Consider the following 451637-nt stretch of genomic DNA (forward strand, 5'->3'; position numbering starts at 1 on the left):
CGCATCACTCGCTGCTGAACTGGGGCGACTATATGCGCGGTGACGGCGTGAATGGCGACGTGACCGACGAGAGCGCCTTTCCCTTTATCCGCCGGCGCGAGGGCGTGGCACTGATCGGTGTCTCCACCGCCATTCCCACCCGGCCCTTCATGGCGACCGGCAAGGTCGGCCGGGAGCAGCGCGAGCGCCTGGCGCAGGCGCTGGAGCAGCTCGGGGCGGAGGGGATGTTCCGCGTGGTATTGATACACCACCCGCCCTGCGGCATCCGCGCCGGCCACAAGCGGCTGATCGACGAGACCGAAGTTCGCGCCGTGCTCGCCCGCTATGGTGCGGAGCTGGTGATCTGCGGCCACGACCATGTGCCGATGGTCGAGATGCTGCCGGGTCCGAATGGTGGTCTGATACCGGTCGTCGAGGCGCCGTCCTTCGCGGCCGGGCCGGAAGACCGGCACTGGCCGGGCGGCTATCATCTCTACCGGATCGAGCGGGTGGCGGATGCGCCGTTTCCCTGGCGCTGCTCTCTGGAGTCGCGCGGTTTCCAGCGCGGCGAGGTGGCGGTGGATACCCGCACACGGCGCGTGCTGAGCGGCTCGCTCAGCGCAGGCTGACGGGCAGGCCGTAGAGCGCCGACAGGCCGATCGCGGCGACGGCGCCGAGCACGAGACCCAGCAGGAACATACCGAATCGCCCGCGCGGCGCATCTCGCTGCCCCAGCGGTGCCTCCGGCGCAGCCGGGGCAGGGTGGTGCGGCGCCGGATGGGCGATCGGCTCGGCCTCGGACGGCGCGAGGGTAGAGACCATGGCCTGCTCGCGGGCGATCAGCCGACGGGCAACGTAACGCGTTACCGCGTCAACGATATCATTCGGATTGGTGCTCTCGGCCAGCACGCGGCGGCCGGCGCGGGTGTCCTGCAGGAAGCGGAAGGTGCGCCGGTCGCGCCCCAGCGCCACATGGGCGACCATGTCGACGAAAAGGCGCGGCGTCTCGCCCGGCATCAGGCCGCGATCGAACAGATCGGCATGGTCGAGCGGCACGTCCTCGAAGATCGGGTCCAGCATCTCGTTGAGCATGGACAGCCGCGCGAGGCTGGCGTCGCGCAGTTCCACGATCACGCCCGAGCGTTCGGCCGCCTCGATCCGCGCGGCGCGGATGGCCTCGCGCAGGGAGAGGCCGGGCGTGTCGCCGCCGTGGCGCTCGCTGTCGTCCATGCCTGTCCCCAACCCCGTTTCCGCCGCCTCGCCCGTCCTGTCGGTGCCCGCAGCAGGGGAGAGTGTACCCCCGCCGGGTTAATGCGTCGTTGGGCCTCGCTTGGGGATTCGCGGCTGCACGGGACCGCGCGAGAGGCTATGAAGCGGCATGGCGCAACGTTTCGAGATTCCCCCCGGTGTGGTCGCGGTCGCGGATTACGAGCCGCTGGCGCGCGAGTGCCTGTCGCCGGCGGCGTTCGCCTATTACAGCGGCGGGGCGGCGGATGAGCTGACGGTTGGCTGGAACCGCGAGGCGTTCGACCGGGTGAAGCTGCGCCCGCGCGTGCTCACCGATTTCGCCGGCGGCGGTACTATGTTGACGCTGTTCGGCCAAAGCTTCGAACACCCCATCCTGCTCGCCCCCACCGCCCATCACGGCCTCGCTTTGCCGGAGGCGGAGATCGCCACCGTTATCGGCGCGGCGGGCGCGCGGGCGGGGATGGTGGTGAGCACCGAGGCCGATGTGACGCTGGAAGAGATCGCCCAGGCGGCGCGCACGCCGCTGTGGTTCCAGCTCTATGTCCAGCATGACCGCGCCTTCACGCAGGCGCTGGTGCGCCGGGCCGAGGCGGCGGGCTATGGCGCGCTGGTGGTGACGGTGGATGCGCCGATCCATGCCTTCCGCAACCGCGAGCAGCGGGCGGGCTATGTGCCGCCCAAGCTCTCTGAGCATGCCAATCTGCGCGGGCTGCACACGCGCCATATCGCGGCGGCGGAGCTCGGCGAAAGCCTGATGTTTCGCGGCTTTCTCGATGTCACCGCGCGCTGGGACGACATCGCCCGGCTGCGCGAATGGACGCGTTTGCCGTTGATTCTCAAGGGTGTCATGACGCCGGAGGATGCCGAGCGGGCGCTGGCGCTGGGGGTGGACGGCCTCATCGTTTCCAACCATGGCGGGCGGGTGCTGGACAGCGTGCCGGCCACGCTCGACGTGCTGCCCGCCATCGCCCGCACGGTGGCCGGGCGGGTGCCGGTGCTGCTCGATGGCGGAATCCGGCGCGGCACGGATGTGTTGAAGGCGCTGGCGCTGGGGGCGAGCGCGGTGCTGGTCGGGCGGCCTTATCTGTACGGCCTGGCGGTCGCCGGGCCGGCGGGCGTGGCGCATGTGCTGCATCTGCTGCGCAGCGAGTTCGAGATCGCCATGGTGCTGACCGGCTGCGCCACGCTGGCCGATATCGGGTCGCAGGTAATATGGAACCGCGAAGGCGGCGGCGCCTAGTAGAGCGTCGCCTTGTAGCGTTCCAGCATTTCCGCCTGCGTCTCGGCAGTGGCGAGGCCGAGCTGGTCGCGCAGCATTTCGCCCATGCTGGGCAGGCTCGCGCGGTCGATCTGGCGCGCCGGATCCCAGGCGCCGGAGCGCATGAACGCCTTGGCGCAGTGCAGATAGGCTTCCTCGACGGTGACGCGCAGCACGGTCGCCGGCGGCCTCTCGCCCACGGCGAAACGGGCCAGCAGATCGGCATCGTCGCGGATCTCGGCGCGGCCGTTCACCCGCAGCGTCTCGTCGACGCCGGGGATGAGGAATAAGAGGCCAATGGCCGGGTTGGTCAGCAGATTGGTAAGCGTATCCAGACGGTTATTGCCCGGCCGGTCAGGGATGAGCAGCGTGCGCTCATCCTCGACCCCGACAAAGCCGACGGCGTCGCCGCGCGGGGTGACATCGGCCCGCCCGTCGCTGCCGAAGCTGGCCATCATGACCAGCGGCGAGAGCCCGATGAAGCGGCGGCCATGGCCGTCCAGCAGCGGAAGAACCTTGAGCCGGCTGCGCTCGCGCACGGGTGGGTAGAGCGCGCGCAGCGCGTCGAGCGAGGTGATGGCGGCCATATGCGGCTCCTCTAAGGCTCTGACAGAGATCAGCTTTTGATGACGAGCTGTACACGGTCCGCCGCGAAAGAGGCACGCGAAAACTGGATCGGCCGGCGCCGCGCATCGCCGTTTACCGCCTCCACCACCATGACGGTGCGACCCATGGGGAGGCTGAGCAGGTGGCGCTCCTTCTCGTCCGCCGGGCGCGCGGTGATGCGGGTTTCCAGCCGGCGGTAATCGCCGAGGCCGAGCGTCTCCAGCGCCCGCGTCACCGAGCCGGTGGCGGCGACCAGCAGATCGAGATCGCAGCAGGAGGTAGCTTCATACCAATGCGTGCCATAGGTGATGGGCACGCCGTCGGCCTCGCGCAGCATCTCGATGCGCAGCACTTCGGCGCCCGGCGGAAGCTTGAGCGCGCTGGCGATGTCCGGTGACGCAATCTCGACCTGCGAGGCGACGAGGCGCCCGCTGGGGGCGCGGCCTTCGCCGGAAACGATCTCGGAGAAGCGGGTGCGCGGGCCGATCGGGTAGCGGATCGGCGGCTCCTTCACGAAGGTGCCACGCCCCGGCGTCGCCTCGATAAGTCCTTGTTCCGCAAGGGTTGAGAGGGCGCGGCGCAGCGTGTGGCGGTTCACGCCGAAGCGCTCGGCCAGCTCCATTTCGGTCGGCAGGCGGGTGCCCGGCGCGAGCCGCCCTTCGGTGATGTCGGCCTCGATGCGCTCGACGATCTGCTTCCACAGCGAAATACCGGTGCCACGGGCGACATCGGCCGCCGCCGCCGCCTCGGAGCCCGCCTCCCGCGTCATCGCGCTGTCGTCGCTGCCGGCCATGATCTTCGACATCGGGTCAGAACCGCTCTTGCCTATTTGTATAGATCATTATACAAACTCGCCGGCAAGTAAACCCGTTTCTTGGCGGCTCTCTTAAGGGGAGCTGAAGGCGGCGATGGAAAAATCCCTGAACGACTTCAACGATGTAGCGGCGCGGCCGGCTGTCATGGCGGTGCTGGCGCGGGCGAGTTTCGCCGAGCTGGCGGATGCTCTCGCCGCTCTCGATCCGGTGCCGGCGGCGCGGGATCTGCGCCCGCCAGAGACCGGGCTGGTGATGCTGCGCGGGCGGACCGGCGGCGATGGCGCGCCGTTCAATCTCGGCGAGGCGACGGTGAGCCGGGCGACGGTGCGGCTCGAGAGTGGAGCGGTAGGATTTTGCTACCGGCTGGGCCGCGATGTCCGGGCCGCCCGCGTGGCGGCGTTGATCGACGCGCTCTGGCAGGAGGCGCCGCGCCGGGCGGCGGTGGATGCCGCGCTTGCCCCGGTGACGGCGCGCCTGGCCGCCGAGGATGCGGCGGTGCGCACGGAGACCGCGGCCACCAAGGTCGACTTCTTCACCCTGGTGCGCGGCGAGGATTGATATGTCACTTCAGACACTTGCTGCCGGCTTCCATGATCCCGTCTTCGACTCGCAGGCCGCCTTCCGCGCGGCGATGTGGGCGATGGCCCGGCCCGGCCTGCCAGCGCCGCTCGCCACCGATCTCACCCCGCCCGCGCCGCTGAACCGCGAGGCGGCGGCGCTGGTGCTGGCGCTGTGCGACTTCGAGACCCCGCTCTGGCTGGATGCCACGCTCGCCGGCGTGCCGGCGGTGGCGGACTTCCTGCGCTTCCACACCGGCGCGCCCATCGTCAGCGATCCGGCTTTGGCGCGCTTCGCGGTGATCGCCGATCCCCTTGAAATGCCTGAGCTTTCCGCCTTCGCCGCGGGCACGCCGGAATTCCCGGACGCCTCCGCGACGCTGATCCTTCAGGTGGCGACGCTCACCGGGGAGGGGCTCTGGCTCGAAGGGCCGGGCATCCAGGGGATGATCGGGCTCGGCGCGGCGCCGCTGCCGGATCATTTTACCTCTCAGCTCGCGGCGAACCGCCGTCTGTTTCCGCTCGGCGTCGATCTCCTGCTGGCGGGCGCCGGCGCGGTGGTCGGCCTGCCGCGTTCCGTCACCGTCCGGGAGGGCTGAGGCTCATGTATGTCGCAGCAAAAGGCGGCGAGAAGGCCATCCGCAACGCCCACCAGCTTCTGGCCAAGCGTCGGCGCGGAAAGACGAATTTGCCCGCGCTCACGCTGGAGCAGATCGCCGGGCAGCTCACCCTTGCGGTCGACCGGGTGATGGCGGAAGGCTCGCTCTACGATGTCGAACTCGCCGCTCTGGCGGTGAAGCAGGCGCGTGGCGACCTGATCGAGGCGATCTTCCTCATCCGCGCCTTCCGCACCACGCTGCCCCGCTTCGGTGCCACTATACCGCTCGACACCGCGCAGATGCTGGTGCGCCGGCGTGTCTCCGCCACCTATAAGGATCTGCCCGGCGGGCAGCTTCTTGGACCTACGTTCGACTACACGCACCGGCTGCTCGATACGTCTCTGGGTGGTGAAGATCCGGTGGCTGGTCAGTGCAGTGAGGTGGACGATCAGGCCAGTGTGTCCGACATCGCGGCGGGTCAGGCCGATGCGTCCAAGCCGCTTGCGATGCCCCGCGTGACCGACCTGCTCGGGCGCGAGGGGCTGGTCGAGCCGGCCCCGGCCGATGACGGTTCCGAGCCCTTCGACATCACCCGCGCGCCGGTGTCCTTCCCGGTGGATCGGGCAACCCGTCTCCAGACACTGGCGCGAGGCGACGAGGGCTATCTGCTGGCGCTCGGCTACTCCACCCAGCGCGGCTATGCCCGCTCGCACCCCTTTGTCGGCGAAATCCGCTTCGGCGATGTCGAGGTGATGTTCGAGCTGCCCGAGCTCGGCTTTGCCGTCTCGCTCGGCCGGGTGCAGCTCACCGAGTGCCAGATGGTGAACCAGTTCAAGGGCTCGGCCGAGGTGCCGCCGCAGTTCACCCGCGGCTATGGCCTCGTCTTCGGGCAGTGCGAGCGCAAGGCGATGTCGATGGCGCTGGTCGAGCGGGCGCTGCGCTGGAAGGAGCTGGGCGAAGAGCCCGGCGCCCCGGCGCAGGACGAGGAATTCGTGCTCTCCCATTGCGACAATGTGCAGGCCACCGGCTTCGTCGAGCATCTGAAGCTGCCGCACTATGTCGACTTCCAGGCCGAGCTCGATCTGGTGCGCCGCATGCGCGCCGAACACGAGACCGAGATGAAGGAGGCCGCGGAATGAACGCGCCTGTCCGCGAGGCCCGCGCTGCCACCGGCGGCTCCATGCCCGACATCACCTACAATTTCGCCTATCTCGATGAGCAGACGAAACGGATGATCCGCCGGGCGATCCTCAAGGCGATCGCCATTCCCGGCTATCAGGTGCCGTTCGCCGCGCGCGAAATGCCGATGCCCTATGGCTGGGGCACGGGCGGCGTGCAGGTGACCGCCGCCGTGCTCGGCCCGGAGGACGTGCTGAAGGTCATCGACCAGGGGGCGGACGACACGACCAACGCAGTGGCCATTCGCGGCTTCTTCGAGAAGACCGCGCGGGTGGCGACCACCACCGCCACGACGCAGGCGACGGTGATCCAGACCCGCCACCGCATCCCCGAGACGGCGCTGAACGAGAACCAGATCCTCGTCTATCAGGTGCCGATCCCCGAGCCGCTGCGCTTTCTCGAGCCGCGCGAGACCGAGACGCGCCAGCTTCACGCGCTGGCCGAATATGGCCTCATGCATGTGAAGCTCTATGAGGACATCGCCCGGCACGGCCATATCGCCACCACCTATGCCTATCCGGTGGAGGTGGCGGGCCGCTATGTGATGGACCCCTCGCCGATCCCGAAATTCGACAACCCGAAAATGGACGATTGCCCGGCGCTGCAATTATTCGGCGCGGGGCGGGAAAAGCGCATCTACGCCATTCCGCCCTACACGAAGGTGCGTTCGCTGGATTTCGCGGACCACCCCTTCAAGGTGCAGCGCTTCGCCCAGCCCTGCGCGCTCTGCGCGGCGACGGGCGTCTATCTCGACGAGGTGATCCTCGATGATCGGGGCGGGCGGATGTTCGTGTGTTCGGACACGGATTACTGCAACGACCGGCAGGCGCAGGGGCATGTGGGGACGCTGGGCGTGCCCCAGACGCCGTCATCCCGGCCGGAGCCGCAATGCGGCGCAGAGCCGGGATCGCGGGACGATGATGCACCTGTTTCTGCCGACGATCCCGGCTCGAAGGCTTCGCCTCCGGCCGGGATGACGAGGGAGGGGACGATATGACCACGCAGCACGACCACCCCCTCCTCATCGCCGAGGGCCTGTCGAAGAATTACGGCGCGCGCATTGGCTGCCGCGACGTGTCGCTCACCGTCCATCCCGGCGAGGTGCTGGCGGTGGTGGGCGAATCCGGCTCGGGCAAGTCGACCCTGCTCGGCCTGCTCTCCACCGAACTCGCGCCCAGCGCCGGGCGCGTCTCCTACCGGATGCGCGACGGGCGGCTGGCGGACCTCGCCAGCCTCGGCGCGGCCGAGCGGCGGCTGCTGATGCGCACCGATTGGGGTTTCGTGCGGCAGAACCCGGCGGAGGGGTTGCGCATGGCGGTCTCGGCCGGCGGCAATGTCGGCGAGCGGCTGATGGCGGTCGGCTGGCGCCACTATGGCGACATCCGCGCGGAGGCGCTGGACTGGCTCGCCAAGGTGGAAATCGCCGGCGACCGGATCGACGACGACCCGCGCGCCTTTTCCGGCGGCATGCGCCAGCGGCTGCAGATCGCCCGCAATCTGGTGACGCGCCCGCGCCTCGTTTTCATGGACGAGCCGACCGGGGGGCTCGATGTGTCGGTGCAGGCGCGCCTGCTCGATCTCATCCGCCAGCTGGTGGCTGAGCTGGGGCTGGCGGTCATCATCGTCACCCACGACCTTGCCGTGGCCCGGCTGCTCTCCCACCGCATGGTGGTGATGCGGCAGGGGCGGGTGATCGAAACCGGCATCACCGACCAGGTGCTCGACGACCCGCGCGAGCCCTACACGCAATTGCTGGTGTCCTCGGTTCTGGCGGCGTGAGGGGACACATGAGCGGAGCGTCCAGACAGAGCACCGTCATGCCCGTCCCCGGACTTGATCCGGGGATCAGCCCGGGCATCCATGACTTCCAGCGCTCCGTCCAAGGCGTGGATGGCCGGGCCAAGCCCGGCCATGACGTCGCGTGGGGCGGTGGTCGTCGGGCAGGAGAACACACATGAACACCCCCATCCTCTCCGTCGCGGGCCTCTCCAAGACCTTCATCCTGCATCTGCGCGAGGGGGCGCGGCTGCCGGTGGTGGCGGGGGCCGGTTTCGAGCTGTTCGCCGGGGAATGCGTGGCGCTGGGCGGGCCCTCGGGGGCGGGCAAGAGCTCGCTGCTGAAAATGGTCTACGGCAATTACCGCGTCGATGCCGGCACCATCCAGGTGCGCGATGGCGACGAGACCGTCGATGTCGCCACCGCCGAGCCGCGCCGGCTGATCCGGCTGCGCGGGCAGACCATGGGCTATGTCAGCCAGTTCCTGCGGGTGATCCCCCGCGTCGGCGCGCGCGACGTGGTGGCCGAGCCGCTGATCGGCGATGGCGTGGCGCGCGAGGAAGCGACCGCGCGGGCCGGCGCGCTGCTCGCCCGGCTCAACCTGCCGGAGCGGCTGTGGAGCCTGCCGCCGGCGACCTTTTCGGGCGGCGAGCAGCAGCGGGTGAACATCGCCCGCGGGCTGATCGCCCATCGCCCGCTCCTGCTGATGGACGAGCCCACCGCCTCGCTGGATGCGGCCAACCGCGCCGTGGTGGTGGAGTTGATCGAGGAAAAGAAGCGCGCCGGCGTCGCCATTCTCGGCATCTTCCACGATGCCGAGGTGCGCGAGGCGGTGTGCGACCGGGTGATCGACGTGACCGAATTCGGCCGGCAGGCGGCGTGAGGGAATGATGAACGAGACGGTCTATGCCAATGCGCGGCTGGTGCTGGCGGATGCGGTGCGCGCCGGGCACATCGTGGTGCGCGACGGGGTGATCGCGGAGATCGGCGAGGGCAGTGTCCCCCGCACGGCGCTCGACATGGGCGGCGACTATCTGCTGCCGGGCTTTGTCGAGTTGCACACCGATGCGGTGGAGGGCCATCTCTACCCGCGCCCGCGCGTCACCTGGAACGCCTTCGCGGCGGTCACCGCCTATGACGCGCAGATCGCCACCTCCGGCATCACCACCGTGTTCGATTCGCTGCGCGTCTGGCCGGACAAGAAGGCGGTGGGCATGGATGGCGACGCGCCGCTGCTTGCCGCCACGCTGCGGCAGGCGCAGGAGGCGGGATTGCTGCGCGCCGAGCATCACATCCATCTGCGCTGCGAGGTGGCGGCCGATGGCGTGGTGGAGGATGCCCAGGCGCTGATGGAAAGCGCCGATGTGCGCTTGATCTCGCTGATGGACCACACGCCCGGCCAGCGCCAGTTCCTCACCGTCGAGCAGTTCCGCAGCTACTACAAGAAGAAGAGCGGCATGACCGATGCCGAGATGGACATCGTCGTCGCCGACCGGCTCGACGCCCATGCGCGCCTTGCCCGCCCCAACCGGGCGCGGCTGGTGGAATTGGCGCGCGCGCGCTCCATCGTGCTGGCGAGCCATGATGATGCGAGCGAGGCGCATGTGAGCGAAGCCATCGCCGACGGGGTGGCCATCGCCGAATTTCCGACCACCGACGCGGCGGCGGATGGCTCGCACAAGGCCGGCATCCGCGTGCTGATGGGCGCGCCGAACATTGTGCGCGGCGGTTCGCACACCGGCAATGTCGCGGCGCAGACGCTGGCGCAGCGCGGCGTGCTGGACATCCTCTCCTCCGATTATGTGCCCGGCAGCCTACTGCTGGCGGCCTTCGAGCTGCCGAGCCGCGTTGCGAGCATCACCCTGCCGCAGGCCGTGCGCATGGTCAGCGGCAACCCGGCCGACGCGGCGGGCTTGACGGATCGCGGCCGGCTGGCCGAAGGGCTGCGGGCCGACATGGTGCGCGTGGCCGATTCCGGCCCGGCGCCGGCGGTGCGGGAAGTCTGGCGCGCGGGGGCGCGGATCGCATGAGCGGGGCGGACGAGGTTCAGGAGCGCACGGTGCCGGCCCGGCTCGGCCCCGGCGTGCTGGTGCTGGTGGTCGGCCCGTCCGGCGCCGGCAAGGACACGCTGCTCGCCTATGCCCGCGCCCGGCTCGCGGGGCGGGACGACCTCCTTTTCGCCCGCCGCCGCATCACCCGCCCGGTGGACGCGACCGAGGACCATATCGCCATCGACGCCGCCGCCTATGAGGCGGGCGTGGCACAGGGCCGCTTCCCGTTGCACTGGTGCGCCAATGGCCTCGCCTATGCGCTGGGCGCGGAAGTGGGCGAGGCCATCGCGGCGGGGCGCACCGTCATCGCCAATGGCTCGCGCGCCGCGGTGGCGGAGGCGCGGGCGCGCTTCGCCCATCTCAAGGTGGTGCATGTGACCGCCCCGCCGGAGGTGCTGGCCGCCCGCATCGCCGCGCGCGGGCGCGAGAGCGCGTCAGAGGTGCTCGCCCGCCTCGCCCGCGAGCCGGCGCTCGACGCCCCGCCGGAGCTGCACATCCTCAATGTCGACGCGGTCGACGCCGCCGGCGAGCGGCTGGCGGCGTTTCTGCGGGGACTGTGAGGGGGGCGTCGCCTCGTGGCGGTCATTTCCTCATGCCGTCCGCGCCGGGCCGGCGCCGTCAGAGATCGAGGGTCAGCTCCGCGGTGGTCGCCCGCGAGCAGCAGATGATGATGTGGTCGGCGCGTTCCTGCGGCAGCAGCACCTTGTCGCGGTGGTCGATCCCGCCGGCCAGCACCCGCGTAATGCAGGTGCCGCAGGTTCCTTCGTTGCAGCTATAGTCGATGTCGAGCCCCTGCCCGAGCAGGGCGTCGAGAATGCTCTCGCCGGCCGCGACCGCCACGGTGCGCCCGCTCCGCGCCAGCCGCACCACAAAGCCGGCATCCCCCGCGCGCGGGGCCGCTTCCTCATTGGTGAACGACTCGAAATGCATCCGTTCGGTCGGCAGATGCGCGCCGGCCATTGCCACGGCGGTCATCAGCCCGGCCGGGCCGCAGCAATAGACATGGGTGTCGTCCGGCACCGTGGCAAGAAGGTCCGCAAGAGGGTAGGCCCGCGCGGGGTCGCCGCCATCGGCGTGAAGCTCCACGGCGAGCCCGCGCGCGGCCAGCGCCTCGATCTCGTCGAGGAACGCCGCGTCCTCGCTCTGGCGCACGAGATAGACCAGCCGGGCCGCCCGGCCCTCGTCCCGCAGCTGCGCCGCCATGGCGAGAAGCGGCGTGATGCCGATGCCCCCGGCGATGAGCAGGGCCGGGCCTTCGGGCGCCAGCGCGAAGAGATTGCGCGGGGCGGAAACGGCCAGCGTATCGCCGGGCTGCACGCGCTCATGCATCTCGATCGAGCCGCCACGGCCGGCGGCCTCGCGCTGCACGGCAATGCGGTAGCGCCCCGCTTCGGAGGGCGGGTTGTGCAGGGAATAGGCGCGGCGCAGGCCCGAGGGCAGGGTGACGGTGAGATGGGCGCCGGCGGTGAAGGGCTTGAGCGCGCCGCCTCGGGTCTCGGCGACGAGCTCGTAGGAACGGATGGAGCGGGTGAGCTGCGTGATGGAGCGCACGCGGAGCCTGATCTCGTTCATCGGTCGACCTCGCCCTGTGAGCCTGCGTGCCTCACGGCACGAAGGCTTCCGCCTTGTCGAGGTCGCGCAGCATGCGGCGGTACTGCACGGCGCCGGCGTCCGGGAAGCGCAGGTGCAGCTCCTCGCTGATCGCGGTCGGGATCTGCTCGGGGCGCTGGGTCTCGACGATGCGCTGGTCCTGCTCCATCACGATGTCGAAGCCGGCGGTGAACGCGCTGTCCTCCCGGTCGAGCGAGTGATTGCGCCCGACGAAGACATAGATGCGGGTACGCACCTCATCGATGGGGGCGGCGAGGAAGCTCAGCAGGGTGACGTCGCCGGACTTGGCGTTGTCGCCATCCGACCAGGTCTTGCCGCCGGCGGCGTTCACCACGCTCTTGCGGTCATGCACGAGGAAGGGGAACTCGACGACGTAGTCGCGCAGCAGATGGCCGTCATCATAGGCGTAGTTCAGCCCGCGCTCGGTGCGGGTGACCTCATAGGGCTTGATCACCGGGCCGTCGGCCAGTTCGGTATAGCCGGTATGGACGAAGTTGAAGTGCGACATATCCATGGCGTTCTCGACCACCCGGCCCGCCGACGCCTTCCAGTCATAGGCCTTGACGAACACCACGCGGTAATCGTCGCGGTTCCAGGCGTCGTCCGGCCAGACCGGGAACGGCATGGCCGGCGCGGCGAGGCAGACCCAGACCAGCCCATAGGCCTCGCGGGCCTGATAGGCGGTGGCGCGGGCCTTTTCCGGGATCGGCTGGCCGGGCTGGAGCGAGGGAATGTGGACGCAGGCGCCCGAGCCGTCATAGGCCCAGCCGTGATAGGGGCAGACGATATTGCCGTCCCTCACCGTGCCGCCGGCCGTGAAGGCGGCGCCGCGATGAATGCACAGATCCTTGAAGATGCGGACCTCGTCGCCCCAGCGATAGGCGACGAGCTGCTCGCCCAGCATGAAGAAGCGGGCGGGCGCCTCGCTCACCTCGTTGGAGGTGGCGAGCGGATGCCAGTAATGGCGCAGCGATAGCTTGGTCATGCGGCCTTTCCCATGGTTGGACGGACAGGGAGGCGGCGTTCGGCGCCGCTCGTCGTGCCCGTCGTGGAAAAGGCGACCAGCGTGGCCGCTCAGCCTCCGACGGGATGATCGAGCCCGGCTGCGGCGAGGAAGAGCGCCAGCAGCGGGTAATAGCCGGCGATGGCGACCACCTCGCTGGCCCCCGCCCGGCCGAGCGACGCGCCCAGCATGGCGAGGTGAACCGGGTCGGCCTTGTTGTCGGCAATGGCGGCGCGGCAGAAGCCGATGATGGCCGCCATTTCCGGCGGCTCCGCGCCCTCAAGCGGGCGGATGTCGCCACTGCGCGCGGCGGTGATGACGGCCTGGCTCACGCCGAGGCGGCGGGCGATGGGCAGGTGATAGTCCCACTCATAGCCCGAGCCATAGGCGGCGGCGGCGGCGAGGATCGCCACCTCGCGCCGGTCGTCCGGCAGGGCGCCGCCGAAGCGGATCGCCGCGCCGACCGCCTGGATGGCATCGGCGATGTCCGGCGCATCCAGCATGGCGAGGAAGGGCTTGGGCACATCGCCGCGCGGACCCGAGGCAATCCGGTCATACAGGGCCCGCTGGGCCGCGTTCATGGTCGCCGGGTCACGCGCGCCGATGAGCATCATCCCTCTCCTCAGCGCCCGTCGGGACCGCCGGACAGCATGCCCGAGGCGATCTGGCGCGGGCCGAAGATCGCCTTGGCGACGTCGCCGACCGCCTCGACATTCTCCTCGATGCCCTGGAAGCAGACGATGCGGCAGGGGCAGGCCTCAAGCCCTTCATAGCGCCAGGGGAAGGCGCCGATCACCGCGCGCTGGTTCAGCATCAGCTCGATGTCGCCGCCGACATTCTCGGCATGGATGAGCCCGTCCTGGAAGGCCTGCGAGTGGAAGGGGAAATAGTCCTCCACCACCTTGCGGCCCGAGCGCTTGTGGACATAGCTGTTCTTGCCGAAGAACTCGTCGCAGCTCATGCCCACCTTCTCCTCGAACTGCTTGGCGAGGTCGGGGCGCATGCGGCGGATGGTGGTGTTCATGGCGTGGTCGCCCGACCCGCAGTCGATGCCGAACCACTTGATCTTCTTCTTCAGCATCCAGTTCAGCAGCTCCTGCTTGCCGCCCGGATGCATGCAGAAATACTTCACCAGATCCTGCTGCGGCTTGCCTTCCCAGTAGCGGTGCCAGCCGGTGTGGATGATCAGGATGTCGCCGTCCTTCACCTCGACCGGGGCGCTCTCGATCATTTCCGGGGTGATGACCGCCCAGTCTTCCATGTGCTGGGAGACGTCCACCACCGCGCCGGGGCCGACCAGGAAGTCCATCGGGTAGGAGGCCATGTCGCCCATGCCGTCCGTGCCGTGCATGGCGCCGTCGATGTGGGTGCCGACATGCAGGGCGGTGTCGATGCGCTGGGCGACGATGTGGATCGTCTGCAGGTTCTGCGCATAGTACATCTTGTTGCCGGCATAGCCGACCCAGCCCGGCGTATGCACGTTCATCAGGTGGCTGAGGTCGATGATCTTCATGGCGGTCATCCTGTGTTTGGGCCGGGCGTGGCGAAGAACGTGAAGGTCAGGCGCGTGCGAACAGGCGGGACAGCCAGCTCCGCAGCGCCATCAGGATCAGCCGGCCCGTGCCGAGCGGCCGGGCGGCGGGGCGAGTGGCCGGGGCGGACGGGGCGGCGGTCGCGGTGCTGTCTCCAACGGCGGCGACCGTCGGCGGGCCGCCGGATTCCGCCGCGCTTGGCGACGTGGGAGAGACAGGGATGGTCGCCTCGACATTGCGCACGAAGTCGGCGACCAGCACATTGGCGATCTCGGTAATGAGCCCGGTCCGCCCGAACTGGGCGATGGTGCCGGAGAGCTGCACATCCGAGACGACGCCGACCTTCGTCGCCGCGCCGTCGGGCGCCAGCGTGCAGGTCATGGTCATGCGACCACGGCTGTTGCCCTTGCGGTCGACGCCCTTGCCATCCACCGCGATGGTCCGCGCGGTGTCGTCATAGATGACCTCGGCCTCGCCCTCGAAGCTGGCCTGGAAAGGGCCGATCTTGCTGGTCACCTTGCCGGCGTGGCGCCCCGCGTCGCGGGGGCCGAGATATTCGGCACCCGGCAGGCAGGCCGCCATGGCGGGGATGTCGTGGAAAGCCGCCCACACGGCGTCGGAGGGCCGGTCGATGATGAAGTTCTGCTCAAGCTTCATGGCATCCTCCGGCCGGGCTCACAGGACATGCCCGCCGACGGCGAGCCCATAGACATCGGTGCGCCGGTCCTCGCGGGGGCGGATGAGCGCCGAGCGCACCCGTGCGCGACCGGCGTCGGCGAGGTCGATCTCCGCCCGCAGCGTCGCCTCCTCATCGGCGCCGAGCGGGCCGGCCAGCACGGTGCCGAAGGGATCGACCAGCAGCGAGGAGCCGAGGAAACGCGAGACGCCAGCGGTCCCGGCCTGAGAGGCGCAGGCGAGAAAGACCTGGCTGAGATTGGCCTGCACCGCCGCGCCGCGCGCCTGGGTGATCAGGCCACCGGAATCGCGGGGGATGCTGTCGAAGCCGCCGACCCAGGCGGTGGGGACGGCGATGAGGTCGGCGCCCTGCAGCGCCAGCGCCCGCACCACCTCGACGAAGCGCAGATCGTAGCACACGCACAGGCCGATCCGCCCGAAGGGCAGTTCATGGACCGGCAGGCCCTTGTCGCCGGGCGTGAAGATGTGCTTCTCGGCGTCGAACAGATGCAGCTTGCGGTAATGGCCGATGAGGCCCTGCGGGCCCACCAGCATGGCCGAATTGTAGAGCCGGTCGCCCTCCCGCTCGCAGAAGCCGCCGGCGATGTAGCCGCCATGCGCCGCGGCGAGCGCCGCCCAGCTTTCAAAGGTCGGGCCGATCAGCGGCTCGGCCGAGGCCGCGAGGCCATCCGCCTGCAGCCCATAGCCGGAGATGGCGAGCTCGGGCACCACGATCAGCCGCGCGCCCTCTCGGGCGGCGGCGTCGATCGCCCTGGCGATGCGTCGACGGCTGGTTTCCGGCTCATACAGAGGAACCGTCACCTGGATCGCCGCGACACCGATCCGCGTCATCGGCCGGGCTCCGCATCGGCGGGCAGCGCGTTGACCGCCTTGAGCAGCGCGACATCCGCCGGCGCCGGGCCGCCGACGCTGACGATGCCGACCCCGCGATCCGCCTTCACCGCATGGCGCAGACCGACCGGCACATGGACGATGCAGCCGGCATGAAAGGGGATTTCGGTGTCGTTGGTGTAGTCGCAGATCGTTCCCTGACCTTCGAGAATGAAGATCGTGTCCTCCGAGGCGACATGGACATGGGGAACGTTGGCCTCGCCCGGCTCCAGGCGCACATAGTTCATGTTGGCGTTCCACGCGCCGACGCCGGGCCAGACCACGAAACGCGCATCCTTGGAGATCAGCGGCAGGCGCAGGCTGGGATGGTCGCGATGGAAGACACGGATCGCCATGGCTCAGGCCTCGTTCTCGGCGGTGGCTCGGCCCTGGGCGAGGGCGTAGAACGCAGCATCGGGCGGGCAGGGGCCACCCACGAGGCGCATCCCGTCCGTCGCTCCCTCCAGACGGTAGCTGTCGCCCGCATCGATATGGACCATGGCGCCCTCGACGAGCGGCTGGGCGGCGCCGGAGGCGACATCGACGACCACGCCCGCACCGGCGATGACGTAGTAGACACAGTCATTCTCATGGGTCAGGGTGCGGGTGGAGCCACCCGCCCCGATGTCGATCAGATGCAGGCTGCGGAAGCGCGCCCCATTGCCGGGCCAGAGCACGGCACGAGCGGAGCCCTCGCCCTCGATGATCGGGAGCGACATTCCCTCGCGCGCGGTGTCGATCACCCGGACAGCATCGTGAGCGTGAAGCGCCTCGCCTGCATCCCCGTTCGCGACCATTGGAACCCTATCTCTGCTACAGCGGGGTGATGCCCGCGCTGGAGATGTTTATCTCATTGAATAGAGTTTAACGTAGTCAAATATATGCAAACTGGCAACGGTGCGGCTCGACTTTTTTGAACACAATTGAAATATGGAAGTGGTCAGGGGCGAAGGAGACCATCATGGATGCAGATGCCGGACCCGTCGGGGTCGAGGATGTTGCCGAGACCACGGCCAGCACGCTGGCCTCGATCGGCAACCGCATCCGCGAGGTGCGGCTGGCGCGCGGCATCACCCTGCAGGCGCTGGCGCAGATGTCGGGCGTGAGCCCGTCCATGCTCAGCCTCGTGGAGCGCGGGCGCGCCTCGCCCTCGATCGGCTCGCTGATCGTCATCGCCAATGCGCTGCAGATCACCATGGCCGACCTGATGGCGGCCGATGAGCCCAAGCAGGACCGTGTCGTCGTCCATTCCGCCGACGCGCCGATCGTCGAGACCGCCAAGCATGTGGTGCGGCGCCTGCTGCGGCAGGACCGCGACCGCGGCATCTCGGTGGCGCTCAACGAATATGAGCCGCACACCGGCAGCGCGGAGCGGCCGATCTCGCATGAGGGCTTCGAGTACGGCTTCATTCTTGAGGGCGAACTGACCGTCGAGGTCGACGGGGTCGGCCACAAGGTCGTCGCCGGCGATCTCATCGCCTATTCCTCGCGCCGCCTTCACAAGATCTGGAACCACGGCACGCGCAAGGTGCGCACGCTCTGGTTCAATCTGGAACGCGACTAGCGCGTTTCCCGCGTGATGGCCGGCGCGGTCGGCGCGCTCCGCCTCAGTCATGGCCGGCGGCCCCGGCGGCGCGCAGCAGGGCGTGCAGGCGCGAGGGCGAGACCGGCAGCCGGTCGACCGCGCCGGGCCGGCCCAGCGCGTCATCGATGGCTGAGGCGATGGCCGCTCCCACGGCGGTGATGCCGCCTTCGCCGGCGCCCTTGACGCCGAGCGGGTTGAGCGGGCTCGGCGCATCCTCGCGCAGCAGCATCTCCACCGCCGGCACCTCCTGGCAGGTCGGCATCAGATAATCGGCGAAGCTGGTGGCCAGCGGCTGGCCATAGGGGTCGTAGACGAACTCCTCCAGCAGGGCGCCGCCAATGCCCTGCGCGGCGGCGCCGACGATCTGCCCCTCGATCAGCATCGGGTTGATCGCGCGGCCGACATCATAGGCCACGACATAGCGCTCGATGGTCACGCCCGCCGTCGCCCGGTCGATGCGCACCTGCGCGAAATGCACGCCATAGGGGTAGTTCATGTGGCTGGAGGCATATTCGCCTTCGCCTTCGAGGGAGTGTCCCTGCGCGTCGAGATGCGCCGCGATCGCGGCCAGCGTGGCGCTGGCTCCGTTGGGGGCGCGGATCATGCCCGCGGCGAAGACGAGGGTCTCGCGCGGCGCCTGAAGCAGGCCCGCCGCCGCGTCGAGCGCGCGCTCGCGCAGCTGGTGGGCGGCGATATGCACGGCCGAGCCGGTCATCACCGTGACGCGCGAGGCGAAGGCGCCGAGGCCGTATTCAATCCGGTCGGTCTGGCCGTGGATGACGGTGACATCGCCGGGCGCGCAGCCCAGCACCGCGCCGGCGATCTGTGCCAGGACGGTCTCGACGCCCTGTCCCACCGAGGCGACACCGGTGACGATCTCGACCCGGCCGTCGCCGGTGACATGGATGCGGGCGAGATCCTTCGGCCCGAGCCCGCTCTTCTCGACGAAGAAGCCGAGGCCGAGGCCGACGGCTTCGCCGGCCGCGCGGCGGGCGGCGATGCGGGCCTTCAGGCGATCATAGTCGACGGCGGCCAGCAGGCGGTCGAGCAGGTCGTGATATTTGCCGGAATCCAGCACCACCTTGGTGCCCAGCGCCTCGATGCCCCGGTCGAACGGCATCGCCGCCTCCGGCACCAGATTGACCCGCCGGACCTCGACCGGATCGAGCGCCAATTCGGCGGCGATGCGGTCGATCAGGCGCTCGCGGGCGAAGGTGGATTCATAGCGACCGGGCGCCCGGTAGGTGCCCGACGGCGTCTTGTTGGTGAGGCGGATATGCCCGGCCACGCGATAGGCCGGGATCACATAGGGACCAGGCAGCAGGCCGGCGGCGAGGTCGGTGACGGTGCCGCCATGGGTGCGCACATAGGCGCCCTGATCGGTGAAGAACTCCGCATCGAGGCCGAGGATGAAGCCCCGCCCGTCCACCGCCGCGCGCAGGCGGTAGCTCTGGTCGCGCGAGTGGTTGGCGCAGAGAAGGTGCTCGCGCCGGTCCTCGATCCATTTCACCGGACGACGCAGCCGCAGCGCCGCGGCGCAGACCAGCACGTCCTCCGGGTAGAGCTCGCCGCGAATGCCGAAGCCGCCGCCGACATGCCCCTCGCTGAGGCGCACCCGCGCGGGATCGCGCTGGAGCATCCGGGCGATGGCGTCGCGGTTGTAATGCGGCACCTTGGCGGCGCCGTACATGGTCAGGAGGTCGCTGTCCTCGTCATAGACGGCGAGCGCGCCGCGCGTCTCCATCGGCACGCCGGAATGGCGGCCGACCTTCACCGACAGCTCGATCACGCGCGCGGCGGCGGCAAAGGCGGCGTCGAGATCGCCATAGCTCTTGCGGATCACCGCCGGCTCGCTCAGCAGCTCCGGCTGCGTCTGCGGCAGCACCGGCACGGGCGGGGCCAGCGGATCGAGATGCGCGTCGAGCTCCTCGATGTCGCAGAACACGGCGTCGGCGGCGTCCTCCGCCAGATAGGGGTCGGTCGCGAACACCACCGCCACGGGATCGCCGACATAGCGCACATAATCGCGCGCCAGCGCCCATTGACGGTAGGGGCCGAGCCCCTGGATGCGCGTCATGCGGAAGTCGATCTGCGGCAGGTCGGCGATGTCCTCGGCGGTCCAGATGGCGACCACGCCCTCCATTGCCCGCGCCATCACCGTATCAATGGCGATGAGGCGCCCGAAGGCCACGGGCGCGCGCACCACCCGCATATGGAGCTGACCGGGCGCGTTGAAATCGGCGGCGAAGCGCCCTTCGCCGCGCAGCAGCGGCCGGTCTTCGAGCCGGGGGATCGGTTGGCCGATCATGTCACACCGTGGCCGGCGTGGGGGCGGTGCGCATCTGGTTGGCGGCGGCGCGCACGGCCTTGATGATGTTCTGGTAGCCGGTGCAGCGGCAGAGATTGGAGGAGAGCACGTCCCGCATCTCCTCATCGTCCATGTCCGGCTTCTCGGCCAGCGCGCCGGCGGCCAGCATGAGGAAGCCGGGCGTGCAGAAGCCGCATTGCAGGCCGTGATGTTCCCAGAACGCCTGTTGCAGCGGATGCAGCGTGTCGCCATCGGCGAGACCCTCGACGGTGCGGATCTCGACGCCCGTCGCCTGCACGGCGAACATCAGGCAGGCGCGGACCGGCTTGCCATCCACCAGCACGGTGCAGGCCCCGCACACGCCGTGCTCGCAGCCCAGATGCGTGCCGGTGAGGCCGCAGTTGTCGCGCAGCACATCGGCGAGGCTGCGCCGGGCCTCGGCGTTGATGCGGAAGCTCCGTCCATTGACGCGCAGTTCATAGGCGAGCGTGTCGGCGAGGGCGGGCGATGTGGCGTCAAGCATGGACGGCTCCGCTCAGTGCTGGGGCAGGGGCAGCCTCGCGGCTCTGCGCGGCGCGGATGAGCGCGCGCAGCCGCTGAGGGGTCTGCGGCATTTCGTTGATCGCGATGTCGAAGGGGGAAAGCGCATCGGCGACGGCGTTCAGCACCGCCGCCGGGGCGCCGATGGTGCCGCCCTCGCCAACGCCCTTGGCGCCGGTCACGGTCTGCGGCGACAGCGTCACCATATGGACGATCTCGATGTCGGGAATCTCCAGCGCGGTGGGCGGGAGATAGTCGGCGAGCGAGGCGGTGAGGATGTTGCCGTCCTCGTCATAGATCACCTCCTCGAACAGCGCGTTGCCGATGCCCTGAGCGACGCCACCGGCAATCTGGCCGTCGACGATCATCGGATTGACCAGCACGCCGGCATCCTCGACCACGACAAAGCGCAGGATCTTTACCCCGCCGGTCGCGATATCGACCTCCACCTCGGCGATGTGGCAGGCATTGGAGAAGGTGCCGGAGGGATCATAGAAGCCGGTGCCCTTCAGCCCGCCCTTCAGGCCGAAACGGGGGCTCTGGTGATAGGCGGCGCGGGCGATCTCGCTCATCGGCAGCACCGTGTTGGTGCCGGCGGCGCGGGCGTGATTGTCGGCGAGCACGACGTCCCCGGCCTCGCACGCTAGCAGCGTTGCCGCGACGCTGCGCAGCTGCGTGGCCAGATCCTCGCCCGCGAGCTTCACCGCGCCGCCGGCGATCACGATGGAGCGGCTGGCGAAGGTGCCCCAGCCATAGGGCGTCGCGTCGGTGTCGCCGGCGATCACGCGCACCCGGTCGGGGCTGAGCCCGAGCGTGTCGGCGACGAGCTGGGCGAGGCTGGTCTTCAGCCCCTGGCCATGCGGCGAGGCGCCGATCCGCACCTCGACATAGCCGGAGGGGTCCATCGCCATGTCGGCGCTTTCAAAGCCGGGAACGATGCCCATGGCGCGGCCGGCGAAGACCGGCGTGCCGTAGCCGGTGCGCTCGGAGAACACGGCGACGCCGAGGCCGAGATGGCGCCCCTGCGCCCGTGCCTGCGCCTGACGCGCGCGGAAGGCGGGCAGGTCGACATGGGCGACCGCCGCCTCCATCGCCTCCAGATAGGACGCCTCGTCATAGACGACGCCGGTCGGCGAGCGGTGCGGAAAACGGGTAATCAGGTTGCGGCGGCGGATCTCGACCGGATCGAGGCCGATGCGCTTGGCCGCCACCTCCATCAGCCGCTCCATGGTGAAGGTCAGCATGGGGCGGGCGACGCCGCGGAACGGCGCCATCATGCAGGTATTGGTGGTGACGCCGCGCGAGCGGGCGCTGTACTCGGCGAAGTCATAGGGGCCGGGCAGCTCGCCGAACGCCATCAGCGGCTCGACGCCGCAGGTCACCGGGTAGCAGGAATAGGCGCCGACATTGGAGCGCAGATCCGCCTCCAGCGCGATCAGCCGGCCCTCGTCGGTAAAGGCGCCGCGCACGGTGAAGGCCTGGTCCCGGCTGTGCGCGGCGGCCATGAGGTTCTCGCGGCGATCCTCGATCCACGCCACCTTGCGGCGCAGGCGGCGGGCGAGCCAGACCAGCACGATATATTCGGGAAACAGCGACATCTTCTGCCCGAAGCCGCCGCCGACATCCGGCGCGACGACGCGCAGGTCGCATTCGCGCATGCCCAGCGCGTCGGCGATGCCGGTGCGCAGCATGTGCGGCATCTGCACCGAGGCATGGAGCGTCACGCGCCCGCTCGCCGGATCGTAATCGGCGACGCCGCCGCGCGTCTCCAGCGGCATCGCCGACTGCCGGCGCGAGCGCAGATTGAGCTCGACCACATGGGCCGCCGCCGCCATCGCCGCATCGAAACCGGGGGTCTTGAGGCGCCCTTCCACCAGCACATTCGCCGGCGCCTCCGGGTGCACGACGGGCGCGCCGGGGGCGAGGGCGGCATCGACATCAATCACCGGCTCGGTGGGCTCAATGTCGATGAAGACCTGGTCGGCGAGGTCTTCGGCTTCCGCCGGCGAGGGCGCGACCGCCACGGCGACGGCCTGCCCGGTGAACAGCACGCGGTCCACCGGCAGCACCGGCTGGCCGACCGCGACATAGTCCGGCCGGTTGAGAACCGGGCATATGGGCAGGACATCGGCCAGATCGCGACCGGTGAAGACGGCGTGATCGGCGCCCAGTCCCTCCGGCACCTCGATCGCGCTCACCGCGCCGGCGGCCACCGGGCTGCGGATGAAGGTGACCGACAGCGCGCCTTGGGCGAAATCCGCGACATAGCGGCCGAGGCCGCGCAGCAGGCTCGGATCCTCGGTGCGGGGCAGCGAACGGCCGACCCAGCTCATCGCACGGCCTCGCCCGCATGGTCCGGCAGGCCGCAGGCACGGGCGAGGGCGCGCTCGATCACCGTGCCCACCAGGTCGCGCCGGTACTCGCTGGAGGCGTGGATGTCGCCGGAAGGCTCGATCCGGCCCTGCGCATCCGCCGCCACCTCCCGGAACAGGGCGGCATCGGGGGCGCGGCCGCAGAGCATGGCCTCGCCGGCGGTCAGCCGGATCGGGCGGTCGGAAACGCTGCCAAGGCCCAGCCGCGCCTCGGCGATGCGTCCATCCTCCAGGCGCAGGAACGCCAGCGCCATGGCGAGGGCGAAATCTCCCTTGCGCCGTGAGAACTCATAGAAGCCGCCGCGCCAGTCGCCCGGATAGGGCGGAATCTCGATGGCGCGCAGCAGGTCTTCCTCGCCGATGGCGGTGGTGAAGGTGCCGCGGAAGAACGCGGGCGCCGGCACGCGCCGTTCGCCGGAGGGGCCGCAGATCACCATCACCGCGTCGAGCGTCATGGCGGTGAGGCACCATTCGGAGGCCGGGTCGGCGTGGGACAGGCTGCCGCCGAAGGTGCCGCGCTGGCGGATCGGGTAATGGGCGATATTGGTCACCACCCGCGCCAGAAGCGCACCGACCGGACCGGGTTCGACCGGGGTGTGGAACGCCGCATGGCGGGTCAGGGCGCCAATGGTGAGGCCGGCCGCGCTGGAGCCGGTGACGCCCGCCAGACCTTCGATCGCGTTGATGTCGATGAGCACGCCGGGGCGGGCGAGGCGGAAGTTCATCGCCGGGACGAGGCTTTGGCCGCCGGCGAGGATCTTGGTGTCGCCCGCATGTTCCCGCAGCAGCGCCAGGGCGTGCGGCACGTCGGTGGCGCGGTGATATTGGAAACGTGACGGCTTCATCAGCTCCACTCTGCAAGGACCGCGACGCTGCGGCAGAAAACCCGCGCAGCACCGCCCCGACCTAGGCTTGCATATTTTGACGAGATTGGAATCACTTTATCAATATGAAAAATTGAGCATGTGAGATGCGCCGGATCCTCCGCTTCGAGCGCCCGCCGGTTCATGGCGGAGGGCTCCTCACCACGCTAAGCCATTTCATGTTGATGTAAATTGCCGGACACAGCCCGAATGGAGACAGCCGCGAAACATCACGCGGGCGCGTTGAGCCGGTGAAGCCCGCCGCCGCCAATGAGAGAGGCGGTCGCTGCCCAATTATCGATCAGATTAAAAATATTGGCATTTAGGTGATAAAAATTTTGACGTAATCAAAAAACGCTCTACGCTCACCGCATTCCCTTTGGAAATGACGGCGGCAAGCGGGAGGCGACGGGAGGATGGATACGCTCATCTTCGGCACGATCTCGGCCAGCGTTCTCCTGATGGCGTCCATCGGTTTTTCAATGACGTTGAAAACTGATGGCTTTGTCAACATCGCCCACGGCCAGATGCTGCTGCTCGGTGCCTATCTCGCGCTCGGCGCCGACCGGCTCGGCCTGCCGATCGCCGTCGCGGCGCTGGGCAGCGCCGTCATCTGCGGCTTTGTCGGGGTCGTCATGAACCGGGTGCTGTTCCAGCCGGTGAAGCGGCAGGGCGCGCTGGTGCTGCTGTTCACCTCGGTCGGGGCCGCCTATGTGATCTATGGGCTGGTCGGCGCCATCGCCGGCACCCGCATGACCGGCTACGACCTGCCCCCGGCCCGCGCCATCCAGATCGGCGGCGAACCGTTCATGACCGTCTACGAGATGGCCATCGTGGTTCTGGCCGTGCTCTCGGCGCTCGCCGTCCATCTCTTCCTGACCTACACCTGGACCGGCACGTCGATCCGCGCCGTCTCCGACAATGAAAGCCTGGCGCGGGCCCGCGGCTTCGATCCACGCCGGACCTCGGACGTCGTCTGGTTCGTGGCCTCCATGCTGGCGGGGCTCGGCGGCGTGCTGCTCGGCATCGTCGGCTCGCTGCATATCCAGATGGGCTGGCAGCTCACCGTCATGGTGCTAGCCACCACGGTGCTGGGCGGGCTGGGCAGCATTTACGGGGTGATGCTCGCCTCGGTGATCCTCGCCTTCGGCATCGAACTCGGTCTCACCGTGGTGCCGTCGAGCTACCGCACCGGGCTGGCCTTCCTTCTCATCATCGCGGTGCTGCTGGTGCAGCCCGGAGGGTTGCAGGCGCTCTGGGGCGCCGGGCGTACCCGCATCCATTGAGCGGAGGACAGCATGAGCGGCTTCATCCTCTTTCTGGTCAGCCTGCTGAGCCTTGGCGCGATCTACGCCATTCTCTGCCTGGCGCTGAACCTCGAATCCGGCGTCGGCGGGCTGTGGGATCTCGGCATCGCCTCGTTTTTCGGCATCGGCGCCTACAGCTATGTGCTGGTCACCGCCGGCCCGGCGGCGGCCTACCAGCATTATCTGCTCGGTCTCGGCCTGCCGATCTGGATCGGCATTCTTGCCGCCATGGCGATGGCGTGCCTGTGCGCGGCGCTCATCGGCGCGCTGACGCTGAAGCTCAAGCGCGAATATTTCCTCATCACCACGCTGGCCTTCTCCGAGGTCATCCGGCAGGTCTATGCCAATGAGGACTGGCTGACGAACGGGGTCGCCGGCATTTACGGGCTGGCCCAGCCGCTGCGGGGCTGGGTGGCGCCGGAGCTCTATCCCTATCTCCTGCTGGCGCTGATCCTCGCGGGTCTCGCTCTGGTCGCCCTGCTGGTCACCCACCTCTCGCAGGCCCCGTTCGGACGGACCCTGCGCGCCCTGCGCGAGAACGAGGCGCTCGCGGTGACGGCGGGCATCGATCCGCGCCGCTTCCACCTGCGGGCCTATGTCATTGCAGGCATGCTCAGCGCCGTCGCCGGGGTGTTCTACGTCTGGTACAACACCATCGTTAACTCCGCCCAGTTCGGCAACGACATCACCTTCTTCGTCTGGACGGCGCTGATCATCGGCGGCATCGGCCGCACGCGGGGCGCGCTGCTTGGCGGGTTCATCTTCGTCCTGCTGCACGATCTGCTGCGCTTCGTCTCGGTGTCCGGCGAGATGGCGGCGACGCTCTCCTCGCTGCGCACGGTGGCGATCGGCGCGGTGCTCATCCTCATCCTGCGCTTCCGTCCCAATGGTCTGATCCCCGAGCGCCCGCTGACGCTGGCACCCTCCGGCATGGCGACGGTTTCCCCGTCATCCATGGTGTCGCGCCATGTCTGATGCCGCCGTTTTCCCCCTCCTCGACGTATCCGGCATCAAGCTCGCCTTTGGCGGGGTGAGGGCCGTCGACGATGTCTCGCTCTCGGTCGCTCCGGGCTCGATCACCGGCCTGATCGGCACCAATGGCGCGGGCAAGACGACGCTGTTCAACATCGTCTCCGGCTTTCTGAAGCCCAATGCCGGCATCATCCGGCTCGACGGCGCGGACATTACCCCGCTCGCGCCGCACGCCATCGCCGGGCGCGGACTCCTGCGCACCTTCCAGACGGCGGTCGGCTTCCCCCGGCTGACGGTGATGGAGAACATGCTCGCCTTCTCGCAGGCCGACCGCGCGGCGCGCCTGTCGCTGCTCAGCGGCCGCCGCCTCGACCGGGCGACGCAGGAGCGGGCGGAGGAGATCCTTGCCAGTTTCGGCCTCATCCACCGGCGGGATCACTGGTGCCGCGACCTGTCCTCGCCCGAACTGAAGATGCTGGAATTCGCGCGGGCCATGATGGCACGCCCGCGTCTCATGCTGCTTGACGAGCCGGCCGCCGGCATCAACCCGGCGCTGATGGAAAGCCTCGCCGAGCGCATCAAGGCGCTGCGCCTCCAGGGCGTCAGCTTCCTGCTGGTCGACCACAATCTGCGCTTCGTCTGCGATGTCTGTGACGACGTCTACGCCATGGCGGATGGCCGCGTGATCGCGCAGGGGCCGACGCGCGACGTGATCGAGAACCCGAAGGTGCTCGAGCTCTATATCGGCCCCCCTCCAGAACAGACCCGGCACTAGCCGGGCGATCCATCTTCCTTCCAGATAAGGGACAGTTGCATGATCAAGGCCTTCAAGCGTGCCCTCATCCTCGCCGCCATCCCCTATGTGGTGTGGGGTGGCGCCTCCATTGCCCTGGCGCAGGACGTGAAGTTCGGCCTCATGGTCGGCTTCTCCGGCGACATGGCGCCCTGGGCGCCCGCGCTCAACAACGCCGCCGTGCTCGCGGTGGAAGAGATCAACGCCTCCGGCGGCGTGCTCGGCCAGCCGCTGAAGCTGATCTCCGAAGACAATGCCTCCACCGCCGCCGGCGGCGTGCGCGGCGCGCAGAAACTGGTGAGCGTCGACAAGGTGACGGCGATCATCGGCCCGGAATCCGATCCGATCATGGCCCTGACCGGCTTCGCCAAGGACAACAAGGTGCCGATCATCTCCTCCTCGGCCGGCACCGAGGCCCTCGACACCGCCGGCGGCACCGGCAAGTTCATCTACCGTACCAACGCCTCCGACACCTTCCTCGGCATCGTCCACGCCAAGCTCATTCTCGACGAGATGAAGCAGAAGGAGGTGGTCGTGGTGGTGGAGAACACCGAGGGCACGCTGTCGGGCGCCAACACCTTCATCCGCAATTACGAGAAGATGGGCGGCACGATCGTCAAGAAGGTCGTGCTGGCGCCGGGCCAGTCGAGCTATCTCAACGAGATCAAGGAAGTGGCCAGCGCCAAGCCCAAGCTGGTGTTCCTCGCCGTCGGCCAGACCACCGGCGTCAACTTCACCAAGCAGGCCTATCAGCGCGCCTATGAGTGGAAATATTGGGTGACGGCCGAGCTGCAGAGCGACGATTTCGTCAAGGCGGCCGGCGTCGAGGTGGCCAAGGGCGCCATCAACCCCGTCAGCAGCCAGGTTGAGGGCGCGCCGGGCTGGGAGCGCTTTTCCGCGGCCTATGAGAAGCGGTTCGGCGAAAAGCCGCAGTCCGGCTTCTACCAGGCGGAGACCTATGACGCCGTCATCCTCGCGGCTCTGGCGGCGCAGGCGGCGGGCGATGCCAGCGGCGCGGCGATCGACGCAAAGCTGATCGACGTCTCCCGCGGCGGCAAGAAGGTCTACAGCTATGCCGAGGGCGTGGCCGCGCTGAAGGCCGGCGAGGACATCGATTATGAAGGGGCGTCCGGCCCGCTCGACTTCAGCCCCACCGGCAATGTCGCCGTCCCCGCCGCCCGCCTTCTGCAGGTGAACGACAAGGGCGCGTGGGTGACGCTGAAGACCGTCGACACGTCGAGCTATCCCACCAACTGACGCGGCCCCCGCGCGGGGCCCCTCCCGCGCCCGGCCGCTGTCGGGCTGTGGAACCGGCGGTCTGAGCCCGCCGGTTCCACGCTGCCCACCTCGCGCTGCCGATCCCTCGCCCCACGGAGGCGATCCATGAGTCCCCCTGCGAGTCCCAACGCTGCCGCGCCCATTCTCAGCGTCAAGGCCCTCAGCGCCGGCTACGGAAAGCTGCCGGTGCTGCACGGGCTGTCGCTCGACATAGCCCCCGGAGCCATGGTCGCCATCATCGGCCCCAATGGCGCGGGCAAGTCGACCTTCGCCAAGGCGCTGATGAAGGGCGTCGATATCTTCGGCGGCGAGGTGCACTTCAAGGGCGCCCGCATTGATGGGCTGGAAACCCAGGCCATCGCCGCGCGCGGAGTCGGCTATGTGCCGCAAACGGGCAATGTCTTCGTCAATCTGACGGTGCGGGAGAACCTTGAGCTCTCCTGCAACCTGCTGACGCGCGGTTCGCCGGCGCGTGCGGTGGAGGGCGTGTTCGAGCGCTTTCCGCGCCTGCGCGAACGGGCCGGCCAGAAGGGCGGCTATCTGTCCGGCGGTGAGCGCCAGATGCTGGCCATCGGCTCGGCGCTGATCGCGGAGCCGGATCTCGTCATTCTCGACGAGCCGACATCCGGCCTCTCGCCAAGCCTGATCAAGGAAGTCTCCGCCGGTATCCGCGCCATCAGCGCGAGCGGGCGCACGGTCATCTGGATCGTCGAGGAGAACCCGCGCGAGGTGCTCGCCCTCGCTCATTGGGCCTGCGTCCTCGATGGCGGCACGCTGCGCATGAGCTGCCCCGCGCGCGAGATTCTCGAGGCGCCGAACTTCCGCGAACTCTTCCTCGGGGTCTGACGTCCAGAGGGGGCGCGGTGATCCGGGCCGGGTGATCAAGAACCGGACACGGGCGCGCGTCGATCGATCAATATTTAGTCTCGATCATCGTAGTTTGATGTGATTAAAATACCGCAATAACCAGAGGAGGCGGTGATGCTCATCACCAGAACGACACGTCATATTGCCGTTGCGGTGGCGCTGTGTGCGCTCGCTGCCCCCGTCGCCGCATCCGCGGCTGACAAGCCGAGCGCGGCTTTCCTGTATGTCGGTCCGCGTGCCGACAATGGCTGGACCTCGCGCCATGATGAGGCGCGTCTGTGTCTGGAAAAGGACGGCGTGCGCACCGCCTTCGTCGAGTCCGTTCCCGAGGGACCGGATGTTGCCCGCATCGAGCAGGAGTTCGTCGATCAGGGCTTCGACGTGGTGATCGCGACCGCCTTCGGCTACCAGCCCTTCACCCAGCAGGTGGCCAAGGCCAATCCCGACAAGCACTTTTTTGGCATCCTGCCGACCATCGCGCCGGCCGACAACATCCGCAATTATTACGGCAAGCTGTGGGACGGGCGCTATCTCACCGGCATCGTCGCCGGCAAGATGACCAAGACCAACAAGATCGGCTTTGTCGCCGCCCAGCCCATCCCCTCGGTGATCGCCGGTATCAACGCCTTCACCCTCGGCGTGAAATCGGTGAATCCGAAGGCCGAGGTGAACGTGGTGTGGACCCTGTCCTGGTTTGACCCGCCGGCCGAGAAGCAGGCGGCCGTCGCGCTGGTCGAGGCCGGCAATGACGTGATCGCCCAGCATCAGGACACCGGATCGGCGGCGCAGGGCGCGGCCGAGAAGGGGGCCTATGCCATCGGCTCGGAAGCCGACATGTCGAAGGTCGCCGGCCCCAAGGTGCTGACCGGCACGATGTGGGACTGGTGCGGCTACTACAAGAAGGCGCTCGCCAGCGTCGCGGACGGCAGCTTCAAGCCGGGCGACTATTATGGCGGGCTGGAGGACGGCATCGTCGCCCTCGCGCCCATGTCGCCGGACGTGCCGGCCGATGTCGTCGCTCTCGTCGAGGCCAAGAAGAAGGCGATCATCGACGGTTCGCTGGACTACTGGAAGGGTCCGCTCAAGGATAACACCGGCAAGGAGAAGGTTCCGGCCGGCGGGACGGTCACGCTGGGCGACCTGCAGGGTATCCAGTGGCTGGTCGAAGGCGTGAACGGGAAGCTGCCGACGAAATGATCATGGCGTCACGCCAGCAGGGCCTGCGGGACGGCGTTCCGCAGGCCGGTATAGACCCGGCGGGCGTGGAACCGCCGGCCGCCGCCTTTTTGCGGGTGCGTGGTGTCACCAAGCGCTTCGGCGCGCTTCTCGCCAATGACGACGTCTCCTTCGATGTCGCCGCCGGCGAGGTGGTGGCGCTGCTCGGCGAGAATGGCGCGGGCAAGTCCACCGCCATGAGCGTGCTGTGCGGGCTCTACCGGCCCGATTCAGGCGCGGTGGAACTCGACGGCGTACCGCTGGAGCTCGGCTCCCCCCGCGCCGCCGCCCGCGCCGGCATCGGCATGGTCCACCAGCAGTTCAAGCTTGTGGAGGCGCTGACCGCTTTCGAGAACCTCTCGCTGGCGCTCGACACCGGCCGCTTCCTTCAGCCGCGCGAGGCCTCCGCCGAACTGACGGCGCTGATGGCCGAGCTCGGCTTCGATCTCGATCTGTCGCGCCCTGTGCACGACATGCCGCTCTCGTCCCGCCAGCAACTGGAAATCCTGCGTGTGCTGGCGGTCGGCGCGCGGCTGCTGATCCTCGACGAGCCGACATCGGTGCTCTCGCCGCTGGAGACCGAGCAACTCTTCGCCATCGTCCGGCGCATCGCCGCGTCCGGGCGTTCGGTCATCTTCATCTCGCACAAGATCGCCGAGATCCAGCGCGTCGCCGACCGGCTGGTGGTCATGCGCGGCGGGCGCGTGGTGTTCGATGGTGCCGGCGCCGGGCGCTCGGCCGACGAGATTGCCGGCCTGATCGTCGGCGCGCGTAGCCATCGCAACGAGGCCCGGCCGGTCGCGGCGACCGGGCCGGTGCGCCTCTCCCTGCGCGGGGTCGGCGTTCGCGGCGACAATGGCCGGCCGCTGGTCGAGGATGTCTCGTTCGACGTGGCGGCGGGGGAACTCGTGGCGCTGGTCGGCGTCGCCGGCAATGGCCAGATCGAACTGATGGACATGATCGGCGGGCTGCGCCGACCGGGCTCCGGCACGGTCGACGCTCCCCGTCTGGGACACCGGCGCGGCTTTGCCTTCATTCCCGCCCAGCATCTCGGCACGGCTCTCGCGCCGGGCCTGCCGCTCGAGGACAATGCGCTGCTCGGCCACCAGCGCCGCCCCCCTTCGGCTGGTGGATGACGCCGGCCCGGCGCCGCGAGGAGGCTGCAAACGTGCTCGCCGCCTTCGGTGTCGTGGCCGGGGGCGCGACCGCCACGCGCAGCCTGTCCGGCGGCAATCTGCAGCGCATCGTGCTCGGCCGCGAACTCAGGAACGACCCATCCTTGATCGTCGCGAGCTATCCCACGCGTGGGCTCGACATCGCCTCGGCCGCGCAGATCCGCAACGCGCTGATTGCGCGGGCGGCGGCCGGCGCGGCGGTGCTCATGGCCTGCGAGGAACTGGAGGAATCGCTGGAAATCGCCACCCGCATCCTCGTCATGAGCGGCGGGCGCCTCATCGCCGACCGCCCGGCGACCGAGCTCGACCTTGCCTCGCTCGGGCGGCTGATTACCGCGAGCGGAGAACCCGCATGATCGGCCGGTTCCGCCTCATCGTCGAAGCTCGTCTCGACCGGCCGGGCCGGGTCGAGATCGCCCTGCGTCTCGCCGGTGGCACGCTGCTCGCCCTGGCGGCCGGCGCGATCATCATCGCCGCCTCCGGTGCCGACCCGCTCGTGGCGCTCACGGCCTTGTTGCGCGGCGGCTTCGGCACCAAGGCGGCGTTCTTCGGCACGCTGAACAAGGCGGTGCCGATCGGCCTGTGCGCGCTCGGCATCGCGCTCGCCGCCCGCGCCCGGCTGATCAATATTGGCGCTGAGGGGCAGTTCTTCTTCGGCGCCTTCGCCGCGACCGGGATCGGCCTGCACCTGCCGGCCGACACGCCCCATGTCCTCGCCGTCGGCCTCATACTCGCGGGCGGATTCGTCGCCGGGGCCATCTGGGCATCGCTGGCCGCCATACCCCGCGCGCTGCTCGGCATGAGCGAGGTGCTGTCCACGCTCATGCTCAACTATATCTGCCTGCTCTGGATCGGCTATCTCGTGCGTGGCCCGTGGAGCGACCCGGCGACCTTCTCTTTCCCCTATTCGCCGCCCATCCTCGCCGCTGGCCAGCTCAGGGCGCTGGACCGCGCCTGGTTCGGGCCGCTGCATGGCGGGTTCTTCCTCCTGCTGGCGGCGACATTGGCGCTGGTGCTGATCGATCGCGGCACGCGCTGGGGCTATGAGCTGCGCGTTTCCGGCGATGCCCCGCGGGCCGCGCTCTATGGCGGCATCCGCGCCGCCTTCATCATCGTCTCTGGCCTGTGCGCCGCCGGGGCGCTGGCGGGCATGGCCGGCGCGGTGGAAGTGGCGGCCTCGACCGGGCGGCTCCAGCTCGGCCTGTCGCCGGGCTATGGCTTCATGGGCATCATGGTGGCATGGCTCGCGGGCGGACGGCCCTTTGCCATCCTGCTGGTGTCGATCGCCTATGCCGGGCTGCTCAATGGCGGCTTCAGCCTGCAGGTCTCGCGCATTCCCGCCTCCATCAGCACCATATTGCAGGCGCTGATCCTGCTCTTCGCGCTGGGCGCGGCGACGCTCGCGGCCTATCGCATCCGCCTGGTACGCACGGTGAGGACGGCATGAACCTCGAACTGCTGCTGGCGGCGGCGCTGGTCTCGGCCACGCCCATCCTCTACGCCGCGCTCGGTGAGCTGCTGATCGAGCGCGCCGGCATTCTCAATCTCGGTATCGAAGGCATGATGCTGGTCGGGGCGGTGGCCGGCTTCGTGGTGACGCTCACCAGCGGCTCGGCCGTGCTCGGGCTCGCGGCGGCGGTCGGTGCCGGCATGCTGGCGGGGCTCGCCTTCGCGGTGAGCGTGGTGACGCTGCGCCTCGACCAGGTGGTCGCCGGCCTCGCCTTCACCGTGCTCGGCACCGGGCTTTCCGCCTTCATCGGCCAGGCCTATGTCGGCAAGGCGGCCGGCGCCCGGCTGCCGATGATCGACTGGGGGCCGCTGGCGGACATCCCGCTGCTCGGCACGCTGCTCTTCCGCCAGGATCCTCTGGTGCTGCTGGCGCTGCTGCTCGTCGTTCTGGTTCACCTGTTCATCGCCCGCACCCGACCGGGCCTGATCCTGCGCACACTTGGCGAAAGCCCGCAGACGCTCGACGCGCTCGGTCAGCCGGTGGCGGGGCTGCGCCTCATCTACACCATGCTCGGTGGCGGGCTGATCGGGCTCGGCGGGGCCTATCTCTCGGTGGTCTACACGCCCTCCTGGGTGGAGAACATGACCGCCGGGCGGGGCTGGATCGCGCTCGCCCTCGTCATTTTCGCGCGCTGGCGGGCGAGCTGGATCGCGCTCGGCGCCGGACTGTTCGGGCTGATCGACGCCTATCGCTTCCGCGCCCAGGTGGGGGGCGAGGCGCTGATCGACCCGCATTTCCTCAACATGCTGCCCTATGCCGCCACCCTCGTGGTGCTGGCGCTGACCAGCCGGGCCAGCCTGCGCCGCCGTTTCGGCGCGCCGGCCGCGCTCGGCATGCCCTATGACCGCGAACGCCGCTGAGGTTGACGATGCGCGCCTATATCGACGGAACGCCCCGCACTTTGGGCCCCGACTTCCTTCCCTTCTTCGACCCGTCAAAGACGGCCGTCATCTCCATCGACCTGCATCGCGGGCATCTCGAGGATTCGCCGGATTGCCCGTGTCCCGCGCCCCGCGTGCGCGAGATCGTGCCGGTGGTCGACGCCTTCCATGCGCAGGCCCGCGCGCTCGGCGTGCCGGTGATCCATGTGCGGGCGGTGCTGCGCAAGGGCGGCGTGGATGATGTGAAGGGGCTGAAAGCTGCCTGGCGCCTCGTCTTCCCGCTGCATGTCGGCCCGATCCCGAACGCCGATGAACACGCCATTCAGGGCACCCGGTGGAACGAGTTCGTCACCCATGTCGCGCCGGATGATCTGATCGTCGAGACCAAGAAGCGGCTCTCCGCCTTCTATCCTACCGATCTCGATTTCCTGCTGCGCAATCTCGGCACCCGCTCCGTCGTCATCAATGGCTGCCTGACCGATTGCTGCGTGCTCAACGCCGCCTTCGACGCCTCCAATCTCGGCTACAATGTCGTGGTGGCGCGCGACCTCGTGCGCGGCACCAACGCCGAGCTGGAGGACGCGGCGCTGCGCATCATGGCGATGCATGTCGGTATCGTCAGCGACAGCCGCGACATCGCGCAAGCCTGGGGTGCGCCGGGCTAAGCGAGCGGCGGCCAAGCGACGGCAGATATCGTTCATGCATGCTGCCGGCCGCAAGGGCCGGCAGCGGGTTGTCCTCGCGTCAGAGGGCGGCCAGTTCGGTGACGAACTTGGTGCGCAGGAACGCATCCAATCCCTCAATACCGCTCTCGGAGCCGTAGCCCGACTCGTTCACGCCGCCGAACGGCGTCTCGGGCGTGGAAACGGCCATGTGGTTGACGCCGACCAAGCCGGCGTCGAGCGCCTCCTCGGTGCGCGCGGCGAGGGCGCCGGAGCGGGTGAAGACGAAGGAAGCGAGGCCATAGGGCAGGGCGTTCGCCCGTTCGATCACCTCGTCGAAGCTCGCGAAGGAGGTGAGCGGCGCGATGGGACCGAAGGGCTCGGTCGACATGATGGCGGCGTCCGCCGGGACGTCCGCGAGCACGGTGGGGGCGAAGAAATGCCCCTGATTGCCGATGCGCCGGCCGCCCAGCTTCAGCGCCGCCCCCTTGGACACGGCATCGTTCACCAGCTCCTCCATCGCCGCGAGGCGGCGGCGGGCGATCATCGGGCCCATCTGGGTGCTGGCGTCGAGACCATTACCGACCTTCAGCGCGGAGGCGAGCTCGACGAAACGCTCGACGAAGGGCTGGTAGACCGCCTCATGGATGAAGAACCGCGTCGGCGAGGTGCAGACCTGCCCGGCATTGCGGAACTTGAAGGCGACCAGCGTGCGCGTGGCCAGATCCAGATCGGCGTCGCCATGAACGATGACCGGCGCATGGCCGCCCAGCTCCATTGTGCAGCGCTTCAGCGTGTTGGCGGACAGCCGGGCGAGCTGCTTGCCGACAGCGGTCGATCCGGTGAGCGTCACCGCCTTCGGGATGGGCGAAGCGAGCAGGACGTCGCTGACATGGGCCGGCTCACCGAACACGACGTTCAGCACGCCCGCCGGCAGGCCCGCCTCCTGGAAGCAGCGGGCGATGGCCACCGCCGTGCCCGGGGTCTCTTCCGCCGGCTTGATGATGATCGAGCAGCCCGCGCCCAGCGCGCCGGCAATCTTGCGGATGACATTGGAAGAGGGGAAGTTCCACGCGGCGAAACCGACCACCGGCCCCACCGGCTCCTTGATGACCATCTGGCGGACATTCGGCATGCGGGCGGGCACGAGGCGGCCATAGGCGCGCTTGCCTTCCTCGGCGTACCACCGGGTGGCGTCGGCGGCGAACTGCACCTCCGGCACGGCCTCGGCGAGAGGCTTGCCGTTCTCCAGCGTCAGCAGCCGCCCGATGCGCTCCTTGCGCGCCTCGATGAGGTCGGCCGCCTTCAGCATCAGCGTGTAGCGGGCCTGAGCGGTCATCGCCTTCCACACCTTGAAGCCGCGCTGCGCGGCCTCCAGCGCGCGGGCGAGATCGGCATCCGACGCGTGCGGCACGGAGCCGAGCACGGCCCCGGTCGCCGGGTTCTCCAGCACCTCGCTCTTGCCGTCGGAGCCCTGGCACCATGCGCCGTCGATCAGCAGCTCGATGGTTTCGTCGTACGTGGAAAGGTCGGTCATGATTGTCTCCAGGGCCCGAGAAGCAGGCGGGTCGATAATCGGTCTCAGCGGCAGAGGAAGCCGTCCGGCAGGGGGTCGCCTTGCGCGAGCACGAAGCGGTGCTCGCCGGTGATGTGCGCCAGCCCGACGATATGCGGTTCGATGGCGTCGGTGCGCCCCGCGATCGCGCGTGCCGTGGCGGTGAAGTCGACGTCGAGGATATTGCGGGTCCGGATCGGCTGGTCGAGGCCGATCTCGCCGCGCGCCACCAACTGCGCTAGGCGCGCCGAGGAACCGGTGCCGCAGGGCGAGCGGTCGAACTTGTTGGATTCGAGCACGACCAGCTGACGGCTGACCACGCCGGCCGCCTCGCTCTGCGCCTCGTAGAACAGGATGGAATCGATCGGCCGGGCGACGCCCGCCACCGCGCCGGCGGCGATCATCGCGTTCAACTCCGCCTTCAGCGCCGCGCCCGTCGCCAGGGCATGGGAGACGCCGGCGGGAGCAAGCTCCACACCGGCGGCGCGGGCCTCAACGAGGCCGTACCAGTTGCCGCCCCACACCACATCGGCGAGGACGCTCACTCCGCCGGCGGTGACGCCGACATCGCGGCAGGCGACATAAGCGGGGACGTTCTTGAAGGTGACAGCGGCAACAGCGCCGTCCCGGCGGTGGACATGGACGGTGATGACCCCGGCGGGCACCTCCAGCGTGAAGGAACTCGTCGGCTCCTGCGACGTGCCGATCAGGCCCATATGGTCGAGCGTGACGGCCAGACCGATGGTCGCGTGGCCGCACATCTCCAGATATTTGTAGCTGCCGAGGAAGAAGGCGCCGAAATCGGCGCGCGTGCTCTCGGTCATCACCACGCCCACCATTGCCGCATGGCCGCGCGGCTCATGCAGCAGGAAGGTGCGCAGGGCATCGAAGCGGGCGCGGAAATCCTCGGCGCGCGCCTCGACCGTGTCGCCGCGCAGCGGGGGCACGCCGCCGGTGACCACCCGCGTCGGATGGCCCGCCGTGTGGCTGTCGATGGTCGAGATCCAACGCCTGATTGCCATGTCGTCTTCCCCTACCGGCCGGACTTGATGGCGTCGGCGATCTTCTCGCCGGCCATGATCGTCGTCAGCATGGTGTTGGCGCTGATTACCGCGGGCATGATGGAGGCGTCGACCACGCGCAGCCCCTCGACGCCGATCACGCGCGCGGCACTGTCAACGACGGCGCGGCGGTCGTCGGCACGGCCGATCCGGCAGGTGCCCGAGGCGTGCCAGCTGCCGCAGGCATTCTCGCGGATCCAGGCGCGCAGCTGTTCGCGGTCGCCCATCATCTCGCCCGCCTTCAGGCCGGGGGTGATGACGTTCTCGATCATCAGTTTGCGCGACAGCGGGCCGGTGGCCATGATGCCGGCGGCCATCAGCGTCATGAACCAGTTGGCGCGGCTGACCGCGCCGAGCTTGCGCACCCGCTCGGAGAAGGTGGCGGGGAAGATGTTCTCGATCACCCCATCCATCGCCGGATCATTCACGATGCCCCAGAGCCGGTGCATCCCGTCCTCCAGCCGGCCGAGGTCGCGCTCGTCGGAAAGCTGGCGGAAATTGACGAAGGGCGCGGTCGCGGCATCGCGGCCGTTCAGCTTCACCTCGCCGGTCGAGTAGGGCCGGTTCACGCAGACGAGGATCGAGGCCAGCCGCCGGCCCAGCGGGTGCCAGGCCGCGCGGTTGGAAGGAAGCACGAACATGTCCCCCGGCGTCGTCTGCGGCAGGCCGGACGAGTAGCGGTAGCCGAGCTGGATATGCCGGCGCTGGCTCGCGGGCAGACGGGCGGATTTCGGCAGATAGGCGGCGAAGGCCACCATCGGGTGATCCTGCAGGTTCTGCCCGACGCCCGGCCGGTCGGCACGTACCGTGATGCCTTGTTCCTTCAGATGTGCCGCCGGGCCGATGCCGGCCCGCATGAGATGGGCCGGCGTCTGCAGCGCGCCGGTCGAAAGGATCACCTCGCGCGCCGTCAGCGTGGCAGAACCCTGAGGGCCGGCCGCCTTGAGCCCGGTGACACGCGCGCCGTCGAAGGTGAGTTCCGTCATCTCGGTTTCGGCGAGGATGGTCAGGTTGGGCCGGGCACGCACCTCGCGGGTGAGATAGGCGCGGGCGGTGGAGACCCGCTGACCATCGACATTGTTGATGGTCATCGGGAAATAGCCGTCGTCGAAGACGCCGTTATGGTCGCCGATGTTGCGGATGCCCTGCTTATCGAGGACGTCCGCGACGGTCCTGGCGAAGGGCGACCAGTCCTTCTGAGGGATCCGGCGCAGCGGCAGAGGCCCGTGGCTGCCATGGAGCTGGCTGTCGCCATAGTCGAGATCGGTCTCGAGCTTGCGGAAATAGGGCAGCACATCGTCCCAGCCCCAGCCCTCGGCGCCGTCCTCGCTCCAGTGGTCATAGTCCCAGGGCACGCCGCGAAAGGCGAACTGGCCGTTGATCGAGGTGCCCCCGCCCATCACCCGCGCCTGCTCATAGCGCCGACCTGCCGCGCCGGGCGCCGGATCGTTCAGGTGAACGGCGAGATTCTGCCAGTGATAGAGCCGGTTGAAATAGGCGACGATGGGGTAGGCATCGAGCGTGTCCGCCGGCTCGGCGCCGGGCGGGGTGTCGCGCCCGGCCTCGATCAGCGCGACCTTCAGGTTCGAGGATTCCGACAGCCGGCTCGCCAGCACGGCACCCGCCGCGCCGCCGCCGACGATGATGTAGTCATATGCGTGTTCGGACATGTTCTCAGCCGTGGTTAAGCCAGACGGTCTTGAAGCGCAGGAAGCCTTCAAGCCCCGCACGCCCCATTTCCTTGCCGAAGCCGGAGCCGGCGAAGCCGCCTTGCGGGGTTGCGAAGTCGGGCTGGCGACCATGGCCGTTGACCCAGACCGTGCCGGCGTTGAGGCGCGCCGGCAGCGCGAGCGCCTTGGCGGCACTGGTGGTGTAGAGGCTGGCGGCGAGCGCGTAGCTGGGATGGTTGGCCATCGCCAGCGCCTCCTCCTCGTCGTCATAGGCATAGATGGACAGCACCGGGCCGAAGAACTCCTCCCGGAAGCCGACCGAGGTGTCGGGCACGCCAGCGAGCACGGTCGGCTCCACATAGGCGCCGGCGTTCATGCTGGCGCAGCGCCGGCCACCGGTGAGAACGCGCGCGCCATCCGCCACCGTCTGCGCGATCATGCGGTCGATGCGCGCCGCCTGTTTCTCGCTGATGATGGGCGGCAGGTTCGCCCGCGTGTCCCAGGTGGGGCCGGCGATCCGCTCCTGCGCAAGGGCGATGATGCGCCCGGTGAGGTCGTCGAGCAGGCGGCGCGGGGCGATCAGCCGGGAACCGGCGGTGCAGACCTGGCCGGCATTGGCGAGGAAGCCGCCGGCGATGGTGGCAGCGAGCACGTCGAGATCATGCGCATCGTCCATGACCAGCTGGGGCGTCTTGCCGCCGAGTTCCAGCGTCAACGGCTTGGTGCCGGTCATCGCCGCGTCCGCCATCACCCGCGCGCCGGTGGCGGAAGAGCCGGTGAAGGTGATCTTTCCGGTCAGCGGGTGGCGCACCAGCGCCGAGCCGGTGGCGCCCGCGCCCTGCACCACGTTGAACAGGCCGGCCGGCAGGCCGGCCTCGATGGCCAGCTCGGCGATCATCACCGCCGAGGAGGGCGTCAGCTCGGAGGGCTTCAGCACCACCGCATTGCCGGTGGCCAGCGCCGGTGCGGACTTCCAGATGGCGTTGATCGCCGGGAAGTTGAACGGCGCGATGGAGGCGATGACGCCATAGGGCTCAGGCTTCAGGAAGGTGGTGCCGCTGTTCGCCCCGGCGATCAGCGAGCCCTCGATCTTGTCGGCCCATTCGGCGAAATAGCGCACGGCGCCCGCCGCGCGGACGAGGTCGCGGGTGATGACGTCGGCCACCGGCCGGGTCGTCGTCGCCGCTTCCAGCCGCCCGAGCTCGGTGCGCCGCGCGTCGATCAGGTCGGCCCACGCCTTGAGCACCCGCGCCCGCTCCAGCGCGGTTGCGCTCGCCCAGCCGGAGGCGGTGCGGGCCTGCGCGGCGTTGCGCATCGCCTCGTCCACCAGCGCCTCGTCCGCCGCCCGGATCGTGCCGATGGTGGCACCATCCGAGGGACGAACGAGCGCGATCTCCGCGCCATCGCCGGCGACGCGCCGACCGCCGATCAGGTGATCGGTGAGGACGGCGACGCCATTCGGATCGAAATCGTGGGACATGAGCCTCTCCTGCACCCGGTTCCTCAGACGCCCGTCAGGCGGAAGCCCTGCTGGAACGGGTCGTTGGGATCGAGGAAGAAGTTGAAGCTGCCGGTCAGGTAGGCCGAGCCGGTGACGGTGCAGCGGATCGCCGGCAGTTCGCCGACGGTGGCCTCGCCGTGGATCTTGCCGGTGAACACGGTGTCGAGGATGCCGGCATGGCGGAAGGTGTCGCCGACCTTCAGCTCGCCCTTGCCGTGCAGCATCGCCATGCGCGAGGCGGTGCCGGTGCCGCAGGGCGAGCGGTCGATCACGGTCGGCGGGCAGACCACGACATTCTTGCCGTCGAAGCGCACCCCGTCACCCTCGCCGACGATCTCGATCTGGTAGATCTCGTTGACATGGGCGAGGGTCGGGTGCTGGACCGGGATGTCCTTTAGGCCGGCGCGCAGTTCGGCGGCCGCGCTGACGAGGGCCCAGGCATTGTCCGTGGTCAGGTCGAGACCGAGGTCCGAACCCTTGACGATGAGGTAGAAATCGCCGCCGAAGGCGATGTCGGCGCGCACCGTGCCGAAGCTCTTGGTCGGCACCATCACATCGCGCTGGTAGAGGAAGCTCAGCGGCATCTCCAGCGTGACAGTGACGGCGCGGCCATTCTCCACCTGCACCCGCGCCGGCACGACGCCGGCCGGGGTATCGAGCCGCACCAGCGTCTCGCCTTCCTGCGCGGTGATGTAGCCGGCCTCCACCGCGATGGTCGCCACCGCCATGGCGCAGTGGCCGCACATGGGAGGATAGGTGTCCGGCTCAAGGATGAGCATGCCGATGTCGGCATCGGGCGAGCAGGCTTCCGTGAGCACGGCGGCCGGCATGTTGAACGAGCCGCGCGGCTCGAACAGCACGAGCTGGCGCAGCCAGTCGCGGCTCATGAGATCGGCGCGCTTCTCCACCATGGTGGCGCCGCGGATCGGCCCGAAGCCGGAGGTGATGAGGCGCAGCGGGCAGCCAGCGGTGTGGGAATCGATGCCCTGAATGATGCGGGTCGAGCGCATGATGTGTGTCCGTTCAGGCGAGCGTGTTGATGAGGGCGGCGACGTCGGCGTCGGCGAGGATCTTCGCCACATTGGCCTGCTGCGCGTCGGTGAAGGGCAGCAGCGGCTCGCGCGGAATGCCGACCGGCTGGCCGAGCGCGTTCATCGCCGCCTTGATGCCGGCATAGAAGCTGCCGCTCTTGAAGCAGCGATAGATGGCGAACAGCGCCGGCTCCAGCTTGTCCGCCGTGGCGGCGTCGCCCGAGGCGCAGGCGTCGAAATAGGCGCGCACGAGGCGGCCGGAGAGCTGGTGCGCCATCGCCACCACGCCGACCACGCCCAGCGGCAGCGAGGAGCGGATCATCGTCTCATAGCCGACGAACACCGCCAGCTCGCCCTTCACCTTCTGGCACAGCTCAGCGACCTGCTGGATGTCGCCGGAGGAGTCCTTGATCGCCACCACATTGGGGATCTCGGCGAGGCGCGCCACCAGATCGGGGGTGATGTTGACGCCGATGCGCACGGGGCTGTTGTAGAGCATCACCGGCAGGCCGGAGGCGGCGCAGATGCGGCGGTAGAAGTGCTCGGCCTCGCGCAGATCCGGCTTGGCGTAGATGGGGGGTAGGGCCAGAATGCCGTCGCAGCCGGTGGTCTCGGCGGCCTTGGTCAGCTCCACCACCACATCGGTGTGAAGGTCGGAGACGCCCGCCAGCACCGGCACGCGGCCGGCGGCGACCTTCACGGTCGCCTCGAACAGCTTCACCCGCTCGGCGACGCTCATGGCGTAGAACTCGCCCGTGGAGCCACAGACGATCAGGCCGTCGGCGCCATTGGCGATGTTGGCCTCGGCCAGGGCCTCGAAGCGTGGAAAGTCGATGGGCCCCTCGGGCAGGAAGGGCGTGACGAGGACACTGTGAATGCCGTGCCAGGTGGTCTTGGTCATGTGCGGTCTCGGCGTTTGAACGGGGGTGTCGGGACAAAGCGGGGGCGTGGCACGCGTGGGGGCATGCATCGCCGGTCAGGTGGTTCGGGAAGCGCCGGCCGGCGCGTCAGCTGTCGAGGAGCGGGCGCATCAGTTCGGCGGTGGCGTGGAAGCGGTTGACGAAGCCGCGCACCCGTTCGTTGGTCGGATGCAGCAGTACCTCGTGCGGCGTGCCCTGCGCGGCGACGGCGCCCTGGTCGAGGAAAACAACCCGCGTGGCCACCTCCAGCGCAAAGCCGAGCTCGTGCGTGACGACCAGCATCGTCATGCCTTCGCGGGCCAGCGTGATCATGGTGTTGAGCACCTCGCCGACCAGTTCCGGATCGAGCGCCGAGGTCGGCTCGTCGAACAGCATCAGCGAGGGGCGCATGTTGAGGGCGCGGGCAATGGAGACGCGCTGCTTCTGCCCGCCCGAGAGGCGGCCGGGCATGCGATCCGCGAAATCCACCATGCCGACCTTGGCGAGCAGATCGAGCGCGCGGGCGCGGTTGGTGGCGTCATCTTCGCCCAGAACCGTGCGCGGGCCTTCCATCACATTCGCCAGTACATTCATGTGCGGAAACAGGTTGAACTGCTGGAACACCATGCCGACGCGGCTGCGCATCGCCGCGACGTCACGGGCGCCGATGCGGGCATTGTCACGTCCATCCGGCGCCCGGTCGAAGATCGCCGCGCCGTCGATGGCGATCCGGCCGGAGGACGGTTGTTCGAGAAGGTTCACGCAGCGCAGCAGCGTGGTCTTTCCAGAACCGGAGGAGCCGAGCAGGGCCACCACTTCGCCGGGATAGACGGTGAGGTCGATGCCCTTGAGAACCTCGTGAGCGCCGAAGGATTTACGCAGGTTGCGCATCTCGACCAGCGGCGCGGCGTCGGAGGGAAGACGGGTCATGGTTCGCGTCCTCTCAATGGCTGCGCATCTCGAGCCGGCGCGCGAGATAGTTGGAGGGAATGAGGATGGCGAGAAAGATGAGGCCCACCACTGTGTAGACTTCCATCGGCCGGTAGGTGAACGAGGACACGTAGCTCGCCTGGTAAAGCAGGTCCGGCACCGTGAGCACCGAGAGCAGCGTGGTGTTCTTCATCTGGATGATGGTCTGGCCCGCCAACGGCGGCACCATCTGGCGCAAGGCCTGGGGCAGGATGATGCGCCGCATCGCCTGCCACGAGCGCATGCCCAGCGCCTTGGCCGCATCCGCCTGCCCGTGATCGAGCGACTGGATGCCGGCGCGCAGGATCTCGGCATAATAGGCCCCGCCATAGAGGCTGAGCGCGAGAATGCCGGCGGCCTGCTTGGAAATGTTGATGCCGGCGAAGATCGGCAGCGCGTAATAGCTCCACAGCAGCCATACCAGCAAAGGCACGTTGCGGAAGAACTCCACGAACAACAGGCCGATGAGACGCACAGCCTTCAGCGGGGAGAGCTGCGCCAGAGCGATGACGAGACCAACGATCAGCCCCAGCACGCAGGTGAGCACCGTGTACTCGAGGGTGACCACGAGTCCCCAGGCAAACAGATGAACGTTTTGGGTGATGACGGACCAGTCGAACACGGTTGCGGCCTTAGCAGACGAGGGGGCTGAGCCGGTGCCGACGGGAGGCCGGCACCGGAGGTCGGCATCAGAAGTTGAACTCGGCCGGCAGCACGGAGAGGTCGATGCCGCGGGCTTCGAAGGCCTTGCGCAGCTTGCCCTGCGCCAGGCCAAGGGCGCGCTGCTGGTTCACCCAGTTGGTGAGCCAGTTCTCATAGCCCTCATTGCCGTCCTCGCGGCGGACGCCGATCGTCGCCGGGTTGAGCAGCATCGGGCTCGGCAGCACGATCTGGCCATTGACCGCCTTGGCGACGTCGATGGCGTCGAACACGGCGAGGATCATCGCATCGGCCCGGTTCGCCTGCAGCTCCATCAGGCCGAGCGGGCGGTCTTCCACCACGATGATGTTGGCCTTGGGGGTGAGCGCCTCGGCGACTACCTGCATGGTGCCGCCCTTCTGCACGACAATGCGCACCGACGGGTCGTTCAGCTCGGCCCAGGTCTTCTTGGTGAAGCCCGGCTTGGTGACGATGGCCCAGGCATCGGTGAACAGCGGTACGCTGAGATAGTCGACGACAAGGCCGCGCTTGGGATTGGGGTTCAGGCCGAAGGCAATGTCGATCTTGTTGGCCTGGAAGTCGGCGGCGAGGTTGCCCCAGGTGGTTTCCACCGGCACGACCTTGACGCCGAGCAGCGTCGCGATGTCGTTCGCCCAGTCGACATAGAAGCCGCTCCACGCGCCGGTGTTGCGGTCGCGGATATAGCCGGGCTCCTCGCCGATCATCACGGGCACGCGCAGTTCGCCGCTCTTGCGGATGCGGTCGATCACGAGGTTCGGGTCCGCCGCGAAAGCGGACTGGAACGTCGAGAGCGCCACGATGAAGGCCGATAGGAGCATCAGCATGGCATGGCGCAGTGTTCGGTTGGGCTGCGTATAGGCGGCCGGAAGCGGCCGCTGAAGAGCGGTGATCATCGTCTGTTCCCTGATTTTCCTGGCTTTGTCTTAGGGCCGGTTTGGTCGAAAGGCGTAGGCGGTGAGGCGTAGGCCTATCTCAGGAAGCCGCTGCCGAGCGGGTCGCTCATTTCCTGAATGAGCGTCGCCACAGCTTTCAGATGCGCGCGTCCCGTGATGCGGGTCGTAGCAGCCACGGCACCACCGGCGCCGTGGGTCGTGGTGATGAGCTCGCCCGAGAGATGGCCGCCGAACAGGCTGACCGCCTCGAGGCGCGCACCCGGCGCGACCGCTCCCGTCGCGGCGCGGAGCGCAAGCAGGCAGGACAGGCCGGCGACGCCGGGAGACCTGTCGAATTTCTGACGGTCGATGGCGAGGAACTGGCGTACCGCGCCGTTCTCCCCCGCCGCATGGAAGAGCACCGCATCCACGGTCGGCTGCGCCCCGCTGCGGCGCGGCAGCATCTCGTTGAGGGTGCGGCGCAACTCATCGCCCATGAGGAGCAGCCGGTCGATGCTGCCGATGTCGAGGGCGAGCCCTGCGGCGGTGGCATCGACCAGCGCGTAGCAGTCGCCGCACATGGCGATGGCGACGTCGACCGAGCGCCCGGCCACGTGCACATGGTGCCGGACCTCGGCGATGATGGCCGGGGGCATGTCGAGGGCGATGGCATCGGGCCCGTTTTCGCCCCCCACCTGCACGCTGAGAATGCCGTTGGGCACCTCGATGGTGAAACGGGGGCGGTTGGCGAGCCGGCCCAGCGCGCGCAGCGCCGCCGTGTAGCCCATGATGGCGTGGCCACACAGGCCCGGATAGCCGTAGGAGGAAATGAAGAAGGCACCGAAATCCGCGGCATTGGACGCCACCGGCACCAGACCGAAGGCGCCCGAGTGGCCGCGCGGCTCGTGCAGCAGCAGCGGGCGAAGGCTGTCATAGCGCGCGATGAACTGGTGCATCTTGCCGGCGACGCTGTCGGCGTCGAGCCCTTCCAGCGGCTCGATCAAAATATGGGTCGGATGGCCTTCCGTATGGGTCTCGATGACGCGGAAGGTGCGCGCTCCCTGGGGCAGCTCGAGGCTGAACGCGCCCTCGCCGATACCCTCGCCAATTCCGGCGCCGAGGCCGAGGCGACGGTCGGCCTTCTCGAAACTCATGGAGGAGAGACGGTCGCTGTCGGTGTTGATCCACAGCACCTTGGCGGGCACGCCGCCCGTGTTGCGCCAGCGATGAGCGATGCGGCTGTTGAAATAGGCGCCGTCGCCCGGATTCAGCACCTCGGCGTCGCGATCGGCCAGCGCGATCTCCAGCGAGCCCTCCAGCACATAGATGAGTTCCTCGCCCTCATGGGCGTAAAAGCCGTCACTCTCGCGGTCGGGGTCGATGGTCCACACCTCGGCATCCATAAGCCGCTGCGAGACAGTGAGCTGCTCGATGGTGACGCCCGGCCCGAAGGAGCCGACGATGCGCCCTTGCCCGCGCCGCACCACCGGAAAGTCGCGCCCGCTGGTGCCGCCGAGCAGTTCCGCCAGCGAGCGGCCGAAAACCTCGGCGATGGCGTTGAGCCGCGCCGGGGAAAGGAAGGCGACGCCGCGCTCGAACATGCTCAGATGCGAGGAGGCGATGAGCGTACGGTCGGAGAGCTCGCGCAGCGACATGCCGGCTTCCTGCCGCAGGCTGCGCACCCGGGCGCCGAGGTGGTTGAACGTCACGACCGGCGGCGCATCACCGTCCGGCGCCGCTGCACCCTCTTCTTCGCTGTCGAGCAGCCGGCGGATGGCGGAGAGACTCTGGCCGTCCACCCGTCGCATCCGGTCGATGCGGCGGATGCGCTCGATGTCGGCCTCACCATAGGAGCGATGGCCACCCGCCGACTTGTTGGAGGTGAGCAGCCCCTGATTTTCCCACGAGCGAAGGGTCGACACCGCCACGCCCGTGACCTTGGCGACATGGCCGATCGAGAAGGGGAACCGAGAGGCGGCGAGCGGCGACATGTGATCTACATACCGAATATAGAAACTGCGAACATGCGCAGACGGTATGTCGATTTATTGAACGAGTCAATCAAATGAATGCGGCCGAGCGCACCGCGCGCCGGGCCGCATTCAGGGGATGACGGGTAATGTCAGGCTGCCGCCGGAGCTGGAGGCTCCTCTCCGGTGGCCAGAAGGACGGAGAGGCCTTGCGGCCTCGACCTTGCGCTTAGAGCAGCGACTTGCGCAGCATCATGTGGATGCCCTTATTGCCGTCGACCAGCTGCGTCACCCGCAGGTTTCCGGCCAGCGAACAGAGCATATAGGCCTGGTTGCGCGAGAGATTGGTGCGCTCGCAGATGTGCTTGACCATCTCCCGCGTCGCCTGCTTGGCGGCGTCGTCGAGGTCCTCGTCGAGGCCGATGGAGATGAGATGCGTCGCGCTCTCCGCGAAGGGCCAGTCGAGTTCCATGTCCTTGCGCACGGTGAGGCGGAAGGTGCCGGTGACGCCGGTTTCCAGCGCGGTGATGCACACCTCGCCGTCGCCCTGCACGCCGTGGCCGTCACCGGCGAAGAACAGCGCGCCGTCGTTGAACACCGGCAGATAGAGCGTGGTGCCGGCGCGCAGTTCCTTATTGTCCATGTTGCCGCCGAAGGCGCGCGGCACCGGCGACCCGCAGCGGCCCCAGGCCGGCGGCGGCGCGGTGGCGATGATGCCGAAGAAGGGGTCGAGCGGGATTTCCAGGCCCCACGGCATGACACAGACATTCTTGGCGTGATCGACCACGGGATGGATGGTCTCGTAATCGGTGAACTCGGCCGGCAGCGTCCCCAGCAGCGGCAGGATCGACACGAAGCCCCAGTCCTGGCGCACCTTCACGTCGAGAATGTCGACCTGCAGCACGTCGCCGGGCTTGGCGTCCTTCACATAGACCGGCCCGGTGATGAAGTGCGGTCCCGCGCCCTGTGGCATCGTATCGAGCGCGAGCTTGTAATCCTCGGGCACCGGAAGATGGTCCGGCAGCGTTTCCTTGCCGCCGGCGGGGAAGGAATGCAGCGTGACCACGTCTCCCGACGCCACTTCGAGGACGGGCGGGGTCGAGCTGTCGAGATATCCCCAGACCATGTTTTCCGGCGTGGCGGGGATTTCAAAGCGGCGCGACATGGGAGCTCCTGATGCGTTGCGCGACAAGCGGGTTCAGACGGCGATGAAGCGGGTCAGATGTTCCCGGTTCATCGTGGGTGCGCGCCCGGTCTCGACGACCGTGCCGCGTGAAAGGATGACGAAGGCGTCGGCCGTCTCAATGGCGAAATCCAGATATTGCTCGACCAGCAGGATCGAGATGCGCCCCTTGAGCGAGCGCAGCACCTCGCCGATCAGCGCGACGATGTTGGGCTGGATACCCTCGGTCGGCTCGTCGAGGATCAGCAGCTTCGGCTGAGTGACGAGCGCCCGCGCGAGGGCGAGCTGCTGCTGCTGGCCGCCGGAGAGCGCGCCGCCGGAGCGCTTCCACATCTCGCGCAGCACCGGGAAATGGCTGATCGCCTCCTCCATCGCCGCGCTGCCATAGGTGCCATGGGCGCGGGCCGCCGCCTCGATGTTCTCGCCCACCGTCAACTCGGCGAAGATTTCCCGTCCCTGCGGCACATAGGCGAGGCCGGCGCGCGAGCGCCGGTTGGGGGACCAGGCGGTGGCATCCGCGCCGTCGATCATCACCCGCCCGCCGGTCGGAGCGAGCAGGCCCATCAGGCATTTGAGCAGGGTGGACTTGCCCGCGCCATTGCGGCCGAGCACCGCCAGGCATTCGCCCGGCGCGATCTCGAAGCCGACCTGCCGCAGCACTTGCGCCGAGCCGTAATGCTGGTCGAGAGCCTCTACGCGGAACTGCATGTCAGCGCCCCAGATAGACGTCGACGACCGCAGCGTCGGCGCGCACCTTGTCCATCGAGCCCTCGAAGAGGGTGCGGCCCTCATGCAGCACGGTCACGCGGTCGGCGATGCGCTCGACGAAATCCATATCGTGCTCGACGACGATGATGGCACGGTCCCGCCGCACCAGCGCGCGCACCAGCTTGGCGGTGCGTTCGGTCTCCTCGTCGGTGAGGCCGGCGACCGGCTCGTCGAGCATCAGCACGCGCGGATCGGAGGCGATGACCATGCCGATCTCCAGCCACTGCTTCTGGCCATGGCTGAGCTCGCCGGCGAGGCGGCTTGCGTGCTCGGTGAGTTCGACCATCTCCAGCACCTCACCGATCCGGTCCTCGAGCGCGGGTGCGTCGAGACGCGCGCGGAAGCCGACATCGGCACCGATGGCGATATGTTGGCGCACGGTGAGCCCCTCGAACACGCTCGGCTTCTGGAACTTGCGGCGCAGCCCGGCGCGGGCGATGGCGGAATCGCTGGCCTGTGTGAGGTCGAGGGCCCCGTCGAACAGGACGCGCCCCTGCTTCGGCCGGGTAATGCCGGAGATCACGTCGAGCAGGGTCGTCTTGCCGGCGCCGTTGGGGCCGATGACGGCGCGCACTTCGCCATAATCAATGGCGAGCGACAGGTCGTCGATGGCGCGAAAGCTACCGAAGCGGACGGTGATGCCATCGACCAGCAGGGCGGTGAGGCTCATGGGCGCGCCTCCCCGATTTCCTGCGCCATGCGCTTCGGGCCCATCGGCCGCGTCAGCTTCAGTTTGGCAAGGTCCATCAACCCGTTGGGGAAGACCAGCACGACGAGGACGATCAGCCCGGAAAGGATGAACGGCCAGATCTCCGGCGCCGCCGAGGACAGCCAGAACTTCACCGCGTTCACCAGCAGCGCGCCGATGACCGCGCCGACCAGGTGCCCGCGCCCGCCAATGGCCACCCAGACCGCGATCTCCAGCGACAATTCGGGCGAGAGCACGCGCGGGTTGATGATGCCGACCTGCGGCACGTAGAGCATGCCCGCCACCATGGCGATCAGCGCGGAGAGGCACCAGACGATGAGCTTGAGCCGCAGCGTCTCGTAGCCGAGCGTGCGCAGGCGGGTCTCGTCGTCGCGCGTGGCCAGCATCAGCGCGCCGAAGCGGCTGCCGACCAGCCAGCGGCAGAGCACCAGCACCAAAGCGAGGACCGCCAGCGAGGCCACAGCCAGCGCGGTGATCATGCCGCTCGTGCCCATCGGCCAGCCGAACAGGACGGAGAAGCCGGTCATGCCGTTATTGCCGCCGAAGCCGGTGTCGTTGCGGAACATCAGCAGCATGGCGACATAGACCAGCGCCTGGGTGATGATGGCGAAATAGACCCCGCCCACGCGCGAGCGAAACGACACGTAGCCGAAGATGCCGGACACCAGCAGCGTCACGACCACGGCGACGGCGACGGCATAGGGGAAGGCGTCGAAACCCGCCCAGTAGAGGGGAAAGTCCTTCCAGCCCATGAACTGGAGGAAATCCGGCACCGTCCCCGTCGCCACGAAGGCGTGCTTGAGCAGGTACATGGCGATCACATAGCCGCCCAACGCGAAGAACAGCCCGTGGCCGAGCGACAGGATGCCGAGATAGCCCCAGATCAGGTCGAGCGAGATGGCGAGCACGGCGAAGGCGGCAAGCTGGCCGATGGCGTTGGCGAGGTAGCGCGACAGCGCGAACTCGGTTCCCGCCAGCCCCGCCATGGCCAGCGCGACAAGGACGATGAGGCCGATGAGGAGGCCAATGGGTGTCGGGAGGGTAACGCGGCCGGTGCGGATCATTTGCGGCGCCCCTTCACGGCGAACAGTCCATCGGGGCGCCATTGCAGGAAGGCGATGATCATCAAGAGCACGATGACCTTGGCGGCGACGGCGCCCCAGAGCGGCTCGATCAGCACGTTGATCTGGCCGATGCCGAGCGCCGCCAGCACCGTGCCGGCGATGGTGCCGACACCGCCGAGCACCACCACCATGAAGCTGTCGATGATGAAGTTCTGCCCCATCTGCGGGTTCACGCTGTAGATCGGCGACAGAGCGAGGCCGGCGATGCCGGCAAGCCCCGAGCCCATGCCGAAGGCCATCATGTCGACGCGCCGTGTCGGGATGCCGATGCACGCGGCCATGTCGCGGTTCTGAGTGACCGCGCGGATGTTGAGCCCGAGCGGGGTCTTGCGCACGATGGCCCAGGTGAGCGCCAGCGTCACCGCCGCGAAGGCGATGGCAAACATGCGGTTCCAGGTGAAGATGAAGTCGCCGATGACCGGCACCCCGCCCGACACATAGAACGGCGTCTCGAACTGCATGTTCTGGGTGCCGAACACCACGCGCACGAGGTTGACGAGGAACAGGCTCACCGCCCAGGTGGCGAGCAGGCTCATCAGCGGGCGCTTGTAGAGATGGCGCAGCAGCAGCGCCTCGAGCGCGATGCCGATGGCGGCGGTGACGAGGAAGGCGACCGGAATGGCGAGGACGAGATACCAGTCGAGCAGCGCCGGCGCGGCCACCCGCAGCCCCTGCTGCACCAGCCAGGTGACATAGGCGCCGATCATGATCAGCTCGCCCTGGGCGAGGTTGATGACGCCCATCAGCCCGAAGATGATGGCGAGGCCGATGGCCGCCATGAACAGGATCGAGGCGAAGCTCAGCCCGTTATAGAGCGTGGCCAGAATATCGCCGAGGGCGATGCCACGCGCGATGCGCGCGCTCGCCGCGTCCACCGCGGCGCGGAACTCCGGGTTCGCGGCATAGGCCGGGTCGCTCTCCAGCGCCGCGATACGGGTCAGCGCGCGCCGGCTCGGATTTTCCGCCACCCGGCCGATGGCGCGGATGCGGGCGGCAGGGTCCGAGGCGTTCAGCGCGGCGGTCTGGGCGAGGGTGTCGATCTGTTCCTTGAGCCCGGCATCGCTTTCCGCCGCGGCGGCGGTGTCGAGCAGCCCCTCGGGTATTTGCGCCGGGCGGCGCTCCAGCGTCTTCAGCGCGGCCGCGCGCTGGGCGACGTCGGGCGCGCTGCGCAGGGCGAAGGCGGCATCGGCCAGTTCGAAGACCGGTCGGTTCTTGAGGCTGAGCAGCGGCGAGCGGGGCGTGCCGGCCACCGCGCGGGGCGTGCGGGTCACCGCATCGCGGCCACCCTCGTCGAGCACGGCGCCGGCATCGTCGCAGCCGAGCTTGCGGTCGATGACGGCGCGGGCGAGCGGCGCGGCGAAGGCCCGGTCTTCCGCGCTGCCGGAGGCGGCGGTCGCGATCAGCGCCGTGCCGGCCCGGCCCATCGCGGCCGCGTCCCCGCACAGTTCCTGCACGAGACCCGCGCGGTCGAGCGTCTGCGCCCCGGCCGCGGGGGCGAGGAGCGGGCCGCCGGCCACGAGGCCGACGAGGAGAAGAGCAAAACGCGCCAGCTTCATCGGGAACTCAAGGCGGCGCATGGCGGTGGAAGGCCATGCGCGGCGAGTGAACGGGGGTAGGCGGTCGTGGCCAGGAGGACCGTCATGCCCGGGCTTGACCCGGGCATCCACGTCTTGCGGCAAAGAGAAGTCGTGGATCCCCGGGCCAAGCCCGGGGATGACGTCATGGGGCGCGGCCCTCAGCCATAGGGGCTGAACGGCACCGGCTTCGGCGTGTCCTTGGACTGCCAGAGGATGTCGAAGCCCTGCTTGTCGTTGACCGAGCCGATGAACACGCCGCGGGCGACGTAGTTGTTCTCGCCGGTCATCGAGATCTTGTAGCCCGACGGGCAGTCGAAGGTGAGGCCGGCGAAGGCCTTGGAGACTTCCGGCACGTCGAAGGAGCCCGCCTTCGCCGCCGCCATCGCCCACAGATGCACGGAATCATAGGCCGAGACCATCGGGTCGATGGACACGGTGCCGCTGAAGGGCACGTTCTTGGCCTTCACATAGGCCGCCCAGTTCTTCAGGAAGGCCTCGTTAGCCGGGCCCTTGGCGTTCTGCAGATAGGCCCAGCAATTGAGGTGGCCGACCAGCTTGGCGGTGTCGAGGCCCTCAAGGTCGGCCTCCACCATGTCGAGGCCCAGCACCGGAATGTCGGTGGCAAGGATGCCCTGATTGGCGAATTCGCGCATGAAGTCCGGGATCGAGTTGCCGACCACGGTGAGGATCACCACCGGCTGGCCGCCGCCTTGGTCCGCAAAGGCGCGGATCTGGTTGACCAGGGTCTGGAAGTTGGAGAAGCCGAAGGGAACGTATTCCTCCTTCCACGCGGTCTCCGGGATGCCCTTGGATTTGAAGTAGCCCTTGAGCTGCTTGTTGATGGTGCGCGGCCACACATAGTCCGAGCCGAGCATGAAGAAGCGCTTGGCGGAGACGCCTTCCTCGCCCATCAGGTAGTCGACGGCCGGCAGCACCGAGCTCGCCGGCGGCGAGTTCACATAGACGACGTTCTTGGAATTCTCGTCGCCCTCGAAATGCAGGGGGTAGTAGAGCAGCCCGTTCTCCTGCTCGACGACCGGCAGCACGGTCTTGCGCGACACCGAGGTCCAGCAGCCGAACAGAGCGGAGACCTTCTCCTGCTGCAGCATCTGCTTGGCGCTCTGGGCGTAGAGCGGCCAGTCGGAAGCGGGGTCGGAGACCAGCACGTCGATGGTGCGTCCGTTGACGCCGCCCTTCGCGTTGATCTCGTCGGCGGCCATCTTCACCACATAGTTCAGCCGGCCTTCGAGATTGGCCATCGTGCCGGAGGAGGAGAAGAGGCAGCCGAGCTTGACCGGGCCGGACTGCGCCTGCGCGCTGCGCAGATAGGCCGGCATGGCGAGGGGGGAGGCCAGCCCGGCGGCGGCGACGCCGCCCGCCTGCAGAAAGGAACGCCGCGTGAACTTGACCATGGACGACACCTCAGGGGGTTCGGAAGATGAGCCGAATTCTGTCGGGGTCCGCTCCGCGCGCAACTTCATATAATGTTCAGCCCTGCCCAATGCCGCGGCAAAGCCGTGAGGGCCGAACGGATTCTGGCACGATTGCCAGAACCCGCCGCATGGGGGATCGGGTAGGCCGGTAAGCCGCGCCGGGTGAAACGCCGCCTTCGCCAGCAAAGAAGGCCCGAGGCCTTCGACGCCTGGAGCCAACTGCTGTTCAAATCGGACGTTTATCCCTGAGAGGGATGGTCTATAGTACTGCCCATATTAAGCGCATGCTCAGGAGATGTGCGGCTGCCGGTCGCCGTGCGTCATCGCCTCTCGGGAGCGCCCAGCCAATGGGAAGGAACCGGACCGCCATCTGATCCGTCAACGCTAGCTGAGGACCGATCCGTGCGACATTCACAGTTCACCGACACTGAGATTCTCCACCTCGTCCGCGAAGCCGATGCCGGAGTTCCGGTCGATGAGATCTGCCGGACGGCCGGGGTTTCGCTGCGCACCTTCTACCGCTGGCGCCGGCGCTTTGGCGGGTTGAGCGTGCCCGCCGTCGAACGCATGAAGGAGCTGCAGGCGGAAAACCTGCGGCTGCGCCTGCTGGTCAGTAATTTGTCCGAGCGCCTGCACGACGCGCCCTCCTCGGATGGCCGGTCCTCACCGGTCTTGAGCGATCCGGTCCGGCTTCCTCCCGGCCGCGCCTCCGTGCTGGCCGCCGAACGCTGCGGCGGCGCCGTGGTGGGTCGCTTCGCCTCGGTACGCGGCACACGGTGAGAGAGCGCGCGGTCGCGGACGCCTTGCGCGATGTTGCGCGCAACGTTCTGAGCAGCCGGGCGGGCGAGGAGCACCATCCGGCGCGCCGCATAAGAAAAAGGGCCGGCGGGAAGGTGTTCCCGGCCGGCCCTGAGCATGCTGAAAAGTAAAACCGCGCCGATTACTGGCGGTATTGCTGGATGCGGGTGGTGCGCAGGCCGGCGAGGCCATGGCGGTCGATCGAGGCCTGCCAGGACAGGAACTCCTCGGTCGTCAGAGTGTAGCGCTTGCAGGCCTCCTCAAGGCTGAGAAGACCGCCGCGCACGGCGGCAACGACCTCCGCCTTGCGGCGGATAACCCACCGCCGGGTGTTGGGCGGGGGTAGATCGGCAATGGTTAACGGACTTCCGTCCGGCCCGATTACATATTTCACCCTCGGGCGGTAGGGCTCGGTCATGTTACGCTCACTCAATACACGCGATCAATGAGAGTAGGTTACCTGCCGAGGCTTAAATATTTCCCTAAGCGAATCACGCTCTGGTGAAGTCGCGACACGTAGGAGCTTGTTAATAGTTGCGCAGGACTTTGTTTACCTTTGCCGCCCCAACGGAAGAGGTATTCCGAGGCCGACCGGGCCTTGTCGCACGACAAGGGTTCATAGAAGCGCCACGGTGCCCTATATAACGGGGGTCAACGCCTTCCCGTCTCCGCTCCTGTCCTCGCACACGGTCCGCGCCCGCCGCATGATCCGCCTCGACGACGCTTCAAGCTTCCCCGGCCGCTCCCCCGCCGAGACCCGCGTGGTCGTGGCCATGTCCGGCGGCGTGGATTCCTCCGTGGTCGCCGCGCTGTATGCGCAGGCGGGCTACGATGTGCTGGGCGTGACGCTGCAGCTCTATGACCATGGCGAGGCGATGCACCACCGGCCGGGCGCCTGCTGCGCGGGCCAGGACATCTATGATGCGCGCACCGTGGCCGAGCGGCTGGGCATTCCCCATTACGTGCTCGATTATGAGAGCCGCTTCCGCCACGCGGTGATCGAGCGCTTCGCCGATGCCTATGCGGCCGGCGAGACGCCGATCCCCTGCGTCGACTGCAATCGCACGGTGAAGTTCCGCGACCTCTTGGAGACCGCGCGCGACCTCGGCGCCGACATTCTCGCCACCGGCCATTACGTGACCAGCCGCCCGCTGCCCAATGGCCGGCGCGCGCTGTTCCGCCCGCTCGACGAGAGCCGCGACCAGAGCTATTTTCTCTATGCCACCACCCAGGCGCAGATCGACATGCTGCGCTTCCCGCTCGGCGAGACCAGCAAGCCGGAAGTGCGCGCGCTGGCCGAGAGCTTCGGCCTCAAGGTGGCGGACAAGCCGGACAGCCAGGACATCTGCTTCGTGCCGAACGGGCACTACACCGCGATAGTCGAGAAACTGCGGCCCGAGGCGGCCGAGCCGGGCGACATCGTGCATCTCGACGGGCGGGTGCTGGGCCGTCATGCCGGCGTGATGCGTTACACGATCGGCCAGCGCAAGGGCCTCGGCATCGCCGCCGCCGAACCGCTTTATGTGGTCGGCATCGATGCGCGCGCCCGGCGCGTGCTGGTCGGGCCGCGTGAGGCGCTGGGCGTCACCGTCATCCGCGTCGATGAGGTGAACTGGATCGGCGATGAAACGTTGGAAGAGGCGGCGGGGGCCGGGCGCGAAGTCTATGTGAAGGTGCGCTCGGCGCGCGCGCCGGTGCCCGGCCATCTCGCCCGCGCGGCCGATGGTGGCATCGACGTGCATCTGGCCATGGCCGAGGAGGGCGTCGCGCCCGGCCAGGCCTGCGTCTTCTACGAGGATGGCGCGGCGGCCTCACGCCTCTTGGGCGGCGGCGTCATTCGACGGGCGCGGGAGACCTTCACGGCGGTGACACGCGACATTGAGATGGTGTCGCGTACCGCGTGAGTCGCAGTTTTCAAGGCAGGCCGCGCAGCGGCCGGGTAACAGGGCAGGGGACACGCATGACGCCGACCGATCTCGATCGCGCCACCGTTGAGGAAGCCTATGCCCGCTGGGCGCCGGTTTATGACGTGGTGTTCGGCGCGGTGTTCGAGCCCGGCCGCAAGGTGGCGATGAAGGCGGCGGAACGGATCGGCGGGCGCATCCTCGACTTCGGCGTCGGCACCGGCTTCGCGCTGCCCGCCTATAAGCGCAGCAACCGCATCGTCGGCATCGATATCTCCGAGCCCATGCTGCAGAAGGCCCGCGAGAAGGTGGAGAAGGAAAACCTCTCCCATGTCGAGGGCCTGTGCCTGATGGACGGCGCGCATATGGGCTTTGCCGATGCGAGCTTCGACGTGGTGATCGCGCAGTTCGTCATCACCGTTGTGCCGCACCCGGAGGAGACGCTGGACGAAATGGCCCGCGTGCTGAAGCCCGGCGGCGAGATCATCCTGGTCAACCATCTCGGCGCCGAGGACGGCCCGCGCGCCGTGTTCGAACGCTGGTTCGCCCGCAAGGCCCGCAAGCTCGGCTGGCGCCCGGAATTCCAGTTCCGCCGCCTGCGCAACTGGGCGCTGGCCAATGGCACCGTTGACCTCCCCATCCCCCGCGACGTCGCGCTCGGCATGTACACCATGGTGCGCTTCCGCAAGCGCACGGCAGCCGAGATCGCCGCGGCGGGCGCCGATGAGCCGGAACTGGTGGCGCTGGCGGGGGTGACGGCGGCCTCGGCCGGAAACCTCAAAACACCACGCTCGTCCGCAGCCCGATCACCGTCGCGTTGCGCAGGGGTTCGGTCGGGGCGGTGCTGTCCGGCTGGGGGACGTTGCCGCCGGGGTGGATGATGTACTGCATGAAGGGCTGCACGCTGAGCCAGGGCGTCACCGCCGCCTGATAGGTGACTTCCAGCACCGCCTCATAATCCATTACCGGGGCTGCCGCGCCCGGCCTCCTCACAGCCAGCCCATATCCGGTCCCACCGGCACGATGCCGGTCGGGTTGATGGTGGCGTGGCTCTCGTAATAGTGCCGCTTGATGTGGGTGAAATCGACCGTGCCGGCGACGCCGTCGCGGTGGTAGAGCGCGCGCACGAAGCGTTTCAGGTTGGGGTAATCGACGATCCGGCGGATGTTGCACTTGAAATGGCCGACATAGACCGGGTCGAAGCGGATCAGCGTGGTGAAGAGGCGGATATCGGCCTCGGTCAGCACCTCGCCCATCAGCCAGGACTGGCCCTCCAGCCGCGCATTCAGCTCGTCCAGCAGGACGAACAGGGCGGCGACGGCTTCCTCATAGGCGTCCTGCGCGGTGGCGAAGCCGGCCTTGTAGACGCCGTTATTCACCGCGTCATAGATGCGGGCGTTGAGCGCGTCGATCGCCTCGGCGAGCGCGGCCGGGTAGTAATCGTGCCGGTCGTCCGTGAAGGCGTCGAAGGCACTGTTGAGCATGCGGATGATCTCCGCCGACTCGTTGCTGACGATGGTGCCGCGCATGCGGTCCCACAGCACGGGCACGGTGACGCGGCCGGAAAAGGCGGGGTCGGCGGCGCGGTAGACCTCATAGAGCCGCTGCGCGCCGAGCACGGAATCCGTCGTCGCGGCCGGCGTGCGGCGCGCGGCATGGTCGGCGAAGACCCAGCCCTCATGCCCCATATGGGGATCGACCACGCTGACGGAGATGACGCTTTCCAGCTTCTTCAGCGCGCGCAGGATGAGGGTGCGGTGCGCCCAGGGGCAGGCGAGCGAGACATAAAGGTGGTAGCGCCCGGCCTCCGCCGGAAAGCCGCCCTCGCCGGATGGGCCGGGGGCGCCGTCCGGCGTCACCCAGTTGCGGAAGCGCGTGGTGGTGCGCACGAAGCGCCCGCCGGTGCTCGAGGTATCGTACCATTTGTCGACCCATTGGCCGTCGACCAGCAGTCCCATCGCGTCCTCCCTGTTAGGCTCAACGTAGCGCGCGGGACAGCCGGTGACAGGCAAAAGCGTGTGCGTTGGCGCGGGGGCGCCTTTGCAGGCCTGCCTCAGCAGCTCTGCCTCAGCCGGGCGGCAGGCGCTTGTAATAGATCAGGGTGCCGGTGAGGCCGCCATGGGGCTTCAGCGCATAGTCGGGGATCTCGCCGGAGAACACGAATCCTTGCTTCTCATAGAGCCCGGCCGCGCCTTCCTCGCTCGCGGTGTCCAGAACCAGCAGGCTGCGCCCGGCGGCGATGGCGTGGCGCTCGGCCTCGCTCAGCAGCGCGCGGGCAAGGCCCCGGCCGCGATGGGCGCGGGCGGTCATCATCTTGGCGATCTCGGCGCGGTGCGGCTGGTTCTCCGGCAGGCCGAGCACGAGGGTCACGGTGGCGGCGAGTTCGCCTTCGACGAAGGCGCCGAGGATGATGAGCTCGCCCTTTGCTGCCCGCTCCAGCCCCGCCTGCCAGAAGGCCAGCGCGCGGGCGGGATCGAGCGGGTGCATGAAGCTGACGGAGCCGCCGGAGGCGACGGTCTCGACCAGCAGTCCGGCAAGGGCGGGCGCGTCGGCGGTGGCGAGCGGGCGGATGAACGGGGCAGGGGGTGGGGAACGGGTCGGCATCGGTCAGGTCTCGGGCAGGCTCACAGGCGGGTCAGGGTGACGATGTAACGGCAGGGGGCGCCGCTCTCATTGGCGAAGGTGACGTCCGCCGGCGGGCCGAAGCCGAGGCAGTCGCCGGCACCCAGCACATGGCGGTCGCTCCCCTCGGTGAGGGTGAGCGTGCCCGCGCGCACCTGCAGGATCTGGCGGATATGGCCATAGGAGGCGGCCGGCAGCGTGACGCGCGCGCCGGGAGGCAGCTCGACCTCGACCATCTCGACGGGATGATCCGGCCGGGCGAAGATCTGCCGGCGCGTATAGCCGGTCTCGGGATCGCGCCAGAGCGGCTGATCGGCGGCCCGCGACAGTCGCTCGCCGCCCTCCGCCCGCAGCAGAAGACCCGCGAGGGTAAGATCGAAGGCGGCGGCGAGGCGCACCAGCGTCGCGGCGGTGGGGCTCATTTCCTCGCGCTCGATCTTGCTGATCGTGGCTTTCCCGACGCCGGAACGGGCGGCAAGATCGGCCAGCGACCAGCCTCGCGTCTCGCGTTCGAGGCGCAGGCGACGGGCAAGGCGGCGGGTGGTGTCGTCCATTAAAAGAGACATAAATCTCTTATAATAGACAGGCAAGCTCTCGGCAACGGGCCTCCGACGCCCCGTTCTCCCCTTCACCCCACGCCATGCCGCTTCACCTTGCGTTCCCCCTGTGCTATCCGGGCGCCCTTCATGGGGATGGACATGTTCCGGTTGCCGGCCCAGCGACGACGAGACGAGCGGACCCGCCGCGCCTTTGCGCGCGCGTTCCCGTTTGCCTGCGCCCGCCCGCGGCCGTGATGCACGTCTCGTGATCAACGCCTGCCGCGCTCGGGCGAGCCTGCCGACCCTTGAGCGCCGAGTGGCCCCATGACCGATCTGTCCGTTTCGCTGTTTCCCGAAAATCCCGCCGACGATGCCGCCATTGACCGGCTGGTCGCACGCACCTTCGGCCCTGGCCGTTTCGCGCGCACGGCCTATCGGCTGCGCGAGGGAAACCCGCATCGGCGCGATCTCTCTTTCACCGCCTATATCGGCACCATGCTGGTCGGCTCGGTGCGGCTGACGCCGATCACCATCGGGACGACGCCGGCGCTGCTGCTCGGCCCGCTCACCGTCGAGCCGCCCTTCCGCTCGCACGGCATCGGCCGGCGGCTGGTGGAGAGGGCGCTGGAGGTCGCGCGCGGGCAGGCAGCCGGCGAGGGCGCGGCGCGCCTCGTGCTGCTGGTCGGCGATGAGCCCTATTACGGGCGGATGGGCTTCAAGCGCGTGCCGCGCGGTCAGGTGAGCCTGCCGGGCCCGGTCGATCCGGCGCGCGTGCTGGTGTGCCCGCTCGATGCGACGCCGATGGAGGCGGTGCGCGGGGCGGTGCGCAAGGGATTTTCGCCGGTGGCGCGCGCCTCGGCGTGAACAGGTGGCCGGTCAACCGGCCCATGTTGAGGGAGAGCGGGGATGGATGAGGCACGCCGGGCGGTCGCCGCCATGCATGTGGACGATCTGAAGACCATCCTTGGCCGCATGGCGCCGGGGATGCAGCTCACCGTCCCCGATGAGTGGCTGGAGCGCCGCATTGACGGCACCCGCGCCAGCCGCGCTGCGCTCATCAGCGACATCGCCCGGCAATATTGCTGCATCCTGCGCCCGAACATCGCCTCGCAGACCTTCGAGAAGCAGGAAGTGCCCTATACGGGGTGAGGCGGGGCAATGCCCCGCCTGCCGGCACGAATTAGCGCCCCTCCCGCGCCCAGGCGGCGGCGACGCCGGCGAGCAGGATCAGCAGGCCCGACAGCCCGGCAAAGAGCGGGAACAGGCCGAGCCCGCGCACCACCGACACGTCGCGCATCTGCAGGCCCATCCAGTCCTCCCCGGCGAAGCGTTCGCCCGAGCGCACGGCGACGACGCGCGGCACGCCGCCGGCGAGATCCGCCATGCGCCAGATGCCGCCGCCGGTGGCTTGAATCGTCGGGCGCAGCGTCTCGGTGGTTGACGTCACCTCGGCGAATTCACGCGGGTTGAGCGGGCCGACATTGACCAGCGCCGTATGCGTGCCGTCGCTCGCCCGCCACAGGCCCAGCGTGTCCGCCGGGAAGGTGGCGCGGAACAGGCCGGGCTCGGCGCTGGTGAGCGTCAGGCTGCGCGTCTGCCCGGTCGGCGTGGTGATGGTCACCGGCGGGGCGGCATCCCCCATGGTCTGGCGCTCGACGACGATGTCGCCGCCGCGCGCGACCATGCGCAGACGCTCCTCCTCGAGGTCCGGCTCCTTCATCAGCCAGTGCGAGAGGCGGCGCAGCAGGTCGATATAGGGACCGCCGCCCTCGAAGCCGCGCGCCCACAGCCAGAAATGATCGGAGAGCAGCAGCGCCACGCGGCCTTCGCCGACGCGGTCGAGCAGCACGACCGGCTTGCCGTCCGGCCCGTCCATCACGCTGGTACCGCGCGCGCCCTGGGTGTCGATGACGCGGAAGAAGCGCGCCCAGGCCGGCGGGTCGCTCTGCGAGCCCGGCAGAGCGCGTGTGACGGGGTGGCGCTGGCCGGCCTCGGTGAGCTTGGCGCGATAGGGCGTCTCGCTCATCTGGCCGGTCGGGGCGGCCGGCAGGATGGCTTCCAGCGGCGTGTTGTAGACCGAGCCGTCGGAGACATAATCGGTGCCGGCGGCGACCAGCAGCGCGCCGCCTTCCTCCACATAACGCACGATATTGTCGAAATAGATCATCGGCAGCACGCCCTGCTGGGCGTAGCGGTCGAAGATGATCAGGTCGAAATCCTTGATCTTCTGCTGGAACAGCTCGCGCGTCGGGAAGGCGATCAGCGACAGCTCGTTGATCGGCGTGCCGTCCTGCTTCTCCGGCGGGCGCAGGATGGTGAAGTGGACGAGGTCCACATTGGCGTCGGACTTCAGGAGGTTGCGCCAGGTGCGCTCGCCGACATGCGGCTCGCCGGAGACCAGTAGCACGCGCAGCTTGTCGCGCACGCCGTCGATGGAGACGGCGGCGCGGTTGTTCACCGGGGTGAGTTCGCCCTCCAGCGCAGCGGCCTCGATCTCGACGATGTTGGCCCCGGCATGGGCGATCTCGACATCGACCTCGGCCGGCTGGCCGGCGGTGATGATGGGGCGCGCCACCACCTCGCCATCGCGCCGCACGGTGACGGCGACACGCGCCCCGGCCGGAGCGCCCTCATCCTCGACCCGGTAGCCGATGGTCTGGGGCTGGCCCACAATTCCGAAGCGCGGCGTCGAGGTCAGCGCCACGCGCCGGTCGCGCTCGCCCGCCTGGCCGGAGATGATGGCATGGACAGGCGCGCGGAAGCCGAGCGCGGCGATGGTGGCGGGAATGTCGTGGACCCGCCCATCGGTGAGGAAGATGGCGCCGGCCACCCGCTCGGGCGGCACATCGGCGAGGCCGGCGGAGAGGGCGGTGAACAGGCGGGTGCCGTCCACCTCGCCGGCGCCGCCGCCGGCATCGATGAAGCGCACCTCCGCGCCCTGTTCCTTCAGCCGGGCGAGGCGGGTCTCCAGCTCGGCGCGGGCCGCGTCGGTCATCTGGGTGCGGTCGCCGAAATCCTGGCTGGCGCTGCGGTCCACCACCACGGCGACGACGGTGGAGAGCGGCTCGCGCTCCTCGCGCGTCAGCGAGGGGTTGGCGAGCGCCAGCACGGCGAGGGCAATGGCGAGCGCGCGCAGGAGCGAGCCGCGGGTGCGCGAGACGATCACCAAGAGCGCGACCAGCGCCGCGACGACCGCGGCGCCGATGAGCCAGGGCAGCGGGATCAGCGGATCGAAGGCGAGGCCGAGATTCATGCGGCGGCTCCTTCGTCAGCGGCCCGGATCGTCATCCCGGACGGCCGAAGGCCGAGCCGGGATCGTGAGCCAGATGGGATGCGATCCCGGATCGCCGGCTTCGCCGCCGTCCGGGATGACGGTGGGGCGACCCGTCCCGCCAGAGGGGTCGTCATGGCCGGGCTTGGCCCGGCCATCCACGCCTTGGGCGCTGACGGCAAGTGCCCGGTTGAAGGGAAGTCGTGGATGCCCGGCCCAAGGCCGGGCATGACGGCGCTCATGTCCGCGTCTGTGCGCAACATCTTCACTGCCCCAGCCTTTCCAGCAGCGCGGGCACATGCACCTGGTCGGCCTTGTAGTTGCCGGTGAGCACATACATCACGAGATTGGCGCCGGCGCGGTAGGCGAGTTCGCGCTGGCGCGGGCTGGTGCCGGACATGGGCAGCAGCGGGCGCCCGTCCTCGCCCACCGCCCAGGCGCCGGCGAGATCGTTGGAGGTGATGACCACCGGCGAGACACCGTCGCCGGCACGGGCCGGGCGTTCCTCGTCGGCATCGGCGGCTGGCAGCGCCTCGACCCAGGTCTGCCCCCCGGTGAAGCGGCCGGGGAAGTCGCGCAGCAGATAGAACGCCTTGGTCAGCACATGGTCGCGCGGCACCGGCTCCAGCTCGGGAATGTCGAGCCCGGAGAGGATGGCGCGCAGCGTCTCGTTGGCCGGCGAGCCCGCTCCGGTGGTGCCGGGAATGGTGGTCTCGGCGTCGCGCGTGTCGAACACGATGGTGCCGCCCTGCTTCATGAAGGCGTCGATGCGGGAGAGCGTCTGTTCCGAGGGGCGCGCGGCGCCGGGGACGATCGGCCAGTAGATCAGCGGGAAGAAGGATAGCTCGTCGCGGGAGAGGTCGACGCCCATCGGGTCGCCGGCTTCCAGCGCGGTGCGATCGCCGAGGAAGTCGGTCAGGCCCTTGAGCCCGGCGCGGCTGACGTCGTCGGTGGTGGCGTCGCCGGTGATGACATAGGCGAGGCGCGTGGCATTGGTCGCCTTCACCGCGAAGTCGATCTCCGCCGGGGTCATCGGCGTGTCCGCCCGCTTCGCCGCGGGCGCAGGAGCCGCTTGGGCGGGAGCGGCGGGTGCCGTCTGGGCGCGAAGCTCACCCATTGGCGCGGCGGCGAGCAGGGCGGCGAGCGCCAGCACGGCGCTGGTGGCTGCGCGGCGCGTGGTGAGGCGCGACAGGCCGCCGGCCAGCAGGAAGACGATCATGGCATCGATCAGCAGGAGGGCGAGAAGGGCGAGGAGCAGCGGCGCGCGCAGATCGCGCGGGGTGGCGTCGCGGTAGGGTTCGAGCCGCCCGAGGCTGGTCAGATCCAGTGCCACCAGCCGGTCGCGCGGCAAGAGGGCGTTGACCGCCACCAGCCCCTCGGGCGGGCCGTAGAAGCCGGGCGGATGGTCGGCGCTGGCGCGGCCATTGAAGCCGAGCGGGATCGCCTTGGCGGTCGGCGTCACCGGCCGGAAGGCGCCGAAGCCGTCGAGGATGCGGCTCGGCGGCACGGTCTCGCCCGCCAGCACAGTGCCGCTGCTACCATCGGCGGCGACTTCCGCCGCACTCGACCCGCCCAGCGCCACGACGCGGCGGAGCATGTCGACGAAAGCGCCGGAGAGCGGCAGGTTCGACCAGGAGGTGTCGGCGGTGACATGGAACAGCACCAGCGTGCCGGCGCCCCGCCGCTCGCCGGTGACCAGCGGCGTGCCGTCGGTCAGCGTCGCCCAGGTGCGCGAGCCGAGCAGCCCGTCCGGTTCGGCGAGAACCTGGCGCTGCACGCTCACATCATTGGGCACGGCGACATCGCGGAATGGGCTCTCGGGCGTGAAGCTGCCCAGCGCCTGCGGCTGCTCCCAGGAGAGCGAGCCTCCGAGCACGCGCCCGCCGCGGCGCAGCGTCACCGGCACGAGGTCGTCCGAGCCATTGGCGAGGCGCGGGCCGGCGAAGCGGATGAGCACGCCGCCGCCCTCGATCCAGCGGGCGAGGCGGGCATGGGTCTCCGGCGGCAGGTTGCCGATGTCGGAGAGGATGATGACCGGCAGCTTGTCGTTGATGAAGCGGTCCACCGCCTCGGCGCTGCCGGCGCCCTCGGCGGTACGCACATCGGCGAAGGGGGCGAGCGCCCGGGTGAGGTAGTAGGAGGAAGCGAGCAGCGGCTGGCGCTGGTCGGCGGCCGTGCCGGAGACGAGGCCAACCGTGCGGCGGCGCCAGCGCTTGTCGAGAAGCTGCACCGCGCCGGCGGAGGCCTCGTCCGCGATATCGAGGCGGGCGACGTCGTTGCGGATCTCCACCGGCAGGTCGAAGCGCGCTTCGGTCTCGCGGGCGCCGGGCTCGAATGCGAAGGGGGCTTCTCCGAGAGCGAGGCCGCGCATGTCGAAAGCCCGCACCGTGCCGGCGCGGGCCACGGTCTCGCGGTCGGCGCGGATGACCTTGACGGTGAGCGCGTCAATGGCGTTGTCGGCGGCGACCAGCGCCAGCGGCTCGCGCACGCCGTCGGCCAGCGTGGTGAGCGGACGATCACCCACGGCGGCGGCGATGTCGGCGGGCACGCCCTCGGTGCCCTCCAGCCCGACGCCGTCCGAGAGATAGATCACCGAGGCCTGCGGCGCGCCGGCGATGGCCTTGCGCAGGCTGGCGAGCGCCGGAGCCCGGTCCGGCACGAAGGCGACGGGGGCGAGCGAGCGCAGCCGCTCGCGGGCCTCGCGCGGGGTCATCACGCGCGGCTCCAGCGGTGGCTCGCCGGTGGGAATGAGCACGATGCCGCGCCCTTCGAGATCGGCATCGGCCACCACGCCCTCGGCACTGGCGCGGCGCGCGGCCCAGCCGGCGGCGGCGGGCCAGCCGGAATCGATCAGCAGCACCACGGGGCCGCTGGAGGCGGGGCCGGCGACCGGGGGATTCCACACCGGCCCGGCGGCGGCGATGATGATGACGGCGGCGAGCAGGAGGCGAAGCGCGGTGAGCCACCAGGGCGTGCGCGCCGGGGTCTCTTCCTTCGGCGGAATGTCCAGCAGCAGCCGCATCGGCGCGAAGGCGATGCGGCGCGGGCGCGGCGGCACGAGGCGCAGCAGGAACCACAGCAGCGGCAGGCCGATAAGCGCCGAGAGCAGCAGCGGGGTGGTAAAGGCGAGGGGAAGACCGAACAGGCCGCTCATCGCGCGCTCCTCATGCCGGGCTTCCGGTTGTCGCGACGGCCGGATCGGCCGGCTGGCCTTCCGGGTGGGCGGTGACGCCAAAGCTGCCGCCGCTCATCCGGGCGTGGAGCGCGAGCAGAAGCTCGCTCGCCGGGCGGTCGGTGCGATGGACGAGGAAGCTCCAGGTGCGGCGCTCGGCCTCGCGGCGGATGATGGCGCGGTGGGTGGCGACGCGGGCTACATAATCCTCGCGCACCGTCTCGGCCCGGCCGATGGTGAGCACGGCGCCGCTTTCCGGCTCGCGGAACTCAACGCGGCCGGAAAAGGGGAAGGTCTCCTCCGCCGGATCGCAGACCTGCACCACATGGCCATGCGCGCCGGAGGCGGACAGGCCAGCGAGGCTTTCCACCACCTCGGCCGTCGGGCTCCACAGATCGCCGAGCAGCACCACTTCCGCCAGCGGCGAGGGCGCGAAGGCCGGCGGCAGGCTCTGCGGCAGGCTGGGGGCGTGGACAAGCGACTCGGCCATCTTCTCCACGATGTTGCGGGTGGCGGACGGGCGCATGACGCCGGGAATGCCGACGCGCTCGCCCCCGCGCACCAGCAGCTCGGCCAACGCGAAGGCGAGGATCAGCGCACGGTCGCGCTTGGTCTCCCACACCAAAGGCGAGGCGAAGACCATGGAGGTGGAGAGGTCCGGCCAGATCCACACCGTGTGGGCGGCTTCCCATTCGCGCTCGCGGACATACAGATGGTCGTCGCGCGCCGAGCGGCGCCAGTCGACGCGGGACGAGGGCTCACCATCCATGAAGCGGCGGTACTGCCAGAAGTTCTCGCCGGTGCCGGCGCGGCGGCGCCCATGCAGCCCATGATAGACGCTGGCGGCGATCTTGCGCGCCTCCAGCACGAGGCGCGGCATGGCCGCGACCAGACCGGCCGCATCCTGCGCGGCGCTTCTCACGGCGGTGTCGGCGTCGAACTCCACGCGCTCAACTCTCCTTCGCCCGGCTCAACGAGCCGGCAAGTCGGCGGGACGGAGGTCCGCCCCGCAATCACGCCTTACCCGATGCGGCGGGTCAGCTTGGCGATGAGGCCCGGCACGCTCTCGCCGTCCGCCCGCGCGGCGAAGGTAAGCGCCATGCGGTGCTTCAGGATCGGTTCGGCCAGCGCCACCACATCGTCGATGGAGGGCGCATAACGCCCATCCAGCAGGGCGCGGGCGCGCACCGCCAGCATGAGCGACTGCGAAGCGCGCGGGCCGGGGCCCCAGGCGATGAACTTGCCGAGGTCGCCGGCATCGGGGCCGGGACGCGCCGAGCGCACCAGCGTGAGGATCGCCTCCACCACCGATTCGCCGACCGGAAGGCGGCGCACCAGCCGCTGGGCGGCGGCAAGGTCGTCCGCCGTCATCACCGCCTTGGGCTTGGTCTCCTCGGCGCTGGTGGTGTCGAATAGGATCTTCCGCTCGGCGTCGCGGTCGGGATAATCGACGTCGACCTGCATGAGGAAGCGGTCGAGCTGGGCTTCGGGCAGCGGGTAGGTGCCCTCCTGCTCCAGCGGGTTCTGCGTCGCCAGCACATGGAACGGCTTGGGCAGATCATGCCGCGCGCCGGCGACCGTCACATGGCCTTCCTGCATGGATTGCAGCAGCGCCGACTGGGTGCGCGGCGAGGCGCGGTTGATCTCGTCCGCCATCAGCAGCTGGGCGAAGACCGGGCCGGGGATGAAGCGGAAGGAGCGCCGCCCGCCGGCGCTTTCCTCCAGCACCTCGGCGCCGAGAATGTCGGAGGGCATGAGATCCGGGGTGAACTGAACGCGCCGCGCATCGAGCCCGAGCACGACGCCGAGCGTTTCCACCAGCTTGGTCTTGGCGAGGCCGGGGACGCCGACCAGCAGGCCATGGCCGCCGGAGAGGATAGTGATGAGCGTGCGCTCGACCACCGCCTCCTGGCCGAAAATGACCGCGCCGATGCCGGCCCGGGCGGCGCGCACATTCGCCGCCGTGCTCTCGGCCGAGCGGATGATCATCTCGTCGAGGGATTCGAAATTCTCGCCGGTGGCGGATGTCATGCCGTGCTCCTTCAAATCCCGGAGCCAGAGCGTGCGCCCCGGCCCCTTCTCGACCCTACTGCCCGCCGCCGGCTCATGGTGCACTGCAACAAGACTCGATGCAATGTACCCGGCCGGAGGCCGCGCGGGCCGGGCGCGGGGAACGCGGCCAGCCGTTGCGGACTTTCGCTCAGGGCAGCTTACGCTATCTTGCGACCGCGTCGACTATCGGGCGGGGGATCACGAAGCCGCGATTACCCCTGTGTGACAGAGAATATTCCGTGATTTCAGCATCTTCCGGGCGACTTGACGAATTGGTGCGCGCGGTGGGGACAAGCCCCGGCCGCCCGCTGCCGCCGGTCGAGCGCTGGAATCCGCCCGATTGTGGCGAGATCGACATCGTGATCGACCGCGAGGGCGTGTGGCACCATGAGGGCCGGCCGATCCGCCGCGAGGCGCTGGTGAAGCTGTTCGCCTCCGTTCTCACCCGCGAGGGCGGGCGCCATGTACTGGTGACGCCGGCGGAAAAGCTGGGCATCCGGGTGGAGGACGCGCCGTTCCTCGCTGTCGACATGGCTGTGGAGGAGGCGGCGGGTGCCGGGCCGGTGCTGGTGTTCCGCACCAATCTCGATGATCTCGTGCGCTGCGATCGCGAGCATCCGCTGCGTTTCGACGCACAAGCGCGTGGCTCTGGGGGCGCGGGCGACATTCGTCCCTATATCCATGTGCGGCGGGGCCTGTGGGCCCGGCTCACCCGCGCGGTCTTCCTCGACCTCGCCGAACGGGTGGAGGAGCGCGAGGTCGAGACTGGGGATGGCGCGCGCCGCGCCGTCTATGGTGTCGCCTCGGGAACCGAGTTCTTCGTGCTCGCCCTGGTGGACGACGCAACAGCCGACGGTGACGCGACGCGATGAACGCCCTGACCGACAGCCTGACCGAGGCGATGACCGATGCCTTGCCGACCGCGCTGCGCGAACTGCCGCCGGCTGCGCCGCTGGGGCTGGAGCCTTTCCGCGCCCGCGCCCGGCTGCGGCTCGCCGCGAAGCCGGACCTCACCGGCGATCCCGCCCGCGGCGACCATGAACTGACCCCGCAATATCGCGGCCTCGTCGAGACGCTGCCGCTGCGCGGGGCGGCGGTGCTGATCCCGATTGTCGCGCGGGAGCAGCCGACCGTGCTGCTCACCCTGCGCTCGGCGAACCTGCCGAACCATCCCGGTCAGATCGCCTTTCCCGGCGGCAAGATCGACCCGCAGGACGATGGCCCGCTCAGCGCCGCACTGCGCGAGGCGGAGGAGGAGGTGGGGCTGGCGCGTGGGCTCGTCGAACCGCTGGGCTATCTCGACCCGTACCTCACCCGCACCGGCTTCCGCATCGTGCCGGTGGTCGGCATCGTCCAGCCGGATTTCGGGCTGACTGTCAATCCCGGCGAGGTGGACGAGGCGTTCGAGGTGCCGCTCCATTTCCTGATGAATGCCGACAATCACCTTCAGGAGACGCGCGAATCGCAGGGGCTGATGCGCACCTTCCACGCCATGATCTATGAGCAGCGGCGCATCTGGGGCGTCACCGCCGGCATCCTGCGCAGCCTCTATGAGCGGGTGTATCTCTGATGGCGCGCATCATCGGTCAGGTTCTGCTCTTCCTGCTGCCCTTCCTCGCCTTCGCGCTCTATCTGCGCTACGGCCGGCGGGTGGACAGCATCTTCGCCGGCTGGTCGGTGCGGGCGCTGCTGGTGTGCTCGGGCCTCGGCATCGTGCTGCTGGCCGGCAGCCTCTATCTGTTCGAGAGCGCCCAGCGTGGGCCGACCACCGGGCGCTATGTGCCGCCGACCTGGCAGGACGGCGTGCTGATTCCCGGCCATATCGAATGAACCCGCTTACCCAGCACCGGCCAGGGCTCGCCCGCGTGCTCGATGCGCTGAACGGGGAGGGCGAGGAGGCCCGCATCGTCGGCGGCGCGGTGCGCGACTGGCTGGTCGGGCGCGGCGTGCGCTCGGATGTCGACATCGCCACCACGGCGCTCCCCGGCGAGGTAACGCGACGCGCCCTTGCGGCCGGGCTGAAGCCGGTGCCGACCGGGATCGAGCACGGCACCATCACCATCGTCGCCGAGGGCGAGCCCTATGAGGTGACAACGCTGCGCGAGGATGTGGAGACCGACGGACGCCGCGCCCGCGTCGTCTTCGGCCGCGACTGGGCGCATGACGCCGCGCGGCGCGACTTCACCATGAACGCGCTCTACCTCACCCGCGAGGGCGCGCTGGTCGATCTCGTCGGCGGGGTGGACGACGCGAAGGCCGGACGGGTGCGTTTCATCGGCGAGGCGGACCGGCGCATCCGCGAGGATTATCTGCGCATCCTCCGCCTGTTCCGCTTTCACGCCGCCTTCGGTCACGGCCCGCTCGACGCCGAGGCGCTGGCGGCGGCGATGCGCAACAGCGCCGGGCTCGGCCAGCTCTCGCGCGAGCGGGTGCGGACGGAACTGCTCAAGCTGCTGGTCGCCCCCGGCGCGGCGTCGACGCTGGCGGAGATGGATGGCGCGGAGCTTCTGGCCCCGGTTCTTGGCCGTGCCGGGGATGTCGCGGTGTTCACCCGGCTCTGCGCCATCGAGGCGGGGCTGGGGCTTGCCCCGGATGCGATTCGCCGGCTCGGCGCGCTGGCGGTGCGCGAGGAAGCGGATGCGCGCGCGCTGCGCGACGGGCTGCGCCTCTCCAATAGCGAGGCCGCGCGGCTTGAAGCGCTCGCCGGCCCCGCTCCCGCACCGGCCATGTGCGTGAAGGGGCAGAAGGCCTTCATCTACCGCATGGGCCGGGCGACCTATACCGACCGGGCCTTGATCGGCTTCGCGCGCTCTGGGGCGGGAATAGACGATGAAGGCTGGCGCGAGTTGCTGGCGCTGGCGGCCGGCTGGGACATTCCCGCCTTCCCGCTCAAGGCCGCCGATTTCCTCGCGCGCGGCCTGAAGCCCGGCCCGGCGCTCGGCGCCGCGCTCAAGCGTGCCGAGGAAGCGTGGATCGAGGACGGCTTCCCGATGGACCGCGCGGTGCTGGACGAGATCGTGCGCGAGGCGGTGGGGTAGGTCGCGCGTAGAGCGCCGCGCGCCCAACGCGCCTATTCCGCCGCCGCTTCCAGCTCGTCGGCGTCGAGGAAACCGCCGGACTGGCGCTGCCAGAGGCGGGCGTAGAGTCCGCCGCGGGCGACCAACTCGGCATGGGTGCCGGTCTCGACGATGCGGCCATGCTCCATCACCACCAGCCGGTCCATGCGGGCAATGGTGGAGAGGCGGTGGGCGATGGCGATCACGGTCTTGCCGGCCATCAGCTCGTCGAGATTGGACTGGATCGCCGCCTCGACTTCCGAATCGAGCGCCGAGGTCGCCTCGTCCAGCACCAGGATCGGCGCGTCCTTCAGCAGCACGCGGGCAATGGCGATGCGCTGGCGCTGGCCGCCGGAGAGCTTCACCCCGCGCTCGCCGACATGGGCATCGAGCCCGACGCGGCCCTGCGGATCGGTCAGCGTGTCGATGAAACCATCGGCATGGGCGCGGCGTGCCGCTTCCCAGATCGAGCCCTCGTCGGCGTCCGGCCGGCCATAGCGGATATTGTCGCGCACCGAGCGGTGCATCAGCGAGGTGTCCTGCGTGACCACGCCGATGCGCGCGCGCAGCGTCTCCTGCGAGACGGCGGCCACATCCTGCCCGTCGACCAGCACCCGGCCGGCTTCCGTGTCATAGAAGCGCAGCAGCAGGCTCATCAGCGTCGACTTGCCGGCGCCCGAGGGGCCGACGAGGCCGACCCGCTCGCCCGGCCGGATGGTCAGGCTGAGATGGTCGATGACGCCCGAGCCCTTGCCATAGTGGAAGCTCACATCCTCAAAGCGGATCTCGCCGGCCGGCACCTTGAGGGCGGGCGCCTGCGCGCGATCGATCACGGTGTGCGGGCGGGCGATGGTGAGGATCGCCTCCTGCACCGTGCCGACATTCTCGAACACGCCGGTCACCACCCACATGATCCAGCCGGACATGTTGGTGATGCGGATGGCAAGGCCGGTGGAGAGGGCGATGGCGCCGAGATTGATCGCCTCGATCGACCACAGCCAGATGCCGAGCCCGCCAATGGCGCCGAGCATGCAGCTGTTGAGCACGCTCACCGTGAGCGCCATGCGGGTGATCTGGCGCTGCTGCGCCTTGAACGCGGTGTTGTGCCGGTCGAGCGCGTCGCGGACATAGCTGTCCTCGCGGTCGCCATGGGCGAACAGCTTCACCGTCATCATGTTGGTGTAGCTGTCGACGATGCGGCCGGAGAGCAGCGAGTTCGCCTCGGAGGTGCTCTTGGAGAGATGGCGCACCTTCGGCACGAAGCGCGACAGGGCGAGCACGTACAGCGCGATCCACGCCACCATCGGCACGGCGAGGCGCCAGTCGGCCTCGGCGAACAGGATGACGGCACTGATGGCGTAGACGCTCACATACCAAAGCGCATCGATCACCTCGACCACCGAGCCGCGCAGGGCCGGGCCTGCCTGCAGCACGCGCTGGGCGATGCGGCCGGCGAAGTCGCTCTGGAAATAGCCGAGCGACTGGCGCACCACCCAGCGGTAGGACTGCCAGCGGATCAGGCTGCCGACATTGGCGGTGATGGTCTGGCGCACCAGCAGGTCGTGCAGCGCGTTGCACAGCGGGCGCGCGATGACCACGACGAAGGCCATCCACATCAGCAGCCCGCCCTGATCGGCGAACAGCGTTGCCGGGCTCGAATGCTGCAACAGGTCGACGATCTGGCCGATATAGCGGAACAGCGACACCTCGACGATGGCGACGAGGAAGGCCGCGCCGAGCGCCGCGATGAACACCCAGCCGGTCTGCCGCACGAAGTGCCAGTAGAACGCCAGAAGGCTTTCCGGCGGCCGGGTGATGGCGGCCGGGCGGAAGGGGTCGATGATGGATTCGAACCAGGCGAAAATGCGCGCGAACATGGGCCGCCTTCTGCGCCCGTCATGCGGCGCCAGTGTGTCGGCTACGCGGACGTGGCAACGGTGGATGAGGCGCACACGCGCCTGACACGAAAGCTCTATACTCAGTCACCGTCCGACTGGGGGATATGCCGATGCAGCCACGCCATCCCGAACATCATCTGCTGAGCCGCGCCGGCTGGCTGCGCGCCGCTGTTCTGGGGGCCAATGACGGCATCCTGTCCACGGCCAGCCTCATCGTCGGCGTGGCGGCGGCGGATGCCGACCGCAGCGCGGTACTGATCGCCGGCATTGCCGGCATGGTAGCCGGTGCGATGTCGATGGCGGCGGGCGAATATGTCTCGGTCTCCTCGCAGTCCGACACGGAAGAGGCGGAGCTGACGCGCGAGCGGGCCGAGCTGGCCGCCGACCCGGAGGGCGAGACGCAGGAACTGGCGGAAATCTACGTGAAGCGCGGCCTCGATCCGGTGCTCGCCGCCGAGGTGGCGCGGCAGTTCATGGCCGCCGACGCGCTGGAAGCCCATGCCCGCGACGAACTCGGCATGAACGAGATCACCGCCGCCCGCCCGGTGCAAGCGGCGTTTTCCTCGGCGGCGAGCTTTGCCGTCGGCGCGGCGCTGCCGCTCGCCACAGTGCTCATTGCCCCGCCGGCGTCGCCGCCGGTCACGGTGTCGGTGGCGGCGCTGGCGTTCCTCGCTTTGCTCGGCGTCGCCGGGGCCAAGGCCGGCGGCTCGGACCCGATGAAAGGCGCCATCCGCGTCACCTTCTGGGGCGCGCTGGCCATGGGGCTGACCTATGCCATCGGCACGCTGTCCGGGCAGGTTCTGTAAGCCTGCCCTTCCGGGCGGCGGCGCGGGGCGCTAGAAGCGGGGGCGCCGAGAGGGAGCCCGCCCATGTCCGCCCCGAATTCCCGAGATGAAGCCCGCAACGCCGCGGGCACGCCGATCGACCCGGCCCGGATCGCGGCCGACAAGGCGGCCGCGCGCGGCTGGTTCGAGGAACTGCGCGACCGCATCTGCGCCGCCTTCGAGACGCTGGAAGACGACGCGCCGGCCGATCTCTATCCCGGCGCGGCCGGGCGCTTCACACGCACGCCCTGGAACCGCACCGACCATAATGGTGCGCCGGGCGGTGGCGGCGTCATGTCGATGATGCATGGCCGGCTGTTCGAGAAGGTGGGCGTCCACTGCTCCACCGTGTTCGGCGAATTCGCCCCGGAATTCCGCAAGCAGATCCCCGGCGCGGAGGAGAACCCGGCCTTCCACGCCACCGGCATCTCGCTCATCGCCCACATGCACAACCCGCATGTGCCGGCGGTGCATATGAACACGCGCTTCGTCGTCACCTCCAAGGCGTGGTTCGGCGGCGGGGCGGACCTTACCCCCGTGCTCGCCGCCCGCCGCACGCAGGACGACCCGGACACGATCGCCTTCCACGCGGCGATGCGCGGGGCCTGCGAGGGGCGGCATGTCGACTATGGCCGCTACAAGGAATGGTGCGACGAGTATTTCTACCTGCCGCACCGCAAGGAGCCGCGCGGCATTGGCGGCATCTTCTATGACTGGCTGGATTCGGGTGACCGGGAGGCGGATTTCCACTTCACCCGCGCCGTGGGCCTTGCCTTCCTCGATGTTTACCCGGCGCTGGTGCGGGCCAACTTCGCCAAGCCTTGGACCGAGGCCGAGCGCGAGGAACAGCTCATCCGCCGCGGGCGCTATGTGGAGTTCAACCTGCTCTATGACCGCGGCACGATCTTCGGCCTGAAGACCGGCGGCAATATCGATTCGATCCTCTCCTCCATGCCGCCGGTGGTGAAGTGGCCGTGACGCTTCGCTAGCGGCCGCTGTTAGGCGCTACCCACCTGCCGCAGCGCCTCGCCGAGAATCATCGCGCCGGCCAGCGCCACGTTGATCGAGCGCGCCCCCGCGACCAGCGGGATGACGATTCGCGCATCCGCGCCCTCATGCACCGCCTCCGGCACGCCCGCGCTCTCGCGGCCGAGCAGCAGCACGTCGTCGCCGGCGAAGGCGAAGGCCGTGTAGGGCAGGGCGCCGCGCGTCGTCGCCAGCACGAGACGCCGCCCCTCATCCCGGCGCCAGGCCTCGAAGGCGGCAAAGCTCGCATGGCGGCGGATCGTCGCGCGGTCGAGGTAGTCCATCCCCGCCCGGCGAAAGCCCGCATCCCCCACCGGAAAGCCCGCCGGCTCGATGATGTGCAGCGGCAGGCCGAGGCAGCCGCAGAGCCGCGCCAGCGTGCCGGCGTTCTGGGCGATGTCGGGCTCGTAGAGGGCGAGGGCGAGCGGCATGAACGACCTTGTGACGGTGGCGGATGGTGGCCTAGCGCGGGGCGGTGTGGCGATGTCCGTGTGGCGGCGGTGTTGCAGGGTTGACGCAAGGGGGGCAAAGGCGGGGGGCAGGACGGACTGCCGCACTGCCTTCATCTGGACAAGGAGTTGCCCGGATGCAATTAGAGGCACTCGAAGGTAAGGTCGACCGTGGGCCATGCTTTCGCGCGCATGTCCCAGGCGCGAGCGGCAGAATTCGGCACTGGGGCGAATGTGTGCGGGATCGCGCTGCGGTCGCAGGCATAAGGGGAAAGGAAACCATCGTGGCAACAACTGGTACGGCGGAAACCACGCGCCGCGACTTTCTCTATATAGCGACCGGCGCCATGGGCGCGGTTGGTGCCGCCGCCCTCGTGTGGCCTTTCGTCTCGCAGCTTCAGCCCGACGCCTCGGTGCTGGCGCTGTCCTCGACCGAGGTGGACCTGACGCAGATCCAGGAAGGCCAGATCGTCACGGTGAAGTGGCGCGGCAAGCCGGTCTTCGTGTGGAACCGCACGGCCAAGGACATCGAGGAAGGCAAGGCGACCCCGCTGTCCGCCCTGCTCGACCCGGTGGCGCGCAACGCCAACCTGCCGCTCGACGCCCCCGCGACCGATGAGAACCGCGCCGCCAAGGACAAGGAAAAGTGGCTGGTCGTCATCGGCATCTGCACGCATCTCGGCTGCGTGCCGATCGGCCATTCGGGTGAGTATGACGGCTTCTTCTGCCCGTGCCACGGCTCCGAATATGACAGCGCGGGCCGCGTCCGCCGCGGTCCGGCGCCGGAGAACCTGGCGGTTCCGCCCTACACCTTCGTGTCCGACACGAAGATCTCCATCGGCTGATCCGGCGTTCAGGGACACACACAATGAGCGGACACTCCACATTCGAGCCGAAGAATCCGGCGCTCAAGTGGTTCGAGGCCCGGCTGCCCCTGGTCGGCCTGATGCACTCGTCCTTCGTGGCCTACCCCACGCCGCGCAACCTCAATTACTGGTGGACCTTCGGCGGCATCCTGTCGCTGATGCTGGTCTGCCAGATCCTCTCGGGCGTGGTGCTGGTGATGCACTACACCCCGCATGTGCTGTTCGCCTTCGACTCGGTCGAGCACATCATGCGTGACGTCAGCTATGGCTGGCTGATCCGCTACATCCACGCCAATGGCGCGTCGATGTTCTTCATCGCGGTGTACATCCACATGTTCCGCGGCCTCTATTACGGGTCTTACAAGGCCCCGCGCGAGGTGCTGTGGATCCTCGGCTGCATCATCTACCTGCTGATGATGGCGACCGCCTTCATGGGCTATGTGCTGCCGTGGGGCCAGATGAGCTTCTGGGGCGCCACCGTCATCACCAACCTGTTCTCGGCCTTCCCGGTGGTCGGCCCGACCATCGTCGAGTGGCTGTGGGGCGGCTTCGCGGTCGACAACCCGACGCTGAACCGCTTCTTCTCGCTGCACTATCTGCTGCCCTTCATGATCGCGGGTGTCGTCATCCTGCACGTCTGGGCGCTGCATGTGGCGGGCCAGAACAACCCGACCGGCGTCGAGCCGCAGAGCCCGAAGGACACGGTGCCCTTCACGCCCTACGCGACCGTCAAGGACGCGCTCGGCATGGTGGTGTTCCTGATCTTCTTCTCGTGGTTCCTGTTCTACATCCCCAACTATCTGGGTCACGCGGACAACTACATCCCGGCCAACCCGCTGGTGACGCCGGCGCATATCGTGCCCGAATGGTACTACCTGCCGTTCTACGCCATGCTGCGCGCGGTGCCGGACAAGCTCGGCGGCGTGCTCACCATGTTCGGCGCGATCGCGGTGCTGTTCTTCGTGCCGTGGCTCGACACCTCCAAGGTGCGCTCGGGTGCCTACCGCCCGCTGTTCAAGCAGTTCTTCTGGATCTGGGTGGCGGTGTGCATCGGTCTCGGCTGGCTGGGCTCGAAGCCCGCGGAAGGCGGCTACGTCATTGCCGGCCGCATCCTCACCATCTGGTACTTCGCGCACTTCCTGATCATCCTTCCGCTGCTCGGCCTGTTCGAGAAGCCGAAGGCGGTGCCGGCCTCCATCACCGAGGCGGTGCTGGGCAAGTCCAAGGGCGGTGCGCCCGTCGCGGCGGGCGCGGCTGCGCCACAGACCAAGGGTTGATCGGAACATCATGAGCACCACCATGTCCTTCCGTTCCGCTCTCCTCCGTCCGCTCGCCGCCGGCGCCCTGCTGCTGGGTATCGGTCTCGCCCCGGCGCTCGCCGCCGAGGGCGCGCCCAAGCCGCCCCGCGAGGACTGGACCTTCGCTGGTCCGTTCGGTCACTTCGACCGGGCGCAGCTCCAGCGCGGCTTCCAGGTGTTCCGCGAGGTCTGCTCGTCCTGCCATTCGGCCCACCTCTTCGCCTTCCGCAACCTTGCCCAGCCGGGCGGGCCGGAATTCAGCGAGGCGCAGGCCAAGGCGGTGGCCGAGTCCTATCAGGTGCAGGACGGTCCGAACGACGCCGGCGACATGTTCGAGCGCCCCGGTCGCCTGTCGGACCGCTGGCCCTCGCCCTTCCCGAACGAGCAGGCCGCGCGCGCCTCGAACGGCGGCGCCTACCCCCCGGACTTCTCGACACTCGCCAAGGCCCGCACCTATGAGGTCGGCTTTCCCGGCTTCCTGATCGACATTCTGCGTCAGTATCAGGAGAACGGCGTCGACTACATCCACGCGCTCCTCGTCGGCTACACCGAGCCGCCGGAAGGCTTCACCGTGCCGGAAGGCGCCCATTACAACGCCTATTTCCCCGGCCACGCCATCAAGATGCCGCAGCCGATCTCCGATGGTCAGGTGACCTATTCGGATGGCTCGCCCGAGACCGTCGACCAGTACTCGCGCGACGTGACGGCCTTCATGATGTGGATGGCCGAACCCAAGCTCGAGCAGCGCAAGCGCCTCGGCTTCCAGGTGATGATCTTCCTCATCATCTTCGCCGGCCTGCTCTACTTCACCAAGAAGAAGGTCTGGAAGGCCGTGCACAACCACTAGGCCATGCCGCCATCGACCCCAGGACAAGGGCCCCGTCAGGGGCCCTTTTTCATTCGGGGATCGGATTGGCGGAGGAGCCGGCGTGGGTAAGGGTTCAATGGCGCTGACGTCGCCGGCGCGTCACCGCAAGGCGCTGGCGTTTCAGGATGAAGGGTGCCGCCATCGCGCCGCACACTTCCCGCACGATCGACGTCATCCCCGGGCTTGGCCCGGAGATCCACGCCTTCCCTTCATCATATGCCTAGCGAAGTCGTGGATGGCCGGGACAAGCCCGGCCATGACGGTGTCGTCCTGTTCAGACGCGGCTCACTTCCAGCCTGAGCCCGACATGGTCTGACAGCTTCTCGCCACCGGGGCCGATCGGCGTGATCGGCTGTACCTGGGTCATCCCAAGGGCAGGCCCATAGGCGAGATGGTCGATGACCGGTCCCGGAAAGCCATCCAGAGTTCCCTGCGTGGCGATGCTCATCCGGCGGCCGATCACCGTCTGCAACATATCGCTTACGGTCAGAGGCGCGTGGCGGCGCGGCACATGCTGGTTGAAGTCGCCAAGGACGATGCTTTCGCCGGGCATTACGCGCGGCAGCACCTCGTCGAGCCCCGCCAGATAGGCGCGATGCGCCTCCCAGGGGCGAAGCGGCTCTTCCGGGCGCCGGACACCCGCCATGCTCCATGGGATACAGAGGCCGTAGACGTGGAGAAGCCCCAGTGCCGTGGCGGTTGTGCCGGCAGCAAAGCGCCCCTTGGGCAGCCTCTCATTGCCGAGGCGATCAGTCTTCTGCCAAGCAGAACGACTCCACAAAATGACCTTGTGGCGCCCCGCCTTGACTCCGTAGCCATAATCGGGGTCCGAGGTCAGCACGTCGCCTCCCGCTGGCAGCAGGTCGACGAAGCCTTCCGTCAAGCAGATCAGATCAGCGTCCGCCTCGTGGATGAGCGCGGCGACCCTGTCTCCGGCCGGGTTGCCGCGGTGGCGCCACATGACGTTCCACAGCAGGATCGACAGCGTCTGCCCCATCACCCCTCCGCCCGCTCGACGAACACGCAGTTCGTCAGCTCGAAGGCGAGGTGGCCGTGCTGGTCGGTGGCGGTGTCGTGGGTGAAGACGAGGCCCCATTCGGGACGGGAGGCGCTGGGCTTCTTGGCGACGACCACGCTCTCGAAGGTCAGCGTGTCGCCGGCGCGCACCGGGCGGAGCCATTTCAGATCCTTGAAGCCGGGCGAGGGGCCGACCCGCGGCACGGGCTTGCCGGCGCGGCGCAGGGCGTCGTGCTCGCGCTCCATCGCCTGCGCCCGTAGTCGCGCCGCGATGGCGGCGGTGTACCAGCCCGACGCCACCAGCCCGCCGAAATGGGTACGCGCGCCCGCCCCCTCGTCGAGATGGAAGGCCTGCGGATCCCACATGCGGGCAAAGGCCACCATATCCTCGGCCCGGAAGCTATGCGCGCCCAGCCGGGTGCGGGCGCCGATCTCGACATCCTCGAAGAACAGCATCATCGCCTCCTCAGGCCGGACGGAAGCCGGGATTGCGCCGGCCGAACATGACGCTGGAGACGAGGTCCATCATCACCGTGCCGCCGGCATCGACCAACTCGAAACGGAATTTCACCAGCCCCATCTCCGGCCGGCTTTTGGAGGAGCGGGTCTCCAGCACCTCGCGCTTGAGGCTCAGCACCGTGCCGGGATGCACTGGCTTGAGGAAGCGGACCTCGTCGATGCCCGGCGCGCCGAGGCAGGAGGAGCGGGTGAGGAAGCCATCCGCCGCCAGGCGCATGAAGATGCAGCACAGATGCCAGCCGGAGGCGGAGAGCCCACCGAGCCGCGTCGCCTCGGCGGCGGAATCGTCGAGATGGATGGGGGCGGGATCGAACTCCCGCGCGAAGGCGACGATTTCCTCGCGGCCGACCACATAGCGCCCGCAGGCGGCTTTATGGCCCTCGTGGAAGTCTTCCCAGAACAGCATCGCCGCGCGCAGCCCCCGCCAAGCCGGGCGGCGCAAAAGCCGCGCGCCCGTCATCCCCGATCACAGGGGACGTTGGCGCGCAGGTCAAGACCGGGCCGCGCGGGCGGAGCAGTCAGCGCTCCATCTGCACGATCTCGATGGGGTCGCCGCCGAGGCCATGGGAGAAATAGCCCCGCCCAACCGGCCGGAAGCCGTGGCGCTGGTAGAAGCCCTGCGCGTTCACGGTCGACTCCACCTTGATCGGCCCGTCATGGCCAAGGCGGGCCTTCTCCACGCCGATCTCGAGCAGGCGGCGACCGAGCCCCGCGCCGGCGGTCTCCGGCAGCAGGAAGAGGCGGGTGACCTCGCCCGGCTCGGCATCGACGAAGGCGATCACCGCGCCCGCCCGCTCGGCGACGACGACATTGCCGCGCGCGATGATGTCCTCGTAATAGGCCGGGGTGCGGGCACCCATCCAGCCCGCGATCTGCTCGGGCGAGTAATGGTCGGTCGCGAGGCCGGCGACGGAGCGGCGGGTGACGTCGAACAGCGCGGCGCCGTCGCCCGCGCGGGCGGGACGCAGCAGGGTGTCGGTGCCGTCGGTCATCGGAGTGTCTCGCCTATCGTCAGGTGTTGAAGCGGAAATGCAGCACGTCGCCATCGGCGACGACATATTCCTTGCCTTCGAGCCGCAGCCGGCCGGCCTCGCGCGCGCCGGCTTCGCCATTGCCCTTGACGTAGTCGTCATAGGCGATGGTCTCGGCGCGGATGAAGCCCTTCTCGAAATCCGAGTGGATGACGCCCGCCGCGCCCGGCGCCTTGGTGCCGGCGGTGATGGTCCAGGCGCGCGCTTCCTTCGGACCGACGGTGAAATAGGTGACCAGCTTCAGGAGCTCATAGCCGGTGCGGATGATGCGGTTGAGGCCGGGTTCCTCGAGGTCGATGGCTTCGAGATAGTCCTTCTGCTCCTCGGCCGGCAGCACGGCGATCTCGCTCTCGATCTTGGCGGAGACCACCACTGCCTTGGCGCCTTCCTCTGCCGCGCGGGCGAAGACTTCCGCCGAGAGGGCGTTGCCGTTCTTGGCCGAGGCCTCCTCGACATTGCAGACATAGAGCACGGGCTTGGAGGAGAGCAGGCCGAGCATGCGGAACGCCTTCTCCTCCTCCGGCTTCACCTCGACGAGGCGGGCGGGCTTGCCCTCGCGCAGCAGGACCAGCGCACGGGTCATCAGGTCAAGAAGTTCCTTGGCCTCCTTGTCGCCGCCCTTGGCCTTCTTCTCAAGCGCGCCGGCGCGCTTCTCCAGGCTTTCGAGATCGGCCAGCATCAGCTCGGTCTCGATCGTCTCGATGTCGGAGATCGGGGCGAGCTTGCCCTCGACATGGGTGACGTCCGAATCCTCGAAGCAGCGCACCACATGGGCGATGGCGTCGCATTCGCGGATATTGGCGAGGAACTGGTTGCCGAGGCCCTCGCCCTTGGAGGCGCCGCGCACCAGGCCGGCAATGTCGACGAAGGTCAGGCGGGTCGGGATGATCTGCTGCGAGCCGGCGATTTTGGTCAGCGTCTCAAGCCGGGGATCGGGCACGGCGACGTCGCCGACATTGGGCTCGATGGTGCAGAACGGATAATTCGCCGCCTGCGCCGCCGCGGTCTGCGTCAGCGCGTTGAAGAGGGTCGACTTGCCGACATTCGGCAGGCCGACAATGCCGCATTTGAAGCCCATGGTGCGATGCTCGTTCTGGTCAGTGTTGGCGCCGTGGTAGGCAAGACGCGGCGTCCTGGCAAGCGCCGCGCGGGAATGGATGGGCTCAGCCGCCGGGCGGCTTCACCGTGCCGAAGCCGCGGCTTTCCAGCATAAGATGGAAGCGGCTCTGAAACTCGTCGATGCGGCGGGTGACGAGGAGGCCGGCGAGCTCGGCGCAGCCGTCGCACACCGCCTCCACCCAGCCGCGCTCGGCCTTGGCGAAGTCGCTGAGGACGAAATTGTGCACCAGAGCCTTGTCGCCGGGGTGGCCGATGCCGAGCCGCACGCGGCCATACTCATTGCCGCACTGGGCGGTGATGGAGCGCAGGCCGTTATGCCCGGCATTGCCGCCGCCGATTTTGGCGCGGACCTTGGCTGCCGGCAGGTCGAGCTCGTCATGGAAGGCGTAGATGTCGGCCAGCGCGATCTTGTAAAAGCGCTGGGCCTCGGCGACGGCGCGGCCGCTCTCGTTCATGAAGGTCTCGGGCAGCAGGGCGAGCACCTTCTCGCCGTCGATCTCGCCCTCGCAGGCGGCACCCTGGAAGCGGCGGCGCCAGGGCGAGAAGCGATGACGGCGCGCAATGGCGTCGACTGCCATGAAGCCGATATTGTGCCGATTGCCGGCATATTTCGGCCCGGGATTGCCGAGCCCGGTGAAGAGGAACACCGGAAAGCCTCCTCAGGGAGCGGACATGAAAAGAGCCGGAAGCGAACTTCCGGCTCTGTGTTCGCGGGGCAAAATGTGCCCTGGCCGTGGTCCGATCAGGACTTGGCGGCCTCGGCGGCGGCAGCCGCGGCGTCGTCCGCATCCGCTTCCTTCGCACCCGACGGGGTGGTGATGGTCGCGAGCGTGTCGTCGCCATGGCCGGCCCAGGTCACGCCCGCCGGCAGGGTGATCGCCGAGAGGTGGATCGAGTCGCCGAAATGATAGGTGGAGACGTCGACCTCGATGGCCTCGGGGATCGCGTCGGCCGGCACATTCAGCTCGACCGTGTGGCTGACGATGTTCAGCGTGGCGCCCTGCTTGATGGCCGGCGCGGAGTCGGCGTTCAGGAAGTGCACGGGAACGTCGACGGTCAGGCTGGCGCCGGCGGCGACGCGCAGGAAGTCGACGTGCAGCGGGAAGTCCTTGACCGGGTCAAGCTGATAGTCGCGCGGAATGACGTGGTACGTCTCACCGTCGACGTCGATGTCGAACAGGGTGGTGAGGAAGTGCCCGGCATAGATGAGCTTGTTGGTCTCGATGAAATCCAGCGAGATGCCGACGGGCGGCTTGCCGTCGCCGTAGATCACGGCGGGAACGCGATTGGCGCGGCGAACAGCACGAGCGGCCCCCTTGCCGGCGGTCGTGCGAGCCTGCGCCTTGATCTGCTTGGTAGCGGTCATGGCTTGTCCTTACATGGTTGCAAAAGGATAAGGCCGCTCGCGCGGCCCGTTCCTGGCGTAGGAATTAGGTTAGGCGGGTCGCGGCACGCCTCCAGGGGTGCGGAAAGGCCACGACCGGGCGGGCTATTAGCAGCAAACGCGCGCTGGAGCAATGTCTGGCGCGGTTCCGCGCTTGCCGCGATGCCGCCGTCAAAACTTGCCGAGCACGCCCGCCTTGACAATGCCGCTGCCGGTCGAGTCCGGCGAGGCGGTGCGCTCCACAGAGATGAAGCGTTCATAGGTGCCGAGCGGGGCGCGCAGTTCCATGCCAGTGGTCACGGTCTGGCTGTTGGTCACTTCGACCGAGGCGCCGAGCTTCTCCTGCCCGAGGCCGAATGAGGAGAGCGGCACGCTGTAGCTGCTGCCGACAGCTAGATTGTCGTAGAGCGAAGGCGTGCTGGTGCTCGCCGAGGCGCCGACGACGCCGGTGCTGTAGACGCTGAGATTGTTCTGTTCGACGCCCAGCCGCGCCTTGATCTCACCGGAGGCACCGCCATCGGTCGCGCCGCTCAGGCCGGATTTCGGCGCCGAGCCGCTGGCATTGGTCGTGACGGCGAGACTGGCCGGGCCCTGCTCGACTTCGAGGCTGGTCGGCACAGTGGGTCTGGCGGTCGTGACGACGGGCTTGCGCGCGGGAAGGAGCTGGTTCGGCGCCGGCTTCTCCTTCGGCAGTTCCGGCAGGTCGCCGCCAATGGCGAGGCTGAGCGCCTCCCATAGCGAGGGCTCCCGCGTGTCCTCGCTGCCGGCGGGCGTCGCCATGACGGTGGCGGGTGTCTCCTCGGCGGGCGTCGTGGCAGGCGGGGCGTCTGCGACGGCGTCGTCATAGGCTGACGGCTCGTCCGGCGCCGGGGTCACGGTGACGGCGATGCCGCTCCACGGGTCGAAGGCGGTCTGCGCGCTCGCCGGCAGCGCCAGCAGGGGAAGAGCCAGAAGGGGCAATGCCAGCCCGGTCGCGCGGCGGCACAGGGCCGTCGCCTCAATCGGAAGCGCCGGCCGATGGCCGTGCGGAAAGAAGCGCCTCATCATGAAGTCCCGTTCATTGTCGCGAGCGGAGACCGTGGGGCGTAACTGTGGAGCGACCATGGCGCAGCGCACAAAAAGCGCGCCGCGCCGGATTCACAACGTCGTGTCGTCGGCTAACGCCTTGCCCTTTCAATCGAAAAGGCTGGAGACGCTTTCTTCGTGCGCGGTGCGGCCGATAGCTTCCGCCAGCAGGCTGGCGATGGAGACGACGCGAATATTGCGGGCGACGCGCACCGCTTCGGTCGGCTGGATCGAATCGGTGATCACCAGCTCCTTGAGGTTCGAGGCGGTTACGCGCGACACCGCGCCGCCCGACAGAACGCCATGGGTGATGTAGGCGTGGACCTCGGTCGCGCCGCGCGCCAGCAGCGCGTCGGCGGCGTTCACCAGCGTGCCGCCAGAATCGATGATGTCGTCGACGAGGATGCAGCGCTTGCCCTCGACATCGCCGATGACGTTCATCACCTCGCTCTCGCCCGGCCGCTCGCGGCGCTTGTCGACGATGGCGAGCTGGGCGTCGATGCGCTTGGCCAGCGCGCGGGCGCGTACCACGCCGCCGACATCGGGCGACACCACGGTGAGGTTCGACAGGTCGAAGCGCGACTTGATGTCGGCGACCATCACCGGGGCGGCGAACAGATTGTCGGTCGGGATATCGAAGAACCCCTGGATCTGGCCGGCATGCAGATCGACCGTCAGAACGCGGTCGGCGCCGGCATGGGTGATCAGGTTCGACACCAGCTTGGCCGAGATCGGCGTGCGGCCGGAAGAGCGGCGATCCTGCCGCGCATAGCCGAAATAGGGCAGCACGGCCGTGATGCGGCGGGCGGAGGAACGGCGCAGCGCATCGGTGATGATGAGCAGCTCCATGAGATGGTCATTGGTCGGGAAGGAGGTGGACTGTAGGATGAAGACATCCTTGCCGCGCACATTCTCCTGAATCTCGACGAAGATCTCCATGTCGGCAAAGCGCCGGACCACCGCCTTGGTGAGCGAGGTCTGAAGATACGCCCCGATCGCTTCCGCGAGGGGACGGTTGGCATTGCCGGAGACGATCTTGATCGACCCGTTATTACTCGACATTCCGGCGCGCTCCCAGCCGTACTATCTCAACAACGCCCGTCGCACGGCCGTCGCGCCGACCTGATAGGCGGGCCGGCCCGCCCTGTAAAGCGGAGTCCGGTGCGGTGCAACAGGTTGTCCGCCACCATGCCACGGTTGCGTGCCGACTCCCGGAGCCAGCCCTGCTCAGGGATGAGCGGCGAAGGTGAGGGCCGAGCCGCCAGCGGGTGCCGCAGCTTCCGCAACGGCAGCGCCGGGCTCGTCCGCCGCCGTTCCCTCGGCGACCACCGGGCCGTCATCCTCGCGCACGGGCGGGGCGGCGCCGGGCTCATCCGAAACGGGCTCGCTCGCGGCCGGCTGTGCGCTGGCCGCCGGGGCGGGGACGCCATTGGCGAGGCGGGTCTTGATCTCGTCGAGGCTCTGGGCGGCGATGCGCGTCAGCGTCGCGTCGTCGACCGTGTTCCAGACATCCTTGCCGTCGCCGACCTTCTCGGTGCCGGAGACGCGCAGCACGCGCTCCTGGTCGGCGTCGAACACGTCCCACGCCCAGTCGACCTCGCCCTTGCCGTTGGTCACGGCGGCGGCAAGATAGCCGCGCACGCGATAGGCGGCGGGGGACTGGCGGGAGACCACCGGCACCTGCTGGGCGCGGGCTTCGCTGGAAAGGCTGGCGACCAGCTTGTCGAAGACCGGCTGGGGCGGGCCGTCAATGGATTCAAAGGCGATCGTCTTGGTGCCGCCGGAGATGGAGGTGGCGGCAACGGGCTTGTTGCCATTGCCGGTCTGACAGGCCCCGAGGGCGAGTGCGGCGAGCAGCACCGCGGTCGTCGGCAGGCGCCGGCCAATCTGCCGGCGGAGTCGATCGATCATAAAACCATCCCCTGGAGCGGTCGCGGCGCACCTCCCATGCGCGGGAGTCACGCCGTCACCGGCCGATGGGGAATGGTTAAAACTAATTAACGATTAGGTCCAGAGGCGCGTCCGTTAGGCACTCGTTACCGTTAACGCCGATCAGGAAGGTACGGCCGAGGCACATGGCCGCGCCGCTGTCGCTGTCCATCAGAATCATATGCGCGAACATCACCATGCCGGGCTCCAGCACCCAGTCATGGCCGGCATAGAACATGGGCGGGTCCATCCAGGACGGGGTGAATTTCGCCCCGAGCGAATAGCCGCAGGCGGCGAGGCGGTGCTTCTCCAGCCCATGCCCGTCCATCACATGGGCATGGGCGGCGAACACCTCGCCGGCCGTCTTGCCGGGGATGATGGTGTGGGCGCAGGCCTCCATCGCCTGCTTCGCGGCGGCGAACAGCTCCAGATGCCGGTCGCGCGGCGGACCGACGATCACCGTTTCCATCATCGCCGCGTGGTAGTGGCGGTAGGTGCCGGCCCATTCCAGCGTGATCTGGTCCTCGCCGGACAGTTTACGGCGGCCGGCCTTGTAGCGGCAGAGCAGCGCGTCGGGGCCGGAGCCGATGATGAACTCATTGGCCGGGTAGTCGCCGCCGCCACGGAACACCGCGCCCTGCATGGCGGCAAGCACCTCGCCCTCATCGACGCCCGGCGCGATGGCGGCAATGCCGGCCTCGCGCGCGGCCAGCGCCAGTTTGCCGGCCTGCCGCACATAAGTGATTTCCGCCGAAGACTTCACCGCCCGCAGCCGGTCCACCACGCGGGAGGCATCCACCAGCGTGGCGAAACCGTCAAACGTCGCGTCGAGCTTCTTGCCGTTGGCGGCGGTGAGCCCGTAGCTCTCATATTCGACACCGATCCGCGTGCCGAGGCCGCCCAGGCTCTCCACCATGTCGCGCAGCTGCGCCTGCGGCGTGGCGTCGGCCCGGTCGGCCCAGATGCGAATGTCCTCGATGATCGAGGTGTGCTGCGCCTGCCTCAGATCCGCCGAGCGGGTGAGCAAAGCGATGCGGCCATCCGCCCCCAGCCACAGCGACTGGAAGAAGCAGAAGCCGAACGTGTCATAGCCGGTGAGCCAGTACATGGACTCCTGCTGGAACATCAGCAGGCCGTCGAGGCGATGCTCGGCCATGGCGGCGAGCAGGCGTTCCTTGCGGCGGGCGAATTCCGGGCCGGTGAAATGCAGCGCCATGGCGGGCTCCGTTGCGGGAATCAGGCAAGCGTGATGGCGGCGATCAGCCGGCCATAATCGGCCTCGCCGCGATGCGTCGCGCGACGGTAGCTGAAGAAGCGGCCCTCGTCCGCATAGGTGTCGAGGCCGAGATCGTCGATCGTGCCGACCCCGATCCGCGCCAACCGCGCGGCGATGTAGCCGGGCAGGTCGAACAGCGAGTGGTGCTCGCGCGGGGAGGGAATGAGGAAGCGGTCGTTTTCCGGGTCGAGCCCGGTCAGCGTCGCGATGAAATCGGGGCCGACCTCATAGCTCGGCTGGCGGATCAGCGGGCCGATGGCGACGACCATGCGCTCGCGCCGGGCGCCGAGTTCCTCCATGCGGGCGACGGTGGATTCCAGCACGCCGCCGACCGCGCCCTTCCAGCCGGCATGGGCGGCGCCGACGACGCGGGCCTCTTCATCGGCGAACAGCACCGGTCCGCAATCGGCGATGGCGACACCGGCGGCGACGCCCGGTGTATTGGTCGCGACCGCATCCGCCTTGGGGCGCTCCGCCCAGGGGCCATCCACCACTACGCAATCGGGCGAATGGATCTGCCAGCAGGTGAGCAGATGCGTCTTCGGCACGCCGAGCGCCTGCGCCATCCGGGCGCGGTTCTCAGAGACACGGGCGGGGTCGTCATTCGAGCCGGTGCCGCCATTCAGCCCGGCATAAAGCCCTTCCGAGACGCCGCCCTCGCGCGTGAAGAAGGCGTGGCGGATGCCCGGCAGGGCGGCGAGGGCGGAGGATTCGACCTTCATGCGGCAGCGTTCCTGAATTCCTCGCCGGGGGCGAATCCGGCGATCTCGTCCAGCGCAGGATGCACCAGAGCGAGCGCCTTGAAGAGGGTGCCCATCTGCCCGTCGCCGGTTCCGGCAAGGCGGGCGTGGGCGGCATTGATGGCGGCGCGGGTGCTCGCATCAGCATCGCGCTTCAGCCGCTCGGCACGGGCGGCGATGCCGAGCCTTTCCAGCAGAGCACCCTGCGGAACAGGGCCGAAGGCCCGGGCGCCGCTGCCGATGGCGGCGATGGCCAGCGCGGCGAAGTCGACATGGGCGGTGAGGTCCGCCTCACCGGGATGGGCGAGCACGTCATCAAAGGTGTGGGCGCGCAGCGCCTGCAGCGTGTCGCCGAAGCCGCCGCCCGGCTCGCGCGTCCCGGCATGGCCGTAATCGACGAACAGCGCCGCCCCGCCGGAGGAGGCGAGCCGGGCGCCGAGCTTTTCCGCCAATGAGAGGCCGGCCGGGCAGAGCTCCAGCAGCGCGCCGAGCGGGGCGGCGCGCAGCCGCGCCTCGGCGCGCGCATCGAGCCGGGCGCCCGGCCGCAAGCCGAAGGCGAGGGCACCGCCTTCATCGAGGCCGACCATCCGCTCGGCGATGCCCTCGGGCGTGCGCAGGAACTGGCGGATCGGCAGCGCGTCGATGAATTCGTTGGCGAGAAGGATCAGCGGCCCGGCTGGCACCTCATCAATCGAGCCTGCCCATGTCACGTCATAGGCCGCGAGCGTCGCCGCCTGCCGTTCGCGAAGGCGCGGGGAAGCTTCCACCAGCACCACGCGCGCGGCCTCATGAAAGCCCGGCACGATGCGGGTGGCGCGCAGCGCGTCCGCCATCATGGTGCCGCGTCCGGGGCCGAGCTCGGCGAGAATAAAGGGGGAAGGCGCGCCGAGGCGCATCCAGCTATCGGCCGCCCAGAGTCCCAGCAACTCGCCGAACATCTGGCTGATCTCCGGCGCGGTGGTGAAGTCGCCGGCGGCGCCGAAGGGTTCGCGCGTCGTGTAATAGCCGAGGCTCGGATGGAACAGGCAGCGTTCCATATAGTCGGCAACCGTGAGCGGCCCGGTGAGCGCGATCTCGCGGGCAATCTCCGCGGCGAGCGGCGTCGTCATGCCGGCGCGTCGACCGAGAGCGCCGGGCGCCGGCGGGCGCGGGCGATGAGGGCGAGACCGGCCGCGAGCATGGGAAGCGACAGCAGCATCCCCATGGTCAGCCAGCCGCCGGCGAGATAGCCGAGCTGCGGGTCCGGCTCGCGGAAAAACTCGACGAAGATGCGTGCGCAGCCATAGAGGAAGACGAAGCTGCCGGCGATCGTACCCGGCCGGGTGAGCGCCCCGGCGCGGATGGCGAGCTGCAGGACGATGAAGATGGCAAGCCCCTCCAGCCCCGCCTCATAGAGCTGGCTCGGGTGGCGCGGCTCCGGCCCGCCATGGGGGAAGACGAAGGCCCAAGGCACGTCAGTCGGGCGGCCCCACAGCTCGCCATTGATGAAGTTGGCGAGGCGGCCAAAAAACAGGCCGATCGGCACCACGGCGGCGGCGATGTCGAGCATCGACATGAAGGCCAGCCCGCGCTTCCGGCAGAACAGGTACATGGCAAGGATGGAGCCGAGGAAGCCGCCATGGAAGGCCATGCCGCCATGCCAGACGGTGAGCGCCTGCAGCGGGTTCTCGATGTAATAGGTGAGGTTGTAGAACAGCACATAGCCGATGCGCCCGCCGAGGATGACGCCGAAGGCGATCCAAACCACCGCGTCGTCAAAGGCTTCCGGCGCGATCGGCGCCCGCCCGCCCCACAAAGCCGGGCGCTCGCACAGCCTTTTGGCCATCCACCAGCCGATCAGCAGCCCGGCGACATAGGCCAGCGCGTACCAGCGAATGGCGAAGGGCCCGAGCTCGATGAGCACCGGGTCGATGTTCGGGAAAGGCAGGACGAAGAGCGGAGGCATGGGCATCGGGTTTCGCGAGGACGGCAGGGAGGGCAGCACGAACGCCGGGCGAGAGCAAGCACGCGGGGCGGTGCGTGCGGGGAAGGGCAGGGCGATTCCTGTGGCCGGCGCACCCGCCTCTTGCCCGCGCCGCGTGACAGGATCAAGGCGGGCAGGCTACTACCGCCGCTGCAGTGCCGCCGGCTCGCGCGCGAAACGGCCGCCACCCTTGCAGAGCCAGTCACGGCGCCCCATTCTCCCCGTAATGGCGCGCTACGTCACGAGCCCCAGTCGGGAGAAGACCATGACCCAGACTACCAGCCGCATCTTCGACGATTTCGCCCGGCTGATGAACGACGCTGCCGGCGTCGCGTCCGGCGTGCGCCGCGAGGCCGAGACCGTGATGCGCTCCCAGGCCGAGCGCATCCTGCGCGAGCTCGATGTCGTCACGCGCGAGGAATTCGAGACCGTGAAGGAACTCGCCGCCGCTGCGCGCGAGGAGAATGAACGTCTCGAAGCCCGTATCGCCGCGCTCGAAGCCAAAATCAGCCCGCCCGACTCGCTCGGCTGATCCATCCGCATGTGGATGCGGCGCATCGCCGCTTGCCGCAACGCCGCGAATCCCGACACCTTTGCCATGGACCGTTCATCCGGCGGTCCAGGCCGACGGTCTCAGTGAGGTGCCTATCCAGCGCGATAAAGTCGACAACGGCGCTTTTCCCAGCGAAACCCGCCCGCGAGGCCCCCAGCGTTGTACGCGTCCGACCTGCGTCCGTGCCCACCCTCGCGAGGTCGAGCATGACCTATACTGACTTCGAGTCCGACACCCGCCTCAATCCGCTGGATCTGGTCGAGCGCATGGCCGCGCTCAATGAATGGGCGTTCGAGCGTTCAGCCGAGGATGAGATCACCATCTCCATCGAAGGCCGCTGGACCGACTGCCACGTCTCCTTCCAGTGGATGGACGAGGTCGAGGCGCTGCATATCGCCTGCGCCTTCGATCTGAAGGTGCCGGAAAAGCGCAAGACCGAGGTGCTGCGCCTGCTCTCCCTCATCAATGAGCAGATGTGGATCGGCCATTTCGACCTCTGGTCGAAGGAGGGCGTGATCATGTTCCGCCACGCGCTGCTGCTCGCCGGCGCCGAGGCGACGGACCGCCAGTGCGAGGTCTTGATGGAATGCGCCATCGAGGCGGTGGAGCGCTATTTCCCCGCCTTCCAGTTCGTCGTCTGGGCCGGCAAGTCCGCCCGCGAGGCAATGGACGCCACGCTGTTCGAGACCGTCGGCGAGGCGTGATCGGCCGGGTTTGAGTCAGGGGCAGGCGGCGCGCCGCCTGCCTGTGGCCATCGCATCGCGCGGACGTGCAGCCGGACCAACGGGTGCTGCGTGCTTCGAGGCCGGCTTGGCAGCCGGCACCTCAGCATGACGAACGTCGTTGACGGGCCGGACAGGACGGCGCCCCGCAGCGAGTCGTTACAACCCGCACACCGTCATCCTGAGGTGCCCGGCGCAGCCGGGCCTCGAAGGATGGTTCTCTCGAAGCGTGCCTGCAAAAGCGTGGATGCCCGGTGCCGCGGCGCGCGTCACGGCGCGGGACGGGATATGCTGGGCGCCAGGGACATTTCCTTCCGCTTCAGACGCAGAGTTCCACGATGGTTACACTTTCCGACATTCCCGGGCGGGTGCTGCTGGTTGGCGCCGGCAAGATGGGCGGCGCCATGCTGGAGGGCTGGATCGGCCTTGGGCTGGAGCCGGCGCGTATTGCCGTGGTGGATCCCGGCCCGCCGCCGGAAGTTGCCGCGCTGCTCACCGCGAAGGGCGTCGCGCTCAACCCGCTGAATGGCGGCCCGCCCGCCGTCATGCTGCTGGCGGTGAAGCCGCAGGTGGCGCCCGAGGTGCTCGCCAAGGTCGCCCCGCTGGCCGGGCCGCAGACGCTGGTGGTCTCGGTGATGGCCGGGCGCACGCTGGGGTTTCTGGAAGCCGCTTTCGCGCCGGGCACGGCGGTGGTGCGCTCCATTCCCAACACCCCGGCCGCCATCGGGCGCGGGGTGACCGTCGCCGTCCCCAACGCAACCGTCACGCCCGCGCAGATGCAGATTGCCGATGCGCTGCTGCGCGCCAGCGGCGGCGTCGAATGGGTGGAGGATGAGGCGCTGATTGATGTGGCCACCGCCGTCTCCGGCTCCGGCCCGGCCTATGTGTTCCTGCTTGCCGAGGCGCTGGCGGCCGCCGGCGCGCAGGCTGGCTTGCCCGCCGACATGGCCGACCGTCTGGCGCGCGCCACCGTTGCCGGCGCGGGCGAATTGATGGTCCGCTCCGGCATTGATCCCGCCCAGCTGCGCAAGAACGTCACCTCGCCCAATGGCACCACGGCGGCGGCGCTCGCCGTGCTGATGGATGAGGAAAAGGGCTTTGGTCCGCTGCTCACCGAGGCGGTGCTGGCGGCGGCGCGGCGCTCGCGCGAACTGGCAGGCTGATCCTGAGCGGTGAGGGGCGCGTAACCTTCAAATCGGAGGTCGCGCCCTTCTCCTGATGGGGTGCGCGTCCTACATTCAGGACAGGCACGTTCAGGACAGGAGGTCATCATGGCACGCAGTTCCAGAACGACGGCGCAAGAAACCACCGAGCGGGGGGGCGCGACGGCACCCAAAGCGGCCAAATCTGCCCCGAAGCCCCGCGCCGCCAAGGCACCGCTGAGCACTGCCGCTCCCGAAACTGCTGGCGAGCCGCCACGCACGGAGGCGCCCAGCCGGGATGCGTCGCGCGAAAAAATCCTCGACAATTTTCTCGTCCTGCTCGCCGAGCGGCCCTTCGAGCGCATCAGTCTGGGCGACGTCGCGCAGGAAGCGGGCGTGTCGCTCTCCGATCTGCGCGCCGGCTATGGCTCGACCTTCGATATGGTCTCGGCTTTCGTGCGCGACACCGACCGCAAGGTTCTCGCCGTCCCGACGGACGACATGGCCGACGAGCCGCCGCGCGACCGGCTGTTCGACGTGCTGATGCGGCGCTTCGACGTGCTCGGCCCGCATAAGGCCGCGTTGCGCTCCCTCGCTGATTCCGCCCGGCGCAACCCGTTCTTCGCGCTCGCGCTGAACCGGCTTGCCGTGCGCTCGCAGCAATGGATGCTGGCGGCGGCCAAGATCGACACGGCCGGGCTGCGCGGTGCCGTGCGGGCGCAGGGGCTGGCGCTGATCTATGCCCGCGTGCTCCAGACCTATCTGCGCGACGAGGATCCCGCGCTCGCCCGCACTATGGCGGCGCTCGACCGCGAACTCGACAAGGGCCAGCGCGCGCTCGACCTGCTCGAAGGCGCGGTGCGGCTTGCCACCGGCGGCCGGCGCCGCCAAAAGGACCAGGCGCCGCCGGAAGAACCCGTCACGGCCTGAGTTGCTTCAAGGGGGTACGCCGTGAGTCTCGCGCCGCTCGACCAGATTTCCTTCGCCGATTTCCTCAAGGTGGACATCCGCGTCGGCACGATCATCCAGGCGGAGCCCTTCCCGGAGGCGCGCAAGCCGGCGATCAAGCTGGTGATCGACTTCGGGCCGCATATCGGCTGCAAGAAGTCCTCCGCCCAGATCACCGTGCATTACGCGCCGGAGGATCTCATCGGCCGGCAGGTGGCGGCGGTGGTGAATTTTCCGCCGCGCCAGATCGGGCCGATGATGTCGGAAGTGCTGACACTCGGCTTCCCGGATGAGGACGGCGCGGTGGTGCTGTTCAAGCCCGACCGCGAGGTGCCGAACGGCGCCCGGCTCTTCTGAGCCAGTCCCGCGTCCCGGACAAGCTGCGCGATGCGCAGCGCAGATCCGGGACCCAGGGGATACGCCGCGTAGCGCAAAAGCTATTTGGCGCCTCCGGCGTCATCTTACGCTGGGTCCCGGCTCGCGCTCCGCCTGCGGCTACGCTTGGCCGGGAAACAAGCCGAGACCTTCACACCGGTATCCGCACTGTCGCGCGAAGGCCGCCGAGCGGGCTCTCCCCGAGGCTGACGTCGCCGCCATGCGAGCGGGCGGCGTCGCGGGCGATGGTGAGGCCGAGGCCGGAGCCGCCGGCGTCCTGGTTGCGGGCGTCGTCGAGGCGCACGAAGGGGCGGAAGACCTCCTCCCGCTTGTCCGGCGCGATGCCCGGCCCGTTATCATCGACATAAACGGTCAGCCAGCGGTCGTCACGCATGCCGGTGATCGCGACCCGTGTGCCATGGCGCCAGGCATTGGCCGCGAGATTGGCGAGGCAGCGGCGGAACGCGTCGGCGCGGATCATCACCATCGGATCGCCGGTGAAGCTGGCGGTCACGTTCGCGCCGTGGCGCTCGGCATTGTAGCGGGTGTCCTCGATGATGCGGGCGATGTCCGCCACCAGCGGCGTCTCGCCGGTGTCGTCGCGGGCGAAGGCGAGGTAGGCTTCCAGCATGTTCTGGAGCTCCTCGACATCCTTGCGCATGCCCTCTGTGTCCGGGCTGTCGCCCAGCAGCGCCAGCTCCAGCTTGAAGCGGGTGAGGATGGTGCGCATGTCGTGGCTGACGCCCGCCAGCATGGTGGTGCGCTGCTCGATCTGCCGCTCGATGCGCCGGCGCATTTCGAGGAAGGCCAGCGCCGCCCCGCGCACCTCGCGCGCGCCGCGCGGGCGGAAGCCGGAAACGTCGCGCCCCTTGCCGAAGGCGATTGCGGCATCGGCCAGCTTTTCGATCGGTTTGATCTGATTGCGCAGGAACAGGATGGCGACCGCCAGCAGCACCAGCGAGGTGCCGACCATCCAGACCAGGAAGATGTGCGAGTTCGACAGATAGGCCTGGGTGCGGCGGGCGAAGACGCGCAGCACCGTGCCGTCGAGCTGCACCCGCACCTCGATGAGGTTCGAGTTACCCACCGTATCGGTCCAGAACGGCCGGCGCAGCCTTTTGCCCAATTCCCCCGTGAAGTTGGAATCGAGGATGGAGAAGAACGGCTTCGGACCTGGCGGGGGTAGGCGCTCGCCGGGCAGGAAGTCCACCGTCAGCCCCATGGCCGACTGGGCGATCTGCTTGATGCGCTCCTGATCGGCCACGGTGGGGAAGGTGACGGCGAGGTCGCTGATGGCGGTGATGTCCTGCGAAACGGCGGCCGAGAGGCGGCGCGTCACCGTGTTGTAGTGCCGCTCCATGAAGACGAAGGCGAGCACCGACTGCAGGATCACCATCGGCGTGACGATGATGATGAGCGAGCGGGCATAGAGCCCCTTCGGCATGATGCGGTTGAACCACGCGCCGAAGCGGGCATTGTTCTCGCGCATCCGCGCCTGCGTCAGCCGCAGCCGCGCGCGGGCGGCGCCGACCATATGGGTGTCGAGCAGGCTCAAGGCGCGACGACCAGCCGGTAGCCGACGCCCCGGACGGTCTGCACATAAGCGGGATTGGCGGGGTCGCGCTCGATCTTGCGGCGCAGGCGGTTCACCTGCACGTCCACCGCGCGGTCACCGGCGGCGACGCCCGGCGCGACGAGGGCCTGGCGTGGCACGGTCTCGCCCGGCCGCTCGCCGAGCACGCGCAGCATGTCGCGCTCGCGGTCGGTGAGCCGCACGGGCTCGCCGTCGCGGGTCAGCTCGCCGCGCTCCAGATGGAAGGCGAAGGGCCCGAAGCGCACGGTCTCGATCACCTGCGCCGGCGGGGTGGTGGAGCGCTTGATGATGTTGCCGATGCGCAGCAGCAGCTCGCGCGGCTCGAAGGGCTTGGCGAGGTAGTCGTCGGCGCCGATCTCCAGCCCCTGGATGCGGTCGCCGATCTCCGAGCGGGCGGTGAGCATAAGGATCGGCACGCTGGACTCGGTGCGCACATGGCGGGCGAGGTCGAAGCCGTTCTCGCCGGGCATCATCACGTCGAGGATAAGCAGGTCGAAGGTCAGGCCGCCGAGGCGGGCGCGGGCGTCAGCCGCCGATTCGGCGGTGGTCACGCGGTAGCCATGCTCGGTGAGAAAACGGGAGAGCAGGTCGCGGATGCGGCGGTCGTCATCGACGATGAGCAGGTGGATGGCGTCGTCGGCGGGCATCGTCCTTACCGTCGCAGTGCCGGTGGCGGCGTTGAGCATGGCGCATTCCTTCAGCCGACCGGACGCGCGAGGGCGCGCTTGTCCGCCGCCTTCTCGCCGGAGCCCTTGGTGGCGCGGGCCTCGGCCTGCTGGTCGGCGCGGGCGATCAGCTTCTCGATCGGGCCGCGATCTTCCGGGTCGATCATGGCGACAAGAAAGCGGCGGGCATTCTCGCGCGTGTCCACGCCGCATTCGGCCAGCGCCCGGCGGATGCGGTGCGACTGGATGGAGACGAATTCCTGCGCCAGCGACTCGCCCTTGGGCGTGAGGTAGAGCAGGCGCTGGCGCCGGTCCGAGGCGCCAGCCCGGCTGTCGATGAAGCCCTGATCCACCAGCTCGCGCAGCACCCGCCCGAGGCTCTGCTTGGTGATGCGCAGGATGTCGAGCAGGTCGGTGACGCGCATACCTGGGTGGCGGCTGACAAAATGCAGCACCCGGTGATGCGCCCGGCCGAAGCCGATGCCCTGCAGAATCTCGTCGGGATCGCTGACGAAGTTCCTGTAGGCAAAGAAGAAAAGCTCGATCAGATCGATCAGCGGCTCGCCCTCGCCGCCGCCGGCAGGGCGCGCGGGCGTGCTGGGTTCGCCCTTGGCGGAGCGGGACGGCGCCGAGACATTTATGTCAGCCATGTTGACTTTTTTCGTTATGATCGTTACCGAGATGTCCCGTTCAACGAAAGGATCGTTCGGCGTTGCCGGCAACCTGTTCGGAACGGGAGGACGAGCTGCCCTATGGGCGGCGAACGATAACGGGACTTCGGCCGCGAGGCAAAAGATTGCGCTTTCGCGACAACGCCGAAGCCTGAACGGCCAAAGGACGAGAGGGGCCGGCGCCGCGAGGGCGCTTTCCGGTTCCATTTGGGAGATGCACCATGGCTAGCGAGCCTTTCGACAAACGTAGCGGCTGGATCTGGTACGACGGCGCCTTCGTGCCGTGGCAGGATGCCCAGGTCCATGTGCTGACTCACGGGCTGCACTATGGCAGCTGCGTATTCGAAGGCGAGCGGGCCTATGGTGGCGACATCTTCAAGCTGGAAGAGCACACCGCCCGCCTGCGTGAAAGCGCCCGCATCCTCGATTTCGAGCTGCCCTATAGCGACGCCGAGATCAACGCCGCCTCGCGCGAGCTGCTGACCCGGATGAACCTCAAGGACGCCTATCTGCGCCCCGTCGCCTGGCGCGGTTCGGACATGATGGGCGTTTCGGCGCAGCACAACCAGATCCACCTCGCCATCGCGGCGTGGGAATGGCCGAGCTATTTCGACCCGGCGCAGCGCCTCAAGGGCATCCGCATCGACGAGGCGAAATACCGCCGCCCGGACCCGCAGACCGCGCCCTCGACCTCGAAGGCGGCCGGCCTGTACATGATCTGCACCATCTCCAAGCACGCGGCGGAGCGGAACGGCTATGCCGACGCGCTGATGCTGGACTGGCGCGGCCGTGTCGCCGAATGCACCGGCGCCAATGTGTTCTTCGTCAAGGACGGCGTCATCCACACGCCGGAAGCCGACGCATTCCTGAACGGCATCACCCGTCAGACGGTGATCGAGCTCGCCAAGCGCCGCGGCATCGTGGTGAATGAGCGGGCGATCATGCCGGAGGAACTCGGCAGCTTCGACGAATGCTTCATCACCGGCACCGCCGCCGAGGTGACGCCGGTTTCCGAGGTCGCCGGCCGCTTCCACTATCAGCCCGGCCCGGTCACGCGCACGCTGATGGACGACTACATGGCCGAAGTGCAGCCCAAGAAAGCGGCGGCCTGAGTCCATCGGCCGCGCCTCGTCGCCCGACAAGATAACGTCATGCCCGGCCTCGTGCCGGGCATGTTTGTTTCTGGGTTCCTGAGGCCGCCGAAGTCGTGGATGGCCGGGCCAAGCCCGGCCATGACGACGCGGTGGTGGGGAAGGGCGTGCCTTCGCGCGTCATCTCGGCCGGAGCCGCAGGCGGAGAGCCGGGATCGTCGGGGGGTTCGGGATCGGGTTGGATGTCACGGCACGCGATCCCGTATACGGCCTCTGGCCGTTCCGGGATGACGCCGGGCGGTGGCGGCCGGAAAAATCCGCTGTCAGCCCCAGCGACCGGCGGCCTCGTCGTCGCTGTCCTTGGCGGCGATCCAGTTGCGGTCTTCCTCGCGCTCTTCCAGTTTCCAGAACGGCGCGCGGGTCTTCAGCCAGTCCATCAGGAAGGTCGCGGCCTCGAAGGCGGCGGCGCGGTGGCTGGAGGCGGTGACGACCAGCACGATGTTATCGCCGGGCTCCATGCGGCCATAGCGGTGGATGACGGTGGCGCCGGTGAGTGGCCAGCGCGCGCGGGCCTCCTCGACGAGGCGCTGCATCTCCTCCTCGGCCATGCCGGGATAATGCTCCAGCGTCAGCGCGATCAGCGGGGCGCCGCCGGGCGCATCGTCGGCGCGGCACAGGCCGGCGAAGGTGACGACGGCGCCGACATCGCTGCGACCGCGCGTCAGCGCCTTCGCCTCAAGCGCGGCGTCGAAATCCTCGGCCTGAATGCGAACGGTGAACAAGGATGCCGTCGCCATGCCGCGCTCCTCTATCAGCCGCCCGTCATGGGCGGGAAGAAGGCGATCTCGCGCGCCCCGGCGAGCGGCGCGTCCGGCTTGGCGTGCTTGCGGTCGAGCGCAGCGCGCACGACCTTCGGGTTCTCGAAGGCGCGGGCATAGCCCTCGCCGCGCCCGGCGAGAAAGCCGGCCAGCTCGGCGACGGTGCGCACCTCGGCGGGCACCTCGATCTCCTCGGCCTCACGGCCGATGCGCTCGCGCACCCAGGCGAAATAGAGCACCTTCACGCGGCGTCCTCGATCAGATGGCGGGCGCCGGCGCGGAAATAATCCCAGCCGGTATAGAGCGTGAGCACGGCCGCGATCCAGAGCAGCATGATGCCGACCAGCGTGATGCCGGGCACCAGCAGGTCCGCCGCCGGGCCAGCGAGCAGCACGCCGACCGCGACGAGCTGGGCGGTGGTCTTCCACTTGGCGAGCCGCGTCACCGGCACGCTCACGCGCAGCTCGGCAAGGAATTCGCGCAGGCCCGAGACCAGGATCTCGCGGCACAGGATGACCGCGGCCGCCCAGAGCGACCAGCCGCGAATGGTGCCGTCCGAGGCCAGCATCAGCAGCGAGGTCGAGACCAGCAGCTTGTCGGCGATCGGGTCGAGCATCCGACCGATGGCGGATTGCTGCGACCAGGCGCGGGCGAGATAGCCGTCGAAGAAATCGGTGATGGCGGCGACGATGTAGATCGCCAGCGCGAGCCAGCGCAGCCAGAGGCCGCCGGCGAGAATATCCGCCCAGAACAGGCAGGCGGCGACCACCGGGACAGCGACGCAGCGGCCGTAAGTGAGCATGTTAGGCAGCGAGAAGGCATGGCCGCGCTTCATGGTCGGCTCCCGTACCGTCTGCTGGCTGCTTGTGACATCGACCATGGCGTGCCGGCTCCCTTGGAACGGACGTAAAGGCGCCCGTCCGCCGCGTCAATCGCATTGGCACGATCAGGCGATAGGGACACTGCCCTGCCGCCACGCCCTCCCGCCGTGCGAAAACCCATAGTGCGGTCGGGCTGTGGCCATCGCGTGACCATGGGGCGCCTCATGACGGCCGGGCGTGAAAGAAGTCGTAGACGGCGCGCGCGGTGGCCGCATTGACCCCCGGCACGCCTTCCAGATCGGCCAGCGAGGCGCGCTCAATGGCTTTCAGCGTGCCGAAATGCCGAAGCAGGGCGCGCTTGCGCGTTGGGCCAACGCCGGGAATCTCCTGAAGGCCGGCCTGGGTGATGTCCTTCTTGCGCCGCGCCCGGTGCGAGCCGATGGCGAAGCGATGGGCCTCGTCGCGCAGCCGCTGGACGAAATAGAGCACCGGGTCGCGTGGCTCGAGCCGGAACGGTGTCTGGCCCTCGCGGTAGAAAGTCTCGCGGCCGGCGTCGCGATCCGGGCCCTTGGCGACGCCGATCAGCGGCACATCGGTGATACCGAGGCCCGCCAGCGTCTCCGACGCCGCCTTGAGCTGGCCGGGGCCGCCGTCGATCAGCACGAGGTCGGGCCAGGCGCTGGTGGCGGCGGAGGTTTCCTCCTCAGCGCCTTCCCTCTCCGTGTCGAGGGGGAGGGCATCCGGCATCTCCGGCGGGGCATTCCCCTCAGCCGAACCGTCTTCCCCGGTGAGCGAGGGAGCCGCCTCCCCCTCGGGGAGAGCGCGCGCCGCGCGCGGCGCTTCCTTCATCAGGCGGGAGAAACGCCGGGTCAGCACCTCGCGCATCATGCCGTAATCGTCGCCCGGCGTGAGGTTCTCCGAACGGATGTTGAATTTGCGGTACTGGCTCTTGGCGAAGCCCTCGGGCCCGGCGACGATCATGCCGCCGACGGCGTTCGAGCCCATGATGTGGCTGTTGTCGTAGACCTCGATGCGCTTCGGCACGTCCGGCAGCGCGAAGGTGCGGCGCAGCTCGTCGAGCAGGCGGGCTTGGCTGGCGCTCTCGGCGAGCTTGCGGCCGAGCGCCTCGCGCGCATTCTGCAGGGCGTGCTCGACCAGCTCGCGCTTCTCGCCGCGCTTGGGACTGGCGATCTCGACGCGGTAGCCGCTGCGGGCGGACAGCGCCTCCTCCAGCAACTCCCGCTCGGCGATGTCGTCGCTGAGCAGGATGAGGCGCGGGCAGGGCTTGTCCTCGTAGAACTGCGCGAGAAAGGCGCCGAGCACCTCGCCGGGGTCCAGGCTGCGGTCGGCGCGCGGGTAGAGCGCGTGGTTGCCCCAGTTCTGCCCGGTGCGGAAGAAGAACACCTGCACGCAGGTCGCCCCGCCTTCCTGATGGATGGCGAACACATCCGCCTCCTCCACCGAGCGCGGGTTGATGCCCTGCGTGCCCTGCACGGCGGAGAGCGCGGCGAGGCGGTCGCGCAGCGCGGCGGCGCGCTCGAATTCCAGCTCCTCGGCGGCGTGCTCCATCTCGCGGGCGAGCTGCTCCTTCACCGCCCGGCTCTTGCCGGACAGGAAGTCGCGCGCCTCGGTGACGTACTCGGCATAGTCGGTGTGGTTCACCTCGCCCGTGCAGGGGCCGGCGCAGCGCTTGATCTGGAACAGCAGGCAGGGCCGGGTGCGCGCCTCATAGAAGCTGTCCGAGCAGGAGCGGACGAGGAACGCCTTCTGCAGCGCATTGATGGTGCGGTTCACCGCCCAGACCGAGGCGAAGGGCCCGTAATAATCGCCCGGCCGGTTGCGCGCGCCGCGATGCTTGGTGATCTGCGGCGCGGCGTGGTCCTTGGTGATGAGGATGTAGGGAAACGACTTGTCGTCGCGCAGCAGCACGTTGAAGCGCGGCCGCAGCTGCTTGATGAGGTTGGCTTCCAGCAGCAGCGCCTCGGTCTCGGTGCCGGTGGAGACGAACTCCATCTCCACCGTCGCCGCCACCATGCGCATGATGCGCGCGGTCAGCCCCGTCGGGCGGGTATAGGCGACGATGCGCTTCTTGATGCTCTTGGCCTTGCCGACATAAAGCACCGCGCCTTCCGCGCCGATCATGCGGTAGACGCCCGGCCCGTTCGGCGCGTGCTTGATGGCGCGCTGGATGGCGGCGCGGCCGGTGGCCACCGAGCCGGGCGCGGGCTCGGCCTCCTCGCCTTCCGGGGCGACGAGAAGAAGATCGTCCTCGCTTTCCGCACCGAGATCGTCGGCGGCATCGTCGAGGTCGGGCAGATCCTGAAGCGGGCGGCTACTCATGACGCCTAGATACGAATTCCCGGCCGGCTCGAACAGGGGCAGGGCGCCGGTGCGGAGCTTCTTACCTTGGCGGCAGCGCCATGGTACTCCTTGGCGAAAATTCGGGAGGAGCGCCGGAGGCGCCATTTTGCTGACAGGTCTGAGAACGGCAGCGGAGACGCGGCTGCCCGGTGTCTTCGCGTTTCTGAGCCGTCTGGCGGATCAGCGCGCCGCGCGTAATCCGGCGAGCGAGCTGCAATTCCTGCCGCTGCTGGTGCGGCCGGGGGAGCTGGCGTGCGACATCGGCGCCAATCGCGGTGTGTTTACCTACTGGCTGCTGCGGCTCGGCGCGCGCGTCGCCACCTTCGAGCCCAATCCATACATGGGGCGCATCCTGCGCCGGCGTTTCCCCGACGCGCTGGCCGATGGCCGGCTCGACTTGTTCGACGGGGCGGTGAGCGATTCGAGCGGGCTGGTCGATCTGCATATCCCGCGCGGCTACTCACCGCTCGCCACCATTGACGGTCATGCGGTGGGCGAGGGCGTGGCGGTCGACGAGGTGACGGTGCGCTGCTTCCGCCTCAGCGACTGCCTCGATGAGGCGATCGCCTTCATAAAGATCGACGTGGAAGGCCATGAGCAGCGGGTCTTTGACGGCGCGCGCGACCTCATCGCCTCCTTCCGTCCGAGCCTGTTGATCGAGGCGGAGGAGCGCCACCGGCCGGGCGCGGTCGCCAGCCTGCGGGCGAGCCTGGAGCCGCTCGGCTATAAGGGCTTCTTCGCCCGTGCCGACGGTCTGCACCCGATCGAGACTTTCGATGCCGCGCGCGACCAGAGCCTCGCCAGCCTCAACGAGGCCGGCACGGCGGCCCGCGCACCCTTCACCTACATCAACAACTTCCTCTTCATCGCCCGGCCCGATGTGAATGCGCGGCTCGCCGGCTGGCGGCCGGGCGTGGCGCTGCCGCAGGCCTGACGTTACGGCACAAGCGAGCTTTGCGCGCGGCGGTTGCCACCTGCGCGCAGCGCGATGCTGCGTCGCGCCGGCAATGGGTTTATGCAGGGACAATGTCCAGCGTCACCGATGCCGCCGCCGCCCGCGCGCCCAGCTCCGCCGTCACTCCCGGCGCGAAGCCGACCATCCCGCTCTCCGGCTACGCCTTCGCGGCGGGCGGGGCGATCCTGTTCGCCTCCAAGGGCATCATCATCAAGCTCGCCTATGCGGAAGGCGTCGATCCCGAGACGCTGCTGGCGCTGCGCATGCTGTTCTCGCTGCCCTTCTATGTGGTGATCGGCGCGCTGGCGCTGTTTCGGATGCGCGGTCAGGCCGAGCCGTTGCCCAGCGCGCGCATCGTGCTGTTCTCGGCGCTGGTCGGCGCGCTCGGCTATTGGTTCGCCAGCTACACCGACTTTCTCGGCCTGCAGTACATCTCGGCCTCCTATGCGCGGCTGATCCTGTTCACCTACCCGCTCTTCGTCGTGCTGTTCGGCGCGCTGCTGTTCAAGCTGCCGGTGAAGGGTAAGGCACTGTGGGCTTTCGCGGTGGCCTATAGCGGGCTGGCGCTGATCTTCGCGCAGAACTTTTCCCATCTCGGCCATGACGCGGTGCTGGGCACCGGGCTGGTGGCGCTGACGGCGATGAGCTTCGCGCTCTATCAGGTGCTGGCGAGCCGGCTCCTGAAGCATATTGGTTCGGCGCTGTTCACCTGCATCGCCATGATCGCCGCCTCGGCCGCTGCGCTCGGCCAGTTTGCGGTGACGCATCCGCTGGAGAAGCTGATCGTTACCCCGCATGTATTCTGGCTGTCGGTCATGCTGGCCATCGGCGCCACCGTGCTGCCGACCTTCCTGATGAACGCGGCGCTGAGCCGGATCTCGGCGCAGGCCAATGCGATGATCAGCACGATGAGCCCGGTCGCCACCATGGTGCTGGCGGTGCTCATCCTTGGGGAGCCGACGACGGCGCTCGACGTGTTCGGCGCGCTGCTGGTCACCTTCAGCATCGGCTGGTTCACGTTGAGCGACCGCAAGAGCGGGCGTGGCGCCTGAGCGCGGCGATCAATCCGTCTCGGTGTCCGGCGTCTGCCAGGCAAGGTGCTGGCCGCCATCGACCGCGATCATCTGGCCGGTGACGCTGGCGGCGGTGGCGAGGAACAGCACCGCCTGCGCGATCTCGCCGGGCGTCGGGCCACGCCCCATCGGCACGGCGCGGCTCTGATAGGCGAAGGCGTCGCCATCCTGCCGGTCATTGGCGAGCGTCGGGCCCGGCCCCACGGCATTGACGCGGATTCGCGGGGCGAGGGCCTGCGCCATCATCCGTGTCGCCGCCCACAGCCCGTTCTTCGAGATGCTGTAGGAGAGATAGGCTGGCGTCGGCTTCCACACACGCTGGTCGATGATGTTGACCACGGCGCCCGTCGCGCCCGCCGGCAGCGCAGCGGCGAAGGCCTCGGTGAGGAAGACCGGCGCGCGCAGATTGGCCGCCATGTGGCGCTCCCACAGCACGAGGTCGAGACGGCCCACGCCGTCCGGGCTGAATTCCGAGGCGTTGTTGACCAGCAGCACCGGCGCGCCGAGTGCCTGCGTCGCGGCCGGCAGCAGCGCGGCCACCGCCGCCGGATCGGCAAGGTCACCCGTCACCAGTGCCGCGCGGGCGCCAAGGGCCCGCAATTCCTCCAAGGTCGCCTCGACAGCCGGGCGCGCGGTACGGGCGTGGACCGCCACGTCATAGCCCGCCCCCGCCAGAGCAAGGCTGATCGCCCGGCCAATGCGCACACCGCCGCCCGTCACCAGGGCGATGGGGCGGTGGGGCGCCGGAACCGGCGGGGAGGCATTGTCGGTCGCAGTCATGGAAACCGTGTGGGTTGCTTCAGGCCAGCCTCTTACGCGATTACCCCCGGAAGCGGATCATTCCACCGCGTTAGTTCTTCATTCACCATGCATCGCAAACGGGTTGCGCAACTCAAGGATATCAACCCGTTCAGAGCGTGTGGTAATGCGATCATGGTTAATGACAGGCGCGTGATTGATAGTAAACCGCCTGTTAAACATAATATATCGTTACGTCCGACACTAAGATTCTGCTCATACATTTATGCGAGCGTCAGCGTTACTGAATTCAGGTGGAGCCGAGGGGCGACGCCTCGCGACGCAGGAGACGAAAATGTACAGCAAGATTCTGGCCGGCGCCGGCCTGGCGGCGGCTCTCATGGCCGTTCAGGTGGCAACCCCCGCGGCGGCCGCCGACCTTTCCTACCCCGCGCCGGCCGCCTATGCGGCTCCGGCGCCGGTGTTCAGCTGGACCGGCTTCTATATCGGCGCCAATGCCGGTTATGGCTGGGGTGCGGCCGATGCCTCGGACGACACCAACGGGTTCCTCGGCGGCATCCAGGCCGGCTATAACTGGCAGACCGCCGGCAATTTCGTGCTGGGTATCGAGGCGGACCTCCAGGCCAGCAACATTGAGAGCCCGACCTACCAGCTCGATTACTTCGGCACGGTCCGCGCCCGCGCCGGCTTCGCCTTCGATCAGGCGATGATCTACGGCACGGGCGGCTTCGCCTATGGCCGCGGCACCTATCAGCTGAACGGACTGTCGAACGACCAGACCCAGACCGGCTGGACCATCGGCGCCGGTGGCGAATACGCCTTCGCGCCCAACTGGACGGTCAAGGCCGAGTATCTCTATCTCGACCTCGGCAAGGAGACCTACGACACCGCCGTCGGGCCGATCGATGTCGGCACCACCGCCAACATCCTGCGCGCGGGCGTGAACTACAAGTTCTGATCCTGGCTTCGAGGCGGGTCCGCCGCGGTCCAACGGCCCGATCCTGCCTCCACTTGCGGCGAGCGCCAGCGCGAAAGTGCTGGCGCTCGTTGCGTTTCAAGGCGCTCGATATGCCGCGGGGTCAGGAATCTGTTGTTCTCGTGCAACAGGCCACCGGCATTCCACCGGCGATCATGGCGGAATTGTTGCGGCGCCGGGTTGCCGCGTTGGGGCGAAATTACCTCCACGAATCGAGCCGCCATGCGGGCTGCCATGCCCATTTCACAAGCATGTGACAGCGGGTTTGGAGGCAATAATGGCGAATTCTGCCGCAATCCGGCCTTTGACACGCCTATCTGCCCTCCTATCTCACCTATCGAACGTGACGTGAAAGACCATCGTGCCGTTCCTGCCTATTGTTTCTCGGAGAGTATCCATGAAGAAGATCATCAGCTCGGGCGTTGCCGTCGCCGCCCTGCTCGTCGCGGCGCCCGCTTTCGCCGCCGACCTGCAGCAGCCCTATCCCACCAAGGCGCCGGTCATCGCTCCCGCGCCGGTGTTCTCCTGGACCGGCTTCTACATCGGTGCCAACGCCGGCTACGGCTGGGGCTCGGGTGAAGGCGCCGCCGACACGCTCGGCCTGAACCCCGATGGGTTCATCGGCGGTGGCCAGATCGGCTACAATATCCAGCTCGACAACAACATCGTCCTTGGCGTCGAGGCCGACATCCAGGGCAGCAGCCTGAAGGACACTGCCTTCGGCGTCGAGCAGAAGATGGACTATTTCGGCACCGTGCGCGCCCGCGTCGGCTATGCCTTCGATCACATCATGCCCTACGTGACGGGCGGTTGGGCGTGGGGCCACAATGAGGTCACCAACGACCTCACCGGCAGCAGCGCCAACGGCACCCTGTCCGGCTGGACCATCGGCGGCGGCGTCGAGTACGCCTTCACCAACAACTGGACCGTCAAGGCCGAGTACCTCTACATGGATCTCGGCGAGGACTACTATGACAGCATCGGCGCCGACAGCGGCCTGACGGCCAACGTCGTCCGCGCGGGCATCAACTACAAGTTCTGATGCCGCGGGCTCCGGCCCGGACGCTGAATGAGAAAGGCCCCGGACGGCAACGTTCGGGGCCTTTTCCTTTGTGCCGCGCGGTCGAGGGCGATCAGCTCGGGCGGGTTGCCTCGAAAGCGGGCACGCGCGCGGCGAAGCTGTCCAGCCAGTCGACGAGGGCGAGGTGATCTTCGCGCCAGACGCCGTGGAAGCGCAGATCGAGATAGCCGAGCGCGCAGGCGAGGGCGATCTCGCCGATATGCGCCGCACCGGTCACTTCCAGCGGGGCGGGCGGGGCGGATTCGAGAACCTTGAGCGCGCGCGCGACCTTTCCGGCCTGATTGTCCACCCAACTGGCCGAGCGCTGCTCCTCCGGACGGAAGCGGGTCTCATAGACCTGAAGCAGCGCCGCATCCATCAGCCCGTCGGCCAGCGCCTGCTGGGTGAGGGCGGTAAAGCGCGCCTCGCCGCCGACCGGCAGCACCACGCCGCCGCCCGCCTGTGCGTCCACATATTCCACGATCACCCGGGAATCGAACAGCGCCGGCCCGTCCTCGCGCAGCAGCACCGGAATCTTGCCCAGCGGGTTCTGCCCGCGCAGCGTATCGGCAGGGTTGGTGGTGTCGGCCGGCTCAATGTCGAGGTGGATGCCGCAGACGACGGCGGCGATCTTGACCTTGCGGCCGAACGGGGAGGCGGGCGAGGAACGCAGCTTCATGGGACACTTCGCTCAGTTCGGGCCGGCGGCGCGAACGTGGCAGAACCCGCCCGCGGCCGGTCCCGGCCGTGGACGGGATATCTCGGCTTCACACCTGCCTTATCAGTCGGCCCGCTGGAGGTCGATGGCCTTGGGGCCCTTGCCCCGCTTGTCCGGCTCGACCTCGAAACTCACCCGCTGCCCTTCGGCGAGCGTGCCCATGCCTGAGCGGGTGACGGCCGACACATGCACGAAGACGTCGCGCCCGCCGTCATCCGGGCGAATGAAGCCGTAGCCCTTTTCCGTGTTGAAGAATTTGACGGTACCCGTCGTCGCCATACGCCTGCTCTCCTCATCCCCCGAGGCCGCAAGGCCCGGTCGGATCAACCTGCGGAGCGTGGAAGCAAGACCAATGCCGGATGGATGTGACAGGCCTTCAACGTTCGGCGGTGATCCAGCCGATACGGACCCGGCCGGTGCCGTCGGTGGCGAGCACGCGCACGAGGGCGTTGAGCACGAGGCGCAGTTCCTCCGCGAGGACGAAGGGTGGGTTGACGATGATGAGCCCGCAGCCCGACAGTGCGTCCGCCTGACGGACGGCGCGCAGGTCGAACTGGATGTTGAGCACCTTCGGGATTCGGGCGCGCTCGATCTCGCGGCGGAAGCCGTCCACCGCGCGCACATCCTTGATCGGGTACCACAGCGCATAGACCCCCGTGGGCCAGCGCTTATGCGCCTCGATGAGCCCCTGCGCCATGCGGTGGAACTCGCCCGGTTCCTCGAAGGGCGGATCGACCAGCACCAGCCCGCGCCGCTCCTTGGGCGGCAGATAGGCGGTGAGCGCCTGCCAGGCATCGGTGGGCAGCACCTTCGTCCGTCCGTCGCGGCCGATGGCGTCGGTGAGCGACTCGCGCACGCCGCCAACCGTCTCGCAGAACAGCAGGCGGTCCTGCGGGCGGGTCAGCGTCTGCGCGATCAGCGGCGAGCCGGGATAATGGCGCAGCCGGGCGGCGAGCGCGGCGGGCGTGTCGCCGTCAACGCCGGGATTGATCGCGCGCACCACATCGAACCACGGCTTCAGCAGGGCGGCGACTTCAGGCGTGAACTCCGCGCGCAGCACGGCGCCGATGCCGCCCTCCCACTCCCCAGTGCGCTGGGCTTCCTCGCCGGCGAGGTCATAGAGGCCGGCGCCGGCATGGGTGTCGAGCACGCGGTACGCCGCGTCTTTCTGCCCGAGATAGGCGAGGATGCGGGCGAGCACGACATGCTTGACGACATCGGCAAAATTGCCGGCGTGGAAGGCGTGGCGATAATTCATGCGGGGTTCCGGCGGGTTCAGCCGCCCCGCATCGGGGGCATGGCGACGCGATCCGTGGTGCAGGCCTTGGCCGCCACCTCGGGACATGCGGTGAATTGGAAGGTGCGGCTCATGCAGACCCGCACTTCGCTGAGGCGCTTGTCGCTGCACTGGACCGAGATCATGTCCGCCCCCAGCCCCGGATTGGCGGCCCGGAAGGCGTCCGCCACCTCGCTAGGCGACACCATGCGGTAGTCGTCGAGCTTGCGGAACTCATCGGGAATGGTGACGCGGCTCTGCGCCAGCCGGACCTTCTCGAAATAGGTCGCCGAATCGAGACCCGAGCAGGTGCCGTGCTTGCGCCATTGGTGCAGCACAAGCTTGCGGCCCGGCATGATGTCGAGCATCGAGCGCACGATGGATTCCGCGACGAAGGGCGGGGGCTTCTGGCAGAATTGCGGCCAGCCGCGCTTCTCATATTGCGGCCATAGCCCATGCACCACGAAGGCATAGGGGCGGGCGGTGGCGGCGCATTGCATGGGATCGGCGTCGTCACCCTCGCCGGCGCAGTAGCTCGGCGACCAGGAAAGCGACAGCACGTAGAAATCGAAGTCACCCGGCCGATCGCGCGCGACGGCGGGCGCGGCCGCGAACACACCCAGCAGGGCGCCGACGGCCAGAAGCCCCCGTGCGCCGATGCCGAGGGTCATGGGCGCGCCATGCGGCAGTTCGGGGCATAGGTCCAGGAGCGGTCGAGCCCCTCGACGCACCATTCCACGCCCCAGGAATAGCCGAGGAAGCCGCCATCCTCGACCAGCGAGTACCAGACGGTGCGGTGATGGCCGCCCTGCGCGACCTTGGTAACCGCCTTGCCGTCATAGGCGCCGCTGCCATAAGCACCTTCGCTGGTGAAGGCCGGCGTGCCCTCAAGGCCGGAGATGACAACATCTGCCTGGCAGTAGCGGCGGGGAATGTAGTCCTCGCCCCAGGGGCGGAAGGCGATCTCGCGTACCGGGCCGACGCTGTCGATGCTCAGCTTGGAGTTCCAGAACCGCTTCTCGGTCGTCGCGAACTCGCTGCGGATGCGCTTCAGCGCCTCCGGCGTGTCGCAGGCCGGCACCTTGCCGCTGTAGTTCGGGCCGGACAGCCAGAAATTCTTCTCGAAGAAGTTCGCCGCCTGCGCCCCGGAGAGCGACGCCGCCAGCAGGCCGGCGGCCGCGAGGCCGATGCCGAGCCGGCGCGTGGCGCGCGTCATCGTGCGGCGCGACGTCGTGGCGGCATGGTTTTCTTCGGTACGCATGGCACGTCTCCCAGACCCGTGTGGTCCCAGCCCCTCTTGGCGCGAAGATGCGTCGGGGGCGAGGGCCGGTCAATAACGGCAAGGCCACACCCCCTGAGAATCCGCACCCTGCGTCAGATGAGGCGGATCACGTAGAGCTTGCGCGTGGTCTCCACCACCTCCCACACGCCCTTGAAGCCCGGCCGGATGACGAAGCTGTCGCCGGCGGTGAGCCGCACGGGCGGCGCGCCGTCCTCGTGCAGGATGGAGACGCCGGAGAGCAGGGAGCAGAACTCCCACTCCTCATAATCCACTCGCCACGAGCCGACGCTCGATTCCCACACGCCGGCGAACAATGCGTTGTCCGGCAGGGTTTCGAGATTCCAGGTCAGGTGCCGCGGATCGCCGGCGACGATGCGTTCCGGCAGCGGCGCGGTTTCCTCCGGCGTACCGAGATTGTCGGGGTCGAAGCGGAGCAGGAAGGACATGGAGACCTCAAGGGAATGGCGCCGGCGACAGAAACGGCGCGGCCCATCCTGTGCGATGCGCCGCGCCGCCTCAAGCCGCTTCGATCCGCCCCCCGGAGGATCGAGGCGTTATTCCGATGCCGCCTATTCGGCCGGCGCCGCCTGCACCGAGGTGGGCAGGCTCGCCGTCTCCGTCTCCGTTACCGCGAGCTTCGAGCAGGCGAAGAGGAAGCCGGCGACGATCACATAGGCCAGCGCCACGCCGGGCGTGACGCCGATCCCCACCGCTTCGCCATGCATGAAGCCGAAGAAGGTGAGGACGGCGCCGGCGAGCGCGAAGGCCGCGGCCGGCACGAATTTGCGCTCCACCACGAACACGCCGATGGCGCCGAGCACGAGGCCGACCAGGATCGCGCCCCCGCCCATCACCTCGAGCCCATGGTAGAGCACGCCGACCGAGCCGAGCTTGTCGAGGCCGAGCGCCGCCGCCGAGGTGCCGGCGACCGCCAGCGAATTGTCGATCAGCAGCTTGGCCCAGGCCGCCAGATGCGGGGTGAGCGCCAGCACCACGGCCGGGGCGTGCTTGGCGGGCGTGGTCTGGAACGCCTGCGCGCCAATGAGCATGCCGATGTAGAGCAGGATCGGCGAGATGGCGACGACCGGGATCAGCGCCAGAAGCAGGGCGATGATGCCGAACCAGGAGAGGATGATGACCATCAGCCCGGTTGCGGCCGAGTAGCCGATGCGCCCGCCCATCGACTTCCAGCCGGGGTGGCCGATATAGACCGCGTTGATGAAGGGGTTGCCCATCAGGCAGCCGATGAGGCTCACCACGCCGTCGGCGGTCAGCACCCGCGTGGTTGGGTAATGGTCGCCCGCCGCTTCCGCGCTCTCTACATTGTCCATGGCTTCCACGAGGTCGTAGATGCCGAAGGGAATGGCGGTCACCAGGATGATGCCGAGATACTGGAAGCCGGAGAAGACGTGATCGAAGGCCGGCAGCGGCACGGAGAAGCCGAAGCTGGAGAGCGCCGCGCCCACATTGGCGACGCTCATGCCGCCATAATTCAGGCCGAGCGCGGTGGAGCCCCAGGCGATGATCATGCCGACGGCGATGGCGACGAGGCCGGCGGGAATGCCCTTGGGGTATTTCACCCCGCCAAACCAGCTCACCAGGATGATGGCGAAGCAGGTGAGGCCGATGACCGGCGTGGTGAAGATCTCGAAGGCGGGGCGCATCGAGATGAAGGCGATGGAGACGCCCGCCAGTGTGCCGAGCAGGGCCGCGCGGGGGGTGATCCTGCGGATATAGGGGGCGATGAAGCCACCGATCATCAGGATGAAGCTCTGGAAGAACACCCAGACGAGGCCGGCTTCCCAGCCCTTGATCGGGTCGCCCGTCGCCGCGCCGATCGGCAGCATGATGACGAAGGTGACGACGAACATATGCGGCACCGAGATGCCCGAGGGCAGGGCGCACACATCATCGCGCCCGGTCTTCTTGGCGAGCTGGTAGCCGAGCCAGGCGTAATAGCTCGTGGACAGGAACATCATCAGCCCGACGGCGGGCAGGATGCGGCCGAAGACGATTTCCGGCGGCATCTTCAGCACGAATTGCAGCAGGCCGGTCAGCACCAGCATGTTGACGAGGATGTTGGTGCCGAAGCCGAACAGGGCATTCCAGTCGCCCCGCGTCCACAACGTCGGCCTCATGCCGATGCGGGAGGAGGATATCGGCGTCATTTCGGTGGCGGACATGGTGGTTCGTCCCCTCAGGTTGATCGGTGGTCGCTCAGGCGAAAGGCGGCAGGCGCACGCTGAAACTCACGCCGCGTCGCTCTGGGCGGCGGGCTTGTTGCCGAGCGCGGCGGTGAGCGCCGCGGAATCGGAGACCCAGCCGAAGATCCCGCCCTGCGCCTTGATCATCTCGAGGCCAATGCGGTGGAACTCCGGGAAATAGGAGGCGCAGCAATCGCTGAGCGCGACGCAGCGATAGCCGCGGTCATTGCCCTCGCGGATCGTGGTGTGGACGCAGACCTCGGTGGTGACGCCGGCCACCAGCAGCGTGTCGATGCCGCGGTTCTTCAGCATGAGCTCGAGGTCGGTCTGGTAGAAGGCGCCCTTGCCGGGCTTGTCGAGGACCGGCTCGCCGGGTGCGGGATAAAGCGCGGCGATGATGTCGTGGCCGGGCTCGCCGCGAATAAGGATGCGGCCCATCGGGCCGGCGCAGCCGATGCGTGTGGTGGGCTCGCCGCGCTCGACCTTGGCGGGCGGCGCGTCCATCATGTCCGGGCGGTGGCCTTCGCGGGTGTGGATGACCAGCATCCCCGCCGCGCGCGCCGCCGCCAGCGCCACCTGACAGGGACCGACCGCCGCCTGCAGCAGCGACACGTCATTGCCCAGCGTCTCGCCGAAGCCGCCCGGCTCCAGAAAGTCCCGCTGCATATCAATGATGACCAGCGCCGCGCGCGCCGGATCAAAGGCAAGGGCGGCAGGCTCGGCGGCGAGAAGGCTGTCGGGCATGGGGCGGCTCCGCAATCAGGAAGCACGGCACCTCGGCGGAGGGCGTCGGTTCGTGCATACATTGATGTATGCAGGAGGCGTGCCAAGCCTTTATTGGATATAAGTAACTGATGATAATAGATATATTTTTGTGATCTGGTCGACGCGCTGCGGTCTTTATGATGGCATATTGATTAAATTATATGCATTTATAGAGGCGTGAATGAATTGGGCATCGCGACGTGCGGGTGGTTGTTGCACGGGTCCGCCCGGTGAAGGATAGGGCGTCTCGGGAGTCGCCATGCTCATCGCCCATCTCTCCGACCCGCATCTGCGCCCGCCGGGCGTGCTCTATCAGGGGCTGGTCGATTCCAACGCCATGTTCGTCGCGGCGCTGGATCATCTCGCCCGGCTCGAGCCGCGCCCCGATCTGGTGCTGCTGAGCGGCGATCTGGTGGATGACGGAACGCCCGAGGAATACGCCCATGCCCGCGTTCTGCTGGCGGGGATCGGGCTGCCACTGCTGGCCATTCCCGGCAATCACGATGAGCGCGAGGCGTTTCGCGCCGCCTTCGCCGATCACCCGCATCTGCCCGACACTGGGCCGTTGCATTTCGCGGTGGGCGATCACGGCCCGGTGCGGATTGTCGCTGTCGATGTCACCGTGCCCGGCGATCATCACGGCGACTTCGACGCGGCGGCGGAAGACTGGCTGGAGGCGAGGCTGGCCGCCGAGCCGGAGCGGCCGACGCTGGTGATGATGCACCAGCCGCCGTTCGAGAGCGGCATCGCCTGCATTGACGACTATAACTGCCGCGGTGGTGACCGGCTTGCCGCCGTGCTGGCGCGCCATCCCCAAGTCGAGCGGCTGCTCTGCGGCCATATCCACCGCTCCATGCAACTCCGCTTCGGCGGGACGCTGCTGCTCACCGCGCCCAGCACGACCACCGCCATCGCCCTGCGCCTCGTGCCGGAGGCGGAGGCGGCCTCTTTCGTCGAGCCGCCGGCGCTGCTGCTGCATCAGTGGCGGCCGGGCACCGGGCTCGTCACCCACCATGTCCCGATCGGCCGCTTTCCCGGCCCGTTCGACTTTTTCTGAGGCCGGGCCGGCCGGCGCGCCCCCTTTTCGGATCGCGCCCGAGCGCCCATATTCCCGCCATGGCCAAAGCAGCACGTCCCGGCGGATTCTCCGAGCGCTCCCAGCGCGCCTTCGAGCCCGCCCAATCCGCGACTCTCGACCCCGCTCTCGCCGAGAAGCTCGGCGTGGCGCCGACCTCGGGCGCCTCCGCCACCGTGGCGGCGCTCACCGCGCTGATCGAGACCGGCCGGCCGGAAGTGGACGGCCAGCTCTGGGTGCCGCATCGGCCCGCCCGCCCGGAAAAGTCCGAGGGCGGCGTCGAGTTCGTGCTGAAGTCCGACTACACGCCCAATGGCGACCAGCCCCACGCGATCGATGAGCTCTGCAAGGCGGCGCAGGAGGGCGAGCGCGATCAGGTTCTGCTCGGCGTCACCGGCTCGGGCAAGACCTTCACCATGGCCAATGTCATTCAGCGCCTGCAGCGCCCGGCGCTGGTTCTGGCGCCGAACAAGACGCTGGCGGCGCAGCTCTATGGCGAGTTCAAGAGCTTCTTCCCCGACAATGCGGTGGAGTATTTCGTCTCCTATTACGACTACTACCAGCCGGAAGCCTATGTGCCGCGCACCGACACCTTCATCGAGAAGGAATCGTCGATCAACGAGCAGATCGACCGGATGCGCCACTCGGCGACGCGCGCGCTGCTGGAGCGCGACGACGTCATCATCGTCGCCTCTGTCTCCTGCATCTACGGTATCGGCTCGGTCGAGACCTATGCCTCGATGACCTTCAAGGTCGCGGTGGGCGAGCGCATCGATCAGCGCCAGCTCCTCGCCGACCTCGTGGCCCTGCAATATAAGCGCACCCAGGCCGATTTCGGTCGCGGCACCTTTCGCGTGCGCGGCGATGTGATCGAGGTGTTCCCGGCGCATTACGAGGACCGCGCCTGGCGCATCTCGCTGTTCGGCGACGAGGTGGAGAGCATCCAGGAGTTCGACCCGCTCACCGGGCAGAAGTCGCAGGATCTCAAATTCGTCAAGCTCTACGCCAATTCGCACTATGTGACGCCGCGCCCGACGCTGATCCAGGCGACCCAGGGCATCAAGGCCGAGCTGAAGATGCGGCTGGACGAGCTCAACGCCATGGGCCGCTTTCTCGAAGCGCAACGGCTGGAGCAGCGCTGCACCTTCGATCTCGAAATGATGGAAGCGACGGGAAGCTGCGCCGGCATCGAGAACTATTCGCGCTGGCTCACCGGCCGCCAGCCCGGCGAGCCGCCGCCGACGCTGTTCGAGTATGTGCCTGACAACGCCCTGATCTTCTGCGACGAGAGCCACGTCACCGTGCCGCAGATCGGCGCCATGTATCGCGGCGACTTCCGCCGCAAGGCGACGCTGGCGGAATATGGTTTCCGCCTGCCGAGCTGCATGGACAACCGGCCGCTGCGCTTCGAGGAATGGGAGGCGATGCGGCCGCAGACCGTTCACGTCTCCGCCACCCCCGGCAAATGGGAGATGGAGAAGACCGGCGGCGTGTTCGTCGAGCAGGTCATCCGCCCGACGGGTCTGGTCGACCCAGAGGTCGAGGTCCGCCCCGCCCGCACGCAGGTCGACGACCTGCTGGGCGAGGTGCGCGCCACCGCCGCGCAGGGCTACCGCACGCTGGTGACGGTGCTCACCAAGCGCATGGCGGAAGACCTCACCGAATATCTGCACGAGAACGGCATCCGCGTGCGCTACATGCACTCGGACATCGACACGATCGAGCGCATCGAGATCATCCGCGACCTGCGCCTCGGCGCCTTCGACGTGCTGATCGGCATCAATCTGCTGCGTGAGGGCCTCGACATTCCCGAATGCGGGCTGGTGACCATCCTCGACGCCGACAAGGAAGGCTTCCTGCGCTCGGAAACCTCGCTGGTGCAGACCATCGGCCGCGCCGCGCGCAATGTCGACGGCCGGGTCATCCTCTATGCCGACAACATCACCGGCTCGATGGAACGGGCGATGGCGGAAACCGAGCGCCGCCGCGCCAAGCAGGTCGCCTGGAACACCGAGCATGGCATCACGCCTGAAAGCGTGCGCAAGGCGATCGGCGACATCCTCAACAGCGTCTATGAGCGCGACCATGTGACCGTGGATGCCGGCATGGCCGAGGGCGCCGCCACCTATGGCAACAACCTCGCCGCGGTGATGGCGGATCTGGAAAAGCGCATGCGCGCCGCCGCCGCCGATCTCGATTTCGAGCAGGCCGCCCGGCTGCGCGACGAGATCAAGCGGCTGCAGGCGACGGAACTCGCCATCTCCGACGATCCGCTCGCCCGGCAGGCCAGCGTCGATGACCAGACCGGCGGCTATCGCGGCGAGCGTAAATATGGCCGCGCCGCCAATATGCCGGAGAAAAAGGCGGGGCGGGGCAAGGGGGGCGCCAAGGCGGGCCCGCGTTCCTCGCCCGGCCATGTCTCCTCCGGCCATGCCGCGCGGGCCGACGAGGCGCAGGCGGTCTATGATTCCGGCGACGACGCCCCGCTGCCGCGCTCGCGCATCGTCGTGCCTTCGCTCGACGATATGGGCCCCGGGACCGACCGGGTGGAGCCGCTGCGCGTCGAGGACTGGGTGCGGCCGGAGCGGCCGGACCCGATGACCAAGGGCTACCGGCCCGGCGGACGCCGCAAGGGACGATGACGCGGCGCGGAGAGCGCGTCAGAACCGCTTCTTCAGCCAGATGCAGGAATGGCCGGGCGGGTAATCGTCGATCTGGCCGAAGCGCTGGTAACCGTGCTTGGCGTAGAAATCCGGCGCCTGGAAGCTGTAGGTCTGCAGATGGGCGCCGATGCAGCCACGCGCCCGCGCCTCCGTCTCGGCGGCACCGAGCAGGGCGCTGCCCACGCCGCCACCCCGCGCCTCGGGCGAAACCCATAGCCAATCGACGAACATCCAGCCGAAGTAGCAGTGCGCCTTGAGCCCGGCCTGGACCCCGCCGTCGCCATCGCGGGCGATGACCCAGAAGTTCGAGGCGTGCAGTGGGCCGCCCTTGGCTTCGTTGTAAACATCGAGCCCCCGGTCGATCAGCTCCCGCACCTCGGCTACCGGATTGGCCTCCACGTCTAGTCTCATGGGCTGCTCTCCACGGCCTCGTATTTGCGCGAGGTGGTCTTTGCCGCCCTTCGTGGCAACAATGCGTGGCAATGCCAATGAGGCATGGGGGAATGTCATGGGTTTCACGCAAGCCGTATCGAGCGGTCTCAGCCAGTACGCCACCTTCACCGGCCGGGCCACGCGGTCGGAATATTGGTGGTGGGTGCTGTTCTCGATCCTCGTCAACATCGTCACCGGCCTGCTCGATACGGCGCTGTTCGGCGCGGTGTCGCTGCTGGCCTATGGCGATATGCACGCGCTGACGCCGATCAGCACGCTTGTCGGGCTCGCGCTGCTCATCCCCTCGCTCGCGCTGGCCGTGCGCCGCTTCCACGACATGGATCACACCGGCTGGTGGCTGCTGATCGGGCTCACCGGCATCGGCGCGTTTGTTATCTTCTTCTGGTTCATGCGGCGCGGCACGCTGGGCCCGAACCGCTTCGGCTACGACCCGCTGAGCTGATCCCGCTGAGCTGAAGCTCCAACGAAAACGGGCGCCGCAAGGGCGCCCGTTCAATCGGTCAGGAGGCGAAGGTTCAGCCCTGCTGGATGGCGCTGAGCTGCCAGGCGCCGCCCGGCGTGCGGGTGAAGGTCCAGAACTCCACTGCCTGCTCCAGACGGTCAGCGTCGCTCTGCACCACGCGGCCGGTGGCCTTGTCGAGCGTCACGTCCTTGAGCTGGTAGCGCATGGCGACGGTGGCGTAGTCGCGGCCATCCTCGTTCCAGGCTTCCGACAGGTCGCCCTGCAGCAGCTTCACGTCGGTGAGGCGGTTCTCAAGGCCGTTCTTGGCGAGATCGTCCAGTTCCTCGCCGATATAGCCCATCATTTCCGGCGTCAGGCGCTCCGTCAGCGCGGCGCGGTCGTCACGGCCATAGGCCGTCTGGACCTCGCCGAGCAGGCGCTCGAAGCTGTCGAAATCGCCACCGTCCAGCTTGATCGGGCGGCCGCGCGGGCCGGTGCCGAAGCCGAATCGGGCGGGGCCCGTGGCGGCCGCTGCCGGCGCGCCCTGCGGCGCACCCGTGCCGCCGGCGCCGTTCAGCGCGTCGCGCTGCAGCGGCGCAGCCGGATCGGGGCGGGCACCGCCGGCATAGGACGGCTGGTTGCGGCTGCGCAGCCAGCCCATCACCAGACGGACGACGATGAAGATGAGCGCCACCTGAAGCAGCAGGCCGAGAATGCCGGAGAGGCTGCCGAGGCCAGAGAAGAAGCCGGAGCCCATGAGCAGGCCGAACAGGCCGGCGCCGAGCAGGCCGCCCATCAGGCCACCCATGAAGCCGCCGCGGTTGAAGAAGCCGCCGGGCTGGGCGCCGGGCGCGCGGGCCGCCGCGCTGGGCGCGGTCTGGCCCTGCGGCGTCGCGGAACGCTGCATCGGCTGGGCGGAAGGCGCGGTGGGGGTCGGGGCCGGGGTCGACCAGGTCTTGGAGCCACGGCTGCCGAAGCTGCCGCTACGGCCGACGCGCGCCTCGGCGAAATCGGTGGCGACCATCAGGCCGGCACCGAGAAACAGGGTCGCCACGGCGAGACGCAGCATGGCGGAACGGGAACGCGGAGACTTCACGAGGCGGGTTCTCCCAACACGACGGCGATCCGGCGGCCCGAAGATCGGGCCTGCCGCTGCGTCACATATGGGGAAGAAGCGCGGTGATTTCCACCTCGTCGCCATCACGTCGCTGCGACGAGGGTCATCTGTGACCCGTCGGGCGGCGAGGGAGGGGACGGCGCCGATTCCCGACGGCCTCAGAAACCGAGGCGCGATTCGAGCGAGGCGATGGAGCCCACGGGCGCGGATACGAGGCTGCCGGACTTCTTGTCGGCGGAGGCCGGAGCGGCAATCTGACCGGGCAGAGCCTTCGACTGGAGGGCCTTGGGCGGCAGGGCGGCTTGGGTCTGAACCTCGGAACGGTTCATGACGGGGGGCATTTCGACGTCCTTCTGTTACGCATACGCAGCCGGCGATTCACGCGCCGGATTGACCACAAAAGACACCGCCACTGGACGATGCCGGCTCAACGAGACTGACTATGAAGGTTTAACGGTTAACCTTGCCTGAGCCTGACGTTCATATTGGGCGCGATTCCGTTCAGAAACGGGGCGCCTATAAGGCAGAACGAAAGAATCCGAACCCTGTTGCGCGGATGCCTCACGGTCAGGGCGCTGAGATAGGCGTGGGTCGCACCTGCGACAACCTAATCTTCAGGCATGGCTGTCATGCCCGGCATGCTAATTGCTAAGTTGTCTTACGCCTAAAGGAGTATCGCCATGTCGGGAGTCGCCTCATGTCCCTCGCTCTGACCATCGCCGTGTCGGACAGCGAATCCGACGTCGATACCGAGTTCGACCTGTCGCTGCGCGACGACATCCGCATGCTCGGCCGCGTGCTCGGCGAGACGGTGCGCGATCAGGAGGGCGAGGCGACCTATGAGCTAGTGGAGAGCATCCGCCGCGTCTCCACCCGCTTCCACCGCGCGGACGACCAGAGCGCCCGGCGCGAGCTGGAGGCGATGCTCTCGGATCTCGGGCCGGACCAGACCATCTCCATCGTCCGCGCCTTCAGCTATTTCTCGCACCTCGCCAACATCGCCGAGGACCAGAACGTGATCCGTCGCCGCCGCGCCGTCGCGGCGAGCGGGCGCGGCGCGACGCCGGCCTCGATCGCCCATGCGCTGGAGCGCGCCCGTACGGCCGGCATCCCGCTGGCGGAGCTGCGCAAGTTCTTCGCCACCGCGCTGGCGAGCCCGGTGCTGACCGCCCACCCGACCGAGGTGCGCCGCCGTTCCACCCAGACGCATGAGATGCGCATCGCCGAGCTGCTGGCCGGGCGCGCCGGCCTCGAGCCGACGCCGGAGGAAGTCGGGGAGGCCGAGGACGAGCTGCGCCGGCGCGTGTTGATGCTCTGGCAGACCAACCTGCTGCGCCGCACCAAGCTGACCGTGCTGGACGAGGTGGCGAACGGGCTTGCCTATTACGACTACACCTTCCTGCGCGAACTGCCGAAGCTCTATGCGGCGCTGGAGGATCGCCTCGCCGTGGTCGAGGGCGTGCCGCCGGAAAGCGCCCCCGAGGTCGGCTCCTTCCTGCGCATGGGAAGCTGGATCGGCGGTGACCGCGACGGCAACCCCTTCGTCACCGCCGAAGTCACCCGCGAGACCATGCGGATGCAGAGCGCGCAGGCGGTGCGCTTCTATCTCGGCGAACTTGATGCGCTCGGCGCCGAGCTTTCCATCTCCACCATTCGCGTCAAGGTGTCCGGCGAATTGCTGGCGCTGGTGGATTCGGCCGCCGATTCCTCGCCGCACCGGCGCAACGAGCCGTACCGCCTCGCCGCCTCCGCCATCGCCGCCCGGCTGCGCGCCACCGCCTTCCGGCTGGAGATCGCCGATCTCATCGGCCTCACCGTCAAGCCGTCGGTCGCGCCCTATGCCTCGGCCAGGGAGTTCCGCGCCGATCTCGACATCATCGACGCCTCGCTCAAGGCGCACCGCTCGGCCGCTATCGCGCGCGGCAAGCTGCGGGCGCTGCGCCGGGCGGTGGACTGCTTCGGCTTCCACCTCGCCATTCTGGATTCGCGCCAGAACTCCGACGTGCATGAGCGCTGCGTCGCCGAGCTGTTCGAGGTCGCCGCGCCCGGCACCAATTACAAGGCGCTGCCCGAGGGCACGCGTACCTCGCTGCTGCTGCGCGAGCTGACCACGGCGCGCCCGCTCACCTCGCCCTTCGCGGCCTATTCCGAGGAGACGGTGGGCGAGCTGGCGATGCTGCGCACCTGTGCCCGCATCCACGAGATCTATGGCCGCGAGGCGATCCAGACCTGCATCATCTCCAAGGCCGAGGGCGTCTCGGACATGCTGGAGCTGGCGCTGCTGCTCAAGGAGGTCGGTCTCGTCGATCCCGCCGGCGCAGCGGCGGTGAACATCGTGCCGCTGTTCGAGACCATCGAGGATCTGCGCAACGCCGCCAAGGTGATGGAGCAGATGTTCCGCCTGCCGGAATATCGCAAGCTGGTCGACAGCCGCGGCGGCATGCAGGAAGTGATGCTCGGCTATTCCGACTCCAACAAGGATGGTGGCTTCGTCACCTCCGGCTGGGAGCTCTACAAGGCCGAGATCGAGCTGATCGAGGTGTTCAAGCGCCATGGCGTGAAGCTGCGCCTGTTCCATGGCCGCGGCGGTTCGGTCGGCCGCGGCGGCGGGCCGAGCTACGACGCCATCCTCGCCCAGCCGGGCGGGGCGGTGCAGGGCGAGATCCGCATCACCGAGCAGGGCGAGATCATCTCGTCCAAGTTCGCCAACCCGGCGGTCGGGCGCGGCAATCTGGAAATCCTCGCTGCCGCCACGCTGGAGGCGACGCTGCTCTCGGGCGATGCCAAGGCGCCGCGCGAGGAATATCTCACCGTGATGGAGGAGCTGTCCGACGCGGCCTTCCGCGCCTATCGCTCGCTGGTCTACGAGACCCCGCGCTTCGAGGACTATTTCTGGGAGTCGACGGTCATCAACGAAATCGCGACGCTCAACATCGGCTCGCGCCCGGCCTCGCGCAAGAAGACGCGGCGGATCGAGGATCTGCGCGCCATTCCCTGGGTGTTCTCCTGGGCGCAGTGCCGGCTCATGCTGCCGGGCTGGTACGGCTTCGGCTCGGCGGTGACGGCGTGGCTGGAGAAGCACCCGGACGGCCTGCCGCTGCTGCAGGAGATGTACCGCGAGTGGCCGTTCTTCCGCACCCAGCTCTCCAATATGGACATGGTGCTCTCCAAGAGCTCCATCGCCATCGCCTCGCGCTACGCGCAGCTGGTGGAGGATGTGGAACTGCGCGAGAGTATTTTCGGGCGCATCCGCACCGAATATCAGGCCGCCATCGACTCGCTGCTGACCATCTCGCAGCAGACCAAGCTGCTCGGCTCCAACCCGCTGCTCGACCGCTCGATCCGCAACCGCTTCCCCTATATCGACCCGCTCAACCATGTGCAGGTCGGTCTGCTCCGCAAGTACCGGGCGAGCGACACGGACGAGAAGGTGCTGCAGGGCATCCAGCTGACCATCAACGGCATCTCCGCCGGCCTGCGGAACTCCGGCTGAGGCGCGGTCATGGTGTTCGCCTGCACGATACCGGCCCGGCCGACGACGCTGGCCGATGATGAGCGTGTGCGCATCACGCGCTGGGATTTCGAGCCCGGCGCGACCACCGGCTGGCACGAGCACGCGATGGACTATGCCATCGTCTTCGTCACCGACGGGCTGATGGAGATCGACGTGGACGGGACGGTGACGCAGGTCGCCATGGCGGCCGGCGCCGCCTATTCCCGCCCCGCCGGCATCCGCCACGACGTGCGCAACGCCGGCGAAGCCCCGATGAGCTTCGTCGAGGTGGAGATGAAGTAGGGCCGGGGGGCGGGGGCCTTCATCCGTCCCCGCCATCCTCTATACTGGCGGTCACCCTTATCCCCGTTGCCGGTTCGCCATGTACACGCCGCCCGCCTTCCGCGAAGACGATCCCGCCACGCTCCGCCAGATCATCCGCGCGGCGCGGCTTGCCACGCTGGTGACGGCGACGGCCGAGGGGCTGATGGCAACGCCGCTGCCGCTCTATCTCGATGAGAGCGAGGGCGCGCATGGCGTGCTCTATGGCCATCTCGCCAAGGCCAACCCGCAATGGAAGGCCGCCTCGCTCGGCGAGGCGCTGGTGCTGTTCTCCGGCGCCGACGCCTACATCACGCCGAGCTGGTACGCGGCCAAGCAGGACCACGGCAAGGTGGTGCCGACCTGGAACTATGAGGCGGTCCACGCCTATGGCCCGGCCGAGTTCTTTGAGGATGGTGCGCGCCTCCTGGAGGCGGTGACGCGGCTCACCCAGCTTTATGAGCAGCCGCGCGCCGAGCCCTGGGCCGTCACCGACGCACCGGAGCCCTTCATCGCCAGCCAGCTCAAGGGCATTGTCGGGCTGCGCCTGCCGATCACCCGGCTGGAAGGCAAGCGCAAGATGAGCCAGAACCGCTCCGAGGCCGACCGCGAGGGTGTCGCGCGCGGGCTGGCCGAGAGCGAAAGCCCGCGCGACCACGCCGTCGCGGCGATGATCCCGACCTCTGGCCCCTGATCTCTGCGAGCCCCCGCACATGAGCGTCCTGCCTGAGCTGTCGCAACTCTCTCTCTCTATGTCGCCGCCGCCCTGCTGCTGGCGGTCACGCCCGGCCCCGGCATCTTCTATGTCGCGGCGCGCACGCTGGCCGGCGGGCGGGCGGAGGGCATTGCTTCCTCCTTCGGCACCGGCCTTGGCGGCATGGTGCATGTGGTCGCGGGAAGCCTCGGCGTCTCGGCCTTGGTGCTGGCAAGCGCGGAACTGTTCACCGCGCTGAAGCTCATCGGCGCCGCCTATCTCGTCTGGATCGGCTGGCGCACCATCCGCGCCGCCGGGCGCGACGCGGCGGCCGCTCTGGCGGGGCAGGCGGCTGTGCCACCCATTGGCGCGCGACGTGCCTTCCGCGAGGGCGTGCTGGTCGAGGCGCTCAACCCGAAGACGGCGGCCTTCTTCCTCGCCTTCATCCCGCAATTCATCGATCCCGCCGGCGCGGTGGCGCTGCAATTCGTGCTGCTCGGCTTTATCGCGGTGGCGCTGAACACGCTGGCCGACATCGCCGTCGCCATGGCCGCTGGCAGCCTGCGCGAGCGGGCCGCCGCCCGTCCGCTCCTCATGCGCCGCCTGCGCCAGACCTCCGGTGGCGCTATGATCGCGCTCGGCCTTGGACTGAGCCTCGCTCGCCGCCCGGCGTGACTGATCGTTACCCCGCCGCCGGCATCTCCGGGACGATCTTCGGCGGTACGCGGGCCATGTGGAAGGCGGCCTTGATCAGCGCCGCGTTGCCCTCGGCCTCGCTGCCATCCGGCATCAGCTTGCCATCCTCAAGGCCGATCCGTGTATCCAGCCCGCGCATCAGCGCGTCCTGGTAGAGCGGCCATTTGGTGGCGTCGAAGCCGTGCTGGAGGATGGGCACGTCGAGGCTGGCGCGGGCCAGCACCGTGCGGATGCCGGCGGCGGCGGCGAGGCCTTCCGCCGTGTCCTGCTCATTGATCTCAATGAGGATGCGCAGGGTTTGGCGCGCCTCGGGCAAGGCGACGAAGCGCTCGGCATCCGCCACCGACCACAGTCCGGCCTCGACGCCGATGCCGCGCGACAGGCACAGGCGGATCATTTCCGGCGCGTCCGTTTCGATCAGGTTGATCGAGACATAGTCCGGCAGCACCTCCCACGCCTTCACCGCCTCGAGCCGGCCGGCGCCGCCGGGGGCGATGCCGGCATGGGTGGAGAGGCCGATCGGCGTCTGCGGCAGGCGGGCGCGAATGGCGCGGATCGCCGCCGCGACCGCGGCCGGTTCCAGCGTCTCCGCGCCGTCCTCGCCGCGCGGATGGACGTGAAGTTCGCTCGCGCCCGCCGCGATGGCGAGCGCCGCATCGGTCGCGAGTTCCGACGCGCTGAGCGGGGTGAACGCGTGAAAGTCCTTGGTCCGCGAACCGTTGAGGCAGGCCTGCAGCATCGCACTCTCCTTGGCGCCGTTACCCATCAACCCGATGGGTGGCCCTTTCGTTTCAGCCGCATGACCGCGCGGTCGAGCGCCTGCAGGAATTCCGAGCGGTCGCGCGGGGAAAAGGCGCGCGGGCCGCGCGTCATCTCGCCGGCCTCGCGCAGATCGGCCATCAAATTGCGGGTCGCAAGCTGCATGCCAATGCTGGAGGCGGTGAAGGGCCGGCCATTGGGCGCGATGGCTTCCGCCCCCTTCGCCACCACGCGGGCGGCAAGCGGCACGTCGGCGGTGATGACGAGATCGCCCTCTTCCGCCCGCTCGGCGATCCAGTCATCGGCGACGTCGAGCCCGGACGGCACGATAACGCGCTCCACCTCCACGTCGCGCGGCGTGGCGATGTAGCTGTTGGAGACGAGAAAGACCTTGATGCCGTGGCGGGCGGCGACCCGGTAGGTCTCGTCCTTCACCGGGCAGGCATCCGCGTCGATATAGATGAAGATCGGCTTCAGCACAGTATTACCGCCACCAAATGGCGTGAGTTCAAGAAAGAAGGGCTGCCCGCGAGGACAGCCCTTCCCATGTCAGACCGCGGTCCGGCCCGGTAACCGCCGCGAAGGCGGTGCATTGTGTCGCATCACGCGGCACGGACCTCGCAAGAGGCAAGCGTCCAGGTCACGGATACCGACGACCGCGGATCAAGACGATCAGACACTGGATCACCTCCTTTCAATTGTTGACGACGCTTGAAGCTTATACCGATTCGCCCATTCGTCATCCCCGCCGCGATCGGCTACGTTCACATAGCGTTACGCCCTGTTGAGGGGCCGTGAGGGATGCGACAGACGGAGACGACAGGGATGGTTCACGGGCTCCGAGCAATCGTCCGCCCCCTCGGTGCGGGGCTGTTGATGGGGATGCTGGCGCTGACCCCGGCGGGTGCCCAGCAGGCCTCCGATGCGCAGGCGCCCGAGGGCGCCGGGGCGGCACAGGCCGGGGCGAAGCTCGCCACCGGCAAGAGCTGGATGGTCACCGCCGCCCACCCGCTCGCGGTCGAGGCGGGTGCCGCGCAGCTGCGCGCCGGCGGCAGCGCGATCGACGCCTTGGTGGCGACGCAGCTCGTGCTCGGCCTCGTCGAGCCGCAATCCTCCGGCCTCGGGGGCGGCGCCTTCCTGGTCTATTGGGATGCGGCGCGCCGCACGCTCACCACCTTCGATGGCCGCGAGACCGCGCCGCGCGCGGCGACGCCGACCCTGTTCCTCGACGCCAAGGGCGAGCCGCTGCCCTTCATGCAGGCGGTGATCGGCGGGCGCTCGGTCGGCACGCCCGGCACGCCGCGCCTTCTGGAAACCGTGCATCGCCGTTATGGCAAGCGCCCCTGGGCCGAGCTGTTCGAGCCGGCGCGCGAGCTTGCCACCCATGGCTTCACCGTCTCGCCGCGCCTCGCGGCGCTGATCGCCGGCGATGTCGAGACGCTGAAGCGCGACCAGACCGCCCGCGCCTATTTCCTCGATGGCGACGACCTGCCCCGCAAGGAGGGCACGCGGCTGCGCAACCCGGCCTATGCGGCGACGCTGCAGGTGCTCGCCACCAGCGGGGCGGATGCGTTCTATACCGGCGCGCTGGCCGACGACATGGTGCGCGCCGTGCAGAGCGGGGCGAATGCCGGGCTGCTGGCGCGGGAGGATCTGCGCGATTATCAGGTGAAGGAGCGCGCGGCGGTCTGCGCGCCCTATCGCGGCTTCGATGTCTGCGGCATGGGCCCGCCGAGCTCGGGCGCGCTCACCCTCGGCCAGATCCTCGGCCTCGTCGCGCCGTTCGATCTCAAGGCGCTCGGGCCGACCTCGCCGGAAGCCTGGCGGGTGATCGCCGATGCCTCGCGCCTCGCCTTCGCCGACCGCGAACGCTACATGGCCGACAGCGACTTCGTGCCCATGCCAACCAAGGGCCTGCTGGCGCCGGATTATCTCAAGGGCCGGGCGGCACTGCTCAAGGGTGACGACGCGCTGCCCGCCGTCACCGCCGGCGAGCCGGGCTGGGACCACGCCCGCGCCGAGCCGCGCGCGGATGGCGCGGCGCCGGAAATGCCCTCGACGACGCAGATCACCATTGTCGATGCCGCCGGTAATGTCGCCTCCATGACCTCGACCATCGAGGCCGGTTTCGGCTCCCGGCTGATGGTGGGCGGCTTCCTGCTCAACAACGAGCTGACCGACTTCTCCTTCCGCTCGCACAAGAACGGCGTGCCGGTGGCGAACCGGGTGGAGCCGGGCAAGCGCCCGCGTTCCTCGATGACACCGACCATCGTCATGAAGGATCGCAAGCCGGTTCTGGCGTTGGGCTCGCCCGGCGGCAGCCAGATCATCGGCTATGTCGCCAAGACGCTGATCGCCCATCTCGACTGGGGGATGAAGCTGGACGAGGCCATCGCCGCGCCGAACGTGCTGGCGCGTTTCGATGCGGTGGAGATCGAGGCCGGCACGCCGGCGGAGGCGCTGGCGCCGGAGCTGAAGGCGCTCGGCTTCGAGGTGAAGACCGCGCCGATGACCTCGGGCGTGCAGGCGGTGGCGATCACCCCCGACGGCCTCATCGGCGCCGCCGACCCGCGCCGCGAGGGCGTGGCGATCGGGGAGTGAGGGGAGGCGATCAGTTCAAGACGGATCGTCAACCCGGAGCTTGAACACATACATATCGTCATCCCCGGGCTTGACCCGGGGATCCATGACTTGGGCCCGCGACCAAGGCGTGGATGGCCGGGTCAAGCCCGGGGATGACGGCGTTATCCGCTCGGGGATGACGCTTGCTTGGGCAAGCCTCACCTCAATGGCTGATCATCCACGGCCGGGCCGAGGGGAAGCTCTTGGCGCCGCTGGCGGCGGTGGCGGTCTTGGACTTCTTGGAGCGGCTCTTCATCCCGCCGGAGCAGCAGGAGCAGCTCGACGGGTGCTTCTTCGCCGCGAACTCGCCCACCGACATCGGGGCGTTGGCGGCCCGCTCATTGGTGGCGTGGGCGATCAGGTTCTCGCGCGCCATGCCGGAGAAATGCGGGGCGGTGAGCATCACGCGCGGGGCGCTGGCGCCGCAATCGGGGCAGGGCTGCGGATCCTTGTACTCGCTCATCGGCCGCATCGCGGTGAAGTCGCCGCAGCTCTCGCAGAGATATTCATAGACGGGCATGGCCGCTCCCTGGGCGTTTCCTCGTACTGAAGAGAGGGCGGGGCGGCGCTTTTGCACCGCCCCGCCGTCACCGGACGTCAGCGGGGGTCATAGGTCCGGTGAAAGCGGCATCTGGATCGAGCCGTCGAGGAACTGGGTCGGTCCCGCGGCGGTCGGGTTGATGTCGAACTCGAAGATCTCGGTCGGCAGCCAGAGCGTGGCGCAGGCATTGGGAATGTCGACGACGCCGGAGATGTGGCCCTGCACCGGCGCGGTGCCGAGGATCGAATAGGCCTGCGCGCCGGAATAGCCGAACTTCTTCAGGTACTCGATGGCGTTGAGGCAGGCCTGGCGGTAGGCGATGTGGACGTCGAGATAGTGCTGGCCGCCCTGCTCATCGACCGAGATGCCCTCGAAGATCAGGTAGTCCTTGTAGTTCGGGGTGATCGGCGACGGCTTGAAGATCGGGTTCTTGATCCCGTACTTGGCCATGCCGCCCTTCAGCACCTCGACCTTGAGGTGCACCCAGCCGGCCATCTCGATGGCGCCGCAGAAGGTGATCTCGCCGTCGCCTTGGCTGAAGTGCAGGTCGCCCATGGAGAGGCCGCCGCCCTCGACATAGACCGGGAAATAGATCTTCGAGCCGCGCGACAGATCCTTGATGTCGCAATTGCCGCCATGCTCGCGCGGAGGAACGGTGCGCGCGCCGGTGGCGGCCGCCGCGGTCTTCGCGTCGCCGGTCAGTCGGCCCATATGGGCGGTGGCGGCGAAGGGCGGGGCGGCGAGCGGGGGCACGCGGGTCGGGTTGGTGTCGATCAGCGCCTGCTCGCGGGTGTTCCAGGTGTCGAGCAGCTTCGGGTCGGGCAGGCAGCCGATGAGGCCGGGGTGGATGAGCCCGGCGAAGTTCACGCCCGGCACATGGCGCGAGGAGGTGAACATGCCCTTGAAGTCCCAGATCGACTTCTGGGCGAGCGGGAAATGGTCGGTCAGGAAGCCGCCGCCATTCTTCTTGGAGAAGAAGCCGTTGAAGCCCCACTGGCTGTCCGGCATGGCGCCGATGTCGAGAAGGTCGACCACGAGCAGATCGCCGGGCTCGGCGCCCTTGACGCCGATCGGGCCGGACAGGAAGTGCACGATGGTCAGGTCGATGTCGCGCACATCGTCAGCGGACTCGTTGTTCTTGATGAAGCCGCCGGTCCAGTCATAGGTCTCGACGATGAAGTCGTCGCCCGGCTTCACCCAGGCCACCATCGGAATGTCCGGGTGCCAGCGGTTGTGAACCATGTCGTTCTCATAGGCCGACTGGTTCAGGTCGATCTTGATCAGGGTCTCGGTCATGCGTCTCACTCCCCGTGGACAAGCTGGGATTCTGGGCAAGCTGGGCGGAACGGTCCGGCGGGGGCTCGGACCGGAAAAACTCACACCGACAGGAACTTGGCGACCTTCGCCTCGTCGATGTCCGCGCGCTTGTCCTCGTGGACGATCTCGCCATTCTCGATGACGAGCACGCGGTCGGCGATGTCGAGGGCGAAGGACAGCACCTGTTCGGACACGACGATGGACAGGCCACGCTCGTCGCGGATGCGCTTCAGCGTGCGGGCCATCTCGCGGATGATCGAGGGCTGGATGCCCTCGGTCGGCTCGTCGAGCAGCAGCACCTTGGGGTCGGTGGCGAGCGCGCGGGCGATGGCGAGCTGCTGCTGCTGGCCGCCGGAGAGGTTGCCCCCGCGCCGGCCCTTCATTTCGAGCAGCACCGGGAACAGCTCATAGATGTCCGGCGGCACCTTGCTCTCGCCGCGCGGGATGAGCCCGGTCTCGATGTTCTCCTGCACCGTCATGGTGGAAAAGATCATGCGGCCCTGCGGCACATAGGCGACGCCATTGGCCACGCGCTCATAGCTCTTGAGCTTGGTCACGTCGGTCGCACCGACGCTCACCGTGCCGCTCTTGGTCGGCACGATGCCCATCAGCGACTTCATGAGCGTGGTCTTGCCCATGCCGTTGCGGCCCATGATGGCGATGATCTCATTGGGCGCGACGTTGAAGTTCAGCCCGTGCAGGACTTCGCTCTCGCCATAGGAGACATGGAGGTTGGAGACGTTCAGCATGGGGCGTCCCTCAATGGCCGAGATAGACTTCGATGACCTTGGGGTCCGCCTGGACCTTGGCCATCGAGCCTTCGGAGAGGATCTTGCCCTGGTGCAGCACCGTCACCTTGTGGGCGATGTCCTCGACGAACTTCATGTCGTGCTCGATCACGATCACCGAGCGGTTCTTGATGATGGTGTTGAGCAGTTCCGCCGTCTTCTTGCGCTCGGAGACACTCATGCCGGCCACCGGCTCGTCGAGCATCAGCAGTTCCGGGTCTTGAATGAGCAGCATGCCGATCTCCAGCCACTGCTTCTGGCCGTGCGAGAGATATTCGGCGCGCTGGTCGAGCTGGTCGGCGAGGAAGATGGTCTCGGCGATCTCCTGCACCCGCTCCTTCACCGCGGTGTCGCGGCGGAAGGTGAGGGCGCCCACCACGTTGCGCCCCTTGGGGTAGGAGATTTCCAGATTCTCGAAGACGGTCAGGTCTTCATAGATCGACGGGTTCTGGAACTTGCGGCCGACGCCGGCGCGGACGATCTCGTGCTCCTTCATCTTGGTCAGCTCGCGGTCCTTGAAGCGGATCGAGCCGGTGGTGGCCTTGGTGCGGCCGCAGATGAGGTCGAGCACGGTGGTCTTGCCGGCGCCGTTCGGGCCGATGATGACGCGGATCTCGTTCTCGTCGACATAGAAGGACAGGTCGTTGACCGCCTTGAAGCCGTCGAAGGAGACGGTGAGCCCTTCCACCGCCAGAACGAAGTCCTTGTTCATGGTGTCGGTGATGAGTTGGGTGTTCATGGCGCGAGCCTCCTCACTCGGCGGCGGCGGGGGCGACCGGCCCGGAGGCCGGCGGGCTGGCGGAAGGCGGCGCGGTGCGGCGCTTCGGCGCGCCGCCGAACAGCGGCCCGAGGCGCGGGGCGACATAGCTCTGCCAGAGGCCGGCAATGCCGTTCGGGAAGATCAGCACCACGGCGATGAACAGGCCGCCGAGGCCGAACAGCCAGAGCTCGGGGAAGCTCTCGGAGAACGAGGTCTTGGCCCAGTTCACCAGCAGCGTGCCGTAGATGGCGCCGAGGATGGAGAGGCGCCCGCCGACAGCCGTGTAGATGACCATCTCGATCGAGGGCACGATGCCGACGAAGGAGGGCGACATGAAGCCCACCTGCAGGGTGAACATCGCCCCGCCGATCGCCGAGAGCGACGCCGCCAAGCAGAACACGAAGATCTTGAAGCTCGAGACGTCGTAGCCGGAGAAGCGGACGCGGTCCTCCTTGTCGCGCATGGCGACGAGGATGCGGCCGAGCTTGGAGGACTTCACGAAATAGGCGAGCAGGATGCAGGCGAGCAGCAGGCCGACGCAGATGAAGTAGAGGATGGTCTTGGCGCTGTCGGTGCGGATGTCCCAGCCGTGCAGGGTGCGCAGATCGGTGATGCCGTTAATGCCGCCGGTATAGCCCTGCTGGCCGATGATCAGGATGGTGAGGATGGCGGCGAGCGCCTGGGTGATGATGGCGAAGTAGACGCCGCCCACCCGCCGCTTGAACATGGCGTAGCCGACGATGAGGGCGAACAGCGCCGGCACCAGGACCACCGCCAGCGTGGTGAAGCCGAAGCTGCGGAACGGCTCCCAGAACCAGGGCAGGGAGGTGATCTGGTTCCAGTCCATGAAGTCGGGGATGCCCGGCGTGGACTGGATCTTGGTGTTCTCGACGCTGGAGGCTTCCAGCTTGAGATACATCGCCATGCAGTAGCCGCCGAGGCCGAAGAACACGCCCTGGCCGAGCGAGAGAATGCCGGCATAGCCCCAGCACAGCACGAGGCCGAGCGCGACGAAGGCGTAGGTCAGGTACTTGCCGACGAACTGCAGGCGGAAATTGTCCAGCGCCAGCGGCAGCACGACGAGCAGGAGGAGGGCGAGCAGCGCGATCCCGATCATGTCCTGCGGGCGCAGGAAGAAGGTGCGTGCGGATTTGGGGGCAGGAATGGTCATGAACGCCTCCTCAACGACGGACCTTGATGACGAACAGGCCCTGCGGTCGCAGCATCAGGATGATGACCACCCCGAGCAGCGTCAGAACCTTGGCCATCGAGCCGGAGAGGAAGAACTCCATGGTCGATTGGGCCTGGGAGATGGTGAAGGCGGAGGCGATGGTGCCGAGCAGGCTTTGCGCGCCGCCGAAGACGACGACCAGGAAGGTGTCGACGATGTAGAGCTGGCCGGAGGTCGGGCCGGTCGAGCCGATCATGGTGAAGGCGGAGCCCGCGACGCCGGCGATGCCGCAGCCGAGGCCGAAGGTGTAGCGGTCCACCTTCTCGGTATTGATGCCGACCGCGCCCGCCATGACGCGGTTCTGCACCACGGCGCGCACCTGCTTGCCCCAGTTCGACTTGTACATGAGCACGGCGACGGCGACGGTGATGGCGATGGTCAGGCCCATGACGAACAGGCCGTTGATCTGCACCTCGACCACCTCGGTGACCGGGAGCGAGCCCATCATCCAGCTCGGCAGCTCGACGCCGACCTCGCGCGGGCCAAACACCGAGCGGTAGAGCTGCTGGAGAATGAGGCTGAGGCCCCAGGTGGCGAGCAGCGTGTCGAGCGGGCGCTTGTAGAGGCGGCGGATCATCAGCCATTCCACCGCCATGCCGAGCGCGCCGGTGACGAAGAAGGCTAGTATCATCGCGATGAAAAAGTAGATTCCGAACAGGCCGGGGATGAAGTTCAGGAAGAACTGCGAGGTGAAATAGGTGACATAGGCGCCGAGGATCATGAACTCGCCATGGGCCATATTGATGACGCCCATCTGGCCGAAGATAATCGCCAGCCCCAGCGCCATCAGCAGGAAGACCGAGAAGAGGATCAGCCCGGCAAAGCCCTGCATGAGGAAGATGGAGCTGAGCTCCGTCAGCGAATATTCGGAAAACATCGGAAATCCCCCGGCGTGCGCGCGCGTGGCGCGGTCGTCTCCGTCAACGGAAAGTGCCCCGGAGAGGACGTGGGCCCTCTCCGGGTGGGAGCGTCAGCCGATCACTGGTAGCCCTTCGGGAACGGATCGGGCTCGATCAGCTCGGGGGTCTCGAACACCACCTTGAACTGGCCGTCGAGCTGCGCCTGGCCGACGCGGGTCTTGGACCAGAGATGGTGGTTCGGGTGGATCTTGACGTAGCCTTCCGGCGCCTTGGCGAACTCGATGCCGGCCGATGCCGCGGCGATCTTGTCGATGTCGAAGGAGCCGGCCTTCTCGACGGTGAGCTTCCACAGCCAGGGGCCGAGATAGGCGGCCTGGGTGACGTCGCCGATCACGGTCTTCTCGCCCCACATCTTCTTGAAGGCGGCGACAAAGTCCTTGTTGTTCGGGTTGTCGAGCGACTGGAAGTACTTCATGCAGCTATAGGCGCCGGCGAAGTTCTCGCCGCCGATACCGTCGATCTCGTCCTCGGTCACCGAGATGGTGAGCAGCGTCTGCTTCGAGAGGTCGATGCCGGCGGCCTTGAGCTGCTTGTAGAAGGCGACGTTCGAGCCACCGACCACGGCGGCGTAGATCACGTCCGGCTTGGTCAGCTTGATCTTGTTGATTACCGAGTTGAACTGGGTGTGGCCGAGCGGGAAATATTCCTCGCCGGCGACCTTGCCGCCCAGATGCGCCTCGATGTGCTTGCGCGCGATCTTCATCGAGGTGCGCGGCCAGATGTAGTCCGAGCCGATGAGGTAGAAGCTCTTGGCGCTCTTGGTCTTGTTGACCCAGTCGAGGCCGGCGAGGATCTGCTGCGTGGCTTCCTGGCCGGTATAGATGACGTTCTTCGACTGCTCGAGGCCTTCATAGAAGGTCGGGTAGTACAGCATGCCGTTATACTGCTCGAACACCGGCAGCACCGCCTTGCGCGAGGCCGAGGTCCAGCAGCCCATGACGGCCGCGACCTTGTCGTTGACGAGCAGCTTCTTGGCCTTCTCGGCGAAGGTCGGCCAGTCGGAGGCGCCGTCTTCCTGGATGAACTTGATCTTGCGGCCGAGCACGCCGCCCATGGCGTTGATCTGCTCGATGGCGAGCTTCTCGGCCTGCACCGAGCCGGTCTCGGAGATGGCCATCGTGCCGGTGACCGAATGCAGGATGCCCACCGTCACTTCCGTGTCAGTCACGGCAAGTCCCGTCGTGTTGACGGCGGAGGTCGCAGGCGCCTGGGCCATGGCCGGCGTCGAAAAAAGACCGCTCTGGGCAAGCAAAGGGGCGGCCGGAAGCGCGGCCATTCCCATCAGAAGCTTGCGGCGCATACTGGAAAACTTCGACGGATTGTCGTTCTCGGAAGACATACGATCCCCTCCACGGGTTTGACGTGGCCTCAACAAGCTTCTCGATGTGCTTGCATTGTGTGGATCGTGGCGGTCGATGCGGCGTCGCAGCAATACGTCGATTGACGTATAGGTGAATTGACGCCCCGCCCTCACAGTAGGTGCTACGCTGCGGTGGCGATTGTTTCCGTGGCGTTGAAGTTTTTCGCGCGCGCGCGCGAAGTAGATTCTAGTTAAATTGATTAATTTGTTGGCAGTTTGTCGCTAATCTGCCTCGGGTGACGTAAAGGATATTCACAGGATCCGGCGCCGGCGAGGGCTTTGTCCGTTCTGTGCAAGGCTTTTTGCAGGCGGCAGGGAAACTGGAACGTTTCGTGCTTCAAGTGGTGCGGTGGGCTGAAACACCAGTCCATCATTGTGGTGCAACAAGAAAATTCAGTGCCGGGAGGTTCATCGCGCGGGCATGTCAAGCGTCGGGACGGCGAGGCAAACCCCCATGGCGGCAGAACAGAAGATCGTTCGCGTGCGGCGCCGCTATAACCAGTGGGTCGTCAACGAGACGCTGGAGGACTATGCGCTTCGCTTCACCGCGAAGAGCGCGCGCCGTTGGTCGGCGTTGCGCGTGGCGAACACCGCGCTCGGCGCCGTGTCCTTCCTGGCGCTGGAGGCGATCGGCGGCGCCATCACGCTGGCCTATGGCTTCCCCAATGCGGTGGCGGCGATCCTCGTGGTCAGCCTCATCATCTTCGCCGCCGGCCTGCCCATCAGCTATTACGCCGCCAAGTTCGGCGTCGACATCGACCTGCTGACCCGCGGTGCCGGCTTCGGCTATATCGGCTCCACCATTACCTCGCTGATCTACGCCTCCTTCACCTATCTGTTCTTCGCCATCGAGGCGGCGATCATGGCACTGGCGCTGGAGATGTGCTTCGGCGTGCCGCTGATGGTCGGCTATTTCATCAGCGCGCTGGTGGTCATTCCGCTGGTGACGCACGGCATCACCTTCATCAGCCGGTTCCAGCTCTGGACCCAGCCCTTCTGGCTGCTGCTGAATCTCATCCCCTTCGTCTTCATCTTCGCCTATCACGGCGACGCTTTCGGCGAATGGGCGGCCTATACCGGCCGGCTCGGCGCGTCGGACGGGTCGTTCGATCCGCTGCTGTTCGGCTCGGCGACCATGGTGGTCTTCGCGCTGGTGGCGCAGATCGGCGAGCAGGTGGACTTCCTGCGCTTCCTGCCGCGCCGCGCGCCGGGGCGTTCCGCGCTGGTGCGCAACGGCGTGTGGTGGCTGGCGCTGCTCTCGGCCGGGCCGGGGTGGATTGTGCCCGGCGCCATAAAGATGATTGCCGGCTCCTTCCTTGCCTATTTCGCGCTCACCCACGGCGTGCCGCTGCTGCACGCGGCCGAGCCGACCCAGATGTATCTGGTGGCCTTCGAGACGGTGTTCTCGCCGCCGGTGGCGCTGGCCTTCACTGGCGTCTTCGTCATCCTCGCCCAGCTCAAGATCAATGTGACCAACTCCTATGCGGGGTCGATCGCCTGGTCGAACTTCTTCTCCCGCCTCACCCATAGCCATCCCGGCCGGGTGGTGTGGCTGGTGTTCAACGTCACCATCGCGCTGCTGCTGATGGCGCTCGGCATCTACAAGGTGCTGGAGCAGATCCTCGGTCTCTACGCCATCGTGGCGGTCGCCTGGGTGGCGGCGCTGGTGGCCGATCTCGTGGTCAACAAGCCGATGGGCTGGAGCCCGCCGGGCATCGAGTTCAAGCGGGCGCATCTTTACGACATCAACCCCGTCGGCCTCGGCGCGGTGCTGGCCGGCACGGTGGTCGGCAGCGTCGCCTTTGCCGGGCTGCTCGGGGTGGTCGCGCAGGCCTTCGCTCCCTTCCTGGCGCTGGCGGTGTCCTTCGTCACCGCGCCGGCGATCGCCTTCAGCACCAAGGGGCGCTACTACATCGCCCGCCGCACCACCAAGAACTGGCAGTCGCGCACCACGCTGAAGTGCTGCATCTGCGAGCACAAATTCGAGCCGGAGGACATGGCGCATTGCCCGGTCTATGCCGGGCCGATCTGCTCGCTGTGCTGCTCGCTCGACGCGCGCTGCCATGACCGCTGCAAGGAGGATGCGCGCTTCCCCGACCAGATCCTCGCCGTGCTGCGCGCGACGCTGCCGAGCTGGGCGGTGGCGCAGATCAATTCGCGCATCGGCCATTATATCGGGGTGCTGTCGCTGCTCGCCGCGGTCATCGCGGCGATTCTCGGCGTCATCTACCTACAGGCGAGCTTCGCCCCGCCGGACGAGCGGGCGGCGGTGGGCAGCGTGCTGTTCACCCTCTATTTCATCCTGCTTATCATCGCCGGCGTCGCCGCCTGGCTGTTCGTGCTGGCGCAGGAAAGCCGGCGCGTGGCGCAGGAAGAGAGCCACCGCCAGACCGCGCTGCTGATGCGCGAGATCGAGGCGCACAAGCGCACCGACGCCAAGCTGCAAAAGGCCAAGGAGGTGGCCGAGGCCGCCAACCTCGCCAAGAGCCGCTATGTCGTCGGCATCAGCCATGAGCTGCGCACGCCGCTCAACGCCATTCTCGGCTACGCCCAGCTTCTGGAGCGCGACGCCGCCATCCCCACCCACCGGCGCGACGCGGTGCGCGTGGTGCGCCGCTCGGCCGAGCATCTGTCGGGGCTGATCGACGGGCTGCTCGACATCTCCAAGATCGAGGCCGGGCGCCTGCATCTCTCGCGCGACGAGGTGCGCATCGGCGAGTTCCTCGACCAGGTGGTGGACATGTTCCGCCTGCAGGCGACCGCCAAGGGCATCGACTTCGTCTATGTCCGCCCCGAGCGCCTGCCGCCGGTGGTGTTCACCGACGAGAAGCGGCTGCGGCAGATTCTCATCAACCTCCTGTCCAACGCCATCAAGTTCACCGCCAGCGGGCGGGTGGCGCTGCGCGTCGCCTATCGCAACCAGGTGGCGGAGTTCGAGGTGGAGGATACCGGCATCGGCATCCCCGCCGCCGACCACAAGCGCATCTTCGAGCCGTTCGAGCGCGGGGAAAGAGCCGGCACCTATTCCACCGCCGGCATCGGCCTCGGCCTCACCATCACCAAGCTGCTCACCGAGATCATGGGCGGCGAGATCGGCCTCACCTCCGTGCCGGGCGAGGGCAGCACCTTCCGCGTCAAGCTCATGCTGTCGGAAGTCACCAATCCCTCGCGCCTCGGCCCGATCCAGCACCGGCGCATCATTGGCTATGCCGGCCCGCGCCGGACCGTTCTGGTCGCCGATGACGACGCGGCGCATCGCGAGCTGATGCACGAATTGCTGCTGCCACTCGGCTTCACCGTGCTGTCGGCGGGCGACGGCATCGCCGCGCTCGACATGGTGCGCCAGTGGGATCCCGACGTGCTGCTGCTCGACATCGCCATGCCCGGTCTGAATGGCTGGGAGGTGGTGCGCCTCGTACGCGACGAGGGCTTCGCCCGGCTGAAGATCGTCATGATTTCCGCCAATGCCGGCGAGATCCGCGAAGGGCTGGCGGCGCGCCAGCATGACGAGCAGGTGGTGAAGCCCGTGCATCTGCGCGGCCTGCTGGAGAAGCTGGAAAAACTGCTCGAGCTGCAATGGATCGGCGAGGGCGAAGTCGCGCCCGATGCCGTGCCGGCGCGGCCCTCGGCGCCGCTGCGCCCGCCCTCGGCGCGCCATCTCGACGATCTCATGAAGCTCGGCGAGATCGGCTATGTGCGCGGCATCAAGGCCAAGCTCACCGAGATCGAGAGCGCCGGGCCCGAGCATGGCGCCTTCGTCGCGCATCTGCGCGATCTCATGGAAACCTTCGACCTCAAGCAATACATGGCCGTTCTGGAGGCGATGCGCAGCGATGATGCATAGCGTGGAGCGTCGCGACATCATTCTCGTGGTGGACGATTCCCCCGAGACGCTGAGCCTTTTGACCGACGCGCTGGAAGCGTCGGGCGCGACCGTGCTGGTGGCGGTGGAAGGCGCCAACGCGCTCGCCCTCGTCGAGCGCATCACCCCCGACGTCATCCTGATGGACGCGGTGATGCCGGGCATGGACGGCTTCGAGACCTGCCGCCAGCTCAAGCGCAACAAGGCGGTGGCGCATGTGCCGGTGATCTTCATGACCGGCCTGTCGGAGACCGAGCAGATCGTGAAGGGGCTCGAGGCCGGCGGCGTCGACTATGTCACCAAGCCGATCTCGCCGGATGAGCTGATCGCCCGCATCCGCGTGCATCTGTCCAATGCCCGCCAGACGCTGAGCGCCCGCGCCGCGCTCGACGCCTCCGGCCGCTTCCTGCTGTCCGCCACCCGCGCGGGGCGGGTTTTGTGGAGCACGCCGCAGGCGACGGCGCTGCTCGCCGCCATCACCACCTCGCCGCCGGGCGACAGCCTGATGCTGCCCGAGCCGGTGTGCCGCTGGCTCGCCGGCCGGCGCGGCGACGAGGCGGGCGCGGCGCCGGACGCGATCGACCTGCCGCTCGACGGCAGCCGGCGGCTGAAGCTCTCCTATGTCGGGCAGATCGGCCCGGAGGAGCTGCTGCTGCGCATCCTGGAAGATGAGAGCCGCTCGCCCGAGCTGGTGCTCAAGGCCAAGCTGAACCTTACCGTGCGCGAGGCGGAGGTGCTGGTCTGGCTCGCCCGCGGCAAGGCCAACCGCGATATCGGCGAAATTCTCGGCCTCTCGCCGCGCACGGTGAACAAGCACCTCGAACAGATCTACTCCAAGATCGGGGTGGAGAATCGGGCCGCCGCCACGGCCCTTGCGGTCACCGCGCTGGCGCCGAAATAGACATCGATCTCAACGGTTTATGACCCGCTTCCGGCGCCCCGAAAGGGCCGCTGCGGGGCGTTTTGCTGCCGTTTCGGCGGGCAGGTTGCCGCGTGCGCGATCAAATCGCGGGCTGGAAATTTGAAATTTTGATGAAATTTACATCGAAATTAGAACTAATTTCTTGCTTGATGCCTAATGACGTGTAACCTCTGTGCAAACACCGGGTATTACCGGGAGGGAAACGTGAAGCCATGGCTCTGCGCTGTCGGTAGCGCTGCCCTTACCGCCGTCATGGTCGCCGGCCCAGTGGCCGAGGCCCAGCCGCGCACGCCCGGTCTCGGGCTGCAGGACGCGGTCGACCGCACCTGCGTCATCGAGCTGCGCTCCGGTGGCAATGGCGAGCGCATCCAGCTGCAGAACATCTGCTTCAACCCGCGCGCCGTGCGCATCGCCTGGGGCGATGGCCGGCTCATCGATTACTGCCTGAACAGCGGCGGCGATGTGCGCTATGTGGTGAAGCTGAGCGACGATTACCGCCTCACCCGCGAGCAGGACATCCTGCTCTGCCAGTGAGCCCCGCCGCAAGCGGGGCAGGGGTATCGACACAATTCGGGCTGGGGAAGCCCCAAAGGGCGTCGTCCGCGAGGGCGGCGCCCTTTGCTTTAGCGCGCCTCACGGGGCTCACCCCTCCGCCACGCCGTGGCTGAGCGGGGCGAGGCGGTCCACCTCGTCATCGGCGAACAGCCGCGAACGGGTGAGGAAGCGCATGTCGCGCCCGTTCTCCAGGCTGAACATGCCGCCACGGCCGGGCACCACGTCGATGATGAGCTGGGTGTGCTGCCAGTAGTCGAATTGCGACGGGCTCATATAGAACGGCGCGCCGCCGATCGCCCCGAGCCGCACGTCGCGGTCGCCGACAATATAGTCGCCGACGGCGTAGCACATGGGCGATGACCCGTCGCAGCACCCGCCGGACTGGTGGAAAAGCACCGGGCCGTGCTGGGCGGTGAGGGTGGCGATCAGTTCCAGCGCCGCCGGCGTCGCCAGCACGCGCGGCACGGTGCCGCCGGCCTCGGTTGCGGCGGGAAACGTCGGTGCATCCGTCGTCATCGTGTCCACCTTACCTCCGATAAAGAGCCGCCGTCCCGGTGAAGGGCAACCGGGACGGCGTCAGTCTGTCACGCCATTCTGGCGCAAAAGGCGCCCGCATGGGCGCCGTGCCGGTCCTCGCGCGCCGGCTGCTGCGCGCGGGGACTGGCAACCTTGGGCTCGGAAGAAGCCGGGCTCAGAAGAAGCCGAGTTTCTTGGGCGAGTAGCTGACCAGCATGTTCTTGGTCTGCTGGTAGTGGTCGAGCATCATCTTGTGGTTCTCGCGCCCGATGCCGGACTGCTTGTAGCCGCCGAACGCCGCATGGGCGGGGTAGGCGTGGTAGCAGTTGGTCCACACGCGGCCGGCCTGGATGGCGCGGCCGAAGCGGTAGGCGCGGTTGCCGTCGCGGGTCCACACGCCGGCGCCGAGGCCGTAGAGCGTGTCATTGGCGATGGCGAGCGCCTCGGCGTCGTCCTTGAAGGTGGTCACGGACACGACCGGCCCGAAGATCTCCTCCTGGAAGATGCGCATCTTGTTGTGGCCCTTGAAGACCGTCGGCTTCACGTAATAGCCGCCGGCCAGCTCGCCGCCGAACTCGTTGCGCGCGCCGCCGGTGAGCACCTGCGCGCCCTCCTGCTTGCCGATGTCGATATAGGACAGGATCTTCTCGAGCTGCTCGGAGGAGGCCTGCGCGCCGATCATGGTCGCCGGGTCGAGCGGCGAGCCCTGCACGATGGCTTCCACCCGCTTCAGCGCCTTCTCCATGAAGCGGTCATAGATGCTTTCCTGGATCAGCGCGCGGCTCGGGCAGGTGCAGACCTCGCCCTGGTTGAGCGCGAACATGACGAAGCCTTCGATCGCCTTGTCGAAGAAGTCGTCATCCTCGGCCACCACGTCGCTGAAGAAGATGTTCGGCGACTTGCCGCCCAACTCCAGCGTCACCGGGATCAGGTTCTGGCTGGCATACTGCATGATCAGCCGGCCCGTCGTCGTCTCGCCGGTGAAGGCGATCTTGGCGATGCGGTTGGAGCTGGCGAGCGGCTTGCCGGCCTCGAGGCCGAAGCCGTTGACGATGTTCAGCACGCCCGGCGGCAGCAGGTCGGCGATCAGCTCGACCAGCACGAGAATGCTGGCCGGGGTCTGCTCGGCCGGCTTCAGCACCACGCAATTGCCGGCGGCAAGCGCCGGGGCGAGCTTCCACACCGCCATCAGGATCGGGAAGTTCCACGGGATGATCTGGCCGACCACGCCCAGCGGCTCATGGAAGTGATAGGCGATGGTGTCGTGGTCGATCTCGCTGATGCCGCCTTCCTGCGCCCGCACGGCGCCGGCGAAATAGCGGAAATGGTCGATGGCGAGCGGCATGTCGGCCGCGGTCGTCTCGCGGATCGGCTTGCCGTTGTCCCAGGTCTCGGCGAGCGCGAGAAGGTCGAGATTGTCCTCCATGCGGTCGGCGATCTTGTTGAGGATCTGCGCGCGCTCGGCGGCCGATGTGCGGCCCCAGGCGTCCTTGGCGGCGTGAGCGGCGTCCAGCGCCTTCTCGATATCGGCGGAGTCGGAACGGGCGACCTCGCAGATCTTGCCGCCGGTGATGGGGGAGGTGTTCTCAAAATAGCGGCCATTGACCGGCTCGACGAACTGGCCGCCGATGAAGTTGCCGTAACGGGCCTTGAACGGGGACTGCTTGGTGATGGCGATTTCTGGCTTGTTCATTTGTTCCTCCCAGGCTGGGACCACCAAGTTTGCACCCGCCGTGCCAGCGTCATCCCGCGTCGCACAAAATCGTTATTGCAGGGCGGGAAAATATTGAAATGCAAGGCACAAGCAATGTTCACGCAGACGTGCCATCGCGATACCGCTGGACGGGCGCCGAAAACTTGCTAGAAGCTGTCGTATAGAACAACAATGCCTGCGACACGTGTTGCAAAATGCAACACACGGGAGGATCGCATGCGCTCGGAGCCGACGCCTCGGGCCGTCCTGGCGGCCCGCAAGCAGTTCTTTCTTCAGGGCCGGGCCGAGGGGCCGCTGGTGGCCTCGGCGTTGCCCGAGCCGATCCTGCGCTCCTGGCAGCGCTGCGCCGCGCGCGGGCTCGACAATGCCGCCCTGCCGCGTCTCGAACCCATGACCATGCGCGAGCTTCGCGAGGTGGGCGAGCGGCACGAGAAGCTGCGCCGCCTCTGCCGGCCAGAGATCGAAAGCCTCTATGCCGACGCCATGCAGACCGGCTGCGTGGTCATCCTCACCGATGCCGAGGGCCTGATCCTCGACGCGCTCGGCCATGCCGATTTCGCCGCCCGCGCCGCGCAGGTGGCGCTGCGGCCCGGCGTGTTCTGGGGCGAAAGCTCGACCGGCACCAATGCGGTGGGCACGGCGCTGGTCGAGGGCCGGCCGATCTCGGTGCATGGCGGCGAGCATTATTACGACCCGCACGGCATCCTCAGCTGTTCCGCCGCGCCGATCGTCGATCCCTATGGCCAGATGGTCGGGGCGCTCGACCTCTCCGGCCCGGCGGCGGTGGACCATCGCCACGCGCTCGGGCTGGTGCGCATGGCGGTGGAGCAGATCGAGCACCGTTTCTTCGACGAGGATTTTGGCGGCCGCCGCGTGCTGCGCTTCCAGGCGGACCGCGCTTTGCTCGGCACCGCCCGCGAGGGCGTGCTGGTGTTCGAGGATGACCGGCTGGTGGCGGCGAGCCGCGCCGGGCTGGACCTCATCGGTGCCGACTGGTCGGCGCTCGGCGCCCGCCGCGCCAGCGAGTTCTTCGAGCAGATGCCGCGCGCCGATGGCGGGGCGCATCTCTTGCGCGGCGCGGATGGGCGCCCGCTCTATGCCCGGCTCGATGCCCCCGCCACCGGGGCCACCTCCCGCCCCGCGCCGGGGCCGCGGGCGACCCCGCGCGAGACCGGGCCGCTGCTGCGCCCCGGCGACCGCGAAATGCTCGCCCGCGCCGTGCGCATGGTCGAGGCGGACGTGCCCGTGCTGGTGGTCGGCGAGACCGGCACCGGCAAGGAAATGGTGGCGCACGACATCCATCGCCGCAGCTCGCGCGCCAATGGGCCCTTCGTCGCGGTCAATTGCGCGGCGATCCCGGAGACGCTGATCGAATCCGAGCTGTTCGGCTATGAGGACGGCGCCTTCACCGGTGCCCGCCGGCAGGGCCGCAAGGGCCTGCTGCGCGAGGCCGATGGCGGCGTGCTGTTTCTCGACGAGATCGGCGACATGCCGCTCGCCCTCCAGTCCCGCCTGCTGCGCGTGCTGCAGGAGCGCGAGATCGCCCCGCTCGGTGGCGGCCGCCCGGTGCGGGTGGACTTCGCCCTGCTCTGCGCCACCCATCGCGACCTGCGCGCGCTGGTGGCGGCCGGCGGCTTCCGCTCGGACCTTTATTTCCGCATCGCCCACTACACCGTCGAGCTCTCCCCGCTGCGTGCCTTCGACGACCGCGCGGGGATCATTGGCGAGCTGTGGGCCCGGCTAGTGCCGGATGAGCGGCTCACCCTGTCGCCGGCCTGCCTCGCCCGCCTCGCCGCCTATGGCTGGCCGGGAAATTTCCGCCAGCTCGCCGGTACGCTGCGCGCGCTCGCCGCGCTCGCCGATCCGTTCCGTCCGGTCGGGCCGGAGATGCTGCCGCCGGACATTCGCAGCCTGGACACACTGGCCTCATCGTCCACCGGTTTGGACACATCGCCCACCACACTGCACTCACACGCCACGGCGTCCGAGAGCCTGGGCGACCTCACCGTCGAGGCGATGCGGCGCACGCTGGAAGCCTGCGGTGGCAATGTCTCGCAGGCCGCCCGCCGCCTCGGCGTCAACCGCTCGACGCTCTATCGCCGCCTGCTCAACGCCTGAGGGGCGGGGAACAACCCGGCCGGCCATCCGTTGCCATGGTGCAAAAACACCAAGGAAGGCAAGCACATGGCCCGTGACCCGCGCACCCTCGACCAGAACCCGGTCGTCATCGATCCCGCCAATATCGACGCGGTCCTCGATGATCGCCCGACCGATGTCAGCGACCCGAAGACCCCGCCCATGGGCGAAATCCGCAACGACAACGACCCCAAGGACGGCCCCCGCAATGAGCGCACCGGCGGGCGCTTCGAGGCCGAGACCATCCAGACCGTGGACGGTTCGAAAGACGGCACGCCGCAGGAAGCGACCGATCCTCGCCGCTGATAATCAAGCAATATCAATAGGATCCGGGTCGCGCTCCGGCGCGGCCCCGTTGCCTTCCACCCGGTCGCGGTAGAGCGAGGCGCGCGCCAGAAGCATCAGCGTGACCGGGGTGGTGATGGTCAGGAACAGCGCGATAAGCAGTTCATGCACAAGCATCCGGCCTTGCAGGACGGAAAAGCAGACCATCGAGCCAATCAGCAGGCATCCCGCCCCAAGTGTCGCACCAAGGGACGGGGCGTGAACGCGGGAATAGAAATCCGGCAGCCGCAGCAGCCCGATGGAGCCGATCAGGGCGATCACCGCCCCGGCGAGGACCAGGAAAGAGACGATCAGCGCCGCCCAGAGCGGCAGGTCGGGGGCGTCGCTCATTCGATAACTTCCCCACGCATCAAGAACTTAGCCATGGCGACGGTGGCCACGAAGCCGAGCGTGCCGATGAGCAGCGCGGCCTCGAAATACAGCGTCGTGCCCGAGCCGATGCCGATGGTAATGAGCATCAGCATGGCGTTCACATAGAGCGTGTCGAGCCCGAGGATGCGGTCCTGCGCCCGTGGGCCCCGCATGAAGCGCAGCAGGCACAGGCCCATGGAGATCGCCAGCAGCACCTGCGCGATGGTCAGCGACCAGCTGAGGATGAGGACGCTCATTCGAAAATCTCCCGCAGCAGCGCCTCATAGCGCAGCTTGATGAGATCAGCCCATTCGAGTTCGTCAACGAGATCAAGCACATGCAGCAGCAGCGTGCCGCGCGTCGGGTCATAGTGGACCCATTGCGTGCCGGGCGTGCAGGTCATGATGATGGCGAGGATGGCGAGGCCGTAGCGGTCGGTCATGTCGAGCTTCAGGGTCATGAAGCCGGCATGCGTCCGCCGCTCCGCCCCCCCGAGGATGATCCGCCCGACCGCCAGATTGGAGCGGAACACGTCGATGAACACGCGCCCCGCAAGGTGCAACGCCGCGCGCGGGCGTTTCAGCCGCACGGGCGGCGGATCGAGCGCGACCATGGCCCAGGTGCCGCCGAAGGCCACCAGCATGCCGAACAGTACGGTGGCCGGCGCGAGGCTCTGCTTGAGCAGCAGCCACATCACCGTAAGTGCCAGAAAAAGCAGAGGAAACGGCAGGACGCGGCGGATCATGCTCATGGCGCGCCTCCCGCCGGCAGCCGGATCGGCGCGCCGGTGCCGAGCACGTCCTGGGCGTAGATCTGCGGCCAGTAGAGCACCTGCGCCGTGGCTTCCATATAGCGCATGGCCGGCCCGCCGAGGATGGTGAGGCCGACGCAGATGAACAGCAGCGCCGCCACCGGCACCGCCTCGATCGCCCGCACGCGCGGAATGCTGCCGGCCGAAGGCACCCAGAGCGCCCGGATGCCCGAGCGGCTCATCGCCACCAGCGTGGTGAAGCCGGAGAGGATCAGCAGCGCGACAAACGCCCAGTCATCCACCCTGATCCGCCCCGCCTCGTTCAACACCGCGGAAAGCATGGCGAATTTGGCGATGAAACCGGAGAGAGGGGGGAGGCCGGCCAGCAGCACGGTGCAGGCGACGAAGCCGCCGCCCAGCACGGCGATGGTGGCGGGAATGGCGACGCCCACTTCCTCCTCCTCATCGTCGAGGTCGTCCTCCGGGTCGCCGAACACTTCCTGAGACACCGCAAGCACATCCGCGCCCGCCTGTTGCCCGCGCTCGACCAGTTCCACCAGCAGGAAATAGGCGCAAATCGCCAGTGTCGATGTCACCAGATAGAACAGCGCACCGGAGACAGCGGCGCTGTTGCCGGTGCCGATGGCGGCCAGCAATGTGCCGGAGGACACCAGCACGCTGTAACCGCCCATACGCTGCAGCGACTGCGAGCCGAGCACGCCAATGGCACCGAAGGCCATGGTGGCCATGCCGCCGAAATACAGCCATCCCTCGCCGAACCCGGCCGAGGGGCCGCCCTCATCGCCGAAGGTGAGCAGGAAGAGCCGCAGGATCACATAGACGCCGACCTTGGTCATGATGGCGAACATCGCCGCGACCGGCGTGCTCGCGGCGGCATAGGTGGTGGGCAGCCAGAAGCTGAGCGGCCACATGCCGGCCTTCACCAGGAAGGCAACGCCGAGAATGCCCGCGCCGATCTCGAACAGCACGCGCGACTGGCTGGTCAGCGCCGGCACCATGCGGCCGATATCGGCCATGTTGAGCGTGCCGGTGACGCCATAGATCAGGCTGACGCCGACCAGAAACAGCGAGGAGGCGACGAGGTTGATGGGGATGTAGTGCAGCCCCGCGCGCACCCGCGCCGTGCCCGAGCCGTGCAGCACGAGGCCATAGGAGGCCGCGAGCAGAATCTCGAAGAAAACGAACAGGTTGAACAGGTCGCCAGTGAGGAAGGCTCCGTTCAGGCCCGTCAGCAGGAACAGGAACAGCGTGTAGAAGCGCGGCCCCGCCCGGTGCCAGCGCGCGAGCGAGAAGAGCAGCGTGCAACTGCCCAGCACCGCGGTGACCAGCAGCATCAGTGCCGACAGCCGGTCGGCCACCAGTACGATGCCGAAAGGTGGTGGCCAGTTGCCGAGCGGGTAGACGATCATCGATGAGCCGCGATCGCCAACCGGCGTGCTGGCGATCACCACCAGCACCGCCGCAATGACCAGGAGCGCCGCGGCGGTGCCCAGGCTCAGCGCCATCTTGATGGTACGCCGGCGCTCGCCCAGCAGCAGCATGAAGGCGCCCACCGCCAGTGGCAGCAGAATCGGTGCGATGACGAGATGGTCGAGCGGGCTGCGCATCACTCGGTCTCCCGCCCGTCGACATGATCAGTGCCGGTGCGCCCGCGCGCGGCCAGCAACACGACGAGGAAGAGTGCCGTCATGGCGAAGCCGATGACGATGGCGGTCAGCACCAGCGCCTGCGGCAGCGGGTCGGCTAGGGCCGCGGGATCACCGACCCCGCCTTTGGTGAGGATCGGCGGGGCGTCGAGCTTCACCCGGCCCATGGAGAAGATGAACAGGTTCACGCCATAGGAGATCAGCGAGAGGCCGATAATGACCTGATAGGTGCGCGGGCGCAGGATCAACCAGACGCCGGAGGCGGCGAAGATGCCGATGCCGAGGGCGAGGATCATCTCCATCTCTCACCTCCTTCCGAGACCTGCGCCGCGCGCGAGGAGCGCAGCGACTGGTGGGCGAGGGCGATGAGGATCAGCACGGTCGCGCCGACCACCAGGGCGAACACGCCGAGATCGAACAGCAGCGCGCTGGCGAGCGGGATTTTGCCGAGCACCGGCAGGTCCAGATACTGGAAATGCGAGGTCAGGAAGGGATAACCGAACACCCAGGAGCCGACGCCCGTGCCCACCACTGTAAGAAGGCCGAGGCCCATCCAGCGCAGCGGCAGGACGCGCAGATGGTCCTCCACCCAGCGCGTGCCATTGGCCATGTACTGGATGACGAAGGCGATGGAGAGGGTAATGCCGGCCGCGAAGCCGCCGCCCGGCAGGTCGTGCCCGCGCATGAAGAGATAGACCGCGAGCACCGCCACCACCGGGAACATCCAGTTCATGATGAGGCGCGGGATGAGCAGATAGTCGCTCACCGTGTCGCCGGGCGTGCGGTCGGGCTCGGCATGGTCATAGGCGTTCTGCAGCCGCTGCTGCTCCGGCACCTCCTCGCTTTCCGGCGCCGGGCGGAAGCGGCGCAGGAGCGCGAAGACGGTCAGGCCGGCGAGGCACAGCACGACGATCTCGCCCATCGTGTCGAAGCCGCGGAAATCGACCAGAATCACGTTGACGATGTTGGTGCCGCCGCCCTCGGTATAGGCGCGCTCGACGAAGAAGCGGGAGACGCTCTCCGGCAGCGGCCGCGTCATCATGCAGTAGGAGAGGAAGGCCAGCGTCCCGCCAAAGGCGGCGGCGATGGCGAAATCGGTGTAGCGCCGCACCAGCACGGAGAGAGGCGGACGGGTCGGGTACACATTCTCGATGCGCTTGGGCAGCCAGCGCAGGCCGAGCAGCAGCAGCACCGTGGTGACGATCTCGACCAGAAGCTGCGTCACAGCGAGGTCGGGCGCCGAGAGCCAGACGAAGGTCAGGCACGTCACCAGCCCGGCGCCGCCCATCAGCACCAGCGCGGCAAGGCGGTGATACTTGGCCTGATAGGCCGCCGCGAGGCCGCAGGTCGCCCCCACCGCCCACATTAGCGCGAAGGCCGGCTCCACCGGCGTGCCGATCAGCGATCCGGCCCCCGCCACGCCGCCGACCAGCAGGGGCGAGAGGGCCGCAAGGATGGCGAGTCCCATCACCAGCCGCATCTGCGGTTGCAGGCGCCGCGTGCCGAATGCCGCCTCGGCGGCCGGGGCCCATTGCAGAGCGAGGGTGGCTAGCGCCTTCTCGAAGATGCGCTGGCCCTTGAGCCCGCGAATGACTGGCGGTCCCTCAATGCCGCTGTCGAGATCATCGCGCAGCGCGAAATAGAGCAGGATGCCGCCGGCGAGCGCGATGAAGCTCATCAGCAGCGGCAGGTTGAAGCCGTGCCAGACGGCCAGGCTGTAATAGGGCGTGGAGCCACCGAGCACGGATTCCACCGCCGTCCCAAGGATGGGGCCGACGATGAGCGTCGGGACGATGCCGATGAGCAGGCAGATCAGAACCAACAGCTCGATTGGAAATCGCATCCAGTGCGCCGGCTCGTGCGGGATCTTCGGCAGGTCCACCGGGGGAGGGCCGAAGAACACGCCGAGGATGAAGCGCATCGAATAGGTGACGCTGAACACACCGGCCAGCGTCGCCCAATAGGGCAGGCTGTCGTCGAGCAGCGAGCCGGTATGGTCGGCGACCGCTTCGGCGAAGAACATCTCCTTCGAGATGAAGCCGTTCAGAAGCGGCACGCCGGCCATCGAGGCGGCGGCGACCATGGCCAGCGTGCCGGTGAACGGCATGTAGCGATAGAGCCCGCTGAGCTTGCGCAGGTCGCGCGTGCCGGTCTCGTGGTCGATGATGCCCGCCGCCATGAACAGCGACGCCTTGAAGATGGCGTGGTTCAGCGTGTGGAAGATTGCCGCTACCGCCGCCAGCGGGCTGCCGAGGCCGAGCAGGAGGGTGATGAGGCCGAGATGGCTGATGGTCGAATAGGCCAGCAGCCCCTTGAGATCCTGCTGGTAGATCGCCGCGAAGGCGCCGAGCAGCAGGGTGATCAGCCCGGCCGGCACGACGATGTAGAACCAGGCGTCGGTGCCCGACAGCACCGGCCAGAGGCGGATCATCAGGAAGATGCCGGCCTTCACCATGGTGGCAGAGTGGAGATAGGCCGAGACCGGTGTCGGCGCCGCCATGGCGTGCGGCAGCCAGAAATGGAAGGGGAACTGTGCGCTCTTGGTGAAGGCACCGAGCAGGATCAGCACCAGAGCGGGCATATAGAGGTCGCTGTCGATGATGAGCTGGCGCGAGGCCAGAACCTCGTCGAGATCGTAGCTGCCGACGATCCGCCCGATCAGCAGCACGCCGACCAGCAGGCACAGCCCACCCGCTGCGGTGATGATGAGCGCCATGCGCGCGCCGTCACGCGCCGTCGCGCTGTGGTGCCAGTAACCGATCAGCAGGAAAGAGAAGAGGCTGGTCAGCTCCCAGAAGAAGACGATCTGGACGAGGTTGCCGGAGACAACCACACCGACCATCGCCCCCATGAAGGCGAGCAGGAAGGAGAAGAAGCGCGGCACGGGATCGTCGGGCGACATGTAGTAGCGGGCATAGAGCGCCACCAGCGCCCCAATGCCGAAGATCAGCAGGGCAAAGAGCCAGGCGAGGCCGTCGAGCCGCAGGGTGAAGTCGAGCCCCAGCATGGGCAGCCAGTCGAGATGGAGCCGAACCGGCTCCTGCGCGGCGACCGCCGGGTAGAGGGCGACGACGATGACGCAGCCGGCAACAGCGATCGCGCCGGCGAGACTGGCAGCCGTGTTGCGGGCATTGGTCGGCAGGAAACCCGCCAGCAGGGCGCCGGTGAAGGGCAGGACAAGCGCGGCAAGGAGCAGCCAGCCATTCAACATCTGCGCGCCTGCCCTCCTGCGTTGTACCCGTCTTGCGTGATTTCGCCCATTATGGTTGATTTGGACGTCGTCACGCAAGGCAAAAGCCATGGAACTGGCGCCGGAACAATGTCGTGCCGCTCGTGGGCTGCTGAATTGGAGCCAGGAGCGGCTGGCCGAGGAGGCGGGTGTCTCGCGCAGCACAGTGCGGGACTTCGAGTGCCATCGGCATGTGCTGCATCGGGGTACCGAGTCCCAGATCATCCGCACCCTTGAGGGCGCGGGCGTCATCCTGCTGGCCGCCGGCGAGCACGGGCCCGGCGTGCGCATCCGCTGAGCCAATGTGAGAATGAACCACGTTCTCACCAGCGTGGCGCCTCGCTACACTCCGTCCATGCGCCGCCAGATCTTCACCCTTCTGTTCCTTGCCTTCGTTGCGCTTGCACCCGCACGCGGCACGGCGGCGGACAGCGTCTTCCTGCAGATATCCGACATCCATTTCGACCCGTTCGATCCACCCTCAGGCGCGGCGGCGCTGTCCGAGCTCGATGTGTCGTCATGGACAGCGCATTTGGCGTCCCAAGCCAGCCCGCGCCCGGCAGGCTGGGGACACGACACCAATTTCCCCCTGCTTGAGAGCGCGCTCGCCGAAATCGCTCGCGCGGCCACCACCGCAGACTTCGTGCTGCTGACAGGCGACCTCATCGCCCACGATTTCCCCGAGCTGACGCAGAAAGCGCTCGGCTTCGCGCCGGGCACCGCCGAGAGCCGCGCTTTCGCGGCGAAGACGACGCTCTATGTCATTGAGCGCGTGCGCGAAGCGGCGGGCGGCAAGCCGGTCTTTCTCACGCTGGGCAATACCGATTCCGGCTGCGGCGACTACCGTATCGATCCCGATGGACCTTATCTCGACGCCACGCGCGCGGCGGTGCGCCAGTTGGCGGGTGCGGACCGTCTCGCCGCCGATTTCGATGCCACCTATCGCGCCGGCGGCTACTATGCGGCGGCCCACCCGACGCTCGCCAACGTCACCATGCTGGTGATCGACGATGCCCTCTGGTCGCCGGAATACAGCGATCCCTGCGGCAGCGCGGGCGGTGAGGCGGGCGCGGCCATGCTGGAGTGGCTGGGGCGCCAGCTTGCCGAGGCGCAGGCGGCCGGTCGGCGGGTCTGGCTGCTGCATCACATCCCGCCCGGTATCGATGCCTATGCGACCCTTCGTGCCAAGGAAGCAACCTGCCGCGCGCGCATCGTGCCGATGCTGGCGGAGCCCTATGCGACCGGCTTCACGGATCTGCTGGCGCGCTATTCCAGCACGATCGCCGCCAGTTTCAGCGGCCATGACCACCATGACGATTATCGCCTGTTGCGCGATACCGCCGGCGCGGTGGTCGGCGTTGACAAGATCGTGCCGGCGATCAGCCCGATCTTCGGGCAGAATCCGGGCTTTCACATCTTCAGCTATGACCGGACAAGCGGCGCGGTCACCGATTTCGCGACCCGCTACCTCGCCAATCTCGGCACGGCGCAGAGGGCGTCGGACGGGCAATGGCGCGAGGAATATGTGTTCTCCGCCGCCTATGGCGCCACGGGCTTCTCGCCGTCGAGCGCCGAGGCGATGTGGAAGCAGCTTCTGCCCCCGACCGAGCCGGTCGCCTCGACCTTTCGGCGGCTCTACCCGGTCAGCCATGGCGAACTGGGCGCCGCCGATCTTCCCGCCTATGCCTGCGCCATCGGTTTCCTCAGGCGAGAGGACTTTGCTGCCTGTTATTGTGATCGCTAGAACCTAGGATTTCGGCTCCGGCGGGGTCGAGCGCGCTGCGGCCCACGCCGCGATGGCGGCGGCAACCGCGATCAGCCCGAGCAAGGGGACGCTGTCGCGGACGGCCGTGAGCAGGTTGGCGCTGCCCGCCGCGTTCCAGCCCCGGTCTGTGCCCGCGACCTCCTCGAGCCGCCACGTCAAGCTGCTCGCCCCAAGGGCGACGCCAAGGCTGGTGCCGAGCACGCGCATGAGGTTCAGCAGCGCGCCCGCCGCGCCGGAGAGTTCGGCGGGCACGGCCGCCAGGGTCGCATTATTGTTCGGCGCGATGAACAGGCCGAGACCAATGCCGATCAGCGTGAAGGCCACCGTGTCGATGGCCTTGTGATAGGGCGACAGGCCGACGCTCATCCGCATCATCATGATTGCGAGCAGGCAGAGCAGCATGGCCGCGCCGCCGATGCGCGTGCGTCCCAGCCATTGCCGGATGTCCTGGCTGAACGGGGCGGAGAGGCCGATGGCGACGGGAATGATGGCGAGCCGGAAGCCGGCCTGTGCCGGTCCCTGCCCATAGCCATGCTCCAGCGCGAAGGACATGAGGAAGAACGTCCCGTAGAGCAGGCCATAGGCGAGGGTTACGGCCATGGCGCCGAAGCGGAAACCCGCGCTCTGCAACAGGCGGGGGTCGATCAGCGGGGACGTGCAGCGGCGTTCGTGACGCACCAGTAGCCCCAGCAGCACGGCGGAGATCGCGAAGCCGCCCAATGTGGGAGCCGACAGCAAGCCCCAATGCGAGGCATGGTTCAGCGTCGCCACCAGAAGGATCAGCGCCGGGCCGATGAGCAGCGCGCCGGTCCAGTCGAAGCTCTTGCGCGGCCCGGCGATGCGCGAGCGCGGCAGGGCCAGCCAGCCGACGACCATCGCCAGCGCCCCGAAGGGGACGGTGACCCAGAACACCCAGCGCCAGCCGAGGCCCACCAGAATGAGCCCGCCCAGCGCCGGCCCGGCGCTCATCCCGACGGCCTGAGCCGCTGCGAAGAAGCCGAGCGCCCGCCCGCGCGAGGCGGCGGGGATGGTTGCGACCAGGATGGAGATGCTGTTGGCGCCAAGCAGCGCGCCGCCCATGCCCTGCAGGAAGCGGAAAACGAGCAACTGCTCGAACGTCGCCGCGAGACCGCAGAGCGCGGTGGCGACAATGAAGAGAGCATACCCGACGAGATAGAGGCTTTTACGCCCCACCATCTCGCACAGCCGGCCGAAGATCGGCAGGAAAGAGGCGAAGGCGAGGAGATAGGACAGCGCCACCCAGCTTACCTTCTGGATCGGCACCTCGAAGGCATGGCTGAGGGTGGGCAAGGCGAGCTGGACGATGGTCGCGTCGAGCTGGCCAACAAAGGCGCCGATGCAGACAAGCCCGATGACCAGCCAGGGGTGCCAGGACCGCTGTTCAAGCCAGGGCAGGGCGTCCGGTTCAACGCTGAAGCGGGAGAAGAGAGAGGGCATCACGGCTCAGGGCTGGACAGCGGCGTCACCTTGGCGGAGGTGGATACCATAGGGCCGCGGGCGCTCGCCAGCCGCCGCATTGCCACTGTTCAACGAGAGAGGCGTGTTGGTACAGGTCGAGAGCCGAATCGCCCCACGTACGGTTCCAGTATGGAACCAGTCTAAACGGTAGCTTTGAGCCATGCTAATCTAGTGTTGGCCGGGTTACTTGGCCGCGTCACGCATGTTAGTCGTCTCTCACACAAATTCGTGATGTCGTTGTGGGCCGGTGCATGCAGCCTGACCTGTCACTCGTCTTTTCGACCTATGGAACCGAGCTGCGGCGCTATCTGCAGCGGCGGCTCGGTGATGGTCATATGGCCAGCGATCTGGTGCAGGATACGTTCTTGAACCTGATCGAGGGGCCGGAGACGCGTATTCAGGACATCCGTGCCTACCTCTATACCATTGCCCGCAACCTGCTGATCAATCACGTCAAGCAGGAGGTGCGCCGGCGCACCGACAGCGTGGCGCCGGACGCGCTCTCGGACCTCGCGGCCGACGAGCCGTCCCCCGAGGACATCGTGGATTCCCGCCTGCAGCTCGAACGGGTGCACGCGCTGGTGCTCGAACTTCCCCGACGCACGCAGGAAATCTTCGTGCTGAACCGCATCCATGGCCTCACCCATGCCGAGGTCGCCCGCCATTTGCAGATCTCCGACAGCTCGGTGCAGAAGCACCTCGCTATGGCGATCGCTCATATGACGCGGCGCCTCCGGGGGCGCTAGCTCCCGGTTTTTACGGTGTTCTCCTCGTCGGTTGTCTACTGAAGGGGAACGCGAGCGTGGGGCAGGGACGTGGGCAGCATCGACAATCGCGCGCATGAGATCGAGCTGCGCGCGGCCGAATGGGTGGCGCGTCTTGATGGCGGTCCGCTGAGCCCGGCCGAAAGCGCGTGCCTGCGCGAGTGGCTGGAGGAAGAGCCCGAGCACCGGGCGGCCTTTGAGGAGGCTGCCGCCACCTGGCGCGAGCTGTCGCTGCTGCGCCGTGATCCCGGCCCGCTGCGCGACCTCGTGCCGAGAACACGACCGGCCTCGCCGGTACGCCGCGCGGTTCGCGTCGGGGCTATCGTCGCTTTGCTGGTCCTTGCCGGCGGGATGGCGCGCTACCAGTTCGGCGATCCCTGGCTTCTTGCGAGCGCCGACCATCGAACCGCGCCGGGAGAGCTGCGCAGCGTGACCCTGCCGGATGGCAGCGTGGCGGAGCTCGGTCCCGCGAGCGCCATTGCCGTTGATTTCGACAGCGCTGAACGCCGCGTGCGCCTGCTCGCGGGCGAGGTGTTCTTCACGGCGGCGCCCCGTGCGGGCGATGAGACACGTCCCTTCGTCGTCGAGGCGGGCGTGGGGCGGACGATGGCTCTCGGCACGCAGTTCGTCGTCGAGGATGAAGGCGAGGGGGCCGACGTGCTCGCCATCGAGCACCAGATCGAGGTCGCCCTCGATCATGCCGGCGCGCGGCAGGACGTGGTGCTCTCGCCCGGCCAGGAAGTGCGCTACCGCCGTGGCCTCGGCCTCGGACGGGTGCGCACGCGCGACGTCGCCACCGCCACGGCCTGGCGGCGCGGAATGCTGGTGTTCAGCGGCTCGCGCCTCGGCGAGGTGGTGGAGACGCTCAACCGCTACCGGCGCGGGCGTATCGTTATTCTGGACGGCGGGCTTGCCGACCGGCGGGTGAGCGGCGTGTTCGCCACCAACGATCTCGATGACGCGATCGAGACCATCACGGCCGAGCTCGGCATCGGCTCCAGGTCGATTTATCCTTTTGTAACAGTGCTTTATTGAAAAACCGCAGATAGGGCGATTTTCTTTTACGGACTCGCCTCCGCCGTTTGTCTTCCTTCCTGCAGGCAGCGTGGGGGCTGGCTGACGCGCAAGTGCGCGCTCTGACAGGAAGGAACGAGGCTCCATGACGAACCCGGCACGTCACCGCACGCAGCGCCTGCGCCAGCATCATCTCGGCGGTGTCGCTGGCCGTGCTCTCCTGCTGGGTCTTGTGGCCTCGGGCGTGCTGACGGTCGGTATGAGCGGCGGCGCCTCGGCGCAGGGCCAGACCGCCACGGCGCCCGCTCCGGCGCGCCTCGCTTTCGATATTCCGGCGCAGGATCTCAACGGCGCCATCCTGTCCTTCGCGCAGAAGGCGGGGGTACGCGTTTTCTTCGACACGCAGCGCCTTGGCGGCCGCCGCTCCAGCGCGGTGCAGGGCAGCTTCAGCACCAATGAGGCGCTCGATCGGCTGCTTAAGGGCACCGGGCTGACCTATCGCTTCACCGCGCCGAACCGGGTCACCATCGTCGATCCCACCGCCAATACCGCCGCCAATGGCACCACGGTCGGCGTCGAGCTCGATACGATCGACGTGCAGGCCGACGGCAATGGCACGGTCGGTTATGTCGCCACCGCCAGCACCGCCGGAACCAAGACCGATACGCCGCTGATCGAGACGCCCCAGTCCGTCACCGTCGTTACGCGGCAGGAGCTCGACGACCGCAACGTGCAGACACTGACCGAGGCCGTCGCTTACACGCCCGGCGTGCGCACCCAGCAGAGCGGCTACGACCCGCGCTTCGACTCCTTTTCGGTCCGCGGCTTCGACGTGACCTATAACGGCATCTACCGCGACGGGCTGCGCCTGCCGGGCGCCAACATGTCGATCTTCAAGGTCGAGCCCTATGGCGTCGACAGCATCACCGTTCTGCGCGGGCCGAGCTCGGCTCTCTATGGCCTCGGTTCGCCCGGTGGTCTCGTCGACATCACCTCGAAGCGCCCGACCGAGGAGGCGTTTGGCGAGGTCGAGGTGCAGGGCGGCAATTACGATTGGTGGCAGGGCCAGTTCGACATTGGCGGCCCCATCGACAAGAACGGTGAGTGGCTCTACCGCCTCACCGGCGTGCTGCGCGATGCCGGTTCGCCGAACGTCTATGGCGGCGGCACCAACGACATGACCTTCATCGCCCCGGCCCTGACCTGGAAGCCGAGCGACGATACCCGCATCACCTTCCTCGGCGAGTACCAGAAGTCCGAGACACCGTCGTCCATGCCCTATTATGGCTGGACGGGCACTAGTGGCGAGCAGTTCAGCAAGAATTTCGGCGACTATAACTCGCTGAATCAGGAGCAGTGGCGGATCGGCTATCTGGCCGAGCACGACATCGACAATGTCTTCACCGTCCGCCAGAACCTGCGCTATGGCAGCACCAATACGGGCGTGCGCTATACCGGCCAGACCGGACTCGACACCACCACGAATGTCGCCAGCCGCTACTCCGCTTATGTGCAGGACTATCTGGACTCCTTCGTCGTCGATAATCAGCTGGAAGCGAATTTCGCGACCGGCGCCGTCGGGCACAAGCTGCTGATCGGTGTCGACTATTCCTATCTCGCCCTCAGCGGCGGCATCGGCTACGGCGTGGCGTCCGATTACGACCTCAACACCAACCAGCCGCTCGGCCCTATCGAGGATCCCGAGCTGACAGCCTCCAGTTATCGCCAGCGCCAGAACCAGGTCGGCGTCTACGTGCAGGAGCAGGCAGAGTTCGACCGCTTTATCCTCACGCTGAGCGGACGGCAGGACTGGGTGGATACGGATGCCCTCGATCTCATTAACGATACCGAGCAGAATATTGACGACAGCGAGTTCACCTATCGCGCGGGCCTGACCTATGTCTTCGACAACGGCATCGCGCCCTATGTGAGCTACTCGACCTCGTTCGCGCCCAATCTCGGCGTCGACATTAATGGCGACGCCTTCTCGCCGACAACGGCGAAGCAGATCGAAGGCGGCGTGAAGTACCAGCCGGTCGGCTTCGACGGCTTCTTCGCCGCCTCGGTGTTCCAGATCAATCAAAATAACGGTCTGGTCACCGACGACGAAAACCCACTCTATCAGGTGCAGACTGGCGAGGTGCGGGCCCGCGGCTTTGAACTCGAAGCGGTGGCCAATCTCGGCGCCGGCTTGAAGGTGCGCGGCGCCTACACCTATCTCGACATGGAGAATGTGTCCGGCACCGCCGAAACCATCGGCCTGACGCCCTCGGGCCAGCCGGAAAACAGCTTCTCCTTCTGGGCGGATTACCAGTTCCAGCCGGGCACCAAGTTGGTCGGCCTCGGGGTGGGCGCGGGCGTGCGCTATGTCGGCGCGACCTGGGGTGATTCGCTCAACACCTTCGAGAACGACGCCTACACGCTGGTTGATGCCAAGCTGAGCTATGATTTCAGCTACCTCGATCCGAAGCTCAAGGGTTGGAGCTTCCAGGTCAACGCCCAGAACCTGCTCGACGAGGAATATACGACCTGCGATGTCGGCTACTGCTACCTCGGCGCGCCGCGCACGGTCATTGCGGGCCTGAAGTATCGCTGGTGAGCGGATTGATGCTTTCCCGGCGGGCAGCGACCTTTGGCGGGCTCGCCGCACTTGCCGCCTTCCCCGCAGCGCATGCGGCGGGGCAGGCGGGACGGGACGCGCCGGCTTCACCTCCCACACGGATCGTCGCGATGGATTTCGGCCTCGCCGAAACGCTCATCGAGATGGGTCTGGCCCCTGTCGCGATCCCCAACCCCGACAGTTGGAGCCAATGGGTGGTGGAGCCGGCGCTGCCGCCCGGCGTGGTCAATCTCGGCACCGACCGGGAGCCAAATCTCGAACTGCTGACGGCCCTGAAGCCGGAACTGATCGTTTCCACGCCCTATCTCGACGCCATCAAGCCGCTGCTCGAGCGCTTCGCGCCGACGCTGACCTTTTCGGTCTATGCGCCACCGGTCGGTAGCGCCTATGCCCGCAGCGTCGTGGCGACGCGCGCTCTTGCCAGCGCCGTCGGACGGCAGGTGCAGGGCGAGGCGCTGATCGCCCGCACCGAGGCGACGATGGAGGAAGCCCGCGCGGCGCTGGCTGCGGCGGGACTTGCCGAACGCCCGGTGCTCGCCGTGAACTTCCTCGATGCCCGTCATGTGCGTGTCTATGGCGGCGGCAGCCTGTTCGGCGACGTGATGGAGCGCGTCGGCCTGATCAATGGCTGGACGCAGCCGAGCAATTACTGGGGCTTCAATACGGTGGGTATCGAGGCTCTGGCCGGCAGCGGTGCGGGCACGCTGCTCTATCTCGAACCGATCTCCGCCGACACGCTGGCCAGCCTCGATGCCAGCCCGCTCTGGCGAAGCCTGCCCTTCGTGCAGGCCGGCCGGCTCGTGCGGATTCCGCCCGTTCTCATGTTCGGCATGCTGCCCTCGGCCATGCGTTTCGCCGGGCAACTCACCCGGCATCTGGCGGAGGCGCGCCCCAATGGCTGAAATCGCCATTTCCCGGGCACGCCATGCCGTTCCCCGCGGTCTCGGGCCGCTGGCCCTGCTGTTTCTGCTCGGCGCCATCGGTCTGATCGGCACCTGGGGCAATCTCGCGGCGCTCTTGCCGCAAGGGGGGTGGTGGCGCGCCATCACCGCGCCGGACCTCTCCCGCACGGCGGAGCTTCTGGCGGCCTACAGCTTCGCCCCGCGTCTGGTGATGAGCCTGCTGGCGGGCGCCGCGCTCGGTCTTGCCGGCGCTATCCTGCAACAGGTGCTGCGCAACCCCATCGCCTCGCCGACGACGCTCGGTATCGAGGCGGGCGCCAACCTCGCCTTGTCGGCTTGCCTCATCTGGGCGCCGCATCTGCTCGGCTTCGGCCGGGAATGGGTGACGCTGGCGGGTGGCCTTGTCGCCATCGGTGCCGTGCTGCTGCTGTCACGCCGCAGCGGCTTCGCGCCGCTTGTGGTCATCCTCGCCGGCATGGTGGCGGGGCTTTACTGCGCTTCGCTCGCCGCGCTGCTGGCGCTGTTCGACAGTCACTACCTCGCCGGTCTGTTCCTGTGGGGCGCCGGCTCGCTGAGCCAGCAGGGCTGGGAGGCGCCGCTCTTCCTCGCCCCGCGCCTTGCCGGCGCGGCACTGGCGACCCTGCTGCTCCTGCGGCCGCTGACGCTTCTTGGGCTGGATGACGCGCAGACCCGCGGCCTCGGCCTCTCGGTCGCTGCCGCCCGTCTCGGCGCCCTGCTGGTCGCGGTGGCGCTGACCGGCTTTGTCGTCGCCAGCGTCGGCTGCATCGGTTTCGTCGGCCTCGCGGCACCGGCTCTGGCGCGGCTCAGCGGCGCCCGGCGCCTCGGTGTGTGGCTCGTGGCCTCCGCCGCCACGGGGGCGGCTCTGCTCTGGGCGACGGATCAGGCGGTGCAACTCGCCGCTGGGAGCTTCGCCGATACCGTCCCGACCGGCGCGGTCACCGCCTTGTTCGGCGCGCCGCTGCTGCTGTGGATCATCCCGCGTTTGCGCCTGCCGCCGAGCGTCGGCGCGGAGATGGCGGTGCGGCGCCTTTCGGGAGCCGTCCATCCGCTGCGGCGGCTGGCGCTGCTGGGGATTGGTCTGGTGGTGGTCCTCGCCCTCTCGGCCCTGCTCGGGCCCGGTCTCGATGGCTGGAGCCTTTCCGTTCCCGGCGATCCGGCCTCGCTCTGGGCGCTGCGGCTGCCGCGCGCCGTGGCGGCGCTGGCCGGCGGTATGCTGCTTGCCATCGCCGGCAGCGTGCTCCAGCGCCTGACCGGCAACCCGATGGCGAGCCCGGAAGTGATGGGTGTCAGCGCGGGGGCTGCCGGCGGCCTTACCTTGGCGATCTTCCTGCTCGCGGATATCGGCCGGCTCGGCCAGACGCTGGCGGCGGCGAGCGGTGCCTTTCTCGCCCTGCTGCTGCTCCTGCTGTTCGCCCGCGCCTCGCGCGCCGCCCCCGAGCGGGTGATCCTTGTCGGCATCGCCATCGGCGCCCTGCTCGACGCGCTGGTGAGCGTGCTGATGGCGAGCGGCGATCCGCGCGCCATGCTGCTGTTCAACTGGATGACCGGCTCGACCTATGGCGTGGAGCCTTTGAGTGCCGGCGCCAGCCTGCTGGCCGCGCTGGTGCTGCTGGCCCTGTTGCCGCTGGTGAGCCGCTGGCTCACCCTGCTGCCGCTCGGCGAGGCGACCGCTCGCGCACTCGGCATGCCGTTAAATCTGGGCCGGCTCATGCTGCTTGTCATCGCCGCGCTGGCCACAGCGCTGGCGACGCTGCTGGTTGGCCCGCTCTCCTTTGTCGGGCTTGTCGCCCCGCATATGGCGCGCCTGCTCGGCCTGCGCCATCCGCTCGCCGAGATCTACGGCGCCGCGTTCATCGGCGCGCTGATCATGGTGGTGGCGGACTTCCTCGGCCGCAGCATCGCCTTTCCCTGGCAAATGCCGGCCGGCCTCGTTGCCGCGATGATCGGCGCCCCCGTCTTCCTCTGGCTCCTGTCGCGAAAGCAACCTGCCGCATGACCAGCGACCTGCTGACCCTCGCTCTTATCCCCGACACGCAGATCTTCGACATCGCGCCGCCCGCCGGGGGGCGCCCTGGCGCATCTTCCTTTACTGCCCGCCGGGCGAGGCGCCGGCCGAGGGCTGGCCGGTGCTGTATTATCTCGACGCCAATGCTGTGGCGGGCACGGCGGCCGACATGATGCGCGTGCAGGCGGCCTATCCGCTCGGCACGGGGGTCGAATGGGGCGTGATGGTTGGCATCGGCTACCCGACCGAGGGCGCCTATGACAGCGTGCGCCGCTCCTGGGATATGGGACCGCCGCCCGGCGAGACCTACCCGCCGCACACGCCGGATGGTCCGCCGGTCCGCACGGGCGGGGCGGACGAATTCCTCGCCTTCATCGAGGAGGTGCTGAAGCCCGAGATCGCCCGGCGGCTGCCGATCGATCCCCAGCGACAGGCCATTCTCGGTCATTCCTTCGGCGGGCTGTTCGTGCTGCACGCCCTGTTCCGGCGGCCGCAGGCGTTCCAGCGGTGGATCTCCGCCAGCCCCGCCATCTGGTGGGAGGGCGCCGGCATCGTCGAGGCCGCGCAGACCTTTGTAACCGAACCGACGCCGCGCGCCGGGCGCGTGCTGCTCATTGTCGGCGAGTATGAGCAGACGCTCGCGCCGTTCCAGATCGGCGCGGTGGACGAGGCGAAGCGGCTGGCTTCCTTCGAGGAGAGCCGCATCGTCGACAATACGCGGCTCATGGCCGAGCGCCTCGCGCAGGTGCCGGGCCTGGCTGCCGACTATGTCCTCGTGCCCGGCGAGACGCACATGTCCGTCATCCCCGCCTGCGTGAACCACGCCATACGCTTCGCCTTCGGCCGGGAGCGCGCATGACGGACGCGCCGCCTCTGTTCGAGCTTACGGACGCCGCCTTCGCCGTCGAGGGCCGCACCCTCCTGCATCCGCTTAGCCTCACGGTGCCGGCCGGGCGCGTGGTCGGGCTCATCGGCCATAATGGATCGGGCAAGTCGACCCTCCTCAAAATGCTCGGCCGCCAGCAGGTGCCCACGGGCGGGGCGATCCGCTTCGAGGGTGTCCCGCTGGCGCAGTGGGGCGCGCGGGCTCTCGCCCGCCGCGTCGCCTACCTCCCGCAAGCTACCCCGGCGACCGGCAGCATGAGGACGCGCGAGCTGGTCGCCCTCGGCCGCTATCCCTGGCACGGCGCCCTTGGCCGCTTCACCGCGCAGGACCGCCAGAAGGTCGACGACGCCATCGCCCTCACCGACACCGGCGCCTTCGCCGACCGGATGGTCGACACGCTCTCCGGCGGCGAGCGCCAGCGTGTCTGGCTCGCCATGCTGGTCGCGCAGGATGCGGGTTGCCTGCTGCTCGACGAGCCGATCTCCGCGCTCGACATTGCCCACCAGATCGAGGTGCTCGCGCTGATCCGTCGCCTCTGCCGCGAGCGGGGAAGCGGCGTGATCGTGGTGCTGCACGATGTGAACATGGCCGCCCGCTTCTGTGACGACATCGTCGCGCTGCATGGCGGCAGGCTGCTGGCGCGCGGAGCTGCCGCCGACATTCTCACGCCGCAGACGCTCGGGCGGATCTATGGCGTGCCGATGGATGTGCTTCCTGACGGAAGGGGCGGGCAAGTGGCGGTGCCGCTCGGCTGACACCCGGCACCGCTTCAGTCCTTTTGGCGATCAGGACAGCTCCAGGATCGCGCCGGCTTCCAGCGCCCGGAAACGTTCCGGCGCGATGCCGTGTTCGGCGAGAGCTTCCTGAAGCTTCTGAGGCGGCTCCTCGCGCGGTTCGTCGGTCAACTGGAAGCATCCCCAGTGAATGGCGATGGCCTGCCTCGCCTCGACATCGCGCATGATCCGCACCGCCTCCGCCGGATCGGCGTGCTGCGGCTCCATGAACCAGCGCGGCGCATAGGCGCCAATCGGCAGCAAGGCGAGGTCCGGGGCGCCGTGATCATGCCGCATCCGACGGAAGATCGCGCCATCGCCATAGCCGGTGTCGCCAGCGAAGTAGATCAGCGTCTCCGGCGTGCGCAGCATGAAGCCGCTCCAGAGCGACATGCGCCTATCCCGCGTCCCGCGCGCCGACCAGTGATTGGCGGGGACAAGGGAGACGGTGACATTGTCGGCTATCTCCACCTGTCCGCCCCAGTCGCCAACAATGGCACGGATGTCCGGAATAGCGCGACGCACGATGGTGTCATTGCCCAGCGGCGTGACGAGCCGCGGCTTGTCGCGTCGATGCAGCCGGCTGAGCGTCCTGAGGTCGAGATGGTCGTAATGGCTGTGCGAGAGCAGCACCGCGTCGATGGGCGGCAGGTCGTCGAAACGGATGCCGGGCGGGGTGACGCGCTTCGGCCCGGCAAAGCCCACCGGGCTCGCCCGCTCTGACCAGACCGGGTCGGTAAGAATGTTCAGGCCCGCGACCTGGATCAGCACCGTCGCATGGCCCACCATGGTGACCACGCAGCCGGCGACGCGCGGCTGTGGCAACGCGGGCGAGACGTCCACCCGCGCCGGCCAGCGCGCAAAGCGCGAGGACAGCCGCCAGCGCAGAACGTCGCTCAAGGATCTGTCCGTGGAGCCGCCGGCATTGAAGAAGCGGATCCCATCGAAATGATCGCTGGCGGGGCCGCGATAATAGGGGTTTCGCGGCATTGTGTGTCGAAAGCTCCTCACTGGCCCGCAAAGCTGACCGGATTATTGCGGCGTGCGTGCGGCAAGGAGGGCGCGATATCCCGGATGGTGCCGCCGTCCTGTTTGCCTGCCGGAGGCGCGGTGTCTAACGTTCGGGCGAGGCAGGATGGACGACAGATGAGCAAGCGCCACGCCCCAATCGCGCGCGATGACGAACCGTCTCCCGCTCCTGAGGCGAGCGCGGCGAAGGCGCCGCTGCGTCGGCGGCGCGGGCAGTTGCGCCTAAGGGCGTTGATCGACGCGACCAATGCCCTGCTGGACGAGCACGATGTGAGCGAGGTCGGGCTCTACCAGATCGCCGAGCGCGCCGGCGTGCCCCCTGCCTCGATCTATCACTTCTTTCCCAACAAGGAGGCGGCGCTCGTCGCCCTCGCCGAGGACTACCTCGATCGCCTCGTTGCCCGCTCGCGGGAGAGCCCGCCCTTCACGCCGACGCGCTGGCAGGATCTCATCGCCTGGCGCGTGCGGATGCTCGCGGAATTCTATAACGCCCACAAACCTTTGATGCGGCTGTTCCTCGCGGCCAGCATCAGCGCCGAGGTACGCCAGCGCGACATGGCCAGCACCGTCGCCGTCTCCCGCACGCGGGCCGAACTTTTCGACCGCCATTTCGTCATGCCGCCGGTGCGCGACTGGACCGCCAAGCTGGCGACCTCGGTGGCGATTGCCGACGGCATCTGGGCGTTGTCCTACAGCCAGAACGGGCGTGTGACCGATGAGGCGATCCGAGAGGCCGTCCTCGCGGTGACCGCCTATCTGCGCTGCTATCTGCCCGAATATATCGAGCCCCGTGCTGCGCAAGTTAACGAGGATATATCGAGTTTCTAGCTGACGGCTCCTGGACATCAACCGGCTATTGGGCGGCGTCATCCCGATGCGAGCTATTGACGCCGTGTATGAACGGCCCGCGGGTGCCAAGAAAGGCGCTGATTTCCGGAGCATATGCCTAAACGATAAGCCGGGATGAAAAAAGTCGCACGCCGCCTCGCGCCGTCGTGATTTTCAGATTGCTAACCGATTTTTCCGCCAGTACCGTCCTCGTCATCAACACCATGCATGCGGCTCCGCGCGACGGACGGGCTTGGAGCGTCCGTTCGACGATTGGTCGACGCATGCCCAGAGAGGCGCGACGCACATGCCGAGGCAGATGCACTTCATCGGGTTCTGCATTGCCGGGCCGAACTGGCACCACAATGGGAGCTGGCGGCACGACGAAAGCGACGCGTTGGATGCGCTAGATCCCAAGCGCTACGAGAACATTGCCCGCATACTGGAAGAGGGCAAATTCGATGGCTTGTTCTTCGTCGACGTCCTGACGCTCTACGACAGCTTCGGCGGCAACTTCGCCGCCAATCTACGCCAGCCCGGCCAGATGTTCCTGCTGGAGCCGCTGCAACTTCTCGCCGCCATGGCGCGGGTGACCAAGCATCTCGGGCTCGCCGCCACCATGTCGACGGCGTTCTATCACCCTTTCCATATATCCCGCGCCTTCGCCACGCTCGATCACATCAGCGGCGGGCGCGCCGGGTGGAACGTCGTGACCTCCGCCAATGACCGCGAGGCCCAGAACTTCGGCATGGAAAAGCTGATGGAGCGGGGCCTGCGCTACGATCACGCCGAGGAGGTGATCGAGGCCTGCCAGGCGCTTTGGCGCAGCTGGGACGAGGACGCTCTCATCCTCGATCGGCAGAATGCGCAATGGGCCGACCCGGACAAGGTCCACTATGTGAATTTCGAAGGCAGGTGGGTCAAGACGCGCGGCCCGTTGCAGACGCCGCGTTCGCCGCAGACCAGCCCGGTGCTGATGCAGGCCGGTTCCTCCGAGCGCGGGCGCGATTTCGCCGCGCGCTGGGGCGAGGTTCTGTTCACTCTCCAGCACGACAAGGCGGACATGCAGGCCTTCTATGCCGACATCAAGTCGCGCATGCAGCGCCACGGGCGGCCGCCGGAACACTGCGCCGTGCTGCCGGCCATCGATATCGTGGTGGGCGAGACCGAATCCATCGCGCAGGAACGGGCAGCGTATCTCAATTCACTGGTGAGCCCGGAACTCGGCGTGGCCGAGATCTCCAACCACGCGGGCGTCGACCTCGCCGGATTTCCGCTCGACGAGCCGCTGAAGGACATGGAGATCACCCAGGGCTCACGCGGGGTGTTCGACGTCATCCTGCGCGGCACCCAGAGCAAGAACCTCACCCTGCGCGATGCCGGCCGGCACTACGCCATCAGCGAATTGACGCCGCAACTGGTGGGCACGCCGCAGATGATCGCCGACCGGATGCAGGATCTGTTCGAGTCAGAGGCGTGTGACGGCTTCGTCATCGTGCCCTCACTCACGCCGAGCGGCTACACCCAGTTCGTGAAGTCGGTGGTCCCGGAGCTCCAGCGCCGCGGCATCTACCGCAAGGACTATACCGGCCGCACCTTCCGCGAGAACCTCCGCAGCTAGGGCGAGCGGCGTCCGGGCGTCTGCCGAGTTAAAGCTGGACATAGTGGTGGGCCCGGTAGGCCGCGCTGCTCTTAGCCTTGGCAACGCTTTAGGCCGATTTGGGACGACCGAGAAACCTAGCGTTTCCGGTAGCGATGCAACCGAGCTTGTCCCACTTTCCCATGACTCCGCGCGGCTACTTTGCGACATTAAAGGGGCCTCTGCGGATCGCCTGGACGCCCTAGCCAAGGAACTATGGGTGCTCCATGGAGCGGGCGCCCTTTCGGATACCGAGGCGGAGGCTCTCTCTAGCCTTCTGGAGCAGCGGCGCGGGCGAAGGCCGGCGATGGTGGCCGCGCCGCGACGGCTGTCCATTCTGAAGCGGTTCGCTCCCCGGCGCCCCCAACGCTCGCCGGATCGCGAGGCGTCTCTGCGTCGCCGCCGGTGCCTGTCGCGTTCATCTCCCATGCCTCCCCAGCTCGCCGCTGCCTTCACAGAGGGGCAGTGCGCGGTACTGGCGATCATCGGCGGAGAGGTGAAGCACCACGGTGTGTGTGACCTGTCCCTTGACGCCATGGCGGCACTGGCAGGGGTGTGCCGGACGACGGTGCGCAATGCTCTGGCCGAGGCGCGGCGGCTTGGGCTTGTGGCGGTGAATTCCCGGCCACGCCCTGGAGCGAAGAACCTCACCAACCTTGTCGAGATCACATCGGCCGAATGGCTGGCTTGGCTGAAGCGAGGCCCTACAGCGCATCGGCCGACAGGGCGCAAAACGCCGACCATTGGCAAAAATTTGCGCCCCACGAGTAACACAGAGACATCCTCTGAACCTCCTTCGCGGTGTGATGGTAGAGCGTATAGGGATATCCAAGACGATGGGCGCCGTTCTAGCGTCTAACGCCTCGGCCTTCGATGAAGTGAGTGATAGGTGGCGTGAGACTAGTTGAGACTAGTAGGCGTCTATTCGAGCGAGCATAGCAGCTGCATCGTGGCGTCTATGCTGCTTCGCGCCATCAACAGTGATGCCATTGCGCCGCCCGCTCTCTCCCATAACGAGCTGGCGCGTCTCGCTGTGTTCGGTGAACCCAGTGCCGACTGGGTGTTTGTCGAGGCCGACACGCTGGAGTGGCAGCAGTGGCGCCGCTTCTGCCTCAAGCACATTGGCCGTGCGCCTGCCGCTGTCTTGGTGTTCGGCGCGCCGCCGGGCCGATCCTTCGCGCGCTATCGCGGTCGCAGCCTGCCGAGCTTTCGTCCGCCTGGTGCTGCCGCGATTGACCGGATGCGGATCGCGAGCGGCGAACGCGAGGAAATGGCGCAGTGAACCCGGGGGTGGTTGCCAACTTTCCAAGCTTAGCCGGGACCGGCGCTCCCCTATACGCGCGAGATAGAGGCGAAATAGGCTTTTTAATCAGTGGGTTAACTTAAGGAAAGGAACGGCTTCTGTGTCGTGGAGCATCCGCAACCTGATGGCAGGGCTGACGAAGAAGAGCCTCTCGGCACCCGATGCCGAGCTTCAGGCGGTCTTCGGCGCGCTGCCGTCCGGCTTGTCGGTGGGGATGGCGCAGGCGCTCACTGTCCCGGCGGTGCAGTCGGCCATCCGGCTGATTTCCGAAGCGGCGGCGTGCCTTGAACTGAAGGTGATGCGCCGCGTCGGCGACACCCTGACTGACGCGCCCGACCACCCCGTAGCGAAGCTGCTGGGGAATCGCCCGAACGACTGGTGCGACACGTTCAGCTTGGTCCGCGACATGGTGGCGGCGGCGCTGATCACCGACAAGGGCGCGCTGGCGCTGGCGAACAAGGTCGACGGGCGCGTGATCGAGATCGTGCGCTATGACACGCCGCACTTCGTTGTCGACTATTCCGGCGACGGTCGGCTCGAGCCGAGCTTCAAGATCAACAACGTTCCGGTGTCCGCCGACGACGTGGTGCATCTTCGCTCGCCGTTCTCCCGCTGCCCCCTGTCGCTTGCCGCCGATGCCATCGGGGTGGCGAAGTACATGGAGGGGCATGCCGGCCGGCTCTTCAAGGATGGAGCCCGTCCGTCCGGTGTCCTGTCGCTGAAGGATCGCACGTCGCCGGATGCGCTGAAGCGGATTCGTGAGGCCTGGCTGCTGGCCCATGGCGCCGGCAAGTCCGGTGGCACGGCCATCGTTGAGGGCGGCGCTGAGTATCAGCAGCTCACGCTCGCGTCGACCGATGCCCAATTCCTCGAGCTGCGCACGTTCCAAATCGTCGAGATCGCCCGCGCGTTCCGCGTCCCGCCCTCCATGATCTATGAGCTTGATCGCGCCACCTGGGCCAACTCCGAGCAGATGGGCAAGGAGTTCCTGACCTATTCGCTCGAGCCGTGGCTGCGCGCCCTTGAAGGCGCCTTGCGTCGGGCCCTGTTCTCGCCGGAGGATCGGCGCGAGTACGTCGTCCTGTTCGATCGTGACGATCTCACGCGCGCCAGCCTTACCGAGCGCGCCACGGCCATTTCCAGCCTGATCTCCTCGCGTGTCCTGAACCCCAATGAGGGCCGGTCCTGGCTCGATCTGGCGCCGCGCGCCGGGGGCGAGGAATACGCCAATCCGAACACCGGCAGCAGCCAGCCCGGCGGCGCCAGCGCCGACAGTGGAGCGCCCTGATGGAGCACGTCTTCGTCGAGACCAAGATCCTCGCCGATGAGGCCGGGGCGATTTCCGGCCTTGCGTGGAAGTTCGGCGCGCCGGATCGCGTCGGCGACATGATCGAGCCCGGTGCCTTCAAGGGTCTCAAGCTGCCGCTGCCGATGCTCTTCGGCCACAACATGAACGACCCGGTGGGTGTGTGGGAGCGCGCCGAGGAAAAGGCGGACGGGCTTCACGTCACGGGCCGTTTGCTGGTCGACGATCTTCCCCGTGCCCGTGAGGTGCGTGCGCTGGTCAAGGCTGGTGGCGTTGGCGGCCTGTCCATCGGGTTCGTGACCAAGAAGGCGGCGGTCCGCCCCGGTGGCGGGCGCTCGATCAAGGCGCTCGATCTTTACGAAGTCAGCCTCGTCACCCTGCCCATGCATCCCGGCGCGCGGATCACCGGCGCCAAGTCCGCGGCCTCGGCATTCGCCCTGGCCGAAACCCTTCGCCGCGCCAGCGCGGTCATCCGTGGAGCCTGAGATGAAATTCTACGTTCTGTTCTTTGGGCTGTCGCTCGCTGTTGCGGCTGCCCTGCTCGCCAATCCGCTGCACCAGCTCGTGCCCATGGCGTTCGAGGCGGTGACCGATCCCGGCCATGTGCTGGCGCTCAAGCATGTCGTCATCGCCAGCGCCGCGATGCTCGCGCCCGGCGCCCTGGAGTTCAAGGGCGATGATGATCCGGCCACCGTCGTCACGGCCGCTATCGTGGATCTGTCCAAGTCCGTCGATGAGCGCTTCAAGGCGCTGGAGTCGAAGTCCGCTGCGCCCGGCGACGCCGTCACCAAGCTCACCGAGCGTCTCGATAAGCTGGAAGCCAAGGGCAACCGCCCGGCCGGCTCCGGCGGTACGGAAGAGCCGAGCGTCGAACGCAAGGCTTTTGCGGCCTATCTGCGCCGCGGCAAGGAGGCCGGCCTGGATGAGCTGAAGGCCCTGACGGTCTCCAGCGATCCGCAGGGCGGCTTCCTGGCGCCGGCGGAGATGTCGACCGAGTTCGTCCGCGACCTGGTGGAGTTTTCGCCGGTCCGCTCCCTCACCACCGTGCGCACGACCTCGGCGCCTTCGGTGACTTACCCCCGGCGTACCGGCATCACGAACGCCAAGTGGAAGGGGGAGACGCAGACGCGAGAGGCCAGCGAGCCGAGCTTCGGCCAGGTGGAGATCCCCATCCGCGAGGTGACAACCTATGTGGACGTGAGCAATCAGCTTCTGGCCGACAGCGGCGGCACCGCCGAGGCGGAAGTCCGGCTCGCCCTCGCCGAGGACTTCGCCCAAAAGGAAGGGCTCGCCTTCGTGTCCGGCAACGGCGTGATTGAGCCGGAGGGCCTGCTCACGGCCGGCGGTATCGGCGAGACCGTCAACGGCCATGCGACCAACCTCTCGGCGGACGCGCTCGTCACCCTGATGTACGCGCTGCCGGCGGCCTACCGCGCCCGTGGCTCCTGGCTGATGAATGGCGGCACGCTCGCCGTCATCCGCAAGCAGAAGGATGGCCAGGGCAACTATCTCTGGCAGCCGAGCTATCAGGCCGGTCAGCCCGAGATGATCCTCGGCCGCCCGGTGGTCGAAGCCGTCGACATGCCCGATGTCGCCTCCGGCGCCTTCCCGATCCTGTTCGGTGATTTCGCCACCGCCTATCGCATCGTCGACCGGCAGGCGCTTTCGATCCTCGTTGACCCGTACACGCTCGCGACCAATGGCATGACGCGCATTCACGCGACCCGCCGCACCGGCGCGGGCGTGGTGCAGGCCAAGGCGCTCCGCAAGCTCAAGATGGCGGCCTCGTAAGGCCGCCATTCCCCGTCACGAGAGACAGTGAGGATCCTGCAATGCGGGACATCATCAGCAATATCGCGGTTGCCTCGGTGATCGCCCCGGCGTCCTACAACGCCGACAACACCCCGGCCGCCATCGACCTCAAGGGGTTCGATTCTGCCATGTTCGCCATCCATGTCGGCGCCGGTGGCATCACCTTCAGCGGCACGAACAAGATCGAGTTCAAGCTCACGCACTCCGACGATGACGTGACCTATTCCGCCGTCACTATCGACGATGTGCAGGGCATCGCCAGCGTCGGCGCGGGCGGCATCGTCAAGGCCCTCACGGCCGAGCACGCCACGCCCTCGGTCACTCGCGTCGGGTACGTCGGAAACAAGCGCTACACCAAGCTGCTCGCCGACTTTTCCGGCACGCACGGCACCGCGTCGCCGCTCTCGGCAACCGTCATCAAGGGCCACGCGCGCACGCGCCCGGTGGACTGACCCACTTCGGCGCCAAGACCTTGAGGGCATGTAGCGGCCTGCCCAACAACGGAAACCCCGCCTCTCCGGCGCCGCCCTGCGAACGGGTTCATGGGAGGCAAGGCGGGGAAGGTCGCGAGCACCGGCCGCGCATGTCGGCGAAGGGCTCACAAGGCGGGCGACGGCCGGCAAAGCGTCGCCCGCCACTTTTCACCGGGAGTTTTGAGATGACCGATCTGTATGAGAGCCAGGCGGACAGCCGCGACCACCTTGGGAAGTGCGGGCGCAATGTCACGCCCTCCGGCTCGGATGTCGATCTCGATCCTGTTCCGAAGGCGATCTTCGTCGCGACGGATCGCGTGCTGTCCTATGTACCCGCGGACAACGCGGACGGGGCGGTTGTCACTATGACAGTGACCGCCGGATTTGCCGCCTATCATCGGCCTCGCCGTATCAAAGCCGCCACCACCTGTGTTGTCTGGACGGTCGAATAATCATGCCGCAGCGAGCGCCTCGGATCTGCGGGTGTGGTCACAAGGTGGCTTCTGGGGTGCAATGCCCGTGCGAGCGCCGTCGTGCCGCAGCGCGTAAGGCGAGGGCGGATGCGCAGCGGCCGACTGCCCGTGAGCGTGGCTATGACAGCAAGTGGGACAAGGAACGTGGGGCCTATCTCAGGGCCAACCCGACCTGCACACATCCCGGCTGCACGGTGCCCGCGACCGTCGTTGACCACATCATTCCGCACCGGGGCGACAGCAAACTGTTCTGGTCGCGCTCCAACTGGCAGGCCCTCTGCGTCACGCATCATAGCCGGAGCAAGCAGGCGGCTGAGAAGGGCGGCGGCGATGCGGCTTTGGCGAGGGCGCACCCGTTCCTGAAGCGGGCGCGCATTCCCGTCGTGATCGTCTGTGGCGCGCCGGGCTCCGGCAAGTCCACCTATGTCGACCAGCACAAGGGCCCGAATGATCTGGTCATCGATCTCGACGTGATCCGATCCCGCCTTGCGGGTTCGTCGCTTTACGGGGCGGGTCCGCAGTGGACGGCGCCAGCCCTCGATGAGCGCAACCGGATTCTGCAGGGCCTCGCCGCCGACCATGTTCATGAGCGGGCTTGGTTCATCGTCTCTGCTCCCGAACGTGAAGAGCGCGACCTTTGGGTTCGCAAGCTCGGCACGGCCCGCGTCGTGTTGATGCCCACCCCGCTGGAAGAGTGCCTGAGACGGATTGCCGCCGATCCTGGCCGCGCCGGCCATGTGGACCGGATGCAGCAGGCGGCGCGGGACTGGTTCGCCAGATTCGAACGGGAGACACCGGCATGACCGATACTGCGGAGATCGTGAGCCTTGAGGATCTGAAGGCGCATGTCGTCGTCGAGTTCGATGATGACGATGTCTTGCTCACGGCCAAGCTCGAGGCCGCCCGATCCCATATCGAGGCGTATGTCGGACCGCTCGACGATTTCGAGGGTGGGGTGCCGGAAGACGTGAAAGAGGCCCTGCGCCAGCTCGCCAGCCACTTCTACACCCGGCGCGAGGCCGCTCAAGCCGAGGCGCTGGAGATCATCCCGTTCGGTGTCACAGAACTTATCGGGCCGTACCGGAAATGGGAGTTCTGATCCCCATGCGCGGCGCCAAGCCACACAGCATCGTTCCCGGATCTTCGCCCGTGCGCGGCGACCTCGATCCGCCCGATTGGCTGGGTGAGGACGCGCGCGCCGAATGGGACCGCGTGGCGCCGGTTCTGATCAATGAGCGGCGCACCCTCACCGTCGCCGACATCGCCAGCCTCGTGAACTACTGCGTTGCCGTCGGCCAGGCTGCCGAGGCCAGCCGGATCATCATGGCCGAGGGGATGACCTATGCCAGCAAAGGCGGGCCGAAGAAGCATCCGGCCGTGTCGATCCGTTCCGATGCGATGACGCAGGCGCGCCTGCTCGCTGGCGAGCTGGGGCTTACGCCCGTCTCCCGTTCCCGACCGGCCGCACGCGGCGCGGCGGATGACGGGCAAGACGACCTGTTCGGTATGGGTGACTGACCATGGCGCGCTCGACCTATCCCGAGTGGATTTTCGACGGCAGCGATATCCCCGATCCCATGGGGCGCGGCGAGCGGGCGGTCCGTTGGCTGGCCATGCTCAAGCATCCCAAGAGCACCTTGCCCGGCCGGCCCTTCCTGCTCGATCCCTGGCAGGAACGTATCGTGCGCCGCATTTATGGCCCGCGCCATCCGGACGGCACCCGCATCGTCAAGTCGGTTCCTCTTCTCCTGCCGAGGGGAAATCGCAAAACCTCGCTCGCTGCGGCCCTTGCTCTGCTTCACACCATCGGCCCCGAACGGGTGCCGGGTGGCGAGGTGATCTCGGCGGCGGCGGATCGCAAGCAGGCACGACTTGCCTATGCCGAGGCGTTGGGCATCGTCCGCACCGTGCCGCAGGCGGCGGCAAACACCCGCGTCGTCGACTATCGCAACCGGCTGATCTTTCCCCGTGACGGATCCTTCTATGAAGCGATCTCGGCCGATGCCGGGACACAGCACGGCCGGACGCCGGCCTTCGTGCTCGCCGACGAACTACATGCCTGGCCGAAGCGTGACCTGTGGGACGTGCTGCGCTCCGGCCTCGTGAAGCAGAAGGGCTCGCTGCTCGTCATCGCGACCACGGCAGGGCGAGGGCAGGAAAATATCGCCTGGGACATTATCGAGGATGCCCGGCGCGTGGCGCGGGGCGAGGTGGATGACCCGTCCATCTTGCCGATCCTGTTCGAAGCGGATCGGGATTGCGACTGGACGGATGAAGCCGTCTGGCACCGGGTGAACCCCGGCCTCGTGCATGGCTATCCCGATATCGAGGGCCTGCGGCAGCTTGCACGCGAGGGGCAGCGGCGCATCGGCGACCGGGAGGCGTTTCGCCAACTCAACCTCAATATCTGGCTCGATCACTCCGCCGATCCCTTCGTGGATATGGAGATCTATGACGAGGGCGCGGCGCCCGTGGATCTGGACGCGCTCGAGGGCGCGCCCTGTTGGCTGGGCGTCGACCTGTCGAGCAATCATGACCTGACCTGTGTGGTGGCGGCCTGGCGCGATGAGGCCGGCGGCTACATCGTCCACCCGTGGTTCTTCTGCCCCGAGGACAATCTGCGCCTCCGCGCGGATCGGGACGGCGTGCCCTATCCCACTTGGGCGGAGCAGGGCTTCATCATCCCGACGCCCGGCAATGTGGTGGACTTCCGCGCCGTTGAAGCGACGATCCGTGACCTATGCGAGCGGTTCGCGGTGCAGGAGATCGCTTTCGATCCGCACCTTGCCCGCAACATGCTCAACAGCCTGCTCGAGGATGGCCTGCCGGCCGTGGAGATGCGGCAGGGCTGGGTGACGATGGCACCGGCCGTGAAAGAGCTCGAGCGGGCGATTGTCGGCCATCAGCTCGCCCATGGCAGTCATCCGGTCCTGCGCTGGTGCTTCGACAACATCGCCGTCCACACCGACGGCGCCGGTAATCGCATGTTCCACAAAGGCAAGAGCCGGGACCGCATCGACGGCGCAGTGGCCTGCGCCATGGCGGTCGCCCGCGCGTCATCTGAGGCCGGAGCCAGTATTTACGAAAGCGACGAGTGGTCGCCCGAACTCATGGTCATGTGACGAGGACGGCATGAAAAGTCGTATGGACGTGCGAGGCCTTAAAGAGCTCGCGACTGGTCTTGATCAACTCAAGAAGTCGACACAGACGGGCGTGCTCACCCGCGTTCTGAAGAAGGCGGCGGCGCCGATTGAGAGTTCAGCGAAGCGCAATGCTCCTGTCGAGACCGGCGTGTTGCGCGACAGCATCGATACGGTTGTGGTTCGGCGAAATGCTGGCAAGGCCGCCTATGCGCAAGCCATGCGCGACGGAGCTTCCATGGATCAGGCCGGCGCAGCGGCACGGGCAGCGAACAAGGCGGCGGCGGGCAGAGGTGCCAGCGCGACCGTGCGCGTGAGAGCGACCGCACCTCACGCCATCTTCGCCGAATTCGGAACCATCAACGCCCCAGCGCAGCCGTTCCTAGGTCCGGCCCTTCGCGGGGGGCAGGCGACGGCGTTGGAGACGATCAAGGCCGACCTGGCCACCGAGATCACGAAAACCGCCGCGCGCGCCGCGGCACGGGCTGCAAAGAAGGGAACCAAGAAATGATCGAGAATACGCGGGAGGGGGCGCCGCTGCGCTTCACCTTCAACCGCTTGGTCGTGGTCGAAAGCCTGCTGGGCAAGACCCTGAAAGCGGTCATCGACGAGCTGGAATCGCCGAATGGTGTCAGCCTCACGACCCTGCGGGCGCTCTACGCTGTCGGCCATGCCGGCTCTCAGTTGGATATGTGGATGCGGATGCCGAGCATGGGCGGTGCGCCCCTCGGCGTCGATTTGTCAGCAGCTGGTAACGCGATCGAGGCGATCGGCACCACCGTGGCGACCCGAGATGTGGGCGCGGCGCTGGCGGCCCTCTTCGCCGAGATGGCGGAGTAAGCCCATGGCCAGCTCCGTTGGTGGCCTCTATGTCGACCTTGGTCTCAATGCAGCCCGCTTCAACGATGGGCTCAAGGCCGCCGGGGAGCGGCTGTCCAAGTTCGGCGCCACTGCCAAGGGCGTCAGTGGCGCCCTTCGCGGGGCGTTCGACGGCTTGACGCTTGGGCTCGGCGGCCTGAGTGCCGCCGGCCTGTTCGCCGGGGTCAAGGCAGCCGCCGCCGATCTGGCGCAGGTGGCTGCCGAGGCGCAGAAGGCGGGCGTGGGCGTCGAAACCTTTCAGGAACTGAGTTACGCGGCTCAGGGCGCGCTTGTCGGTATCGATGCCCTCACGGACGGCATGAAAGAGCTTCAGCTGCGCGCTGACGAATTCATCGTCACCGGCGCCGGGAGCGGCGCGGAGGCCTTCCAGCGCCTCGGCTACACGGCCGACGAGCTGAAGGAGAAGCTCGCGGATCCTGCGGCGCTTTTTGAGGAAATCATCGGCAAGCTGGGGCGCCTCGATAAAGCGGCACAGATCCGCATCGCTGACGAGCTGTTCGGCGGCACGGGTGGCGAGCAGTTCGTCCGGTTGCTGGATCAGGGCAACGGCTATATCGCCAAGATGCGGCAGGAGGCCCGCGATACGGGCAACGTGCTTAGCGACGAGCTGGTGCAGCGGGCTATCGAGATAGACCGCGCTTTCGCGAAGCTCTCGACCACGGTCGGCTCAAACCTCAAGGGTGCGCTGGTCGGGGCGGTGGCGCTGATGCGCGACTTTACCGACCTGCTCAACCGGACCGAGACTCAGAGTGCCGACACGCTGAAGCGCCGGATCGATCTCATTGACGCGGCCGTGGCGAACGCCCGCAAGAGCAGCCTGGCCTTCATGGCGATCGGCGGTGACGCTGGCATTGCCTCGCGCCTCGCCGAGCGGGACCAGCTTCAGGGACAGCTCGATAGCCGACCGGCAACGTCGGTGACGGTGAACAACCCGGCCGGGGGGCTTGGTGACCTGTCGAAGATTGAGACTGCGAGCACCAAGAAGGCGGAGCAGATCGCCGATTCCTATCGGCAGATCGTTTCGGCCGCCGAGCAGCGAGATCACACAGATGGGTGTTGAGCAGCAGGCGCTGGGGCTCACCACGGCCGAAGCCGAGCGGCTGCGGGTGCAGCAGGATCTTCTGAACGAAGCCCAGCGCGCCGGCATCACGCTCACTGCAGAGCAAGCAGCCAAGCTGAGCGAGATCGCCGAGCGTTCGGGAGCGGCGGCTGCCGCTCTCGATGGCGCTGCCAAGGCGCAGGCGACCGTCATCGATCGGCTCGATGAAGTTCGGGGTACGTCCTATGACGCGCTCTCCGGCTTCGTCGACGACATCCGCGCCGGTGTCGATGCGTCGGATGCCCTCGCCAGCGCGCTGGATACGGTCCTTGACCGCCTGATCGACATCGCCCTGCAGAATTCGCTTACGGGGCTCCTTGGGGCGTCCGGCACCACTGGAGGCGGGGTTCTTAGTTCGCTGCTCGGCAGCATCGGCCTTGGTGGCGGGGGCTTCGCTGACGGCGGCACGACCGGGCCGTCGAGCTTCATCATCACGGAGAGACTGTCATGAGCGCGATGCTCGCCATCGTCCAGCACCGCCGCGTTCTCGTGATGGCCGATGCTGCGATCTACGATCCCGCTACGGGCATTCTGTCTGCCCTCACGCACAAGATCGTGCCCATACCTCACACGAACGCTGTCTTCGCAAGCCGTGGCGCGGCAGGCTGCTTCAACCATTTCTTCAGGGCGTGTCTGGATGTGACGGCGTCAGCCGGCTTCGGCACATTCGACGCATTTCGGCGCGCATCCGATGAGGTATGGGCTGTCTTTGAGGCAGGCCTGCCGGCCGGCATGGGAGGTGAGATCATCGTTGCCGGGTGGTCGGAACAGTACGATGCGGGCCAGGTGCTCTATCGCAGCACCCGGCAGATCCACGAGGGGTTGCCGGTTGGAAATTGGTTCCTGCTCGGTGATCGCTCCGCATTTGGCGTCAGCCTCGACGACGTCCCGCCGGCGGATCACTTCGATCCCATGGTGCACGGCATCCCCGCTTTCGAGGCGTCCCGCCGCCTCGAGGTTGACCTGGCTTGCGGCGAGGGCGAGGCGTTCATGGGGCATGCCGTCGGCGGTTGGGTTTCCAGCGTGATCGTGGAGCCGGGCTTCGTCTCGGCCGGCAAGATCATTCACCGTTGGCCGGACATTGTGGGTGAGCGGATCGATCCGGAACGGGCGCTGACAAGCTGGGGCCCCGCATCGTGTGGCCTTGCTTGCGGAAGCGCGGTGTCCTGATGGCCCGGAACGCGCGCGTTGAACTGGAATGGGCTGGCGGGCTGCACAGCTTCCGCCTGGGGTGGGCCGAGCTGATGCTGCACGAGGTGCGGCAGTAGCGGACGCGTCCTGGGGTTCCCCAGATTTGGGGACACCCAATGTTCTCCGACACGCCATTGGTTGTAGCTAGATTTCTACACGTGCAAGTGTGATTTGCTTTACATGCTACTCAAGCAGTATTCGATGTAAGCGTCGAGGCTATCGACGGTCCGATCATTCGGTATATCAACGCGACCATCAGGAAGTATAATTCCATACCGGCCGCTTGCGTCGCCATCAGATGCAATCGGTATGGGTGGGCTTGATTTATAGTATTTGAAAGCGATAACCGGCATTACCCAAACGCAGTCTTTGCCGACGCAGTCTTTACCTCCAATGAAATTGACTATCTTGAAATCCTCATTGCAAGGAATGATATCAAATATTTCTTCATCCAGCGCAAAATTTTCGTTTATTTCAAATTCGGATTTCTTGCCGTCGATAAAATCGATCTGAATATACCGCTTTGTGCCTGCGCTATATGTTGTTAGCGTCTTTACGTTATTGAGGTTTATGTGCGTATTTGCAATTTCGATGAACATGGATCCTCTCAGTTGGGCTGCATGTGGCCATTGTAGCGAAATGGTCCCGCTTGGGACCATTAACATGGTGCCGGCGAAGGATGTCTCCTCTCCTGCGATTATCATGCGGATATCGTAACGCTTCCCTCCCTTCAGTCTGTGGTTCCCTCCTGAGGGGTGAGTAGAGGGCAAACGCTAGGTGAACCCCTGCACAAAATTCAGCAGGGCTAGCCTAGACCGCCGCAGGCGCACCGCCCACGAATCGCGTGAGGAAGGCTTCCGCCTGCTCAAGTGTGGCGTCGTAAGGCTGATGGAAGCAACCTAGCGCGACCGAGTTGGTGTAGTTCTCAATCACCATGTATCCCGCGCCATAGAAGCTTTTCGACCAGTGGCGGGAGGGTGTCTTCTCCAGTCGGTGGTTGTGCCTAGCGAGGTGGCGGCGGAGCTTGTTTTCACGAACCTTCAGCGAGGACATAGCGCATCGTTTCCCAATGGGATGGCTGACCGATGCGTTGCCAGCTCAAGGGCGGGTGTCAGTGAGTCCGCCGGGCTGGTGCCTCCGCTGCGGTGGGTTCGCAGCATCATGGGCACCAAGATAATGCACCGCCAGGCGCTGCATTCAAGCGCCTTCTTTAGCCTCACCCGCAGCCCCACCTGCTCGTCGCGCTCCAGCGCGGTCAGTTCGGCATATCAACCGGTCGGGATGCCTGCGCAAAATTGCGCAGGTGTAAATCGAACCCGCCGAGTTCCGGCGGTCGAATTTCCGACCGTTCAAAAACAAGGACTTAACCGGTTGGAAGGGCCTATGAAGGCTAATCGGGGCCGGACGTGGTTGTGTAGCAAGCGCGCATCCGGCCCCATCAGACTCGTGGCTTGTTCGCATAGCCCAGCCTGATCAGCCGACGGTAGCAGGCCCTGACCTCGATTACATCGGATCAGTTGCCCTCTCCCTTACCAAGGGAGTGCTCTACCTCGGACTTCCAGTCCTTCCGCAGGCGGACGCCAGGCCCCTCCCCGTTCTCTGCGACGAAGATGACGCCAGCGGCCTCGAAAGCCTGCCGTAGTGCGGAGAGCGTCGGCCCGTGCGCCCCAGCGCCAGCCTCAATGCGTGTGATCGTGTTCCGGTGGACGCCGGATTGCTCTGCAAGATCGCGGACAGACCATTGCAGAGCAGCGCGAGCCATCCGAATTTGGGCGCTTGTCACCATATTGTTCCTGTGACATATAATGTGCATCGAACACCAAATGGTGCCTCTGGCACATTATCATAGGAGCACGCGCATGGGCACCCATGTTCGCGAACACCCGAACTCTGTCCGGCGTTTCGAGCTGATCGAGACGACGGCTCTCCGGCGCCGGATGGAGCGGGCTGTGGAAGCGCTGCTCGCCGCGCTCGACGACATGGACGGTGATCCGGACATCGAAGAGGACGATCCACCGGAGGACGGTCACGACGCCGAGGACAACCGTGACGACCTTGAGCCGGACGCGGACGGGGAGCCGGCCGTCGGATGGGTCACCAATGAGCAAGGCTCGTTCTACCGAGGGGAGAGGATCTGATGAGTCTCGCAGCTCTTAAGGAAGGTGCGCAGTCAGAGTTGCGCATTGCCAGCCACATCATCAGGGCGGCCATGCTCCTCGCGGACGACATGGTGCCGAACACCGACCAGAGCGACGCCTTGGCGGCCTTGTTTGCCAACGTGGATCGTCACGTCAAAAGCGCGATGGATCGCCTGGACGAGATGAAGGCTGAGGAGGTCGGACATGACGCGGCGTGAGATCGTGCAGGGCGCTGTGATGGCGATGGCGTTGACCTCTGGCGTGGCGGCCTGTGCGCCGGTTCGTGTGATGGCTCTGGCCATTCCCAAGCCGAGCCTCGCGGGCCGGCATGGTGACGACGCCATCGACGCGCATGTGGCGGAGTTCATCCACTGTGTTCGGCGGCACGGCGCGGTGATCCGCCTGGGGTCCGGCCGCACAAAGGTTGGCCTCCGTGAGGGCGATGGTGGCAACTGCGACATGGATCCGGTTCTGGAGGCCTATGTCGACCTTATGATGCTTCCGGGTGCGCGCGAGCGGCTCGTCGCAGTGTGCGAGCGGCTGGTGGAAGACGGGGGCGGAAACTTCGTTGAACGGGCGTGGCCAGCGCAGGCGAGGCGGTACGTTGGCGAGTGGGCTGTGCCGCTGCCGGCGTAAAGGCCCATTCTGCGTAAAAATCACTAACTTGCAGCGCGTCGCTTTCTGTGGTTTAAACACAATCACGGAGGCCGAAATGGCAAAACTTCCCGCTTTGGTGGACGCACTGGCGCAGCATGATCCGCGTGGGCTCGCTGCGGTGAACCATTACGCGCGCATCGTACGGGAGGCTGGCTTTCTTCCGACAACGAAACGGGGAAACGGCGCTTCTGACATGGGCGAGCGCGAGGTGGTGAACCTCCTGCTCGGTCTGGCGGAAGTCACCAATGCGCAAAAAGCCCCGAGAGCAATCAAAGTCTTGCGCGATGCCAAGTTGGTCGGGCCGCTGCCTGATCATCCGGACCCTATCGAACGACTGGCAGGCTTCGAATTGGAGGGGCATCTGGAAAGCCTCGGAGATTTCCTCGAGTGCCTTGTTCGCAACGTGAGCGATGGTGGATACGTACTGGCCTCTGAAGATGCAAGACAGGTTTTTTTGCTGTCAGAGATTATCCTGAAAGCTCCCGATTATTGGGATGGGCATGCCATCGTAAGGTTCAATGCAGGTCATAAAGACGAACTTTCGTTGACGTTCTATGGGTTGACTGATGAGGCCAACAGCTTAGGTCAAGCCGACGAGGATCCGGCGGATATATTTTCTAGCTTGAACGAAGAATCTGAAGTTCAAAAAACACAATTTGGCCTGTCCTTCACGGTTCGCATAGGTGCTGAGGTTGTCAGCGATTTGGCGCGGTGCCTGCGCGCGCAAAGGAAAATTGCTCCGCGCCGTCGCTCCTCGCCCCAGGAGATCACGTCATGAGCGGACGTGCCGGCGACTATATTCGCGGCACCAAGGCCATCGCTCACGAGCTGGGTGTTTCGCGTGCGACGTTCTTCCGTCTGCGGGCCCAAGGGCAAGTGCCGGGCCTTTCGAAGGTTGGCACCGGCGGTAAGACCAGCCCGGTGGTGATGGACCGCAAGTCGCTCCAGCGGCTGCGTGACGAAAAGGAGAAGTGACGCGTGAACGCTCGTTCTCTTCGTGAGCAGACATTGCCGCGCTTTGCTCTGCGCCGTGACGAGGCGGCCGCGAGCCTGAGTGTTTCCGCATCAACCTTCGACACGTGGGTGGCGGAAGGAAAGATGCCGCCGGGCCACAAGATCGGTGCCCTCGTGCTTTGGGACACTCAGGAAATCCGCGACCACTGGCTGGCGCTCCGCGACGCACCCCTGATGAGCAATCCGTTGGACGGCCGCGTGCTCTGATGGCGGATGTCGAGCTGCGCTATCTCTGCCGCGACAAGGACAAGCGCGGCAATGTGCGCTGGTATGTGCGCATGCCCGGCCGCAAGAAGGTGCGTATCCGGGCCGCGCTCAACGAAGACGGCTCGCTCTCTGACGCCTTCGTGACGGCATACTTCCGCGCCCTGCGCGGCGTTCCTGAGGATGGCCGGCCAAAGCTGGAGCGGGTGCCCGATGGCAGCTTTCAGTGGGCATTGAACCGCTATTATGCGTCGCCGCTCTTCAAGGGGCATGAACCCGCGACGCAGCGCGACAAGCGCAGCGTGCTGGATCGGTACGCCATCAACGCCGGACCACTGCCGCTGGCCGCGTTCCGCCGTACCGATATCGAGAAGAGCCAGTACAAGCGGCGTGACACGCCTGGCGCAGCCGATAAGCTGGTCAAATACCTCAACTCGTTTTTCGCTTGGTGCGTGGCGGAGGGGTTGATTAGCGTCAATCCCGCGCGTGGGATTAAGAAGATCAACACCTCGAGCGAGGGGTTCCACGCCTGGACGGTTGATGAAGTGCGCATATTCGAGATCGCGCACCCGATCGGCAGCATGGCACGGCTTGCGCTGGCGCTTCTACTCCACACAGGCGGGCGGCGCGGCGACATCTATGCGCTTGGGCCGCAGCATGTCGACGGCGGTTATTTCGCCTTCACGCAGGAGAAGAACCGCAACCGGCGCCCTGTCCGTATCGAGATCCCCGTGCGCGCCGAACTGCGCAAGATCATTGCCGCCACGCCTATCGGCGAGCGGTCCTTCGTCGTGTCGGCACATGGCAAGCCGTACACGAAGGAGAGCTTCGGCAACCGCTTCCGTGACTGGTGCAATGAGGCTGGCCTGCCGCATTGCTCTGCCCATGGCGTCCGTAAGGCGGCGGCGACAATCCTCGCAGAGAGTGGAGCAACCGCGTCCGAGCTGTGCGCCGTGTTCGGCTGGTCGAAGCTGGAGACGGCCGAAATCTATGTTCGCAAGGCGCAGCGCAAGCTGATGGCAGCGAACGCCTTCGCCCGTCTCGACGCTGCGTCGGCCCGTCCAATTGTCCCACTTTCCCCCGTCTCGCCCGCCAGTGGGACGAAAAGAGAGAAAAACGATGGAAAATCAAAGCCGCTCGGAAAAGCTGGTGGGCCCGGTAGGACTCGAACCTACAACCAGACCGTTATGAGCGGTCGGCTCTAACCATTGAGCTACAGGCCCCGGCGCCCGGTCAGGCGCGGCGGCACGTTAGCAAAGGCGCTCTGCCGCGCCAACCGAATGCACGGCGCGGTCCACATGGTCCCGAATATTCGCGCCGATAGGGCGGCGTGGTCGCGAGGACCGGTCACCTGTCCTCGGCCTTCCGTTCGGGAGTAGAAGCCCGTGGACGTATCCTTCGCAATGCTCGCGCTCTACCTGTCGTTCGGTCACGCCGTCATGGCCGGCACGGCGGCGGCGCCCTATAAGGGTGGCGGTGCCGCCTGCGCGGCGCGTTTCATGGGGCTGCCGACATGACCACACTTCCCGCCTCCGCCCTGCGCCGGATCGGCGCCGCCTTTCTCCTCGCCATGATGGCGCTCGGTCTCGCCGGCTGCGGCGTCAACACCATTCCGACCGAGGAAGAGCGGGCCAAGGCCGCCTGGAGCGAGGTGCTCAACCAGTATCAGCGCCGCTCCGACCTGATCCCGAACCTTGTGGAGACGGTGAAGGGCTATGCGCAGCAGGAGAAGGACGTGCTCACCCAGGTGACGCAGGCGCGCGCCAACGCCACCTCCATCAAGGTGGACGCGGACACGATTACCGATCCCGCCAAGTTCCAGCAGTTCCAGAGCGCGCAGGGCCAGCTCTCCAGCGCGCTCGGGCGGTTGATCGCGGTGGCCGAGGCTTATCCTGACCTGAAATCCAACCAGAACTTCCTTGCCTTGCAGGCACAGATCGAGGGCACCGAGAACCGCATCGCCGTCGCGCGGCGCGACTATATCGAGGCGGTCCGGGTCTATAACACCGAGCTGCGCACCTTCCCCGGCGTGCTCTGGGCGAACACGCTCTACCGCGGCAACAAGCCGATGGAGACCTTCACCGTCTCGCAGGAACAGATGCAGGTGCCGAAGGTGAAGTTCAATTGAACGCCGAGGGCTGACGCCGATGGCCCGTTCCTTCCAGTTCCGATTTCCCGTTCTGCTGCTGGTCGCCCTGGTGGCGCTGGGTGGGCTCGTCGCTTCGGCACGCGCCGAGCTGAGCTTTCCCGCGTTGAGCGGCCGCGTGGTCGATGCGGCCGGCATTCTCGATGCGGCGACACGGGCGCGGCTCGACGGGGAACTGGCGGCGCAGCAGGAAAAGACGACCGACCAGCTTGTCGTCGCGACGGTGCCCTCGCTTGAGGGCACTTCGGTGGAAGATTACGCCAACCGCCTGTTCCGCCACTGGAAGATTGGGCAGGCCGACAAGGACAATGGCGTGCTGCTGCTCGTGGCGCCCAATGAGCGCAAGGTGCGTATCGAGGTCGGCTATGGCCTGGAGGGTGTGCTGCCGGATGCGGTGGCTAGCACCATCATCAGCACCACCATCCTGCCCGCCTTCCGCTCGGGCGATTTTGCCGGCGGTATCAGCCGCGGCGTGGCTGCGATCCTCGAAATCCTCAATCTCGATCCCGCCGAGGCTGAGGCGCGGGCACGGGAGGCAGCCGAGCCGGCGCTGTCGGCCGAGGACTGGCTCAACATCCTCATCGTGCTGGTCATGGTTGGGTTCTTCCTGTTCGTGATGATCCGCCAGATCCGTTCGGGCGGCGTTCGTGGTCGTCGGCGCGGCGTGGCGGCGGGCGCGGCGAGCGGCTGGGAATGGAACCGCCGCTCAGGCGGTGGCGGCGGCTGGTCGAGCGGCGGTGGCGGTTTTTCCGGGGGAGGGGGCTCCTCCGGTGGTGGCGGGGCGTCGGGGAGCTGGTGATGGCGGCGGAGGAGGACGCGTTGCTGAGCGTCGAAGATCAGTCCCGCATCGCCGACGCCGTGGCGCGGGCAGAGAGGGGCACGGCGGGCGAGATTCGCGTTGTTCTGTCGACGCGCCCGCTCATCGACCATGCGACCCATGCGCTGCTCTGGGCGGCGGTGATCGCGCTGCTGGCGCCCTGGCCGCTTGCCTTCCTGCTGCCGCTCGACGTGGCCAAATTATTGGCAGTTCAGGGTATTTTCTTTCTGGTTCTGGGGGCACTACTCGCGCTGACGCCGCTCGGCCGGCGCTGCGTGCCAGCGGCTTTGGAGCGCGCCGCTGCCCGCCATGCGGCACTCGATCATTTTCTGAGCTTCGGCATCCATCAAACCCGCCATCGTACGGGGGTTTTGATCCTTATCGCTCTGCCGGAGCATCGGGTTGAAGTGGTGGCCGATGAGGCCATTCACGCCAAGGTGGGGACCGCCGCTTGGGAGGATGTGTGCGCCCGCGTGCTCGTCGGCGCGCGCGAGGGGCGGCTGGTCGACGGCATCGAGGCGGGCGTGGCGGAAGCCGGGCGGCTGCTCGCCCTGCACATTCCGCCGGCGCCGGGCGACACGGACGAGCTGCCGAACCGGCCTCTGGTCGTGTAAGGCGGCGCGACGCGCTTCGTGCGAGAAAATCTTGCGCGGCCGGGAGGCTCGGCGCATAAGCCCGGCCAAGAAGATTGGAGGAATTCCATGCCCGCCTATCGCTCCCGTACCACCACCCATGGCCGCAACATGGCCGGCGCGCGCGGCCTCTGGCGCGCCACCGGCATGAAGGACAGCGACTTCGGCAAGCCGATCATCGCGGTGGTGAACTCCTTCACCCAGTTCGTGCCCGGCCATGTCCACCTGAAAGACCTCGGTCAGATGGTGGCGCGTGAGATCGAAGCGGCGGGCGGTGTGGCCAAGGAGTTCAACACCATCGCGGTCGATGACGGCATCGCCATGGGCCATGACGGCATGCTTTATTCGCTGCCCTCGCGCGAGCTGATCGCCGACAGCGTGGAGTACATGGTCAACGCCCATTGCGCCGACGCCATGGTCTGCATCTCCAATTGCGACAAGATCACCCCGGGCATGCTGATGGCGTCGCTGCGCCTCAACATCCCGACCGTCTTCGTCTCTGGCGGGCCGATGGAAGCCGGCAAGGTGGTGCTCGGCGGCAAGACCAAGGCGCTCGACCTGGTCGACGCCATGGTGGCGGCGGCCGACGACCGCATCTCGGACGAGGATGTGAAGGCGATCGAGCGGTCGGCCTGCCCGACCTGCGGTTCCTGCTCGGGCATGTTCACCGCCAATTCGATGAACTGCCTGACCGAGGCGCTTGGCCTGTCGCTGCCGGGCAATGGCTCGACACTCGCCACCCATGCCGACCGCAAGCGTCTGTTCGTCGAGGCCGGCCATCTCGTGGTCGATCTCGCCCGCCGCTATTACGAGCAGGACGATGCCGGCGTGCTGCCGCGCTCCATCGCCTCCTTCGCCGCCTTCGAGAACGCGATGACGCTCGACATCGCCATGGGCGGCTCGACCAACACGGTTCTGCACCTGCTCGCCGCCGCCCATGAGGGCGAGGTGCCCTTCACCATGACCGACATCGACCGGCTGTCGCGGCGCGTGCCGGTGCTGTGCAAGGTCGCGCCCGCGATCGCCGATGTGCATATGGAAGACGTCCATCGCGCCGGCGGCATCATGGGCATTCTCGGCGAACTGGACCGGGCCGGGCTGCTCGACACCTCGGTCGGCTCCGTCCATGCCCCGACGCTCGGCGCCGCGCTGGAGCATTGGGACGTCAAGCGCACCAGCAGCGCCGCCGTGCATGACTTCTTCCGCGCCGCGCCGGGCGGCGTGCCGACGCAGGTCGCCTTCTCCCAGTCGGAGCGCTACGACGAGGTCGACACTGACCGCGAGACCGGCGTGATCCGCAGCGCCGCGCACGCCTTCTCCAAGGATGGCGGCCTCGCCGTGCTGTTCGGCAACCTCGCCGAGGATGGCTGCATCGTGAAGACGGCGGGCGTGGATGAGAGCATCCTCGCCTTCACCGGCACGGCCCGCGTGTTCGAGAGCCAGGATGATGCCGTCTCAGCCATTCTCGGCAACCGGGTGAAGCCGGGCGAGATTGTGCTGATCCGCTATGAGGGGCCGCGCGGCGGGCCGGGCATGCAGGAAATGCTCTACCCGACCAGCTATCTGAAGTCGAAAGGCCTCGGCAAGCAGTGCGCGCTCATCACCGACGGGCGGTTCTCCGGCGGCTCCTCGGGCCTGTCCATCGGCCATGTCTCGCCGGAAGCGGCCGAGGGCGGCACGATCGGCCTCGTCCATGAGGGCGACACGATCGAGATCGACATTCCCAACCGCCGCATCCATCTGGCGGTGACGGATGAGGAACTTGCGGCCCGCCGTGCCGCGCAGGAGGCGAAGGGCTGGACGCCCGCCGCGCCGCGCAAGCGCAATGTGACGACGGCGCTCAAGGCCTATGCCGCCTTCGCCACCAGCGCCGCCAAGGGCGCGGTGCGCCAGCTTCCGTGATACGGACCTGATCCCTGCCGGGCGGGGCTGGAAAGCCCCGCCCGTTCCTTCCGGCTGTGAAGCCTTCCCCCGACCGTAGAGGCGACCATGGCCGGCGATGATGATGACTATGTCTATGACGAGGCTACCGGCGAGTGGCGCCCGGCTTCCGAGCTAAAGGCGGCCGCCGCTGCGGCGCGCGAGGTGCGGGACGCCTCGGGCAACCTGCTGGCCGATGGCGATTCGGTGGTCCTCATCAAGGATCTGAAGGTGAAGGGCGCCGGGCAGACCCTGAAGCAGGGCACGGTCATCAAGACCATCCGCCTGACCGACAATCCCGAAGAGATCGATTGCCGCCACGAGGCGATCAAGCGGCTGGTGCTGCGCACCGAGTTCGTCCGCAAGCGCGGCTGAACGGCAGCGTGGACCTTGCCTTGCGTCTCACCTGACGCGCGCGAGGTCGATATTGACCCGCGGGTTTTCCCCCGATTACCTCCCGCTGCGTGCACCCCCTCCACCAAAGGGGAGTTGCGCGCACGCCATGCTCTGGCTCAGATGGCGCGTCCCGACAGGTGGAGCGACCATGGCCAATTACGTCAAGATCAGCGGCTTTCTCGGTGCCTGCGTCACCGGGGTCGCGCATTTCCTCACCGATCTGCGCCGCGCGCCGGCGCTGGAGGAAACCGCCGGCTATGGCGACGCGCCCAACCTGCCCAAGCCGAAGCCCACGCTCATTCCCATCATGAAGATCGCCCCGGCGGTCGGCTGGCCCAAGGGCCGCACGCCGCGCCCGGCGCCGGGCTTCACGGTGAAGGCCTTCGCCGAGAATTTCGAGCATCCGCGCTGGGTCTATGAACTGCCCAATGGCGATATTCTGGTGGCCGAAACCGCCGCGCCGCCGACGCCCAAGAACCTGTTCAGCCTGCGCTGGTGGGCCATGGGCTTCGTGCTGGTGCGCGCGGGCTCCGGCGTGGCGAGCGCGAACCGCATCACCTTGCTGCGCGATGCTGACGGGGATGGTGTGGCGGAGATCCGCACGCCTTTCCTCGAGAATCTCACCTCGCCCTTCGGCATGGTGCTGATCGGCGATCAGTTCTATGTCGCCAATGCCGACAGTGTGGTGCGCTTCCCCTATGAGCCCGGCGCGACGCGCATCACCGCCGCGCCGGTGAAGATCTGCGATCTGCCGACGGGACGTAACCACCACTGGACCAAGAGCATGGTCGCCAACAAGGCGGGCACCAAGCTCTATGTCGGTGTCGGCTCCAACTCCAATGTCGGCGAGTTCGGTATGCATGAGGAGGAGAACCGCGCGGCCATCCTCGAAGTGGACATCGCCACCGGATCGGTGCGCATCTTCGCGGGCGGCCTGCGCAACCCCGTCGGCATGGACTGGAACCCGGTGACGGGCGAACTCTGGACCAGCGTGAACGAGCGCGACGAGATCGGCGACGATCTGGTGCCCGACTACATGACCTCGGTGAAGGACGGCGCCTTCTATGGCTGGCCCTACAGCTATTGGGGGCAGATCGTCGATGAGCGGGTGACGCCGCAGCGGCCGGATCTGGTCGCCAAGGCACTGAAGCCGGACTACGCGCTGGGCTGCCACACCGCCTCGCTGGGCCTTACCTTCGTCGATGATGACCGCTTCGGCGTGCGCTTCCGCAATGGCGTGTTCATCGGCCAGCATGGGTCGTGGAACCGCAACCCGCCCTCGGGCTACCGGGTGATCTTCGTGCCTTTCGCGGATGGCAAGCCGGCGGGTCCGCCGGAAGAGATCCTCGGCGACTTCCGCGTGGACGGGAAGGCGCTCGGCCGGCCGGTCGGCGTGCTGGTCGACAAACGCGGCGGGCTCTTGGTGGTCGACGATGTCGGCGACTGCATCTGGCGGGTGACCCCGGCCTGAGGCCATGCAAAAAGTGACGCCGGCCCCCGGTCGAACCGGGTGCCGGCGCAAGTGATGCCTGAACCGCAGGGGGGCGGCGGTTGAGGCGGCCGCGGCGGGAGGATGCCGCGGAAGTCAGGAGAGACAGGACCGCCATGAAGGGGAGGGCGGTCGGTCCGGTAGGAAAGCGTCGCGCCCCTCGATGATGGCGCGAGCCTTACTCACTTGCCGCTGCAGGGCTTGTAGCCGGCGGCGATCAGCTCGCCGCGGGAGAAGACCACCCAGTCGCGGGACTGCGGCGCGAAGGCGGCACGCGCCTTCTCACGCGCCCAGCTCGGCAGCGAGGCGTAGTTGGCGCGGGTCTGCGAGTCGGCGAGCGCCCAAGCGGCCTTGTCACCGCGCAGACCGTCCACCGGACGGGTGGCGTGGAGCGCGATCTCGGCCGAACGACCGATGCAGACCTGATTCTTGGGCAGCGAGAGCACGACGAGGCCGCAGCCCGATTCGCACACGCCGGTCAGCTCGACCTGACGCTTCCCGATGGACGAACGCAGCTGCATGCTGTCGAGCTCGGTGCCGCCCTTGTGATGCCAGATCTCCAGGGCGCCGGCCTGGCTGGCCTGATTGAAAACCTGGTTGCCGTTGGAGCGCTGGGGAATCATGTTCCAGTCACCCCAGCTGGCGCCGCCGTAATACTGGGCGGACGCCGGAAGAGCCATGCCAAGGCTCAGGAGGAGAGCGATGATGATGTGCTTCATGATAGATGTGTAGTCCCGTTGCCTACGTGGAGTTGCGTTCAAATTGGAAGTAATTGTTCCGACCGAGGCTAGGATTGCGGTTTGCCCCGCGGCGTTGGCCGCGTTTCGGCTTGCCGCGACTACCGATATGCCTGGCCTAACTTGTGTGAACCTGTCGTAGCGGAGGGCATGCGACATGGGTCGGTTGGCGCAGGCGCCATCCGCTGTCCCGTCGATCTGTCGCTGAAGGGGGAGCGTGCGTGGCCGGCCCCCCGGTCCCACGCTGCGCCATTCTCCCCGTATGGCTCCCCGTCGGGCCGCATCCCCGCGCGGAGCATCAGAATTATTTGGTCAATACATCAGTGCATTTTATGCACCGAACAGATGTCAGCGGTGTGCTTCGGGTTCCGAAGCTACGTAGTTCACCGCGTGGCGAACGTTTGGCATCAGCATGGTCATGTCATTGTGGATGATGGTCATGTCCAGGCTGATCCGCTCCAGGGCCAATACATGCGATCTCCTGATAGGCCGTCGTCCCATCTCGAGTTCTATGAGTGCCCGCCGCCCCAATCCCAAGCGCCGTGCAAGTTCCTCCTGTGTCAGTTGCCATTTGTGTCTGAGGATGACGAGTTCATCTGCTTTCATGGCGCTATCGTGTCTGTGTTGAAACATCACGTTGGGTATCGTTTTCGAGATAAACTATCCGAGTCTTAAGTTCGGCTATCTCGTCATACAGGTTCAAAATTCTTGAGCCGGCCGAGAAGCCGCCAATAAAGAAACCAATAAATGATCCAATGCAGAAGGCAAGAAGTATATAATACATCTCCATCTTGCATTCCTTTGCTTAATTGCCGATTTATTCGTTTATGGCTAGTTCATGTTGTAAATGAATATCGCAGATGACTCTAAGAGTCACAAACATATTTCGATTCTTATTATATCGATCAGATTTTTTTGGTATCTCTGGTTGTGACGGTCTTTGTCCTTGCAATTTCGAATATCGCTGTCCCGTCGTCACGGCGGATAATCCGAGGGTGTTTTTTTAATGCCAGACTGCCGTTCGGTAGATTTGCTATCCGTAGCTACGCAGGGGAATGCTGCGGTGCCCCGACCTCGAACATGTTCTTGGAGGGAGCCCTCGCCGGGCTGCGTGCGATTTTGAAAAATCTTGCGAGACATTTCGCCTGAAACGCTGCGGGCCGGTCGTCGCTGCTGGGAAAGTGCTCACCCACCCCGTTCTCGCGCAGGTCTGCCGTAATGGCGCCGCCTTCGCGCGGTGCAGTCGCGCTGCCGCTCGGTCATGGTGAGCGGCGGCTTCCGTGAGGGTCTTCTATGCGTCTGTCCCGCGCTCCGCTCTGCGCCGTCGCGCTGCTCGCCGGTCTCCTGCCGGCCATCGCGCAGGAAATGCCGTCGACGCCGCGCCGTCCGGTCCTGACCGTCACCGGCGAGGGCGTCTCGCGCGCGGTCCCGGACATGGCGAGCTTTTCCAGCGGTGTGGTGAGCGAGGCGAAGACCGCGCGCGAGGCGCTGGATGCCAACACGCGCGCTGTCGCCGCGATGGTCGCCGCCATCAAGGAGACTGGCATTGAGGCACGCGACATCGCCACCTCCGGCTTCTCGGTGCAGCCGCGTTACGCGCCGCCGAAGAAGGACAGCCCGGATGCGCCGCAGATCAACGGCTATGAGGTGCGCAACACCGTGACGGTGCGCGTGCGCGACCTTGCCCGCCTCGGCGACCTGCTCGACAAGGTGGTGACCAGCGGTGCCAACCAGATTGGTGGCATCTCCTTCGACATCGCCGAGCCCGCCAAGCTGGAGGACGCCGCGCGCGTGGCAGCGGTGAAGGAGGCGCGCCAGCAGGCCGACGCCATTGCCGAGGCGGCCGGGGTGCGGCTGGTACGCGTGCTGTCGATCACCAGCAACGGCACCAGCGCCCCGCCCATGCCGCGCCTGATGGCGGCGCCGGCGATGATGAAGGCGGAGGCCGTGCCGGTCGAGGCGGGCGAAAGTGAGATCCGCGCGAGCGTGAACGTGACCTACGAGATCGAGCCACGCTGAGCACGCAGACGGCCGGGATGGACTCCGCTCAGGTGCTGGCGCGCGGCGGCATCAGCAGCCGCAGCGCAGCGGGATTTATCTTGTAGTTGAGCGGCATCGTCTCGCGGTCCAGCTCCCCGTCGGTGGAGACCCAGGAGCGCGAGCGGTTGTGACGGGTGACGGTAATGGCGCGGCCGGACAGGCTGACGATGCCGGGATTGTCGCGCCAATTGTCCGTCACCATGTCGGCGCCCGCCTTGAGCAGGGCGAGGGCGCCGCGATCCTCGGCGATGTGGATTTCCAGCAGCCCCTCGTCCAGCCGCGCCCGGCGCCAGCCCGGCCCGGTGAAGCGGTTCACCGAGACCAGAGCCGCAAACGCACTGTAGCTGTGGCTCGTGCCGTCGATGGTGATGTCGAGCTCCATGCGGCCAGAGCGGCGAATGGCATAGAATGCCGCCAGCGCCACCGCGAAGAAGCGCCAGAGCTTCAGCTTGCGGGCCGCCTCGCGCGCCCGCGCCATCTGGCTGAAGAAACCCATGCCGGAGATGGTGTGGAACAGCTTGCCGTTGAGCGTGGCGAGATCCACCGTGGCGGGCTGCGCCTCGTCGAGCGCGGCGAGGGCCGCATCCAGCTCCATCGGCATGCCGATGTCATGGGCCAGGAGGTTGAGCGTGCCGAGCGGCAGGATGCCGAGCGTCTTGTCCGAGCCATCGAGGCTGGTGACAGCGAGACTCACGCTGCCATCGCCCCCGCCGACGATCACCGTGTCATGCGCGCCCCGGCCGGACTGGCGGATGGCGCGCAGCAGGTTCTTGCCGCTGAGCAGGTGGACGTCGAGCGTGCGGCCCTCCTTGCCGAGTTCCCGTTCGACGAGCTTGCGTACCTCCTCGCCGCCCCGGTCGAGCAGCGTCCCCGCCCGCGCGTTCAGCAGAACCAGAACGTGATTTAGCGTGTGGGCCACCGGGGCGGGGTCGGCGTCGATCACGCGGGCGGTGGGCGGCATGTTCGGGGTTCCGGCGGTGAGATAAGGGACGACACTTATATGGAGCGGATTGCGCACGGTGCGAGGATGAGGCACTGATTCCGGCATAATGCCGGCAGGAGACGAGGCACAATGACGGATACGGGCGCGAAGTTCCCCATCATCCGGCTGCGCGCCGGCATTCTGGTGCTGATTGCTCTCATCATGGTGTCGTCCGCCGCCGGTCGCTGGATGGCGACGTTGTTCTCGCTCGGCTGGGGATGGGCGACGCTGATCGGGATCGCGGTCGCCCTGCTGATCGCGCTGATCGTCACCCGGCTCGATCGCCTCGCCTATTTCGGCATCGCCGCGCTGGTGACGCTCTTCGCCGCCTACACGGCCTATGATTTCGCGCGAGGCCCCATCGACTGGTCGGCAGGAGCGGCATTCCTGCTCGCTCTGGTTCCGGCGGTTTTGCTTGGTGCGGCCTTCTGGGACTTCCGGCATTTCGTCAGCGAGGTGCGAGCCTGGGCGAACAGCCGGAGCTGAGAGATCGGGCCGTTGCTCCACCTCGGGGCACGGCGCGGGATGCACCCAGGTCAGCGCGCGCTGAGGGCGTAACGCCAGAGAAACAGCCGGCGCCGCAGTCTCTCCCGAAACGAGGGGCGCACGCTCGCCCGGCCGGGTGTCGCGGGAAGGGGCGGAGCGGCCTCGATCACGCGGGAACGGGCGAACCATAGCTGGGCTGCTTCAGGATCGGGCGGCGCGCCCAGTCCCTGCGCCAGCGCGACGGCAAAGGCGCGCAGATCCGCCGGATCGCCGCTGGTCGCGGCTTTTTCAAGCGCCTGCCGGGCGATGCGCTGAAGCGGGAGGGCATCGGCCTCGCGCAGGCCCGCGCCGACGTTGCGGCAGAAGGCGGGAACGCCGCTCTCCACCGCTCGTGCGAACCAGGGCAGCGCGGCCCCGAGGTCGCCCGTGCGCTCCAGCAGCAGCCGCGCATAGTCGAACTGGCCGCGATAATCCCCGCCTTGCGCGCCGCGGTGATACCAGCGCAGCGCCGCCTCGGGGCGGGCAGGGCGGTCCCAGCCCTGTTCGAGATAGCGCCCGATGAGGGTCATCGCCTTGGCGTTGCCACGCCGGGCGGAGCCGACATACCAGGCGAGCGCTTCGGCGCGATCGGCGGGCACGCCCTTGCCGTCCAGCAGCAGCGTCGCGAGGTTGAATGGCGCCCAGGCGTCGCCCTTCTCGGCTGCGGCGCGGTAATGGCGCGCGGCCTCCGTGGCGTCGGCCGGCACGCCCCAGCCAAGCTCATGGCAGCGCCCGACCATGTTGATTCCCTCCGCGCTGCCCGAAGCGGCGGCGATGGTAAACCAGCGCAGCCCCGCCACCGGGTCGCGCGGTACGCCATGGCCGTCGACCAGCATCTGGCCGAAGGCGAGCTGGGCGTTGACCAGCCCGTTCAGCGCCCCGGCCTCGACCCAGCGAGCGGCGTCCTCCGGCCCCTGACTGATGCGCGCGCGCAACACATCCGGGCCTAATCGCTTGAGCTCCGCGTAGGAAATCCACCGCTCGCGCATGGGGTAGTCCGTCCGGTCCGGGGTGGTTGGCGCCGTCCTGAATGAGAAGATCGCCTGATTTCTCGTGGATTCCATAAGGACAGCTTTGACCCATTCGCAAGAGAGAATGTCTAGATTCTTATTTTAAGAATTCCAAAGAACGAGTTTTACCGCTCAAACTCCAGCAAAGTTGGAAACACTCAAAAACATACTGTTTGAAGCTGCTGATGATGAAAGTTATGAGACGAAAATACATAATTAAGGGGTTGGGGAACCATGAAGACCTTGAGAACGCTCCGTTCCGTTGCACCAAACGCCGCGCTGGCCGCTGGCATGGCCGCGACCATGACGGCGGTTCCGCTGTTCGGCGCCGCTGCGCAGCAGGCGGCGACCACGCCGGCCTCCAATGAGGAATTGCCGACCGTTACGGTCGAGGACGAGGGCTCTCCCGCCAACACGCTGGAGGCGTCCACTGGCCTCAGCCGCCTGCCCGGCACGATCCAGGACACGCCCCAGATCGTGAACGTCATCACCCAGGAGACGATGCAGCAGCAGGGCGTCACCACGCTCGAACAGGCGCTGCGCAACGTTCCGGGCGTCACCGCCGGCATCGGCGAGGGCGGCGGCGGCATGAATGGCGACCAGTTCCGCATCCGCGGCTTCCAGGCCAAGGGCGACATCTTCATCAACGGCCTGCGCGACTTTGGCGTCTATGTCCGCGACAGCTTCGCCTATGAGAGCGTCGAAGTGTTCAAGGGCTCGAGCTCGGAGGCTTTCGGCCTCGGCACCACCGGCGGCGCCATCAACTCGACGCTGAAGGCGGCGCATCTCGGCGACAAGTATGATGTCGAGGGTCAGTTCGGCACCGGCCCGCTCTATCGCGGCGTGTTCGACGTCAACAAGCAGATCGATTCCACCACCGCCGTGCGCATCGTCGGCATGGTGAACGAGCAGGACGTGGCCGATCGCGACAACGTCGAATCGAACCGCTACGGCTTCATGGGCGATGTCGGCTTCGGTCTCGGCACCGACCAGACCCTGCACATCAACTATCTCTACCAGCATGGCGATCGCACGCCGGACTATGGCGTCCCGGTCGTCACGCCGGGCTATGGCGACGTCGCCAAGTACGGCGCGCTCGGCCAGCCGGTGACAGAGTGGGGCGTTCCGCGCTCGACCTTCTACGGCAAGGTGACGGACATGGACGTCACCGACACCAACATGCTGACGGTGAACTTCAAGCGGGAGGTCAATGACTGGCTGACCTTCACCAACGACACCCGCGTCGGCTATTACACCCGCGACTTCTCGACCAGCGTGCCGGGCTGCGGCAGTTCTACCACCTCGGCGTCCGCCTACTATGCGAGCTGCACCGGCCAGTTCCTCGCCGGCGGCAATCCCGCGATCACCTTCGGCGGCGGCAATCCGGGCTTCTATCAGGAGACCTGGAGCGCCCAGAACGTCTCCACCCTGACGGCGAAGTTCGAGACCGGCGCCCTGCGCCACGAGGTCGTCGCCGGCCTCGACATGTATTCGGTGAACGACAGCCGCACGCTGATCTCGGTCCAGGGCTCGAAGGGCACCTCGACCATCTACGATCCGGTGTTCGACAACACCACGGGCTATTATCTGTACTCCAACCCGTGGGGCAATAACGGCCAACGTGATTCCAGCTCGACCGATTTCGGCGCCTTCGTCAGCGACCGCATCTGGTTCACCGAAGCCATCTCGTTCCTCGCCGGCGCGCGCTACGACAACTATTCGGCCGATTACCGCTACTGGTGCGTGAACACGGCCGGCACCTGCACCGGCAGCGCCGGCACTTGGGTCAATGCCGACAGCCAGACCGATTTCTGGAGCCCGAAGCTCGCTTTGATCTGGGAGCCGACGCCGTTCCAGACCTATTACGTGTCCTGGGCCAAGTCCTTCACCCCGCAGGGGGCCTTCCCGACCAACGACGTGACCGTGGTCAATCCGACCCAGAACGATCTGGAGCCGGAGGACAACGAGACCTATGAGGCCGGCTTCAAGGTCTCCTTCCTCGAAGGTCGCCTCGGCGTCACCGGCGCGCTGTTCCGCACCGACAAGAGCAACGCCTTCTATACCGACCCGGTGACGGGCGACTCGGTGGAGACCGGCGAGAACCAGCGCGTGCAGGGCGTCGAACTCGGCCTGACCGGCAACGTCACCAAGGCGTGGACCATCCAGGCCTCCTACGCCTATTACGAGAGCGAGATCCAGACCTCGACCACCGCGTCCTATATCGGCAACGACGTGCCCTTCGTCTCGCCGAACAACTTCACCCTGTGGACGACCTATAATCTCAGCGACCTGTGGAAGCAGATTCCGGGCGAGCTGCTGGTCGGCGCCGGCGTGACCTATGCCGATGAGTACTTCACCAATTCGGCCAACACCGCGATCATCCCCGACACCTTCTCGCTGGACGCGCTGATCTCCTACAAGAAGGACAATTACCGGGTGGCGCTCAACGCCTACAACCTGACGGACGAGCTCAACTACTCGGCCGGCTGGGGCAACCGCGCGGTGCCGGCCTCGGGCCGCACCTTCACCCTCACCGTTGGGGCGACCTTCTGACGGGCGACGCCCTTCGGAACTTCTGACCGTCGTCATCTGGGGGAAGGCCCGCTCTCGCGCGGCTTTCCCCCTCTTTTTCATTCAGGCCGCCATGCTGATCCAGATCCCCGACATCCTGACGCCCGCCGAAGTCGCCCATTGCCGCCGCGTGCTGGAAGGCTCGCAATGGGTGGATGGGCGCGTCACCGCCGGGGCGCAGGCGGCGCTCGCCAAAAAGAACCTGCAGATCCCCGTGGAGTCGCGCGAGGCGCAGGAACTCGGCGATCTCATCCTGCGCGCGCTCGGCCGCAACCCGATCTTCAATGCCGCCGCCCAGCCGCTGCGCGTGCTGCCGCCCATGTTCAACCGCTACGATGTCGGCATGAAGTTCGGAGCCCATGTCGATGGCGCGATCCGTACCATTCCCGGCACCGGCCAGCGGCTGCGCTCGGACGTGTCGACCACCATCTTCCTCACCGACCCCGAGGACTATGATGGCGGCGAACTGGTCATTGAGGACGCGTTCGGCACGCAGGAGGTGAAATTGCCGGCGGGCCATGCGGTGGTCTATCCCGCCTCCAGCCTGCACAGCGTCAACGAGATCACCCGCGGCAGCCGCTGGGGCTCGTTCTTCTGGACGCAATCCATGGTGAAGGATGCCGGCCAGCGCGCCATGCTCTACGATCTCGACATGGCGATCATGGATGCGCGGGCGAAGCTGCCGGACGATGATCCGGCGGTGCTGTCGCTGGCCAATGTCTATCACAACCTGTTGCGCCACTGGGCGGAGCTCTAGGCGCGCGCTGCGTCAGGGGCCCCCGCGCGATTGACAGGGCTCCGGGCCCGTGGGACGGCTCGACCGCTCACGAGGCGGAATCGATGGCCTTTTCTCCCCTGCTCACCGAAGCCATCGGCGGTCTTGCCGCCCTGCTCACCACCCTGTGCTGGCTGCCGCAGGCGCTGAAGATCCTGCGCACGCGGGAGACCCGCGACCTGTCGCTCATCGCCTACCTTGCCTTTGCCGCCGGGGTGGCGCTGTGGCTGGTCTACGGGCTGCTGATCGTCTCCTGGCCGGTGATCGCGGCCAATGCGGTGACGCTGGTGCTCCTCCTGGGCATCCTCTCGCTCAAGCTGCGCTACGGGTGATCCATGACGAATTTTCTGCCGCCGGCGATGCTGCCCATCGTGCTGCTGCTGGCCTCGAACATCTTCATGACCTTCGCCTGGTACGGCCATCTCAAGCACAAGGCCTCGCCGCTCATCATCGCCATCGTGGCGAGCTGGGGCATCGCCTTTTTCGAGTACTGCCTCGCCGTACCGGCCAACCGCTATGGCTCGGCGGTCTATTCCACCGCGGAGCTGAAGACCATGCAGGAGGTCATCACCCTCCTGGTCTTCGCCGCCTTCTCGGTGTTCTGGCTGAAGGAGCCGCTTGGCTGGAACCACGCGCTCGGCTTCGCTTTCATCGCGCTCGGCGCGTGGTTCATCTTCCAGAAGTGGTGAGCCGCGCCTAATCCTCGGTGCGGCCGCGCCCTGGACGGTCCTGCTCATAATGATGGGCGAGCGGGAAGGGCGGCAGGAAGCCCTCGCGCCTTATCATCCAGAGTTCATAGGTGAGCGTGAACCGATCCGGCGCGTCGAGCGTGCCGAGATGGACCTCGATCTCGTCGCCCGAGCGGCCGAAGACGGATGAGCCGCAGCGCGGGCAGAAGTGCCGGCCCTTATAATCACCCGTGGCGCCGCTGACCGTCACCGCCTCTTGCGGGAAGATCGCCGAGGCGTGGAACAGCGCGCCATGATGCTTGCGGCAGTCGAGGCAGTGGCAGAGCCCGACGCGGTAGGGTTTGCCCGTGGCCTCGATCCGCACATCGCCGCACAGGCAGCCGCCGGTGACCTTCTCCATAGGCGCGCCTCTGTTTAATCTCGCGCGCCGCGACGGCGCGCGACTCAATCTAGCGCATCAGTCGGCCGGGGCGAGGCGCAGCACGCGGCCATTGCCGGGATCGTCGGTCAGCAGCCACAGCGCCCCGTCCGGTCCCTGACGCACATCGCGAATGCGCTCGCCGAGATCGCCCAGCAGCACCTCTTCACCGGTCACCCGTTCGCCGGAGGCGTCGAGCGTCATCCGGACCAGCCGCGCTCCGCCGAGCCCGCCGGTGAACAGGCTGCCCTTCCAGCCCTCGATGAGATCGCCGGTATAGAAGGTGAGGCCCGAGGGGGCGAAGGAGGGATCCCAATATTTCACCGGTTGTTCCATGCCGGGTTTCTGGGTGCCCTCGCCGATGGTCGCGCCGCTATAGTCGCGGCCATAGGTGATGACCGGCCAACCATAATTCTTGCCGGCCTCCGGGTGGTTCAGCTCGTCGCCACCGCGCGCGCCGTGCTCGATGGTCCAGAGCCGGCCGGTCGCCGGATCGAGCGTCGCACCCTGCACGTTGCGGTGGCCATAGCTCCAGATTTCCGGCCGCGCGTTCGGCGTTGAGCGGAAGGGGTTGTTCTGGGGTACGCCGCCATCGGGGAGGATGCGCACCACCTTGCCGATATGGGTCGAGAGGTTCTGGGCCTCGTTGCGCAGCGAGCCGCGGTCGCCGAGCGTGACGAACAGCGTGCCGTCGCGGCCAAAGACGAGGCGCGAGCCGAAATGCTGCCCGCCGCTCGCCGCCGGCTGCTGGCGGAAGATGACCTCGACGCCATCGAGCCGGGCGGCGCCACCTTCCTCCACCAGCTTCGCGCGGGCGACGCTGGTGCCGCCAGCGCCCTCGCGTGGTTCGGCATAGGAGATGAAGATCAGCCGGCTGCTGTCAAAATCCGGGGCGAGCACGACATCGAGCAGGCCGCCCTGGCCGCGCGCGAAAACAGGGGGCACGCCGGCAATCGGCTCGGACACGGTACCGTTGCGGCTGACGATGCGCAGCCGGCCCGGCCGCTCGGTCACCAGCATCCGCCCATCCGGCAGGAAGGCAAGGCTCCAGGGGTTTTCCAGCCCGTCCGCCACGGTCTCCACCGTCAGGGGGCCGGCGGAGGAGGTGATGCGGACCGGGTCTTGCGTTGTCTGGGCGTGGGCACCCGTCACAAGCGCCAGAAAGGCACTGAGGGCGAGGGCGGAGAGATGGGGTCGGATCACGCAGGTCTTCCTCGTCTGTCACCGTCGCGGGAATGGTTAGGGCGCTGAGGCGCGGGCGCCAATCCGGGCGGCGGTGACAAGCGAGTGATAACGTTATGAAAGCGTCAGCCCTCGCGCTGACGCGGGTTCTCGATGCCGCGGGTGCTATCGAGCGTGTCGCGCAGCATGAAGGTGGTCAGGCCGCACAGGCCGATGAAGGCGGTCAGCAACACAGCGCCGACGGCGACGCGGCCATCCGCATCCGGCAGGGCGGAGAGTTCCAGCGCCGAGGCGCGCTGCAGGCCGAACAGGCAAAGCACGGCGACGATGGCGAAGGTGAGGGAGAGGACGACGCCCGCTTCCATCAGCGCGCGGCGCAGGCGCCGGCCCGCGGTGTGGCGGGCGGGTGCCGCGCCGGCCGTGCCAGCAAGGGCATCGACGTGAGCGGTGGCGGCAGGCGCATGGCGGTTCGAGATCTGCGACATGGCGAACTCCTTTCCGATCGGCGGCGTCGGGTGCGTCTTCGATGGGAGGTAACTTCGCGGCTGATCCCGGCCCGGCTTCGGCGCGACTTTGCTTCACCCGGTATCATTTCAGGGCAATTTGGGGGCAAATAGTTAAAGCGCGCTAACCATTTGCCGGCTTTCGGCGGGGCGCCACGCCATGTCCACATGGCCCGCCTCATCGGCCACCCGCGCCAGCCAGCGGCGCACCGCCGGGAAGGTCGAGAGATCGAAGTCACCTTCCTCGGCCACATGGGTGTGCGCGTAGAGCGCGATGTCGGCAATGCTGAGCGTGCCGTCGACGAAAAACGGGCGGCGGCCGAGATGGCGTTCCATCACCCGCAGCGCCGCGTAGCCCTCTTCCTGCCAGCGGTCGACATCGTGGGTGCGCAGGTCGCGCCCGCCGCGCACCAGCTTGAGCCAGAAGCGCGCGGCGGCGATGGCGGGCTCGTGGCTGTGCTGCTCGAAGAACATCCAGCGCAGCACCTCGGCGCGCGCCAGCGGGTCGACGGGCAGGAAGCGCGTGCCCTCCGCCAGATAGAAGAGAATGGCGTTGGATTCAGCGAGGAAGCGCCCGCCGGGAAGCTCCAGCAGCGGCACGCGGCCTTCCGGGTTTTTCATCAGGAAATCGGGCGTGCGGTTGGCGCCGGAGAGCACGTCGATATCCACCAACTCGAAGGGCAGGCCCAGCCGGGCAAGCAGCAGCCGGACCTTGTAGGAGTTGCCGGAACTCTGCATCGAGTGGAGCTTGAGCACGCGGGAATCTCGGTGGGCTTAAGAAGGACGTTGCGTCAGCGGCAGCTTATCGCATCTCGACGGCGATCGGAGGTGGGGAATCGCTTGCCCGCGCGCAAGGGCTCGACTAGTTGTCGCGCGCAAAACACCTCAAGGGAGTTCGGCCTATGAGCCTGATATCCGCCGCCCTGAAGCGCATCAACCCGTCGCAGACGATCGCCATCTCCAACAAGGCGCGGGAGCTGAAAGCGGCCGGTCGCGACGTGATCGCGCTGGCGGCCGGCGAGCCGGACTTCGAGACGCCCGACAACATCAAGGAAGCCGCGATCAAGGCGATCCATGATGGCCAGACCCGCTACACCGCGGTGGACGGCATCCCGGAGCTGAAGGCGGCCATCGTCGCCAAGTTCAAGCGCGAGAACGGCCTCACCTACAAGCCGAGCCAGGTCACGGTCGGCACCGGTGGCAAGCAGGTGCTGTTCAACGCGCTGGTCGCCACGCTCGATGTCGGTGACGAAGTCATCATCCCCGCGCCCTACTGGGTGTCCTACCCGGACATCGTGCAGTTCGCGGGCGGCACCCCCGTGCCGGTCGAGACGAAGCTCGAGGATAACTTCAAGCTGAAGCCCGAGGCGCTGGAAGCGGCGATCACGCCGAAGACCAAGTGGCTCATCTTCAACTCCCCGTCCAACCCGACGGGCTCGGCCTATAACCGCGCCGAGATGAAGGCGCTCACCGATGTGCTGGTGAAGCACCCGCATGTGTGGGTGCTCACCGACGACATGTATGAGCACCTCGTCTATGACGACTTCGAGTTCGTCACCCCGGCGCAGGTCGAGCCGTCGCTGTACGACCGCACGCTGACCATGAACGGCGTCTCCAAGGCCTATTGCATGACCGGCTGGCGTATCGGCTATGCGGCGGGCCCCGAGGCGCTCATCAAGGCCATCGGCACGCTGCAGTCGCAGTCCACCTCGAACCCGAGCTCCATCGCCCAGTGGGCGGCGGTCGAGGCGCTGAACGGTCCGCAGGACTTCATCGCCGCGAACAACAAGGTGTTCAAGGAGCGCCGCGACCTCGTCGTCTCCATGCTCAACCAGGCGAGCGGCCTCACCTGCCCGAAGCCGGAAGGCGCCTTCTATGTCTATCCGTCCTGCGCGGGCGTGATCGGCAAGACCGCGCCCTCGGGCAAGGTCATCGAGAACGACGAGATCTTCGCCAGCGAACTTCTGGACGCGGAAGGCGTTGCTGTGGTCCACGGCTCGGCCTTCGGCCTTGGCCCGGCGTTCCGTATCTCCTACGCGACCGCCACTAAGGATCTCGAAGAGGCGTGCCTGCGCATCCAGCGTTTCTGCGGCTCGCTGCGCTGACCTGAAACGGTGCCGGCCGGGCGTGCGCCCCGGCCGGGCCTCCGCACTCGCGGGTGCCGACCGAAAGGCCGGTCAAGCGCACAAGGGGAGATTGACAATGATCCGTACCGTTCTCTCGCGTGGCCTTCTTGCCGCCGCTCTCGCTGCCGGCGTCAGCGGGCTCTTCGCCGCCCCCGCCGCTGCCCAGAGCGGGCGCGTGCAGGTCGGCGTGCTCGAATGCCGTGGTTCCAAGTCGGTGAGCTTCATCATCGGCTCCAAGCGCACACTGGACTGCACGTTCAACGCGCCGAAGGGCCGCAAATACGCCTATGAGGGCACGATCCGCCGCTGGGGTCTCGATATCGGTGTGACCGGCCGCAACGCGCTGGTGTGGTCCGTGCTCGCCCCGACCCGCGCCGTGCGCTCCACCGATCTCGCGGGCACCTATGCCGGCGTGTCCGGCAGCGTGGCGCTCGGCCTCGGCGTCGCCGGCAATGTGCTGATCGGTGGTTCGAACAAGACCATCGCCCTGCAGCCCGTCAGCGTCGAAGGCCAGACCGGCGTGAATCTCGCGCTCGGCGTGGGCGACCTGACGCTTCGCGCGCAGTGACCCGAACCGCCATCTGAGACGACGAAGCCCGGCCTCGCGCCGGGCTTTTTCGTTTCCGCATCCGCGTGCGCGAAACCACGTCGCGCACGCGCTAGTGATGGACGAGGATGAAATATCGGCGCCGCGGCTGGCGTATTCTCCGCAGCGATACCAAGGAGACCGCCATGTTCATCCGCCGCCGCCGCCCCTGGGAATTGCCGGAGAGCGCCGCCACACCCGAATCCGTCTACCTCTCCCGCCGCCATCTCCTCGGCGGCGGTGCCGGCCTGCTGGCGCTTGCCGGCCTCGGTGCCAGCGTCGGTGGCCTGCCGGCAGAGGCGCAGGCGGTGGGCGATCCCGCGACCGATCCGACCAAGGATCTCTACCCCGCCAAGCGCAACCCGGCCTTCACGCTCGACCGGCCGGTCACGCCTGAGGAGATCTCCGGCAATTACAATAATTTCTACGAGTTCGGCTCCGAGCGGCGCAATTACCAGATCGCCGACCTCGCCGCCCGCATGCCGCGCCGGCCGTGGACGGTGAAGATCGACGGGCTGGTCGAACAGCCGCGCGAGGTGGGGATCGACGACATCATCCGCGCCATGCCTCTGGAAGAGCGGCTGTACCGTCACCGCTGCGTCGAGGCCTGGTCGATGGCGGTGCCGTGGACCGGCTTCCCGGTGCGGGAACTCGTCGCCTGGGCGCGCCCGCTGTCGGGGGCGAAGTACATCCGCATGGAGACCTTCGTGAACCCGAAGGTGGCCCCGGCACAGAACGGCTTCGTCTATCCCTGGCCCTATGTCGACGGGCTGACCATGGCCGAGGCGACGAACGATCTCGCCTTCTTCGTCACAGGCGTCTACGGCAAGCCGGCGCCGAACCAGTATGGCGCGCCGCTGCGCCTCGCCGTGCCGTGGAAATACGGTTTCAAGTCGGTGAAGTCGATCGTGCGCATCTCCTTCGTCGCGGAGCGGCCGGTCGGCCTTTGGGAGCAGGTGCAGGGCTCGGAATATGGCTTCTGGGCGAATGTGAACCCCGAGGTTCCACACCGGCGCTGGAGCCAGGCGAGCGAGCGCGACATTGGCACCGGCGAGCGCCGCCCGACGCTGCTCTACAACGGTTATGCCGAGCAGGTCGCGGGTCTCTACAAGGACATGAAGGGCGAGAAGCTGTTCATGTGAGCCGCGCTCTGGCGCGGACAAGAAAAAAGCCGGGCTCACGAAGAGCCCGGCTGAGTCTCGCCGCCTGAGCGGCGAACCTTCCAGAGGGGAACAGCCGAAGCATCGATGCATTCGGTGTCTGCTCTCCATATGGTCAATTCCCGGGCACTCTGCAATAAAGTATGCCCGCATGGCAGGCATGTTGATTTGCATGGGGGCTGTCACATGGCCGTTACTGCCCGCCAAATGTGCGTCGCGGGGGCGTCATTCCCCGTAGCAAGCCACTTTCCTCAGCGTTAGGCTGATCGCGAGAGGTGCAGCGTGACGCGGGAGAGTGTCTTGGCTTTGCTCGCAGGCGTTTCGTGGCTGGGGTTAGTGTCACCTGTGCTCCCGCGCGCCGAGTCCTGTGCCAGGGCTCTCCTCCGCCTATCTCTGCTTGCGTTCGTTATCTCGGGTGTTCCCGGTCCGGGGCTCGCCGCGCATGGTGAAACGTCGGCGGACCCGCCCGTGCTCGCGGTGGTCGATATCGGGCTGGTGGATTTTGCCGGGCCGGGGAGCAGCCAGGCCCAGGACGAGGCCCGCTCCAACGCGGTGACGTCCGCCATTCTTTCCGAAGTGGCCGAAGGGGGGCTGATCGCGACCATCTCCATAGGCTGCAAGGCCGGCTGTAGCTTCGATACGGCGGGCGTCGAGAAGCTGCGCCGGCGCGCTCATGCGGCCGGCGCCACCCATGTGCTGGTGGGCAATGTCCGCCGCATCGGCTCGGCGGTGGCGCTCATGCGTGTGTCGGTGCTGGACACGGCCACCGGCCACATGCTGCTCGACAGGATGGTGAGCTTCCGCGCGGACAGCGAGGCCGGCTGGTCACACGCCGCCTCGTTCCTCTCCCGCGAAGTGGCGGAGGCGTTGGTCGCCGCCTCCCCCTAAAGGGTGTGCAGACGGCGCCGGTCAGAAGTTCCAGCGCTGCGCCTTGGCGACGAGGAAGTCGCGGAACACCTGGATGCGCGCGACCGAGCGCATTTCCTGCGGGTAGACGAAATAGGCCTCCAGCGTCGGCGTCGTGCGCTCGGGGAAGAGCTGCACCAGCGTTGCGGAATCCTCGAGGAGATAATCCGGCACGATGCCGATGCCGACGCCGCGCTCGACGGCGCGCTTGAGGCCGAGCACGTTGTTGACCGAGAGCGAGGGCATGCGCCCTTCCTGCCCGTCTTCCAGCCCCGCGCGCTCCAGCCAGTTCAGATCCTGGAAATAGGAGGGGATGGGGCCGCCGAGCAGGATGATGCGGTGCTTGTCCAGTTCATCCAGCGTGCGCGGATGGCCGTTGCGCTTGAGATACTCCGCCGAGGCGAAGGCGTGGAAATGCACGGTGAACAGCTTGCGCTGGATGAGGTCGGGCTGCACCGGCTGGCGCAGGCGGATGGCGACGTCGGCCTCGCGCATGGCCAGGTCGAGTTCGTCGTCGGTGAGGATCAGCGTGATGCGGATGTCGGGATAGAGTTCGAGGAACTCTCCGATGCGCGCGGTCAGCCAGTGGGTGCCGAGGCCCATTGTGGTGGTGACGCGCAGCTCGCCATTCGGCTTCTCGCGGCTGTCGGTGAGCTTGGCCCGCGCGGCCTCCAGCTTCATGAAGACTTCGTGCGCGGTGCGGTAGAGCAGGTCTCCCTGCTCGGTCAGGATCAGCCCGCGCGCATGGCGGTGAAACAGCGGGATGTTGAGATCCTGCTCCAGCGCCGAGACCTGCCGGCTCACCGCGGATTGCGACAGGCCCAGCGCCTCGCCCGCATGGGTGAAGGAGCCGGCCTCCGCCGCGACATGGAACACTTTGAGCTTGTCCCAGTCCATGTCGCGCGCGCGGTTTGCCTTGTTATCCATCGGTCAGGGCTTCCTCATTCCGCAGCTTGCGCCAGCGGCTCCCGGGCGGCGAGAAAACGCTCCGCCTCCAGCGCGGCCATGCAGCCCATGCCAGCGGCGGTCACAGCCTGACGGAAGACATCGTCGGCGACGTCACCGGCCGCGAACACGCCTTCCACCGAGGTCTGGGTGGAGGAGGGGACGGTCCAGATATAGCCTGACGGCTTGAGCTTGAGCTGGCCTTGCACCAGATCGGTCGCCGGGGCGTGGCCGATGGCGATGAACACGCCGTCGGCCGAGCGCTCGGTGAGGGCGCCGGTGTTCACGTCCTTCAGCACCACGCCGGTGACCTTGGTCGGCTCGTCCTGACCCTTCACCTCATGCAGCGCGGCGTTCCAGACCACCTCGATCTTGGGGTGGGCGAAGAGCCGCTCCTGCAGGATGCGCTCGGCGCGGAAACTGTCGCGGCGGTGGACCACGGTAACCTTGGCGGCGAAGTTGGTGAGGAACAGCGCCTCCTCGACCGCGGTGTTGCCGCCGCCGACCACGAAGACCTCCTTGCCACGGTAGAAGAAGCCGTCGCAGGTGGCGCAGGCGGAGACGCCATGGCCGCGATAGGCCTGCTCGGAGGGCAGGTCGAGCCAACGCGCCTGCGCGCCGGTGGCGAGGATTACCGTCTCGGCGATCCACACATCGCCGGAATCGGTTTCCAGCCGGAACGGGCGGCTGGAGAAATCCGCCTTGGTCACGATGTCGGTAACGATGCGCGTGCCCATCTTCTCGGCCTGCGCCTGCATCTGCTCCATGAGCCACGGGCCCTGGATCGGATCGGCGAAGCCGGGATAGTTCTCGACATCGGTGGTGATGGTGAGCTGCCCGCCAGGCTGAATGCCCTGGATCAGCACCGGCTCCAGCATCGCGCGCGCGGCATAGACGGCGGCGGTGTAGCCGGCGGGGCCGGAACCGATGATCAGCACCTTGACGTGGTTGGTGGCGGAGGTGGGCGCCGACATGGGAGGCTCGCTCGAGGTTCCGGCGCGGGGACGAACCGCCGCAGCCGCGGTAAAACAAGGCCAGAGAGGCTGTCGGGAACCCTGCCGCTGGGGCAGGTTGCCAGCCATGCGAAAATGTAGGGACTGACGCCCTTATCCGCAAGAAGGGCATGGGTGTGCGCCGCGGTATCCTTTAGTTTTCCAGAGGGAACATTGCGCGGGGCGGGCGCGCAAGATAATTGCCAAGGTGACTGTCAACGCCCACTGCTCTGCCGGCCGCCTCGTGGCGGCCCCAACCGGAGATTTCGCGTGGTTCGACGCATCGACGCGATCGACTGGAACATCCTGCGCGAGCTGCAGGATGACGGCCGCATCACCAATGTGGAGCTGTCCCAGCGTGTCGGCATATCCGCCCCGCCCTCGCTGCGCCGCGTGCGCGCGCTGGAGGAGGAGGGCATCATCAAGGGCTATCGCGCCCTGCTCGACGAGAAGAAGCTCGGCTTCGACCTGATGGCCTTCGCCATGGTGCATCTTGTCAGCCAGGCCGAGGCGGACCTCACCGCCTTCGCCGACCAGGTGGAGCGCTGGCCGCTGGTGCGCGCCTGCTGGATGCTCTCAGGCGAAACCGATTTCATCCTGCTCTGCGTGGCGCCGGACCTGCGGACCTTCCAGAACTTCGTGCTGGAACTCACCGGTGCGCCCAATGTGCGCAATGTGAAGACCGCGCTGACGCTCAAGCAGACCAAGGACGCCGCCGTGGTGCCGATGGAGAACACGCTCCCATGAGGCGCGGCATGAGCGACGGGCGGAGCCGGGGCGCGCCCGCGTGACGCGCGTGCTCATCCTGCGCGACGCGAAGCCCGGCCATTTCCATCAGGCCGAGGGCGTGGCGCTGGCGCTTACCCGCCTCTCCCCGGTGGAGGCCGACCGGCTGGAGGTGCGCCCGGCGCGCTGGGCGACCAGCGATGCCCGCAAGTTCATCCTGCGTCGCCTCGCGCATGATGCGCGCTTCTGGCTGAAAGCAATGTTCGGCATCGACCTCGATGCTCTGGCAAGGCCCGAGGTGATCGTCGGCTCCGGCTGGCCGACCATCGCCGCCGGCTTGCTGCTGTCGCGTCATTTCGACGTGCCCTTCATCTTCGCCGGCCCTATTGGTGGCTACCGCACCGGGCCGAAGGTGCTCAGCCTCGTCGCCTCGCCCCGGCAGGCCGGTGACCCCGGTGCGGTGCTGGCGCCCATCCCCTGCACCGTCGATCCCGATGCCTACCCCGCCCCACGCCGGCTGACCCGGCCGGATGATCTTGCCGGGGCGACGCTTTCCCTGCTCATCGGCGGCTCGGCCTATCGGCGGGAGTTTCCGCAGAACGAATGGGACGCGCTGCTCGCCTTCGTGCCCGAGGTCGCGGCGCGCTTCGGCGTGCGCTGGCAGGTTTCCACGTCCCGCCGTACCCCCGACGCGGCGGCCGATCGCTTCAAGGCGCTGGGTGAGGCCGGCGTGCTCGCGCAGCTCATCGACTACCGCGACGCCGGTGCCGGCTCGGTGCGCGATCTGTTCGGCGCGGATGCACTCGTCGTCACCGAGGATTCCATGTCCATGCTGGCCGAAGGGCTGGCTGCCCGCCGGCCGGTGGTCGCGCTGAAATCGGCGCGCGTTCACAAGGCCTATGCAGACGAGGTGATCGCCGGCATGGCCGGGCCGCGCCTTGAGGGGGCGAGCCTTGCCATCTTGCCCATGGCGAGCGTGACGCCGGAACGTTTCGCGCAGACCCTGACCCGCCTTGTCCCGCCGGCCGAGGATGCGCGCGACGCCATCGCCCGCGCCGTCGCCCCGTTCCTCGAAGGACACGGCGTCATTTCCCGGAGTATGCCATGACCCTCGCCTTCATCTGCCTCAAATGGGGCGAGGCCTACCCGGCCGAGGATGTGAACGTGCTCTATCAGGGCGTGCGCGACCATGTGAGCGAGCCGTTCCGCTTCATCTGCCTGACCGACCGGCCGGACGGGCTGCGCCCCGAGGTGGAGGTCGCCGACCTTCCCGCCACCGGCGCGCTGAACCTGCGCTGGGGCGGCTGCTGGCCGAAGCTCGGCATGTTCACGCCGGGGCTGCTTGAAGGGGTGGACCTTGCCGTCTTCCTCGATCTCGACGTGGTGATCCTGCGCTCCTTCGATCCCATCCTCGCCCATATCCGCTCCATTCCGGGCCTGCATGTGCTGCGCGAGTGGAACCCCAATGTGTGGGAACTGCTGCCGCTCTCGCTGCGGCCGGATCGCGGGGCGCAGAGCTCCATGGTCGCCTGGCGGCCGGGCGAGCAGGACCATCTCTATATCGAAGCGATGGCCAATCCCGAGGCGGCCTATGCCATCGCCAAGAACGACCAGCGCTATATCGGCATCCAGGCGCGCAACTGCCATTATCTGCCGCAGGGCTTCGCGGTCTCGTTCCGCCGGCACCTCGTGCCGCATTACCCGCTGAACCTGCTGTTCCGCCGCATCCGTCCGCCGCGCAAGGCGGCGCTGGTGGTGTTCCATGGAGTGCCCAAGCCCATCGACGTGGCGCGGGACGATTCCAAGGCGTGGGGCACCAAGATGCGGCCGGGCTTCGGGTCGGTGGACTGGGTGCGGGACTATTGGAAGCGGGGTCTTGACGGCACGCGCGCGGCCTTTGCGGCGCGCGACAAGGCGCGCTAACCCGCCCAGATCTCTTCATAGACGGCGTTGATCTTCTGCGCCTCGCGCTCGATCGAATATTCCGCCAGCACATGGGCCCGCGCGGCGCGGCCGACCGCTTCGCACGCTGCCTCGTCCATGCCCATCAGCCGGGCGATGGCGGCGGTGAGCGCGCCCTGATCGTCCACCGGCACGAGATGGCCGGTCTCGCCATCCTTCACCAGATCGGGCGCGGCGCCGGAGCGCGCGGCCACCACCGGCGTGCCGCTCGCCATCGCTTCGATCGGCACGAGGCCGAAGCCCTCCCAGCGCGCGGGGATGACGGCGACGGAGAGACAGCGGAACCAGTCCGGCATCTTCGCGATCGGCTGCTCGCCGAGAATGATGATGCGTTCCGTGAGCCCGGCCGCGGCGATGCGCGCCTTGAGGCCGTTCAGGAAGGGCTGTTCGGAAGGGGTGGAGAGGCCGATCACCACGGCGGTCCAGTCGGGATGGTCCGGCAACAGTTCGGCCATGGCCTCGACGAAGAGATCCTGCCCCTTCTGGTAGCGCACCCGACCGAACACGCCGATGCCATAGCGGCCGGGCAGGCCGGTCGCCGCCCAGGCGGCCGCGCGGTCTGGTGCGGGGTGGTAGCGCTCGGTATCGACGCCGTGCATCACCACGGTCGAGGGCACGTCGAGATAGGACGCGGCCTGCGGCGAGGTGGCGATCACCTTGTCCATGGCGCCGATGAGGAAGCGCAGGAAAGGCCCGTGCCGCTTCTGCGCCGCCGAGGTGAAGACGAGCTTCCATGGCTGACGAAGCACATCGCGCAGCAACAGGCCGAACAGCATTTCGGTGTCGCGCCGGGCGTGCCAGATGCGCCAGCGCCGCCCGGTGGGGCGGCGCCAGCTGCCAAGGCGGAAAACGCCCCAGCCGATCTGCGGCACGCTGGCGGGCAGGGGCCCGAGCGCGCGGATGCCGATGTGCTTGGCCTGCGCCGGTACGACGCCGATGACGGTCGCCACCACGCCCGAAAAGCGCTTCTTGAAGCTCGGCGCGACGGCAACGATGCCGTCGGGCCAGGGTTCGGGAGTGAGGGGGCTGTTGTCCATGGGAGCCGCGCCGGGCGGGCGCGCGATCAGGCGAAGCGGACCTTGGCGATCTCGTAGGAGCGGGCGCCCTTGGGCGTGACCACTTCCACCGAGGTGCCGAGCTTCTTGCCGATCAGGGCCCGCGCCATGGGCGAGGAGATCGAGATGCGCCCGGCCTTGGCATCGGCTTCCATGTCGCCGACGATCTGCCACACGCGCTCTTCCTCGGTGTCCTCGTCGATCAGCGTCACCGTGGCGCCGAACTTCACGACATCGCCGGTGAGCTTGGCGACGTCGATGATCTCGGCGCGCGACAGCTTGTCCTCAAGCTCGGCGATCCGGCCCTCGTTCAGCGCCTGCTGTTCCTTGGCCGCATGATACTCGGCGTTCTCCGAAAGGTCGCCATGGGCGCGCGCTTCGGAGATCGCTTCGATGATGCGGGGACGCTCGACCTGCTGGCGATGCTTGAGTTCAACTTCCAGCGCGGCGTGGCCGCCAGCGGTCATCGGGAACTTTTCCATCGGTCTTTTTCTGACCTCCCAAAAGCAAATGGAGCCCCCGCGGGGGCTTGCCGACCGGGGGGTCGGAAAGCCGTCCGCGACAGGCTCGATTGTTTGTCGTTCACGTCCGTTCGAAAACGCCGGGAGGCGTGATCACGAACGCACGGAGCTGAAATAGTCCTGCAGGGCCCGCACTTCCAGATCGCCGCCAATATAAGCCTTGATCCCGCGCGCCGCCGCGATAGCTCCCGATAGCGTGGTGTAATACGGCACTTTGTGCAAGAGGGCGGCCCGGCGCAGCGAACGGGAATCCGCCAGCGCCTGCGCACCTTCCGTGGTGTTGAACACGAGCTGCACGCCGCCGTTCTTGATCAGATCGACGATATGCGGCCGGCCTTCCAGCACCTTGTTGATCGTTTGGCTGTCGATGCCGTTCGCCACGAGGAAGCGCTGCGTGCCCGACGTCGCGATGATCTTGAAGCCGAGCGCGACGAGCAGCCGCGCCGTGTCGAGAATGCGCGGCTTGTCATCTTCGCGCAGCGAGATGAACACCGTGCCGGAGGTCGGCACCTTGGTGCCGCCGCCGAGCTGGCTCTTGGCGAAGGCGACGGCAAAGGACTTGTCGAGGCCCATCACCTCGCCGGTCGAGCGCATCTCCGGGCCGAGCACCGTGTCGACGCCGGGGAAGCGGGCGAAGGGGAATACGGCTTCCTTCACCGCGACATGCTCGCCGGTGAACGGCGTGAGGCCGAAGGAGGCGAGCGACTCGCCGGCCATGACGCGGGCGGCGATCTTGGCGATGGGCTGGCCGATCACCTTGGCGACGAAAGGCACCGTGCGCGAGGCGCGCGGGTTCACTTCCAGCACATAGATCGCGCCGTCCTTGATGGCGTATTGCACGTTCATCAGGCCGCCGACCTGAAGCGCCAGCGCCATCTTGCGGGTCTGCGCTTCCAGCTCGGCGATCATCTCCGGGCTGAGCGAATAGGGCGGCAGCGAGCAGGCCGAATCACCCGAATGGATGCCGGCTTCCTCGATGTGCTCCATGATCCCGCAGATGAAGGTGTCCTTGCCATCGGCGAGGCAGTCCACGTCCACCTCGATGGCGTCCGACAAATAGCGGTCGAACAGCAGCGGGTTCTTGCCGAGCAGGGTGTTGATCTGGCCGGTCTTGTCGTTCGGGTAGCGCGCCTTGATGTCGTTCGGCACGAGGCCCGGCAGCGTCTCCAGCAGGTAGTCGCCGAGTTGGCTTTCCTCGCGGATGATCTGCATTGCCCGGCCGCCCAGCACATAGGAGGGGCGCACCACCAGCGGGTAGCCGAGATCGGCGGTGACGAGGCGCGCCTGCTCCACCGAATAGGCGATACCGTTGGCCGGTTGGCGCAGCTTCAGCTTGTCCAGCAGCGTCTTGAACCGGTCGCGGTCCTCGGCGAGGTCGATGGCCTCCGGTGAGGTGCCGAGGATCGGGATGTCGGCCTCTTCCAGCGCGCGGGCGAGCTTGAGCGGGGTCTGGCCGCCGAATTGCACGATGACGCCATGCAGCGTGCCGTTGGCGCGCTCGCGGTCGAGCACCTCGATCACGTCCTCGGCGGTCAGCGGCTCGAAATAGAGCCGATCCGAGGTGTCGTAATCGGTCGAGACGGTCTCCGGGTTGCAGTTGACCATGATGGTCTCATACCCGGCATCCTTCAGCGCGAAGGCGGCATGGCAGCAGCAATAATCGAACTCGATGCCCTGGCCGATGCGGTTCGGCCCGCCGCCGAGAATGGCGACCTTCTTGGCATTGGTCGGCCGGGATTCGTCCGCCAGCACGCCGGCGAAGGGCGTCTCGTAGGAGGAGTACATATAGGCGGTGGGCGAGGCGAACTCGGCCGCGCAGGTGTCGATGCGTTTATAGACCGGGCGCACATCGAGCGCGCGGCGGCGCCGCGAGACCTCGGCCTCGGAGAGGCGGGCAAGGCCGGCCAAGCGGGAATCGGAAAACCCCATCGCCTTGAGGCGGCGGAACGCGCCCGCCGTCTTCGGCAGGCCGTGCGCGCGCACCTTGGCTTCCATGTCGACGATCTCGCGGATCTGGTCGAGGAACCACGGGTCGATCTTGCAGCCGGCGTGGATCGCCTCATTGTCGAGGCCGAGGCGCATGGCCTGCGCGACATTCAGCAGCCGGTCGGGCGTCGGGGTGCCGATGGCGGCGCGGATGGCGTTCTTGTCGTCGCCCTGGCCGAGTCCCTCGATCTCGATCTCGTCGAGGCCGGTCAGGCCGGTCTCCAGCGAGCGCAGCGCCTTCTGGAGTGATTCCTGGAAGGTGCGGCCGATGGCCATCGCCTCGCCGACCGACTTCATCGAGGTGGTCAGCGTGGGCTCAGCGCCGGGGAACTTCTCGAAGGCGAAGCGCGGGATCTTGGTGACGACATAGTCGATGGTCGGCTCGAACGAGGCCGGGGTGGCGCCGCCGGTGATGTCGTTGGCGATCTCGTCCAGCGTGTAGCCGACCGCGAGGCGCGCGGCGACCTTGGCGATGGGGAAGCCCGTCGCCTTCGACGCCAGCGCCGAGGAGCGCGAGACGCGCGGATTCATCTCGATCACGATCATGCGCCCGCTCGCCGGGTCGATCGCGAACTGCACGTTGGAGCCACCGGTCTCCACGCCGATCTCGCGCAGCACCGCCAGCGAGGCGTCGCGCATGATCTGGTATTCCTTGTCGGTCAGCGTCAGCGCCGGCGCGACGGTGATGGAGTCGCCGGTGTGGACGCCCATCGGGTCGATGTTCTCGATGGAGCAGATGATGATGCAGTTGTCCGCCTTGTCGCGGACGACCTCCATCTCATACTCCTTCCAGCCCAGCACGCTCTCTTCCACCAGCACCTCATTGGTGGGGGAGGCGTCGATGCCGCGCTCGATGATCTCGATGTACTCGGACTTGTTGTAGGCGATGCCGCCGCCGAGCCCGCCCATGGTGAAGCTGGGGCGGATGATGACCGGCAGGCCGATCTCTTCCAGCGCTTCCAGCGCCTGCGGCAGGGTCTTGATCTGGCGCGAGCGCGGCGTGTCGAGACCGATCTTGGTCATCGCGTCGCGGAACAGCTCGCGGTCCTCGGCCTTGTCGATGGCCTCGGCGGTGGCGCCGATCATCTCGACGTCAAACTCGTCGAGCACGCCCATCTTGCGCAGCGAGAGCGCGCAGTTGAGCGCGGTCTGGCCGCCCATGGTCGGCAGCAGCGCGAAGCCGCCGGGGATCGCGTGGCGTTCCTTGGCGATGATCTTGGCGACGATTTCCGGGGTGATCGGCTCGATATAGGTGGCGTCCGCCAGATCCGGATCGGTCATGATCGTCGCCGGATTGGAGTTCACCAGGACGACCCGGTAACCCTCGGCCTTCAGCGTCTTGCACGCCTGCGTGCCGGAGTAATCGAACTCGCAGGCCTGCCCGATAACGATAGGGCCGGCGCCAATGATGAGGATGGTGGAAATATCTGTGCGTTTCGGCATCGGATCCCGTGCGGCTCGCGCAATTGGTCCGGGCGCACGAAAAAGGACGCGTTGGGCGACGCGTCCTTTGGTGGACCCGGATTGAACTTTCTGGGCGAGGTCGGACCCCGCAATTGGGGGCTTCCCTTAAACCAGATTCCCCCCCGGGGGAAGGGCACGCGGCGTCCCGTCCGTGCATAGCTTGGGCGCGGCAGACGGGGAGCGCCGGCGGCTCAGCCGTTCCACAGCCGGGTAAGGGCGCCCGCCGGGCCGGTTACTGGGTCACTTGCGGGGCGCAGGACGGCGGCGATGCGGGCCTGCGCCGCCGCGAGGCCGGCCGCGTCCGGCCGCTCGATCTCGTAATCCTGACCGGGCGGGTAGGCGCCGATAATGAGGAAATCCGCGCTTGCCGCGAGCCGCTTGTGCCCGGTGCCGGCCGGCAGCACCAGCGCGTCGCCCGCCGCGATCTCCACCACCGCGCCGCCCGAACCACCGAGCTGCACGGTGGCGTGGCCGCGCGCCACCATCAGCGCCTCATGCGCCGTCGAGTGGAAGTGGTGATAGTCGAACACGCCGTTGCGCCAGCGGCATTCCCAGCCATTGGCGCCGACCTGCTCCTCGATGGCTGACGGGTCCGCCGGCAGCGCGGCGTGGTAGATCAGCACGGGGAAGGCTGGGTGGTTCGGCACGCCGCCCGAGGGCGGAAAAAGCCGGGCCTCCGGCTCGATGATCGGCATCTCGATTTCCCTCCCCGCGCCTCAACACTGGAGCAATCCGCGCTCCTGCCATGCCGTTCCCCTCAGGGGACCGTCCGCGGATCAACCGCCCGTCAGCTCCCGCGCCTGCCGCAGGTCCGCCACCAGAGCGGCGAAGCCGTCGGCCTGCGCGGCCGGGTCGGGCAGGCGCAGGAGATAGGATGGATGGGTGGTGACGAAGCCCGGATGACGGCCGAGCACGCGCGGGCCGCGCTCCCGCGTCACCGCCAGCGCCTCCCCGGTGAGCGCCAGCGCCGCCGTGCCGCCGAGCGCGACCACGAGGCGCGGGCGCACGAAATCGAGCTCCGCCTCCAGCCACCAGCGATAATGCTTCACCTCGCCGGCCGTGGGCTTCTGGTGCAGGCGCCTTTTGCCGCGCGGCACGAATTTGAAGTGCTTCACCGCATTGGTGAGGTAGAGTCGCTCGCGCTGCAAGCCCGCTTCGCCCAGCGCGCGCATCAGAAGCTGCCCGGCCGGGCCGACGAAGGGGCGGCCTTCGATGTCTTCCTGGTCGCCCGGCTGCTCGCCCACCAGCGCCAGCGCTGCGCCTTCCGGCCCCTCGCCGAGCACGGCGCGCGTGCCGCCGGGCACGAAGGCGGGCGTCGCGCGAATGAGGTCGTTGAGCGCGGCAAGGCTCAATGGGGCCTGCTGCGCCATGGCGGCGACGGCCTTCACCGGATCGCGCTTGCGCGGCGCCTGCGCCTCCCGCTCGATCATGGCGGCGACGCGGGCGGGGGCGCTCTCCAGAAGCTGCGGGATCAGCCGCGCCTCCGGCAGGTTGGCCCAGTATTTCTTCGGCATCTCCGTGCGCATCATCGCCGGGTTGGCGCGGGCCGGGTTGAAGGCGCTGGCGTAGTAGGCGAGCCAACCTTCCTCGAAACCGTCCGCTTCTGGCAGAGGCGGACGCGTGGCGGGGGGACCGAAGGTGAGCGCCTGCCCATCCCACCCAACCGTCCCCTTCGGCGTCAGAATCGCCCAGTCCATGGCGGGAAAGCGCGTGCGGAAGAAGGGGGCGGCCGCCTCAACGATGAAATGCTCGGGCTCGAACCAGGCGACGAAACGCTCGCGCCCGTTCTCCGCGCCCAGCGCCCGGAAGCGCACGAAGGCGTGCATCTTGTGAATGTCGCGCCGCACCGCCTTCGCCATCAGCGCGAGCCGATGCACCAGCGGATCGGCCGGGTTGTCGATCAGCCGCCGCTCGCCATGCAGCACCCGCCAGATCAGCGTGTAGAGCCGGGCGAAGCGGTCGGGGTCGTGATGGCAGAGCACCAGCGGGATCAACTCGCCGAGGGCGCGCGGCAGCGCGAGGGCAGGGGCCTCGCCCGCCTCGGCCGGGCCGGCGGGGAGGGCGCCGAACAGATCGCTACAGGCGCTCTCGGCCTCGGGCTCGCCCGGCTCGCGCATCCGCCAGACGACATGTTCCGGCGCCACACCCGCCGCAATCAGCCGACGCACGGCGCGGCGGAAGCCGTCGCGGTCGGCGCCATAGGCCAGGCTCACGGCCTCCATGGCACGGGTGGGCGCGTTCACGCGAACAGCTCGAGCTGACGGGCCGGCGGGGCGAGGCGTTCGCGCAGATCGGACCGGTCGGTGAGTTTCAGCGGGTGATGGTCGGCGGTGATGAGGAAGGCGCGCGCCCGCTTCACGCCCGTGCTCAGCCGGCCGATATCATCCAGCGTCAGCCGCGTCTGGCGCCGGGCGCGCAGGATGCGGTCGACCGCCCGCGCGCCGAGGCCTGGCACGCGCAGCAGGAGTTCGCGATCGGCGGCGTTGACATCCACCGGGAAGCGTTCGCGGTGCTTCAGCGCCCAGGCGAGCTTGGGATCGATGTCGAGGTCGAGCATCCCCGCGCTGCCGCCGGCGGCGATTTCGTCGACGCTGAAGCCGTAATAGCGCAGCAGCCAGTCCGCCTGGTACAGCCGGTTCTCGCGCCGGAGCGGGGCGGCTTTCACCGGCAGCACGCGGCTCGCCTCGGGGATCGGGCTGAAGGCGGAGTAATAGACGCGCCGCAGGCCATAGCCGCCATAAAGCCCGGCGCTGGTGCGCAGCACCGTCTCGTCCGTGGTGTCGTCCGCGCCGACGATCATCTGCGTGCTCTGTCCGGCCGGGGCGAAGCGGCGGCGTTCCTCCTTGGCCTCGACAATCCGCTCCTGCATCTGACCCATCGTCGCCTTGATGCCCGGCGCGTCCTTCTCCGGCGCCAGCGATTTCAGACTGATGTCGGAGGCGAGCTCGATGTTCACCGACAGTCGGTCGGCCCACAGGCCGGCCTGCTCGACCAGCCAGGGGCTCGCCTCGGGAATGGCCTTGAGGTGGATGTAACCGGCGAAGCCGTGGTCGCGGCGCAGCGTGCGCGCGACCAGCATCATCTGCTCCATCGTGTAGTCGGGCGAGCGGATGATGCCGGAGGAGAGGAACAGCCCCTCGATATAGTTGCGCTTGTAGAAGCCGAGCGTGATGCGCACCACCTCGTCGACCGAGAGCCGCGCCCGCTCCACATTGGAGGAGCGCCGGTTGATGCAATAGGCGCAGTCGAACAGGCAGTAATTGGTCAGCAGGATTTTCAGCAGCGCCACGCAGCGCCCGTCCGGCGTGTAGGAATGGCAGATGCCGGCGCCCGTGGTGGAGCCGATGCCGTCCCTCGCAGCCTTGCGCCCCCGTGCCCCGGAGGAGGCGCAGGAGGCGTCATATTTCGCGGCGTCGGCAAGGATGCCTAGCTTGGCCTTGAGAGTATCATCCACGCGGAAATTCCTTCCGCGTTCATGTTATGTTCTCTTGATGGGCGGTCAACCCCCGCGGGGTGTGGTGCCCGGCCGCGGGGCCGGGCACGCAAATTCAGTCGGTCAGGCCACCTTCTTGGTCTTGGCGATCAGATCGACGAAGCGGTCGAACAGATAGTGGCTGTCCTGCGGGCCGGGGCTCGCCTCGGGGTGATACTGCACGGAGAAGACCGGCTTGTCGGTCAGCTCGATGCCGGCATTGGAGCCATCGAACAGCGAGACATGGGTCTCGCGCGCGGTCGCCGGCAGGCTGTCGCGGTCGACCGCGAAGCCGTGATTCATCGAGGTGATCTCGACCTTGCCGGTGGTCATGTCCTTCACCGGGTGGTTCGCGCCGTGATGGCCCTGATGCATCTTCATCGTGCGCCCACCCACCGCCAGGCCGAGCATCTGGTGGCCGAGGCAGATGCCGAAGGTCGGGATGCCCCGGTCGATGATGTCGCGAATCACCGGCACGGCATATTCGCCGGTTGCCGCCGGGTCGCCTGGGCCGTTGGAGAGGAACACGCCGTCCGGGTTCAGCGCCAGCACCTCCTCGGAGGTGGCGGTCGCCGGCAGCACGGTCACCTTGCAGCCGGCGCGGGCGAGCAGGCGCAGGATGTTGCGCTTGATGCCGTAGTCGATGGCGACGACGTGATGCACCGGCGCGGTCTGCTGGCCGTAGCCCTGCGGCCACTGCCACGGGGTCTCGTCCCAGGTGAAGCGCTGGGCGCTGGTGACCATCGGCACGAGGTCCATGCCGACAAGGCCCGGCCACGCGGCCGCTTCCTTCTTCAGCGCCTCGACATCGAACTTCCCGTCGGCGGCATGGGCGATCATCGCATTGGGCATGCCCTTGTCGCGGATCAGCGCGGTGAGCGCGCGCGTGTCGATGCCGGAGATGGCGATGATGCCGCGCGCCTTCAGCCACTGGTCGAAATGGCGGGTGGCGCGGTAATTCGAGGGATCGGTGATGGCCGAATGCAGCACCACGCCGCGTACGCCTGAGGCGCCGGCCATCGAGATCGTCTCGATGTCGTCCTCATTGGTGCCGACATTGCCGATATGGGGGAAGGTGAAGGTGATGATCTGCCCGGCATAGGACGGATCGGTCAGCACTTCCTGATAACCCGTCATCGCCGTGTTGAAGCACACCTCGCCGACTGCCTGGCCGGTGGCACCCAGCCCGAAGCCTTCAAGGACGGTGCCGTCGGCCAGCACGAGGAGGGCGGTCGGGAGGGGCTCGGCCCACACGTCGCCGCCGGAGAGCTGTTCAGCGCTACCGCTCATTGATCTTGTTCCCTGTCGTTGTGTGCCCTAATTAGTCGGTCGCCGCGCCGGACGCCAGCCTTGAGGCTGCGCATCTGTCCCTCGTCAAGCGGATGGCTGCGGCGAAATCGCGGCCAAACGCCCGAGATGCGGCGGCCCGAAGGTTTCGAGACCGATTTTCGGGGCGGATCAACAATCGCTTCGTGGGTGTGGGACGGCGCGGAGAGCTTCCGGCGCCGCCGGCCCGCGAACAGAAGCAAGGCGGACAAGGTGCTGCGCGACCAGATCAACACTTCGCTGAAGGAATCGATGAAGGCGGGCGACAAGGTGCGCCTCGGCACGCTTCGCCTCATCAATGCGGCGATCAAGGACCGCGACATCGAAGCGCGCGGCCATGGCAAGGATCCGCTCTCCGACGAGGAACTGCTCGGCCTGCTGACCAAGATGATCAAGCAGCGCGAGGAATCCGCCAAGGTCTATGAGGAAGCCGGCCGCGCTGACCTGTCGACGCAGGAGCGGGAGGAAATCGTGGTCATTCAGGGCTTCCTGCCGACCCAGATGACCGAAGCCGAGGCGCAGGCCGCCATCGCCGCCGTCATCGCCGAGATCGGCGCGCATGGCCTCAAGGACATGGGCCGCACCATGGCCGCGCTCAAGGAGCGCCACACCGGCGTGATGGATTTCGGCAAGGCGAGCGGCACGGTGAAGGCGCTGCTGACGGCCTGAGCCGAGGCGCCCAGCCAATTCCCTGACGCACATTATCGCCATGTCCCCAGACCCCCAAACGCCCGCGCCGGCCACGCTGACCTGGGCAGGGTGCTGGCGCGGAGCGCGCGCGATCATTGCCGTTCTCCCGCCCGTCTTCGTGTTCGGCGTCGCCTTTGGCATCGCCGCGCGCGGCGCCGGACTCGAGGGCTGGCTCGCGGCGCTGATGAGCGTCGTCGTCTTCGCCGGGGCGTCGCAATTCGCGGTGCTGGACCTGTGGACAAGCCCGGTGCCGTGGCTGCCGCTGCTGGTGGCGACCTTTGCCATCAATGCCCGGCACATCCTGCTCGGCGCCTCGCTGCGCGCCTTATGCCGGGGGCTGGCGCCGTGGAAGGTCTATGGGGCGATGACGCTGCTGAGCGACCTCAACTGGGCGGCGCTGATCGCCGCCGAGCGCAAGGGCGAGCGCGATCTCGGCTATCTCGTCGGCGGCGGCCTGCTGATGTGGGCGACCTGGGTGTCGGCGACGATTATCGGCGCGGTCGCTGGCGGGCTTACGCTGGATGATGTGAAGACCTATGCGCTCGATCTCGTGCTGGTGGCGTTCTTCGCCACCACGCTGGTCGGGCTGCGGCGGGGGCGGGTGGACGATCTGCCCTGGCTGGTGGCGGGTCTGGCCGCCATGGGCGCGGTGTGGTTTCTGCCGCCGAACTGGCACGTCATGGTCGGTGGGCTGGCGGGCGGCCTCGCCGGTCTCCTGCGCGACGAATTCAAACGCTCCGATTTGACGCGCCCATGACCACTACGCAGGCCCTTCTCGTCGTCTTCGCCATGGCCCTCGTCACCTATGCGACGCGGGCCGGCGGCATTTTCCTCGTCGGCTTCGTGCCGATGTCGGCCCGCACCGAGAACTTCCTGCGCTATCTCGCCGGGGCGGTGCTGGTCGCGCTGGTGGTGCCGGCGACGGTGCGCGGCGGGCCGGAGGGCTATGTCGCGGTCGGCGTCGCCGTGCTCGCCCGGCTGGTGTTGCGCAAGGCGCTGCCGGCCATTGCGCTGGGCATCCTCGCGGCGGCGCTGTGGCGCGCTCATATGGGCGTGAGCTGAGGGCCGGGCCCACGCCCGGCCATTTGCTCTTGTCAGGGCCTCATTCCGGCAGGCGCGTCTCGTATGCCGCGCGGTACTGCGCGAAGAGCGGCCAGAGGGCGCTGCGCTCGCGCGCTTCCAGCAGGTCGGCCAGCAAGGTGAGATGGGCGTGCCAGCCGCCGGCGACGCCGAGCCGGGTGCTGCGCTTGACGAGGCGCCGGTGGGTGACGGTGAGCAGCACCCGCTCCCCGCGCGGCGCGAGCTCGAACGTCACCTCCGATTCGTTCGGCCCGTCGGCCTCCCAGGTGAAGCGCAGCAGCCGGTTCGGCTCGCAGGCGAGCACTGTGCCGGGATTGTGGAACTCGCCAGCGAATTTCGCGAAGTTTTCCGGCGTCGGCTGGCCGGCATTGAGCTCGCCATTGCGGAACACCAGATCGACCGCGCCGCCGTCGCGCAGTTCCATCGCCCCGTCCGCCAGCCACAGCCGGCGCTTCTCCGGCTCGGTGAGATAGGACCAGACCCGCTCGACCGGGCCGGGGAGGATACGCTCGAAGCGCAGCGTGTCGGGGGCGTCGAGGCGGGCGAAGTCGTCGTCGGCGGCGTGTGCTTGCGCGGTCATGGCGTTTCTCCCTGTTGGCGGGCGGCGGTGGCGGCGTCCTCGGCGCGCAGCAGGGCGTCGAGGGTGTTGAGGCGCCCGGTCCAGAACCGCTCGTAGAAGCTGAGCCAGTCATGGGCGGTGGCGAGCCGGGCCGGCTCCAGCCGGCACAGATGCTGGCGCCCGCGCACCTCGCGCCGCACCAGCCCGGCAGCCTCCAGCGCCTTGATGTGCTTGGAGGCCCCGGCCAGCGACATGGCGAAGGGTTCCGCCAGTTCGCCCACCGTGCGCTCCCGCTCGCTGAGGCTTTGCAGCATGGCGCGCCGGGTCGGGTCGGCGAGGGCGTGGAAGATGTGGTCCAGCCGGGGATCGGCGATGTCTATTTGTTCAACCATATGGTTTAGTATCTGCGCTGGCCTCGGAACTGTCAACCATTAAGTTGAATATCCGGCGTGCGCCCGCCTCGGTGGATAACGGGGATAGCGGGCAGGGATTGCCGATGGCGGCGCGGCACGCCACCTGAGGGAGCGGCGCCGTCATCCGGCCTACCTCTTGCCTGATAGAAGGGGCGTTCGCTTCGGAGTACCGATTCCCCCATGCGCTTCCCGCCCTCGTTCCTCGACGAGATTCGCGCCCGCCTCCCGGTGTCGGAGGTGGTGGGAAAGCGCGTGCAGTTGAAGAAGCAGGGGCGCGAATGGCGCGGCCTCTCGCCGTTCAACCCCGAGAAGACCCCGTCCTTCTATGTGAACGACCAGAAGGGCTTTTATCACTGCTTCTCCTCCGGCAAGCATGGCGACCAGTTCGACTTCATGATGGAGGTCGAGGGCCTGCCCTTCCCGGAGGCGGTGGAGCGGCTCGCCGGCATGGCCGGGGTGCCGATGCCCGTGCAGTCGCGCGAGGAGGAAAAGCGCGAGAGCCGTCGCAAGACGCTGCATGAGGTGATGGAGCTCGCCACCAAATTCTTCGAGACCACGCTGCAGAACCGCGCCGGCGCCAAAGGGCGCGGCTATCTCGCCGATCGCGGCCTCGGCCCCGCGACGCAGCAGCGTTTCCGCCTCGGCTACGCCCCGCCCGACCGCTACGCGCTGAAGGAGGCGCTGGGCGGCAAGGGCGTGCCGATGGAGGACATGATCGAGGCCGGCCTGCTGATTTCCGCCGACGACATCGCCATTCCCTATGACCGCTTCCGCGACCGCGTGATGTTCCCCATCACCGATCTGCGCGGCCGGGTCGTGGCCTTTGGCGGGCGGGCGCTGGAGAAGGACGTCTCGGCCAAATACCTGAACTCGCCGGAGACCTCGCTCTTTCACAAGGGCTCGCTGCTCTATAACGGCTTCAACGCCCGCGCCGCCGCCCATAAGGGCGCCCCGGTGATTGCGGTCGAGGGCTATGTCGACGTCATCGCGCTGGTCGAGGCCGGCTTTCCGGCGGCGGTGGCCCCGCTCGGCACGGCGCTGACCGAGGACCAGCTTGCTCTGCTCTGGAAGATGGCGCCCGAGCCGGTGCTGCTTTTCGACGGCGACAAGGCCGGCCGGCGCGCCGCCTATCGTGCGCTCGATCTCGCCATGCCCCATCTCAAGCCCGGCGTGAGCCTCGGCTTCGGCACGCTGCCGGACGGGCAGGATCCCGACGACCTCGTCCGCGCCGGCGGCCGCGAGGCGGTGGAGGCGGTGCTCGCCCAGGCCCGCCCGCTTGCGGACGTGCTGTGGGAGCGCGAGCTGGAAGCCGCCAATGTCGATACGCCCGAGCGCCGCGCCGCGTTGGAGGCCCGAATCGGCGAGATCGTCCGCGTCATCGCCGACGAGACGGTGCGCAAGCATTACCGCGCCGAGCTGATGGAGCGCTTCCGCCGCCTTTTCGCCCCGGTCTATGCGCCGGGCGGGGGAGGGGCCGGGCGGCGCGAGCCGGGCCGCTTCGGCACGCGCTTTGCCGGTCGTGGGGCGCCCGGTGACCGCCGGGGCGGCGCGGGCGGGCGCGGCGCCGCCGGCTCAGCCGGCGAGGGCATGCGCCGTTCGGCCCTGCTGCGCGGCGCGGCGGCGGAAATCCCGCGCAACGAGGCGCTGCTGCTCTTCGCCGCGATGAACCATCCTTGGCTGATGGAGCGCTTCGCCGAGGAGATCGCCGACCTGCCCTTGCAGAACAAGGACGCTGCCCGTTTGCGGCAGGCGCTGCTCGACGCCCATATGGAAGGGGCGGACGAGGATGCCGCGCATCTGGCGGCGCGGCTGGAGGTGGTCGGCGTCGCTCCGGTGGCCCAGCGCCTCGCCCAGATTGCGGTGGCGCGCCATGACTGGCCGGCCTTTGCCGATGCTGGGCGGGCCGATGTGGAATTGTGGTGGCACCAGCGGCTGGTCTTGCACCGGCGCAGCCACGCCCTATCTAAAGACCTGAAGGAAGCGGAGAAACGCCTCGCAGAGGAGCCCACAGAGATGAACTGGGCACGCTTTCTCGACATACAAAGACAGCTCGCGGCACTTGACGGCACCGAAGCTTTGGTAGAGGGGTTCGGCGCCGCATCGGGTCGTTCCGGGCGGTCGATGTAGAAGTCCTCTGGGTCGCCCGCCCCGCGCATCACCTGCGCCGTGGAGCGTGTGGCCCCGTTTGCGTCGTGATCGTCTCGGCGATCGTGGCGCGAGGTTTAAGGTCGAAGGGCGGTGGCCGGATTAACCGGACGCTGTCGGGCGCCGGGCGAAAGCCGGACGGCGGTTGAGGAGCACACGTATGGCGAAGCAGGCAGCGGACGCGACGGAAGCCCCCGAGAAGGACGGCGACACCCCGGATAGCCCGTTGCTGGACCTTTCGGACGCTGGCGTCCGGAAGATGATCAAGCTCGCCAAGAAGCGTGGCTATGTCACCTATGACGAGCTGAACGAGGTTCTCCCCTCCGAGCAGAACACGTCCGACCAGATCGAAGACATTTACGCGATGCTCAACGAGATGGGCATCAACGTGGTCGAGGCGGAAGAGGCCGAGGCGGAAGCCGAGGGCGAGGAGACCGCGGAAGCGGCGGACGACGAGGAAGAGTCCGGCGGCGAGATCGCCGAATCGGCCCCGCGCGCGGTCATCCGTTCCGAGACCAAGTCCGAGCCGGGCGAGCGCACCGACGATCCGGTGCGCATGTATCTGCGCGAGATGGGCTCGGTGGAGCTGCTCTCCCGCGAGGGCGAAATCGCCATCGCCAAGCGCATTGAGGCCGGCCGCGAGGCGATGATCGCGGGCCTCTGCGAGAGCCCGCTGACCTTCCAGGCCATCATCATCTGGCGCGACGAGCTCGTCGAAGGCAAGGTGCTGCTGCGCGACATCATCGACCTCGAGGCGACCTATGCCGGTCCCGAGGCGAAGAATGGCCCCATCGTCGAGGGCGGCACGCTGGCGCCGGAAGGCGACGAGGAGCGTGAGCCGACGCTGGGCGAGACCATCGCCGCCGACGATGACGACGACATGGAGAACTCGCTCTCCCTCGCCGCCATGGAAGCGGAGATCAAGCCGAAGGTTCTGGAGACCTTCGACCGCATCGCCGACTATTACAAGAAGCTGCGCCGCCTGCAGGACCAGAACGTCGAGTCGAAGCTCAAGAATGAGAGCCTCTCGCCGTCGCAGGACCGCAAATACAAGAAGCTCAAGGACGATTTGATCCTCGACGTGAAGTCGCTGTCGCTGAATCAGGCGCGCATCGATAACCTCGTCGAGCAGCTCTACGACATCAACAAGCGGCTCGTGTCGCTTGAAGGCCGGCTGATGCGCCTTGCCGAGAGCTTCGGCGTCTCGCGTGAGGACTTCCTGAAGCAGTATCAGGGCTCCGAGCTCGACCCGAAGTGGATCAGCCGGGTCAAGAACCTGACCTCGCGCGGCTGGAAGGGGTTTGTCGGCCAGGAACTGGACGGCATCCGCGATCTGCGTTCGGAAATCCACGCGCTGGCCACCGAGACCGGGCTGGAAATCCAGGAATTCCGCAAGATCGTGCAGATGGTCCAGAAGGGCGAAAAGGAAGCCCGTCAGGCCAAGAAGGAAATGGTCGAGGCCAATCTGCGCCTCGTCATCTCCATCGCCAAGAAGTACACCAACCGCGGCCTGCAGTTCCTGGACCTCATCCAGGAGGGCAACATCGGCCTGATGAAGGCGGTCGACAAGTTCGAGTACCGGCGCGGCTACAAGTTCTCGACCTATGCGACCTGGTGGATCCGTCAGGCGATCACCCGCTCGATCGCCGATCAGGCCCGCACCATCCGCATCCCCGTGCACATGATCGAGACGATCAACAAGATCGTGCGCACCTCGCGCCAGATGCTGCACGAGATCGGCCGCGAGCCGACCCCGGAGGAACTGGCCGAGAAGCTCGGCATGCCGCTGGAGAAGGTCCGCAAGGTTCTGAAGATCGCCAAGGAGCCGATCTCGCTCGAAACGCCTATCGGCGACGAGGAAGACAGCCATCTCGGCGACTTCATCGAGGACAAGAACGCCATCCTGCCGATCGACGCGGCGATCCAGTCGAATCTGCGCGAGACCACCACGCGCGTGCTCGCCTCGCTGACCCCGCGTGAAGAACGCGTGCTGCGCATGCGCTTCGGCATCGGCATGAACACCGATCACACGCTCGAAGAGGTCGGCCAGCAGTTCTCGGTCACCCGCGAGCGTATCCGCCAGATCGAAGCCAAGGCGCTGCGCAAGCTCAAGCACCCCTCGCGGAGCCGCAAGCTGCGCTCGTTCCTCGACAACTGAGCGCGTCTCACCGGAATGCGAAAAGGCGGCCTGCGGGCCGCCTTTTCTTTTTCAGCGCGGACTTAACGCGCCGGCGCCTCCACCAGCAGCCCAACGATACGGCGCACCAGTGGCAGCACCAGCAGCAGCGTCGGGAAGGCGACAAGCCAGGAGAGGCCCCAGGCGGTTGGCCATGTCGCGAGGAAATCCGGGCCGGGGCCGAGACTGCGCAGCGTGGCGATGGCCGAGACCACGAAGGTCATCAGCACCGAGAGCACCAGCGGCATGATGATGCCGGCATAGCGCGCCGGCAGCTTGAAGGAAGAGGCAGGGGTCGGTGACGGGGAGGGCATGGGCCATCCTTGCTTGGATGGTCCCGACCGTCCGGATGGCACAAGCATCCGCCGGCCGGAACCGGGTTGGATGCGTTGCCTGACGTCGGACGCTTACGGCCGGCTGCGCAGGGCACGCCGACCCAATTGAAATAACAGAAGCGGCCGCGCGGCGCCAGTGTCGGCCGTTGGTTCCGGGTGGCCGGGCGCGCGAGCGACGGTCTAGCCTTGCGGGCATCGCTTTCTGGAGTGTCACGCCATGAGTGCCGACCTTCTCCCCGCCGCCCTGTCTCCTGACTTCCTTCTCATCTGCTTCATCGTCGTCGTCTCGCCGGGAACCGGCGCGCTCTACACGATGGCGGCCGGGCTGGGGCAGGGGCGCGCGGCGAGCCTGCTCGCCGCCTTTGCCTGCACGCTCGGTATCGTGCCGCATCTCGCCGCCGCCATGCTCGGGCTCGCGGCGGTGCTGCATGCCAGCGCGCTCGCCTATGAGACGCTGCGTTATGCCGGCGTCGCCTATCTCCTCTACATGGCCTGGCAGGTGCTGCGGGCAGACGGGCCGCTGCGCATCACCCCGGAAGCCGCACGGCTGCGGCCGGGGCGGGTGATCGCCGACGGCATCCTGCTGAACCTGCTGAACCCCAAGCTCTCCATCTTCTTCGTGGCCTTCCTGCCGCAGTTCATCGCGCCCGCGGAGCCGGCACCCTTGCTGCGGATGATGGAAATGTCGGGGGTGTTCATGGCGATGACCTTCGTGGTCTTCGCGCTCTACGGCCTGTTCGCGGCGGCGATCCGCGGCCAGCTCGCCGCGCGACCGGCCATCCTTGCCTGGATGCGGCGGGGCTTTGCCGCGGCCTTTGTGGCGCTCGGTGCGAAGCTTGCCCTGAGCGAGCGTTAGGCGCCCAAAGAAAAGCCCCATCCACCGGGGGCTGGTGAACGGGGCAGAGCGTGCCGTCAAGCACGGGCGCCTGGAATGCGCCGCTTTCGGCCGGAGGGAACCCGGTTGGGGACGGGGTGACCGAAAGTTTCAGCTCGGGCTCATTCGCCCGGAAGCGGGTGGTTATGGCGGCGGGTGGCCTTGGTCGAGATGTCGACATAGGCCAGCGTGCCGGCGAAGCCGCCGAAGGCGAGCAGCGTGAAGGCGAGAAAAAGCACGGTCTCCATGGGCATTGGCGTTCTCCCCATCGTTGGATGAGCCAACGCTAGGCGCCCGCCGCCGCGCCGGCTTTGCGCTACGTCAAAGGCGGCACGTGTTTCCTCCCCTTGCGGAAGGCTCAGGGCGTGGTGATCGCCTGATCGACCAGCAAGGCGAGGCCGATGAGGGCGATGAAGATCAGGAAGAACAGACCGAACAGGATCAGTGACAGCCGGCGCGCCAGAGCGGACACATTGGTCATGCCGATGGCGCCGGCGATGATCGAGATGATGAGAAAGATGACGGCGTATTTGAACATGGCGGGATCCCTGCGACCTCACGCCATGAACGGCGTACCGGCGGCAAGGTTCCCGGTTCCGCCGCGCCTCAGCCGCCGTCCGAGCGCCCGTCTTGCTCGGTGGGGAAGCTGTCAGCGTCGCTCGACCGGCGCATCTGCGCCCGGCGATCCGGGGCAGCGGCCGGCGTTTCCGCCGTGTCGTCCTCGGGCTGCGGCACCGTGCCGGTGATGGCGGAGGCGGCGCTCGCCTCGTCGACGGCCGCGTGGACCGTGCCGGCCGGCGTCTCGCGGCAGCACATGCGCCAGACCACGAACAGCAGCAGCAGCGTGTGCGAGGCGGCGGTGAAATAGAACAGCGAGCCCGGCCCGTAATGCTGCATGCCGTAGGAGGCGAGCGCCGGGCCGACCACCGAGCCGATGCCATAGAGCAGCAGGAGGCCCGCCGCCGTCTCCACCGCCTGCGAGGCGGGGGTGCGGTCATAGGCATGGGCGGCGGCGAGCGAATAGGCCGGCAGCGACAGCGCGCCGTAGAACAGGCCGAGCAGGCACAGGCCGAGCAGGCCGAAATCGAACATGCCAAGCGCCAGCCCGGCGAGCATGGCGCCCACCATGAGCCCGGCAAGGATGCGCCGGCGGTCGGTGCGGTCCGAGAAGAAGCCGACCGGCCATTGCGCCACGGCGCCCGCGACGACGACCGCGCTCATGAAGGTCGCCGCGCCATCGGCGGTGAGGCCCCGGCCAATGCCGAAGATCGGCCCGAGCGACCAGAGCGAGCCATTGGTCAGGCCGATGACGAAGCAGCCCACCATCGCCACAGGCGCGGCGCGGAACAGGCGCAGCGGGCGGATGCGGGCGGTCTCGATCGGCGCGGGCTGGCCTGCATTGGACATCACCACCGGCAGGGTGGCGATGGAGAACAGGATGGCAGCGAGCGCGAACAGCTCGAAGCCACGTACCGGGTAGAGCGTGATCATCATCTGCCCGGCGGTGAGCGCGGCATAGTCCACCATCACATAGGCGCTCATGACGAAGCCGCGCGTCTGGTTGGTGGCGCGGTCGTTCAGCCAGCTCTCGATGACGAGATAGAGCCCGGCGAAACAGAAGCCGGTGATGGCGCGCAGCCCGAACCAGACGAAGGGGTCGATAATGATGAGATGGCCCATCATCGCCGCCACCACGCCCGAGGTCAGGGCGGCGAAGGCGCGGATATGGCCGGAGCGGCGCACGAGGTGCGGTACGGCGAGGCAGCCAATGACGAAGCCGAGATAATAGCTCGAGCCCAATATGCCGAGATTGATGGCGCTGAAGCCCTCAAAGGCGCCGCGCAGCGGGAGCAGCGTGTTCTGCAGGCCGCTGCCGGTAACCAGAAAGAACACGCCGAGCAGGAGCGCGGCGACAGGGCCGAGAGTCTGGGCCATGATGGGACCGGCGGTGAGCGGGCAAACGGGGAAGCGATTCCGGCTGGAATCAAGCCTTTATCCTTCTTCCCGTATTCCCGTTCCGCCCTCAAGTCGAGACAGCGAAAAGGCGAGCGTGCAGCAATGAGCAATCAAGGTAGCGGTTCTGCGAGCGACCAGCCGGTGAAACTCCACTCGAGCTTCCTGAGCGTCGAGATCGCCCGGCTCGGGGCGGAGATGCAGAGCCTGAAGGACGCGCAGGGGCGCGACCTGCTGTGGGATGGCGACGCCGCCTTCTGGACCGGGCGGGCGCCGCTGCTCTTTCCCATTGTCGGGCGGTTGCCGAACGACCAGCTCGTGCATGAGGGCACGGCCTATCCGATGAGCCAGCACGGCTTCGCCCGCCGCCGGGTGTTCGAGCTGATCGACCACAGCGGCGCGCAGGCGCAGTTCTCGCTGCGGCCGGATGAGGAGACGCGCAAGCAATACCCGTTCGATTTCACGCTGATGGTCACCTACACGCTGGAGGAGGCGACGCTGACCATCAAGGTGGTGGTGGCCAATCCCGGCACGGTGACGCTGCCGGCGAGCGTCGGCTTTCACCCGGCCTTCCGCTGGCCCTTGCCCTATGGCGGCACGCGGGCGGACCACCGGCTGGTGTTCGAGAAGGCGGAGGTGGAGCCGGTGCATCGCCCGGTCGGCGGGCTGCTCGCGGCGGCTTCCGAGCCCAACCCGGCCATCGACACGGTGCTGACGCCGACCGACGCGCTGTTCGCGCGCGACGCGCTGATCTTCCTGCACCCGCGCTCGCACCATGTGCGCTTCGGCGTGCCGGGCGAACCGGGACTTGAGATCGCCTATCCCGTCATGGAGCAGCTCGGCATCTGGTCGAAGCCGGGCGCGCCCTTCCTGTGCATCGAGCCGTGGTCGGGCTATGCCTCGCCCGAGAACGCGCCGGCCGAGTTCACCCGGAAGCCCGGCCTCAGTCACATCCCGCCCGGCGGCTCGAAGAGTTTCGCCATGGCGGTGCGCTGGCTGCCGGATGTCGGCCGCTAGGCGCGGGCTTCACGCCGATCGCGGCTGCTCGCCGGCCAGCGGCTCGCCCGCCGTGGCGATCCGGTCGCGGCCTTCCTGCTTGGCGCGATAGAGCGCGGCATCGGCCGAGGCCACCAGCCGGTCGATGTCCAGCACGCTGGCATGCTGGTGGGCGACGCCGATGCTGGCGGTGAGCCGGCGGCGGTCCGGCCGGCGGATGCCGGCATTGCCGAGGGTCGCGTGCAGGCGCTCGGCCACTTTCTGCGCGGCGCGGGCATCGGCGCCGGGCAGGATCAGGCCGAATTCCTCGCCGCCATAGCGGGCGAGCACGTCGCCGGCCCGCCGCTCCATCGCGGCGAGGGCGGCGCCCACCTGGCGCAGCAGTGCGTCGCCGGCGGGGTGGCCGAAGCGGTCATTCACATCCTTGAAGCCGTCGAGGTCCATCATCACCAGAGCCAGCGGCTCGCCGGTGCGCTGGGAGCGGCTGGCGGCGCGGGCAAGTCCCTCGTCGAAGGCGCGGCGGTTCTCCAGGCCCGTCAGCGGGTCGATGCGCGAATGGCGCGTCAGTTCCTCATTGCGGCGGAACAGCTCCACCTCGTCGGCGGCGATGGTGGCGAGCACGCGCAGAGGCTCGATGTCGATCGCGCCCAGCATATGCGGCGCGGCGCTGAGCACGCAGAGCGAGCCGACCGGCAGCCGGTCGTCGAGCAACAGCGGAACGCCCGCATAGAAGCCGATGCGAGGACCGTCGAGCTGGGGATGCCCCGCGAAACGCGGATCGCTGGAAATATCGCGCGAGACCAGGGCTTGCCCTTGGGAAATGATCAACTGGCAGATCGATTGCTCGCGCGGTCGGCTGGCCTGCGTCGGCTGGCCGGCCGAGGCCTTGATCCATTGGGTCTGGGCGTCGATGAAGCTGATGAAGGCGAGGTCGCACTGGTAGATGTGGCGCGCCAGCCAGGCGATGCGGTCGAAACGCGGATCGGGCGGCGAATCCATGATGCTGCAGGCCTCGAGGGCCCGCAGGCGCTGCGTCTCGTTCGACGGAGGCGCGGGAGTCCGCCACATGCACGATGCTCCGAGTGAGGCGCGCGCGCATACCGGGCCGGGCGGCGCGCCATCCGACCCCTTTTACATCCTTCCCCGCTCAGCCGAAATGGTCGGGCACCTGTGATAAGTCGGCGAGGAAATCCTCGCACCAGCTATGGATCGTGGTCTTCGCCACCTGGTCCATATTGGCGCGCCAGCGTTCGCGCCGCTCCTCGACCGGCATGGTGAAGGCGCGGTGGAACGCATCCGCCATGCCTTCCACGTCATAGGGGTTCACCAGCAGCGCGCCGGAGAGCTCATGCGCCGCGCCGGCGAAGCGCGAGAGCACCAGCACGCCGGGATTCTCCGGATCCTGCGCCGCGACATATTCCTTGGCGACGAGGTTCATGCCGTCGCGTAGTGGCGTGACGATGCCGAGCCGGGCGTTGCGGTAGATCGCGGCGAGGGTGGCGCGCTGGAAAGGACGGTTGAGATAGCGCAGCGGCACCCAGTCGAACTCGGCATATTCGCCATTGATGGCGCCGCCCAGCTCCTCCAGCTCGCGGCGCAGCGCCTGATACTCGGCGACCTCGGCGCGGCTGAGCGGGGCGATCTGCATCAGCGTCATCTTCGAGCGGTGCTCGGGATAGCGGGCGAGGAAATCGCCAAAGGCGGCGAACTTGCCCGGCAGGCCCTTGGAATAGTCGAGCCGGTCGACGCCGACCGCCAGCGCCCGCCCGGCAAGGCTTGCCTTGAGGCGCTTTTCCTCCTCCTTGCCGACCGAGGCACGAGCATCCTTCACAAAGGCCTCGGCGTCGATGCCGATCGGGTAGGCGACGACGCGGAAGCGCCGGTCGTTGAGGCCCACGCCGCCGCCCGGCGCGATCCAGCCATGGGCTTCCGAGGAGATGTAGGTGAGCAGCGCGCGCACATCATCCTCGGTCTGCAGCCCGACGAGATCGTAATGCGACAGGTCGCCCACCAGCGCGGCATGCGAGGGCAGGCTGAGGAACACCTCGGGCGTCGGCCAGGGGATGTGGTGGAAATAGCCGATCCGCCCCGTGAAGCCGAGCTTGCGCAGCTCGGCTGCCAGCGGAATGAAGTGATAATCGTGCACCCAGATGATGTCGTCCGGCTTCAGCAGCGGCAGCAGCGAACGGGCGAAATGCTCGTTGACCCGGCGATAGCCCTCCCAGTCCGAGCGGCGGAAGGAGAGCAGGCCGAGCCGGTAGTGGCAGAGCGGCCAGAGCGTTCCATTGGCATAGCCGGCATAGTGGGCGCGCTGGTCGTCGGGGTCGAGATCCTGCAGCGCATAGGTCACGCGCCCGGAGCGGAACACCTTGGGCGGGGGCGGGTTCACTTGCGTTTCCCCGCTCCAGCCGAACCACAGGCCGCCGCGCTGGCTCAGCGCCTCGCGCAGGGCGACCGCCAGACCGCCCGCCTTGGCCGCGCGCTCGCGCGGCGAGGCCACGCGGTTGGAGACGACTACGAGCCGCGCCAAAACGCTTCCTCCCATGTCTTCGAGAGCCGCATGGCCATGTCGATCAGGCCGACCATCGAATAGGTCTGCGGAATGTTGCCCCACAGCTCCAGCGTCTGGTTGTCGATGTCTTCTGACAGCAGCCCCGCCTCGTTGCGGCGGGCGAGCAGGTTGTTGAACAGCTCGCGCGCCTCGTCCCGCCGGCCGATCAGGTCGAGCGCCCCGGCGTACCAGAAGGAGCAGATGGTGAAGGAGGTCTCCGGCAGGCCGAAATCGTCCTCGCCGGCGTAGCGCATCAGGTAGCCGTTGCGCATCAGCTCGCGGCCGATCGCCTCCACCGTCGCGACATAGCGCGGATCGTCCGGGCGCACGAAGCCGAGTTCGGCGAGCAGCAGCAGGCTGGCGTCGAGCTGGCCGTCCTCCTCCGCGTCGACGAAGCTGTTATGGGCCTCGCTCCAGGCGAAGGTGAGGATGCGGGCGCGGATCTCGTTGCGCCGCTCCAGCCAGAACTGGACCCGTTCGGGCAGCTCCAGCACGCGGGCGATGCGGGCGAGCCGATCACAGGCGGCCCAGCTCATCACCGCCGAGAAGGTATGGACGCGCCTTTTGCCGCGCAGCTCCCACAGGCCGGCATCAGGCTCGAAGGCGAACTCCACCGCCTTGGCGCCGACGCCCTCCAAGAGCTCGAACAGCGCCCGGTCGCCCTTATTGGGCAGGCGCTCGTCGAAGAACATCTGCGCGGCGGCGAGCACGACATGGCCATAGCCGTCATTCTGCACCTGCTCGGCCGCCTGGTTGCCGACGCGCACCGGCCCCATGCCGGAGAAGCCTGCCAGCGCCGGGGCGAAGCGTTCCTCCAGCGGCGTGCCGGGCACGATGGAATAGACCGGCGCCAGTCGGCCGGAGGGCTCGGCGGCGATCACCGTGGTCAAATAGCGGATATAGTCCTCCATGGTGCGGGTGGCGCCGAGAAGGTTCAGCGCCCGCACGGTGAAGTAGGAATCGCGCAGCCAGCAGTGCCGGTAGTCCCAATTGCGGATCGAGTGCGGCGCCTCGGGGATCGAGGTGGTGAGCGCGGCGACGATGCCGCCGGTCTCCTCATAGGCGCACAGCTTCAGCGAGATGGCGGCGCGGATCACCGCGTCCTGCCACTCGAAGGGAATGGAGAGGTAGCGCACCCATTCCCACCAATAATCGCGGGTCTTCTCCTCGAAGGCGTGCGCAGTCTCGGCGAGGCTGGAGGCGAAGGGCTCGTCCGGCCCCAGCACCAGCGTGCCGGCCTTGCTGAGCACGAAGGGGCGCTCCTCCATCACATAGACGATGGGCAGATCGGTGGTGGCGCGGACGGTGAAGTCCTCGCCGGCGAAGCGCATATGGTTGGAGCCGCGCACCGCCACCGGGCGCTGCTCACCCCAGTTGAAATGCGGGCGCAGGCGAATGGTGACGCGGCAGGTGCCGGCGATCGGTTCGATCCGCCGCACCAGCATGGCCGGGCGGTAGATGCGGTCATAGAGCTTGAAGCGCGGCGCGAAGTCGGTGATGCGCAGCTTCGCCCCGTCCGCGTTCTCCAGAATGGTCTCGATGATGGCGGTGTTGCGCTGGTAGCGGCGCGTCGCCGTCACCTGCCCGTCGAGCTGTACGTCGAAGAAGCCGGCTTCCGGCTCGGTGCCGCCGAGCATGGAGGAGAAGATGGGGTCGCCATCGATACGCGGCCAGCAGCACCAGGCGAGACGCCCGTTCGGATCGACAAGCGCGGAGATGGTGCCGTTGCCGATGGCGGCGAGGTTCAGATTGGTCACGGGGCGGCGCGCTCCAGCGTCTGCGGGATCTGCTCAAGCCAGCGCCGGACATCGGCCGGCGTGGCGAAATGGTGGTCGGCCTGCGCGGTGGCGCGTGGGCCGATGGCGACGGCGAGGCCCCCGGCCGCGCGCACGGCGCGGAAGCCGTCCTCATCCGTCACGTCGTCGCCGAGGAAAATCGGCACGCGCCCGGCGAAGATGGTGGTGCGCATGAACTGGTCGACCGCCGTGCCCTTGGTGTGCCCGGCGGGGCGGACCTCGATGACGAAGCGACCCTTGAGGAACTCGACGCCCGGATCGAGCCCGCGACCGAGCTCCACCACCTTGTCCATGATCGCGTCCGACCATTGCGGCACGGCGCGGAAATGCACGGCGAGCGACAGCGGCTTGTGCTCGACGAACACGCCCGGCCAGGTCGCGAGTTCCCGGTCGAGCGCCTGCTCCAGCGGCTTGCGCCATTTCGGTATGGTGATCGGGACCGAAGGCGCATCGGGCGCGAGGCGGATTTCCGCGCCATGCTGGCCGGAGGCGGCGAGCCGGGTCGGAGCGAAGCGCCGGTCCATCCAGTCGATGGTGCGGCCGGAGACCAGTGCCACCGCCCCGCCGAGCGCCATTTGCAGCCGCGCCAGCGTATCCGGCAGCGAGATCGGGATGGTCACGCCTTCCGGGTGGTCAGCATGCTCGATCAGCGTGCCGTCAATATCGAGGAACAGAGCCCAGTCGGGGCGCGGGGCGGGGGCAGGGGGGAGGCTTGTCGGGGCAGGCGACGTCTCGGGAAGATCGGGAACTGGTCCCTTGGCCTGGGGGAGCGTGTGCATTCCGTTTCCTGATACCGGGCTGTGCGCCCGCCTTGAACTCCCGCCACGCCGAGCGCGCGCGAGGGCGCCGGCGGGCGTGATCGCCCTCGACAACGCGCGAGCGGCGGCGGCGTTCCAATACCAATTGCGGAAGTGCGGCGGTAAAGCGCGCGCGGGGCTCAGCGCGCCGGCAGGAGCTGTCCATCGGAGGATGGCAGCGAGCCGCCGTCCCAATGCAGGCGGATGCCGCGCCCGCCTTCGGCCTTCACCGCGTAGAGCGCCTGATCGGCCCGCTCGATCAGCACGGAGCGGATCTCGTCAAGAGCGGTGTTGGGCGGAATGAGCGACAGGCAGGCCGCGCCGACACTGATGGACAGACGGGCGCCGGGAATGCTGGCATGCTCGATATCGAGCGCCTCCACCGCCTTGTGCAGGCTCTCCGCCACCTTGATGGCGCCGGCCGCGGCGGTGCCGGGCAGCACGACGATGAATTCCTCGCCGCCGAAGCGGGCGATCATATCGCCGGGACGGCGCAGCACGCCCTCCATCACCTGGGCCACCGCGTGCAGCGTGTCGTCGCCGGCAAGATGGCCGTAGCGGTCATTGTACTTCTTGAAGTCGTCGATATCGACGAGGAGCACGGAGAGCGGCGCCTTTTCGCGCCGGCAGCGCAGGATTTCGCGCGGCAGCAGTTCCTCCAGCGCGTGGCGGTTCCACAGGCCGGTCAGCGCGTCGGTCGAGGCGGCCTCGGCAAGCCGGCGATTGGCCGCCTGCAATTCCCGGTTGGCGCTCTCCAGCCGCGTCTCCAGCCGCTTCTGCTCGGTGATCTCGGTGAGCGCGGCGCAGATCGCAGTCACCGCCCCTGCCGCGTCGCGCAGGGGGCGGACGGCGACGATGAAGACGCGGCCGAACAGGCCGATTTCCTGCTGCGGTTCCTGCGCGCCCTGATCGAAGGCGCCAAAGGTACGCTCGGCGGCCTCCATAACGATGGCCCCGAAGACATCGGCGACATAGCGTCCGGCCACATCGCCGCCGGGCGTCGGCACCACATCGGCGAACTCGCGATTATGCGCGAGCACGCGCCCGTCCCGCCCGATGACGCAGGAGGCGATCGGGAAGTCCAGATAGATGCGTCGGAGGTCTTCGGCCGAGATGTGCGCGAGCATACCGCCGGACATGAGAAGGAGGAATGAATGAAGGGGCGTTAACTATAGCAGGTGGTAACCGCGCTGCAATTGATGCGTGTCAAGGGCACCACGCTTTCTATCCATGGCCGTAGGGAAAGGTGGTGCCGGTCGGCGGACCGTCACGCGCCGCCGCTTGCCGCCCCGGCGTGGCGAACGAGCCGGGCGCGCCTGCGGCCTTGCCGCTCGCGGGCGCGCAGTTTACATAGCGGCCGACCCAATTCATCTCGTCGCAGGGCCCGTCGCCGGAAGGCGCCGCGCGTCCCCCACGCGCCACACGCTCAGGATCTGGCACATGGCTTCCTATCAGTACGTCTACCACATGCACGGCATGTCCAAGGCCTATCCGGGCGGCAAGAAGGTGCTCGACAACGTTCACCTGTCCTTCTACCCGACGGCCAAGATCGGCATTCTCGGCCCGAACGGCTCGGGTAAGTCGACGCTGCTCAAGATCATGGCCGGCATCGACAAGGATTTCTCCGGCGAGGCCTGGGTCGCCGAAGGCGCCCGCGTCGGCTACCTGCCGCAGGAGCCGCAGCTCGACCCGACCCTCTCGGTGCGCGAGAACGTCATGCTCGGCGTCGCCAAGCAGAAGGCGATCATCGACCGCTACAACGAACTCGCCATGAACTATTCCGAAGAGACCGCGGACGAGATGACCGCGCTCCAGGACGAGATCGAAGGCCAGGGCCTGTGGGATCTCGACAGCAAGATCGACCAGGCGATGGACGCGCTCGGCTGCCCGGAAGAGGGCTCCGACGTCGCCAAGCTCTCGGGCGGCGAGCGCCGCCGCGTCGCGCTGTGCCAGCTCCTGCTCTCGCAGCCGGAACTGCTGCTGCTCGACGAGCCGACCAATCATCTCGACGCCGAGACCACCAACTGGCTCGAAGGCCATCTGCGCAACTATCCGGGCGCGATCCTGATCGTTACCCATGACCGCTACTTCCTCGACAATGTGACCGGCTGGATCCTCGAGCTCGATCGCGGCCGCGGCATCCCCTATGAGGGCAACTATTCCTCCTGGCTGGCGCAGAAGACCAAGCGCATGCAGCAGGAGAATCGCGAGGACGAGGCCCGCCAGCGCGCGCTGGCCGCCGAGCAGGAATGGATCGCGGCGAGCCCCAAGGCCCGCCAGGCCAAGAACAAGGCGCGTATCCAGCGCTATGACGATCTGGTCAAGAAGGCCTCCGAGAAGGCGCCGACCACCGCGCAGATCGTCATCCCGGTGTCCGAGCGCCTCGGCAACAACGTCATCGAGTTCAACGGCCTCACCAAGTCGTTCGGCGACAAGCTGCTGATCGACAATTTGTCCTTCAAGCTGCCGCCGGGCGGCATTGTCGGCGTCATCGGGCCGAACGGCGCGGGCAAGACCACGCTGTTCCGCATGATCAACGGGCTGGAGACGCCCGATGCCGGCACCATCACCGTCGGCGACAGCGTGCAGCTCGGCTATGTCGACCAGAACCGCGACGCGCTGGATGACCGCAAGACCGTCTGGGAGGAAATCTCCGGCGGCAATGAGGTGCTCTATCTCGGCAAGCGCGAGATCAACTCGCGTGCCTATTGCGGTGCCTTCAACTTCAAGGGCGGCGACCAGCAGAAGAAGGTCAACATGCTCTCGGGCGGTGAGCGCAACCGCGTGCATCTCGCCCGTATCCTCCAGCAGGGCGCCAACGTCCTCCTGCTCGACGAGCCGACCAACGATCTCGACGTCGAGACGCTGCGCGCGCTGGAAGAGGCGCTGGAAGATTTCGCCGGCTGCGCGGTCATCATCTCGCATGACCGCTTCTTCCTCGACCGCATCGCCACCCACATGCTCGCCTTCGAGGGCGAGGGCCATGTCGAATGGTTCGAGGGCAACTTCCACGACTATGAGGAAGACAAGAAGCGCCGCCTCGGCGTCGACGAGATCATCCCGCACCGGATGAAGCACAAGAAGCTGACGCGCTGATCGCTTATCACGGGATGAGCAGAGGCTCGTAATCCATGGCGCCGTGCAGGATGTGAATGATCTGCACGGCGTCCGCCTCGACCCGGAAGAAGATCAGATAATTGCCGTGCACACAGCGGCGGATGCCCGCCGCCGCGAAACGCGGCACCAGCGGGTAGGCCTCCGGTGTCGCCCCGATGCGCGCGGCATGGGCGCGCAGTTCCCGCACGAAGGCGAGGGCGCGCGCGGGGCTGTCGGCGGCGATGTGGTCGCCGATGCGTTCCAGATCGGCCTCGGCCTGCGCCGTGATGAGGACGATCATTCGTCGGTCGTGTCGACCATCGCCGCGTATTTCGCTTCGAGCCGCCCGAGCACATCGGCGGCGGGCGAGGCCCGGCCGGCCTGTGCTTCTTCCAGCCCCCGCGCCAGCGCTGCCTCCAGCGTCGCCACGCGCAGCTCGCGCTCCTGCAATAGCCGCACGCCCTCGCGCAGCACCTCGCTTTTGGAATGGTAGCGGCCCGAGGACACGAGCCGGTTCACATAGGTCTCAAGCTGCGGGCCGAGTTCGGCACTGATCGCCATGGCGTCCTCCGTTTGCGTCAGTCTATCCCGCCAATAACAGTTATCGAATCAAATCTGCGCGGCGGTGTCGTGGTCGGGTGGTGCGGGCGGCGCCGGATCGGCTAGTTAGGTGCCATGACGCACATCCGCATGATGCTGATCGCCGGGCTGGCGGTTCTCGCCTCCACTTCCGCCCATGCCGACCCCGCCTTCGACCGCTGGCTGGCGGCGCAGTGGCCGGCGGCGCAGGCGATGGGGATTTCCCGCGCCACCTTCGAGCGCGAAACGCGCGGGCTGGAGCCGGACCTCTCGCTGCCCGACCTCGCTCTGCCCGGCAAGCCGAAGGCGCCGGACCGGCAGGCCGAGTTCGTCCAGACGCCCGCCACCTATGTCTCCGACAAGGCCATCGCCACCTATGCCGCGCGCGGCCGGGCGCTGGCCAGGCAATATGGCCCGCAGCTTGCCGCGCTGGAAAAGCGTTTCGGCGTGCCGGGCCCGATCCTGCTCGCCATCTGGGCGCGCGAGACCTCCTATGGCGGGGCCAAGCTCGACCGCGACGCGTTGCGCGTGCTGGCGACGCAGGCCTATGTCGGCCGCCGCAAGGACGAGTTCCGCGCCGAATTCCTCGCCGCGCTGAAGATCCTCGACGAGGGTCATGTGGCGCGCGCGCAGATGAAGAGCTCCTGGGCCGGCGCCATGGGCCTCACCCAGTTCATGCCGACCGGCTATCTGACCTATGGCGTCGATCTCGACGGCGACGGCACCGCCAATATCTGGACTGATGTGCCGGAGGCGCTCGCTGCCACGGCGAGCCTGCTCAAGGAGAAGGGCTGGCAGCCCGGCAAGCGCTGGGCCTATGAAATCACGGTGCCTCAGGGCTTCGACTGCACGCTGGCCGAGCCCGAGACGCGGCTTCCCATCGGCGAGTGGCTGAAGCGCGGGGTGAGGATCGCCGATGGCCGCCGCGTGCCGCCCGCCGCGCTGAAGGACGAGGCCTCGATCATCATGCCCGCCGGGCCCTATGGGCCGGCCTTCCTGACGCCCGACAATTATTTCGTGCTGAAGAGCTACAACTTCGCCGATCTCTACGTGCTCTATGTCGGCCACCTCGCCGATCGCATCGAGGACGACAAGCCCTTCGCGCAGGGCTGGAAGGACATCGCGCTGGTGAAGACCGCCGATCTCGAATTCATGCAGAAGGTGCTGACGCGCGAGGGCTTCTACGCCGACAAGATCGACGGCAAGGCCGGCATGAAGACCCGCTCGGCGCTCGGCGCCTATCAGAAGGCGAAGGGCCTGCCGGTGGATTGCTGGCCGGACGCGGCGGTGCTCGCCCATATGAGGAAGGGCGGGTAGGGGACGGTCCCGCGTGTCCCGGACGCCTGTAGCGTCAGCGGAAGGCGAGCCGGGATCCAGCGGAAGACTCGCGTAGCGGCTGAATTCCTGTGGCGTCCCCGACCGCTCACCCTCCCACGCGCAGCGTGTGACGACCGCCAATGCTGACGCCTGCGGCGGAGTCTCCCCTGGATCCCGGCGCGGCGCTTCGCCTTCGGCTCCGCTGGGCCGGGAAACGGTGGGCTGCCGCGCCCCTACTTCCCCGCCAGCGCGTCGAGCGTGGCCGGCAGCGTGCTGAGCAGCGCGTCGCGGGCGCGCACGCTGGTGGGCGTCTCCTGCCGGGTGGCATCGCGGTCGAGGCGGGCAAAGATCAGCGTGCGGCCCTGTTTGCTCGCCCAGCCGACATACCAGCCATAGGGCTGGCCGCGCACGGGGGCTCCCTTGGCATCGAGCCCGAAGCCCATGCCGGTCTTGCCGTGCACCGTCCAGCCGCCGACCTCGCCAAAGCGGATGATCGCGGCGGTCATCGCCACCGCCTGCGGCGACACCGGCAAGTCGCCACGCAGCATCCGCCCGAGGAAGGCCGCCTGCTCGCGCGGGGAGATGGCGAGCGAGGTAGAGAGCCAGGACCGGGTCAGCCCGTCCTCCTTTCCCCTCGTGCCCGAGACATCCTCATTGCCGTAGCCGAAGCCGGTCACGTAGCGCCGGAAGCGCTGCGTGCCGAGCTTGCCGGTGATCTCCTGCGAGTACCAGACGACGGATTCCTTCATCCAGTAGCTCGGGTCGGTGTCGCGCTTCCACTCCGCGCGCCAGTCGGCGAAGCCCGGCTTGAACGACCAGACGGGCGCGTGCGCATCGGTGAGGATGCCGGCATCATAGCCCATCAGCGCGATCGGGATCTTGAAGGTCGAGGCCGGCGTCACGCGCCCGGCGCAGCCCGGCCCTTCCTCGCTCAGCACCGTGCCGCTGGAGGCCTCCGCGATGAGCGTGCAGAGCGTCGCCGCCTTCGCGGGGGCGGCGAGGCCGGCGAGGGCGAGTGCCGCAAGAGCGGTGGCGAACAGGCGGGGGCGGGCAGGCAGGGCGTGACGGGTCACGGGGCACATCCGGTGAAGCAGGGCGGGCACGAGACCATCGCCCTGTGGCGACAATCGGGTGCCGCAGCGGCAGAGACGGCGCAGGCACGCGGCCTCCACCGTTCCCGTCGCGCAAGCGCGAGCCTTCGCCGCTACCGCGGAGGTCTCGCCGTCGCCGCTACCGCGGCATGCGGCTGATGACGCGCAGATCCTTGCCGGCGCCGAGGTCGCGGGCGGAGAGCCAGAACACCTCGCCCTCGCTGTCCTCGGTGTCGAGCCAGAGGAAGGGCAGATGCGGGAACTCGGCTTCGAGGATGTCCCGGCCGGTGCCGATTTCGCAGACGATGCCGCCCTTGGCGGTGAGGTGCTTGGGCGCTTCCGTGAGGATGCGGCGGACGATGTCGAGCCCGTCCGGCCCGCCATCGAAGGCGAGCGACGGCTCGTGCCGGTATTCCGGCGGCAGGCTCGCCATGGCCTGCGCGTCGACATAAGGCGGGTTGGTGATGATGAGGTCGTAGAGCCGCCCGGTCAGCGGCCCGAACAGATCGCCCTCGATCAGGCTGACCCGCGCGCCCAGCTCATGCTCGGCGACATTCTCGGCGGCGAGCTCCAGCGCCTTGGGCGAGAGGTCCACCGCGTCGACCTGCGCCTGGTCGAAGGTCATGGCGGCGAGAATGGCGAGGCACCCCGAGCCGGTGCACAGGTCCAGCACCCGGCCGACCGCATCCGGGTCTTCGATCAGCGAGAAGCTGTGGCCGCCGGCGAACAGGTCGCCCGCCATCAGCTCGCCGATGAAGGAGCGCGGCACGATGGCGCGCTTGTCGCTCTTGAACGGCACGCCGCGAATATAGGTGCGCCCGAGCAGATAGGCCGCTGGCTCGCGCGTGGCGCAGCGCCGGTCGATCAGGTCGGCGAGGCGCGCACGCTCGTCGCTGACGAGGCGGGCGTCCAGCCAGGGGGTGAGATCATCAACCGGCAGGCTCAGCGCCTCGAGCACGATGAAGGCGGCTTCGTCGAGCGCCGTCGTGGTGCCATGGCCGAAGGCCAGCTCCGCCTTGTTGAAGCGGCTCACCGCGTAGCGCACGAAATCCCGTACCGTCCTGAGCTCGTCGGCTGCCGCCATCATCGTCTCCCTGTCGATCCCTGAGGTGCAGCACGCCCCGCCGTGGAAAGCAAGGCCGCCGGCCGGCGCCGGTCTCCCCATCCCCGCCACGGGCCTTGTGTTCGCCCGGCCGGAATGGCTAGGAACAGGGATCAGCGGAAAGGACACGCCATGGCGAACGCGGCAGACGACGAAATCACCCTGGTGGTCGACCGCGCGGTGGCGGTCGTGCTGTTCGAGTTCCTGTCCCGCACGGTGGATGACGCCGATGGCGAGGCACTGGCGGATTTCATCGAGGACGAGGCGGAAGTGCCCGCGCTCTGGGCCCTGCTCGCCGGGCTGGAGAGCGTGCTCACCGAGCCGATGGCCGAGGATTACGAGCGCAAGGTTCTCGCCGCCCGCGAGGCGGTGATGAAGCGCTTCGGCGGCGCCTTCTCCGGCAAGGGCGAAGACTGAGCCCCACCCCGAGCCTGCACCCTCGATACAGGAGGCCGTGATGGCCGATGCTTCCGATCCCGCGCTGTGGCAGGCGGTGGACGACTACATCGTCGATCACCTGCTTCCCGCCGATCCGGTTCTCGACGGCGCGCTGGCGGCGAGCGAGGCGGCGGGTCTGCCGGCGATCAATGTCGCGCCGACGCAAGGCAAGCTGCTTCACCTGCTCGCCCGCATGGCTGGCGCGCGCCGCATCCTCGAGATCGGCACGCTGGGCGGCTATTCGACGATCTGGCTTGCCCGCGCCCTGCCGGAGGGCGGGCGGCTGGTGACGCTGGAATATGCCGAGGCCCATGCCCGCGTCGCCCGCGCTAATATCGCGGCGGCGGGGCTGACCGAGACGGTCGAGCTGCGGGTCGGGGCGGCGGTGGACAGCCTCGCGGCGCTGGAGGCGGAAGGCGCCGGGCCGTTCGACCTCATCTTCATCGACGCGGACAAGCCGAGCAACCCGCTCTATCTCGCCGCCGCCCTGCGGCTCTCGCGGCCGGGCACGGTGATCGTCTGCGACAATGTGGTGCGGCGCGGGCAGGTGATCGACCCGGCGAGCGCGGATCCGCGCGTCGCCGGCATGCGTGAGACCTTCGCCATGCTGGCCCGCGAGCCGAGGCTCGATGCCACCGCGCTGCAGACGGTGGGCAGCAAGGGCTATGACGGCTTCGCCATCGCGCTGGTGAAGGGCTAGGGCGTCAGCGGCCGACCGGCGCTTACGGCTCCAGCGTCGCGCGCGGGGCCGTCACGGCCGCCGGGATCGCGGCGGCGCCCGCCTTGGGCGCGGGGGTGATATCGGCGGAGCGCTGCTGGCTGTCGATATTGGCGATCATCGCCCGGCCGAGGTCGCGGGCGAGGCAGTTGTAGCTCCAGTCATTCATGTGGAAGCCGTCCTTCCACAGGAAGGATTCGAAGGGCATGCCGGCCGTCTCGTGCCATTCGCGCATCAGCGCGAAGCGGTGATAGACGCCGACGCCTTCCTCCGCCGCCACCCGGTCGATCAGGCGGATCATCGGCGCGGTGTCGGCATCGGCGACCACGCGCGGCGAATATTGCGGGTCGACCAGCAGCAGGTCGGCATGGATGGCGCGCACGCGGGCGATGGCCTCGCGCAGCTGTCCCTCGGCGGTGCTGAGGCCATTGTCGCGGAACAGCGCGTTGACGCCGGACTGCCAGATCACCAGCGTCGGCTGGGCGGCGGCGACGTCGGTGTCGAAGCGGGCGAGCATTTCCGGCGCGTCCTGCCCGTTCACGCCGCGATTGAGCACGGTGATGTCGGCCCCCGGAAAGCGCTCGCGCAGCCGCGCCTGCAACTGGGCGGGATAGGACAGGTCCGGCGTCGAGGCGCCGGCCCCGGCGGTCGAGGAGGAGCCGATGGCGACGATCACCACCTTTTCGCCGGCGCGCAGCTTGGCCGCGGTGCGCGACAGCGGCTGGGTCAGCTTGCTGGCGACCTTGGGCGCCGGGCAGGTCGGCGCGGCGAGCAGCGGCGGACTGCTCAGAGGTTTGCCGCTCAGCGGCTGGGTGGTGAGCGGCTGCGCGCCGGTGGGCAGCGCCAGCAGGGGGAGAAACGCGGCGAGGGCAAAGCTGGTGGCGAGAGCGGTGCGGCGCATGGTCTAGCGTGAACCCAAGGTGCGGCTGTCGACGCCATCGACGATCATGCCGACAAGCAGCCGGCCGATGCAGCGGTGGACATCCTCGAACAGGGACGGGGAGGGGCGGGCGCTGTCGAAGTCGAAGATGCCCTCGGTATCCCAGAAGCGCATCACGTCATAGCGGTCGAAGAGCGGCACGCGGCCGGCACGGGTGGTCCAGCGCAGGGCGCTGGTATAGGGCGCGACGTCAAAGGCGAAGGCGGTGCGCGGGCTGTATTGCGGGGAGACGACGATCACGTCGGTGCCCGCCTCATGCGCCGTCTCGATGCCCTGCAACACCGCATCGGAGAAGGACGAGGTGTCGGCGGCGAGGATGGCGTCATAGGTGCCGCTCTGCCAGATCATCAGCGCCGGCCTGGTCTCCGCCAGCACCTCCGGCAGCGTGGCGAGGATGGTCTCGGCGGTGGCACGCGGCTGGTTGCGGGTGGTGACGACCACGCCGCCCTCGGGATAGCGCGCCCGCATCAATTCCTCGATCGTGCCCGGAAAGCCGCGCGGCATGGCGTCCTTCTCGGCGGCGGTGCTCACCGGCTTCTTCGCCGTGGAGGAGTTGAGCACGAGGATGGTGGTCGGCGTCTTCTGCGCCAGCGAGCGGGCGAGGCGCGGCAGCGAGAAGCCGGCGCGGGTAAGTTCGGACGGCGCGGCGCAGACGGGTTCGGTCCCCGCATGGGCGCTGATCGCACCCGTGAGGGTCAGGGCTGAGAGAAGGGCGAACCCAAGGATCCGGCGTTTCACGATGAACCGCGTCGACCAGCCAATTTACGCGCGGCAATTTCGCGCTCGACGCGACCATACCACGACAGAAGAAACGAGAGAGCTACCATTAAGGCGATGCCGGAAACGCTGAGCAGCAGTTGCATCCAGAGCACGCCAGTGATTTCGTTAAGCACGAAATGTGCGGCAAAAGAAAGGAAGACGCCGAAACAGAAGACTTCCAGCGAATTCTGCCCGCACAGGATCATCGGTTTCAGTATCTGGCTACGTAGTGCCGGTAGGTCCACTGGTATCAGGCGGACGATGACCACGGCGAGCGCGAGGAAATGCAAAACGCGCAGCGGTGACAGGTCGGTTTTGCTGATCGGGTAGATGATCGCGCCGACCGCTTCCGGCACGATGCCGTCGAGCGGCGGCCACCACCAGGAGATCACCACCAGCAGCGAGACGAGGAGATAGGCGGCCGAGAGCCCCAGCACGAGGCGCGAATGGACGAGGAAACCCAGCCGGTCGCTGCCGCCGAGCCCGCACCAGCCGCCGAACACGAACATCAGCTGCCAGGCGAAGGGGTTGAAGAACCACATCCGGTCGTCGGGATAGGCCGGCAGATTGAAGCCGGTAGAGCCGGCGACGCCCCAGAGCAGGATGGAGGCGGCGAGCGTCAGGTCCGGCTTCTTCTTCAGCGCCCAGAGGATGGGCGGGAAGGTGGCGAGCAGCACGATATAGAGCGGCAGCACGTCCATGTTCACTGGGCGGAACTTCAGCAGCATCGCCTGGATCAGCGCGACGTCGGGCTCGGCGAGGAACTGCAGCGCGCCCATCTCCTCCGCATAGAGCGGGTTGGAGAAGGAGCCGACGACGTAGGAGATTTCCGCGAGATAGATGACGAACAGGAAGATGAAGGCGACATAGAGCTGCCACGCCCGGCGCAAGATGCGCGCGGAGGTCACCATCACCCCGGCGGTGTCGATCTGCCGGCCATAAACCATGGCGGCGGTGTAACCGGAGATGAAGACGAAGATCTCGGTGGCGTCGGAAAAACCGAAATTCCGGTTGGTGATCCAGTTCGCGACATTGTTCGGGATGTGGTTCAGGAAGATGAACCACAGCGCCAGCCCACGAAACAGGTCGAGGCGCAGATCACGCCCGCTGGGAGCCGCCGGCCGCTCGGCCGGCGCTCCCTTGGCGTCCACCCTGTCGGCCCCTTTATCGGCTCCGGGCGGGCGCCCGGCGGGGGCCGGCGTGGCGGTGCGGGTCAGCACGCGGTGCGGCTCACTTCTTCAGGCGCAGGCCGAGCATCAGCACGGCGAGGCCATTGAAGACGAGATCGACGCCGAGGAACAGGCCGAGCACCCACAGCCCGCTCACCGGCCAGCCGGCGATGATCAGCAGGCCGAGCAGCACGGTCAGCACCGCCGAGGCGGCGATCCAGCCCCAGTTCGCGGCGGGGCGCATCTGGAAGGCGGCCACAAGCCGGAAGATGCCGCCGACCAGCAGCGCCGCGCCGATCAGCAGCGTCAGCACGGTGGCGGCGAGCAGCGGCTCGGCGAAGGCGACGACGCCGGCGGCGAGATAGAGCAGGCCGTCCAGAAGCCAGAAGGCGAAGGCGCCCCAGCCCTTGACCTGGAAGGCGTGGAAGATCTGCGCGACGCCGGAGATCGCCAGCACCGTGCCGATGAAGAGCACGGAGACCACCGTTCCGAGCGCGGTATTGCCGAGCACGATCATGCCGGCGATCAGCATGAGCAGGCCGAGCGCGACGAACCAGCCCCATTTGGCGCGCAGCGCGCTGAGATGCCCCGCAAGGGCGCTGCCGGGGGTGGGCGTCAGGGAGTCTGTCGGGAGTGACATGATCGATCCTCTTCCAGGCGGCGCGCCGGCAGCGCGGTAACGCTGTCCGGGCCCGATGGGTTCCAACGACTCGTCCTGCGACGAGCGGCCCATGGTATAGTCGCCCCCGCCGCAGGGGTAACACTGCGAACGCACGTCCGTAGTTGATACTAGGAGCGAGGATGGCCCGGCGATCCGCCCCCGTGACGGCCGAGGGGCCGATGCCCGACCTGTTCGGCGCCCCCGAGGTGCCCGCCTCGCTGCCGGGCCGGCGGCTCAAGGCGCGGCTCGCCCGCGCCCTGCTGGCGGATGGGCGGGGCTTCCTCACCCGCGACGTGGCCGCGCTCGACCTCACCCTCGACGGCATTACCGGCGACCGCCATGCCGGCCCCGCCCGCAAGGCCGATGCCCGCGTGCCGTGGTATCCGCGCGGCACGCCGATCCGCAACACCCGGCAGGTCTCGCTGGTGGCGATGGACGAGCTTGCCGTTCTCGCCGCCAGGCTTGGCGTGGCGCAAATCCGGCCGGAATGGCTCGGCGCCAATCTGGTGGTGGAGGGCGTTGCCCGGCTCACCGGGCTTCCCGTCGGCACGCGGCTGCATTTCCCCGGCGGGGCGGCGCTGGTGGTGGAGGGCGAGAACGCCCCCTGCCGCCATGCCGGGCAGGCGGTGGCTGAGGGGATCGCGGAATTGGGACTGTCGGCCATGCCCGCGGCCGATCTGGCGCTCGCTTTCGTCACGGCGGCAAAGGGCCTGCGCGGTCTCGTCGCCTGGGTCGAGCGGGCAGGATCGCTGCAGGCGGGTGCGGAGATCAGCGTGCGCGTGCCGGCGCAGCAGCTTTGGGTGCCCTGACGCTCGCCGCACCGGGAGCCAAACAAAAATCCCGGCGGGCGGGGCCAGCCGGGATTTGAGGTCGTTCAGAAGAGGGTCGGCGCGTCAGCGCACCGCGACACCCGGCTGGGCGCTGGCCGCCGTGCTGACCGGGATCGGCTGGGAGTCCGGCGCCGACGCGGTGCGCGGGGAGGCATTGCCCGGCAGCACCACGACCTTGGTGCCGACCTTCACCCGGTCATAAAGGTTCTCGACATCCTCGTTCAGCATGCGAATGCAGCCCGAGGACATGAACTGGCCGATGGTGGAGGGCTGGTTCGTGCCGTGAATGCGGTAGATCGTGCCGCCCAGATACATGGTGCGGGCGCCGAGCGGGTTGCCCGGCCCACCGGCCATGAAGCGCGGCAGATAGGGCTGGCGCTCGATCATTTCCGCCGGCGGGCGCCAGTCGGCCCATTCCGCCTTGCGGGAGATCTTCTCGGTGCCGGCCCAGGTGAAGCCCTCGCGGCCGACGCCGATGCCATAGCGCTCGGCCTTGCCGCCCGGAAGGATGTAATAGAGGTAGGTGTTCGGCGTATCGATGACGATGGTGCCGGGCGCTTCCTTGGTGACGTAGTCCACCACCTGGCGGCGCAGATTGTCCGGCAGCGGCTTGGCCGGGCCGTCCTCGGGCTGGTCTTCCGGCGGCAGCATGGCGACGCTGGAGCCGTTGGCACCGTAATTATTGTTCAGATCCGGGCGGGCCGCGCTGCCGACGGCGGCCGGCGGCGCATAGACGCCCGCCGGGGCGCCCGCGCTGCCATAGGCCGGGGGCTGGCCGTAATTATTGGTCGCCGGCGCCTGCCCATAGCCCGCCGGCTGCTGGCCGGAATAGGCACCCGCCGGGTAGCCGGCCGGCTGGCGCGAGGGATCGGTATAGGGCGCGTTGGCGATGGGGGCGACGCCCGGAGGCACATTGCCCGGCGCGGCGGCGACCGGCGCCTGGCCGGTGGGCTGCGCATAGGGATCACGCACGCCGGGAGGGGTGCCGAGAGCCTGTGGCGCACCAGCGGCCTGCGGCGCAGCCGGGGTCGCGGTGCCATAGGGATCATAGGCGGCCGGAATTTCGGCCTCGGTCGGCGAGGTGGCCGCCTCATAGGGAGAGGCGGGCTGCTGCGCGGCGGGATAGGACTGCGCGCCGGCGGTGCCGGCCGACGCCAGCACGGCGAGCGCGACAGCGGGAACGAAACCAAGGCGAACGACCATCATCAAGCCTTAACTGGAATGCCGGGTTGGGTGCGTGGGCACAGCCACGCGACGCTTGCGACAGCACATGACGTACGATCAAGGCAGGTTCAAGACCAGAGTGAGCGTTGAACCGTGCTTGGCCGATCAGCCATGCGTCTGGCGCAGTGCCGATGCAATCATGTCACACATTACTTAGCGACGCGTTGCTGACCCGAGGCTTGCCAATGGTCGACATTCCTCGGGCCCCCATCAAGCGCCGTCGGAGCGCTTGTGTTCCCGGTGCCAGCCGACCATCGCGTCGGGGAAGCAGTCGGTCGAGGCGAAATAGGGCTTTATGTCGAGGAGCGGCGTGCCGTCGAGGCAATCCAGCCCCGCCACGGTGAGGCTGTCCGGGTGGAGGGCCAGCACGCGCACCGCGCTCATCGCGATGGGGTTGGGCCGCGCCGGGCTGCGCAGCGCGAAAGTGCCGCGCCCGAAGCCATAGCTGCGCGGCACCTGCACCACGAGGTTCCGCGGCGCCTGGTCCATCCAGTAAAGCAGCCAGAGATGGGTGGTGCCCGCCAGGCCCTCCAGCGCGGGGCGGAAGGGGGCGTCGATCTCCACCGTGCAGGGCGCGTCCGATTCGCGGCTGTTGCGCGGGCAGTCCGCCCGCCGCGTCCAGGGGGTGCGCAGGCGGCCGATGAAGTGCAGCCCGGCATCCGGCGTCGCCGGCAGCTCGACCGCGACCTCGCCGGGGCGGATGCCGAAATCGGGTGATGCGGAGGGGTGGGGCGACGGGGTGTCATCGGGCGGGTTCATCGCAGCGACTTTACTCTGTGGGGAACCGTCAGCAAGGAGCGCGCTGCCGGCACGGGCCGGCCGCGCCGACGGATACACACAAGCCTGTACACACAAGCCTGACTGGTCATCCGGTTGGCCTGATCGTCCACCTCACTGCACTGACACGCCACGGCGTGAGACTGGTATGCCAGCCCTGCGTCAGCCCTCTTGCGCGCGGCCCGAATAAGACATAAACATATCTTTATATCTTTTCGGACCAGTAACCAGCGACAGATCGAGACGCCCGTGGCGAGCCTGCCCTTATCCTTCCCGCTGCTGCTCGACGGCCTCAAGGCGGCCGGCGAGGATACGCGCCTGCGCCTGCTGGCGCTGATCGGCGAGGGGGAACTCACGGTCTCCGAGCTTACCGAGATTCTCGGCCAGTCGCAGCCGCGAATCTCCCGGCATCTCAAGCTGTTGGCGGAAGCGGGTCTGGTCGAAAGATACCGCGAGGCGAGTTGGGTGTTCTACCGCCGCGCCACCGAAGCGCCCGCCGCCGCGCTCACTGACGCGCTGCTGGACCTCATCGCCCCCGACGACGCCATCCTGCTGCGCGACCGTGAGCGGCTGGAAGCGGTGCGCGCCGCCCGCGCCGCGCAGGCGCAGGCCTATTTCCGCGCCCATGCCCATGAATGGGACGCCATCCGCCGCCTCCACGCTCCGGAGGAGCAGGTGGAAGCCGCTATAAAATCAGCGCTTTCCGGCGCGAGCATCGGCAGCCTGCTCGATCTCGGCACCGGCACGGGCCGCATTCTCGAGCTGTTCGCCGGCGAGATGGAGCGCGGCGTCGGCATCGACCTGTCCTCGGAAATGCTCAGCGTCGCCCGCGCCAATCTGGAGCGCGCCGGGGTGCGCAACGCCACGGTGCGCCAGGGCGACATCTACAGCCTTGCTTTGCCACGCGATTCCTTCGATGTCGTGGTGGTCCATCAGGTGCTGCATTTCCTGGAGGACGCCCCGCGTGCCCTCAAGGAAGCCGCCCGCGTGCTGCGTCCGGGCGGGCGGCTGCTGGTGATCGACTTCGACCCGCATGATCTTGAGTTCCTGCGCGAGCAGCACGCCCATCGCCGCCTCGGCTTCGCCCCCGAGATCATGGAAAATTGGCTTGTGCAGGCAGGACTTAGCCCTCAATCGCACCGTCTGCTCGCGCCGCAAGCTGACGGCAAGCTAACCGTGTCACTCTGGCTGGCCCGCGATCCGCGCATCGCGCTGGCCTCAGCCCAAAACAACAGGGAGGTCGCCTGATGTCGTCGGATATCGAGCGCCGCAGCCGCCGCGCCGGCGGGCGGCCCATTTCGGTCTCGTTCGAGTTCTTCCCGCCGAAGACGCCGGAGATGGAGGCCACCCTGTGGTCCTCCATTACCCGTCTGGCGCCGCTCGCGCCGAAATTCGTCTCCGTGACCTATGGCGCGGGCGGGTCCACCCGCGAGCGCACCCACACCACGGTCGAGCGCATCGTCAAGGAAACCCGCCTGTCGCCGGCGGCGCACCTCACCTGCGTCTCCGCCTCGAAGGACGAGGTCGACGAGGTCGTGCGCGGCTATTGGGATGCCGGCGTGCGTCACATCGTGGCCCTGCGCGGCGATCCGCCGGGCGGCGTCGGGCAGGCCTATGAGCCGCATACGGACGGCTACAAGAGCTCGGCCGAGCTGGTCGCCGGCATTCGTCGCATCGCGAATTTCGAAGTATCCGTCTCGGCTTACCCGGAAAAGCACCCGGAAAGCCCGAGCCTCGACACCGATCTCGACATCCTCGCCGCCAAGGTCGAGGCCGGGGCGACGCGGGCCATCACCCAGTGCTTCTTCGACAATGACCTCTACTTCCGCTACCTCGACAAGGTGCGTGCGAGGGGTATTGACGTACCGATCGTGCCGGGCATCCTGCCGGTGTCGAATTTCAAGCAGGCGAAGAACTTCTCGGAGAAGACCGGCACCTACATGCCGGCCTGGCTCGCCGGGCGCTTCGAGGGGCTCGACAATGATCCCGAGACCCGCAAGCTGATCGCTGCCGCCGTGGCGGCGGAGCAGGTGTTCGATCTCGTCGATCGCGGCGTGACCGAGTTCCATTTCTACACGCTGAACCGCGCCGACCTCGTCTACGCCGTCTGCCACCTGCTCGGCGTGCGCCCGCCGCAGGAGGCCGTGGGGGCAGGGCAGGCGGCGGCGTGAGCGGAGAGGGACGAGATGCCCTATAGTAGGGGCATCTCACGGAGGCGGAGCATGAGCGAGCCGGACAACTTCATCCTGACGCTGCTGCGCGAAATCCGCGCGGAGATGAAGGAAGGGTTTCAGAGCATCGACCGTAAGCTCGTCGAACACGACGTTCGTTTCGACGACTTGCACAAGAAGATCGAGAGCCTGAAGCAGGCGATGCATGGCGAATCCGTGCTCGGTCGTTACGCCACCGCCGAGTTCGAGGACCGCCTCGATGCCATCGAGAAGCGCCTCGCAAAACTCGAAAAAGGCCATTGATCGTAAGTGTTTGGTTTGCTGTCGTACTGACGTTACTGCCATGGCGGAGGATCTCCGCGCGTGAAATGAGTGCTCCATGACCAACCCACCCGCCGACACCTTCGCCGCCCTTCGCACTGCTGCTGCCGAGCGTATTCTCGTGCTCGACGGCGCCATGGGGACGATGATCCAGCAATTGAAGCTGGATGAGGCGGGCTATCGCGGCGAGCGGTTCAAGGGCTGGAACCGCGACCTCAAGGGCAATAACGACCTGCTCAACCTGACGCTGCCGGACGCGGTGCGCGACATCCACCTCGCTTATTTCCTGGCGGGGGCCGACATCGTCGAGACCAACACCTTCTCCGGCACCACCATCGCCATGGCCGATTACGGCATGGAGAGCCTAGTCTACGAGATCAATTTCGAGGGCGCGCGCGTCGCCAAGGAGGCGGCGAAGCTCGCGGAAGCGAAGGACGGGCGCCGCCGCTTCGTTGCCGGCGCCATCGGTCCGACCAACCGCACCGCCTCAATCTCCCCGGACGTCAACGACCCCGGCTTCCGCGCGACGAGTTTCGATGAGCTGGCAACGGCTTATGGCGAGCAGGCCGGCGCTCTGATCGATGGTGGCGCCGATATCCTGCTGATCGAGACCATCTTCGACACGCTGAACGCCAAGGCCGCCGTCTTCGCCATCGAGCGGCTGTTCGAGGAGCGCGGCATCCGCCTGCCGGTGATGATTTCCGGCACCATCACGGACCTCTCCGGCCGCACCCTGTCCGGTCAGACGGCGGCGGCGTTCTGGTACGCGCTGCGCCACGCCAGCCCGTTCTCCATCGGCTTCAACTGCGCGCTCGGCGCCAAGGAGATGCGCGCCCATATCGACGAATTGTCGCGCCTCGCCGACACCTTCGTCTGCGCCTACCCCAATGCCGGCCTGCCCAACGAGTTCGGCCTCTATGACGAGAGCCCGGCGGCGATGGCCAAGCTGGTCGGCGAGTTCGCCGCTTCCGGCCTCGTCAACATCGTCGGCGGCTGCTGCGGCACGACGCCGGACCATATCCGCGCCATTGCCGATGCGGTGTCGCCGCACCGTCCGCGCGTGGTGCCCGAGATCGAGCCGCGCCTGCGCCTCTCCGGCCTCGAACCCTTTGAGCTGACCCCGCAAATTCCCTTCGTGAATGTCGGCGAGCGTACCAACGTCACCGGCTCCGCGCGCTTCCGCAAGCTCATCACCAATGGCGACTACACCGCCGCGTTGGCGGTGGCCCGCGATCAGGTGGAGAACGGCGCGCAGGTCATCGACATCAACATGGACGAAGGCCTGCTCGATTCCGAGAAGGCCATGGTGACCTTCCTCAACCTGCTCGCCGCCGAGCCGGATATCGCCCGCGTGCCGATCATGGTCGACAGCTCCAAGTGGAGCGTGATCGAGGCGGGCCTGAAGTGCATTCAGGGCAAGGGGATCGTGAACTCGATCTCCATGAAGGAGGGCGAGGATGCCTTCCGTCACCATGCAAGGCTGGTGCGTGCCTATGGCGCGGCGGTGGTCGTCATGGCCTTCGACGAGCAGGGCCAGGCCGACACCTATGAGCGCAAGATCGAGATCTGCACGCGCGCCTATCGCATTCTGGTGGATGAGGTCGGTTTCCCGCCCGAGGATATCATCTTCGATCCGAACATCTTCGCGGTGGCGACCGGCATCGAGGAGCATTCGGGCTATGGCGTCGCCTTCATCGAGGCGACGCGGGCGATCCGCCAGCAGCTGCCGCATGCCCATATCTCCGGCGGTGTGTCGAACCTGTCCTTCTCCTTCCGCGGCAATGAGCCGGTGCGCGAGGCGATGCACGCGGTATTTTTGTACCACGCCATTGGCGCGGGCATGGATATGGGCATCGTCAATGCCGGCCAGCTGGCGCTCTATAACGAGATCGAGCCGGAACTGCGGGAGGCCTGCGAAGACGTGGTGCTCAACCGCCGCGAGGACGGCACCGAGCGCCTGCTGGCGCTCGCCGAGCGGTTCCGCGGCGGCGGCAAGGAGCGGCGCGAGGCCGATCTCACCTGGCGCACCCAGCCGGTGGCCAAGCGCCTGGAGCATGCGCTGATCAACGGCATCACCGATTTCGTCGAGGTCGATGTCGAGGAAGCCCGCCAGCAGGTGGCGCGCCCGCTCCACGTCATCGAGGGGCCGCTGATGGCCGGCATGAACGTGGTCGGCGACCTGTTCGGCGCCGGCAAGATGTTCCTGCCGCAGGTGGTGAAGTCCGCCCGCGTGATGAAGCAGGCGGTGGCCTATCTCATGCCCTTCATGGAGCAGGAGAAGATCGACAACGGCACCACGGGCGACTCGTCCGCCGGAAAGGTGCTGATGGCGACGGTGAAGGGCGATGTCCACGACATCGGCAAGAACATCGTCGGCGTCGTGCTCCAGTGCAACAATTACGAGGTGATCGACCTCGGCGTGATGGTGCCGACGGCGAAGATCCTCGACGCGGCGCGAGAGCACAAGGTCGACGTGATCGGCCTGTCCGGCCTCATCACCCCCTCGCTCGACGAGATGGTCCATGTCGCCTCGGAAATGGAGCGCGAAGGTTTCACTGTACCTCTGCTGATCGGCGGCGCGACGACCTCGCGCGTCCACACGGCGGTGAAGATCGCCCCGCAATATGTGCGCGGTCAGGCGGTCTATGTGACGGACGCCAGCCGCGCCGTGGGCGTGGTCTCGAACCTGCTCAACGACAATACCCGCGAGGAATATGTCGCGAGCCTGCGCGCCGAATACGCCAAGGTGGCCGACGCCCATGCCAAGAGCGACCGCAACAAGGTCCGCGTGAAGCTGGAGGAGGCCCGCGCCAACCGGCTGGTGCTCGACTTCGACAGCTACCAGGCGCCGGTGCCGACCTTCCTGGGCACGCGGGTGTTCGAGGAATACGACCTCGGCGAGTTGGTGCCCTATATCGACTGGACGCCGTTCTTCCAGTCTTGGGAGCTGGCGGGCCAGTTCCCGCGCATCCTCGACGACGCGAAGGTCGGTGTTGCCGCGCGCGCGCTCTACGAGGATGCCCAGCGCATGCTGGAAACCATCGTCGCGGAGAAGTGGCTCACCGCGCGCGCCGTGGTCGGCTTCTGGCCGGCCAATGCGGTGGGCGACGACATCGTGCTGTTCACCGGCGACGACCGCGCCTCGGAGCTCGCCACGCTGCACACGCTGCGCCAGCAAATGGGCAAGCGCGAGGGGCGGGCGAATGTCGCACTAGCCGATTACATCGCGCCGAAGAGCACCTGCGTGCCCGATTATATCGGCGGCTTCTGCGTCACGACGGGCTTTGGCGAGCCCGAGCGTTCGGACGCCTTCAAGGCGGCTAATGACGACTATTCCTCGATTCTTCTCAAGGCCTTGGCCGATCGTCTTGCAGAGGCTTTTGCAGAGCGGATGCATGAGCGGGTGCGCAAGGAATTCTGGGCTTATGCACCGGATGAAGAACTTCAGAATGAGAATCTGATTCAAGAAGCCTATCGCGGCATCCGTCCCGCGCCGGGCTATCCGGCGCAGCCCGACCATACGGAAAAGGCGACTCTTTTCAGCCTGTTGGAGGCGACGCCTAAGATCGGCGTGGAGCTGACCGAGAGCTTCGCCATGTGGCCGGGCGCGGCCGTGTCGGGCCTCTACTTCGCCCACCCGGACGCTGCCTATTTCGGCGTCGGCCGGGTCGAGCGCGATCAGGTGGAGGACTATGCCCGGCGCAAGGGCATGAGCGTGGAAGAGGCCGAGCGCTGGCTGGCGCCGGTGCTTAATTACGACCCGCTGAGCCACAAGAAAATCGCGGCGGAGTAGCGCATTCCCGCGCGCTCGAACTCCGTCGCGCGTCTTAGGCGTCGGCGATGGCGCGTTCGAGGAAGCGGGCGGCGGCCAGCGCGGTACGGTCGCGGCCGAAGCGGCCGACCACCTGCACGCCGATCGGCAGGCCGGTTGCTCCGGTGAGGCCGGTAACGTTCACACAGGGCGCACCGGTAAGGGTCCACAGCCGGTTGAAAATGGCGGAGCCGGTGGTGGCAAATCCCTCCGGCGCCTCGCCGGGCGCGGCGAAGGTGATCAGCGCATCATAGCCCGCCATCAGGTCGGCCTGCGCGTTGCGCGCCTTGCGGGCGGCGCGGCGGGCGGCGTCATAGGCGTCCGGCGTGGTCGTCTGTGCCTCTTCCAGATAGGCATGCAGAACCGGGGAGAGCTTGTCGCGGTGGCGATCCCACTCATCGGCCATGGCGAGCGAGGCCTCATAGGCCTGCACCACGGCGCTCGCGGCATCACCGGTTTCCAGCGCCGGCGGCAATTCGACCACCTCTACCTGCGCCCCGGCGCGCTCGGCGGCGCGGATGGCGTCTTCCAGCGCGGCATGGGCGTCATCGGCGGCAAGGCCGGCCCGCATTGTCTTGGCGACGGCAAAGCGCGGACGCGCGGTTTCCGCATCGAGGTCGAAGTCGCGCCCGGTAATCGCCGCCATGGCAAAGGCGACATCCGCCACATGGGCGCCGAACAGTCCAATGGTATCCAGCGACCATGCAAAAGGCTTGAGGCCGAGCACCGGCAGCAGCTTGAAGGAGGGCTTGTAGCCGGTGACGCCGCAGAACGAGGCGGGGCGGATCACCGAGCCGCCGGTCTGCGTGCCGATGGCAATGGGCAGCATCCCCGCCGCCACCGCCGCCGCCGAGCCGGAGGAGGAACCACCGGGGCTGTGGCTCAGCCGGCGCGGGTTGCGGGTGGGGGAGGGTTGCAGAAAGGCGAATTCGGTGGTGACCGTCTTGCCGGCGATCAGCCCGCCAGCCCGCGCGATCATGCGCACCACGGCTGAATCGGCCGCCGGGTAATAGCCGGCGAAGAGCGGCGAGCCGCGTTCGGTGGCGAAGTCCACCGTGTCGAGAATGTCCTTGATGCCGACCGGCAGGCCCGCCAGTGCCGTGGCCGCAAGGCCGGGTGCCTGCGCGGCGGCGCGCAGCGCCTCGGCGTCGAAGCTGGCGAAGGCGCCGACCTCGCTCTCGCGCGCGGCGATCGCTTCCAGGCACCGCTCGGCCACGTCGACCGGCGAGAGGTGCCCGGCACGGATGGCCTGGGCGAGGGCGGCGGCGGAAAGCATCTCGGTCATGGCGTCGCTCGCGCTATCGAATGTCGCGTCGCTGTCGCATGCCGTCACGACTGCCGCAAGCGCGAGGGTGGCCTACTGCCCCGTGCGGTTCGGCAACACATCGCGCAAGTTTATGGATTGGCTCACCGAATTTCGTTTGAGCCCTTGCATCGCAAGGCTTAACCGCAGATCGTTCTGTCAGGTGGGGCGCGTTGCGATGAATATTCTCTCGATCCAGTCCTGGGTCGCCTACGGCCATGTCGGCAATGCCTCGGCCATGTTCCCCATGCAGCGGCTCGGCCATGAAGTGTGGGGCCTGCATACCGTGCAGTTCTCCAACCACACCGGCTATGGCGCCTGGCGCGGCGAGGTGTTCGGCGCGGGCTTGATCCGCGAGTTGGTCGGGGGCCTGGAGGACCGCAACGTGCTGCCGCGCTGCGACGGCGTGCTCTCCGGCTACATGGGCTCGGCGGAGATCGGTGATGCCATCCTCGACGCCGCGGCGCGGGTAAAGGCCGCCAATTCGCAGGCGCATTACTGCTGCGACCCGGTGATCGGCGATGTCGGCCGGGGCGTGTTCGTCCGTCCGGGCCTGCCGGAATTCATCCGCGACCGCGCCGTGCCGGCGGCCGATCTCATCACGCCCAACCAGTTCGAGCTGGACTATCTGTCCGGCCGCAGCACCGCGACCCTCGCCGGCGCGGTGGCCGCCTGCGATGCCGTCCACGCCATGGGCCCGCGCGTCATCCTCGTCACCAGCCTGCACACCGAGGACACGCCGGCCGATGCCATCGACCTGATGGCCTCCGGCCCGGACGGGCGCTACCGGGTGCGCACGCCAAAGCTGGACATTTCCGTGAACGGGGCGGGCGACGCGATCGCCGCGCTCTTCTTCGTGCACTGGAAGTCGACGCACTCGACCGCCGAGGCGCTGTCCAAGGCCGCGTCCTCGGCCTATGGCTTGCTTGCCCGAACGGCAGCCGCCGGCTCGCGAGAGATCCTCACCGTGGCCGCGCAGGATGAATTCGTCACGCCGTCCCGCCTCTTCACGCCGGAGAAGCTTTGACCGCCATGTCCCGCCGCTTTGTCACGCTCGACGTCTTCACCGATCGTCCCCTCGCGGGAAATCCGCTGGCCGTCGTGCTCGACGCCGAGGGGCTGGACAGCAACCAGATGCAGGCCATCGCCCGCGAGTTCAATCTCTCGGAGACGGTGTTCCTGGTGAAGCCGCAGGATGAGCGCAACCGCTCCAAGCTGCGCATCTTCACCGTCAATCACGAACTGCCCTTCGCCGGCCATCCCACGGTCGGTACGGCGGTGCTGCTGGCGATCCGCGACGGGGTGGAAACCTCGACCGATTTCGTGCTGGAGGAGAATGTCGGGCCGGTGCCCTGCCATGTGAATGTGCGCGGGGAGCGGCTGGGCAACGCCATCTTCACCGTGCCGAGGATCCCTGAGATCATCCACGAGGAGCCGATGAGCGTGGAAGCCTGCGCGCAGGCGCTCGGCCTCGACACCTCGGATATCGGCTTCGACGGCTACCGGCCGGTGGTCGCCTCCGCCGGCGTGCCCTTTGTGTGCATACCCTTGGCCTCGCGTTCGGCGCTGGCCCGCATCAGCCCGAGCGCGGCGCGGCTGATTGGCACCTTCGGCGGCGAGGCGGATTCGGTCTATGTGTTCTGCCGCGACGAGGATGGCGAGGGCGATTTCCGCGCCCGCATGTTCGGCGCCAATATGGGCATCGACGAAGACCCGGCGACCGGTTCCGCCGCCGCCTCCTTTGCCGCCGTGCTGTTCGCCGGCGAGCGCCCCGAGGACGGTTTCCACGCTTTCGACATCCTTCAGGGCGTCGAGATGGGCCGGCCGAGCCTGGTGCGGCTCGGGCTTGAAGTGACCGAGGGCGCGCTTACCGCCGTCACCATCGGCGGCGGCGCGGTAATCGTCGGCGAGGGCGTGATCCATGTGTGACGTGGCATTCGGGGTCTCCCGCCCGTGACTCTCGGGGCTGCCGGACCGATCGAGACCCTTACCCTCGATCGTCTCGACATGTGGCTCGATCCCGGCCCCTGCGCGCTGTCCGCCGAGAACCGCCCGGCGATCGACGCGCATTTCGCCGATCGCGTCGCGGCCCAGCCGGGCATCTGGAACGGGCCCATCCTGCTTATGGTCGAGCACCGGATCGAAGCCGGCGTGCTGACCGGCCGCTACGCGCAGGCCGATTACGCCTCGTTGCTGTGGCTGCTGGCCACCGAGCCGCCGCATGCCATCGCGCGTAACGCCTTTGCCATGGGAGCGCTGCGCGGGGCCGATGGCGGCTTCGTGCTTGCCCGCATGGCGCCGTGGACCGCTAATGCCGGCCGCATCTACTTCGCCGCCGGCACGCCGGACCCCTCCGACGTAATGCCGGATGGCCGGGTCGATCTTGACGGCAGCCTGCTGCGCGAACTCACCGAGGAGACCGGCATCGCCGCCCATGAGGTGACGCCGGCGACCCAGTGGACGGCGCTGCGCGACGCGCGCCGGCTTGCCTTGCTGCGCGAGATCGTCGCCGACCTGCCCGCCGAGGCGCTCGCCGATCGTATCCGCGCCCATATCGCCAGCGAGGAGCGCCCGGAGATCGACGCGGTGATCGTCGCGCGCGGGCCGGACGACCTTGCCGAAGGGATGCCGCCTTTCATCCGTAGCTATCTCCTGTCCGCCTGGGGACACCCCGGAAATGCCGCGTGACTTTTCGGACTAATCAGTTCGAAAATGGCACGCCGCTCGCATGTCGGGGCGCCTCGAAGGGCGGATCACGGGATCAGCCCGCCGCTACCGCCCTCTTTAGGCTCGGGGAGATGAGAGAAATGGTCGTCAAGTCGTCCGGCAACCTGCCGCTTTTTTCCGCAGGGAGCATTGATCGGCGGCAGCTTCTGGCGCTCGGCGCCGGAGCGCTCGCCCTTACCACGTTCGGGAGCGCGGCCTTCGCCGCCAAGGGCAAGCCCATCAAGGTCGCCGCTATCTTCACCGTGCCGGTGGAGCAGCAATGGGTGTCGCGCATCCACAAGGCGCTGAAGGCCGCCGAGGCGCGCGGCGACATCACCTACAAATTCTCCGAGAACGTCGCCAACACCGATTATGAGCGGGTGATGCGGCAGTACTCGCAGGAGGGCGCGGACCTCGTGGTCGGCGAGGTCTTCGCGGTGGAGCGTCCCGCCCGCAAGGTGGCGGCGGACTATCCCAAGACCGCCTATCTGATGGGCTCGTCCTTCGGCCCGACGAAGCCGAACTTCTCGGTGTTCGACAACTTCATCCACGAGCCGTCCTTTCTGACCGGCATGGTGGCCGGCAAGACCACCAAGTCCAACGTCATCGGCCTCGTCGGCGGCTATGCCATCCCCGAGGTGAACCGGCTGATGCAGGCCTTCATGGAGGGCGCCCTGTCGGTGAACCCGAACGTGAAGTTCATCGTCACCTTCATCAACTCCTGGTACGACCCGCCCAAGGCCAAGGAAGCCGCCTTCGCCCAGATCGACAAGGGTGCGGACGTGCTCTACGCCGAGCGCTTCGGCGTCTCCGATGCCGCCAAGGAGCGCGGCGTGAAGGCGATCGGCAATGTGATCGATACCTCCAGCCAGTATCCCGGCACGGTGGTCGCCTCGGCGCTGTGGCACATGGAGCCGACCATCGACCGCGCCATCAAGGCGGTGATCGACGGCACCTTCACCGCCGAGGATTACGGCCCGTTCAGCTACATGGCGCATGGCGGCGCGAGCCTCGCCCCGCTCGACCCGAAGGTCGTGCCGCCGGAGGTGATCGAGGTCGTCCTTCTCAAGGAGAAGGAGATCAAGGACGGCCTGTTCCGCGTGAACGTCAACGACGCCGAGCCGAAGTCGACGCTGTGAGGCGCGCATTGTGACGCCGACCTGAGGCCGGCGGTCCGTAGTTCCCTCTCCCCGCCGGGGAGAGGGTCAGGGTGAGAGGAGTTTCCGGTGCTCGCCCCTCACCCGGCCGCTTCGCGGCCGACCTCTCCCCGATGGGGAGAGGTTCGCAAAAGAGGCCGGCTCGGCGCCCGTTCACATGCATCCCGATCCCCGCCCGCTGGTCCTTTCGCTCACCGGCATCACCAAGCGTTTCGGCGCACTGGTGGCGAATGACCATATTGACCTTGATGTGCGCGCCGGCGAGATCGTCGCGCTGCTCGGGGAGAATGGCGCGGGCAAGACGACGCTGATGAGCATCCTCTTTGGCCACTACATCGCTGATGAGGGAACGGTGTACATCGGCGGCGCCGACGGCCAGCTCGCCCCCCTGCCGGGCGGCTCGGCGGAAGCCGCGCTGAGCGCGGGCATCGGCATGGTGCATCAGCATTTCGCGCTGGCCGAAAACCTCACCGGCTTCGAGAATATCGTGCTCGGCACCCAGTCGCTGTGGAGCCTCAAGCTGAAGCGCCGCGCGGCGCGGGCCAAGATCGACCGGCTGATGGCGGAGAGCGGCCTCACCGCCGATCTTGACGTACCGGTGGCGCGGCTTTCGGTGGGCGAGCAGCAGCGCATCGAGATCCTCAAGGCGCTCTACCGCGACGTGCGGGTGCTCATTCTGGACGAGCCGACCGCCGTGCTCACCCCGCAGGAAGCCGATAGCCTGGCGGAGACCGTGCGGGTGCTGGCGGCCAAGGGCCTCGCGGTCATCTTCATCAGCCACAAGCTGCACGAGGTGCTGGCGCTGTGCGAGCGCGTCGTTGTGCTGCGCGGCGGCGCCAAGGTGGCGGACCGCCCGACCGCCGGCGCCAACCGGGCGACGCTGGCCGAACTGATGGTCGGGCGCGCCATCCCGCCGCGCGAGCGTCCGCCGGCGACGCGCGGCGCCCCGGTGCTCAGCCTCACCGGTGTCAGCGTCGGCACGCCCACCCAGCGCGACCGGCTGGAGCGGGCAGACCTTCAGGTTTGTGCCGGCGAGATCGTCGGCATTGCCGGCGTCTCCGGCAACGGGCAGGGGGCTTTGGCGGCGCTGGTCGCCGGCCTCGCCACGGCGCGCGAGGGCGAGGCTCATATCGCCGGTAATCGTCTCGGCCGGGCCGACCCCGCCGCGCGCCTCGCCGCCGGCGTTGGCCGTATACCGGAGGATCGCCACCGCGACGGGACGGTCGGCGCACTGACCGTGGCCGAAAACTATGTGCTGGAAACTGTTGGCGATCCGCAGAACCAGACCGCCGGCTTCCTGCGCCGCGCGGCGATCCGCGAGCGTGCGGCGGCGGCGATCAAGGCTTATGACGTGCGCTGCCCCGGCCCGGATGCCGCCATCCGCGCGCTCTCCGGCGGCAACATGCAGAAGGTGGTGCTCGCCCGTGTGCTGGAGCGCGAGCCGCGCCTTGTGCTCGCCCACCAGCCGACGCGCGGACTCGATATCGGCGCGACCACCGACGTTCACCGCCGCCTCATCGCGGCGCGCGGACGCGGCGCGGCGGTGCTGCTGATCTCCGAGGATCTCGACGAGCTCTTCGCCCTCTGCGACCGCATCGCCGTGGTCCATGCCGGCCAGCTCTCCCCTGCGATGGACACGGAGGGGCTCGATGTGCGCACCGTCGGGTTGATGATGGCCGGCCACGCGGCCGGGGAGGCGGCGTGATGGGGGCCTCGCTCGATCACCATCCTTCGCGGCTCGCTCCGCTCGCACCTCAGGATGACGTTCATCTCTTAGAGCCCCGTCATCCTGAGGTGCCCGGCAAAGCCGGGCCGCGAAGGATGGTTGGTTCGCCCGGACCAACGCCCGGAGACCCCGCATGATCCGCTTCGTCCCCCGCGAACGCACGCCGCTCTGGCTCACGGTCGCCGTCTCCGTCGGCTCGGGGCTGGCGGCGCTGCTGCTGACCGCCATCCCGCTCGCGCTTTCCGGCGCGCCGGTCTTCTCGGCCTTCGTGCTGATGGCGCAGGGCGCGGCGGGTGATGGCTTTGCGCTGGCGGAGACGCTGACCCGCGCCACCCCGCTCATCTTCACCGGCCTTGCGGCGGCGGTCGCTTTCCGCGCCAAGCTCTGGAACATCGGTGCCGAGGGACAGCTTTATGCGGGCGCTCTCGCCACCGTCGCGCTCGGTGCCGGGCTGATCGAGGCGCCGGCCTATATCCTCCTGCCGACCGTGCTGATCGGGGCGGCGGCGGCGGGCGCGGCGCTGCTGCTCATCCCCGTGCTGTTCAAGACCCGCTTCGGCGCCGACGAGGTGGTGGTGACGCTGCTGATGAACTTCATCGTCTTGCTCTTCGTCCAGATGATGATCGAAGGGCCGATGAAGGACGAGATGGCGATGGGCTGGCCGCAATCGGCCCCGGTGCTCGATGAGGCGACACTGCCCAAGCTGGTGGCCGGGTTGCGCCTCCATGCCGGTCTGGTCATCGCCGTGGTCGCAGCTGTGGCGCTGCACATTTTCATCACCCGCACCGTCTGGGGCTTCCGCATCCGGGCGGTGGGCGAGAATGCCCGCGCCGCGCGCTATGCCGGCCTGCCTGTCGTGAAGGCGATGGTGCTGGTCGGCGTGCTCTCCGGCGGGCTCGCGGGCTTCGCGGGGGCGAGTGAGGTGGCCGGTCTCAAGGGCTATCTCACCTCCGATCTCTCGCCCGGCTTCGGCTATGCCGGCATCGTGGTGGCGACCCTGGCGAACCTCTCGCCGCTCGGCGTCATCCCCGCCGCCATCTTCGTCGCCGGCGTGTTCGTGGGCGCGGATTCGATGAGCCGGGCCATCGGCGTGTCCAACTATCTCGCTGATCTCGTCGTCGCGTTTTCCCTGCTCAGCGTGCTCGTCGGCGGGTTGCTGACGCGGTTCCGCATCGTCCTCGTGCGTCGGGAGACCGTGTGATGTGGGCCGCCCTCGACATTCTGCTGCAGGCCAATTTCTGGGCCGCCACCATCCGCATCGCCACGCCGCTGATCTTCGGCGTGCTGGGCGCGCTGCTCTGCGAGCGGGCGGGGGTGCTCAATCTCGGCATTGAAGGCATTTTCGTCGCCGGTGCCATGTCTGGCTGGCTGGCGGTCTATCTCGGCCTGCCACTGTGGGGCGGTGTCCTCGTCGCCGCCGGCGTCGGTGCGCTGTTCGGGCTGATCCATGGCACGCTCACCGTGCCGCTTGGCCTGTCGCAGCATGTCACCGGCATCGGGGTGACGCTGCTCGCGACGTCGATCGCCTATTTCGGCTACCGCGTCGCCTTCCCCAATGTGGCGACGCCGCCGCGCATCGAGGCCTTCGCGCCGCTCGACGTGCCGGTACTGGGCGATCTGCCCTTCATCGGGCCGATCCTCGGCCAGCAGACCGCCTTCACCGTGCTTGCCTTCGTCTGTGTCGGCCTCGTCGCTCTCGTGCTGGCCCGCACGCCGCTCGGCCTTGCCCTGCGCGCCGTGGGCGACAATCCGGAAGCGGTGGAGGCACAGGGGCTCTCCGTCGTCGGGCTTCGCATGGGCGCGGTGATGGCGGGCTCGGCGCTGATGGCCCTGGGCGGGGCGTTCCTTACCCTTTCGGCGTTCAACGCCTTCTATTTCGGCATGATCAACGGGCGTGGCTGGGTGTGCATCGCGCTCACCGTCTTCGCCTCCTGGCGGCCGGGCAAGGCGCTTCTCGGCGCGCTGCTGTTCGGCGCGCTCGACGCCTACCAGCTCCGGCTGCAGACCATCACCGGCGGTGCGGTGCCCAGCCAGATCTTCCTCATGTTGCCCTATATCTTCTCCATCGCCGCGCTGGTGCTGGTGGCCCGCCGGGCCGATTACCCGCGCGCGCTGATGAAGCCGTATTTCAAGGGCCAGAGATAGGCGGACCCCATGAGCTTTGACCTGATCGTCACCAATGCCTGTCTGGCCGATGGGCGTAGCTGCGTCGACATCGCCTGCGAGGCCGGGCGCATCCGTGCCGTCGAGCCGGGCATCGCCGCGCAGGCGGGCGAGGGTGCCGGGCAGATCATCGACGCTGGCGGCAGGCTGGTCTCGCCGCCCTTTGTCGACGTGCATTTCCACATGGACGCGACGCTCTCGCTCGGTCTGCCGCGCCTCAACACCTCTGGTACGCTGCTGGAGGGCATCGCGCTCTGGGGCGAGCTCAAGCCGCTGCTGACCCACGAGGCGGTGATCGAGCGGGCGCTGCGCTATTGCGATCTCGCGGTCAGCCAGGGGCTGCTGGCCATCCGCAGCCATGTCGATGTGTGCGACGATCGCCTGCTGGCCGTCGAGGCGCTGCTCGATGTGCGCGAGCAGGTGAAGGACTATATCGACCTGCAACTCGTCGCCTTCCCGCAGGATGGCTATTACCGCTCGCCCACCGCCGCGAAGAACCTCGAACGCGCGCTCGACATGGGCGTCGATGTGGTCGGCGGCATCCCGCATTTCGAGCGCACCATGGCCGATGGCGCGGCTTCACTGAAGGCGTTGTGCGAGATCGCGGCTGCCCGTGGCCTGCGCGTCGACATCCATTGCGACGAGAGCGACGATCCGCTCTCCCGCCATATCGAGGCGCTGGCCTATGAGACGCAGCGCCTCGGCCTGCAGGGCCGGGTGGCCGGCTCGCATCTCACCTCCATGCACTCCATGGACAATTACTACGTCTCGAAGCTCATCCCGCTGATCGCCGAGGCGGGCGTCCATGCCATCGCCAATCCGCTGATCAACATCACCCTGCAGGGCCGGCACGACACCTACCCCAAGCGGCGCGGCATGACGCGGGTGCCGGAATTGCGGGCGGCTAGCGTCAATGTCGCCTTCGGCCATGACTGCGTGATGGACCCTTGGTATTCACTCGGCTCGGGCGACATGCTCGAGGTCGCGCACATGGCGCTGCATGTCGGTCAGATGACCTCGCGCGAGGCGATGGCCTGGTGCCTGGAGGCGGTCACCACCAATCCGGCGACGATCATGGGTCTGGACGGCTATGGCATCGCGCCCGGCTGCAACGCCGATTTCGTGATCCTGCAGGCGGCCGATCCCATCGAGGCCATTCGGCTCAAGGCGGCGCGGCTCTTCGTCATCCGGCGCGGCCGGGTGATCGCGGAGGGCGCGCCACGCGTCTCAACGCTCGCGCTACCGGGCCGGCCGGCTTTGGTCGATCCCGCCGCCTATGCGCCGAAGGATTCATGATCGGGCGAAACTTTCGGCAATGAATGACATGCGCCGCGTGTATGGTGGCGAAGAATGCCCCATATTCATGGGGAGGATCCCGTCTCGTCCGTGATCGCCCATGCCGTTTGACGTCGACATTCGTCCGTCACCATCCCTGCCGGAATGCCGGACCGAAGGGTTCGATCTGCTGTACCGGCCGGTATGGATTCTCGATCTCGACACACTGCGGAAGTTCTACGCCAACGCCGCCGCGCGGGCGCTCTGGCGGGTGGAGCCCGGCGAGGAGGCGGAGTTCTTTACCCGCGACTTCACCCCGCACTCGGAGGCCATCCGGGCGCGGCTTGGCCGTACCATGGGGCGGCTGCGCGCCGGTGAGGTCTTCACCGAGCGCTGGACGTTCTATCCCAAGGACCGACCCTTCACCGTCGACTGCCTGATGAGCGGTGTACGCCTCTCGAACGGCCATGTCGGAATGCTGGTCGAGGCGACCGTACCGCAGGTCGAGCCGCAGGAGCTGCGCGGCGTGGAGGCGCTACGGCATACAAGCGTGCTGGTGACGCTCTATGGCCAAAGCGGAGAGGTGATGTTCCGCAACCCCGTCGCGTCGCGCACCTATGCCGATGACGATCACCGTTTTCTCGACAGCTTTTGCGACCGCGCGGCGGGTGAGGCCATCTGGCGGGAGGCTTTCGGGCATGATCCGGCGCGTACCGATGCCTTCATGGGCCGGATGGTCTCCGGCGAGTTCCGGGTTGCGACCAGTGCGGGCGAGCGCTGGCACGGCATGGATCTTCGGACCACCACGGACCCGGTGAGCGGGCGGGTGAGCCTTCTGGTCAATGAGCGCGACATCACCGAGCGGGTGGAAGAGCGCGCGCGCTCCGACTACCTCTCCACCCACGACACCATGACCGGCCTGATCAACCGCGTCTGCTTCCAGGAAAAGCTCCAGGCGGCCATGGAGCGGCCGGGTTCCGCCGGGGCGCTCATCATGTGCGACCTCGACAGCTTCAAGGAGGTGAACGACACCTATGGCCACGCTGCCGGCGACGCGGTGCTGCGTGAGATTGGTGTCCGGCTGCGCGCGAGCCTGCGGCCGGAGGATGTGGCCGCCCGGCTCGGCGGCGACGAATTCGCGGTGCTGCTCACCCATTTGGTCGATGTCGAGGTGCTGCGCCGCCGGGCCAGCGAGATCGACCTGCGTCTCAGCCAGCCCATCGCCGACCCGGCCACGGGAACCGTGTTCAGCATGGCGGCGAGCTTCGGCATAGCCGCCTGGCCGGAGGACGGCGCGACGCCGGACGCGCTCCAGCGCAATGCCGATCTCGCCCTCTATGCCGCCAAGGCCGAGAATGGCCGGCGGGTGCGCCATTTCGACATCGGCATGCGCCGCGCGGCGGATGAACGCCACCATTGCATCGTGGACCTCACCGCCGCGCTGGAGCGGGACGAGTTCGAGGTGTTCTACCAGCCGATCATGGAACTCGGGACACTCGTGCCGAAGGGCTTCGAGGCGCTGCTGCGTTGGCGCCATCCCACCCGCGGCCTGCTGGTGCCGGACCTTTTCATCCCCGCGGCCGAGAGCGTCGGGCTCATGGCGCCCATCGGCACCGCGATGTTCGCCCGCATCTGTACGCAGGTCCGCCAATGGATCGATGAGGGGCTCGATCCCGGCCGGGTGGCGGTCAATCTCTCCGCCAACCAGTTCCGCAACCGGGCGCTTGCCGACCATCTCCGCGCGGCGGTAAACGCCGCCGGGCTGACGCCGGCCCACATCGAGTTCGAGGTACCGGAGACCGTCACGCTGGGCCGCAGCGGCGAGGTGGTGGTGGATACGCTCTCGGCGCTCCGCAGAGCGGGCTTCAGCATCGCGCTCGACGATTTCGGCACCGGCCACGCCTCGCTCACCCATCTGCGGCGGCTGCCGGTCGATGTCATCAAGATCGACCGCAGCTTCATCGCGGACATGGAGCATTCGGCCGCCGACCGCGCCATCGTCCATGCGGTGATCGCGCTCGGGCGGGAGCTTGGCATGAGCGTCCTGGCGGAGGGCATCGAGAACGAGGCGCAGCGTATCTCGCTACACCTGCTCGGCTGCAACCTCGCGCAGGGCTATCTGTTCGGCTACCCGATGGAGGCTGCACGGGCGGCCACATGGATGCTGCGCCAGGCCGCGCGGCGCGCCGGCGGCAATGTCGTCACCTTCCTGGGAGCACCATGACCGTCGGCGTGGTCGGCAGGCTGGCGCGGGAGAGCACCACGGTGGGCGTCGGCTGGCGCGCGATCGTGTAGCGGCTGTCCGCGAGCTTGGCGAGGAAGCGCTCCAGCGTGCTCGGGTTGAAGAAGTGCATGGGGATGACGACCGGCGATTCCAGCGCTTTCAGCACCTCGACCATGCCGTCCACATCCAGTGTGTAGCTGCCATCCACCGGCGCCAGGACGATGTCGATCCGCCCGAGCGCGCCAAGATCCTCGGGCGTCAGCGTGTGGTGCAGATGGCCGAGATGGGCGATGCACAGATCGGCGGCGCGGAAGATGAAGATCGAATTGCCGTTCTTGATCGTGCCGCCTTCCCAATCGCGGATATTGGTCGGCAGGTTGCCGATCCACAGATCGCCCACCTCAAGGTCGTAATGCACGGGGTCGCGGTCCTCGCGCCAACCCTTGAGCACGCGCTCGATTCCCGGATCGGGGTTGAGCGAGTAATGCGTCGAATGCGCCCGGTTCATCGTCGCCACGCGCGGCACGACGCTCGGGCGGACATAGTCGTTGTAGTCGGTTGCCAGCGTTACGCCGCCGGCGGTCTCGATCAGGAACGTGGCGTGGCCGACAAAGGTCAGGCTCACCTCGCGTTCCCCAGGCATCGCCGCCGGGATCGCGGTCAGGCGGGGCGGGGAGAGGAAGGGGCTCGTCGCCACCAGCTTCGGGCACCGCTCGGCCTGGGCTTGCGCGGGCGCCACCGATAGGGGCGCTGCCAGAGCGAGAAGGGCGAGAGCGAAAAGGCGGGAAAACGGGCTCGGCATGGGCAGGGCTCCGGGCGGGCGTCCGGAGCATCATGGCGCGAGCTGACGTTAGGGCGAGTCACGTTTGCGTGCCGCGCGCCGCAGCGTCACATCACCGGATGAAGGGGTTGGTCCGTTTCTCCAGCGCGATGTTCGTGGCGCTGCCATGGCCGGGCAGCACGGTGAAGGCATCGCCCAGCGGCAGGATCTTCTCCTTGATGCCCTTGATGAGCAGCGGCCCGTCGCCATAGGGGAAATCGGTGCGGCCAACCGAGCGCTGGAACAGCGTGTCGCCGACAATGGCGAGCTTGTTGTCGCGGTTCACCAGCGCGACATGGCCGGGCGTGTGGCCGGGGACGTGCAGCACGTCGAAGTCGATCCCGCCGATCTCCACCGTGTCGCCCTCGTTCAGCCAGCGGTTCGGCGTCACCACGCGGCCGGGAATGCCGGTGCGCTCGCCGGCGACCGGCAGGTCGTCGAGCAGGAACTTGTCGCCCTCATGCGGGCCTTCGACCGGAATTTTCAGCGTCTCGGCGAGCTCCGCCGCGCCGGCCGCGTGGTCGATATGGCCATGGGTCAGCACGATCTTTTCCGCCGTGACCTCCAGCTCCTCCAGCGCCGCGAGGATTCGCGGCAGGTCGCCGCCCGGATCGATCACCGCCCCGCGCTTGGTCGTCTCGTCCCAGACGATGGAGCAGTTCTGCTGGAAGGGAGTAACGGGAACGACGGCGACCTTCAGGCTCGGCATGGTGGCTCCTGGAAACGAGCGGGCGGCAACGGCGGGCGGGACTGTGGTCGATCATATGCCGGCGCGCAAGGTCGCGGGCGGCGCCCGCGCCTTGTGGCGACCTGTCGCCAATGCTATTGCGCGCCCATGAGCACCGAGCCGATTTCCAACATCCGCAACTTCTCCATCGTCGCCCATATCGACCATGGAAAGTCGACTCTCGCCGACCGCCTGATCCAGATCACCGGCGGGCTGTCGGAGCGCGAAATGTCCGAGCAGGTGCTCGACAGCATGGATATCGAGCGCGAGCGCGGCATCACCATCAAGGCGCAGACCGTGCGCCTGTCCTATCGGGCGAAGGACGGCGAGGATTACATCCTCAACCTCATCGACACGCCCGGCCATGTCGATTTCGCCTATGAGGTGAACCGCTCGCTGGCCGCCGTCGAGGGCTCGCTGCTGGTGGTCGACGCCTCGCAGGGCGTCGAGGCGCAGACGCTGGCCAATGTCTACCAGGCCATCGACAACAATCACGAGATCGTCCCGGTCCTCAACAAGATCGACCTGCCGGCGGCCGAGCCGGACAAGGTGAAGGCGCAGATCGAGGACGTCATCGGCCTCGATGCCTCGAATTCGGTGATGATCTCCGCCAAGACCGGCATCGGCATTCCCGATGTGCTGGAAGCCATCGTCACCCGCCTGCCGCCCCCCAAGGGCGACCGCGACGCGCCGCTGAAGGCGCTGCTGGTTGACAGCTGGTACGACGTCTATCTTGGCGTTGTCGTGCTCGTGCGCATCGTCGACGGCGTGATGAAGAAGGGCCAGCGCATCAAGATGATGCGCACCGAGGCCGTCTATGATGTCGACCGCGTCGGCGTGTTCACGCCCAAGCTCACCGTGATGTCGCAGCTCGGCCCGGGCGAGATCGGCTTCCTCACCGGCTCGATCAAGGAAGTCGCCGATACCCGCGTCGGCGACACCATCACCGAGGAAAAGCGCCCCACCGCCGAGGCGCTGCCGGGCTTCAAGCCGGCGCAACCGGTGGTGTTCTGTGGTCTCTTCCCCGTCGACGCCGCCGACTTTGAGGATCTGCGCGCCGCCATGGGCAAGCTGCGCCTCAACGATGCAAGCTTCTCCTTCGAGATGGAGACCTCGGCCGCGCTCGGCTTCGGCTTCCGCTGCGGTTTCCTTGGCCTGCTGCATCTGGAAATCATTCAGGAGCGGCTGGAGCGCGAGTTCAACCTCGACCTGATCGCCACCGCCCCCTCGGTCATCTACGAGATCGAGATGAATGACGGTACCGTGATCGACATGCACAACCCGGCCGACATGCCGGATGTGGTGAAGATCAAGGAAATCCGCGAGCCGTGGATTCGCGCCACCATCCTGACGCCGGACGACTATCTCGGCTCGGTCATCAAGCTGTGCCAGGACCGGCGCGGCAGCCAGATCGAGCTCACTTATGTCGGCGCACGCGCCATGCTGACTTATGACCTGCCGCTGAACGAGGTGGTGTTCGATTTCTACGACCGGCTGAAGTCGATTTCAAAGGGCTATGCCTCCTTCGACTACCAGATCACCGACTATCGTGTCGGCGACCTCGTGAAGATGTCGATCCTCGTCAATGCCGAGCCGGTGGATGCGCTGTCCATGCTGGTTCACCGCACGCGCGCCGAATATCGCGGCCGCGCCATGTGCGAGAAGCTGAAGGATTTGATCCCGCAGCACCTGTTCCAGATTCCGATCCAGGCGTCGATCGGCGCCAAGATCATTGCCCGCGAGACCATCAAGGCCCTGCGCAAGGATGTGACCGCCAAGTGCTATGGCGGCGATATCAGCCGCAAGCGCAAGCTGCTGGAGAAGCAGAAGGAGGGCAAGAAGAAGATGCGCCAGTTCGGCCGGGTGGAAATCCCGCAGGAAGCCTTCATCGCCGCGCTGAAGGTCGATGACTGAGCCCCGGCGGGCCGGTCGAGATCGGCTTATGGCAATCGGGCTAGGGTTCGTAGTCGCAGACATTTATGCACGTTCCGCGCGATGATGTGCGACGGATGCGCGGTTTTGGTGTACCGTCTTCCCACGTCGACGACGGGGGAACGTCTGTGATCACCATCACCATAACCAAGAGCTTGACGACGGCCTCCATCTCCGGCGGGGATGGTGGGCCGGGGCAGATCAGCGATACGGTGGGCATCCAGTATCAATGGTCGCTGCCCCTTGCCGAATTGACCACCGAACCGGACAATTCGCTGGTCTTGAACACCTTGTCGAACGTCATGGCCATCGTGGGCGGGGTGGCGCAGACCACCTCCCAGTCCATTCCGCTGGCGGCTGCGGGCGGCTATGACGGCGACAGTGTGACCCTCGGCGGCACCGGCCTCGGCCCCGCGCTCGCCGGCGGGCAACTGCAGGTTCATGGCAGCTATATCGACCTGTCCGGCGTGGACGACCCGAACTTCGCGGAACTAGCCTGCCTGCCGGTCGGCGCGTTCTTTGCCTCGCGTGTCGCCGGCATCACCAAGCAGAAGGTGCTCCTCGTCATCGAGGCGTGAGGTTTCGGGCGGGCAGAGACGAGGCCGAAAACGATGCGGCCGGGCATCGCGCCCGGCCGCCTGAATGACCCTGTCCGCCCGCCGCGTCAGATGACGTAGGGCGGCACCTGGTAATAGTCGTTCACCTTGCGGTCCCAGTCGCGATCCGCCCAGGAGCGGTCGTCCGAGCTCGCGTGATGCGGCGCACCGCTGAGCTGCTCATCGGTGAGATCGACGACATAGCCGTCGAGGCTCTCATCATATTTCAGCAGCGACCAGGGCAGCGGGTAATAGTCCTCGCCAAAGCCGAGGAAGCCTCCGAAGCTCATCACCGCGTAAGCGGTCTGGCCGCTGAGCTTGTCGATCATCACCCGTTCGATCGAGCCGATGCGCTCGCCATCGGGGCGGTAGACGGCCGTGCCTTCGACCTTGTCGGAGCCGATCAGCGTCATGGTTTCGGCGGCGGCGAGATTGTGCTGCGTGCTTTCCATAGTCTGTCTCTCCTCGTTGAGCGTCTGCATGTCAGGAGAACGAGCGGGTTAGCTTTACGTTCCCTATGAAATCGGCCCGCAACACAAGACGAGTGCTGCGTTGGCTGTATGAACGCTGCGGAACTTGTTTGACATCAGCTTCCCGTTACCAGCCAGAGCGCGGGCTGTGCCGAGATGGCGCCGGCCATGGCCCCCGGCTATAAGGTGGCGAGATCCCGACGCGGAGATTCGCCATGCGCCCTGATCGTCCCTTGCCGTTGACGCGCCGTGCGGCGCTCGGCCTTGTCGGGGGCACGGCCCTTGGCCTGATGACGCCCTGGGAGGCGCTGGGACAGGAGGCGGGCCTCACGGAGGTGGATGCGCTCAAGCCCGGCCAGTATGTCTGGTATCCCGACCGCGCGCCGGATGGTTTCGTCGCCATCATCGTCTCGCTGCCCGACCAGCGCTGCTATGTTTATCGCAATGGCGTGCGCATCGGCGTCTCCACCTGCTCGACCGGCAGGGAAGGGCACGCGACGCCGGTCGGTGTGTTCACCATCCTGCAGAAGGATGTCGACCACCACTCCTCGATCTATGACGACGCCTCCATGCCCTTCACGGAGCGGCTAACCTGGTCGGGCGTCGCGCTGCATGCGGGCGGGCTGCCGGGCTACCCGTCCTCGCATGGCTGCGTTCACCTGCCGCTGGAATTCGCCAAGCTGGTGTTTGGCGTGACGCATTACGGGACGCCGGTCATCATCGCCGACGCGCATTCCCAGCCGGTGGATGTGCTGCACCCCGGCCTCGTCATGCCGGCGGACGCCACGACCGCCATTCAGGCCGATGCGCCGAAGAACGCCAATGGCACGCCCGACACCGCCGCCGCGCCGAATCCGGCGCAGGATGCGGTGTCCATGATCGTCTCGGGCGCGGACAAGCAGCTTGTCGTGCTGAAGGACGCCGCCGAGGTGCTGCGCGCGCCGGTGACCATTACCGATCCGGGCTCGCCGCTCGGCAATGTCGTCTATGTGCTCAAGCAGGTCGGTGGCGAGGTTTCCTGGACCGCCGTGTCCTTCGAGGGCAATGGCGGTGCGGCGGGCAAGGCGACGGCGGCGATCAACCGCGTCACCGTCGCGCCGGAAGCGAACCAGCAACTGGCCAAGCTGCTGGTGCCGGGCTCCACCCTGTTCATCACCGATCTCGCCGCGCCGGCACAGACGCGCACCGACAAGAACTTCGTCGTGCTCTCGCAGGCGATGAGCTGAACCGGTGCGGCGGGCGTTCCTCCTCGCCCTGGCCGGCTGCCTCGTCGCGGGGGCAGCTCTGGCGCAGTCCGCCGCCGACACCACGCCGGCCAAGCAGCTCTTCAGCGCGGCCAAGGAGCCCGCGGAGATCGGCACGCGCTCCATCGGTTTTTATTCCAAGGGGTGCCTTGCCGGGGCGCAGGCGCTGCCGGTCAATGGCAAGACCTGGCAGGCCATGCGTCTGTCCCGCAACCGCAATTGGGGCCACCCGGACCTGATCGCCTTCCTCGAGCGCTTCGCCGCCAAGGTGCCGCAGGTCTCGAACTGGCCGGGCATCCTCGTCGGTGACATGTCGCAGCCGCGCGGCGGGCCGATGCTCACCGGCCATGCCTCGCACCAGATCGGCCTTGATGCCGATATCTGGCTCACTCCCATGCCCAAGCGCGAATTCACCAAGGATGAGCGCGAGAAGGTCGCCGCCACCATGATCGTGCGGCCGGACCGGCTGGATGTGGACGCCAAGGTCTGGACGCCCGGCCATATCGCGGTGATCCGCGCGGCGGCGCAGGATCCGGCGGTGGAGCGCGTGCTGGTCAACGCCGCCATCAAGAAGGCGCTGTGCCGCGACGCGACGGGCGACCGCTCCTGGCTGCAGAAGGTGCGTCCCTATTGGGGGCACGACTACCACATGCACGTCCGCATCGCGTGCCCGGATGGCAGCCCGGACTGCCGCGCGCAGGATCCGGTGACGCCCGGCGAGGGCTGCGGCAGTGAGCTGGACTGGTGGTTCTCGGAGGGCAACATCAACCCCAAGCCGCCCAAAGAGCCGGTGAAGCCCCCGCCGCCGATGATGCTCAAGGATCTGCCGCCCGCCTGCCGTCAGGTGCTGCTGGCGCCGTAGTTTCACCGTGGGTCATCCCGGCCGAAGGCGAAGCCGCAGAGCCGGGATCGCTTTCCATCCGTCACGCGATCCCGGATCGGCCTCCCGGCCGTCCGGGATGACGAGGTAACGGTTCAAGCCCGCCCGTCCTCAAGGATCATCCCCGCTGCCTTCTCGGCGATCATGATGGTCGGCGAATTGGTGTTGCCGGAGGTGATGGTCGGCATCACCGAGGCATCCACCACTCGCAGCCCACCGATGCCGAACACCCGCAGCCGCGCGTCGACCACGGCCATCGGGTCACTCGGCAGGCCCATCTTCGCCGTGCCGACGGGGTGGAAGATGGTGGTGCCGATGTCACCGGCCGCCCGCGCCAGCGCCTCGGGCGTGTCGTCGATGCTCGGGCCCGGCAGCATCTCGTCCGGCCGGTAGGGCGCCAGCGCCTTCTGCCGGACGATGCGGCGGGCGACGCGGATGCTGTCGGCGGCGACCTGCCGGTCCTCTTCGGTCGCGAGATAATTCGGGCGGATGCGCGGGGCCGCCGCCGGGTCGGCGCTGGCGAGCGTCAGGTCGCCCCGGCTGGTCGGGCGCAGGTTGCACACGCTCATGGTGAAGGCCGGGAAGGTGTGCAGCGGCTCGCCGAACTTGCCGAGCGAGAGCGGCTGGACGTGGAATTCAAGGTCGGCGCGTTCCACCTCGGCACGCGAGCGGGCGAAGATGCCGAGCTGCGAGGGCGCCATGGTGAGCGGCCCGCGCTGGAACAGCGCGAAATCCAGCCCCATCTTCGCCCGGCCGAACAGCGAGTGGTACTGCTCGTTCAGCGTCGGCACGCCGCTGACCTTGTAGATCATCCGCAACTGCAGATGGTCCTGCAGATTGGCGCCGACGCCGGGCAGATCGCGGGCCACAGTGATCCCGTGTTCGGCCAGCTCGGCGGCCGGGCCGATGCCGGAGAGCTTCAGGATTTGCGGCGAGCCGATGGCGCCGGCGGCGAGGATCACCTCGCCCTTCGCGCGCGCGGTGCGCGTTACCCCATTCTGGCGGTAGACGACGCCGACGGCGCGGCCATTCTCCACCAGCACGCGCTCGGTGAGGCATCCCGTCTCCAGCCGGAGATTGCCGCGCTTCAGCACCGGCTTGAGGAAGCCGCGCGCGGCGCTCCAGCGAAAGCCCCGCTTCTGGTTCACCTGGAAATAGGAGGAGCCTTCATTGTCGCCGGTGTTGAAATCCGGGATCGGGGCGATGCCGGCTTCCGCTGCCGCCTTGCGCACGGTGTCGAGCAGCGTCCAGGTGAGGCGGGGGAACTCCACGCGCCATTCCCCGCCCGCGCCGTGGAATTCGCCGGCACCGAGATAATGATCCTCATGCTTCCTGAAGATCGGCAGCACGTCGTCCCAACCCCAGCCGGTAAGGCCGAGCTGGCGCCAATGGTCATAGTCGCCGGCCTGGCCGCGCATATAGATCATGGCATTGATGGCGGAGGAGCCGCCGATCGTCTTGCCGCGCGGGTAGTTCAGCGCCCGCCCGTTCAGCCCCGGCTCGGCCACCGTCTTGAAGCACCAGTCGGCGCGCGGATTGCCGATGGCGAAGAGATAGCCGACGGGGATGTGGAACCAGATCCAATTGTCCCGCCCGCCCGCTTCCAGCACCAGTACCCGATTCTTCGGATCGGCCGAGAGCCGGTTCGCCAGCACGCAGCCGGCGGAACCGGCGCCGACGATGATGTAGTCATAGCTCTCGGTGTCGCGGGCAGCAGGCGCGGGCATGGCGTTTCCTCGGGCGATTCAGCGGTACGTTTCTTGGCCCGCAACCTGCCCGCCAAGCCGTTGGGCGGCAATGCGCATTACCGCCCACGCGATGTTCGCAAACGCGGGCCGGATGCGCTTTCGTCCCGCCACGCCCGGCGCGCGCATCAGACCGGCGGTGCTCCCATGGAACCAACTGTCCGCATGCGCGTCTTCGCGACGATCCCCGCTCAACCGGACACACGCCATGACATTCTCCGTCGCCGCGCGCCTCGCCTATGAGGTGCGCGACAGAACCGTCTTCATCCTCAACATCGAGGCGGCGGCGCTGCGCAACCAGAAGATCCTCGCCGAGACGCTCGATCTCAGCCCCGCCGTCGCGGTGGACCGCTTCGAGACCGAGGGCGGCACGCGGCTGGTGCGCGCCATCGTCGAGCCGGGCACCTTTACGGTGGCCTATGACGCGACTGTCGAACTCGCCATGCATGAAGCGGATCCTGCGCAAGTGCGCGAGACGCCGGTGGCCGAGCTGCCGCTGGAGGTGATGACCTTCCTCAACCCAAGCCGCTATTGCCAGTCCGACCGGCTGGCGCGCTTCGCTTACCGCGAATTCGGCGATCTGCCGGGCGGGCATTCCCGCGTCACCGCGATCTGCAACTGGATCTATGAGAATGTCGACTATGTCAGCGGCAGCACCAGTTCCGAGACCTCGGCCTATGACATCATGGTGCAGCGCGCCGGCGTGTGCCGGGACTTCGCCCATCTCGGCATCGCCTTCTGCCGCGCGCTGGGCATCCCGGCACGCTTCGCCAGCGCCTATGCGTGGCAGCTCGACCCCCCGGATTTCCATGCGGTGTTCGAGTGCTATCTCGATGGCGCCTGGTATCTGTTCGATCCCACCCGCAAGGCCGCGCTTCAGGGACTGGTGCGCATCGGCGTCGGGCATGACGCGGCGGATGCCGCTTTCGCGACGATCTATGGCAATGCCGAGATGACCGGGATGGAGGTGTCCATCGCCGCCCGTGAGGAGGCGGAGGGCGAGGTGCCGACGGTGAAGGCGGTCGGCATCGCCTGACCTAGCCGGCGGGCGGCACCACCAAAGCCGGCGGGGCGACCTCGAACTCGTCGATGGCGACGCGCGCGCCGTCGATGCGGGCGCGCCCCTCGGCGACGAGGCGCAGCGCGGCCGGGTAGATCACATGCTCCTGCGCCAGCACGCGGGCGCCCAACGTATCGGGTGTGTCGCCTTCCAGCACCGGCACGGCGGCCTGCATGATGATCGGCCCGACATCCATTTCCGGCGTGACGAAATGCACGGTGGCGCCGTGGATTTTCACCCCGTCGGCCAGCGCGCGCTCATGGGTGTGCAGGCCCTTGTAGCTCGGCAGCAGGGCGGGGTGGATGTTGATCATCCGCCCCTGCCAGCCCTCGACGAAACCGGCGGTGAGCAGGCGCATGAAGCCGGCGAGGCAGACGAGGTCCACCTGCTCCTCCTCCAGCACCGCCTGAAGCGCCGCGTCGAAGGCGGCGCGGTCGGCATGGGCCTTGTGGTCGACCGTGCGGGTGGGGATGTTGCAGGCCTGCGCGCGGGCAAGGCCATGCGCGTCCGGCCGGTTGGAGATGACGCAGGCGATCTCCACCGGGTAGCCCGGCGCTGCCGCTGCCTCGATCAGCGACATCATGTTGGAGCCGCGCCCGGAGATGAGGACGGCCGCGCGGGGCTTGGTCATGAGGGCGGCCTTCAGAGCGGGGTGTCGACGGCGAGCGTGCCGTCATAGACCGTGTGCGCGGCGCCCTCGCCCGGCTCGATGGCACCGAGGTGAAACACCTCCTCGCCGGCATTAGCGAAGGCGTCGGCCACCGTCTCGGCATCCTCGAGCGCGCAGACCACGACCATGCCGATGCCGCAGTTGAAGGCGCGCAGCATCTCTTCCGGCGCCACTTTGCCAACCTGCGCCAGCCAGCGGAACACCGGCGGGAGGGTAAGGCCGGAGAGGTCGATGCGCCCGACCGTGCCCTTGGGCAGCACGCGCGGCAGGTTCTCGGTCAGGCCACCGCCGGTGATGTGCGCGAGCGCCTTCACCTTGCCGGTGCCGCGGATGACCGACAGCGCCGACTTCACATAGAGCTTGGTCGGGGTGAGCAGCGCCTCGCCAAGGGTCTTGTCCGTCGCGAAGGGGGCGGGCGCATCCCAGGCGAGACCCGACACCTCGACAATGCGGCGCACCAGCGAATAGCCGTTGGAATGCACGCCGGAGGAGGCAAGGCCGAGCAGCACGTCGCCGGGGCGCACATTCGGAGAGGGCAGCAGCTCGCCGCGTTCCACCGCGCCGACCGAGAAGCCGGCGAGGTCATAATCCCCATCGGAATACATGCCGGGCATTTCGGCGGTCTCGCCGCCGATCAGCGCGCAACCGGATTCGGTGCAGCCCTTGGCGATGCCGGCGACGATGGTCGCGCCGACTTCGGGGGCGAGCTTGCCAGTGGCGAAATAGTCGAGGAAGAACAGCGGCTCGGCGCCCTGCACCACGAGATCGTTGACGCACATGGCAACGAGGTCGATGCCGATGGTCTCGTGCCGGCCGGTCTCTATGGCGATCTTCAGCTTGGTGCCGACGCCGTCGGTGGTGGCGACGATCAGCGGGTCCTTGAAGCCGGCGGCCTTGGGATCGAACACCCCGCCGAAGCCGCCAATGTCGGCATCCGCGCCGGGGCGGCGGGTCGCCTTGACCAGCGGCTTGATGAGATCGACCAGCCGGTTGCCAGCATCGATATCGACGCCCGCATCGCGGTAGCTGAGGCCTTTTTCGGTATCGCTCATCGGGGGCTGCTCTGGTCTTTTCGGAAGATGCTCGCGGATTAACCGCTTATCCGTGCGCCCGCAAGCGCGGGGGTGGTTCAGCGCCGGCCGACGCGGTCGATCCCCAGCGCGATCAGGCCGGCGACCAGGCCCCAGAAGGCCGAGCCGATGCCGAGCAGCGAGACGCCGGAGGCGGTGACCGCCAGAGTCAGCACGGCGGGAAAGCGCAGGGGAATGTCGCCCATGGCGGTGCCCAGCGCATTGAGCAGCGGCCCGAGCAGCGCGAGCCCGGCGAAGGTCGCCACCAGGCTCGGCGGCAGCGCGGCGATCAGCGCGACCACCGAGGCCCCGCCCGCCGCGAGTACCAGATAGGCCAGCGCATAGAATCGCGTGGTCTGCCAGCGCTGGCGGGGATCGGGATGCGCGTCCGGGCCGGTGCAGATCGAGGCGGTGATGGCGGCGAGATTCGAGGTGAGCGAGCCGATGGGCGCGGTCAGCACCGAGGCGAGGCCGGTGACGGCGAGGATGGAGGGCGTCGGCGGCTTGTAGCCTGCGGCCTGCAGGACGGCGAGGCCCGGCAGGTTCTGCGAGGCCATGGTGACGACATAGAGTGGTACGCCGATGCCGATCAGCGCCTCAAGATCAAACGACGGCCAGATGAATTCGACGCGCGGCAGCAGCGCCACCTCGGGCAGCGGGCCGACGCGCCCGAGCAGGAAGGCGAGGCCGATGCCGATGACGAGGATCGCCAGCACCGCGCCGAACGGGTTGATGCGGCGGGCGACAAGGAAGATCAGCACCAGCGGCAGCACCAGCATCGGGTCGGCCTGCCCGGCGGTGAACACGGCAGTGCAGAAGCGGAACAGCACGCCCGCCAGCATCGCCGCAGCAATGGCGACCGGCAGGCGCTGCACCAGCGTGCCGAGCGGCTTCACCGCGGCGGTGACAAGGATGAGCGCGCCCGCCAGCAGGAAGGCGCCCACCGCGGTCTCGATGGAGAGGCCGTGCGAGCCGGCGATCAGCGCCGCGCCCGGTGTCGACCAGGCGGTGATGATCGGCATTTTGTGGCGCCAGCCGAGGAAGGCGCTGGTGAGCGCCATGGACAGGCACAGCCCGATCACCGCCGAGGCGGTCTGACCCGGCGTCGCGCCCACCGCCTGCGAGGCCGCGACGATCAGCGCGAGCGTGCCGCCAAAGCCGACCAGAGCGGCGACGACGGCGGAGGTGATGACGGAGGAGCGCATCGGCAGGCACCGGCAGGAGAGGACGTGGCCTTGTGCCACAGCCGCGCCGGGCCGTCACCGCTGCCGCTGCGGAAGTGTGCGGGACGGCGCCGCTCCGGTGATCAGGCGAATCCGCGATCAGGCGAGCCGGCCGAACGGTATGATCTCCGCCGATTGCGGTGTCATTGGCCCGCCGGCCCAGTCGCCGAACCAACGATCGACGGCGAGACCCGCCCCCACGATCATCCGGGCGAGATCGGCGGCAGGGGTGAAGCGAATCCGGCTGTCCGCGCTCAGAACCCGCCCGTCGGCGAGACGGTAGAAGGTGCCATAGGTGACGACGCCGCTGGCCTCGTCCTGCATCGCCGTGTTCCACGCCGTCACGCGGCCGTGGCGGGGGTGCTCGATCTGGCGCTCTGACAAGGCCGGCTGCCATTCCTCCCATTCCCGGCAGGCTGGGTTGCGGCTGTCGAAGATGAAGCTGCCCGCCGGGGTGAGATGCCGGGCGATGCTGGCGAGGGCGGCGCGCTGGTCGTCCTCGGTGAGGAAGACCTGGAAGGCGTGGCCGGTCATCACGATCAGGTCGAAGCGGCGGTCGAGCGCGAGATAGCGGGCATCGGCCTCGATCCACCGGACATCCGCCCCGCCCGGACGGCGGCGCGCCACCTCCAGCATCGCCCCGGCGGGATCGACGCCGACCCGCTCGCCGGCGTCGATCCCGGCCAGAAAGGCGCCGGTGCCGCAGCCCAGATCAAGCACTGAGCCGGCCGCGCGGGCGAGATGGGCACAGAAGGCGCGGTCCTCGCCCCAGTCGTTTTCCGCGTCATAGAACGCGACCAGCGCGGCATCGGTGTAGAGCGGATCGTCGAGCGGGATGTCTTGCGCCATGGCCGTGCCTTTTCCGAAAGCCGTGCGGCCCGGTTTGAGCGATCAGTTTCCGGGCCATGGCGGAGCGAGGCAAGTCACTAGGGTGCGCCCATCGGGTTCACCAACAGGGCACGTCATGGAACCACCGGCGGCCGCGAGGTGGGCGGGCGGTGCGCCGCTCCCTGTGAATGGCGGGAACCGTCCGCCTTGGCGCGGCTTCTGCATGAGCGCTGCCGCAATTATCCTGTATGGAGAAAGCACGCGTCGCCCTGCGGAAGGGCGTTCGTTCCGAAAGGGAAGATGAATGGCCTGGCACAAGCAGGTGACGTTCTGGGTGACGGCGCTGGTTCTGGTGATTCTCGCCGCCTGGCTGCTGTCCAGCGTGCTGCTGCCCTTCGTGGCGGGCCTCGCGCTCGCCTATTTCCTGAACCCCGTCACCACGCGGCTGGAGCATTGGGGCGTCAACCGGCTGGTGGCCTCGCTGGCGACCATCGCGCTCACGCTGATGCTCGCCATCCTGCTGATGCTGCTGGTGCTGCCGATTTTCGGCTCGCAGCTCGCCGCCTTCATTCAGCGGCTGCCGGAATACATCGTCAAGCTCCAGAACCTGATGGCGGGCGAGGACGCGGCGTGGCTGCGCAATTTCGTCGGCGACCGCATGCCGGCGATCCGGGAGGGGCTGAACGAGCTGGTGTCGCAGGGCGCGACCTACATGCTCAGCCTGATCCAGTCGATCTGGACCGGCGGGCAGGCGCTGATCTCGGTATTCTCGCTGCTGGTCATCACGCCGGTGGTGGCCTTCTATATGCTCAATGACTGGAACCACATGGTGGAGAAGGTCGATGGCTGGCTCCCGGTCCACAACCGCCCGGTGATCCGCACGCTGGCCTGCCGGATGGACCGGGCGATCGCCGGCTTTGTGCGCGGCCAGTCGCTGGTGTGCCTCATCCTCGGTAGTTTCTACGCGATCAGCCTCACCATGGCCGGGCTGAATTTCGGCTTCGTCATCGGCTTCGTGTCGGGAATCATCACCTTCATCCCCTATGTCGGCTCGCTCACCGGGCTGGTGCTGGCCACCGGCGTCGCCATCGTGCAGTTCTTCCCGGATTACTGGATGATCGGCGCCATCCTCGGCATCTTCGTGTTCGGCCAGTTCGTCGAGGGCTACATCCTCTCGCCCAAGCTGGTGGGCGACAGCGTGGGCCTGCACCCGGTGTGGCTGATGTTCGCCCTGCTGGCCTTCGGCTATCTGCTCGGCTTCCTCGGCCTGTTGCTGGCGGTGCCGCTGGCGGCGGCGGCGGGCGTGCTGGTGCGCTTTGCTATCGACCAATATCTCCAGAGCCCGCTCTATACCGGTGAGCAGGCGCCGGAGAGCCTCGCCCCGCCGGCGCCCGTGCCGGGCCTTCCCGCCATCTCGGACCGCCGGGTGCGCTGAGCGATGACCACGCGCCAGTTGCCGCTCGACCTGCCGCATGCCGACAGCCGTTCGCGCGACGATTTCCTGCCGGCGCCGTCCAATGATGCGGCGCTGGCGCTGATCGACGCCTACCCGTATTGGCCGGCACCGCTGGTGGCGCTGGTCGGGCCGGAGGGGGCGGGCAAGTCGCACCTTGCCGCCATTTTCGCGGCGATCAGCGGGGCGCCGGTGGTGCCCGCGCGCGATCTCGCCATCGACGCGCTGCCGGGGCTGCTGGCGAGCGGCGCGCTGGTGGTGGAAGATCTGGGGGAGGGGCCGCTCGATGAGGCGGCGCTGTTCCATCTGGTCAACCTCGCCAAGGAGCAGGACGCCCGCGTGCTGCTCACCGCCCGCCGCGCGCCGGGCACGCTCGCCGCCAGCATGACCATCCGCGATCTTGCCTCGCGGCTGCGGGCCATGCCGTCCGTGGCGCTTGGCCCGCCGGACGATGCGCTGCTGGCCGCGGTGGCGGTGAAGCTGTTCGCCGACCGCCAGATCGCCCCGGATGAAGCGTTGCTCGCCTTCCTGCTGCCGCGCGTGGAGCGCTCCATCGCCGGGGTGCGCGAGGTGGTGGCCGCACTCGACCGCGAGGCGCTGGCGCGCAAGAGGCCCTTGACGCGCGCGCTCGCTTCCGAACTCCTTCGGGAGCGGGAGCTTTCATCCGCCGCCGTGCCGTCCGGCGCGGACGCGCGGGATTCCTGAACATTGACCCAAGCTTAAGGTGCGCCATGTCATCCAGCCGTCACGAAGCGCGGCGACCTTCCCGCCCGACGAAGCGGCGGGTCCGTGCCAAGGCCGCCCCCGCTCAAGAGACGGTCGCAGGCGCCGCCCGCGCCGAGGATGGAGGGTTGACGGTGAGCGAAGCGGAAGCGCCGGCTGTGGCGCATGTGGAACTGGGGCAACTCGCCGTTCATGAGCCGGTAACGCCGGTGCCGCTCGAAGCCGAGCTGATGGCGTCGCCCGACCGCTTCATCAACCGCGAGCTGTCCTGGCTGCAATTCAACCGCCGTGTGCTGGAAGAGGCCTCCAACCGCGAGCACCCGCTGCTGGAGCAGCTGCGCTTCCTCTCCATCTCCGCCAATAATCTCGACGAATTCTTCATGGTCCGCGTCGCCGGCCTCAAGGAGCAGGTGCGCGAGGGCTATGGTGGCAGGAGCCCGGATGGGCTGACGCCGGCCGAGCAACTGCCGCTCATCGGCGCCGCGGTGGCCGAGCTCGGCGAGGACCAGCAGGCGCGCTGGCTGGAACTGCGTGGCATTCTCACCGAGGCCGGCGTCGCGCTGGTCGACGGTTCGGATGTGGACAAGGCCGACCGGGCGGTGCTCGACGAGTTCTTCCTGAGCCACGTCTTCCCCGTGCTGACCCCGCTCGCCATCGACCCGGCGCATCCTTTCCCCTTCATCCCCAATCTCGGCTTCTCGCTGGCGCTGCAGCTCGCGCGCATCAGCGACGGGCGCACTATGAACGCGCTGATCCGCGTGCCCGCCAAGATTGACCGCTTCGTGCGCCTGCCGGACGGCGCGAACGGCGCCATGCGCTTCATCACGCTGGAGCAGATGATCGGCCTGTTCATCGGCCGCCTGTTCCCCGGCTATCAGGTGCGGGGCCTCGGCGGCTTCCGCGTCATCCGCGACAGCGACCTCGAAGTGGAGGAGGAGGCGGAAGACCTGATGCGCCAGTTCGAGACGGCGCTGAAGCGTCGCCGGCTCGGCCAGGTGATCCGGCTGGAAGTCGAATCCACCATGCCGGAAGAGCTGCGCATCTTCGTCGCGCGCGAGCTCGGCGTCGCCGATGACGAGATCTTCCTCGTCCACGGCGTGCTGGCGCTGAACGAGTTCAGCCAGCTCGTCGGCGTCGACCGGCCGGACCTCAAGTTCAAGCCGTACAACCCGCGCTTCCCCGAGCGCATCCGCGACCATGCCGGCGACTGCTTCGCGGCGATCCGTGAGAAGGATCTCGTGGTTCACCACCCCTATGAGTCCTTCGACGTGGTGGTGCAGTTCCTGCGGCAGGCGGCGCGCGACCCGAATGTGGTCGCCATCAAGCAGACGCTCTACCGCACCTCCTCCGACAGCCCGATCATCAAGGCGCTGGCCGAGGCGGCGGAGGCGGGCAAGTCGGTCACCGCGCTGGTGGAGCTGAAGGCGCGCTTCGACGAGGAAGCGAACATTCGCTGGGCGCGCGACCTGGAGCGGGCGGGCGTGCAGGTGGTGTTCGGCTTCCTGGAGCTGAAGACCCACGCCAAGCTCTCGCTGGTGGTGCGCCGCGAGGGCGGCACGCTGGCGAGCTACTGCCATGTCGGCACGGGCAATTATCACCCGATCACGGCGCGCATCTACACCGACCTGTCCTTCTTCACCGCCGATCCGGCGATCGGGCGGGACGTGGCGCGCATCTTCAACTTCATCACCGGCTATGCCGAGCCGGCGGAGCTGGAGACCATGTCCATCGCCCCGCTGACGCTGAAGAAGCGCATTCTCGACCACATCGCCGCCGAGGGCGAATTCGCCAAGGCCGGCCGCCCGGCGGCGATCTGGCTCAAAATGAACTCGCTGGTCGATCCGATGATCATCGACGCGCTCTACCGCGCCAGCCAGAACGGCGTGCCGGTGGACATCGTGGTGCGCGGCATCTGCTGCCTGCGGCCGGGCGTGCCGGGTCTCTCGGAGAACATCCGGGTCAAGTCCATTGTCGGCCGCTTCCTCGAGCATGGCCGCATCTACTGCTTCGGCAATGGCCATGGCCTGCCGAGCCCCGAGGCGGCGATGTACATCTCCTCGGCCGATCTGATGCCGCGCAACCTCGACCGCCGTGTCGAGGCTCTCTGCCAGATCACCAACCCGACGGTGCACATGCAGATCCTCGACCAGATCATGGTCGCCAACCTGCAGGACACCCAGCAGAGCTGGCGCATCTTGTCGGATGGCTCCTCCGAACGCATAGTGTCCGGCGAGGGCGAGGAAAAATTCAACGCCCAGAAGTATTTCATGACCAATCCGAGTCTGTCGGGACGTGGCAAGTCGCTTAAAGAATCTTCACCAAGAAGCCTCGTCCGCCGTCGCGAGCGTTCGTAAGCGCATGAGCGAAACCGTCAGCGGGGCGGATATGCGCCCCGCCGCCGATGGCCCGATCGCCGTGATCGACATCGGCTCCAACTCGGTCCGTCTCGTCGTCTATGAGCGGCTGTCGCGCTCGCCGACGCCGCTGTTCAATGAGAAGGCGTCCTGCGGCCTCGGTCGGGAAGTGCTGACCACCGGGCGGCTCAACGCCGACGCGGTGGAAAAGGCGCTATCCACCCTGCGCCGCTTCCGCGTGTTGTGCGACCGCATGGGCGTGGCCAAGCTCTATGTGCTGGCCACCGCCGCCGCGCGCGACGCCTCCAACGGGCCGGAATTCATCGCCACCTGCGCGGAGATCTGCCGCACCGAGGTCGAGCTGCTCTCGGGCAAGCGCGAGGCGCAGCTTTCCGCGCTCGGCGTGCTCTCCGGCGTGCATCACGCCAATGGCGTGGTGGGCGACCTCGGCGGCGGCTCGCTGGAGCTTGCCGACGTCCACGGCCAGCGCATCGGCTCGGGCATCACCTTCCCGCTGGGCGGCCTCGCGCTGCAGGACACGTCCGGCCGCTCGATCAAGAAGGCGGTGAAGATCGTCCGCGACGCGCTCGCCAAGGAGCGTCATCTCGAACATCTCAAGGGCCGCACCTTCTACGCGGTCGGCGGCACCTGGCGCGCGCTGGCGCGGCTGCACATGTTCCAGCGCGGCTACCCGCTGCATGTGATGCACGGCTATGTCATTCCCGCCCGCGAGGCGCTGGAGTTCTGCCGCCTCGTGCTGCGTGTGCCGATCGACACGCTCTCGCGCATCGACACGGTGTCCGAGAGCCGCCGCCCGCTGCTCGCCTATGGCGCCTTGGTGCTGGAGCATGTGATCCGCGTCGGCAAGCCGGAGAACATCTTCATCTCCGCGCAGGGCGTGCGCGAGGGCCTGCTCTATGAGCTGCTGCCGCCGGAGGACAAACCGTCCGATCCGCTGATCTCGGCCACCGCCGAACTCAACAATGTCCGCTCGCGCTCCCCCGCCCATGGCTGGGAACTCATCGACTGGACCGACCGCTTCATGGCGCATTCCGGCATTGACGAGACGGTGGAGGAAAAGCGCCTGCGCCACGCCGCCTGCCTGCTCGCCGATATCAGCTGGCGTGCGCATCCCGATTACCGCGAGGAGCAGAGCCTCAACCTCATCGCCCATGCCGCCTTCATCGGCGTGGATCATCCCGGCCGGGCCTTCCTGGCGCTGGCGATCTATTACCGCCATGCCGGGCTGGTGGACGAGGATCTGTCCCCGCGCATTCGCGAGCTGGTGTCGGCGCGGCTGCTCGACCGGGCGCGCATCCTCGGTGCGGCGATGCGGGTGGCCTATATCCTCTCGGCCGCGATGCCGGGCACGCTGCCCATCGCGCCGCTGGCGGTGGAAAGGGGCAAGCTGGTGCTGAAGCTCAAGGGCGACCTCGCCCTTCTCGGCAGCGACCGCGTGCTCACGCGGCTGCGCACGCTCGCCCGTCTGATCGGCCGCGACTTCGCGGTAGCGACGGACTGACGCGCAAATGTCGGCGGGCCGGGGCCCGCCGCTCATCTCACCGCTCGACGGCGATGACCCGGCCGCGCTGCATGGCGAGCGCCAGATGGCCGGCCTTCAGCGCCAACGCCTGCTCGCCGAACAGCTCGCGCCGCCAGCCATGCAACGCCGGCACGTCCGGGGCGTCGTCCGCCGCGATCTGCTCGAGGTCGTCCACCGTGGCGATGACCTTGGCGGCGACGCCGTACTGCTCGGAGATCATGCGCAGCAGCACCTTGAGCAGTTCGACCGTCGCCGAGGCGCCGTTGGAGAGCGGCTTGTCGCGCTCGATGCGCGGCAGCGTCTTGGGGTCGCGCGCAAGGCCGGCCTTCACCGCCTCGACGATCTGCTCGCCCGAGCGCGAGCGCTCGAAACCTTTGGGGATGGAGCGGAGCTGGCCGAGCTTCTCGACGCTGCTCGGATGCTGGCTGGCGATCTCGCCGATCACGTCGTCCTTGAGGATGCGCGAGCGGGGAATGTCGCGCGACTGCGCCTCGCGCTCACGCCAGGCGGCGACTTCCATGAGCACCGCCAGATCCTTCGGCTTGCGGGCGCGCGAGCGCAGCCGCTCCCAGGCGCGCTCGGGCTCCTGCCGGTAGGTCTCGGGCGAGGTGAGCACCGCCATTTCCTCGCCGACCCAGTCGGCGCGGCCGCGCTTGGCGAGATCGGCTTCCAGCTTGAGGAACACGTCGCGCAGATGGGTGACGTCCGCCTCGGCATAGGCGATCTGCGCCGTGGTGAGCGGCCGGCGCGACCAATCGGTGAAGCGCAGCGACTTGTCGAGCAGATGGCCGGTGAGGCGCTGCACGAGCTGGTCATAGGAGATGGAATCGCCATGGCCGAGCACCATGGCGGCAACCTGCGTGTCGAACACCGGATGAGGGATGATGCCGGCGAGATGCCAGACGATTTCGATGTCCTGCCGGCCGGCATGGAAGACCTTCAGCACCTGCTCATTCGCCATCAGGGCGAAGAACGGGGCGAGGTCTATGCCCTCGGCCACGGCGTCGATCACCACCGCCTCGTCGGCGCTGGCGATCTGCACGACGCACAGCTTCGGCCAGAAGGTGGTCTCGCGCAGGAATTCGGTGTCGACGGTGACGAAGCGGTGGTTCGAAAGCCGTTCGCAGGCCGCGGTGAGGGCGTCGGTTGTGGTGATCATATCCATGTCGCGTGCTTCTTAGCGGAGTCGCACGCGCGAGACGACAGTAATCATGCCGGAATCGGTGGCTAAGCATTAACCATGGGCGGCTAGCTTCGGCCCATCGATTCCATGCCGGGGTACCGGTGCCAAGGGGGGAAACCCATGAAGAACGTGCTTTTCGCCGCCACCGCCACCGTGCTCGCCCTCGCCGCCGTCCCGGCGAGCGCCGCCGATCGCGTCAAGACCGGTGTCCTCGTCTGCAATGCCGGCGCGTCGATCGGCATGATCATCAGCTCCAAGCAGGAGCTCGCCTGCACCTACACCCCCTCGGACAACAGCCCGGTGCAGCGCTATTCCGGCGTCATCAAGAGCGTCGGCCTCGACCTCGGCGTGACCGGCGGCGGCGTGATGACCTGGGGCGTGCTGGCGCTCACCAAGCAGGTCGCCCCCGGCGCGCTGGCCGGCCCCTATGGCGGCGTGTCCGGCGATGTGGCGCTCGGCGTCGGCGTCGGCGCGAATGTCCTCGTCGGTTCCGACAAGTCCTATGCGCTCAACCCCGTCTCGGTCGAGGGCAATGTCGGCGCCTCGCTGGCGCTGGGCGTCTCCAGCCTTGAGCTGCGCTACGTCCCGTGAGCCGGACGGGCGGGGCGTTAGCGCCCCGTCCTTGCGCGCCGGTCCTGTCCTGCGTCTCGCTCGCTTGACAAAGCCGAGCCCTGCATGCACCCCTCCGCGCGCCCCGCGAGAGGGGTGACGTGTTTTCAGACGTGCGGCCTCTGGCCCGCGAAAAGCCTCGGGATAGACCCATGCACCGCTATCGCACCCATACCTGCGGGGCCCTTCGCGCGAGCGATGTCGGCGCCACCGCCCGCCTCTCGGGATGGTGTCACCGCATCCGCGATCATGGCGGCGTGCTGTTCATCGACCTGCGCGACCATTACGGCCTGACGCAGGTGGTGGTCGATCCCGACAGCCCGGCCTTCAAGCTGGCCGAGACCGTGCGCGCCGAATGGGTGATCCGCGTCGATGGCCGCGTGCGCTCGCGCCCGGCCGGCACCGAGAACCCCGACCTGCCGACCGGCCAGGTTGAGATGTACGCCACCGAGATCGAGGTGCTGGGCCCCGCCGCCGAGCTGCCGATGCCGGTGTTCGGCGATGTCGAGTACCCGGAAGAGACGCGGCTGCGCTACCGCTTCCTCGATCTGCGCCGCGAGAAGCTGCACAAGAACATCATGACGCGCGGCGCGATTATCGACGCCATGCGCGCGAAGATGAAGGGGCAGGGCTTCTTCGAGTTCCAGACGCCGATCCTCACGGCGTCCTCGCCGGAAGGCGCGCGGGACTTCCTCGTGCCCTCGCGCCTGCATCCCGGCAAGTTCTACGCCCTGCCGCAGGCGCCGCAGCAGTACAAGCAGCTCATCATGATGAGTGGCTTCGACCGCTATTTCCAGATCGCCCCCTGCTTCCGCGACGAAGATCCGCGCGCCGACCGCCTGCCGGGCGAGTTCTACCAGCTCGACCTGGAGATGAGCTTCGTCGAGCAGGAAGACATCTTCGCCGCCGTCGAGCCGGTCATCACCGGTGTGTTCGAGCAGTTCGCCGAGGGCAAGCCCGTCACGAAGAACTGGCCGCGCATTCCCTATGCGGTGTCGATGCAGAAATACGGCACCGACAAGCCGGATCTGCGCAACCCGATTGAAATGCAGGACGTCTCCGAGCATTTCCGCGGCTCGGGCTTCAAGGTGTTCGCGCGCCTGCTCGAAGACGAGAAGAACCGGGTGTGGGCCATTCCCGGCACCGGCGGCGGTTCGCGCGCCTTCTGCGACCGCATGAACTCGTGGGCGCAGGGCGAGGGCCAGCCCGGCCTCGGCTACATCATGTGGCGCGAAGGCCAGGATTCGTCTGAAATTCCGGGCGCCGGCCCGCTCGCCAACAATATCGGCCCGGAGCGCACCGAGGCGATCCGCGCGCAGCTCGGCCTCGGCGCCGGGGACGCCGCCTTCTTCGTCGCCGGCAACCCGGAAAAGTTCGTCAAGTTCGCCGGCGCAGCCCGCACCAAGGTGGGCGAGGAGCTGAAGCTGGTCGATTTCGACCGCTTCGAGCTGGCCTGGATTGTCGACTTCCCGTTCTATGAGTGGAACGAGGACGAGAAGAAGGTCGACTTCTCGCACAACCCCTTCTCCATGCCGCAGGGCGGCCTCGACGCGCTCAACGGGCAGGATCCGCTGACCATCAAGGCGTTCCAGTACGACATCGCCTGCAATGGCTACGAGATCGCCTCGGGCGGCATCCGCAACCATCGCCCCGAGGCGATGGTGAAGGCGTTCGAGCTCGCTGGCTATGACGAGCAGACGGTGATCGACCGCTTCGGCGGCATGTACCGCGCCTTCCAGTACGGCGCGCCGCCCCATGGCGGCATGGCGGCGGGCGTCGACCGCATCGTCATGCTGCTCTGCGGCGTGACGAACCTGCGCGAGATCTCGATCTTCCCGATGAACCAGCAGGCGCAGGACATCCTGATGGGCGCGCCCAACGAGGCAAGCCCGAAGCAGCTGCGCGAGCTGCACATCCGCACCAACCTGCCGGAGAAGTAGGCGGGGCCCATCAGCACCTCATCCCCGGGCTCGGCCCGGGGATCCACGACTTGGCTAGCAGCGCGACTTGGCCACCGCCCTGCAAACGCACGCAAGGCGTTGATGGCCGGGCCAAGCCCGGCCATGACGGCATTTTTGCTGAACCGGGGCGTCCCCGCCACCGTCATCCCGGACGGCCGAAAGGCCGATCCGGGATCGCGCTCTCCAGCGAGAGCGGCACGCGATCCCGGCTCTGCGCTGCGCTTCGGCCGGGATGACGGAGGCAGGTCGCCGTTGGGCGACCTACTGCGTCAGCTGGGCCGCGAAGATGCCCAGCGCCTTGGCGTAGACTTCCGCCTTGTTCCAGCCGAGCAGCGCCTGATAGTTCGGCTCGCCCGGACCCCAGCCGGCGCCGGCGCGCCAGCCATAGCCGCGCAGATAATTGGCGGTGGAGGCGAGCACGTCCGGGGCGCTGCGCACCAGGTCGGCGCGGCCGTCGCCGTCGAAGTCCACGGCGAACTTCGCATAGGAGCTGGCAAGGAACTGGGTCTGGCCGATCTCGCCGGCCCAGGCGCCACGCATCTCGTCGAGCGTGAGGTCGCCGCGCTGGTAGATGCGCAGGGCATCGAGCAGTTGGGGCGTGAAGAAGTCGGTCCGCCGGCAGTCATAGGCGAGGGTGGAGAGCGAGCGCAGGATCGGCATCTTGCCGATGTTCACCCCGTAATCGGTCTCCATGCCCCAGATGGCGACGAGGATCGGGCCGGGCACGCCATATTGCCGCTCGATGCGGGCCAGCGTCGAGGCGTATTGCTGGAGCATCTGCCGGCCCTTGGCGATGCGTCCCTTGGAAATGCGGTTCTTGATGAACTCCTCGAGGCTCACCTTGAAGTGCTTTTGGTTGCGGTCGAGGCTGATGACCTTGGTGTCGTAGGTCACGCCGTCGAGCACGCGCAGCGTTCCGGGCGCGATGCCCTGCGCCACCGCCTCGCGGCGGAACTCGCCCACCCAGGTGTCGAAGCCCGACGCGTCAATGCCGCAGGTCGCGGCAAGGGCCGGCGACGCCGCGAGGAAGACCGAGGCGAGGGCGCCGGCGAGAAATACGCGGGCGCGCGGCAGGGCACGAAGGGTGGCAGGCTGGTCGAACATGGTTCCTCCCGGAAGCGCCGCATCCCGTGCAGGATGCGCGGAGAAGATGAACGCGCGGTATCGGCAAAAGATCAAATGCCGATACGACCAAATCCGGGCAGCTTGATACCGGGCTGGCGGATGTCGAGCCCGGCGACCGCGCCGAGCAGGTTGACCTCGATCCCCTCCACCCAGGCCAGCGTCACGCCCGCATAGCCGCCGAGGGACAGGCTGAGGCCGGTGCGCGAAGGGGCGAGCGCGATCCAGTCGCCGGCCACGGGGAAGTCCTTGCCGATGGCGGTGGGGGGCAGGGCGACGGCGATTTCCGGCACCTGCCGCACCACATGGGCGATGAAGGTGTTCGAGTTCGGCCCCGGCCAGACATGGTAGTCGCCATATTCGCGGTAGGGATAGCTCGCCACCGCCGCCCGCAGCTTCGGGATCAGCGCGGTGGCGGCGTCGCCCGTCGCCTCGAACACGATTTCCGGCTCATTGCCATACCAGCGCCCGTCCGGCGCGTAGCCGTTGCGGCGGATCGGCGAGCCCCAGCCAACCTTGTCGTAGCGCTCATAGGCGCCCGCGCCCTGTTCCTTGACCACCAGCCAGGTGTGGACGGCGAAGATGCCGCGCCAGCGCCCGACGCGGGCGGCGTAGATGCGCACCATGGCCTCGGGATGCGCGTCGGCCGCCGGCAGCGTGCCGGTGCTCGACCAGTCGGCGGTGCGCCAGTTCGCCGACCAGTCGCGCTCGTGCCATTGCACGAGAGCATGGGCGCCGAGCGGCAGGGCGAAGAACAGCAGGAAGGCGAGAAGGAGCATGCGGGCAGCGCGGATCATGGCGCCCTAATCTGCGTGCCCGAACGTCATCAACAAGGCTTGGCCGCCCCCGCACGCGAAAATGTGTTCACTGCCGGCGCCTGTCGCCCCAAGCTTTTGACGGTGGCGGGGCTGCTGATCGCCGCACGGGGCGTCTTGCGCCGGCCGCGCCAAACGGCTCTCATGCCCGACCTGGCGCGGATCACGCGCGACCTTTACCCGGCAGCGGAGCGACCATGGACGCAGGCGCGAGCTTCTTCGGCGATCTTCTCGGTTCGATTGCCGAACGTGGCCGCGCGCTGCTGGATCTCGGCCGGGAGCGACGGCCGGCCGGTGCTGTGCGCGCGGCGGGCCTCAAGGATCTCTGCGACCGGCTGCTCTCCGGGCAGGGCGAGGCCTCGGGCGTCGCGCTGGCGCGGGAGATTCTCCTCGCCTATGCCGGGCTGAAGACCGGCGAGCGCGTGGCCTTTTTCGAGATACTCGCCGGCGCCTTCGGTCCTGATCGCGCGAGGCTGGAGGCCGCCGTTGCCGCTTACAGCGCAGCGGCGACGGACGGGGTGCCGTCGCCCGCACTTACCTGGGAGCTGCATGCGGCGAGCGAGCCGCGGCGCCAGGAGCTCATCCGCCGGCTCAACCTCGCTCCCGGCGCCACGGCGCGGCTGGTGGCGATGCGCAGCGATCTGCTTGACGCCATGGCGCGCCGCCGCGACCTTGCCGAGGTCGATCGCGACTTCATCCATCTGTTTTCTTCGTGGTTCAATCGGGGGTTCCTCGTGCTCCGCCGGATCGACTGGTCGACGCCCGCCAATGTGCTCGAGAAGATCATCCGCTATGAGGCGGTGCATGAAATCCGCGACTGGGATGATCTGCGCGCCCGCGTCGATAGCCCGGACCGGCGCTGCTACGCCTTCTTCCACCCCGCGCTGGTCGATGAGCCGCTGATCTTCGTCGAGGTCGCGCTGACCCGCGACATTCCGGGCGCCATCGGGCCGATCCTTGCGGAAAAGCGCACGCCGCTCGACCCGAAGGCGGCGCGCACGGCGGTGTTCTACTCAATCTCGAACTGCCAGCGCGGTCTCGGCGGGGTGAGCTTCGGCAACTTCCTCATCAAGCAGGTGGTGGAGGAAATCTCCCGCGAGTTCCCCGGCCTGACCCATTACGTCACGCTCTCGCCGGTGCCGACCTTCCGCGGCTGGCTGGATGAGGAGCGTGCCAGCACAGGCTCGGCGCTGCTGACGGCGGACGACCGCGCGGTGCTCGACACGCTGGCGGCGAGCGAGACGCCGGACGCGGCGCTCATTGCCCGCGCGACGCCGGTGATCGAGGCGCTGGCGGCGCATTATTTCCTCGTCGCCCGCTCGCCCAAGGGCAAGCCGCTCGATCCGGTGGCGCGCTTCCACCTCGGCAATGGCGCGCGGCTGGAACGGATCAACCCGTTCGGCGACCTCTCAGTGCGCGGGCTGGCGCAGGCCCATGGGCTGATGGTGAACTACCTCTACCGGCTCGACGAGATCGAGGCCAATCATGAGGCCTTCTTCGACAAAGGCGAGATCGTCGCCAGCCCGCAGGTGCGCCGCCTTCTGCGGGTGGAGGGCTCCGTGGCACCAGCGGCCAAGGCCCCGGCGAAGGCCGCGACGCCCAAGGCGCTGGCTGGTTGAGGCTCTCGCCGGGTGCGGATCGCGCGGGCTTGGCGAGCGTTCACGCAGCTTTCAATTGCCAAGCCGCGGGACGTTGGTGTTACCGTTGTAGGCTAGGTGCATGGCAAGGATGAGGAGAGCACCAACGTGCCGCCTTATGCCGTGCCGGACGATGCCTCCTCGGTTGCGCGCCCTGTTCCGGGCGCGGACGTCATTCCCTTAGGAGATCTGGTCGATCTCGCGCGAACCTCGCTCGATATGCCTATCGGGCTTCTGCTGCTCGACACGCCGCCCGCCGTCATCGCGCGCGGCCTGGCACCGGAAGAGCGGCCTTGTCCGCAGGTGCTCGCCGCGCTCGCTCATGGCTCAAACCCCTGCCTGATCGAGGATGCGCGTCCGGCGCTGCCCGGCTTGCCGGGGATCGCCTGCTATGCAGCGGTTCCCGTAAACGTGGATGGCACCGTCGTCGGCTCCTTCGCGGTCATGGACCGCGCGCCCCGCGCGCTGCCGGCCGATCTCATCGAACGTCTGGACGCCTTTGCCCGTCTTGCGGCCGGGCTGGTGCGCGCCGCCCATGTCTCCGATGCGATGACCCGCGCGGCGCGGGAGCGGGACGCGGCGCTCGCCCGCTACAAGAAGATGTATGACCGCTCCTCGAGCCTCGCCAAGATCGGCGTGTGGGAGTGCGAGCTCGCGACCGGCGAGATCAGCTGGACCGACGGGGTCTATGACATTTTCGACCTGCCGCGCGGGAGCGTCATTCCGCGCGATCATGTGCTGGCTCTCTACGCCGACCGTTCGCGTGCCGAGATGGAGGCCATGCGGGCGAAAGCCATCGCGGAGGGCGATGGGTTCACGCTCGACGTCGAGATCACCACGTCGGGCGGGGAGCGGCGCTGGGTCAGGCTCTCGGCCGATATCGAGTGCGTCGACGGCAAGCCGATCCGCATTTTCGGCACCAAGCAGGACATCACGCTGGAACGCCAGCTCATGGACCGGCTGCGGCTGCTCGCCGAGTGCGACCCGCTGACCGGCATCGCCAATCGCGGCGTGTTCGAGAGCCGGCTGGCCGAGGCCGCGGCGGCGGAGCGGGGCCGCAATCAGTTGGCGGCGCTGGCGATCATCGATGTCGACGGTTTCAAGCAGATAAACGACACGTTTGGCCACGCGGCGGGTGATGAATGCCTGCGCGAGATGTCGCGCCGCCTCAGGCTGGCCTTTGGCGAGGATGCGCTGGTCGCGCGCATCGGCGGCGACGAATTCGGCGTGCTGGCCTTCGGGGTGGCGGAGGAAGGGCGGATCGCCGGCCTTGCCGCGCGCGCCATCGCCAGCCTGTCGCAACCCTTCCTCTGGCGCAACCGCCGCGTGGCGGTCAGCGGCTCCATGGGGGTAACCCTCGCGGGAGGAAGTGTCGCTCCGGCCCAGCTCTTCGTCCAGGCGGACCGCGCCCTCTATGCGGCCAAGGAAGCCGGCCGCAACACCTACCGCCTCTATGATGCGAAGGCGCATCGGCTCGGCCCTTCCGGCCGGCGTTTGACCATCAGCGCCATTCGCTCCGGATAAGCCTGCCTTGACAGAGCCGGCATGGCTGGTGCCGGATGCCCTTTGTGTCTGTCGACGTGCGGTGTGTCTCAATGCGTTTCCTGCCCCATCTGCTCAAGCGTTTCGTTCACAAGGGCAGCCTTATCGTCATCGAGCCGAATGGGGCGCGCGCAGTCTTCGGCACCGGCACGGACGGACCCGCCGTGGTCATGCGCCTGCATGACGAGAAGCTCGACCGCGAGCTGTTCTTCAATCCCGAGCTGGTCGCGGCCGAGGCCTATATGGACGGGCGGCTGACCTTCGAGGATGGCTCCACCGTCTATGACTTCCTCTATCTGTTCTCGATCAACCGGCGGGGCCTTGCCGCCCATCCGGTACAGCAGGCGCTGCGGCGCAGCTGGCGCGCGTTCAAGCGCTGGCACCAGTCCAATCCGCTGAAAAAGGCCGCCAGCAACGCGCAGAGCCATTACGACCACCCGCCGGATTTCTACCGGCTCTGGCTCGACAGCCAGATGATCTATTCCTGTGCCTATTTCCCGACGCCCGACGCCTCGCTGGAGGAGGCGCAGCAGGCCAAGCTCCGCCACATCGCCGCCAAGCTGAAGCTGGAGCCGGGGATGCGGGTCGCCGAGATCGGCTCGGGCTGGGGCGCGCTCGCCATCTATCTCGCCAAGCTCGGCGTGCATGTCACCGCCATCAATGTCGCGACCGAGCAGCTCGCCGAATCGAAGAAGCGCGCGGAGGCGGCCGGCGTGCTGGACCGCATCACCTTCTTCGAGCGGGACTATCGCGAGCTGGCCGGCACCTTCGACCGCGTGGTCTCGGTCGGCATGATGGAGCATGTCGGCGTCAACCATTTCGACGAGTATTTCAACACGATCAAGCGGTTGCTGGCGCCCGGCGGCTTCGCCATGATCCACGCCATCGGCCGCATGTCGCCGCCCGGCACCACGGCGCCGTTCATCCGCAAATACATCTTCCCCGGCGGCTATGTGCCCGCCATGTCGGAAGTCTTCACCTCGCTGGAGCGCGTCGGGCTATGGACCGCCGATTGCGAGTTCCTGCGGCTGCACTATTACTGGACCATCAAGCACTGGCGGCAGAACTTCGAGGCGGTGCGCCCGCAGGTCGTGGCGATGATGGGCGAGCGCTTCACCCGCATGTGGGAGTTCTATCTGGTCGCCGTGGAGCTTGGCTTCCTGCATGGCTCCAACATGGTGTTCCAGCTCCTGCTCGCCAATGAGCGCGACGCGGTGCCGGTGATCCGCGACTTCATCACCGATGACGAGCGGGCGCTGGCCTTGCGGCTGCCGGCATAAGCGACGGAATTGTCGGGAACTTCTGGCCTTCGGGCACGTTGAGCGGACTGGGTCTTTCACAGTCGAAGCTCGATCAGCATGCCCGCCTTCTTCAGTGCCCCGTCGCGGCGGGTCGTGTCGTTTATCCGGATTGCCCGCGCCACGTCGTGCGGCTTCCGGCGCGTCGAAACCTAAGGCGCATTGTGCGCGCGCCCGTCGACCTCACCAATTGCGACCGGGAGCCCATCCATGTCCCCGGCGCCATTCAATGCCATGGCTGCCTGATCGCCTGCGACATGCAGGGCGGGGTGGTGCGCCGGCACTCGACCAATGCGCCGCAGATGCTCAGCCTGCCCGACGATCTCATCGGCCGGGATCTCGCCGAGCTGGTGGGCCTTGAGGCGGCCGGGCGCATTCGCGAGGCGCTCGACCGCGCCGCCGACCCCGCGGCCCCCGCGCTTCTGTTCCGCCTCGAGATCGCCTCCGGCGGGCGGTTCGATGTGTCGGTCCATGCCGTCGCCGGCAACGTCATCATCGAGTTCGAACCGCCCTCGGCCGAGGATGGGCCGGCGCTCGACCTCGCGCGCTCGCTCTTCGCCCGCGTGCGTGGCGAGACCAATATCGACAAGCTGCTGGAGCATTCCACGCGGCTCCTGCGCACCGCGCTCGGCTATGACCGGGTGATGATCTACCGCTTCTCGCCGGATGGCTCCGGTCAGGTGGTGAGCGAGGACAAGCGCGAGGATCTGGAGAGCTTCCTCTACCAGTGGTTCCCCGCCAGCGACATTCCCCAGCAGGCGCGCCAGCTTTACGTGCGCACCATCATCCGGGTGATCGGCGATTCCAGCGGGGAGCGCTGCGGGATGGCGCCGTCCGATGAGGAGATGGACGAGCCGACCGACCTGTCCTTTGCGCATCTGCGGGCGGTCTCGCCGATCCATCTCGAATATCTGCGCAATATGGGCGTCGCCGCCTCGATGTCGATCTCCGTCGTGGTGGACGGTGCGCTCTGGGGCCTCGTCGCCTGCCACCATTACGCGCCGCGCGTGCTGCCCATGTCCGAGCGTGTGGCGGCGGAGATGTTCGGCGCCTTCTTCGCGCTGCACCTTCAGGCGCTCAAGCAGAAGCGCACGCTTGATGTCGCGACCGCTGCGCGGCGCGCGCTCGACCGCTTCCTGCGCCTCGCCTCGCAGCATGAGGATGTCGGCGAATTGCTGCGCACCCATATGGACGAATTCTCCAAGCTGATGCCCTGCGACGGCATTGGCCTTTGGCTGGGCGGGGAGTGGAGCGCGCAGGGCGCGGTGCCGCCGACCTCCGCCATACCGAACCTCATCGCCCATGTCGGCCCGCAGGCCGACGGCAAGGTCTGGGCGACGGATTCGCTTTCGCGCGACTGGAAGGAAGCGGAGGCGTTCAGCGCCACCGCCGCCGGGGTGCTGGCCCTGCCGCTGTCGCAGCTACCGCGCGACTATCTGTTCTTCTTCCGCCGCGAGATCGTCCACACGCTGGATTGGGCCGGCCGGCCGGAGAAGACCTATGAGACCGGCACGCTCGGCGACCGGCTGACGCCGCGCAAGAGCTTCGCCATCTGGAAAGAGACGGTGCGCCACCAGGCGAGCCCGTGGACCGAGGGCGACCGCGAGATCGCCGAGGCGGCACGCTCGGCGCTGGTGGAGATCGTCCTGCGCCACAGCGAGCTGATGGCCGACGAGCGCGAGAAGGCGGATATCCGCCAGCGCATGCTCAATGAGGAGCTGAACCACCGGGTCAAGAACATCCTCGCCGTCATCAAGTCGCTGGTCGAGCACTCGCTGCGGGATGGGCGCAGCACGCAGGATTATGTCGACAGTCTGCGCGGGCGCATCCAGGCGCTGGCGGTGGCGCATGACCAGGTGGTGCGCGGGGCCGGCGGTGGCTCGCTGGGCGACCTGTTGCGCGCCGAGCTGTCGCCCTATGGCGGCACGGCGACACGCGCTTCGCTGGTCGGCCCGACCGTGTGGCTCGACGCCCGCGCCTTCTCGGTGATGGCGCTTGTGCTGCACGAGCTCTCCACCAACGCGGCGAAATATGGCGCGCTGTCGCGGTCGGGCGGGCGGGTCGAGGTGGCCTGGCAGCTTGAGGATGAGGGCGGCTGCGAGGTCGTCTGGCGCGAGCTGGGCGGGCCGGCGGTCAAGCGTAGTGGCCGCTCGGGCTTCGGCACGGCGCTCATCGAGCGGACGGTGCCTTACGATCTTGGCGGGGAGAGCGAGATGCGGTTCGACGAAAAGGGGCTCACGGCGCGGTTCCTGTTGCCGGGCAAACATGTGCTAAGCGCGGGCCTCATCAATCCGGGCGCGGAGGAGGGGGCGTTGGCGGCGCTGGAGGATGCAGCGGTCAACCGGCTCGACGGCATCCATGTGCTGCTGGTCGAGGATCAGATGCTGATCGCCATGGATGTCGAGTTCATGCTGGAAGATGCCGGCATCGCCCATGTCGTCACGGCGCCCTCCGCCGCCGACGCGCTGCGCCGGCTGAAGGACTTCACGCCGGATGTCGCGGTGCTGGACGTCAATCTCGGTTCGGGCACCTCGGCGCCGGTGGCGATCGAGCTCAAGCGCCGCGGCGTGCCGTTCATCTTCGCCACCGGCTATGGCGACCGCTCGATGATCCCCGCCGACTGCGAGGATATCAGCGTGCTCGCCAAGCCCTATGAGCGCGAATCTCTGATCGCCGCGCTGTGGGAGTTGCGGCAGTAGGGAAGGGGCCGGCGCTCAGGCGGCGCGCCCATAGCTCGCGAGGAACACCCGCACGGCGCGGTCCACCACGGCTTCGATGTCCTCCACGGCCGGGGGCGGGGCGCCGGTGAACATCATCGCCTTGACGAAATTGCCGTTGCACATGTTGAGGAACAGATGGGCCACCTCGACGGCATCTTCGCCCTGCAGGTCGACACGCCCGCGCGCGGTCTCCTCGCGCAGCAGTTCCCCGAGCCGCCGGCCGCCATGGTTGGGGCCTGCGTCGAAGAAGCTGAAGCCGATGCGCGGAAACTTCTCGGCGACACCGATGACCATGCGAATGAGCCGGATATGGTCGGGTCGCACCATCATCTTCATGAAGGAGACGCCGATGTGCCGGAGCACGCCGTCGATGTCCTGCACCGCCGGATCGACCTCGAAAAGATGCTCGGCCGAGCGGTTGCGCTCGCTCAGCACCAGCGCCTCGAATAGCTCGTCCTTGCTGGAGAAGTGCGCGTAGATCGTCGCCTTGGAGACCCCGGCCGCCCTGGCGACCTCGTCCATGCTGGCGCCATCGAATCCCTTGTCGAAGAACACCCGGCGCGCGCCCTCGATCACCTCGCGGCGCTTGGGGGAATCGGTGTCGGGGCGCGCCGGGGCGTTTGGCGCGAGTACGGTGGTGTCACTCATGGTCATGCAGCCTCGCGACCAGTTAGCGGTCCGAACTCTCTTTTGGCAAGGGCATTGACTAAACGGTTTAGTTTGATATGTAAAGTTCAGATTGAACTAAACGGTTTAGTTGACCCTTGGTGAGGTAGGCCATGGCCCAGCCCGGCGCCCGTAGTCTGGAAATCGGTGAGATCGAGCCGCAGGGCGGCAACGAGCCGGTGCCCTTCGTCGCCCGCAAGGTCGCGGAAGCGCCCGCGTCCGTCGAAGCCGCGCCAAAGGCGGACGCCCCGGCAGCGCCGAAGAAGTCGCGCCGCACGCTCGTCTTCGGTGCCATCCTGCTCGCCGCGCTGATCGGCGGCGGCTATTACGGCGCGCATTGGTGGCGGGTGGGGCGGTTCCTCGTCGCCACCGACGACGCCTATGTCGGCGCCGACACCTCGGTCATCGCCGCCCGCGTCGCCGGCCATATCGTCAGCCTCGATGTCGAGACCAACCAGCCGGTGAAGAAGGGCGACGTGCTCGCCCGCATCGACGATGGCGACTTCGCCCTCGCGGTGAAGGCGGCCGAGGGCAAGATCGCCACGCAGGAAGCCACCATCGAGCGCTATGGCCAGCAGATCGAGGCGGCCAAGGCGAGCGTGGATCAGGCCAAGGCGCAGCTCGTCTCCAGCCAGGCCGACCTTAACCGCACTCAGCTTGAGCTGGACCGCCAGACCGAGCTCGCCAAGTCGCAATTCTCCAGCCGCGCCACGCTGGAGACCGCCCGCGCGGACCGCGACAAGGCGCAGGCCTCGGTGGATTCGGCGCAGGCGGCCATCGCTTCTGCCGACGCCAATGTCGATGTGCTGCATGCCGAGCAGACCGAGGCCATCCGCCTGCTCGACGAGTACCGCACCGCCCGCGACCAGGCCCAGCGCAATGTCGACTTCACCGTCGTGCGCGCGCCGTTCGACGGCGTGGTCGGCAACCGCGCCGTGCAGGTCGGCCAGCTCGTGCAGGAAGGCACCCGCCTGCTCGCCCTCGTGCCGTTGAGCCAGGTCTATGTCGACGCCAATTTCAAGGAGACGCAGCTCGGCGAGCTGCATCCCGGCCAGAAGGTCAATGTCGAGGTCGATGCCTACCCGGATGAGGAGTTCCACGGCCGCGTGCTGAGCGTCGCCCCGGCCTCCGGCTCCGTCTTCAGCCTGCTGCCGCCGGAGAACGCCACCGGCAACTTCACCAAGATCGTGCAGCGCGTGCCCGTCCGCATCGAGCTCGACGCGGAAGCCCGCGCCAAGGCCGAGCTGCGGCCCGGCATGTCGGTGACCGCCACCGTCGATACCCGCGAAGGCGCCTGAACGGGCGCCGGATAAGGATCCATCATGTCGGACGCTGTTATCACCGGCGCCGGGGAGAGCGCCGCCGCCCGCGAGCGGCGGCGCATGATCGCCTTCCTCTGCATGGTCTTCGGCATGTTCATGGCGATCCTGGACATCCAGATCGTCTCGGCCTCGCTGGCCGAGATCCAGGCGGGCCTTGCCGCCTCCTCGGACGAGATCAGCTGGGTGCAGACCAGCTACCTCATCGCCGAAGTCATCATGATCCCGCTCTCGGGCTTCCTGTCGCGGGCGCTCTCGACGCGCTGGCTGTTCGTTGCCGCGGCGACCGGCTTCACGGTGATGAGCTTCATGTGCGCGACGGCGACCTCGATCAACGAGATGATCGTCTATCGTGCGCTGCAGGGCTTCCTTGGCGGCGGCATGATCCCGACCGTCTTCGCCGCCGCCTATTCGGTGTTCCCGCGCAGCAAGCTGCCCATCGTCTCGCCGATGATCGGCCTCGTCGCCACGCTCGCCCCGACTATCGGGCCGACCATTGGCGGCTATCTCACCGACCTGTTCTCCTGGCACTGGCTATTCCTCGTCAACATCGTGCCCGGCATCTTCGTCATCATCGCCACGGCGACGCTGGTGGATTTCGACGAGCCGGACTTCAAGCTGCTCGACCGCTTCGACTGGTGGGGCCTGCTGTTCATGGCGGGCTTCCTCGGCAGCCTCGAATTCGTGCTGGAGGAGGGGCCGACCAATGACTGGTTCGAGGACAAGGCGATCTTCGTCTTCGCCATTGTCGGTGTGGTCTCGGCCGTCGCCTTCTTCGCCCGCGTGTTCATGGCGCGCGACCCGGTGGTGGATCTGCGCTCCTTCGCCAACCGCAATTTCTCGGTCGGCTCGGCCTTCAGCTTCGTCGTCGGCATCGGCCTTTACGGGCTGACCTATCTCTACCCGCTCTATCTCGCCCGGGTGCGCGGCTACTCGGCGCTGATGATCGGCGAGACCATGTTCGTCTCGGGCCTCGCCATGTTCCTGTGTGCGCCCATCGCCGGCCGGCTGATGACCAAGGTGGACCCGCGCGCCATGATCGGCGTCGGCTTCCTCGCCTTCGCCCTCGGCACCTGGCAGGTGACGGGGCTGACCAAGGACTGGGATTTCTGGGAGCTGCTGATGCCGCAGATCCTGCGCGGCGTCGGCATAATGATGGCGATGATCCCGATCAACAACATCTCGCTCGGCACGCTGCCGCCCGCGCAGCTCAAGAACGCCTCAGGCCTGTTCAACCTGATGCGCAATCTCGGCGGCGCGGTGGGGCTCGCCCTCATCAACACCGTGCTGAACGACCGCTGGGATCTGCACCTCGCCCGCCTGCACGAGAACGTGCAATGGGCGAGCGGCGTGGCGGTCGAGCGGCTGGACGCCATGACCCGCTCCTTCGCTGCTCTCGGCTCGGACGCCGACCGCGCGGCGCTGAAGACCATGGCCGGCCAGGTGCGCATCCAGGCGGAAGTGATGGCCTTCGCCGATGTCTTCCTCGTGCTGACCGCTTTGTTCGTGCTGCTGTTCTTCTTCACCCCGCTGCTCAGCCGGCCGAAGAACCCCGGCGCCGGTGGCGGCGGGCATTAGCGGCGGTCCCTGCTGGGGGCACGTCATCCCGGCCGTAGCCCGCAGGGCGCAGAGCCGGGATCGTTTCCCGCCTATCCGGCACCCGATCCCGGCTCGGCCTTGGGCCGTCCGGGATGACGGTACGTTCAGGCGTCATCCCGGCTCGGCCTTCGGCCGTTCGGGATGACGAGCATGGAGTGGGGCTGTCGCCGCCATTGCCCCCACGACCGCCGCGCTTGCCGTTTTACCCGCGCTCGGCTAAGAACCTGTCCAGAGAGCAACCCTCGCGAGAGCCGAGCCGTGACCTTTGCGTCCGTCCGTAGCTGCACCGCGAACCCGGCCGCCCTGCGGTTTTCCGGGAAGACTCTCCTTGCGTCCGGGCTCCTTCTTCTTAGCCGCCCCTGAGGGCCGGCCGGGCATCATGCCTGGGCGCTCAGGGGACGACGCCGCGACCATCCGCACTACAGCCAGATTTGCACCGGACGATGCCCCGAGCGGCACCCGGCGGCAGGACGCCCAGAAGGAAGACCCCGATGTCCGACAAGAACCGCGTCGTCATTTTCGACACCACGTTGCGCGACGGCGAGCAGTGCCCCGGCGCCTCCATGACCTTCGAGGAGAAGCTGGAAGTCGCCGAGCTGCTCGACTCCATGGGCGTCGACATCATCGAGGCCGGCTTCCCCATCGCCTCCAATGGTGATTTCGAGAGCGTTGCCGAGATCGCCCGCCGCTCGAAGAACGCGGTGATCGCCGGCCTCTCGCGCGCCGCCGCCGGCGACATCGACCGCTGCGCCGACGCGGTGCGCCACGCCCGCCGCCCGCGCATCCACACCTTCATCTCCACCTCGCCGGTGCACATGAAGTACAAGCTCCAGAAGGATCCGGAGACGGTACTGGAGATGATCGCGGCCTCCGTCGCCCGCGCGCGCGGCCATGTCGACAATGTCGAGTGGTCGGCCGAGGACGCCACCCGCACCGAGATCGACTTCCTGTGCCGCGCGGTGGAGATCGCCATCAAGGCCGGCGCCACCACCATCAACCTGCCCGACACGGTCGGCTACGCCACGCCAGGCGAGTATGAGGCGATGTTCCGCACGGTGATCGAGCGCGTGCCGAATTCCGACAAGGCGGTGTTCTCCACCCATTGCCACAACGACCTCGGCATGGCGGTCGCGAACTCGCTGGCCGGCGTCGCCGGTGGCGCGCGGCAGATCGAGTGCACGGTGAACGGCATCGGCGAGCGCGCCGGCAATGCGGCGCTGGAAGAGATCGTCATGGCGATCAATGTGCGCAACGACGTGCTGCGCTACGAGACCGGCATCGACGCCACCATGATCACCCGCGCCTCCAAGCTCGTCTCGGCGGTGACCTCCTTCCCGGTGCAGTACAACAAGGCCATCGTCGGCCGGAACGCCTTCGCCCATGAGAGCGGTATCCACCAGGACGGCATGCTGAAGAACGCCACCACCTACGAGATCATGACGCCGGAGAGCGTCGGCGTTTCCAAGACCTCGCTGGTGATGGGCAAGCATTCCGGCCGCGCCGCCTTCCGCGACAAGCTGAAGGCGCTGGGCTACGAACTGGGCGAGAACGCGCTGAACGACGCCTTCACCCGCTTCAAGGATTTGGCCGACCGCAAGAAGGTCGTCTATGACGAGGACATCGAGGCGCTGGTCGATCACGAGATCGCCGCCGCCCATGACCGGGTGAAGCTGGTCTCGCTCTCCGTCATCGCCGGCAGCCACGGCCCGCAGCGCGCCACCATGAAGATGGCGGTGGATGGCAAGGTCATCACCGAGGAATGCGAGGGCAATGGCCCGGTGGACGCAGTGTTCAACTGCATCCAGGCGATTGTCCCGCACTCCGCCAAGCTGGCGCTCTACCAGGTCCACGCCGTGACCGAGGGCACGGACGCGCAGGCGGAAGTGTCGGTGCGGCTGGAAGAGGGCGACAAGGCGGTGACCGGGCGCGGCTCGGACCCGGACACGCTGGTCGCCTCGGCGCAGGCCTATATCATCGCGCTCAACAAGCTGCAGACCAAGCGCCACAGCCTCAACGCGCAGGCCCAGCCCGCGGCGGAGTGAGGCCCATGGCCGGGCGCCCGCTCGCGCGGCGGGCGCTGCTGGTTGCGGCGGCGCGGCTCGCGGGCGGCGCCGTCGGGGCCGGGCCGGTGCTCACCGCGCTGGCCGGCTCACCACCGGCGGGCGCGGACCCGCTGGCCAACCTCGGGCCGACGGATTTGACCGGCTGGTCGGCCTCGGGGCTCGCGGCCGCTCAGGAACAGGCGGTCGGGCTCGGCACCACCGCGGTCATTGTGCTCCGGCATGGGCGCCCGGTCGCCGGCTGGGGCGAGGTGGCCCGCAAGGTTGATGTCGCCTCGGTGCGCAAGAGCCTGCTCGGCGCGCTGATCGGCATCGCGGTGGCCGAGGGCCGTCTCGCGCTGGACGCCACCCTCGCCGATCTCGGCATCGACGATGTTCCGCCCGTGCTTACCGTAGACGAGCGGCGGGCCACGCTGCGCGATTTGCTGATGGCGCGCTCCGGCATCTACCACCCCGCCGCCCATGAGACGGCGCCGATGAAGCGTGATCGCCCGGCGCGTGGCAGCCATCCGCCGGGCAGTTTCTGGTACTACAATAACTGGGATTTCAACGCCCTCGGCACTATCTGGCGCCGGGCGACGGGCGAGGACATCTTCGCGGGTTTCGAGCGCCGGATCGCCCGTCCCATCGGCATGCAGGACTTCACCGCCGCCGATGGGCGCTATGTCCGCGAGCCGGCCTCCGAGCACCCGGCCTATCCCTTCCGCCTCAGCGCCCGCGACGCCGCCCGGTTCGGCCAGCTCTATCTCGACAAGGGCAGCTGGGCCGGGCAGCCGATCGTGCCGGCCGGCTGGGTGGAGGCCTCCACCACCGCCTGGTCGCCCAGCGACCGCAGCCGGCAGGGCTATGGCTATCTCTGGTGGGTGCCGCCCACCGACGCCTTCGGGCCGGGCGCCGCCTATGCCGCCGGCTTTGGCGGGCAGATGATCGCCATCGTGCCGGCACGCGGCGTCGTGGTCGCCGTCACCACCGAATGGCGCGGGGGCGGGCGCAAGGTGCGCGGGTCGGAGCTGCTGCGGCTGCTGGCGGCCATCCTTCAGGCGGCGCCGCCATAATCCTGCCCGCCGGGGCGTGGATGGCTAGCTTATCCGACATCCCAAGGCCGCTCCGCGCCCATGACGACGCTTTCCGCTCCCGAACGGGTGCTGCCGGCCCGGGAGACCGTCCGGCCGCTGCGGGCGCGCGGAACCGATTCCCTGCCGCTTCTCGGCGCGGTGGTGCTGCATCTCATGGTGATCGGCGCGCTGCTGCTGCGCGTGGTCGAGCCGCTGATGGAGCTGCCCGAGCCGCCGGCGCTGGAGACCGAGGTGATCAGCGCCCGCGATTTCGACGCGCTGCACCCTTCCGCTCCCGCCTCGCCGCTCGCGACCAGCGCCGCCCCCGCTGAGGCGAGCCTCCCCGCGACGGTGCCCGCCGCACCTGCCGCCCGCCCGGCGCCGGCCGTGGCGCCGGACGATACGGTGCGGCCGACCCGCATGCTCTCCGGCGACGCGCTGGCAAGTCCGAAGAACCGGCGGCTGCGGCAGCAGATGGCCACCCTCGCGGATGAGGAGCGCATCGCCCAGCTCTGCGACTTCGAGGCGATGGAGCAGATCCACGCCTGGCAGCACCGCTTCCAGCCGGATCGGCTGGTGGATTACGCCCTGTCCGATCCGCATTGGGAGAACGGCGTCTTCGTCGCGGCGGGCAGCGCCTTCCGCGCGGGGGCGGACTGGTTCGAACTGTCCTATCGCTGCACGCTCGATGCCACCCGGCGCACGGTGACCGGCTTCGCCTTCCGCGTCGGCCCGTCCATCCCGCGCACCGAATGGACCGCGCTCAACCTGCCGGCGGTGCATTGATCCTTCGGGAGCGCCGCTCAGGCCTCCGGCATGTCCAGCGCGGCCCGCAGCGCCGCGAGCAGCGCGGCCTCGATGGCGGGCGCCCGCGCCAGCCCCGCCCCGTCCAGCGCGATGACCGGCCGGATCAGCCGCACCGAATTGGTGAGGAACACCGCCCGCGCGCCCGCCAGCTCGCGGGGCGCCAGCGCGCGCTCCTCCACCGCGAGACCGAGCGTGGGCGCCGCCTCGATCAGCAGCGCGCGCACGATCCCCGGCAGACAGCCCTCATTCAGTGCCGGCGTCACCAGCGCATCGCCGATAATCGCCACGACATTGCCGATGGTCGCGCAGGCGACGTTGCCGCGCGTGTTGAGGATCAGCGCGTCGTCGACGCCCGCCCGCGCCGCCTCGCGGGCGGCGAGGATGTGGTCGAGATAGCCGAGCGTCTTGAGGTTCGCGCTCAGTGAGAATTCGTTGCGCCGCCCCGTCGCGGTGATGAGCCGCGCCGGCTGGCCGATCAGCGCCGGGCTCCAGGGCGCCGTCGCCGTCACCACGGTCGGCGCGCCCATGCTCGCCGGCCACAGCCCGCGCGCCGCGATACCGCGCGTCAGCGTGGTGCGCAGGATCATCGGCGCCCCCGTCAGCGCGGCGTCGATCGCGCTCTCCACCGCCGCGCGCGCCACCTCGATGCCGATGACATCCGCCGCCGCCATGAGCCGCCCGACATGGCGCTCGCGCGCCAGCATTCGCCCGTCAAGCGCCAGCGCCGTATCGAACACGCCATCGCCCAGCGTGAAGCCGCGGTCCTCGCTTGAGAGGGCGACGCTCACCGTTCGCCGTCCCAGCGGGCCGGCCACACCTTGGCCCAGTCCGGCGTCGTCAGCGCGGCGGGGGCGAGCAAGGGCGGGTAGCGGCCGGGCGCATCCTCTGCCGCTCTCTCGACCGCCAGCGCCCGCCGCGTGACGCCCGCAAGATCGAGGAAGTTGCCGAGAATCTCGTAGCCCGGCCCGGTCAGCACGGATTCCGGGTGGAACTGCACGCCGAAGGTCGGGTGCTCCCGATGGGCGAGGCCCATGATCTCGCCATCTTCCGCCCAGGCGGTGGCGGTGAGCGGCGAGCCCGCATCGAGCTCCACCGCCAGCGAATGATAGCGCCCGGCCGGAAGGGGGGAGGGCAGGCCAGCAAACACGTCGGTGCCGCGATGGGCTACCTGCGAGGCCCGCCCATGCATCGGCTCTTTGGCCCGCACCACCCGCCCGCCAAAAGCCTGGCCGATGCATTGATGGCCGAGACAGATGCCGAGGATCGGCAGCGTGCCGGAGAGCGCGCGCACCGCCTCCAGCGACACGCCCGCCTCATTGGGCGAGCAGGGGCCGGGGGAAATCACCAGCGCCTCCGGTTTCATCCGGGCGATGGTGGCGACATCCAGCGCGTCATTGCGGGCGACCTCGACCTGTGCGCCCAGCTCGGTGAGGTAGCGCGCCACGTTGAAGACGAAGCTGTCGTAATTGTCGATCAGCAGGATCATGCGCCCACCTCCGGCCGGAAGGCGCGGAACAGCCGCTCGGCCTTGGTCAGGCTCTCGGCATGTTCGGCCGCGGGATCGGACAGGGTGGTGATGCCCCCGCCGACGCCGAAGCTCGCCACATCCTTCTCCACCGTCACGGTACGGATGGCGATGTTGAAATCCATCGCGCCGTCAAAGCCGATATAGCCGATGGAGCCGCAATAGACGCCGCGCGGGCGCCCCTCCAGCTCGCGGATGATCTCCATGGCGCGGATCTTCGGCGCGCCGGTGATCGAACCGCCGGGGAAGGAGGCGGCGGTGAGGTCGAGCCCGTCACGACCCTCCGCCAGCGTGCCGGTCACCACCGAGACGAGGTGATGCACATTGGCATAGGTCTCCAGCCCGCACAGGCGCGGCACCTTCACCGTGCCCGGCCGGCAGACGCGCGAGAGATCGTTGCGCAGCAGGTCGACGATCATCACGTTTTCGGCGCGGTCCTTCTCGCTCGCGGTCAGCTCGCGGCCGCGAAAGGCATCGAGCGTCGGCTCCACCGAGCGCGGCACCGTGCCCTTGATCGGGCGCGTCTCGACCTCACGGCCGGTAAGCTTGACGAAGCGCTCGGGCGAGGAAGAGGCGATCGTCCGCTCCGCGCCGATGATGAGCGCGGCGAAGGTGGCGGGGTTGGCGCGCCGCAACTGGTCGTAGAGCCGCAGCGGATCGAGCGCACCGCCGCCGCTTGCCAGCCGCGCCTCGAATCGCTGGGTGAAGTTCGCCTGGAAGATGTCGCCGGCGCGGATATAGGCGATGACGTCAGCCACGGCCTCCTGATAGCGCGCCGCGTCGAAATTGGAGCGCCAGTCGGTCGCCGTCACCGCCGGCCCGAGGGGGGGCAGAGGCGTCGTGAGTTGTTCGCTCACCTCCGCCAGCCGCTCGCGCGCCCGCTTCGCCCGGCGGGCGGGCTCGCTTTCCGGCCAGCCCGTGGAGATGAGGTGGGCACGGCTGGCCGCCATGTCGAAGGCCAGGACCACATCGTAAAAGCCGAGGTCGATCTCCGGGCCTTCGCCCGTCTCGGCCTGCGCGGTGGGAAAGCGGTCGAACAGGCGGCCCGCCTCATAGGCGAGATAGCCGGCCGCCCCGGCCTGAAACCCGGCCCCGCCCGGCAGGCGCGGCTGGGCATGGCGGGCCAGACGCTCACGCAGCACCGCCAGCGGGGCGCCATTCTGGCGCTCGCCATCCCAGCGCGGCACGCCTTCTTCCACGGTGAAGCGGCCGAAGGGGCGCGCCATCACATAGGACCAGCGCCCGAGCAGGGGGTGGGTCATCGCGCTGTCGAGGAAGACCAGCCCGCTGGCGCGCGCGGCATCTCCCGCCAGCCGCCGCGCGGCAAGCCACGGCTCCTGAAAGGCGATCTCGACGACGAGGGGCGGCGGTTCCTGAATCATGCGCGGGACTATGGCGGCTGCCGTAACGGCTTCCTAGGGTTCTGGGAGGCGTAGGCCGCAGGGCATCCCGTAGGTGTCCGGCGGCGGCTTCATCCTAGCCCAACATAGAAGGCTTGCGGGAAAACCGCTTCACTTACGCAGGACTAAGCCCAATGGGCCACTTGACGCAGTGGCAGTCGGGTGCTGGCTTAGCCCTCTCAAAAGAGCGGGCACAATGATGCCCGTTCAAAGCGTGGCAAGCGTTTTACAGAGTCTCGGGAGGGACGCATGATGAATTTCAAGTCGGCCGCCATCGCGGTCGCGGCCCTGGCGCTGTCGGCCATGCCGTTCGCCGGCGCCAAGGCGCAGGACTATCCCAACCGCAATGTGACGATGATCGTGCCATTCGCGGCCGGTGGCCCGACCGACACGGTGGCCCGCCTCATCGCCGAATCCATGTCGCGCTCGCTCGGCCAGCAGGTGGTCGTCGAGAATGTCGGCGGCGCCGGCGGCACGCGCGGCGCCGGCCAGGTCGCCAAGGCCACCCCCGACGGCTACACGATTCTTCTGCACCATATCGGCCAGGCGACCTCCGCCACCCTCTACCGCAAGCTGCCCTACAATGTGCTGACGGACTTCGAGGAAATCGGCCTCGTCACCGACGTGCCGATGACCATGATCGGCAAGTCCGGCCTGCCGCCGAAGGATGCGGCCGAGCTGATCGCCTATGTGAAGGACAAGAAGGACGGCGTGATCTACGGCAATGCCGGCGTCGGCTCGGCCTCGCATCTGTGCGGCATGCTGTTCATGTCCGCCATCGGCACGCCCATGACCACCGTTCCCTATCAGGGCACGGGCCCGGCCATGAACGACCTCGTCGGCGGCCAGATCGACCTGATGTGCGACCAGTCGACCAACACCACCGGCCAGATCAAGGCCGGCAAGGTGAAGGCGTATGGCGTCACCACCCCGAACCGCCTGAAGTCGCTGCCGGATATCCCGACCTTCAAGGAAGGCGCGCTGCCGGGCTTCGAGATCGCGGTGTGGCACGGCCTCTACGCGCCCAAGGGCACGCCGAAGCCGTTCATCGACAAGCTGAACGCCGCGCTCCTCGTCGCGCTGCAGGATCCCAAGGTGGTCGCCCGCTTCGCCGATCTCGGCACGGAGCCGGTCGCGCTCGAGCGCGCCACCCCGGAAGTTCACCAGAAATTCCTGGAGGCGGAAGTCGCCAAGTGGAAGCCGGTGATCGAGAAGGCCGGCGTCTTCGCCGACTGACGTGAAACGACCCGACCCGCTCGCCCGCAAAGGCCGGAACGGCCGCCGGGCGGGCGGGTCCATTTTTATCCTAGGGCCGGGCAGGGGGGTGCATGGTTCGCTTCGTCAAGAATCCGCGCGATGTCGCGACAGGGCTGCTGCTGATCGTGGTCGCCGCCTTTTTCGCCTGGCAAGGTTCCGACCTGCCGATGGGCCGTGCCATAAGAATGGGGCCCGGTTACTTCCCGATGATCCTGGCCGGTCTGCTTGCACTCTTCGGCCTGATCGTCCTCCTCACTGGCCTCACTACCCACCCGGAAGATGGCGGCTCGCTCAACCTGCGCGAGTGGCCGTGGCGGGCGCTTTTCCTGGTCACGCTGGCCGTGGTGCTGTTCGGCGTGGGCATCCGTCCGCTCGGCCTCGGCGCCTCGATGTGGCTCGCCGTCTTCATCTCCGCCCTTGCCAGCGGCCGCTTCAGCATTGTCACGGGGGTGATTTCGGCGAGCATCATGGTCGCCTTCTCCTGGGGCGTGTTCATCAAGGGGCTCGGCCTGCCGCTGCCCATGCTCGGGCCTTGGCTCGGCGGCTACTGATCGGGAGCCAGTTCCTTGGAAATCTTTGACAATCTGGCGCTCGGCTTCTCCGTCGCCTTCACCTTCCAGAACATTCTCTACTGCTTCCTGGGGGTGCTGCTGGGCACGCTGATCGGCGTTTTGCCGGGCCTCGGCCCGGTGCCGACCATCGCCATGCTGCTGCCGATCACCTTCGGCCTGCCGCCGGTGGCGGCGCTCATCATGCTCGCCGGCATCTATTACGGCGCGCAATATGGCGGCTCGACCACGGCCATCCTGATCAACCTGCCGGGCGAGAGTTCGTCCGTCGTCACCGCCATTGACGGCTACCAGATGGCCCGCCAGGGCCGGGCCGGCGCCGCGCTTGCAACCGCCGCGCTCGGCTCCTTCTTCGCCGGCTCGGTCGCCACCTTCCTGCTCGCCGTCTTCGCCCCACCGCTCGCCGACCTCGCGCTCAAATTCGGCCCGCCCGAGTATTTTGCGCTGATGGTTCTAGGGCTTGTGGCCTCCGTCGCGCTGGCGTCGGGCTCCGTCATCAAGGCGCTGGCGATGGTGGTGCTGGGCATTCTGCTCGGCCTCTCCGGTCAGGACGTCTACACCGGCACCCCACGCTTCACCTTCGACATGATCGAGCTGGCGGATGGAATCGAGTTCGTGGCGCTGGCCATGGGCGTGTTCGGCATCGGCGAGATCGTGCGCAATCTCGAGGACGAGCACACCCGCACGGTGATGGTGCAGAAGGTGAAGGGCCTGCTGCTCTCCAAGGAGGACTTCAAGCGCATCATCGGCCCGGTGATTCGCGGCACCTTCCTCGGCTCCTTCCTCGGCATCCTGCCGGGCGGCGGCGCGATCCTGTCGTCCTTCGCCGCCTATTCCATCGAGAAGAAGATCTCCCGCCACCCCGAGCGCTTCGGCAAGGGGGCCATTGAGGGCGTGGCGGGGCCGGAATCGGCTAATAATGCGGGCGCGCAGACCTCCTTTATCCCCATGCTGACGCTCGGCATTCCGTCCAACCCGGTGATGGCGCTGATGATCGGCGCGCTGATCATCCAGGGCATCGTGCCCGGCCCGAACGTCGTCAACGAGCAGCCGAGCCTGTTCTGGGGCATTGTCGCGTCGATGTGGATCGGCAATTTCCTGCTGGTGGTGCTCAACCTGCCGCTGATCGGCATCTGGGTCCGGCTGCTCACCGTGCCCTATCACATCCTCTTCCCGCTCATCGTTGGCTTCTGCTGCATCGGCGTCTACAGCGTCAACAATAACAACTTTGACGTGTATACGATGGCCATCTTCGGCCTCATCGGCTACGTCCTCGTCAAGCTACACTGCGAACCCGCGCCACTTTTACTTGGGTTCATTATTGGGCCTATGCTTGAGGAATATTTGCGTCGTGCTATGCTGATATCGCGAGGTGATCCGCTGGTCTTCATCTCGCGTCCGATTTCTGCGACGATGCTGGCGCTGGCGGCGCTGGCGTTGCTGGTCGTGCTGCTGCCCTCCGTGCGCAAGAAGCGCGACGAGGCGTTCAAAGAATGAGGACAACTGGCAGGGGGGTGTAGACAGGCCGGAATCGCTTTGCTACATGACCCCCCGTTCGCGGGACGTTGTTCCGCAGACACCCGGTCCGGGCGCATAGCTCAGTTGGTAGAGCAGCTGACTCTTAATCAGCGGGTCCTAGGTTCGAGCCCTAGTGCGCCCACCATCTCCTCCCAGGACATGAAAATTTCGGACGGGTGTCCGCCGGCAGGTGGTCGGTAGTTTCTTTAGATTAGCTTCATTATACCACTACCGCGCTTATGGTGCGCGCTAGCCTGCTTCCATGTTCGACGGGATACATCGCGCCGATCAGCAGCTTCTCGTCGTGGAGGGTCCGCAAATCAGGATCGTCGCGGCCAATGCGGCGGCGTGCGGGCTGCTCGATCAGCCGACTCTGGAAGAGGGCGCGCGGGCCGGGCGAGTGCGACGTCGATGGGCTGATGGAGCGACAGGCCGGGCGCTCTACCGGGCCAAAGCCGCCGGCCGTGGCCGGGTCGTCATCGACGGCTCGTGAACGCGTCCGCCGCCCGGCTGTGCTAGGTTGAAACGTCACGGCGATCCCTTCCGGGGACGCCACTGCCGGAGGCGTTGTCATTTCCCACCAACTGTCGATGATCTGCGCGCATTGCCAACGCTGCGGCCGTCGCTCCGCGCTTGGCACGGGCGATGCGACCGCTCTTGAAGAAGCCGATCCCACCGAGCCGGCGCCGCGCCTGCGCTGCGACATGTGCGGCGGGCGTCGCGTGACGCTGTTCCGTGCGCGTGGGCCGATGGAAATGATCGCCTTCCTGTCCGGCCGGCTCTAGCGCGGCGAACCATTCGAGCCTTGCCGCGTTGTCTGCCCGAGCACTCGACGGCGAGCACTCGACGGGAGGACAGCGACATGGCCAATGGCGATCCGTTTTCGAACAATGTTGACAAGGCTCTGGGCACCACGGGCCATGGCGGCGCAACGGCAGGCTCCGGCACGACCTCTAGCGCCTATGGCAGCGGCTCGACGGCTTCCACGTCCGGCAGCGCCCGTACGTCGCCGACCGAAGGGCTGGGGGCGGGCCTGGAGCGCGATGCTCGCACGGCCCTGAACTCGACCGGCGGGGCGAGTGAACGCCGCTTCTCCTTCAACATGCTGCTGGCGACGGCTGTCGCCGGCTACGCGCTCGGGCGCCTGCTCCCGCGCTGAGCGGCTCCCGGAAAGGTCATTATGCAGACTCTCACCGTGCGCCACCTCACGCGCTACACCTACGCCAACCCTGTCGAGTTCCAGCCGCATCGGCTGATGCTGCGTCCCCGTGACAGCCATGACCTGCGTCTGGTCGCGGCGCAGCTCACGCTCTGGCCGCCCGCCAATGTGCGCTGGATGCATGACGTGTTCGGCAACTCGGTGGCGACGGTGGACTTCACCGAGCCGGCCAACGAGCTGTCGATCGAAAGTGTGCTGACCATCGAACGCTATGGGCTGGGCGGCCTCGACTTCGAGATCGCCGAGGCGGCGAAGGAGTACCCCTTCGTCTACTCGCCCGATGACCGAACCGATCTCGGGCGCATGCTCGAGCCGCACTATCCCGACCCTATGGGCGAGCTTGAGCAATGGGCCAAGGGCTTCATCGCCGGGCGCCCGACCGATACGATGGCTCTGGTGACCGACATCAACAACAGCATCCATCAGGGCTTCGCCTATCAGGTTCGCCATGAGCAGGGCACGCAGCCGCCGCTTGAAACGTTGCGGCTGGGGTCGGGCTCCTGCCGCGATTTCGCATTGTTGCTGATCGAGGCTGTGCGCGCCCTTGGCTTCGGCGCGCGCTTCGTGACCGGCTACCTCTACGACCCGGCGCTGGATGGCGACGGGCCGGCGGTTATCGGCGCGGGGGCGACGCATGCCTGGGCGGATATCTATCTGCCGGGCGCGGGCTGGGTCGAGTTCGACCCGACGAATGGCACCATCGCGGCCGACAACCTGATCCGCGTTGCGGTCACGCGCGACCCCAGCCAGGCGGTTCCCGTCACCGGCGGCTTTACCGGTCTCACCGGCGACTATCTGGGGATGGAGGTCAACGTCTCCGTACGTTCCCAGCCCGAGCCGCTGGCCGCCTGAGACCTCTCAACCTAAAATCCCCCGCAGCACCTTTGCGGGGGATGTTGCCGTGTCGCTTCAGCTTTGGGCGTGGCTCGCTCTGATCGCCTACACGCTTCACATCCTCGAAGAATTCTCGTTCGACTGGAGAAACTGGGCGCGCTCGGTCATCAGCCTGCCCGTCGAGTGGAGCGACTTCTATCTCACCAATGCGGCTGTGGTTGTGCTGGGCTTCGCGCAGGCGCAGATGTCCGACCTGCTGGCCCTCGCGCCGCTGAGTTTTGCGGCGCTGATGCTCATCAACGCCACTTTCTTCCACGTCCTGCCGATGATCGTGTCCCGAGGGCGTTTTTCGCCGGGCACCTTCACCGCCGTGCTGTTCTTCTACCCGGTCGGTTTCGGCATGTTCTTCGCTGCGGCGCAGGAGGGGAAGCTGTCCGGCACCACGCTCCTTGGCGCCCTTCTCACCGGCGCACTGCTGATGGCGTTTCCGGTTTGCCTGCTCAAGGCAAAGGGCCTGCCGTATTTCCGGCAGGCCCGCTGAGGTGATCAGGCCACGGCTTCGGCAAGGGCCGGATAGTCGATATAACCTTTGGCGCCGCCGCCATAGAGCGTGTCGCGGTCGAGCTCGTTGAAGGCGGCTCCTTCACGCAGGCGCTCCACCGCGTCCGGATTGGCGATGAACGCCTTGCCGAAGGCGACAAGGTCTGCCTTGCCGCTGGCGACGACATCTTCAGCCATCGCCTTGTCGTAGCCGTTATTGACCATCCAGGCGCCGCTGTAGCGCTTGTGCAGCGCCTCGAAGTCGAAGCCCGGCACCACGTCGCGCGGGCCGCCCGTAGCGCCCTCGATGATGTGGATATAGACCGGCTTGATCGCCTCCAGCACGTCCAGCACATGCGCGAAGAGCGCGGCAGGGTCGCTGTCGGAGAGGCCATTGGCCGGCGTCACCGGGGAAATGCGGATGCCGGTACGCGCGGCGCCGATCTCGGCCGTGACGGCTTCCATGATTTCCTTTAGGAAACGCACGCGGTTCTCGATCGAGCCGCCATAACGGTCGGTGCGCTTGTTGGCGCCATCGCGCAGAAACTGGTCGATCAGATAGCCATTGGCCGCGTGGATCTCGACACCGTCGAAGCCGGCGCGAATGGCGTTGGCGGCCGCAAGGCGGAAGTCCTCGACAATGCCGGGGATCTCGTCCGTCTCGAGCGCGCGGGGCTCGTCGACATCGGCAAAACCGTTATTCACATAGGTCTTGGTCTCGGCACGGATCGCCGAGGGCGCGAGCGGTGCGCCACCGCCGGGCTGCAGCGAACGGTGCGAGACGCGCCCGACATGCCAGAGCTGCACGAAGATGCGCCCACCCTTGGCATGGACGGCGTCCGTCACCTTCTTCCAGCCCTCGACTTGAGCTTCGGTGAAGATGCCGGGCGTGTCCTGATAGCCCTGCGCGGTCGCGGAAACCTGCGTCGCCTCGGTGATGATGAGACCGGCCGAGGCGCGCTGGCCGTAATAGGTCACGGCGAGCGGCGAGGGGACGAGGCCCTCGACCGCGCGGTTGCGGGTCAACGGAGCCATGACGATGCGGTTTGTCAGCGTGATGTCGCCGAGGCGGTAGCTATCAAAAAGAGAAATCGGCATTGCGGAAATCCTGTCCGTGAGACTGTGATCGCGTTGCACGTAGTCATCCTTCCGGCGGAGGGAAGAGGCGCCCAACGTGCATTGCTGCAATGCAGCGCGTCGAGCCGTGGCTTTTTCGCGTGTCCGACATCTGGGCATTCTCGGCCGGATCGCTGCACATGGGCGCCGCGATGCACTAGAAGGGGGGGCCGGCCCACAGAGCGTTCCCGCATGATCGATATCGCCTCGCGCGTCTACAATCACACTTGGAAGATCGACCCGATCGTGCGCTCGGTGCTCGATACTGACTTCTACAAGCTGTTGATGGCACAGACGATCTACCGTCGGCATTTCCAGACGCGGGTGACCTTCGGCATCATCAACCGCACCGCGCATGTGCGCATCGCTGATTTTGTCGACGAGGGCGAACTGCGCGAGCAGCTCGACCATGTGCGCTCGCTCTCCCTCACCCGAGGCGAGTCGACCTGGCTGCGCGGCAACATGTTCTACGGCAAGCGCCAGATGTTCTCGCCGGACTTCATGGCCTGGTTCGAGGGCTTCCGCTTTCCGGCCTATCACCTCGAAAAGCGCGACGGGCAATATGAGCTGACCTTCGAGGGCCCATGGATCGAGACCACCATGTGGGAGGTGCCGGCGCTCGCCATCATCAACGAGCTGCGCTCGCGCGCCGTCTTGCGCAGTCTGGGGCGGTTCGAACTGCAGGTGCTTTACGCCCAGGCGATGACGCGGGTTTGGGAGAAGGTCCAGCGGCTGCGCGCGCTCGGCGGGGTCAATGTCGCCGATTTCGGCACGCGCCGGCGTCATGGCTTCCTGTGGCAGGACTGGTGCGTGCAGGCGATGATGGAGGGGTTGGGCGAGAGCTTCCTCGGCACCTCCAATTGCCTCATCGCCATGCGCCGCGAGGTCGAGGCTACCGGCACCAATGCCCATGAACTGCCCATGGTCTATGCCGCGCTGGCGCGCTCCGACGCGGAACTCGCCGACGCGCCTTACAAGGTGCTGTCGGACTGGCAGAAGGACTATGAGGGCAATCTGCGGGTCATCCTCCCTGACACCTTCGGCACGACGCATTTTCTCCAGGAGGCGCCCGACTGGGTGACGAACTGGACCGGCATTCGAATCGATTCGAAGGATCCCATCGAGGGTGGCGAGGAAGCGATCGCCTGGTGGATCGCGCGGGGACAGGATCCGCGCACCAAGCTCGCCATCTTCTCCGACGGCCTCGATATCGCGGACATCGAGACCATCTATCGCCACTTCCAGGGCCGGATGCGTATCGGCTTCGGCTGGGGGACCCTGCTGACCAACGATTTCCGCGACTTCGTGCCGGAGGGGCGGCTCGACCCGATTTCCATCGTCTGCAAGGTGATTTCCGCCGACGGCCATCCCACCGTGAAACTGTCCGACAACGCCACCAAGGCTATGGGTCCGGCTGACGAAATCGCCCGCTATCGGCGGGTGTTCCATGCCACCGAACAGCCCCGCCGCGAACTCGCCGTTTAGGCCCGGAGCGGAGGTATTAATTTCGCGTGTGCGAATGCGCCGCGCCGGTGGGCCCAGAGTTGCCGCAATCGCCATACAAGTTGAAAAACCCGCGATGTTGCTTTCTTGCATCAACGCGCCCGATGCGGTTAGTGTGTCGCCGGAGCGTGCGGGAAGTAACTTGGTAGTGGCGTGAGTCCCTCGGGACTGGCCACAAAATCGGAAGCAACGCATGCGGCGTGTCGAGCACTGCGAAACCGAGTGGATGGTAGTGGATAGGGGCGGACTGGGTTCGCCCGAGGCTCGATCCCGTACCGAAACCGGTCGTATGATGCCGACATCCGCAGGCCTTCGCTGGTCGTGGACGATGGTCCCGGCCGCGGTGATCGCAGAGTGATGCGCGCCATGTCGACCTCGACGCAGGAACAGCGCGGCTCCGGCCTTTCGTCCACGCTGGTCAAGGATTTCCGCGCCATTCTCACGGCTCTTGAGCAGGAGAAGGCGACCCGCGCGGATAGCGCGCCGCCTGAGCGCCTTCTAGTAGCCGAGCCGGTCGCCGAGCCGGTACGGCCGTTGGTCACGCGCCGCGAACCCATCGAGAAACCGGCGCCGGCTCCCTATTCCGAAGTCCGCAGCCGGATCGCCGCCCTTGGGGACGTCCGGGACATGTTCCCCTCCCGGCCCGCGACGAGCGAACCCGCCCATCCGCCGGCGCCGCTTTCTTCCGAAGCTCAGCCTGTTCCCGCCCAGCTTCGCCCCGCAGCCCTGCGCCCGGTTGCCCAGCCGCTCGCTGATTCGTCCGTCTCCGAGCCCCGCCGCCGCGGCTTTGGCGTTGTTGTACGCTGCGCCGAGGGCGAGACGCCGGCACGCAAGCGCCGTTCCTCATCCAAGGACGCCTTCACCTGGCAGCGCCTTGGCGTGCTCGCCGTCTTCATGGCGATTGCCGGCGGCGGGGCGGTGGCCCTTCAGTCGGTCGTCGGTCGCGAGGAAGCGAAGGTCGCGCCGGAGGCGATCGGAAATGCCGCCATTGCCAGCGTTGCGCCGTCGGCCCCGCTGGCCGTGCAGCCAGTGGCGGACACGGCGGTAGCCCCGTCCAACGCGCCGTTCCCCATCGCGGCCCAGCCGCAGCCGAGCGCGGCGCCGAGCGTTGCCGCCGTCGTCGCCGAGGTGCCCCAGCCCACGCTGCGCAACGCCGAGCCGTTGTTCGAGACCTCACCGGCCCCCGCCAACCTGCCCGGCGTCACCGCCTTCGCCCCGACGGGCGATGCGGGCGCTGAGGTGCTTCACGCCGACAAGCCCAAGGGCACGACAGAGAGCGCCACAACGACGCTGCCGCGTCAGGCTCCGCTGCCACCGCCGGCGCCGCCCAAGCCGGCTATGGTGGCTGCTGCGCCGCCCGCAGCAGCCCCTGTCGCCGCCTCGGCCTCGGAGAGCGACGCAGCCCCGGCCGGCGAGGATGAGGCGCCCGCTGACGGCGCCGGATTCGGTGGCGCGCCGGTTGGGACGATCACCCTGCGCTCGCCCGTCACCATGCGCGCCGCGCCGAAGAAGGGCGCCGCGCCGGTCGGCAATCTGTCGAGCGGCCAGAAGGTCGAACTCGTCGCCTGCTCGGGCTGGTGCGAGGTCATTGCCGAGGGCAAGCGCGGCTTCATCTACAAGAGCTTTGTGGATGTCTCGGCGGTGAAGCCGCTGGAGACCGCGACGCCCTGAGCGTGGCGCGTCGGTAACATCTTGAATCAATTATTGAGCCGGCAGGTGCGTGGATGGCGCCCCGCGCGGCTCGTCATGCCCGAGGGCGCATGTTAGACGCCAACTGAACTGTTTGGTCGGCGTGCGTCGCGAGGTCTGCTCAATGGGTGAAAGCACCGCTGTGGAAAAAGCTCCGATCCGTGTCGGCGTCATCGGCGTCGGCGTCATGGGCTACAATCATGCGCGCGTGCTGTCCGATCTGCCGGGCGCCATCATGGTCGGCATCGCCGACCCGGACGAGACCCAGCGCGCCAAGGTCGCGGCCATGCTCGGCTGCACCGCTGTCGCCAGCACCGAGGAACTGATCGCGCTGGGCGTCGACGCGCTGGTCGTCGCCGCGCCGACCCATCTCCATCACGACGTCGCACTGGCGGCCATCGCTGCGGGCAAGCATGTACTGGTGGAAAAGCCCATCGCCCCTACCGTCGCCGAGGCCGAGGCCATCGTGGCGGCGGCCAAGGCCAAGGGCGTGGCGCTGATGGTCGGCCATGTCGAGCGCTTCAACCCGGCGGTCGAGGCGGTGAAGAACGCCATTCGCGGCGAGGAGATCCTCTCCATCGGCATCACCCGCGTCGGCCCTTTCCCGCCGCGCATGTCGAATGTTGGTGTGGTGATCGACCTCGCGGTCCACGATATCGACCTGATCTGCCATTTCACCGGCTCGCAGATTTCCGAGGTGCAGCCGCAGGTGAAGGCGGCGGTCGCCGACCGCGAGGACATCGCGCTGCTGCAGTTCCGCACCGCCAATGGCGTGCTGGCGCACATCAACACCAACTGGCTGACGCCGTTCAAGGCGCGCACCGTGCAGGTGGCGACGCGCAACAAATATGTAACCGGCGACCTGCTGACCCGGCAGGTCACCGAGTGCTTCGACTACAAGCCCGATGGCAGCTACTCGATGCGCCATCTTCCCGTGGCCTATGCCGAGCCGCTGCGTGTGGAACTCACCCGGTTCCTGGAAGCCATTCGCGGCGAGAAGGCCCCGGCCGTCACCGGTGAGGACGGCGTCGCCGCCATTGCCACCGCCATCCGCTGCCTGGACGTGCCCGGCTCGGTGAAGCCCGAGGCCGCGCCGCTGCGTATCGCCGCTGCCGGCTGAGCGAGGACGACAATGAACTCCCATGTGAAGACCGACGCCGCGCCGATCCCCTTCATCGACGTCGCCTCGCAGCGCGCCCGGCTGGGCTCGCGGATCGACGAGGCGGTCGCCCGCGTGCTCGACCACTGCCGCTTCGTGAACGGGCCTGAGGTCACCGAGCTCGAGCAGAAGCTCGCCGCCTTCGCCGGGGCCAAGCACGCCATTTCCTGCTCCAGCGGCACGGATGCGCTGGCGATGATCCTGATGGCCTGGGGCGTGGGTCCGGGGGACGCGGTGTTCTGCCCGGCCTTCACCTTCTGCGCTACCGCCGAGGTGGTGCCGTGGGTCGGCGCCTCGCCGGTCTTCGTCGACGTGCTCGAAGATACCTTCAACATGGACCCGGCGAGCCTCGAGGCGGCCATCAAGGTCGCCATCGACAAGGGTCTGACGCCGCGCGTCGTGGTGCCGGTGGACCTCTTTGGCCAGCCCGCCGATTTCGATGCGATCGAGACGATCGCCAAGGCGCATGGGCTGAAGATCCTGTGTGATACCGCGCAGGGCTTTGGCGGGACGTGGCATGGCAAGCGCACCGGCTCCTTTGGTGACGCTATCGCCACCAGCTTCTTCCCGGCCAAGCCGCTCGGCTGCTTCGGCGATGGCGGGGCGATCTTCACCGATGACGACGATCTCGTCCCGGTGCTCAAGAGCGTGCGCGAGCACGGCCAGGGCGTGGACAAATACGAGAATGTCCGCATCGGCATGACCGGCCGGCTGGACACCATCCAGGCCGCGATCCTTCTGGAAAAGCTGACGATTTTCGAGGATGAGATCGCCGCCCGCCAGCGCGTCGCCGCTCGCTACAATGAGGCGCTGGCCGATGTCTGCGTCGTGCCGGTGGTGGACCCGCGCGCGACCTCGGTCTGGGCGCAGTACACGATCCGCCTGCCGCATGGCGTGCGCGACGGCCTCGCCGCCACGCTGCAGAAGGAAGGCGTGCCGACGGCGGTCTATTATCGCATCCCGATGCACCGCCAGCCGGCCTATGCGCAGTACCCGTCCGCCGGCAACGGCCTGCCGGTCTGCGAGCGCCTGTCGGGCGAGGTGATCAGCCTGCCCATGCACGCCTATCTCGATCCGGCGAGCCAGGAGCGGGTGATCGCGGCGGTGCGCCGCGCGCTCGGCGCCTGATAGGGCCGGGCAGGGGGCTGGTGGACACCGGCCGGCGGGGCTAGCTTCCGCCGGTCTCACCCCCAGCCCGGCATTCTCCCGTCATGATTCGCAGCATCTTCTCGGTCGGCGGCTGGACGCTGCTCTCGCGGCTGACCGGCTTTGTGCGCGATATCGTCATGGCGGCGGTGCTGGGCGCTGGTCCGGTGGCGGATGCCTTCTACATTGCCTTCCGCCTGCCCAACCATTTCCGCTCGATCTTCGCCGAGGGCGCCTTCAACACAGCCTTCATTCCCGCCTATGCGCGGGTGAAGACGCAGTTGGGGGATGCCAGCGCGGCGCGCTTCGCCAATGGCATCCTCACCGCCGTCGTGGTGGTGCAGCTCGCCCTGCTGGCGCTGGCCCTGCTCGCCACCCACTGGGTGGTCGCGCTGCTCGCCCCCGGCCTGTCGGATGATCCCCAGCGCTTTGCGCTGACGGTGGATTTCACCCGCATCACCTTCCCCTATCTCGGCCTCATCGCCGTGGTGACGCTGGTTGGCGGCGTGCTCAATGCGAATGATCGCTTCTGGGCGGCGGCAGCGGCCTCCATCCTGCTGAACGTTGCCATGGTCGGCACGCTGAGCGTGGTCGGGCTTTTCCCCACGGCTGGCGACGCGGCGGCGTGGGGCGTGCTGATCTCCGGCTTTCTTCAGGTCGCGCTGCTGGTGTTCGACGCGGAGCGGCATGGGCTTGGCCCCCGCTTTGGCCGCCCGCGCCTCGATCCAGAGACGCGGCGCTTCCTTGTGGCGCTCGGGCCGGCGATCCTCGGCTCGGCCGGCACCCAGCTCGCCATCTTCGCGGATACCATCATCGCCTCCTTCCTGCCGCAGGGAGCGATTGCGGCGCTGTTCTATGCCGACCGCATCAACCAGCTTCCCATCGGTGTCGTCGGCATCGCGGCGGGCATCGTTCTGCTGCCGGAAATGTCCCGCCGCATTGCTGCGAACGACTATGACGGGGCGCGCTATGCCCAGTCGCGCGCCATCGAGCTGACGGTCCTTCTGTCGCTTCCCTTTCTCGCGGCGTCGCTCACGATCCCCGAGATCATCATGCGCGGGCTGTTCATGCGCGGCGCCTTCACCCCCGAGGCGGCCCAGGCCGCCGGGGCGACGCTCGCGGCCTATGGTGTCGGGCTTATTCCCTTCGTCATCATCCGCTCGCTCTCGGCCCCGTTCTATGCGCGCGGCGACACGCGCACGCCCATGCTGGCGACGCTCGGAGCGGCGGCGGTGAACATCGCGTTGAAGATCGCGCTCATCGATCACCTCGCGCAGGTCGGCCTTGCTTTCGCCACCTCCATCGGTGGCTGGATCACGGTAATCGCCCTTGCCGTTCTGGCCCATCGACGCGGCTATGAATGCGGGGACGCCCCGTTGCGGCGGGCGCTCCCGCGTCTCGCGCTGATCGCCGCCCTGCTCGCGGCGGTCCTTTACGCAGCGTCCCGCTACGGTGACGTTGTCGTTACCGCGCTACCCGTCGGGCAGGAGGAAGCGCGGCTTGCACTCTGCATAGCGAGTGGCGGCGTTGCCTATGTCCTGCTGGTGCTGCTGCTTCTGGGGCGGGGCTATCTGCGCACTCTTCTGTGTCCGCGGCGGGTGCCGGCCTCTCCGTGATAGTGCTTACGCAGTGCAGCAAAACTGTGCTAGTGGCTCCGGGCTGTGTGCGTCCGATGCGGGGCGGATCGCGCCATGCGGCGACCGTATTGCGGTCTGCCTGACCGAATTTTCGGAGAGATTCGTATGATTGCAGCGTTGCCGCGCTTCCCCCTTTTCGCCCTTGCGCTGGTGGGCCTCGCCCTCGCGGGATGCTCCGAACAGAACAAGGCGCCGCAGGCCGCACCGCAGGCCGCGCCGGTGACCGTCGCCAAGCCGACCGTGCGCATCGTCACAGATTATGACGAGTATGTCGGCCGCTTCACGGCTGTCGATCTCGTGCAGGTCTATGCCCGCGTTTCCGGCTATCTGCAGTCGATCAACTTCACCGATGGCCAGCTGGTGAAGCAGGGTGATCTGCTGTTCACCATCGACAAGCGCCCCTTCCAGGTGGCGCTCGATCAGGCGCAGGCGAACCTTGCCAGGACGCAGGCGGATCTCGATTTTGCCCAGGCCGACCTCCAGCGCGCCCAGACGCTGATCGAGGACCGGACCTCGACCGCCATTTCCAAGCAGACCTTCGACCAGCGCCTGCAGACCGAACGTTCGGCGCGCGCCAGCGTCACCGGCGCCGAGGCGGCGGTCCATTCGGCACAGCTTGACCTCGAGTTCACCGATCTGCGCTCGCCCGTCACCGGCCGCATCGGCGACCGTAAGGTCTCTGTTGGCAACCTCGTCACCGGCGGCGCGGGCGGGGTGAACACCAACACACTGCTCGCCACCATCGTCTCGATCGACCCGATCTATTTCGAGTTCACCTATGACGAGGCCTCGTTCCTGCGCTACCAGCGCATGGCCAAGCAGATGGGCGAGGGCGCCAAGCCGATCCCGGTCGAACTGGGGCTGATCGACGAAATGGGCTTCCCGCACAAGGGAACGCTGAACTTCGTCGACAACCAGATCAGTACCGAGACCGGCACGATCCGTGGCCGCGCCGAATTCGCCAATGCGGGCGCCACCTTCACGCCCGGCATGTTCGGCCGCATCCGCGTGCCGTCCTCCACGCCGCATGACGCCGTGCTGGTGCCGGATGTCGCCATCGGTACGGAGCAGACGCGGAAGTTCGTCTATGTGATGCAGCCGGGCGACCAGCCCCAGGTGCCGCAGATGAAGTATGTGACGCTGGGTCGTCAGATCGACGGGCAGCGCATCATCAATAGCGGCCTGACCAAGGACGATCTGGTGGTGGTGAACGGCCTCGTGCGCATTCGTCCGGGCGCGCAGGTCATCGGTAAGCTCGAGCAGCCGGCTGCGCCGGCGGGCACCGGTACGGAAGCTCCCGCCGCCAAGCCTGCCAACTGAGCGGGGGAGCACCAGCCATGCGCTTCTCCCACTTCTTCATCGACCGCCCGATCTTCGCCTCAGTCATCTCGGTCGTCGTGATGATCCTCGGCGCCGTGGCCTATATCGCGCTGCCGGTCGCCCAATATCCCGACATCGCGCCCCCGGTGGTCAACGTAACCGGCCAGTATCCCGGAGCGTCGGCGGAAACGGTGGCCGATACGGTCGCCGCGCCCATCGAGCAGCAGATCAACGGCGTGGAGGGGATGCTCTACATCTCCTCCAACTCGACGGCGGACGGCCGCTTCTCCATCGCGGTCACTTTCGACATCGGCACCGATCTCGATATCGCGCAGGTGCAGGTGCAGAACCGCGTCGCCACCGCGACCCCGCGCCTTCCGCAGGAGGTGCAGCAGATCGGCGTGACCGTCGCCAAGTCCTCGCCGGATATGCTGATGGTGGTGAGCTTGTTCTCGCCGGACGATACGCGCGACTCGCTGTTCATCTCCAACTACGCCAATCTGCAGATCAAGGACCAACTCCAGCGCGTGCCGGGCGTGGGCTCCATTACGGTGTTCGGGTCGCGCGACTATGCGATGCAGGTTTGGCTCGATCCGTTGAAGTTGCAGGCGCTAGGCCTGACCGCGACAGACGTGACCGCTGCTCTTGAGGCACAGAATCTTCAGGTCGCCTCGGGTGTGCTGAACTCCCCGCCCGTTGAAAAGCAACTGGCCTTTCAGGTGGCGGTACGCACCCTCGGGCGCCTGTCGACGCCGGAGGAGTTTGGCAACATCGTCGTCCGCCAGAGCGGCAATGCCGTGGTGCGCCTGCGCGATGTCGCGCGTATCGAGATCGCCGCGCAGGACAGTTCGTCGATATCGTACTTCGATTCCAAGCCGTCGGTATCGCTGGGTATCTTCCAGTTGCCCGGCTCCAACGCGCTCGCCACGGGCGAGGCCATCGAGCGCCAGATCAAGGAAATTTCCAAGGGGTTCCCGTCCGGCGTCGTTTATTCAACCGCCTATAATCCGACCCAATTCATCGCCGAGTCGGTGCGCGCGGTCGAACACACGATTTTCGAGGCTATCATCCTCGTCGTTATCGTGGTGGTGATCTTCCTGCAGACGTGGCGCGCGGCGATCATTCCGATCCTCGCCATTCCAGTCTCGCTTATCGGCACCTTCTTCGTCATGAGCCTGTTCGGCTTCTCGCTGAACAACCTGTCGCTTTTCGGCCTCGTGCTCGCCATCGGCATCGTGGTCGACGACGCCATCGTCGTGGTGGAGAGCGTTGAGCACAACATCTCCACGGGTCTCAGCCCGCGCGACGCCGCCTACAAGACAATGGACGAAGTGGGCGGGGCGCTGGTGGCGATCTCGCTGGTGCTGGCGTCGGTGTTCATCCCCACAGCCTTCATCACCGGCATTTCCGGCGAGTTCTATCGCCAGTTCGCGCTGACCATCGCCGGCTCGACGCTGATCTCGTTGCTGGTCTCGCTGACTCTGTCGCCGGCCCTCTGCGCCCTGCTGCTCAAGCCGCACAAGGGGCCGGACCACAAGCCCGCCTGGTATGCGCGGCCGATCACCGGGTTCTTCTATTACTTCAACAAAGGCTTCAATGGGCTGTCGGGCGGCTATGGCTGGCTCACCGGCCGGCTGGTGCGCTTCGCGGTGGTGGTCCTGCTCGTCTACGTCGCCATTCTCGCCGGCGGCTTCAAACTGTTCACGATGACGCCGCAGGGGTTCATTCCGGCGCAGGATCGTGGCTACCTCATTGTCGCGGCGCAGCTGCCCGGTGGGGCCTCGCTGGCGCGCACCAATGAGGTGATGAATCGCGCGGCCAAGGAAGTGCTGGCGACGCCCGGCGTGGCGCATGTCGTCAACATCGTCGGCTTCTCCGGCGCGACCTTCACCAACGCCCCCAATGCCGGCGCGATGTTCGTTATCCTCGGTCCGGCTTCCGAGCGGGCGCAGCATCAGGGGCAGTCTGCCCCGGCGATCCAGGGTCAGCTCTTCGGCAAGCTCGCCTCGATCCAGGAAGCCTTCATGATCGTCGTCATGCCGCCGCCCGTGCAGGGCATCGGCAATGCCGGCGGCTACCGCATGATGATCGAGGATCGCGGCGGGCGCGGCTATGGCGCGCTTCAGGGCGCGGTCTACGCGATGATGGGCCGGGCCAACCAGACGCCGGGTCTGAGGCAGGTCTACTCGCTCTTTGAGACCTCCACGCCGCAGCTCTTCCTCGACATCGACCGCACCAAGGCGCAGCTCCTCGGCGTTAATATTGCCGATGTGTTCTCGACGCTGCAGACCTATATCGGCTCAAGCTACGTCAACGACTTCAACCTGTTCGGCCGCACCTACCGGGTGCAGGCGCAGGCCGACGCGCCCTACCGCCTGACGCCAGAGGACGTGCTTCAGTTGCGGGTGAAGAATGCCGAGGGCCAGACTGTGCCGCTCGGCTCCTTCACCACGGTGCGGGACATTTCCGGCCCCTACCGCGTGCCGCGCTACAACCTCTACCCATCGGCGGAACTTGACGGCGACGTGGCCGGCATCTCGCAGGGGCAGGCGATCCAGCTCATGCAGCAAATCGCCACCGAGACCCTGCCGGACGGTTTCTCCTTTGAGTGGACGGCGCTGGCCTATCAGCAGGTGCGCGCCGGCAATACGGCGATCTTCGCCTTCGCGCTGGGCGTGGTCTTTGTCTTCCTCGTGCTGGCGGCGCAGTATGAAAGCCTGACGTTGCCGCTGGCGGTCATCCTCATCGTCCCGATGTGTCTGATCGCGGCAGTGGTGGGCATTCTGTTGCGCGGCCAGGACAACAACATCCTCAGTCAGGTCGGCTTCATCGTCCTGATCGGTCTTGCGGCGAAGAACGCGATCCTGATCGTCGAATTCGCCAAGCAGCTGGAGGACCGCGGGGAGGGTCGCTTCACGGCCGCGACCCATGCGGCGCAGTTGCGTCTGCGTCCGATCATCATGACCTCGCTCGCCTTCATCCTCGGTGTGGTGCCGCTGGTTTGGGCGACGGGCGCGGGTGCGGAGCTGCGTCAGGCGCTCGGCACGGCGGTGTTCTCCGGCATGATCGGCGTGACCTTCTTCGGCCTGCTGTTCACCCCGACCTTCTATGTCGTCACCCGCTGGATCGCGGGCTTCGGCGAGCGGCGGCGGGAGCGCGCTCGCGAGGCGTCGTCGACGCCGCAGTGAGGCCGTCAGGAAACAAAAAAGGCGCCCTGCGGGGCGCCTTTTTCTTCACGACGTCAGTGGTTCAATCGAGTACGGCGGCCTTCAGCAGGCAGACCATGGTCGCCTGGGCCGGTTCCGTGCCGAGATTGCGGATCACATGCCGCCGGTCGCAGCGATAACGCAGCGTCTCGCCAGCGCGCGCCACCTCGGTGACATCCGCGCATTCGACCTGCAATTCGCCGGAGAGCACTGACAGGCACTCGATGGAGCCGCGCTGGTGGCCGTCCGAGATCAATTCGCCGCCCGGCTCGGCGAAGAAGTCGAACCATTGCAGCCACTCCACCGTCTTGATCCAGCCGGTGATGGTGAGGCGGCATTTGCCGTCTTCCGAGACCAGGATCGGGGTATCCGCGCGCGTCAGATGCTCGACAAAGGGTTCATCGTCGGTGGCGGACATGAAGCGGTCGATCGACATGTCCAGCGCCTGAGACAGCCGCCAGACCGTAGCCAGCGTCGGGTTAGTCTCGTTGCGCTCGATCTGGCTGATGATGGACTTGGCCACGCCCGACTGCTCGGAAAGCTCCGACAGCGAGAGATTATAGGCCTTGCGCAGGCGCTGGATGGTGCGGCCGAGCTGGCCGGTGATCGCCTGCGCGCCGGCTTCCATGCCGCTGCGATCGAGACTGCGTGTGCGGCCCGACATGCTCTCTCTGTTCCCCCGTTGAGACGGAAATCTAGGGTGCCCGGCCCATCTGGCGCAACCGTGGCCGGCATTTACCGGACCGTTGTCCCGGACTGTGTGCAACGCGGCAACGCCTTGTCGGTAAAAGGGGGATGCGGAGCGCGGCGCGGCGCATTAAACTCGCGGCATGACGCACGCTAACGCTCTCCCCACCATTGACGACATCCTTTCCGCCGCCGAGCGCCTGGCTCCGGTGGCGGTCCGCACGCCGCTCATCAGCTCGGCCAAGCTGGACGAACTGACCGGCGGGCGCGTTTTCCTGAAGCCGGAGCCGCTTCAGCGCACCGGCTCGTTCAAATTCCGAGGCGCCTATAACCGCATCTCGCGCCTTGGCGCGGAGCAGCGGATCGGTGGTGTCGTCGCCTGTTCCTCGGGCAACCACGCGCAGGGCGTGGCAGCGGCCGCCACGCTGATGGGGATGCCGTCCGTCATCGTCATGCCGAAGGACGCGCCGGCCATGAAGAAGGCGCGAACCATCGCCTTTGGCGGCGAGGTGGTCGAGTATGATCGCGAGACCGACGACCGTGACGCCATCGCCGGCGCTATCGCCCGCGAGCGCGGGGCGGTCTTCGTGCCGCCCTATGATGATTTCTACATCATCGCCGGGCAAGGCACGGTGGGCCTGGAGATCGCGCAGGATCTCGCCGCGCAGGGGCTGGCCCCCGATGTCGTGATCGCCAATGCCTCCGGCGGCGGACTGGTCTCCGGCATTGCGCTGGCGGTGAAGGACCGTTTCCCCGAGGCGCGGGTTATGACGGCCGAGCCGGCGGGCTTTGATGATCACGCGCGCTCCTTCCGATCCGGCGGGCGCGAGCGCAACAACCGCGTCAGCGGCTCGATCTGCGACGCGCTGATGGCGGCGACGCCGGGCAAGCTAACCTTCGAGATTTCCTCGCGAATCGTCGGGGAAGGGGTATCCGCCACCGATGAGGAGGTGGCGCGTGCCGTCGCCTTCGCCTTTGAGGAACTGAAGATCGTCGTCGAGCCGGGCGGCGCGGTGGCGCTGGCGGCGGTGCTGGCGGGCAAGGTGGACCTCGCCGGCAAGACCGCGGCGATCGTGCTCTCCGGCGGCAATGTCGATGCGACGGTCTTCGCGCGCTGCCTTGCGGCGGCGTGAGGTTCAGCCGGCGGCCTTGAGCCGGGCGAAGCGATCCTGCGCGGTCTGGATGTTGGTAAGGAATTGCTGCGTGCAGGCGCGCCAGGAATAGCGCAGCGCGTAGGCGCGGGCGTTGTCGCGTGACACATCGAGGGCCCCGATGGCGGCGCGGCGCAAATCAGTGTCGAGCACGCCGGCGGGGGCGTCGTGTGGGGCCTCGCCGATGACGTCCATCGGGCCAGTGACGGGGAAGGCGGCGACCGGCAGGCCGCTGGCGAGGGCTTCCAGAAGCACGATGCCGAACGTGTCGGTCAGGCTCGGGAAGACGAAGACATCGGCCGACGCGTAGATGCGGGCGAGCGCCTCGCCTTCCTTCAGCCCGAGGAAATGCGCGGCTGGATGCTTGGCCTCAAGCTCGGCCCGCGCGGGGCCGTCGCCAACCACCACTTTCGAGCCGGGAAGATCCAAGTCCAGGAACGCGCTGATGTTTTTCTCAACCGCGACGCGGCCGACGGAGAGGAAGATCGGGCGCGGCAGGCTGGCGACGAGGGCGTCCTGCTCCGCTGGCGGGCGGGGGCGGAACTGTGTGGAATCAACGCCGCGCGACCAGCGCATGATGTTGTGGAAGCCACGTCCGTGGAGTTCACGCTCTAGCGTGGCGGTGGAGACCATGATCCCCGCGCCGGCATTGTGAAATCGACGCAGCCACGCATAGGACAGCGCCTGCGGCACCGGGGCGCGGGCGGCGAGATATTCCGGGAAGCGGGTGTGGTAGCTCGTGGTGAAGGTCTTGCCGCGCGACAGGCAAACCCGGCGGGCGAGCAGGCCGATGGGGCCTTCGGTGGCGATGTGGACGAAGTCAGCGCCGATCTCGTCCATGCGACGGGCCACCATGGCGCGCGTCGCCAGCGCCAGGCGGATCTCCGGATAGGTCGGCATGGGCAGGGTGCGAAAATCGCCGGGCGTCAGAAATTCGATATGCGCGCCAAGGCCTTCCGCTTCACGCGCGGTGTTCTGAAGCGAGCGCACCACGCCGTTGACTTGCGGTGTCCAGGCGTCGGTGGCGATCAGGATGCGCATCAGGCGGCGACTTTCGGCCTTTCGAGAAGCAGCGGAGCGATCGTCTTCGCGCGGGTCTCACGCGCCCAGTCGATCAATTCAAACCGGCCGTCCATGTGCTCGACGATGGCGGTGCAGCTTTCCACCCAATCGCCGCAGTTCAGATAGGACACACCAAAGTTGTCGTGCATGATGGCGTGGTGGATATGCCCGCAGATGACGCCATCGACCTTGTGGCGGCGGGCCTCCACGGCGACCGCTTCCTCGAAGCGGCCGATGAAATTCACCGCGTTCTTGACCTTGAGCTTAGCCCACTGGCTGAGCGACCAGTAGGGGAAGCCGAGCTTGCGCCGCATCCAGTTGAGATGTGTGTTCATCCCCAAGGCGAAACTGTAGGCGCCATCGCCCAGGAAGGCGAGCCATTTGGCATGGCGCACCACTACGTCGAACACGTCGCCATGGATGACGAGGTAGCGCTTGCCATCGGCCGCCTCATGGATCGCGGTCTCCACGACCTCGATGCCTCCGAAGTGGCTGCCATAATAGTCGCGCAGGAATTCGTCATGGTTTCCAGGTAGATAGACCATGCGCGCGCCCTTACGGCCCTTGCGCAGCAGCTTCTGCACCACGTCATTATGGGCCTGCGGCCAGTACCAGCCGGAGCGCAGGCGCCAGCCATCAACGATGTCGCCGACGAGATAGATGGTGTCGGCGTCGTGATATTTCAGGAAATCGAGCAGCAGGTCCGCCTGGCAACCCTTGGTGCCGAGATGGACATCTGACAGGAACAGGCTGCGATAATGGCGCTCTTCGGGTGCGTCGGTCACCTCGAAAGCCCTCCCCGGCATGCCCAAAGCGGGCTTTGCGATGGCTTCATGACGGGGAGATAAGCCTGAATCGCATCACCGTTTTATGACGTGGGGGCAGGTGATGCTGCGCTGCAGCGTCAGAGGAACAGCATGACCACGCTCGCCGCCACCAGTGCGGCCATCACGTAATTGACGATGCGCTGCTGGCGCGGGGTGGAGAGAAGGCGGGCGAGCAGGGCGCCGAAGCCGGCCCAGACGCAGAGGGAGGGCAGGGTGACGATGGCGGAAACGCCAGCCAAGACAAGGATTTCCCCCACGATGCGGTCGCCGCCGACGGTGGTGAAGGCCGGCACCATGGAGAGGGCGATGGTCCAGGCCTTGGGGTTAACCCATTGAAAGAGCGCGGCTTGCAGGCTGGTCATCGGTTTTTCGATGGCGGTGCCGCCGGTCGTTTCGCCGGCATTGGCGATCTTCCAGGCGAGGAACAGAAGATAGAGCGACCCGATGATCTTAAGCGCCTGATGCGCATAGGGAATCGACAGAAACACGGCGCCGAGGCCGAAGCCGACCGCCATCACCATCAGCGCGAAGCCGAAGGTGACGCCCCAGATCTGCGGCAGGGTGCGCCGAAAGCCGAAGGCGGCGCCCGAGCCGGCGGAAATCATGTTGTTCGGCCCGGGGGTTAGCGCCCCCGCCACGGCAAAGAGGAACAAGGGGAGGAGATGGCCCGTGGCGAGCGGGTCTGCGGCGATGACGGGCACGGGACGGCTCCCTATTGGTCAGTCATGCTGACATTTTTTGCCACTAGGCGCCTGTTTCGACGCCGGTGCAACCCGAAAACAACGCGCGCCCGTACGACGAAAAACGGCCGGATTATACATCCGGCCGTCGTGTATTGTCAGTGCAGTCAGGTGGACGATCAGGCCAATGAGACCAGTGTGCGTGACCGATCAGGCCGATCACGCGCGATGCCTCAATGGGCGATGAAGAGCGGCACCGGCGGGTTGGCGAGCAGCGAGGCGGTGACGCCGCCGAGAATCATCTCGGCGAAGCGCGAGCGGCTATAGGCGCCCATCACCACGAGGTCGGCGCCGAAGCGGTCGATCTCCCGGCCGAGGGCGATCGTGGCCGAGCCGTCGCCGACATGGACGTGGCGGGCGTTCACGCCATGGGTCTTGAGATAGGCGGTGAGCTGGGCGCCGGAGGCTTCCACCGTGTCGCCGCCCTCGGCGATGGTGACGACTTCCACCTGGTCGGCGGTGGCGAGCAGGGGCAGGGCGAAGCGCACGGCGTGGCCGGCTTCGCGCGAGGGCTTCCACGCGACGAGCACCTTGCCGATGCGGGCCGGCACCGGCTTGCCGGTCGGCACCACGGTGACGGGGCCGTTGCAGGCCAGCGCGAGATGCTCGGGCAGGGTGGCGGCGAGCTGGTCGTCCACCGTGCCATAGGGCGTCTCGCTGACCACGGTGAGATCGGAGAAGCTGACCGCATCGCGCAGCGCCGAGGTGACGTCGCCCTCGATGATTTCCCAGGTGCCGGTGACGCCGCCAGCGGCCAGCGCCTGCTCATACTGCGCCTTCAGGGTCGGCTCCTTGGCCTTGGCCTCGGCCACCAGCTCGTTGACATAGATCGACAGCGCCCGGCCCACGCGTGGCACGCCGGTCGGGTAGAGCGTGTAGACCGTGCGGATGGCGGCGCCCGCCTGCTTGGCGAGGGCGACGGCGAAGGCGAGCCGATCGGTGAAGCCAGTATCGGCGGAAGCGTGCAGGAGAATGGTGCGGATGGCCATGGCGGAGTTCCTTTCGATGGGCGGATCGAAGCTGTTCGGCTGTTCTTGCGCGGTGACCTTAGGTGATGTGGGGCGCTGGGAAATCGGGGAAACCCCCATACGTAGGCTCCGTAATGCCAGCCGCCGCCGGCGCTCGTGAGGTTGCCGGGGATGGCCTGCCGTTGCGGGATCACGTCCCCGCGAGCCAGCCTTTGACCGATTGTCACAGTCTGGAGCCTTACTAAGGTGCGGATGGGGAGTCGGCTGCCGGCTCCATCTCAAGGGGAGCCTTCATGAATCGTCGTCTTCTGGCCTGCGCCGCCGCTGTCACCGCCCTTCTTGCCGGAACCGCCGTGATGGCGCAGTCCGATGTCATCAAGCAGCGCCAGGTGATCCTGAAGGGGTTCGGCGACGTGACCAAGCCGGTCGGCGGCATGCTGCGCGGCAGTGCGGCGTTCGATCTCGCCACGGTCCAGAAGGCGCTCGACGCCTATGCCAAGGGCGGCAAGGAGCTGCCGGCGCTGTTCCCCGCCGGTTCGGGCACCGGCGATACCGACGCCCTGCCGGCGATCTGGCAGGATCAGGCGAAGTTCGATGGCCTGTTCGCCAAGCTCGCCTCCGACGCCACGGCCGCGCGCGCGGCCATCACTGATGAGGCGAGCTTCAAGGCGAACTTTCCCGGCGTGATCCGCACCTGCGGCACCTGCCACGACAGCTTCCGCAAGAAGAGCTGAGCGTGCGGGCCGACACCGCTGCGGGCACGGTGCTCGCCTGGGATCTGCCGACGCGGCTGGCCAAATGGCTGCTGGTCGCGCTGGTGGGCCTCGCCTTCGCCAGCAAATATTACGGCGATGCCGGGCTGGTCTGGCACCAGTGGAACGGGCTGAGCATCCTCGTGCTGCTGGTGTTCCGCCTGCTCTGGGGCGTGGTCGGCGGCAGCACGGCGCGCTTTGCCAGCTTCGTGCGCGGGCCGCGCGCCGTGGCGGGCTATGTGCGGGGGCTGCTGCGCGGGCATCCGCCGCATTATCTCGGCCATAACCCGGTCGGCGCGCTGGTCATTCTCGGGCTGATCGGCCTTGTGGGGGCGCAGGCGCTCACCGGGCTGTTCACCACCGACGACATCATCGTCTATGGCCCGATGACGCCGGTGGTGAGCGACGAGACCATCGCGCGGGCCTCCGCCCTGCATCAGCAGATCTACCCGATCCTGCTGGGGCTCATCGGCCTGCATGTCGTCGCCAACATCGCCTATTCGCTGGTCGGCCGGGACAATCTGATCCGCGCCATGGTCACCGGCCGCAAGCCGGCGGCGGGCTTCGTGGACCGTGCGCCGGCGACGCCGGGCTCGGTGCTCGCCGCGCTCGCCTGCCTCGTTGTGGCGGGCGGAATCGTGTTCGGTGGTATCGCGCTGGCGGGCGGGAATCCCTTTCCCTAGGCGCCGGTGCGATTTGGCGCGCGAGCCGGGGCGGCCTTCACGCAAAAGTCGTCGCCCCGACCGCTCGGGGCTGCTTGCGGGCCCCGGCGGACTCGTGCTCCAAGCGCGCCATGAACGCGCTCAAGGGGATCGCGCTGCAGATCGGCGCGACCTTCCTCTTCACCATCATGTCCGCCCTGGTGCGCATCGTCTCGGCCCATGTGCCGACCGGCGAGGTGGTGTTCGCGCGCTCCTTCTTCGCGCTCATTCCGCTGCTGATCCTCCTCGCCTGGCGCCGCGAGATCGGCGCCGCCATCCGCACGGCCCACCCGCTCGGCCATATCGTGCGCGGCACGGTGGGCGTCGGCTCGATGTCGCTGGGCTTCGCCGCGCTGGCGCTGATCCCGCTGGCGGACGCCACCGCCATCGGCTTCACCGCGCCGCTGCTCACCGTTATCTTCGCGGCGATCTTCCTGCGCGAGCGGGTGCAGGCCTATCGCTGGGGCGCGGTCATGGTCGGGCTGATGGGCGTGGTCATCATGCTCTGGCCGCACATGGCGGGCGATTACGATGCGCCGGGCCACAAGATCGGCGCGCTGCTGGCGCTGCTCGCCGCCGGCTGCACCGCCGGGGCGATGATCCAGGTGCGGCGGCTGACGCAGACCGAGACCACGCCGGCCATCGTGTTCTATTTCCAGGCGCTGGCGGCGGTGGCGGGGCTCGCCACGGCCGCCTGGGGCTGGGTGGTGCCGACGCCGGGCGAGGCGGCGCTGCTGGTCAGCACCGGGCTGGTCGGCGGGGTCGGGCAGATCCTGCTCACCGAGAGCTACCGTTACGCGCCGGCCTCGGTGGTGGCGCCGTTCAGCTATTCGGCCATGCTGTGGTCGCTGCTGCTCGGCTTCATCCTGTTCGCCGAGGTGCCCCCGCTCCTGGTGCTGGCGGGCGGCACCATCGTCATCGGCGCCGGGCTGTTCGTCATCTGGCGCGAGCGCCAGCTCGGCATTGACCGGGCGAAGGAAGACGCCGCGGCAACGCCGCCGGCCGGGCCCACGCCGTAAGAAGGCCTCCGCTCAGAACGCCTTGAAGGTGATGAGGGTGCGGGTGTCCTGGATGCCGGGAATCTTCTGCACCTTCTCGTTCACGAAATGGCCGATATCGGTGCCCTCGGCGACGTAGAACTTCACCAGCAGGTCGAACTCCCCGGCGGTGGAATAGATCTCGGAGGCGATCTCGGCATCGGCGAGGGCGTTGGCGACCTCATAGGAGCGCCCGAGCTGGCATTTGATCTGCACGAAGAAGGGGACCATGGCGGCTTTCCGGCGGTTCACGCAATGGCGCCACAGGACCAGAAGCCCGCCGGGCGCGCAACCCCGCTCGATGTTGTCCCGCTTGCATGCCCCGCGTGCATCCCGCTTGCACCCGCCCGCGCCATCGCCTATCTGCCGGACACGACAAGAACCGTTGGGGTGCCCGAAGGGCTGAGAGGCGACGAGCCAACCCACGAACCTGATCCGGGTCATGCCGGCGGAGGAAACGGGTCGCGCGCGCTCCGCCAGCGGGGCGTGCGGCGCGTTTCGTCGCCCGGCAAAGGAAGCGCGAGAATGACGCCAGCAGCAGCGCCCACCACCGCCATCGCCGTGACCATTGCCGGCTCCGATTCCGGCGGCGGCGCTGGTATCCAGGCCGATCTCAAGACGTTTTCCGCGCTCGGCGTCTATGGCGCCTCGGTCATCACCGCGCTGACTGCGCAGAACACGCGCGGCGTCACCGCCATTCATGACGTGCCGCCGGATTTCCTCGCCGCGCAGATCGACGCGGTGTTCTCCGATCTCGCGGTGAACGCGGTGAAGATCGGCATGCTGTCGCGCCCCGAGGTCATCGAGGCGGTGGCGGCGGGGCTGGCGCGGCATGGTCAGCAGACGGTCGTGCTCGATCCCGTCATGATCGCCGCTTCGGGCGACCGGCTGCTGGTGCCGGAGGCGATCGAGAGCCTGCGCCGCGTTTTGCTGCCGCGCGCGCTGCTCATCACCCCGAACCTGCCGGAAGCCGCCGCGCTGCTCGACGCGCCGGTGGCGACGTTGCTCAGCGAGGTGCGGGCGCAGGCGCAGACGCTGCTGGCGATGGGCCCGCGCGCCGTGCTCATCAAGGGCGGGCATGGCGAGGGGCCGGAGAGCGTCGACGTGCTGCTCGACGCCGAGGGGTTCGTGGAACTGGCGGCGCCGCGCGTGGCCACCCGCAACACCCATGGCACGGGCTGCACGCTCTCCTCTGCCATCACCGCGCATCTGGCCAAGGGCCATTCGCTGCGCGAGGCGGTGGAAGGAGCAAAAGCGTATCTCACCGCCGCCATCGGCCGGGCGGATGATCTCACTATCGGCGAGGGCCACGGGCCGGTGCATCATTTCCACGCGTGGTGGTGACGGCGCCGTGGCGACATGCGGGTAATAGCGGCGGGCTCGTAACCGTGGGGCCGGGCTGCTATCGAGGCGGCATCGCCTCTCCCCCGAGTCCCCGCGCGTGCTTGTCCTCGCCCCCCGCATCGCCATTCCCGTCGCCTATGCCGGGCTGTTCTTCGGCATCGGCGTCTACATCCCGTTCTTCCCGATCTGGTTGCAGGGGCGGGGCTTCGATGCCGGGCTGATCGCGCTGACGCTCGCCGTGCCCTTCGGCATCCGCCTGTTCACCATGCCGCTCGGCGGGCTGGTGGCGGACCGCAGCGGGCGCCCGCGCGCGACGCTGGTGGTCTATGGGCTGATGACCGCGCTCGCCTTCTGCGCGGTGGCGCTGGCGCCCGGCACCGGGCTGATGCTGGTCGCCCTCGCCATCGCCGCCTCCTTCTGGCAGCCGAGCCTGCCGGTGCTCGACGCCTATGCGGTGGCGCGGCGGGCGGAGGGGGTGATCGATTATGGCCGGGTGCGGCTCTGGGGCTCGCTCGCCTTCATCGCCGGCAATTTCGCCGGGGGCTTCCTGCTGCCGCATCTGCCGAAGGACGCGACCGTCTGGCTCATCGTCGCCGGCAGTCTCGTCGCCGCGCTGGCGGCGCTGACGCTGGAGGAGATGAAGCTGCCGGAACGCACAGCGCGCGCGGGCTTTCCCCGCATCCCGCGGACGCTGGGCCTCGCCATTGGCGCGGCCGCGCTGGTGCAGGCCTCGCACGCCACGCTCTATGCCTTCGCCTCGATCAACTGGCGGGCGGCGGGGCTCAGCGATTCCGCGGTGGGGCTGATGTGGTCGATCGGCGTCATCGCCGAGGTCGCGCTGTTCCATGTCGGCACGCGGGTCACGCAGCGCCTCGGGCCGGAGAAGCTGCTGCTGATCGGCGGGCTCGCCGGCGTGCTGCGCTTCGGGGCGATGGGGATGGACCCGCCGGACGACCTGCTGCCGGTGCTCCAGCTGCTGCACGCGGCGACCTTCGGCTGCACCTATCTCGGCACGGTGGAAATGGTCGCCCGCCATGCGCCGGAAGGGCGCGGCGCGGCGGTGCAGGCGCTCGCCGCCTGGGCGACGACCATTGCCATGGCGCTGGCGACGCTCGCCGCCGGCCCGCTCTGGCAGGCCTTTGGCGGGCACGCCTTCCTGTTCTCAGCGCTGCTGGCAGGGCTGGGCGCGGGGATCGCGGCGAGCCTGACGCGGCGCTGACATCAGCCCCAGAGCGCCGGATCGGGCGGGAAGACGCGGCTGCCCTCATAGACGAGGCCCGGCGTGCGGTCTTTCGCCAGCAGCAGCGGCCCGTCCAGATCGACGACCTCGGCCATGCTCGCCAGCAACAGCGCCGGGGCCATGGAGAGCGAGGTCGCCACCATGCAGCCGACCATGATCGACAGCCCCGCCGCCTGCGCCATCCGGGCGAGCGCCAGGGCCTCGGTCAGCCCGCCGGTCTTGTCCAGCTTGATGTTGAGCGCATCATAGCGGCCGACGAGATCGGCCAGCGTGTCGCGCCCATGCGCGCTCTCATCGGCGCAGACCGGCACGGGGCGGGTGATGACGGACAGCATGGCATCGTCGGCGGCGGGCAGCGGCTGCTCGACCAGCTCGACGCCGGCCGCCGCGCAGGCGGCGAGGTTGGCCGCGAGGTTGCCGGCGTTCCAGCCCTCATTGGCATCGACGATGAGCCGGGTCCGCGGCACAGCGCGGCGGATGGCGGCGAGGCGCGCGGCATCACCCTCGGCGCCGAGCTTGAGCTTCAAGAGCGCGTGGCCGCTGGCGGCGGCGGCTTCCGCCATCGCCTCTGGCGTGCCGAGGCTGAGCGTATAGGCGGTGACGACGGGGCCGGGGGCCGGCAGGCCGGCGATCTCATGCACGCGCGTGCCGCTGCGCTTGGCCTCCAGATCCCACAGCGCGCAGTCGAGCGCGTTACGCGCCGCGCCGGGGGGCAGGATGTATTGCAGCGCATGGCGGTCGGCCCCGGCCTCGATGGCGCGGCGGGCGCTCTCTATGGCGGCGGTGACGCCTTCCACGCTCTCGCCATAGCGCGCATAGGGCACGCATTCGCCACGTCCAAGCGCCGCCCCGTCGCGTATCTCCACCGCGACCACGACGGCCTCGGTCTTCGAGCCGCGCGCAATGGTGAAGCTGCCACGGATGGGAAAACGTTCAACGGCGAGGGACAGCGTGGGCATGGGGCGTCAACCGGTGGGGACGGAACGAATCGCTCAGCCCACTCTAGGCGCCCGCCCGCGGCTCTGGCGAGACCGGCCGTCGCCGCGAAGGGGCGCGGGCGGGCGGGCGCGGCGCGCGCATGGGTCAGGATAGGGCCGATGGTACATCCTTGCGTCACAGGGAAAGCACAGTTTTCGAGCTAGAACGATTTGGCATCATCAAGATACCCGCAGCAAGCCGTGGCGCCTCGACAGAGCATGAGCCGCACGGCTATGAAGCAAAAGCGCAAATTGCGCGTGGCCGGGCCGCGCGCCGCCGTGCCGTCACCCGCCGCAAGGCGGCGTCGAAACCGAATGGGAGCTGCTGATCTTGGGAGCCGCTGAGGCACCGCTGCTCGCCACGGCGCGCCATGGGCGCGAGCTGGTGATCGTCGGCAATGGCCGGTGGGTCGCCGCGCAGGGCCGGGCGCTGGAAGGCGTCGTCGAGGCGGCGCTGGAGGAGCTGCGCGCGGGCGGTGCCGAGACGGCGCGGCTGGATTTCTCCGGCGTGCGCCGGCTCGACACGGTCGGCGCGGTGATGCTCGACCGGCTGATCCGGGCGCTGGACACAGCCGGCGTGCGCGCCCAGCTCGTGGGGCTGGAGCGGCGGTTCCACCCGCTGCTCAAGGAAATCACCAATGGCTGCCACGAGGTGCCGCCGGTCAAGCCGCATGCCAATGCGCTGGTCGGCTCGGTCGAGCTGATCGGCAAGGTGGTGGTGGAGACCGGCCAGGACGCGCTGTTCTTCCTCTCCTTCATCGGCGCCGTGGTTGGGGCGCTGCTGCGCGTGCTGGTGCGCCCGCACACCTTCCGCTGGACCTCGATGGTCTATCACCTCGAGCGCACGGGGCTGCGCGCGGTGCCGATCATCGCGCTGATCACCTTCCTGATCGGCTGCATCATCGCCCAGCAGGGCATCTTCCATTTCCGCAAGTTCGGCGCGACGACCTATGTGGTCGACATGGTGGGCATTCTCACCCTGCGCGAACTCGGCGTGCTCATCGTCTCCATCATGGTCGCCGGCCGCTCCGGCAGCGCCTTCACCGCCGAGCTCGGCTCGATGCGGATGCGCGAGGAAGTGGACGCGCTGCGCGTCATGGGCTTCGACCCGAACGAGGTCCTGGTGCTGCCGCGCCTCGTCGCGCTTATCATCGCCGTGCCGCTGCTGACCTTCATCGGCAATATGTGCGCGCTGTTCGGCGGCGGGTTGGTGGCCTGGCTCTATGGCGACATCTCGCCGACCATCTTCCTGCACCGGCTGCAGGAGGCGATCGCGCTCAACACGTTCGAGGTGGGCATGATCAAGGCGCCCTTCATGGCCGCCATTGTCGGGCTCATCGCCTGCATGGAGGGCATGCGGGTCGGTGGCAGCGCCGAATCGCTGGGCGCCCACACCACCGCCTCGGTGGTGAAGGCGATCTTCCTGGTGATCGTGATGGACGGCCTGTTCGCCATGTTCTTCGCCGCGATCGACATGTGAGGGGCGAGGGGCTTTCCGACATGATGCACAGCCACAGCGACGCCCAGCCGATCCCCGACATCCAGCCGGGTGAGCCGATCATCTCCGTGCGCGACGTGGTGGTGGCCTTTGGCGAGCGCACCATCCTCAAGGGCCTGTCGCTCGACGTGATGAAGGGTGAGATCATGGGCTTTGTCGGCGCCTCGGGCGGCGGCAAATCGGTGCTCACCCGCACCATTCTCGGCCTCGTGCCCAAGCGCTCGGGCACGGTGGAGGTGTTCGGGCAGGATCTCGACACGCTGAACTATGAACAGCGCCGGCAACTGGAACAGCGCTGGGGCGTTCTGTTCCAGCAGGGCGCCCTGTTCTCCTCGCTCACCGTGCGGCAGAACATCCAGTTCCCGATGCGCGAATATCTCGACCTGTCACCGCAATTGATGGACGAGATCACCATCGCCAAGGTGGAAATGGTCGGGTTGCAGCCGGATGTCGTGACCAAGATGCCCTCCGAACTCTCGGGCGGCATGATCAAGCGCGTGGCGCTCGCCCGCGCCCTGGCGCTCGACCCGGAAATCCTCTTTCTCGACGAGCCGACCTCGGGTCTCGACCCGATCGGCGCCGGCGAATTCGACGAGCTCATCGCCACGCTGCAGCAGACTTTGGGGCTGACCGTATTCATGGTAACCCACGATCTCGACAGCCTTCACACCGTCTGCGACCGCATCGCCGCCCTGGCCGATGGCAAGGTCATCGCCGTGGGACCGATCGACACGATGCTCGCCTCCAAACACCCCTGGGTTACCGCCTATTTCCACGGAAAGCGGGCGCGTGCGGCTGGCTTTGTCGAGCAGGGGGCGCGCTGAGGCACCATGGAAACACGCGCCAATTACATCATCATCGGGCTGTTCACCCTCGCCGTCATCGCGGCGGCCTTCGCCTTTGTGTGGTGGTTCAGCGGCTCCTCCGGCCGCGGGCCGCGCACCAATTATGACGTGGTGTTCAACGGCCCCGTCAGCGGCCTTCAGACCGGCTCGGCGGTGACCTTCAACGGCATCCCCGTCGGCGAGGTGACCGGCCTCAGGCTCGACACGCAGGATCCGCGCCGGGTCGTCGCCACCGTCGCCGTGCAGCCGACGACGCCGGTGAAGTCCGACACCCGCGCCCAGCTCGACGCGCAGGTGCTCACGGGCCTGTCCTCTGTCGGGCTGATCGGCGGCAATGCCGGCGCCGAGCCGCTGCCCACCCCGCCCGATGGCGAGCTGCCGCGCATCCAGGCCGATGCTAGTGCGGTGCAGGATCTGATGCAGGGCGCGCGGCAGGTCATGGGCCGCGTCGACGACATCGCCCGCCGGGTCGACGACCTGCTGCGGCTGAACGAGACCAAGATTTCCTCGGTCATCGACAATGTCGACAAGTTCACCACGGCGCTGGGGAATAACTCCGGCAATATCGACCAGCTCATCACCGATGTGAGCTCGGCCGCCAAGCGCATCGACACGCTCGCCGGCAATCTCGACCGCACCGTCTCGGCGATCCAGCCGGAGAAGGTGACGGCCACGATCGACGACATCAGCCGCTTCACCGCGCAGCTCGAGGGCATGTCGACCAAGATCAATGCGATCCTCGACAATGTGAACGGCCTGACCGCCTCGGAAGAGGGCAAGGGCATGTTCGCGGAAATTACCGGCGCCGCGGCGGAGGTGCGCAAGCTTGCCGCCAATCTCGACGTGCGCACCGCCGAGCTGACCGCGAACATCAACAAGTTCACCGGTCCGGGCCTGCGCCAATACGAGGCGCTGGCGGTCGACGGGCGGCGTACGCTGGCCGAGATCGAGCGGGTGTTCCGCAATCTGGAGCGCAACCCGCGCCAGTTCATCTTCGGCGGCCAGTCCGTTCCGAACTATACGGGGCGCTAGGCGATGGTCGGTGTGAACGCACAGAAGAACAGGGAAGGCGACGTGACGGCATCTGACGTGACGCTGACGGACGTGACGGGAACCGAACGCCGCCACCGGCTGGCCGGCACAGCGGCCATTCTCGCGCTTGCCCTCGGGCTCGGCGGCTGCGCCTCGCTGCTCGGCGGTGGCGACAAGGCCCTGCCGACCTTCGACCTGACGGCGCCGGCGGGATTCAGCGCCCCCCGCGCGGGTTCGGCGCAGCTCGTGGTGGCAGGCTCGACCGCGCTGCAGGTGCTCGACACCGAGCGGATCGTCGTCGAGCCTCAGCCCGGCCAGATCACCTATCTCGGCAAGGCGCAATGGGCCGACCGGCTGCCGGCGCTGTTCCAGGCGCGGCTGATCCAGTCCTTCGAGAATTCCAGCCGTGGCCGCGCCGTCGGCCGGCCGGGTGATGCGATCAACGCCGATTACACGCTGCTGACCGACATCCGTGCCTTTGGCCTCCAGACCTTCGGCGAGGGACCGGAGGCGGTGGTCGAGGTGTCCGCGCGCATCGTCAGCGCCAGCACCGGGCGCATCGTGGCGGCGAAGGTGTTCACCGCCCGCGCCCCCGCTGCCGGGACCAGCGGACCGGACGCGACCGGCGCGCTCGACGCGGCGTCCGATCAGGTGTTCGTGGACATCGTGACCTGGACCGGCGGGCGGGTCTGACGCCCTGCCTGATGTTCCGCTCCCATGAAAAAGGGCCCCTTGCGGGGCCCTTTTTGTATGTCTGGGGCTGACCGGACCGCGCAGCCGCTAGTCGAAGCGGCCGGCGGCGTGGGCGAGCAGGGTGTAGACCTTGCCGGTGTCCGAGGTCAGGTAGGTCTTGGTGAGCTGCTGGCCGCGCTCGTCGCGCCCGACCTGCTCGATCAGCCGCTCGAACTCGCCGATATAGCGGTCCACCGTGTCGCGGAATTCGAGGTCGCGCCGGTATTTGCGGCGGATTTCCTCGAAGGTCTGCTGGCCCTGCATGGTGTAGAGCCGGCGGGTGAACACGTTGCGCTCGCCGCGCTTGTAGCGCTCCCACAGATCGACCGCCGCCTCATGGTCGATCATCCGGGCGATGTCGACGGAGAGCGAGTCGAGCGACTCGATGGCGTGGTGCACCGGACGCTCGGATTCGCGCTCGACACGGGCCGGGCGGCCCTCCGGGGCACGGCCGCGCGGGGCGGACGGCGCCAGCGAGGGGCCTTCATGGTCGGCGCGGGCGAGCAGTTCCGACAGCCAGCCACCCTGCTGGCCCTCAGTGGGCTGACGGGCCGGGGCGGACGGCGTCGTCACAGGACGGCGCGGGGCAACGGGCGCGGCCGGGGCGGGACGCGCGGCGGCCGGGCGGGACGGCTCGTAGCGCGGCGCGGCGGGCTGGGCCGGGCGAGCCGGCTCATAACGCGGTGCCGGTTGGGCCTGACGCGGCGCGGGCGGGGCCGGACGGGCGGCGGGCTGAGCCGGGGCGGGACGGGCCGCCACGGGAGCCGGCGCCGGAGCCGGAGCCGGAGCCGGCGTTGGCGCCGGAGCAGGAGCCTGGGCGACCGGTGCGGGCGCCACCGGCGCCGCCACGACGGGCGCCGCGACGACGGGGGCGGGGGCTTCGATCACCGGGGCGGGGGCCACCGGCGCCGGAGCCTGAGCCTGCGGCAAGGGCTGCGGCGCGCGGGCGCGGATGCCGTTATCGACATCCAGCGTGCGGCCATGGCGCGAGACGATGTCGTTCAGCTCGGCCAGTGCCTTGATCTGCTCGGCGATGGTGCGGCGCATGGCCGAGGCGTTGGCCTCGGTCTCCTCGGGCAGTTCGAGGATGCCGCGCTTCATCTCCTCGCGGGTGGTCTCCAGCATGGTCTTGATGGCGGCGACCGAGTCGCGCAGCTCCTCGGCGGTGCCGTGGAAGCCGCGGCTGGCGTCGCCCATCAGCGTGTTCACTTCCTCGACCGCCTGGCGATAGGTCTCGCGCAGCGAAGCGAGGGTGCGCTCGCGCTCGGCTTCGGTCGCGCTGCGGATGTCCTCCTGCTGGGCGACGATGGTGCTGGTCGACTGGCTTGCGGTCTCGAGGATCGCCTTGGACAGCTCGGCGACGCGCTGTTCCGCCTTGCTGAAGGTCTGCTCGATCGAGCGGGCATAGGCACCGAGGCGCTCGTCAAGCTCCGCCGTGCGTCCGCCCACCTTCTCGGCGACCGCGAGCAGCGCCTCGTGGCGGCCGCCGAGCGTCTCGTCGAGATTCTCATGCGCCGCGCCGAGAGCGGTGGCGACGCTGGTGATGATGCCGGCCTGCTGGCTGAAGTTCTCGCTGAGCGCGGTGACATCCTGCAGCACGCTGCCGGAAACCTCGCGCAGTTCGCGGATCTGCTCATCCATGCGGGTGGAGGCGCCGCGGCTGGCTTCCTCGACGCTGTAGACCGTGCTCTGGAAGGCCGAGAGGCGCTCGCTGATCGCGCCCTCGATGGCGGCGAGGTTGTTGGCCGAACCGGCCAGCACGTCCTGCAGCTGGACATTGACCTCGCCAAGCCGCTCCAGCAGCCCGGCGACATCGCCCTGAAGCGCCTGGTTGGTGGCGCCGATCTCGGCGACGGCCGCGCGGCCGCTCTCGGAGATCGCCTCGATGAGGCCGGCGCCGCGCCCTTCGAGCGCGCCGACGAATTCCTCGGTGAGGCGGGAGAGCTCGCCCGTGGTGAAGTCCGCCGTCTGTCGGGCGGCATCGACGATGGTGGCGCCCCGCCCGTCGAGCGCGGTGACCAGTTCCTCGGTGACGCGGGAGAGCTCGCCCGTGGCGAATTCCGCACTCTGGCGGGCGGCATCGACGATGCTGCTGCCGCGCCCGTCCAGCGTGGAGACGAACTCCTCGGTGAGGCGGGAGAGCTCGCCCGAGGTGAACTCGGCGCTCTGGCGGGCGGCTTCGACGATGTTGTTGCCGCGCCCGTCCAGCGTCTGGACGAATTCGTCGCCGACGCGGGAGAGCTCGGTGCTGGCGAATTCCGCCGTCTGGCGGGCGGCGTCGACGAGGTTGCTGCCGCGCTCGTCGAGCGTGCGGATGAACTCCTCGGTGAGGCGGGTGAACTCGGAGGAGGTGACGTCGCTGGTCTGGCGCACCGTCTCCACGAGCTGCGAGCCGCGCCCGTCAAATTCAGCGAGCAGGGCGTCGCTGGCGCGGGCGATCTCGTCCACCACCTGGCCGCTGACATGCTTGACGGTGTCGACGAGGTGCGAGCCGCGCCCGTCGAATTCGGTGAGCAGGCCGTCGCCGGCGCGGGCGATCTCGCCGGTCACATGGCTGGAGAGCTGCTGGAGCGCGGAGACCACGTCGCCGCTCTGATTGCCGAGATTGGCGAGCAGGTCGTCGCCGATGCGCGCCATTTCGGTCGCCGTGGTCTGGCTGGAGCGCTGGAAGGCGTCCAGGAGGCCGGCGGTGCGCTGCTCGACATTGTTCAGCACCTCGTCGCTCATCTGCATGAGCTGCTCGGCGCGCCCGCCGGTCGCCTGCTCGAAGGCCGAGACGATGGCGTCGGAGCGGGTTTCCAGAACGTGCAGCAGTTCCTCGCTGGCGCGGGCGATGTCGTCCACCGCGCCGGAGCGGGTGTTGTCGAGCGCGCGCACCAGATTGTCGCGATGGTCGTCAATGGCGGCGAGCAGCTCGCCGCTGGCGCGGGAGATTTCGCTGGTGATGCCGAGGCTGCGGTCTTCCAGCGCCGCGAGCAGGCCGTTGCCGCGCTCCTCGACGATGCGGGCGATTTCATCGGTGCGGGAGTCGAACAGCGCGGTGACCTCGCCGGCGCGGTCGACCAGCGTGCGGCTGACATTGTCGACAAGGCTGGTGAGGCTGCTTTCGATCTCGCCCGCCTCGTTGCGCAGCTGGCCGGCGACCGCGCCGATGCGCTGGCCGAGCAGGTCCGCCATGGCGGCGCCGCGCACCTCGACGGAGGTAGCGACATTGTCGATGCGGCCGATGACGGTTTCCTCGAAGCGGTTGACCCGCTGGTCGAGCGTGTCGGCGATTTCCTGCGCGCGGGCCGCCAGCGTGCGGTCGGCCTGCTCGATGCGGTCGCTGAGCTGCTCGGTGACCGCGCCGGCGCGGTCGTCGAAGAAGTTGCTGAGCACGTCGAGCGAGCGCGTCATCGCGTCGTTCGCCTTCATCGCGCCGTCGGTCAGGGTGCGGGCGGCCTGATCCATCCGGTCGCTGATGCCGGCGGTGACTTCCTGCGCGTGCTGGGTGAAGAAGCCGTCGAGCACGCCGAGCGACTTGTCCATCGCCTCGGTGGCGAGGCGCGCGCCCTCGGTCATGGTCTGGGCGAATTCCTGCGTGCGGCCGGCCAGCGTCTCGTTGAGGCCTTCCACGCCGCGGTCGAGCACGCCCTCAATGTTGGCGATGCGCAGATCCAGCGAGGAGGCGACCTGCTCGGTCTTGGCGGTGATCTGGTCGTCAAAGCCGGCGAGGTTGGCGTCCATTGCGCGGGTGATGGCGTCGACCCGCTCGGTGATGCGCTGGACGACATCCGAGCCGTTGGTCTGGAGCACGGTGTCGAAGTCGCGCAGGCCGTCGGTGATCTGCCGGCCGAGCAGCGAGGTGTCGGTGGCGATGCGGGCGGCGAGCTCGTTGCCGCGCACCGAGATGGTCTCCTCCAGCATCTGCAGGCGGGAGTTCAGCATCTCGCGCACCGCTTCGGCGCGGTTGCCGAGGGCGGAGGTCAGCTCGTCGGCGGTCTCGCGGAACTGGTCGGTGGCGCGGTTGCCGCGCTGGGCGATGGCCTGGGCCACCTCGTCGCCAGCAAGCGTGATCTGCTCGCTGACCGCCGTGCCGCGATAGGTGATGTCGGAGGACAGGCGCGTGGCGGCATCCGCCAGCGTGTCATGGGCGTTGGCGCCCGCGTCGGAGATCTCGCGCACCACGCGCTGGCCGGTCTCGCCGAGCAGGCGCTCCAGCTCGGAGCCGCGCACGGCAATGGTGTCGTAGATGCGGTTGCCGGTATCGGCGATGCGGTCGGCGAGGTCGTCGCCGCGCACGGTGATGGTTTCGGCGACGCGGTTGCCGGTCTCTTCCAGCTTGCGCACCACTTCCCCGCCACGCACCGACATGTCGAGCACCAGCGACTCGCCGGTGGACTTCAGCGTGTGGTTGACCTCGCTGGCGCGGATGGCGATCTCGTCGGCGAGGCGCGTGCCGGTGCCGACCAGCGCCTCGGTGATCTCGTCCGAACGGGCGGCCAGCGTCTCGGTCAGGGTGTGGGTGGTGGCGGTGAGCTTCTCGCCCATCTCCGTCGTGCGGGTGGTGACGACGTTGGACAGCTCGGTCGCGGTGCTCAGCAGGCGGGCGCCGATCTCGTCGGTGCGGTTCGCCAGCGTGTCGGTGAGGTTGGCGGTGACGCCGGAGAGGCGCGTGGTGATCTCGTCGGTCTGCGACGTCAGCGTCGAGATGAGGTGTTCGCTGGCTTCCGACAGGTTGGTGTTGACGTCGGAGCCGGTGGCCTGGAGGCGGTCGATCAGGTCGCCGCCCTTCTCGGACAGCGCGTCGATGATGGTGTCGCCGACGCGGCCCAGCGCCAGCGTGATGTGCTCGCCCTTGTCGGAGAGCGTGCCGGTGACGCGGTCCGCCGCCTCGTTGATGGTGGCGTTGATGCGCTCGCTGACGCCGTCCACCTCATGGGTGAAGGAAAACTGCGCGCCGGAGATGGTCTCGCGCAGATGGTCGGCATGGGTGAGGATCAGCTCGCGCTCGGCCTGGAGGCGCTCGATGAGGTGGCGCATGCGCACCTCGTTTTCCTCATAGGCGTGCTCGAGCGAGGAAATCTCGCTGCGCACCAGCGCTTCCAGCTCGCTGGCGCGGGCGATGGTGCGCTCCACGCCGTCATCCATCGCGGCGACCTCGCGGCGCACCACCTGGCTGACATTGACCACGGCGTCGGCGCCCGAACGGTCGGGCTCGGCGATGCGGATCGCCACCTGCGCCATGGAATGGGCGACGATGCGCATTTCCTGCATCCGGCTCACCATGGCGGCGAGCACGGCGAAGAACACCGGCGGCACGACGAGGCCAGCCAGCGTCGTCAGCAGGGCGGTGGAGGAGAACAGGTCGGCGCCGGGCTGGCTGAACTGGGCGTAGGAGATCAGGCCGCCAAGGCCGAGCCACAGGGCGGAGGCGCCGGTGGCGAGGTAATAGGGCGTCGGCGGCGGGCGGCGCTGCAGCGCGGAGAGCAGCTGGCCGATGGTCTGGCGGTCGTCATTGGCGGCGCGCGGGCCCTGCGGGGCCGCACGGTTGGCACGGCGCGGCTCGGCGGTGGCGGGCGCGGCAACGGCGGCAGCCGCCGCTCCGGCGACGGCACCGGCGGCAAGGGCGGGCGCGATGGCCTCGGCCGCGGCGAGGGCCGGCGCGGCGGGAACGTCGTCACGCGCGGCCGGCTCGGCGGATTCCAGACCGAAATCGAAGCGCGGCTCGACATGCGGCGCGTAGGACGGCTCGGCGTCGGCCGGGTCGGTCAGCGGCAGCTCGAAGGCGTCGTCGGGATAGGGCTCGCCCGTCAGCGTGTCGGCGTCGAGATCGCTGGCGCTGAGGAACGACGGTTCGTCGAAGAGCGGGTCGCGGAAGGCGTCGTCGCCGGCCGGGTCGAAGGCGCTGGTGCGCTCCTCGATGCGCGGGCTCTGCGGCTCGCGGGCGGGGGGCAGATCGACGCCGGTCGGGCTGAAGTCCTCGCCGGTGGCCTGCCGTGCGCGCTCGGTCTCGTCCGTCGCCGGCGAGGTGGCATCCGCGTCATCGGTCACAAGGTCGAGGTTCAGAGCTTCCTCGATGGCCGACAGCGCGGCCTCCGCGGGATCCTGATAAACCTTCTTCGTATTCGTCGACATCGGCGCCTGCCTCCGGTCCGTACGCTACTCCGACCGGCTTTCGCCGTCGGCCCGGGGTTAGCGAGAGACTGCCGCTCCGCCCGCTCCGGCAACTACCGGGGCTTGACGAGAGAAACGGCAATCCACCGCACCTTTATCCTACGCTCTTGCACAATAAAAATGGAACTGGGGTTAATGCAGCGATTGAGGTTATCGTTAACGCGCTGTTCACCATGTCCGCTAACGCCTGATTCATGACTGTGGCGCGGGTGGTTGCTTGGCCCGAATCTGGGGCGCGAAGGGTCGCGGGGTAGGGGCGTCCGGCTCTGGCAATCGGCGGCCATGGGAGCTAGATAGGGCGTCTTCCTTTTAATTCTTCAAGAGCGTCGAAGCCCATCGCCATGGCCAAGATCACCTTCATCGACTCCGCGGGAACCGAACGCACCGTGGAGGCACAATCCGGCTCAACTGTGATGGAGGCGGCGATCCGCAACGGCGTCCCCGGCATTGATGCCGAGTGCGGCGGCGCCTGTGCCTGCGCGACCTGCCACGTCTATGTCGACGAGGCCTGGGCGGGGAAGACCGGCGAGCCAGGCCCGATGGAAGAGGACATGTTGGACTTCGCCTCCGACGTGAAGCCGACCTCGCGCCTCTCCTGCCAGATCAAGATCTCCGACGCGCTGGACGGGCTCGTCGTGCGCACGCCCGAACATCAGGGCTGATCGCCGGCCTTGTCGGGCTTGGCCTCGCGGGTGATGAGCCCGGATGCGACATCCCTTAGCGCCGGCGCGGGCAGCGCCGCGAAGGGCAAAGGCCGCGTCACCTCGATGGCGGCGAGGCCGAGCCGCGCGGTGAGCAGCCCGTTCACCACCCCCTCGCCGAGCCGGGCGGACAGCTTGGCGGCAAGGCCGTGGCCGACCACCTGCTGGATCAGCGAATCCCCCGCCGCCATGCCGCCGGTGACGGCGAGATGGGCTATGACCTGCCGGAACAGCCGGATCATCCCCAGCGTGCCGGGCCGCCCGCCATAAAGCAGGGCGAGGCGGCGCACGAGGCCGATGGCGGTAACCAGCACGAAGATCAAATCGACCGCCGCGCGCGGCGACACTGCCGTTACGACGGAGACGCGCTTGGCGGCGGCGGAGACGAGGCGCGTCGCCTCCGCGTCCAGCGGGCCCATCAGATGGCGTTCGGTGAGGCGCACAAGGTCCGCCCCGTCGATGATCGCGCCGAGATGCGAGGTGAGTTCGGTGCGCGCCCGGTAGAGCCGGGGCGAGGTGCGGGTGACGGCGAGCAATTCCTGCGTCACCGTCTCGGCGACGCGCCGGTCGTCCTTCGCCAGCGCTTCGGCGGCGCGCTCGCGCAGATCGTTCAGCGTCTTCAGCCGCATCAGCCCGAAGATCTCGCGGGCGAGGATGGCGAGCGCGCCCACGGCGAGGGCGGCGGCGAAGGCGAGGCCGACATAGCCGAGCCAGTCCGCGCGGGCGAACAGATCCTCGATCAGCTTGGAGACGGCGAGGCCGACGCCGAGGCTGACGAGGCCGCCAAGGCCCGACCAGAACAGCGTCGCCCAGCGCGAGGCCTTGGGCGGGGGCACGGGCAGCGGCACATCCTCGGCCGGCTCCAGCGCCGCCGGGGTCGGCGTCACCACGATGGAGCCGCGCGGGGCGGGGCGGCCCTCCTCGGCGAAGACGACATCGGGATCGTCGAGCCGGAAGGCCTGCGGGCGGCGGGGGGAACGGTCGGTCATGGTCATTTCAGCCGGTCGCCGAGCAGGAATTCGAGGGCACGGTCGAGGCGTATATGGGGCATGGGCAGCGCCTCGCCATCGCCATTGCGCGTCACCAGCGGCGGGCGGAAGCGCAGAAAGCGGAAATCCCCGCCCTGCGCATCGGCCAGCCCCTTGAAGCCGAGGGTGGGGTCGAACAGAACGGAGGGGTTCTCCGGCAGGTCGCCGGGGAAGACGGCGGCCTCGGCCAGCCCGTCAAACTCGTCCGCCCCATGCTGGCCGGCTTCGGGCACGCCGACAATGGCCGGCAGATGCGCCCGGCCGCGCTTCACCATCGCCTCGCGGGTGGCGCGGACGGCGGCGAGCGCCACCACGTCGATCTCCGCCCCGGCGCTCGACGCCCGCCCCAGCGCGCGCTCGACGAGGCGGCGCAGGATGGCCTCCAGCGGGTCATGGCTGGTGTGGTGGAGATGGTCGGCCTTGGTGGCGGCGAACAGCACCTTGCCGATGCGATGGCGGAACAGCGCCGAGAGCCAGGAATTCCGCCCGACCCGGAAAGCCGCGAGAATGCCGTCGAGCGCGGCCTCCAAATCCGCCAGCGCCGCCGGCCCGGCATTGAGCGCGCTCAAGACGTCGATCAGCACGATCTGCCGGTCGAGCCGGGCGAAATGGTCGCGGAAGAAGGGGCGGACCACATTGTCCTTATAGGCCTCATAGCGCCGGCGCATCATGGCGTGCAGCGAGCCGGGCTTCGCCTCCTGACCGGGCGAGAGGTCGAGCGGGGCGAAGGTCAGCGCCGGCGAGCCTTCGAGATCGCCGGGCATGAGGAAGCGGCCGGGCGGCAGCAGGCTCATGGACACGGTCTCCGCCCGGCAGGCGGCGAGATAGTCGGTGAACAGCGCGGCGAGTTCGCGCGCATGGGCCTCGTCGGCCGGCGCGTCCGGGTCGAGGCTGTCCAGCCGGCCAAGGAACAGGCCGGCGAGATGCCGGCGCGCCGGGGCGCGGGCAAGGTTCAGGCTGTTGGCGGCGAAGGCCGAGAAGTCCTGATCGAGCAGCGGCAGGTCGAGCAGCCATTCGCCGGGGTAATCGACAATGTCGAGGGTGAGCGAGCGCCGCCCGCCGCGCGTCGGCGCGTAGTCGATGGCAAGGCGCAGCTCGCTGATACGCCGCGTCGAATCCGGCCAGCGCCGCTCATCCACCAGCGTGGCCAGATGCCCCTCATAATTGAAGCGCGGCACCGCGTCGTCCGGCTGCGGCTCCAGCCGGGCGCTCGCGATGCGGCCCTCATGCATGGCCTGGAACACCGGCAGCCGCCCGCCGCGCGCCAGCGCATGGATGAGCGCGGTGGTGAAGACGGTCTTGCCCGAGCGCGACAGACCGGTAATGCCGAGGCGCAGCGTCGGGTTTGCGAGATCCTCCGCCCGGTCCAGCAGGGTCAGGGCGGTGAGGCGGGCCTCGTCGATCAGCTCTTCATACCAGGAGGGCAAAGCGATTCCTTGTTCTCGGCTCTCTCAGTCTTTCGCCACGCCCAGCGCGCGCGGGGTGACGAATCGCTCCAGCGTGCCCTCGCCGGTGGCGATATGCGCCCAGTCGGCGCCGGGCACGTCGATCACGGCGAGCGCGCCGGTCGGGTATTTCGGCAGCACCTTCACCCGGTGGGCGCGGGTGAGCAGGCGGGCGGCCAGTTCCTCCGTGCCGGGATTGTGCCCGACCAGCATCAGCGGCGAGTGGCCCTCCTGCGCGCGGATGATCTCCAGCAGCCGGTCGGCCGAGGCCTCATAGATGCCGGCCTCGAAAACCGGCGGGGTGTGCGCGGGCCAGGTGCGGGTGGCGATGTCCCAGGTCTCCAGCGTGCGCCGCGCGGGGGAGACCAGCGCGCGGGCGGGAAAAAGGTTGTTCTCCGCCATATAGGCACCGATCGCCGCCGCGCCACGCTCGCCGCGCGGGGCAAGCGGGCGATCACGGTCGGCAACGCCCTCCGGCCAGGCGGATTTGGCGTGACGAAGCAGAAACAGGCGCGGCATCGCAATCCTCCGGCTGACGAGACAGCGGCTCGATACCTCACATATAGGGGCGGAATGACGGCATTGCCCGCGCCGACGCTGCGTCCGGGTGCCTCAACCCGTTGCGTTCACCGGGTGACCCGCGCCCGGCCGGACGCGGATGCCGTCTGGCAAGCTCCCGTTAAGGCTGTCGTGCAGGATTATGACGATGACGTCGTGGGCGGCACCTTACGTGACTTTTCGGCAACCACAGGCGGCCCTTCCTCGTATATGTATTGTGACGGTTCTTCAGCAGGGTGTGGTCAATGCGTTCGATCGTTGCGACGGGTCTCGTGGTTCTGGCGTCCTCGGTGGGGATCGCCACGATGGCGTCTGCCGCCGACATGTCCGTGGGCATGCCCGCGACCGCGTCGGCCACCGTGTCCGCGCCCGCGGCGGTGGATCGCGAATGGACCATCACGGTCGGCGGCTATGTGATGGCGCAGCCCGACTATATGGGCTCGGATGACTATGAGGCGGCTTTCCGCCCGATCATCAGCATCTCGCGCGCCGACAAGCTGAGCCGCTGGCGCAGCTTCAATGACAATGCGAGCATCGCGCTCTACGACACCGGCAAGGTCGAGGCCGGTATCACCGGCAAGATCGACTGGAAGCGTGACGCTGGCGATTCGGACGATCTGCGCGGTCTCGACGATGTCGATTACGCCTATGAGATCGGCGGCTACGCCCAGTGGTACCCGGTCGACTGGCTGCGCCTGCGCGCCGACCTGCGCTACGGCTTCGGCGGCTTCGAGGGCGCTGTGGCCGACTTCGCCATCGACGCGATCTACTTCACTGATTTCTGGGGCGGCATGGCGATCTCCGCCGGCCCGCGCATGACGCTGGCGAGCTCGGGCTATATCGACGCTTATTATGGCATCACGCCGGAAGAATCGGCGTCGGCCATCGCGCTGGGCAACAATCTGGGGACTTACGAGGCGGGCGGTGGCCTATACTCGGTCGGCTTCGGCGGCCAGATCCTCAAGCGCTTCACGCCGGCGATCCTCGGCTCGGTGTTCGCCGAGTACAAGTATCTCGCCGACGATGCCGCCGACAGCCCGCTGGTCGTTCAGAACGGCGACCGCAACCAGTTCCAGGCGGGCGTGTCGCTCTCCTACACCTTCTTCCTCGGCTTCGACTGAGACGGGATGAGCATTCCCGGTGCTGAACCAGCGCCCCGGCATCGCATGGTGCCGGGGCGTTTTGTTTTGCGTGGATAATCGGGGCTTTGCCGTTTGGCCCGGCGCTTGCCTCTTCGGACGCGGGTCGGCCGGCAACAGCGCGCAAGACGCTGAAAACGCCCGGATTTCATGTCGTATGCGTGACGACGAGAACTGTTGTACCGGGCGATCCGGCGGTCTATAAGCGGCGCCCGAAGGGGTGACCCCCGAACACGAGGACGAAGGCCGATGTCGGTGGAGATCGACCAGGAATATCGCCCCCGCGAGGACGAGCCTTTCATGAATGAGCGGCAGCGGGAGTATTTCCGCCAGAAGCTGCTCGCCTGGAAGGATGATATCCTGCGCGAGGCGCGTGAGACGCTTCAGCACCTTCAGGACGAAAACCAGAATCACCCGGACATTGCCGACCGGGCCTCTTCGGAAACCGACCGCGCCATCGAACTTCGGGCGCGTGATCGCCAGCGCAAGCTGATCGCCAAGATCGACTCGGCGCTGGAGCGGATCGACGACGGCTCCTACGGCTATTGCGAGGAGACGGGCGAGCCTATCTCGCTCAAGCGCCTCGAAGCCCGGCCGATCGCGACGCTCTCCATCGAGGCGCAGGAGCGCCATGAGCGCCGCGAGCGCGTCTACCGCGACGATTAGGGCGCGGCACGCAATACTGATCTGAAAAGGGCGGCCCGATCATCCGGGCCGCCCTTTTTGTTGGCAGAGAGGGAGGCGCCGCGCTCAGGGGCGCTTGCGCCCCAGCAGGTTCGCCATCTCGATCTCGAACGCATCATCCCCCGGCGCGGCCGCACGGTCCTGCGCGGTGGGAACGACGACGGGCGGTGCCTTTTCGGTGGGCACCTCGTCGCTCGCGGTGAGCGGCGGCAGGATCTCCGGCGCGGCGGCGGCCGTCGGCTCGTCCTTCACCGCAATGAGCGGCGCGACATCGAGGATCGGTGCCTCCGGGGCGGGCCGAGGGGCGGGCGTCGCGGCCGGCGTCGCGGTGACGGTCACGGTCGTCGCGGTCACGGTCGCGGTGCGCGCACCCTCGCCGGCGAGGGTGGGGCGGCGCAGCGTTTCCTCGAGCTGATCGACCATGCCGGCGAAGAACGGGTCGAGCTTCACCGCGACGCGCCCGCCTTCCGACTTTTCCGCCGGCTCAAGACGCGGCTCGGCCTTGGCCTCGGGCCGCACGGGCGGGCGCGGACGCGGCGTGTCCATCACGGGACGCGGCGGGGGCGGGGAGACCGGCTCCAGCTCCATGTCGAGGCGCGGCTCCGGGGCGGCGGGTTCGGCCGGCTTCACATTGGTGACGGGACGGCGTGGGGCGGCGGGGCGGATCAGCGGCTCGCGCGCCGCCACAGGCGCGGGGCGCTCCACGGCGCGTTCGACGGCGGGACGCTCGACCGGGCGGGGCTCGGGGCGGGTCTCCGGCTCCGGCGCCCGCGCCGCCACCGGCGCGGCGGCGGGTTCGGGCGCGGCGCGGTGCGGCTCGTCGAGGAAGACCGGGCGGTGATGCGGCTCGCCGTGATGGTGATGGGTGTGTCCGGTCGCCAGCGTCGGCTCGCCGGAGCGGATGCCGCTCTCGACGAGGAAATCGCTGCCGCCGCCGAGGATCACGAGGTGCTGCACCTCGTCGCGCTGGATCAGCACGAGCCGGCGGGTCTGGTCGATCGGCACCTGGTCGAGCACGGCGAGGCGGTGGCCGGCGGCGACGCCATGGGCGCCCCGGCGCTTGCCGCGCCGCCCGACGATGAGCGCCAGCACGGCCATGACGGCGAGGCCGCCAAAGGCCAGCCAGATGCCCAGCCCGCTCAGGGAATTCAGCGTGTCGCCCATCGGTTCGGCTCTCCTTAAAACGCCGGATGACCGCTCTCTGCCACGCCGGTTTGCGCTCTTTGTGTCGCGGAAGCCCGTGCTCGGCAAGGGGAGGGCCAGCGGGAGGGCCGCCGGGAGGGGCCTCAGGCCCGCCTTGCATGCCTCGCGCCCCGGCGGCGGGGGACGCGGCGCGGGCACCCGGCCTCCCCTGCGAAAACGGGCATAGGGGCGAATCGCCCTTGCCCCGCGTCGGCGGGTCAGGCACCAAGAAGACCTGATGAATCGCTCCCCGCCGCGTCGCGCGGGAGCCTTTTGGCTTGGACATGGCGGATAGCGGACCCGACGATCGCACTCTCGCCCGCCCCGAAATCGGCGGCAGCATCCGGCTGGTGCTGGTGGTCGCGCTGGCCCTTGTCGGCGCCGTCGTGTCGCTGCTTCTGCTCGGCCGGGAGCGGGCCGATCCCTGGATCATCGGGCTGCTGACCGTCCTCGCCGTGGTCGGCGTGTTCGCGCTGTTCGCCTATGCGGCGGGGCTGCTGCGCTTCGGCCTGCCGGACCCGCATGACGAGCTGGCCCGGCGCGTGGTCGATAGCGCTACTGAGGGCATCAGCGTGGTCGATGCGCTCGGCCGCGTGCTCTACGCCAATCCGCGCTATTGCGAGATCATCGGCGCGCCGAGCCCGGACGAGGCGCGCCCCGTCGAGCGGCTGTTCACCAGCGATCCCGACGCATCGGAGGCCGTGTACCGCCTCGCGCAGGGCGTGCGGGAGGGGCGCGCGGCGAGCGAGGAAGTGCGCGTCGCCACCCCCGGCCAGCCGGTGCGCTGGCTGCGGCTCGGCGCCCGCCCGGCGGCGGCGCGCCAGCGCGGCGGGCGCTTCGCGGTGTGGACGGTCAGCGACCTCACCCGCGAGCGCGAGCGGCAGGAAACCGCCTTCCTCGAACTCCAGCACGCCATCGACTATCTCGACCACGCCCCCGCCGGCTTCTTCTCGGCGGCGGGCGGGGCGATCCATTACATCAACGCCACGCTGGTCGACTGGCTGGGCTATGATCTCGCCGAATTCGGTCCGGGCGGGCTCTCCGTCGTCGATCTCGTGCCCGGCCCGGCGGCGGCGCTGCTGACCAATATCGCCCCGGTGCCCGGCGGGGTGCGCACCGAGGTGCTCGACCTCGACCTCAAGCGCAAGAACGGCCAGACCCTGCCGGTGCGCCTCTGGCACCGCGTGGCTTTTTCCTCCGACGGCACGCCCGGCGCCTCGCGCACGCTGGTCGTCAACCGCTCGCGCGAGGACAATGCCGGCGATCCCGCCCGCGCCGCCGAGGTGCGCTTCGCCCGCTTCTTCCACAATTCGCCCATCGCCATCGCGACGGTGGATCGCGAGGGCCGCATCGCCCGCGCCAATGCCATGTTCGCCCGGCTGTTCGGCGGGCGGGAGGCGGCGCGCGGGCGCCCGCTGGTCGAGGTGATTGGCGAAGGCTCGCGCGGTGCGTTTGCCGGCGTCATCGAGGCGGCAGTCAACGGCCATACCCCGCCGAGCCCGCTCGACATCGGCGCCGAGCGCGATGGCGGACGCTCGGTCCGCTTCTATGTCGCCCCGGTCGAGGACGAGGCGGCGGGCGGCGAGGCGGCGATTGTCTATGCGATCGACACGACCGAGCAGCGCACGCTGGAAGCGCAGTTCGCCCAGTCGCAGAAGATGCAGGCGGTCGGCCAGCTCGCCGGCGGCGTGGCGCACGACTTCAACAATGTGCTGACCGCCATCATCGGCTATTCGGACCTCCTGCTGGCCAATAGCCGGCCGACCGATCCGTCCTTCCAGGACGTGATGCAGATCAAGCAGAACGCCAACCGCGCCGCCGGTCTGGTGCGCCAGCTGCTGGCCTTCTCGCGCCGCCAGACGCTGCGCCCGCAGGTGCTCAAGCTCGGCGACGTGATGAGCGACCTCTCCATGCTGCTGCGCCGCCTGCTGGGCGAGATGGTCAAGCTGGAGGTAAAGGAGGGCCGCGACCTCTGGCCGGTGAAGGCGGACCTCAACCAGTTCGAGCAGGTCATCGTCAATCTCGCGGTGAATGCGCGCGACGCCATGCCTGAGGGCGGCACGCTGACCATCCGCACGGTGAATGTGCCGGCCGAGCAGGCGGAGTTCTACGCCGAGGCCGGCCTGCCGCGCGCCGACCATGTCCTGGTGGAGGTGACCGACACCGGCACCGGCATTCCCCCCGCCATCATCGACAAGATCTTCGAGCCGTTCTTCTCCACCAAGGAAGTGGGCAAGGGCACGGGCCTCGGCCTCTCCACCGTCTATGGCATCGTCAAGCAGACCGGCGGCACGCTGCAGGTGGAGAGCGCGGTCGGCCACGGCTCGGTGTTCCGCGTCTTCCTGCCGCGCCACATTCCCGAGGTGGTTGACTTGCCCGCCCGCGCCGAGGTGGAGGCGCCGGCCAAGCCGCAGGATCTCACCGGACGCGGCACGCTGCTGCTGGTCGAGGACGAGGAAGCGGTGCGCGCCTTCGCCGCCCGCGCGCTCGCCTCGCGCGGCTATCAGGTGCTGGAGGCCGGCTCCGGCGTCGAGGCGCTGGAAGTCATGGCCGAGCATGGCGGCGAGGTCGATCTCATCCTCTCCGACGTGGTGATGCCGGAGATGGACGGCCCGACCCTGCTCAAGGAGCTGCGCGGCACGCATCCCGACATAAAGGTGATATTCATGTCGGGCTATGCCGAGGAGGCCTTCGCCAAGAACCTGCCGGAGGGTGCGGATTTCGGCTTCCTGCCGAAACCCTTCACGCTCAAGCAGCTTATCGAGGCGGTCAAGAAGAGCATGGGGCGCAGCGACTAGGCTGCGTCCGCTTCACCAGTTCGGAGATACCGCATGAGCACCGCGACCGATCCCGTCTTCAAGGCCCTGTCCGCCGACCGCGCGGCGCGGGCGTCGCAGAAGGTCGCGGCGCTGTTCGCCCAGGATGGCGAGCGCTTCGCGCGCTTCTCGGCCACCTTCGAGGACGTGCTGCTCGACTTTTCCAAATGCTCGCTGTCGGCCGACACACTCGCTTTGCTGATCGACCTTGCCCGCGCGGCGGGCGTCGAGGAGAAGCGCGCGGCGATGTGCGCGGGCGTGCATATCAACCTCACCGAGGACCGCGCCGTGTTGCACACGGCGCTGCGCAACCGCAGCGCGACGCCGTTCCATGTGGACGGGCAGGATGTGCGCGGCGATGTCGCCAAGGTGCTGGCCGATATGGGCGCCTTCGCCGAGGGCATCCGTTCGGGCACGCTCACCGGCGCGACCGGCAAGGCGATCACCGACATCATCAATATCGGCATTGGCGGCTCGGATCTCGGGCCGGTAATGGCGACGCAGGCGCTGGCGCCCTATCACGACGGTCCGCGCGCGCATTACGTCTCCAATGTCGACGGCGCACATCTCTTCGACACTATCAAGCCGCTCGATCCGGCGACCACGCTGGTGATCGTCGCCTCCAAGACCTTCACCACGCAGGAGACGATGGCCAATGCCGCCAGCGCCCGGCGCTGGGTGGTCGAGGCGCTCGGCGAGGCGGCGGTGGGGCACCATTTCGCGGCGGTCTCCACCGCGCTCGACAAGGTGGCGGCCTTCGGCATCGCGCCCGACCGGGTGTTCGGCTTCTGGGATTGGGTCGGCGGGCGCTATTCGGTGTGGTCGGCGATCGGCCTGCCGGTGATGATCGCCATAGGCCCGGAGAATTTCGGCCGCTTCCTCGATGGCGGCCACGCCATGGACGAGCATTTCCGCACCGCGCCGCTGGCGCAGAACCTGCCGGTGCTGCTCGGCCTCGTCGGCATCTGGCACCGCGATGTGTGCGGCTATGCCACCCGCGCGGTCATTCCCTATGACCAGCACCTTGCCCGCCTGCCGGCCTATCTCCAGCAGCTTGACATGGAGAGCAACGGCAAGCGCGTGACGCTCGAGGGCACCGAGGTCGCCCATGACACCGGCCCGGTGGTGTGGGGCGAGCCGGGCACCAATGGCCAGCACGCCTTCTTCCAGCTCATCCATCAGGGCACCAGCCCGATCCCGGTCGAGTTCCTCATCGCCGCCAAGGGCCATGGCGAGGATGCGCTGCCCGGCCTGAAGCGCCAGCACGCCATGCTCATCGCCAATTGCCTCGCCCAGTCCGAGGCGCTGATGCGCGGGCGCACGCTGGAGGAGGCGAAGGCGCAGCTGCTGGCCGCCGGCCGCGACGAGGCGAGCGCGAGCAAGATCGCCCCGCATCGGGTGTTCCCCGGCAACCGGCCCTCCGTCACCATCGCCTATGAGCGGCTCGACCCCTACACGCTCGGGCGCCTCATCGCGCTCTATGAGCACCGCGTGTTCGTCGAAGGGGCGATCTGGAACATCAACAGCTTCGACCAGTGGGGCGTCGAGCTCGGCAAGGAACTCGCCAGCACGCTGCTGCCGGCGGTGGAGAGCGGGCAGGCCTCGCCCGACCTCTCGGCCTCCGCCGCCGGGCTGCTCGCCCATCTGACGGGCCGATAGTCTCAACCGTCATCCCGGGCGCCGGTCTGGCCGGCGATCCGGGATCGCTCGCCGCGCCATGCGCGATCCCGGATCGGCCTGCGGCCCTCCGGGATGACGACCAAGAGTTCAGAGGGGGAACCATGATCCGTACCGTCGCCACCACGCCCTTCGAGGGCCAGAAGCCCGGCACCTCCGGCCTGCGCAAGAAGGTCCAGGTGTTCCAGCAGCCGCATTATGTGGAGAATTTCGTTCAGGCGCTGTTCGACAGCCTGGCGGAATTCGAGGGCGAGACGCTGGTGATCGGCGGCGACGGGCGGTTCTATAACCGCGAGGCGATCCAGATCGTCATCAAGATGGCGGCGGCAGCCGGCTTCGGGCGGGTGCTGGTCGGCAAGGGCGGCATCCTCTCCACCCCCGCCGCTTCCTGCGTCATCCGCAAGCATGAGGCGTTCGGCGGCATCATCCTGTCCGCGAGCCACAATATGGGCGGCCCGCACGGCGATTTCGGCATCAAGTACAATATCGGCAATGGCGGCCCGGCCCCCGAGCCGGTGACCGACGCGATCTTCGAGCGCTCGAAGACCATCAGCGAATACCGCATCAGCGACGCGCCGGATGTCGATCTGGATGCGCTCGGCCTCACCCGCGTCGAGGACATGGTGGTCGATGTCGTCGACCCCGTGGAAGACTATGCCGAGCTCATGGGGACGCTGTTCGATTTCGACGCGATCCGCGACCTGTTCGCGTCCGGCTTCACCATGCGCTTCGACGCGATGAGCGCGGTGACCGGGCCCTATGCCACGGCGATCCTCGAGGAGACGCTGGGCGCCGCGCCGGGCACGGTGGTGCATGGCGAGCCGCTGCCGGATTTCGGCGGGCATCACCCCGACCCGAATCTCGTCCACGCCAAGGATCTCTATGATCTGCTGATGTCCGACCACGCGCCGGATCTCGGCGCGGCGTCCGATGGCGATGGCGACCGCAACATGATCATCGGCCGGGGGCTCTACCTCACCCCCTCCGATTCGCTCGCCCTCATCGCCGCCAACGCGCATCTGGCGCCCGGCTACAAGGACGGCATCAAGGGGATCGCCCGCTCCATGCCGACCAGCGGCGCGGCGGACCGGGTGGCGGCCAAGCTCGGCGTTACCTGCTACGAGACGCCCACGGGCTGGAAGTTCTTCGGCAACCTGCTCGATGCCGGCCTTGCCACCGTCTGCGGCGAGGAGAGCTTCGGCACCGGCTCCAACCATGTGCGCGAGAAGGACGGGCTGTGGGCCGTGCTGATGTGGCTCAACATCCTCGCCGTGCGCCGCCAGAGCCTTGCCGACATCGTCAGCGCGCACTGGGCGGAATATGGGCGCAACTTCTACACGCGGCACGATTATGAAGAGGTCGATGCGAGCGCCGCTGACGCGCTGGTCGGCGAGCTGCGCCGCCGTCTGGACGGACTGCCGGGCACGGTCATCAACGGCCTTACCGTCGAGAAGGCGGACGACTTCGCCTATCACGACCCGGTCGATGGCTCGGTGACGACCCGCCAGGGCGTGCGGATCTTCTTCACCGACGGCTCGCGCATCGTCTATCGCCTGTCCGGCACCGGCACGGCCGGGGCGACGCTGCGCGTCTATATCGAGCGCTTCGAGCCGGATGCCGGCCGGCACGGCATCGACACGCAGGAGGTGCTGGCGGACCTGATCGAGATCGCCCGTGCCCTGCCGGATATTCCCGACCGCACCGGCCGCACCGCGCCGAGCGTCATCACCTGACACGAAAGAAAAACCCGCCGCGTCATGCGCGGCGGGTTTTTTTCATCGTCCAGATTACCGAGAACTGCGTTCGTCAGCCGCCGTCGCCGCCCTGAAGGCGGCGGTCATCCGCCGTCGCCGCCATAGCGCAGCGCGCTGGTCCAGTGCATTTCGAGCTTGCGCAACACGTTATAGGCGGTGGTCAGTTCCAGCGCCTCGGCCTCGTCACGCGGGGCACGCTCGGCGGTGTCGTGCATGTTGCGGATGGCGTCGCACAGGCTGATCGCCTTCGCCGTCAGCTTGAGACGGGCCGAGCGCCGGTCACGCAGCGACGGCGAGCGGTGGACATAGCCGCCCTCGACGAGCTGCTTGAGATTGTAGGAGGCGTTGGAGCCGAGATAGTGGCCGCGCTCCAGGAGGTCGCGGACCGAGAGCTCGTCGCTGCCGATGGTGAAGAGCAGCATCACCTGTGACGGACTGATATCGTCCGTGCCGAGCCGCGTCAGCTCGATCCGCAGAAGATCGAGAAAGCGGCGATGCGCGCGCTCGATCACCCGGGCGATTTCCAGATGGTTGATGACGAATTCCGAGGCCCCCTCGGTACTCGTGCCGTTCATGGCTGAGATGATGTGCGCAGACGTGATCTCATCATCCTGCTCCTTGGCTGGCCTGGCTGCCATGCGCCCTTGCCCCTCTTGTTCGCTGCGGTCCCGGACGCTGATGCCCCACCCGGCCGGTTTCGATTCAGCCACGCTTTACAAACGAAGAATGGCGGAATTCCCGTTCTAGGCAAAGCGGTAAGCCGTGCGGGCTCAAAGAAAACACGGGCGAGTACAGCGGGCGCGACAAGTAGAGATTGCAGCGCCGCGTTTTCCTGGTTTCGACATACCATGAAAGAGCGCGCGCAGGCTTGGGGAAACCTGCGCGCCTTGGCGTTACTGCGCTTCCTGAAGGTGCGATTCGATGAACCAGAGTGCCTTGTCGAGCGAACGCGAGGCGGCGGTGAAGATGTCGGCGGTGGTGGCGTCACCGGCCTCGTCCGCCTCGTCAATTGCCTTGCGCACGCTGTTGGCAACAGCGCCGTAGCGGTCGGCGAGTTCCCCGAGATGATCGGCGATCTTGTAGATGTCGGTGGGGTAGGGCTTGAGATGGCTCGCCGTGCCCACGGTCTGGGTGGTGCCCAGCGCCGTTCCGCCGAGCTGCACCACGCGCTCCGCCATGGTGTCGTTGTGGCCGTCCAGCTCGGTGCGGAAGCCGTCCAGCATCTCATGGACGGCGATGAAGTGCGGGCCCTTTAGGTTCCAGTGCGCCTGCTTGGTGGCGAGCGCGAGGTCGATGCCGGCGGCGAGATTGGCGTTGAGCAGGTCGATGGCGACCTTCTTGGCGTTGGAGGGCAGGTCGTTGGCGGTCTTGTGGGTGCGCATGATGTCTCCTCTGCGGCTCCCGGCGTCGCCATCATGGCGGCTTATCGCCCGTGGCGACACCGGTACGTCGATGGAGGGCAAATCGGTCACGCGTGCCGAAGGTCAAGACCGCGCAGGTTCAGCTTTTCCGGTTGTGCAGGATGCGGCCGATGAAGTTCAGCAGCACTTGCGCGGCAAGGATCGAGGTGACGCCGCCCGGATCATATTCGCGGGCAACCTCGACGAGATCGACGCCGATCACCGTGCCGCGCTTGGTGAGGCCGTCGAGCAGTTCCAGCACCTCGTAATAGGTGAAGCCGCCATGGCTCGGCGTGCCGGTGCCCGGCGCGATGGAGGGGTCGAAGCCGTCAATGTCGATGGTGACGTAATAGCGCTTGCCCTCCGGGATGCGGGCCAGCACCGCCTCGGTGCCGAGCTTGCGGATCTGCCGCACGCTGAGGATGTCCGAGCCCATGGAGCGCGCCGCCTCATAGCCCTCGCGGGCGGTGGAGGAGACGTTGCGAATGCCGAGCTGGGTGAGGCCGGTGACATAGGGCTTCTCGGCCGCCCGGCGCAGCGGGTTGCCGTGGCCGCGCCGCACGCCCTTGCGCTCGTCCACGAAGTCGAGATGGGCGTCGAACTGGACGATGTGGAACGGCTCCGCGTCGGAGAACGCCTCGATGCAGGGAATGTTGACCGAGTGATCGCCGCCGAGCACCACCGGGATGGCGCCGGCCTTGAGGATCTTGCGCACGCCATATTCGATATTGGCGTGGCTCTGGTCGGTGTCGGTGTGGATCATGTCGGCATCGCCGATATCGACGATGCGGGTTTTTTCCGCCGCCAGATAGGTGACGTCGTCCTCATGGTCATAGGCGCCGGCATGGCCAAAAGAGAACAGCGTCGAGGCCTCGCGGATGGCGCGCGGGCCCGAGCGGGCGCCCGAGCGCCATTGCGTGCCGAGATCGAAGGGCGCGCCGAGAATGGCGACATCGGCGTCGATCCGGTCCCAGTCGAGCTGGAGCGGGTATTTGCCGAAGGTGCAGATGCCGACGAAGGGCAGGTCGAGCCGCCCGGTCTCATAGCCATGGGCCATTAGCGGGCTCCCTTCTTCTCGACGGTGCCCGCGAGCACGCAGAGCAGTTCAAACAGGATGGTGGCACCGGTGAGCGCGGTGAGGCCGGAAGGGTCGAAGGGCGGGGCGACCTCGACGAGATCGGCGCCGATAATGTCGAGCCCGTCGAGCAGGCGGACCATGGCCTGCGCCTCGCGGGTGGAGAAGCCGCCGATTTCCGGCGTGCCGGTGCCCGGCGCCTGCGAGGGGTCGATGCCGTCAATGTCGAAGGTCACATAGGTCGGCTTGTCGCCGACGATGGCGCGGGCTTCCGCCATCACATCCTCGACGCCGCGGGCGACGAATTCCTCGATGAAGATGATGCGCACGCCCATGTCGCGGGCATAGTCGTAATTGCCGGCGTCCGAAATGGCGCCGCGCAGGCCGATCTGCACGAAGCGCTTGGGATCGACCAGCCCTTCCTCGATGGCGCGGCGGAACGGCGTGCCATGGGTGTAGCGGCTGCCGTTGAAGAAGCTGTCATAGGTGTCCGAATGGGCGTCGAACTGGATGAGGCCGACCGGCCCGTCGCTCGCGAGCCCACGCAGGATCGGCAGGCTGATGAGATGGTCGCCGCCGGCGGTGAGCGGCAGCGCGCCGGCCTCGCGCACGCTCGTGTAATGCGCGGTGATGAGGTCGAGCGAGCGCATCAGGTCGAACGGATCGGTGATGACGTCGCCGCAATCGGCCACGCGCGCCCGGTCATAGGGCGACAGGCCGGTGACGTGGTGCACGCGGCGCATCAGGCTCGACTGGTTGCGCAATTCGCGCGGGCCGTGGCGGGTGCCGGCGCGGTTGGTGGTGCCGAGGTCGAAGGGCAGGCCGAGAATGGCGATGTCGACCTCGGACGGCTCGGCCACCGGCAGGCGCATGAAGGTCGGCAGCCCCGCATAACGGGGGATGCTGCCGGAATCGAGGGGCTCGAAGATGCGGGTCATGGGTGGGTTTCCAACGGGCCTACAGCCCGAATTCCTTGCGGATGGCGGCGGACATGTGGGTGACGTAGTCGGCCATCAGCAGCTCGCCCTTTTCCACCGTGGAGCCGGTGGCAACGGCCAGAACGCCAGAGGGCGGCAGGCCGAAATCGGCGGGGACGGGGAATTTGTCATAGGGAGGAAAGGTGGCCGGGCCGTCACTCGGCACCTTGTCCATCTCCACGAGATCCGGGCGCAGCAAGAGCATGAGCGAGGTCTCGAGCAGGCTCGCATGTTCGAGGTCGATGCCGGGGAAGCCGTCAGGGAACAGCGTGTCGAGCGTCGCGCGCTGGGCGAAGTCCCAATATTCCAGCCGCATTACCTGCATGTCGGTGATGCCGTCGCGGGAAAGCTCGCGCAAAGCCAGGTCCAGCCCTTCGACCGATGGCCAGAGATTCTCGTAATGGCCGTTCACCAGCACGAGGCGGCGCACGCCCTGCCGGCCGAGATTGCGGATCACGTCGCGCAGCACCAGCGAGAAGGTGTGCGCATCAAGGCTCAGCGTGCCGGGAAACTGCTCGCCGCCGCCCGAGCGCGGCATGGACTTGCAGCCATAATTCACCGTCGGGGCGACGATGCCGCCGATCGCGCGGGCGACGCGCTCGCACACGCCGGTGGGCAACACCACGTCCACATTGAGCGGCAGATGCGGCCCATGCTGCTCGGTGGAGCCGACCGGCAGCAGCACCGGCGCGCCGGCGGCGATCTTCGCCGCGAATTCGGGCCAGCTCAGTTCGTCGAGACGGACGCTGTCGACCATGTTTCCCTCGGGTTCTGTCGGTGCAAATCTCTCAATGCATGCCCGCGCCGCCATCGACGCTGATGCATTGGCCGGTGATGAAGCCGGTGGCGCGGCTCGCAAGGAACAGCACCGCCTGGGCGATTTCCTCCGGCCGGCCGACGCGGCCGAGCGGGTTGGTGGTCTCCAGCGCCCGTTCGGCCGGGCTCATGCGGTCGAAGCCGAGCAGCGGCGTGTCGACCGGGCCGGGGGCGACGGCGTTGACCAGGATGTCCGGGGCGAGTTCGCGCGCCCAGGCGCGGGTGAGGCTGAGCACCGCGCCCTTGGTGGCGCAGTAGCCGGAGGCGCCGGCGCGGCCGAGATAGGCCAGTTCCGAGGCGATGTTGATGATGCGCCCGCGCACCGGGGCCGGGCCGTTGAAGTGCTTGAGCGCTTCGCGCGCCATCAGGATCGGCCCGCGAATGTTCACCGCCGCCATGCGCTCATAGGCGCCGATGTCGAAGCTGGCGAGCGGGGTGTCGACCAGCACGCCGGCGCAGTTGACGATGACGTCGAGCCCGCCGAGCTGGTCGCGCGCCGCATCCATGCCGGCGACGACGGCGGCCTCGTCCGACACATTGGTGAGGATGGTCGGCCAGTGCGAGGTCTGCTCCGGCGGGTGCAGGTCGAAGCCCACCACTTTGGCGCCGGCGGCGCTCAGCGCATCGGCACAGGCGCGGCCAATGCCGCTGCCCGCGCCGGTGACGATGACGCGCAAATCCTTGTGGGGGCTCACCATGGGAATTCTCCTCGGTCGACGCCGAGGCTCTGGCCGGTGATGTTGGCCGCAAGGTCGGACGCCAGGAACAGATAGGTGCCGGCGACATCCTCCGGCTCCATGAATCCCGGCAGGATCTGCCCGGCCACGATCTCGTTCAACAGCGTTTCCGGCTCGGCAGCCATGCGCGCGGCCATGGCATGGAGCGAGCGCAGCGAGGCTTCCGTGCGCACCCAGCCCGGACACACCGCATTCACGGTGATGCCGCGCGGGCCGAGTTCCTTGGCCCAGGTCTTGGTGAGGCCGATCACCGCGTGCTTGGAGGCGACATAGGCGCCGAACAGCGCCTCGGCCGAGCGCGACCACACCGAGGCGGTGTTGATGATGCGCCCGCCATGGCCCATGCGCGGCAGCAGGGCGCGGGTGACCAGGAAGGTGCCGACGACGTTGATCTCGACCACGCGGCGGAAGACCGCTTCATTCGCCGCGCCGGCATCGTCGAGCGGGGTGACGAGTTCGAGCCCGGCATTGTTCACGAGCACGTCGAGCCGGGGGATGGACGCCGCCACCGCCGCCACGGCCTCCGCCGAGGTGATGTCCGCCTGATGGCCGCGCGCGCCGAGCCGGCCGGCGGCCTCATGGATCGCCGCATCATCGGCGAGCATGTGCAACTCCGCGCCGGCGGCGGCGAAGGCGCGGGCGATGCCGAGCCCGATGCCACGGCTGGAGCCGGTGACGAGGACCGTGCGTCCGGCGAGCCCGTCGAGCGTCATACGGGCACGCGGGAGATGGGGAGGGCAGGGGCGCGCATCGGGGGGACTCCAGCGGGAGGGCGGGGCCATGCTGGCGCAGTTCCACTTTCCAGAAAATCGGAATTAGTGGAAGGATGTATTGATAGATGTAGATGTATCGGGCGCTTGCCTTGATCCGTCATCCCGGACGGTCCGCAGGACCGGGCCGGGATCGCGTCCCGGCAAAACGAGGTTGGGGGCGATCCCGGCTCTCGCTGCGCTCGGCCGGGATGACGGGTAGGGCATAAGGGGGACGGCGCCATGCGGCGGTTGGACAATATCGACCTGCGGCTGCTGCGCGTCTTCGTGGTGCTGGCGCAGGAGGGCGGGTTTCAGGACGCGCAGATCGCGCTGAACCTGTCGCAATCCACGCTCTCGACGCATCTGGCCGCGCTGGAGCGCAAGCTGGGCGGGCAACTTTGCGAGCGCGGGCGGGCGGGGTTCCGGCTCACCTCCTTCGGTGAGGCGACGCTCGTCGCCGCGCTGCGGCTGTTCGAGGACATCGATGCCTTTCACGGCCGGATCGGGCGCGACCAGCGCCGCCTCGTCGGACGGCTGCGCGTTGGCATCGTCGATGGCGTCGTGACCAACCCGCAACTGGGTCTCCAGACCGCGCTCGCCCGCTACATGGAGTATGCCTCGGAGGTGTTCGTCGATCTGGAGCTGGGCACGCCGCTGGCGCTGGAGCGGGCGCTGATGGACGGGCAGCGCGACCTTGTGGTCGGACCGTTCTCGCAGAAAGTGCCGGGCATCACCTATATTCCGCTGCACCGGGAGGCGCAGGCGCTCTATTGCGGGCGCGGCCATGCGCTGTTCGATCTGCCGGGTGCCGAGATCAGCCATGCCCGCATCGAGGAGGCGCTGTTCTCCGTGCGGCGCTACCGCCATCTCGACGACCTCTACCGGGTGAACCATCCGCGCGCGAGCGCCGCCATCGTGCAGATGGAGGCGCAGGTAATGATGATCCTGTCCGGCCGCTTCATCGGCTATCTGCCGCGCCATATTGGCGAGGATTGGGTCGGACGCGGGCAGATGCGTGTGCTGAAGCCGGAAAGCTACGGCTTCGATTCCGCGCATTTCGCCGCGACGCGCCGGCTGAGCGGCGAGCAGCCGCTGATCGACGCCTTCATCCGCGAGTTGCGGGCGCAGGCGCGCCCGGTGGCCGATCCGGTTCAGGTGAGCCGGTAGATCCAGTCCGGCAGGATGTAGCGGCGGCCAATGAAGACGAAGCCGAGCGGCACGCCGCCGCTCTCCACCACCGCGCTGCGCAGCGCGATGGCGGCGGGCTTGCGGGTCTTGTCGGCGCGCACCACCAGCACATTGCCGTCGACCAGCGCGTCGAGCCGATGGCCGAGCGCGCTCGCCTCGCGCGCCGTGCCGCAGAACACCACCGCCTCGCACTCCTGGCGCAGCTCGCGCATCAGCCCTTCCGCCTCATGCAGCGGCGTGCGCAGCTGGAGCAAGGGCGAGGTCTGCGCGTCGGTCAGGCTCCACAAGAGCGGCGTGCCGGTGGGGCGGGCGCGGATGCCGCCCTTGAGGCGGACCGAGGGGTCGTCAATCGTCACCGGCGCGGCGGTGAGGTCGACCAGCAGCGTGCGCAGGCCACGCTGGGTGGTGAATTCCGTGGCGACCCGCTCGGCAAGGCCCGACAGCGCCGGGTCCGCCTCCACGCCGACGAACTGGATCACCCGCACCGGCTGGCCGTCGACCCGCGTATCCGCCAGCAGCGCCGCGAGGTTGCCGGCGTCGCGCTGGAGCGCGGCATCATCCTCGCCGCGCGCGGGATTGTCGTACTCGCCGAGCACCGGCACCTCCAGCGCCCGCTCGGTCTCGCTCGGCTGGATAAAGGTCGAGCGCAGCGCCGAGGCGACAGCGCCGGCGGCCGCGCCGAACAGCACCGCGCCGATGAGGCCGGCGCCGAGGAAAGGCAGGCGCATGGAGCGGTTGGTCACAGAGGCGCCGGCATCCTGCACGAGGCGCACATTGGATTCGCGCTCGGCGGCGGCGGATTCCTCGATCTTGGCGGCGGTGGCGCGGCGCAGATATTCGCGGTAGCCCTCCGACAGCGTCTCGCGGCGGCGGTTGAGCTCGACCAGCTCGGTCTCGGCGGCGCGCAGCGCGGTGAGGCGCTTCTCGGCGTCCGCCTGCTGGACGACCAGTTCCTTTTCCTGCCGGTCGAGCGCGTCCGCCTCGATGCGCAGGCTGAGGATCATGTTGTTCACATAGCCCACCGCCGGGTTCCGCACGTCGCGGCTGGTCTCGTAGAGCCGCTCATTGCGGGTGGCGATCTGCTTGCGGATGGTCTCGATCTTGCGGTTGATCTCGCGCATCATCGCGCCATTGGCCGCGTATTGCAGGGCGAGGCGGTCGCGCTCGATGAGCAGCCGGCTCAGCGTGTTGTTGTCGTCGTCATTGCCCAGCGCGTCGCTCTTCTGGTTGAAGTCGAACACGGTCGGGGGCAGGGCGGCGAGCTGCTTTTCCGCCTCGGTCAACTGGCCGGCCACCGCGACCTTGCGCTCGGCGACCTGACGCCGGCGCTGGACCACCGAATCGACCTGATTGGCGGCGAGCACGGCATCCTGGTCGAAATCGATGATGCCGACGCGGCTTTTCAGCCCCTCGATCGCCCGGTCGGTCGCGGAGAGGTCGCGCTGGAAGCGCTCCACCTCGGCCTGGAGGATGCGGGCGGTGGGGTTCTCCATGATGACCCGCCGGCGCGCCATATAGGCGGCGACCAGCTTGTCGGTCGCCTCGATGGCGATGGCGCGGTCGGGATGGGTGAAGGACACCTCGATGACATTCGAGCCGTCGAGCACCGCCGCGCGCAGATTGCGTCGGAATCGCTCGATCGCCTTGTCCATGGCGCTGCCGGGCCCGGCGAGCAGATCGCGCACGCGGGACAAAAGGCCGGGCGGGAACAGCGTCTCGCGGCCCATATCCTCGATCACCGTGCGGATGACATCGGCGCTCTCGAGGATCTGCACCTCGGACTCGACCTGCTTCAGCCCCTCGATGGACAGCACGGCCGGCCCGGTGCCGGTGACGTTCTGCGCGTTCGTCACCTCGCGGCTGACGATGACCATGAGCAGGCTGTTGGCGGTGTATTCCGTCTTGGCGAAGGTCGCCGCCGTCACGCCCGCCGCCAGCGGCAGCAGCGCGGCCAGCAGGATGATGCGGATGTGGAAGAAGGCGGCGATGAGAAAGTCGCGCAGCGTGAAGGCAGGCGGGCGACTGCCGGACCACTGGCCGGCGGCCGTGGCCTCGGCCTCGCCCGCATAGGTTCCCGTCATCGCCATTCAACGCCACCTGCACGCCCACCGGCCGGGCGGCCACACCTCTACTCGACGTGAGTGTGCGCCATTAACGCTAAGCGCCGGTAAAGACCGGCAGCCGCTGCGTCAAAAAGCCTGCGGCATCAGCCGGCGCACCGCGATTGCCGTGCCGAGCGCGCCCTGGACGATGACGAGGGCGGTGAGGATCGCTGCGCCATTCATCCCGTAAAGCGGCACGAGCACGGCGCCGGCGGCGCAGCAGACGAGGAATTGCGCGACGTTCAGCCAGCGCAGCAGGCCGCCATGGCCGGTCATCGCCAGCACGATGTCCTGGCAGGAGAGCAGGCCGTTCACCAGTTGTCCGGCCGCCATGATGACGAGGGCGGTGGCGGCGATCTCGAAGCCGGGGCCGATCAGCGCCAGCAGCGGGCCGGGCACCAGCATCATAAGGGCGACCGGCGGCACGCTGCACAGCGCGACCAGCCGGCGCGCGCGCCGGTTCTGTGCCCGCAGGCCGGCCCAGTCGCCCAGCCGGTGCAGGGCGGAAAAGCGTGGTGCGGCGATGGAGCCGATGGCGATGATGACCACCCAGATGAGGATGGACAGCCGGTTGGCGATGCTGAAGGCGCCGACCTCGGCGGGGCTGGCATAGACCGCCAGCAGCAGCATGGGGATGGAGTTGAGCGAGACCTGCACCACCTCCACCAGCCCCAGCGGCACGGCGGTGCGCCACAGCGCGGGGAGGGCGCCGGCGGGAGCCTCGACCGGGGCGGCGCCGTCGCGCTCGGCCCGCAGGATCAGCCCGGCGCCGATGGCGGTGGCGGCGAGATTGGCGAGGGCCAGCGCATAGAGCATGGCGGAAAGCGACTGCGCGCCCGCCAGCATGGCGAGGAGGGTGAAGACCGGCCAGGAGGCGTTCTGCACGAACTGCCCGGCGACGCCGCGCCCGAGCCCCAGCAGCACATGGCCGGCATAGAAGCACAGCGCCTGCGGCAGGATCGCCAGCGCGGCGATGCGCAGTGGGGCGGCCAGATCGGGATCGTGGAACAGGTAGGACGCGGCGGGCGCCGCGGCGGCGAGCGTTGCCAGCGTGGCGATGACGCTGCCGAGTAGCGTCCAACCAAGGCCGGTGAGCATGGCCCGCTGCGCCGCCGCGCCGTCGCCAATGGCGATCTCCGCCGCCATATGGCGCACCACCGCCTTCTCGAAGCCGGCGCGGGCGATGGTGGCGGCAAGGCCGACCCAGGTGAGGCAGATGAAATAGAGCCCCGCCTCATGCGTGCCGAGCAGGCGTGCCGCCAGCATGAACAGGCCGAGCTTGCCCACCACCTCCAGCCCGCGCACGGCGAGCGCGCCGGCATAGGGCGCATAGGCCAGCGCCAGCCGGGAGAGACGGGAGGGGAGGCTCGGCATGCGATCCTTTACAACCGGCTAGGGAGAAGCGAGACAGCGCCGGCCCGCCATGGCATATCGCCCCCATGGGCCGGATGGGACGACACCCCCGCATGAACCACGCAGCCGGGCGCCTCGCAAGAGCCGGGCGCGCCGGGGTGCTGGTGGCTGCCGCGCTGCTGGCGATCGCTGCGCCGAGCCTGCCGGTGGGGGCGCAGACGGGCACGGGCGACCTGCCGGGGGCGAGCCCGCTCGACCCGTCCATCGACCCGTTCCCCTTCGATGGGCGCCTTGCCATCCGCGACTATCTGCGCCGCGCCTTGCCGAGCCGCTGGTGGGCGAACGAGCCGGATTTCTCGCTCGGCGTCTGGTCGGCCATGGTTCATGTGCCCGATGACTGGAAGGGCAACCCGACCGCCGCGCTGATCGGCCTGTGTCCACCGCGCGAGAGCGCTCTCTGGCGTCATATCGACCGGCTGGACCTCGTGCCCTTCTACCGCGATGCGCGCCGCGCCGGCACCACCTGCCGCCGCTGAGTGCCGCTGCGGGAAGCCGAGTCATTGCAAGGATTTAAGGCTTCGTTAACCGCGTTTCTTTAGGTTTCGAGCGTCGCAGCGTGCCGCCCGTGGCGGTGGCGCGTGCCGAGCCGGAGAAGATGGATGCCCCTAGCCGACAGCGGCGACGACGCGCCCCGCTTCCGCGCCGCCGCACGGGCGTGGCGGGGGCGGCAGGGCGCCGTGCTCGTGCCGGCGCTGCTGCTGGCCGTGATGCTCGCCGGCTGCACCACGAGCCGCGAGACCACCGGTTCGGTCGGCAAGCCGCAGAGCCCGGGCGATGCCTTCACGACCGGGCAGGAACTGCGCTTCACCGAGGTCAACCCGCAGGGCTTCCGCCCGTGGAGCAGCCAGGTGCCTCCGTACCGGATCGGTCCCGGCGACAAGCTGAAGATCAAATACTTCCTCACCCGCGACATGGACGAGGAACTCACCGTCTCGCCCGATGGCACGGTGGCGCCGCGCGCCATCGGCCAGCTCAAGGTCGAGGGGATGACGCTCGCCGGCGCGCAGGAAGTGGTGCGCCGCGCCTCGCGCGTCGAGCTCGCCGACCAGAAGGTGGTGATCGCGCTCGAAGACCCCGTCTCCGCCAAGGTCTACATCGGCGGCATGGTCGAGCGGCCCGGCCCCTATAATCTTTCGGAGATGCGCAACGGCACGCTGCAGGGCATCCTCACCGCCGGCGGCTTCACCGAGGAGGCGCGCACCGGGCAGGTGGCGATTATCCGCCGCGGCCCGGACAACATGCCGATGCTGCGCCTCGTCGACGTCAAGGAGATCATCCAGACCGGCTTCACACTGGACGATGTGCAGCTTGTCTCGGGCGACATCATCTATGTGCCGCGCAGTTCCGTCGCCGAGCTGAATGTCTGGATCGACCAGTTCATCAACAAGGTGGTGCCGTTCCAGCGCAGCTTCAACTATACGATGGGCACGCAGAGCACCGTGACCCCCTAAGGGGGCGCCACCAAGGAAGAGCCCCCGTGGAAGCCGTGCCGGAGGTCGTCTATCTCGGCGTGCCGATCGCCCGGCTGGACACGGCGGCGGCCGCCGCCGCCATCGCCGCGCGGCCGGCCGATGCGCCCTTCGCCTATGTCGTGACGCCCAATGCGGCGCATTTCACCCGGCTGAATGAACTCGGCGATTCCGGCTTCCGCGACGCCTATGACCATGCCTGGCTGCGCCTTTTGGATGGGCAGGTGCCGCGTGTTCTCGCGCGCCGGCTGTTCGGGCTTGACCTGCCGCACGCCGCCGGCAGCGACGTGACGCTCGCCTTGCTGGAGCACCATACCGCGCCGGAGGATCCGGTGACGGTGATCGGTGGCAGCGAGGAATTGCGGCGCCGGCTGATGGCGCGCTTCGGCCTCACCCGTCTCGCCCTGCATGTGCCGCCCATGGGCTTCATCCGCGATCCCGCCGCGGTGGCGGCGTGCGTGGAGTTCGTCGTGGCTCATCCGGCGCGTTACGTCTTCCTCGTCGCCGGCTCGCCGCAGTCGGAATATCTGGCGCGCGCCATTGCGGCGCGCGGCGGGGCGGTGGGCTGCGGGCTGTGCGTGGGGAGTGCGCTGAACTTCGCTACCGGCCTCGTGCCGCGCGCGCCGGCCTTTCTGCGCCGCGCGGGGCTGGAATGGGCGTATCGCCTCGCGCGCAACCCGCTTGGCCACGCCCGCCGCGTCTTCATCGATTCCGCGCCCGTGCTGCTGACGGCGCTGAAGGCACGCCGCGATCCGGCGCGCTACGGCATGACGCCGCCGGAGGGCGGGGCATGAGCGGGGGCGTCACCTCCCGGCGCCGCGCGGCGGTGGTGAGCCTACCCCGCGCCTATGTGCCCGACCCGCTGCCGATCTCCGACGAGCGGTTCTCCGGGCTGGTGACAACGACGATCCTCGTCGTCACCCTGCCGCTGTTCGCGCAGTGCTTCCATTACCTGCACGAGCTGACCGCCCCCTATCTGCTCTCCAAGGCGTGGCCGCTCGCCTGCCTGCCGCTGGCGCTCTATGCGGTGGTGCGGCTGGAGCTGCCGGCCAAGCGCTTCTATCTCGTCTTCCTCGCCTATGCGCTGGGCGTCACACCCTTCATCTCCATGGTGCAGCTCGGCAATGGGCTGATCGACGCGCTGATCACCACGGTGAAGGTGTGGCCGATCACCTATTATTTCGCGCTCTCGGCGCTGCTCGTCTGGCTGGCACCGAGCCATGACCGGCTGCGCGCCGTGCTGGTGGGGCTCGGGGCGGCGACCTTCGCGCTGATGGTGCTGCTGTGGATCGCCGTGCCGACGAGCTGGTATGTGAACGATCCGATGCTCGGCAAGCTGTTCATGATCGAGGTCGAGCGCGGCTATCGCATCTACATGCCGATGTTCTTCGGCGCGCTGCTGCTGTTCTACCTCGCGCGCCGCGCCGTGCAGCGCCCGACCCTGCTGGCCCCGCTGCTGATCCTCGCCGGCTTCCTCGCCATGCTGATGATCTACAAGCAGCGCACGGCCATTGGCGGCATGCTGCTGATCTGCGTCTACGCCACTGTCACCTCGCTGGCGCCTCGCCGGCGCCTGCTCATCGTCGGGCTGTTCCTCGCCGTGGTGCCGCTCGGCGTCGGGGCGATGATGGTGCAGAACGCCGATAGTCTGGTGCAGTCGCTCGGCGGCTCGCTCACCGTGCGCCAGCACTCGCTGGCGCTGGCGGCGAATTTCCTCGGCGACGACCCGTGGCGCTGGCTGTTCGGGGTGGGCGCCACGACCCGCTTCGGCGCCATCACGCTCGCCGACATTTTCGGCAATGACCAGTTCTACATCGCCGATCTCGGCTGGTTCGGCGTCGTCTTCGAATATGGGCTGCTGGGGGCGCTGCTGCTGGCGGGGCTCTATGTCTGGGGGGTTATCGTCGTGCTGAGGGCCGCGCGCGGCACGGATGACGCACTGGTGCTCGCGCTCTCCGACTACATCCTCTATCTGCTGGTCACCTCGGCGGTCTATTCGCTGGTGTTCACGCCGGGCGAACTCGGCGTGGTCATGGCGCTCGCCATCTACCTCCTGCGCGTGCGGGGGCGGCGCCCCTCGACAGCGCGACCGGCGCACCGCATAAGCTTCGGCGCCCATGCCCGATCCGACGGAGACTAGGATGCTGCGCCGCCTGTCCAAGCTCATGCGCATGCCCGGTTTCCGCGAAGCACCGCTGGCGGTGAGTGCGCGCGGCCTGCGCTGGATGGCGGCGGTGGCGCTGGGGCGCAGCCCGGTCTTCGAGCTGGTGCCGGGCGGCGCCAAGCTGCGCGTGCCGCCGGATCTGCGCTTTACCTCCGTTTCCGCCTTCCTGCTGCGGGACGCGGTGGAGCCGGAGCTGCACTACCTCCAGAAATTCGTGCGGCCGGGCGACGTGTTCGTCGATGTCGGCGCCAATATCGGCCTGTTCACGCTGAAAATGGCGCCAAGCGCGGCCCGTATCGTCGCGGTGGAGCCCGGCGAGGCGGCGGGCACACAGCTTGCCGCCAATGTCGCGCTGAACGGCTTTGCCAATGTCGCCATCGTGCGCAAGGCGCTCTCGGATGCGCCGGGCCGTGCGTCGCTGTTCCACAACCCGCTGGGTGATGATCCGCAGGCCTTCTCGCTGCTCAGCGACGGCTCGGATGCCGGCAGCGAGAGCGTGGAGCTGACGACGCTCGACCTTCTGGTCGCCGAGCAGGGCCTGCCGCGCGTCGATTGCATCAAGATCGACGTGGAAGGCGCGGAAGGGCAGGTGCTTGCCGGCGCTGCGCAGACGCTGGAGCGTGACCGGCCGACCGTGATCTTCGAGATGAACTGCCCGACCCTGATGAAGGCGGGCGGCGATGCGGCGGCCGCCTGGAACCTGCTGGCGGCCCGCGACTACCGCTTCTTCCACCTGGAGGAAGATGGCCGCCTCACCCCGCTCGGCAGCCGCCCCAGCGAGTTCTGCAACGTCATCGCCCGCCACAAGGACGCACCGGCGCTCGGCTGAGCCTCAGGGCGTGCAGCCCTCAAGCTCCAGCCCGATGCAGATCGCGGTGGTGAGCGCGCTGGCATCGGGATTGTCCGGGCCGGGAGGGCCGGGGGGCGTCAGGTTCAGCGCGTAGAGCATGGCGCCGCCGAGCGGGTCCGGCTTCAGCGCCGCCATCAGCGCGGCGGTGCCGGCGAGCGTCACGCGCTTTTCGCCCTGCGTCGGCGGCAGGACCGGGATGCCCAGCGCCAGCGGGCCTTTCCACAGGCTGCGATAGGCGCGGAAGGCCTCCAGCGGCTGGTAATGCGGCCCGGCGTCATAGCTCATGATCGCCACGAGATCGAGCATCGCCGCCTCGGGCGCGCGCAGCAGCGCGATCATCGAGCCGCGCCAGGGGCTTGGCGGCGGGGCGTTGGCGAAGGCGCCCTCGCCATAAGCGCCGACGCTCCAACCGGCAATGCTGAGGATATAAGGCCGGGGCAGGGCGTCGCGCAGGCGCCGCACAAGGCTGATGAACGTCGCATCGCTGGCGCAGGCGACCCAGCCCGTACGGATCAGGCAGGCGGGCTGCGTCGGTTCATAGTCGATGTCGACGCCATCCGCGCCGAGATCGGTCACCAGCCGGGCGAGCGCGCCGGTGTCGAGCCTGTCCCAGCCGCCATAGGTCGCCCCGCCCACCGCCAGCAGCACGCGCGTGGCGGGAGCGCGGGCCTTCAGCGCGGCGATGGCGTCCTTCAGCACCGCACCGGAAAACGGGTATTGCAGCCCTGTGCCGGCCAGCTCGAGGCCCCCGGTATAGGCAAGGTCCGGCTTCACGAAGGCCAGCGCGACATGGGTGAGGGCGGCGGGGAGGCGCGCGAGGGTGGTCGCCGCCCCGTCCTGCGCCGGCGGCTCGTACCAGCTTGCCTGATAGGCGAGGAAGGGCCGTGCCGGCTCGGCCCGCGCGGCTGCGGCCCCGGCAAGGCACGCGAGCGCCGCCAGCGCCAGCCTTAGAACGCCGAATTGTCGGCGAGGCCCTTGGTGACGGTGAGCAGCAGAATGCGGATGTCGAACCATATCGACCAGTGCTCGATGTAGTAGAGGTCGAGCTCGACGCCGCGCTCGGCCTTCTCGACGGTGTAGATGCCGCCGCGCATCCCGTTGATCTGCGCCCAGCCGGTGATGCCCGGCTTCATGCGGTAGCGCGCGACATAGTCGCTGATCGCCTCATAACGCACATCCTCGGTGATCCGCATGTTCGGCACATGCGGGCGCGGGCCGACGACCGACATGTCGCCCTTGAGGACGTTGAGAAGCTGCGGCAGTTCGTCGATGGAGAAGCTGCGCAGCAGCGCGCCGACGCGGGTGATGCGTGGATCCTCCCGCACGGCGGCGACCGAGCCGTCATCGGCCGGGTTCACATGCATGGTGCGAAGCTTGTAGACGGTAAACTCGCGGTTGTTCAGGCCAATGCGGGCCTGGCGGAACAGCACCGGGCCGGGCGAATCCAGCTTGATGGCGAGGGCGGCCAGCAGCAGGACCGGCGAGACCAGGATCAACCCGAGCGTGGCGACGGTGTAGTCCTCCACCGCCTTGAAGATGCCGAGCGAGCCTTTGAGCGGGCGCTGCTGCACCTGCAAAGCGCGGTGGTCGGCAATGCTGGTGAGGCCGGCATAGCCCGGCTTGAAGGTGCCGGGCTCCAGCTCCAGCATGACGTCGACGGCGAAGCGGTTGAGCTGCTGCGCCACCTCGCCAATGGCCCGCACGTCGTTCCACGACTTGGTGACGATCACCATGTCCACCGTGTCGCGGCGGGCATAGGCGAATAGTTCGGCAAGCCCCCCGCGCATCGGCGGCACGCCCTCGCCCGCGAGCTCGGCGGGCGTCGCCGGGCGGCCCTCGTCGCGGAACACGGCGATGAAGTCGAGCAGCCGCTCGCCCTGCTGCTCCTCATAGTAATTTCGTACCAGCGCGTAGGCCCGGTCGAGATCGCCGATCACCAGCACGTCGCGGCGCAGCAGGCCGCGCCGGTTGATCGAGCGGATCAGCCAGCCGACCAGCAGCAGGCGGCCGACGAGCAGCGCGAGCGCGGCGATGGTCGCCCAGTGGCCGAGGGCGGTGAGATCCTCGTCCTCGGCCGGAACCAGCGCGTAATAGACCAGCAGCACCGCTAGCGCGGCCGGGATGCCGCCGATCAGCACATGGACGATCTGCCGGCGCAGGCGCTTATAGTGCTCGACGCGGAAGGCTTGGCCCAGCGTCAGCGTGCCCGCATAGACCGACGCCGCGATGACGCCGAGAACGGCGGTCTGGCTCCAGCTCAGCTCGTGCCAGATCAGGTAACCCGCCAGCGTGGCGAGGGCGATCATCGTCAGGTCGCAGAGGATGACGAGGCGGTTGACCAGGCCATGGGTCCAGCGCGTCATCGGGTAATCCCTCGTGACGCCATGTCTCGCCGTGCCCCGCCGGCCTGAGGCCGGTACGGCATGAAGCCGAGGTCATGCAACCCGCAAAGAATCGACATGGAAAGGATGACGTCCGCCGCTCGCCCCATCACCGTCTGTCGACGATGAATGTTGCGCGAAGCTTTATCACCGGCGTGATTGCCATTCCATTTCCAGAAAGCCCGGCTTCACGACGCGCTTAACAGAGCGTCAAAGTCGGAGACGCGTCAGAGATAGACCTGCGCCTCGCGATACCAATCGACGAAGGCGCGCACGCCGACCGACAGCGGGGTGGCGGGCGAATAGCCGGTGAGCGCCTGCAGCAGCGCTGGGCTGGCGAAGGTGCGCGGCACGTCGCCCTTCTGCATCGGCAGCATCTTGCGCTTGGCCGGGCGACCGATGATGTCCTCGATGGTCTCGACGAAATCCATAAGCCCGACCGGGTTGCCGCCGCCGATATTGACCACGCGGAACGGCCCCTGCGCGGACAGCGTATCCACGCCGGCGGGCGCGGTAACGCGGTTGGCCTCTCCCGGCGGGATCGCGGCCAGGCGGATGATGGCCTCCACCAAATCGTCGATATAGGTGAAGTCCCGGCTCATCTTGCCTTCGCCGTAGATCTCGATCTCCTGATCCGCCAGCATGGCCGAGACGAACTTGAACAGCGCCATGTCCGGCCGGCCCCAGGGGCCATAGACGGTGAAGAAGCGGAAGGCGGTCGTCGGCACCTTGTAGAGATGGGCATAGGAGTGGCCCATCATCTCCATGCCCTTCTTGGTGGCGGCATAGAAGGTGAGCGGCTCGTCGGCCCGGTCGGTCTCGTGGAACGGCACGGTGGGGTTCGCGCCATAGATGGAGGAGGTCGAAGCGAGCAAAAGGTGCTTCACCTCCAGCTCCTTGGCCAGTTCCAGCACGTTCCAGGAGCCGACGAGGTTGGAGTCGAGATAGGCCTGCGGGTTTTCCAGGCTGTAGCGCACGCCCGCCTGCGCGGCGAGGTGGACGATGACGTCCGGGCGCGCCTCATGGGCGGTGGCACTCAGCAGCGCGCGGTCCTCGAGCCGGCCGATCACCGGCCGGAACGCCGCGAACTGGCCGAGCGCGGCGTGGCGGGCTTCCTTGAGCTTCAGATTGTAATAGGCGGTCATCCCGTCGAAGCCGACGACCTCATGCCCATCTTCCAGCAGCCGGCGCGCGAGGTGGAAGCCGATGAAGCCGGCGGTGCCGGTGATGAGATAGCGCATATGCCCCCACGCGATTGGTCCGCGGACCACCCCACGATCCGCGGGCGCATCTTTAGGTGCAGCGCGGTAGAGTCAAGGCCGGTATGGTGAAACCCCGGCTAAATGCCGCGCCGGACGCGGTCGCTAAGGTTGCGCCGCTCGCGGATGATGGCGTCAAGCGCGACCTGCTGCTCGGGGGTGCGCGGGAGCTGGTCGAGCTGGTCGAGCTGGTTCAGGGCGACGAGGCGCAGCAGATCATCGCGCGGCTCGTCGCTCGCGTCGCGCGGCAGGGCGGTCACGGTCTGGATATGCTCGGGCGGCAGGATACCCGGCAGGGCGGTCGCGAGGCGCTCGCGCAGCGCCGTCTCGTCCACCCCGGCGGCCTCGACGAAGGCATAGAGGCCGAAGCTGTGGCCGGCAGTCGGGAAGTCGGCGATATGGACCGCGCTGACGCCCGGATGGGCGGCCAGCACGGCGGCGATGGCCGGGCCCTGCTCCATGGCGCGCGGGCCGCGCCCTTCGGTATCATGGTAGTTCAGCAGGCGGCGGGTGACGAAGTTGTAGACCTTCTTGCCGGTGCTCATCCAGATGCGGTTGAACAGGCTCTTGCGGGCGAGAATGCGCTTCTCGATCGGGGTGAGCGCTTCCGGGCAGAAGCTGCGCTTCTGCTTCAGCAGATGGCGAATATCCTCATACGCCGCGATGCGGAAGATCTTGCTGCGCCGGCTGAAACAGAAGGCGAGCTGGAAATCCATCAGCACGGCGCGCCCGTCCGCCGCGTAGAGCCAGTTCTGCGGCTTGGCGAGATCGTTATGGGCGATGCGGCGGCGATGCACCTCGCGCAGGCCCTGCCGCGCCGAGCGGAAGAAGGCGGCGTCGCCATAGGGGCGGGCGATCTGCAGGGGGATGCCGTCGACAAAGCCGCGCACCAGCGCGCCTTCCTCCAGCGCGTAAACCGGTACGGTATGACCGCTGCCCTCGGCCCGGCGCAGCGCCCGTGCCTCGCGGCGGGCGAAGTGGCGGGCGAGCGGCTTCACCCACCATTTCACGTCGTCATAGCGCCGGCGCACGGCCGGGAAGGCGCGGCCTTGGCCGTCATGCCAGGTGCCGCGCTCGATGGTGCTGAAGATGTCGCGCTTCAGCACGGTGTCGAGCGTGAAGCCGCGCGGGGCCGAGAGGGCGTCGGGGCGAAGGGTCACGCGGCTTCCTCACCGGCGAGATCGGCATGGGCGCGGGCGAAGCCGTCCATCTCCGCCAAGGCGCGCGCCGCCATAAGCTGTTTCTTGGCCACGGTTTTCTGCGTACCGCGCAGGCGATTGCCATCGGCATCGCGGGTCGGGTTGGCGTGAAGCGGCGGGAACAGGCCGAAATTGATGTTCATCGGCTGGAAGGAGCGCGGGCCGGCTTCCACCGTCTCGATATGGCCGCCGGTGATGTGATTGAGCAGCGCGCCATGGGCGGTGGTGGCGGGCGGCGGTTCCATGACACCGCCGAGGCGCTCGGCGCTGGCGAACAGGCCGGCCATGAGGCCCATGGCCGAGCTTTCCACATAGCCCTCGCAGCCGGTGATCTGGCCGGCGAAGCGCAGGCGCGGCTCGGCTTTCAGCCGCAAGGTGCGGTCGAGGAGCTTGGGCGAGTTGAGGTAGGTATTGCGGTGCAGGCCACCGAGGCGGGCGAACTCGGCCTTTTCCAGGCCGGGAATCGTGCGGAAGATCCGCACCTGCTCGGCATGGCGCGTCTTGGTCTGGAAACCTACCATATTATAGAGTGTTCCCAACGCGTTATCCTGCCGGAGCTGGACCACGGCATAGGGCTTCACGGTCGGGTTGTGGGCATTGGTGAGGCCCATCGGCTTCATCGGGCCGTGGCGCAGCGTCTCCGGCCCGCGCGCGGCCATGACTTCGATCGGCAGGCAGCCGTCGAAATAGGGCGTCGCGGCCTCGAAGTCGCGGAAGGGCACGGTATCGGATTCGATCAGCGCGGCGACGAAGGCTTCGTACTGTGCCTTGTCCATCGGGCAGTTGATGTAGTCGGCGCCGGTGCCGCCGGGGCCCACCTTGTCATAGCGCGACTGGAACCAGCACACGTCCATGTCTATGGAATCAAAGTGAATTATCGGCGCGATGGCGTCGAAGAAGGCGAGCGCGCTCTCATCCGTGCGGGCGCGGATGGCGTCGGCCAGCGCCGGGGAGGTGAGGGGGCCGGTGGCGATGATGACGCTGTCCCAGTCCTCCGGCGGCAGGCCGGTAATCTCGCCGCGCTCCAGCGTGATGAGCGGATGGGCGGTGATGGCGGCGGTGACGGCGGCGGCGAATCCCTCGCGATCGACCGCCAGCGCGCCGCCGGCCGGTATCTGGTGACCGTCGGCGCAGGCCATGATGAGCGAGCCGAGGCGGCGCATCTCGGCGTGCAGCACGCCGACCGCGTTATTGGAAGAATCGTCTGATCTGAAGGAGTTGGAGCAGACCAGCTCCGCCAGATCCTCGCTCTTATGGGCGTCCGTGCCGCGCGTGGGGCGCATTTCGTGCAGCACCACGGGAACGCCGCGACGGGCGAGCTGCCAGGCGGCTTCGCAGCCGGCGAGGCCGCCGCCGATGATGTGGACCGGACGCATCTGCGAGCTCGTCATGATCGCGCTGGGCTGCCTTTACTCATCTTTCCAGCCGCGCCCTTAGCACGGAACCGGGCCGAAAAAGAAACGGCCCCGGAAATTTCCGGGGCCGTTCGATCAGTGCAGTGTGGTGGACGATCAGGCCAGTGAGGCTTGCCTCACCGGATCGTCCGGCCAATCAGGCCGCGGCAGCCGCCTGACGCGCGACGCGGACGATTTCGCCACGGGTCACGTTGATGTCGGCGAGCGTGCGGTCGTCGAGCTGCGAGAGCTCGAGAACGGTGCGGCGGTACGCCTGCCAGCGGCGGATCTGCTTGGCAACAAGGCCCCAGAGCAGCATGTGAAGTCTCCATCAGCTTAGATACCGGATCGCGGCCATCCCTCACGCGGGGCCAGCTGCACGTCCGTTAATCAGTTCGCTGCCTATATATTCGACATCCTGCTCATTCGGTAGGAAGTATACCGCATCCCAGCCCTGCACCGCCCGCATGCCAAACTCATAAATCGTTCATCTTCGGCAAGCCCGGCGAAAGCTTGGTGTGAATCAGGCGCCCGCCAGCGCCTGCTCCAGATCGGCGATGATGTCGGCGGCATCCTCGATGCCGACGGAGACGCGGATCACCTCCGGTCCCGCGCCCGCCGCGCTCTTCTGCTCGTCGGCAAGCTGGCGGTGGGTGGTGGAGGCCGGGTGGATGATGAGCGAGCGGGTGTCGCCGATATTGGCGAGGTGGGAGAACAGCTTTACGCCCGAGACCACCGCCACGCCCGCCTCATAGCCGCCCTTCAGCCCGAAGGTGAACACCGCACCGGCGCCCTTGGGCGTGTAGCGCTGGGCGAGGTTATAATAGCGGTCGCCCGGCAGGCCGGGATAGCTGACCCATTCCACCTTGGGATGCTCGGCGAGGAATTTGGCCACCGCCAGCGCGTTGTCGCAATGGCGCTGGATGCGCAGCGGCAGGGTTTCGATGCCAGTGAGGATGAGAAAAGCGTTGAAGGGCGAGAGCGCCGGCCCGAGATCGCGCAGGCCGAGCACGCGGGCGGCGATCGCGAAGGCGAAATTGCCGAAGGTCTCGCCGATCACCACACCCTCATATTCCGGGCGCGGCTGCGACAGGAAGGGGTAGCGCCCCTCGCGCAACCAGTTGAACGAGCCGCCATCGACGATGATGCCGGCGATCGAGTTGCCATGGCCGCCGAGGAACTTGGTGGCGGAGTGGATGACGATGTCGGCGCCATGCTCGAAGGGGCGGATCAGGTAGGGCGTCGCCAGCGTGTTGTCGACGATCAGCGGCACGCCGGCGCGCTTGGCGATCTTGGAGATGGCGGCGATGTCGGTGACGATGCCACCGGGATTGGCGATGGATTCGATGAAGATCGCCTTGGTCTTGGGCGAGATCGCCTTCTCGAAGGAGGCGATGTCGTCGGAATCGGCCCACACCACGTTCCAGCCGAAGCTCTTGAAGGCGTGGTTGAACTGGTTGATCGAGCCGCCATAGAGCTTGCGCGCGGCGATGAACTCGTCACCCGGCTGCAGCAGGGTCTGGAAGGTGAGGAGCTGGGCCGCATGGCCCGAGGCGACCGCGAGCGCCGCCGTGCCGCCTTCGAGCGCGGCGACGCGCTCCTCCAGCACCGCATTGGTCGGATTGCCGATGCGCGTATAGATGTTGCCGAACGCCTTCAGCCCGAACAGCGAGGCGGCGTGGTCCACATCGTCGAACACGAAGGACGTGGTCTGGTAGATCGGCGTGGCGCGCGCCTTGGTGGTCGGGTCCGGCTGGGCGCCGGCATGGACGGCAAGGGTGGCGAATCCGGGCGTGGTGGGGGTCTCGGTCATGGGTGTCTCCTGCTCGGCCTCTGCCGCGTGAGGGCGGCCGTTACCTCCATCCTTGCGGCTCCGCTAAAAAACGCAAGATGTCTGGCAAAATATTTAAACAACGAATGTTTTACGTTGTTTTGACGATCCGGGATTGAACCGGCAGGGGAGGGGGCGTCCGGCCGCGCCGAGCGGGGGCTGCCGCCCGCGGTCCGCCACTCCGGCTGCCAGCCCCGCGACAGCTTCGCGAAAGCCGCGGTCCCTAGAGTGGGCGCGGGGCGGCAGTGCGGCTTCGGTACGGGTAAGCGGCGCCTCGCAGGCGTGGCGGATGCCTCGGTGCCGTGGTCCGCGGTACGCACCGCCGCGCTGTCGCCCCGCCTCTTCTTCAAGCAGCGCCCGATGAAACTCACGCCAGGCGCGGCAAGCGCAGGCGCGGAATCTCGATGGCCGGGCAGCGATTCTGAATGACGGCGATGCCCGCCGCTTCCGCTTTCGCGGCGGCCGCGTCGTCGCGCACGCCGAGCTGGGTCCAGATCAGCGCCGGGCGCGGGGCGAGCGCCAGGGTCTCCGCCACCACGCCATCGAGATGTTCCGGCGCGCGGAACACATCGACCATGTCGATCGGCTCCGGCACATCGGCGAGGCGCGCATAGGTCGGCAGGCCGGCAATGTCGCGCCCGGCCTGGCCGGGATTGATGGCGATGACCTTGTAGCCGTGCCGCGCCAGATAGAGCGCGACGCCGTGGCTCGGACGGGTCGGGTTGGGACTGGCGCCAACCACCGCGATGGTGCGCACGCGGCCGAGCCAGTCGGCGATGAAGGCGTCGTCATAGGAATCGTGCGGCATGCTCTGTCCCTTCTGCGCCCGGCGGCTCACACGGGAGCTTGGCGGTCGTGGCTGGCCCGTCCTCGAGATAGGCGCGCGGGCGGCGGAAATCCATCGCCGGCCGGGGCACGGGCGCGCTTTCATGGGCTGCGGGGCCACCGGGTGAGCCATTTTAGGGACTTAGAAGCAGGTAATAAAATACCTATCTCGTAACCCATTGAATTGGATAAGCTTTTTCGGAACTGTGCCGATTGACGTTGCGCGCCGGCTCCGCTAAAAGCCGCGCCACGAGAGAAGTGCCGCCGCTTAAGGCTGGCATCCCCTTGCATATTGGACATTCCCATGAAGACGTATTCGGCAAAACCGGCCGACGTAGACAAGAAGTGGGTCGTGATCGACGCCTCCGGCCTCGTTGTCGGCCGTCTCGCGACGATCATCGCCACCCGCCTCAAGGGCAAGCACAAGCCGACCTACACCCCCCACGTTGATTGCGGCGACAACATCGTCGTCATCAACGCCGAGAAGGTGGTGCTGACCGGCAACAAGCGCGCCGCCAAGGTTTACTACCACCACACCGGCTTTCCGGGCGGCATCAAGGAGCGGACCGCGAAGTTCATCCTCGACGGCCGTTTCCCCGAGCGCGTGGTCGAGAAGGCGGTCGAGCGCATGCTGGCGCGCGGTCCCCTCGGCCGCAAGCTGATGGGCAATCTGCGCGTCTACAAGGGCGCCAGCCACCCGCACGAAGCCCAGCAGCCGGTCACGCTCGACGTCGCCGCGCTCAACCGTAAGAATGTGGGGATCTGACAATGGCTGAGCTCATCCAGTCGCTCGACGGGCTCGAGGCCCTGAAGCCGCAGGCCGTCGAGGCTCCCAAGCATGTCCAGAAGCTGGACCGCCAGGGCCGCTCCTACGCCACCGGCAAGCGCAAGAACGCGGTCGCCCGCGTGTGGATCCGCCCCGGCACGGGCAAGATCCTGGTCAACGAGCGCGATATCGAGACCTATTTCGCCCGCCCGGTGCTGCGCCTCATCATCCAGCAGCCCTTCTCGTGCGCCACCCGCACCGGCCAGTATGACGTGGTTGCCACCGTCTCCGGCGGCGGCCTCTCCGGCCAGGCCGGCGCGCTGCGCCACGGCATCTCGCGCGCTCTGACCTATTACGAGCCCGAGCTGCGCGGCCCGCTCAAGAAGGGCGGCTTCCTGACCCGCGATTCGCGTGTCGTCGAGCGTAAGAAGTACGGCAAGGCCAAGGCCCGCCGCAGCTTCCAGTTCTCGAAGCGCTGATTTCCGTTTTACACGGACGATCTCGAAGGGCAGGCCCGCAAGGCCTGCCCTTTTGCTTGTGCGGGGGTATGCTGGCGGCGCGGACGGGGCGCGCGCTGAGTCCCTTATCCGCTTGGCATGGCACGGGGACCGGCGCGGACCGGGCGGTGGATGGAGTTCGATCCCTGGACGCTCTGGGTCATCATCGGTCTCGTCGGGCTGTTCTCGGCGGGCGCGACCTTTTTTGCGTGGGCGCTTGGCGGCCGCGAGGTGTGCCTGGCCCAATGGGGATGCGGCACACTGGCGCTGGCGGTCGGCATTGCCGGGCTGCTGCTGCGTGACTTTCTGCCCTCACCCTATTTCGGGCTTTTGCCCAATGCCGTGCTGCTGGCCGGCTACAGCCTGCAATGGGTCGCGCTGCGCAGCGTCGCCGGCCGCCGCTCGCAGCTCTGGCGGCTGATCGCGGCCCCCGCCGCGTGGTGCGTGCTGGTGATGGTTCCGCCCTTTGCGGGCTCCATGCATGACCGCCTCGTGCTGTTCGCCGCCCTCGTCGCGGCCCTGACCTTCGCCGCGGCGCGGGAAATCTGGCGCGCCTCGATCCCCGAGCCGGCGCTGCGCCGTGGCCTGCTGGCGATGAGCGGCTCGCTGGTGGTGCTCAATGTCGTGCGGCTGGTGGCCGTGCTTTTGACGCCGCGCGAGCAGGTGCTGACCATCCTCTCGGCCGATGCGGCGATCTATGGCGTCATCGGCATGGGGTTGATCGTGCTGGCGAGCTTCCTGCTGGTGCTGCTGGTGCGCGAACAGACGATGCGGCAGCTGCGCGAGGAGGCCGCGCGCGACGAACTGACCGGGCTCGCCAACCGGCGCGGCTTTCTGGCGTGGGCGCGCGCGGCCTGCGCGCAGGGTGGCGCGCTGGCGCTGCTGATGCTCGACCTCGACCATCTGAAGGCGATCAATGACCGGCACGGCCATGCCGCCGGCGACCGGGTGCTGGCGCTGTTTGGCGAGATTCTGCGCCAGAGCGGCGTTGCTGGCGCGGTGGCCGGCCGGCTCGGCGGGGAGGAATTCGCCGTGCTGCTGCCGGGCGCCGACGAGACGCTCGCTCACGCGACCGCCGAGCGGCTGCGCCAGGCCTTTCGCGAGGCCAGCACCCGCATCGCCCATGAGGGCGGCGTGCCGGCCTTCCTCGCCACGGTCAGTATCGGCGTCGCCACGCGGGCGAACGCGCCAGCCGGGGAGGAGCAGGGGTACGGCAACGGGGATGCCCACGGGCAGGCGATTCTCGAGCGGCTCTGCGCCGAGGCCGACGCCGCGCTCTACCGCGCCAAGCAGGCCGGGCGCGACCGCGTCGAGCTGTGCCAGGCCGTTGCCTGAGATGTGACGATGAGCGGCGGGCGGCGCCTCTCGGCGCGCTGGCCGGGGGGCATGAAAGGGGTATGATGCTCCATGATGTCACGTCGCCTTATTCGCCATGCTTGACCCGCTGACGCTGTGGGCGGTGCTCACGGTGGTCGCCACGCTTCTCGCCGTGGGCCTGCTCTTCGTCTGGTGGGTCACCCCCACCGAGCCGGCGCTCGCTCATTGGGCGGGCGCGCTCGCCTTCCTCATCCTCGGCATTCTCGGCGGCATTTTCCGGCAAGAGCTGCCCTATTTCATCGCCGTCGCGCTGGCCAATAGCTGCTTCCTGATCGGCTATTCCCAGCTCTGGGCGGGGCTGCGGCGCTTCGACCGTCAGCCGGTCTCGCCGCTGCTCACCTGGGCGGCGCCGCTCGCCTGGATCCTCGTGGTGCATATCCCGCCCTTCGACGCCGATCCGCTGGCGCGGGTGGTGCTGATCTCGGTGGCGATTCCCATTCTGATCCTGGCCTCGCTGGAGCAGCTCTGGCGCGGCGGGCTGCGCAGCTCCAAGGCGCGGATAGGGCTGTTCGTCGCGCTCGCCATCGCCTTCGTGATGAACTTCCTGCGCATTCCGCTGCTCAACGAGCAGGTGCAGAACGACCGGATCGAGATCTTCAACAACCCGTCCATGGCCTGGTTCGGCCTGACCGGCATGGCGCTCACCATCTTCATCTGCTTCACCGTGGTGCTGATGGCGCGCGAGCGCGCCGAGCAGCAGTACCGGCAGGCGGCGGACCGTGACGACCTCACCGGCCTGCTCAACCGGCGCGGCTTCATGCAGCAGGCCGTGGCGGTGACGGCGGCGGGCGGGCCGCTGGCGGTGATGTTCCTCGACCTCGACCATTTCAAGCAGATCAATGACCGCTTCGGCCATGCCGCCGGCGACAGCGTGCTGGTGCTGTTCGCCCAGGTGCTGCGCGACAATGTGCGGGGCGGTGACGTGATCGGCCGCGTCGGCGGCGAGGAATTCGTCGTGCTGCTGCCAGGCGCGGATGACGCGGCCGCGCGGGCGGCCGCCGAGCGGGTGCAGCGCGGGCTGAAACAGGCAGCGATCAGCCTGCATATGGGCGCCGACAACGCGCCGCTGGAATGCACGGCGAGCATCGGCCTCGCCATCGCCAACCTGCCGGCGGCGGTGTCCGCGCCGGCGATGGAAAGCCGGCTGCGCACCTTGATCGAACGCGCCGATGGCGTGCTCTACCGGGCGAAGAAGGACGGGCGCAACCGCATCGAGGTCGTCCGGGTGGAAGGCGCCGCGGCGGGGTGAGGGTGCCTCGAAATCCGGCGCCAACGAAAAGGGGCGCCGCGAGGCGCCCCTTCCATAGCCTGCCGGGCCAAGCCCGGTGATTTGGGCTCAGACCGAGTAGTACATCTCGAACTCGACCGGGTGCGGCGTCATTTCGAAGCGCATCACCTCGGTCATCTTCAGCTCGATATAGGCGTTGATGAAGTCGTCGTCGAACACGCCGCCCTTCTTGAGGAACTCACGGTCCTTGTCGAGCGAGGCCAGCGCCTCACGCAGCGAGCCGCAGACGGTCGGGATCTTCTTCAGCTCCTTCGGGGGCAGATCGTAGAGATCCTTGTCCATCGCCGGGCCGGGGTCGATCTTGTTGAGGATGCCGTCGAGGCCGGCCATGACCAGCGCGGCGAAGGCGAGATAGGGGTTCGCACCGGGGTCCGGGAAGCGGGTCTCGACGCGCTTGGCCTTGGGCGAGGTGGTGTAGGGGATGCGGCAGGAGGCCGAGCGGTTGCGCGCCGAATAGGCGAGCAGCACCGGCGCCTCATAGCCCGGAACCAGACGCTTGTAGGAGTTGGTCAGCGGGTTGGTGAAGGCGTTCAGCGCCTTGGCGTGCTTGATGATGCCGCCAATGTACCACAGGCATTCCTGGCTGAGGTCGGCGTATTTGTTGCCGGCGAACAGCGGCTTGCCGCCCTTCCAGATCGACTGGTGCACATGCATGCCCGAGCCGTTGTCGCCGAAGATGGGCTTCGGCATGAAGGTCGCGGTCTTGCCATAGATGTTGGCGACCTGGTGGATGCAGTATTTGTAGACCTGCAGGTGGTCAGCCATCGTCACCAGCGTGTCGAACTTCAGACCCAGCTCGTGCTGGGCCGAGGCGACCTCATGGTGGTGCTTCTCGACCTTGGCGCCCATGCGGGCCATGGCGGCGAGCATTTCACCGCGCATATCCTGCGCGCTGTCGATCGGCGGGACGGGGAAATAGCCGCCCTTGGTCTTCACCCGGTGGCCGAGATTGCCGCCTTCATATTCGGTGTCGAAATTGGTCGGCAGTTCGATCGAATCGAGCTTGAAGCCGGTGTTGTACGGGTCGGCCTTGAAGCGCACGTCGTCGAAGATGAAGAACTCGGCTTCCGGGCCGATATAGACGGTGTCGCCGATGCCGGTGGACTTCAGATAGGCCTCGGCCTTCTTGGCGATGCCGCGCGGGTCGCGGCTATAGGGCTCGCCGGTGGTCGGCTCGAGCACGTCGCAGACGACGACGAGGGTGGTCTCGGAGAAGAACGGGTCGATGCTGACCGAATCGAGATCCGGCTGGAGGTGCATGTCGGATTCGTTGATCGCCTTCCAGCCGGCAATCGACGAACCGTCAAACGCCTGACCCTCAGCGAAGAAATCCTCATCGACCATAGAGAGATCGAAGGTGACATGCTGCCACTTGCCGCGCGGATCGGTGAAGCGGAGGTCGACGTACTTAACGTCGTTCTCCTTTATCAGCTTCATGACATCCTTGGCCGTCGTCATCTTTTTCGAACCTCTTTTGAATGCTGCTCATTCGCGGGCAGGTGAGACACAAGCGGTGGCGCCAACAACGAGACGCGCTGCATCATTGCGATGCAGCGCGTGCTGTCGGCGCTCACATATTACGCGTGTGTTCAGATGGCGTCGACGCCCGACTCACCCGTACGGATACGAATGGCTTCCTCGATGTTCGACACGAAGATCTTGCCGTCGCCGATGCGGCCGGTCTGGGCGGCGCGGCGGATGGCGTCGATCGCGGTTTCCACCGTCTCGTCGGCGACCACCACCTCGATCTTCACCTTGGGCAGGAAGTCGACGACATATTCGGCGCCGCGATACAGCTCGGTGTGACCCTTCTGCCGGCCGAAGCCCTTGGCTTCGGTGACGGTGATGCCCTGCAACCCGACTTCCTGCAGCGCTTCCTTCACCTCGTCCAGCTTGAAGGGCTTAATGATGGCCTCGATCTTCTTCATGTCACCTTATCTCCCTGACTCGACGATCCGCGACGCCCGGTCGAGTCGATCCGCGTCGAAGCAGAACCCATGCCAAGCGGTGCCTGCATCAGGAAAATAGCGGGTTCCGCGGTCTTTTCGAGCCGCAAAAAGCAGCGCCTCCGGGTTTATTTCCAAGCGCGTGATTAAAAAATGATCGTGATGCACAAGTTGTAGGCGGACGCTCCGCCGCGCCGTGGCATATTACCGCGCGGAAATTAGGCAAGGCCCCCTCGTCTGCCTGCGGATGCACCGGTTGCGCGCGGGTGCGGCTTAAAGTTGCGGGGTGGCGCCTGCACACGCCGTCGCCCCGGCGTCACTCCTTTTTGCGCGAACCCGCCTTTCTTCGCGCAACCCGGCCCATGGCGCTCGGCATCAGCGGGGCCCATGGCCTAGAATGACGGCAGGAGCGAGGGCCGGATGGAACTACTGACACCGACCGAGATGGGGCGTGCCGATGCGCTGACGATTGAGGCGGGCACGCCCGGTCTCATCCTGATGGAGGCCGCCGGGCGGGCGGTCGCCAGGGTCGCGGCGCGGCGCGCGCGGGCCGGCAGCCGGGTGCTGGTGCTGTGCGGGCCCGGCAATAATGGCGGGGACGGTTTCGTCGCCGCGCGCCACCTTGCCGCGGCCTTTTACGAGGTGCGCCTCGCGCTGCTGGGCGATGTCGCGGCGCTGAAGGGCGACGCGGCGGCCATGGCGGCGCGCTGGGCGGGGCCGGTGGAAGAGGCGGCGGCCGTGCGCCTCGAGGGTGTCGACCTCATCATCGACGCGTTGTTTGGCGCCGGGCTGGCGCGCGATCTCGACGGGCCAGCGCGCGCCCTCGTGGAGCGGGTGAACGCGGCCGGCCGGCCGGTGCTGGCGGTGGACCTGCCCTCCGGCATTGATGGCGCGAGCGGCGCGGTGCGTGGCGCGGCGATCACGGCGCAGGCGAGCGTCACCTTCTTCCGCGCCAAGCCCGGCCATCTGCTGCTGCCCGGTCGCCTGCACACCGGGGCGCTGGAGATCGCCGATATCGGCATCAAGCCCGAGGTGCTGGCGTCGATTCGCCCAATCGCCCACGCCAATGAGCCGGACCTGTGGGCGGAGGGCTTTCCCGTGCCGGGTATTGCCGGGCACAAATACACACGCGGCCATCTCGTCGCGCTGTCCGGCCCGGCGCAGGCGACCGGGGCAACGCGGCTCGCCGCCCGGGCGGCGCTGCGGGCGGGGGCGGGGCTGGTGACGGTGGCCTGCCCGCGCGAGGCGCTGGCGATCCATGCGGCCAATCTGTCGGCGATCATGGTGCGACCGGTCGACGGGCCGGAGGATTTTTCGCGCCTGCTGGAGGACCGCCGGCTCGGCACGCTGGTCATCGGGCCGGGCGCCGGGGTGGGGGAGGGCACGCGGGCGATGCTGGCGGCTGCCGCCGACCGACGTCTCGTGCTCGATGCCGATCTCCTCACCAGCTTTGCCGGAAAGGCGGATGTTCTCGCCCGGCAGATCGCCCACGCGCCCGCCGCCATCGCCACGCCGCATGATGGCGAGTTCGCGCGGCTGTTCGAGGGGTGCGGGGACATTATCAGCGCGCCGTCCAAGCTGGAGCGGGCGCGCGGCGGGGCCGCCCGGCTCGGCGCTGTGCTGGTGCTGAAGGGGGCGGACACAGTGGTCGCGAGCCCCGATGGGCGCGCCGCCATCGCCGCCAATGCGCCGCCCTGGCTGGCGACGGCGGGAGCGGGAGATGTACTCTCGGGGATATGCGGCGGGCTGCTGGCGCAAGGCATGCCGGCCTTCGAGGCGGCCTCAGCCGCCGTCTGGCTGCATGGCGAGGCGGCACGCGAGGCCGGTCCGGGGCTGGTGGCGGACGATCTGATCGACGCGCTGCGCCCGGTCTATGCCCGGCTGTTCAAGCGCCTCGGCGCCACCGGCTGAGGGTGCGCGGGGCGGGCTCGGCGGCGCTGCTGGTGCCCCCCACCGGACTCGAACCGGCACCCCTCACAGGAGCGGAACCTAAATCCGCCGCGTCTACCAATTCCGCCAAGGGGGCACGCGCGGGGACGTACCAGCGGCCCGCCGCTTGCGCAACTGTGCGCCGACGACTAAGAGAGCGTCCCTTAAGGTAGTGCCTGAGGCGCGGCTGATTGGTGTTGTGGCAGGAAGTGCCACCTGTGGCAGACGCTAAGTCCTTGAAAAGTCTCAATATGACGGGACTTTTAGTGTGATTTAGGTTCCAGTGTCGCAAGATGTGGGGGTTCGAGTCCCGCCGCGCGCACCAGTTTTCCGGCAGCCCGGAGCCTCCCGACTGAATTTCACCGACGAGGACGAGCGACGCGCGAGCGCCGTGGCCTCGCATAACCGACGAGAACGCCGCGTTCGCGCGGCAAACACGACGAAGGCCGATTGAACATGCAGGTCACCGAACTCCTCGCCGAAGGTCTCAAGCGCGAATATCGCGTGGTTCTGCCGGCCGCCGAACTGGACGCCAAGGCGACCGCCCGCCTCAGCGAGATGAAGGACAAGGTGCGCATCAACGGCTTCCGCCCGGGCAAGGTGCCGGTCGCCCATCTGAAGCGCCTCTATGGCAAGTCGGTTCTCGCCGAAGTGATCGACCAGGCGGTGAACGAAGCCAACTCGAAGATCATTGACGATAACGGCTTCAAGCTCGCCATGCAGCCCAAGGTCGAGCTGCCGCAGGACGAGGCGGCGGTCAACGAGGTGATCGAGGGCAAGGCTGACCTGTCCTACACCGTCGGCATCGAGGTGCTGCCCTCCATCGAGCTCGGCGATTTCGGCTCGATCGCGCTCGACAAGCCGGTGCTGGCCGTGACCGACGCGGAAGTTGACGACACCGTCAACCGCATCGCCGAGGCGAACCGCCCCTACACCGCCAAGGAAGCCGGCGAGGCCGCCAATGGCGACCGCGTCACCGTGTCCTTCGTCGGTTCGATCGACGGCGAGAAGTTCGAGGGCGGCTCGGGCGAGGACATCCCGGTCGTGCTCGGCTCCAACAGCTTCATCCCCGGCTTCGAGGAGCAGCTGGTCGGCATCAAGGAAGGCGAGACCCGCACGGTCAACGTCACCTTCCCGGAGAACTACCAGGCCGCCCAGCTGGCCGGTAAGGCCGCCGCCTTCGAGGTGACCGCCTCGAAGATCGAGGCGCCCGGTGAGCTCGCGCTCGACGACGAGTTCGCCAAGTCGCTCGGCATGGACGACATCGCCGCGCTGCGCGAGCAGGTGAAGAGCCGCATCGCCCAGGAGCACAACGCCCAGAGCCGCGCCAAGGTGAAGCGTCGCCTGCTCGACGCGCTGGACGGCCTGCACCAGTTCGACGTGCCCCCGACCCTCGCCCAGCAGGAATTCGAGGGCATCTGGAACTCGGTCACCTCGGAGATGGAAACCCAGAAGCGGACCTTCGCCGATGAGGGCACCACCGAGGAGGAGGCCCGCGCCGACTACGACAAGATCGCCAAGCGCCGCGTTCGTCTCGGCCTGGTGCTTGCGGAAATCGGTGAGAAGAACAACATCCAGGTGACCGACGACGAGGTCACCCGCGCCGTCGTCGAGCGTGCCCGCCAGTTCCCCGGGCAGGAGCAGCAGGTGTGGGAGTTCTATCGCAAGAACGCCCAGGCGCTCGCCAGCCTGCGCGCGCCGATCTTCGAGGAGAAGGTCGTCGACTTCCTGCTCGAGCTCGCCAAGGTCAACGAGATCCCCGTCACCCGCGAGGAACTCTACGCCGAGGACGAGGCCGACAAGGCCTGATGACGGCTGCTTGAGGTTCGCGCGGGAGCGTCTCCCGCGCGTGCCGTCTGCGGCATAAGGGTCCGCAGGGCTGGTAGGGACGCGCTTTCGCTTTATTGTGGGGCGGGATGGATTCGCGGGCGGCGCACGGGCGCCGTACCGCCGAGGATCGAAATATGCGTGACCCTATTGATACTTACATGAATTACCTGGTCCCCATGGTGGTCGAGCAGACTAACCGGGGCGAGCGGTCCTACGATATTTATTCGCGCCTCCTGAAGGAGCGCATCATTTTCCTGACCGGGCCGGTCGAGGACGGCATGGCGACCCTCATGGTCGCGCAGCTCCTGTTCCTCGAGGCGGAGAACCCGAAGAAGGAAATCTCGATGTACATCAACTCCCCCGGTGGAGTGGTGACGTCGGGCCTCGCGATCTACGATACGATGCAGTTCATCAAGCCGGCGGTGTCGACGCTGTGCATCGGCCAGGCCGCCTCGATGGGCTCGCTGCTGCTCACCGCCGGCGAGAAGGACATGCGCTTCGCCCTGCCGAACGCGCGAATCATGGTTCATCAGCCGTCCGGCGGCTTCCAGGGCCAGGTGACGGACATCCTGATCCACGCCAAGGAAGTCGAGAGCCTCAAGAAGCGGCTCAACGAAATCTATGTGAAGCACACCGGCCAGGACCTCAAGGCGGTCGAGGACGCGCTCGAGCGCGACAACTTCATGACCGCTGACGCCGCCAAGGCCTTCGGACTTATCGACAAAGTGATCGACAAGCGCCCGGACGAAGCCCCCCGCGAAAGCCTGACCGTCTTTAATGTGCGTGTTTCGGAAGCCACGGCGGCTTCCTATATGAAGGGCAATCCCGCGCGGAAATGAAGCGTGGGGTTGCGTGCGGCGCGGTATCGCGCTTGCATGTCATTACAGTGAAGTGTCGCCAGGAGGTGTGACAGGGGTACGACGGGGCCGGCGCCCGATCCGCGAAGGCGGGGATGACGCGAATGCCTTCTTGATCGTTCCGCCGCTAGCTGCTTGGCTAGCAGGAACGGTTGGACCCTCAAGTCGCTTCCTTTTGACGGCCCATTGAGCCGTCGCGTTTCTCCCCCCTTGGAGGCCCGCGGCGGCCTGCGAGACTGGGGCGGGATCAGGAAACCCCTGGACCGCCGAGCGGACGGAGAGACGCATGAGCAAGGTTGGCGGCGGCGACAGCAAGAACACTCTTTACTGCTCGTTCTGCGGCAAGAGCCAGCACGAGGTCCGCAAGCTGATTGCGGGACCTACCGTGTTCATCTGCGATGAATGCGTCGAGCTGTGCATGGACATCATCCGCGAGGAGAACAAGTCCTCGCTGGTGAAGTCACGCGACGGCATTCCGACCCCGAAGGAGATATGCAAGGTTCTGGACGATTACGTTATCGGCCAGTTCCATGCCAAGCGCGTCCTGTCGGTGGCGGTGCATAACCACTACAAGCGCCTGAACCACGCGACCAAGCATGCCGGTGACGTGGAGCTCGCCAAGTCCAACATCATGCTGATCGGGCCGACGGGCTCGGGCAAGACGCTGCTCGCGCAGACGCTCGCCCGCATCCTCGACGTGCCCTTCACCATGGCGGACGCGACGACGCTCACCGAGGCGGGCTATGTCGGCGAGGACGTCGAGAACATCATCCTCAAGCTGCTGCAGTCGGCCGACTACAATGTCGAGCGGGCGCAGCGCGGCATCGTCTATATCGACGAGATCGACAAGATCAGCCGCAAGTCTGACAACCCGTCCATCACCCGCGACGTGTCGGGCGAGGGCGTGCAGCAGGCGCTTCTGAAGATCATGGAAGGCACGGTTGCCTCCGTGCCTCCGCAGGGCGGCCGCAAGCATCCCCAGCAGGAGTTCCTGCAGGTGGACACGACCAACATCCTGTTCATCTGCGGCGGCGCCTTCGCCGGCCTCGACAAGATCATCTCGTCGCGCGGCAAGGGCACCTCGATCGGCTTCGGTGCCATCGTCTCCGCGCCCGAGGACCGCAAGCCCGGCGAGGTGTTCCGCGAGGTCGAGCCCGAGGATCTGCTGAAGTACGGGCTGATCCCGGAGTTCATCGGCCGTCTGCCGGTGATCGCGACGCTGGAAGACCTCGACGAGGCGGCGCTGAAGAAGATCCTCTCCGAGCCGAAGAACGCGCTGGTGAAGCAGTATCAGCGCCTGTTCGAGATGGAGAATGTCGAGCTCACCATCCATGAGGAAGCGCTGGGCGCCATCGCCCGCAAGGCCATCGAGCGCAAGACCGGCGCGCGCGGCCTGCGCTCGATCATGGAAGGCATCCTGCTCGACACGATGTTCGATCTGCCCGGCCTCGAAGGGGTCGAGGAGGTCGTCATCAGCAAGGAGGTCGTCGAGCAGAATGCACGTCCGCTCTACATCTACGCGGATCGTGCGGTCGGCGATGCGGGCGCGAGTGCCTGAGCCGCGCCGGGACGCAGGAGCGTCCGGGCGGCCCCGCCCGGACGGCAGGACCGGCTCCCTTGACGGAGCCGGAAGTCATCGCCATCTGAGCGTCAACCACCGGTCCTCGACCTGCATCGACGTGCAGTCCCGCGGCGTACCGCTCCCGCACAACGATCCCCGTTCGCGTTCCGGCCGTATTGCGGCACGGCCCCTCTCGCTGGCGCGCTTCGCGCCGGCGGCGGATGCCGGCCGTCAACAGAAAAGGATAGAGCCATGACGAGCTCCAAGCCTCGCGCCGCGCTCACGCCGGGCGTCTCGCAGACTTTCCCGGTGCTTCCGCTGCGCGACATCGTGGTCTTTCCGCACATGATCGTGCCGCTGTTCGTGGGCCGCGAGAAGTCGATCCGCGCCCTGGAAGAGGTGATGCGGAACGACACGTTCATCCTGCTGGCGACCCAGGAGAATGCTTCCGACGACGATCCGTCGACCGATGCCATCTACAAGATCGGCACGCTGGCCTCCGTGCTGCAGCTCCTCAAGCTGCCGGACGGTACGGTGAAGGTGCTGGTCGAGGGCATTTCGCGCGCCAAGGTCACCCACTACACCGACCGTGCCGACCTCTACGAGGCCGAGGCTGTCGCGCTGGAGGAGGAGATCGGCTCCAAGGTCGAGGCCGAGGCGCTCGGCCGCTCGGTACTCTCCGAGTTCGACAGCTATGTGAAGCTGAACAAGAAGGTCTCGCCTGAGATCGTCGGCGTGGTCACCCAGATCGAGGACCACTCGAAGCTCGCCGACACCATTGCCTCGCATCTCGCGGTGAAGATCCCCGAGAAGCAGGCGGTGCTGGAGATCCTCAAGGTCACCGCCCGGCTGGAGAAGGTGCTCTCGCTGATGGAGAGCGAGATCTCGGTCCTTCAGGTCGAGAAGCGCATCCGCACGCGCGTCAAGCGCCAGATGGAGAAGACCCAGCGCGAGTACTATCTCAACGAGCAGATGAAGGCGATCCAGAAGGAGCTGGGCGACGGCGAGGACGGCCGTGACGAGCTGGCCGAGCTGGAAGAGCGCATCAAGACCGTCAAGCTCTCCAAGGAAGCGCGCGAGAAGGCCACGCACGAGCTGAAGAAGCTGCGCCAGATGAGCCCCATGTCGGCGGAAGCCACCGTGGTGCGCAACTATCTGGACTGGCTGCTCTCGATCCCGTGGGGCAACCGCTCCAAGGTCAAGAAGGATCTGCCCTTCGCCCAGAACGTGCTGGATACCGACCATTTCGGTCTCGACAAGGTCAAGGAGCGCATCGTCGAGTATCTCGCCGTGCAGAGCCGGCAGAACAAGCTGACGGGCCCGATCCTGTGCCTGGTCGGCCCGCCCGGCGTCGGCAAGACCTCGCTCGCCAAGTCCATCGCCAAGGCGACGGGCCGTGAATATGTGCGTGTCGCCCTCGGTGGCGTGCGCGACGAGGCCGAGATCCGCGGCCACCGGCGCACCTATATCGGCTCGATGCCCGGCAAGGTCATCCAGTCGATGCGCAAGGCGAAGAAGTCCAACCCGCTCTTCCTGCTCGACGAGATCGACAAGATGGGCGCGGACTTCCGCGGCGATCCGTCGTCGGCGCTGCTGGAGGTGCTGGACCCCGAGCAGAACCACACCTTCAACGACCACTATCTCGAGGTGGATTATGACCTCTCCAACGTCATGTTCGTGACGACGGCGAACACGCTGAACATCCCGCCGGCCCTTCTGGACCGCATGGAGGTGATCCGCATCGCCGGCTACACGGAAGACGAGAAGGTCGAGATCGCCCGCCGCCACCTCATTCCGCAGGCGCTGACCAAGCATGGCCTGCAGGTCAAGGAATGGGCCATCGACGACGAGGCCCTGCTCACCCTGGTGCGCCGCTACACGCGGGAAGCCGGCGTGCGCAACCTCGAGCGTGAGATCTCCAACCTCGCCCGCAAGGCGGTGAAGGATCTCATGCTGTCGAAGAAGAAGACGGTGAAGGTCACGGTCCAGCAGCTTGAGGATTATCTCGGCGCGCCGCGCTACCGCTATGGCGAGGCCGAGGCCGAGGACCAGGTCGGCGTGGTGACCGGGCTTGCCTGGACGGAAGTCGGCGGCGAGATCCTGACCATCGAAGGCGTCATGATGCCCGGCAAGGGCAAGATGACCGTCACCGGCAATCTGCGCGACGTGATGAAGGAATCGATCTCGGCGGCGGCGTCCTATGTCCGCTCGCGCGCGCTGGATTTCGGCATCGAGCCGCCGCTGTTCGACCGCCGCGACATCCATGTCCATGTTCCCGAAGGGGCGACCCCGAAGGACGGCCCCTCGGCCGGCGTGGCGATGGCGACCGTGCTCACCTCGGTACTCACGGGCATTCCGATCCGCCGTGACGTCGCGATGACCGGCGAGATCACGCTGCGCGGCCGGGTGCTGCCGATCGGCGGTCTCAAGGAGAAGCTCCTCGCCGCCCTGCGGGCCGGCATCAAGAAGGTGCTGATCCCGGAAGAGAACGCCAAGGATCTCGCCGAGATCCCGGATAATGTGAAGAACGCTCTGGAGATCGTGCCGGTCTCGCGGATGGACGAGGTGCTGCACCACGCCCTGACGCGCCTGCCCGAGTCGATCGTCTGGGAGGAGAAGCTCCCCGATGCCAAGGTCGAGCCGGTCATCGGCACGATCGAGGAACCGAGCGTTGTCGCCGCTCACTGAGCTTCCCCGCGCCTGATGCAAATGGCGGTGCCCCAACGGGCGCCGCCATTTTCGTTTCGCACGGCGCTTGATCCGGCGCTTGACACAGGCACGCCGATGTGGCGCTCAAAATGCAGGCGCTGGCATACCAGCTTTGGGCGGTGCCCAGGTATTCTGAAATCATCCAAAATCGTGTATTTGTGCGGGTTTGATGACGGTTGCGCTTGCAATCGCCGCAATTTGGAGAAAGGGTCGCGCCCGTCGTTGGTGCATGTATCCGACGATTCTTGTGCAACAAGGGAAGGACCGGTCTCATGACCACGAAGAACGAACTCGTCGCCGCCGTGGCCGAGCAGGCCAAGCTGACGAAGGCTGCCGCCGCGGCTGCGGTCGATGCGACCTTCGATGCCATTGCCGCTTCGCTGAAGGCCGGCGAGGAAGTGAAGCTGATCGGCTTCGGCAGCTTCTCCGTCGTGACCCGCGCCGCGCGTGAGGGCCGCAATCCGCGCACCGGCAATCCGGTCAAGATCGAAGCCTCGAAGGCGCCGAAGTTCACGCCCGGCAAGGGCCTGAAGGAAACCGTCAACGGCTGATTTCGTCCGCTTGACGCGTGAGGCTGGCACCGCCGCCCCGATGGGCGCAGGTGGTGCCGGGCCCACGCGGGACGTTCAGAACGCGCGTCGGGTGGCGTTGGACCGTACCGGTCCCCCGCCCGGCGCGCGTTTCGTTTGAGGGGTAGGGCGCCATCGCCCGTTTGTGCGCCCCGTTTCTTCGCCCCCTTGCCCGCGCGGCGATCCGATGCTTTAAGCTCGGCTTGCGCCGCCCAGGGGCGGTACGCGCCGGCGCGCTGTCCTCTGCGTCTGCGGCGCTGCGTTTTCCGGGCGGTTAGCTCAGTTGGTAGAGCATCTCGTTTACACCGAGAGGGTCGGCGGTTCGAGCCCGTCACCGCCCACCATTCCCGCCGTGCCGCGCGCGGCCTCCTGCCGGAAGGGCTGTCGTGAAACTCGTCCTGTTTGACTGCGACGGAACGCTGGTGGACAGCCAGCACGTCATCGTCGAGGCGATGCGGCGCGCCTTCACGCGGGCCGGTCTCGACGTGCCGCCGCGCCCGGCAGTGCTCGGCATTGTCGGCCTGTCGCTCGTCGAGGCAATGCGTGAGCTCGGCGGCAACGCACCCGCCTTTCCCGCTGAGACGTTGGCCGACCTCTACCGCGACGCTTTCCGCGAGCTGCGGGCCGAGGGCGGTTTCGTCGAGCCGATGTTTCCCGGCGTAAAGGCGGTGCTGGACCGCCTCACCGCGCGTGACGACGTGGTGCTCGGCATCGCCACCGGCAAGTCGCAGCGCGGGGTTGCCGCCGTGCTGAGCCATCACGGGCTCGAGGGGCGTTTCGCCACCATCCAGACGGCGGATGACGCTCCGTCCAAGCCCCACCCGGCCATGGTGCTGCAGGCGGCCGCCGCTACCGGCATCGCGCCGGAGGCCACGGTGCTGATCGGCGACACCAGCTTCGACATGGTGATGGCGCGGGCCGCTGGCGCGCGCGCCCTTGGCGTGACCTGGGGCTACCATGCCTCGCCCTTGCTGATCGAGGCGGGCGCGGAGCGTCTGGTCGAGCGTGCCGACGATCTTCTCCCGGCCATGGAAGAATTGTGGAGCGCGACGCATGAGCGGGCCTGAGAGTTCCGATCTCGCGGGCAAGCTTGCGGCACAGTCCGCCGCGCCGCGCATGAAGCGGTTCTACACCGCCGCCAGCGCCGCCCCCACCGCCGAAGGTGGCTTCCGCATCGAGCTCGACGGGCGCCCCGTGCGCACGCCCGGACGCCGCATCGTACAGGTGCCGGTCTGCGAACTGGCTGAGGTCATGGCTGCCGAATGGGCCGGGCAGGGGGAGTTCATCGACCCGATGACCATGCCGGTGACGCGTCTGGTCAATTCCGCGCTCGATGGCGTCGAAGCGAACCGCGACGCCGTGGCGGCCGAGATCGTCAGATATGCCGGCTCGGACCTTCTATGCTACCGCACGGACGGGCCCGCCGCGCTGGTCGCCCTTCAGAGCCAGATCTGGGATCCGCTGCTCGATTGGGCCCGCGAGGAGATCGGCGCCACGTTCTTCCTCAGTGAAGGCGTCGTCTATGTCGAGCAGCCCCCGCGCAGCCTCGAGGCGATCGCTGCCCATTTGCCGGACGATGCGCTGCGCCTTGCGGCGCTGAACCTCCTGACCACGCTCTCCGGCTCAGCCCTTGTCGCCCTCGCGCTCTGGGGCGGACGCCTCACGGCGGACGGGGCCTGGCGGGCGGCGCATATCGACGAGGAAGTTCAGGAGCAGGCGTGGGGCTCAGATGCGGAGGCTACCGCGCGTCGTGCTGCCCGATTCCGCGATTTTGCCGCCGCCGCCCTGTGTCTTGAGCTCATCGAGCGGGCTGAGCGCCTTTCCAGCTAACGTTTCTCGACGCTGCGGCAGAATCGCGCGTCGCGTTTGCCGGCGCAGCGCTGCATGAGCAATGAGCGTGCCCAAGATAAGAGCGCCCGTTAGGGCCTTCCCCCCATATTCATGGGGCCTCGAAATATTGATAATTCCAGATGCCACCGCTGAAGTTGCAGTGCAACATAGAACTCCGTGGTTACGAATTATCACATTTCGCCAATTTATCCTGCGTCATCTCGGTGAAGTGGGCCGATCATCTGATGAATATCCGTCATTAATTTAGTCTTAATCGGCCGTTTCGCCCCCCGGCGCGGGAAAGATTGTTGTTTTCAGCCAGAAGAGAGACTGAGATTGCCGGTGTCGTTATTTGCCGGCGAGCGCAGAAGTCGGGAAGAAGATCGGAGTACCGCTCATTTGTTCCGAATTTGCCGATATTTAGTCGCCTCTGTTGGTGGTAAATGTTGACCAGTGTGGCTTCTCTGCACTAGTGTGCGTGCCGTAGTGTGGTAATCATGAATCGCGGAAATCAGGATTGGGGGATCCAATGGCAGTCGGTCTTGCGCGTGCTGCGGCTGTCGCGTGTGTCGTGGCGTTTGGTGCTGCATGCCTTGCGGGTGTGCCGGCCGCTGCTCAGACCGCGAGCGTCCTGACTCCGGTTCGGTTCTCGCCGGTCTTGTCGGTGGAGCAGCGTGCAGAGGCTGTGAAGGCTCGGATCGCGGCGCTGGTTAACGCGGTTCGTTCTGGGCAAGTGACGGCGGATCAGGCGCGTGGCGCGATCCGCAATCTGATTGCTGCAAATCCTGCTGTGGCCGGTGAAGTCGTCAAGGTGATCATCGCCGTCAGCAAGGAGGGTGTTCCTGGCCTGGCGCCGAATTTGAGTCTTACTCAATTGCTGGCGGATGGCGTTGCGCTGGGTGTGCGCGAGCTGCAGGTCGTGGCGGCGACCAATCCGGCTGCTCAGGCGGCGCTGCAGGCGGTCAATCAGGTCTTTGTTGATGAGGGCGTGTCGCGTGGAAGCGCGTTCGGGGCGCAGTTCGCGGTCACGCTGAATGCGGCCGGTGGCGCGTTGCTGCCGCCGCAACTGGCGCCGGAGACGAGCCCGATTGCGGTGATCATTCCGGCGCTGCCGAACGATACGACCAATGAAATAAGCCCGACCTGATGATGTTGCGGGGCATTGTGAATCTGAGAGGGGCGGGGGTCATGAAGAAGAACGTAGCGGCGGCGGGGTTGGTATCGGCCCTTCTGGGTAGCGTGTTTGGTGGGGTCGCTGTCGCGGCTGAATACCCGCCGTCGGCCTCCGCGTCGGCGACGTCTTCGGATCCGGCGCTGCTGAGTGTCGGTGATCGCGCCGCGGCTGCGGTTAACTCGCCGGGTGTAGCTCTGTCGTCCTTCACGATCCTCCCGTCGCTCTATGTGAGCGAAGGCTATAACGACAACATCACGGCGACCAATACCAATGAGAAGGCGGACTGGATCTTCACGGTTCGGCCTGCTGTGACGGTGAAGTCTGACTGGACCCAGCACTATCTCGGGTTTGATGGCTATTTCCAGAGCGGCACCTACGCCAAGTACAGCAACGCCGACTATCAGAGCTACTCGGTTGGCACGAATGGCCGTCTCGATGTGACTGGCGATCTCGAGCTTATCGGTTATGCCCGCTTCTCGCATCTTAACGAGCTGCCCGGCGACGACGAAACCGACACCAACCTGACCGCGCCTCTGCCTTATGACCAGACCACGGCGGGTATCGGTTTCCGCAAATCCTTCAACCGGCTCTGGACGCGCGTTCTGTTCGACTTCCGCGATCGCGCCTTTGCTGATGATATTGATGGCATCCCGACGGATCAGAGCTATCGCGACGGTCAGGATTACAAGCTCAGCGGTCGCGTCGGCTACAATATCAGCCCGTTGACCAGCGTTTTCCTGGGTGCCAGCTATGACTGGTCTTTCATGGAAGACACGGATTACAACGCTGAGCAGTACACCTTCACTACCGGTCTCGAGTTCCAGCCCTCGCGCCTGACGCGCGGTGAAATCTATGTCGGCTACAGCTACTGGGATGCCGAAGGCAATATCGACTCGGTTCCTCACTTCACCTATGGCGCCAATCTCGACTGGTTCGCCACGCCGCTTCTGACGATCAACTTCAATGCCAAGCAGGAAGTGCTGACGTCGGACTTCGATTATGACGGGCTCAGTGGCTCGAGCGTGCTGAGCTCGACGGTCGGTGTCCGCGGTGACTATGAGTGGCGTCGCGACATCCTGCTCTCCGCCTGGTTCAGCTACCAGAACCAGAATTACGAAGACTACCCGCGTGACGACGACCAGTATGTCGCCGGCGCGGAAATCCGTTATCTCTGGAACCGTTACGCCACCTTCCGCCTGACGTATAACTACACGGATTACTCCTCGAGCCTGAACGGCGTGAACGGCGTCGAGGATTACCAGCAGAATCTGGTCAGCGCGGCGATGGTGCTCACCTACTGAGTGTCGTGCGTACCGACCATCCGCGTTTGCGGGTGGCCTACCTTTGGGGAGAAGTTTAGCTGGGGGGCTGAGCGTTTTCGTCGATCCCGAGGTCATTGGCCGGCGTCATGTTGTTTTCCCGCTTTCGTGCGCGGGCGGTTGTTCCCGAGCCGCCCCCCTACAGCATCCCCGCAGGGCAGCGCGTCTACGCCATCGGTGATATTCACGGCTGGCTCGACCTTCTGGACCGTCTGCTCGCCATGGTTGTGCAGGATGCCCGATGCGCATCGGCGGGGCCTTCCTCCGCCCGCTTCATTTTCCTTGGTGACTACATTGATCGTGGCCCCGCAAGCCGTCAGGTGATTGACCGCCTGATCGCGGGGCGTGATGCGGCCGGGTGGATCTGTCTCAAGGGTAATCACGAAGCCATGTTGCTGGAGGCTCTCGACGGGCGGCGCGACTTTGATGTCTGGCTGGCGAATGGTGGGGTAGAGACACTGTTCTCCTACGGCATCGTGGCGCGGCAGCACTTGACCGCCGGTGGAGAGGACGCGTTGCGCGCGGCTATGAGCGAGGCCATCCCGCCGGCGCATCTCGCCTTCCTGCGCGAGCTGCCGACCTCCCATGAGCTGGGGGGCTATTTCTTCTGCCATGCCGGCGTGCGACCGGGTGTTCCACTGGAGCGCCAGGCCGACGACGACCTCCTCTGGATCCGTGAAGCGTTCATCAATTCCACCGCCGATCACGGGCGGCGGGTGGTCCATGGCCATACGCCGGTCATGGCGTCTGAGATTCTGCCGAACCGCATTAACGTCGATACCGGTGCCTATCTTACCCATCGTCTCAGTTGCGCGGTGCTGGAGGCGGCGGAGGTAAGGGTGTTGACCACATGAAAGCGGCGACAGCCATGCGGGCCGGACACGCGGACCGGGACGATGCGCGGTTCCTGCGCCGCGCCGACGGCGTCGAGAGCCTCCACGATGTGATTTTCGTTATCTTCATGGCCACGCTTGCCTGGCTGCCGCTGGCCTTTGGCAGTAACCGTCCGATCGCTTGGGCGACCAATGCCATCGTTTTCGGAAGCATGCTGGCGGTCCTCGAGCTCGGCGTCGTGCTCGGCGGTCGGCCCCGCCCGGTCGCTTTGCGCCGTGTGGGGTGGGCACTGGGACTCTTCATGGCGGTCGCCGGCTGGATCGTCGTGCAGACGCTGCCAGGTGTTCCGCTATCCTGGCGCAGCGATTTCTGGCAGATCGCCGAGGATGTGCTGATATCCGTCCCGGGGGCCGCGCCGGTTGCCGGCAGCATTTCCACGACACCTGATGCCGGTCTGGTTGCTCTGCTTCGGCTGGCAACGACGGCGGCGGCGTTTTATCTGGCGGTTCAGCTTTGCCGCGATGGGCTGCGCGCGCGCCTGTTCGCCCTTGGCCTCGTCGTGATCGTCGCCGTCTACGCGCTTTACGGCATCGTCCAGTTGATCGCGTTCCCGGAACACCTGCTCTGGGGCCCCAAGACCGCCTATCTCGACGCGGTGACCTCGACCTTCGTGAACCGCAACAGCTTTGCCACCTATGCAAACCTCGGCCTGGTGGTCGCGCTCGCTCTTGTGTTCGACAGCTTGCAGGGGGGCGGCGTCTCGCGGCGCCTGCCATTCGCGTTCCGGCTGTCAGAGTTCATGGCCCGGGCGCTCCGGCAGGCGCTGCCGCTCACGGTGCCGTTGCTCATCATCGCGATCGCGCTGCTCTGGACCCTGTCGCGGGCCGGTCTGCTCTGCGGCGTTCTCGGTGTGGTGAGCCTCATTGTCCTCTACGGCGTCTTCGGCCGCCATTATGTGGCGCAACTGCTCGTCGGGCTGATCGTCGCGATCGGCTTTGCCGCGCTGGTGCTTGCCTATGGTGCGGGAACGGCCGGGCGTGTTGAAACTGCCGACGGGATCGAAACCCGAATTGCCGTAGCATTGCAAACGCTTGAGGCCGCGCGCGATGTCCCGCTTACCGGCTTCGGCTATGGCAGCTTCCCGGAGGTCTATCCGGTGTACCGGAGTGATCGGTTCACCGATTCCTTCTGGACAAAGGCCCACGACACCTATGTCGAGCTCGCCTTCGAGCTTGGCTTTCCGGCAACGCTCGGGCTGCTCGCTCTCGGCGCCGGCGTGCTCGCCGTCATGATGCGCAACATCGCTCGCCGAGAGAGCCGGCCGCTGCTCAGTCTGGCGGCGCTCGCGGCCAGCGTTGCGGCGCTCACGCACTCACTGATCGATTTCAGCCTGCAGATCCAGGCGGTCGGTGTGACCTTCTGGGCCTTGCTCGGTGCGGGACTCAGCCAAAGTTGGAGCCGCCGCATCGACACAAGCCGGTAAGACGCATCACGCGTCATCACCGGCTCGTGCGATCAGAACAGGCGTTCGGCAACCCGCACGATATCGCCCGGATAAACCATGGTCGTCGTGGTGACCGGGTAGGCATATTCCTGGCTCTGGCCAGCACGGCGAATGAAGACCGTCTGATCATTCGCGCGATAGGTAAAGCCACCAGCGACTGCAGCCGCACTGACGATATTCATGCCATTGCGGTACGGATATTCGCCCGCCTTATGAACTTCGCCCATAATGTAGAATGGGCGATATTTCAGAATTTCAACATTCACGCGCGGATCGCGCATGTAGCCACTGGCCAGTTTTTCACTGATCGACTGTTCGAGTTGGCGCTGCGACAGACCTGCTGCCTTCAGCGAGCCGATCAACGGAATCGAGATCATGCCGGAAGAGTCGACCTCGAACTCGCCAGACAACGATGTCTCGTTGAAGACATTGAGGCGAATGCGATCACCGGTTCCCAAAAGGTACTCTGGCGGTGTATCCGGGGCCGCGGCGCTCGGCGGCGGTGCGCTGGGTGCCCCAGCGCACCCAGAGAGCACAGCGGCGGCGGCGCCTAGTAGTAAAACTCTGCGGAAGCGGTTGAGTGAAGTCTTTTCACCGTCAACCCCCCACTTGCGTCGTGCAGGCATCATTCTACCTAACAAGCTTAGCGGATAGTCTTGATGTGGCTTTTGGTGGTTCAGTCTAGAATTTTACTATGCCATTTAAGGCCCTTGCAAAGGCAAGTTTATAACCACGAAAAATTATAGCACTCTCGGTCGGCAGCGTCGCTATGAATCGTGCATTATGTGAGTATAATGCACGGTGACTAAGAGGGCGGTGCGGGGCTGTTCGGCGGGCGCGGTTCCTCGGTTTATATCGGCGACGTCCTGAGTGGGTTGAGATGCACGGTCAGATTGCGGATTACTCTCGGCTGGAGGAGAGCGGTCGTTTCGACCTGCATCACGTGGTGGACTTTTTGCTCCGCCGATGGTCGCTCATGCTCATGGTGGCTGTGACCGTATTGGCCTCAGCTTTTGTAGTCTATCTCACGATAACGCCGACTTATACGAGCACGGCTGAAGTTCTGCTCGACAGCTCATCCCGCGTCGGCCTTGGCGAGGACTTGTCTCCGCTCGGCGAAAAGACGGTGATGGACGATCAGATCGCGATCATCACGTCGGTGAATTTTCTCAAGCGCGTCGTGGATCATGAAAAGCTGAATGACGACGACGAGTTCGGCAAGCCTGAGTTGTCCATCCTAACGAGACTTAAGATGCTCGTCGGATTGGGTGCGGAACCGGCTCCGGTTGGCGCACCGCAGGCGGCATCTGGCGACGATGTTGATCCGGTCACGCGTGGGACGATCGGCCGGTTGAAGCTGGCGATGACGATTGCCCGCAAGCCGCGGTCGTCGATTATCACGATCGCGGTCACTTCCGAAAGCCGGGTTAAGGCGGCGCGGATCGCCAACGCCATCGCGGACGCCTACATCACGGATCAGCTTGAAAGCCGCTTTGATGCGGCTCGACGTGCCTCGTCCTGGCTGACGGAGCGCCTGCAGTCTCTCCGCGATGCCTTGCGCGCCTCCGAGGAGGCGGTCGTCAAGTTCCGCAGCGAAAACAATCTCGTCTCTGTCGGGTCAAAAACGCTCAATGATCAGCAGCTTTCCGAGGTGAATGCTGAGCTGGTCCAAATACAGACTGAAGCTGCCGCCAAAAAAGCCAAGTATGAACAGGCCCGTGAACTTGTCGAAAGTGGCGGCAAGGTCGATGCCATTCCTGACGTCATCCGATCGGCTGTGATCAGCGACCTGCGCGGCCGGCTCGCCTCGGTTTCGGCCCGGGAGGCGGACCTGGTGTCTCGCTATGGCGAACGTCATCCGCTCGTGGTCAATGTGCGGGCCGAACGCCGCGAAATCGAGCGCCTGGTCAACACCGAAATTCAACGTATCATTGTAAATCTCAAGAATGATTATGACGTTGCCCAGACGCGCGCCGATGCGATGGAGGCCAACGTCGCCGCAGCGTCGGGGCAGGCCGGCACGGAGAGCGGTCTGACGATCCGGCTGCGCGAGCTTGAGCGAGACGCCCAGGCGAACCGCACGCTCTACGAGACCTTCCTCACGCAGGCCAAACTCACCTCCGAACGGTCTGAGGTGAATATCCAGGATGCGCAGATCATTACGCCGGCGTTGCCGGCGGGTGCTCCGACGGCGCCGAGCCGTTCGCTGTTCCTGGGCGCGGGCGCGGCGCTTGGTTTGGTCGTCGGCTTCGGTGTCGCGCTTTTGCTGGATCTGCTGAATTCGGGCTTCACCAGCCCGCGTCAGGTGGAAGAGCAGACGGGGCTGCCTGTCCTGTCCTCTGTTGAATGGGCTGACTTCCCGGAGATGGAGGCCGGCGGGGCCGTCCCTGTGCTCAAGTTCCTCGTTGATAAACCATTGTCGCGCTTCAGCGAATCTATACGCAGCCTGCGGGCGGGCGTTCAGATGTCCGACGTCGACAATCCGCCTCAGGTGGTGGAGATCACTTCCGCCTCACCGGGCGAAGGCAAGACGTCGCTGGCGATTTCGCTCGCCGTCTCTGCGGCGACTTCGGGCAAGCGCGCCTTGCTGATCGATTGCGATCTGCGGCGTCCGTCCATTTCCCAGCAGTTCGGTCTGACCGACCGGCCGGGCCTGGTGGAACTACTGGCACAGACCGCGTCGGCTGAGGGCATTCTTCACCGCGACAAGCTGTCCGGCGTCTATGTGCTCGGCTCCGGCGCGAAGACGCAGAGCCCGCCCGACCTGCTGGGGTCCGCGCGAATGCAGCACCTGATTGACCAGCTGCGCCAGAGCTTCGATTTGATCATCGTCGACGCTCCGCCGATTGGGCCGGTGGCTGATGCGTCGGTTCTCGCGGCGGTTGCGGACAAAGTGGTCTTCGTGGTTCGTTGGGGTGTGACGGCGCGTGAGTTCGTGCGGCATTCGCTTGAGCGTATCCCGGGCGACCGCAAGGTGTGCGGGATCGCCTTCAACATGGTCGATCTGCGCCGGACGCCGCGCTACGGCCGCTACTCCTATTACTCGTCGGCCTATTACAAGAAGTACTATGTCGGCTGAACTTTCGGGCGTCGAAGCCGGGCGTTCACTGCGGATCGCCGGCTCGCTCGCCCTTATCGTCGTGGCATCCCTCCTGGCGTTTGGTGGTGTTCGGCTCTGGCGGTTCCAGTCGCTGGATGACCGGGTCATGACGAGCCTGTCTGGCGATTATCTCAAGGCCGAGACGCTGCAGCCGCTCATCGCGCTGCAGGCTGAGGTGGCGGAATGGACGAACACGGTCGGTGTCCGAAATCGCGCCCGAGAACTCTATCTGAGGCTTGGCCAGGCGATGGCCGCCTCTCCGGATCGTACGCAGCTCAATGCGGCCAATGTGCTGGCGGTCGAGCCGGTCAATTCCGCCGTATGGCTCGATCTCGCGACCTCAAGCTGGCTGTTGCGCTCTCCTGATCTCGCAATCGCCGCATGGAACATGTCTTATGTGACAGGGCCGCGCGAATTCGATCTCGTGCACTGGCGGGTTGCCTTCATGCTCAATCTCTGGCCAGAATTGCCCGACAACGCCAAGCGGATGATGTTCTCGCAGCTTCAGATCGTGCTCGGTGACAGCACGCGTCATTTCGGCCCGTTCTGGCGCCGTCTGCTGGCGACCCTCAATCCTGATACACGGGCGCAGATCGAGCGGGAATGGAAAGCCTATCAGGGCCTCGGCGCGCCCTGACGTGCTTCACCTCCCTCGTCCCCGAGCAACCCTAGCGTGTGGCGGGCGATCATGCCTTCTTCGTCGGTCGGGATGACAAAGGCCCGCAGGCTTGAGCCGCAGGCGTCGATGCGGAGGGCGTTCCGCTCGTTCTCATCCGCATCCAGCTGCAGACCGAGAAACGCCAGCCGCTCCGCGATTCGCGCCCGCACCGGTGCGGAGCGCTCGCCAATGCCGGCGGTGAAAACCAGCGCATCAAGGCCGCCCAATGTGACGGTGAACTGCGCTATCGCCTGAGCGACCTTCAGGCAGAAGTAATCCACCGCCAGCGCCGCCTCAGGGGCATCGCTAGAGATGAGCTCGCGCATGTCGCTGCTAATGCCGGAGAGGCCCTTGAGGCCGCTGTCATGATAGAGCAGGTGGCCAACTTCGGCGGGGCTCATGCCCTTCTGCTCGATGAGGTGAAGCACCACGCCCGCATCGAGGGCGCCACAGCGTGTCCCCATGGGGAGCCCATCGAGCGCGGTGAAGCTCATGGTGGAATCCTGGCTGGCCCCGTCGCGCAGCGCGCAGGCGGAAGCGCCGGAACCGAGATGGGCGATGACCACGGCGCCCGCCGCCGCCTGCGGGTCGATGGCGCGAAGTTTGGTCGACACATATTCATAGGACAGGCCGTGAAACCCGTAGCGGCGCACGCCATCGTCATACAAGGCGCGGGGCAGGGCGAAGCGGTCGGCGATTTCCGGGTGCCCGCGATGGAAAGCGGTGTCGAAACAGGCAACTTGCGGCAGATCCGGCCGGCGCTGGCGGATGACGCGGATGGGGTCGAGATTGGTCAGTTGGTGCAGTGGCGCCAACGGAATGAAGCTCTCCAGCCGTGCCAGAACCGCATCGTCGATCCGCACGGGGTGACTGTAGTCCGGTCCGCCATGCACCACGCGATGACCGACGCCGATCAGATGGTGGTCGTCGATGAGGGGCGTGATCCAGTCGCCGATGGCGTGTTGAGCATCATGCGGGCCGGCGATCTCCTGCGCGGTGAAATCCTCCTCCACGAGGGTCTGCCCGGCACCGTCGCGGGCCCGCAGGCGCGGGCGGGTGCCAATGCCGTCGAGCGCGCCGGCGATCATCACCTCGAGCTGATCGCCCTCCACGCCGTAAAGCTTGAACTTGATGCTGGACGAGCCGGCATTCACCACGAACAGGACATCGCTCATCGCTCAACCTCCCAGCCCCGGCTGGCGCAGCCGCGCATCGGCGTAGAGCACCGCCACCGCGCAGGAGGCGAGGCGGGTCTTCAACGTGTCGGCGCGGCTGGTCAGAATCACCGGCACGCGCGCGCCCAGCACCAGCCCGGCGGCGTCGGCGCCAGCCATGAAGGTGAGGTTCTTCGCCAGCATGTTTCCGGCCTCAAGGTCAGGGGCGACCAGTATCTGCGCGCGGCCGGCCACGGGTGAGGTGAGCCCCTTGATGCGCGCGGCTTCCGGGGAAATGGCGTTGTCGAGCGCCAGTGGCCCGTCGAGGTCAGCACCGGTGATCTGCCCGCGCTCGGCCATCTTGCACAGGGCGGCGGCTTCGATGGTGGAGGGGATGCTGGTGGTGACTGTCTCCACCGCCGAGAGAATCGCCACGCGCGGGCGCCCGAGACCAAGGCCGAGATGGAGGTCGATGGCGTTCTGCACGATGTCGCGTTTGGCATCGAGGTCGGGAAAGATGTTGACCGCCGCATCGGTGATGAACAGCGGCTCGGGGTAGGATGGGACATCCATGATGAAGACATGGCTGACGCGCCGCCCGGTGCGCAGTCCGCTGTCCCGCGCGGTGATGGCGCCGAGAAGCTCGTCGCTGTGCAGGCTGCCCTTCATCAGCAGTGCGGCTTCGCCTGCGCGCACCAGCTCGACGGCGCGGGCGGCCGAGGCCGCGCTGTGCGCGGTGTCGATGAGGGTGAGGCCGGTAAGATCGAGCCCGTGCTCGCGCGCGACGGTGATGATGCGGTCCTGCGGACCGACGAGAATGGGCGTTATCAGCCCGGCGCGGGTCGCGTCGAGAGCAGCGCGCAGCGAGGATTCATCGCAAGGGTGGGCGACGGCGGTGCGCAGCGGGCCGAGGGCGGCCGCGCGGGCTATGAGGCCGTGATAATTGCCGTGGGCGGCATGCCGGCTGATGGGGCTGTTCATCTGGTTCCTTGCGACCCGTGGCGCGGCCGGGCGGGGCCATGTCGTGAGACTGCCACGGGAAGGTGAAGGCGCCGTGGCGTCCTTGACCTGTCGCAAGAGACCAGAAATTGCCACGTCCCGCCAGCGCAGGCCGTTACCGAGGACGCGTCAGTCCTCGTTGGCGGCGCGCATCTGCTTCTCCAGCAGCTTGCGCTCCACCGTCTGGAGATGGGCGCGCATGGCGGCGGCGGCGGCGGCCATGTCGCGATTCTCGATGGCGTCGACGATCGCCTCATGCTCGGCAAAGCTGTGATGGGTCGGCAGGGGACGAACCGGCGCGGTGCGCAGCCGGCCCCAGGTCACCGCCCGGCGCACCGCGTTCAGCGTATCGAACAGGCCGAGCAGCAGGCTGTTCTGCGTCGCTTCCGCGATGGTGCGGTGAAGCCGCGTGTCCCATCCTTCATATTGCCGCCAGGTGTCGGCCTGCCGCGAGCGGGAGAGGCACAGTCGCATTTCGGAAATCGCGGCGGGCGTGGCGGTGAAGGCCGCGGCGCGGGTGATCTCCGGCTCGATCACCAGACGCGCGCGCATCACCTCGGCCGGGTTGCTGCGGCGGGCGAGGGCGCTGATGTCCGCGAAGGTGTCGAGCGGCCGGCTGCCCATGAAGGTGCCCTTGCCGACATGGCGCCAGAGCTGGCCTTCGGCTTCCAGCACGTCGAGCGCCTTGCGCAGCTCGGTGCGCGAGACGCCGAGCGCGGCCGACAGTTCGCGCTCGGGCGGTAGCCGACCATCATCAGCGAGGTCCGTCTGCGCGAGATAGGCGCGCAGCTGGGTCACGATTCCCTTTTCCGTATGGATGTCAGACGGCGTATTCAGCATGGCGGCGCGGGTCAACCAAAGTTCTCATTGGTTCAATCTATGAGGCGACGAGACCATGCGGTCAAGCCGTTTTGAACTTGACCGTACGGTACAGCCAATGTAAACCAAATATCAATTGGTCGCCAACCTCGCGGGGTACCGGCGCCGTCGAAGCCATCGTGGAACCAACCACCGGCATCATGGGAGACGAACATGCTCAAGAGCCTGACCAAGGGATTGGTGCGCCTTTCCGGCACCGCCGCCGTGCTTGGCTTTAGCGCGGCACTCGCTTTCTCGCCCGAGGCGGAAGCCAAGGTGCGTGTTGCCTATGGCGACATTGCGAGCGTCGAGAACCTGCATCTGCTCGCCGCCTTCGAGCTCGCCAAGCAGAAGGGCGTGGATATCGAGATGACCTATCTGAAGTCCGAGGACATCGCGGCACAGGCCGTCGTCGGCGGGCAAGCGGATATCGGCGTCGGCGGCCCCTATGCGCTGATCCAGAAGGTGAAGGTGCCGGTGCGCATCTTCATGCAGCTCTCCACGCTGCGCTTCTACCCGGCGGTCAATGCCGAATTCTACAAGACCTGGAAGGATCTCGACGGCCAGGAAATCGCGGTGCATTCGCGCGGTTCCGGCACCGAAGCGATCATGAAGCTGATGGAGGAGAAGCAGGGCATCAAGTTCTCCAAGATCAGCTACATCCCCGGCTCCGAAGTGCGCACCGGTGCGCTGCTGCAGGGCAATGTGAAGGCGACCATCGTCGACACCAACGGGCGGAAGCTGCTTGCGGCGAAGGCGCCGGGCAAGTTCATCATCCTGCCGCTCGATGGCGTGAACGCCACCGACGAGGCGCTGTTCGCCCGGCAGGACTTCCTCGACAAGAACCCGAAGGACGTCGACATCATCGTCGAGTCCGTGCTGACCACCTGGCGCGAGGTTACCAAGAACCCGGCGATCGTTGCCGAGTGGCGCGCCAAGTACAAGCTGCTGCCCGACCTGCCGGCCGATCAGGTCGCCGAGATCACGCCCTATTTCACCGAGCTCGCGCAGGGTAAGGCCTTCCCGCTCAATGGCGGCGGCGAGGCGGCGGCCAAGGACGACTTCGCCTTCTACACGCTCTCCGGCCAGCTCACCGGCAAGCCGGCCGAGCTGAAAGTCGAGGAATTCTGGGCGCTCGAGCCGCTGAACCGCGCGCTCGGCAAGGTCGGCACGAATTGAGGCCGGCTTGATGGCAGTACCCGCTGACGTGAACGGCTCCTCGCGAACCGTCCCCGGCACCGAAGCCTCCTCCATCTGGAGGAGGCTCTCGGAGCACCGCTCGGCCCTGTGGCGCATCGCCTCCATCGGGCTCTTCTTCCTCATCTGGGAAGTCGCCGGTCGCATCCCGATCAGCTTCGCCTTCCCGACCTTCCTGGAGACCTTGCGCGCCTTCGTCACCATGACGCTCGATGGTTCCTTCGTCGCGGCCTACGCCGAAACGCTGCAGCCGTTGGTGATCGGCATCGCCATCTCCACCGTGATCGGCATCGCGCTCGGCATTGTGATGGGGTTGTCGCGCTTCGCCGAATGGCTGATCGCGCCGGTGTTCATCGTCGTGCAGGCCGCGCCCATGGCGGCGCTGATCCCGCTGATCACCTTCGTCTACGGCATCGGCCTCGTCTCGAAGACGCTGGCGGTGATCATGCTCTCTCTGCCGGTCATCGTGCTCAATGGTTACAAGGCGGTACGCAACGCCAATCCGTCATTGGTCGCGATGTGCTATTCGTTCCAGGGCACCTGGTGGCAGCGCATCACCAAGATCATCATCCCGGACGCCAGCCCGGTCATTTTCGCCGGCCTGCGCCTTGGTCTCGCTGCTGGTTTCATCGGCGTGATCCTCGCTGAGCTGCTCATTACTCCCACGGGCATTGGCGACCTCATCACCTATCACCGCTCGGTGGCGAACTACGCGGAGATGTACGCCGCGGTGGTCTCCATCATCCTCGTCTCCACCCTGACGCTGGCCGCGCTTGAGGCTTTCGAGCTTCGCGTGCTGCGTCCCGAAAAGAGAAGGGCCTGAACCATGCGCAACATCACGGCGCACGCGGCTTCCGCTGCCAGCCGCCCGGCCGGTGCCGACGTCGCGGTCGAGGTACGGGGCATCTGCAAGATGTACAATGAGGTCGAGGCGCTGCGCGGCATCGATCTCGACTTCCCCTCCGGCAAGCTGACCACGCTGCTTGGTCCTTCCGGCTGCGGCAAGACCACCCTGCTCAAGATCATCGCCGGTCTCATCCCGGCGACCTCGGGCGAGATCCGGGTGAACGGCAAGACCGTCACCGGGCCGGGCCCGGAGCGCGCCTTCGTGTTCCAGGACTTCGCGCTGATGCCCTGGGCGACGGTGATGCGCAATGTCGCCTTCGGCCTTGAACTGAAGGGCATGGGCAAGGACGAGCGCCAGTCGATCGCCCGCAAATACATCGCCGAGGTCGGGCTCTCCGGCTTCGAGAACAAGTACCCGCACGAACTGTCCGGCGGCATGCGCCAGCGTGTGGGCCTCGCCCGCGCCTTCGCGGTCAATGCCGACGTGCTGCTGCTCGACGAGCCGTTCTCGGCGGTGGACGAGCAGAACCGCCGCAAGTTCCAGGAGGATCTGCTGCGCCTCGTCGAGCTGGAGAAGAAGACCTTCATCTTCGTGACCCATTCGATCGAGGAGGCGGTCTACTGCTCCGACCGCATCGTCATCCTCTCCCGCCGTCCGGGCCGCATCGCCCAGATCATCGAGCCGGAGATCGACCGCTCGGCCTCGCCCGACGCCATTCGCCGTGACCAGGGCTATCTCGATACGGTCGAGGAGATCTGGCAGGGCCTCAAGCGCTACGTCGATTAGGGGAGGGCGCGATGACACTTTTCGGCTATCGCGTGCCCATGATGGCCTCGCTCCTCGTCTGGTGCGTCATCTGGGAACTGGTCGGGCGCTCGGGGGCGATGTTCCTCATCCCGCCGCTGTCCGACGTGCTGGTGGCGGCCGTGGCTCTGGTGCAGACCGGCACCTGGCAGGCGGCGGCGCTGACCACGCTGAACAGCTTCCTGCTCGGCATGGCCTTCGCCATCGTGGTCGGCATCGTGCTTGGCGTGCTCATGGGGCGCTTCAAGGCGGTCGACAACCTCATGGGCATCTGGGTCAATATCTTCGTGTCGGCACCGCTCTCCGCGCTTGTGCCGGTGCTGATGATCCTGTTCGGCATGGGCGAGACGACGGTGGTCGTCACCGTCTTTCTGTTCGCCGTATGGATCATTGTGCTCGACACCCGCGCCGGCATACAGGGCGTGCCGAATTCGCTGGTCGAGATGGGGCGCAGCTACGGCGCCTCGCCCTTCGCCCTCTACGGTAAGATCATCCTTCTGGCGGCGCTCCCGGAAATCCTGGCCGGCATCCGGCTCGGCGTGGTGCGCGGCGTGAAGGGCGTGGTGATCGGCCAGTTGCTGGTCTCGATCATCGGCTATGGCGAGTTGTTCGAGCTCTATTCGCGCAACTTCGACATGGAGAATTTCTGGGCGCTGACCATCATCCTGTTCGCCGCGGCGATGGGATTGTCGGCTCTCATCGAAAACATTGAGAAACGCGTCGATTATTACGCAGGAGTACGCTGATGAACGCCCCTCTCGACCACGCCGCCTATGTGATCACGCCTCCTGGCATGCCGACGCTTCCCGTCGAAGGCTCGGACAAGCTTTTTCCCATCCACCGCATCTATTGCGTCGGCCGGAACTATGCCGAGCACGCGATCGAGATGGGGCATGATCCGAACAAGGAGCCGCCCTTCTTCTTCCAGAAGAACCCCGACAACGTCATCACCAACGGCACCTTCCCCTATCCCGACAAGTCCAGCGACGTGCATTACGAGCTGGAAATGCTCGTGGCGCTCGGCAAGGGCGGGGTGAACATCCCGGTCGAGACGGCGATGGAGCATGTGTGGGGCTATGGCATCGGTCTCGACATGACCCGCCGCGACCTGCAGGGCGAGGCCAAGAAGCTCGGCCGGCCGTGGGAAGTGGGCAAGGCCTTCGAGGCGTCCGCCCCGTGCTCCGCGCTGATGCCGGCCTCGAAGATCGGCCACCCGACCGACGGCAAGGTGTGGCTCAACGTCAATGGCGTGCAGCGTCAGGTCGGTGACCTCAACCAGATGATCTGGAAGGTGCCGGAGATGATCTCCATCCTCTCGGGCCTGTTCGAGCTCAAGGCCGGCGACATCATCATGTCCGGCACCCCCGCCGGCGTCGGCGCGATCGTGCGCGGGGACGTCATGGAAGGCGGCGTCGACGGCGTCGGCAGCTTCACCGTGAAGGTCGTCTAAGCCTTTCCATCTTAGAGAGAAAAGGGCGGCCCGCGGGCCGCCCTTTTTGTTGGCCGTCAGGACGGGCGGCGGGCGACGAGGTCGATCTCGACCAGCGCCTCGCGCGCGAGGCCGGTGACGCCGACGCAGGTGCGGGCGGGGCGGCGATCCGTCGGGAAATAGGACGCATAGGCCGCGTTCATCGCCGGGTAGTCGCGCTGGAACTCCGTCAGATACACCCGCGCCTGCACCACATGGGAGAGGTCGAGCCCCAGCCCGTCCAGCACGATGACGAGATTGTCCATCACCCGCCGCGTCTGCGCCTCGACGCCCTCCGGGAGCGGGCGGGAATCATCGTCCGGCCAGGTCGGCATCTGCCCGGTGATGAACACCCAGCCATCGCTCTCGACGGCATGGCTGAACGGCGCGACCGGCGTCGGCGCGCCGGGAATCATGAGAAATTGCAGCGACATGGAAGCTCCGGTGAAGAGGCTGATTCAGGCAGCAAGCTTGGCACGAACGGCGGCGAAGCGCCGACGGGCGGCCTCGCGGTCGCGATGGATGCCGGCCTCGACCAGCTTAACGCCGCGCCGCCAGACACAGTCAACCGCCTGACCGGGCGTGCTGAAGATCCAAGCGTCGAGAATGCCGTCGCCCGTCCTGCCCAGAAGAGATGGATGGCGGGCGTCAAGGCTGACAAGATCGGCGGGGGCGCCGACCTCCAGCCCGACGGGTGCGCCCAGCGCCTGCCCGCCGCCCTGAAGCGCTCCAGCGAACAGGCTCGCGCCCGTGGAGTGGCCTTCGCTCATGGCCAGAACGTTGCGGGCGCGGTGGGCGAGGCGCTGGGAATATTCCAGCAGGCGAAGTTCCTCGGCGGCGTCGATCCGCACATTGGAATCCGAGCCGACGCCATAGCGTCCGCCGGCCTCCAGAAAGGCCGGAGCGGGGAAGATGCCGTCGCCCAGATTAGCCTCGGTGATCGGGCAAAGCCCTGCCACGGCTCCAGTTTTTGCCAGGCGGGTGGTCTCGTCCTCGGTCATGTGGGTGGCGTGGATGAGGCACCAGCGCGCGTTCACCGCCACATGATCCAGCAGGAACTCCACCGGGCGCCGGCCGGAGAAGGCGAGGCAGTCCTCGACCTCCTTCATCTGCTCGGCGACATGGATGTGGATGGGCCCGGTGGTCAGCGGGAGGAGGCGGCTGATCTCGGTGAGCGTCGCGGCGCGCAGGCTATGCGGGGCGAGGCCGAGAACCGCGTCGGGAAGCGTCGATATCGCCTGCCGGGCTGATTCAAGCAGGCGGGCGAAGCTGCTGACACTGTTGATGAAACGCCGCTGGCCATGGGTCGGTGGCGCGGCGTCGAAGCCGCCATGGGCGTAGAACACCGGCAGCAGGGTCAGTGCGATGCCGGTGGAAGTGGCGGCCGCTGCGATGCGCTGCGAAAGTTCACCCAACTCATTGTAACGATAGCCATTTATGTCGTGGTGCAGGTAGTGGAACTCGCCAACGCGGGTGAAGCCGGCTTCCAGCATCTCGACATAAGCAAGGGTGGCGATGGCCTCGACATCGTCGGGGTCCATGCGGTCTACCGCGCGGTACATGGCCTCGCGCCAGGTCCAGAAGCTGTCTCCGGTGGGGCCGCGTACCTCGGTGCCGCCGGCAAAGACGCGCTGGAAGGCGTGGCTGTGGAGATTTGGGAGTCCGGGCAAGGCGATGGCGTGACGCTCTGAGGTGGCGCTCGACTCCGTTCCCACATCGATTCCGGCGATCCGTCCATCGCTCACGGACAGAGTCACATTTCGTGCCCAACCATCGGACAAATAAGCGTTTTCAAACCACAGGCGGGTGGTCGGCGCGGCCGGGCTGGGGCTCTCTGTGCCGGACATGGGGGTGTCGCTCCCGAGGGCTATAGACAAGGCGGTTGAAACGTCATTATGTATAGACATTATCCATCTGCCTGTCACTCGATGAAGGAGAGGCCATGCGCTGCGACCGTCTCTGGCGAGGCGCCCGGATCGCCACGCTGGCGCCCGACCGTCCCGGCCTCGGCGTCATCGAGAACGGGGTCGTCGGAAGCCGCAATGGACGTATCGTCCTCGTGGCTGATGAGTGCAGTGAGGTGGAGTGTCAGGCCGATGAGACCATCGAGTGCGAGGGTCGCTGGATCACGCCGGGGCTGATCGACTGCCACACCCATCTCGTCCATGGCGGCGACCGCGCGGCCGAGTTCGAGCAGCGCCTCGCCGGGGTCTCCTACGAGGCGATCGCGCGGGCAGGGGGCGGTATCGTCTCCACCATGCGGGCCACCCGCGCGGCGAGCGAGGATGAGCTGGTCGCCGCCGCCGCCCGCCGGCTCGATGCACTGATCGGGGAGGGGGTCACCACGGTCGAGGTCAAATCGGGCTACGGGCTCAATGCCGCCTCCGAGCTGACCTCGCTGCGTGCCGCGCGGCGGCTCGAGCGGGAGCGGCCGGTCTCGGTCACCACCACCTATCTCGGCGCCCATGCGCTGCCGCCGGAATTCGCTGGCGACAAGGACAGCTATATCGATTCGGTGATCGCGCTGCTGCCGCAGATCGCCGACGAGGGGCTGGCGGATGCGGTGGACGCCTTTTGCGAGGGCATCGCCTTCTCGCCCGCGCAGGTGGCGCGGGTCTTCGCCGCGGCGAAGGGGCTGGGCCTTCCGGTGAAGCTCCATGCCGACCAGCTCTCCAATCTCCATGGCGCGGCGCTCGCGGCCTCTTTCGGCGCGCTCTCGGCCGATCATCTCGAATATACCGATGCCGCGGGCGCGGCCGCCATGGCCAAAGCCGGCACGGTGGCGGTGCTGCTGCCGGGCGCCTTCTATTTCATCCGCGAAACCAAGCTGCCGCCGGTCGATCTTTTCCGCCAGCACGGCACCCGCATCGCGCTGGCGACCGACTGCAACCCCGGCACCTCGCCGCTGACCTCACTGCTGCTGACCCTGAACATGGGCGCGACGCTGTTCCGCCTCACCGTCGAGGAATGCCTCGCCGGGGTGACGCGCGAGGCGGCCCGCGCCTTGGGGCGGCTGGATGAGGTCGGGACCATCGAGGTCGGCAAATATTGCGACCTCGCCATCTGGGACATCGAGCGCCCGGCGGAGCTGGTCTACCGCATGGGCTTCAACCCGCTTCACGCCCGCGTCTGGAGGGGCCAATGACACAGATCATCCTGAAACCCGGCGCGGTGAGCCTTGCCGAATGGCGCGCGGTTTATCGCGGCACCCCGGTCGCTCTCGACCCCGCCGCGCAACCGGTGATTGCGCGCAGCGCGGCGGCGGTGGCGGCGATCCTCGCCAAGGGCGAGCCGGTCTATGGCATCAATACCGGATTCGGGAAGCTCGCCAGCGTGCGCATTCCCGATGCCGATCTTGAGACGCTCCAGCGCAACATCGTGCTTTCCCATGCGGCGGGCGTCGGGGAGCCCATGCCGGTGCCCATCGCCCGGCTGATGATGGCACTGAAGCTGGCGAGCCTCGCGCAGGGAGCGTCCGGCATCCGCCCGGCGACCATCGCGCTGCTCGAGGCCATGTTGGCCAAGGGGCTGACGCCCGTCGTGCCCTGCCAGGGCTCGGTCGGCGCCTCCGGCGATCTCGCCCCGCTCGCCCATATGACGGCGGCGATGATCGGGGTCGGCGAGATCTTCATGGATGGCGCCCGCCTCACCGCGGGCGAGGCGCTGGCGCAGGCCGGCCTTGCCCCGGTGACGCTCGGCCCCAAGGAAGGGCTGGCGCTGCTCAATGGTACGCAATTCTCCACCGCCAATGCGCTGGCGGGCCTGTTCGAGGCGGAGAACCTCTACCGTTCGGCACTCGTTACGGGCGCGCTGTCGACCGATGCGGCGCGCGGCTCCGACGCGCCCTTCGACCCGCGCATCCATGCCTTGCGCAAGCATCGCGGGCAGATCGAGACGGCCGACGCGCTGCGCGCGCTGATGGCGGGTTCAGCGATCAGGGCCTCCCATCTCGTCGGCGACGAGCGGGTGCAGGATCCCTATTGCCTGCGCTGCCAGCCGCAGGTGATGGGCGCCTGCCTCGACCTGCTGCGTCAGGCAGCGGCGACGCTGGAAACGGAAGCGAACGGTGTCTCCGACAATCCGCTGATCTTCCCGGAGGAGGGCGAGGCGCTGTCGGGCGGCAATTTCCACGCCGAACCGGTGGCCTTCGCCGCCGACATGATCGCGCTCGCCGTGTGCGAGATCGGCTCGCTCAGCGAACGCCGCATCGCCATGCTGGTCGACCCCGCGCTGTCGGGCATGCCGGCCTTCCTCACGCCGAAGCCCGGGCTGAATTCCGGCTTCATGATCCCGCAGGTAACGGCGGCCGCGCTGGTTTCGGAGAACAAGCAGCGGGCCTATCCGGCGAGCGTCGATTCCATTCCCACCTCGGCCAATCAGGAAGACCATGTGTCCATGGCCGCCCATGGCGCGCGCCGCCTGTTCGGCATGGTGGAGAACGCAGTCTGCGTGCTCGGCATTGAGCTGCTGGCGGCCGCGCAGGGCTGCGACTTCCACGCCCCGCTCGCCTCCTCGCCGGTGCTGGAACAGGTCCGCACGCGGCTGCGCGCGGAGGTGCCGCATCTCGACGAGGACCGCCATTTCGCACCGGATATGGACAAGGCGAACGCCCTCATCCGCTCCGGCGCCATCGCCGGGCTGGCGGCGGCGCTGCTGCCGACCGTGAGTGGGGCGTGAGGGGGATGGCGACCTCCATTCAACGGACGTCATCCCTCCCGCTGACGTCATCCCGGACATCGCCGCAGGCGATGAGCCGGGATCGTCGGCCGCTTCTTGCGCGGGGCGCGATCCCGGATCGGTCCTGCCGGACCGTCCGGGATGACGACTGCAAAGGAGGTCGCCCTTGACCCACCCCTTCCTCACCATCCATCGCGGGACCGCCCCGCTGGTGCTGTCGATTCCCCACACGGGCACCGACATCCCGGCGGAGCTGGAGGTGGACCTCGTCTCGCCCTGGCTGGCGCGCAAGGACTGCGATTGGTGGATCGAGACGCTCTACGATTTCGCCGCCGAGCTCGGCGCGAGCGTGGTGCGCACCGCGATCTCCCGCACCGTGATCGACGTGAACCGCGATCCGTCCGGCGTCTCGCTCTATCCCGGCCAGGCGACGACCGAGCTGTGCCCGACCACCACCTTCGACGGCGAACCGCTCTACAAGGACGGCCGGGCCCCCGATGTGGCCGCGCGGCGGGCCGGCTTCTTCGACCCTTATCACGCGGCGCTGGCCGCCGAGATCGAGGCCGCGCGGGCCGCGCATGGGGCGGTGGTGCTCTATGATTGCCATTCCATCCGCTCGGTGATCCCGCGCCTGTTCGAGGGCACGCTGCCCGAACTCAATCTCGGCACCAATGCGGGAGCGAGCTGTGCGCCGGAGCTGGAAGCCGCGCTGGTCGCGCTGGGCAAGGGCACCGGGCGGCCTTTCGTGGCCAATGGCCGCTTCAAGGGCGGCTACATCACCCGCCATTACGGGCGGCCGGAAGCGGGCGTTCATGCCGTGCAGATGGAGCTCGCCTGCCGGGCCTATATGCCGGAACCGCTCGGTCCCGTCGGCCCGGACACTTGGCCCGCGCCCTATGATCCCGCCTATGCCGCGCCGCTGCGCGACAATCTGATCCGCCTCTTAAAGACCGCCATCGCCTTTGCCCGCTCGCGCGCCTGAAGGATCCCGATCATGAGCTCGCCCCGCCTCGACAATTCCCGCACCGTCCGCGCCGCCCGCGGTACCGAGCTCTCCGCCAAGAGCTGGCTCACCGAGGCGCCGCTGCGCATGCTGATGAACAATCTCGACCCCGAGGTCGCCGAGCGCCCGCATGAGCTGGTGGTCTATGGCGGTATCGGCCGGGCGGCGCGCAGCTGGGCCGATTTCGACAAGATCGTCGCCGCTTTGCGCGATCTCGACGAGACGCAGACGCTGCTGGTGCAGTCGGGCAAACCGGTGGGCGTGTTCCGCACCCACAAGGACGCGCCGCGCGTGCTCATCGCCAATTCCAACCTCGTGCCGCACTGGGCGACCTGGGACCATTTCAACGAGCTGGATAAGAAGGGGCTGGCCATGTACGGCCAGATGACCGCCGGCTCCTGGATCTATATCGGCACGCAGGGCATCGTGCAGGGCACCTACGAGACCTTCGTGGAGGCCGGGCGCCAGCACTATGACGGCAACCTCACCGGCAAGTGGATCCTCACCGGCGGCCTCGGGGGCATGGGCGGGGCGCAGCCGCTCGCCGCCGTCATGGCCGGGGCCTGCTGCCTCGCCGTCGAATGCGACGAGACCCGCATCGATTTCCGCCTGCGCACCCGCTATGTCGACGCCAAGGCGCACACGCTCGACGAGGCGCTGGCGCTGATCGAGCAATGGACCCGCGCGGGCGAGGCCAAGTCCGTCGGCCTGCTCGGCAACGCCGCCGAGATCTTCCCCGAGCTGGTGGCGCGCATGAAGGCCGGTGGGATGCGGCCGGACATCGTCACCGACCAGACCTCCGCCCATGACCCGATCCACGGCTATCTCCCCGCCGGCTGGAGCGTCGCCGAGTGGCGGGCCAAGCAGGAGAGCGATCCCAAGGCGGTGGAAGCCGCCGCCCGCGCCTCGATGAAGGTGCATGTCGCCGCCATGGTCGATTTCTGGAACGCCGGCGTGCCGACGCTCGACTACGGCAACAACATCCGGCAGGTGGCGAAGGAAGAAGGTTTTGAGAACGCCTTCGCCTTCCCCGGCTTCGTGCCCGCCTATATCCGCCCGCTATTCTGCCGGGGCATCGGCCCGTTCCGCTGGGCGGCGCTCTCCGGCGACCCGGAGGACATCTACAAGACCGACGCCAAGGTGAAGGAGCTGCTGCCGGACAACACCCACCTGCATAATTGGCTCGACATGGCGCGCGACCGCATCGCCTTTCAGGGCCTGCCGGCGCGCATCTGCTGGGTCGGCCTCGGCGACCGCCACCGGCTGGGCCTCGCCTTCAACGAGATGGTGCGCACCGGCGAATTGAAGGCGCCCGTCGTCATCGGCCGCGACCATCTCGATTCCGGCTCGGTCGCCTCGCCCAACCGCGAGACCGAGGCGATGAAGGACGGCTCGGACGCGGTGTCCGACTGGCCGCTGCTCAACGCGCTGCTCAACACCGCCTCCGGTGCCACCTGGGTCTCGCTGCATCACGGCGGTGGCGTCGGCATGGGCTTTTCCCAGCATTCCGGCATGGTGATCTGCGCCGACGGCACGGATGACGCGGCCCGCCGGCTGGAGCGCGTGCTGTGGAACGACCCCGCGACCGGCGTGATGCGCCATGCCGATGCCGGCTACGACATCGCGCTCGCCTGCGCCCGCGAGCAGCAGCTCGACCTGCCGGGCATTCTGGGCTGAGGCGAGGGGCGGGCGGTACGCGCCTGCCCCTCCTTTTGGAATAGTACAAAACAAGAACATTCCGGTTGCGCGCGCCGCCGACTCGCCCGCATCATGCGGCCTCACAGGAGGCGCGCGATGGCGATCACGGGACGGCAGCGGGTCGGGCAGTTCGGCATGGCGTTGATCGTGCGGGAGGTCGGCGCCGCCGCCGATTTCTACCGCGACGTATTCGGGGCGCGCGAGATTGCCCGCCATTTCGCACCGAACCCGGTGGATGAGCCGCAGAGCGAGGCGGTGTCGGCCGAACTGGAACTCGACGGCGTCTATCTGATGGTGACGCGCGAGAACCCGCGCTTTCGCGAGGCGCCGCGCCCGGACTGGCCGCGCTCGTCCCATTCCACCGGCGCGGCCTCCACCTTTGGCGTGATCTATGTCGCTGATGTCGATGCCGTCTTCGCCCGCGCCTGCGCCGCCGGGGCGCAGCCCACGCGGCCCGGTGACACGCCCGAGGATACCTATTGGGGCGACCGGATGATCCAGATCCACGACCCTTTCGGCCATGTCTGGCGGCTCATGGAGGAGCAGGAGAAGGTGCCGGAAGCCGAGCTCGCGCCCCGTTTCGCCGCGCTCATGGCCTCGCACAAGGCGCGCCGCGCCGCCGGGTGAGGGGCTGCGGCGGCCCTTTCACGGCGCGAAGCGGGCCACGAGGTCGTAGGCGTCGCCGCGAAAGATCTGCCGCACGAAGGTGACGGTCTCCCCCGCGCGCCAGGTGCGGCGCTCGAGGCTCAGGCAGGCCGTGCCCTTGGGCACGCCCAGCGGCTCCGCCAGGCGCGCGGGCACGCCGAGCGCGCTGATGCGGTGCTCCGCCTCTGTCCAGGGCACATGGCGCAGCAGCCAGGAGCCGGGCGGCGTCGCGGCGAAGTCGGCGGCCAGCGCTTCGGGCACGCTGGCAAGGCTGATCAGCCGCTCCTCCACCGCGAGCGGCCGGCCATTGGCGAGGTGCAGGCAGGTGATGTCCAGAACCTGTTGCCCGTCGAGCCCGTGCGGATCGCCCGCCTCGGCGCGGCGCTGGCGTCGCGTGAGCAGGCGGTAGCCATAGGCCTCGCCGCGCGCGGCAACTTCAGCGGGAATGTCGGGGATGCGCAGCACCGCCGAATGGATGCGCGGCTGCGCCACGAAGGAGCCGGCCCGCCGGCGCCGTTCCACCAGCCCGGCCGCGACCAGCCCGGCGATCACCTTGTTGACGGTCATGCGGGCGCAGCCATACTGCGCCATCAACTCGTGCTCGAAGGGGATGCGGTGGCCGGGTGGCCACTCGCCCGACAGGATCCTGCCCTCGAGATCGGCGCGGATGCGCTGGCCGAGCGTCGGCGTCGACCGGTGCGGCGCTTCGGTGAGGGAAGGGGTGTCGTTCACGCCGTGACCTCGGTGCCGGCCCGGCGAATTCGTTTCCCCGCCGGGGCCCTGAAGAGCGTATAGTCTAGCGTCTCGTGTTGATATGTATAGACATTTCGACCGCGCCGTGCCGGCGGACGGATGCACCTGACCTTCGGGTGCGCTCCACCGCCTTATCTGCGGCGATGGCGATGAGAACATATTGCGAACAGAGAACAAACCGGATACATTCAAGGAAATCCCGTTCACCCCTTGCGTGCAACCCGGAGCCCGGCAATGACTCAAGCGAGTTTGCGACTCGTCGAAGGATCTTCCATGGACAAAGCCAAGGCGCTGGACGCCGCCCTTACCCAGATCGAGCGCCATTTCGGCAAGGGCTCGATCATGCGCCTGGGCAAGAACGACAAGATCATGGAGATCGAGACGGTCTCCACCGGCTCGCTCGGGCTCGATATCGCGCTCGGCATTGGCGGCCTGCCGCGCGGGCGCGTCGTCGAGATTTTCGGGCCGGAATCCTCGGGCAAGACCACGCTCGCTTTGCACACCATCGCCGAAGCCCAGAAGAAGGGCGGCGTGTGCGCCTTCATCGACGCCGAGCACGCGCTCGACCCGATCTATGCCCGCAAGCTCGGCGTCGATCTCGACAATTTGCTGATCTCCCAGCCGGATGCCGGCGAACAGGCGCTGGAAATCGCCGACACGCTGGTGCGCTCCGGCGCGGTGGATGTGCTGGTGGTCGATTCGGTCGCCGCGCTCACCCCGCGCGCCGAGCTCGACGGCGAGATGGGCGACAACCAGCCGGGCATGCAGGCCCGCCTGATGAGCCAGGCGCTGCGCAAGCTGACCGCCTCGATCAACCGCTCGCACACCATGGTCATCTTCATCAATCAGATCCGCATGAAGATTGGTGTGATGTATGGCAGCCCGGAAACCACCACCGGCGGCAACGCGCTGAAATTCTACGCCTCGGTGCGCCTCGACATCCGCCGCATTGGCTCGATCAAGGAGCGCGAGGAAGTGGTGGGCAACCAGACCCGCGTGAAGGTGGTGAAGAACAAGCTGGCCCCGCCCTTCAAGCAGGTCGAGTTCGACATCATGTATGGCGAGGGCGTCTCGAAGATGGGCGAGCTCATCGACCTCGGCGTCAAGGCCGGCGTGGTCGAGAAGTCCGGCGCCTGGTTCTCCCATGACAGCCAGCGCCTCGGCCAGGGCCGCGAGAACGCCAAGAACTTCCTGCGGCAGAACCCGGAGATCGCCGGCCGCATCGAGGCGACCATCCGGCAGAATGCCGGCCTCATCGCCGAGCAGATCCTCGCCGGCGAGCCGGGCGAGGAAGACGACACCGAGGGCTGAGCGGTCCGCGCAAGGCTGAGTGTCCCGCGCCGCAGGTCGCGCGGGACATAGGCTGCGGGACATCTGGCGCGGCACGACCGGTGCGCGGGATGGCCTGCCGGAGGAACCCCACCGGGTGATCGTCCCCACCGCAGCGGCGCCCGCGCGTAACCATGCGGGCGCGTGCCCGCGCGGCCTTTCTGGACAAGGCGAGGGGGCCTCGTTAGAACCGTCTCGCGCCGCCGGGCGCGGGCCGGATGCTCTCCAGCGCCGGCTGCCTTCTCCTTCTTCGGACTGGTTTCATGAGCGGCGTTAACGAGATTCGTTCGACCTTTCTCGACTATTTCGCGAAGCACGGCCACCAGGTGGTCGACTCCTCGCCGCTCGTGCCGCGCAACGACCCGACCTTGATGTTCACCAATGCCGGGATGGTGCAGTTCAAGAACGTCTTCACCGGCATCGAGAAGCGGCCCTATTCGCGCGCCGCGACCTCGCAGAAATGCGTGCGCGCCGGCGGCAAGCACAATGATCTCGACAATGTCGGCTACACCGCCCGGCACCACACCTTCTTCGAGATGCTCGGCAATTTCTCCTTTGGCGACTATTTCAAGGAGAACGCGATCGAGCTCGCCTGGAACCTGATCACCCGCGAGTTCGAACTGCCGGTCGATAAGCTGCTGGTCACCGTCTATTCCGAGGATGACGAAGCCTTCGGCCTGTGGCGCAAGATCGCCGGCCTGCCGGAATCCAAGATCATCCGCATTCCGACCTCCGACAATTTCTGGCAGATGGGCGATACCGGCCCGTGCGGCCCGTGCTCGGAGATCTTCTACGATCACGGTTCGCACATCCCCGGCGGCCCGCCCGGCTCGCCCGATCAGGATGGCGACCGCTTCATCGAGATCTGGAATCTCGTCTTCATGCAGTTCGAGCAACTGCCCGGCGGCGAGCGGGTGAGCCTGCCGCGTCCCTCCATCGACACCGGCATGGGGCTGGAGCGCGTCTCGGCGGTGCTGCAGGGCACGCATGACAATTACGAGATCGACCTCATGCGCGCGCTCACCGGCGCCGTCGAGGAGATGACCGACGTGCCGTCCAATGGCCCGCAAAAGGCCAGCCACCGTGTCATCGCCGACCATCTGCGCGCCGCGACTTTCCTCGTCGCCGATGGCGTGCTGCCCTCCAATGAGGGGCGCGGCTATGTGCTGCGCCGCATCATGCGCCGCGCCATGCGCCACGCCCAGCTGCTCGGCGCCCGCGACCCGCTGATGCACCGTCTGGTCCCCGTGCTGGTGCGCGAAATGGGCCGGGCTTACCCCGAGATCGTGCGGGCCGAGGCGCTGGTCAGCGAGACGCTGCGTCTGGAAGAGACCCGCTTCCGCAAGACGCTGGAGCGCGGCCTGTCCATCCTCGAGAGCGAGAGCGAGGGACTGGGCAGCGGCGCCAAATTCTCCGGCGATACCGCCTTCAAGCTCTACGACACCTATGGCTTCCCGCTCGACCTGACCGAGGACGCGCTGCGCGCCCGTGGCGTGAGCGTCGATGTGGAGAGCTTCAACGCTGCCATGGAGCGCCAGCGCGCCGAGGCCCGCGCCTCCTGGGCGGGTTCCGGCGAGGCGGCGACCGACGCCATCTGGTTCGGCGTGCGTGATGATGTGGGCTCGACCGAGTTCCTCGGCTATGAGACCGAGACCGCCGAGGGCGCGGTGACCGCGCTGGTCAGCGATGGTCGGCGCGTCAAGGCGCTGGAGACCGGCGCGCGCGGCCTCGTCGTGCTCAACCAGACCCCCTTCTATGCCGAGAGCGGCGGCCAGGTCGGCGACACCGGCCGCATGACCGGCGATGACGGCGTCACGGTGCGCGTCATCGGCACGCAGAAGAAGCTCGGCGACATCTTCGCCCATGAGGTCGAGGTCGAGAGCGGCACGCTCGTCGTCGGCGCGGCGCTGGCGCTCAGCGTCGACGCTGCCCGCCGCGGCGCCATCCGCGCCAATCATTCGGCCACCCATCTGCTGCACGAGGCGCTGCGCCGCGTGCTGGGCGACCATGTCGCGCAGAAGGGCTCGCTGGTGGCGCCCGATCGCCTGCGCTTCGACTTCAGTCACCCCAAGCCCCTCGACGAGGCGGAGCTGCGCGCCGTCGAGGACATCGCCAACGCCGTCGTGCTGCGCAATGAGCCGGTTACGACGCGCCTGATGGCGGTCGATGACGCCATTGCGTCGGGCGCGCGCGCGCTGTTCGGCGAGAAATATGGCGAGGAGGTGCGCGTGGTCGCCATGGGCACCGATCCCGGCAATGGCGCGCCCTATTCCATCGAATTGTGTGGCGGCACCCATGTGCGGCGCACCGGCGATATCGGCCTCGTCAGCGTGCTCGGCGAGAGCGCGGTCGGCGCCGGCGTGCGCCGCATCGAGGCGATGACGGCCGACGGCGCGCGCCATCATCTGTCCGGCGAAAGCCGGGCGCTGCACGCCGCGGCGGCGGCGCTCAAGGCGCCGGTCGGCGAGGTCGAGGCGCGCATCGCCCAGCTGGTCGAGGAGCGGCGCCGGCTCGAGCGCGAGCTCGGCGAGGCCAAGCGCAAGCTCGCCATGGGTGGCGGCGAGGCCGGCGAGGAGCCGGTGCGCACGGTCGGTGCGGTCAAGCTGATGGCGCGCCAGGTCAGCGGCATCGACCTCAAGGATCTCAAGAGCCTGGCCGATGAGGGCAAGAAGCGCCTCGGCTCCGGCATCGTGGTGATCGTCGGCGTGACCGAGGACGGGCGCGCCGGCCTCGTGGTCGGCGTCACGGACGATCTGACCGCCAGCTATGACGCGGTGGCGCTGGTGCGCCGGGGCGCCGAGGCGCTGGGCGGCAAGGGCGGCGGCGGCCGGGCCGACATGGCGCAGGCCGGTGGCCCCGACGGCGCCCGCGCTGGCGAGGCGCTCGCCGCCATCGAGGCCGCGCTGGCGGGGTGATGGCCGAGGCGGGCGACTATGGCCGGAGCCCGCGCCACGGCGCGCGACAGAGCGTCGGGCCGTGCGAAACCTGCCTGCTGTACAGCCGTCGCGCGTCCGCCGTCGCGTCGTGGCACTGGAAGGGGTGGCGGCGCGATCGTCACGCAATGCCTGCGGCCGGTCGCCGGTCCGCCGGCGCCGCGTCGGTTCCGTGCCGACGTTCGGGGGCGCAGCCGGTTGGTCCGCCGTGACAGGAACGAGCCGGGTATCGTCAATGCCTGAGGATCATCAAGGCAGCGGGGTGGCTCTCGTGGCATGATGGAACCTCGGCGTGGTCAACGATGAGTTGGCTGAGTCGGCGCATGTTTTCGGCGCGCGGGCGATACGCGGGGCAGCGTCAAACCGTGCCGTTGTCGCGGCGGCAGCAAAAGGCAGGGCGGCGTCGGGCTCGCCGTTGCGGTGTGATGGGGCAGGGAGGCCGGAATGACGGCCCACAAGACGGGCAAGGACGCGGCGGGCAAGGACGCTGCGGGCAAGAGCCGCGGTTCCAGTAAAGCCACGTCGCACCTGGCCACCGACGACGTGGTGGCTGAAGATGTGACGGCGGAAGGCAACGCAGCGAAAGGCGTCGCAGCCAAGGACGTGGCGGGGAAGGGCGTTTCGCCCGTGGATGATGCCGCAGGCGGGGTCTTATCCACCGACGCGTCATCCGGTGACCGACCTTTGGGAGACGTGCCGTCCGTCATTGGCCGTTCCACCGGCGCATCGTTCAAGGGCGGTTCGTTGAAGGACGGCGCGGCCACGAAGATCGGAGCCAGTTTAACCTCCTCCGGGGATGCCGCCTCCGGCGCAGCGCCCTCCGGGGAGCCCATCTCCAGGGCAGTGTCGTCCACCGATGGTGCTTCGATCCTGGGTGTGCCCCACGACGGCGCGAATGCCTCCCCCGTGGCTGCGCCGGGCTCCGGCGAGGCGGCGACCGTTCATGGCGCCGCGACGCCGGAAGGCCCGGCGGTTCGGCCCAGTCCGACGCGTCACCATGCGCCAACCGGCGAGGCGGCGGCCAAACATGCGCCGGCCCGGCAGGAGGTTGCGCCCGGCCCGGCTGGCTGGTGGGTGGCGAAGCGGCGGCGCTGTTACGAGATCCTCGAGCGCGATGCCGCTCATGACCGCATCGCCGAGCGGGTGAATATCGCGCTGATCGTGCTGATCGTGCTCAATGTCGTCGTTGCCGTGCTGGAGACGGTGCCGAGCCTCTTGCTGCGCGACATGCCGTTCTTCCGCAGCTTCGAGATCATCTCATTGGTCCTGTTTGCGCTGGAATACGCGCTGCGCCTGTGGTCAGCGCCGGAGAATCCGCGCTATCGCGGGGTTCCGGCCGGTTGGGCAAGGCTGCGTCACATGGTGACGCCCGCGGCCATCATCGATCTCGTCGCCTGGCTGCCCTTCCTCATCTCGATGCTCTTCCATGTGGAACTGCGCACGCTGGCGATCTTCCGGCTGCTGCGCTTCGTCAAGCTGGCGCGCTACTCGCCGGGCATGCAGTCGCTGCTTGAGGTGCTGCACCGCGAGCGCCAGTCGCTGATGGCCTGTTTCTGGTTGCTGGCGGCGTCGGTGCTGATCGCCGCCTCGGCCATGTATGTCGCCGAGGGCAGCGTCCAGCCGCAGCATTTCGGCTCGATTCCCGCCGCCATGTGGTGGGCGATGACCACGGTGACGACGGTCGGCTATGGCGATACCTACCCGATGACGCCCGCGGGCAAGGTGATCGCCAGCCTCACCATGATTACCGGCATCATCATGATCGCCCTGCCGGTCGGTATCATCGCCACGGCCTTTGTCGACGTCATCAAGCGGCGCGATTTCGTCATCACCTGGGGCATGGTGGCTCGCGTGCCACTCTTCGCCGATCTCGATGCGGTGGGGATTGGCGAGATCCACAAGGCGCTGTCGGCCCATGTGGCGCAGCCGGGCGAGGTGATCGTGCGGCGCGGCGAGACCGCGCGCTCGATGTACTTCATCGCTTCGGGCGAAGTGCTGCTGGAATTCCCGCATGAGAGCGTCGTGTTCACCGAGGGGCAGTTCTTCGGCGAGATGGCGCTGGTGCACTCGGCCAAGCGCGCCGCCACGGCGCGGGCGCGCACGCGCTCCATGCTGCTGATGCTCGACGCGGCGGATCTGAGCGAGATCATCCACCGCCACCCCGAAATCGGGGCGCGCATCGCGGCCATGGCGCGGGATGTGGCCGGGCCGCATCCGCTGGCGCGTCGATCCGATATCGCCAGCGGCGAGATCGGCCAGGAAACGGGAGAGGGGACGGGCTGAGCCGCGAGGGGTAACGGCGCCACATGTGGTGCCGTCGTCGGCGCCGACCCCGCAGGCACGGGGAAGCGCCGTGCTTCAAGGTGGAACCGGGACGCGTCATGACGCGTCCCGGATGGTCATCGCCTCAGGCGAGAGCCTTCTGCAGGTTCTCCGAGATCTTGTCGAGGAAGCCGGTGGTGGAGAGCCACTTCTGGTCCGCGCCGACGAGGAGGGCGAGATCCTTGGTCATGTAGCCGCTCTCGACCGTGTCGACGCACACCTTCTCCAGCGTGGCGCAGAAATTGGCGAGCTCGGCATTGTTGTCGAGCTTGGCGCGGTGCGCGAGGCCGCGGGTCCAGGCGAAGATCGAGGCGATGGAGTTGGTCGAGGTCTCCTTGCCCTTCTGGTGCTCGCGGTAGTGGCGGGTGACGGTGCCGTGCGCGGCCTCGGCCTCCACGGTCTGGCCATCCGGCGTCATCAGCACCGAGGTCATCAGGCCGAGCGAGCCGAAGCCCTGCGCGACGATGTCCGACTGAACGTCGCCATCATAGTTCTTGCACGCCCAGACATAGCCGCCGGACCACTTGAGCGCCGAAGCGACCATGTCGTCGATCAGGCGGTGCTCGTACCAGATCTTGTGCTTCTCGAACTCAGCCTTGAATTCTTCATCGTAGATCTTCTGGAAGATCTCCTTGAAGCGGCCATCATACTGCTTCAGGATGGTGTCCTTGGTGGACAGGTAGACCGGATACTTGCGCATCAGGCCGTAATTCAGCGAGGCGCGGGCGAATTCGGTGATGGATTCGTCGATGTTGTACATCGCCATCGCCACGCCGGAGTCCTGGTACTTGTAGACCTCGTGCTCGATCACCGCGCCGTCGTCGCCGACGAACTTGATGGTGAGCGTGCCGGGGCCGGGCACCTTGAAATCGGTCGCGCGGTACTGGTCGCCAAAGGCGTGGCGGCCGACGATGATCGGCTGGGTCCAGCCCGGTACCAGGCGCGGCACGTTCTTGCAGATGATCGGCTCGCGGAAGATCACGCCGCCGAGGATGTTGCGGATCGTGCCGTTGGGCGAGCGCCACATCTTCTTCAGGTTGAACTCGGTGACGCGGCCCGCATCCGGGGTGATGGTGGCGCATTTGACGCCCACGCCCACGCGCTTGATCGCCTCGGCCGCATCGATCGTCACCTGGTCCTCGGTGGCATCGCGGTTCTCGACGCCGAGGTCGTAATACTCGAGGTCGATGTCGAGGTACGGGTGGATCAGCTTGTCCTTGATGTACTGCCAGATGATGCGGGTCATCTCGTCGCCGTCGAGTTCGACGACGGGATTCTCGACCTTGATCTTCGCCATGGGTTCCTACCTCGCACGGATGCAGCTTCGTAATGGGGCCTCGGCGCCGGTCCGCGCGGCCGCCGCCGGTGAAGGCGTGATACCGCGCCGCAGCGTCAAGCGAAAGCGCGGTGCGGCACGACTTTGGCGGTAAATCGTCAAACGCCTGTCGTGGCAGCTTCATCGGCCGCTGTTAGCCCCCTCGCGGATCTGCCGCGATGCACCTGCGGGGCGCGCGCGGTCACTCGGGGAGACCAAGACCATGTCGCGCCGTACCTCTGTCAGCCTTGCCCTCCTGCTGGCCACCCTGTGCGCCGGCGGCGCCGCCGCCCAGGAGCAGCGCCCGGCCGCCGAGACGCTCACCCGCTTCGAGGTTCCCGAAGCCCGGCAGGCCGTCGCCGTGTCGGACCGCTTTTTCTACGCGATCGACAACCGCACTTTGGTGAAGCTCGACAAGACCACCGGCAAGGCCGTGGCGAAATGGGAGGGCCCGAAGGCCGGGCCGATCCTGCATCTCGACAGCGGCGTGGTGCGCGACGGCAAGCTCTACACCGCGCATTCCAACTACCCGGACTGGCCGATGACCTCCTCGATCGAGGTGTGGGACGCCGAGACGCTGAAGCATCTGGAAAGCCACAGCTTCGGCATTGACCGCGGCTCTTTCACCTGGCTCGACCGTGATCCCCAGGGCCGCTGGTGGGGCGCCTTCGCCAATTACAACCGAGTGTTCGACAAGAGCCCGGTCGCCTATGGCAACAAATACGCCACCCAGCTCGTGCGCTTCAACGCGGACTGGAGCGTCGCCGAGGCCTTCGTCTACCCCGATGCGCTGGTTGCCAAATTCCAGGACATGAGCAATTCCGGCGGCGCCTTCGGGCCGGATGGCCGGCTCTACATCTCCGGCCACGACAATGCCGAGCTCTACGTCGTCGCCCCGCCGGAGATGGGGGCGGTGATGGTGTGGCAGGAGACGATTCCCCTCGAGATCGCCGGGCAGGGCTTCGCCTTCGACCCGGCCCAGCCGGGTGTTGTGTGGGGGATGATCCGCGGCAAGGCCGGGGCGGCCAGCCAGGTGACGGTGAGCCGCCTGCCGCCCGCCAAATGAGCGCAGGCGGCGCCCGCGCGGCTGCGTGGACCTGTGCGGGCGCTTAGCGATTTCACTCCTGGAGGAAATGCTCTAGGAGGGCGGCCATGAACGCGCCGCTCGCCCTGTCCCATTTCCGCACCTCCCTCGCTGCCATGGGGGCCGCCCGATGACCGGCGCCGGCACCAATCGCAGCCTCGACTGGCCCGAGGGTGGGCCGGTCGTCATCCTCGTCGAGCCGCAGCTCGGTGAGAATATCGGCTCGGCCGTGCGGGCCATGGGCAATTTCGGCCTGACGCGGCTGCGCATCGTCAACCCGCGCGAGGGCTGGCCGAACCCCAAGGCGGTGACCTTCGCCTCCGGCGCCGACCGCATTCTGGAAGAGGCGCAGATCTTCCCGGACCTGCGCGCGGCCATCGCCGATCTCAACTTCATCGCCGCCGCCACCGCCCGCGAGCGCGGGATGCAGAAGACGGTGATCGGCGCCGACGATTTCGCCGTCGAGGCCGGCACGCGCATCAAGGGCGGGGAGAATGTCGGGCTGCTGATCGGGCGCGAGCGCACCGGGCTCTACACCGAGGAAGTCTCGCTCGCCGACGTGATCCTCACCTTGCCGGTGAACCCTGCCTTTGCCTCGCTGAATCTCGGCATGGCGGTGGCGGTGATCGCCTATGAATGGTTCAAGCACGCCTCGGGCGGGGCGCTGCCCTTCCAGCAGCCGGACCGCTATCCGGTGGCCGACAAAGCGGACCTTCTCGCCTTCTTCGATCATGTGGAGCACGAACTCGACGCGGCGCTGTTCTTCCGCTCGCCGCAGAAGAAGCCGGTGACGATCCGCAACATCCGCAACATCTTCCACCGGGTTGGGCTGACGCGGCAGGATATCGCCACGCTGCACGGCATGGTCACCGCGCTGGTGGAAGGGCGCGGCCTGCGGGCGGCGCGCACCGCCGCGCGGCTGAGCGGCCAGAAGGCGCCGGCCGATGACGAGGGCGACGCCGGCTGAGGCGTGCCGCATTTCGGCGGTCGAGACCGCAACGCTCCGTTTACCAAGATGCGCCACACTGGGATGCGCCATAATCCCGCCTGGGATGGAGAACATTCAGATGCGCATCGAGGCTTCAACCGGCCCGGCATCCACCGGCCCCATCGGCGTCTCGTCCCCTCGTGCCAATGGGCCGTCCCGCGTGTCGTCGCCGCCGCTTTCCCCCGAAACCCAGCTGCCGAGCGCGCTGCGCGCGCCGACCATACTCGTCTTCGATTCGGGGCTGGGTGGGCTCTCCGTGTTCCGCGAGCTGGCGCGGGTGCGGCCCGATGCGCGCTTCGTCTATGCCGCCGATGATGTGGCCTTTCCCATCGGCTCCTGGGAGGAGGGCGCGCTGCTGACCCGGCTGGTCTGCGTCATCGACGCGTTGATTGCCCGTGTGCGGCCCGATGCGGTGGTGATCGCCTGCAACACCGCCTCGACGCTCGTTCTGCCGAGCCTGCGCGCGCGCCATGCCATTCCCTTCATCGGCACGGTGCCGGCGATCAAGCCGGCCTGCGAGAGCTCGCTCAGCCGGCAGGTGAGCGTGCTGGCGACACCGGGCACGGTGAAGCGCGACTACACCCAGACCCTCATCCGCGACTTCGCCGGCAATTGCGCGGTGACGCTGGTCGGCTCGACGCAGCTCGCCGCGCTCGCCGAGGCCGCCATGGCCGGTGAGAGCGTGCCCGACGAGGCCTTTGCCGCCGAGATTGCCCCCGCCTTTGTGCGCGCCGGCAAGGCGCGGACCGACGCGGTGGTGCTGGCCTGCACGCATTACCCGCTGGTGCTCGACCGCCTCCAGAAGGTCGCGCCCTGGCCGGTGCGCTGGATTGATCCGGCGCCGGCCATCGCCCGGCGCCTTGCCGCGCTGCTCGGCCCCACGGCCTTTGCCGCGAGCCCGGCGCCGCTGAGGCTGTTCTCGACCGGGCGGCCGCTCGATTCGCGGCTGGTGGAGACCATCATCGGCCGCGCGGCGCGGGCGGGTGAGGTGCTGCCGGTGGCGATGGCGGCGGCCTGAGTCGCCCTGTCGTACGACCGGCCCGGCTTCCGGCCTTGCCGCTGCCGCCTTAGCCGCGCAGCATGCCGCATCGGCAAAAACTGCCCGCAAGGATTCGTCCGTGACCTGTTTGCGCGTGCCGCCCGCGACCCACGTCTCCGATGGCACGGCGCCGGAAGGCTGGACCCGCCGCCACTTTCTCCTTGCCGGCGCCGCGCTGGCCGGCGCGGGTGCGCTGGGCATCGATGCGGCGGACGCGCAGCAGGCCGACAAGCCCTTCGAGGTCTGGGTCGCCGAGTTTCGCGCCCGCGCCCGTGCGCGCGGCATTTCCGATGCGGTCTATGACAAGGTCACGCGCGGGCTGGAGCCGGACACCTCGGTTTACGCCAAGGACAGCGGCCAGCCGGAATTCCGTGAGCAGCTCTGGCAATATCTCAACCGCCGTATCTCCGAATGGAGGCTCAATACCGGCCGCGCGGCGGCGCAGAAGAACGCCGCGCTGATGAAGCGCCTGCAGGGCGATTTCGGCGTCGAGCCGGATGCGCTGCTCGGCCTGTGGGGCATGGAGAGCGCCTTCGGCGAACTGGTCGATGATCCCGACCATATGAAGCCGGTCTTCCCCTCGCTCGCCGCGCTCGCCTGGGGTGAGCCGCGCCGGCGCAAATACTGGGAGACCGAATTCCTCAACGCCTGCGCCATCGTCCAGCGCGGCTGGGCGCAGCCGGATGAGATGCAGGGCTCCTGGGCCGGCGCCATGGGGCATACGCAGTGGATGCCCGAGGTCTGGCTCAATCTCGGCGTCGATTATGACGGCAACGGCGTGCCCTCGCCCTATTCGGTGCCGGACGCGCTGGCGGGCTCCTCGCGCTATCTGATCCAGCGCGGCAACTACCAGCGCGGCCTGCCCTGGGGCTTCGAGGTGCGCATGGACGGCGTCTCCGAGAATCTGGCGGACAACAAGACGCGCCGCAGCGTCGCCGACTGGGCCAAGGCCGGCGTCACCCCGGCCGGGGGCGGGCGCTTCGACCTGCCGAAGGCGACCGCGCGGCTCTGGGCCCCCGTAGGACCGGAGGGGCCGTGCTTCCTGCTGACGCAGAATTTCTACGCCGTGCGCAGCTACAACCCCTCGATGAACTATGCCCTCGCCGTCTGCCATCTCGGCGACCGGGTGCTGGGCGGCGCGCCCTTCATCACGCCGTTTCCGGGCGGCGAGCGCGCGCTCACGCTCGCGGAGATCCAGGAGGTTCAACGTCGCCTCACCCGCGCCGGCTTCGACACGGGCGGGGCGGATGGGCGGGTGGGCAACATGACCATGCGCGCGGTGGCCGATTTCCAGAAGAAGATCGGTCTGGACCCCGACGGCTATGCCAGCCTTGATGTGCTGGCGGCGCTGCGCAAGGGGCGGTGAGGGGCTATGGCTCGGCTGTGTCCCGTGAAAACAAGTGGAATCAGTCGGTCGCGCGACCTATATTCATGTCATGGGCGCGATACCGTTCGATACGCTGAAACTCGCGAGGACGTTGCGGGATAAGGCTCACTTCACGGCCGAACAGGCCGAGGGTGTTGCCGATGCCCTTGCGGACGCTTTTCAGGATCGTGTCGCCACCAAGGACTATCTGGCGCTGCTTGAGCAAAGGCTGACGATCAAGATCGGCGGTATGCTGGCTGTGGCGGTCGGTGTGCTCACGGCCTTCCTCAAGCTCGCCAGCTGAAACCCCCGCACCCTTGACCTTCCGGCCTTTTGCGACTATCCACCCGCTCACGCACGGGGTCGGCAACGGCCCCGTGTTACGTTTCACGCACCCGTGGACCTGACCGGCGCGTTCGGACAGGGCCTGTCACTTCCCGCAAGGGAGGAGAGGAGGGGGCGCGATCCAAACCGCAACCTTGCGAAGAGGACCAGCGCATGAGCAAGCGCGTTTCGGCCAAGCACAAGCTTGACCGCCGTATGGGCGAGAATATCTGGGGTCGCCCGAAGAGCCCCATCAACAAGCGTGAATACGGCCCGGGCCAGCACGGCCAGCGCCGCAAGGGCAAGCTTTCCGACTTCGGCGTGCAGCTGCGCGCCAAGCAGAAGCTCAAGGGCTACTACGCCTCGATCGGCGAGAAGCAGTTCCACGCGATCTATGTTGAAGCCTCGCGCCTCAAGGGCGACACCGGCGCCAACCTGATCGGCCTGCTGGAGCGCCGTCTCGACGCGGTCGTCTACCGCGCCAAGTTCGTTCCGACCGTCTTCGCCGCCCGCCAGTTCGTGAGCCACGGCCACGTCAAGGTGAACGGCCAGCGCGTCAACATCCCGAGCTACAAGGTCAAGGTCGGCGACGTGATCGAGGTCAAGGAAGCCTCGAAGCAGCTCGCCCTCGTCATCGAGGCCGCCGCCTCCGGTGAGCGCGACGTTCCGGACTATCTGGAAGTCGACGGCCACAAGATGACCGCCAAGTTCGCGCGCGTGCCCGAGCTCAACGAGGTGCCCTATCCGGTCGTGATGGAGCCCAACCTCGTGGTCGAGTATTATTCGCGCTGATCCCAACGGATCGCGAGAGACGAAAAAGCCGCCCCTCGGGGCGGCTTTTTTATTTTCCGCCCTGAAGCACGATCAGGACAAAGGCAGTACCTGCGATTGCCGCGGGAAGCAGGACGAAAAGCGCGGGGGCCAGCCAGCTCGCCAGCGCCGCCGAGCGATAACGCCCGAACCCGGCGAGCACGGGAGCCGCCACGATCATGATGGCGCCCAGAAGCGGAATCCCCGCCACATGAAACTTCGCAAGCGGCGGCAGTTGATCCGCCTTCCCTGCAAGCGCGGGCAACCCGAAAGCGATCACGATCGCAGCCGTCGCGGCTGTTCCTGCCGCGATAAGCCCGATGGCCAGGTACCTCGACAGCCTCACGCCGTAGCGCGGCCGGCGACCACGACGCCCTTTTCTTCCAGCAGCGTCTGCAGCTCGCCCGCCTGGTACATCTCGCGGACGATGTCGCAGCCGCCGACGAACTCGCCCTTGACGAAGACCTGCGGGATGGTCGGCCAGTTCGTGTACTCCTTGATCCCGTTGCGGATCTCGTCGGAGTCGAGAACGTTGATGCCCTTATAGTCGACGCCTAGCAGGTTGAAGACGTGCGCCACCTGGCCGGAGAAGCCGCACATGGGGAATTGCGGCGTGCCCTTCATGAAGACGACGACGTCGTTGCTCTTCACCTGGCTGTCGATGAAATCATGGATGCTCATGGCATTGCCCTTCTGGCGATCCCTGGCGGGAAAGTGGTGGAGCGGCGCGGGCGCGTTAAGCGACGTCGCCGCGTTCAGTCCGGCACATTGGTCTGGAGCGCGAGGGCGTGCAAGATGCCGCCCATCTGCCCCTTGAGCGCCGCATAGACCATCTGGTGCTGCTGCACGCGGCTCTTGCCGCGGAAGCTCTCCGAGATGACGGTTGCGGCATAGTGATTGCCGTCGCCGGCGAGATCACGAATCTCCACCGAGGCGTCCGGTACTCCCTCACGGATCAGCCGTTCAATCTCGGCCGCTTCCATCGCCATGGATGATGCTCCCTCACACCATGCCCGCGCCCATATAGATGGGCAGCCAGGCCTCATGCCGCTCGCGCAGTGCGTCGACTACAATTGGGCGCTCGCCCGGAATATTCAATCGGTCGCCGGCGGTCGCGCCGATCTTGGCGAGGGTGACGCCCGCCACCTCGGCCTCCCGCAGAACCTGCGCCTTCTCGCCGCTGGCGACGGTGATGACGTAGCGCGCCTGATCCTCGCCAAACCAGTAGGCGTGCGGATTGATGCCCTCCGGCGCGACGAGGTTCGCGCCGATGCCGGACGCCATCGCCATCTCGGCGACCGCCACCAGCAAGCCGCCATCGGACACGTCATGCACGGCGGTGACGAGGCCGGCCTGGATGAGGGCGCGGACGAAATCGCCGTTCTTGCGCTCAAGCTCCAGATCCACCGGCGGCGGGGCGCCGTCTTCGCGGTTGAGGATCTCGGAGAGGAAGGCCGACTGGCCGAGCCAGCCCGTGGTCGCGCCGACCACGAAGATCAGCTCGCCGCTCGCCTTGAAGGCCAGCGTCGCCATGGTGTTGATGTCGTCGAGCACACCGACACCGCCAATGGTCGGGGTCGGCAGGATGCCGCGCCCATTGGTCTCGTTGTAGAGGCTGACATTGCCCGACACGACCGGGAAGTCGAGCGCCAGCGCCGCCGCGCCGATGCCACGCAGGCAGCCGACGAGCTGGCCCATGATCTCCGGCTTCTCGGGATTGCCGAAGTTCAGATTGTCGGTGATGGCGAGCGGGCGGGCGCCGACGGCGGTGATGTTGCGCCAGGCTTCCGCCACCGCCTGCTTGCCGCCCTCGAACGGGTCGGCCTCGCAATAGCGCGGGGTCACGTCACAGCTCATGGCGAGCGCCTTCGGGCCGTTCTCGACCCGCACCACGGCCGCGTCGCCGCCGGGGCGCTGGGCGGTGTTGTTGAGGATCAGGTGGTCATACTGCTCCCAGATCCAGCGCTTGGAGGCGAAGTCAGGCGAGCCGATCAGGCGCTCCAGCGCGCCCGGAATGGTCGCGGAGATTTCCAGCGCGGCCGGGTCGATGCGCTGCTGCTTGGGCGTCTCCACCCACGGCCGGTCATAGAGCGGGGCCTCGTCGCCCAGTTCCTTGATCGGCAGGTCGGCCTTGACCTCGCCCTTGTGCTTGACGACGAAGCGCAGATTGTCGGTGGTGTGGCCGACAATGGCGAAGTCGAGCCCCCATTTGCGGAAGATCGCCTCGGCCTGCTCTTCCTTGCCCGGCGCGATGACCATGAGCATGCGCTCCTGGCTCTCGGAGAGCATCATCTCGTAGGCGCTCATGCCCGTTTCGCGGCAGGGCACGTTGTCGAGCTCCAGCTCGATGCCGAGATCGCCCTTGGCGCCCATCTCGACCGCCGAGCAGGTGAGGCCGGCCGCGCCCATGTCCTGGATCGCGACCACGCAGCCCGCTTCCATGATCTCAAGGCAGGCTTCCAGCAGCAGCTTTTCGGCGAAGGGGTCGCCAACCTGCACAGTCGGGCGCTTTTCCTCCGCGCCCTCGCCGAACTCGGCGGAGGCCATGGTGGCGCCGTGGATGCCGTCGCGGCCGGTCTTGGAGCCGAGATAGACCACAGGCAGGCCGACGCCGGTCGCCTTGGCGTAGAAGATCTTGTCGGCATCGGCGAGGCCGACCGCCATGGCGTTCACCAGCGGGTTGCCGTCATAGCGGGTGTGGAAGCCGACAAGGCCGCCGACCGTCGGCACGCCGAAGGAATTGCCATAGGAGCCGATGCCACCGACGACGCCGGCCACCAGATGGCGGGTGCGGGGGTGCTTGGGGTCGCCGAAGCGCAGCGCGTTGAGCGCGGCGATCGGGCGGGCGCCCATGGTGAACACGTCGCGCAGAATGCCGCCCACGCCCGTCGCCGCGCCCTGATGGGGCTCGATATAGGACGGGTGATTGTGGCTCTCCATCTTGAAGACGGCAGCCTGGCCGTCGCCGATGTCGATGACGCCGGCATTCTCGCCCGGCCCCTGGATGACCCACGGCGCCTTGGTCGGCAGGCCCTTCAGGTGCAGGCGCGAGGACTTGTAGGAGCAGTGCTCGTTCCACATGGCCGAGAAGATGCCGAGCTCGGTGAAGGTCGGCTCGCGGCCGATGAGCTTCAGGATGCGCGCGTACTCGTCGGGCTTGAGGCCATGGTCGGCGACGAGCTCGGGGGTGATCTTCGGTTCGGAGGAGGTCATGCGGGCCGTCTTACGTTTGCGGGGCGAGGCGGGGCGGGCCGGCGAGGGGAGACCCTCAGGCCCGCTCCAGCGCTCCGGCGAGGCTCTCGAAAAGGGCGCGGCCATCGGTCGGACCGATGGCGGGGTCGACGTGGTTTTCCGGGTGCGGCATCAGGCCGAGCACGTTCAGCTTCTCGGAGACGATGCCGGCGATGGAGTTGGCGGCGCCGTTGAGCACCTGCGTGTCGTCGCGCGTGCCGCTGGCGGTGACATAGCGGAACAGCACGCGGCCCTCGCCCTCCAGACGCTTCAGCGTCTCGGCATCGGCGGTGTAGTTGCCTTCACCATGGGCGACGGGGAAGCGGACAATGGCGCCCTTGGCATAGCGACGGGTGAAGGGCGTGTCGTTGCGCTCGACCTTCAGCAGCGCCTCGCGGCAGATGAAGCGCAGGCGGGAATTGCGGACCAGCACGCCCGGCAGCAAGCCGCTCTCGCACAGGATCTGGAAGCCGTTGCAGATGCCCAGCACCAGGCCGCCGCGGGCCGCGTGCTCGCGCACGGCGTCCATGATGGCGGCGCGGGCGGCGATGGCGCCGCAGCGCAGATAATCGCCATAGGAGAAGCCGCCGGGTAGCACCACGAGATCGGTGCCGGCGGGCAGGGAGGTCTCGGCGTGCCACACCATGGCCGGCTTGGAACCGGAGACGGTGGTGAGGGCGTGCGCGGCATCGCCCTCGCGGTTGGAGCCGGGGAAGACGAGAACGGCTGATTTCATGGGACGAGCGGGCTTTCGGTCAGTTCAAGACGGCGTTCGATCCGCTCCAGCCGGGCGTCGTGCCGCGTGAGCGTCGCATAGATGTTGTGGATGTCCTGCTGCATCGCGATCTGATGCGTGCGGATGGCCTGAAGCTCCTGCTTTACCTCGTCGACCTTGCCGTCGAGCCTGACGAGGCGTTCCTGAATGGACCTCAGGACCTCGAAAAGGAGCTCGTTGGTGACGTCGGCCATGGTCCGGGGCTTCCCTAGCGTCGGGTCAGTCTATCACCCGACAAACTCGATGCGGTAGGATTCGATCACGGTGTTGGCCAGCAGCTTCTCGCAGGCCTCCTTGAGCGTCGCCTCGGCCTTGGCCTGGTCGGCGCCGTCCAGTTCGACATCGAAGACCTTGCCCTGGCGGACGCTGGCGATGCCGGGCACGCCGAGCGAGCGCAGCGCGCCTTCGATTGCCTTGCCCTGCGGATCGAGCACGGCGGATTTCAGGGTGACGAGAACGCGCGCCTTCATGGGACCACTCGTAAAAACTTGCGGGTGAAAAACACAGACGGGGGCAACCGGGCCCCCGCCTATCATCAGCCTGCACCGGGCTCAATGCCCGATCCGGTATAGGAGACCACCGAAAGCCGCAGCTCCCGGCGCGCCCGTCACTCTTCGGGTTCGGACTTGACCAGAACCGGACCACCCTGGCTGCGCTCGTTCTCGGACATGATGCCGAGGCGGCGCGCCACTTCCGAATAGGCCTCGACGAGGCCGCCCATGTCGCGGCGGAAGCGATCCTTGTCGAGCTTGTCGTTCGACTTGATGTCCCACAGACGGCAGGAATCCGGGCTGATCTCGTCGGCGACGACGATCCGCATCATGTCGCCTTCCCAGAGGCGGCCGCATTCCATCTTGAAGTCGACAAGGCGGATGCCGACGCCGAGGAACAGGCCCGACAGGAAATCATTCACGCGGATGGCCAGCGCGATGATGTCGTCGATTTCCTGGGTGGTCGCCCAGCCGAACGCCGTGATGTGCTCTTCCGACACCATCGGGTCGTTGAGCGCGTCGTTCTTGTAATAGAATTCGATGATCGACCGGGGAAGCTGCGTGCCTTCCTCGATGCCGAGGCGGGTCGACAGCGAACCGGCGGCGACGTTGCGCACCACCACTTCAAGCGGGATGATCTCGACCTCGCGGATGAGCTGCTCGCGCATGTTCAGCCGCTTGATGAAATGGGTCGGGACACCGATCTCGTTCAGCTTCAGGAAGATGTATTCCGAGATACGGTTGTTCAGCACGCCTTTGCCGTCGATGACGTCGTGCTTCTTGTTGTTGAAGGCAGTGGCGTCATCCTTGAAGTGCTGGATCAGCGTGCCTGGCTCAGGGCCCTCATAGAGGACCTTCGCCTTACCTTCATAAATGCGGCGGCGGCGGCTCATGGGTGGGTACCGTCGGTTGAGGAAGTCCATTAGGGTGCCGGGGCTCCGGTTCCGGGTTCACGGCTGGGGCGCCGCACGTTTACGCGATCTGTCGCGCCCTGGCGATCTCGATATCGCCGACGATTCGTTTCGCTCCGGCTCCGGCGCCCACGCGCGGACACTAGCCGATCGCCGGTGCGGATACAAACAGGACCGCGTGCATGTCTGGCGTGTCCCCACCGCACGGGACATGTCGGGGCCCCGAGCGGCAGATTGCCGTAGGGGGCGGTGGATGGCCGCGACGGCGTTGATTTGGGTGCGGGCACGCGATAATCAAGCCGCAACTTACAGACATGGGGGCCATGGCATGAGCACGTTCGACAACCGCGAAGATGCGTTCGAGGCGAAGTACGCCCATGACGAGGCCCTGAAGTTCAAGGCCCATGCCCGCCGCAACAAGGCGCTTGGCCTGTGGGTCGCCGAGAAGCTGGGCCTCGCTGGCGCCGATGCCGACGCCTATGCCCGCACCCTCATTGAGGCCGATCTGCAGGAAGCCGGCGACGAGGATGTGTACCGCAAGGTCAAGGCCGACCTCGACGCCAAGGGCCTCGATGTGTCCGAGCACCGCATCCGCCGCACCATGGACGAGTTGCTGGCCGAGGCGATCACCCAGCTCAAGACCGAAGGCTGACGCGTCCGGCCGTCAGGCCCGGTGCTGCCTGGCCACCGATTCGCGCAGGCGCCGGGCTGGTTGCACCTTGGCAACCATCTTTTCGGCATTTGATTGCGACAGGCGGCGATTGCAGTCATCCGTGAGGATGGCCGCGATCGTCCGTTCGGGAAGGTCGTGGCATGGGAGGCCCCATGCGGTTCACGACGTCCGTTCTGTTCGCTTCCGGCTTTCTGATGGCCGGCACGCTGGCGGCCGCAGCATGGCCCGCCACCACGCGCAGCGCTGCCAATGTGCGCGGCGGCCCCGGCACCAGCTATGGCTTGCTCGGCACGCTGCCGGCCGGCACGCCCGTCGAGGTGGTCGGCTGCTCTGGCGCCTGGTGCCAGACCCCCTATGGCTATGTGAGCGCGAACCTGCTGGCGCAGGCGCCTGACGCTTCCGCCGCCAGCCCGGCGTTTCCCGGCACGACGACCGCCCGCTCGGGCAATTTCATTCCCGCCCCCCCGCCGATCCAGGGCGCCGCAGCGCTGGGTTACGCCCCGGCGGGCGTGGCGGCGAGCTATCAGACCCCGCTCACCGGCGGCACGGGCCTTGTCGCAGGCGTGGCGTCCGATCATCCGGGCGACGATCTCACCATGTCCGGCGTGCGCACCACCATGGGCACGACCAATGTGCGTTCGGGGCCCGGCACCGAGTATGAGGTGGTCAAGACGCTGCCGGATTCGACCAGCGTTCAGGTGATCCGCTGCGCCGATAGCTGGTGCCAGACCGACGAGGGCTACATCAGCATCTATCTGCTCTCGCGCGGGCCGGTGCAGCAGGTGCTGAACGCCGCCGCCCAGCCGCGCGTGCCGGGCTCGCAGACCCGCGACTCGCTGAGCTACGGTTCCACGGCCGTGTCGGCTGCCGGATCGCTTGCGGCCTATGGTGGCATCGGTGCGGCTGGAACTGCCTCGGGAGGCAATGCGGTGGTGACGG

General features: G+C 67.6%; 428 protein-coding genes, 4 tRNA genes, 3 pseudogenes and 1 riboswitch (2 of these 436 running past the window's edge). Of the genes and pseudogenes, 234 read left to right on the plus strand and 201 right to left on the minus strand.

All coding sequences use genetic code 11. The features are described 5' to 3' along the window. Nucleotides 1-608, plus strand: the 3' portion of a protein-coding gene (locus OU996_RS11090; RefSeq protein WP_267581661.1) for a metallophosphoesterase family protein. It extends 322 nt beyond the left edge of the window; the window shows 608 of its 930 coding nt (coding positions 323-930); the start codon falls outside the window, past its left edge; it ends in the stop codon at nt 606-608. Here the strand turns inward: OU996_RS11090 and OU996_RS11095 are convergent. Then, nucleotides 595-1209 carry a hypothetical protein gene (locus OU996_RS11095; RefSeq protein WP_267581662.1) on the minus strand — a complete coding sequence of 205 codons (615 nt, stop codon included), beginning with the start codon at nt 1207-1209 and terminating at the stop codon, nt 595-597. The genes OU996_RS11090 and OU996_RS11095 overlap by 14 nt on opposite strands. Before the next feature lie 148 nt (nt 1210-1357). Between OU996_RS11095 and OU996_RS11100 the strand changes: the two genes are divergently transcribed. Further along, nucleotides 1358-2467: an alpha-hydroxy acid oxidase gene (locus OU996_RS11100; RefSeq protein ID WP_267581663.1), complete on the plus strand. Its 1110-nt coding sequence runs from the start codon at nt 1358-1360 to the stop codon at nt 2465-2467. On the opposite strand, the gene OU996_RS11105 is transcribed toward OU996_RS11100, so the two are convergent. Then, nucleotides 2464-3072: a pyridoxamine 5'-phosphate oxidase family protein gene (locus tag OU996_RS11105; protein ID WP_267581664.1), complete on the minus strand. Its 609-nt coding sequence runs from the start codon at nt 3070-3072 to the stop codon at nt 2464-2466. The two genes, OU996_RS11100 and OU996_RS11105, sit on opposite strands and share 4 nt — an antisense overlap. Nucleotides 3073-3101: 29 nt before the next feature. Then, nucleotides 3102-3896 carry a phosphonate metabolism transcriptional regulator PhnF gene (gene phnF / locus OU996_RS11110; protein WP_267581665.1) on the minus strand — a complete coding sequence of 265 codons (795 nt, stop codon included), beginning with the start codon at nt 3894-3896 and terminating at the stop codon, nt 3102-3104. 103 nt (nt 3897-3999) lie between these two features. On the opposite strand from phnF, the gene phnG reads away from it, so the two are divergent. From phnG to phnN, 8 genes are all read left to right on the plus strand, one after another. After that, the gene (gene phnG / locus OU996_RS11115) at nt 4000-4464 is read left to right on the plus strand and encodes a phosphonate C-P lyase system protein PhnG (RefSeq protein WP_267581666.1); all 465 of its coding nucleotides are present in this window, start codon (nt 4000-4002) and stop codon (nt 4462-4464) included. Between the two features lies 1 nt (nt 4465). Then, a complete protein-coding gene (gene phnH / locus OU996_RS11120) occupies nt 4466-5062 on the plus strand; it encodes a phosphonate C-P lyase system protein PhnH (protein WP_267581667.1) in 597 nt (198 codons plus the stop codon). 5 nt (nt 5063-5067) lie between these two features. Continuing rightward, a complete protein-coding gene (locus OU996_RS11125) occupies nt 5068-6201 on the plus strand; it encodes a carbon-phosphorus lyase complex subunit PhnI (RefSeq protein WP_267581668.1) in 1134 nt (377 codons plus the stop codon). Beyond that, on the plus strand, nt 6198-7238 hold the full coding sequence (locus OU996_RS11130) for an alpha-D-ribose 1-methylphosphonate 5-phosphate C-P-lyase PhnJ (protein ID WP_420712624.1): 1041 nt from the start codon (nt 6198-6200) through the stop codon (nt 7236-7238). Before OU996_RS11125 ends, OU996_RS11130 begins: the two co-directional genes overlap by 4 nt. Continuing rightward, entirely contained in the window at nt 7235-8020 is a 786-nt protein-coding gene (gene phnK, locus OU996_RS11135; protein WP_267581669.1) for a phosphonate C-P lyase system protein PhnK, read from the plus strand. The genes OU996_RS11130 and phnK overlap by 4 nt, the downstream gene beginning before the upstream one ends. A gap of 175 nt (nt 8021-8195) precedes the next feature. Beyond that, on the plus strand, nt 8196-8900 hold the full coding sequence (gene phnL, locus OU996_RS11140) for a phosphonate C-P lyase system protein PhnL (RefSeq protein WP_267581670.1): 705 nt from the start codon (nt 8196-8198) through the stop codon (nt 8898-8900). Nucleotides 8901-8907: 7 nt separating this feature from the next. After that, nucleotides 8908-10047 carry an alpha-D-ribose 1-methylphosphonate 5-triphosphate diphosphatase gene (locus tag OU996_RS11145; RefSeq protein ID WP_267581671.1) on the plus strand — a complete coding sequence of 380 codons (1140 nt, stop codon included), beginning with the start codon at nt 8908-8910 and terminating at the stop codon, nt 10045-10047. Continuing rightward, nucleotides 10044-10628 (plus strand): phosphonate metabolism protein/1,5-bisphosphokinase (PRPP-forming) PhnN, encoded by a 585-nt coding sequence (gene phnN / locus OU996_RS11150; protein WP_267581672.1) that lies wholly within the window; start codon nt 10044-10046, stop codon nt 10626-10628. Before OU996_RS11145 ends, phnN begins: the two co-directional genes overlap by 4 nt. 58 nt (nt 10629-10686) lie before the next feature. Here the strand turns inward: phnN and OU996_RS11155 are convergent, their stop codons facing one another. The 8 genes from OU996_RS11155 to OU996_RS11190 all read right to left on the minus strand — a co-directional run bounded on the left by OU996_RS11155 (nt 10687) and on the right by OU996_RS11190 (nt 16577). Beyond that, a complete protein-coding gene (locus tag OU996_RS11155) occupies nt 10687-11640 on the minus strand; it encodes a PDR/VanB family oxidoreductase (RefSeq protein ID WP_267581673.1) in 954 nt (317 codons plus the stop codon). Between the two features lie 31 nt (nt 11641-11671). After that, nucleotides 11672-12664, minus strand: a complete 993-nt coding sequence (locus OU996_RS11160; RefSeq protein WP_267581674.1) for an aromatic ring-hydroxylating oxygenase subunit alpha — start codon at nt 12662-12664, stop codon at nt 11672-11674. Between the two features lie 89 nt (nt 12665-12753). Continuing rightward, nucleotides 12754-13296, minus strand: coding sequence for a carboxymuconolactone decarboxylase family protein (locus OU996_RS11165; protein ID WP_267581675.1), 543 nt, complete (start codon nt 13294-13296; stop codon nt 12754-12756). An 8-nt stretch (nt 13297-13304) separates the two neighbouring features. Further along, the gene (locus tag OU996_RS11170; RefSeq protein WP_267581676.1) at nt 13305-14195 is read right to left on the minus strand and encodes a cyclase family protein; all 891 of its coding nucleotides are present in this window, start codon (nt 14193-14195) and stop codon (nt 13305-13307) included. 46 nt (nt 14196-14241) lie between these two features. Next, complete coding sequence (locus tag OU996_RS11175; RefSeq protein WP_267581677.1) at nt 14242-14871, minus strand: SRPBCC family protein; 630 nt, start codon at nt 14869-14871, stop codon at nt 14242-14244. An 18-nt stretch (nt 14872-14889) separates the two neighbouring features. After that, nucleotides 14890-15741: a nitrilase-related carbon-nitrogen hydrolase gene (locus OU996_RS11180; protein ID WP_267581678.1), complete on the minus strand. Its 852-nt coding sequence runs from the start codon at nt 15739-15741 to the stop codon at nt 14890-14892. Further along, on the minus strand, nt 15738-16136 hold the full coding sequence (locus OU996_RS11185) for a cupin domain-containing protein (RefSeq protein ID WP_267581679.1): 399 nt from the start codon (nt 16134-16136) through the stop codon (nt 15738-15740). Before OU996_RS11185 ends, OU996_RS11180 begins: the two co-directional genes overlap by 4 nt. Nucleotides 16137-16139: 3 nt before the next feature. Further along, nucleotides 16140-16577 carry a hypothetical protein gene (locus OU996_RS11190; protein WP_267581680.1) on the minus strand — a complete coding sequence of 146 codons (438 nt, stop codon included), beginning with the start codon at nt 16575-16577 and terminating at the stop codon, nt 16140-16142. 164 nt (nt 16578-16741) lie between these two features. On the opposite strand from OU996_RS11190, the gene OU996_RS11195 reads away from it, so the two are divergent. Further along, a complete protein-coding gene (locus tag OU996_RS11195) occupies nt 16742-17344 on the plus strand; it encodes a helix-turn-helix domain-containing protein (protein ID WP_267581681.1) in 603 nt (200 codons plus the stop codon). Nucleotides 17345-17387: 43 nt separating this feature from the next. On the opposite strand, the gene OU996_RS11200 is transcribed toward OU996_RS11195, so the two are convergent. The 4 genes from OU996_RS11200 to OU996_RS11215 are packed head-to-tail and all read right to left on the minus strand — an operon-like array spanning nt 17388 to nt 23430. Further along, the gene (locus OU996_RS11200; protein ID WP_267581682.1) at nt 17388-19673 is read right to left on the minus strand and encodes a xanthine dehydrogenase family protein molybdopterin-binding subunit; all 2286 of its coding nucleotides are present in this window, start codon (nt 19671-19673) and stop codon (nt 17388-17390) included. A 1-nt stretch (nt 19674) separates the two neighbouring features. After that, complete coding sequence (locus tag OU996_RS11205; RefSeq protein WP_267581683.1) at nt 19675-20196, minus strand: (2Fe-2S)-binding protein; 522 nt, start codon at nt 20194-20196, stop codon at nt 19675-19677. Next, complete coding sequence (locus tag OU996_RS11210; protein WP_267581684.1) at nt 20189-22546, minus strand: xanthine dehydrogenase family protein molybdopterin-binding subunit; 2358 nt, start codon at nt 22544-22546, stop codon at nt 20189-20191. Before OU996_RS11210 ends, OU996_RS11205 begins: the two co-directional genes overlap by 8 nt. After that, nucleotides 22543-23430, minus strand: coding sequence for an FAD binding domain-containing protein (locus OU996_RS11215; RefSeq protein ID WP_267581685.1), 888 nt, complete (start codon nt 23428-23430; stop codon nt 22543-22545). Before OU996_RS11215 ends, OU996_RS11210 begins: the two co-directional genes overlap by 4 nt. A gap of 434 nt (nt 23431-23864) precedes the next feature. Between OU996_RS11215 and OU996_RS11220 the strand changes: the two genes are divergently transcribed. The 11 genes from OU996_RS11220 (at nt 23865) to OU996_RS11270 (ending at nt 34111) form a co-directional block, all read left to right on the plus strand. Beyond that, nucleotides 23865-24734 carry a branched-chain amino acid ABC transporter permease gene (locus tag OU996_RS11220; protein ID WP_267581686.1) on the plus strand — a complete coding sequence of 290 codons (870 nt, stop codon included), beginning with the start codon at nt 23865-23867 and terminating at the stop codon, nt 24732-24734. A 12-nt stretch (nt 24735-24746) separates the two neighbouring features. Further along, on the plus strand, nt 24747-25730 hold the full coding sequence (locus tag OU996_RS11225; RefSeq protein WP_267581687.1) for a branched-chain amino acid ABC transporter permease: 984 nt from the start codon (nt 24747-24749) through the stop codon (nt 25728-25730). Next, nucleotides 25723-26502, plus strand: coding sequence for an ABC transporter ATP-binding protein (locus OU996_RS11230; RefSeq protein WP_267581688.1), 780 nt, complete (start codon nt 25723-25725; stop codon nt 26500-26502). The genes OU996_RS11225 and OU996_RS11230 overlap by 8 nt, the downstream gene beginning before the upstream one ends. 39 nt (nt 26503-26541) lie before the next feature. After that, nucleotides 26542-27777, plus strand: coding sequence for an ABC transporter substrate-binding protein (locus OU996_RS11235; protein ID WP_267581689.1), 1236 nt, complete (start codon nt 26542-26544; stop codon nt 27775-27777). Between the two features lie 126 nt (nt 27778-27903). Then, entirely contained in the window at nt 27904-28644 is a 741-nt protein-coding gene (locus OU996_RS11240; protein ID WP_267581690.1) for an ABC transporter ATP-binding protein, read from the plus strand. Nucleotides 28645-28779: 135 nt separating this feature from the next. Continuing rightward, nucleotides 28780-29862 (plus strand): BMP family ABC transporter substrate-binding protein, encoded by a 1083-nt coding sequence (locus OU996_RS11245; protein WP_267581691.1) that lies wholly within the window; start codon nt 28780-28782, stop codon nt 29860-29862. Between the two features lie 2 nt (nt 29863-29864). Beyond that, nucleotides 29865-31016: an ATP-binding cassette domain-containing protein gene (locus OU996_RS11250; RefSeq protein WP_267581692.1), complete on the plus strand. Its 1152-nt coding sequence runs from the start codon at nt 29865-29867 to the stop codon at nt 31014-31016. 32 nt (nt 31017-31048) lie between these two features. After that, complete coding sequence (locus OU996_RS11255; protein ID WP_267581693.1) at nt 31049-31411, plus strand: hypothetical protein; 363 nt, start codon at nt 31049-31051, stop codon at nt 31409-31411. Further along, entirely contained in the window at nt 31408-32502 is a 1095-nt protein-coding gene (locus OU996_RS11260) for an ABC transporter permease (protein WP_267581694.1), read from the plus strand. Before OU996_RS11255 ends, OU996_RS11260 begins: the two co-directional genes overlap by 4 nt. Further along, nucleotides 32499-33425: an ABC transporter permease gene (locus tag OU996_RS11265; RefSeq protein ID WP_267581695.1), complete on the plus strand. Its 927-nt coding sequence runs from the start codon at nt 32499-32501 to the stop codon at nt 33423-33425. Before OU996_RS11260 ends, OU996_RS11265 begins: the two co-directional genes overlap by 4 nt. Before the next feature lie 8 nt (nt 33426-33433). After that, the gene (locus OU996_RS11270) at nt 33434-34111 is read left to right on the plus strand and encodes a cysteine hydrolase family protein (RefSeq protein WP_267581696.1); all 678 of its coding nucleotides are present in this window, start codon (nt 33434-33436) and stop codon (nt 34109-34111) included. 79 nt (nt 34112-34190) lie between these two features. Here the strand turns inward: OU996_RS11270 and OU996_RS11275 are convergent, their stop codons facing one another. From OU996_RS11275 to OU996_RS11350, 16 genes are all read right to left on the minus strand, one after another. Then, nucleotides 34191-35645 carry an NAD-dependent succinate-semialdehyde dehydrogenase gene (locus tag OU996_RS11275; RefSeq protein ID WP_267581697.1) on the minus strand — a complete coding sequence of 485 codons (1455 nt, stop codon included), beginning with the start codon at nt 35643-35645 and terminating at the stop codon, nt 34191-34193. A 44-nt stretch (nt 35646-35689) separates the two neighbouring features. Then, complete coding sequence (locus OU996_RS11280; protein WP_267581698.1) at nt 35690-36685, minus strand: proline racemase family protein; 996 nt, start codon at nt 36683-36685, stop codon at nt 35690-35692. Between the two features lie 11 nt (nt 36686-36696). Continuing rightward, nucleotides 36697-38394 (minus strand): GMC family oxidoreductase, encoded by a 1698-nt coding sequence (locus OU996_RS11285; RefSeq protein ID WP_267581699.1) that lies wholly within the window; start codon nt 38392-38394, stop codon nt 36697-36699. A 4-nt stretch (nt 38395-38398) separates the two neighbouring features. Further along, complete coding sequence (locus tag OU996_RS11290) at nt 38399-39874, minus strand: aldehyde dehydrogenase family protein (RefSeq protein ID WP_267581700.1); 1476 nt, start codon at nt 39872-39874, stop codon at nt 38399-38401. Between the two features lie 23 nt (nt 39875-39897). Then, a complete protein-coding gene (locus tag OU996_RS11295) occupies nt 39898-40905 on the minus strand; it encodes a proline racemase family protein (protein ID WP_267581701.1) in 1008 nt (335 codons plus the stop codon). Between the two features lie 13 nt (nt 40906-40918). Continuing rightward, the gene (gene dapA, locus OU996_RS11300) at nt 40919-41827 is read right to left on the minus strand and encodes a 4-hydroxy-tetrahydrodipicolinate synthase (RefSeq protein ID WP_267581702.1); all 909 of its coding nucleotides are present in this window, start codon (nt 41825-41827) and stop codon (nt 40919-40921) included. 106 nt (nt 41828-41933) lie between these two features. Further along, nucleotides 41934-42755: an amino acid ABC transporter ATP-binding protein gene (locus OU996_RS11305; RefSeq protein ID WP_267581703.1), complete on the minus strand. Its 822-nt coding sequence runs from the start codon at nt 42753-42755 to the stop codon at nt 41934-41936. Between the two features lie 13 nt (nt 42756-42768). Next, the gene (locus OU996_RS11310) at nt 42769-43416 is read right to left on the minus strand and encodes an amino acid ABC transporter permease (RefSeq protein WP_267581704.1); all 648 of its coding nucleotides are present in this window, start codon (nt 43414-43416) and stop codon (nt 42769-42771) included. 67 nt (nt 43417-43483) lie between these two features. Next, nucleotides 43484-44368, minus strand: coding sequence for a transporter substrate-binding domain-containing protein (locus OU996_RS11315; protein ID WP_267581705.1), 885 nt, complete (start codon nt 44366-44368; stop codon nt 43484-43486). 74 nt (nt 44369-44442) lie between these two features. Further along, nucleotides 44443-46338, minus strand: coding sequence for a proline racemase family protein (locus OU996_RS11320; RefSeq protein WP_267581706.1), 1896 nt, complete (start codon nt 46336-46338; stop codon nt 44443-44445). A 208-nt stretch (nt 46339-46546) separates the two neighbouring features. Then, the gene (locus OU996_RS11325) at nt 46547-47482 is read right to left on the minus strand and encodes an acetamidase/formamidase family protein (RefSeq protein WP_267581707.1); all 936 of its coding nucleotides are present in this window, start codon (nt 47480-47482) and stop codon (nt 46547-46549) included. Nucleotides 47483-47515: 33 nt separating this feature from the next. Beyond that, complete coding sequence (urtE, locus tag OU996_RS11330) at nt 47516-48208, minus strand: urea ABC transporter ATP-binding subunit UrtE (RefSeq protein WP_267581708.1); 693 nt, start codon at nt 48206-48208, stop codon at nt 47516-47518. Nucleotide 48209: 1 nt separating this feature from the next. Next, on the minus strand, nt 48210-48938 hold the full coding sequence (urtD, locus tag OU996_RS11335; protein ID WP_267581709.1) for an urea ABC transporter ATP-binding protein UrtD: 729 nt from the start codon (nt 48936-48938) through the stop codon (nt 48210-48212). Then, nucleotides 48935-50041, minus strand: coding sequence for an urea ABC transporter permease subunit UrtC (gene urtC, locus OU996_RS11340; RefSeq protein WP_267581710.1), 1107 nt, complete (start codon nt 50039-50041; stop codon nt 48935-48937). The genes urtD (OU996_RS11335) and urtC (OU996_RS11340) overlap by 4 nt, the downstream gene beginning before the upstream one ends. Then, a complete protein-coding gene (gene urtB, locus OU996_RS11345; RefSeq protein WP_267581711.1) occupies nt 50038-51657 on the minus strand; it encodes an urea ABC transporter permease subunit UrtB in 1620 nt (539 codons plus the stop codon). The genes urtC (OU996_RS11340) and urtB (OU996_RS11345) overlap by 4 nt, the downstream gene beginning before the upstream one ends. 179 nt (nt 51658-51836) lie before the next feature. After that, entirely contained in the window at nt 51837-53090 is a 1254-nt protein-coding gene (locus tag OU996_RS11350) for an urea ABC transporter substrate-binding protein (RefSeq protein WP_267581712.1), read from the minus strand. A 423-nt stretch (nt 53091-53513) separates the two neighbouring features. Here OU996_RS11350 and OU996_RS11355 point away from each other — a divergent pair, with 423 nt between their 5' ends. Beyond that, nucleotides 53514-53891, plus strand: coding sequence for a transposase (locus tag OU996_RS11355; RefSeq protein ID WP_267581713.1), 378 nt, complete (start codon nt 53514-53516; stop codon nt 53889-53891). A 160-nt stretch (nt 53892-54051) separates the two neighbouring features. Here the strand turns inward: OU996_RS11355 and OU996_RS11360 are convergent, their stop codons facing one another. Then, nucleotides 54052-54327 carry a DUF1153 domain-containing protein gene (locus tag OU996_RS11360; protein ID WP_144342224.1) on the minus strand — a complete coding sequence of 92 codons (276 nt, stop codon included), beginning with the start codon at nt 54325-54327 and terminating at the stop codon, nt 54052-54054. Between the two features lie 286 nt (nt 54328-54613). On the opposite strand from OU996_RS11360, the gene mnmA reads away from it, so the two are divergent. Both mnmA and OU996_RS11370 read left to right on the plus strand, forming a co-directional pair. Then, the gene (mnmA, locus tag OU996_RS11365; RefSeq protein ID WP_267585686.1) at nt 54614-55813 is read left to right on the plus strand and encodes a tRNA 2-thiouridine(34) synthase MnmA; all 1200 of its coding nucleotides are present in this window, start codon (nt 54614-54616) and stop codon (nt 55811-55813) included. Between the two features lie 56 nt (nt 55814-55869). Further along, a pseudogene (locus OU996_RS11370) lies at nt 55870-56502 on the plus strand (class I SAM-dependent methyltransferase); the annotation flags it as partial. 88 nt (nt 56503-56590) lie between these two features. Here the strand turns inward: OU996_RS11370 and OU996_RS11375 are convergent. From OU996_RS11375 to OU996_RS11390, 4 genes are all read right to left on the minus strand, one after another. Beyond that, the gene (locus tag OU996_RS11375; RefSeq protein WP_267585687.1) at nt 56591-56776 is read right to left on the minus strand and encodes a carbohydrate porin; all 186 of its coding nucleotides are present in this window, start codon (nt 56774-56776) and stop codon (nt 56591-56593) included. Nucleotides 56777-56802: 26 nt separating this feature from the next. Continuing rightward, nucleotides 56803-57771 (minus strand): glutathione S-transferase family protein, encoded by a 969-nt coding sequence (locus tag OU996_RS11380; RefSeq protein ID WP_267581714.1) that lies wholly within the window; start codon nt 57769-57771, stop codon nt 56803-56805. Nucleotides 57772-57880: 109 nt separating this feature from the next. Next, a complete protein-coding gene (locus tag OU996_RS11385) occupies nt 57881-58417 on the minus strand; it encodes a GNAT family N-acetyltransferase (RefSeq protein ID WP_267581715.1) in 537 nt (178 codons plus the stop codon). Between the two features lie 20 nt (nt 58418-58437). Further along, entirely contained in the window at nt 58438-59001 is a 564-nt protein-coding gene (locus OU996_RS11390) for a helix-turn-helix domain-containing protein (RefSeq protein WP_267581716.1), read from the minus strand. Nucleotides 59002-59298: 297 nt separating this feature from the next. Between OU996_RS11390 and OU996_RS11395 the strand changes: the two genes are divergently transcribed. Further along, nucleotides 59299-59838 (plus strand): GNAT family N-acetyltransferase, encoded by a 540-nt coding sequence (locus tag OU996_RS11395; protein WP_267581717.1) that lies wholly within the window; start codon nt 59299-59301, stop codon nt 59836-59838. A 42-nt stretch (nt 59839-59880) separates the two neighbouring features. Further along, nucleotides 59881-60123 carry a hypothetical protein gene (locus tag OU996_RS11400; protein WP_267581718.1) on the plus strand — a complete coding sequence of 81 codons (243 nt, stop codon included), beginning with the start codon at nt 59881-59883 and terminating at the stop codon, nt 60121-60123. A 31-nt stretch (nt 60124-60154) separates the two neighbouring features. On the opposite strand, the gene OU996_RS11405 is transcribed toward OU996_RS11400, so the two are convergent. From OU996_RS11405 to OU996_RS11420, 4 genes are all read right to left on the minus strand, one after another. After that, a complete protein-coding gene (locus OU996_RS11405) occupies nt 60155-62227 on the minus strand; it encodes a hypothetical protein (RefSeq protein WP_267581719.1) in 2073 nt (690 codons plus the stop codon). 283 nt (nt 62228-62510) lie between these two features. Continuing rightward, nucleotides 62511-65390: a DUF4159 domain-containing protein gene (locus OU996_RS11410; RefSeq protein ID WP_267585688.1), complete on the minus strand. Its 2880-nt coding sequence runs from the start codon at nt 65388-65390 to the stop codon at nt 62511-62513. Between the two features lie 19 nt (nt 65391-65409). Next, nucleotides 65410-66363 carry a DUF58 domain-containing protein gene (locus OU996_RS11415; protein ID WP_267581720.1) on the minus strand — a complete coding sequence of 318 codons (954 nt, stop codon included), beginning with the start codon at nt 66361-66363 and terminating at the stop codon, nt 65410-65412. Nucleotides 66364-66437: 74 nt separating this feature from the next. After that, a complete protein-coding gene (locus tag OU996_RS11420; protein ID WP_267581721.1) occupies nt 66438-67448 on the minus strand; it encodes an AAA family ATPase in 1011 nt (336 codons plus the stop codon). 260 nt (nt 67449-67708) lie between these two features. Here OU996_RS11420 and OU996_RS11425 point away from each other — a divergent pair, with 260 nt between their 5' ends. From OU996_RS11425 to OU996_RS11440, 4 genes are read left to right on the plus strand one after another with little or no spacing between them, the layout of a single operon-like run. After that, nucleotides 67709-68341 (plus strand): DUF1285 domain-containing protein, encoded by a 633-nt coding sequence (locus tag OU996_RS11425; RefSeq protein WP_267581722.1) that lies wholly within the window; start codon nt 67709-67711, stop codon nt 68339-68341. Nucleotides 68342-68370: 29 nt separating this feature from the next. Next, nucleotides 68371-69039, plus strand: coding sequence for a CoA pyrophosphatase (locus tag OU996_RS11430; RefSeq protein ID WP_267585689.1), 669 nt, complete (start codon nt 68371-68373; stop codon nt 69037-69039). After that, nucleotides 69039-69299, plus strand: a complete 261-nt coding sequence (locus OU996_RS11435; RefSeq protein WP_267581723.1) for a DUF6111 family protein — start codon at nt 69039-69041, stop codon at nt 69297-69299. Before OU996_RS11430 ends, OU996_RS11435 begins: the two co-directional genes overlap by 1 nt. Beyond that, entirely contained in the window at nt 69296-70507 is a 1212-nt protein-coding gene (locus OU996_RS11440) for a CCA tRNA nucleotidyltransferase (RefSeq protein ID WP_267581724.1), read from the plus strand. Before OU996_RS11435 ends, OU996_RS11440 begins: the two co-directional genes overlap by 4 nt. 32 nt (nt 70508-70539) lie before the next feature. Here the strand turns inward: OU996_RS11440 and OU996_RS11445 are convergent, their stop codons facing one another. After that, the gene (locus OU996_RS11445) at nt 70540-72402 is read right to left on the minus strand and encodes an ABC transporter ATP-binding protein (protein ID WP_324290689.1); all 1863 of its coding nucleotides are present in this window, start codon (nt 72400-72402) and stop codon (nt 70540-70542) included. Between the two features lie 131 nt (nt 72403-72533). Between OU996_RS11445 and OU996_RS11450 the strand changes: the two genes are divergently transcribed. Beyond that, the gene (locus OU996_RS11450; protein ID WP_267581725.1) at nt 72534-73229 is read left to right on the plus strand and encodes a VIT1/CCC1 transporter family protein; all 696 of its coding nucleotides are present in this window, start codon (nt 72534-72536) and stop codon (nt 73227-73229) included. 63 nt (nt 73230-73292) lie between these two features. After that, the gene (gene hemF, locus OU996_RS11455; RefSeq protein ID WP_267581726.1) at nt 73293-74225 is read left to right on the plus strand and encodes an oxygen-dependent coproporphyrinogen oxidase; all 933 of its coding nucleotides are present in this window, start codon (nt 73293-73295) and stop codon (nt 74223-74225) included. 20 nt (nt 74226-74245) lie between these two features. Here hemF and OU996_RS11460 read toward each other — a convergent pair whose 3' ends face one another. Continuing rightward, a complete protein-coding gene (locus OU996_RS11460) occupies nt 74246-74704 on the minus strand; it encodes a tRNA (cytidine(34)-2'-O)-methyltransferase (RefSeq protein ID WP_267581727.1) in 459 nt (152 codons plus the stop codon). Nucleotides 74705-75006: 302 nt separating this feature from the next. Here OU996_RS11460 and petA point away from each other — a divergent pair, with 302 nt between their 5' ends. Genes petA through OU996_RS11475 form a run of 3 tightly spaced genes read left to right on the plus strand, consistent with a single transcriptional unit; the run spans nt 75007 to nt 77733 of the window. After that, nucleotides 75007-75567: a ubiquinol-cytochrome c reductase iron-sulfur subunit gene (petA, locus tag OU996_RS11465; RefSeq protein WP_267581728.1), complete on the plus strand. Its 561-nt coding sequence runs from the start codon at nt 75007-75009 to the stop codon at nt 75565-75567. A 23-nt stretch (nt 75568-75590) separates the two neighbouring features. Next, nucleotides 75591-76865, plus strand: a complete 1275-nt coding sequence (locus OU996_RS11470; RefSeq protein ID WP_267581729.1) for a cytochrome b — start codon at nt 75591-75593, stop codon at nt 76863-76865. 10 nt (nt 76866-76875) lie between these two features. Continuing rightward, nucleotides 76876-77733 carry a cytochrome c1 gene (locus OU996_RS11475; RefSeq protein WP_267581730.1) on the plus strand — a complete coding sequence of 286 codons (858 nt, stop codon included), beginning with the start codon at nt 76876-76878 and terminating at the stop codon, nt 77731-77733. Between the two features lie 295 nt (nt 77734-78028). Here OU996_RS11475 and OU996_RS11480 read toward each other — a convergent pair whose 3' ends face one another. From OU996_RS11480 to lgt, 14 genes are all read right to left on the minus strand, one after another. Next, nucleotides 78029-78751: an endonuclease/exonuclease/phosphatase family protein gene (locus OU996_RS11480; protein WP_267581731.1), complete on the minus strand. Its 723-nt coding sequence runs from the start codon at nt 78749-78751 to the stop codon at nt 78029-78031. Then, the gene (locus tag OU996_RS11485; protein ID WP_267581732.1) at nt 78751-79230 is read right to left on the minus strand and encodes a MaoC/PaaZ C-terminal domain-containing protein; all 480 of its coding nucleotides are present in this window, start codon (nt 79228-79230) and stop codon (nt 78751-78753) included. Before OU996_RS11485 ends, OU996_RS11480 begins: the two co-directional genes overlap by 1 nt. A gap of 7 nt (nt 79231-79237) precedes the next feature. Further along, entirely contained in the window at nt 79238-79696 is a 459-nt protein-coding gene (locus OU996_RS11490; RefSeq protein WP_267581733.1) for a MaoC family dehydratase, read from the minus strand. Between the two features lie 112 nt (nt 79697-79808). Next, complete coding sequence (locus OU996_RS11495; RefSeq protein ID WP_267581735.1) at nt 79809-80282, minus strand: GNAT family N-acetyltransferase; 474 nt, start codon at nt 80280-80282, stop codon at nt 79809-79811. 19 nt (nt 80283-80301) lie between these two features. Then, complete coding sequence (ychF, locus tag OU996_RS11500; protein WP_267581736.1) at nt 80302-81399, minus strand: redox-regulated ATPase YchF; 1098 nt, start codon at nt 81397-81399, stop codon at nt 80302-80304. Nucleotides 81400-81484: 85 nt separating this feature from the next. Beyond that, nucleotides 81485-82087 carry an aminoacyl-tRNA hydrolase gene (gene pth / locus OU996_RS11505; protein ID WP_267581737.1) on the minus strand — a complete coding sequence of 201 codons (603 nt, stop codon included), beginning with the start codon at nt 82085-82087 and terminating at the stop codon, nt 81485-81487. Nucleotides 82088-82182: 95 nt separating this feature from the next. Next, complete coding sequence (locus tag OU996_RS11510) at nt 82183-82806, minus strand: 50S ribosomal protein L25/general stress protein Ctc (RefSeq protein WP_267581738.1); 624 nt, start codon at nt 82804-82806, stop codon at nt 82183-82185. A 189-nt stretch (nt 82807-82995) separates the two neighbouring features. Beyond that, nucleotides 82996-83871, minus strand: coding sequence for a hypothetical protein (locus OU996_RS11515; protein WP_267581739.1), 876 nt, complete (start codon nt 83869-83871; stop codon nt 82996-82998). 126 nt (nt 83872-83997) lie between these two features. Next, the gene (locus tag OU996_RS11520; RefSeq protein WP_213756536.1) at nt 83998-84951 is read right to left on the minus strand and encodes a ribose-phosphate pyrophosphokinase; all 954 of its coding nucleotides are present in this window, start codon (nt 84949-84951) and stop codon (nt 83998-84000) included. 165 nt (nt 84952-85116) lie between these two features. Next, nucleotides 85117-85800 carry a hypothetical protein gene (locus OU996_RS11525; RefSeq protein ID WP_267581740.1) on the minus strand — a complete coding sequence of 228 codons (684 nt, stop codon included), beginning with the start codon at nt 85798-85800 and terminating at the stop codon, nt 85117-85119. A gap of 82 nt (nt 85801-85882) precedes the next feature. Further along, nucleotides 85883-87034: a M24 family metallopeptidase gene (locus OU996_RS11530; RefSeq protein WP_267581741.1), complete on the minus strand. Its 1152-nt coding sequence runs from the start codon at nt 87032-87034 to the stop codon at nt 85883-85885. A 20-nt stretch (nt 87035-87054) separates the two neighbouring features. After that, nucleotides 87055-87816, minus strand: a complete 762-nt coding sequence (gene pgeF, locus OU996_RS11535; RefSeq protein WP_267581742.1) for a peptidoglycan editing factor PgeF — start codon at nt 87814-87816, stop codon at nt 87055-87057. Beyond that, on the minus strand, nt 87813-88943 hold the full coding sequence (locus tag OU996_RS11540) for a class I SAM-dependent methyltransferase (RefSeq protein ID WP_267581743.1): 1131 nt from the start codon (nt 88941-88943) through the stop codon (nt 87813-87815). Before OU996_RS11540 ends, pgeF begins: the two co-directional genes overlap by 4 nt. After that, nucleotides 88940-89785 (minus strand): prolipoprotein diacylglyceryl transferase, encoded by an 846-nt coding sequence (lgt, locus tag OU996_RS11545; RefSeq protein ID WP_267581744.1) that lies wholly within the window; start codon nt 89783-89785, stop codon nt 88940-88942. Before lgt ends, OU996_RS11540 begins: the two co-directional genes overlap by 4 nt. A gap of 277 nt (nt 89786-90062) precedes the next feature. On the opposite strand from lgt, the gene OU996_RS11550 reads away from it, so the two are divergent. From OU996_RS11550 to OU996_RS11570, 5 genes are all read left to right on the plus strand, one after another. After that, a complete protein-coding gene (locus OU996_RS11550) occupies nt 90063-90329 on the plus strand; it encodes an accessory factor UbiK family protein (protein WP_267581745.1) in 267 nt (88 codons plus the stop codon). A gap of 227 nt (nt 90330-90556) precedes the next feature. Continuing rightward, nucleotides 90557-91054 carry a YbjN domain-containing protein gene (locus OU996_RS11555; protein WP_267581746.1) on the plus strand — a complete coding sequence of 166 codons (498 nt, stop codon included), beginning with the start codon at nt 90557-90559 and terminating at the stop codon, nt 91052-91054. A 356-nt stretch (nt 91055-91410) separates the two neighbouring features. Further along, complete coding sequence (gene proC / locus OU996_RS11560; RefSeq protein WP_267581747.1) at nt 91411-92235, plus strand: pyrroline-5-carboxylate reductase; 825 nt, start codon at nt 91411-91413, stop codon at nt 92233-92235. Between the two features lie 108 nt (nt 92236-92343). Next, nucleotides 92344-93144, plus strand: coding sequence for a TetR/AcrR family transcriptional regulator (locus OU996_RS11565; protein WP_267581748.1), 801 nt, complete (start codon nt 92344-92346; stop codon nt 93142-93144). Between the two features lie 21 nt (nt 93145-93165). Beyond that, nucleotides 93166-93519: a tRNA-binding protein gene (locus OU996_RS11570; protein WP_267581749.1), complete on the plus strand. Its 354-nt coding sequence runs from the start codon at nt 93166-93168 to the stop codon at nt 93517-93519. Between the two features lie 169 nt (nt 93520-93688). Here the strand turns inward: OU996_RS11570 and OU996_RS11575 are convergent, their stop codons facing one another. Genes OU996_RS11575 through OU996_RS11585 form a run of 3 tightly spaced genes read right to left on the minus strand, consistent with a single transcriptional unit; the run spans nt 93689 to nt 96446 of the window. Beyond that, on the minus strand, nt 93689-95092 hold the full coding sequence (locus OU996_RS11575; RefSeq protein ID WP_420712625.1) for an ATP-binding protein: 1404 nt from the start codon (nt 95090-95092) through the stop codon (nt 93689-93691). Further along, nucleotides 95089-95817 carry a response regulator gene (locus OU996_RS11580; RefSeq protein WP_267581750.1) on the minus strand — a complete coding sequence of 243 codons (729 nt, stop codon included), beginning with the start codon at nt 95815-95817 and terminating at the stop codon, nt 95089-95091. The genes OU996_RS11575 and OU996_RS11580 overlap by 4 nt, the downstream gene beginning before the upstream one ends. A gap of 11 nt (nt 95818-95828) precedes the next feature. Continuing rightward, complete coding sequence (locus tag OU996_RS11585) at nt 95829-96446, minus strand: MarR family winged helix-turn-helix transcriptional regulator (RefSeq protein ID WP_267581751.1); 618 nt, start codon at nt 96444-96446, stop codon at nt 95829-95831. A 242-nt stretch (nt 96447-96688) separates the two neighbouring features. Here OU996_RS11585 and OU996_RS11590 point away from each other — a divergent pair, with 242 nt between their 5' ends. Continuing rightward, nucleotides 96689-97579, plus strand: a complete 891-nt coding sequence (locus OU996_RS11590; RefSeq protein WP_267581752.1) for a branched-chain amino acid aminotransferase — start codon at nt 96689-96691, stop codon at nt 97577-97579. A gap of 302 nt (nt 97580-97881) precedes the next feature. On the opposite strand, the gene OU996_RS11595 is transcribed toward OU996_RS11590, so the two are convergent. The 4 genes from OU996_RS11595 to uvrC all read right to left on the minus strand — a co-directional run bounded on the left by OU996_RS11595 (nt 97882) and on the right by uvrC (nt 101537). Continuing rightward, nucleotides 97882-98355 carry a molybdenum cofactor biosynthesis protein MoaE gene (locus tag OU996_RS11595; protein ID WP_267581753.1) on the minus strand — a complete coding sequence of 158 codons (474 nt, stop codon included), beginning with the start codon at nt 98353-98355 and terminating at the stop codon, nt 97882-97884. Nucleotides 98356-98369: 14 nt separating this feature from the next. Then, a complete protein-coding gene (gene moaD, locus OU996_RS11600; RefSeq protein WP_267581754.1) occupies nt 98370-98621 on the minus strand; it encodes a molybdopterin converting factor subunit 1 in 252 nt (83 codons plus the stop codon). After that, nucleotides 98618-99211 carry a CDP-diacylglycerol--glycerol-3-phosphate 3-phosphatidyltransferase gene (pgsA, locus tag OU996_RS11605; protein ID WP_324290755.1) on the minus strand — a complete coding sequence of 198 codons (594 nt, stop codon included), beginning with the start codon at nt 99209-99211 and terminating at the stop codon, nt 98618-98620. Before pgsA ends, moaD begins: the two co-directional genes overlap by 4 nt. Nucleotides 99212-99419: 208 nt before the next feature. After that, nucleotides 99420-101537: an excinuclease ABC subunit UvrC gene (gene uvrC / locus OU996_RS11610; protein ID WP_267581756.1), complete on the minus strand. Its 2118-nt coding sequence runs from the start codon at nt 101535-101537 to the stop codon at nt 99420-99422. 127 nt (nt 101538-101664) lie between these two features. Between uvrC and OU996_RS11615 the strand changes: the two genes are divergently transcribed. Together OU996_RS11615 and OU996_RS11620 are read left to right on the plus strand one after the other, a co-directional pair. Next, nucleotides 101665-102492, plus strand: coding sequence for an FkbM family methyltransferase (locus tag OU996_RS11615; RefSeq protein WP_267581757.1), 828 nt, complete (start codon nt 101665-101667; stop codon nt 102490-102492). Nucleotides 102493-102584: 92 nt separating this feature from the next. Beyond that, nucleotides 102585-103565, plus strand: a complete 981-nt coding sequence (locus tag OU996_RS11620; protein ID WP_267581758.1) for a DMT family transporter — start codon at nt 102585-102587, stop codon at nt 103563-103565. Between the two features lie 9 nt (nt 103566-103574). Here OU996_RS11620 and OU996_RS11625 read toward each other — a convergent pair whose 3' ends face one another. Further along, nucleotides 103575-104366 carry an SDR family oxidoreductase gene (locus OU996_RS11625; RefSeq protein ID WP_267581760.1) on the minus strand — a complete coding sequence of 264 codons (792 nt, stop codon included), beginning with the start codon at nt 104364-104366 and terminating at the stop codon, nt 103575-103577. A 313-nt stretch (nt 104367-104679) separates the two neighbouring features. On the opposite strand from OU996_RS11625, the gene OU996_RS11630 reads away from it, so the two are divergent. Both OU996_RS11630 and OU996_RS11635 read left to right on the plus strand, forming a co-directional pair. Further along, entirely contained in the window at nt 104680-105303 is a 624-nt protein-coding gene (locus OU996_RS11630; protein ID WP_267581761.1) for an outer membrane protein, read from the plus strand. A 415-nt stretch (nt 105304-105718) separates the two neighbouring features. Next, on the plus strand, nt 105719-106363 hold the full coding sequence (locus OU996_RS11635) for an outer membrane protein (protein WP_267581763.1): 645 nt from the start codon (nt 105719-105721) through the stop codon (nt 106361-106363). A gap of 91 nt (nt 106364-106454) precedes the next feature. Here the strand turns inward: OU996_RS11635 and OU996_RS11640 are convergent, their stop codons facing one another. From OU996_RS11640 to OU996_RS11675, 8 genes are all read right to left on the minus strand, one after another. Further along, nucleotides 106455-107060 (minus strand): glutathione S-transferase family protein, encoded by a 606-nt coding sequence (locus tag OU996_RS11640; protein WP_267581764.1) that lies wholly within the window; start codon nt 107058-107060, stop codon nt 106455-106457. Between the two features lie 102 nt (nt 107061-107162). After that, entirely contained in the window at nt 107163-107378 is a 216-nt protein-coding gene (locus OU996_RS11645) for a cold-shock protein (protein ID WP_267581765.1), read from the minus strand. Nucleotides 107379-107475: 97 nt separating this feature from the next. Then, entirely contained in the window at nt 107476-108357 is an 882-nt protein-coding gene (locus tag OU996_RS11650; RefSeq protein WP_267581766.1) for a 23S rRNA (adenine(2030)-N(6))-methyltransferase RlmJ, read from the minus strand. 17 nt (nt 108358-108374) lie between these two features. After that, nucleotides 108375-109046, minus strand: coding sequence for a ribonuclease T2 (locus OU996_RS11655; RefSeq protein ID WP_267581768.1), 672 nt, complete (start codon nt 109044-109046; stop codon nt 108375-108377). Further along, on the minus strand, nt 109043-109636 hold the full coding sequence (locus OU996_RS11660) for a hypothetical protein (RefSeq protein WP_420712626.1): 594 nt from the start codon (nt 109634-109636) through the stop codon (nt 109043-109045). The genes OU996_RS11655 and OU996_RS11660 overlap by 4 nt, the downstream gene beginning before the upstream one ends. Before the next feature lie 113 nt (nt 109637-109749). Continuing rightward, nucleotides 109750-110103, minus strand: a complete 354-nt coding sequence (locus OU996_RS11665) for a cupin domain-containing protein (protein WP_267581769.1) — start codon at nt 110101-110103, stop codon at nt 109750-109752. A 123-nt stretch (nt 110104-110226) separates the two neighbouring features. Continuing rightward, entirely contained in the window at nt 110227-111840 is a 1614-nt protein-coding gene (locus tag OU996_RS11670) for a regulator (protein ID WP_267581770.1), read from the minus strand. 66 nt (nt 111841-111906) lie between these two features. Beyond that, on the minus strand, nt 111907-112605 hold the full coding sequence (locus OU996_RS11675) for a cysteine hydrolase family protein (protein ID WP_267581771.1): 699 nt from the start codon (nt 112603-112605) through the stop codon (nt 111907-111909). A 280-nt stretch (nt 112606-112885) separates the two neighbouring features. Between OU996_RS11675 and OU996_RS11680 the strand changes: the two genes are divergently transcribed. After that, nucleotides 112886-113683, plus strand: a complete 798-nt coding sequence (locus OU996_RS11680; RefSeq protein ID WP_267581772.1) for a phosphodiesterase — start codon at nt 112886-112888, stop codon at nt 113681-113683. A 59-nt stretch (nt 113684-113742) separates the two neighbouring features. Further along, nucleotides 113743-116343, plus strand: a complete 2601-nt coding sequence (uvrB, locus tag OU996_RS11685; protein WP_267581774.1) for an excinuclease ABC subunit UvrB — start codon at nt 113743-113745, stop codon at nt 116341-116343. Between the two features lie 18 nt (nt 116344-116361). Here the strand turns inward: uvrB and OU996_RS11690 are convergent, their stop codons facing one another. Continuing rightward, nucleotides 116362-116775, minus strand: coding sequence for a GNAT family N-acetyltransferase (locus tag OU996_RS11690; protein ID WP_267581776.1), 414 nt, complete (start codon nt 116773-116775; stop codon nt 116362-116364). 97 nt (nt 116776-116872) lie between these two features. Between OU996_RS11690 and OU996_RS11695 the strand changes: the two genes are divergently transcribed. Next, on the plus strand, nt 116873-117259 hold the full coding sequence (locus tag OU996_RS11695) for a DUF805 domain-containing protein (RefSeq protein WP_267581777.1): 387 nt from the start codon (nt 116873-116875) through the stop codon (nt 117257-117259). Nucleotides 117260-117332: 73 nt separating this feature from the next. Here the strand turns inward: OU996_RS11695 and OU996_RS11700 are convergent, their stop codons facing one another. Both OU996_RS11700 and OU996_RS11705 read right to left on the minus strand, forming a co-directional pair. Next, nucleotides 117333-118355 carry a Tim44 domain-containing protein gene (locus OU996_RS11700; RefSeq protein WP_267581778.1) on the minus strand — a complete coding sequence of 341 codons (1023 nt, stop codon included), beginning with the start codon at nt 118353-118355 and terminating at the stop codon, nt 117333-117335. A gap of 179 nt (nt 118356-118534) precedes the next feature. Further along, a complete protein-coding gene (locus tag OU996_RS11705; protein WP_267581779.1) occupies nt 118535-118717 on the minus strand; it encodes a hypothetical protein in 183 nt (60 codons plus the stop codon). 356 nt (nt 118718-119073) lie between these two features. On the opposite strand from OU996_RS11705, the gene ppc reads away from it, so the two are divergent. From ppc to OU996_RS11725, 4 genes are all read left to right on the plus strand, one after another. Next, nucleotides 119074-121869 carry a phosphoenolpyruvate carboxylase gene (gene ppc, locus OU996_RS11710; RefSeq protein ID WP_267581780.1) on the plus strand — a complete coding sequence of 932 codons (2796 nt, stop codon included), beginning with the start codon at nt 119074-119076 and terminating at the stop codon, nt 121867-121869. A 9-nt stretch (nt 121870-121878) separates the two neighbouring features. Continuing rightward, a complete protein-coding gene (locus tag OU996_RS11715; RefSeq protein WP_267581781.1) occupies nt 121879-122172 on the plus strand; it encodes a cupin domain-containing protein in 294 nt (97 codons plus the stop codon). A gap of 79 nt (nt 122173-122251) precedes the next feature. Then, nucleotides 122252-122884 carry an FMN-binding negative transcriptional regulator gene (locus OU996_RS11720; RefSeq protein WP_267581782.1) on the plus strand — a complete coding sequence of 211 codons (633 nt, stop codon included), beginning with the start codon at nt 122252-122254 and terminating at the stop codon, nt 122882-122884. 72 nt (nt 122885-122956) lie between these two features. Then, the gene (locus OU996_RS11725; RefSeq protein WP_267585693.1) at nt 122957-123559 is read left to right on the plus strand and encodes a LysE family translocator; all 603 of its coding nucleotides are present in this window, start codon (nt 122957-122959) and stop codon (nt 123557-123559) included. Nucleotides 123560-123566: 7 nt separating this feature from the next. Here OU996_RS11725 and OU996_RS11730 read toward each other — a convergent pair whose 3' ends face one another. Both OU996_RS11730 and OU996_RS11735 read right to left on the minus strand, forming a co-directional pair. Further along, a complete protein-coding gene (locus OU996_RS11730) occupies nt 123567-124319 on the minus strand; it encodes a 3-keto-5-aminohexanoate cleavage protein (RefSeq protein WP_267581783.1) in 753 nt (250 codons plus the stop codon). A 26-nt stretch (nt 124320-124345) separates the two neighbouring features. After that, entirely contained in the window at nt 124346-124819 is a 474-nt protein-coding gene (locus OU996_RS11735) for a YaiI/YqxD family protein (RefSeq protein WP_267581784.1), read from the minus strand. 345 nt (nt 124820-125164) lie between these two features. Here OU996_RS11735 and ggt point away from each other — a divergent pair, with 345 nt between their 5' ends. After that, nucleotides 125165-126940, plus strand: coding sequence for a gamma-glutamyltransferase (gene ggt / locus OU996_RS11740; RefSeq protein ID WP_420712627.1), 1776 nt, complete (start codon nt 125165-125167; stop codon nt 126938-126940). A gap of 184 nt (nt 126941-127124) precedes the next feature. Here the strand turns inward: ggt and OU996_RS11745 are convergent, their stop codons facing one another. The 7 genes from OU996_RS11745 to urtA form a co-directional block, all read right to left on the minus strand. Next, a complete protein-coding gene (locus tag OU996_RS11745) occupies nt 127125-127481 on the minus strand; it encodes an FmdB family zinc ribbon protein (protein ID WP_267581785.1) in 357 nt (118 codons plus the stop codon). 87 nt (nt 127482-127568) lie between these two features. After that, nucleotides 127569-128798 carry a formamidase gene (fmdA, locus tag OU996_RS11750; protein WP_267581786.1) on the minus strand — a complete coding sequence of 410 codons (1230 nt, stop codon included), beginning with the start codon at nt 128796-128798 and terminating at the stop codon, nt 127569-127571. 80 nt (nt 128799-128878) lie between these two features. Beyond that, the gene (gene urtE / locus OU996_RS11755; RefSeq protein ID WP_267581788.1) at nt 128879-129568 is read right to left on the minus strand and encodes an urea ABC transporter ATP-binding subunit UrtE; all 690 of its coding nucleotides are present in this window, start codon (nt 129566-129568) and stop codon (nt 128879-128881) included. A 10-nt stretch (nt 129569-129578) separates the two neighbouring features. Next, nucleotides 129579-130346: an urea ABC transporter ATP-binding protein UrtD gene (urtD, locus tag OU996_RS11760; RefSeq protein WP_267581789.1), complete on the minus strand. Its 768-nt coding sequence runs from the start codon at nt 130344-130346 to the stop codon at nt 129579-129581. Between the two features lie 13 nt (nt 130347-130359). Next, complete coding sequence (gene urtC / locus OU996_RS11765; protein WP_420712760.1) at nt 130360-131484, minus strand: urea ABC transporter permease subunit UrtC; 1125 nt, start codon at nt 131482-131484, stop codon at nt 130360-130362. Between the two features lie 64 nt (nt 131485-131548). Continuing rightward, the gene (gene urtB, locus OU996_RS11770; protein ID WP_267581791.1) at nt 131549-132475 is read right to left on the minus strand and encodes an urea ABC transporter permease subunit UrtB; all 927 of its coding nucleotides are present in this window, start codon (nt 132473-132475) and stop codon (nt 131549-131551) included. A 101-nt stretch (nt 132476-132576) separates the two neighbouring features. Then, the gene (gene urtA, locus OU996_RS11775) at nt 132577-133857 is read right to left on the minus strand and encodes an urea ABC transporter substrate-binding protein (protein WP_267581792.1); all 1281 of its coding nucleotides are present in this window, start codon (nt 133855-133857) and stop codon (nt 132577-132579) included. 475 nt (nt 133858-134332) lie between these two features. Here urtA and OU996_RS11780 point away from each other — a divergent pair, with 475 nt between their 5' ends. The 3 genes from OU996_RS11780 to OU996_RS11790 all read left to right on the plus strand — a co-directional run bounded on the left by OU996_RS11780 (nt 134333) and on the right by OU996_RS11790 (nt 139196). Continuing rightward, nucleotides 134333-137722: an ATP-binding protein gene (locus OU996_RS11780; protein ID WP_267581793.1), complete on the plus strand. Its 3390-nt coding sequence runs from the start codon at nt 134333-134335 to the stop codon at nt 137720-137722. Further along, on the plus strand, nt 137712-138641 hold the full coding sequence (locus OU996_RS11785; protein WP_267581795.1) for a response regulator: 930 nt from the start codon (nt 137712-137714) through the stop codon (nt 138639-138641). Before OU996_RS11780 ends, OU996_RS11785 begins: the two co-directional genes overlap by 11 nt. Nucleotides 138642-138866: 225 nt before the next feature. Next, nucleotides 138867-139196 carry a hypothetical protein gene (locus OU996_RS11790; protein ID WP_267581796.1) on the plus strand — a complete coding sequence of 110 codons (330 nt, stop codon included), beginning with the start codon at nt 138867-138869 and terminating at the stop codon, nt 139194-139196. Nucleotides 139197-139304: 108 nt separating this feature from the next. On the opposite strand, the gene OU996_RS11795 is transcribed toward OU996_RS11790, so the two are convergent. Next, nucleotides 139305-139733 carry a DUF779 domain-containing protein gene (locus tag OU996_RS11795; protein WP_267581797.1) on the minus strand — a complete coding sequence of 143 codons (429 nt, stop codon included), beginning with the start codon at nt 139731-139733 and terminating at the stop codon, nt 139305-139307. 175 nt (nt 139734-139908) lie between these two features. Beyond that, the gene (gene adh, locus OU996_RS11800) at nt 139909-141426 is read right to left on the minus strand and encodes an aldehyde dehydrogenase (RefSeq protein ID WP_267581798.1); all 1518 of its coding nucleotides are present in this window, start codon (nt 141424-141426) and stop codon (nt 139909-139911) included. A gap of 237 nt (nt 141427-141663) precedes the next feature. On the opposite strand from adh, the gene OU996_RS11805 reads away from it, so the two are divergent. Next, complete coding sequence (locus OU996_RS11805; protein ID WP_267581800.1) at nt 141664-143565, plus strand: sigma-54-dependent Fis family transcriptional regulator; 1902 nt, start codon at nt 141664-141666, stop codon at nt 143563-143565. Nucleotides 143566-143631: 66 nt separating this feature from the next. Continuing rightward, nucleotides 143632-143889 carry a hypothetical protein gene (locus OU996_RS11810; protein WP_267581801.1) on the plus strand — a complete coding sequence of 86 codons (258 nt, stop codon included), beginning with the start codon at nt 143632-143634 and terminating at the stop codon, nt 143887-143889. Nucleotides 143890-143892: 3 nt separating this feature from the next. Here OU996_RS11810 and mnhG read toward each other — a convergent pair whose 3' ends face one another. Genes mnhG through OU996_RS11840 form a run of 6 tightly spaced genes read right to left on the minus strand, consistent with a single transcriptional unit; the run spans nt 143893 to nt 149908 of the window. After that, nucleotides 143893-144258 carry a monovalent cation/H(+) antiporter subunit G gene (gene mnhG, locus OU996_RS11815; RefSeq protein WP_267581804.1) on the minus strand — a complete coding sequence of 122 codons (366 nt, stop codon included), beginning with the start codon at nt 144256-144258 and terminating at the stop codon, nt 143893-143895. After that, the gene (locus tag OU996_RS11820) at nt 144255-144536 is read right to left on the minus strand and encodes a K+/H+ antiporter subunit F (RefSeq protein WP_267581805.1); all 282 of its coding nucleotides are present in this window, start codon (nt 144534-144536) and stop codon (nt 144255-144257) included. The genes mnhG and OU996_RS11820 overlap by 4 nt, the downstream gene beginning before the upstream one ends. After that, a complete protein-coding gene (locus OU996_RS11825; protein ID WP_267581806.1) occupies nt 144533-145030 on the minus strand; it encodes a Na+/H+ antiporter subunit E in 498 nt (165 codons plus the stop codon). Before OU996_RS11825 ends, OU996_RS11820 begins: the two co-directional genes overlap by 4 nt. Continuing rightward, on the minus strand, nt 145027-146658 hold the full coding sequence (locus OU996_RS11830; RefSeq protein ID WP_267581807.1) for a monovalent cation/H+ antiporter subunit D: 1632 nt from the start codon (nt 146656-146658) through the stop codon (nt 145027-145029). Before OU996_RS11830 ends, OU996_RS11825 begins: the two co-directional genes overlap by 4 nt. Next, nucleotides 146658-146999: a Na+/H+ antiporter subunit C gene (locus OU996_RS11835; protein WP_267581808.1), complete on the minus strand. Its 342-nt coding sequence runs from the start codon at nt 146997-146999 to the stop codon at nt 146658-146660. The genes OU996_RS11830 and OU996_RS11835 overlap by 1 nt, the downstream gene beginning before the upstream one ends. Then, nucleotides 146990-149908, minus strand: a complete 2919-nt coding sequence (locus OU996_RS11840) for a monovalent cation/H+ antiporter subunit A (protein WP_267581809.1) — start codon at nt 149906-149908, stop codon at nt 146990-146992. The genes OU996_RS11835 and OU996_RS11840 overlap by 10 nt, the downstream gene beginning before the upstream one ends. An 88-nt stretch (nt 149909-149996) precedes the next feature. Here OU996_RS11840 and OU996_RS11845 point away from each other — a divergent pair, with 88 nt between their 5' ends. Both OU996_RS11845 and OU996_RS11850 read left to right on the plus strand, forming a co-directional pair. Beyond that, nucleotides 149997-150224 (plus strand): helix-turn-helix domain-containing protein, encoded by a 228-nt coding sequence (locus OU996_RS11845; RefSeq protein ID WP_267581811.1) that lies wholly within the window; start codon nt 149997-149999, stop codon nt 150222-150224. A 12-nt stretch (nt 150225-150236) separates the two neighbouring features. Next, nucleotides 150237-151670, plus strand: a complete 1434-nt coding sequence (locus tag OU996_RS11850; RefSeq protein WP_267581812.1) for a metallophosphoesterase — start codon at nt 150237-150239, stop codon at nt 151668-151670. 3 nt (nt 151671-151673) lie between these two features. Here the strand turns inward: OU996_RS11850 and OU996_RS11855 are convergent, their stop codons facing one another. After that, nucleotides 151674-153149: an MFS transporter gene (locus OU996_RS11855; protein ID WP_267581813.1), complete on the minus strand. Its 1476-nt coding sequence runs from the start codon at nt 153147-153149 to the stop codon at nt 151674-151676. Nucleotides 153150-153421: 272 nt separating this feature from the next. Here OU996_RS11855 and OU996_RS11860 point away from each other — a divergent pair, with 272 nt between their 5' ends. The 7 genes from OU996_RS11860 (at nt 153422) to OU996_RS11890 (ending at nt 162137) form a co-directional block, all read left to right on the plus strand. Then, nucleotides 153422-153916 carry an RNA polymerase sigma factor gene (locus OU996_RS11860; RefSeq protein WP_267581814.1) on the plus strand — a complete coding sequence of 165 codons (495 nt, stop codon included), beginning with the start codon at nt 153422-153424 and terminating at the stop codon, nt 153914-153916. A gap of 69 nt (nt 153917-153985) precedes the next feature. Further along, the gene (locus tag OU996_RS11865) at nt 153986-154969 is read left to right on the plus strand and encodes a FecR family protein (protein ID WP_267581815.1); all 984 of its coding nucleotides are present in this window, start codon (nt 153986-153988) and stop codon (nt 154967-154969) included. A 124-nt stretch (nt 154970-155093) separates the two neighbouring features. Next, nucleotides 155094-157547 (plus strand): TonB-dependent siderophore receptor, encoded by a 2454-nt coding sequence (locus OU996_RS11870; RefSeq protein ID WP_267581817.1) that lies wholly within the window; start codon nt 155094-155096, stop codon nt 157545-157547. Then, complete coding sequence (locus OU996_RS11875) at nt 157544-158470, plus strand: iron-siderophore ABC transporter substrate-binding protein (protein ID WP_267581818.1); 927 nt, start codon at nt 157544-157546, stop codon at nt 158468-158470. Before OU996_RS11870 ends, OU996_RS11875 begins: the two co-directional genes overlap by 4 nt. Further along, complete coding sequence (gene fhuB / locus OU996_RS11880; RefSeq protein WP_267581819.1) at nt 158463-160487, plus strand: Fe(3+)-hydroxamate ABC transporter permease FhuB; 2025 nt, start codon at nt 158463-158465, stop codon at nt 160485-160487. Before OU996_RS11875 ends, fhuB begins: the two co-directional genes overlap by 8 nt. Before the next feature lie 130 nt (nt 160488-160617). Continuing rightward, nucleotides 160618-161355 carry an alpha/beta hydrolase gene (locus OU996_RS11885; RefSeq protein WP_324290692.1) on the plus strand — a complete coding sequence of 246 codons (738 nt, stop codon included), beginning with the start codon at nt 160618-160620 and terminating at the stop codon, nt 161353-161355. Next, the gene (locus OU996_RS11890) at nt 161352-162137 is read left to right on the plus strand and encodes an ATP-binding cassette domain-containing protein (protein WP_267581820.1); all 786 of its coding nucleotides are present in this window, start codon (nt 161352-161354) and stop codon (nt 162135-162137) included. The genes OU996_RS11885 and OU996_RS11890 overlap by 4 nt, the downstream gene beginning before the upstream one ends. Before the next feature lie 30 nt (nt 162138-162167). Here OU996_RS11890 and OU996_RS11895 read toward each other — a convergent pair whose 3' ends face one another. Beyond that, complete coding sequence (locus OU996_RS11895; RefSeq protein ID WP_324290693.1) at nt 162168-163055, minus strand: MBL fold metallo-hydrolase; 888 nt, start codon at nt 163053-163055, stop codon at nt 162168-162170. Nucleotides 163056-163301: 246 nt separating this feature from the next. On the opposite strand from OU996_RS11895, the gene OU996_RS11900 reads away from it, so the two are divergent. From OU996_RS11900 to OU996_RS11985, 17 genes are all read left to right on the plus strand, one after another. After that, complete coding sequence (locus OU996_RS11900) at nt 163302-164012, plus strand: TetR/AcrR family transcriptional regulator (protein WP_267581822.1); 711 nt, start codon at nt 163302-163304, stop codon at nt 164010-164012. Nucleotides 164013-164319: 307 nt separating this feature from the next. Then, nucleotides 164320-165633, plus strand: a complete 1314-nt coding sequence (locus OU996_RS11905) for an LLM class flavin-dependent oxidoreductase (protein ID WP_267581823.1) — start codon at nt 164320-164322, stop codon at nt 165631-165633. A 976-nt stretch (nt 165634-166609) separates the two neighbouring features. Continuing rightward, a complete protein-coding gene (locus OU996_RS11910; RefSeq protein WP_267581824.1) occupies nt 166610-166933 on the plus strand; it encodes a hypothetical protein in 324 nt (107 codons plus the stop codon). A gap of 121 nt (nt 166934-167054) precedes the next feature. Further along, a complete protein-coding gene (locus OU996_RS11915) occupies nt 167055-168242 on the plus strand; it encodes a phage portal protein (protein WP_267581825.1) in 1188 nt (395 codons plus the stop codon). Next, nucleotides 168242-168745, plus strand: a complete 504-nt coding sequence (locus tag OU996_RS11920; protein WP_267581826.1) for an HK97 family phage prohead protease — start codon at nt 168242-168244, stop codon at nt 168743-168745. The genes OU996_RS11915 and OU996_RS11920 overlap by 1 nt, the downstream gene beginning before the upstream one ends. Nucleotides 168746-168902: 157 nt before the next feature. Beyond that, the gene (locus OU996_RS11925) at nt 168903-170051 is read left to right on the plus strand and encodes a phage major capsid protein (RefSeq protein ID WP_267585695.1); all 1149 of its coding nucleotides are present in this window, start codon (nt 168903-168905) and stop codon (nt 170049-170051) included. 41 nt (nt 170052-170092) lie between these two features. Further along, nucleotides 170093-170524 carry a hypothetical protein gene (locus OU996_RS11930; RefSeq protein WP_267581828.1) on the plus strand — a complete coding sequence of 144 codons (432 nt, stop codon included), beginning with the start codon at nt 170093-170095 and terminating at the stop codon, nt 170522-170524. A gap of 206 nt (nt 170525-170730) precedes the next feature. After that, nucleotides 170731-170997 (plus strand): spike base protein, RCAP_Rcc01079 family, encoded by a 267-nt coding sequence (locus tag OU996_RS11935; protein ID WP_267581829.1) that lies wholly within the window; start codon nt 170731-170733, stop codon nt 170995-170997. Between the two features lie 215 nt (nt 170998-171212). Then, a complete protein-coding gene (locus OU996_RS11945; RefSeq protein WP_324290694.1) occupies nt 171213-171821 on the plus strand; it encodes an AAA family ATPase in 609 nt (202 codons plus the stop codon). Beyond that, nucleotides 171818-172117 carry a head-tail connector protein gene (locus OU996_RS11950; protein ID WP_267581830.1) on the plus strand — a complete coding sequence of 100 codons (300 nt, stop codon included), beginning with the start codon at nt 171818-171820 and terminating at the stop codon, nt 172115-172117. The genes OU996_RS11945 and OU996_RS11950 overlap by 4 nt, the downstream gene beginning before the upstream one ends. A gap of 5 nt (nt 172118-172122) precedes the next feature. Then, the gene (locus OU996_RS11955) at nt 172123-172536 is read left to right on the plus strand and encodes a phage terminase small subunit P27 family (protein ID WP_267581831.1); all 414 of its coding nucleotides are present in this window, start codon (nt 172123-172125) and stop codon (nt 172534-172536) included. 2 nt (nt 172537-172538) lie between these two features. Then, nucleotides 172539-174140, plus strand: coding sequence for a terminase large subunit (locus OU996_RS11960; protein ID WP_267581833.1), 1602 nt, complete (start codon nt 172539-172541; stop codon nt 174138-174140). A 10-nt stretch (nt 174141-174150) separates the two neighbouring features. Then, nucleotides 174151-174669, plus strand: a complete 519-nt coding sequence (locus tag OU996_RS11965; RefSeq protein ID WP_267581834.1) for an HK97-gp10 family putative phage morphogenesis protein — start codon at nt 174151-174153, stop codon at nt 174667-174669. Further along, nucleotides 174666-174998 (plus strand): hypothetical protein, encoded by a 333-nt coding sequence (locus tag OU996_RS11970; protein WP_267581835.1) that lies wholly within the window; start codon nt 174666-174668, stop codon nt 174996-174998. The genes OU996_RS11965 and OU996_RS11970 overlap by 4 nt, the downstream gene beginning before the upstream one ends. A gap of 4 nt (nt 174999-175002) precedes the next feature. Next, on the plus strand, nt 175003-176097 hold the full coding sequence (locus OU996_RS11975; RefSeq protein WP_267581836.1) for a hypothetical protein: 1095 nt from the start codon (nt 175003-175005) through the stop codon (nt 176095-176097). After that, entirely contained in the window at nt 176087-176587 is a 501-nt protein-coding gene (locus OU996_RS11980) for a hypothetical protein (protein ID WP_267581837.1), read from the plus strand. Before OU996_RS11975 ends, OU996_RS11980 begins: the two co-directional genes overlap by 11 nt. Next, on the plus strand, nt 176584-177306 hold the full coding sequence (locus OU996_RS11985; protein WP_267581838.1) for a hypothetical protein: 723 nt from the start codon (nt 176584-176586) through the stop codon (nt 177304-177306). The genes OU996_RS11980 and OU996_RS11985 overlap by 4 nt, the downstream gene beginning before the upstream one ends. Before the next feature lie 197 nt (nt 177307-177503). On the opposite strand, the gene OU996_RS11990 is transcribed toward OU996_RS11985, so the two are convergent. The 3 genes from OU996_RS11990 to OU996_RS12000 form a co-directional block, all read right to left on the minus strand. Further along, a complete protein-coding gene (locus tag OU996_RS11990) occupies nt 177504-177926 on the minus strand; it encodes a hypothetical protein (protein WP_267581839.1) in 423 nt (140 codons plus the stop codon). Nucleotides 177927-178137: 211 nt separating this feature from the next. Continuing rightward, nucleotides 178138-178380, minus strand: coding sequence for a hypothetical protein (locus tag OU996_RS11995; RefSeq protein ID WP_267581840.1), 243 nt, complete (start codon nt 178378-178380; stop codon nt 178138-178140). A 460-nt stretch (nt 178381-178840) separates the two neighbouring features. Continuing rightward, nucleotides 178841-179140 carry a helix-turn-helix transcriptional regulator gene (locus tag OU996_RS12000; RefSeq protein WP_324290695.1) on the minus strand — a complete coding sequence of 100 codons (300 nt, stop codon included), beginning with the start codon at nt 179138-179140 and terminating at the stop codon, nt 178841-178843. A gap of 46 nt (nt 179141-179186) precedes the next feature. Between OU996_RS12000 and OU996_RS12005 the strand changes: the two genes are divergently transcribed. The 7 genes and pseudogenes from OU996_RS12005 to OU996_RS21445 form a co-directional block, all read left to right on the plus strand. Beyond that, a complete protein-coding gene (locus tag OU996_RS12005) occupies nt 179187-179465 on the plus strand; it encodes a hypothetical protein (protein WP_267581841.1) in 279 nt (92 codons plus the stop codon). After that, nucleotides 179465-179683, plus strand: coding sequence for a hypothetical protein (locus OU996_RS12010; protein ID WP_267581842.1), 219 nt, complete (start codon nt 179465-179467; stop codon nt 179681-179683). The genes OU996_RS12005 and OU996_RS12010 overlap by 1 nt, the downstream gene beginning before the upstream one ends. Then, on the plus strand, nt 179670-180101 hold the full coding sequence (locus OU996_RS12015) for a hypothetical protein (protein WP_267581843.1): 432 nt from the start codon (nt 179670-179672) through the stop codon (nt 180099-180101). The genes OU996_RS12010 and OU996_RS12015 overlap by 14 nt, the downstream gene beginning before the upstream one ends. Before the next feature lie 76 nt (nt 180102-180177). Continuing rightward, the gene (locus OU996_RS12020) at nt 180178-180900 is read left to right on the plus strand and encodes a hypothetical protein (protein ID WP_267581844.1); all 723 of its coding nucleotides are present in this window, start codon (nt 180178-180180) and stop codon (nt 180898-180900) included. Further along, the gene (locus OU996_RS12025; RefSeq protein ID WP_267581845.1) at nt 180897-181097 is read left to right on the plus strand and encodes a hypothetical protein; all 201 of its coding nucleotides are present in this window, start codon (nt 180897-180899) and stop codon (nt 181095-181097) included. The genes OU996_RS12020 and OU996_RS12025 overlap by 4 nt, the downstream gene beginning before the upstream one ends. Nucleotides 181098-181100: 3 nt before the next feature. After that, nucleotides 181101-181343: a hypothetical protein gene (locus tag OU996_RS12030; protein ID WP_267581846.1), complete on the plus strand. Its 243-nt coding sequence runs from the start codon at nt 181101-181103 to the stop codon at nt 181341-181343. 71 nt (nt 181344-181414) lie between these two features. Then, nucleotides 181415-182335, plus strand: a pseudogene (locus OU996_RS21445) (site-specific integrase); the annotation flags it as partial. A 152-nt stretch (nt 182336-182487) separates the two neighbouring features. On the opposite strand, the gene OU996_RS12035 reads toward OU996_RS21445, so the two are convergent. Beyond that, nucleotides 182488-182563 (minus strand) — tRNA-Ile (locus OU996_RS12035). 162 nt (nt 182564-182725) lie between these two features. Here OU996_RS12035 and OU996_RS12040 point away from each other — a divergent pair. The 7 genes from OU996_RS12040 to OU996_RS12070 all read left to right on the plus strand — a co-directional run bounded on the left by OU996_RS12040 (nt 182726) and on the right by OU996_RS12070 (nt 188722). Next, nucleotides 182726-182857 (plus strand): hypothetical protein, encoded by a 132-nt coding sequence (locus tag OU996_RS12040; RefSeq protein WP_267581847.1) that lies wholly within the window; start codon nt 182726-182728, stop codon nt 182855-182857. Nucleotides 182858-182910: 53 nt separating this feature from the next. Next, the gene (locus OU996_RS12045; RefSeq protein ID WP_420712761.1) at nt 182911-183468 is read left to right on the plus strand and encodes a LemA family protein; all 558 of its coding nucleotides are present in this window, start codon (nt 182911-182913) and stop codon (nt 183466-183468) included. A 19-nt stretch (nt 183469-183487) separates the two neighbouring features. Further along, entirely contained in the window at nt 183488-184285 is a 798-nt protein-coding gene (locus OU996_RS12050; protein ID WP_267581849.1) for a TPM domain-containing protein, read from the plus strand. Beyond that, nucleotides 184285-184917 carry a TPM domain-containing protein gene (locus OU996_RS12055; protein WP_267581850.1) on the plus strand — a complete coding sequence of 211 codons (633 nt, stop codon included), beginning with the start codon at nt 184285-184287 and terminating at the stop codon, nt 184915-184917. The genes OU996_RS12050 and OU996_RS12055 overlap by 1 nt, the downstream gene beginning before the upstream one ends. Before the next feature lie 87 nt (nt 184918-185004). After that, complete coding sequence (ilvD, locus tag OU996_RS12060) at nt 185005-186837, plus strand: dihydroxy-acid dehydratase (RefSeq protein ID WP_267581851.1); 1833 nt, start codon at nt 185005-185007, stop codon at nt 186835-186837. An 87-nt stretch (nt 186838-186924) separates the two neighbouring features. After that, the gene (locus OU996_RS12065) at nt 186925-187230 is read left to right on the plus strand and encodes an alkylphosphonate utilization protein (protein ID WP_267581852.1); all 306 of its coding nucleotides are present in this window, start codon (nt 186925-186927) and stop codon (nt 187228-187230) included. Nucleotides 187231-187399: 169 nt separating this feature from the next. Beyond that, nucleotides 187400-188722 carry a PQQ-dependent sugar dehydrogenase gene (locus OU996_RS12070; protein WP_267581854.1) on the plus strand — a complete coding sequence of 441 codons (1323 nt, stop codon included), beginning with the start codon at nt 187400-187402 and terminating at the stop codon, nt 188720-188722. Nucleotides 188723-188922: 200 nt separating this feature from the next. On the opposite strand, the gene OU996_RS12075 is transcribed toward OU996_RS12070, so the two are convergent. Continuing rightward, nucleotides 188923-189459 carry a hypothetical protein gene (locus tag OU996_RS12075; RefSeq protein WP_267581855.1) on the minus strand — a complete coding sequence of 179 codons (537 nt, stop codon included), beginning with the start codon at nt 189457-189459 and terminating at the stop codon, nt 188923-188925. A gap of 366 nt (nt 189460-189825) precedes the next feature. After that, on the minus strand, nt 189826-190083 hold the full coding sequence (locus OU996_RS12080) for a helix-turn-helix domain-containing protein (RefSeq protein WP_267581856.1): 258 nt from the start codon (nt 190081-190083) through the stop codon (nt 189826-189828). Nucleotides 190084-190770: 687 nt separating this feature from the next. Here OU996_RS12080 and OU996_RS12085 point away from each other — a divergent pair. Then, complete coding sequence (locus OU996_RS12085) at nt 190771-191496, plus strand: SIMPL domain-containing protein (protein ID WP_267581857.1); 726 nt, start codon at nt 190771-190773, stop codon at nt 191494-191496. 28 nt (nt 191497-191524) lie between these two features. On the opposite strand, the gene OU996_RS12090 is transcribed toward OU996_RS12085, so the two are convergent. Beyond that, complete coding sequence (locus OU996_RS12090; RefSeq protein WP_267581858.1) at nt 191525-192478, minus strand: diacylglycerol/lipid kinase family protein; 954 nt, start codon at nt 192476-192478, stop codon at nt 191525-191527. A gap of 111 nt (nt 192479-192589) precedes the next feature. Between OU996_RS12090 and OU996_RS12095 the strand changes: the two genes are divergently transcribed. After that, complete coding sequence (locus OU996_RS12095; RefSeq protein ID WP_267581859.1) at nt 192590-192985, plus strand: hypothetical protein; 396 nt, start codon at nt 192590-192592, stop codon at nt 192983-192985. Nucleotides 192986-193035: 50 nt separating this feature from the next. Here the strand turns inward: OU996_RS12095 and OU996_RS12100 are convergent, their stop codons facing one another. Continuing rightward, on the minus strand, nt 193036-194013 hold the full coding sequence (locus OU996_RS12100) for a tetratricopeptide repeat protein (protein WP_267581860.1): 978 nt from the start codon (nt 194011-194013) through the stop codon (nt 193036-193038). A gap of 312 nt (nt 194014-194325) precedes the next feature. Between OU996_RS12100 and OU996_RS12105 the strand changes: the two genes are divergently transcribed. The 4 genes from OU996_RS12105 (at nt 194326) to OU996_RS12120 (ending at nt 198069) form a co-directional block, all read left to right on the plus strand. Further along, on the plus strand, nt 194326-196587 hold the full coding sequence (locus OU996_RS12105; protein WP_267581861.1) for a TonB-dependent receptor: 2262 nt from the start codon (nt 194326-194328) through the stop codon (nt 196585-196587). 91 nt (nt 196588-196678) lie between these two features. After that, entirely contained in the window at nt 196679-197362 is a 684-nt protein-coding gene (locus tag OU996_RS12110) for a Fe2+-dependent dioxygenase (protein ID WP_267581862.1), read from the plus strand. An 83-nt stretch (nt 197363-197445) separates the two neighbouring features. Beyond that, nucleotides 197446-197712, plus strand: a complete 267-nt coding sequence (locus OU996_RS12115) for a SemiSWEET family sugar transporter (protein ID WP_267581863.1) — start codon at nt 197446-197448, stop codon at nt 197710-197712. A gap of 3 nt (nt 197713-197715) precedes the next feature. After that, the gene (locus OU996_RS12120; RefSeq protein ID WP_267581864.1) at nt 197716-198069 is read left to right on the plus strand and encodes a DMT family protein; all 354 of its coding nucleotides are present in this window, start codon (nt 197716-197718) and stop codon (nt 198067-198069) included. A 7-nt stretch (nt 198070-198076) separates the two neighbouring features. Here the strand turns inward: OU996_RS12120 and OU996_RS12125 are convergent, their stop codons facing one another. From OU996_RS12125 to OU996_RS12140, 4 genes are all read right to left on the minus strand, one after another. Next, on the minus strand, nt 198077-198469 hold the full coding sequence (locus tag OU996_RS12125) for a GFA family protein (RefSeq protein WP_267581865.1): 393 nt from the start codon (nt 198467-198469) through the stop codon (nt 198077-198079). 57 nt (nt 198470-198526) lie between these two features. Next, entirely contained in the window at nt 198527-199687 is a 1161-nt protein-coding gene (locus OU996_RS12130; protein WP_420712762.1) for a PQQ-dependent sugar dehydrogenase, read from the minus strand. A gap of 107 nt (nt 199688-199794) precedes the next feature. Beyond that, nucleotides 199795-200154: a hypothetical protein gene (locus OU996_RS12135; protein ID WP_267581866.1), complete on the minus strand. Its 360-nt coding sequence runs from the start codon at nt 200152-200154 to the stop codon at nt 199795-199797. Nucleotides 200155-200286: 132 nt separating this feature from the next. After that, entirely contained in the window at nt 200287-200928 is a 642-nt protein-coding gene (locus OU996_RS12140) for a glutathione S-transferase family protein (RefSeq protein WP_267581867.1), read from the minus strand. Nucleotides 200929-201074: 146 nt separating this feature from the next. Here OU996_RS12140 and OU996_RS12145 point away from each other — a divergent pair, with 146 nt between their 5' ends. The 4 genes from OU996_RS12145 (at nt 201075) to OU996_RS12160 (ending at nt 204932) form a co-directional block, all read left to right on the plus strand. Continuing rightward, nucleotides 201075-202277 (plus strand): pyridoxal phosphate-dependent aminotransferase, encoded by a 1203-nt coding sequence (locus tag OU996_RS12145; protein WP_267581868.1) that lies wholly within the window; start codon nt 201075-201077, stop codon nt 202275-202277. 97 nt (nt 202278-202374) lie between these two features. After that, complete coding sequence (locus tag OU996_RS12150) at nt 202375-202866, plus strand: DUF992 domain-containing protein (protein WP_267581869.1); 492 nt, start codon at nt 202375-202377, stop codon at nt 202864-202866. Nucleotides 202867-203030: 164 nt separating this feature from the next. Then, complete coding sequence (gene msrP, locus OU996_RS12155; protein ID WP_267581870.1) at nt 203031-204026, plus strand: protein-methionine-sulfoxide reductase catalytic subunit MsrP; 996 nt, start codon at nt 203031-203033, stop codon at nt 204024-204026. A 486-nt stretch (nt 204027-204512) separates the two neighbouring features. Then, nucleotides 204513-204932, plus strand: coding sequence for a DUF2380 domain-containing protein (locus OU996_RS12160; protein ID WP_267581872.1), 420 nt, complete (start codon nt 204513-204515; stop codon nt 204930-204932). A 21-nt stretch (nt 204933-204953) separates the two neighbouring features. On the opposite strand, the gene OU996_RS12165 is transcribed toward OU996_RS12160, so the two are convergent. Together OU996_RS12165 and trxB are read right to left on the minus strand one after the other, a co-directional pair. Continuing rightward, entirely contained in the window at nt 204954-205847 is an 894-nt protein-coding gene (locus OU996_RS12165; protein WP_267585699.1) for a LysR family transcriptional regulator, read from the minus strand. A gap of 44 nt (nt 205848-205891) precedes the next feature. Beyond that, nucleotides 205892-206869, minus strand: coding sequence for a thioredoxin-disulfide reductase (gene trxB, locus OU996_RS12170; RefSeq protein ID WP_267581873.1), 978 nt, complete (start codon nt 206867-206869; stop codon nt 205892-205894). Between the two features lie 288 nt (nt 206870-207157). Between trxB and OU996_RS12175 the strand changes: the two genes are divergently transcribed. The 3 genes from OU996_RS12175 to OU996_RS12185 are packed head-to-tail and all read left to right on the plus strand — an operon-like array spanning nt 207158 to nt 209536. After that, nucleotides 207158-207634 carry an Lrp/AsnC family transcriptional regulator gene (locus OU996_RS12175; RefSeq protein WP_267581874.1) on the plus strand — a complete coding sequence of 159 codons (477 nt, stop codon included), beginning with the start codon at nt 207158-207160 and terminating at the stop codon, nt 207632-207634. A gap of 40 nt (nt 207635-207674) precedes the next feature. After that, complete coding sequence (locus OU996_RS12180) at nt 207675-208721, plus strand: ELM1/GtrOC1 family putative glycosyltransferase (RefSeq protein ID WP_267581875.1); 1047 nt, start codon at nt 207675-207677, stop codon at nt 208719-208721. Next, entirely contained in the window at nt 208718-209536 is an 819-nt protein-coding gene (locus tag OU996_RS12185) for a hypothetical protein (RefSeq protein WP_267581876.1), read from the plus strand. Before OU996_RS12180 ends, OU996_RS12185 begins: the two co-directional genes overlap by 4 nt. Here the strand turns inward: OU996_RS12185 and OU996_RS12190 are convergent. The 7 genes from OU996_RS12190 to carA form a co-directional block, all read right to left on the minus strand. Continuing rightward, nucleotides 209533-210612, minus strand: a complete 1080-nt coding sequence (locus tag OU996_RS12190; RefSeq protein WP_267581878.1) for a glycosyltransferase family 4 protein — start codon at nt 210610-210612, stop codon at nt 209533-209535. The two genes, OU996_RS12185 and OU996_RS12190, sit on opposite strands and share 4 nt — an antisense overlap. Before the next feature lie 26 nt (nt 210613-210638). After that, nucleotides 210639-211112, minus strand: a complete 474-nt coding sequence (gene greA / locus OU996_RS12195; protein ID WP_267581879.1) for a transcription elongation factor GreA — start codon at nt 211110-211112, stop codon at nt 210639-210641. 132 nt (nt 211113-211244) lie between these two features. Beyond that, the gene (gene carB, locus OU996_RS12200) at nt 211245-214580 is read right to left on the minus strand and encodes a carbamoyl-phosphate synthase large subunit (protein WP_267581881.1); all 3336 of its coding nucleotides are present in this window, start codon (nt 214578-214580) and stop codon (nt 211245-211247) included. 212 nt (nt 214581-214792) lie between these two features. Further along, nucleotides 214793-215296 (minus strand): cupin domain-containing protein, encoded by a 504-nt coding sequence (locus tag OU996_RS12205; RefSeq protein WP_267581882.1) that lies wholly within the window; start codon nt 215294-215296, stop codon nt 214793-214795. A gap of 81 nt (nt 215297-215377) precedes the next feature. Continuing rightward, nucleotides 215378-216823: a UdgX family uracil-DNA binding protein gene (locus OU996_RS12210; RefSeq protein ID WP_267585700.1), complete on the minus strand. Its 1446-nt coding sequence runs from the start codon at nt 216821-216823 to the stop codon at nt 215378-215380. A gap of 17 nt (nt 216824-216840) precedes the next feature. Continuing rightward, entirely contained in the window at nt 216841-218055 is a 1215-nt protein-coding gene (locus tag OU996_RS12215; RefSeq protein ID WP_267581883.1) for a putative DNA modification/repair radical SAM protein, read from the minus strand. Between the two features lie 102 nt (nt 218056-218157). Beyond that, nucleotides 218158-219363 carry a glutamine-hydrolyzing carbamoyl-phosphate synthase small subunit gene (gene carA, locus OU996_RS12220; protein ID WP_267581885.1) on the minus strand — a complete coding sequence of 402 codons (1206 nt, stop codon included), beginning with the start codon at nt 219361-219363 and terminating at the stop codon, nt 218158-218160. Between the two features lie 249 nt (nt 219364-219612). Between carA and OU996_RS12225 the strand changes: the two genes are divergently transcribed. Genes OU996_RS12225 through OU996_RS12235 form a run of 3 tightly spaced genes read left to right on the plus strand, consistent with a single transcriptional unit; the run spans nt 219613 to nt 221151 of the window. Then, on the plus strand, nt 219613-220068 hold the full coding sequence (locus OU996_RS12225; RefSeq protein WP_267581886.1) for a GatB/YqeY domain-containing protein: 456 nt from the start codon (nt 219613-219615) through the stop codon (nt 220066-220068). Nucleotides 220069-220108: 40 nt separating this feature from the next. After that, nucleotides 220109-220846 carry an AzlC family ABC transporter permease gene (locus OU996_RS12230; protein ID WP_267581887.1) on the plus strand — a complete coding sequence of 246 codons (738 nt, stop codon included), beginning with the start codon at nt 220109-220111 and terminating at the stop codon, nt 220844-220846. After that, nucleotides 220843-221151, plus strand: a complete 309-nt coding sequence (locus OU996_RS12235) for an AzlD family protein (RefSeq protein WP_267581888.1) — start codon at nt 220843-220845, stop codon at nt 221149-221151. The genes OU996_RS12230 and OU996_RS12235 overlap by 4 nt, the downstream gene beginning before the upstream one ends. 40 nt (nt 221152-221191) lie before the next feature. On the opposite strand, the gene OU996_RS12240 is transcribed toward OU996_RS12235, so the two are convergent. Together OU996_RS12240 and OU996_RS12245 are read right to left on the minus strand one after the other, a co-directional pair. Then, entirely contained in the window at nt 221192-221749 is a 558-nt protein-coding gene (locus tag OU996_RS12240; RefSeq protein ID WP_267581889.1) for an SRPBCC family protein, read from the minus strand. Then, nucleotides 221746-222120, minus strand: coding sequence for an ArsR/SmtB family transcription factor (locus OU996_RS12245; protein WP_267581890.1), 375 nt, complete (start codon nt 222118-222120; stop codon nt 221746-221748). Before OU996_RS12245 ends, OU996_RS12240 begins: the two co-directional genes overlap by 4 nt. Nucleotides 222121-222321: 201 nt before the next feature. Between OU996_RS12245 and dnaG the strand changes: the two genes are divergently transcribed. Continuing rightward, complete coding sequence (gene dnaG, locus OU996_RS12250) at nt 222322-224268, plus strand: DNA primase (protein WP_267581891.1); 1947 nt, start codon at nt 222322-222324, stop codon at nt 224266-224268. Between the two features lie 178 nt (nt 224269-224446). Beyond that, nucleotides 224447-226444 (plus strand): RNA polymerase sigma factor RpoD, encoded by a 1998-nt coding sequence (gene rpoD, locus OU996_RS12255; RefSeq protein ID WP_267581892.1) that lies wholly within the window; start codon nt 224447-224449, stop codon nt 226442-226444. Nucleotides 226445-226506: 62 nt separating this feature from the next. Here rpoD and OU996_RS12260 read toward each other — a convergent pair whose 3' ends face one another. Continuing rightward, a complete protein-coding gene (locus OU996_RS12260; protein ID WP_267581893.1) occupies nt 226507-226776 on the minus strand; it encodes a DUF2798 domain-containing protein in 270 nt (89 codons plus the stop codon). Between the two features lie 265 nt (nt 226777-227041). On the opposite strand from OU996_RS12260, the gene OU996_RS12265 reads away from it, so the two are divergent. Next, nucleotides 227042-227653, plus strand: coding sequence for a LysE family translocator (locus OU996_RS12265; RefSeq protein ID WP_267585701.1), 612 nt, complete (start codon nt 227042-227044; stop codon nt 227651-227653). 140 nt (nt 227654-227793) lie between these two features. Here OU996_RS12265 and OU996_RS12270 read toward each other — a convergent pair whose 3' ends face one another. The 3 genes from OU996_RS12270 to OU996_RS12280 all read right to left on the minus strand — a co-directional run bounded on the left by OU996_RS12270 (nt 227794) and on the right by OU996_RS12280 (nt 229606). After that, nucleotides 227794-227925, minus strand: a complete 132-nt coding sequence (locus OU996_RS12270) for a hypothetical protein (RefSeq protein ID WP_267581895.1) — start codon at nt 227923-227925, stop codon at nt 227794-227796. A 104-nt stretch (nt 227926-228029) separates the two neighbouring features. Next, nucleotides 228030-228209 (minus strand): DUF1328 family protein, encoded by a 180-nt coding sequence (locus tag OU996_RS12275; protein ID WP_267581897.1) that lies wholly within the window; start codon nt 228207-228209, stop codon nt 228030-228032. A 68-nt stretch (nt 228210-228277) separates the two neighbouring features. Next, entirely contained in the window at nt 228278-229606 is a 1329-nt protein-coding gene (locus OU996_RS12280; RefSeq protein WP_267581898.1) for an MFS transporter, read from the minus strand. 123 nt (nt 229607-229729) lie between these two features. On the opposite strand from OU996_RS12280, the gene OU996_RS12285 reads away from it, so the two are divergent. Further along, nucleotides 229730-230641, plus strand: a complete 912-nt coding sequence (locus OU996_RS12285; protein WP_267581899.1) for an aldose 1-epimerase family protein — start codon at nt 229730-229732, stop codon at nt 230639-230641. Between the two features lie 9 nt (nt 230642-230650). On the opposite strand, the gene OU996_RS12290 is transcribed toward OU996_RS12285, so the two are convergent. The 5 genes from OU996_RS12290 to OU996_RS12310 all read right to left on the minus strand — a co-directional run bounded on the left by OU996_RS12290 (nt 230651) and on the right by OU996_RS12310 (nt 236891). Next, nucleotides 230651-231688, minus strand: a complete 1038-nt coding sequence (locus OU996_RS12290; RefSeq protein ID WP_267581900.1) for a GGDEF domain-containing protein — start codon at nt 231686-231688, stop codon at nt 230651-230653. 79 nt (nt 231689-231767) lie between these two features. Further along, nucleotides 231768-233150, minus strand: coding sequence for an alpha,alpha-trehalose-phosphate synthase (UDP-forming) (locus OU996_RS12295; RefSeq protein WP_267581901.1), 1383 nt, complete (start codon nt 233148-233150; stop codon nt 231768-231770). Then, nucleotides 233135-234928 (minus strand): glycoside hydrolase family 15 protein, encoded by a 1794-nt coding sequence (locus tag OU996_RS12300; RefSeq protein ID WP_267581902.1) that lies wholly within the window; start codon nt 234926-234928, stop codon nt 233135-233137. The genes OU996_RS12295 and OU996_RS12300 overlap by 16 nt, the downstream gene beginning before the upstream one ends. Next, nucleotides 234925-235746, minus strand: a complete 822-nt coding sequence (gene otsB / locus OU996_RS12305; RefSeq protein ID WP_267581903.1) for a trehalose-phosphatase — start codon at nt 235744-235746, stop codon at nt 234925-234927. Before otsB ends, OU996_RS12300 begins: the two co-directional genes overlap by 4 nt. 158 nt (nt 235747-235904) lie before the next feature. Next, nucleotides 235905-236891, minus strand: a complete 987-nt coding sequence (locus tag OU996_RS12310; RefSeq protein WP_267581904.1) for a GGDEF domain-containing protein — start codon at nt 236889-236891, stop codon at nt 235905-235907. 313 nt (nt 236892-237204) lie between these two features. On the opposite strand from OU996_RS12310, the gene ettA reads away from it, so the two are divergent. Then, nucleotides 237205-238860: an energy-dependent translational throttle protein EttA gene (gene ettA / locus OU996_RS12315; RefSeq protein ID WP_267581905.1), complete on the plus strand. Its 1656-nt coding sequence runs from the start codon at nt 237205-237207 to the stop codon at nt 238858-238860. A gap of 7 nt (nt 238861-238867) precedes the next feature. On the opposite strand, the gene OU996_RS12320 is transcribed toward ettA, so the two are convergent. Together OU996_RS12320 and OU996_RS12325 are read right to left on the minus strand one after the other, a co-directional pair. Next, nucleotides 238868-239161 (minus strand): type II toxin-antitoxin system RelE/ParE family toxin, encoded by a 294-nt coding sequence (locus tag OU996_RS12320; RefSeq protein ID WP_267581906.1) that lies wholly within the window; start codon nt 239159-239161, stop codon nt 238868-238870. Next, entirely contained in the window at nt 239158-239421 is a 264-nt protein-coding gene (locus OU996_RS12325) for a type II toxin-antitoxin system ParD family antitoxin (protein WP_267581907.1), read from the minus strand. Before OU996_RS12325 ends, OU996_RS12320 begins: the two co-directional genes overlap by 4 nt. Nucleotides 239422-239535: 114 nt before the next feature. Between OU996_RS12325 and OU996_RS12330 the strand changes: the two genes are divergently transcribed. Next, nucleotides 239536-240756: a lytic murein transglycosylase gene (locus OU996_RS12330; protein ID WP_267581909.1), complete on the plus strand. Its 1221-nt coding sequence runs from the start codon at nt 239536-239538 to the stop codon at nt 240754-240756. 233 nt (nt 240757-240989) lie between these two features. Here the strand turns inward: OU996_RS12330 and blaOXA are convergent, their stop codons facing one another. Together blaOXA and prmB are read right to left on the minus strand one after the other, a co-directional pair. Next, the gene (blaOXA, locus tag OU996_RS12335; protein ID WP_420712763.1) at nt 240990-241796 is read right to left on the minus strand and encodes a class D beta-lactamase; all 807 of its coding nucleotides are present in this window, start codon (nt 241794-241796) and stop codon (nt 240990-240992) included. 190 nt (nt 241797-241986) lie between these two features. Continuing rightward, nucleotides 241987-242931: a 50S ribosomal protein L3 N(5)-glutamine methyltransferase gene (gene prmB / locus OU996_RS12340; RefSeq protein WP_267581913.1), complete on the minus strand. Its 945-nt coding sequence runs from the start codon at nt 242929-242931 to the stop codon at nt 241987-241989. 150 nt (nt 242932-243081) lie between these two features. On the opposite strand from prmB, the gene OU996_RS12345 reads away from it, so the two are divergent. Next, complete coding sequence (locus OU996_RS12345) at nt 243082-243366, plus strand: hypothetical protein (protein WP_267581914.1); 285 nt, start codon at nt 243082-243084, stop codon at nt 243364-243366. Nucleotides 243367-243406: 40 nt separating this feature from the next. Then, nucleotides 243407-244087, plus strand: coding sequence for an O-methyltransferase (locus OU996_RS12350; protein WP_267581915.1), 681 nt, complete (start codon nt 243407-243409; stop codon nt 244085-244087). A gap of 22 nt (nt 244088-244109) precedes the next feature. On the opposite strand, the gene OU996_RS12355 is transcribed toward OU996_RS12350, so the two are convergent. From OU996_RS12355 to OU996_RS12370, 4 genes are all read right to left on the minus strand, one after another. After that, nucleotides 244110-245006, minus strand: coding sequence for an SGNH/GDSL hydrolase family protein (locus tag OU996_RS12355; protein WP_267581916.1), 897 nt, complete (start codon nt 245004-245006; stop codon nt 244110-244112). A gap of 3 nt (nt 245007-245009) precedes the next feature. Further along, nucleotides 245010-245783: an SGNH/GDSL hydrolase family protein gene (locus OU996_RS12360; protein ID WP_267581917.1), complete on the minus strand. Its 774-nt coding sequence runs from the start codon at nt 245781-245783 to the stop codon at nt 245010-245012. Beyond that, nucleotides 245780-246955: an OpgC family protein gene (locus OU996_RS12365; protein WP_267581919.1), complete on the minus strand. Its 1176-nt coding sequence runs from the start codon at nt 246953-246955 to the stop codon at nt 245780-245782. The genes OU996_RS12360 and OU996_RS12365 overlap by 4 nt, the downstream gene beginning before the upstream one ends. A 79-nt stretch (nt 246956-247034) precedes the next feature. Next, a complete protein-coding gene (locus OU996_RS12370) occupies nt 247035-247613 on the minus strand; it encodes an HdeD family acid-resistance protein (RefSeq protein ID WP_267581920.1) in 579 nt (192 codons plus the stop codon). A gap of 161 nt (nt 247614-247774) precedes the next feature. Here OU996_RS12370 and OU996_RS12375 point away from each other — a divergent pair, with 161 nt between their 5' ends. After that, entirely contained in the window at nt 247775-248443 is a 669-nt protein-coding gene (locus OU996_RS12375) for an MOSC domain-containing protein (RefSeq protein WP_267581921.1), read from the plus strand. Nucleotides 248444-248527: 84 nt separating this feature from the next. Here the strand turns inward: OU996_RS12375 and OU996_RS12380 are convergent, their stop codons facing one another. Next, entirely contained in the window at nt 248528-249670 is a 1143-nt protein-coding gene (locus OU996_RS12380; RefSeq protein ID WP_267581923.1) for a L,D-transpeptidase, read from the minus strand. Nucleotides 249671-249898: 228 nt separating this feature from the next. Beyond that, nucleotides 249899-250447: a tRNA (N6-threonylcarbamoyladenosine(37)-N6)-methyltransferase TrmO gene (tsaA, locus tag OU996_RS12385; RefSeq protein WP_267581925.1), complete on the minus strand. Its 549-nt coding sequence runs from the start codon at nt 250445-250447 to the stop codon at nt 249899-249901. A 267-nt stretch (nt 250448-250714) separates the two neighbouring features. On the opposite strand from tsaA, the gene OU996_RS12390 reads away from it, so the two are divergent. From OU996_RS12390 to metH, 4 genes are all read left to right on the plus strand, one after another. Next, entirely contained in the window at nt 250715-251713 is a 999-nt protein-coding gene (locus OU996_RS12390; protein ID WP_267581927.1) for an ArsR/SmtB family transcription factor, read from the plus strand. After that, complete coding sequence (gene metF / locus OU996_RS12395) at nt 251713-252636, plus strand: methylenetetrahydrofolate reductase [NAD(P)H] (RefSeq protein WP_267581928.1); 924 nt, start codon at nt 251713-251715, stop codon at nt 252634-252636. Before OU996_RS12390 ends, metF begins: the two co-directional genes overlap by 1 nt. 51 nt (nt 252637-252687) lie before the next feature. Further along, nucleotides 252688-252939 carry a hypothetical protein gene (locus OU996_RS12400; protein ID WP_267581929.1) on the plus strand — a complete coding sequence of 84 codons (252 nt, stop codon included), beginning with the start codon at nt 252688-252690 and terminating at the stop codon, nt 252937-252939. Between the two features lie 76 nt (nt 252940-253015). Next, nucleotides 253016-256750, plus strand: coding sequence for a methionine synthase (metH, locus tag OU996_RS12405; RefSeq protein WP_267581930.1), 3735 nt, complete (start codon nt 253016-253018; stop codon nt 256748-256750). Between the two features lie 34 nt (nt 256751-256784). Here the strand turns inward: metH and OU996_RS12410 are convergent, their stop codons facing one another. Next, the gene (locus OU996_RS12410; protein WP_420712764.1) at nt 256785-258044 is read right to left on the minus strand and encodes an amidase; all 1260 of its coding nucleotides are present in this window, start codon (nt 258042-258044) and stop codon (nt 256785-256787) included. 205 nt (nt 258045-258249) lie between these two features. Between OU996_RS12410 and pdxY the strand changes: the two genes are divergently transcribed. The 9 genes from pdxY (at nt 258250) to OU996_RS21390 (ending at nt 269322) form a co-directional block, all read left to right on the plus strand. After that, nucleotides 258250-259098 (plus strand): pyridoxal kinase PdxY, encoded by an 849-nt coding sequence (pdxY, locus tag OU996_RS12415; protein ID WP_267581932.1) that lies wholly within the window; start codon nt 258250-258252, stop codon nt 259096-259098. A gap of 5 nt (nt 259099-259103) precedes the next feature. After that, nucleotides 259104-260000 (plus strand): PhzF family phenazine biosynthesis protein, encoded by an 897-nt coding sequence (locus OU996_RS12420; RefSeq protein WP_267581933.1) that lies wholly within the window; start codon nt 259104-259106, stop codon nt 259998-260000. A 24-nt stretch (nt 260001-260024) separates the two neighbouring features. Next, a complete protein-coding gene (locus OU996_RS12425; protein ID WP_267581934.1) occupies nt 260025-260759 on the plus strand; it encodes an NUDIX hydrolase in 735 nt (244 codons plus the stop codon). A 119-nt stretch (nt 260760-260878) separates the two neighbouring features. After that, a complete protein-coding gene (locus OU996_RS12430; protein ID WP_267581935.1) occupies nt 260879-261916 on the plus strand; it encodes a BMP family protein in 1038 nt (345 codons plus the stop codon). A 175-nt stretch (nt 261917-262091) separates the two neighbouring features. Further along, entirely contained in the window at nt 262092-263639 is a 1548-nt protein-coding gene (locus OU996_RS12435) for an ABC transporter ATP-binding protein (RefSeq protein ID WP_267581936.1), read from the plus strand. Nucleotides 263640-263793: 154 nt separating this feature from the next. Beyond that, nucleotides 263794-264861, plus strand: a complete 1068-nt coding sequence (locus OU996_RS12440; protein ID WP_267581937.1) for an ABC transporter permease — start codon at nt 263794-263796, stop codon at nt 264859-264861. Further along, nucleotides 264861-265805, plus strand: a complete 945-nt coding sequence (locus tag OU996_RS12445) for an ABC transporter permease (protein WP_267581938.1) — start codon at nt 264861-264863, stop codon at nt 265803-265805. The genes OU996_RS12440 and OU996_RS12445 overlap by 1 nt, the downstream gene beginning before the upstream one ends. Before the next feature lie 9 nt (nt 265806-265814). Continuing rightward, complete coding sequence (locus OU996_RS12450) at nt 265815-267119, plus strand: amidohydrolase family protein (protein ID WP_267581939.1); 1305 nt, start codon at nt 265815-265817, stop codon at nt 267117-267119. A 100-nt stretch (nt 267120-267219) separates the two neighbouring features. Continuing rightward, nucleotides 267220-269322 carry a putative bifunctional diguanylate cyclase/phosphodiesterase gene (locus OU996_RS21390; protein ID WP_324290696.1) on the plus strand — a complete coding sequence of 701 codons (2103 nt, stop codon included), beginning with the start codon at nt 267220-267222 and terminating at the stop codon, nt 269320-269322. Here the strand turns inward: OU996_RS21390 and OU996_RS12465 are convergent. Together OU996_RS12465 and OU996_RS12470 are read right to left on the minus strand one after the other, a co-directional pair. Further along, nucleotides 269300-270124, minus strand: coding sequence for an MBL fold metallo-hydrolase (locus tag OU996_RS12465; RefSeq protein ID WP_267581940.1), 825 nt, complete (start codon nt 270122-270124; stop codon nt 269300-269302). The two genes, OU996_RS21390 and OU996_RS12465, sit on opposite strands and share 23 nt — an antisense overlap. Before the next feature lie 91 nt (nt 270125-270215). After that, a complete protein-coding gene (locus OU996_RS12470; RefSeq protein WP_267581941.1) occupies nt 270216-270851 on the minus strand; it encodes an MBL fold metallo-hydrolase in 636 nt (211 codons plus the stop codon). A gap of 126 nt (nt 270852-270977) precedes the next feature. On the opposite strand from OU996_RS12470, the gene lepA reads away from it, so the two are divergent. Both lepA and OU996_RS12480 read left to right on the plus strand, forming a co-directional pair. After that, nucleotides 270978-272783, plus strand: coding sequence for a translation elongation factor 4 (gene lepA, locus OU996_RS12475; protein WP_267581942.1), 1806 nt, complete (start codon nt 270978-270980; stop codon nt 272781-272783). A 146-nt stretch (nt 272784-272929) separates the two neighbouring features. Then, entirely contained in the window at nt 272930-273379 is a 450-nt protein-coding gene (locus tag OU996_RS12480; protein ID WP_267581943.1) for a hypothetical protein, read from the plus strand. 86 nt (nt 273380-273465) lie between these two features. On the opposite strand, the gene OU996_RS12485 is transcribed toward OU996_RS12480, so the two are convergent. After that, on the minus strand, nt 273466-273849 hold the full coding sequence (locus OU996_RS12485) for a PRC-barrel domain-containing protein (RefSeq protein ID WP_267581944.1): 384 nt from the start codon (nt 273847-273849) through the stop codon (nt 273466-273468). A gap of 233 nt (nt 273850-274082) precedes the next feature. Here OU996_RS12485 and OU996_RS12490 point away from each other — a divergent pair, with 233 nt between their 5' ends. Beyond that, a complete protein-coding gene (locus OU996_RS12490) occupies nt 274083-275093 on the plus strand; it encodes a L,D-transpeptidase (protein ID WP_267581945.1) in 1011 nt (336 codons plus the stop codon). A gap of 4 nt (nt 275094-275097) precedes the next feature. Next, nucleotides 275098-275973, plus strand: coding sequence for a penicillin-insensitive murein endopeptidase (gene mepA, locus OU996_RS12495; RefSeq protein WP_420712628.1), 876 nt, complete (start codon nt 275098-275100; stop codon nt 275971-275973). Between the two features lie 113 nt (nt 275974-276086). Here the strand turns inward: mepA and OU996_RS12500 are convergent, their stop codons facing one another. Then, nucleotides 276087-277718 carry a GMC family oxidoreductase gene (locus OU996_RS12500; RefSeq protein WP_267581946.1) on the minus strand — a complete coding sequence of 544 codons (1632 nt, stop codon included), beginning with the start codon at nt 277716-277718 and terminating at the stop codon, nt 276087-276089. A gap of 226 nt (nt 277719-277944) precedes the next feature. Here OU996_RS12500 and OU996_RS12505 point away from each other — a divergent pair, with 226 nt between their 5' ends. Further along, complete coding sequence (locus tag OU996_RS12505) at nt 277945-278772, plus strand: transglutaminase-like domain-containing protein (RefSeq protein ID WP_267581947.1); 828 nt, start codon at nt 277945-277947, stop codon at nt 278770-278772. Between the two features lies 1 nt (nt 278773). Here the strand turns inward: OU996_RS12505 and purN are convergent, their stop codons facing one another. The 4 genes from purN to OU996_RS12525 form a co-directional block, all read right to left on the minus strand. Beyond that, entirely contained in the window at nt 278774-279427 is a 654-nt protein-coding gene (purN, locus tag OU996_RS12510) for a phosphoribosylglycinamide formyltransferase (protein WP_267581948.1), read from the minus strand. Nucleotides 279428-279438: 11 nt separating this feature from the next. Beyond that, nucleotides 279439-280518, minus strand: coding sequence for a phosphoribosylformylglycinamidine cyclo-ligase (gene purM, locus OU996_RS12515; RefSeq protein ID WP_267581949.1), 1080 nt, complete (start codon nt 280516-280518; stop codon nt 279439-279441). Between the two features lie 77 nt (nt 280519-280595). Then, complete coding sequence (locus tag OU996_RS12520) at nt 280596-281741, minus strand: benzoate/H(+) symporter BenE family transporter (RefSeq protein WP_267581950.1); 1146 nt, start codon at nt 281739-281741, stop codon at nt 280596-280598. Between the two features lie 117 nt (nt 281742-281858). Then, nucleotides 281859-282608: a class I SAM-dependent methyltransferase gene (locus OU996_RS12525; RefSeq protein ID WP_267581951.1), complete on the minus strand. Its 750-nt coding sequence runs from the start codon at nt 282606-282608 to the stop codon at nt 281859-281861. A gap of 283 nt (nt 282609-282891) precedes the next feature. Here OU996_RS12525 and OU996_RS12530 point away from each other — a divergent pair, with 283 nt between their 5' ends. Genes OU996_RS12530 through ppx form a run of 4 tightly spaced genes read left to right on the plus strand, consistent with a single transcriptional unit; the run spans nt 282892 to nt 288639 of the window. After that, nucleotides 282892-284022, plus strand: a complete 1131-nt coding sequence (locus tag OU996_RS12530; protein WP_267581952.1) for an AI-2E family transporter — start codon at nt 282892-282894, stop codon at nt 284020-284022. Between the two features lie 3 nt (nt 284023-284025). Next, on the plus strand, nt 284026-284745 hold the full coding sequence (locus tag OU996_RS12535) for a DnaA/Hda family protein (protein WP_267581953.1): 720 nt from the start codon (nt 284026-284028) through the stop codon (nt 284743-284745). Between the two features lie 26 nt (nt 284746-284771). Continuing rightward, nucleotides 284772-287117, plus strand: coding sequence for an RNA degradosome polyphosphate kinase (locus OU996_RS12540; protein WP_267581954.1), 2346 nt, complete (start codon nt 284772-284774; stop codon nt 287115-287117). A gap of 4 nt (nt 287118-287121) precedes the next feature. Then, complete coding sequence (gene ppx, locus OU996_RS12545; protein ID WP_267581955.1) at nt 287122-288639, plus strand: exopolyphosphatase; 1518 nt, start codon at nt 287122-287124, stop codon at nt 288637-288639. 37 nt (nt 288640-288676) lie between these two features. On the opposite strand, the gene rnd is transcribed toward ppx, so the two are convergent. Beyond that, nucleotides 288677-289825 carry a ribonuclease D gene (rnd, locus tag OU996_RS12550; RefSeq protein WP_267581956.1) on the minus strand — a complete coding sequence of 383 codons (1149 nt, stop codon included), beginning with the start codon at nt 289823-289825 and terminating at the stop codon, nt 288677-288679. Between the two features lie 138 nt (nt 289826-289963). On the opposite strand from rnd, the gene OU996_RS12555 reads away from it, so the two are divergent. Further along, nucleotides 289964-290434: a DUF992 domain-containing protein gene (locus OU996_RS12555; RefSeq protein WP_267581957.1), complete on the plus strand. Its 471-nt coding sequence runs from the start codon at nt 289964-289966 to the stop codon at nt 290432-290434. A gap of 170 nt (nt 290435-290604) precedes the next feature. Continuing rightward, a complete protein-coding gene (aspS, locus tag OU996_RS12560) occupies nt 290605-292392 on the plus strand; it encodes an aspartate--tRNA ligase (protein ID WP_267581958.1) in 1788 nt (595 codons plus the stop codon). 282 nt (nt 292393-292674) lie between these two features. Here aspS and OU996_RS12565 read toward each other — a convergent pair whose 3' ends face one another. Further along, on the minus strand, nt 292675-293517 hold the full coding sequence (locus tag OU996_RS12565; protein WP_267581959.1) for a lytic murein transglycosylase: 843 nt from the start codon (nt 293515-293517) through the stop codon (nt 292675-292677). A 71-nt stretch (nt 293518-293588) separates the two neighbouring features. After that, nucleotides 293589-294332, minus strand: coding sequence for a DUF3750 domain-containing protein (locus OU996_RS12570; protein WP_267581960.1), 744 nt, complete (start codon nt 294330-294332; stop codon nt 293589-293591). Nucleotides 294333-294547: 215 nt separating this feature from the next. On the opposite strand from OU996_RS12570, the gene OU996_RS12575 reads away from it, so the two are divergent. From OU996_RS12575 to OU996_RS12590, 4 genes are all read left to right on the plus strand, one after another. Then, nucleotides 294548-295969, plus strand: a complete 1422-nt coding sequence (locus OU996_RS12575; protein WP_267581961.1) for a malonyl-CoA decarboxylase — start codon at nt 294548-294550, stop codon at nt 295967-295969. A 126-nt stretch (nt 295970-296095) separates the two neighbouring features. Beyond that, nucleotides 296096-297511: a diguanylate cyclase domain-containing protein gene (locus tag OU996_RS12580; RefSeq protein WP_267581962.1), complete on the plus strand. Its 1416-nt coding sequence runs from the start codon at nt 296096-296098 to the stop codon at nt 297509-297511. A 71-nt stretch (nt 297512-297582) separates the two neighbouring features. Further along, entirely contained in the window at nt 297583-298809 is a 1227-nt protein-coding gene (locus tag OU996_RS12585; RefSeq protein ID WP_267581963.1) for an SAM-dependent methyltransferase, read from the plus strand. Between the two features lie 182 nt (nt 298810-298991). Then, a complete protein-coding gene (locus OU996_RS12590) occupies nt 298992-301526 on the plus strand; it encodes an HWE histidine kinase domain-containing protein (protein ID WP_267581964.1) in 2535 nt (844 codons plus the stop codon). Between the two features lie 15 nt (nt 301527-301541). Here OU996_RS12590 and OU996_RS12595 read toward each other — a convergent pair whose 3' ends face one another. Beyond that, nucleotides 301542-302195: a TetR/AcrR family transcriptional regulator gene (locus OU996_RS12595; protein WP_267581965.1), complete on the minus strand. Its 654-nt coding sequence runs from the start codon at nt 302193-302195 to the stop codon at nt 301542-301544. Between the two features lie 131 nt (nt 302196-302326). On the opposite strand from OU996_RS12595, the gene OU996_RS12600 reads away from it, so the two are divergent. From OU996_RS12600 to OU996_RS12620, 5 genes are all read left to right on the plus strand, one after another. Next, complete coding sequence (locus OU996_RS12600; protein WP_267581966.1) at nt 302327-303511, plus strand: HlyD family secretion protein; 1185 nt, start codon at nt 302327-302329, stop codon at nt 303509-303511. A 24-nt stretch (nt 303512-303535) separates the two neighbouring features. Then, nucleotides 303536-305110: a DHA2 family efflux MFS transporter permease subunit gene (locus OU996_RS12605; RefSeq protein ID WP_267581967.1), complete on the plus strand. Its 1575-nt coding sequence runs from the start codon at nt 303536-303538 to the stop codon at nt 305108-305110. Between the two features lie 512 nt (nt 305111-305622). After that, on the plus strand, nt 305623-307173 hold the full coding sequence (locus OU996_RS12610) for a 2-isopropylmalate synthase (RefSeq protein WP_267581968.1): 1551 nt from the start codon (nt 305623-305625) through the stop codon (nt 307171-307173). A 5-nt stretch (nt 307174-307178) separates the two neighbouring features. Further along, entirely contained in the window at nt 307179-308246 is a 1068-nt protein-coding gene (locus OU996_RS12615; RefSeq protein ID WP_267581969.1) for a serine hydrolase domain-containing protein, read from the plus strand. A gap of 60 nt (nt 308247-308306) precedes the next feature. Next, nucleotides 308307-309032, plus strand: coding sequence for a DUF930 domain-containing protein (locus OU996_RS12620; protein ID WP_267581970.1), 726 nt, complete (start codon nt 308307-308309; stop codon nt 309030-309032). Between the two features lie 17 nt (nt 309033-309049). On the opposite strand, the gene OU996_RS12625 is transcribed toward OU996_RS12620, so the two are convergent. Genes OU996_RS12625 through pabB form a run of 3 tightly spaced genes read right to left on the minus strand, consistent with a single transcriptional unit; the run spans nt 309050 to nt 311960 of the window. Further along, nucleotides 309050-309841, minus strand: coding sequence for an aminotransferase class IV (locus tag OU996_RS12625; protein ID WP_267581971.1), 792 nt, complete (start codon nt 309839-309841; stop codon nt 309050-309052). Next, nucleotides 309838-310539, minus strand: a complete 702-nt coding sequence (locus OU996_RS12630; RefSeq protein ID WP_420712629.1) for an anthranilate synthase component II — start codon at nt 310537-310539, stop codon at nt 309838-309840. Before OU996_RS12630 ends, OU996_RS12625 begins: the two co-directional genes overlap by 4 nt. After that, nucleotides 310536-311960 (minus strand): aminodeoxychorismate synthase component I, encoded by a 1425-nt coding sequence (gene pabB / locus OU996_RS12635; RefSeq protein WP_267581972.1) that lies wholly within the window; start codon nt 311958-311960, stop codon nt 310536-310538. Before pabB ends, OU996_RS12630 begins: the two co-directional genes overlap by 4 nt. A 267-nt stretch (nt 311961-312227) precedes the next feature. Between pabB and OU996_RS12640 the strand changes: the two genes are divergently transcribed. The 8 genes from OU996_RS12640 (at nt 312228) to OU996_RS12675 (ending at nt 317916) form a co-directional block, all read left to right on the plus strand. Next, the gene (locus tag OU996_RS12640; RefSeq protein WP_267581973.1) at nt 312228-313214 is read left to right on the plus strand and encodes a tripartite tricarboxylate transporter substrate binding protein BugD; all 987 of its coding nucleotides are present in this window, start codon (nt 312228-312230) and stop codon (nt 313212-313214) included. A 92-nt stretch (nt 313215-313306) separates the two neighbouring features. After that, the gene (locus tag OU996_RS12645; protein ID WP_267581974.1) at nt 313307-313786 is read left to right on the plus strand and encodes a tripartite tricarboxylate transporter TctB family protein; all 480 of its coding nucleotides are present in this window, start codon (nt 313307-313309) and stop codon (nt 313784-313786) included. Between the two features lie 15 nt (nt 313787-313801). Then, on the plus strand, nt 313802-315301 hold the full coding sequence (locus tag OU996_RS12650) for a tripartite tricarboxylate transporter permease (protein ID WP_267581975.1): 1500 nt from the start codon (nt 313802-313804) through the stop codon (nt 315299-315301). A gap of 90 nt (nt 315302-315391) precedes the next feature. Further along, nucleotides 315392-315467: transfer RNA gene (locus OU996_RS12655), tRNA-Lys, on the plus strand. Between the two features lie 117 nt (nt 315468-315584). Beyond that, nucleotides 315585-315815: a hypothetical protein gene (locus OU996_RS12660; protein WP_267581976.1), complete on the plus strand. Its 231-nt coding sequence runs from the start codon at nt 315585-315587 to the stop codon at nt 315813-315815. A 369-nt stretch (nt 315816-316184) separates the two neighbouring features. Next, nucleotides 316185-316481 (plus strand): hypothetical protein, encoded by a 297-nt coding sequence (locus OU996_RS12665; protein ID WP_267581977.1) that lies wholly within the window; start codon nt 316185-316187, stop codon nt 316479-316481. A gap of 21 nt (nt 316482-316502) precedes the next feature. Further along, nucleotides 316503-317393, plus strand: coding sequence for a transglutaminase family protein (locus OU996_RS12670; protein ID WP_267581978.1), 891 nt, complete (start codon nt 316503-316505; stop codon nt 317391-317393). 49 nt (nt 317394-317442) lie between these two features. Next, a complete protein-coding gene (locus tag OU996_RS12675) occupies nt 317443-317916 on the plus strand; it encodes an HXXEE domain-containing protein (protein ID WP_267581979.1) in 474 nt (157 codons plus the stop codon). A 5-nt stretch (nt 317917-317921) separates the two neighbouring features. On the opposite strand, the gene OU996_RS12680 is transcribed toward OU996_RS12675, so the two are convergent. Continuing rightward, nucleotides 317922-319013, minus strand: a complete 1092-nt coding sequence (locus OU996_RS12680; RefSeq protein ID WP_267581980.1) for an alkene reductase — start codon at nt 319011-319013, stop codon at nt 317922-317924. A 210-nt stretch (nt 319014-319223) separates the two neighbouring features. Between OU996_RS12680 and pncB the strand changes: the two genes are divergently transcribed. The 7 genes from pncB to OU996_RS12715 all read left to right on the plus strand — a co-directional run bounded on the left by pncB (nt 319224) and on the right by OU996_RS12715 (nt 330673). After that, nucleotides 319224-320516, plus strand: a complete 1293-nt coding sequence (pncB, locus tag OU996_RS12685; RefSeq protein ID WP_267581981.1) for a nicotinate phosphoribosyltransferase — start codon at nt 319224-319226, stop codon at nt 320514-320516. A gap of 384 nt (nt 320517-320900) precedes the next feature. Continuing rightward, entirely contained in the window at nt 320901-322205 is a 1305-nt protein-coding gene (locus OU996_RS12690) for an SH3 domain-containing protein (RefSeq protein ID WP_267581982.1), read from the plus strand. 142 nt (nt 322206-322347) lie between these two features. Beyond that, nucleotides 322348-323343: a Gfo/Idh/MocA family protein gene (locus OU996_RS12695; RefSeq protein WP_267581983.1), complete on the plus strand. Its 996-nt coding sequence runs from the start codon at nt 322348-322350 to the stop codon at nt 323341-323343. 12 nt (nt 323344-323355) lie between these two features. Then, nucleotides 323356-324510 (plus strand): DegT/DnrJ/EryC1/StrS family aminotransferase, encoded by a 1155-nt coding sequence (locus OU996_RS12700; RefSeq protein WP_267581984.1) that lies wholly within the window; start codon nt 323356-323358, stop codon nt 324508-324510. An 83-nt stretch (nt 324511-324593) separates the two neighbouring features. Next, nucleotides 324594-326144 (plus strand): murein biosynthesis integral membrane protein MurJ, encoded by a 1551-nt coding sequence (gene murJ, locus OU996_RS12705; protein WP_267581985.1) that lies wholly within the window; start codon nt 324594-324596, stop codon nt 326142-326144. Between the two features lie 126 nt (nt 326145-326270). Further along, nucleotides 326271-327485 carry an efflux RND transporter periplasmic adaptor subunit gene (locus OU996_RS12710; protein WP_267581986.1) on the plus strand — a complete coding sequence of 405 codons (1215 nt, stop codon included), beginning with the start codon at nt 326271-326273 and terminating at the stop codon, nt 327483-327485. 17 nt (nt 327486-327502) lie between these two features. Further along, nucleotides 327503-330673, plus strand: a complete 3171-nt coding sequence (locus OU996_RS12715) for an efflux RND transporter permease subunit (RefSeq protein WP_267581987.1) — start codon at nt 327503-327505, stop codon at nt 330671-330673. A 61-nt stretch (nt 330674-330734) separates the two neighbouring features. On the opposite strand, the gene OU996_RS12720 is transcribed toward OU996_RS12715, so the two are convergent. Further along, nucleotides 330735-331355, minus strand: coding sequence for a helix-turn-helix domain-containing protein (locus OU996_RS12720; RefSeq protein ID WP_267581988.1), 621 nt, complete (start codon nt 331353-331355; stop codon nt 330735-330737). A 166-nt stretch (nt 331356-331521) separates the two neighbouring features. Here OU996_RS12720 and OU996_RS12725 point away from each other — a divergent pair, with 166 nt between their 5' ends. Beyond that, nucleotides 331522-332511: a threonine ammonia-lyase gene (locus OU996_RS12725; protein ID WP_267581989.1), complete on the plus strand. Its 990-nt coding sequence runs from the start codon at nt 331522-331524 to the stop codon at nt 332509-332511. Nucleotides 332512-332514: 3 nt separating this feature from the next. On the opposite strand, the gene OU996_RS12730 is transcribed toward OU996_RS12725, so the two are convergent. The 4 genes from OU996_RS12730 to OU996_RS12745 all read right to left on the minus strand — a co-directional run bounded on the left by OU996_RS12730 (nt 332515) and on the right by OU996_RS12745 (nt 336147). Continuing rightward, entirely contained in the window at nt 332515-333570 is a 1056-nt protein-coding gene (locus tag OU996_RS12730) for a glycosyltransferase family 1 protein (protein WP_324290698.1), read from the minus strand. Further along, nucleotides 333570-334397 (minus strand): UDP-2,3-diacylglucosamine diphosphatase, encoded by an 828-nt coding sequence (locus OU996_RS12735; RefSeq protein WP_267581990.1) that lies wholly within the window; start codon nt 334395-334397, stop codon nt 333570-333572. The genes OU996_RS12730 and OU996_RS12735 overlap by 1 nt, the downstream gene beginning before the upstream one ends. A 98-nt stretch (nt 334398-334495) precedes the next feature. Next, nucleotides 334496-335119 (minus strand): LysE family translocator, encoded by a 624-nt coding sequence (locus OU996_RS12740; protein ID WP_267581991.1) that lies wholly within the window; start codon nt 335117-335119, stop codon nt 334496-334498. A gap of 212 nt (nt 335120-335331) precedes the next feature. Continuing rightward, nucleotides 335332-336147: a universal stress protein gene (locus tag OU996_RS12745; RefSeq protein ID WP_267581992.1), complete on the minus strand. Its 816-nt coding sequence runs from the start codon at nt 336145-336147 to the stop codon at nt 335332-335334. A gap of 272 nt (nt 336148-336419) precedes the next feature. Here OU996_RS12745 and OU996_RS12750 point away from each other — a divergent pair, with 272 nt between their 5' ends. The 3 genes from OU996_RS12750 (at nt 336420) to OU996_RS12760 (ending at nt 338598) form a co-directional block, all read left to right on the plus strand. Beyond that, entirely contained in the window at nt 336420-336860 is a 441-nt protein-coding gene (locus OU996_RS12750; RefSeq protein WP_267581993.1) for a c-type cytochrome, read from the plus strand. Nucleotides 336861-336862: 2 nt separating this feature from the next. Next, a complete protein-coding gene (locus OU996_RS12755; RefSeq protein WP_267581994.1) occupies nt 336863-337561 on the plus strand; it encodes a cytochrome b/b6 domain-containing protein in 699 nt (232 codons plus the stop codon). A 110-nt stretch (nt 337562-337671) separates the two neighbouring features. Further along, a complete protein-coding gene (locus OU996_RS12760) occupies nt 337672-338598 on the plus strand; it encodes a DMT family transporter (protein WP_267581995.1) in 927 nt (308 codons plus the stop codon). A gap of 12 nt (nt 338599-338610) precedes the next feature. Here OU996_RS12760 and OU996_RS12765 read toward each other — a convergent pair whose 3' ends face one another. Further along, nucleotides 338611-338847 (minus strand): Lrp/AsnC ligand binding domain-containing protein, encoded by a 237-nt coding sequence (locus tag OU996_RS12765; protein WP_267581996.1) that lies wholly within the window; start codon nt 338845-338847, stop codon nt 338611-338613. A gap of 145 nt (nt 338848-338992) precedes the next feature. Beyond that, a riboswitch (TPP riboswitch) is annotated at nt 338993-339090 on the plus strand. A 51-nt stretch (nt 339091-339141) separates the two neighbouring features. On the opposite strand from OU996_RS12765, the gene thiD reads away from it, so the two are divergent. Together thiD and OU996_RS12775 are read left to right on the plus strand one after the other, a co-directional pair. Then, the gene (thiD, locus tag OU996_RS12770) at nt 339142-339960 is read left to right on the plus strand and encodes a bifunctional hydroxymethylpyrimidine kinase/phosphomethylpyrimidine kinase (RefSeq protein WP_267581997.1); all 819 of its coding nucleotides are present in this window, start codon (nt 339142-339144) and stop codon (nt 339958-339960) included. Nucleotides 339961-340057: 97 nt separating this feature from the next. Continuing rightward, nucleotides 340058-341179: an MFS transporter gene (locus OU996_RS12775; protein ID WP_267581998.1), complete on the plus strand. Its 1122-nt coding sequence runs from the start codon at nt 340058-340060 to the stop codon at nt 341177-341179. Nucleotides 341180-341181: 2 nt separating this feature from the next. On the opposite strand, the gene dgcA is transcribed toward OU996_RS12775, so the two are convergent. Then, complete coding sequence (gene dgcA, locus OU996_RS12780; RefSeq protein ID WP_267581999.1) at nt 341182-342159, minus strand: N-acetyl-D-Glu racemase DgcA; 978 nt, start codon at nt 342157-342159, stop codon at nt 341182-341184. A gap of 349 nt (nt 342160-342508) precedes the next feature. Between dgcA and OU996_RS12785 the strand changes: the two genes are divergently transcribed. Genes OU996_RS12785 through OU996_RS12800 form a run of 4 tightly spaced genes read left to right on the plus strand, consistent with a single transcriptional unit; the run spans nt 342509 to nt 346245 of the window. Next, entirely contained in the window at nt 342509-343657 is a 1149-nt protein-coding gene (locus OU996_RS12785) for an ABC transporter permease (protein ID WP_267582000.1), read from the plus strand. A gap of 20 nt (nt 343658-343677) precedes the next feature. Beyond that, nucleotides 343678-344499, plus strand: a complete 822-nt coding sequence (locus tag OU996_RS12790) for an ABC transporter ATP-binding protein (RefSeq protein WP_420712630.1) — start codon at nt 343678-343680, stop codon at nt 344497-344499. Nucleotides 344500-344505: 6 nt separating this feature from the next. Beyond that, nucleotides 344506-345552, plus strand: a complete 1047-nt coding sequence (locus OU996_RS12795; protein WP_267582001.1) for an MlaD family protein — start codon at nt 344506-344508, stop codon at nt 345550-345552. A 42-nt stretch (nt 345553-345594) separates the two neighbouring features. Continuing rightward, complete coding sequence (locus tag OU996_RS12800; protein ID WP_267582002.1) at nt 345595-346245, plus strand: ABC-type transport auxiliary lipoprotein family protein; 651 nt, start codon at nt 345595-345597, stop codon at nt 346243-346245. Between the two features lie 87 nt (nt 346246-346332). Here OU996_RS12800 and OU996_RS12805 read toward each other — a convergent pair whose 3' ends face one another. Next, complete coding sequence (locus OU996_RS12805) at nt 346333-352401, minus strand: apolipoprotein acyltransferase (protein WP_267582003.1); 6069 nt, start codon at nt 352399-352401, stop codon at nt 346333-346335. 380 nt (nt 352402-352781) lie between these two features. On the opposite strand from OU996_RS12805, the gene OU996_RS12810 reads away from it, so the two are divergent. After that, complete coding sequence (locus OU996_RS12810) at nt 352782-353102, plus strand: 2Fe-2S iron-sulfur cluster-binding protein (RefSeq protein ID WP_267582004.1); 321 nt, start codon at nt 352782-352784, stop codon at nt 353100-353102. Here OU996_RS12810 and OU996_RS12815 read toward each other — a convergent pair. Genes OU996_RS12815 through OU996_RS12825 form a run of 3 tightly spaced genes read right to left on the minus strand, consistent with a single transcriptional unit; the run spans nt 353093 to nt 356133 of the window. After that, complete coding sequence (locus tag OU996_RS12815; RefSeq protein WP_267582005.1) at nt 353093-354130, minus strand: YcjF family protein; 1038 nt, start codon at nt 354128-354130, stop codon at nt 353093-353095. The genes OU996_RS12810 and OU996_RS12815 overlap by 10 nt on opposite strands. Nucleotides 354131-354132: 2 nt before the next feature. After that, a complete protein-coding gene (locus OU996_RS12820) occupies nt 354133-355596 on the minus strand; it encodes a YcjX family protein (RefSeq protein WP_267582006.1) in 1464 nt (487 codons plus the stop codon). A 24-nt stretch (nt 355597-355620) separates the two neighbouring features. After that, nucleotides 355621-356133 (minus strand): SixA phosphatase family protein, encoded by a 513-nt coding sequence (locus OU996_RS12825; protein WP_267582007.1) that lies wholly within the window; start codon nt 356131-356133, stop codon nt 355621-355623. A gap of 284 nt (nt 356134-356417) precedes the next feature. Between OU996_RS12825 and OU996_RS12830 the strand changes: the two genes are divergently transcribed. Both OU996_RS12830 and dksA read left to right on the plus strand, forming a co-directional pair. After that, on the plus strand, nt 356418-357293 hold the full coding sequence (locus OU996_RS12830; protein ID WP_267582008.1) for a MipA/OmpV family protein: 876 nt from the start codon (nt 356418-356420) through the stop codon (nt 357291-357293). Between the two features lie 267 nt (nt 357294-357560). Continuing rightward, complete coding sequence (gene dksA, locus OU996_RS12835) at nt 357561-357977, plus strand: RNA polymerase-binding protein DksA (protein WP_267582009.1); 417 nt, start codon at nt 357561-357563, stop codon at nt 357975-357977. Between the two features lie 84 nt (nt 357978-358061). On the opposite strand, the gene OU996_RS12840 is transcribed toward dksA, so the two are convergent. Next, a complete protein-coding gene (locus tag OU996_RS12840) occupies nt 358062-359159 on the minus strand; it encodes a flagellar biosynthetic protein FliO (protein ID WP_267582010.1) in 1098 nt (365 codons plus the stop codon). Nucleotides 359160-359461: 302 nt separating this feature from the next. Between OU996_RS12840 and cckA the strand changes: the two genes are divergently transcribed. The 3 genes from cckA (at nt 359462) to OU996_RS12855 (ending at nt 365403) form a co-directional block, all read left to right on the plus strand. Then, complete coding sequence (cckA, locus tag OU996_RS12845; RefSeq protein WP_267582011.1) at nt 359462-361975, plus strand: cell cycle histidine kinase CckA; 2514 nt, start codon at nt 359462-359464, stop codon at nt 361973-361975. 33 nt (nt 361976-362008) lie between these two features. Further along, the gene (gene pgi / locus OU996_RS12850) at nt 362009-363652 is read left to right on the plus strand and encodes a glucose-6-phosphate isomerase (protein ID WP_267582012.1); all 1644 of its coding nucleotides are present in this window, start codon (nt 362009-362011) and stop codon (nt 363650-363652) included. A gap of 122 nt (nt 363653-363774) precedes the next feature. Next, nucleotides 363775-365403: an alpha-D-glucose phosphate-specific phosphoglucomutase gene (locus OU996_RS12855; RefSeq protein ID WP_267582013.1), complete on the plus strand. Its 1629-nt coding sequence runs from the start codon at nt 363775-363777 to the stop codon at nt 365401-365403. A gap of 104 nt (nt 365404-365507) precedes the next feature. Here the strand turns inward: OU996_RS12855 and OU996_RS12860 are convergent, their stop codons facing one another. From OU996_RS12860 to OU996_RS12890, 7 genes are all read right to left on the minus strand, one after another. Further along, a complete protein-coding gene (locus tag OU996_RS12860; RefSeq protein WP_267582014.1) occupies nt 365508-365999 on the minus strand; it encodes a MarR family winged helix-turn-helix transcriptional regulator in 492 nt (163 codons plus the stop codon). Between the two features lie 318 nt (nt 366000-366317). Further along, the gene (dps, locus tag OU996_RS12865; RefSeq protein WP_267582015.1) at nt 366318-366806 is read right to left on the minus strand and encodes a DNA starvation/stationary phase protection protein Dps; all 489 of its coding nucleotides are present in this window, start codon (nt 366804-366806) and stop codon (nt 366318-366320) included. A gap of 118 nt (nt 366807-366924) precedes the next feature. Next, a complete protein-coding gene (gene speB, locus OU996_RS12870; protein WP_267582016.1) occupies nt 366925-367881 on the minus strand; it encodes an agmatinase in 957 nt (318 codons plus the stop codon). Further along, a complete protein-coding gene (gene speB, locus OU996_RS12875) occupies nt 367881-368837 on the minus strand; it encodes an agmatinase (protein WP_267582017.1) in 957 nt (318 codons plus the stop codon). Before speB (OU996_RS12875) ends, speB (OU996_RS12870) begins: the two co-directional genes overlap by 1 nt. A 19-nt stretch (nt 368838-368856) precedes the next feature. Beyond that, entirely contained in the window at nt 368857-369633 is a 777-nt protein-coding gene (locus OU996_RS12880; RefSeq protein WP_267582018.1) for a creatininase, read from the minus strand. Nucleotides 369634-369664: 31 nt separating this feature from the next. Then, nucleotides 369665-370390, minus strand: a complete 726-nt coding sequence (locus OU996_RS12885; RefSeq protein WP_267582019.1) for an SDR family NAD(P)-dependent oxidoreductase — start codon at nt 370388-370390, stop codon at nt 369665-369667. Beyond that, complete coding sequence (locus OU996_RS12890) at nt 370384-371142, minus strand: SDR family NAD(P)-dependent oxidoreductase (protein WP_267582020.1); 759 nt, start codon at nt 371140-371142, stop codon at nt 370384-370386. Before OU996_RS12890 ends, OU996_RS12885 begins: the two co-directional genes overlap by 7 nt. A 279-nt stretch (nt 371143-371421) precedes the next feature. Between OU996_RS12890 and OU996_RS12895 the strand changes: the two genes are divergently transcribed. Beyond that, entirely contained in the window at nt 371422-372348 is a 927-nt protein-coding gene (locus tag OU996_RS12895; protein ID WP_267582021.1) for a LysR family transcriptional regulator, read from the plus strand. Here the strand turns inward: OU996_RS12895 and OU996_RS12900 are convergent. Beyond that, on the minus strand, nt 372333-374456 hold the full coding sequence (locus OU996_RS12900; RefSeq protein WP_267582022.1) for a GumC family protein: 2124 nt from the start codon (nt 374454-374456) through the stop codon (nt 372333-372335). The two genes, OU996_RS12895 and OU996_RS12900, sit on opposite strands and share 16 nt — an antisense overlap. 102 nt (nt 374457-374558) lie before the next feature. Beyond that, the gene (locus OU996_RS12905) at nt 374559-375845 is read right to left on the minus strand and encodes a lipopolysaccharide biosynthesis protein (RefSeq protein WP_267582023.1); all 1287 of its coding nucleotides are present in this window, start codon (nt 375843-375845) and stop codon (nt 374559-374561) included. Nucleotides 375846-375937: 92 nt separating this feature from the next. Between OU996_RS12905 and OU996_RS12910 the strand changes: the two genes are divergently transcribed. From OU996_RS12910 to OU996_RS12930, 5 genes are all read left to right on the plus strand, one after another. Further along, nucleotides 375938-376360: a hypothetical protein gene (locus tag OU996_RS12910; protein ID WP_267582024.1), complete on the plus strand. Its 423-nt coding sequence runs from the start codon at nt 375938-375940 to the stop codon at nt 376358-376360. Nucleotides 376361-376483: 123 nt separating this feature from the next. Beyond that, the gene (locus OU996_RS12915; RefSeq protein ID WP_267582025.1) at nt 376484-377335 is read left to right on the plus strand and encodes a polysaccharide biosynthesis/export family protein; all 852 of its coding nucleotides are present in this window, start codon (nt 376484-376486) and stop codon (nt 377333-377335) included. A gap of 26 nt (nt 377336-377361) precedes the next feature. Continuing rightward, nucleotides 377362-378147: a WecB/TagA/CpsF family glycosyltransferase gene (locus tag OU996_RS12920; RefSeq protein WP_267582026.1), complete on the plus strand. Its 786-nt coding sequence runs from the start codon at nt 377362-377364 to the stop codon at nt 378145-378147. Continuing rightward, the gene (locus tag OU996_RS12925; RefSeq protein ID WP_267582027.1) at nt 378144-379493 is read left to right on the plus strand and encodes a hypothetical protein; all 1350 of its coding nucleotides are present in this window, start codon (nt 378144-378146) and stop codon (nt 379491-379493) included. Before OU996_RS12920 ends, OU996_RS12925 begins: the two co-directional genes overlap by 4 nt. A 1-nt stretch (nt 379494) precedes the next feature. Continuing rightward, nucleotides 379495-380346, plus strand: a complete 852-nt coding sequence (locus tag OU996_RS12930; RefSeq protein WP_267582028.1) for an FkbM family methyltransferase — start codon at nt 379495-379497, stop codon at nt 380344-380346. 3 nt (nt 380347-380349) lie between these two features. Here the strand turns inward: OU996_RS12930 and OU996_RS12935 are convergent, their stop codons facing one another. The 8 genes from OU996_RS12935 to OU996_RS12970 all read right to left on the minus strand — a co-directional run bounded on the left by OU996_RS12935 (nt 380350) and on the right by OU996_RS12970 (nt 389239). Beyond that, nucleotides 380350-381381, minus strand: a complete 1032-nt coding sequence (locus OU996_RS12935) for a glycoside hydrolase family 18 protein (protein ID WP_267582029.1) — start codon at nt 381379-381381, stop codon at nt 380350-380352. Next, nucleotides 381315-382730 (minus strand): exopolysaccharide biosynthesis polyprenyl glycosylphosphotransferase, encoded by a 1416-nt coding sequence (locus tag OU996_RS12940; protein ID WP_267582030.1) that lies wholly within the window; start codon nt 382728-382730, stop codon nt 381315-381317. The genes OU996_RS12935 and OU996_RS12940 overlap by 67 nt, the downstream gene beginning before the upstream one ends. Nucleotides 382731-382975: 245 nt before the next feature. Further along, complete coding sequence (locus tag OU996_RS12945; protein WP_267582031.1) at nt 382976-383989, minus strand: NAD-dependent epimerase/dehydratase family protein; 1014 nt, start codon at nt 383987-383989, stop codon at nt 382976-382978. Between the two features lie 98 nt (nt 383990-384087). Then, complete coding sequence (locus tag OU996_RS12950) at nt 384088-385167, minus strand: RIO1 family regulatory kinase/ATPase (protein ID WP_267582032.1); 1080 nt, start codon at nt 385165-385167, stop codon at nt 384088-384090. Continuing rightward, nucleotides 385164-386582: a methylenetetrahydrofolate--tRNA-(uracil(54)-C(5))-methyltransferase (FADH(2)-oxidizing) TrmFO gene (gene trmFO, locus OU996_RS12955; RefSeq protein WP_420712631.1), complete on the minus strand. Its 1419-nt coding sequence runs from the start codon at nt 386580-386582 to the stop codon at nt 385164-385166. Before trmFO ends, OU996_RS12950 begins: the two co-directional genes overlap by 4 nt. Before the next feature lie 175 nt (nt 386583-386757). After that, nucleotides 386758-386919, minus strand: a complete 162-nt coding sequence (locus OU996_RS12960) for a DUF1127 domain-containing protein (protein ID WP_267582034.1) — start codon at nt 386917-386919, stop codon at nt 386758-386760. Between the two features lie 204 nt (nt 386920-387123). Continuing rightward, complete coding sequence (locus tag OU996_RS12965; protein ID WP_267582035.1) at nt 387124-388413, minus strand: O-acetylhomoserine aminocarboxypropyltransferase; 1290 nt, start codon at nt 388411-388413, stop codon at nt 387124-387126. Nucleotides 388414-388798: 385 nt separating this feature from the next. Continuing rightward, on the minus strand, nt 388799-389239 hold the full coding sequence (locus tag OU996_RS12970) for a CoA-binding protein (protein WP_267582036.1): 441 nt from the start codon (nt 389237-389239) through the stop codon (nt 388799-388801). A gap of 321 nt (nt 389240-389560) precedes the next feature. On the opposite strand from OU996_RS12970, the gene rplM reads away from it, so the two are divergent. The 4 genes from rplM (at nt 389561) to OU996_RS12990 (ending at nt 393145) form a co-directional block, all read left to right on the plus strand. Further along, nucleotides 389561-390022 (plus strand): 50S ribosomal protein L13, encoded by a 462-nt coding sequence (rplM, locus tag OU996_RS12975; protein WP_267582037.1) that lies wholly within the window; start codon nt 389561-389563, stop codon nt 390020-390022. A gap of 2 nt (nt 390023-390024) precedes the next feature. Then, nucleotides 390025-390501: a 30S ribosomal protein S9 gene (gene rpsI / locus OU996_RS12980; protein ID WP_267582038.1), complete on the plus strand. Its 477-nt coding sequence runs from the start codon at nt 390025-390027 to the stop codon at nt 390499-390501. A gap of 150 nt (nt 390502-390651) precedes the next feature. After that, nucleotides 390652-391854, plus strand: a complete 1203-nt coding sequence (locus tag OU996_RS12985) for a GGDEF domain-containing protein (protein ID WP_267582039.1) — start codon at nt 390652-390654, stop codon at nt 391852-391854. Between the two features lie 97 nt (nt 391855-391951). After that, nucleotides 391952-393145 carry a GGDEF domain-containing protein gene (locus OU996_RS12990; protein WP_267582040.1) on the plus strand — a complete coding sequence of 398 codons (1194 nt, stop codon included), beginning with the start codon at nt 391952-391954 and terminating at the stop codon, nt 393143-393145. 87 nt (nt 393146-393232) lie between these two features. Here OU996_RS12990 and glnA read toward each other — a convergent pair whose 3' ends face one another. Further along, the gene (gene glnA, locus OU996_RS12995; protein WP_267582041.1) at nt 393233-394642 is read right to left on the minus strand and encodes a type I glutamate--ammonia ligase; all 1410 of its coding nucleotides are present in this window, start codon (nt 394640-394642) and stop codon (nt 393233-393235) included. Nucleotides 394643-394773: 131 nt separating this feature from the next. Then, the gene (locus OU996_RS13000; RefSeq protein ID WP_183191037.1) at nt 394774-395112 is read right to left on the minus strand and encodes a P-II family nitrogen regulator; all 339 of its coding nucleotides are present in this window, start codon (nt 395110-395112) and stop codon (nt 394774-394776) included. A 438-nt stretch (nt 395113-395550) separates the two neighbouring features. Between OU996_RS13000 and OU996_RS13005 the strand changes: the two genes are divergently transcribed. Beyond that, complete coding sequence (locus tag OU996_RS13005) at nt 395551-397041, plus strand: NAD(P)H-hydrate dehydratase (RefSeq protein WP_267582042.1); 1491 nt, start codon at nt 395551-395553, stop codon at nt 397039-397041. Nucleotides 397042-397071: 30 nt separating this feature from the next. On the opposite strand, the gene OU996_RS13010 is transcribed toward OU996_RS13005, so the two are convergent. Continuing rightward, nucleotides 397072-397156: transfer RNA gene (locus OU996_RS13010), tRNA-Leu, on the minus strand. 359 nt (nt 397157-397515) lie between these two features. Here OU996_RS13010 and tig point away from each other — a divergent pair. The 12 genes and pseudogenes from tig (at nt 397516) to OU996_RS13070 (ending at nt 411225) form a co-directional block, all read left to right on the plus strand. Further along, complete coding sequence (gene tig, locus OU996_RS13015; protein WP_267582043.1) at nt 397516-398868, plus strand: trigger factor; 1353 nt, start codon at nt 397516-397518, stop codon at nt 398866-398868. Between the two features lie 155 nt (nt 398869-399023). Beyond that, nucleotides 399024-399644, plus strand: a pseudogene (locus tag OU996_RS13020) (ATP-dependent Clp protease proteolytic subunit); the annotation flags it as partial. 388 nt (nt 399645-400032) lie between these two features. Next, nucleotides 400033-401304 carry an ATP-dependent Clp protease ATP-binding subunit ClpX gene (gene clpX / locus OU996_RS13025; protein WP_267582044.1) on the plus strand — a complete coding sequence of 424 codons (1272 nt, stop codon included), beginning with the start codon at nt 400033-400035 and terminating at the stop codon, nt 401302-401304. A gap of 255 nt (nt 401305-401559) precedes the next feature. Then, nucleotides 401560-403995: an endopeptidase La gene (gene lon / locus OU996_RS13030; RefSeq protein WP_267582045.1), complete on the plus strand. Its 2436-nt coding sequence runs from the start codon at nt 401560-401562 to the stop codon at nt 403993-403995. Between the two features lie 293 nt (nt 403996-404288). Beyond that, nucleotides 404289-404567, plus strand: coding sequence for an HU family DNA-binding protein (locus OU996_RS13035; protein ID WP_018386927.1), 279 nt, complete (start codon nt 404289-404291; stop codon nt 404565-404567). A 286-nt stretch (nt 404568-404853) separates the two neighbouring features. Then, nucleotides 404854-404929: transfer RNA gene (locus tag OU996_RS13040), tRNA-Val, on the plus strand. Nucleotides 404930-404971: 42 nt separating this feature from the next. Beyond that, the gene (locus OU996_RS13045; protein ID WP_267582046.1) at nt 404972-405652 is read left to right on the plus strand and encodes an HAD-IA family hydrolase; all 681 of its coding nucleotides are present in this window, start codon (nt 404972-404974) and stop codon (nt 405650-405652) included. Further along, nucleotides 405639-406415, plus strand: coding sequence for an ATP12 family chaperone protein (locus OU996_RS13050; protein ID WP_267582047.1), 777 nt, complete (start codon nt 405639-405641; stop codon nt 406413-406415). The genes OU996_RS13045 and OU996_RS13050 overlap by 14 nt, the downstream gene beginning before the upstream one ends. Before the next feature lie 529 nt (nt 406416-406944). Then, nucleotides 406945-407562, plus strand: a complete 618-nt coding sequence (locus OU996_RS13055) for a hypothetical protein (RefSeq protein ID WP_267582048.1) — start codon at nt 406945-406947, stop codon at nt 407560-407562. 41 nt (nt 407563-407603) lie between these two features. Further along, entirely contained in the window at nt 407604-408890 is a 1287-nt protein-coding gene (locus tag OU996_RS13060) for an outer membrane beta-barrel protein (RefSeq protein WP_267582049.1), read from the plus strand. A 107-nt stretch (nt 408891-408997) separates the two neighbouring features. Next, nucleotides 408998-409762 (plus strand): metallophosphoesterase family protein, encoded by a 765-nt coding sequence (locus OU996_RS13065; protein ID WP_267582050.1) that lies wholly within the window; start codon nt 408998-409000, stop codon nt 409760-409762. After that, nucleotides 409759-411225 carry an O-antigen ligase family protein gene (locus tag OU996_RS13070; protein WP_267582051.1) on the plus strand — a complete coding sequence of 489 codons (1467 nt, stop codon included), beginning with the start codon at nt 409759-409761 and terminating at the stop codon, nt 411223-411225. Before OU996_RS13065 ends, OU996_RS13070 begins: the two co-directional genes overlap by 4 nt. Nucleotides 411226-411257: 32 nt before the next feature. Here the strand turns inward: OU996_RS13070 and OU996_RS13075 are convergent, their stop codons facing one another. After that, nucleotides 411258-411875, minus strand: a complete 618-nt coding sequence (locus OU996_RS13075) for a polysaccharide biosynthesis/export family protein (RefSeq protein ID WP_324290699.1) — start codon at nt 411873-411875, stop codon at nt 411258-411260. Nucleotides 411876-412126: 251 nt separating this feature from the next. On the opposite strand from OU996_RS13075, the gene OU996_RS13080 reads away from it, so the two are divergent. Beyond that, the gene (locus tag OU996_RS13080) at nt 412127-414325 is read left to right on the plus strand and encodes a polysaccharide biosynthesis tyrosine autokinase (RefSeq protein ID WP_267582052.1); all 2199 of its coding nucleotides are present in this window, start codon (nt 412127-412129) and stop codon (nt 414323-414325) included. Further along, a complete protein-coding gene (locus OU996_RS13085; protein WP_267582053.1) occupies nt 414315-414983 on the plus strand; it encodes a hypothetical protein in 669 nt (222 codons plus the stop codon). The genes OU996_RS13080 and OU996_RS13085 overlap by 11 nt, the downstream gene beginning before the upstream one ends. Here OU996_RS13085 and OU996_RS13090 read toward each other — a convergent pair. From OU996_RS13090 to OU996_RS13100, 3 genes are all read right to left on the minus strand, one after another. Then, entirely contained in the window at nt 414962-416179 is a 1218-nt protein-coding gene (locus OU996_RS13090; RefSeq protein WP_267582054.1) for an acetate/propionate family kinase, read from the minus strand. The two genes, OU996_RS13085 and OU996_RS13090, sit on opposite strands and share 22 nt — an antisense overlap. Nucleotides 416180-416182: 3 nt before the next feature. Continuing rightward, on the minus strand, nt 416183-417139 hold the full coding sequence (locus OU996_RS13095) for a phosphate acetyltransferase (protein ID WP_267582055.1): 957 nt from the start codon (nt 417137-417139) through the stop codon (nt 416183-416185). A gap of 147 nt (nt 417140-417286) precedes the next feature. Continuing rightward, entirely contained in the window at nt 417287-417997 is a 711-nt protein-coding gene (locus OU996_RS13100) for a FadR/GntR family transcriptional regulator (protein WP_267585708.1), read from the minus strand. A 192-nt stretch (nt 417998-418189) separates the two neighbouring features. Here OU996_RS13100 and OU996_RS13105 point away from each other — a divergent pair, with 192 nt between their 5' ends. Genes OU996_RS13105 through OU996_RS13125 form a run of 5 tightly spaced genes read left to right on the plus strand, consistent with a single transcriptional unit; the run spans nt 418190 to nt 422313 of the window. Next, entirely contained in the window at nt 418190-419194 is a 1005-nt protein-coding gene (locus tag OU996_RS13105) for an ABC transporter substrate-binding protein (RefSeq protein ID WP_267582056.1), read from the plus strand. Nucleotides 419195-419204: 10 nt separating this feature from the next. Continuing rightward, on the plus strand, nt 419205-420035 hold the full coding sequence (locus tag OU996_RS13110; RefSeq protein ID WP_267582057.1) for an ABC transporter permease: 831 nt from the start codon (nt 419205-419207) through the stop codon (nt 420033-420035). A gap of 3 nt (nt 420036-420038) precedes the next feature. Beyond that, entirely contained in the window at nt 420039-420845 is an 807-nt protein-coding gene (locus tag OU996_RS13115) for an ABC transporter ATP-binding protein (protein ID WP_267582058.1), read from the plus strand. A gap of 11 nt (nt 420846-420856) precedes the next feature. Then, entirely contained in the window at nt 420857-421609 is a 753-nt protein-coding gene (locus tag OU996_RS13120; RefSeq protein ID WP_267582059.1) for an ABC transporter permease, read from the plus strand. Then, nucleotides 421609-422313, plus strand: coding sequence for a fumarylacetoacetate hydrolase family protein (locus tag OU996_RS13125; RefSeq protein WP_267582060.1), 705 nt, complete (start codon nt 421609-421611; stop codon nt 422311-422313). The genes OU996_RS13120 and OU996_RS13125 overlap by 1 nt, the downstream gene beginning before the upstream one ends. Before the next feature lie 56 nt (nt 422314-422369). Here OU996_RS13125 and OU996_RS13130 read toward each other — a convergent pair whose 3' ends face one another. Together OU996_RS13130 and OU996_RS13135 are read right to left on the minus strand one after the other, a co-directional pair. Continuing rightward, complete coding sequence (locus OU996_RS13130; RefSeq protein ID WP_267585709.1) at nt 422370-422759, minus strand: RidA family protein; 390 nt, start codon at nt 422757-422759, stop codon at nt 422370-422372. Between the two features lie 30 nt (nt 422760-422789). Then, nucleotides 422790-424178, minus strand: a complete 1389-nt coding sequence (locus tag OU996_RS13135) for a formimidoylglutamate deiminase (protein WP_267582061.1) — start codon at nt 424176-424178, stop codon at nt 422790-422792. Between the two features lie 95 nt (nt 424179-424273). Between OU996_RS13135 and hutI the strand changes: the two genes are divergently transcribed. The 5 genes from hutI to OU996_RS13160 all read left to right on the plus strand — a co-directional run bounded on the left by hutI (nt 424274) and on the right by OU996_RS13160 (nt 430336). Continuing rightward, nucleotides 424274-425476: an imidazolonepropionase gene (hutI, locus tag OU996_RS13140; RefSeq protein WP_267582062.1), complete on the plus strand. Its 1203-nt coding sequence runs from the start codon at nt 424274-424276 to the stop codon at nt 425474-425476. Continuing rightward, a complete protein-coding gene (gene hutH / locus OU996_RS13145; protein WP_267582063.1) occupies nt 425473-427008 on the plus strand; it encodes a histidine ammonia-lyase in 1536 nt (511 codons plus the stop codon). Before hutI ends, hutH begins: the two co-directional genes overlap by 4 nt. Before the next feature lie 166 nt (nt 427009-427174). Then, complete coding sequence (gene hutG / locus OU996_RS13150) at nt 427175-427990, plus strand: N-formylglutamate deformylase (RefSeq protein WP_267582064.1); 816 nt, start codon at nt 427175-427177, stop codon at nt 427988-427990. Nucleotides 427991-428002: 12 nt separating this feature from the next. Then, nucleotides 428003-429688 (plus strand): urocanate hydratase, encoded by a 1686-nt coding sequence (gene hutU / locus OU996_RS13155; RefSeq protein WP_267582065.1) that lies wholly within the window; start codon nt 428003-428005, stop codon nt 429686-429688. A gap of 117 nt (nt 429689-429805) precedes the next feature. Further along, complete coding sequence (locus OU996_RS13160; RefSeq protein ID WP_267582066.1) at nt 429806-430336, plus strand: VOC family protein; 531 nt, start codon at nt 429806-429808, stop codon at nt 430334-430336. Nucleotides 430337-430354: 18 nt separating this feature from the next. Here the strand turns inward: OU996_RS13160 and hutC are convergent, their stop codons facing one another. Beyond that, nucleotides 430355-431086 carry a histidine utilization repressor gene (gene hutC, locus OU996_RS13165; protein ID WP_267582067.1) on the minus strand — a complete coding sequence of 244 codons (732 nt, stop codon included), beginning with the start codon at nt 431084-431086 and terminating at the stop codon, nt 430355-430357. A gap of 255 nt (nt 431087-431341) precedes the next feature. On the opposite strand from hutC, the gene recA reads away from it, so the two are divergent. From recA to OU996_RS13180, 3 genes are all read left to right on the plus strand, one after another. Continuing rightward, nucleotides 431342-432418, plus strand: coding sequence for a recombinase RecA (recA, locus tag OU996_RS13170; RefSeq protein ID WP_267582068.1), 1077 nt, complete (start codon nt 431342-431344; stop codon nt 432416-432418). A 281-nt stretch (nt 432419-432699) separates the two neighbouring features. Continuing rightward, the gene (alaS, locus tag OU996_RS13175; protein WP_267582069.1) at nt 432700-435351 is read left to right on the plus strand and encodes an alanine--tRNA ligase; all 2652 of its coding nucleotides are present in this window, start codon (nt 432700-432702) and stop codon (nt 435349-435351) included. Nucleotides 435352-435813: 462 nt separating this feature from the next. After that, nucleotides 435814-437652 carry an ion transporter gene (locus OU996_RS13180; RefSeq protein ID WP_267582070.1) on the plus strand — a complete coding sequence of 613 codons (1839 nt, stop codon included), beginning with the start codon at nt 435814-435816 and terminating at the stop codon, nt 437650-437652. Between the two features lie 124 nt (nt 437653-437776). Here the strand turns inward: OU996_RS13180 and OU996_RS13185 are convergent, their stop codons facing one another. Further along, nucleotides 437777-438988: an NADP-dependent isocitrate dehydrogenase gene (locus OU996_RS13185; protein WP_267582071.1), complete on the minus strand. Its 1212-nt coding sequence runs from the start codon at nt 438986-438988 to the stop codon at nt 437777-437779. A 241-nt stretch (nt 438989-439229) separates the two neighbouring features. Between OU996_RS13185 and OU996_RS13190 the strand changes: the two genes are divergently transcribed. From OU996_RS13190 to rpsD, 6 genes are all read left to right on the plus strand, one after another. Continuing rightward, complete coding sequence (locus OU996_RS13190) at nt 439230-440072, plus strand: cycloisomerase (protein WP_267582072.1); 843 nt, start codon at nt 439230-439232, stop codon at nt 440070-440072. A 148-nt stretch (nt 440073-440220) separates the two neighbouring features. Continuing rightward, complete coding sequence (locus tag OU996_RS13195) at nt 440221-441057, plus strand: RNA methyltransferase (protein WP_267582073.1); 837 nt, start codon at nt 440221-440223, stop codon at nt 441055-441057. A 100-nt stretch (nt 441058-441157) separates the two neighbouring features. After that, entirely contained in the window at nt 441158-442096 is a 939-nt protein-coding gene (gene murI, locus OU996_RS13200) for a glutamate racemase (RefSeq protein WP_267582074.1), read from the plus strand. A 109-nt stretch (nt 442097-442205) separates the two neighbouring features. Continuing rightward, nucleotides 442206-443483 carry a lytic murein transglycosylase gene (locus tag OU996_RS13205; protein ID WP_267585710.1) on the plus strand — a complete coding sequence of 426 codons (1278 nt, stop codon included), beginning with the start codon at nt 442206-442208 and terminating at the stop codon, nt 443481-443483. A 34-nt stretch (nt 443484-443517) separates the two neighbouring features. Next, on the plus strand, nt 443518-443787 hold the full coding sequence (locus OU996_RS13210) for a hypothetical protein (protein ID WP_267582075.1): 270 nt from the start codon (nt 443518-443520) through the stop codon (nt 443785-443787). A gap of 194 nt (nt 443788-443981) precedes the next feature. Beyond that, on the plus strand, nt 443982-444599 hold the full coding sequence (gene rpsD, locus OU996_RS13215) for a 30S ribosomal protein S4 (RefSeq protein ID WP_267582076.1): 618 nt from the start codon (nt 443982-443984) through the stop codon (nt 444597-444599). Nucleotides 444600-444648: 49 nt separating this feature from the next. Here the strand turns inward: rpsD and OU996_RS13220 are convergent, their stop codons facing one another. The 8 genes from OU996_RS13220 to purC form a co-directional block, all read right to left on the minus strand. Then, entirely contained in the window at nt 444649-444897 is a 249-nt protein-coding gene (locus OU996_RS13220) for a hypothetical protein (protein ID WP_267582077.1), read from the minus strand. A gap of 62 nt (nt 444898-444959) precedes the next feature. Continuing rightward, nucleotides 444960-445298 carry a Grx4 family monothiol glutaredoxin gene (gene grxD / locus OU996_RS13225; protein WP_267582078.1) on the minus strand — a complete coding sequence of 113 codons (339 nt, stop codon included), beginning with the start codon at nt 445296-445298 and terminating at the stop codon, nt 444960-444962. A 74-nt stretch (nt 445299-445372) separates the two neighbouring features. Continuing rightward, nucleotides 445373-445606, minus strand: a complete 234-nt coding sequence (locus tag OU996_RS13230) for a BolA family protein (RefSeq protein ID WP_267582079.1) — start codon at nt 445604-445606, stop codon at nt 445373-445375. A 13-nt stretch (nt 445607-445619) separates the two neighbouring features. Next, the gene (gene purL / locus OU996_RS13235) at nt 445620-447830 is read right to left on the minus strand and encodes a phosphoribosylformylglycinamidine synthase subunit PurL (protein ID WP_267582080.1); all 2211 of its coding nucleotides are present in this window, start codon (nt 447828-447830) and stop codon (nt 445620-445622) included. Between the two features lie 55 nt (nt 447831-447885). Continuing rightward, entirely contained in the window at nt 447886-448584 is a 699-nt protein-coding gene (gene purQ / locus OU996_RS13240) for a phosphoribosylformylglycinamidine synthase subunit PurQ (RefSeq protein ID WP_267582081.1), read from the minus strand. Next, nucleotides 448581-448817, minus strand: a complete 237-nt coding sequence (locus tag OU996_RS13245; protein ID WP_267582082.1) for a hypothetical protein — start codon at nt 448815-448817, stop codon at nt 448581-448583. The genes purQ and OU996_RS13245 overlap by 4 nt, the downstream gene beginning before the upstream one ends. A gap of 33 nt (nt 448818-448850) precedes the next feature. After that, complete coding sequence (gene purS / locus OU996_RS13250) at nt 448851-449093, minus strand: phosphoribosylformylglycinamidine synthase subunit PurS (RefSeq protein WP_267582083.1); 243 nt, start codon at nt 449091-449093, stop codon at nt 448851-448853. A 137-nt stretch (nt 449094-449230) separates the two neighbouring features. After that, nucleotides 449231-450037, minus strand: coding sequence for a phosphoribosylaminoimidazolesuccinocarboxamide synthase (gene purC, locus OU996_RS13255; protein WP_267582084.1), 807 nt, complete (start codon nt 450035-450037; stop codon nt 449231-449233). Nucleotides 450038-450353: 316 nt separating this feature from the next. Here purC and OU996_RS13260 point away from each other — a divergent pair, with 316 nt between their 5' ends. Both OU996_RS13260 and OU996_RS13265 read left to right on the plus strand, forming a co-directional pair. Next, the gene (locus OU996_RS13260) at nt 450354-450677 is read left to right on the plus strand and encodes a DUF1476 domain-containing protein (RefSeq protein ID WP_267582085.1); all 324 of its coding nucleotides are present in this window, start codon (nt 450354-450356) and stop codon (nt 450675-450677) included. 173 nt (nt 450678-450850) lie between these two features. Then, nucleotides 450851-451637, plus strand: partial view of an SH3 domain-containing protein gene (locus OU996_RS13265; protein ID WP_267582086.1) — the beginning only. 1790 nt of this gene lie beyond the right edge of the window; 787 of the gene's 2577 nt are visible here — the first part of the coding sequence; it begins with the start codon at nt 450851-450853; its stop codon lies off the right edge, out of view.

This window comes from Ancylobacter sp. SL191 (genome assembly GCF_026625645.1).
Lineage (GTDB): Bacteria > Pseudomonadota > Alphaproteobacteria > Rhizobiales > Xanthobacteraceae > Ancylobacter.

Bases quoted from the DNA above. Each gene is read 5' to 3' on its own strand.
- OU996_RS11095 (WP_267581662.1), bottom strand. From the start codon at position 1,209: ATGGACGACAGCGAGCGCCACGGCGGCGACACGCCCGGCCTCTCCCTG.
- OU996_RS11100 (WP_267581663.1), top strand. From the start codon at position 1,358: ATGGCGCAACGTTTCGAGATTCCCCCCGGTGTGGTCGCGGTCGCGGAT.
- OU996_RS11105 (WP_267581664.1), bottom strand. From the start codon at position 3,072: ATGGCCGCCATCACCTCGCTCGACGCGCTGCGCGCGCTCTACCCACCC.
- phnF (WP_267581665.1), bottom strand. From the start codon at position 3,896: ATGTCGAAGATCATGGCCGGCAGCGACGACAGCGCGATGACGCGGGAG.
- phnG (WP_267581666.1), top strand. From the start codon at position 4,000: ATGGAAAAATCCCTGAACGACTTCAACGATGTAGCGGCGCGGCCGGCT.
- phnH (WP_267581667.1), top strand. From the start codon at position 4,466: ATGTCACTTCAGACACTTGCTGCCGGCTTCCATGATCCCGTCTTCGAC.
- OU996_RS11125 (WP_267581668.1), top strand. From the start codon at position 5,068: ATGTATGTCGCAGCAAAAGGCGGCGAGAAGGCCATCCGCAACGCCCAC.
- OU996_RS11130 (WP_420712624.1), top strand. From the start codon at position 6,198: ATGAACGCGCCTGTCCGCGAGGCCCGCGCTGCCACCGGCGGCTCCATG.
- phnK (WP_267581669.1), top strand. From the start codon at position 7,235: ATGACCACGCAGCACGACCACCCCCTCCTCATCGCCGAGGGCCTGTCG.
- phnL (WP_267581670.1), top strand. From the start codon at position 8,196: ATGAACACCCCCATCCTCTCCGTCGCGGGCCTCTCCAAGACCTTCATC.
- OU996_RS11145 (WP_267581671.1), top strand. From the start codon at position 8,908: ATGAACGAGACGGTCTATGCCAATGCGCGGCTGGTGCTGGCGGATGCG.
- phnN (WP_267581672.1), top strand. From the start codon at position 10,044: ATGAGCGGGGCGGACGAGGTTCAGGAGCGCACGGTGCCGGCCCGGCTC.
- OU996_RS11155 (WP_267581673.1), bottom strand. From the start codon at position 11,640: ATGAACGAGATCAGGCTCCGCGTGCGCTCCATCACGCAGCTCACCCGC.
- OU996_RS11160 (WP_267581674.1), bottom strand. From the start codon at position 12,664: ATGACCAAGCTATCGCTGCGCCATTACTGGCATCCGCTCGCCACCTCC.
- OU996_RS11165 (WP_267581675.1), bottom strand. From the start codon at position 13,296: ATGATGCTCATCGGCGCGCGTGACCCGGCGACCATGAACGCGGCCCAG.
- OU996_RS11170 (WP_267581676.1), bottom strand. From the start codon at position 14,195: ATGAAGATCATCGACCTCAGCCACCTGATGAACGTGCATACGCCGGGC.
- OU996_RS11175 (WP_267581677.1), bottom strand. From the start codon at position 14,871: ATGAAGCTTGAGCAGAACTTCATCATCGACCGGCCCTCCGACGCCGTG.
- OU996_RS11180 (WP_267581678.1), bottom strand. From the start codon at position 15,741: ATGACGCGGATCGGTGTCGCGGCGATCCAGGTGACGGTTCCTCTGTAT.
- OU996_RS11185 (WP_267581679.1), bottom strand. From the start codon at position 16,136: ATGGCGATCCGTGTCTTCCATCGCGACCATCCCAGCCTGCGCCTGCCG.
- OU996_RS11190 (WP_267581680.1), bottom strand. From the start codon at position 16,577: ATGGTCGCGAACGGGGATGCAGGCGAGGCGCTTCACGCTCACGATGCT.
- OU996_RS11195 (WP_267581681.1), top strand. From the start codon at position 16,742: ATGGATGCAGATGCCGGACCCGTCGGGGTCGAGGATGTTGCCGAGACC.
- OU996_RS11200 (WP_267581682.1), bottom strand. From the start codon at position 19,673: ATGATCGGCCAACCGATCCCCCGGCTCGAAGACCGGCCGCTGCTGCGC.
- OU996_RS11205 (WP_267581683.1), bottom strand. From the start codon at position 20,196: ATGCTTGACGCCACATCGCCCGCCCTCGCCGACACGCTCGCCTATGAA.
- OU996_RS11210 (WP_267581684.1), bottom strand. From the start codon at position 22,546: ATGAGCTGGGTCGGCCGTTCGCTGCCCCGCACCGAGGATCCGAGCCTG.
- OU996_RS11215 (WP_267581685.1), bottom strand. From the start codon at position 23,430: ATGAAGCCGTCACGTTTCCAATATCACCGCGCCACCGACGTGCCGCAC.
- OU996_RS11220 (WP_267581686.1), top strand. From the start codon at position 23,865: ATGGATACGCTCATCTTCGGCACGATCTCGGCCAGCGTTCTCCTGATG.
- OU996_RS11225 (WP_267581687.1), top strand. From the start codon at position 24,747: ATGAGCGGCTTCATCCTCTTTCTGGTCAGCCTGCTGAGCCTTGGCGCG.
- OU996_RS11230 (WP_267581688.1), top strand. From the start codon at position 25,723: ATGTCTGATGCCGCCGTTTTCCCCCTCCTCGACGTATCCGGCATCAAG.
- OU996_RS11235 (WP_267581689.1), top strand. From the start codon at position 26,542: ATGATCAAGGCCTTCAAGCGTGCCCTCATCCTCGCCGCCATCCCCTAT.
- OU996_RS11240 (WP_267581690.1), top strand. From the start codon at position 27,904: ATGAGTCCCCCTGCGAGTCCCAACGCTGCCGCGCCCATTCTCAGCGTC.
- OU996_RS11245 (WP_267581691.1), top strand. From the start codon at position 28,780: ATGCTCATCACCAGAACGACACGTCATATTGCCGTTGCGGTGGCGCTG.
- OU996_RS11250 (WP_267581692.1), top strand. From the start codon at position 29,865: ATGGCGTCACGCCAGCAGGGCCTGCGGGACGGCGTTCCGCAGGCCGGT.
- OU996_RS11260 (WP_267581694.1), top strand. From the start codon at position 31,408: ATGATCGGCCGGTTCCGCCTCATCGTCGAAGCTCGTCTCGACCGGCCG.
- OU996_RS11265 (WP_267581695.1), top strand. From the start codon at position 32,499: ATGAACCTCGAACTGCTGCTGGCGGCGGCGCTGGTCTCGGCCACGCCC.
- OU996_RS11270 (WP_267581696.1), top strand. From the start codon at position 33,434: ATGCGCGCCTATATCGACGGAACGCCCCGCACTTTGGGCCCCGACTTC.
- OU996_RS11275 (WP_267581697.1), bottom strand. From the start codon at position 35,645: ATGACCGACCTTTCCACGTACGACGAAACCATCGAGCTGCTGATCGAC.
- OU996_RS11280 (WP_267581698.1), bottom strand. From the start codon at position 36,685: ATGGCAATCAGGCGTTGGATCTCGACCATCGACAGCCACACGGCGGGC.
- OU996_RS11285 (WP_267581699.1), bottom strand. From the start codon at position 38,394: ATGTCCGAACACGCATATGACTACATCATCGTCGGCGGCGGCGCGGCG.
- OU996_RS11290 (WP_267581700.1), bottom strand. From the start codon at position 39,874: ATGTCCCACGATTTCGATCCGAATGGCGTCGCCGTCCTCACCGATCAC.
- OU996_RS11295 (WP_267581701.1), bottom strand. From the start codon at position 40,905: ATGCGCTCGACCCGCATCATTCAGGGCATCGATTCCCACACCGCTGGC.
- dapA (WP_267581702.1), bottom strand. From the start codon at position 41,827: ATGACCAAGACCACCTGGCACGGCATTCACAGTGTCCTCGTCACGCCC.
- OU996_RS11305 (WP_267581703.1), bottom strand. From the start codon at position 42,755: ATGACCCGTCTTCCCTCCGACGCCGCGCCGCTGGTCGAGATGCGCAAC.
- OU996_RS11315 (WP_267581705.1), bottom strand. From the start codon at position 44,368: ATGATCACCGCTCTTCAGCGGCCGCTTCCGGCCGCCTATACGCAGCCC.
- OU996_RS11320 (WP_267581706.1), bottom strand. From the start codon at position 46,338: ATGTCGCCGCTCGCCGCCTCTCGGTTCCCCTTCTCGATCGGCCATGTC.
- OU996_RS11325 (WP_267581707.1), bottom strand. From the start codon at position 47,482: ATGTCGCGCCGCTTTGAAATCCCCGCCACGCCGGAAAACATGGTCTGG.
- urtE (WP_267581708.1), bottom strand. From the start codon at position 48,208: ATGCAGTTCCGCGTAGAGGCTCTCGACCAGCATTACGGCTCGGCGCAA.
- urtD (WP_267581709.1), bottom strand. From the start codon at position 48,938: ATGAGCCTCACCGCCCTGCTGGTCGATGGCATCACCGTCCGCTTCGGT.
- urtC (WP_267581710.1), bottom strand. From the start codon at position 50,041: ATGATCCGCACCGGCCGCGTTACCCTCCCGACACCCATTGGCCTCCTC.
- urtB (WP_267581711.1), bottom strand. From the start codon at position 51,657: ATGAAGCTGGCGCGTTTTGCTCTTCTCCTCGTCGGCCTCGTGGCCGGC.
- OU996_RS11350 (WP_267581712.1), bottom strand. From the start codon at position 53,090: ATGGTCAAGTTCACGCGGCGTTCCTTTCTGCAGGCGGGCGGCGTCGCC.
- OU996_RS11360 (WP_144342224.1), bottom strand. From the start codon at position 54,327: ATGACCGAGCCCTACCGCCCGAGGGTGAAATATGTAATCGGGCCGGAC.
- mnmA (WP_267585686.1), top strand. From the start codon at position 54,614: ATGATCCGCCTCGACGACGCTTCAAGCTTCCCCGGCCGCTCCCCCGCC.
- OU996_RS11375 (WP_267585687.1), bottom strand. From the start codon at position 56,776: ATGGATTATGAGGCGGTGCTGGAAGTCACCTATCAGGCGGCGGTGACG.
- OU996_RS11380 (WP_267581714.1), bottom strand. From the start codon at position 57,771: ATGGGACTGCTGGTCGACGGCCAATGGGTCGACAAATGGTACGATACC.
- OU996_RS11385 (WP_267581715.1), bottom strand. From the start codon at position 58,417: ATGCCGACCCGTTCCCCACCCCCTGCCCCGTTCATCCGCCCGCTCGCC.
- OU996_RS11390 (WP_267581716.1), bottom strand. From the start codon at position 59,001: ATGTCTCTTTTAATGGACGACACCACCCGCCGCCTTGCCCGTCGCCTG.
- OU996_RS11395 (WP_267581717.1), top strand. From the start codon at position 59,299: ATGACCGATCTGTCCGTTTCGCTGTTTCCCGAAAATCCCGCCGACGAT.
- OU996_RS11400 (WP_267581718.1), top strand. From the start codon at position 59,881: ATGGATGAGGCACGCCGGGCGGTCGCCGCCATGCATGTGGACGATCTG.
- OU996_RS11405 (WP_267581719.1), bottom strand. From the start codon at position 62,227: ATGAATCTCGGCCTCGCCTTCGATCCGCTGATCCCGCTGCCCTGGCTC.
- OU996_RS11420 (WP_267581721.1), bottom strand. From the start codon at position 67,448: ATGACATCCGCCACCGGCGAGAATTTCGAATCCCTCGACGAGATGATC.
- OU996_RS11430 (WP_267585689.1), top strand. From the start codon at position 68,371: ATGACCGATGCCTTGCCGACCGCGCTGCGCGAACTGCCGCCGGCTGCG.
- OU996_RS11435 (WP_267581723.1), top strand. From the start codon at position 69,039: ATGGCGCGCATCATCGGTCAGGTTCTGCTCTTCCTGCTGCCCTTCCTC.
- OU996_RS11440 (WP_267581724.1), top strand. From the start codon at position 69,296: ATGAACCCGCTTACCCAGCACCGGCCAGGGCTCGCCCGCGTGCTCGAT.
- OU996_RS11445 (WP_324290689.1), bottom strand. From the start codon at position 72,402: ATGTTCGCGCGCATTTTCGCCTGGTTCGAATCCATCATCGACCCCTTC.
- OU996_RS11450 (WP_267581725.1), top strand. From the start codon at position 72,534: ATGCAGCCACGCCATCCCGAACATCATCTGCTGAGCCGCGCCGGCTGG.
- hemF (WP_267581726.1), top strand. From the start codon at position 73,293: ATGTCCGCCCCGAATTCCCGAGATGAAGCCCGCAACGCCGCGGGCACG.
- OU996_RS11460 (WP_267581727.1), bottom strand. From the start codon at position 74,704: ATGCCGCTCGCCCTCGCCCTCTACGAGCCCGACATCGCCCAGAACGCC.
- OU996_RS11470 (WP_267581729.1), top strand. From the start codon at position 75,591: ATGAGCGGACACTCCACATTCGAGCCGAAGAATCCGGCGCTCAAGTGG.
- OU996_RS11475 (WP_267581730.1), top strand. From the start codon at position 76,876: ATGAGCACCACCATGTCCTTCCGTTCCGCTCTCCTCCGTCCGCTCGCC.
- OU996_RS11480 (WP_267581731.1), bottom strand. From the start codon at position 78,751: ATGGGGCAGACGCTGTCGATCCTGCTGTGGAACGTCATGTGGCGCCAC.
- OU996_RS11485 (WP_267581732.1), bottom strand. From the start codon at position 79,230: ATGATGCTGTTCTTCGAGGATGTCGAGATCGGCGCCCGCACCCGGCTG.
- OU996_RS11490 (WP_267581733.1), bottom strand. From the start codon at position 79,696: ATGCTGTTCTGGGAAGACTTCCACGAGGGCCATAAAGCCGCCTGCGGG.
- OU996_RS11495 (WP_267581735.1), bottom strand. From the start codon at position 80,282: ATGACCGACGGCACCGACACCCTGCTGCGTCCCGCCCGCGCGGGCGAC.
- ychF (WP_267581736.1), bottom strand. From the start codon at position 81,399: ATGGGCTTCAAATGCGGCATTGTCGGCCTGCCGAATGTCGGCAAGTCG.
- OU996_RS11510 (WP_267581738.1), bottom strand. From the start codon at position 82,806: ATGACCGCTACCAAGCAGATCAAGGCGCAGGCTCGCACGACCGCCGGC.
- OU996_RS11515 (WP_267581739.1), bottom strand. From the start codon at position 83,871: ATGATGAGGCGCTTCTTTCCGCACGGCCATCGGCCGGCGCTTCCGATT.
- OU996_RS11520 (WP_213756536.1), bottom strand. From the start codon at position 84,951: ATGTCGAGTAATAACGGGTCGATCAAGATCGTCTCCGGCAATGCCAAC.
- OU996_RS11525 (WP_267581740.1), bottom strand. From the start codon at position 85,800: ATGATCGATCGACTCCGCCGGCAGATTGGCCGGCGCCTGCCGACGACC.
- OU996_RS11530 (WP_267581741.1), bottom strand. From the start codon at position 87,034: ATGGCGCTGCATTTCACCGGCCCGGAATTCGCCCGCCGCAAGGAACGC.
- pgeF (WP_267581742.1), bottom strand. From the start codon at position 87,816: ATGAAGGTCGAATCCTCCGCCCTCGCCGCCCTGCCGGGCATCCGCCAC.
- OU996_RS11540 (WP_267581743.1), bottom strand. From the start codon at position 88,943: ATGACGACGCCGCTCGCCGCGGAGATTGCCCGCGAGATCGCGCTCACC.
- lgt (WP_267581744.1), bottom strand. From the start codon at position 89,785: ATGCCCATGCCTCCGCTCTTCGTCCTGCCTTTCCCGAACATCGACCCG.
- OU996_RS11550 (WP_267581745.1), top strand. From the start codon at position 90,063: ATGACCCAGACTACCAGCCGCATCTTCGACGATTTCGCCCGGCTGATG.
- OU996_RS11555 (WP_267581746.1), top strand. From the start codon at position 90,557: ATGACCTATACTGACTTCGAGTCCGACACCCGCCTCAATCCGCTGGAT.
- proC (WP_267581747.1), top strand. From the start codon at position 91,411: ATGGTTACACTTTCCGACATTCCCGGGCGGGTGCTGCTGGTTGGCGCC.
- OU996_RS11565 (WP_267581748.1), top strand. From the start codon at position 92,344: ATGGCACGCAGTTCCAGAACGACGGCGCAAGAAACCACCGAGCGGGGG.
- OU996_RS11580 (WP_267581750.1), bottom strand. From the start codon at position 95,817: ATGCTCAACGCCGCCACCGGCACTGCGACGGTAAGGACGATGCCCGCC.
- OU996_RS11585 (WP_267581751.1), bottom strand. From the start codon at position 96,446: ATGGCTGACATAAATGTCTCGGCGCCGTCCCGCTCCGCCAAGGGCGAA.
- OU996_RS11590 (WP_267581752.1), top strand. From the start codon at position 96,689: ATGGCTAGCGAGCCTTTCGACAAACGTAGCGGCTGGATCTGGTACGAC.
- OU996_RS11595 (WP_267581753.1), bottom strand. From the start codon at position 98,355: ATGGCGACGGCATCCTTGTTCACCGTTCGCATTCAGGCCGAGGATTTC.
- pgsA (WP_324290755.1), bottom strand. From the start codon at position 99,211: ATGAAGCGCGGCCATGCCTTCTCGCTGCCTAACATGCTCACTTACGGC.
- uvrC (WP_267581756.1), bottom strand. From the start codon at position 101,537: ATGAGTAGCCGCCCGCTTCAGGATCTGCCCGACCTCGACGATGCCGCC.
- OU996_RS11620 (WP_267581758.1), top strand. From the start codon at position 102,585: ATGTCCAGCGTCACCGATGCCGCCGCCGCCCGCGCGCCCAGCTCCGCC.
- OU996_RS11625 (WP_267581760.1), bottom strand. From the start codon at position 104,366: ATGACTGCGACCGACAATGCCTCCCCGCCGGTTCCGGCGCCCCACCGC.
- OU996_RS11630 (WP_267581761.1), top strand. From the start codon at position 104,680: ATGTACAGCAAGATTCTGGCCGGCGCCGGCCTGGCGGCGGCTCTCATG.
- OU996_RS11635 (WP_267581763.1), top strand. From the start codon at position 105,719: ATGAAGAAGATCATCAGCTCGGGCGTTGCCGTCGCCGCCCTGCTCGTC.
- OU996_RS11640 (WP_267581764.1), bottom strand. From the start codon at position 107,060: ATGAAGCTGCGTTCCTCGCCCGCCTCCCCGTTCGGCCGCAAGGTCAAG.
- OU996_RS11645 (WP_267581765.1), bottom strand. From the start codon at position 107,378: ATGGCGACGACGGGTACCGTCAAATTCTTCAACACGGAAAAGGGCTAC.
- OU996_RS11650 (WP_267581766.1), bottom strand. From the start codon at position 108,357: ATGAATTATCGCCACGCCTTCCACGCCGGCAATTTTGCCGATGTCGTC.
- OU996_RS11655 (WP_267581768.1), bottom strand. From the start codon at position 109,046: ATGACCCTCGGCATCGGCGCACGGGGGCTTCTGGCCGTCGGCGCCCTG.
- OU996_RS11660 (WP_420712626.1), bottom strand. From the start codon at position 109,636: ATGCGTACCGAAGAAAACCATGCCGCCACGACGTCGCGCCGCACGATG.
- OU996_RS11665 (WP_267581769.1), bottom strand. From the start codon at position 110,103: ATGTCCTTCCTGCTCCGCTTCGACCCCGACAATCTCGGTACGCCGGAG.
- OU996_RS11670 (WP_267581770.1), bottom strand. From the start codon at position 111,840: ATGTCCGCCACCGAAATGACGCCGATATCCTCCTCCCGCATCGGCATG.
- OU996_RS11675 (WP_267581771.1), bottom strand. From the start codon at position 112,605: ATGCCCGACAGCCTTCTCGCCGCCGAGCCTGCCGCCCTTGCCTTTGAT.
- OU996_RS11680 (WP_267581772.1), top strand. From the start codon at position 112,886: ATGCTCATCGCCCATCTCTCCGACCCGCATCTGCGCCCGCCGGGCGTG.
- uvrB (WP_267581774.1), top strand. From the start codon at position 113,743: ATGGCCAAAGCAGCACGTCCCGGCGGATTCTCCGAGCGCTCCCAGCGC.
- OU996_RS11690 (WP_267581776.1), bottom strand. From the start codon at position 116,775: ATGAGACTAGACGTGGAGGCCAATCCGGTAGCCGAGGTGCGGGAGCTG.
- OU996_RS11695 (WP_267581777.1), top strand. From the start codon at position 116,873: ATGGGTTTCACGCAAGCCGTATCGAGCGGTCTCAGCCAGTACGCCACC.
- OU996_RS11705 (WP_267581779.1), bottom strand. From the start codon at position 118,717: ATGCCCCCCGTCATGAACCGTTCCGAGGTTCAGACCCAAGCCGCCCTG.
- ppc (WP_267581780.1), top strand. From the start codon at position 119,074: ATGTCCCTCGCTCTGACCATCGCCGTGTCGGACAGCGAATCCGACGTC.
- OU996_RS11715 (WP_267581781.1), top strand. From the start codon at position 121,879: ATGGTGTTCGCCTGCACGATACCGGCCCGGCCGACGACGCTGGCCGAT.
- OU996_RS11720 (WP_267581782.1), top strand. From the start codon at position 122,252: ATGTACACGCCGCCCGCCTTCCGCGAAGACGATCCCGCCACGCTCCGC.
- OU996_RS11730 (WP_267581783.1), bottom strand. From the start codon at position 124,319: ATGCTGCAGGCCTGCCTCAACGGTTCGCGGACCAAGGACTTTCACGCG.
- ggt (WP_420712627.1), top strand. From the start codon at position 125,165: ATGGTTCACGGGCTCCGAGCAATCGTCCGCCCCCTCGGTGCGGGGCTG.
- OU996_RS11745 (WP_267581785.1), bottom strand. From the start codon at position 127,481: ATGCCCGTCTATGAATATCTCTGCGAGAGCTGCGGCGACTTCACCGCG.
- fmdA (WP_267581786.1), bottom strand. From the start codon at position 128,798: ATGACCGAGACCCTGATCAAGATCGACCTGAACCAGTCGGCCTATGAG.
- urtE (WP_267581788.1), bottom strand. From the start codon at position 129,568: ATGCTGAACGTCTCCAACCTCCATGTCTCCTATGGCGAGAGCGAAGTC.
- urtD (WP_267581789.1), bottom strand. From the start codon at position 130,346: ATGAACACCCAACTCATCACCGACACCATGAACAAGGACTTCGTTCTG.
- urtC (WP_420712760.1), bottom strand. From the start codon at position 131,484: ATGATCGGGATCGCGCTGCTCGCCCTCCTCCTGCTCGTCGTGCTGCCG.
- urtB (WP_267581791.1), bottom strand. From the start codon at position 132,475: ATGTTTTCCGAATATTCGCTGACGGAGCTCAGCTCCATCTTCCTCATG.
- urtA (WP_267581792.1), bottom strand. From the start codon at position 133,857: ATGTCTTCCGAGAACGACAATCCGTCGAAGTTTTCCAGTATGCGCCGC.
- OU996_RS11780 (WP_267581793.1), top strand. From the start codon at position 134,333: ATGGCGGCAGAACAGAAGATCGTTCGCGTGCGGCGCCGCTATAACCAG.
- OU996_RS11785 (WP_267581795.1), top strand. From the start codon at position 137,712: ATGATGCATAGCGTGGAGCGTCGCGACATCATTCTCGTGGTGGACGAT.
- OU996_RS11795 (WP_267581797.1), bottom strand. From the start codon at position 139,733: ATGACGACGGATGCACCGACGTTTCCCGCCGCAACCGAGGCCGGCGGC.
- adh (WP_267581798.1), bottom strand. From the start codon at position 141,426: ATGAACAAGCCAGAAATCGCCATCACCAAGCAGTCCCCGTTCAAGGCC.
- OU996_RS11805 (WP_267581800.1), top strand. From the start codon at position 141,664: ATGCGCTCGGAGCCGACGCCTCGGGCCGTCCTGGCGGCCCGCAAGCAG.
- OU996_RS11810 (WP_267581801.1), top strand. From the start codon at position 143,632: ATGGCCCGTGACCCGCGCACCCTCGACCAGAACCCGGTCGTCATCGAT.
- mnhG (WP_267581804.1), bottom strand. From the start codon at position 144,258: ATGAGCGACGCCCCCGACCTGCCGCTCTGGGCGGCGCTGATCGTCTCT.
- OU996_RS11820 (WP_267581805.1), bottom strand. From the start codon at position 144,536: ATGAGCGTCCTCATCCTCAGCTGGTCGCTGACCATCGCGCAGGTGCTG.
- OU996_RS11825 (WP_267581806.1), bottom strand. From the start codon at position 145,030: ATGAGCATGATCCGCCGCGTCCTGCCGTTTCCTCTGCTTTTTCTGGCA.
- OU996_RS11830 (WP_267581807.1), bottom strand. From the start codon at position 146,658: ATGCGCAGCCCGCTCGACCATCTCGTCATCGCACCGATTCTGCTGCCA.
- OU996_RS11835 (WP_267581808.1), bottom strand. From the start codon at position 146,999: ATGGAGATGATCCTCGCCCTCGGCATCGGCATCTTCGCCGCCTCCGGC.
- OU996_RS11840 (WP_267581809.1), bottom strand. From the start codon at position 149,908: ATGTTGAATGGCTGGCTGCTCCTTGCCGCGCTTGTCCTGCCCTTCACC.
- OU996_RS11845 (WP_267581811.1), top strand. From the start codon at position 149,997: ATGGAACTGGCGCCGGAACAATGTCGTGCCGCTCGTGGGCTGCTGAAT.
- OU996_RS11850 (WP_267581812.1), top strand. From the start codon at position 150,237: ATGAACCACGTTCTCACCAGCGTGGCGCCTCGCTACACTCCGTCCATG.
- OU996_RS11855 (WP_267581813.1), bottom strand. From the start codon at position 153,149: ATGCCCTCTCTCTTCTCCCGCTTCAGCGTTGAACCGGACGCCCTGCCC.
- OU996_RS11860 (WP_267581814.1), top strand. From the start codon at position 153,422: ATGCAGCCTGACCTGTCACTCGTCTTTTCGACCTATGGAACCGAGCTG.
- OU996_RS11870 (WP_267581817.1), top strand. From the start codon at position 155,094: ATGACGAACCCGGCACGTCACCGCACGCAGCGCCTGCGCCAGCATCAT.
- fhuB (WP_267581819.1), top strand. From the start codon at position 158,463: ATGGCTGAAATCGCCATTTCCCGGGCACGCCATGCCGTTCCCCGCGGT.
- OU996_RS11890 (WP_267581820.1), top strand. From the start codon at position 161,352: ATGACGGACGCGCCGCCTCTGTTCGAGCTTACGGACGCCGCCTTCGCC.
- OU996_RS11900 (WP_267581822.1), top strand. From the start codon at position 163,302: ATGAGCAAGCGCCACGCCCCAATCGCGCGCGATGACGAACCGTCTCCC.
- OU996_RS11905 (WP_267581823.1), top strand. From the start codon at position 164,320: ATGCCGAGGCAGATGCACTTCATCGGGTTCTGCATTGCCGGGCCGAAC.
- OU996_RS11910 (WP_267581824.1), top strand. From the start codon at position 166,610: ATGCTGCTTCGCGCCATCAACAGTGATGCCATTGCGCCGCCCGCTCTC.
- OU996_RS11920 (WP_267581826.1), top strand. From the start codon at position 168,242: ATGGAGCACGTCTTCGTCGAGACCAAGATCCTCGCCGATGAGGCCGGG.
- OU996_RS11925 (WP_267585695.1), top strand. From the start codon at position 168,903: ATGCTCGCGCCCGGCGCCCTGGAGTTCAAGGGCGATGATGATCCGGCC.
- OU996_RS11930 (WP_267581828.1), top strand. From the start codon at position 170,093: ATGCGGGACATCATCAGCAATATCGCGGTTGCCTCGGTGATCGCCCCG.
- OU996_RS11935 (WP_267581829.1), top strand. From the start codon at position 170,731: ATGACCGATCTGTATGAGAGCCAGGCGGACAGCCGCGACCACCTTGGG.
- OU996_RS11950 (WP_267581830.1), top strand. From the start codon at position 171,818: ATGACCGATACTGCGGAGATCGTGAGCCTTGAGGATCTGAAGGCGCAT.
- OU996_RS11955 (WP_267581831.1), top strand. From the start codon at position 172,123: ATGCGCGGCGCCAAGCCACACAGCATCGTTCCCGGATCTTCGCCCGTG.
- OU996_RS11960 (WP_267581833.1), top strand. From the start codon at position 172,539: ATGGCGCGCTCGACCTATCCCGAGTGGATTTTCGACGGCAGCGATATC.
- OU996_RS11965 (WP_267581834.1), top strand. From the start codon at position 174,151: ATGAAAAGTCGTATGGACGTGCGAGGCCTTAAAGAGCTCGCGACTGGT.
- OU996_RS11970 (WP_267581835.1), top strand. From the start codon at position 174,666: ATGATCGAGAATACGCGGGAGGGGGCGCCGCTGCGCTTCACCTTCAAC.
- OU996_RS11975 (WP_267581836.1), top strand. From the start codon at position 175,003: ATGGCCAGCTCCGTTGGTGGCCTCTATGTCGACCTTGGTCTCAATGCA.
- OU996_RS11980 (WP_267581837.1), top strand. From the start codon at position 176,087: ATGGGTGTTGAGCAGCAGGCGCTGGGGCTCACCACGGCCGAAGCCGAG.
- OU996_RS11985 (WP_267581838.1), top strand. From the start codon at position 176,584: ATGAGCGCGATGCTCGCCATCGTCCAGCACCGCCGCGTTCTCGTGATG.
- OU996_RS11990 (WP_267581839.1), bottom strand. From the start codon at position 177,926: ATGTTCATCGAAATTGCAAATACGCACATAAACCTCAATAACGTAAAG.
- OU996_RS11995 (WP_267581840.1), bottom strand. From the start codon at position 178,380: ATGTCCTCGCTGAAGGTTCGTGAAAACAAGCTCCGCCGCCACCTCGCT.
- OU996_RS12000 (WP_324290695.1), bottom strand. From the start codon at position 179,140: ATGCACATTATATGTCACAGGAACAATATGGTGACAAGCGCCCAAATT.
- OU996_RS12005 (WP_267581841.1), top strand. From the start codon at position 179,187: ATGGGCACCCATGTTCGCGAACACCCGAACTCTGTCCGGCGTTTCGAG.
- OU996_RS12010 (WP_267581842.1), top strand. From the start codon at position 179,465: ATGAGTCTCGCAGCTCTTAAGGAAGGTGCGCAGTCAGAGTTGCGCATT.
- OU996_RS12015 (WP_267581843.1), top strand. From the start codon at position 179,670: ATGACGCGGCGTGAGATCGTGCAGGGCGCTGTGATGGCGATGGCGTTG.
- OU996_RS12020 (WP_267581844.1), top strand. From the start codon at position 180,178: ATGGCAAAACTTCCCGCTTTGGTGGACGCACTGGCGCAGCATGATCCG.
- OU996_RS12025 (WP_267581845.1), top strand. From the start codon at position 180,897: ATGAGCGGACGTGCCGGCGACTATATTCGCGGCACCAAGGCCATCGCT.
- OU996_RS12045 (WP_420712761.1), top strand. From the start codon at position 182,911: ATGATGGCGCTCGGTCTCGCCGGCTGCGGCGTCAACACCATTCCGACC.
- OU996_RS12050 (WP_267581849.1), top strand. From the start codon at position 183,488: ATGGCCCGTTCCTTCCAGTTCCGATTTCCCGTTCTGCTGCTGGTCGCC.
- OU996_RS12055 (WP_267581850.1), top strand. From the start codon at position 184,285: ATGGCGGCGGAGGAGGACGCGTTGCTGAGCGTCGAAGATCAGTCCCGC.
- ilvD (WP_267581851.1), top strand. From the start codon at position 185,005: ATGCCCGCCTATCGCTCCCGTACCACCACCCATGGCCGCAACATGGCC.
- OU996_RS12065 (WP_267581852.1), top strand. From the start codon at position 186,925: ATGGCCGGCGATGATGATGACTATGTCTATGACGAGGCTACCGGCGAG.
- OU996_RS12070 (WP_267581854.1), top strand. From the start codon at position 187,400: ATGGCCAATTACGTCAAGATCAGCGGCTTTCTCGGTGCCTGCGTCACC.
- OU996_RS12075 (WP_267581855.1), bottom strand. From the start codon at position 189,459: ATGAAGCACATCATCATCGCTCTCCTCCTGAGCCTTGGCATGGCTCTT.
- OU996_RS12080 (WP_267581856.1), bottom strand. From the start codon at position 190,083: ATGAAAGCAGATGAACTCGTCATCCTCAGACACAAATGGCAACTGACA.
- OU996_RS12085 (WP_267581857.1), top strand. From the start codon at position 190,771: ATGCGTCTGTCCCGCGCTCCGCTCTGCGCCGTCGCGCTGCTCGCCGGT.
- OU996_RS12090 (WP_267581858.1), bottom strand. From the start codon at position 192,478: ATGCCGCCCACCGCCCGCGTGATCGACGCCGACCCCGCCCCGGTGGCC.
- OU996_RS12095 (WP_267581859.1), top strand. From the start codon at position 192,590: ATGACGGATACGGGCGCGAAGTTCCCCATCATCCGGCTGCGCGCCGGC.
- OU996_RS12100 (WP_267581860.1), bottom strand. From the start codon at position 194,013: ATGCGCGAGCGGTGGATTTCCTACGCGGAGCTCAAGCGATTAGGCCCG.
- OU996_RS12105 (WP_267581861.1), top strand. From the start codon at position 194,326: ATGGCCGCGACCATGACGGCGGTTCCGCTGTTCGGCGCCGCTGCGCAG.
- OU996_RS12110 (WP_267581862.1), top strand. From the start codon at position 196,679: ATGCTGATCCAGATCCCCGACATCCTGACGCCCGCCGAAGTCGCCCAT.
- OU996_RS12115 (WP_267581863.1), top strand. From the start codon at position 197,446: ATGGCCTTTTCTCCCCTGCTCACCGAAGCCATCGGCGGTCTTGCCGCC.
- OU996_RS12120 (WP_267581864.1), top strand. From the start codon at position 197,716: ATGACGAATTTTCTGCCGCCGGCGATGCTGCCCATCGTGCTGCTGCTG.
- OU996_RS12125 (WP_267581865.1), bottom strand. From the start codon at position 198,469: ATGGAGAAGGTCACCGGCGGCTGCCTGTGCGGCGATGTGCGGATCGAG.
- OU996_RS12135 (WP_267581866.1), bottom strand. From the start codon at position 200,154: ATGTCGCAGATCTCGAACCGCCATGCGCCTGCCGCCACCGCTCACGTC.
- OU996_RS12145 (WP_267581868.1), top strand. From the start codon at position 201,075: ATGAGCCTGATATCCGCCGCCCTGAAGCGCATCAACCCGTCGCAGACG.
- OU996_RS12150 (WP_267581869.1), top strand. From the start codon at position 202,375: ATGATCCGTACCGTTCTCTCGCGTGGCCTTCTTGCCGCCGCTCTCGCT.
- msrP (WP_267581870.1), top strand. From the start codon at position 203,031: ATGTTCATCCGCCGCCGCCGCCCCTGGGAATTGCCGGAGAGCGCCGCC.
- OU996_RS12165 (WP_267585699.1), bottom strand. From the start codon at position 205,847: ATGGACTGGGACAAGCTCAAAGTGTTCCATGTCGCGGCGGAGGCCGGC.
- trxB (WP_267581873.1), bottom strand. From the start codon at position 206,869: ATGTCGGCGCCCACCTCCGCCACCAACCACGTCAAGGTGCTGATCATC.
- OU996_RS12185 (WP_267581876.1), top strand. From the start codon at position 208,718: ATGACCCTCGCCTTCATCTGCCTCAAATGGGGCGAGGCCTACCCGGCC.
- OU996_RS12190 (WP_267581878.1), bottom strand. From the start codon at position 210,612: ATGGACAACAGCCCCCTCACTCCCGAACCCTGGCCCGACGGCATCGTT.
- greA (WP_267581879.1), bottom strand. From the start codon at position 211,112: ATGGAAAAGTTCCCGATGACCGCTGGCGGCCACGCCGCGCTGGAAGTT.
- carB (WP_267581881.1), bottom strand. From the start codon at position 214,580: ATGCCGAAACGCACAGATATTTCCACCATCCTCATCATTGGCGCCGGC.
- OU996_RS12205 (WP_267581882.1), bottom strand. From the start codon at position 215,296: ATGCCGATCATCGAGCCGGAGGCCCGGCTTTTTCCGCCCTCGGGCGGC.
- OU996_RS12210 (WP_267585700.1), bottom strand. From the start codon at position 216,823: ATGGAGGCCGTGAGCCTGGCCTATGGCGCCGACCGCGACGGCTTCCGC.
- carA (WP_267581885.1), bottom strand. From the start codon at position 219,363: ATGAGCGGTAGCGCTGAACAGCTCTCCGGCGGCGACGTGTGGGCCGAG.
- OU996_RS12230 (WP_267581887.1), top strand. From the start codon at position 220,109: ATGTCCCCAGACCCCCAAACGCCCGCGCCGGCCACGCTGACCTGGGCA.
- OU996_RS12235 (WP_267581888.1), top strand. From the start codon at position 220,843: ATGACCACTACGCAGGCCCTTCTCGTCGTCTTCGCCATGGCCCTCGTC.
- OU996_RS12240 (WP_267581889.1), bottom strand. From the start codon at position 221,749: ATGACCGCGCAAGCACACGCCGCCGACGACGACTTCGCCCGCCTCGAC.
- OU996_RS12245 (WP_267581890.1), bottom strand. From the start codon at position 222,120: ATGGTTGAACAAATAGACATCGCCGATCCCCGGCTGGACCACATCTTC.
- dnaG (WP_267581891.1), top strand. From the start codon at position 222,322: ATGCGCTTCCCGCCCTCGTTCCTCGACGAGATTCGCGCCCGCCTCCCG.
- rpoD (WP_267581892.1), top strand. From the start codon at position 224,447: ATGGCGAAGCAGGCAGCGGACGCGACGGAAGCCCCCGAGAAGGACGGC.
- OU996_RS12260 (WP_267581893.1), bottom strand. From the start codon at position 226,776: ATGCCCTCCCCGTCACCGACCCCTGCCTCTTCCTTCAAGCTGCCGGCG.
- OU996_RS12270 (WP_267581895.1), bottom strand. From the start codon at position 227,925: ATGCCCATGGAGACCGTGCTTTTTCTCGCCTTCACGCTGCTCGCCTTC.
- OU996_RS12275 (WP_267581897.1), bottom strand. From the start codon at position 228,209: ATGTTCAAATACGCCGTCATCTTTCTCATCATCTCGATCATCGCCGGC.
- OU996_RS12280 (WP_267581898.1), bottom strand. From the start codon at position 229,606: ATGGCCCAGACTCTCGGCCCTGTCGCCGCGCTCCTGCTCGGCGTGTTC.
- OU996_RS12285 (WP_267581899.1), top strand. From the start codon at position 229,730: ATGAGCAATCAAGGTAGCGGTTCTGCGAGCGACCAGCCGGTGAAACTC.
- OU996_RS12290 (WP_267581900.1), bottom strand. From the start codon at position 231,688: ATGTGGCGGACTCCCGCGCCTCCGTCGAACGAGACGCAGCGCCTGCGG.
- otsB (WP_267581903.1), bottom strand. From the start codon at position 235,746: ATGCACACGCTCCCCCAGGCCAAGGGACCAGTTCCCGATCTTCCCGAG.
- OU996_RS12310 (WP_267581904.1), bottom strand. From the start codon at position 236,891: ATGCTCGCGCACATCTCGGCCGAAGACCTCCGACGCATCTATCTGGAC.
- ettA (WP_267581905.1), top strand. From the start codon at position 237,205: ATGGCTTCCTATCAGTACGTCTACCACATGCACGGCATGTCCAAGGCC.
- OU996_RS12320 (WP_267581906.1), bottom strand. From the start codon at position 239,161: ATGATCGTCCTCATCACGGCGCAGGCCGAGGCCGATCTGGAACGCATC.
- OU996_RS12325 (WP_267581907.1), bottom strand. From the start codon at position 239,421: ATGGCGATCAGTGCCGAACTCGGCCCGCAGCTTGAGACCTATGTGAAC.
- OU996_RS12330 (WP_267581909.1), top strand. From the start codon at position 239,536: ATGACGCACATCCGCATGATGCTGATCGCCGGGCTGGCGGTTCTCGCC.
- prmB (WP_267581913.1), bottom strand. From the start codon at position 242,931: ATGGCGGCAGCCGACGAGCTCAGGACGGTACGGGATTTCGTGCGCTAC.
- OU996_RS12345 (WP_267581914.1), top strand. From the start codon at position 243,082: ATGGCGAACGCGGCAGACGACGAAATCACCCTGGTGGTCGACCGCGCG.
- OU996_RS12350 (WP_267581915.1), top strand. From the start codon at position 243,407: ATGGCCGATGCTTCCGATCCCGCGCTGTGGCAGGCGGTGGACGACTAC.
- OU996_RS12355 (WP_267581916.1), bottom strand. From the start codon at position 245,006: ATGCGCCGCACCGCTCTCGCCACCAGCTTTGCCCTCGCCGCGTTTCTC.
- OU996_RS12370 (WP_267581920.1), bottom strand. From the start codon at position 247,613: ATGTCACTCCCGACAGACTCCCTGACGCCCACCCCCGGCAGCGCCCTT.
- OU996_RS12375 (WP_267581921.1), top strand. From the start codon at position 247,775: ATGGCCCGGCGATCCGCCCCCGTGACGGCCGAGGGGCCGATGCCCGAC.
- OU996_RS12380 (WP_267581923.1), bottom strand. From the start codon at position 249,670: ATGATGGTCGTTCGCCTTGGTTTCGTTCCCGCTGTCGCGCTCGCCGTG.
- tsaA (WP_267581925.1), bottom strand. From the start codon at position 250,447: ATGAACCCGCCCGATGACACCCCGTCGCCCCACCCCTCCGCATCACCC.
- metF (WP_267581928.1), top strand. From the start codon at position 251,713: ATGTCGTCGGATATCGAGCGCCGCAGCCGCCGCGCCGGCGGGCGGCCC.
- OU996_RS12400 (WP_267581929.1), top strand. From the start codon at position 252,688: ATGAGCGAGCCGGACAACTTCATCCTGACGCTGCTGCGCGAAATCCGC.
- metH (WP_267581930.1), top strand. From the start codon at position 253,016: ATGACCAACCCACCCGCCGACACCTTCGCCGCCCTTCGCACTGCTGCT.
- OU996_RS12410 (WP_420712764.1), bottom strand. From the start codon at position 258,044: ATGCTTTCCGCCGCCGCCCTCGCCCAGGCCATCCGTGCCGGGCACCTC.
- pdxY (WP_267581932.1), top strand. From the start codon at position 258,250: ATGAATATTCTCTCGATCCAGTCCTGGGTCGCCTACGGCCATGTCGGC.
- OU996_RS12420 (WP_267581933.1), top strand. From the start codon at position 259,104: ATGTCCCGCCGCTTTGTCACGCTCGACGTCTTCACCGATCGTCCCCTC.
- OU996_RS12430 (WP_267581935.1), top strand. From the start codon at position 260,879: ATGGTCGTCAAGTCGTCCGGCAACCTGCCGCTTTTTTCCGCAGGGAGC.
- OU996_RS12435 (WP_267581936.1), top strand. From the start codon at position 262,092: ATGCATCCCGATCCCCGCCCGCTGGTCCTTTCGCTCACCGGCATCACC.
- OU996_RS12440 (WP_267581937.1), top strand. From the start codon at position 263,794: ATGATCCGCTTCGTCCCCCGCGAACGCACGCCGCTCTGGCTCACGGTC.
- OU996_RS12445 (WP_267581938.1), top strand. From the start codon at position 264,861: ATGTGGGCCGCCCTCGACATTCTGCTGCAGGCCAATTTCTGGGCCGCC.
- OU996_RS12450 (WP_267581939.1), top strand. From the start codon at position 265,815: ATGAGCTTTGACCTGATCGTCACCAATGCCTGTCTGGCCGATGGGCGT.
- OU996_RS21390 (WP_324290696.1), top strand. From the start codon at position 267,220: ATGCCGTTTGACGTCGACATTCGTCCGTCACCATCCCTGCCGGAATGC.
- OU996_RS12465 (WP_267581940.1), bottom strand. From the start codon at position 270,124: ATGCCGAGCCCGTTTTCCCGCCTTTTCGCTCTCGCCCTTCTCGCTCTG.
- OU996_RS12470 (WP_267581941.1), bottom strand. From the start codon at position 270,851: ATGCCGAGCCTGAAGGTCGCCGTCGTTCCCGTTACTCCCTTCCAGCAG.
- lepA (WP_267581942.1), top strand. From the start codon at position 270,978: ATGAGCACCGAGCCGATTTCCAACATCCGCAACTTCTCCATCGTCGCC.
- OU996_RS12485 (WP_267581944.1), bottom strand. From the start codon at position 273,849: ATGGAAAGCACGCAGCACAATCTCGCCGCCGCCGAAACCATGACGCTG.
- OU996_RS12490 (WP_267581945.1), top strand. From the start codon at position 274,083: ATGCGCCCTGATCGTCCCTTGCCGTTGACGCGCCGTGCGGCGCTCGGC.
- OU996_RS12500 (WP_267581946.1), bottom strand. From the start codon at position 277,718: ATGCCCGCGCCTGCTGCCCGCGACACCGAGAGCTATGACTACATCATC.
- OU996_RS12505 (WP_267581947.1), top strand. From the start codon at position 277,945: ATGACATTCTCCGTCGCCGCGCGCCTCGCCTATGAGGTGCGCGACAGA.
- purN (WP_267581948.1), bottom strand. From the start codon at position 279,427: ATGACCAAGCCCCGCGCGGCCGTCCTCATCTCCGGGCGCGGCTCCAAC.
- purM (WP_267581949.1), bottom strand. From the start codon at position 280,518: ATGAGCGATACCGAAAAAGGCCTCAGCTACCGCGATGCGGGCGTCGAT.
- OU996_RS12520 (WP_267581950.1), bottom strand. From the start codon at position 281,741: ATGCGCTCCTCCGTCATCACCTCCGCCGTCGTCGCCGCTCTGGTCGGC.
- OU996_RS12525 (WP_267581951.1), bottom strand. From the start codon at position 282,608: ATGGCGCAAGACATCCCGCTCGACGATCCGCTCTACACCGATGCCGCG.
- OU996_RS12530 (WP_267581952.1), top strand. From the start codon at position 282,892: ATGGCCTGGCACAAGCAGGTGACGTTCTGGGTGACGGCGCTGGTTCTG.
- OU996_RS12535 (WP_267581953.1), top strand. From the start codon at position 284,026: ATGACCACGCGCCAGTTGCCGCTCGACCTGCCGCATGCCGACAGCCGT.
- OU996_RS12540 (WP_267581954.1), top strand. From the start codon at position 284,772: ATGTCATCCAGCCGTCACGAAGCGCGGCGACCTTCCCGCCCGACGAAG.
- ppx (WP_267581955.1), top strand. From the start codon at position 287,122: ATGAGCGAAACCGTCAGCGGGGCGGATATGCGCCCCGCCGCCGATGGC.
- rnd (WP_267581956.1), bottom strand. From the start codon at position 289,825: ATGGATATGATCACCACAACCGACGCCCTCACCGCGGCCTGCGAACGG.
- OU996_RS12555 (WP_267581957.1), top strand. From the start codon at position 289,964: ATGAAGAACGTGCTTTTCGCCGCCACCGCCACCGTGCTCGCCCTCGCC.
- aspS (WP_267581958.1), top strand. From the start codon at position 290,605: ATGCACCGCTATCGCACCCATACCTGCGGGGCCCTTCGCGCGAGCGAT.
- OU996_RS12565 (WP_267581959.1), bottom strand. From the start codon at position 293,517: ATGTTCGACCAGCCTGCCACCCTTCGTGCCCTGCCGCGCGCCCGCGTA.
- OU996_RS12570 (WP_267581960.1), bottom strand. From the start codon at position 294,332: ATGATCCGCGCTGCCCGCATGCTCCTTCTCGCCTTCCTGCTGTTCTTC.
- OU996_RS12575 (WP_267581961.1), top strand. From the start codon at position 294,548: ATGGACGCAGGCGCGAGCTTCTTCGGCGATCTTCTCGGTTCGATTGCC.
- OU996_RS12585 (WP_267581963.1), top strand. From the start codon at position 297,583: ATGCGTTTCCTGCCCCATCTGCTCAAGCGTTTCGTTCACAAGGGCAGC.
- OU996_RS12595 (WP_267581965.1), bottom strand. From the start codon at position 302,195: ATGAGTGACACCACCGTACTCGCGCCAAACGCCCCGGCGCGCCCCGAC.
- OU996_RS12600 (WP_267581966.1), top strand. From the start codon at position 302,327: ATGGCCCAGCCCGGCGCCCGTAGTCTGGAAATCGGTGAGATCGAGCCG.
- OU996_RS12605 (WP_267581967.1), top strand. From the start codon at position 303,536: ATGTCGGACGCTGTTATCACCGGCGCCGGGGAGAGCGCCGCCGCCCGC.
- OU996_RS12610 (WP_267581968.1), top strand. From the start codon at position 305,623: ATGTCCGACAAGAACCGCGTCGTCATTTTCGACACCACGTTGCGCGAC.
- OU996_RS12615 (WP_267581969.1), top strand. From the start codon at position 307,179: ATGGCCGGGCGCCCGCTCGCGCGGCGGGCGCTGCTGGTTGCGGCGGCG.
- OU996_RS12620 (WP_267581970.1), top strand. From the start codon at position 308,307: ATGACGACGCTTTCCGCTCCCGAACGGGTGCTGCCGGCCCGGGAGACC.
- OU996_RS12630 (WP_420712629.1), bottom strand. From the start codon at position 310,539: ATGATCCTGCTGATCGACAATTACGACAGCTTCGTCTTCAACGTGGCG.
- pabB (WP_267581972.1), bottom strand. From the start codon at position 311,960: ATGATTCAGGAACCGCCGCCCCTCGTCGTCGAGATCGCCTTTCAGGAG.
- OU996_RS12640 (WP_267581973.1), top strand. From the start codon at position 312,228: ATGATGAATTTCAAGTCGGCCGCCATCGCGGTCGCGGCCCTGGCGCTG.
- OU996_RS12645 (WP_267581974.1), top strand. From the start codon at position 313,307: ATGGTTCGCTTCGTCAAGAATCCGCGCGATGTCGCGACAGGGCTGCTG.
- OU996_RS12660 (WP_267581976.1), top strand. From the start codon at position 315,585: ATGTTCGACGGGATACATCGCGCCGATCAGCAGCTTCTCGTCGTGGAG.
- OU996_RS12665 (WP_267581977.1), top strand. From the start codon at position 316,185: ATGGCCAATGGCGATCCGTTTTCGAACAATGTTGACAAGGCTCTGGGC.
- OU996_RS12670 (WP_267581978.1), top strand. From the start codon at position 316,503: ATGCAGACTCTCACCGTGCGCCACCTCACGCGCTACACCTACGCCAAC.
- OU996_RS12680 (WP_267581980.1), bottom strand. From the start codon at position 319,013: ATGCCGATTTCTCTTTTTGATAGCTACCGCCTCGGCGACATCACGCTG.
- pncB (WP_267581981.1), top strand. From the start codon at position 319,224: ATGATCGATATCGCCTCGCGCGTCTACAATCACACTTGGAAGATCGAC.
- OU996_RS12690 (WP_267581982.1), top strand. From the start codon at position 320,901: ATGTCGACCTCGACGCAGGAACAGCGCGGCTCCGGCCTTTCGTCCACG.
- OU996_RS12695 (WP_267581983.1), top strand. From the start codon at position 322,348: ATGGGTGAAAGCACCGCTGTGGAAAAAGCTCCGATCCGTGTCGGCGTC.
- OU996_RS12700 (WP_267581984.1), top strand. From the start codon at position 323,356: ATGAACTCCCATGTGAAGACCGACGCCGCGCCGATCCCCTTCATCGAC.
- murJ (WP_267581985.1), top strand. From the start codon at position 324,594: ATGATTCGCAGCATCTTCTCGGTCGGCGGCTGGACGCTGCTCTCGCGG.
- OU996_RS12710 (WP_267581986.1), top strand. From the start codon at position 326,271: ATGATTGCAGCGTTGCCGCGCTTCCCCCTTTTCGCCCTTGCGCTGGTG.
- OU996_RS12715 (WP_267581987.1), top strand. From the start codon at position 327,503: ATGCGCTTCTCCCACTTCTTCATCGACCGCCCGATCTTCGCCTCAGTC.
- OU996_RS12720 (WP_267581988.1), bottom strand. From the start codon at position 331,355: ATGTCGGGCCGCACACGCAGTCTCGATCGCAGCGGCATGGAAGCCGGC.
- OU996_RS12725 (WP_267581989.1), top strand. From the start codon at position 331,522: ATGACGCACGCTAACGCTCTCCCCACCATTGACGACATCCTTTCCGCC.
- OU996_RS12730 (WP_324290698.1), bottom strand. From the start codon at position 333,570: ATGCGCATCCTGATCGCCACCGACGCCTGGACACCGCAAGTCAACGGC.
- OU996_RS12735 (WP_267581990.1), bottom strand. From the start codon at position 334,397: ATGCCGGGGAGGGCTTTCGAGGTGACCGACGCACCCGAAGAGCGCCAT.
- OU996_RS12745 (WP_267581992.1), bottom strand. From the start codon at position 336,147: ATGGCCATCCGCACCATTCTCCTGCACGCTTCCGCCGATACTGGCTTC.
- OU996_RS12750 (WP_267581993.1), top strand. From the start codon at position 336,420: ATGAATCGTCGTCTTCTGGCCTGCGCCGCCGCTGTCACCGCCCTTCTT.
- OU996_RS12760 (WP_267581995.1), top strand. From the start codon at position 337,672: ATGAACGCGCTCAAGGGGATCGCGCTGCAGATCGGCGCGACCTTCCTC.
- OU996_RS12765 (WP_267581996.1), bottom strand. From the start codon at position 338,847: ATGGTCCCCTTCTTCGTGCAGATCAAATGCCAGCTCGGGCGCTCCTAT.
- thiD (WP_267581997.1), top strand. From the start codon at position 339,142: ATGACGCCAGCAGCAGCGCCCACCACCGCCATCGCCGTGACCATTGCC.
- dgcA (WP_267581999.1), bottom strand. From the start codon at position 342,159: ATGCCCACGCTGTCCCTCGCCGTTGAACGTTTTCCCATCCGTGGCAGC.
- OU996_RS12790 (WP_420712630.1), top strand. From the start codon at position 343,678: ATGATGCACAGCCACAGCGACGCCCAGCCGATCCCCGACATCCAGCCG.
- OU996_RS12795 (WP_267582001.1), top strand. From the start codon at position 344,506: ATGGAAACACGCGCCAATTACATCATCATCGGGCTGTTCACCCTCGCC.
- OU996_RS12805 (WP_267582003.1), bottom strand. From the start codon at position 352,401: ATGTCGACGAATACGAAGAAGGTTTATCAGGATCCCGCGGAGGCCGCG.
- OU996_RS12810 (WP_267582004.1), top strand. From the start codon at position 352,782: ATGGCCAAGATCACCTTCATCGACTCCGCGGGAACCGAACGCACCGTG.
- OU996_RS12815 (WP_267582005.1), bottom strand. From the start codon at position 354,130: ATGACCGACCGTTCCCCCCGCCGCCCGCAGGCCTTCCGGCTCGACGAT.
- OU996_RS12825 (WP_267582007.1), bottom strand. From the start codon at position 356,133: ATGCCGCGCCTGTTTCTGCTTCGTCACGCCAAATCCGCCTGGCCGGAG.
- OU996_RS12830 (WP_267582008.1), top strand. From the start codon at position 356,418: ATGCGTTCGATCGTTGCGACGGGTCTCGTGGTTCTGGCGTCCTCGGTG.
- dksA (WP_267582009.1), top strand. From the start codon at position 357,561: ATGTCGGTGGAGATCGACCAGGAATATCGCCCCCGCGAGGACGAGCCT.
- OU996_RS12840 (WP_267582010.1), bottom strand. From the start codon at position 359,159: ATGGGCGACACGCTGAATTCCCTGAGCGGGCTGGGCATCTGGCTGGCC.
- cckA (WP_267582011.1), top strand. From the start codon at position 359,462: ATGGCGGATAGCGGACCCGACGATCGCACTCTCGCCCGCCCCGAAATC.
- pgi (WP_267582012.1), top strand. From the start codon at position 362,009: ATGAGCACCGCGACCGATCCCGTCTTCAAGGCCCTGTCCGCCGACCGC.
- OU996_RS12855 (WP_267582013.1), top strand. From the start codon at position 363,775: ATGATCCGTACCGTCGCCACCACGCCCTTCGAGGGCCAGAAGCCCGGC.
- OU996_RS12860 (WP_267582014.1), bottom strand. From the start codon at position 365,999: ATGAACGGCACGAGTACCGAGGGGGCCTCGGAATTCGTCATCAACCAT.
- dps (WP_267582015.1), bottom strand. From the start codon at position 366,806: ATGCGCACCCACAAGACCGCCAACGACCTGCCCTCCAACGCCAAGAAG.
- speB (WP_267582016.1), bottom strand. From the start codon at position 367,881: ATGGCCCATGGCTATGAGACCGGGCGGCTCGACCTGCCCTTCGTCGGC.
- speB (WP_267582017.1), bottom strand. From the start codon at position 368,837: ATGACCCGCATCTTCGAGCCCCTCGATTCCGGCAGCATCCCCCGTTAT.
- OU996_RS12880 (WP_267582018.1), bottom strand. From the start codon at position 369,633: ATGGTCGACAGCGTCCGTCTCGACGAACTGAGCTGGCCCGAATTCGCG.
- OU996_RS12885 (WP_267582019.1), bottom strand. From the start codon at position 370,390: ATGGTGAGCCCCCACAAGGATTTGCGCGTCATCGTCACCGGCGCGGGC.
- OU996_RS12890 (WP_267582020.1), bottom strand. From the start codon at position 371,142: ATGACGCTCGACGGGCTCGCCGGACGCACGGTCCTCGTCACCGGCTCC.
- OU996_RS12895 (WP_267582021.1), top strand. From the start codon at position 371,422: ATGCGGCGGTTGGACAATATCGACCTGCGGCTGCTGCGCGTCTTCGTG.
- OU996_RS12900 (WP_267582022.1), bottom strand. From the start codon at position 374,456: ATGGCGATGACGGGAACCTATGCGGGCGAGGCCGAGGCCACGGCCGCC.
- OU996_RS12905 (WP_267582023.1), bottom strand. From the start codon at position 375,845: ATGCCGAGCCTCCCCTCCCGTCTCTCCCGGCTGGCGCTGGCCTATGCG.
- OU996_RS12910 (WP_267582024.1), top strand. From the start codon at position 375,938: ATGAACCACGCAGCCGGGCGCCTCGCAAGAGCCGGGCGCGCCGGGGTG.
- OU996_RS12915 (WP_267582025.1), top strand. From the start codon at position 376,484: ATGCCCCTAGCCGACAGCGGCGACGACGCGCCCCGCTTCCGCGCCGCC.
- OU996_RS12925 (WP_267582027.1), top strand. From the start codon at position 378,144: ATGAGCGGGGGCGTCACCTCCCGGCGCCGCGCGGCGGTGGTGAGCCTA.
- OU996_RS12930 (WP_267582028.1), top strand. From the start codon at position 379,495: ATGCTGCGCCGCCTGTCCAAGCTCATGCGCATGCCCGGTTTCCGCGAA.
- OU996_RS12935 (WP_267582029.1), bottom strand. From the start codon at position 381,381: ATGGTTCGACATCCGCATTCTGCTGCTCACCGTCACCAAGGGCCTCGC.
- OU996_RS12940 (WP_267582030.1), bottom strand. From the start codon at position 382,730: ATGACGCGCTGGACCCATGGCCTGGTCAACCGCCTCGTCATCCTCTGC.
- OU996_RS12945 (WP_267582031.1), bottom strand. From the start codon at position 383,989: ATGCGCTATCTCATCACCGGCACCGCCGGCTTCATCGGCTTCCACCTC.
- trmFO (WP_420712631.1), bottom strand. From the start codon at position 386,582: ATGCGTCCGGTCCACATCATCGGCGGCGGCCTCGCCGGCTGCGAAGCC.
- OU996_RS12960 (WP_267582034.1), bottom strand. From the start codon at position 386,919: ATGCTGCTCTGGGGCCTTGTTGCCAAGCAGATCCGCCGCTGGCAGGCG.
- OU996_RS12965 (WP_267582035.1), bottom strand. From the start codon at position 388,413: ATGACCGAGACCCCCACCACGCCCGGATTCGCCACCCTTGCCGTCCAT.
- OU996_RS12970 (WP_267582036.1), bottom strand. From the start codon at position 389,239: ATGCCGCACGATTCCTATGACGACGCCTTCATCGCCGACTGGCTCGGC.
- rplM (WP_267582037.1), top strand. From the start codon at position 389,561: ATGAAGACGTATTCGGCAAAACCGGCCGACGTAGACAAGAAGTGGGTC.
- rpsI (WP_267582038.1), top strand. From the start codon at position 390,025: ATGGCTGAGCTCATCCAGTCGCTCGACGGGCTCGAGGCCCTGAAGCCG.
- OU996_RS12985 (WP_267582039.1), top strand. From the start codon at position 390,652: ATGGAGTTCGATCCCTGGACGCTCTGGGTCATCATCGGTCTCGTCGGG.
- OU996_RS12990 (WP_267582040.1), top strand. From the start codon at position 391,952: ATGCTTGACCCGCTGACGCTGTGGGCGGTGCTCACGGTGGTCGCCACG.
- glnA (WP_267582041.1), bottom strand. From the start codon at position 394,642: ATGACGACGGCCAAGGATGTCATGAAGCTGATAAAGGAGAACGACGTT.
- OU996_RS13000 (WP_183191037.1), bottom strand. From the start codon at position 395,112: ATGAAGAAGATCGAGGCCATCATTAAGCCCTTCAAGCTGGACGAGGTG.
- OU996_RS13005 (WP_267582042.1), top strand. From the start codon at position 395,551: ATGGAACTACTGACACCGACCGAGATGGGGCGTGCCGATGCGCTGACG.
- tig (WP_267582043.1), top strand. From the start codon at position 397,516: ATGCAGGTCACCGAACTCCTCGCCGAAGGTCTCAAGCGCGAATATCGC.
- clpX (WP_267582044.1), top strand. From the start codon at position 400,033: ATGAGCAAGGTTGGCGGCGGCGACAGCAAGAACACTCTTTACTGCTCG.
- lon (WP_267582045.1), top strand. From the start codon at position 401,560: ATGACGAGCTCCAAGCCTCGCGCCGCGCTCACGCCGGGCGTCTCGCAG.
- OU996_RS13035 (WP_018386927.1), top strand. From the start codon at position 404,289: ATGACCACGAAGAACGAACTCGTCGCCGCCGTGGCCGAGCAGGCCAAG.
- OU996_RS13050 (WP_267582047.1), top strand. From the start codon at position 405,639: ATGAGCGGGCCTGAGAGTTCCGATCTCGCGGGCAAGCTTGCGGCACAG.
- OU996_RS13055 (WP_267582048.1), top strand. From the start codon at position 406,945: ATGGCAGTCGGTCTTGCGCGTGCTGCGGCTGTCGCGTGTGTCGTGGCG.
- OU996_RS13060 (WP_267582049.1), top strand. From the start codon at position 407,604: ATGAAGAAGAACGTAGCGGCGGCGGGGTTGGTATCGGCCCTTCTGGGT.
- OU996_RS13065 (WP_267582050.1), top strand. From the start codon at position 408,998: ATGTTGTTTTCCCGCTTTCGTGCGCGGGCGGTTGTTCCCGAGCCGCCC.
- OU996_RS13070 (WP_267582051.1), top strand. From the start codon at position 409,759: ATGAAAGCGGCGACAGCCATGCGGGCCGGACACGCGGACCGGGACGAT.
- OU996_RS13075 (WP_324290699.1), bottom strand. From the start codon at position 411,875: ATGATGCCTGCACGACGCAAGTGGGGGGTTGACGGTGAAAAGACTTCA.
- OU996_RS13080 (WP_267582052.1), top strand. From the start codon at position 412,127: ATGCACGGTCAGATTGCGGATTACTCTCGGCTGGAGGAGAGCGGTCGT.
- OU996_RS13085 (WP_267582053.1), top strand. From the start codon at position 414,315: ATGTCGGCTGAACTTTCGGGCGTCGAAGCCGGGCGTTCACTGCGGATC.
- OU996_RS13090 (WP_267582054.1), bottom strand. From the start codon at position 416,179: ATGAGCGATGTCCTGTTCGTGGTGAATGCCGGCTCGTCCAGCATCAAG.
- OU996_RS13095 (WP_267582055.1), bottom strand. From the start codon at position 417,139: ATGAACAGCCCCATCAGCCGGCATGCCGCCCACGGCAATTATCACGGC.
- OU996_RS13100 (WP_267585708.1), bottom strand. From the start codon at position 417,997: ATGCTGAATACGCCGTCTGACATCCATACGGAAAAGGGAATCGTGACC.
- OU996_RS13105 (WP_267582056.1), top strand. From the start codon at position 418,190: ATGCTCAAGAGCCTGACCAAGGGATTGGTGCGCCTTTCCGGCACCGCC.
- OU996_RS13110 (WP_267582057.1), top strand. From the start codon at position 419,205: ATGGCAGTACCCGCTGACGTGAACGGCTCCTCGCGAACCGTCCCCGGC.
- OU996_RS13115 (WP_267582058.1), top strand. From the start codon at position 420,039: ATGCGCAACATCACGGCGCACGCGGCTTCCGCTGCCAGCCGCCCGGCC.
- OU996_RS13120 (WP_267582059.1), top strand. From the start codon at position 420,857: ATGACACTTTTCGGCTATCGCGTGCCCATGATGGCCTCGCTCCTCGTC.
- OU996_RS13125 (WP_267582060.1), top strand. From the start codon at position 421,609: ATGAACGCCCCTCTCGACCACGCCGCCTATGTGATCACGCCTCCTGGC.
- OU996_RS13135 (WP_267582061.1), bottom strand. From the start codon at position 424,178: ATGTCCGGCACAGAGAGCCCCAGCCCGGCCGCGCCGACCACCCGCCTG.
- hutI (WP_267582062.1), top strand. From the start codon at position 424,274: ATGCGCTGCGACCGTCTCTGGCGAGGCGCCCGGATCGCCACGCTGGCG.
- hutH (WP_267582063.1), top strand. From the start codon at position 425,473: ATGACACAGATCATCCTGAAACCCGGCGCGGTGAGCCTTGCCGAATGG.
- hutU (WP_267582065.1), top strand. From the start codon at position 428,003: ATGAGCTCGCCCCGCCTCGACAATTCCCGCACCGTCCGCGCCGCCCGC.
- OU996_RS13160 (WP_267582066.1), top strand. From the start codon at position 429,806: ATGGCGATCACGGGACGGCAGCGGGTCGGGCAGTTCGGCATGGCGTTG.
- recA (WP_267582068.1), top strand. From the start codon at position 431,342: ATGACTCAAGCGAGTTTGCGACTCGTCGAAGGATCTTCCATGGACAAA.
- alaS (WP_267582069.1), top strand. From the start codon at position 432,700: ATGAGCGGCGTTAACGAGATTCGTTCGACCTTTCTCGACTATTTCGCG.
- OU996_RS13180 (WP_267582070.1), top strand. From the start codon at position 435,814: ATGACGGCCCACAAGACGGGCAAGGACGCGGCGGGCAAGGACGCTGCG.
- OU996_RS13185 (WP_267582071.1), bottom strand. From the start codon at position 438,988: ATGGCGAAGATCAAGGTCGAGAATCCCGTCGTCGAACTCGACGGCGAC.
- OU996_RS13190 (WP_267582072.1), top strand. From the start codon at position 439,230: ATGTCGCGCCGTACCTCTGTCAGCCTTGCCCTCCTGCTGGCCACCCTG.
- OU996_RS13195 (WP_267582073.1), top strand. From the start codon at position 440,221: ATGACCGGCGCCGGCACCAATCGCAGCCTCGACTGGCCCGAGGGTGGG.
- murI (WP_267582074.1), top strand. From the start codon at position 441,158: ATGCGCATCGAGGCTTCAACCGGCCCGGCATCCACCGGCCCCATCGGC.
- rpsD (WP_267582076.1), top strand. From the start codon at position 443,982: ATGAGCAAGCGCGTTTCGGCCAAGCACAAGCTTGACCGCCGTATGGGC.
- grxD (WP_267582078.1), bottom strand. From the start codon at position 445,298: ATGAGCATCCATGATTTCATCGACAGCCAGGTGAAGAGCAACGACGTC.
- OU996_RS13230 (WP_267582079.1), bottom strand. From the start codon at position 445,606: ATGGCGATGGAAGCGGCCGAGATTGAACGGCTGATCCGTGAGGGAGTA.
- purL (WP_267582080.1), bottom strand. From the start codon at position 447,830: ATGACCTCCTCCGAACCGAAGATCACCCCCGAGCTCGTCGCCGACCAT.
- purQ (WP_267582081.1), bottom strand. From the start codon at position 448,584: ATGAAATCAGCCGTTCTCGTCTTCCCCGGCTCCAACCGCGAGGGCGAT.
- OU996_RS13245 (WP_267582082.1), bottom strand. From the start codon at position 448,817: ATGGCCGACGTCACCAACGAGCTCCTTTTCGAGGTCCTGAGGTCCATT.
- purS (WP_267582083.1), bottom strand. From the start codon at position 449,093: ATGAAGGCGCGCGTTCTCGTCACCCTGAAATCCGCCGTGCTCGATCCG.
- purC (WP_267582084.1), bottom strand. From the start codon at position 450,037: ATGGACTTCCTCAACCGACGGTACCCACCCATGAGCCGCCGCCGCCGC.
- OU996_RS13260 (WP_267582085.1), top strand. From the start codon at position 450,354: ATGAGCACGTTCGACAACCGCGAAGATGCGTTCGAGGCGAAGTACGCC.